The sequence below is a fragment of the Paraclostridium sordellii genome (genome assembly GCF_000953675.1).
Lineage (GTDB): Bacteria > Bacillota > Clostridia > Peptostreptococcales > Peptostreptococcaceae > Paraclostridium > Paraclostridium sordellii.
In genome coordinates this window covers 1,491,670-1,953,042 of record NZ_LN679998.1, presented here as the reverse complement: position 1 = coordinate 1,953,042, position 461,373 = coordinate 1,491,670, and the positions used below count along the sequence as shown (strand labels likewise).

Genomic DNA, 461,373 nt, shown 5'->3' with positions numbered 1-461,373 from the left:
GGTTTGTTATAATAATAATTGAAACTTTTATTCCAGCACTGCCTCTTGTTGCTATTGTTGGAGCCAATGCATTTGTACTAGGTATATGGGTTGGATTTTTTATATCATGGGTAGGATCATCTATAGGATCTATTGCTTTATTTTTCCTTTGTAATAAATTTGCAGAGTCTACTTTTATAAGAAAGATTTCCAACAGGTATAAAAATATAGAAAAATTTAATAAATGGGTAAACAAACAAGGATTTACAATGATTTTTATTACTTACTTGTGCCCATTTATACCCGATTTTTTAGTCACTATAACTTCGGGTATTTCAAAAATGAAATATACTAATTTTATACCGGGGATGGTTCTTGGGAAATTTATAATGTTTTTAGTTATAAGCTATATAGGAAATGATTTTAAAGACTTTATAAAAGATCCTGTAAAGCTAGCATCTTTAATAGTATTTATAATTATATTTTGGATATTAGGTAATAAAATAAATAAGAAAATTAATGCCTAAAATAAGACTATACTTAAAGTATAGTCTGTTTTTTATTTGAAAGACAATTTGGACATAAATCACATTTAAAATTATTTACATTCATATTCATTTCAAAGTCTATAGAATAGGATAGGCCATTAAGCTTACACCCACACTCTATACATCTATTATCTCTTTTAAGAATTAATTGTTCTTTACTAAGTTTCATAAATAAAACCTCCTATAAAGTAACTTTAGAAAATTAAGTTTTAATATATATTATTTAATTAAAATATTAAAAAATTTATTGAATTTTAAATATACTATATTATATTAAAAAAAGTTTGATTTGAGACAATTTTAGACAAAGTCCTTATTAAGGAAGGCAAAAAAATAAAATAGAATATTAATATGAAGCAAAATTAGAAAAAACATTAAATAAAAATGATAAAATTATAAAGTTTGGTAAGTGTTATAAAAAAGAAAGTTTAAAGTCAAAAAACTTTAGAAATTAAAATGGTAACAAAAACAATGTTTGAAGTTTAAGTAAAATAGTGATAAAATGGAGTAGTTATCATAAATTAATTATAAGGTAGAAATATTGGGGGTTAAAAAATGCAGAAGATATATATAATAACAACATATACGGGAACTGCTCTTTCTTACTTAATAAGAAATATAAGTAAAACTCCTTATGCACATGTATCAATAGCTCTTAATAAAGATTTAAGACCTATGTATTCTTTTGGGAGACTAAATCCCAAAACACCTTTATTTGCAGGGTTCGTAGAAGAAAATATAAATGAAGGTTTATATGCTATAAAAACAAATACAAGATGTAGAGTTTACTCTCTGTACGTTACTAACGAACAATACAACAATTTATATAAAAATATTTTAAATGTAAGTGAGAATAGAGACAAATATGATTATGATGTTTTAGCACTTATATACTTGTCTAGAAATAAGCCTAGAGAAGCTGAGTATAAGTATGTATGCTCACATTTTGTAGCTGATATGTTAGATCAAAGTGGAATTAAACTGTTTGATCAGCCACCGTATGCGATAAGACCAAATGATTTTTTTAACCATAAAGATTTAACGCTAGAATATGAAGGATTATTAAGTGCATATAGAGCAAAAGAAAAAATATTTGAATATACTTTAAGCAGTATTTAAAATTAAAACATGAAAATACCCTTTATAATTTTAAGGGTATTTATTTTTTTGCAAAAAATGGATATAATTAATATTAACAAATATTACAAATATTTTAAAAATTAGGAAGGGGTATTAAATGAAAAAGTTTATAAAAATATATGGAACAGCATTAATAGTTGTAATCATATATGCAATAATTCAGTTACCTGTACTCAGGCTGGATTTTAAATCTCTATTCTCAACAGGAGTCATATTCTTTGTAGTAGCAGGAGTACTAGATATGATGTTAGATAGAGGTGAAAAAACATCAAGAGCAGCAAAAACTAATTTTACAATAGCAATGGCACTAATAGCATATATTATTGTAATACCATTTATAACATCATCACCTATAATTCACTCAAAAGCATATAGAAATTTACTTGGAGACGTTAAGGAAAGTAACTTTGCAAAAGATGTAAGTCCTGTTAGTGTAAATGACATAAGACTAGTTGATGAAGAAATGGCAATGAAACTTGGAGATAAAAAAATAGGAGAAGTTCCAGCTATAGGAAGTGTATCTAAATTAGGAAAGTTTCATATTCAAAATATAGATGGAGAATTATACTGGGTTGCACCACTAGTACATAGAGATATTATAAAATGGGTTACCAATATGAGTGGAACGTCTGGGTATGTAATGGTATCTGCTAGTAACCCACAAGATGTAAGATTAGTACAAGAAGTAGATGGAAAACCAATAAAAATCGTTTATCAACCAGATGCATATCTACATCAAGACTTAAGAAGACATATGTATTTAAAAGGATATGTGAATGTAGGAATGACAGATTTTACATTAGAAATAGATGATAAAGGAAAACCTTATTGGATAGTTACATTATATGAAAATGCAGTGGGATATGAAGGAAAAAATGCTATAGGTATAGCAACAGTAGATACTCAAAGTGGGGAAGTTAAAAGTTATGATATAAAAGATGCTCCAAAATGGATAGATAGGATACAACCTCAAGAATTTGTAACAGAACAAATAAATGATTGGGGAACTTATATAAATGGATTTTTAAACTCTGTTATATCTGAAAAAGGAGTATTGGTAGCAACTGAAGGAACGTCTTTAGTTTATGGTGAAGATGGTAAATCATATTGGTATACAGGGATAACCTCTGCAGGAGCAGATGATTCTACTATAGGATTTATGTTAGTTGATACTAGAAGCAAAGAAGCTAAATTATATAAACAGCCAGGAGCAACAGAAACAGCTGCTATGGTATCTGCAACAGGAAAAGTTCAAGAAAAGAATTATGATGCTACATTCCCTGTTATGTACAATATATTAGGAAAGCCTACATATGTAATGTCATTAAAGGATAAAGCGGGACTAGTTAAGATGGTTGCTTTTGTATCTGTTGAAGATTTTAATATAGTTGGGATTGGAGATACAAAAGAAGAAGCATTAAGAAGTTATAGAGAACAATTAAAGTCAAAGGGTAATAATGTTCAAGTGGAAAATGATAACACAAAGGTAGTTAAAACTGGAACAGTTAAGAGAATAAGTTCTGATGTAATAGATGGAAACACCTCATATTACTTTACTTTAGAAGGTATAAATGATTCTATATTCATAGTTTCATCAAAAGTATCACACGAAGTTCCTTTAACAAAGGAAGGGGATAGTATTAAAATTTCATATGACAAAGAACATAAAGGAAATATAGATATACTTGAGTTTGATAATATAAGTATGAATCAAAAAGAAGAGCAAGTTCAAAAAGAAGAAACGAATCAGTAAATAAAATAATAGAAAAGATGTAGTAATTTGCATCTTTTCTATTATTTTTTTATTATAAATAGTTGCAATAACAACTAAAATATTATATACTAATATAGTTGCAATAACAACTAAAACTATCTTATAGATAGGGGGATATAAAATGAAAAAAGATGGCAAATATATTGGAAGATATATATCACAAATTCATAGAAAAGGAAGGATATATATATCTAAAGAACTTAACGATCTAGGTATAGGATCTGGGCAAGTTATGTTTTTGCTAGAACTTTATAGGGGCGATGGAAAAAGTCAAGAAGATCTTGCTGAAGCTTTACATATAGACAAAGGAACTACGGCTAGAGCTATAAAAAAATTAGAAGAAGCAGGATTTGTATCTAGAGTAAAAGATGAAATAGATAAGAGAGCAAATAAAGTATATTTGACAAATAAGGGTAAAGAAGTACAAGAAAATGTATTTTCTATTATGATGAAATGGGAAAATAAAATAGCAACTAATTTAAGTAAAGAAGAAAGTAAACACCTATTAAATCTTCTAAATAAAGTTTGTATAAATATGTAAAGGAGGATTTTATATGCAAAATGAACAAATTTTAGGAACACAATCTATACCTAAATTACTACTAAAATATTCAGTGCCGGCTATTATAGGAATGATGGTTAATGCACTTTACAATGTTGTAGATAGAATTTTTATAGGAAACATACCTGGAGCAGGACCTCTTGCTATAACAGGAGTTGGTATATGTCTACCAATTATGACTATAATACTAGCATTTTCCATGCTTGTAGGAATAGGAGCTACTACCAATATATCTATAAAATTGGGTCAAGGAAAAAGAGATGAAGCTGAAAAAATTATAGGAAATAGTATAACATTAGCTATAGTAATAGGATTTATAATAACTATTTTAGGAATTTTATTTTGTGAGCCAATACTTAGAGTATTTGGAGCTAGTGACTCCACATTACCATATGCAAAAGATTTTATATATATAATCTTAGGTGGAACAATATTTAGTATGTTAGGATATACTCTTAATACTACTATTAGAGGAGATGGAAATCCAAAATTATCCGCTATTATAATGATTGTTGGGTGTTTAACAAACATTATATTAGATGCAGTTTTAATTTTTGTATTTCATTTAGGTATAAAAGGTGCAGCTATAGCAACTGTTATAGCTCAGTTAGTAACTGCTGTATGGGGATTATCATATTATGTTAAAGGAAAGTCAAATCTAAAATTTAAAAAATCTAGTTTAAGATTAGATAAAAATTTAGTAAAACCAGTTTTCGCAATAGGATCTGCTCCTTTTGCAATGCAATTAGCAACTAGCTTAGTTCAGGTGATTTCCAACAATGCATTAAAAACTTATGGTGGAGATTTAGCTATAGGAGCTATGGCGACAGTATCATCTATAGCACTTATGATATCAATGCCTATATTTGGGTTAAATCAAGGAGCACAACCAATTATTGGATTTAACTTTGGAGCAGCTAAGTATGATAGAGCTAATAAAGCATTTAAATTATCAGCAATAGTGGCAGTAATTATAATGACAACAGGTTGGTTATTAATACAAACTGTTCCACAACTTATAGTTGGAATGTTTAATAGAGATCCTAAACTTATGGAAATGTCAGTAACTGGAGCTAGAATATACTTATTAATGCTTCCTATAATAGGTATATCTATAACAGGATCAAACTATATTCAATCTATAGGTAAAGCTAAAACTGCTATAATACTTAGTTTACTTAGACAAGTAATAATATTAATACCGATGATATTAATACTACCTAAGTTCTTAGGATTAGACGGAGTTTGGTATGCTCAACCAGTTTCAGATTTCTTAGCAACAGTAATAACTATAATTATATTATATAGAGAATTTAAGAGTCAGCAAAAAGTAAATAGAGAAGAGCAAGAAGTGATTGCATAAAAGTATAGGCGTATGTCTATACTTTTTTTATTTAAAGTGTAAATTTTCTTGCATAGATTTAATATAATGAAATTAAGACTTGCTATAATATACATCAAGGAGAATAAAATAATGCTAGGTATGGAAAAGGAGATACTTGTTTTAATGAGTCAAGTAAGGTGTGCAACCGAGCAACAATTTAATAAATTTTTTTCTAAAAAAAGAAAAATAATAAAATCTCCTTATAAAAAAACATTAAGGAGGATGTGTAGAGAGTTTACTTTAAGAAAGTATCCTTGTAATATAGTGTATGGAGATTATAAAGATAGCTCGGGTATATACTATTTAAATGGAGGGAAAGTTTACAAAGGAAAAGAACTTTTAAAGATGATAATAGGATCAGAAATTGTACTTAAAATGGAATCGTCAGGTTATGAAATTAAAAGATTTTATAGAAATATAACTGTCGATAATGATAAGTATGATATCTATATTGAATATATGAATAAAGATAATGAACTGAAACAAAAGCTAATAGATATAAAATTAAATGATATTTTTAAACTAAGTAAATATAAAAACTTAAAATATAAAATAAGAAATTCGACAATACCTTTTTTTGAAGTACCTGAAGTCTTATTAGTTACACAAGAAAAAAATATAAATGAGCAAAGATTAAAATCTATAGATGAAAATATAAATTTTGTGGATATAAATTTGAAAGATTTAAAAAAATATTTATAAAGTTAAAAATAAGAACCAAAAAACTGGTTCTTATTTTTATTTATTCTGATTCTTCTATATTTAGGTTTGAATCAATATACTTATCTACATAAATTTTGATAATAGCTGCTATAGGAACTGATAAAAATACTCCTACTAATCCAAACAAAGATCCGCCTATTAAAACTGCACATATAATTAGAAGTGGACTTATTCCTACATAATCTCCCATAATTTTAGGGCCTATAAAGTTTCCATCAATTTGTTGTAAAATGAGTAAAAATAAAGCTACCCATAATGATTTTATAGGACTGTATACCAATGTCATTATTATAGGAAATATAGCACCTATAAATGGACCAAAGTATGGAATCATATTAGTTAAAAATACTATGAAAGATAAAAATAAACTGCTTTTTATATTAAGTATAAATTCAAAACCTATAAAAGCTAAAATACCTATAATAAGAGAATCTATTAACTTTCCAACTATATAATGATAAAATATCCTATTAGAAATAAAGAAAAATTCTAGAATTTTTTTTGATTTTTTTCTAGAAAAAGTAGAGTATAATAAATTTTTTAGCTTTATTAATATTTTTTCTTTATCAAATAATATATAAATGGATAATATAATTCCCATTATGGTATTAAATAGTAGTGATGTAACACTTAAAATATATAGAAATATATTTGAAGAAAATTTACTTAATATCGAAATGAGATTATTTAATAATAAATCTAAATTTTTCTGTATATGAGGAAGTAGTGTTTGCAATAGTTCAAATCTAGACATATATACATCTATAAATTTATTAATGCTATTTATAGAGCTTGGAATTTCAATGATTATAGTATTTAAAGTATCTATTACGGCTGGGACTAAAAAATTTAATCCTAATCCAATAATAAAAAATATCATTATATAAGAACTTAGTATACTTAAAATTCTAGGAAGCTTTAAATTTTTTTCTAAAAACGTAACTATTGGGTTAACTAAAAGGCATATCAATATTGCTAATAAAAAAGGGCTTAAAAATTTAATTACAGAATTTATACCTAAAATAAATGTATATGGACTATTTATAGCTTTAAACATTATTAAAGATATAAATACTACTAGTATACAATATTTGATATTATCTCGAGAAATCAAAGAAACACCTCCTAAAATATTTTGTCTATATAATTAGTATTAATTTAGCCAAATTTTATTAATAAAATAATATAAATGGTAAATTTATTTTAAATTGTTTTAGAAATTATAGTATAATAATCTAATGTGAATAAATTAAATTTAAGGAGAAAATTATGAGAATTAATAAATATATAGCTTCTTGTGGAGTGGCTTCTAGAAGAAAAGCAGAAGAATTAATAAATGCAGGAAGAGTTAAAGTGAATGGAAAAATAATAAATGAATTATCATTTCAAGTAGATGAAAATAATGATAGAGTAGAAGTAGATGAAAAGCTAATCGGTCTTGAAGAACGATTAGTTTATATAATGTTAAACAAACCTGAAGGATATGTAACTACAGTAAAAGATCAATTTGATAGAAAAAGCGTTATAGATTTGGTGAAAGATGTAGGAGAGAGAGTATATCCTATTGGGAGATTAGATTATGAAACTAGTGGACTATTGCTTTTAACAAATGATGGAGATTTAACATATAAATTAACTCATCCAAAGCATGAAGTTGATAAAACTTATATAGCTACTTTAAAAGGAATTCCTACATTAAATGAAATGAAAAACTTTGAAAAAGGATTATATATAGAAGATTATAAAACAGCTCCTGCTAAGATCAAAGTATTAAAGAAAAATGAAGAAAAAAATTATTGCGTATGTGAAATTAAAATACATGAAGGTAGAAATAGACAGGTAAGAAAAATGTGTAGGGCTATAAACCATCCAGTAATGAACTTAAGGAGAAAAGCTATGGGTAAAATAGTTTTAAAGGATGTAGAAATAGGACAATATAGATATTTAACTCAAGAAGAAATAGATTATTTAAAAACAGTAAAATAGGTTTTGGAAAGAGGCAGTATATGATTAAAGCTAAGTATTTAACTAAAGTAACAGATTTAAATAAAGTTTTATTAGAAGATGTTATAGAATTAGGAGATATTGTTATAGATGCAACAATGGGAAATGGGTATGATACTAAGTATCTTGCTGAAAAAGTAGGAGAAAATGGATTAGTATACAGTTTTGATGTACAAGAAGAAGCTATAAAAAGCACAAGAAAAAAATTAGAGAAATCACAACTTATAGATCGTGTTAAATTAATATTAGATGGACACGAAAATATGGATTCATACATTACAGAAGGCGTAAGTTGTGTTCTTTTTAATTTAGGTTATTTGCCTAGAGCAAAGCATCAAATTATAACAAAACCAGATACAACGATTAAAGCGATTGAAAAGTCGCTAGAAGTTTTAAAACCTCATGGATTAGTAAGTATAGCAATTTATACTGGTCATGAAGGTGGAATGGATGAATTTAATGCAGTATTTGAGTATGTTAAGAATTTAGATCAAACAAAATTTAATGTTTTAAATTGTAATTTTGTAAATCAAATTAATAATCCTCCAAGATTAGTACTAATTGAAAAAAAGAAAGAATATTAATATAATACATATAAAAAATGAGTAGAGACATAAATTAAAATTTCTACTCATTTTTTATATGCAAAAGCCTATTTAAACCATGAAAGTTGATTAACTTAGCATTTCTTTTTAATTTAAAAAACATATAAATAGAAATTTAGCTTTTTTTAAATATTCAATAAAATTATTTTGAAATATAGGTAAATCATAGTGTTAAAGTATAAAATTAAAACAAAAATTTACTTTGATAAAAAATTTAAATGATATTTTGAAATAAAAACAAGTAAACTTGCAAAAAAGTATAAAAATTCAAAAAAGTGAAATTTAAATTGCAAATTAAAGAAAACTTAGCTAACATTATATTGAAAGTAAAAGTTTTTGGGGGGATAAATTTGGGAAAAGGTAAACTTATACTAAACACTAATTGGTGTAAAGGTTGTGGCATTTGCGTAGAGTATTGTCCAAAAAAAATATTAAAATTAGAAAAAAATACTATATGTGTAGAAGATATACAAAAATGTATACTTTGTGGATTATGTGAACTTAGATGTCCAGATTATGCTATTTATATATCTAAGGATGCGAAATAACGGGGGGGAACAAAATGCTTAAAAAAGTAAAGTTATTACAAGGAAATGAAGCTTGTGTACACGGTGCATTATATGCAGGAATGAATTTTTTTGCAGGTTATCCGATAACGCCGTCTACAGAAGTTGCTGAAATTTCATCATATATGCTTCCAAAAATAGGAGGGAAGTTTATTCAGATGGAAGATGAGATAGCATCAATGGCTGCAACTATAGGAGCATCTTTAACAGGACTTAAGTCAATGACAGCAACTAGTGGACCTGGATTTTCTTTAAAACAAGAAAATATTGGATATGCAGCACTTGCAGAAATTCCATGCGTAATAGTAAATGTACAAAGATGTGGACCAAGTACTGGTTTACCAACTTCTCCAGCTCAAGGCGATCTAATGCAAGCAAAGTGGGGAACTCATGGAGACCATCCAATAATAGCTTTATCACCAACGACTGTAAGAGATACTTTTGATTTAACAGTAAAGGCATTTAATTTTTCAGAAAAGTATAGAACACCTGTAATTTTACTTTTAGATGAAGTTATAGGTCATATGAGAGAAAAAGTAGAAATACCTCAATCAAATGAGTTAGAGATATATGAAAGAATGAAAATTAATATAGATAAAAAAGACTATAAAATTTATGATCAATCAACTCTAGTACCACCTATGGCAAACTTCTCAGATGGATACAGATATCATGTAACAGGCCTTATGCACGATGAAACAGGATTCCCAACAAATAGCACAAAACAAACTCAAATTTTAATGGATAGACTTATGGATAAAATAAATAAAAATTTAGATGATATATTAATTTATGATGAATACAAAGTAGAAGATTGTGAAGAGTTATTTATAACTTTTGGTTGTATGAGTAGATGCACAAAAGATGCAGTAGATTACTTAAGAGAGCAGGGAATAAAAGCTGGGTTATTTACGGTAAAAACAGTTTGGCCATTCCCAGAAGACAGGGTAAAAGAATTAAGTAGTAAATCTAAAAACATATATGTACCAGAATTAAATTATGGGCAAATGGTTCTAGAAGTTCAAAGAGTATGTGATAGTAGTTGTAATATAATAGGAATCAATAAATATAATGGAGAAATTATAACACCTGATGATATAATCGAAAAAGTTATGGAGGTGGGAAAATGCCAAGTAGCGTTATAGAAAATAACTTTAGATCAGAAAGGTTGCCTCATATATGGTGCCCTGGGTGTGGTCATGGAATTCTTATGAGATCTATAGCAGTTGCAATAGAAGAATTAGGCCTAGATAAAAATAATGTTTGTATAGTATCAGGGATTGGGTGCTCATCAAGAGCTTCGGGATATTTAGACTTCAATACTTTACATACTACTCATGGTAGAGCTATTCCATTTGCAACAGGAGTTAAATTTGCAAACCCAGATATGCATGTAATAGTAGTTACTGGAGATGGTGACTGTACAGCTATAGGTGGAAATCATTTAATTCATGCATGTAGAAGAAACATAGATATAACTACAATAGTTTTTAACAATAATATATATGGTATGACAGGAGGTCAATTTTCTCCAACTACTAAAACTAATGATCTTGCTACAACAGCTCCTTATGGAAATATAGACAAACCATTTGATATATGTGAATTATCAATAGGAGCAGGTGCTACCTTTGTTGCAAGAGGGACTGCATACCATGCAAAGCAAATGATAGATTATATAAAAAAAGGTATAAGTCATAAGGGATTTTCTGTTTTAGAAGGAATAAGTATATGCCCTACTTATTACGGACGAAAGAATAAAAAAGGTTCTGCCGTAGGACTTATGAATTTAATAAAAGATAATTATGTGGATGTTTCTCTTAGAGATAAGCTGCCAAGTGAAAAACTTGAAAATAAAGAATTTTATGGGATATTTAAGGATATAAAAATGCCAGAATATACAGATGAGTATCAGAAAATAATAAATAGATTTAAGTAAATATAGGGGAGATATTGATATGAGAAAAGAAATAAGGCTTAGTGGATCTGGGGGACAAGGACTTATTTTAGCAGGAATAATACTTGCAGAAGGAGCAATACTTTCTAATTTAAACTCAGTTCAAACTCAATCTTATGGACCAGAGGCTAGAGGTGGAGCAAGCAAAGCAGAAGTGATAATAAGTGATGGGGAAATAAACTTTCCTAAAGCTAGGAAAGCTGATTTATTACTTTGTTTAACTCAGAAATCATTTGAAGAATATTCAAATACGGTTAAGAAGGATGGAACTATAATAATAGATTCTATTGTGAATGAAAAAGGATTTAAATCTGATGGTGTAGAAATAATTAAGGTTCCAATAATAGAAAGCAGTAAAACTAATTTAGGAAAAGAAATGGTTGCAAATATAGTAGCTTTAGGAGTTATAGGTGAACTAATAGATGAAATAGATAATGATATGTTAAAAAGGGCAATTCTGGGAAGAGTTCCAAAAGGAACTGAAAAATTAAATGAACAAGCTTTTAAACTAGGTCACTCTCTAGTTAATTTAGCTTATTAAAAGAGAAAGGATAAATCCTTTCTCTTTTAAATCAAATTATTAAATTTCATATTTTAGATTAAGTATATAATTCAATTTAAAATATGAAAAATTTTTTTGGTTTTAATTTTCAGAAAATAAAGTTAAAAGAAAAAACTTAAAAATAAAATTCAATTTAAAGGGGGTAGTAGTGTTATGTTTGAAGTTAATTTAAGTATGATTCAAAGCATTGCTTTCACTACAATTGTTTTAATCATAGGTTCCTTTATAAAAGAAAGAGTTAATATATTTAAAAAGTATTGCATTCCTGCGCCAGTTGTTGGAGGATTTTCCTTTGCAATTATATCATTTTTATTAAGAAAAAGTAATTTATTATATATAAATTTTGATACAACCTTACAAAATATACTTATGACAGCTTTTTTTACAACAGTGGGATTTACTGCAAGCATAAGCATTTTAAAAAAAGGAGGATCAAAAGTTCTTAAATTTTTAGTTGTTGCAGTTTTATTAGTCTTAACTCAAAATATAGTTGGGGTATTGTCAGCTAAGGCAATAGGTGTCAATCCTCTTTTAGGATTAATAGCCGGTTCTGTGTCTATGACGGGAGGACATGGAGCATCAGGGGCATTTGGACCAGTAATAGAAAGTAGTGGATTAAATGGAGCTCTTAGTATTTCAATGGCATGTGCTACATTTGGATTAGTATCAGGAAGTATAATAGGTGGTCCGCTTGGGAAAAGACTAATTGAAAAATATAATTTATCTTCAGATGAATGTGAGTCAGATAGAAATAATAATATTTTAGAACTTAGCTTAGAAGGAGATGGAACTTGTCTTGGAATTACAAAAGGTGAGTTATCAGAAATTAAGTTAACAAATTCAGTAATTCAAATTGTAGTTGCTATGGGGTTGGGAACTATAATTTCGTCTATATTCTCATTATTAAAAATAACAATACCTGAGTATATAGGAGCTATGATAATTGCTGCAATAATGAGGAATTTTTCAGATATAAAAGGAATTTGGGAAACTTCTGAGAAAGAATTGTCTACAATTGGTTCTATATGTTTATCGCTTTTTTTATCAATGGCTATGTGCAGTTTAAAATTATGGGAACTTATAGATTTAGCTATACCTATAATTATCGTGCTTGGAGTGCAAACTATAATAATGATTTTATTTGCTTATTTTATAACTTTTAAGGTTATGGGAAAAGATTATACGGCAGCTATTCTTGCAGCAGGGCACTGTGGATTTGGAATGGGGGCAACTCCTAATGGTATTGCTAACATGGAATCTATAACAAGTAAGTATGGACCATCAACAAATGCATTTTTTATACTACCATTGGTGGGAGCATTATTTATAGAGTTTTTTAATTCTGCTACTATAACTACATTTATTAATTTATTAGGATAAAAAAATTTATAACTTATTTAAAATTTAACACAAAAAATGATATAATAGAATTGTATATATGAAATTAAAAGAAGATGCTTAATATTTAAATATAAATCATTAGTAATTATGAGGAGATAAAAATGAACGAAACTAAAGATTTTAAAGATAGCAAACAGTTAATAGACGATATTCAAAAGCAGTATACAAGACTTAGTAAAGGTCAAAAACTTATAGCACAATATTTAATATCAAACTACGACAAAGTAGCATTTATGACAGCTTCAAAGCTTGGGGAAGAAGTAGGTGTTAGTGAATCTACTGTAGTTAGATTTGCAAACGCTTTAGGATTTACAGGATATCCAAAACTTCAAGATGCCCTTCAAGAACTTATAAAAAATAAGTTAACTACAGTGCAGAGAGTAGAAATGAATCAAGAATATTCAGATGATTGTAAGATCTTAAATAAGGTATTAAAAAGTGACATAGATAACATAAAACATACATTAGAAGATTTAAATGAAGAAGTTTTTCAACAAGCATCAGATAAACTTCTTAATGCAAGAAAAATTTATATATTAGGAATGAGAAGTTCATTTAGTATAGCTCAATATCTAGGGTTTTATTTAGATATTATACTAGATAATGTTCATATAATAAGAATGGATATGGGAGATGCATTTGAGCAAGTAGTAAGAGTTACTGATGAAGATGTAGTAGTTGCCATCAGTTTCCCTAGATATTCAAAAAGAAGTCATCAAATTGTAGAATACGCTAAAGCTAAGGGAGCACATGTTATATCAATAACAGATAGTTTATTTGCACCAATAGCAACTATATCAGATACAACTCTTTTAGTTAAAAGTAATATGGCGTCTTTTGTAGATTCATTAGTTCCGGCGCTAAGTCTTTGTAATGCTCTTATAGTATCTATAGGAATGAAAGAAAAAGAAGATATAAAATCTTATTTTGATGATTTAGAAAAAATCTGGGAAAGGTATGGAGTTTATGAGTAAACCTATAAATATACTGGTTACAAATGATGATGGAATTTACGCTTGTGGGATTTTAGAACTTGCAAAAGCTTTTAAAGAAATTGGAAATGTTTATGTAGTTGCTCCGGATACTCAAAGAAGTGCAACAGGGCATGCAATAACAATTCACGATCCTATAATGATAAAAGAAGAAAATATAGAAAAAGGAATTATAGCATATTCCATAAGTGGAACGCCAGCAGATTGTGTAAAAGTTGGAATAGAATCAATTTTAAAGGATGTAGAAATTGATTTAGTTTTAAGTGGGATTAATAATGGTCCTAATTTAGGAACAGATGTAATATATTCAGGTACTGTATCAGCTGCAATAGAAGGGTTAATACAAAATAAACCGTCTATTGCTATATCTTATGATTCCTATAATATTTACAAAGACGATTATAAGAAAGCCTCAGAATTTATAGTTAAACTAGTTAAAAAATTAGAAAGAAATATGAGTATATTTGAAGATTGTATACTAAATGTAAACATGCCTAATAGAGATATAAAAGGATTTAAAATGACTAAATTGGGAATAAGACAATATGAAAATGATATAGATGAAAGATTAAGTCCACATGGAAAGAGATATGTATGGATTGGGGGAAGGGTAAAAATTTTAGAACAAGAAGAAATAAGTGATATATCAGCAGTTGAAGAGGGATATATATCAATAACACCAATAAATATAGACATGACTAATATGGAAAAATTAAAAATATTAGAAGAATTAGATTTATAAAAATAGGTATATAATTATATACCTATTTTTATAATTTAATCAGAAAAATAAATTAATATATTTATAAATCAAAAATTAATATTTTTTTGGAGTTGCTAAAAATTCTTCAATTCTTTTAGATTCGTTTAACTTTTTTAACTCTGTAGCTTTTCTTTCATTTTCCAACTCATCTTCATATTTTATATATTCAACTCCAGACTCTTCTAATAATTGTAAACCTAAGCCTGTAGGGTACTCACCTTTAAAGACTACCTTTTTAATTCCAGCTTGTATTATTGAAATACAGCAAAATACACAAGGCTGAGTAGTTACATATAAAACAGCTCCATTACAACTAGTTCCATTTTTAGCACATTGTATAATTGCATTTGCCTCTGCATGTCCAGCCCTACATAACTCAAGTCCTTGACCTGATGGTATATTTCTTTTTCTTCTTTCACAATAACCAATATCAGAACAGTGTATAGCACCTGAAGGAGCACCATTATAACCAGTGCTAATGATTTGCTTATCCTTACAAATTACAGCACCTACTTGTCTAGAAACACAAGTACTTCTAACCTTTGTTTCCTCTGCTATATTCATAGCCCATTGAGTAAATAAAATTCTCATAGTAATCCTCCAAAATTTCATAGTATATATTTATATTATAATACTATATATTTAAATTCGTATCAATCATAGCTAAGTTTAGTATACTAAATAAATTTGATTTAATATAAATATTTGTGTTAGTATTTATAAAAAATAAATAAAAATAGGAGGAAAAATGTATATAGACTTTCATAATCATCTAGATTTTTATGATAAAGAAGACATCAATAAGATAATTTATGAAATTGAGAATAATAAAATTACTATATTAGCTTGTTCAATGGATGAAAAAAGCTACTTATACAATAAGGAGTTAAGTAAATTAAGCAAATATATAGTACCTATATTTGGAATACATCCTAATAAAGCCCATGAAAATAGAGAAAATATAGATAAATATGATTCTTTGATAAAAGACAGTCAGCTAATTGGAGAGATAGGATTAGACTTTTATTGGATTGAAGATAAAAATACATATAAAAGTCAAATTAAAGTATTTGAATATTTTCTAATTCAAGCTAGAAAATACAGTAAATATATAAATGTACATACAAAAGGAGCAGAAGAGCTTGTATTAGAATTAATAAAAAAATATGATATTTCTACTCAAACTATAATTCATTGGTATAGTGGAGATATAAATGTATTAAAAAAATTAATAGATTTAAATTGTTTATTTACTGCTAGTATAGATTTAAAATACTCAGAAAAAAGTAGAGAAATAGTTAACTTAATACCAACTGAAAATTTACTGGCTGAAACTGATGGACCAACAGCATTACAGTGGATAAGCGGAGAATGGGGTATGCCTAAAAAAATAATGAACGTATACGAAGATATATGCAGAATAAAAAAAATTAATATCTGTGAATTTAAAAATAATTGTCAAAATCATCTAAATAAAATAATTAAATCGAAAATTTAAAATAAAAACGTTGTCAAAAATTAAAAATATAGTATAATTAAGAATATAAAATTAAAAAATAGGGGAGCTATTTTGCTGAGAGGAGATAAGATCTCGACCCTTAACCTGATTTGGATAATGCCAACGTAGGGAAGATATTGTAATTAAAATATTTTTATTTTCAATTAAGACCTAAAAAAGCCTTTTCCATTCGGAGAAGGCTTTTTATATTGGGAATTATAAAATAGGTAATAAAATAATAAAAAGGGGTGATAAATATGGTAATAGCTGATATAGCTGTGATACCACTAAGACCAAATAAAGGAGAGGAGGAGATGTATAAGGTAGTTGATTATTGTATAGAGATTATAAAACATAGTGGACTAAAATATGAGATAGGTGCAAACTCAACAACGATAGAGGGAAATTTTGATGATGTTTTTGATATTTTAAAAAAAGTACATAAAGCTCCATTTAAACTTGGATGTGAAAGAGTTATAACAACTTTTAGAATTGACGAAAAGCATGGAGGCATAACGATTAATGAAAAGCTTAAAAATCATAGGTAGAAAAAATGAATATATCTACTCAATAATAACTTTTTTGATATTAGTTATTATATGGCAATTGTATGTAGATATTAAAGAGGTACCTCAATACATACTACCTAGCCCTATAGATATAATACAAATATTTTTTGATGATTATCAAAATTTAATTTCAAATAGTTTTGTGACATTATATGAATCTATAGTAGGTTTTGTTTTAGCATTAATAATAGCTATATGTATAGGAATATTAATGGATTTTTTGCCAATATTAAAAAAATGTTTTTATCCAATTTTAGTAGTTTCACAAACTATACCTACAATAACTATTGCACCTTTGTTGGTAATATGGTTTGGCTTTGATACACTACCTAAAATTTTAATGGTTTCATTAACTTGTTTTTTCCCTATATTTGTAAGTTTAGTTGATGGATTTGAAAATGTAGATAAAGATTATATAAATTTATTTAGAACTATGAATAGTAATAAATTACAAACTTTTATTCACTTAAAATTTCCCATGAGCTTGGAAAACTTGTTCTCTGGAATAAAAATTTCAGCAACATATATGGTTGTGGCTGCCACTGTTGCTGAATGGTTAGGTGGAACTAAAGGATTAGGAGTATATATGGTAAAAGCTAAAAGTTCTTATGCATTAGATAAAGTTTTTGCATCCACTATAATAGTTATTTTATTTAGCTTAATTTTTGTAGGGATAACACAAGTAGTTAAAAAGATTGTAATAAAGCACACTTAATATCAGGAGGATAATGTATGAAATTAAAAAAGTTAATTTCTTTAACTATAATGGGGATAGTTAGTATTAGTATGTTTACAGGATGTACAAGCGAAAAAAAAGAGAGCAAGGACAAAGATATAACTATGGTACTTGATTGGACTCCAAATACTAATCATACAGGTTTATATGTTGCACTAGAAAAAGGTTACTTTAAAGATGAAGGACTTAATGTAGAAATTGTACAACCATCAGAGGGAGGTGCATCTACACTAGTTGCTACAGGAAAGGCTGATTTTGGTATAAGTTATCAAGAAGAAGTTACATTTGCTAAAACTAGTAAAGATCCATTACCTATAAAGGCTGTAGCAACTATTTTACAACATAATACATCTGGATTTGCATCACCTAAAGAAAAAAATATTACTTCACCAAAAGATTTTGAAAATAAAGTTTATGGGGGCTGGGGTTCTCCATCTGAAGATGCAATACTAGATTCAGTAATGAAAAAGGAAAATAAAAAATTTTCCAATTTAGAGGTTGTAAATGTAGGAGAAGATGATTTTTTTACTGCTGTAAATAAAAATATAGATTTAATGTGGATATTTGAAGGATGGACAGGAATAGAAGCAAAACAAAAAGGTATAGACTTAAATTACATACCACTTAAAGATTTAGATAAAAGATTAGATTATTACACACCTTTAATAATAAGTAATGAAAAATTAATAAAAGAAAAACCAGAAACTGTTAGGAAATTTATAAATGCTACAAGTAAGGGATATGAATATTCTATAAATCATCCAGAGGAGTCTGCGAAAATACTTCTAAAGTATTCACCAGAAATAAATGAAAATTTGGCTATTGAAAGTCAAAAATTCTTATCTAAACAGTATAAATCAGATGCTAGTAAATGGGGAGAAATGAAAGATAGTGTATGGAATAATTATACTGAATTTTTAAAAGAATATAAACTTATAGAAAAGGATTTAAAGCCAAGTGATGCATATACAAATGAATTCTTACCCAAATAATAAACAAAAGTTAATTATTGATAATATTAGTAAAAAATATGGTGAAAGTAAAATTATAGAAGATATAAGCTTACATGTAGATGAAGGAGAAATTATATCGATATTAGGACCTAGTGGGAGTGGAAAGAGCACCTTATTCAATATAATAACAGGATTGAGCAATGAATATAGTGGAAAGATAGTTATAAATGGAAAAATTAGTTATATGCAACAAAAAGATTTACTACTTCCATATAAAAATATTATAGATAATGTTTCATTACCATTATTAATAAATAATGAAAAAAAAATAAGAGCAAGAGAAAGAGTAAAAAAATATTTTGAAGAATTTGGGCTAGAGGGATACGAATATAATTATCCAAGTGAATTATCTGGGGGAATGAGACAGCGAGTTAACTTTTTAAGAACTTTTATAAATAGTAAAGATTTAATGCTTCTAGATGAACCTTTTGCGGCTTTAGACTCAATAACAAAGTCTAAAATGCAGGAATGGCTAATAAATGTTAAAGGAAAGTTTAACTCTACTATACTTTTAATTACACATGATATAGATGAAGCTATAAAGTTATCTAATAGAATATATTTATTGTCAGATAAACCAGCAAAGATAAAAAAAGAATTTAATTTAAAAGATACAAATTATGATTTTGGAAATGAAAATTACATAAATCTAAAAAAAGAAATAATAAGTCTACTTTAAAGTAGGCTTATTTTGTATTGAATATACTAAAAAAAATAGAAAAAATTGTATCTAAAATACAATGACTATAATTATTTTTAATGGTATTATCTAGAGAAAAACGTATAAAGGAGGAATTATGTCGAAAATCCTTTTTAAAAATGCAAAGCTAAGAGGGCAAGCAGAGTTAAAAGATATATTGGTAGTTGATGGAATTATAGAAAAGATAGAAAATGAATTAAAATGTATAGATGAAAATAATAACGATATAGAAGTTATTGATTTAAATAAAAATTTGACTATACCGCCTTATGTAGAACCTCATATACATTTAGATTATGTATATACTGCACATACTCCAGGGGCTACAAACTCATCAGGAACATTATTCGAAGGTATACAAAGATGGTCGGAGTCTAAAAATAATTTAAACAAAGATGAGGTAAAGGAAAGAGCTAAAATAGCATTAAAAAAGCAGATTACTACAGGTATACAACATATAAGAACACATGTTGATGTAACTGATAAAAAATTAACAGCTCTTAAGTCTATGCTAGAATTAAAAGAAGAATTAAAAGAAATTGTTGATATGCAGATAATAGCTTTTCCTCAAGAAGGGATGTATGCATATAAAGGTGGAGATGAATTAGTTGAAGAAGCTCTAAAAATGGGGGCTGATGTTGTTGGCGCAATTCCACATTTTGAATATACTAGAGAATTTGGTGAAAAATCAGTTAAAAAGGCTATAGAGTTAGCATTAAAGTACGATAAATTAATTGATATACATTGTGATGAAACTGATGACGAACAATCTAGATTTTTAGAGGTTTTAGCAGCTCATTCATACATAGAAGGAATAGGGGAGAAAGTAACTGCAAGTCATACATGTGCAATGCACTCTTACAATAATGCATATACATATAAGCTATTTAAACTTTTAAAAGAATCTAAATTAAACTTTATAGCTTGTCCAACAGAAAATATACATCTTCAGGGAAGGTTTGATACTTATCCTAAAAGACGTGGGATAACTAGAGTAAAAGAGATGGTAGAAGCTGGATTAAATGTATGTTTTGCACAAGATTCAATATCAGATCCTTGGTATCCATTAGGAACTGGGAATCTTATGAATATACTTGATGCAGGAATACATATATGTCAAATGATGAGCTTTGAAGAAATAAATAATTCTTTAGATTTAATAACTATAAATGGAGCTAAAACTTTAAATATAGAAAAAAATTATGGAATTAAGGTTGGCAATAAGGCTAATTTTATAGTTTTAAATGCTAAAAATGAGTTTGAAGCAATAAGAGAAAGAGTAGGTGTCTTATACTCAATTAGAGATGGAAAAGTACTATTTGAAAAAATTCCTGAAGTTATAAAAAGTAACTGTGACTTTATAAAGTAGATTAAAAAGATAATATATGTATATATGCTATAATTAAAAAATAAACTTAATAGATTGAAAGGATATTTTTTATGATAAGTTGCAAAGATTTACTAACACTTAATGCATTTAAATATATTAAATTAGTTGCAGGAGAAGGTGGAATATATAAAAGTGTAACTTGGACATATATATGTGAAACTTTAGATTTTAGCAAATGGATAAATGGAGGAGAGTTAATTTTTATAACTGGAATGGGAATGGATTTAGGTGAGAATTCATTAACTGATTTAATTAAAGATTGTGCAAATCAAAATGTAGCTGGATTAGTTATACTTACTAATAGTGAATATATAAATGAAATACCAAAGGATTGTGTAGATATAGCAAATAAAGTTAATCTACCTCTTTTTAATATGTCTTGGGATATAAAATTAATAGATGTAACAAAAGAAATCTCAAATTATATAATAGAAAAAAGTTTTATTAATAACAAAGAAAAAGAACTTTTAAAAGAACTCTTATTTAATTCATCTTTAAGTAAAGAAAGAGTTTATAAACTTCTTAAACATTGTAACTTCAAATTTAAAGAATTATCATTAGTAGCCGTATTTAATGTTTTAAATGTTCATATATACAATTTAGATTATGTTGCAAATTATATAAAATTAAAATTATCAAAAGTAGAAGCATCTTTTATATTAGAAATATTTGAAAATAATGTTTTATGTATAGTTAGCATAGATCAACCTAACAAACAAAAGATTAAAGAAACATTAAAATCTATAAATGAATACTTAAATGAAAGTATTTTTTCTATACTAAGCATTGGAAGAAACTACAAAGATATATTTAGTTTGAAAAAAAGTTATGAAGAAGCATTAAATTTAATAAGCTTTTATAATTATGAAGATATGAAATTAAAATATATAGATTATGAGAATATGGGATTTTATAAGCTACTATTTGATTTTAATGATATAGATAAATTAAGTTTGTATAAAGAAGATATTTTAGGCAAGCTAATAGATTATGATAAAAGAAAAAGTACAAGCTTTATGAATACTTTAAAAGTATATATATTTAATAATTCTAATTTATTAAGCACTTCTAAAAAATTATTTATACATAGAAATACATTAATTTATAGGATAAACAAAATTAAAACTATATTAGAAAAAGATATAGATGATCCAATTATAAAAAATGAACTCATGAATGCAATTATGATAAATAATTATTTGAATTATTTAAAGAGTTAATTAGGAGGAATAAGTATGACTTTAATGGCAGAAATGACATGGTATGAATTTGATGAAAGAAAAGAAAAGGATGTAGTGATACTACCTGTAGGATCAGTAGAACAACATGGACCACACTTACCTTTATTTACAGATACTATAATATCAGAAGGATTTGCTAAGTTACTTGGAGAAAGAGTAAATGGTATAGTTATGCCTGCTATAAATTATGGATATAAATCTCAGCCAGCTTCAGGAGGAGGGCCTTTATTTCCAGGAACTATAGATTTAAATGGTAAAACATTAATATCTTTAGTTATGGATATACTAGAAGAACTTATAAGAGATGGTGTTAAAAAAATTGCAATAGTAAATTCCCATTTTGAAAATCAAGCTTTTCTACTAGAAGCTATAGATTTAGTAAGTAAAAAAATGCCAACTGGAACTAAAATAATTATGATGAGTTGGTGGGATTTAATAAGTCAACCGACTATAGACAAGGTATTTGATGAAGTAGAATTTCCAGGATGGGCTCTAGAACATGCAGCTATAACTGAAACTTCTCTAATACTTAAATTTGCACCTAATTTAGTGCATATGGATAGACTTATAGATGAAAAAATTGAAGAAGTTCCAACATATCAAGTATACCCTATTCCAAAAGATTTAGTTCCAAAATCAGGCTTATTATCTATAGGAAGAACCAGTTCTAAAGAAAAAGGAGAATTAATTGTTAATGAATCCTTAGAAAATATGATTAAGATAGTAAAAAAAGAATTTATATAAAATTGTATAAGTTATTAGTAATACAATTAAACTTATTTGGAGGAAGATATGAGCTACGAAGCAATATTTAAAGCACTTGCTGATAAAAGACGATTAGAAATACTTAAAACTTTAAATAAAAGAGGTAGCATGTGTGTATGTAAACTTGTAGATGAATTTGAATTATCTCAGTCGAAGTTGTCATATCATTTAAAGTTATTATTAGACAGTAATTTAATAGTAAAAATATCTCAAGGTAAATGGAATTATTATGATGTAAATAAAGAAATATTATACAAACTTCTAAGTGAAAATTCGATAAAGGAATTATTAAAATAAAAGAGACTTAAAAATAAGTCTCTTTTATTTTAATAATTCCTTTATTTAATTATATATAGTTATATATAATTAATATATAGACAATATGAATATTATTAAATTAAGATTAAATATAATAAATTATTAAATATTTATTAAGGAGGGCATTAAAAATGCAACTACTTGATTAACCCCCTGATTTTAGAAATTAATTTAATCAGGGGTGATAAAAATGAGGAAAAATTTGAATTTAATGTATATAATATCTTTTTTACAAGGGCTTATATTTTATGGACCGGTTAGCTTAATATATAAAATACAAAAAGGAGTATCTGTTAAAGAAGCTTTTTTTCTAGAGTTTTTTTTATTAATGATAACGGTATTCACAGAGGTTTTATGGGGGTATTTTGCTGATAAATACGGATACAAAAAACTCTTATAATATCATACTTTTTATTTTTTTTAAGTAGAGTTACTTTGATTTTTTGTAATAGCTTAGTTAGTTTTTTTATAGAGACCTGTATTAGAGGTATTAGTGTATCGGGGATTTCTGGGTGTGATATTGCATTTTTATATAACTCTTGTAGTGAAAATGAAAGTGAAAAAGTTTTTGGAAGATATCGAGCTTATAACAGTACAGGATTTTTTATATCGTCAATTTTATCAGTATTTATAGTTGGAAAGTCTATAGAATTGGCTATTTTTTTAACTAGTATAGCTTACGGGATAAATGTTTTAATTATGTATTTTACAAGTGATGTTGAATATAAAGTAGATAAAAAGAAAGAAAGTTTTAATTTAAAAGATTCATTTAAAGATAGAAATTTAATAAAACAAATGTTAGTTTTTGTGATAGCTACATCTTTAATTTGTGAGATAACTTATGGAATTACTATAAACTTATCTCAAATACATTTTAAAAATATTGGATTTGATTTCAAATTTTTTGGATTTATAACAGCTTTTTCGGAATTAGCCTCTTTACTATCTAGTAAAACATATATTTTTACTAATAAGTTTGGGCAAACAAAAACTTTAAAATTTATTATAACATCAACCTTGATATTTGTATTTATTTTAATATTTACTGAAAATATAATTTTTAGTATAGTTTGTATAATTTCATTAAGTGGACTAACCGCTATGTCTAGTCCAATAGTACTAGATATTCAAAATAAATTTATTAAAAAAAATAGAGCTACTATTTTATCTATATACTCTATGATTGGAAACATATTTGCAGCAATTATAAATATATTGATAGGATTTTTAGCCGATATGTATGTAAAATACTCATTTATGCTTTGTTTTTTTATTTTATTGCTTGGAGTTTACGGAGTCTACCTTTACTTAAGTAAAATACCAAAAATAGAAACTAAAATTATTAGAAGTAAGTAAGAGTCTATTTTAATAGGCTCTTTTTTATTTTAAGATTTTTTGAAGCATTAAAGAAACTTATAACGATTATATTAGTGAGGAGGGGAGTATATGAATGATGTGAATTTAATTGACAGGCTCGTACAAAAAGATGAGTCAGCATTAGAAGAATTAATTGAAATTTATGGAGATTTAATATATAGAGCTTCAAATAAAATATTGAATAATAGAGAACTTAGTGAAGAATGTGTAAATATAGTTTTACTTAAAATATGGGACGGTATTAAATACTATAAAAAAGAGGAAGGATTATTTAAAAATTGGATTTTTACTTTATGTAAATATACAGCCATAGATATAATGAGAAAAGAAGCAAAGCATACTAAAAATATATCAAAACTAGAAGAATATGAGAGTAAAGAAGATAATATAGAAGACCTGGTTTTGATGAAAGAAATTATAGGAGAAATAAATAAAAGATTAGATGAGTTAAAAGAAATTGATAAAGAGATTTTTAGAGAAAGGTTTGAAAATGAAAGTAGAGTTAAGGATATATCAAATAAAATAGGGATTACTCCTAAGGCTATTAGCCTAAGAATTATGCGGATTAAAAAGTTTTTAAAAGGTATAAATAGGGGGTAAATATTATGAAGAAAAAAGATGAATACAATTTTAAGATTGAAGAATATTCAGAACTTGACTTATGTCAATATAGTATGGATGAAGAACAAAAAGAAAAGATAAAAAATAAAACTATAAAAATTATTGAAGAAATAAAATATTTAAATAGTAAATTTAAGATAGATGTAACAGTGGAAGAAATTCTGAACTTAAAAAATAAATTAGGTGAAAAATCAAATATTTCAGAACATGGGATTGAAAATAGCAATTTATTAAAATATATTATTTTAAAGACTATAGAAAAAGATATGGAAAATTTAAAAAGTGAAATTATAGATGAACTTTTCGTACCTAGTTTTATATCACTGCCAGGTGTAAATACATCTTATATAAATTATAATGCAGCATATTTTTTTAAGATTTATTTAACTAAAGATAAGCTAATTTATTATGGAATAAGCGAAAGATTTAAAATAGTAAGTAAAAAAACTATATATATAAAGGATATAAAGCTTATAGGCAAATCTATTAAAAATAAAAGATATTCTAAAGGATTAGCATATGGGGTTGATACAAGAAGTGGATATATGTCATTTATAGAAACAAAAGATAAAAAGATTATATATTTAAATCATTTAAAAAGTAGGTATAGAAAAAATACAGAAAGATTTATAAATAGTTTAGAAGAGGTATCTGGATTAAAGGCTGTTAATAAATCACCTTTAACTACAGAAGATAAATTTGCATTGGGATTTGAGGTTATAGTTTTTATACTTTTTATAATACTAGTAGTTCCAAAATTAATTCAATTATGCATTAGTATATAAATAACAAAAATTTTGAAAAATTTAATATCACTTTTGATATAGGAAATATAAACTCAAAAAATATTAATGTTAAAAATTCACTAAATACAAAAAATAACCTGGGAAATATAGAGTTAAATTGGGTAAAAAATAAAAAGAGCATAAATGCTCTTTTTATTTTTTACCCAATTTATAGTATTAGAAAAGTAGTAAATATAAATTTGATAAAATTTGTAAATAATAAAAACTATAATAAATTAAAAGATAAAAGGAGTAAACCAAATGGCGCATAAAAAGGTTTTTTTAAAAGATATAGATATGGATAAAAAATTTAAAACATCACTTATGGTTATGAAAAAAATACATAGAGATAGTAATATGACAACCTATATATTAACGGATAAAAGTGAGCAAATAAAAGCAAGAATACCAAATAAGTTTAAGTTAAAACCTGGTCAAGTAATTGAAGTTGAAAGTAAAAAAGAACCTACTATGGATGAAGTGAAAAATATAGAAATCATATCTGAAAATTATGAGTTAGATGATTATTTACCAGCAGTTAAAAGATCTATAGAAGAGATTATGTGTGATATAGAAAATTTAACAGATGAATATATAAAATCAGATGATGCAAAAAAATTAAATGATTTCTTTTTTAAGAATGAAGAGTTTTCAGATAAGTTTAAAAAAGGTATAGGTGGGGTATCAATGCATCATAACTATATAGGAGGACTTGCAGAACATACACTCGGGGTTATGTACTTAACAAAAATACTTTGTGAAAAATATGGATGTAAAAACATAGAGGTTGCTATACTTAGTGCTAAACTACATGATATAGGAAAGCTATATGAGTTAGATTTTAATGGACCTTTTAAGTATACTCTACAAGGGGAGCTAGAAGGACATATAGTTATAGGAATTCAACTTATAGATAGAGCAATAAATGATATGAAACATGACTTTAATGAAGAATTTGTGAGAAGAATAAAAGGATGTATTGTACAACATCATGGAAAGTTAGAGTATGGTTCGCCAAGAGAGTGTAATATGGAGGAAGCTTTTATATTAAATTTTGCAGATGGAATTGATGCTACTATGAATAAAATAGAGCAAATAAAAACAAATTCAAAATCTAATGGATGGTCTGATTACGATAGAAGAATAGACACGAAATTATATTTATAACATTAAGGGAGATGGTCAATATGATAAATATAGACGAAACGTTTAAAGATATAGAAAATAAATTAGATCAGGAGCTTATAGGACAAAAAGATTTTTTCAAAGATTTGTGTGATTATTTTAAGCGTAAATTTATAGAAAATGAAAAAGGTATAATAGTTTTACTTGGAGAAAAGGAAACTGCAAAAAAAACAAGTATAAGACGTATATTTGAATATCTTGGAAAGTATGAGTTTTTAGAAAATAATAACGTAGATGAAATTGATTTAGGTTCATATAATTTTAATTTAGGATACAATTCTTTTTTAACAGACTTATATGAAAAATTAAGTTCTGATTCTGCTTGTGTAATGTTTAAGAATATAGAAAAAGCAAGTAAAGATATATTAAATATATTATCTAGTATATACCCAAATACATGCCTTAATTTAAATGATGAATATGTTATAAAAAATAAATTTTTGTTAGAAGCAACTATTAACGATACAGACAAAATAGATAAAATTGTTTGTCATAATAAGTTTTTAGTATACGTTAGTGATAATGAACATTTTGATATAAATAAATTTTTTAATAAAAACTTTGATAATAAAATAGATAAAATACTACATACTAAACCCCTTAATCGAATAGAAAGAAATAAAATTGTAAAAAGGGAAGTATTAAAAACTATAAGAGATAAGGAATCAGAATATGAAATAAAAATAATATTAGATATAAATGAAAATGATAAAAGTGATGAGTACTTTGGAATATGCAAATTTTTACAAGAAACATATAAAAAAGATTCTAATTTTGGGATAAGTGAATATGTATCTTATAAACTAAGTAAACCAATAACAAACTTTATAAGAGAAGAAGAAATCATAAAAGGAAGTAACATTTTAATATATGTAAAAGATAATGAAATATACTGTAAAGTTGATGAGGAAATATTTAACTTAAGTGAATATTCAATGCCAACACTTGAAGAGGCTGAATATAAACTAAATTCTATAATTGGAATAGAAGATTTGAAAAATTTTTTAAATAATATAAAAAATAATTATAAAGTACAAAAAATAAGAGAGAGATTAGGATTAAAAACTTCTACTATATCACTTAATATGATTTTTGCAGGAAATGCAGGAACAGGAAAAACCAATGCGGCAAGAGTTACATTTGAGTATTTAAATGCACTTGGAATATTAAAAAAAGGTGTTTACAGAGAGGTTAGCAAGGCTGATTTTGTAACTGAAAATATAAATGATACAGCAAAAAGGACAATAGACATTATAAATTCAGCAATAGGTGGGGTTTTATTTATAGATGAAGCTTATTCACTATGTGAAAGCGAAGATGATAAAGTTGGTAAAGAGATAGTAGATGCTTTACTAAAAGGTGTTGAAGATAATAGAGATGATTTAGTTGTCATACTTGCAGGATATGAAAAAGATATGGAAGAGTTTTTAACATTTAACTCAGGTTTAAAATCAAGATTCCCTAATATAATCCACTTTGAAGACTATACGCCAAGTCAAATGTATCAGATAGCTTTAAATATAGCTAAGTCAAAAGGTTATAGGATAGCAAAAAATGTTAAACATGACTTAATAGATTTATTTGCTAAAAATCAAATAAACGGGAAAAATGATTTAGGAAATGCTAGATTTGTTAGGAACATAGTTGAAAATGCTATATTAGATGCATCTAAGAAATATTTAACTGATAAATCAAAACAGATAGACTTATTAGAAAGAGATAACTTTAATTTTAAAGCAAAAACAAAATTTGATTTAGAAGAAAGGTTAAGTAATATCGTTGGTTTAGCAGAAGTGAAAAATTTATTGAGAAGTCAGTATAAGTTAATAGTAGCTCAAGAAAAAAGAAAGTCAGCTGGAGTAAATACAAAAATTGAACAGAATTTAAATATGGTCTTTGCTGGTAATCCGGGTACAGGTAAAACAAGTATTGCTAGATTAGTGGCAGAGATGTTAAATAGTATGGGACTTTTAAAAGTAGGTCAATTAGTTGAGACTGATAGATCAAGTTTTGTATCTGAAATTCCAGGTCAAACATCAAGAAAAACAGAAGAAAAATTTAAAGAAGCAATAGGTGGAGTTTTATTTATAGATGAAGCTTATACTTTAGCTAATGATTCTTTAGGTAAAGAAGCTATTGAAACATTACTAAAATTAATAGAGGATTATGGACAAGATGTAGTAGTTATACTTGCAGGGTATGAAGAGGAAATGGAAGACTTCTTTGATGTGAATATTGGACTTAAATCAAGATTTCCAATTTGGACTGTATTTAAAGATTATAATCCAAATGAACTTTTAGAAATGGCTATAAAATTAATAGAAAATAAAGGATTTAAATTATCTAAAAATGCATATGTATCATTAAAAACAAGTTTTGAGACAATATATGAAGATGCAGATTCTCAATCAGGAAATGGACGAATGGTTAGAAATTATGTTGAAAGCTTAATAAGACATCAGAGTATAAGAATTGCTGAAGAAGATATAAGTGTTTATGAAATGAACTTAATAACAGTAAAAGATATAGAAAAAATAAGTACATTAGAATATGAAAATAATTTTGACTTAGAAGAAAAGTTAAAAAGCTTAAAGGGAAATGAATCTGCAAAACAATTTTTAAATAATCAATATAAATTGATTAAAATAGAGGAAAAAAGAGAGAAATTAGGTAAAAGAAGTAACATAAATAAATATAGAAATATTATATTTACAGGGTCTATAGGTACTGGTAAGAAAAAAGTATTAAATATATTATCTGATATGTATTTTAGTACGGGTAGAGTTAAATCTAAAAATATCGTAGAGATTGATAAAGATGAAATAATAGCAAGTATAAATAGTGGTTTATATCTAGATGATATATTTAATAAGCATATTGGAAAGATTGTTTTAATTGATAAATTTGATTTAATTATAAATGAGTATAATTATAATGAAATAGTATCTATGTTAATTAAATTTATTGATAACAATAGAAATCGAATAATTTTAGTAATATCAGGTAGCAAAGCCGGTATGGAAAAAATAATTTTAAATAATCAATCATTAAAATACAGATTTCCTCTTCAATTAGATTTTAGTGATTACAGTGAAGAAGAAATGTATGAAATTTGTATAGACACAATACAAGAAAAAGGATTTATTATAAATGAAGATAGTTATAGTTCTTTAAAAGAAACAATGAAAGAATTATACAATAGAAACGATTTAGTTTTAAAAAATGCCTTAATGATAAAAGGATATCTAGATTGTTTAATAAGAGTCCAGAGTTCTAGAGTATATGATGAAAAATTAAATTCAAAAGATATAAATATAATAGAAAAATCAGACATTATAAAAAGTAAGAAAAAATTTATAGAAACAAATAGTTTAAGTCAAAATGATAATAATTTAAAAAGTGTAAATAATTATGATTTAAAAAAATCTTTTTCTGATAGAGACTATAGCTTAGAGTATGAAGAGGAAAATGAAAACATTGATTCTAAAAATTATAATTTAATTGATGAGCTTTTGAAATTAAAAAACTTACTTGATTTAAATATTATTAGCGAAGATGAATTTAAAGTTTTAAAGCATAAATTGATAAGTTTTATGTAAAAAGTTAGTCAAATTTGCCTAACTTTTTACATATGTAGGTTATAATAGTCTTATGATTTAAGTAGGAGGTATATTATGGCAAATATAGTAACAGATTATATATATGGTGAATTTGAGATAGAAGATATATTAGAAGAGTTAATAAATTGTAAGGCTGTACAACGATTAAAAAAAATACATCAAGTAGGAGCTACATATTTAGTACAAAAAAATCTTAATGTAACTAGATACGAACATTCTTTAGGAGTTATGCTTCTTATTAAAAGGCTTGGAGGTAGTCTTGAGGAACAGATTGCAGGATTACTTCATGACATATCCCATACTGCATTTTCACATGTTATAGACTTTGCTCTAGGTAATTATAATGAGGACTACCATGAAGACATATTAAATGAAGTTATCATAAACTCTGAAATACCAAAAATACTTAATAAGCATGGATATAACTATGAAGATATTTTACTAGATGAGTCAAAGTGGACGATACTAGAAAAGGAATCGCCAAAATTATGTGCAGACAGAGTTGATTATGCTCTTAGGGATATGTATAGATATGGTTATATAAAAAAATCTGATATAGATAAGTTTTTGAAAAATATATGTGTAGTAAATGGGGAAATTGTTACAACTAACTTAGAAAGTGCTATGTGGTTTTTAGAAATTTACTACAAAGAGGTTGTAGATTTTTTTATGAATCCAGTAAATGGGTATTCATATGAAAAATTATCTAAGGCTATAAAAATATTATTAGATAATAATGAATTATCTATGCAAGATGTATTAAAAACTGATGAGGAAGTTTTTGAGATACTTAAATCATCTAAAAATATAGAAATAATAAATTTAGTAAAAGATTTAAATCCAGATGTAAAGTTAAGAATTAATGAGAAAAAATATGATATACACATAAAAGGAAAAGTAAGACTTATAGACCCAGGAGTATATATAGACAATAATGTATATTCTCTATCAGAGCTAGATAAAAATATAATAGATATAAATAAAGAAGTATCAAAGAAGATAAAAAAAGGTGTATATATAGAAATTTTATAGAATATAAATAAATATGGTAAAAATAAAATTAAAAAGTTTAAATAATTAAATTATGTAAACTTTTTAATTTTATAACAACTAAATTATAGAAAAAGATATTAGTATGAATTCTAAAGAAATAAAAATATAGGATTATTTATATTTATTAAAAGGTTAAAGCAATTTTGCTTTAATCTTTTTTTATTGGGTATAATAAAATGTCAAAAAATAGTATAAAGCAAAGAATAGTATTATAATAATATAGGGGGTGAAATTTATCAAAAAATATAAATTAATTTTAAATATATTTTTAGGAATTATAATTACATTAATATTTATGATATCTATAAATATTAATAATAATAAAAAAAATATAAAAGAAGCTACAAAGAAAATTAAATATAATATAAATGAAGGAAACTATGTAAATGCAAGACGAATATGTAATTTAACATTTTCTAAAATACCTAAATATGAATATAATATTTTATTCAAAGATATAGCTAAAATGTCAAAAGAAATAAAAGATATACCATACGGAGAAAGATGTAATGAAAAAATGTTTTTAGAAATGGAAAAATATAAATTTTTATCAAAAGAACATAGATTTAAAATATATGAAAATTTAGGGAATTTATATTTAATAGATTCTAATTATGCTAAGGCATCTGAATATATATTAGATACTCTTATAATGTCAAAAGATATGGAATATAATATAATTGAAGCAAAACAATTAATTAACTTAGGGGTCTTATTTTCTCAAATACAAGGTTATGATACGGGAGTTGAAACCATAAAAGAATCATTAAAAATTAATATTAAAAATCCAAAACAAGCTGAAATAATAAGGTTGTATGCATATGTAAATATATCAGAGATTTATTTGAGGATGGGAAAATATAGAGAATGTGAAAGATATTTATCTATGATAAATAAAGATAGAAAACATGTAGATATAAAAGATTATCCTGATATCGATGTTTTAGCAAATACTATTCAAGCTAATTTATATTTAAATGAAGGCAAATATGAGTTAGCTAAAGAATATATTGAGTTAGCAGAAAAGTTTTTGAAATTTAATGATGAAAAAATATTTAAATATACAAAAGAACTTTTATATTTAACTAAAGGTCAATATTATAGTAGCATAGGAAATTACTATAAATCTATAGATATTTATAATAAAATACTTTCATTTTCAGATTATAAAAACAATAATTCTTTAAATGAAGAATATGTACTGGAAAAATTAGTTAAATTATATGATAAAATTAAACAGTATGAATTAGAGGATATATATATAGATAAATTAATTAGTGCTATAAAAAACAATGAAAATATAAGATATAGGGATTATTCAAATTATGTATTAGAACAAGCAAAAGAAAAATATATAGTAAGAAAAGATAGAGAATCTATAAGGTTTTTAATGTTAATTATCTTATGTGGGACAATAATTATTGGATATATGTATAAAATTAATAAAAAAAGACTAAAGAAAATGAAATATATAACTCTACATGATAACCTAACAGGTGTTTATAATAGAGGATATTTTGATGAAAAATATAAAGAATTGATTAATAATAAATTTAAATTTTCTATTTTAATGATAGATATAGATAATTTTAAATATTTAAATGATACTTTTGGACATCAATTTGGCGATGAAGTTTTAAAAACTATAACATCAGTAATATTAAATTTACTAAATGAACGATGTGTTTTGTGTAGATATGGTGGAGAAGAGTTTGTTATACTTCATAAGTATAGTTTTAAAGAAGAGTCTGTACTAACTGCAGAACTAATAAGATCAGCTGTTGAGCATTTAAGTTGGAGTAAAGATATAAAAGTAACAATAAGTATAGGAATAGCATACAGACTAAATGATGGCTTGGACACGCTATCAAAGGCTGACATGAATTTATACAAAGCTAAAAATAATGGTAAAAATAAGATTGTAGTTTAACTAATGTTGCTATAACATAATAAATAGGAATATCTAATGATATTCCTATTTATTATGTTATAATGCTTATATTGATTAAGAAAGGGAGAGATAAATGAATAAAAAAACAGCATTAGTTACAGGTGCATCAAGAGGTATAGGAAAGGCTATTGCAACTTTATTTGCAGAAAATGGATACAATGTTTTAATTAATTATAATAACTCAGAAAAGGAAGCATTAGATTTATACAATGAGTTAAAAAGTAGAGGATTATCAGTAGATACATATAAAGCTGATGTATCTAAAAAAGAAGAAGTAAATCTTATGATTAATTATTGTATAGGTCAATTTGAAAGAATTGATATTTTGATTAATAATGCAGGGATAAGTAGAACTAATTTATTTAAAGATATAAGTTATGAAGAATGGGATGAGGTAATAAATACTAACTTAAACAGTGTATTTTATACAACAAAAAAAGCACTTCAGTATATGATTCCACAGATGAGTGGGAAAATAATAAATATATCATCTATATGGGGAATGGTTGGGGGTTCATATGAGGTACATTACTCAACTAGCAAAGCTGCTATAATAGGGATGACTAAAGCATTAGCTAAAGAATTAGGTCCTTCAAATATTCAAGTAAATTGTATAGCCCCAGGAGTAATTAAAACAGATATGCTAGATAATTTAGAAGAAGAAACGGTTGACATGTTAATAGAAGAAACTCCACTTATGAGATTAGGGACTCCAGAAGATATTGCTAATTGTGCTTTATTTTTAGGTAGTGAAAAGTCAAACTTTATAACTGGCCAAATTATAAGTCCTAATGGAGGGTTTGTTATTGTATAAAAAATATGGGGGTATAATAATGAAGTACAGTATAAAAAATATAGTAAGACTAATTATAGGATTACTTGTCTGTGCATTTGGGATAGTTTTAACTATTAATGCAAACCTAGGACTATCACCATGGGATGCATTTCATCATGGACTATCTAAAAATTTAGGAATTACTATGGGACAAGCGAGCATGCTATTAGGAATTTTAGTAATTATAATAGACATTATATTAGGAGAAAATTTTGGTTTAGGAACGATTCTTAATATGTTTTTAATTGGAATATTTATGGACTTTTTTATGTTAAATAACATTATACCAATATCAAAAACCTTAATATCTGGTATTTTTATGTTACTTTCAGGAATGTTTATAATCGGACTAGGTTGTGTTCTATATATTGGTGCTGGATATGGAAGTGGACCAAGGGATGGTCTTATGATAGCTATTCAAAAAAAGACTAATAAACCTGTTAAAATGATTAAAATGTGTATAGAATCATTTGCTCTTATATTTGGATTTTTATTAGGCGGTAGTATAGGCTTTGGAACTGTAATTACAACTTTAGTATTTGGAATTTTTATACAATACGCATTTGATATTTGCAAATTTGATACTAAAAAAGTTATACATAGATACATAGTGGATGATTTAAGATATATAAAAGCAAAAACTTTAAAAAGTCAAAAAGAAATATATAGTGTTGAAAATATAATTGATGAAAATATAGAAAAATAAAAGGAAGCGTATGCTTTCTTTTTTTATTTTATAAGTTAATTTGTAGAAAAAACAACACAATTGTAAAAATTGTACATATAGTATAATAAGAATTTAAATATAAAGGAGGAATTAAGTTGAAAGTATGTATACCTATATATGATGAAAGAAGATTTCAACTATATCAAGATATAAATAATGCTCCTAATATAATTATATTTGATACAGATAATAATGAATACATTGTAAAAGATACTAGTAAAAATACATTAGGGGAGATAATACAATTCTTAATTGATAAAAATATATCTAGGGTTATATCAAACGTAAAAAATGACAATCATCATAAATATATGTCTTGTAAAGATATTGTAATATACAAACCTAATTTAAATGGAAATGCTTTTTTCAATATGGATTTATTTATGGTTAATGAACTAAAAATAGACAAAAGAGAGCATTGACATAATAAATAAAAGCTGTACGCTTTTAAATTAAAATGGGATATATATATCCCATTTTTACATAAAAACTAAAAGATTTGTAAAGAATATATAACATAAATATTAAATTATACTCATATATGCAAATTAAATTATAAAAATGAATAAAAAGTAGTAGAAAAATGTCGAAAATAGTGTATAATATATTTAATACATAAAACTAAATAAAAAGGAGTAAGCTATGTCAATAATTTTAAACATTTTAGGAATCATAGTATTATTAGGTGGACTTTACCTAGTATCTTCTGACAAAGCGTCGGTAAACAAAAAACTTATAGGAAAGGCTTTGCTAATACAGTTTATCCTTGCACTTTTCTTAGTTAAATTCCCTATAGGAAGAACTGTTGTACAAGTAGTATCTGACTTTGTAACTAACGTATTAAGTTATGGAGTAGAGGGGCTTACTTTCGTATTTGGTCCATTAGCTGATGGTAGCAGTGGATTTATATTTGCGATTTCAGTTCTTGGAAATATAGTGTTTATAGGGGCATTAGTAGGAGCACTTTATTACTTAGGGGTTATAAACTTAGTAGTTAAAATAATCGGTGGTGCAATACAAAAAGTTTTAGGGACAAGTGCAGTAGAAAGTCTTGTTGCTGTTGCAAATATGTTCTTAGGACAAACTGAATCTCCAATACTTGTAAGTAAATACTTACACTTAATGACTACAAGTGAACTTATGTTAGTTTTAATATCAGGTATGGGAAGTATGTCAGCAACAGTTTTAATGGGATACGTAGGAATGGGTATACCTATGCAATATCTACTTATAGCTGGAGCATTAGTTCCATTAAGTAGTATAATAGTTTCTAAGATATTAATACCAGAGACACAACATGAAGAAGTTGTTGAGAAGGTTGAAATGGATAGAAAAGGAGCACATACTAATATAATGTCAGCTATTTCAGAAGGTGCAAGCAATGGTATGCAAATGGCATTTGGTATAGGAGCTGCATTAATAGCTATTACAGGATTAGTTGCTTTAGTCAATGGAGCTTTAGGAGTAGTTGGATTATCATTACAACAAATATTATCTTATTTATTTGCTCCACTTGGATTCCTAATGGGATTAGATTCATCTCATGCATTAACTGCAGGGCAATTATTAGGTAGTAAAATGGTTCTTAATGAATTTATAGCATTCGGAGATTTAGGTAAAATTATAAAGACATTAGATCCTAGAACTGCTTTAGTTATGTCAATTTCTTTAGCTGGATTTGCTAATATATCAAGTATAGGTATATGTATATCAGGAATATCAGTATTCTGTCCAGAAAGAAGAACGGAAATATCAGAAATAGCTTTTAAAGGTATGATAGGTGGATTCTTAGTAAGTACGTTATCAGCTATGATAGTAGGATTAATATTATTATTCTAATGAAAAAAGGTTTGAGTTTTCTCAAGCCTTTTTTTATTACAATAATAAAGGAATATGGGAAAATTTGTCGAAATATAGAAAAAAATATAGAAATATGTTAATATAACTATATAAAATTTAAATATGGAATAGTAAAAGGAGCGATTAAAATAAATATACTAAACTTGATTTTTATGGGAATACCTGAATCAATAGTAATTTTTTCTTCTATATCAATTATTATAAATAGTATAAATAGAAGAAGTATAATAACTATGTCATCTATATATCTTATTTTAATGTATTTATTAAAAAACTATGTAAGTAGTGGAATTGGCAATTTACTAGTATTTATATCAGTAGCTGTTTTAGTTAAGTTACACTCAAAGGCTAAGATAACTCAGTGTTTTGTTGTAACTTCGATAATACTAGCTATAAAAATGGCAACTGAGATGATGACAATATTCTGTATAAATTTCACTGGAATAAATCTTCAATATATACTGGAACATAGCAGTTTAAGAATACTACTATGTTATATATCTTTGATTATTATGGTTATCATAATGAAATTGCTTAAGTATAAGTATTTTATACACAAACTAGATACAAAAAGAATAACTGAAAAAAGTAAAACTGTTCAGCAAATGCTTTTATATTTAAGTATTTTAATTATGTCAATGATAGGAATTGGTATATTGCTATTATATAATCATAGCGAAGTTAACTATGATATGGAAGTTATTATGAGGATATTTTTTGTGCTGGCATTATTACTAATACTGGTAACATTATTATTTAGTGTGATAAATTATGATAAAAGAAAAATTTTAAATGACTTAGAAAAAAATTTAATGGAAAAAAATTTAAAACAGATGGAAGATAGTATAGATGCTTTAAGAGTTCAAAAACATGATTATATGAATCACTTGCAGATAATACTTATGCAAATGTCTAGTGGAAAAATAGAAGAGGCAAAAAGATATATATTAGGAATGGCAGAATGTGATAACAATGTATCTATAGATTTTTTAACAGGAAATCATTGTATAGATGCCATTTTAAATACTAAAAAATTTAAAGCTTCAAAAAATGGTATAGATTTAACTGCTTGTATAGATAGTTTACTAGAAAATATTGAACTTACAGATTCTGAAGTAAGTTCTATACTTTTAAATATAATAGACAATGCGATAGATGAACTTAAGACTATTGAAAAGGATTATAAGTATGTACATGTTGAAATTTACGAAGAAGATGGATATTATAATATATTTATAAAAAACAATGGTTCTAAGATAAAAGATACTGAAAAAATATTTGAAATGGCATATTCATCAAAAGGAGAAAATAGAGGTTATGGATTGTATTCTATAAAAAAATTATTAGAAGAGCATAATTGTAAAATAGAAGTTGAAAGTGATGATATGGAAACTGAGTTTTGGATTCAAATTCCTCTAATTATTAGATAAAATAAAAAAGACTAATTAAATTAGTCTTTTTTATTTTATCTAATAATTAGAATCATCAATTTCATACCTTAAAATTAAGTTTTCATTTTTTACAGCATAAGCATAGAATAAGACAAATAAAATCAAAACAAAAGAAATATATATCATAATTATCCCCCCTTAGATTATTAAATCTATTAATATAATATTACATTAATAATTAATAAAACCCTTCAAATCTTTAGAAGCAAATTGTGACTAAAATCTTTTTAAATTACCATTTAAAATTTATATGATATAATTTTTATTAAAGAGGGGGTATATACATGGAAAAAATTTTCTTAGAAACAGATAGATTGATATTAAGACAAATAAGCGAAAATGATTTTAATGATATTGCTAATATATTGCAAGATATTGAAATTATGTATGCTTGGGAAAAATCTTTTTCAGATGATGAGGTACTTGAATGGATTAATAAAAATATAGACAGGTATAAAAGCGATGGATATAGTTATTTTTTAGCAATAGATAAAATAAACAAAAAAGTTGTAGGGGTTATGGGGCCTTTAATAGAGAATATAAATGGTAGAGAATTTATAGGGGTAGCTTATATACTAAATAAAGAATCATGGGGGATAGGATATGCAACTGAAGGAATAAAGGAATGTATAAGATACATTTTTGAAAATACAGTTGCAGAAAAAGTTATAGCTCAAATACGACCAGAAAATAAATCATCAATTAAAGTAGCGTTAAGATTAGGCATGGAATTAGAAGGAGAGTTTACAAAATTATATGAAGGTAAACACATGAAACATTTAATATATTCTATAAAAAAGTAAGTATTTAAATACTTACTTTTTTATTAAAAAAATTGTAAATCTATTTTGAAAAAAGTTAACTAAACTTCAAATTGGGTAATATTTACCTTAGAGGTGATGAGATGGAAGCTTTAAGTGAGGAAATAAAAGAACATAAGCGTTATTCAAATAAGTTTAAAATTAAGATTGTATTTGAAAGTATTTTGGTTGGATGTATAGCTGGATTTATAGTTTCACTATATAGGCTTTGTTCTAGTTATGCAGGATCTATAAGCATAGATATATATAAATTTATGTTAGATCATACTTCATATATAATTTTTGGAATACTAGTATTTGCTACTATAGGTTATATAGTTGGATATTCTGTTGAAAAAGACCCTATGATATCAGGTAGTGGTATTCCACAAATTGAAGGATGTATAAAAGGAAAATTGAAAATTTTACATTCATTTAGGATATTAGTAAGTAAGTTTATAAATGGAGTATTAGCTATGGGAGCAGGACTATCACTTGGAATAGAGGGCCCATCTATACAGTTAGGAGCTAGTTTTGCACATGGAATATCACAAAAATTTAAATTAGAAAAAACAGAACAAATGATATTATATTCAAGTGGAGCAGGAGCAGGTTTAGCAGCAGCTTTTAATGCCCCTTTTGCAGGTGTTATGTTTACTTTAGAAGAAGTTCATAAAAGTTTTTCGCCAATACTATTTGTTACATCTATAGCTGCATGTGTTAGTTCAGATTTGATGACATGGGTATTTTTAGGTGAGGCACATACAATTATAGTTGGAAAAGTTTTAGATATACCAGCAAAGTATTATATAGTACTGATTATACTAGGAATTTTAATTGGATTTTGTGGAGTTATATACAATAAAGGGTTATTACAAACTATGAAAATTTATTCAAAAATCAAGTTAAGTTTAAGATATAAGATGATTATACCATTTATGTTTGCTATTGGGTTTGGTATGTTGCTACCACAAGTTTTAGGAGGTGGTGATAAACTGATGAATAACATATTTTCAACAGGAATAACCTTAAAACTAGCTATAATTTTATTAGTTGGGAAATATATATTTTCTCTCATTAGTTTTGCTCCTGGTACTCCTGGGGGGATATTATTCCCAGTGTTAACTTTAGGAGGATTAGTTGGAGTTATATTTTCAAAATTGTCTATTATTATTTTAGGATTAGATCCTGCATTTATAAATAATTTTATATTGCTTTCTATGGCAGGTATGTTTTCATCGGTAGTTAGGGCTCCAATTACAGGCTTTATTTTAGTATTTGAAATGACAGGTTCTTTAACTCAACTAGGACCTATAATAGTAGTTTGTGGAGTAGCATATTTAGTAGCAAATTTATTAGAATGTCCTCCAATTTATGATTCTTTACTTGAGAATAAGATGAAAATACAAGAAAAAGTAGAAAAAACAAAAGTATCCTAATAGAGAAAAATATTTGCTAATAAAAGTATTAAAAAACAAAACTTATTTATAAAAACTACTAAATATAAGAATAAAATAACCGTATTATTTAATATACGGTTATTTTATTGTAAATTTCATTATAAGTGAAATAAGGGAGATTTGAAATGGATGTAAATCAATTAGTTGCAATTAAACTTTTAAATGCAGTTGGACAATTAAATTCAAGAAATAGTTCTTATTCAAATGGTCAGCCTGATTTATTTGGAGCAATGTTAGAAAATGCAATGGGAAACTTTGGAGGAGGAACTTGCCCTCATTGTCATGGTAATAATAATCAGCAATTACTAGATAAATTAGATACATTAAATACATTATTAAGTTCTATAAACAATGCTAGGTTAAATAGTAACAAAGATAATGTATCTACAGTAAGTGAACAAATAAAAACACCTACAAAGCAAATAAATTCAAATGAAAATAAATCTGTGAATTTTAATAATATAGGTAACATAAAATCTAGTAATAAAGATGCAGCAGTTAGATTAATAGAAAGCAAAATTGGTAATCAATATGTATGGGGTGCTACAGGTCCAAATACTTTTGATTGTTCAGGATTAGTTCAATATGTTTATAAAAATGCTTTAGGTAAAAATATACCTAGAACTGCTTATGAACAAAGTAAAGTCGGACTACCTATAAAGCAAAAAGATTTACAGGTTGGAGACTTAGTATTCTTTGATACCATGGGAAAAGGTCGAGTAAGTCATGTTGGAATGTATGTTGGCAATAATGAATTTGTACATGCTGCTAATGAAAAAGACGGAATAAAAAAATCAAAATTAACAGGATATTATCAAACTCATTTTAAAGGAGCTAGAAGGCCATAATTTGTATAAAATATAAAGGGTAAGTGCTGAAAAAGTATAAAGCATTTGCTCTTTTTATTTTTTAGGATTATATTAATTTAGTATATAGAAAAATATTGATTTAAAAGAACATATACGCTAAACTTATTAGTTGGAAATCTAAGTAAAAGGAGAGGGTAAACATAAAAACAAATAGTATTACATTTAAATTGTTTTTATTAATATTTGTTTTAATTGTTTTTATAACTGGTATTATTAGTGCTTGGGTAATAAATGATAGTAATAAAATTGTTCAAGAAGAAATTCGTGGAATGAGATGTCAAGTATTAGATGAAGTTGCTAATAATATAACAATTTTACTATCTAATGTGGAAAGTATAGGAAATAATATTGTTGTAGATAGTAAACTGGTAGATATACTTTCTATATCTAAAGAAAAGCTTTACATAAGTTCAGATAAATCAAAAGAAAATTATGACTATGTAGAAAATTTACTTATGGACCAAGTTTTTAAATATGGAAAATTTAATATGAAGCCAGAACTATATATAGTAGGAGAAAACGGTTTAAGTTATGGTACTTACTCTAAGAATAAATATAATTTAAATAGTATAAAAAGTGAAAAGTGGTATAAAGAAATAATAAGTGCAGATGGTAAAACAGTTCTTATAAATACATATAAAGATGAAAAGGGAATAGGACCTTATAAAAACATATTAAAGATGGGAAGAGTTATAAAAGATTTAATAACAAATGAAACTTTAGGAGTACTAATAATAGATATAAGTGAAACTATGTTATACGATAGATATTCAAATTTACTAGATAGAGGTACGTATATATATATAGTGGATTCTAAAGGAAATATAATATCTAGTAAAGATAAAAGATTAATAGGAAAAAATTATAAAAATAATGTAAAGGGAAAAAACGTAAATGATAAAAATATAGAAATTGCATCTAATATAGATTCATATGGATGGAGTATAATTCAAGAAATACCTTCAAATATAATGTCAGAAGTATCAAATCAAATAGCTCAAAGAACATTTTATATAATTGCATTAATTAGTATACCAGCATTAATAATTACCTATAAAATTTCATCTTGGATTACTAAGCCTATTTTAAATATGAAAGATAAAATGGAAGAAGTAATGAAAGGAAATTTAAATGCAAATGTAGATGTTGATAGAGATGATGAAATTGGACAACTTCAAAATTCATTCAATACCATGGTAAAACAGTTAGATACATCTATTAAAGATATAAAAAAATATGAAAAACAAAAAAGAGTAGCAGAGTTGAGCTTTTTACAAGCGCAAATAAATCCACATTTTTTATACAATACATTAAGTGGTATAAGATTTTTAATATCTATGAACAAAACAGATATAGCCGAAGATATGATTTATAGATTTACAAAACTATTAAGAAGTATATTGCCAAAGGCTAGTGAAATGGTTACTTTAGAAGAAGAAATAGAAAATATTAAGAATTATTCTGAACTTCAGAAAATGAGATATCCTGAATGTTTTGATATAAGTTATGAAATGGATGAAAGTATAAAAGACTTTAAAGTACCTTCTTTCATATTACAACCTATAGTAGAAAATGCAATTTTATATAGTATGGAAAAAGAGAATAATAAAGGAAAAATTAGTTTGAAATGTTATAAAAGTACTAAAGGAATAAGAATTGTTGTAGAAGATAATGGAGTAGGTATGTCTAAAGATAAACTAGAAAATGTATTAAATAAAGAAGCTAGTATAAATAGGGTTGGAGTAATAAATGTACATGAGAGAATACAATTAAATTATGGTCTAGAATATGGACTAAAAGTAGAAAGTATGGAGGGAAAGGGAACTAAAATTACTTTTATACTTCCAAAATAAGGAGGAGAATATGTTAGATATATTAGTAGTTGAAGATGAAGCACCAATAAGAGATTGGATAGTTTATACAATCTCAAATATTTCTGATAAATTTAATGTAGTTGCTAGTGCACAAAATGGAAAAGAGGCTTATGAACTTTCATTAAAACTAAAACCAAAAGTAATTATAAGTGATATAAAAATGCCAATTATGGGCGGTATAGAACTTACAAAAGAAATTAAAAAAGTTTATTCTGATATTTATATAGTTTTATTAACAAATTATGCAGAATTTTCTTATGCAAAGGAAGCCATAAGTTGTGGAGTATATGAGTACTTAGTAAAATCTGATATAAGACCAAAAGAATTAAAGGAGATTTTAGAAAGAATTAATGACAGTATAAATAGCAATGAAACTAAACCTCAAAATATAGTTAATGAAAATAATGAAGATGAAATAAAATATTCAAAAGCTATAAAAAAATCCTTAGAATATATAGATAAAAACTATAAAGAACATATATCTTTACATGATATAGCAAACTATGTTTATTTATCTCACGAGTATTTTTCAAGATTATTTAAGGAAGAAGTAGGTGAAAATTTTAGCCTATATCTTACTAACTATAGAATGAAAAAAGCAGAAAAACTGTTAAAGACTACAGATATGAAGATATCTCAAATTTCTATGAATGTAGGATATTCAAATGCTAGTTATTTTTCAAAAACCTATAAAAAATATAAAGGAATATCTCCTGAAGATGATAGATAGATATAATTAAAATCTTGCTTATGTCAATTTTTTACACAAAATATCAATATATTTATACATAAGCAAGATTATACATATAAAAATATCAATATTATTAAAATACATATCAATAAAGTTTATGGAGTGAAAACGTTTTGTTTCGTATAATATTATTAAAGCAGAAGGGAATAATTAATAAATGAAATTAAACTACAAAAAAATAATGGTATTAACTAGTTTGATATTAATTATTATAATTGCTTATTTAAAAGAAGTTAATCAAACTAAAACAGAAATTAAAAATAATAAGGCAACAAAAGTAGCAATTATTTTTAATGAGTCTGGTTTAGGGGATAAATCTTTTAACGATTTATGTTATGATGGCATGTTAAAAGCACAAGAAAAATTAGAAATTGAGTTTGATTATGCCGAGTCAAAAAGTAAAAATGATTATGTGAAATTTGCTAGAGAATATGCAAAGAAAAATGAGTATGATCTTATAATTTCTGTTGGAGGAGAACAAAAAAAGGCGGTACAACAAGTTTCCAGAGAATTTTCAAATCAAAAATTTACAATAATAGATTCTAAGTTAGACTTACCAAATGTAAGTTCTATAAGTACTAATTGGGCACAACAAACGTTTCTACATGGTGTTATCGCAGGTCTTGAGTTATCTAAAGATTTAGATGAAAATAAATCTGCTGGAGTAATTCTTGGTAAAGAATTAAATCATTTAAATGAAGGATTTGTAGGATTTGAGGCAGGTGTTAAATATATAAATCCAAATATAAATGTCATGAAAGCAGTGGTAGATGATTTTTCAGATCCTGCAAAAGCAAAAGAAATTGCTCTTTCAATGTATAATAAGGGAGCAGTTTATATACAGCAGTTAGCTGGACAATCTGGGTTAGGTGTATTTTTAGCAGCTAAACAAGTTAATAAATATGCATTTGGAGTAGATGGAAATCAAAATTCTTTTGCACCAGATAATATTGTATCAACAGCAACAAGATACGCAAACGATATAATATACAAAGAAATAGAAGCTATAAAATATAACTCATGGAAATCAGGAGTACATAAAATTGGCCTAGGAGAAAACGTTATCGATTATACAAGAGAAGGCTCAAGTGTTGAATTAGATTCAAATACTATTGAAAATGTTGAAAAAATCAAAAGGGATATAATAAACAATGATATAAATATACCCACAACCAATAAAGAATTAAGTAAATGGGTTAAGAATAATCATTATAAATTAAATGAATAAGGGGAGATAAAAATGAGAGTATACGACATAATTTCAAAAAAAAGAGATAATAAAGAATTATCTAAAGATGAAATAGAATTTTTTATAGAAAAATATACTAATGGAGATATACCTGATTATCAAGCATCTGCATTATTAATGGCAATATATATAAATGGATTTAGTAAAGAAGAAACAGCAAATCTTACTATGGCAATGGTTAATTCAGGTGATGTAGTAGATTTAAGTATGATAGAAGGCATAAAACTAGATAAACATAGTACTGGAGGAGTAGGAGATAAAACTTCTCTTATATTAGTACCTATGGTTTGTGCAGCTGGAGGAAAGGTTGCTAAATTATCAGGAAGAGGTCTTGGACATACTGGAGGAACACTAGATAAATTAGAATCTATACCAGGATTTAATATTTCTGTTGAAGAAGAAAAATTTAAAGATATGGTAAAAAATGCAGGTTTAGTTATAGCCGGACAAACTCAAAACTTAGTACCAGCAGATAAAAAAATATATGCATTAAGAGATGTTACTGCAACTGTTGATAGCATACCTTTAATAGCTGCAAGTATAATGAGTAAAAAAATAGCTTCAGGTTCAGATGCGATATTACTAGATGTTAAATATGGTGAAGGAGCTTTTATGAAAACTGCAGAAGATGCTAAAAAATTAGCAACTGCTATGGTAAACATAGGAAACAGTTTAGGTAGAAAAACATCAGCTGCAATAACATTAAATGGAGAACCTTTAGGATATGCAATAGGTAATGCGCTTGAATTAAAAGAGGTTATAGAAGTGTTAAAAGGTAAAGGACCTGAAGATTTAAGAGAATTATGCTTACAACTAGGGGCTCAAATGCTTAAAATTGGGGGAATCGAGCCAGATACTAAGAAAGGAAGAGAAAAACTTGAAAAAGTTTTAAGTGATAATTCAGCTCTTTCTAAATTAAGAGAGTTAGCAGTTCTTCAAGGTGGAGATCCAAGTGTTATAGATAATCCAAAATTATTTGAAATAGCACCTCTAACTTATGAAGTAAAGGCTAATAAAGAAGGTTATGTTTATGACCTAAATGCAGAAAAAGTAGGTATAGCATCATTACTTACAGGTGCAGGTAGACATACAAAAGATGATGAACTTGATTATGGTGCAGGAATAATTCTTAAAAAGAAAATGGGAGATTATGTTAAAGAAGGAGATGTATTAGCAACTCTATATTCAAGTGATAAAGATAAATTTGAAAAAGCTGAAGAGCAATTACAAGAAGCTTATGATATACAAAATGAAAAGCCAGAAAAAAGTTTTATTATACATGAAATAATTGGCTAAATCAAAAGGAGAAAAACAATGGATAAAAAGGTAATTTTAAGTACAGTAGATCACACTTTATTAAAACAAACAGCTACTTGGGAAGATATAAAGGTAATTTGTGAAGATGCAATGAAATATGAAGTAGCATCAGTTTGTATACCTCCATCATTTGTAAAAAAGGCAAAGGATTTCGTGGGAGATAAAATGAAGGTTTGTACAGTAATAGGATTTCCAAATGGATATAACACAACTGCAGTTAAAGTATTTGAGACTGTAGATGCTATAAAAAATGGTGCAGATGAAATAGATATGGTTATAAACCTAGGAATGGTAAAAGAAAAGAAATTTAATGAAGTTACAAAAGAAATAAAAGCTATAAAAGAAGCATGTAAATATAAAATTTTAAAAGTAATTATAGAAACTTGTCTATTAACTGAAGAAGAAAAAATTCAAATGTGTAAATGTGTAACAGATGCTAAAGCTGATTTTATAAAAACTTCTACAGGATTTAGCACAGGTGGAGCTACACTAGAAGACATAATACTTTTTAGAGCAAATATAGGTAGTGAAGTATTAATAAAAGCAGCTGGAGGAATAAAAGACTTAGACACAGCTAAAGTATTTATAGAAAATGGAGCAAAGAGACTTGGGACAAGCTCGATTATAAAAATAATAAATAATGAAGAAGTAATAGGGTACTAAGCTTTAATTAATTACATAATTATTAAAATATGACAAAAGGTGGGGTAAATATTATGAACAACTTATATGAAAAAATAATAGAAAGCGCAAACTATATAAAAACTAAAACAGATGTAAAACCTACAATTGGGTTAATATTAGGTTCTGGACTTGGGGTATTAGGAGATGAAATAGAAAATCCAGTAGTAATAAGTTATAATGAAATACCAAATTTTCCAGTTTCAACAGTTGAAGGACATAAAGGCCAATTAGTAATTGGCCAATTAGAAGGTAAAAATGTTATAGCTATGCAAGGAAGATTCCATTTTTATGAAGGATATAAAATGCAAGAAACAACTTTTCCAGTAAGAGTTATGAAAGCGTTAGGAGTAGAAACTGTTTTTGTAACAAATGCAGCAGGTGGAGCTAATAAATCTTATAAACCAGGAGACTTAATGATAATAAAAGATCATTTAAACTTAGGTGGAAATAATCCTTTAATAGGTAAAAATGATGATAGATTAGGCGTTAGATTCCCTGATATGTCTACTGCATACACTCCAAAATATATACAGTTAGCAAGAGATTGTGCTAAAAAATTAAATATAGATATAAAAGAAGGTGTATACGCATTCTTTACAGGACCAACTTATGAGACTCCAGCAGAAGTTAAAATGGCACAAATATTAGGTGGTGATGCAGTTGGTATGTCAACTGTTCCAGAAGTAATAGTTGCATCTCATAGCAATCTAAATGTTATAGGTATATCTTGTATAACTAATATGGCTGCAGGAATACTTGACCAACCTTTAAATCATGAAGAAGTTATCGAAACTACACAAAGAGTTAAAGAACAATTCTTAAATCTAGTAAAAAACATAGTTCACAATATATAACTATATAATTTAAAATAATATTTAGTTTAGACTGTCTCATAAATAAAATTAAAATTTGAGACAGTCATAAAACTAAAAAGCATATCTTGAAAATTTATCATATAGAAAAATGAGGGCGGATAAAATGTCGGTAATATTAAACATAATTGGGATAGCGCTATTACTAGGTGGTTTATATCTTGTATCACCTAATAAAAAAGATGTAAAAAAGAAAATGATATTAAAAGCTTTAGTAATCCAAGTTATATTAGCATTTTTATTATTAAAGTTTCCACTTGGAAGAATAGCTGTTGAAAAAATTTCAGATTTTGTAACAGTAGTATTAAGTTATGGGGCAAAAGGGTTAGGATTTGTATTTGGACCTTTAGCAGATGCAGGAGCTCCTACAGGTATGATATTTGGTATTCAAGTTTTAGGTAATATAATTTTCATATCAGCATTAGTTGCAGCACTTTATTATATAGGTCTTATAGGATTTGTAGTTAAAATAATTGGAGGTGCAATAGAAAAAGTATTAGGAACAAGTAAAGTTGAAAGCTTTGTTGCAGTTGCTAATATGTTTTTAGGACAAACAGAGTCACCTATTCTTGTAAGTAAATACTTATCAGGTATGAGTGAAAGTGAAATAATGTTAGTTTTAATATCAGGTATGGGAAGTATGTCAGCGACAGTTCTTGGTGGATATGCAGGACTTGGGATTCCTATGCAGTATCTTTTAATAGGTGGAGCTTTAGTGCCATTAGGAAGTATAATAGTTTCAAAAATAATTCTTCCTGAAAAAGTACGTGAAGTTGTCACTGTAAATACTGTTACTGTAGACAATGGAGAAGAAGTTGATACTGAATCTGAAGTTGAATTTGCAGCAACTGTAATAAATAGTGATGAAGTTACAATAGATAATAAAGGTAATAATAGTAATATAATGGAAGCTATTTCTCAAGGAGCTAATGATGGTATGAATATGGCACTTGGAATAGGGGCATCTTTAGTAGCTATAATAGCTTTAGTAGCATTAGTTAATGGTGGGCTTGGGCTTATAGGATTATCACTAGAAGGCATACTATCATATGTTTTTGCACCAATAGGTTTCTTTATGGGAATACCAAAAGAAAGTGTATTAACAGCAGGTCAATTACTAGGAAGTAAATTAGCTTTAAATGAGTTCGTTGCATTTGGTGAATTAGGACCTATGTTACCACATTTAGATTATAGAACTGGATTAATGATGGCAATATCACTAACTGGATTTGCAAATATATCTAGTATGGGTATTTGTATATCAGGAATATCAGTTTTCTGTCCTGAAAAAAGAGGTCAATTAGCAGAGCTTGCATTTAGAGGTATGATTGGTGGATTTTGCGTTAGTGTTTTAAGTTCATTAATAGTAGGAGCTATAGTAGCATTATAAAAAACAAAAGGAGATATAAGACAATGAAAATATTTATAGATACAGCTAATATAGATGAAATAAAAGAAGCTAATACTTGGGGAATTGTAGATGGTGTAACTACAAATCCATCTCTTATAGCTAAAGAAGGTAGAGACCTTCAAGAAGTAATAAATGAAATATGTTCCATAGTAGATGGACCTATAAGTGCAGAGGTAATAAGTTTAGAAGCTGACAAAATGGTTGAAGAAGCTATGGAATTAGTTAAATTACATAAAAATATAGTTATAAAAATACCAATGTGTATAGAAGGATTAAAAGCCGTTAAAATATTAAGTGAAAAAGGAATAAAAACTAATGTTACATTAATATTTTCACCACAACAAGCATTACTTGCAGCAAAAGCGGGAGCAACTTACGTTAGCCCATTTGTTGGAAGATTAGATGATATAGGAACTACAGGAGTAAATCTTATAAGTGATATAGCTACTATATTTGAGGTACATGAAATGAATACACAAATAATTGCGGCTAGTATAAGAAATCCAATTCATGTTTCAGAATGTGCTATGGCTGGTTCTGATATTGCTACAGTACCATTTAATGTATTAAAGCAAATGTCTAAGCATCCTCTAACTGATATAGGTATAGCTAAATTTTTAAGTGATTACGAGAAACAAGGAAAGTAAAATTAATTTAAAATAGATATAATTAACTGATAAAAAAGACTCCTATATTGGAGTCTTTTTTACATATCAAGAAATTAGCATATAGGAGAAAAAAGTGAGATTCACTATAGGATAAGTAGCAAAAATGTATGATATAAGTCATGACACTTTAAGATACTATGATAAAACTGGACTATTAAAACCAAATGTAAAAAAGATAACAGTTTAAAAGTTAAAATAAAATGATTACAAGATATTAAACTTAGAATATATTGGCGCTAAAGTATATGCATTTGAATTTATAATGAATGGATTTAATATATTTAACTCAGGTTATTTCACATCAATAGGAAATGCAAGGGCTTCGCTGTAAGTAGGGGGGAGTATTTATTGGTATGAGCATTTTAACTAAAATTTTTGGAATAAATGGAGTTTGGATGAGTGTTGCATTTGCGAAATTATCAACTTTATTTATTGTTTAATATTTAATAAAAAAAGAATAAAACCAAGAATGTTTAAATATAAAAAAGCTAAAGGTATAAGTATACTTTAGATTAACTTGATTATTTTAAAAGAATAATATATGCTTCAAGGTATCAAATACTGATTATTTAAAATTAGATGAAATTAAAAAATCTATATAAAAGGAGATAAGTTATGTTTAAAGAAATGAGAAGGAAAAAAAGAGAACTAGAATTAAATGATATAGAAAAAATATTAGAAAATGGAGAATATGGTAATCTTGCAACTGTAAGTGAGGATGGATATCCATATAGTTTACCTATTAGTTATGTATATTATGACGATAGTATATATTTTCACTGTGCAAAAAAAGGCCATAAACTAGATAATATAGTATACAATAAAAAGGTTTCTTTTAGTGTTGTTGGAGATACTGAAGTTTTACCAGATAAGTTTAGTACAAAGTATGAAAGTGTTATAATATTTGGAGAAGCTGTGGAAGTTGATAAAGAAGAAAAAGAAATAGTATTATTAAAACTTATAGAAAAATATTCTAAGGATTTTTTAGAAGAAGGAAAAAAATACATATCTAAAGCTAAAGATGCTACAAATATAGTTAAAATTAAAATAATACATATGACAGGAAAAGGAATCAGATAATCACTAAGTTTAAAAATATTTATAATATATAATAAGAAATTATAAGTTATAGGAGGTATGGCTTATTATATATTTTGATTATTTGATACTTATTATATTATTCATATTGGGAGGATTTTCTATAAGTATAGCAAAATATTATTATATAATACAAAATATTTTAGGTATTATATTTATATCAACGTGCATTTTAAGAAGAAAACTTGGAAAAAAATATTCTGTTTTAAACATTTTTAGGGTAATATCTGGACTGTGTATTTTATTTATTTCGTTATTTTAGAAATGAAAATTTCTCTATAGTATAATAATTAGTTGATGATATAGGGATATTTTTGCTTAATAAAAAAATAAAGAATGGTATTTATACAAATAATAGGTAGGACTCTTTTAAAAGAACCCTACCTATTGTTATTACAAATAATTTTTATAGTACTTGACATAAGGTGTATATAAAGTGTATATATAATATATACACACTTTATATACACTTTTTATAATATAAAGAAAGAGGTGAAATTTTGAATATAAATATTAGCAATACCTCAACTATACCTTTGTATGAACAAATAAAAAGTCAAATACAAAATCAGATTCTAGACTCTACTTTAAATCAAGGAGATGGACTACCATCAATAAGGAATTTAGCAAAGGAATTAAAGGTAAGTATTATAACGATTAAAAGAGCTTATGAAGAGTTGGAAAAAGAAGGGTTTATAGAAACTGTAACAGGTAAGGGGACTTTTGTATCTATGCAAAATACAAGTAGGCTGAGAGAAATAACTTTATATGAAATTGAAAATAAATTAGAAATCATAGTAAAACAAGCTAAATCAGCAGGGATCTCTTTAGAAGAGGGATTAGAAATTTTTAAAAGTATATATGAAGAAGTTTAGGGAGGGATAAAAATGAATGCCATAGAAATTAGAGATTTGAGCAAAAGGTTAAATGAATTTGAATTAAATATAGATAAATTAGATATAAAAAAAGGATATATAACAGGATTTGTAGGACCTAATGGATCAGGAAAGACCACTACTATAAAACTTATAATGAATATGTTATTTAAAGATAGTGGAAGTATAAAAATATTTGAAAAAGAAAATGATATTGAATCTTTATATATAAAAGAGATAATAGGCTATGTAGGAGAAACACCTGGTTATATGCAAGATTCTAAACTTAAAGCTATAAAAAAAGGGATATCTTGTTTTTATAAAAATTGGAATGAAAATATATACAAGCGATATATAAAGCAGTTTAAATTAGATGAAAATAAAAAATATAAAGAGTTTTCAAAAGGCGAACAAAAAAAATTTGAGCTTGTTATGGAACTTTCACACAACCCTAAATTAATAATAATGGATGAGCCTACTGCAAATTTAGATCCATTAGTTAGAAATGAATTTTTAGATATTTTACAAGAGCATATAGAAAAAGAAGATGCAACTGTGTTTTATTCAACTCATATAACTTCAGATTTAGATAAGGTAGCTGATTATTTAGTATTTATATTTGAGGGAAAAGTAATTCTTTATGGAGATAAAGAAAGTATATTAGAAAATCATAAAATAATAAGAGGAAATAAAGAATTATTAGATATTGAGACAAAAAAAGAGCTTATAGCTTATAATGAAAATTCATTTGGATTTGAAGGGCTAGCAAAAAATATAAAAAGTGCTTATGAAGTTTTTGGAGAAGAAGTAATTTACGATAATGCAAATTTAGAAGACATATTAATGTATTATACAAAGGAGTGTTAATTATGGAGAATATAATAAATCTTACTAAAATGAGTTTTAATAACTTAACATCTATATTTAAAAATACAGGTATGGTTTTATTAATTTGGTTAGTAATAGCTATAATTAACCCTTCTTTTTTAAGTATGCTATTTGCTATGGGAGGGTATCTCCTTTTATATCAAATTATGGCTTATGAGGATATGTACAAGATAGATAATTTAATTTCATCACTTCCTGTTAAGAAAAGTGAATATGTAATTTCTAGATATGTTTTAGGAATAACTATATCAGTAATTTCAATAATATTTTTGACTATATTTTACCTTATTACAAATATGATAAACTCAAATAATATTCCCTTAGATATTTACATTTTAATAGGAGTAATTTCTTCAGTAATTTCAATATCATCTATAATACCTATAGTTATTAAATTTGGAGTTACAAAGGGAAGATTAATAGTTTTAATAATATTTATGTTAATAGGTGGATTAACTATGGGAATAGCAGGAATATTATGTGAAGAGCCACAAATACTTAAACTATCTTTAAGTATGGTAGACAGATTTGGATTACCTTTTATAGTTTTAGTATTAAGTGCTATAATATTACTAATTTCAATTACAATAAGTTTGAAACTATATAATAAAAAAGAATTAATATAGTATGTATTAAATAAAATTTTAATTATAAAGCAGGAAACCAACTTTTTTAGGTTTTCTGCTTTTTTTATTTTACTCAATTTGTAAGTTACTCTAAATTTTTTAAGTAATTGTCCGTATTAATAAATTAAAGAGAGGAGGCGTTTAAATATGAAAAACAAAAAAATAACAAAGTTATTAGCATGTGCTACAATAGCTTTAGGAATGAGTACTTCTACATTTACAAGTTTTGCTCAAGGGCCTAATAGTGAGGATATAGACAATGGTATAGCTAACTTAAAGTACAACAAAAATGAAGTACTAGCTGCAAATGGAGATACTATTGAAAATGTCGTTCCAAAAGAAGGTATAAAAACAAATAATAAATTTATTGTAGTAGAGCGTAAGAAAAAAACACTTACGACATCTCCAGTAGATATATCAATTGTAGATTCTGTAACAGATCGTACATACCCGGGGGCATTACAAACTGCAGATGATTCTTTTGTTGAAAATAGACCAAATATCTTAATGTGCAAAAGAAAACCAATAAATATTAGTATTGACTTACCTGGTATGAAAAAGGACAATACAGTTACAGTTCAAAACCCAACTTATGGTAATGTATCTGGAGCAATAGATGAATTAGTATCTAATTGGAGTGATAAAAACTCACAAACACATACATTACCTGCTAGAACTCAATATTTAGAATCTATGGTATATAGTAAATCTCAAATTTCAAATGCTCTTAATATTAATGCGAAAGTTCTTGACAATTCACTTGGAATAGACTTTAACGCAATTTCAAATGGAGAAAAAAAGGTTATGATTGCAGCGTATAAGCAAATATTTTATACTGTAAGTGCTCAATTACCAAATAATCCATCTGAGCTGTTTGATGATAGTGTAACTTTTAAAGAGTTAGTTAGAAAAGGTGTAAGCAACGAAGCACCACCACTTATGGTTTCTAATGTAGCTTATGGTAGAACTATTTATGTAAAGCTAGAAACAAGCTCTAAGAGCAAAGATGTACAAGCTGCATTTAAAGCTTTAATAAAGAACAATAGTGCAAGTAATAGCTCTCAATATAAAGATATATTTGAGAATAGCTCATTTACAGCCGTTGTTTTAGGTGGAGATGCTCAAGCTCATAATAAAATAATAACTAAAGATTTTGATGAAATAAGAAATGTAATTAAGGATAATGCAACTTTTGGATTAAAAAATCCTGCATATCCAATTTCTTATACGAGCACATTCTTAAAAGATAATTCAATAGCTGCAGTACATAATAAAACAGATTATATAGAAACTACATCTACAGAATATTCAAAGGGAAAAATAAATTTAGATCATAGTGGAGCTTATGTTGCTCAATTTGATGTATCTTGGGATGAAGTTTCATATGACAAAAATGGTAATGAAATCTTAACTCATAAAGTTTGGGATGGAAGTAATCAGGATAAAACTGCTCATTTTGCAACAGTTATACCACTTGAAGCTAATGCAAGAAATATAAAAGTATTAGCTAGAGAGTGTACAGGACTTGCATGGGAGTGGTGGAGAACTATTATTGATGAAAAGAATGTTCCTTTAGCACCAAATGTTAATGTTTCAGTTTGGGGAACTACATTATATCCAAGAACTAGTATAGATTATCAAACAAATTAATTAGTTTAAAAGGCATAAAGAATTTATATCTTTATGCCTTTTATTTTATATATTTTTAATTTATATAATACAAAAAAGCCTTTTAAAGGCTTTTTTTATTTAGGCATATATTTCCTAAAATATATAGAGTTTTTTATAAAAATATTGAGAATAATAAAATTATTACAATTTAAAAGGAGACATCTATGGTTAAGACGAAAATTTTAATTTTAATTATGAGTGTAGTAATATGTTTCACAACAGTATCAATAGGTGAATCAAAGAATGAGCTAAGTTTGATATTAGGTGGAAGGTATATAAAACTGTATACTATAAAACACGATAAAAGAAATGATGAGTACAACCAGATTAAAAATATGGAGAGGTTTTTCAGACCATCGAAATTACCAATACTAAATAATAAAATAGAAACATCTATATATGATTTATATGGTAGTGAAAATTTAAAATTTGAAATACCTGATAACCTTTTAAAAACTCCAAAGGATACTATAATAAATTATTTTAGTGTTCTAAGAGAAGCTGCAAATCCAAATGAAGATACTAATACTGGGTGTGGATCTTTAGGAGATACTAAAGGACCTTATCCTGTTGCGTATAATTTTTTAACAAAATCATATAAGCAGCAAGTTTCTTATAATGAATACTTAAAATCTTTTGAAAATAAGATTCATACAAATTTAATAAAGCTTGAAAAAGTACCAAGAGATTTAGAACATCCAAAAGATGATAAATATTTCGTTGAACTAGAAATTATCGAAGGAACGAATGAGAATAGAGGTGTTTTTGGATATTATTATGGATATATTTATGTAACTAAAGAAGATGGGGTATATAAAATAAATTATATGCAGTACTCTCCTGAAAATTATTTATGTGCACCATATCATGGATGGAATTATGATGCTGAGTTTGTAATAGATATTAAATATAAACAATGGTGTTCTTTAGTTAAAGGAGATATAAAAATTAATCAAGATGGTTATAAAAAGAAAATATATTTTAGTGATAAAGATGGGAATCAATATTATGTTCTATTTTATCAATTAACTAATGGATATGATATAAAAATTGCTGATTATAAAAAAGATAAGAATGGTAATTGGAAATTAATATATATAAACCCTGAAAAATGTTTAGAGGATAAAAATAAATAAAAAGTATAGACTTAAAATGTCTATACTTTTTATTTGATTTTATAAATATATAAAGTTTAGTTTTTAATTAATTTATAACTGATTAAAGACAAAACAAACGTTAATATAGTAATTAATATTGCTGTTGTAAAATCATAAGAAATATAAATAGCATTTGGACCACCGTCTAATCCTTGTATTGCACCTAAAGAACTTTTAGAGTGAAATAAAATTGATAAACCAGCAAGACAAGAAATAATCACAGATATTAGCATATGTTTTTTTAAATTCCAATTATTAAACATTTTTAAAATCTCCCCCCATAGAATTTAATTAAATTGTATCATGAAATTTAATAAATTGTAGTATAAAATAAGTTTAATGAATCAAATTTATATAATATATAATTAATTACAAGAAATAATAACAGCAGTAAATAAATTATTATAATATAATTATTGCATAAATTTGTTAATTATATTATAATAAAATATCTATTGATTTTGAAAGTGAAGTTGATGGGGTAAATAAAATCTAAATAAAATATTGAACATAACTACTCTTTTATTAAGTGCTACCATAATTATTATGGTAGTATTTTTTTATAGATTAATATTAAATCAAGAGTTATAATATAGATTGTAAGTTGACATTATGGAGGATTAGATAATATGATAAAAGAAGAAAAGAAAAACAAAAAATTAGGTCTTAAAAGATTTGCTATATTTATGATAATATTAGCTTTCATTATAACAGCGATAGCTCCAATAGCTAGTTTTATTATGTAATTCATAAAGGACTGATTTTATTGATAAGCAAAAAATTAAAAAGTGAAATTTTATTAGTTATATATTTTATTATTGTGCTTTTTATTTTGCAGCATTATATATATTTATCAGAATATAAAAGTTTTATATGGTTTGTATTTTGGATATTGAAGATTGTAGTTTGTATTGAAACTTTATCAACTGCTATAATATGGTATTATGAATTGATAGCAAATGAAATATAAATTTAAATGATTTATATGATAGCTTAGTTAAAAAGACATAGAAAAATATATATCTTGCTATATATGGTATTAAAAATATGCAATTAATTTAATTGCATATTTTTAATTTGATATAAAAGACCAAGAGCATATATCTTTAAATCCAAGAGAATGATACATTTTTTTTGCATTATTACTAGTATATGTTAAACCAAAAAGCTTTCCTTCAGTATAATTAGATTTAATTAGTTTAGATACGCATTTAGAAGCATAGCCATTTAATCTAAAGTCTGGATGAGTTCCAACTCCAACTATTATTCCATAAGAAGGAGTATTAAGTAATAATTGAGCCATACATATCATATCTTTATTGTTGTCTAAAACACAATATCCTTTAACTCTTTCTGTTAAAATATCTAAATCAAGTTTGTTTGAATTATATATATTTTTAGGAAATTCTTCTATATGATTAGATAAATTAACTACTTTTTCACCATCTCCAAATTGAAATTCTTGAATAATATTAAGATTTGTTTTCAAACTTTTAATATTATTAATTACACATAGAGTAGATTTTTCTATAGTTTTGAATTTTATAAATGGTTTAAGCTTTTCTAGTACAGAGCTTTCACCACATATGTGAGTATAATTATTAGCATTTATTATATCTGAAAATTCTTTTGTAGAAAAATTATTAGATGAATAAATTATAAAAAAATTATTAAATTGAAAAAGTGCTGCTATTATTTTATTAAACTGATCAAACTCTCCATATATTCTTAGATAAGGAGCATTAAATCCATGAAATTCTAGATTAGTTAATATATATAGATTTTTTTCCTTTTCCTTATTTAAAAAATTTAAAATGAGATCTTTATAAGAATAGTCTAAACATTTAATCAACTAAGTCACCTCCAATATATAAAGATATATTCTATATAATATATATAAATACCTTTATAATTGAAATGGTTGCAAAACTTAACTATAATTTAAGTAATAAAATTAGGGGGAATATTTATGGAGAATATAGATGAAGTATTTGATTTTTACAATAATGGAGCAGAAAAGGGACGGTTAGAAAGAGGATTAGGAATAGTAGAATTTTATAGAACAAAAGAAGTTTTAAGTAATTATATAGTAAAAAAAGGAAATATAATTTATGATGTAGGAGGCGGGATAGGGGTATATTCTTCTTGGTTAGCTAGTGAAGGAAATGAAGTCCATCTATTAGAGTTGGCACCTAATGCAGTTGAATATGCTATAAAAAGTCAGTCCAAAGATAATTTATTTAAGGCAGAAGTATGTGATGCAAGAAATATAAATAGAGTGAATGAAAGTGCAGATATAGTTCTTCTTATGGGACCTTTATATCATCTTCAAAATAGAGAAGATAGAAAAAAAGCATTAAATGAGGCTAAGAGAGTTTTGAAAAAAGGAGGAATATTATTTTCAGTAGGAATTTCTAAGTTTAGTTCAACAACATGGGCTCTATCTACTTATGGAAATGGAAATGAGTTTTTAGATGATCCTATATATTTTAATATGATACAAAATGAATTAATTAGTGGAGTTCATATAAGACCAAAAGAGTATTCAAATTTTATAACTCAAGCTTATTTTCATACTCCTAGAGAGTTACAAGAAGAATTAGAAGTAGTTGGGTTTGAAACTATTCAAAAACACGCTATAGAAGGTATTATTTGGTTCACACCTTTTTTAAATGAATATTGGAAAGATGAAGAGAAGCGAAATATATTGCTTAAAATTTTAAATCAAACAGATACAGAAGAATCTTTAATGGGTATGAGCCCTCACTTTATGATAGTATCAAAGAAGGTATAAATTAGAATTGATATAAATTAATTTATTCTAAATATTACAATTGAATTATATACGATTATATATACAAAATTTGAGTGAATAATTATTAGGAATTAAATAAAAATTTAAGCATAAATATATTATATAAAATAAAATAAATTTTCCATGTCAAAAATATTTAATATAAAAAATACCAGTAAAATTTCTACTGGTATTTTTTTTGAAATTATATCTAAATATTAAATTTATACTTACCTTAAAATATAAAAAAAATATAAAAATATAAGCTTAAAACATATTAAATTTAAGTTTTTATCAATAAAAAATTAAAAAAATTTTTTATTAAAATATTTAAAATTATCTAAGTTTTACTACTTATTTCCAATTTATTTACAAAAAAATTTAAGGATGTTATATTTAAAGAGAAGGCGAGAGTAATCGTTTTCACAAAGTAAGACACTACTATTTAATCAAAATCTAGGAGGAGAATTACTATGGAAAACTTAAAAAACAAGAAATTTGCTACAAGAGCGATACATGGAGGACATCACAAAGATCCTGTATCTGGAGCATTAACTACACCAATATGCCAAACATCAACATTTGTATTTGATAGTGCAGAACAAGGTGGAAGAAGATTCGCACTTCAAGAAGGTGGATATATATACACAAGACTTGGAAATCCAACTAATACTCAATTAGAAGAAAAAGTAGCTTTATTAGAAGGTGCAGAAGCTTGTATGTCTACTGCATCAGGAATAGGAGCTATATCTTCAGCATTATGAACAGCTTTAAAAGCTGGAGACCATGTTGTTGCATCAAAAACTTTATACGGTTGTACTTTTGCATTATTAAATCATGGATTAACAAGATATGGGGTTGAAGTAACTTTTGTAGATGCAACTAATTTAGATGAAATTAAAGCCGCTATGAAAGAAAATACTAGAGTAGTTTATCTAGAAACTCCTGCAAACCCAGACTTAAAATTAATAGATATAGAAGCTGTAGCTAAAATAGCTCATGAAAAGAAAGATTGTTTAGTTATGGTAGATAATACTTTCTGTACTCCTTACATACAAAGACCTCTAGAATGGGGAGCTGATGTTGTAGTTCACTCTGCAACTAAATACTTAAACGGACATGGAGACGTTATAGCAGGTTTCGTTGTTGGTAAAAAAGAATTTATAGATCAAGTAAGATTATTTGGTGTAAAAGATATGACAGGTGCTGTACTTAGCCCATTTGATGCTTACTTAATATTAAGAGGTATGAAAACTTTACAAATTAGAATGGATAAACATAGTAAAAATGCACTAGAAGTTGCTAAATTTCTAGAAGGACATAACAATGTAATAAAAGTTAATTACCCTGGACTTGAAAGTTTCCCTCAACGTGAATTAGCTAAAAAACAAATGGATTTACCTGGTGGTATGATAGCATTTGAAGTTAAAGGTGGCCTAGAGGCAGGTAAAAAACTACTTAACTCTTTAGAATTATGTACTCTTGCAGTTAGCTTAGGTGATTGCGAGACATTAATACAACATCCTGCTTCAATGACTCACTCTCCTTATACAGCTGAGGAAAGAGCTGAAGCTGGTATTTCAGATGGTTTAATAAGAATTTCTGTAGGACTAGAAGATTCTGAAGATATAATAGATGATTTAAAACAAGGTCTTGATAGATTATAATAAGTTTTCTTTTTACATAAATAAAAGAGAGGTTTCTACCTCTCTTTTTATATTAAAAATAAATTAAGTATTTTTTTACTTTTTTGTAAATAATTATAAATATCAGTTTGATATAATGTAAGTTAGACAATAAACAAAAGGGAGTAATATAATGATGCATTTGAACTTTATAACAATTGTGGGTTTAACAATTGTTGTATGGGCTATATTTAGGTTATATTTAGCTAAATTAAGGCGAACTTTAGATTTAACTAAAGAGGGAGCTTTGCTAATACTAGTAATATATTTCTTAATACTTATAAGATTGACCATTTTTAAATTTTGTATAATTATGATTTCAAGTCCACTAAATTCATATCAATATACTTTTTCAGGCGTAGATGGTATTATTAATATTATTCCATTTAAAGAGACGGTAAATATTTTAAAAGACGGAATACATAACAATAAAATTATTAAGAGCATAATTTTAAATGTAATTTACTTTATACCTCTAGGATTTTTGCTTCCATTACTTTTTAAGAAAATAAATAGCTTTTTAAAAATAATATTAATTAGTACAATTACATCAAGCTTAATAGAGATAATTCAATTGTTTACAATATTTAGTGTAAGTAATATCGATGATGTTATTTTTAATATTATAGGATCTGCTATAGGATTAATTTGCTTTAAATTATTTAAAAAAATAGTTAAAAAACTTAATATTGAGCAAGTGATTGAAAAGATAAGATATTGATAAATAGATATACAGGATTTTAATATACGTATATCTATTTATTGTGTTTATAAAAAGTACTATATAATCTTGATATATTAATATATCCTATCAAATCTTTAACTCAACTTAATAAAGTAGAGGTTATCAAATTTAAAATTTCATATATATGAAAAAATAAAAAATATTTCATTATATTGAAAAAAATTTAGTGGGATGATAATATTTATTAGGGTTATATATTTTTAAAAAAGGTGGTTGTGGAAATTATGGAGTTTCAAGAGAAAACGTATTCTAGGATTAAATGGAGTATATGGTGGGTGCTTACAATTTCATTTGTGCTTGTTTTGTTTTTAAGAATGTCAACTGCGGTTATTTCTGATAACTTATCAAATGAATTAGGGTTTAACTCTATAGAAATATCAAATATAGCTTCATTTACTTTATACTCATATGCATTTATGCAAATACCAGCAGGAGTTATTATAGATAAGTTCGGAGCTAGAAATATAAGTAGTTTAGGAATGATAATAGCAGGTCTTGGTTCTATATTATTTGGATTTATACAAAATATAGAATTGGCATATGTATCTAGAGTAATGGTGGGTGCTGGAACATCAGTTATTTTACTTTCTATGTTTAAAGTTCAAGGAAATTGGTTTAAAAAAGAAGAATTTGCACCAGCTTCTGCAAAGTTTTCACTTATAGGGAATTTAGGAAGTGTATTTGCAACATTTCCCCTTGCATTACTTACAGAAATCTTAGGTTGGAGAAGTTCATTTATATTAATAGGTTTAATAGGGATTTTATTTGGGATAAGTATATACTTTGTTGTAAGAAATAATCCTCAAGAATGTGGATTTAATCTAAATAAAAATAAAGGAAAAACTACAAATAGAAATATAAAATTAGGTCTTAAATCTGTTTTAACAAAAAAATCAACATTATATAATTCTGTTATAATGTTTTCTTTAGTAGGAGTAACAACTGCTTTTAGTAGTTTATGGGGAGTTAGCTATATAGTTGATATTTATGGTTTAAGTAAAAGTGTATCTGCATTTATAGTTTCTTTTTTAACTTATGGACTTGTATTTGGGGCTATAGTTATGAATATTTTATTTAAAAAATATAAGGGGAATAAGTTTAATATAGTAAGACTAGGTGGATTATTAAACCTATTTATATGGACATTTATAGTAATTGCTAAAGATGTAAAACCATCCATAGTATTTTTACCTGTTGCATTTTTTTTGATTGGATGTATAAATATGACTCATTTACAAGCTTTTAGTGACGTTAAATATAAAAATAAGGAAGAATATTTAGGATTATCTACAAGTATAATAAATACTGCAGAATTTATTGGAAGTGGAATTATAAATTTATTTATAGGATTTATGATACAAATTAATGGAGTTGGAATAAATGGATATAAGAAAGGCTTTATGATGTTTATAGTAATGAGTATTTTAACAATAATTGCAGCAACAATTGCAATCAAAGAAGATAAGTATAAATATTATGATGAGTTACCTGAAGTTATATAATAAAATAAAAACTAATATTAGTTGACAAATGATACTAAATGAAACTATAATTTTTTTAGATAATAAAAAGCCATGAAGGGTTTAAACTCTTCATGGCTTTTTTGTTTTATAAAATAAATATTTAAGGAGGTATTATGAATCAAGTAGAATTTTTTAATAAAATAGCAAAAGAATGGGACTCTATAATAGAAGTAAATGAAGAAAAAATAAATTTACTGTTATCAAAATTAGATATAAAATCAAACGAAAGAATATTAGATGTTGGAACGGGAACGGGCGTAATAATACCTTTTATAAAAGCTTTAAATAAAGGGGGATATATAAAAGGAGTTGATATTTCAACTGGCATGCTAAATATAGCAAAAGAAAAATATAAAAATTTAGAAAATATAGAATTTGAAATAAAGGATGTAGAAGAAGAAGAAATATATGAAAAGTATGACAAAATCATATTATATTCAATGTTTCCTCACTTGGAAAACAAAACAAAAACAGTAAAAACTTTAATAAATAAAAATTTAAATAAAAATGGAAAACTCATTATAGCTCATTCAAATAGTAGAGAGTTCTTAAATAATATGCACAAAGAAAAAGGCAAGTCTGTAAGTAAAGCTAGGTTAATACCTGTTAATAATCAAAGAAAAATATTTGAAAAAAATGGCTTAAAGGTTTTAGAAGCTTTTGAAAATGATCAAATTTATTATTTGGTTTTAGTTAAAAATTAATATCTGGAGGAGAAAATAAAATGAAAAGTAAAAAAATAGCTTTTTCATCAATGCTTATAGCTTTCGGAATTATATTACCGATGATATTTCATACTGTAAATTTAGCAGGAAATATATTTTTACCAATGCACATACCGGTGTTAATAGGAGGATTTTTATTAGGACCAGTTTGTGGGATGTTAATAGGAATTATCACACCAATACTTAGTGGATTTATGACAGGGATGCCACCGATTATACCAGTAATGCCTATAATGGCCTTTGAACTATGTGCATATGGTTTTTTAACAGGTTATATATTTAATAAAACTAAAAAAATATACATAACTTTACTTTGCACAATGTTAGGTGGACGATTATTTGCAGTAATTGGCGCATATTTAGTTTCTATAACTGTAGCTCCAAAAGTAAATCCTTTATTATTTGTATTTGGAAATATAACTATGGCCATACCTGGGATATTAATTCAATTAATCTTTATACCTATTTTTATTAAATATTTAAATAATAATTTAGAAATAAGAAGAGCTTTAGCATAAAAGACCTGTAAAGGTCTTTTTTAGTGTATAAAAGATATATATTAGTAAAAAACTGGAAAACTTAAATAAAAATATGATAAAGTTAAATAAATAAATAAATAAGGAAGTGTTATAAATGTCAATAAAATTATTTGGAATTATTTTTATTATTTTAGGAATAATTATGACTATTTTAACTATTAGCAATAAAAAATCTTATAATAGCAAAAAATTTAAAAATTTAAAAGTAAAAAGACAAGTTTACAAAAAAAATAACTTAAATTTAGTAGAAGGAATATTTTTTACTATATTAGGATCAATTATATATTTTGATATATTTTCTCCGACTATAATACTAGTAATATTAATATTATTCTTATTAATTGCATTGAAATTAAGTATAAAAATAACCAAAGGTAAAAATTAATTAAATCTACTAATTAAGAGTAAGTTTTTTATTATTTTGTTAAATTCTATTTACTTTTAAAAAAAATAGTGACAAAGTAGTTATTAGTAAGAAAAATTTAAGGAGATTGTCGTTATGAATTATTTTGAGGATAGTATAAATGAGTATAATGAAAAAGATGCACAAGAAAAAGTAGAGTTAGCTATTTCATATATATTAAACGACTATGAAAATCTAGATTTTAAAAAAACTTTGATTTTATTAAAAAAATCAGCTTTGCAAGGAAATTCAGGAGCTCAATATTTACTAGGGTTACTATACCAAGGAGGTATAGAAGCTCTTGAGATGTGTTTTGAAGTTGATATATTTACAAATGAAAATATAGATATAATAGATTTGGATAAATCTTTATACTGGTTTGAAAAATCAGCAAAACAAGGTAATCCAAAATCTCAGTGCAATTTGGGTTATATATATGAAAATGGTATAGGTGTAAAGGTTGATTATAAAAAAGCTATAAACTACTACAAACAAGCTGCAGTTCAAGGGGATGAAATTGGACAATGCAATCTAGGATATATGCATGAAAAAGGATTAGGAGTGGATATTGACTATAAAAAAGCTTTTAAATTTTATAAGAAATCAGCAACTCAAGGAGATGAAGTAGGTCAAAATAATTTGGGTGAAATGTATAGGGATGGATTAGGTACACAAGTAGATTACGATATAGCTATGCAGTTATTTCAAGAGTCAGCTATGAATGGATGTATAGAAGCTTTTTACAACATTGGAAGTATGTATGAGAAAGGTCTAGGCGTAGATACTGATTATGAAAAAGCCATAAATATATATGAGAAAGCTTCTGACTTAGGACATGAAAAAGCGAAAAAAAAACTAGAAAGATTATTACAATTAAATAAATAAAAAATGACCTTATTGTAAGGTTATTTTTTTTGTTAATTTATATACATAATAGAAAAATTTATTTATAATATATTGAGTGAATAAAGTTATATTTAAAAATTAATCTATTTTAAGCAGATATAAAAAGCTATTGATTAAAATTTTAAAAATAAGTGTATATATTTAACTGGACAACTGAAATTTAAAAAACATGATTTAGGGGGCGTTTGTTATTTTGAATAATAAATTAATTGAAGCTAAAGACTTTTTAATGAGTAAAATATTTAAAATCTATAAAAATTATGTACCTGAACATATTAATGTTGGAACTAATGAAAAACATAATATAGTAATTATGGCAGAACAACTTTTAAATATAAGTTATACTATACCAAAACTATTTAGAGAAAGAATAATATCAGTAGATAAAATACATGATAAGCATAATCCAAATGAAATAATATATGAACTATTTGCAGATGAAAATAAAATGATTTTACTGCTTTGCGAGGATTTAAAAACAAAGGATATAACTATTAAGTGGGTTGATAAACTATGGCTATATTCAGCATAGGTATGGAAATGGAGGTAAGAGTTGAAAAGAAAAATAGTAATTTTAACTGTAACAACTTTAATGACAATTAGTATGGTAGGATGTGTGTCTCAAAAGAATAAAGAGATGCAAGATACTATGAATAATGTAAGTGATACATTAAATAAAATTGATTCAAATTTTAATAAGAAAACGTTAACATACGAAGACTCTCAAAAATTAATAGAAAATATAAGTTCGCAGCTTTCTGAATTTAAGCCAGAGGTAACGCCTGATAAACAAACCATAATTTTAAACTTGGCAACTAGAGAAATTTCAGGTGAAATTGGACGTGAGTATATAATGATAAATATGGTAGCGAATAAAACTGATTATACCATACAAGTCAGTGGAAATATATTTAGAGATAAATATGGAAAAGTACCAAAAAATGATGCTACGGTAAGAGCTTTATACGATTTATTAATAGATACAAATAGTATTTCAGGATTAAATATTAATGAATATATAGAAATGATTAATGATCAAAGTTTAGCAAAAAATAAAATAAAAGAAACTATAAGAAATTTTAATGAAATTGATTTTAATTATTATGAAAAAAATATAGTATTTGAAATGACTAAAACTTTAAATAGAAATGAGGAAAAAATAAACGAAATAGAAGTTTCACAAAATGAATTTAAGGAACAAAGGCTAGAATTAAAAAACAAACTATCTGATTATTCTAAAGAGTTTGCGAAAACAAACAATTTAAAATGTGTTGAATACAAGAATAAAGACATAAATAAAAACCTTACAACTTTTGGGGTTTTAGGAGATGGATTTTCAGCCTACATAGATGTTAATTTAGAAACTAAAATATCAAGTTCAAAATCAGCATCAAATATATGTAAATTTAGTATGGGATCAGATCAAATAGATCCAAAGTTGAAACAATTACATAGAGATTATTTAGTAGGTGCTATAAGGATTATTAATTCTATAACAAATTCTGACATAAATTATGGAGAAATAAAAGATGTTATAGACTCTAATGAAACAAGAAGCAAATACTCTTTAAAAAATACGAATCTTCAAACTGTATTTAAGTACTCAAATAATCTTGAAAAATCATTGATAGATGATATTTATACTTATAATCAAACAATAAAGCTAAAATAAATAACTGCCTATATTTAGACAGTTATTTTTGTGATTTGTTTAAAAAAAGATGAAAATTTAAAAAATTAGAAAATTTATCGTTATAGTTACAAAAAAAACAAAGAAGTGGTATGATTGTTATTAATAATATAAAAGGAGGTATGTTTATGAAAAACAAGAAAAAGTTTTCCTTTCCGACAGCATACACTGTAATTTTAATTGTTATGCTGATAGTTATGGGATTAACTTATGTCATTCCTTCAGGAAAGTATGCTAAGTTAAGCTACGATTCTAATAGTTCAAACTTTGTAGTTGAGTTACCAAATGGAGATACTAAAGAGTATCAGGGATCTCAACAAACGTTAGATAAACTAGGGGTAAACGTAAACCTAAAACAATTTACAAGTGGAGCAATATCAAAACCAGTTGCAATACCAAATACATATGAAAGATTAGAAAAAGGAAACACTACAGTGTTTGGAGCTATAACTACATTTTTAAAAGCTCCAATACAAGGTTTATATGATTCAATCGATATAATAGCCTTCGTTTTAGTAATAGGAGGATTAGTAGGAGTAATAAATAGTACAGGAGCTTTTACAGCAGGTATAAATGCTTTATCTAAGGCTTTAAAAGGAAAAGAAAAATGGATGATAGTAATAATAGCATCATTGGTAGCTTTAGGAGGAACCACTTTTGGCCTAGCTGAAGAAACAATAGCATTTTATCCAATAGTCGTCCCAATATTTATTGCAGCAGGATATGATGCAATTGTAGCTATAGCCACAATATTTTTAGGATCATGCGTAGGTACTATGGTATCTACAATAAATCCATTTTCTACTGTAATAGCTTCAAATATTGCAGGAGTTACTATTGCACAAGGATTACCATTAAGAATTTTGACATTGGTTATAGCAATGGCAATAACTTTGATTTACATAATAAGATATGGAGAGAGAGTAAAAAAAGATCCTACTAAGTCTTTAATATACTCTCAAAAAGAAGAAATAGAAAAGAAATTTTTATCAGAGGAAAATGATGAAGATTTAATTAAATTTACATTTAGAAAAAAAATAATGTTATTAATATTTGCAGTATCTTTTGTTATTATGATATTTGGAGTTAAAGAGTTAGGTTGGGGATTCATTGAGATGACAGCACTATTCTTTGGAGTAACATTTATCATGGTACCACTTGCTGGACAAAAAGAAAGTGACTTTGTATCTAATTTTGTGCAAGGAGCTGCTGATTTATTAGGAGTTGCACTAATTATTGCTTTAGCAAGAGGTGTTACTATAATAATGGATGGTGGATTAATAAGTGATACATTATTACACTCATTAAGTGGAGTTGTATCTAATATGGGTGGAATAGTATTTTCTGTAGTAATGTATTTTGTCTATATAATATTAGGATTCTTTATAAACTCATCTTCAGGTCTTGCAGTTTTATCAATGCCTATAATGGCACCACTTGCAGATGTTGTTGGAGTTAATAGAGATATAATAATAACTGCATATATGTTTGGACAAGGATTAATTGGTATAATAACTCCAACAGGACTGATATTGGCATCTTTGGCTATGGTAGATGTAACTTATGATAAATGGTTAAAGTTTGTATTGCCATTAGTTGGAATTATTATGGGATTATCGGTAGTCATGCTTTGTGTAGGATCATTTATTTAAATGTATATAAAATAAAATCAAAACAAATTTAAATAAAAATAGTCATCTATTAATAGATGACTATTTTTATTTAATCTACATTATATACACACTGTATAGATGCTTTTTTAAATCCATAAAGTTCTATAAGTTTTTCATGAATTATAAACATATCATTTCCATACTCATTGGCTATAACATCACAAATTTTTTTGAAATCTTCACAAGTTATAGATGATTCATTAATAGTCAACAGGTATCCTAAATCTTTTTGAACTACTACATATACGTTTGACGGCAAAATACTCACCTCCAACTACGAACTTTTCAATAATATTAGTGTTAATTACGTAATTAAACTTATGTAAGTTAAAAATAAAATATACGGATATATTTTAATAAAAAGCTTGTACTTGTATACTCTAAATACTTTTTATTAAACAATATAATTAAAAATCAATATAATTTTTTAGTAATTAGTATGTAATGCTTACGTTTATACAATATTTACCGATATATGTTAATATATGGATTAAAACATTTACATAAAAAAGGAGGTGAGATAATGATTTTAGGAGATAAAACATATCTTAGAAATTTTGAAATAAGTGTTCAAGGAGACATGTTAAATCTAGTTAGAGTAGAACACCAAAATAAAAATAATAAAAAAGTAAAACGTAAAAAAGGTAAAAATCCAGGTAATAATATATATAGAGATTTAAAAAACAAAGTCAGTATAACTAATAACAAACAAAAAAGTATAAAAGAAAAATTAGAATTAGTTAAAGCTCAAGAAGAAAAAGTACATAACATGGAAAGAACTTTAAATGAAGTAAAATCTACTTATGAAAGAGCAATAAAAGAAGGAAAGCAAAAGCAAGCAAAAGAAAAGATAAAAATAAAAAAAATATTAAAAGAAACAAAGAACTTAACTAATGAGTATAATGTAGTTGATCATTCTTTAAATGATGATCAAAATATGCTATCTTGTATAGATGAAGCTTTAAAAAATATATATAATATAAAGAATAAATTATCTGAATGTAAATTTAAACTACTTAATATAGAAAAGTATGTAAATAGAAGTAAAAAAGATTTTGAATCACAAGAAAAGTTTATAAAAGAAAGTATAGATTCCAATGATTGTATAAATGAAAAAATATTAATAAACCCACTTGACTTTATTTTTGTAGAGGGAGATTTAGAGGTTGGAGTAGTTATAAATATATTCGTATAAAAAAAGAGTTTACTTAATTAAGTAAACTCTTTTTTTATTCAAATATATCTAAATCTAGATTTTTAGATAATTGTTGTAACATTTTAACTCCAGCTGAACTATTACCCATAGAATCAAGTGCTGGACCAAATATTCCTACACCCATTTTATTAGGAACAGCACCTAAAATTCCTCCTCCAACACCAGACTTAGCTGGTATACCTATATGAACTGCAAAGTCTCCAGACTCATCGTATAAACCACAAGTAACCATAATTGATTTTACTATAGTGCAAATATTCATAGGAATTAAAGTTTCGTTGTTCCAAGGACAAACTCCTTTATTCGCAAGAACTGATCCTATTCTAGCTAAATCTAAAGCTGTAACAGCAATAGAACATTGTCTAAAGTATGAATCTAGGACATCCTCTACATCACCATCAATTAGGCCTACACCTTTCATATGATAAGCAAGAGACCTATTTATATCACCTGTTCTTTTTTCAGATAAATATATATCTTCTATTACGTATATGTCTGGATTATTAGTTAATTTTTTTGTGAAATCCAATATTCTATTGATTTTTTCATCGCTATTTTTACCTTTTACTAAAGAGTTAATGACTATGGCACCTGCATTTATAAAAGGATTAGATGGAACTGATTTATTATTAATTTCCATGTTAAGAATAGAATTAAAAGCAAAACCGCTTGGTTCGCTACCTACTCTTTTAAATACATATTCAGGAGGATTATCTAATAAGGCCATAATTAAAGTTATAACTTTAGAAGTACTTTCTATTGCAAACTTTTTATTGTAATCTCCTGCAAAATACTCGTTATAACTATTACCTTTTACTGTAGCTAGAGCAATTCCTAGTTGGTTTGGATCAACTTTAGCAAGTGCAGGAATATAAGTTGCAACATGACCATCTTTTATGTATTTTTTATTTTCAGTTACGAGGTCTTCTAGTAAATCAAACATTTAAATCGCTTCCTTTTTATGAAATTTGTAACTGTTAAGTTTTTACCCTAAAAAATTAATAGCAAAACTAATTAAGAAAATTAAATATGTAACTGTTAATTACAGATTTCATATTATATATTGTAACTAATTTATAAAAGTTACAATGGTGATTGATATGATTAGAAAAGTAATTAAATTTGCAATAGAAGAATTTAAAGAGTTTTTTAAAAACTTAGGAATAGTTTGTAAGTATTTAACTGTTTTAGGTATAATTTCATTAATAGTTGTATGTATATCTATATTTCATCCAGAATTAGATGCTACAGGTAATCTTGTAACAATCAGAACTGCTTTTTCTTCAATATCAGGTTATATTTTGGAAAAGTCTACTAAAAACTGTACATCAGATACAAGGTTATTGAAAAATAAAATATTATTAGTTGGAAGTTTTTCTATAATAGCTATGATAATAATTACATTAGGCTATATTTTTAATATAGATGTTAACAATCCTTCACTTATATTAATTAAAAACTTATTATTTTCTTCAATAGGTTTTTTAACAAGTGCAAACAAGGATTTTTCAAAGAAAGATTCTTAAATAGGTTAAGCCTAGCATATTAATTATGGTAGGCTTATTTTTAATACATAAAGGAGTGATTATTTGAATAAATTAAGTGTTTGCATGATAGTAAGAAATGAAGAAAAAAATATTGAACGTTGTTTAATTAGTATAAAAGATATAGCAGATGAGATAATTATTGTCGATACAGGTTCGACTGACAAAACAACTGAAATTTGTAAAAAATTTAATGTGAAACTTATAAATCATAAATGGAACGATGATTTTAGTGAAGCTAGAAATATATCTTTAGATTATGCAACAAAAGACTATATATTATTTTTAGATGCAGATGAAGAAATATCAAAAGAAGACAGAACAAAATTAAAAGCTTTATTAAATAAAGATAGTTTAGAAGAAGGATATTTTTTAAAATTATCAAATGTAATAAAAGGAAATGAAGTTGGAGATTACACTGTTTTTAGATTGTTTAAAAATAATCCTAAATATAGATTTAAAGGTAAAATTCATGAACAGGTGGCAACTACTATACAAGAGTTAAATGGTAAAAAATGTATTGGTACTGTAGATATTAAAATAACTCACTATGGATATGATCCAAGCACAACTAATATAGAAGGTAAATATAAACGAAATATAAATATATTAAATAATTATAAAGAAGAAGAGAAAGATACTTATTACTATTATGTTTTAGGTAATGAATATTCAAGAATAGAAGATTTTAAAAATGCTATTAATTCTTATGAAAAAGCAATTAATAGCATGAACAAGAAATATAATTACTTTTTTTATCCATATTTAGTTTTGAATTTAGCTAAATCATATTTTAATACAAATCAGTTTTTTAAAGAAATAAAGTTTATTGAACATATAAAGAAAACTACACCAGATTTCAAAGATTTATACTTTATGGAGTGCTTAGCAAATATAGAGTGTGGAAAAATAACAAAAGCACTAAATTCATTAGATGACTATATAAAATGTCCTAAAAGTGATGTTTTTGAATATCCAGATAATAAGTTTGAAAATATCTATGATATAGATAGCTTGAAATCCAAATTAAAAAAGTCATGCATAAACAATGAAGATTGTAGTTTAAGTGGTTTAATGATTATAGAAGAATATGATAATAGTCTCATAGATACAATTAAAAGTTTCAATGAAATTTTAGTGAATTTTGTAGTAGTTACAAGTAATATGGACTTAAATTTAGATCCATTAAAAAATATAGGTGTACAAATTATATTCTCTAAAAATAAAAATAAAAATTTTACTTTGGCATTAAAAGAGTGTAGAGGTAAATATATATATATAGCTAACAAAGGAGAATTATGCTCAATACTTAGCCAAAGACAAATAGTAGAACTAATAAAAAAGAGTGATAAGGAAAGTTTTAGTTTTAATATTATTTCTGTAGAAGATAAAACTTATCAAAAAGAAGTGAAACTTATCAAAAAGAAAAATATACAGTTTTTAGAAATGTATATACAAGAATTAATAAAAAAAGGATCTGTTGTAGATAGCAATATTTATATTCACAAAATTAAAGTTTAATGTTATTTATATAAAAAAAGAGTATATATATACTCTTTTTTTATATAAATAACATTAAAAAATTAAAAAACATTGAAGATAATATAAGTATTCTACCCATATCATAATAATTGCTTTTATAAATTGAGAGAAAAACTCCTATCAACCCTATTGCACCTATAAAAATACTTACTATAATTTGGAATATATAATTGCTAGGAAATGATGAGTAAGATATAGATGTAAGTAAAACTATATAAATTGTAATTGCATTTAATCCGCCTTTTTTCTTTATGAATATACCTTCTTTATAAAATAAAGAGAACGATAACAAGATTAAGATTAATGCTAGTATAGTAAAAACTACTAAAAGTTCACCCATATTTATAATTCACCCTTTTTATTTATATATATGAGTAAAATTGGTGAAAATTTCATTTAATAAATTGGTATTAATATACAAAATAGTATATATTTTGAGATAAGAACTTAATTACATAACTTATACATAATTAAAAGTTTTTGAACTTAAAATTTATATATTGAATATATTGTACAAATAGATTTTTAGGGGGGATTAGGGATTTTCAAAAAGAGAGTATCGTATTTTATTTGTATAGTAATAATATTTATTATTTTTACTAGTGGATGTTATAAAAAAGACAATAGTGATATAGAAGGACATATAGTTTTAGGAAGTGAGTGCGCAAGAAGTGCTATAGCTATGGCTATAGATAAAGAAACTTTTGTAACTACTATTTTAAATAACGGATCAATACCTGTAAATTATTATGTACCTAGGCATCTGGCTTTTAATGAAAGAGGTAAAGATTATAGAGATGTAGCTGGAGATATGGGATATAGTTATGATTTAGAAAAAGCTAAAAAAATGTGGGAAAAAGCTAAAGTAGAATTAGGTTTTAAAAAAGTAACTTTAGATGTAATATTATCAGATACAGATTTTAATAGAAAATTAGGAGAATATTTAAAATCTCAGTTAGAACAATTAGATGGATTAAGTATAAATATTAAGCAAATGCCATCAAAACAAAGAAGTGAATGTTTAGCCAAAGGAGAGTTTGATATTGCTTTTAGTGGATGGTCACCAGACTATCCAGATCCATTAGCATATCTTTCTAATTTTCTAGAAGGTCAAACTTATGCAGTTGAAACACATTATAATAGTGAAGAGTATAATAATTTAGTAGAGGATGGAAAAAAATCTAAAAATAATAAGGAAAGCTTTGAACTCTATAAACAATCAGAGCAAGTTTTATTAAAGGATGCATATGTTATTCCTATGTATCAAAGGTCATCTGCTTATTTGCAAAAGGATTATGTTAAGAATATAGTTACATCTACTTATGGAACCAAATACCATTATAAATGGGTAGATGTAGATAAAAGAAATAAAGTTCTAAGAATGACAAATTCATCCGATATAACTACATTGGACACTTGTAAATTAGTTGATTTATTATCTGGAGATATTGCTACTCATGTATTTGAAGGGTTGACTAGAATGGGTGAAAATCAAAAAGTAACTCCAGGAATGGCTAAGTCTTGGAGTGTTTCAAAGGATAAACTTACATGGACTTTTAATATAAGAGAAGATGCACTGTGGTCTAATGGGGATAGAGTTACGGCCTATGATTTTGAATATGCTTGGAAACGAATTTTAAATCCTTCCACTGCATATCAAAATGCAAGTGTTTTTTATGATATAAAAGGTGCTAAAGCTTTTAATATGGGTGAAAATAGTGATTCTAATAGTTTAGGAATAAATGCTTTAGATGAATATACATTTAAAGTTGAGTTAGAAAGACCTGTAACCTATTTTGATAAATTAGTAAGCATGCAGATGTTTTCTCCACAAAATCAAAAATTTGTTGAAGCAAAAGGTGATGAATATGGCTATTCTATAGAAAATACGGTATTTAATGGCCCATTTGTTTTAAGTGACTGGAGATTATCAGATCAGTACACAATGGTTAAAAATCAAAATTATTTTGATAAAATTTCAGTTAAACTTAAGCAAATTAATACAAAAATAACTAAGGATTTATATACAGACTTAAACTTATATGAAGCTGGCGAAATTGATAGCGTTTTATTGTCATCTGAAGTAGTTGAAAATTACAGAGATAGCCCAGAATTTAATACTTTTATGGATGCAGCAATAAACTTTTTAATATTAAATGTAAAGCCAGATATATTAGAATAATAAAAAGTAGTCTTAAACCTTTAAATAAAGATTTAAGACTACTTTTTATGCGTAATATTAACAATTATATACATAATAATTACATAGGTCTTTAATAAAAGTTTTATAAGTGATAAACTAATATACAAGATTAACCAAAAGGAGAGGAACTATGAAAAAGTTAATGATAATAGAAGATTCTCAAGTCATAAGAGAAGAATTAAAATCACTATTAACAAGATATGGTTATGATGTAGTAGCAGTTGAGAAATTTGAAAATATAATAGAAAAAATAAAAAAAGTAATGCCAGACCTTATTTTATTAGATGTTAATTTACCAGTATTTGATGGATTTTATATATGTAGAGAAGTTAGAAAGTCACTAAATATACCTATAATAATAGTTACAAGTAGGGATAGTGAAGTAGATGAGTTAATGAGTATGAACTTAGGTGCAGATGATTTTGTTACAAAACCATATAATACACAAATTTTATTAGCAAGAATAAGTGCTGTTTTAAAAAGAACATATTCAGAATCTGATACATCAGATATATTAACACATAGGGATTTAAGACTTGATTTATCAAAGGGAACAATAACTGCTTTTAATAAAAATGTAGAGTTAAGTAAAAATGAAATGAAAATACTAGCATATCTTATGAAGAATAAAGGATCAATAGTATCTAGAGATGATTTAATGAATTATATGTGGAATTCAGATGTTTATATAGATGACAATACATTATCTGTAAATATTACTAGGATAAGAAAAAAACTAGAGGAAATAAACTTAAAAGAATATATAGAAACAAGAAGAGGGTTAGGGTATATAATGAAATGAAACTTATTGAATATTTAAAAGATCGAATAGTGTTTTTGACTATAAATGCAATTTTATTCTTTATAACTTATATAACTTTAGCAGCAACCAATACTAGCAAACAAATTATATTTTTAGCTTTTATATTATGGTTTGGACCACTTGTAACATATATGATTTTAGATTTTGTACGTCAAAAAAATTATTATGAAAAAGTAATAGGAATATGTGACCATTTAGATAAGAAGTATTTATTATCAGAAGTAATAGATAAGCCAAAGTATTTAAATGAAAAAATGGTTTATCATTTATTAAGAGAATCTAATAGGTCTATGAGAGACAATATAAATTATTATAAAAATATGCAAAATGATTATAAAGAGTATATTGAAACTTGGGTACATGAAATAAAAACACCTATAGCATCTACTATGTTGTTTATTGAAAATAATTCAGATATAATACCACAGCATATAAAGTCAGAAATACAAAAAATAGAAGATTATGTAGAACAAGTATTATATTACTCAAGAAGCAGTGATGTTAATAAAGATTATATAATTAAAAAATTTAATATAGAAGATATAGTAAGAAAAGTTATAAGAAAAAATGCTAGGGATTGTATAAATAAAAAAATTGCTATAAATGTTGAAAATATTGATAATATAATATACAGTGATCCTAAATGGGTTGAATTTATAATAAATCAGATAATGATAAATTCTATAAAATACTCTAAAAATAAAAATGCAATAATAGATATAAGTTCTGTATCAAATGATAATAATATTGTATTGACAATAAAAGATAATGGAGTAGGTATAGATGAGAAAGACGTATTTAGAGTATTTGAAAAGGGATTTACGGGAGAGAATGGACGAAAGTATTCAAAATCGACAGGTATAGGTTTATATTTATGTAAGAAGTTATGTAATAAATTAGGACTTAATATAAATTTAACATCGAATAAAGATATGGGAACTACTGTAAATATAGTGTTTCCAATAAATAGCGATATATTTAGATAAAATTAAATATTTAAAAATAAAAAATAGACATATAACTTTAAAGTTATATGTCTATTTTTTATTTTTAAATCCTATTGATATATAAGTAACATTTGTTATATTATAAATATAACAAACAATAAAATTTATTAATTTATATTTAATGTAGCAAAAGAGGTGATAATTTTGATATTAAATTTAGACTTTAACAGTGAAAAACCCATATATATACAAATAAGAGAAGAAATAATAAAATCAATAGCTAAAGGCGATTTAGAGGTAAACGAATCATTACCATCAGTTAGAGCATTAGCCGATGAAATAGGTATAAACTTACATACAGTAAGTAAAGCATATAATTTACTTAAAGATGAGGGGTATATAAATATAGATAGAAGAAAAGGTGCTATAGTAAATAATTTACCTATAAAAAAAGAAGAAAATAACTTTAATAATATTAAAGAACAAATAGAGCTTCTAGTTGCAGAAAGTTATTTAAAAGGAATAGAAAAAGATGAATTTATTGATTTATGTGAAAATTATTTTGAAAATTATGGGGTGAAAAAATAATGGAAAATATGGTAGGGCTTATGATATTAGCTCCAATATTAATATTTACACACCTATTTATGGTGTACGTACAATTGATAAGTGGTAAAAATTATTTTTATGGAGTATACGTTAAGAATGTAAATTTAAATGAAGATGACAAAAAGCGTATAGACAAAGAGTATAAAAGAAGGATGAATTATACTTTAATAATTATAATAATTTTAAGTATTTTACTAATTAAAACAGTTGGAAGTGAGACTATTATAATTCCAATAGCACTAACTATTTATATAGGTCTTAGTTATTGGTATTTAAGAGATAGTTATATAGAAGTAAAGAATATAAAAAGCCAATTAATATCTTTCACTAATGGTGAATCTATTCAAAAACAAAGCAATCAAACTATTACTATAGACACTAAATTTATAAATGAAAAAGAAAAGCTTAAAAGAAAGTTTAAAATATTGTTTGGTATATGTGTAGCTATATCTATAATATCATTTGTATATGTTGCTATAAATTACAATAACTTACCAGAAACAATACCAACACACTGGGGCCCAAATGGTAAAGCAGATGCATTTGGTCCTAAGAACTTTAAAAATGTATTTTTTATAAATATAATAGATTTAGGAATGGTTTTAATGTTTAGTTATATGGGAGTAGGAACCATAGGATATAGAAGTTATATAGATACTCAAAATAAAGAAGAAAATAGGAAAAAAGCTTTAAAGTATTTAAATAACATAGGATATTCATTATTTATTATAACTATAAGTGTTCAAGCTACAACTTCTATTAATCCTATACTTATGGTTAAAAATATGGATATGCCAATGACTTTATTTTTTATAGTAATATTTGTGCCAATATTAGCTTCTATTTTACTGATTTATAACTTTATAATGCTATCCACATTAAAGTCAAAAAATAAGAATAATTACATGATAGAAAGTGATGATGAAAAATGGATATATGGATTTATATACTATAACAAAGAAGACCCATCATTTATGGTAGAGAAAAGATTAGGTGCTGGATGGACATTTAATATGGCTCATAAATCAGCTAAAATCATAATTATATTTCTAATTTTAATACTTATATTTAGTTTAACAGCGTTTTAAAAATAAAAGAGCTATGCTAATATAAGGTTAATTATTTAACTTATATTTAGATATAGCTCTTTTTATGTATTAAAAATTTAACTATTAAAATCTTTAGGGAAATGAACTTTAATAAGTTCTGTATCTTTAACTAAATAAGTTTCATCAGACTCAATAGCAATATCTTTATTATGAGTAACCATAATAACAGTTTTATTTTCATTTATAACAATATCTTTAAATAAAGCTATAATTTCTTTAGATGTAATTTCATCTAAGTTACCAGTAGGCTCATCTGCAATTATTAACTCACATTCACAACAAAGTGCTCTAGCTATAGCAACTCTTTGTTGTTGACCACCACTTAAAGTTAAAGTTTTTTGCATACCTTGTTCCTTACTTATACCAACTCTTTTTAACATATCTATAGCAAATTGTTTATTATCATTTGTTTTTATACCCTTTATGCTCATAGCAGATGTTATATTTTCAATAGCGTTCATATAGTTAAGTAGATTATAGCCTTGAAATATTATTGAAACATACTTATTTCTGTATTTTTCAAGAGAGATACTCTTTAAACTTTTACCTTTATAATTAATATTACCGCTAGATGGATAGTCTAATCCACAAGCAAGAGATATAAGTGTTGTTTTACCTGAGCCAGATTGGCCTATGATTGTATAAAATTTTCCAGACTCAAAATCTATATTAACTCCATCTAAAACTTTTTTATCTGAATTATAAGAATAAGATACATGTTCAAAACTTAATATATTTTCCATAATAACCTCCTAGCTATGTTTACTTAATATATTTTTAGGGTTTAATCTCATTATAAATGATGCTGGTATAATAGTTGCTACTACAGATATGGCTAGCGAACATAAAGACATTTTAAAAATATCAGTACCATTTAACTTTATATCTAAATCATTTATAGGATCAACATCTTCTAACGGGTTATTAGTATTCATGAATCTACCTTTTCCGCCACCCATGTTGCCTCTGTTAAATTCAGGAGGATTTAATGATGATTCTTGTTGTGATTGGATAGATATTTCATTTTGTATAAGTTTATCTCCTACTAAATTACTTATAGGTTTTCCACACAGAGTAGATATTCCTATAGCCACTACCAAAATTAGTACTACTTCTGTTAATAATTGACCTATAATCTTAATCTTTTTCTCGCCTAAAGCCATTAATATACCAATTTCATGGATTCTATCTTTCATAGAAAGCATTATAATAAGTGATAATATAATACCTCCAAATATAGCAATCACAACTAAAGTCGTTTTAGAAAATGATGCTACATTATCTATTGGACCCATCATAGATTCATAAGCTCTATCTCCTGCATCTAATTTAAATTGTTCAAAATCTATATTAGTATTTTTAGCTTCAGTTATAAATTTATCTACATTTATAGGGTCATTTAATGAAAATGTCATAGAATCTACTGAATTTTTATAATCAGATCCTTTTAACTCATTAGCTAATGTATATGGAACGTACATAGTATTATAAGGTAACATAGATGTAAACCTATAAGCATGTTCATCTATTTCACTACTATCTTTAAAAATTCCTATTATTTCAGACTCTATAGATACATCTTCATCTTCAGTAGAATCGAGCTTTATTTTATCTCCTATCTTTAGTTCATTTTCATCTGCAAAAGTTTCTTCCACTAATATTACATTTTTGCCTAAATCATCTTCATTAAAAGCTCTACCTTCTTTTAGTGTTATAGTTTGAGAATTTACTTTTTCTGCCATATTAAATTCATTTAATCCACATATAGTAACATCACCAGTATTCTTCATATCCATAGGAGGCATATGACCTGACTCCTCTTCAGATTCATCTTCAGCCCCAACTGCTTTTAGACCATCCAAGTTAGCAGATGTATCACTTTTTAAAGAATAACTATCTACATATTTTGAATTTTTTAGTTCAGTTAAGTACTCTAGTGGAACTGGTACTTTTATTGGTTCAAATTTAGGCTTTTCTCCACTATTAAGGTCTTTGGCATCTTCTTGATTTTTTTTCATTAATTTATCCATATCTAAAGATAAAGTAACATCAGCACCTAGTTTTTGCCTAGCCATTACAGAAGCTAAATTTGTAGCTGATTGAATGCTAAAACTAGTAAGTATCACTAAACATACTGTTAGCATTATAGCTAAAATGATTAATGTTTTTCCTTTCCTTTCTTTTAAAGATTTAATTGACCTAAATATAAAATTCATATATTTCATCCTTTCTTCTTTTGTTTGATAATAATTTATATTCCTTACCTTAAAAAATTCTTAAATAAGTAAATTAAAAAATTTAAGTTTAATTAAAGGTAATATGATTATAATTAAATTATTGTAATGACAACACAGGAGGAATAAATATGAGAATTTTAGTTGTTGAAGATAATACTGTATTAGCAGATACAATAAAAGAAGAATTATCTAGAAATGTTAACTTAGATGTTGAAGTTTTAAATAATGGAGAAGACGCTCTTTATGATATTGAAAGAAGTATATATGACATAATAATACTAGATATAATGTTACCTGATTTAAGCGGAATTGAGATACTAAGGATTATAAGAAATAAAGGTATAAAAACACCTGTTATAATACTTACAGCAAAAGAAGAACTTGATGATAAAGTTGGGGCATTTTCAATTGGAGCTAATGACTATGTTACAAAACCTTTTTATATGGAAGAATTAGTTGCTAGAGTATATGCAGTTCTTAGAACTACAGGGTCTATATCGAATGAAAATATATTAGAATTTAAGGATTTGAAAATGAATTTGGATTCTAGAACAGTTTACATAGGCAATCAAGAAATAGAATTATATAAAAAGCAGTTTGATATACTTGAATATTTTTTAATGAATAAAAAACAAGTTTTACTAAAAGAACAAATATATGATAGGATATGGGGGATAGATTGCGATATACCAATTGAAATAGTGGAAGTACATATTAGTGGACTTAGAAAAAATTTACTATCTAGTGGTTATAATAAATATATAAAAACTAAAAGAGGAATAGGATATATATTTGATGATGAATAAAAATATATTAAAAAAAACAAGAAAAAAACTTACAACGATTAATACCTTAGTTGTTGGAATTATATTTATATTATTCACTATATTTATATATCAATACTTTTATAATTTAACCTATAAAAGTATTGATAAAGAACTTTATATGCAGTCTAAAAAGTTTACACATGATATAAATAGAGGAAGTTTAGAATTTAATAGAGAGTTACCACCAGATACAGTGTTAAGGGGAACAATGATTTATATATCAAAGAATGGAGAACTTTTAAAATCTTTTCCAGAGAATATGTCAAATTATATACGACCATTTAGTTTAAGCGAAGATTTAAAAGATGGAATAACTATATATAAATATAATGGACATAGCTTTAGGCAAATAAAAATTAATTATAATTTATACACTATAGAAATAATAAAAATAGTAGATACTGAAGAAATGCTTTTAAATCAATTAAAATTTGTACTTATTATTTCAATTATACTAGCCTCAATAACTGTCTATTTTATAAGTAAATTTCTAACTAAGAAATCATTAAAGCCTATAGAGGAATCTTGGAAAAATCAAGAACTATTTGTACAAGATGCATCACATGAACTTAGAACTCCACTTACGATAATATTTTCAAAAATAGAAAGTATTATAAAAAGGCCTAAAAATAGTGTAGAAGAAGAAATGAATAATCTTGTTATAGTTATGAAAGAAGTACGAAGACTTAGTAAACTAGTATCTGATTTATTAAAATTAACTAAAGAGGATGCTATAATAACTATAAATAAGTCAAAAACTAATATTATTGATATAATAGGAGATATACTTATCCAATATGAAGATATATGCCAATTACAAAGTAAAAATCTAAATTTTAATTACGACTTAAAAGACCAAAGTATATACACAGATAAAGAAAAACTAAAACAGATACTTATAATACTTATAGACAATGCCATAAAATATACAAAAGAAGATGACTACATAATTGTAAGGTTATCTGAAGAAGGCTCAAATATAAAAATAGAAGTAGCAGATAGTGGAATAGGTATAAAAGAAGAGGAATTACCTCTAATATTTAATAGATTTTATAGAGCTAGCTCTCATAGAGAATCAAACAAAGAGGGTTCTGGTATTGGGTTATCCATAGCAAAAATATTAATAGGTAACTTAAATGGCAAAATAGCTGTAAGTTCAAAATACAAAACAGGAAGTATTTTTAGTATATATATACCTAAAAAATAAATTTATTTTAAGATGATTGTAAAAACTAGGATTAATTAAATTTTAGGAGGTATGTATGAAGTCTAAGAATATTTTAAGTATAGCATTATCCAGTTTAATAATTTTGACTATGTTAAGTACAAGCGTAAGTGCACATACACAGATAATTGATAAATCAATAAGCAAAGCTAATATAGAGAAAGTTAAATTACTAAGAAGAGAGTGCTTTATTAAAAGTGTAGAAGAACTGAAAAATTCAGGGATTTTAATCAAAGAAGATGTAGATAACATCAATGACTATATAATAAAATTACAGGAAGAAAATAAAAGAAAATCAAGCGTTAAAAATTATTATAGAGGGAACAAAGAAAGTAAAATAAAAGAAAAGAAATACAATAACAATAATGATAGAAAAAAATCTTTAATAGATAATATGGTTAAAGATAGAGTAATAACTAAATATCAAGGTGAAAAACTAAAAGAAACAATTAGAAAAAATAAAGAGAAGATGAAAAATGATATAGAAAAAAATTAAAATATAAGTGTAATTAAAGTTACCTAAAGTAATGTATTTATAAAATATAGGTAGCTTTAATTATTTTACTATACTTACCAAATTGTAAGATTAGTTAAATTTTCCTGTAAGGCTTTTTTTCTAAAAAAGGTGTAAAATAAATCTATAATAATAAGCCAGGAGGAAAAAATGAAAAATATGTTAAGCGTAGAGAATATAGAAAAATATTACGGAAATAAAGATAATATAACTAAAGCGATAGATAATATAAGTTTTAATGTATTTGAAGGGGAATTTGTTGGAATAATGGGCCCTAGTGGTAGTGGAAAAACAACGCTACTTAACTGTATATCTACAATAGATAATGTTTCAAGTGGAAATATAATAATAAATAACCAAGATATAAATAGGCTTAAATCAAAACAACTAGATAAATTTAGACAAAATGAATTAGGATTTATATTCCAAGATTTTAATTTATTAGATACATTAACTGCTTATGAAAATATAGCATTAGCCCTTACTATTAAAGGTGAAGAAAGCTCTTTAATAGATGAAAAAATAAAAGAAGTAGCAAAATATCTTGAAATAGAAAAAATACTTAGCAAATATCCATATCAAATGTCTGGGGGACAAAAACAAAGAGTAGCTTCAGCTAGAGCTATAGTTACTAAGCCATCATTAGTATTAGCAGATGAACCGACAGGAGCACTTGATTCTAAATCTGCAAGATTATTACTTGAAAGGTTTGAAAGTTTAAATAAAGATTTAAAAACAACAATACTAATGGTAACTCATGATTCTTTTACTGCAAGTTATGCTCATAGAATTCTATTTATAAAAGATGGTAAGATATTTAACGAGTTGGTTAGAGGGAATGATACTAGAAAAGAATTTTTCAATAGAATAATGGATGTGATCACCTTACTCGGAGGCGATGAGAATGTATTTTAAAATTGCTTTTGGAAATGTAAAAAAAAGCTTTAAAGATTATAGTATATATTTTTTAACCTTAACACTTGCAGTTAGTGTATTTTACAGTTTTAACTCTATAGAATCCCAAAAAGCTTTACTTGAATTAAATAAGTCAACGGCTAGTTATATTGATATATTATCGGATTTAATAGGAGTATTATCTATATTTGTTTCTGTTATATTAGGAAGTTTAATATTGTATGCCAATAATTTTCTAATAAAAAAACGCAAAAAAGAACTAGGTATATATATGACACTAGGTATGGGTAAATCTAAAATATCTAAAATTTTAGTGCTTGAAACGATTATAGTAGGAATTGCTTCGTTAATTAGTGGTATGTTAATTGGATTTATTATTAGCCAAGGATTATCGGCATTTACATCTAATTTATTTGATATAAATATGAGTGAGTATAAATTTATGATTTCAACAAGTGCAATTATGAAAACTATAATTTACTTTGGAATAATATTTTTACTAGTTATGATATTTAATAGTGTAGTAATATCTAAATATAAAATAATAGATTTATTGACAGCAAACCATAAAAATGAAAGTATAAAACTTAAGAATCCATTAGTATATTTAATAACTTTTATATTATGTATTTTAACTTTAGGATTTTCTTATAAATTTGTTATCGATGTAGGATTAGATATAAAAAATCCTAAATTTATTGTATCGATAGTTTTTGGTATTATAAGTACAGTACTATTTTTCTATAGCTTGGCAGGATCTTTACTTTATATAGTTAAAAAGAATAAAAATATTTATTTTAAAGATTTAAATATTTTTATAGTTAAACAATTAAATAGTAAAATTAATACAAACTTTATATCTATATCAGTAATATGTTTGATGTTATTTTTAACTATAGGGATATTATCCACAGGTATAAGCTTTAAAAATGCCTTAGAAAGTAGCTTGAAAAATACTACACCTTTTGATGCAAGTGCAATTATGTATGTAACTAAAGGTGAGAAGATACAAAGTATAAAAGATGCTTTAGATGCTCTTGATTTTAAATTTGATAAATCAGATGCATATGTATACTATGATATCTATAATTCAAATCTTACACTAAATGATATATTTGAAAAAGATATAACTAAATCAGATAGAAAAACATTAAATACAATAGTTAAACAAAATATAGAATTTATAAAAATCTCAGATTATAATAATATAAGAAAATTAGATGGTAAAAATTCAGTTGATTTAGAAAACAATAAAATTATATTAATGTCAAATAACAATACTATATTAAATATAGTAGATAAGTTTTTGAAAAGAAACAATGATATAAAAATAAATGGAGAAAATTATACTATACAAAACAAAAAAGTTTTAACAGAGGCTCTTCATTCCACAGGTATAGCAGACAATTTTTTAACTTTAGTAGTTGAGGATAATTTGACTAATAATTTACCGATTCAATCATCTAACTTAAATATTAACTTTAAAGATGATTATAAAAATTCAGAAGAAAAGTTCTCCAAATTATTTAAAAAATATAAAGAGAATAAATTATCTTATGATAAGTTCGGATTTATAAATGGATCTACTAAAGAAGAGATATATGCAAATAATAAAGGGTCGGTTACTATAATATTATTTTCAGTAATATATTTGGGAATAGTCTTTTTAATATCTAGTATGGCAGTTTTAGCTCTTCAACAACTATCAGAAGCTAGTGAGAGTATAGATAGATATAAAGCTCTTAAGAAGATAGGAGCAAATGATAAGATGATAAATAAAAGTATATTTGTCCAAACTTTAATATATTTTAGTTTGCCAGTATCACTTGCTTTTATACATTCTATTATAGGGATAAAAGTAGTTAGTGAATTTATAGCTATGTATGATAAACCAGATATAGGCGGGTCTTCATTAATGACAGCTATAATATTTTTGATAATATATATAGGATATTTTTATGCAACTTATACAGGATATAAGAATATAGTAAAAAGTTCATAAAAGATAAGTAAAAATCACTCTAGATTAATTTAGAGTGATTTTTACTTATCTTCGTAATTATAATCGTATATAAGAATAAAAGTGCTATAATTGTAATAGGAGATAAATTAATAAGGGGGTAGTGATATGTTTGAATCAAACCGTAAAAATTTAGTTAATAATATGAAAGAAAACTCACTTCTTATAATGTTTGCAGGTGATGCACCTTATAGAAGTGCGGATCAAAAGTATAAATTTACGCCAAATAGAAATTTTTATTATTTAACGGGAATAAATGATACTAAGGTTATATTAACTATATTAAAGACAGAAAAAGAAGTAGTTGAAACTATATTTGTTCAAAGAGAAGATGAACTTATGGCAAAATGGATAGGAAGAGCTATAAGTAAAAATGAAGCAAGTGAAGTAAGCAAAATAAAAACTATTAAATACTTAGACGAATTTGACAGCATAGTTTCATCATATATAAATAGATTAGGCATAAATAAAATATACCTTGACCTTGAAAGACAATCTATGGATATTCCATCAACACAACCTCAAGATATGGCAAACATATTAAGAACTAAGTATCCATATTTAAAAATTAAAAATATATATCCTAAAATAATTAAGCTTAGAACTGTTAAAAACGATTATGAATTGGAGAAAATAAAAAAAGCTATAGATATAACTAAAAGTGGTATAGAAGCTATGGCTAAAAATATTAAACCTAATATGCATGAATATGAAGTTGAAGCATATTTTGATTTTGAAATAAAAAGATTAGGAGCTTCTAGTCATGCATTTAATACTATTTGTGCTTCAGGAAAAAATGCTACAGTACTTCACTATGAAGATAATAATCAGGTTATGAAAGATGGAGATTTAATACTATTTGACCTAGGAGCAGAATTTGATTATTACTGTGCTGATATATCAAGAACTATTCCTGTTAATGGTAAGTTTACAGATAGACAAAAACAAATATATTCTATAGTATTATCAGCTTTAAAAGCTGTAGAAGAAGAAGCTAAACCAGGATTGACATTAAAAGATTTAAATGATGTTGCTAAAAAAGTATTATCAAAAGGATGTATGGATATAGGACTTATTGATAAAGAAGAAGAATTATCTAAATATTATTTCCATTCAGTAAGTCATTCTTTAGGTCTTGATACTCATGATGTTTGGAGTGCTGATAATAAGCTGGAAAAAGGAGCAATAATAACCAATGAACCAGGACTTTATATAGAAGAAGAAGGTATAGGTATAAGACTTGAAAATGATTTATTAATAGTTGAAGATGGATGTATTAATTTATCTAAGCATATACCTATAGAGATAGATGATATAGAAAATTTAATGAATTGATAAAAACTCTCAAGTGTAGTTAAAAATTATACTTGAGAGTTTTTTAATTAAAAATCCTATAGTTTATAGCATAAAAAATGTTATAAATTATAGGATTCTTGAAATCATAATATATAATGGTAATTTTTTATTAAAACTAGATAATTTAATTCATAATTATAAAAGGAGTATCAACCAATGAAAAAAATGATAAAAGAATTTAAGGAATTTGCTGTAAAAGGCAATATATTAGATCTTGCAGTTGGGGTTGTTGTAGGAGGGGCATTCTCTAAAATAGTTACATCTTTAGTTAATGATATAATCATGCCTATAGTAGGTATATTAACTGGTGGGATAAATTTTTCTGAATATAAAATAGTTTTAAAGGAAGCTGTTGGAAAAAATCCATCAGTTACCTTGAATATAGGTAATTTTATACAAACATCTGTAAATTTTTTAATAATATCATTTTGTATTTTTTTATTTATTAAAGCCCTAATAAAATTAAAAAGTACAAATGACAAAGAGGTATCAACTACTAAAGAAGAAAATTTAAATAAAGTTAGTGAAGAGGTTTTATTACTTAGAGATATAAAGGAGCTACTACAGAAATAAAATTAATATATTACATAGCTCTTTCTAATATCGTATAAAATTTTATAAATTTAAACTTAAATAGTTTTTATTAGATTTAACGAATATATTTTATATATTAAATAAAAATTGAATATATTATTGGGAAATTTAAATTTATTTTTTGTATAATATATGGTATTATATAAATATTATTTTAATATAAAATATTTATAAACTGATATTATTATAAAGATAAAAAGGAGAGCTAAAAAATGAAACAAAGCAACTCAATGAAACGAACAATATCGTTTATAATGGTGTTTAGTATCATATATGCTATTTTTGAGAGAGAAGTATTATTTTTAACACCTATTCTAACAGTATTAATACCTTTTAAGTTTATGAAAAATAAAAGGGAGCATTATTCTAGAGAAAATCAAAGAATTTTAAGTAGATTATTACTATTTAACTTTATATCTATTGAATTAGTAAGTTTGTTAACTCAAAATGGTAATAATGTAACATTTAATTTAAGTGTTATGCTTTTAATATATTTTGTTTATTTTAAAATGATTTCATCTAACGAAAGAAAAGTTTTAGAATTAAAGAATGATCCTCAAGCTGTATATGATAAAATGAAATTGAGAATAAGTGCATTAGAAGATTTATATAGTAAAATACTAAGTGACATGGAAAATACAACAGATGAGAAAATTAAAAAATCCATGGAAGCTAAATTAAATAAATTAAATATAAAGATAGACTATTCAAAAAAACAATTGGCTATGATAGAATCTATGATAGATTCTAATGAAAATAATAAATAAAAAAGGTGAACTTAAAAAGTTCACCTCTTTTATTTGATTATAAATATTTTATTAAACTTCAAACCCTAAATAAATCTCACATATAGCAGATACTATAAAGTATATACCTATTATGTATGGAGTTGCTAGTAATGTTACTATTGGATTTGCAAGAATTAATAGCCCAAGAACTATAAGTAAAACATTATACAAAGTATTAAAATTAAATCCAATTTTTTTTCTTTTAATTGATATTATAAATAGATAAATACCTCTTATTACAGCCCATATACCATAGAATAAAATTAATGTTTCTGTAGTAGATATAGGTGCAAACCAAACAATAAGCCCAAATAAAATATTTATAATCCCGCTGAATATATAGTATGCTTTTTCTGTAGTTTTAAATGCTCTTACAATTGTAAATATACCAGCTATTATAAGTAATATACCGGCTACAGTTGTAAAACTAAAGTAAGACTCTATTGGGTTTATAAAAAATAAAATACCTACTATACCAAATAAAATCCCTTCTAAAATTAATGTTGTTTCTAAATTTGAATCTTTTTTCATACAATATCATCTCCTCACAGCATAATATACCCTTTAAATATATAAATATAAACATGAAAATCTTAAGTTTAAAAATTTTGATATTAAAAAAAATTTGGTAAATATGCTTAAATGAATATTTAAAAATAATTTAATTCAGAATAAAATGAAATTAAAGAAAAAACTGGCGTTTTTATAAGAAATAATTATTAATATGCATTAACTAAAAAATTAAATACAAAATACAAAAAAGTAAGTTTTTATTTTCGCTAGTTTAAAATAATCTATTTTAGAAAGTTTTTGAATAAACTTGATATAATACATGTAAAATATAAATTAGTATTAAGTATTTATTTAAACTTTAAATTAATTTATTTCCTAAACTATTGACACTTAATACCATTTAGTGTTTATAATTAAACGATATGAATTTACAATTACATGGGAGGAAAAAATGAAAGTAGATTGGAACAGTAAATATACAACCATATCTCTGTATTCATTTATAGTTATTTGCTGTAGTATCATTTTCTATCGTATTGTTTGGGATACAAGTGTATTTGCAGGAAAAATAAGTGAAATAATTTCTATATTGCAGCCATTTATAATAGGAGGCGTATTAGCTTATTTATTAAATTTTATACTAGTATTTGTTGAGGACAAATTACTTAGTAAGAATAAATTTAAAAATCTTAAGCCTAAGAGTAAAAGAGCATTAGGGCTTTTAGCTACTTACTTAGTGGCCTTTATCCTAATAGCACTATTTATACAGTTTGTATTACCACAATTAGCAGAAAGTATTATGGGATTAGTTAATGATATTCCAACATATGTAACAAACTTATCTGATCTTATAGCTACACATACAAAAGACTTAAATGTAGATCAAGAGTATTTAAATTTAGCAGTTAATAAGCTTACTGATTTTATCAATTATATAATAGGTCTTGCAGCAGGTTTAATTCCTGTACTAGGTGAAGCATTAAGAATAGTTGCTTCTAGTGTATGGAATATACTTTTAGGGCTTATTGTTTCTATTTATTTACTTATTGATAAAGAGAATTTTTGTGCGTTAAGTAGAAAAATGGTATGGGCTTTATTTAATGAAAAACATGCAAAAAGAATATTAGAGTTGGGAGAAAGAAGTAATGATACATTTGGGAAGTTTTTAAGTGGTAAAATTATAGATTCTGCTATAATTGGAGTATTAACATTTATAGTACTGACTATATTTAAAATGCCATACGTACTATTAATATCAGTTATTATAGGTATAACTAATATTATTCCATTTTTTGGTCCATTTTTTGGAGCAATACCAGCAACTATAATAATATTATTTGTATCTCCAGTAAAAGCTTTATGGTTCATACTTATAATTATAGTTATTCAACAATTAGATGGTAATATAATAGGACCTAAAATATTAGGTGATTCTATCGGTATATCGGCTTTTTGGATATTATTCTCATTATTAGTTGCAGGAAAGTTTTTAGGTTTAGTTGGTATGATAATAGGGGTTCCTTTATTTGCTATAATATATTCTGTTATTAAGGAAGTAATAGAAGATAAATTAGATAAAAAAAGTTTACCTATTAATACAAATGATTATAAAAAGAAAAATAATTAAAAAAATATCTATCTAAAAATTTTTAGATAGATATTTTTTTAATTTTATAAATAATATATGGTAGATAACAAACGATTTTTAAAATAAAACTTAAAAATTCTGTATATTTTCGACATTTTAATTATAAAAAAAATAAAATATATGTAGGAACATGAACATTGCGAAATTTGAATAAAAATTCAAATCTGATAGAATTAGTATTATCGTCAAATGAAACATTTATTAAAATAAGGAGAATATAATGAAAAAATTAATTTTATCAAAAACTCTATTGTTTATATTTATTCTAGTATTTATAAACTTATTTATATCGGGTTTTGGAAGTGAAAATACTCTAATAGGAGTTACGGTAATAACTGCAATGCTTATGCTTCTTGAAAGAGATTTAACTATATCCCCAATAAAAAATATGCTTAAATTTATATTCATTAATGTGCTTTTAGGCATACTAGCGTTTTTATCAGTACAAAATATATTCTTAGGAATATTATGTAACTTTTTAGCAATATTTATAGTTGGTTATATATTTAGTTATGATTTAAGAAGTCCACTTTACGTGGCATTTGGATTACAGTATTTATTTATGGTAAGTACTCCTGTAACTATAGACCAACTTCCAATGAGGATGATAGCCTTAATAAGTGGAGCAGTGATTATAATAGTAGCTCAGTTAATTGTAAATAAAAATAAACTAGAAAAATCTAGTAATAAGTTATTAAGTAGTATAAGTAATGATATATTAAAAAAAGTTGAACTTATAAAAAATAATGATTTTAATTTAACTAATATTGATTCAAAAATTGATACATCAATAAAAACATTAAAGAAAATACTTTATGACAACAGAAAAGAAGATTTTTTTATAACTCCAAAGGGAGTAAGTATTTTAAATATACTATTTAATTTTGAGAGAATTTCCATATTATTAAATAACTATAAGAATAATAATGATTTGGTAAATGAGGATTCTTTAGATAAAATGTATATAGAATTAAAAAAATTAAACTTATATATAAGTGAGAACTCAATAGAAAATCCCATTTCTTATGATAACTTAGATTGTATAAACCTATATGAATTTTATGACTCAATAGAAAGTATATATGATAGCTTTCAAGATTATAGACAAAACGAAATAAAAATGAATTTAGAAGATAAGCTAGATGTTCCAAAAGAATTTAAAAAACTATCAGTATATAAAAGAAATTTTAATACAAATTCTACAAGATTTACTTATGCATTTAAGGTTGGGTTAGGTATAGCTATAGCCGGGTTTATAAAAGATTTTTTCCATTTAAGTGAAGGAAGATGGATAATGTTTACTGTATTTGCTCTTATTCAACCGTACTCTGAAATGTGTATCACAAAATCAAAGAAGAGAATAGTCGGAACTATAGTAGGTTGTTTTATTGTATTTATTCTATTTTCTATATTTAAAGAAAAAAGTATACGAGGAATTATTATAATTTTAGCGGGATACACTAGTTCTTATACTAAGGATTACAGAGATTTAATGATATGTAATACTATATCTGCAATAGGTGCTATTTGTGCTTTTGGGCCTCCTCAAATATTTATATTAAATAGATTTTTATTTGTTATTTTAGGTATGTTTATTGCTTTAATAATAAACAAATTAATACTTCCATACAATGCTAAAAATGGATATAAATCTTTAATAAATATGTATAAAGAGGTTATATCAGAAATGTCTTTAGAAATCCAACTTTGTGTTAAAGATCAAAGTAACTTACACAAAGTTAAAAATTTAGTGCTAATATCAACTTTAATAGAAGACAAAATTATATCAATGCAAGATTTAGTTAAAGATTCAAACCATAATAATTTATTAAGAGATAAAAAAATTATGATGTCTAATATGTATAGTTTATATTTAAAGTTAAAATCTACAAAAGATAAATATGATGTTGAATCTGTTATAACTAATCCAGAAAATGCAATTACATTAGAAAAAGCTAAAGATATGGTTATTGATAATATAAATTCTTCTAATGATAAAGATAATAAAATAGTTTACAAAAATTTATTATATATATTAGAAAACAATGAAGATACAAAATCTTATGCATAGAACATGTTTTAAGTATATCTAAGAGGGTATTATAAAATTATAATGTGTAGATTGTTTTGTATTTGACAAATGAAAAAGAGGGCGAATAATATTATTCGCTCTCTTTTTATGTTGTCTATGAAAAATATATTTTAATAATCTAAATTTATTTATACATATTAAAGTTAATTATATAATTAAAGGTAAATATTAAATTTATGTTTTTACATAATAAAAATACTTTAATTTAAAATAAAAGGGGAGAAGTATGAGAAAAAAACTAATTATAATAAATGGAGTTATGGGTGTAGGTAAAACAAGTGTAAGTAAAGCTTTGTATAAACAACTAGATAATTCATTTTGGTTAGATGGAGATAATTGTTGGATGATGAATCCTTTTGAGGTTACAAGTGAAAATAAATATATGGTAATAGATAATATAACCTATTTAATTAATAATTTTATTAAAAATTCCAAATCTAAGCATATAATATTAAACTGGGTAATTCATACAGATGAAATAATGGATTCTATATTATACAAAATAAATATGGATAAAATTGATTTATATAAAATAACTTTAATTTGTGATGAAGATACTTTAGTAAAAAGGATAAAAAAAGATATCAAATCTGGAATTAGAGATGAAGATAATATAAAAAGAAGCTTAGATAAGTTGAAATTATATAAAAATATGAATACCTTAAAAATAGATACAGTTAATAAAAGTATAGGTGAAATAGTTGAAAATATAAAAAATATAATAAATAATTAAATTTTAACTTATTCATAAAATAAAAATAGATACATTTAAATGTATCTATTTTTATTTTATGAATAAGGATTTGTACTCTAAAGGAGTTAAGTTTAAATTTTTTTTGAAAGTTTTTGAAAAATGAGATTGAGATGAAAAACCAACTAAGTTACTTATTTCTGATACAGAATAACTACTTTTTCTAAGTAAGTCACAAGCTTTTTTTAATTTATACTCAATAAGATATTGCTGAGGCGTATTCATCATGTGAAGTTTAAATATTTTATAAAAATGACTTCTATCAATGTTTAAGTAATCTGAAATATCTGAAACAGATATATTTTTATCGAAATTTTTATCTATAAATTCTAAAGCATTAGATATATAACTTTGAGAGCTTGAATCTTCTTGTAATGAAGATATAGAATGCTCATTCATAAGTAAGGATAAAGTTTGATATAAATATCCCAAAGCTTTAAAGTGATAGTTGGAATCACAGTTTTTATATATAGATTCAAATAGTTTATCAAGTTGATCATCTTTATCATATTTAAATACATAATTATCATTATTAAAAAAACCACATAATGTAAGTAGTTCTTTAGCCTTAGAACCATTGATACCTATCCAACGATAAACCCAAGGATTTTTCGTAGAGGGATAATAATTATTATCAGTATTAGGAGGAATAACAAATCCATTCCCTGCTTTTAAATTATGAACTTGATCTTTTATAAAAAATAATCCTTCACCTTCTAGTATATAGTGAATTAAATAATAATCAATTTGTTCGTACTGATAAGGATCTCTAGGCTCACAATGTTCAAATCCACATTCAAATATATATAACTCTGAACTAATTTTTAAATCTGTAGAAAATATTCCTATTTTGCTCATAATAATCCTCCTAAGTTAACGTTTTCTACAACTATAAATTTAAAACAAAAAATTATTACTGTCAAATATAAAATGCAACAATAATACAAATTATAGCAACATTAGAACATTGAGATAGTTTATGAAAAGTTATATTATAAGGATATAACAAGAAAAGGTTTTCTTGGGGATTGGGTATATAAATAAATTTAAGGAGTTTGATAAAATGAGCGAAAGAAGAGGTAGTCTTAGTTCATCAGCATTAATGCTTATGACATTTACAGCTGTATTTTCATTTGGAAACATAATTGATAGTAGTGTTAATATAGGGCTTGCTACAATACCGTCTTATATATTTGGTACTATATTTTATTTCTTTCCATTTGCACTTATGATAGGAGAATTTGCATCTGCAAATGAAAATTCAGAATCAGGAATTAATAGTTGGATAAAAACATCATTAGGTGCTAAGTGGGCATTTTTAGGATCATGGTCATATTTCTTTGTTAACTTGTTTTTCTTTACATCATTACTACCAAAAACATTGATATATGCATCATATGCTTTTGTAGGAAGAAATGTATTTGATGGAAAAACAGTTTTAATATCTATTTTATCGATAGTAATGTTCTGGGGGGTAACTATACTATCGACTAAAGGAGTAAGTTGGATATCAAAGATAACTAACATTTCTGGAGTAGCAAGGATGGTATTAGGTATAGGGTTTATAGTTTTATCATTTGGAGTAATAATATTTTTAGGAAAAGAACCAGCACAACAGTTTAGCACAGAAACAATAATGCCAAAGTTTAACTGGACGTACTTTATGGTTTTAGCTTGGGTATTACAAGCAGTAGGCGGAGCTGAGAGTATAGGAGTTTATGTTAAAGATGTAAAAGGTGGAAATAAAGCATTTATAAAAACAATGTTATTTTCAACTATATTAGTAGGGGCATTATATGCACTAGGAGCAGCGGCTGTAGGTATAGTTGTACCAGAAAAAGTTTTATTTGGAAATTTCTCAAATGGTTTATTTGACTCATTTTTAATATTAGGTTCTCACTATGGTATAGGAAATATAATTACCAATATAGTTGGATTTATAATGTTACTTGCAAGTTTAGGTTCATTAGTATTATGGACTGCAGCACCAGTTAAAGTATTATTTTCAGAAATACCAGAAGGTATATTTGGAAGTTGGGTAGCTAAGACAAATGATGAAGGGAATCCAGTAAATGCATTATACCTTCAAGCTATAATAGTAACAGTTCTTTTAATAATACCAGCACTTGGTATAGGTTCAGTAGACAGTCTACTTGAAATGTTAATAAACATGACTGCATCTACTTCGCTAATACCAGTTTTATTCTTCTTAGTCGGTTATATAGTATTAAGAGCTAAAAAAGATTATATAGAAAGAAGTTTTAAGGTTGGATCAAGAGGTTTAGGAATAACATTAGGGATATTATTATTAGGTCTATTCTCTTTTGTATTTATAATATCATCTATTCCATCACCAGCAGATATAGCAGCATACTTTAATGGAACTTTAGCAGAAGGATCAACTAATCCTTTGTTTGTACTTGTTTATAATGTTGTTGGTTTAGTTGTATTCTTAGGATTTGCACAAATATGTTGGAATAAATATGAAAAGAAAGTTGGAAAAGATGTAGCTAATGAAGTTACAACTATAAAATAATATAAATTAAAAATAATTAGGTTAAGGGGAGAATTAGTATGAAATTATGGGAAAACATACATATAGATGGAATAAATAGATTAGATGCAAGAGCTCATTTTCTAAGCTTTCCATCGAAAAAATTAGCTTTAATAGGAGAAAAAAAGTATACACACAACTATAAAAATCTAAATGGAAGTTGGAAGTTCTTATTTTTAGATGCTCCAGAATACTCTCCAGAAGGATTTTATAAAGAGGAGTATAATACTGATAATTGGAATAATATAATTGTTCCAGGAAATTGGCAATTACAAGGATATGGAAAAATGCACTATTCAGATTTATGGTATAATTTTCCGATAAATCCGCCATATGTTCCAACTGAAAATCCAACAGGAATATACAAGAGAAACTTTACGATAGACGAATCTTGGATGGGAGAAAAAATCATACTTAAGTTTAATGGTGTAGATTCATCGTACAATGTATGGGTAAATGGAAAAGAAGTAGGATACAGTAAAGGGGCTAGAATACAATCAGAATTTGATATAACAGAATATGTAAGATGTGGAAATAATGAATGTACAGTAAGAGTATATCAATGGAGTGATGGAACTTACTTAGAAGATCAAGATATGTGGTGGCTAAGTGGAATTTTTAGAGATGTAGAACTTTATACTGAACCAACACATGGAGTAGAAGACATAACGGTAGTTACAGATTTAGATGAAAAGTATGAAAATGCAATGTTAAATGTAGATTTAAAGTTTAGAAATTATGATAATCAAAAAGTTCAATTTGAATTATTAGATAATAATAAACAAGTTATATTTGAAGAAATAGTAGAAGTTAAAGAAAATTTAAATTTCTCTAAGGAAGTAAAAAGTCCATTAAAATGGAGTGCAGAAGAACCAAACTTATACACATTAATGATAAGTGTTTATAAGGATGGAGAAGTAGTACAAGTCATACCTCAAAGAGTTGGATTTAGAAAAATAGAATTAAAAGGTGAGGTATTTACCGTAAATGGAGTAGCAATAAAATTTAAAGGTGTTAATAGACATGACTATAATCCTAAGAATGGAAGAGTTGTTGCTAAAGAAGAAATAGAAAAAGATATAATATTAATGAAACAACACAATATAAATGCAGTAAGAACTGCGCACTATCCAAATTCTCATTATTTATATGAATTGTGTGATGAATATGGGTTATATGTAATAGATGAAACGGATTTAGAATGTCATGGATTTGAACTAACTGGAGATTATGCTTGGATAAGTGATGATCCGGATTGGGAATTAGCTCATGTAAGTAGAATAGAAAGAATGATGCAAAGAGATAAAAATCATCCATCTATATTAATGTGGTCTTTGGGTAATGAATCATCATTTGGATGCAATTTTAAAGCTATGGCAAAAAAATGTAAAGATTTAGACCCAACTAGAATTCTACATTATGAAGGTGATTTTAATGTAGCAGAAGAAGATGGACCAGTTTCAGAAGTATATAGTACTATGTACACTTGGTTAGAACACGACAATAAGTTACTAATGGATAAAATAATAAATGATATTAAAAAGCCTCATATATTATGTGAATACTGCCATGCTATGGGTAATGGACCTGGAAATTTAAGAGAATACCAAGACTTATTCTATAAATATGATAAATTACAAGGTGGATTTATATGGGAATGGTTTGATCATGGAATTCACACAGTATCTGAAAATGGAGAAGTTTACTATAGATATGGTGGAGATTTTGGCGATGATCCAAGTAATATAAACTTCTGTATAGATGGTCTTATAATGCCAGATAGAACAGTTTCTCCAGGACTTTTAGAGTATAAAAAGGTTATAGAGCCAGCTGAAACATCTATAGTAGATTTAGAAAAAGGAATATTAAAAGTTATAAATAGATATGACTTTAGAAATTTAAATACTTTAGAATTAGTATATAATATAAAAGAAGATGATAAAGTTATTACAAGTAAAAGAGTTGAAATGCCTTCAGTTTTAGGTAGAGAAACTTGTGAAATAACGCTACCATACAGTTTGGATTTCCCTAAAACAGATGGGGCAACTTATTACTTAAATATATCTTATGTATTAAAAGAAGACTGTGATTGGGCTAAGGCTGGTCATGAGTTAGCTACTGCACAGTTTGAGTTACCAATAAAAACTGAAAAAGTTAAGGTTACGCCAAAAGGTAGTTTAAAAGTAATTAAGGATCACTGTACTTTAGTAGTTAAAGGTGAAAACTTTAAAGTTGATTTTGACTTAGTAAGAGGACATATACTAAATATAACTAGAGATGAATATAAATTAGTTGAAGAAGGACCAAGATTAAACTTTTGGAGAGCTCCAATAGATAATGATATGTATGTAGTTGAAGACTACAAGAAAAAATATTTCATGCACTTAATGCACGAAGTTGTAAGGAATGTAGAATATAAGTTAGAAGAAAATATTCTTACATTTAAGGTTGATACTATAAATGGAACAACAAATTCTGCATGGCATTTTAAATCTACTTATGAATATAAAGTATTTGGAAGTGGAGATATCTTAGTTAATGTATCTGGAATTCCTTCAGGAAAAATAGATACAGCTCCAGAAATGCTACCAAGAATAGGTCTTCAAATGAGAGTTAACAAAGATTTAGAAAATGTTAAATACAAAGGAAGAGGTCCAGGAGAATCCTATCCGGACACTAGAGAAGCTAACTTATTTGGAGTTTATGAAAATAATATTGATGGATTATTTACAAATTATGTAAAGCCTCAAGAAAATGGAAATAGAAGTGATTGTTCTTGGGTTAGCTTAAGAAATGATAGAGGTATGAGTTTGATGGCTATTGCCGATGATAAATTTAACTTTAGTGCTTCATATTATGAAGATACAGATTTAGAATATGCTAAACACACTATAGACTTAGTAAAAAGAGATTATATAGTATTTAATATAGATTACAAACAAAACGCTGTAGGTACTAACTCTTGTGGACAATGGCAATTAGATAAGTATAGATGCAAGTTTGAACAATTTAACTTACAATTTAGATTAACTATATTTAACAATAAAGAAGTTAGTGAAGTTAGCTTAGGAAGAGAAAGTATAAAATAATATATAAATTATTATAAATATAGTTAATAACTAAGTAGAAAATTCATAAGTCTAAAACGAATTTAATGCTTAGTATATTAACTATATTTTTTTATAAATATAAAATTATGATTTATAAAGGGGATATAATATGAGAGACAATATTTTAAATTTATTTAAAGAAATTTTTGGAGAAAGAGAAAATATAAAAGCATTTTTTTCACCAGGAAGAGTTAATTTAATAGGAGAACATACAGATTATAATGGTGGAAATGTATTTCCTTGTGCGCTTAGCTTTGGAACTTATGGAGCTATATCACTTAGAAATGATAATAGCGTGAATATGTACTCTAAGAACTTTGAAAATTTAGGAGTAATTAGTTTTGATATTAATGAATTAAAAAATGAAAAAGAACATGACTGGGCTAATTATCCTAAGGGAGTTATTTCTGTACTTAGAAATCATGGATATAAAATAGATAAAGGTTTTGATATGGTTGTATATGGAAATATTCCCAATGGAGCTGGATTATCATCATCTGCATCAATAGAATTACTTATGGGAGTTATGATAGATAATTTATTAAATTTAAATATAGATAGAGTTGAACTAGTAAAGTTTTGTCAAGAAGCTGAAAATAAATTTATAGGTGTTAATTGTGGGGTTATGGATCAATTTGCAATAGGAATGGGAAAAAAAGATAGTGCAATACTACTTGATTGCAATACTCTAGATTATAAATATTCTAAGATAGATTTAGATGATAAAGTAATTATAATTGGAAATACAAATAAAAGAAGAGGGCTTGCAGATTCTAAATATAACGAAAGAAGAAGTGAATGCGAAAAAGCTTTAGAAAATCTTCAAGAAAAGTTGGATATAAAATCTTTAGGAGATTTAACAGAAGAAGTATTTGAAGAAAATAAAAGTTTGATACTAAATGATACCAACCAAAAAAGGGCAAAACATGCAGTTTATGAAAACCAAAGAACTTTAAAGGCTGTAAAAGCCTTACAAGAAAATGATATAAATACATTTGGAAAACTTATGGTTGATTCCCATAACTCACTAAAAGATGATTATGAAGTTACAGGGAAAGAACTAGATACACTTGTTGAACTAGCACTAAATCATGAAGGAACAATTGGATCTAGAATGACAGGTGCAGGGTTTGGAGGATGTACTGTGTCTATAGTTAAAAAAGATATGAAAGATGATTTTATAAAAGATGTTTCAAAAAGATATAGAGAGATAATAGGATATGATGCTGATTTTTATGTAGCTAAAATAGGAGATGGAACTAGAGAACTAGTTTAGGGAGGTAATATGAGTATATATACAGATTTTGAAAGACTTATAAACTATGGATTAAAACATGAACTATTTTTAGAAGAAGATAAGGTATATATAAGAAATTCTCTTATAGAACTATTTAATCTAGATGAATACACAATTCCTACAGAAGTTTTAGGGGATGATAATTTAGAAGATATAATGAATAATTTATTAGATTATGCATATGAAAAAAATATATTGGAATCGAATACATCTGTATATAGAGATTTATTAGATACTAAGATAATGAGTTTACTTATACCAAGACCATCTGAAGTAACAAAGGAATTTAATAAAAGGTATAAAAAAGATAAAGTCAGTGCAACTGATTATTTATATAACTTAAGTAAATCATGTGACTATGTTAGAACAAATAGGATAGCACAAAACATAAATTGGAAAACAAATACTGAGTATGGGGATATAGATATAACTATAAACTTATCCAAGCCAGAAAAAGATCCAAAGGCTATAGCAAAGGCAAGAGAATTGAAAACCTCTTCATATCCAACATGTTTATTATGTAAAGAAAATGTTGGATATAGAGGAAGATTAAATCATCCAGCTAGACAAAATTTAAGAATAATCCCATTAAATTTAAATCAAAGTAAGTTTTATTTACAGTATTCACCATATTCATATTACAATGAGCATTGCATAATATTTTCTGATAAACATGAGCCAATGACTATAAGTAAAAATACTTTTGATAGAAATTTAGATTTTTTAGAACAATTTCCTCATTATTTTATAGGATCTAATGCAGATTTACCAATAGTAGGAGGATCTATATTAAGTCATGAGCATTATCAAGGGGGAAGATATGAATTTGCTATGGATAGAGCAAAGGATATATTAAAAATAGATTTAAAAGGATATGAAGATGTAAATATATCTATGATAAAATGGCCACTATCTGTAGTTAGATTAAACTCAAATAATAGAGAAAAACTTAGCATACTAGCAAGTTATATACTAAATCATTGGAAAGGTTACACAGATGAGGTTGTAAATATACACTCTCATACAGAAAATACATTACACAATACTATTACTCCAATTGCTAGAAGAAAAGGTGAAAATTTTGAATTAGATTTAGTACTTAGAAATAATAAAACTAGCGAAGAACATCCAGATGGAATATTTCACCCTCATAAAGAACTACATCATATAAAAAAAGAAAATATAGGACTTATAGAGGTTTTAGGATTAGCTGTTTTGCCCGCTAGACTAAAAGAGGAACTTGAAATAATTAAAAAATGTTTATTAAAAGAAAAAAATGAAGAATATATATTAAAAAATTTAAACTTACACTTAGAATGGTTTAACTATTTAAAGAAGAAATATGGAGATTTTAATAAAGAAACTATAGATGATATTTTAAAAGATGAAGTTGGATTAATATTTAAAAAAGTTTTAGAGGATTGTGGAGTATTTAAGTTTGATGAGGAAGGCTTAAAAGCTCGAAATAGATATATACAGAATCTAAAAAAATATTTGGGAGTTTAAATATGATATATAAAAAAACTACAGTAGGTCATTTAAATGATAAAGATATAATAGCTTATAACATTTCCTATGATAATGGTTTTGAAGTAGAGATATTAAACTTAGGTGGAATAATAACCAAAATAATAACTCCTGATAAAGATAATAACTTAGAAAATATAGTTGTAGGATATAAAAATATAAATGGATACATAGAAAATCCATCTTATATGGGGGCTATAATTGGAAGAACATCAGGGAGAATTTATAATGGAAAAATATCTATAGATAATAAAGAGTATAGGTTATCTAAGAACTATGGTATAAATCAAGGTCATGGTGGAAACGTTGGATTTAATAAAAAAATATATGATGTAAATTACATTAAAAATGAAGATGAATTTAAACTAATACTTAGTTGTAAAAGTAAAGATTTAGAAGAAAATTATCCTGGAAATCTAGATGCAGAAGTAACTTTTGAAATTAGTAGAAATTTTAAAATAAAACAAATTTATAAAGCTACTAGTGATAAAAAAACATTAGTTAATATGACTAATCACAGTTATTTTAATTTAAGTGGAAATTTAAAAAATCCAGTTACCAATCAATATATGCAAATAAATAGTGATTTTATATTAGAACTAGACGCTACAAGTGTTCCAACTGGAAATTACATAGATGTAAATAATACTCCCTTTGATTTTAGAAAGTTAAAATCAATAGGTAGAGATATTGATAAAAGTCATAATCAAATAAATATTGGCTGTGGATATGATCATCCATTTATTTTGAATAAAGGGAAAATACATTTAGAAGATAAGATATCTAAAAGAGCTATGGATATAAAAACGAATCAAGAATGTGTTGTTGTATATAGCATGAATTTTACTGATGATCTAGTTTTATATAACAATAAAACTAATCAAAGGAGATTTGGAATATGTTTTGAAACCCAAGCTCCTCCAATTGGACAAAATATGTGCTTTTTAGAAAGATCTATATTAGAAAAAGATAGCGAGTATATTCAAATAACAGAATATAAATTTTATATTACTGAGTAAATATTTAATGCATAATAATTAAAATAAAAATTATAGTAATATTTTAAACAGTGTATCATAAAATACAATAAAAAATATAATATAAAAAAATGTTCATTAAAAGTATTGAAAATGCTATGATAATGAACATTTTTTTGCGTTAAATAATTTCGGAAAACGATTTTAAAATGATATACAAATAAAAATGTGTTGCATTAATTCGACATAGTATGTTATATTTATAAAAAAGGATAACCGGTAACCCTAAATATAACATACTAATATAGATTGGGGAGAGGATATAGTTGATAACTATAAAAGATATAGCAGATTTAGCTGGGGTATCAAAAACTACCGTATCGAAAGTATTGAATAATAAAGACCAAAAGATTAGTGAAGCTACAAGACAGAAAATACTTGATATTATAAAAGAAACAAATTATGTACCAAATAAGATGGCACAAAGTCTAGTAACTAAAAAAACTAAAACTATAGGGCTTATAATTCCGGATATCAGAAACCCATTCTTTACAGACATAGCTAGAGGGGCAGAAGATAAAGCTGTAAATGAAGGATACAATATAATCTTGTGTAATACAGATGAAAGCTTATACAAAGAAGAGCTAGCATTTAATACACTAAGTGAAAAAATGGTTGATGGTATAATTTTTGCTCCATCATCAAAAACAGAAATTAGTTCAACATATAATATATCCAATAAGCCTATTGTATTGGTAGATAAAGAGATAGATATAAAAAATTTAAGAGGTGTTGTAAGTTTAGATAATGAAGAAGGAACTTATTTAGAAATAAAACACCTAGTAGGTATGAATCATAAAAAAATACTTTATCTAAGTGGACCATTAAAAACACAAATAGCAAAAGATAGATTAAAAGGATATAAAAAAGCATTAGAAGAAGCGAAGATAAATTACAATGAAAAACTTGTCATACAAGGAGAATATTCGCTAGATTGGGCTTATGAAACTATACAAAGTTTAAATGATATAAACTTTACAGCTATTTGTGCAGCAAATGATTTAATAGCCATAGGAGCTATTAAGGCTTTAAAAGAAAAAGATATAAAAATTCCTAAAGACATAAGTGTAGTTGGATTTGACGATATTCAAACATCAAGTATAATTGAACCTCAACTTACAACTATAAAACAAAATTCTTATAATATGGGATATGAATCAGCAAATATACTTATAAACAGTTTAGAAAATAAAACAATTAATAATATAGATAAAATAATATTTAAACCAGAACTTGTAATAAGAAGTTCAACATCTCAAAAACTTTAAGGAGGTCAGTTATGAAAAAAATATGTGTAATAGGTAGTTTAAATATGGATTTAGTTGTAAATGTAGAAAACATGCCTAAAAAAGGACAAACATTAATAGGAAGCGACTTTAAAGAAGTACCTGGTGGAAAAGGTGCAAATCAAGCTGTTGCTATGGCAAGACTTGGTGGAGATGTAACTATGGTAGGAAAAGTAGGAACTGATAGCTTCGGTGAAACATTAATAAATGCATTAAAAAAAGATAATGTAGATACAACTTACATACATAAAGAAAATGGCTCAACTGGTGTTGCTATGATAACTGTGGATCAAAATGCAGAAAATGCAATAGTTGTTACTCCTGGAGCAAATTTTAAAGTAAATCAAAATGATATAGATAAGAATGTAGAGGCTATAAAAACAAGTGATATAGTAGTGGTTCAATTAGAAACTCCTTTAGAAACTATAAAGTATGCCTTAAAAAAATCTAAGGAATTTGGAAAATATACTATTTTAAATCCAGCTCCAGCTGTAAAACTAGAAGATTCTATAATTGAAAATGTAGATTTACTTACACCAAATGAAACGGAACTTGAAATATTAAGCGGAATAACTATAGAAAATGAAGCAGATATATTAACTGCTGCAAAAGTAATGATAAAAAAAGGTGTAAAAGAATTAATAGTTACATTAGGGTCAAAAGGAAGTTTATATATAAATAAAGATATAGAAAGATTTAAAAAATCATACAAAGTAGAAGCTATTGATACTACAGCGGCTGGAGATAGCTATACAGGAGCTTTAGCTGTAGCTTTTTCAAAAGGTGAAAATGTAGAATATGCAATGGATTTTGCATCAAAAGTAGGAGCTTTATGTGTTACTAAAGAAGGAGCACAAAGTTCACTGCCAACTTTAGAAGAAGTTAATAATTTTAGGGGGTAAGGTTATGAAAAAAGGAAAACTATTAAACAGTGAAATTTCATCAGTTATATCTCAAATGGGACATACAGACAGTTTGACTATTGGTGATTGCGGATTACCTATACCTAAAGATGTAAAGAGAATAGACTTGGCTTTAAAATATGGAGTCCCAACTTTTCTAGATACATTAGATACAGTACTTGAAGAGTTATGTGTAGAAGAAATAATAATAGCTGTAGAAATAAAAGAGGCAGCTGATGAAATGTATCATGAAATTTTAAAAAGATTTGAAAATATAAAAGTTACTATGGTAGAACATGAAGAGTTTAAGAAATTGACTAAAAACTCTGATGCAGTAATTAGAACAGGAGAATGTACTCCATACTCAAATATAATATTAAAATCAGGAGTTGTATTTTAAAAAACTTTTAAGATAGAAAGGAGCATCTATATGAAAAGTCCAATTTTGCAGATGAAAAATATAGTTAAAGAGTTCCCTGGAGTAAAAGCTTTAGATGGAGTTAATTTAGAGCTTTATCAAGGTAAAGTAATGGCTCTTATGGGAGAAAATGGTGCAGGAAAATCTACACTTATGAAGGTATTAAGTGGAGTTTATAAAAAAGATAAAGGTCAAATTTATTACAACGGAAATTTAGAAGATATAAAAGGGCCAAAGGATGCACAAGAAAAAGGAATAGCAATAATACACCAAGAGTTAAATCTAATACAAGACTTAACTATAGGTGAAAATATATTCTTAGGAAGAGAGCCTAAAAAAGGATTAAGAATAGATTTTAAAAAACTATATGAAGAAGCTGATAAATACTTAAATAAATTAAATATAAAAACTAGTTCAAAAGAATTGGTTGGAAACTTAAGTATCGGACAACAACAAATGGTAGAAATAGCAAAAGCTTTATCTTTAGATGCAAAAATAATAATAATGGATGAACCTACAGATGCTCTTACAGATAAAGAAACGGAAAGTTTATTTAAAGTAATACAAGATTTAAAAAATGAAGGAAAAGCAATTGTTTATATATCACATAGATTAAAAGAAATTTTTGAAATTTGTGATTACATAACAGTTTTAAGAGATGGTAAGTATGTAGGAAGTGAACAAATCTGCAATCTAGATGAAGATAAAATGATTGAGATGATGGTTGGAAGAAAACTTACAGATCAGTTTCCAAGACAAGAAGTAGAAAAAGGTAATGTAGTGTTAGAAGTTAAAAATATTTCTAATAGGCATATAAATGATGTATCTTTTAATGTGAAAAGTGGAGAAATTATTGGAATTGCCGGACTTATGGGAGCTGGAAGAACAGAATTAGCTAAAACTATTTATGGACATATAAAAAAGGACTGTGGACAAGTCTTAGTTAATGGAAAAGAAGTAAATAATAGATCAGCTAAAGATGGACTTAAAAATAAAATAGCATATGTATCTGAAGATAGAAAAGGAGATGGATTAATACTGTCATTATCTGTAAGAGAAAACATGACAATCTCTTCTTTAGATAGTATATCTAGTTTGTTTAAGTTAAATAAATCAAAAGAAAACAATCAAGTGAAAGATTATATAAAGAAAATGAACATTAAAACTCCAAGTGAGGAACAAATAATTAAAAACTTAAGTGGTGGAAATCAGCAAAAGGTAGCAATAGCTAAAGCTCTCATGACAAACCCTGATGTACTTATACTTGATGAACCTACACGTGGAGTTGACGTTGGTGCAAAAAAAGAAATATATGATCTTATAAATAACTTTAAAAGTCAAGGTAAAGCGGTAATTATGATATCTTCTGAAATGCCAGAAATACTTGGATTAAGTGATAGAATACTAGTTTTAAGTCAAGGTAGATTAACTGGAGAATTAGACATTAAAGATGCAACTCAAGAAAGTATATTAAAATATGCAGTTACAGTAAAGGAGGCTTAATCATGGAAGCGAAGATAAGTCAAAAAGAAAATAAACAAATGGATTTTAAAAACTTATTAATAAAGTATAAGTCATTAGTTGGGCTATTATTATTAATAGTTGTAGTTTCAGTGCTTAGTCCATCTTTTTTAAGCACTAGAAATATATTAAATATATTAAGACAGACATCAGTAAATGCTATAATAGCAGCAGGTATGACATTTGTAATTTTAACAGGAGGTATAGACCTTTCTGTTGGATCTGTACTAGCTATTAGTGGAGCTTTTGCAGCATCACTTTTAGCATCAGGTCAAAGTATTTTTGTGGCAGTAATAGCAGCTGCTGTATGTGGTGCAGTGGTAGGATTTGTAAATGGATTTGTAATAGCTAAAGGAAAGTTACAACCATTCATAGCTACACTTGCAACAATGACAATATTTAGAGGTATTACATTAGTGTTTACTGATGGGAAGCCTATAACTTTAGGAAGTAATGCATTAGCTATGTCGTTTGGTAAAATAGGTGGAGGAACAATAATTGGTATACCAGCACCTGTAGTTATAACTGTAGTAGTATTTATAGCATGTTATTATATTTTAAATCATACTAAAATGGGTAGATACACATATGCATTAGGTGGAAATGAAGAAGCAACAAAATTATCGGGATTAAATACAGATAAAATAAAAATATGGGTATACACTATAAGTGGTATACTATCAGCTATAGCAGGTATTATAATAACTTCTAGACTATACTCAGCTCAACCTACAGCTGGTACAGGATATGAATTAGATGCAATCGCAGCAGTTGTTCTAGGTGGAACAAAGTTAACTGGAGGAAAAGGTAAAATAAGTGGGACTATAATAGGTGCACTTATAATCGGAGTACTTAGTAATGCTCTTAACATTTTAGATGTATCATCATATTACCAAATGATGGTAAAAGGTATAGTTATATTAATAGCTGTATTACTTGATAGAAAAAGTAATTAAGAAAGGAAGATTATAATGAAAAAATTTCTTTCAATAATTTTAACTATTGTTTTAGCTAGTTTTATGTTGGTTGGTTGTAACCAAACAGATAAAAAAACTAAAAAAATAGGACTTATAGTATCGACATTAAACAATCCTTTCTTTGTTGATTTAAAAAAGGGTGTTGAAAAAGAAGCAAAAGAACTTGGATATGAAGTTGTAGTTTTAGATTCTCAAAATGATCCAGCAAAAGAAGTATCTAACATGGAAGATATAACAGTAAAAGATGTAGATTTAGTTTTACTTAACCCTGTAGATTCTGACTCGGCAGTAGCATCAGTTATGATTGCTAATAATGCAAATCTTCCTGTTATGACAGTAGATAGAGTTTCTAATGGAGGCAAAGTATTATCTCATATAGCATCAGACAATATAGCTGGTGGAGATATGGCGGCTAAATTTTTAATAGATAAGTTAGGTAATAAAGGGAATATAGTTGAACTTGAAGGTATAGCAGGTTCATCAGCAACAAGAGATAGAGGTAAAGGATTTGAAGATGGAATAAAAGGAAGTAATTTAAAAATAATAGCAAAACAATCTGCTGACTTTGATAGAACAAAAGGGCTTAGTGTTATGGAAAACATAATTCAATCTAAGGGTGATATAAATGCTGTATTTGCTCAAAATGACGAAATGGCTTTAGGGGCATCAAAAGCACTTGAAGATGCTAATATGAATAATGTATTAGTGGTTGGGTTTGATGCAACTGATGATGCTGTAGATGCTGTTAAGAAAGGTACTATGGCTGCAACTGTTGCACAACAACCAATACTAATAGGAGAAACAGCTGTAAAAGTTGCCAATAAGTATTTAAATGGCGAAAAAGTAGATGATTTTATACCTGTAGAATTACAATTAGTTACAAAATAAAAGAATTAAAAATGACTAAGGTTATTAAATAACCTTAGTCATTTTTTAAATTACATCAAAGTTTTTGTTATGCTATAATGTTTTAAGGGGAGTTAGTCTATATAAGATTGGAGGCAAAACTATATGAAACACAAAATATTAAAAAAACAAAACATTAGTAGCCATTGTGTAGTTTGTGGGATTGACAATGACTTGGGACTAAAGGCCAAATTTTATGAATTGGAAAACGATGAATTATTAGCAATATGTGATACAAAAGAATGGCATCAAAGTTATCCAGGAAGAATGCACGGAGGTATGTCGGCAGCTATACTTGATGAAACTATAGGACGAGCTATAACTATATTAGATGGTGAAGTTTGGGGAGTTACAGTTTCACTAGACTTAAAATATAAGAAACCTGTACCTACGGATTGTACTATAAAGGTAGTTGGAAGAATAACAAGAGATACTAGAAAGTTGTTTGAAGGAAGTGGTGAAATAATACTTCCGAATGGAGAAATAGCAGTAACAGCTACGGGAAAATACATGAAAATGCCAGTTAATAGAATCATAGAAGATGAAAATGATATTGAAAAAGAGTGGTTAGAAGTAAAAGATGAAGAAGAATTGGAATATATAGAGTTATAATTATACATATAAATTAACAAAGGGTTAGTTCGAATTTTATATTGATCTAACCCTTTATTAATTTATTTTCAAAATATTAGAGAATAAATTAGCATATCCAAAAGCCATGTATTTATATATTTTACTTTTTATCAAGTTATAAAATTTCTAATATATAAAAGCATTTATAACTTAACTTTAGGGAATAATTTATATATTAGAAATATAATTTGGAGGAAAATTTATATGAAAAATAAAGTTGTTATAATTGGAACTGGCATGGTTGGTATGAGTTATGCTTATTCTATGGTGAATCAAGGAACTTGTGAAGAACTTGTTTTAATTGATAAGGATAAAGATAGAGCTATAGGAGAAGCTATGGATTTAAATCATGGATTAAATTTTGGAAATAGAAAAATGAAAATATATGCAGGAGATTATTCAAATTGTGATGATGCATCTATAATATGTATAACTGCCGGAGCTATACAAAATGAAGGAGAGACAAGATTAGACTTATTAAATAAAAACACACTAATAATGAAAGATATAATTTCCCAGATAAACAAAACTAAATTTAATGGTATCTTATTAATCGCTACGAACCCTGTGGATATAATGACATATGTAGCATTTAAGTTATCTGGATATAAATCAAACAGAGTAATTGGATCTGGGACAACATTAGATTCATCTAGACTTAGATATATATTAAGTGAAATTTTAGATGTAAACTCTAAAAATGTTCATGCTTATGTAATGGGAGAACATGGAGATTCTCAGTTTGTAGCGTGGAGTTATGCAATGCAAGGTGTTCAACCAATTTACCAGATAGTATCTAGAAATAATCAAAATATAACTTTTAAAGATTTAGATTTAATAGAAAAAGAAGTGAAAAATTTAGCTTATGAGATAATTAAAAGAAAGAAATCTACATATTATGGAATTGGTATGGGCCTTACTGCTATAACAAAAGCTATTCTTGAAAATGAAAATACTATACTAACGGTATCGTCATATTTAAATGGAGAGTACGGACAACAAGAAGTATACATATCTGTACCTAGTATAGTTAATAAAAATGGAGTAAGGAATATAATAGAATTACCATTAGAGTTAAAAGAGAAACAAAAACTTGATAAATCTATAGATATTATGAAAGAAAATATTAAAAAACTTAATTTAAAATAAAAAGTAAGAAAAAGATATGAAATTTCATATCTTTTTTATTTAAATAATTAAATTAAAATTTTGAAATAAGATATGTAAATTTTTTTATACATCTTGCATATAATTTAAATATAATGAAAAATCATAAAAATAACTTGCAAAAAAAGAGGAGGGATTTTATGAAAGATAATGAAATAGTATATTTTGAATATGAATTAGACTTACTTTACGATTATACACCTGATTATAAAACTGAATAAAAAATTTGAATTTAATTTAGAAAATGAAGTAAATAAAAAAAACAATTCAATATATGAATTTTAAAGAATATGAAAAATCAAAATACATATATGAGATATAACTTATATATGATAAATCAATTAATAGCTTGTAAAAATAGGAGGTAAAATATATGGAAAACTACATTACTTTAGAGTATTTTGGATATGAGATGGAAAAAGACTATGATTACTCACCGGATTATGAAGTTGAATAGTTATGATAATTAAATTGATTATCCAAGGAGGATAAAAATTGCACACCGAAAATATAAATACTTAAAAAGGTCTATCAAATTATTAACTGATAGACCTTTTTATTTATCTATAGCGTATTCAGTAGGCAATTGTAAATTATACTATATAATATTATAAATTTTTCTATAAAAATCAATACTTTACTAAGAAGTGTTATTTTAGTAATATAATACTAAGAAATCATAAAAGGTTAATAATAGTAAATATATAGAATTTTTACTAAAAATATTAAAAATTTTAAGGAGTAATATTATGGATTTTAATAATAAATATGCAAAAGTAATTGGAGTAAGTGATGATGGAATAAAAAGTTTAGAATATATAGTAAATTATAAAAATAATAAAAATATACTATCTACCGAAAAGATATCAATTAATCAAGATATAGATAAGGATTATGCCGCAAAAATACTTGATGAAATAGAAATTGTATTTATAACATATAACTCTAAAGAACAAAGAACATGTGATATAGTGAAAGCTGTAAACTTTATGGCAAAAGAGAGAAGAATAGTATCTATAGGTTTAGATGTTAACAATGATGAAAAGAAAGTTGAATTTGATTTTAATGCAGAGTTTGTTATAAATGATGAAAATAGGGATTTAATTTGCGAGTTAATAAATCTTATGGTTGAATCTGTTTCAGAAGATTGTACTATAAATATAGACTTAACGGATCTAAAAGAAATATTATCAAAAGAAAAAGGATTAGCTCACGGATTTATTGAAAGTGATAAATCTATGGATAATAATGAGTTAGTTGAATCATTATTTGAGTCTATAATAAAAACTAATGAAGAACTTACTAAGAAAAAAGGAATAGTATTTATAAGCTTAGGAAATGATTACTGTAAAATTGAAGAAGTTTTATCAATTTTAAATGAAATGCTTGAAAATATACAAAGTAAAATAGATAGTAAGTGCGATTTGATTTTCACATTAGCTTTAAATGAGGATTTAAAAGATAAAATAAAAATGGGTATATTATATAATTAAATAAAAAAAGCTGTTGATTAACAGCTTTTTTTATTACCTAAAATCAGATAAATTGTTATCTATACTCATAAACTGAAGTATGCTATGTAACGGAAGCTTTTTGCTTTCTATACCCATTCCAAGTTGTTCAAATGAATGGCGTGCATTCATACTATATGTTTTTAATATACCATCTTCAAGTTCTTCTAAATGTTTATGCATATAAAATTTTATATCTTCAATAGATTTTAAAGAGTCTATTTCATCACCTCTTAAGACATGCTTAAATATTTCAAAACCTTCGCCTCTTGATCCCCATAAGAATATTCTAAAAGTTATTAGGGATCTTTCTAGATATATACCACAGCTTATAGAGTTCATGTGGTTTATATCTTCATATAGATGTTGATTAAAGTCTACAAACCCACTTGGAGCTACCTCAAAAACTTTATCATCGCTATATTCTAAATCACTAGAGGATAATTTTTCATGTAAGTCAACATATCCTGAACTATCTACTAATAAATCTGCAAATTTAGTTGGTTGTAAAAAAATTTTTTCACTAGTTAAAAATTCTCTTTTCATGACTGTCTCCTTTGATATTGTAAATTTACTATGATATTTTAACATATTACTATAATATTTTAAACTCAAATATTTATAGTTTTTCAACTATATTATCATTATAACTAATCCAATCACTCATACTTCCTATATAAACCTTAGAATTATAGCCAAGTTCATCTAATAACACATAGTTTATACAAGCTTCTATACATGATCCACAATATAAAATAACTTCTTTATCCTTTAATGGTAAAAAATTATTACTAATCTCATCTAAACTTTTTACATAACCATTAGCAGATATATTATTATGCCAAGGAATATTTATTGCACCTGGTATATGACCTGGCTTTGAGTATAGAGGTTCAAATTCTCCAGTATATCTATTGTTATCTCTAGAGTCAACTAAAACAATTTCATTAGAGTTAATGGTATTTTTAACATATTCAATATTGCAAACTAAACTTTCGTTTAAATTTTCTTTGAAGAATCCATTATAATTAAGTTTTGGAATTTCACATGTAGTTGGTAGATTATTAGATTTCCACGCATTAAATCCTCCATTTAATATATATACATTTTTATATCCCATGTATTTTAACTGAAGAAATAGTCTAGGTGAACTATATATTTTTTCATCATAGACTACAATAGTGGAGTTCATAGTTATACCTATATTTATAAGTTTATTTGATAAAATTTTGATATCAGCAAGTGGACGCGTACCACCATGTATAGAAGGTTTTCCACAAATATCTTTATTTATATCTAAATAAAAAGCACCTGGAATATGGTCAATTTGATATAATTTATACCCTAAATCAGGATCGAATAAGTCAAACCTACAATCTATTAAAAATAGATTATCTATATTTTTAAAATCTGAGATAAAACAGCAATCTACAAAATTTTTCATATAAAACCTCCTAATATAGTTTATATATTTAAATATACCACTAAATATATAAACTATAAATAAAACTATACTAATACCTAATATATTATTTGAAAAAGAAAAAGGAGAAAAAGAAAAAAATGCGTATTAAATATAAAAAGAAATGGAGGATATTTATGAAATATAAAAATTTATTAAATATATCTGCAAATCCTGAAATAAATTTATTAGATAAAAATCTTAACAATAAAAATAATACATTCTCTGATATGGGAGCATGGCACGGTTATTACCTTCCTCAATTAGAAAATAAATTATCGTATGGAGGATTTAAAGGCCCTTTAATACTAGCACAAGAATATCCTATAAATTTATCAAATGATATATGTAATATAGAACTTATAAATAATATTAATAATAAAAAATATAATTTAGGTGAATCTAAAAATGTAAAATTTGATTACTACCCAGGAAAATTGTATCAGTATTATAAACTAGATGATATGACATTAGAGTTAGAATTAATATTTATATCACCTAGGAGTGCATTAATAAAAACTACTATAAAAAATAATACTTTAGAAGACTTAGATTTAAATATTAATTTTAAAGGAGAGATATTTAATCAATATTTTAGTTTAAAAGACAATAAATTAAAATCTAATAAATTAAAATTAGAGAAAATACAAAATGGAATTAAAGTTTTATTTTCTGATATATTAGATGAAAGTTCATTTTTATCTAATAAAGAAATGAGATTTGAAATTAATAATTCAGTAGATACGATAACATCTATATATGAAAATAGTTATCAAACTTATTTAAATAAAAAAATAAAACCTAAAAAAAATTTTACTATCTACTCTACACAATCATATACTTTCTCAAAAAAAGAATATGAAAATGAAAAATTGATTATTGAAAAAGTATTTAAAAATCCCAATAGTTATTTAAAATTAAACTCTAAGAGGTGGAAAAAGTATATAGATATTGTGGAGTCTAAGAAAAATATTTCGGATGAATATAAAAAGGTAGCGGTTAAGTGTATAAATACATTAATCACCAACTACAGAAGTAGTGCAGGGGCATTAAAACACGGAGGAATTACACCATCTTTTACATATCATTATTTTAATGGTTTATGGGCATGGGATTCTTTTAAACATTCTGTTGCAATTGCTGATTTTGATGTAGAAATTGCTAAAGAAAATATAAAATCTATATTTGATTATCAAATTATTAAAGATGATGAATTAAGACCTTATGATGAAGGCGCTTTGATAGATTGTATTTTTTTTAATAAGTCAACAGCTAGAGGTGGAATGGGATTTAATTGGAATGATAGAAATAGCAAACCTCCATTAGCTAGTTGGTCAGTTTATGAAATTTATAAAAAAAGTAACGATATAAAATTTTTAGAGGAGATGTATCCTAAATTAACAAGGTATCATAATTGGTGGTATAGAAATAGATGTAGTGGCGAGGACGCGGTAGTATCATATGGAGCTATGATAGACGAAAAAAATAACTCTGAAAAAGAAATAATTTTAGCAACAACCTGGGAGAGTGGAATGGATAATGCTATTAGGTTTGACCTAGAACAATCAGATGAGTATAAAGTTAAGGTAAATAAAAGTGTAGATGATAATGGAACAGTTATAGGTTACACTATAAATCAAGAGTCTGTAGATCTAAATTCATATTTATATAAAGAAAAATTAATTTTATCTAAAATTGCAAAAAAATTGGGAAAAGAAAAAGAAAGCAAGGTGTATATTGAGGAATCCATCAAAATAAAAAATTACATTAATCAGTATATGTATGACGATGAAACAGGATACTATTATGACATAAGAAGGAGTTTAGAAAAAAAGAAACTATTGATTAATAGTGGAAAAGGATGTGAAGGATTTATTCCTCTATGGGCAAATGTTGCTACATATGAACAAGCTAAAAAAGTTAGAGACAATATAATGGATAAGAATAAATTTAATACTTTTATGCCTATACCAACAGTAAGCAAAAATAATAAAAAATATAATCCTATAGATTATTGGAGAGGGCCTGTTTGGTTAGACCAAGCATTATTTTTGATAGAAGGTCTTGAAAATTATGGATATTATCAAGATGCAAAAATAATAGCTAAAAAGCTATTTAATAATGCAAAGGGTCTTATGGAAAAGGAGCCAATAAGAGAGAATTACAATCCTGAAACAGGAGAAGGATTAAATGCTACAAACTTTAGTTGGTCTGCAGCAGCTTATTATAATATATATAAATATATATTATAATATAGTTTTTTATTAGCCATATAATTTATATACTGATATAATATTTACTAATATTATATCAGTATATAAAGGTGAGAGTATGAATATAAAAGAAAAATTAAAATTTTTACCTCAAACTCCTGGAGTTTACATTATGAAAGATAAATATAAAAATATTATATATATAGGGAAGTCTAAATGTTTAAAAAATCGTGTAACTCAATATTTTATGCCTTCTTATGCACCTTCAAAAAAGATTGTAAGAATGGTCAAGTTTATTGATGATATAGAAATTGTAAAAACTGATACAGAGTTAGATGCATTATTACTTGAATGTGATTTAATAAAAAAGTTTAATCCAATGTATAATACACTACTAAAAAATGATAGAGCATATGCATATTTAAAGTTAAATATTAATGAGGAATATCCATTATTAGAATGTTCTATGGAAAAGACAGATAATGGTTTATATTTTGGACCGTATTGTCATATTAAAAAATTAGATAATATCGCTAAAATATTATCTAATCATTTTAAAATAAGACAATGCAAAGGTATACAAAGCTTAAAAGGATGTATAAAAGGCGATATAGGTATTTGTCTAGAACCATGTAGAAAAGAAAATATAGAAGAATATAGCTTGGCTATAAAAAAACTTATAGACACTTTGAATGGTTATAATTTAGAAATAATAGAAAGATTGATAACTAAAATGGAAAAAGAGACTGAAAAACTAAATTTTGAAAAAGCATTAAAATATAAAGAAGATATTGAAAATATTAAAAGTCTCATAAATAGAACTAGGGTTATAAACTTTATTAAAAATAAAAAATTTACTATATGTAGTATTAAAATTGATGAAAATTTAATTAAATTATATATATTTGAAGGAATAGAGAAAATATATTCTAAAATCATAGCAAAAGATAATCTAAATTTAAGTTATTTAGATTTAAAAAAATTTAATAAAGAAAATTTATGTTTAATAAAAGATGATATAGACTTATCAAAAATAATATATAATTATTTAAATACTAAAAGTGAATGTAAATTTTTTCAAGCGGATAAATTAGATATCAAACAAATAAATAGACTGTTATTAAAATATTAAGCTAAATCTAAACTAGATTTTATATGAACACTTTGATATAATTAAATAGTTTCAACATATTATATAATAAATTGATTATTTAATTTTAATTATGGGTATAAAAAGATTTGAAAAAATATCATAATAAAATAATAGCAACCCTCTTTAAAGATAAGTATATAGAAACTAATTTTAAAGAGGGTATTTTAGATAAAACATCTTAATAAAGGAGAAACTATGCAAAAGATAGAATTATTAGCACCAGCAGGTGATTTAGAGAGACTAAAAACAGCTTTTATATATGGAGCAGATGCTGTATATATAGGAGGAGAAATATTTGGAATGAGATCTGCTGCTAAAAACTTTAATAAAGAAGATATGGCAGAAGGCGTAAAATTTGCTCATGAAAGAGGTAAGCAAGTATTTGTTACTGTTAATATAATACCTAGAAATGAAGAGTTTGAACAGTTAGAAGCTTATTTAAAAGAATTAGATGAAATAGGTGTTGACGCTGTTATAGTAAGTGATCCAGGAGTATTTAGTGTAGTAAGAAGAGTTTTACCTAATATGGAAATACATATAAGTACTCAAGCTAGTACAACTAATGCTGCTTCAGCAACTTTTTGGTATAATCAAGGAGCTAAAAGAGTTGTTATGGCAAGAGAATTATCTTTTAAAGAGATACAAGAAATAAGAGAAAACAGTCCTAAAGATATGGATATAGAAGCTTTTATACATGGAGCTATGTGTATGTCATATTCAGGAAAGTGTGTAATTAGTAATTATACTACAGGGAGAGATGCAAATAGAGGAGCTTGTGCTCAATCATGTAGATGGAAATATACTTTAGTTGAAGAAAATGAAAATGGAGATTATGAAAAAGTATTAGATGATATAGATTCAGAATTTTTCTTTAATACGAAAGATATGTGCATGATAGAGTATGTCCCTCAAATTATAGAAAGTGGGATAAATAGTTTTAAAATAGAAGGAAGAATGAAAACTGCTTATTATGTTGCAACTACTGTAAGAGCATATAGAATGGCAATAGATGAATATATAAAAGATCCAGAAAATTGGAAGTTTAATCCTATGTGGTTAGAAGAATTAAAAAAAGGTAGTCATAGACATTTTAGTACTGGTTTTTACTTAGGAAAGACATCTACTAAAGATCAAAATTACGAATCTGCTTCATATGTTAGAAATTATGATTTTATAGGTGTTGTCAGAGGTCATGATAAAGAAAATGATTTAGTTATAGTAGAACAAAGAAATAGAATGTTTGTTGGAGATGAGATAGAAATAATAGGACCGTATAAAGAGACTATGTATGCAACTATTTTAGAAATGTATAATGAAGATGGTGAGCCAATTGAATCAGCACCTCATGCTAAGCAAATAGTAAAAATGAAATTAGATATTGAGGTAGAAGAAAATTATATGCTTAGAAAGCCTATAACATCAATAAATGTATTATAAAAAAAATCTGGGAATTTTTTAAAATTTCCAGATTTTTTTATTAGAAATAAATTAATAGAAAATTAAGTCTATATCATAACTTTAAATAAAAGTAATATGTATTAACTTTGTCTTATATATTATTAATAAAGAATTAAATTATTAATATATAGGAGTGATTGAAATTTTTAAAAATACAAAAGAAGTTATATTGTTATCTGGAGCTTATATATCTGTATGTATAGGCTCTGGATTTGCTACTGGACAAGAGATATTACAATTTTTTTCATCACATGGGAGCAAAAGTATATTATTAGGAATTTTATGTTTAATAATAATGGCGTACTGTGGAACTAAATTATTTGAAATAGGAAAATCCGTTAGTCTAAAATACAGTAATGATATCTTTGTTTATTTATTTGGAGATTTTATAGGCAACATATTTAAAATAATAATTCCTGTTTTTTCATTATGTAGTTTTGTAGTAATGATATCAGGGGCTGGAGCAACTATAAATGAATACTATGGAATTAATAAGACTGTAGGGTGCATTTTATTAGCACTAATTTCTATGGTATCAGTTATAATGGGTATTAATAAAGTTTTAGAAATATTAGGTAATATAGGTCCTATGATAGCTATAGTTGCAATTGTTGTAAGTATAATAACTATAACTAATAACTATACAAACTTAGATAACCTAAATTACACTGTAAACTCTTTGAATTTAATAAAACCTATAAACAGCTGGGTTTTATCATCTTTAGTATATAGCGGATTAAATATAATATTTGCAGCACCTTTTTTAGTAGGAGCAGGAAAAACTGCAAAAAGTATAAGAGGATGTAGATATGCTGGGATAATTGGAGGATCAATACTTGTAATATCGGCAATGGCTATAAACCTGGCACTTTTATCTGATTTATCAAATGTATATAATAAGGAAATACCTACTTTATATATGGCTAAACAAATTTCTCCTATTGTTGGAAACCTATTTTCACTAATTTTAATAGGTGGAATATATACAACAGCAGTTCCATTATTATGGAATGTATGCAGTAGTTGTTATATGGAAAAATCTAAGAAATTTAATATAATGGCAGTTAGTTGTACGATTTTAGGAATTTTAGCTGGCAATTTGCCTTTTTCATATCTAGTTAATTTTATGTATCCTATATCAGGATCAATAGGAGTTTTAATAATTTTATCTATAATTTTAAAAAGAAGATAGTTAATCTTCTTTTTTTATTTATATGAAATTCAAAACAAGTTATTATACATATATTAAAATTTATCAAATTATATAATGTTTTGCTGAAATATAGAAGTGTTGTTAAAAATATGTTAACATTAATAATAAAGGGGGAGGTGTCAAAAATTAACTTGAAAGAACTTATTTTCATGGCAATACCAGAGGGAATAGTAATATTTAGTGGATTGAGTATAATTATAGAAAAAAATATAAGAAAAAGAGATATATTTTATATGGGGGTAATATATGCAATTATATGTTTTTTTATAAGAAATATTACTCCAATAGGATTAAACTCCATAATTTCAAATATAGTAGTAGCTGCAATGATATATATATATTCAAAATCAAGTATTCTTAGATGTTGTATAGCTACTATTATAACCATGACAATGTTACTTTTTTTAGAGATGACATCAATATTATTTATAAATTTAATGGGAGTTAACTTAGATTTTATATTAAAAAATCAAGTACTAAAGATATTAGTTTATTACATTCCTATATGTGTAATGTTTATAATTATAAGATTATTTAGGTATAAGAAGTTTTTGAAAGAGATAGATAATAATAGTAAATTATATAGAAGTAAACAAGTAGAAAGATTGGTATTTTATATTAGTTCATTTATTATAATTATAATTGGAATTGTTGTGTTACTTATATATAAAAATAGGAATTTAAAATTTGATACCGAACAGTTTTTAATATTATTTTTAACTTGTTCATTTATACTAATATTAATAGCACTAATGTTAATACTTATAAATTATAATAAAAAGAGAATTTTAAATGATATGGAAATAAATTTGATACAAAATAACTTAAAACAAATGGAAGATACAGTAGATGTTCTTAGACTTCAAAGACATGACTATATGAATCATTTACAAGTTATATTGATGCAAGTTACTAGTGGAAAAAATGAAGATGCAAAAAACTATATACTAGGTCTTTCAACCGATGATACTAGTGGATTTAATTATTTTAGTACAGGTAATTCATGTATAGATGCTGTTTTAAATACAAAAAATAGAAGAGCTTTAAAATATGATATTCAGTTAACTTCATGTATAGATAGTTTATTAGAAGAAGTTGAACTTTCAGATTCTGAATTAAGTGCTATTTTATTAAATATAATTGATAATGCAATAGATGAATTAAAAAAAAGCAAGGATGATTATAAATACATACATGTTGATGTTTATAAAGAAGAAGATTATCACAATATATCTATTAAAAATAATGGAAGAAAAATAGAAGATTTAAATAAAATTTTTGAACTTGGGTATTCTTCAAAAGGAAAAAATAGAGGGTATGGACTATATTCTATAAAACGAATTTTAGAATCATATAATTGTACTATAGAAGTGTATAGTGATGACATTGAAACTGAGTTTAATATAAAGGTTCCATGCCATATAAAAAAAGTATAGTTTTTACTATACTTTTTTTATTCAATAAAACGTAATAATTATCATAGATTTAAAATAAAACCTATTTTTTTAGGAGGATTATTATGTATAAAACCTGTGAATATAGAGAAAAAAAATTTTGTTTTTTTGAAAATAAATTTACAAAAAATAGTGAGTTGATAAAATACGATATTAACTATCCTCAAATAAATATATCTAGCGAATCTCTATATAATAAAGATTATAAAATATATAATATACAAAACATTAATAACAAAATATATAATGATGCGATAAAATTTAAAGAATTACTAGAAAAGATTGCATTAGAACATGAAGAAATTTATAAAGAAAAAGCTTTTAAATATCAGGTTGAAGGGTATACTCAGTTTTTTGTAACATATAATGAAAAAAATACAATAAGTATACTTGTTGAAATATTTATAATTACTAAAGGATTCAATAAAAAATTTTTTTTAAAAAGTTATAACTGGGATATATTAGAAGGAAAAGAATTAAAGCTAAAGGATTTATTTATAAGAAGCGTAGACTATAAAAAGCTTATAAATAATTATATAAAAAATAAAAATTTACTTTTTCATACAGAAAGTGGTTTTGAAGGAATCAGTGAAAATCAAAAATTTTATATAACTAATAATTTTATTATAATATACTTGGAAGAAAGTGAAAAATATCCAGAATATATTTGTATACCTAAAATCAGATTAGAAATCAAAGAGTTTAAAGACTATCTTAATAAAGACTATATTCATATTTAAACTATGAATATTAAGATAAAAAAACGATACACTAAATGTAATAATAAAAAAAGGAGATAATAAAAATGTTTAGTGTAGATTATATTGAGTATGTTGGATACTTAGCATCTATTATAATAGCTATATCATTAATGATGACATCTATTATAAGACTTAGAATAATAAATTCTATAGGATGTTTTTTATTTATTATATATGGTGTTAAAGTTTATGCATACCCTGTTGCTATAGCTAATGCAGTCATTATTTTAATAAATATTTATAATTTATACAAGTTAAAAGGTATTAAAGAATTCAAATAGTTCAAAATAAGAAAATTTATTTTGAACTATTTTTTAGTTAACAAGTAATAACTTATGGACATACTACAAATTTAAATTATCAACATAGATTATATTAAGACATATAAGGGGGGGATTTCGGTTGAATAATAACATGCATTTAATGTATCTTAAATACTTATATAAAAGTGGAGTTATAGAAAAAGATACCTATAAAAGTGCCGTAAGAGATATAACTGATAAAAAAAATAAGCTAATTACTATAAAGTCTAATTTTAATGAAAAGTACGTATCTGTTGATGGCGAGTTTAATGAATTAGCAGCCAAAATAGACACTGTAGAACTTTCAGATAGATTTATACTAAAACACTTGGATGGAAAATTTTTAATACAAACAGAGGAAGGATATTATGTTAAATTAGACTATAAGACTAAAAAACTTTTTGCAGTAGAAACGAATAAATATGATGCTACTAAATTTAAATTAAATATAATAAATGATAAAGAAGTTACTTTACAAACTGAAAATAATGATTATATACAGGTTAATGAGGATAATATTTTAGATGCTAAAGCTAAAACTGAAAATGAAAGAACTAAATTTAAAATAAAAGAAGTAACTAAAATAGCTTACGATAATATTGTAATAATTTCATTATCGCAACAAAGATTTGTAACGGCTATAAATGGTGGAGGTAGTTATTTAGCTGCAACTGAATTTAATCAAACTGTAAATGAAGAATTTACTATTCTTCAATTTTTAGATAATAGTTATGTAATTCAGACAAAAGGTGGATATTATGTAAGAGTTAAAGATGATAGGCTTTTAATTGCAGATACAAAAGAGTTAGAAGAAGCTAGTAGATTTTTGGGTGAAAATTTAAGTGGAGATACAATTATCTTAAAAACTCCAGATGAATATATAGTAAGAGTTAGAGATATAGATAAATACTTAATTGCAGATACTAAAGAAATATCTGATAGTTCTAAGTTTAATATTTACATGTCTACAAATCCATATTAATACTTTTTTAAATTTTAGAATTATTCATATTAAGTTCATATGAAATTCATAAGCAAATAGTAGTATTTAATTAAAGGATAAATACCTCCCGAATAATTAATATTACAACCCTAAAAACAAAACATTAACCCTGAAAATAGATGCATGTATATGCATCTATTTTTTTATGAAGTTTAATTTTAATAATTATTGTATGGATACAAAGACTAAATAAATTCAAAGTGTATCATTAAATAAAAAAATCATATAAAATTTAAGTGTAGATATTTAAAAGGGAGTGATTATTTATGAATAGTAAAATAACTTATATGCCAGGCCCAAGTAATATAAAAGAAAATGTTAGACAGGTTAGATCAAGTATAACAACAAATCCAGATGTAGATGGAGACTTTGTTGAATTTTATAAGAGTACTTGTGATAAAATTGGGAAAATAATAAATACAAAAAATGATATATACATATTAAATGGTGAAGGAATATTAGGGTTAGAAGCTGCATGTGCATCACTAACAGAAAAAGGAGATAGAGTATTAGTAATAGATAATGGAATATTTGGAAATGGGTTTTCAGACTTTGTTAAAATGTATGGGGGAGAAGTAGTTTTTTTTAGAGGTTCTTATAAAAATGGTGTAGACACAAGTAAACTTAGGGAATTTTTAGAACAGGATAGTGATTTTAAATATGCAACGATAGTTCACTGTGATACTCCAACAGGAGTTTTAAATAATATAAAAGATATTTGCACAATGTTAAATAAATACGAAATAATTACTGTAGTTGATTCTGTTTCTGCCATGGTAGGAGAAGAACTTTTAGTTGATGAATGGAAAATAGATATTATTCTAGGAGCTTCTCAAAAAGCAATATCAGCTCAACCTGGATTAACTATTGTTGGAATAAGTGAAAAAGCTAAAGAATGTATAAAAAATAGAAAAAGTAATGTTATGGGATTTTACTGTAATCTTAAAATTTGGGAAAATTATTATGAAATAAAGGAATTTCCTTATACAATGCCAATTAGTGATATTTTAAGCTTGAATGTTGCAATAGATAATATACTAGATGAGGGTGTAACTAATGTTTTAAATAGACACAATAAAATTGCTATTGCACTTAGAAAAGCACTTATAGAGTATGGTCTAGAATTATTTTTAGACTCAGATTATTCAAATACTGTAACTGGAGTTTTAGTACCTGAAAATATAGGAGCTTTAAATTTAAGCGAGTACATAAGGAAACAATATAATATTATAATAGGAACATCATTAGGTGAGTATAAAGATAAAATTTTAAGAATTGGACATATGGGTGAAAATGCACGACTAGAAAGATTAATATATATATTAAATATACTAGATATAAGTTTAAGTAAATTAGGATTTATTGGAAATGGGTGTTTGGTTGAATTGTTTAATAAAAACTATAAATAGAGGGGGGAGATTGCAAAATGGAAGCTCTAAATAAAAATAATCAAAAAATTAGAACAATAGATTTGGTAGAAACCTCTTTACTTATAGCATTAGTATTTGTTGCTACAAGATTTATAAATATAAGATTACCCATAACATCTAATGGGGGTTTAGTTCATTTAGGAAATACTATGTTATTTATATCTGCAATAGTATTTGGAAAGAAAAAAGGAGCTTTTGCAGGAGCCTTTGGCATGGGTTTATTTGATTTACTATCAGAGTGGGTAATTTGGGCACCATTTACTTTTATAATTAGAGGTATTATGGGATATATAATAGGAACTATTGCTTGGTCAAATAGAAAAAAAGGGAATAATATTTTTACAAATATCATAGCTATAATTGTATCAGGAGTATGGATGATTTTTGGATATTTTGTAACTGAACTGATTTTGTATGGAAATCAAATTCAAGCACTAGCATCTATTCCAGGAAACATAACTCAAATAATAATTGGGATTGTTATAGGTGTTCCTATAGCTAAAATATTAAAAAAATACATTAAATAAATTTAGCCTGTGTAAAAAATTACACAGGCTATTTCAAATTGTAAGAAAACCTAATAAATGATATACTTATAAAAAGGTTAATTTTAGAAATCAAATAAATTATATATATAAATTGGTAATTATTTTGAGAGTTATTAGGGGAGATGAGATAGCGTGGATTTTAAAAAATCATATAAGTTAGCTGGAAATGAAATTGGATGTTTATTAATACATGGATTTACTAGTACGCCAGCAGAGATGTATCCATTAGCTAAATTTTTAAATAACAATGGATATACAGTTTATTCTATTCTTTTAAGTGGACATGGAACTAATCATGACGAACTTCTAAAAGTATCTTATATAGATTGGTATAATGATGTTGAAAAGGCATATGAAGAGTTATTATTTGAATGTGAAGAAGTAGTTGTAATAGGACATTCTATGGGAGGTCTTTTAGCTTTAATGTTAGCATCTAACTACCATGTAGATAAACTTATATGTTTAGCGTGTGCACTTAAACCTAATAATAGATGGGTAAAATATACGGGCATTTTAAAATATTTTAAAAAGTATACTGAATGGAAAAGTACAAACAACTATATTGATGATGATTATAGAAAATATAAGTTAAATTATAATGTATTTCCTATACATTCAGTCTATCAATTGTATCTTGCGTCTAGGGCTGCAAGTAGTTGTTTAAAAGGTATAAATTCAGATACATTGATAATACAAGATAAAAATGATTCTCAAGTTAAAAAAGAAAGTGCATACGCATTATACAATGGAATCGCAAGCAAAAATAAAGAACTCGTATGGATAGAAAAGGGGACACATAGCTTAACTTTAGGGCCAAAACACGAAGAGGTATTTGAACAGATTTTAGAATTTATAAAAAGCAATTATCAGAATAAAGCTGAAATAAAATAAAAACAATGAGTGATATCTTATGAGATAGCACTCATTGTTTTTATTTTATTTTAGTAAAAAATTATTTTTACAAATAAGTTAAATAAATATGCTATAATAAAAAGATGCCAAAAAATGAGAGGTGAGAAAGTTGCAACTTAAAGAATTAATAGATGTAGTAATGGAAAGTACAACAAAGTCTATGTGGGCTAGAGGTTATACTTACTATAAAAAAGGAATAGTAGATCAAGTTACTCCACAAATACAAAATGGTATACTTACAATTGATGGAATAATAGGTGCAGATTTCTCAAACGAAATTTACTATACATCACTTGAAATAGATTTGAAAAGAAAGAAAATAATAAAGGCTAGATGCAATTGCATAGATTTTATAAACAATGAAGGGGAAAACTCAAATTTTATATGCAAACACAATGTAGCAACTTTTCTGCTTTATATAGATATGTTACAAAAACAAATAAAAAAACAGAAACAAGATAAAAAGAAAAAGGAAAAAGAACTAGATCCATCTAAACAAATTATTCGTCTTGCAAAGGAAAGATTGACCAAAAGTAGAAAAATAAATATAGATGTGTATCTTTCTCAAAAAAAGGGTAATATAGGGACCTATTATCAAGTTAGCTTTAAAATTGGTAATGAAAGAATGTATGTATTAAAAAGTATTCCTGAATTTATATATTCAAGAAAAGAAAAAAATAATATAAAATACGGAAAAGACTTTGAATACAACCCTATAAATGATTACTTTTCTAAAGAAGATGAAGCAATTGTAAATTTAATGGAAGAATATATAAATATAGATCAAAAGATATATAAAGAATCAAAAAATGACATTAAACTTATAGATGGAAAATATTTAAACATACATGAAAGTGGACTAAAAAAATTATTATCTACGTTAGTAAATAAGGAAATTTTATTTACCTATGATAATACAGATATTTCAAGCATTGTAAAACATGATGATATAGACTTAGATTTCTTTATAAGTGAATCAGAAAATAAATTAATGCTGCAATCTAATAGTAATAAAATTATAAAATTAAATGATAAGGGTGATATACTATTTTTCAATAATATTATATATCTTATCTCAGATAAACAATGCTATAATTATATACCTTTTTATGATGTTTTATGTGAGAATGAAAAAATAGAATTTAAAAATGAGGATGTAGATGGATTATTAAATGGTCTTTTACCTGTACTTAAAAGGGCATCTAACAATATAAGATTTGATGAAACTTTAGAAAATCAAATAAGAAATAATTTAGATGTTAATTTTTATTTTGATAAATCAAATCATGGTATAACTTGTTTTCTTGATTATATATATAAAGATGACAATGAAAATAATAATAAGGGTTATATAATAAGAAACTTTAAAAAAGAAAATGAAATAGAATATATAGTTTGCTCATATGGATTTGAAAGATCTGGAGAGAAACTTATCTGTAAACTTAGCCCCGATGAACTTTATGAGTTTTTTAAAGAAAAAATTTATGAACTTAAGAAATTCGGAGAAATATATTATTCAGATAAACTAAAAAAAGTTAAAGTTTATAAAAGTAGTGATATAAAAGCAAGTTTTAATTTAAATAAACAAAATTACTTAGAATTTAACTTTAATATAGATGATGTAGAAAAATCAGAAATAGAAAATATACTGTCTGCTCTAAGAAATAAAAGAAAATACTATAAGTTAAATAGTGGAAGTTATATAGATTTAGAAGAAGAAAAAATGGTTAAATTCTTAGAATTAGTTGAAGATGTTAAAGATAGAAAAGTAGAAAATGATATAAATATTAATGAGAATAATAATATAAATGAGGTTTCTTATAATTTAGGAAATGAGAATTCTTTATACTTAAAAAACTTTATTGAAGAAAATGAGTTTAATTTTATTGAAGGTTTAGAAAAAATAAATGAAATATCAAAAAAATTTGAGACTATAAGTAAAGTAAATATAGATGCTCCTAAAGAACTAAATGCAAATTTAAGAGAATACCAATTACAGGGTCTTAAATGGTTAAAAACTCTAAGCTACATGGAATTTGGAGGGATATTAGCTGATGAAATGGGATTAGGAAAAACTATTCAAACTATATCTTTTTTACTTTCAGAAAAAGGTAAGAAAAGCTTAGTAGTAGCACCTACTTCTCTTATATATAACTGGAAAAATGAATTTGAAACTTTTGCACCAGATTTAGATGTTTTAGTTTTACATGGGAATAAAAATGAAAGAAAAGAACTATTAAAACAAATTGAAAGTAAAGATGTTATTTTGACAACTTATACAATTTTAAAAAATGACTTTAATCAATTACAAAATTTTACATTTGATTATTGTATAATAGATGAAGCTCAAAATATAAAAAATCCATATTCACAAAATTCAGAAGCTGTAAAACAAGTTAATGCTAAAGTTAAATTTGCTCTTACAGGAACGCCTATTGAAAATAATTTATTAGAGCTTTGGTCTATATTTGATTTTATTATGCCTGGATACTTATACTCAAAAAATAAGTTTCAAGAAAAATTCATAAAGAATCAAGAAAGTTTATGTAATTTAAAGAAACAAATACAACCATTTATGCTAAGAAGATTGAAGAAAGAAGTTTTATCGCAACTTCCTGACAAAATTGAAACGAAATTCTTTATAGAAATGTCAGAAGAACAAAAGAAAGTATATAAAACATACGTGGAAGATATAAAAGAAAAAATGAAATCAACTGACTTTGATAAAGATAAAATTACAATTCTTTCATATTTAACAACTCTTAGACAACTTTGCTTAGATCCAGCTATAAAAGTAGATAATTATAAAGGTGATAGTGGTAAAATAAATGTTTTAAATGAAATAGTAAAAGATAATATACAAAATAATCATAAAATACTTATATTCTCTCAATTTACATCAGTATTACAAAATATAGGTAATGAATTACAAAAGGAAAATATACAATACTTTTATTTAGATGGTAAAACAAATCCAAAAGAGAGAGTTGATTTGGTAGATAAGTTTAATAAAAATGAAAATATAAGAGTCTTTTTAATTTCATTAAAAGCAGGTGGAACTGGGTTAAATCTTACATCTGCAGATGTAGTTATTCATTTTGACCCATGGTGGAATCCTGCTATTGAAAATCAAGCGACAGATAGAGCTCATAGATATGGGCAAAAGAATGTAGTAGAAGTTATTAAATTAATAGCTAAAGGAAGTATAGAAGAAAATATATTAAAACTTCAAGAAGACAAGAAAGAGCTTATTCAAAGCATAATAAGTGAAGATTTTAAAAACGAAAGTTTAATAAAAATGTTATCTAAAGAAGAATTAATTAATCTCATAAGCAACTAAACTACTAATTAATCAATATTTTAAACAATTATTTGGTAAAACGCTTGTATTTAACAAATATATATGCTATTATTATAGTAAATAGTAAAGAAGTGCTGAAAGATTGTGCTTTAATTTTTAGGAGGATTCCATAATGAAACAAGGAATAGTAAAATGGTTTAACAATGAAAAAGGATTTGGATTTATATCTGTAGAAGGTGGAGATGACGTATTCGTACATTTCTCAGCTATACAAAGAGATGGATACAAATCATTAGAAGAAGGTCAAGCTGTTAACTTTGAAATAGTTGAAGGTGCTAGAGGACCTCAAGCTGCTAACGTTACTTTAGCATAATTTATATAATATAGTATATAACACTCCTTAAGTATGCTTGCATATTTAAGGAGTTTTCTTGTTTTTGAAAACTTTTGTTATGAGAATAACGTCTCTTAAAATATACAATTTTTATTCATTAGGAGTTGATAAAATGAATTTAAAATCATTAGATATATTGAAAAAATATTATGGATATACAACATTTAGAAAAGGTCAAGAAGAAATAATAAATAACATTTTAAATGGAAATGACATATTAGCAATAATGCCAACTGGTGGGGGAAAATCTATTTGTTATCAAATTCCAGCACTTATGTTAAATGGTATAACAATAGTTATTTCACCTCTTATATCTTTAATGAAGGACCAAGTAGATACTTTAAAATCTATGGGAATTAATGCTACTTTAATAAATAGTTCTTTATCTAGTTTAGATTTTAACAAGGTAATAAATGGAATAAAAGAAGACGAATATAAAATCATATATATAGCTCCAGAAAGATTAGATTCTTATGAATTTACAAGTATAATAAGATATAAAACTATAAGCCAAATTGCTATAGATGAAGCTCACTGTGTATCGCAATGGGGACATGATTTTAGAGTAAGTTATAGAAAAATTTCTAGTTTTATAAATAGCTTAGAGTCTAGGCCTATTGTAACTGCATTTACAGCAACTGCTTCTATTGAAGTTAGAGAAGATATCATAAGGTTATTAACATTAGACAATCCTAAATTGTTTATAACTGGGTTTAATCGTGAAAATCTTAATATTAAGATAGAAAAATCTTCTAGCAAAAATAAGTATTTACTATCTTATTTAGAAAATCATAAAAGTGAAAGTGGTATAATCTATACTGCAACAAGAAAAGAAGTAGATAAAATTTATGAAGGACTAATTAAAAGAGGATATAGTGCTTCTAAATATCATGCTGGCTTAGGAATTGAGGAAAGAAGATTAAATCAAGAAGCTTTTACAAAAGACAACGTAAGTATAATGGTTGCTACAAATGCCTTTGGAATGGGTATAGATAAACCAAATATTAGATATGTTATACATTATAATATGCCTCAGAGTATAGAAAACTATTATCAAGAGATAGGTAGAGCTGGTAGAGATGGTGAAAAAAGTGAATGTGTATTATTATTTGCTCCAGGTGATGTTCATATACAAAAATATTTGATTGAATTAGGAAGTGAAAATCCAGATAGAAAAAATCTACAATATAAAAAACTGCGAGAAATGTTAGATATAATATATAGTAATGATTGTTATAGAAAAAGTATAATTAATTACTTTGGAGAAGAATTTGAAGGCAATTGTAATAATTGTAGTAATTGTTTAGATACAGGAGAGTTGATTGATAAAACTCTTGATGCACAGAAAGTTATATCATGTATAGCTAGGATGAAAAGAAGTTTTGGAATAACTATGATAATAGATGTATTGAGAGGATCTAAAAATAAAAAAGTGTTACAGTTTGGATTTGATAAATTATCTACATATGGGATAATGAAAGATTATTCACAAGAGGAACTAAAAACTTTTATCAATACATTAATTTCTCATGGATTTATAGATTCTATAGATGGAACATATCCAACTATAAAATTAAATGAAAGCTCTATGAAAATTATAAAAGGAGATATAAAAGTAGAATTTAAGGAAAGTAAGGTTTCTAAAAATCTAGAAGTCTCTAATGAACTTTACGAAATTTTAAGAGAAGCTAGATTTAAAATAGCTAATGAAGAAAAAATTGCACCATACATGATTTTTGGAGATGGAACACTTAGAATTATGGCTAGTAAATATCCTACAAATAGAAATTCTATGCTAAATATATCTGGTGTAGGTGAAATTAAGTATGCTAAGTATGGAAAAGTTTTTGAAAGTATTATAAGTAAATATGTTGACGAAAACAATATAAATAAAACTGTAGATACAAATGAAATTGATTTTATGGAAATTACCACAGATAAAGATTTATACAATATATTATATGATATTAGAAGTGATATAGCTAGTAAAGAAAAAGTATTACCACCAATGATAATATCAAAAAACTCTTTAAAAGAGATTAGTGGTAGATATCCAATTACAGATGAACAATTAAAGGACATTAGTGGTTTTGGACCTGTCAAAGTTGAAAAATATGGGAGTAGAATTTTAGAAGAAGTAGTAAAATATGTAAAAGAAAAAGAAATTGACCCTAACTGGGTTTATAAAAAGAGATTAAAACTAATAATCGATGGAGATAGTAGAAGCAATGAAGAAATTGCTATAGACATGTTAAAAGATGGTGAAAGCCTAGAAAATGTATCTAATGAATTAGAAGTATCAATTTCTACGATATTAGGTTATATTTCAGATATGCTAAAAGAAGGAAAGTCAATTGATTTTGAAATTAATTTAAATAAATATTTTACAAAAGAGGAAGAAGAATTAATAATAAATGTTTGTGAATCACAAGGTATAGATAAAATAAGTATTATAAAAAAGAATTTGCCAGATTATATACGTTATGAATCAATACGTTCAGTTATATTAAAAAAATATTATTCTTTATAAAATACAATCAAAATTGATTGTATTTTTTTATTTTAAAAAAATTCAACAATTTTGAATATATAAATTTTATTTTTTTAGGAAAATATAATTGACATTTCCCTGAAAATGTTATACAGTATATTGTATACAATATGTAAATTGAAAGGGGATTTTGAATATGTTTAAAAAATTAACAGTATTATTAAATGGAGTTTCAAGACAAATATTAGCACTAGAAAGAGTTAATAGTCAAAGATGTATAGCTAAGGAATTAGATACAACAAAAACTATTTTTGAAAATAAAAGATAATACTATGGCTTAGCCATAGTATTTTTTTCAATTCTTTTTATTAAATTTTTGCAAGTTCTTTGTTTTTGTAAGAATAAACAAAATCAACAACTTTACCACTTACGCTTACAGCTATTAAAGATAAGGCTATTTGTGATAAAGATAAATAAACTAAAGATAATCCTAAAACAAAAAAATCAGTAATCATATAAATTTTACCAATCTTTAAAGATGTAGTCTTAGAAATTACTAATGCTAAAGCATCATCTCCACCAGCTGCACCTCCTGCTCTAACTACTAGTCCTGAGCCTAGCCCTACAAATAAACCAGCAACTATGCTTCCTAGTACTAGATTGTCGAACTTAGGTATAATAGGTCCGATACTTTCAAAAAAACTATAAGATAATGAGAAACTTATTGTAGCGAGTATAGAATACTTTATAAATTTTTTCCCAAAAAACTTATATCCAACTAAAAGTAATACAATGTCTATAATAAGATTTGCAAGAGAAAGTTTTATATCGAATATATTTTTTAACAGTAGTAAAAATCCTAACACTCCACCTTCTGTAATATTATTTTGGTAGTTAAAATTATATAACCCAAATGATAGTATTAAAGAACCTATTAATACTAATATAATTTGCTTTACTGATCGCCGCCTGGCCATAATATCCCTTCCTTTTTTCTTGATTTATTACTATTATATATAAGAAAATTATATTTGTATACATCAAAAAACCAAACTTAATATTATACGAAAAAAGACGGATTTTTGCAACTGTTTTTTTGTTTTTTTAAACGAGTATTATTTGATCTAGCTAGAACTTAGTGATTTCAAAGGCTTAGAGTATATATAGAAAAATAAAAATTTATATTAATTGTTATTTAGTTTAGTGATTCTAATCTTTTGTTTATATTAATTTTTGTTTTATTTAGTAAAACTAAACCTAATTTAAATGATTTTTTAAACTTAAAATTATAATTGACAGATTTATTATATATGATATAATTATAAAAACTTTAAGTTAAACTTTGTATAATCCTAATAATATGGTTTAGGAGTTTCTACCAGGGTCCAAAAAATCCTGATTACAAAGGAAGTATTTTTACTTCCTTTGTAATCAGGATTTTTTTATTTTATAAAATAGTTTAAAGGAGAAAAAATATGAATTTTAAATATTTACCTAAAATAGAATTACATTGTCACTTAGATGGCAGTGTTAGACCAAGTACAGTAATAGAGTTAGCAAAAAAGAAAAATATTGAGTTACCATCTTTAAATGAAATTGAAATACAAAAACTTATGGTAGCTCCAAAAAACTGTTCATCTCTAGATGAATATTTAAAAAGATTTGATTTACCTGGACTTGTTATGCAAGATGAGGAAGGGTTAGAAAGAATTGCATTTGAACTTATGGAAGATGCTTTTAGTGAAAATATAGTTTATATAGAAATAAGATTTGCACCTCTACTACATGTAAGTAAAGGTCTTACAGTCAAACAAGTTATATCAAGTGTATTAAAGGGAGTAAAACGAGCAGAGAAACAATTTGATATTAAAGGAAATTTAATACTATCATGTATGAGAACTATGAGTGTAGAAAGTAGCTATGAAGTTATTGAATCGGGAAAAGAGTTCTTAGGAAATGGGGTTGTAGCTGTTGATTTATGTTCTAGTGAATATGATGATTTCTGTTTTGAATTTGAAAAGCCTATAGCTTTAGCAAGGAGTTATGGATACAGAGTAACTATTCATGCTGGTGAAACTGGAATAGGTAAAAATGTATTAGATGCTATAAATATTTTAAAAGCAGAAAGAATTGGACATGGGATATTCATAAAAGATCATGAAGAAGCTTATAATTTAGTTAAGGAAAAAAATATTACACTTGAAATGTGCCCAACAAGCAACTTACAAACTAAAGCAATAGATCATTTATTTAACTATCCATTAGAAAAGTTTTATAAAGATGGCATAAAAGTAACTTTAAATACAGATAACAGAACAGTATCAAATGTAGATTTAACTAATGAATATAGTGTTATTATAAATGAATTTAATATGGATGAAGAAGATTATAAAAATATATATTTAAATAGTGTAAAAGCTTGTTTTGCAAATGATGAAATAAAAAATAAATTAAAAAAATATATCTAATAAAAATAAAAGTATTGTTTTAACTAGCAATACTTTTATTTTTTGATATATAATATATTGTAGTTATATTATAAGAGTGAAAGGTGGTAGGTCTTATAAATAATATAAAAAATAGTATAAAAAGTAATGTTCAAAATAGTATCATATATAAAAGGATTAATTTAAATGATATAAATTCTAGGGCTGCAGCTATGTCCTATTATTTACTTCTTTCTATATTTCCTTTTTTAATTTTCATGATAAACTTGTTAGGATTTATACCTATAATACATATAAATAAGTTTTTATATTCTTTTGATGATTTAATTCCACGTACTGCCTTTATAATGGTTCAATCTATAATAGATTCTGCAGTAAGTCAAAAAAGCATAAGTTTAACAGTAATGAGTTTTACCTTTACATTGTGGAGTTCTTCTCGTGCTGTTAGAGTTTTTATAAAAGGTATAAATAAATCTTACAATGTATTAGAAACTAGATCTTTTTTTAAATTAATAATTATTTCATTTTATTTTACAGTAGAACTTATAGTACTTATAGTTTCATCAATGGTATTTTTATTATATGGAGAAAAAGTAGGATATGTAATATTTAAGTTTTTGGGATTAAGTAAGATTTTTATTCCAACATGGAATTTATTTAGATACTCTTTTGTAATTGCAATAACTATATGGATAGTTAGTTCGCTTTTTAGGTATGGGCCTAATAAAAAAATTCCTTTGATAGAAGCTATGCCTGGAGCTATTTTATCTATTTTTGGATGGATATTAGTTTCTGTTGTATTTTCATTTTATACAAATAACTTTTCAAATTATCAAGTTATATATGGAAGTATAGGGGGAATAATAGCTCTTCTTACTTGGTTTTATTTAAGTAGTTGGATAATGCTTCTTGGATGTGAAGTCAATGCACTAATATATTATAGAAGGCAAAGATATTAAAAACTTTTAAAAGGGAGATTATATTATGGATAATAACTTAAAATGGGTAAATGAAAAAAAAATTGAAAGAACTATTAAAGCTTTAGAAAAAAATAATATGCATGGCTATTTTGTAAATTCTAAAGAAGAAATATTAGAAAAAATAAAAGAAATAGTTAATGAAGGCTCTTTAGTAAGTTGTGGAGGTTCACAAACTCTTTTTGAAATTGGAGTAATAGAGCATTTAAGAAGTGATAGATATGAATTTTTAGATAGATACAAAAATGGATTAAATCCAAAAGAAATTAAAGATATATATAGAAAAGCTTTTATATGTGATGCATATTTTACGAGTACAAATGCTTTAACAGAAAATGGAGAACTATATAATGTAGATGGAAATGGTAATAGGGTAGCGGCTATGCTTTACGGGCCTGATAAAGTTATAGTTATTTGCGGAGTAAATAAAATAGTAAAAAATATAGAGGAAGCTATAAAAAGAAATGAGTCTATATCAGCACCAGCAAATGCAAAAAGAATAGATACTAAGACTCCATGTAAAGTTACTGGGTATTGTATGGACTGTGATAGTAGTGATAGAATATGTTGTGAATACACAATTATAAAAAGACAAAGAAATAAAGAGAGAATTCACGTTATAATAATAGATGATAATTTTGGATATTAGGGTGCAAATAGGCAATGAATAATTAATTATTCATTGCCTATTTTTTTATGTAAAATGCTAAAAATTTTAACCTTAGGAATAATTTGTAATTAACTATGAAATAATATATAGATAGTTATTACTATACAGAGGTGAAGATATGATAAGAGAAAGAAAGATACAAAAACCAATAGTTGCCATAGAAAACGGAATAAGTGAAGGGAAAGCTTTAGAGAAAGCACTTAATATGTTACCTATAGATAAAATTATAACTAAAAATGATAGAGTAGTAATTGCACCAAATTGGGTTAAAGACTATAAACCAAATTCAGGAAGTGTTGTAGGACCTAAAACATTAAAGAAATTAATTAGATATATAAAAATAAAGGAACCTAAAAGTATAACTATAGCAGTTGGAGCTGGTGGAGCAAAGACTTTAGATGTTATGAAAAACGTTGGTTATGACAAAGTGTTAGAAGAGGAAAATGTGAATTTTGTGGATATGAATTATGGTCCATATACAGAATTAGTTTTAAATCACAGTATAATAAGGTCAACTCCTATAAATAATATTATAAATGAAGCGGATGTAATTATTTCATTTACACAATTAAAGATGCATGAAGAAGCTACTATAACAGCTAGCATTAAAAATATAGCTATGGGTTGGCCTCCAGCTGAAATACATGGATATCCTAAAAAGAAAACAGGAATTCATGAAGACTTACATGGATTTATAAGTTCTATAATGAATCAAATTCCAATAGATCTGTCTATTGTAAGTTGTGATAAAGCTATGATAGGAACAGGTCCAACTGATGGAATTCCAGTAGATAATGATGGGTTAATTATAGTTGGAACAGATCCTGTAGCAGTAGATACTGTAGGTGCTAGATTTTTAGGATTTTTACCTCAAGCAGTTGCATACTTATATAAACTATACAATGATGGAATTGGAGAAGCTAAAATTGAAAATATAGATTTAAAAGGCATAGATATTTCTAAAGCTGAAAAAATATTTTCTAAGAATGCATATGGGAAAGCTGTTGTGTTAGATAACAAAAATATTAAAGACATACATGGTACTCAACCTAAATAAAAGGAGATATAAAGGAGGTATTGTATGGGATATATAAACTTTAAAGAAGAGGTTTTTGTAGCTAAAAAACAACTTCAAAAAAGAAAACACAACAATAATAGCATAATTTCAAACCTTGGTAAGAAAAAAGAAGTAGGCGAAAATTATAACCCATGTACTAAATATAGTTATAAAACTTTTAATGATGAAGTTCTTGGTCAAAATAGTATTTTAGATGAAGAAAAATTTATCAAAATACAAAATAAAGATATTGTAGGAAGTAAATTTTCAAACTGCAATTTCTTTAATATAACTTTTAAAGAATGTAGGTTTATAGGGTGTGTTTTTGAAAATTGTGAATTTGGTAAAGGTGGAGTAACTTTTGAAAACTGTAGCTTTTTAAAAGAAGATAGTAGTAAGTCTCCTTCTTTGAATAAATATGAGAATTTATCCTGTACATTTTTAAACTGTTGTATATATTCAAAATTTTTAAATTGTATACTGTCATTTGCCATATTTGAAGATTGTAATATCAAAGATACCAATTTTGAGCAAACAGATATGACAAATATAATAATTTCAAAATGTGATTTAAAAATGATAATCATATCAGATTGTGATTTATGTGGCTGTAAAATAGTTTCTACATATATAGAAGACTTAGAATTTAAAGATAAGTTTAAAAGTAAATTAGATGAAAAAAGCTTCATAGATAAAATACCTATTAGATACAAAACTAGAGAAGAATATGAAGGTTTATACATGGTATATGAAACTATTGCAGATAAATTCAAAGAAAATACTTTAAATAATAACTTTGGAGAATACTATTACCTATGTAAATGTATGCAAAGAAAAACACTTAAATTTTTTCCAAAGGTAGAGTCATATATATATTTTTTAACTTGTGGATATGGAGAAAGACCTGAATTTGCAGTATACTCATCATTAGTTATAATTATATTCTTCGCATTTGTATACTTAATTGTAGGTATAGAAATAGATAATAAAGAAATAATTTACAACATGAATACAATAAGTAAATTAAATTTTTCAAAATTTATCAATGATTTTAATGAATCATTAACATTAAGTGTAGGTGCATTTGGAGGTTTAGGGACAATAAATTGTAAACCGGTAACAAATAGTTACATATTTCTGGATATTGAAATATTAATAGGAATAGTAATGATGGGTCTAGGTATTGGAACATTAACTAGAAAAGTTGTAAGATAAAAAAGTATATAATAAAAAAGGAAGCTATTAATAGCTTCCTTTTTTATTATATATATGACTAGAAATAGTATAATTTAAATATCGACTTGATTTCGTTATCATACTAAATAGTGTATAATTAAAAAGAAGTAGGAGGATATGATATGCAAAATTATATACAATTTGAAAATGTAAAAAAAACGTACATAATGGGTGAAGTTAAAATAAATGCACTTGATGGTGTAAACTTTTCTATAAATAAAGGAGAATTAGTTATAGTTGTTGGAGCTAGTGGAGCTGGAAAAAGTACCATACTAAATATCTTAGGAGGTATGGATTCACCAACATCTGGAACTGTGCTTGTAGATAATAAGAACATTAGTAAGTATAATGAAAAAGAACTAACTAAATATAGAAGACATGATATAGGTTTTGTTTTTCAATTTTACAATTTAGTTCAAAATTTAACAGCTATTGAAAATGTAGAACTAGCTACACAAATTTGTAAAAATCCACTTAATCCAAATGATGTCATTAAGTCTGTAGGACTTGAAAGTAGAAAAAATAATTTTCCATCTCAATTATCAGGGGGAGAGCAACAAAGAGTAGCTATAGCACGTGCATTAGCAAAAAATCCAAAACTGTTATTGTGTGATGAACCTACTGGAGCTTTAGATTATAATACGGGTAAGTCTATTCTTAAGGTTTTACAAGATACAAATAAGACTTTAGGAATGACAGTAGTTATAATAACTCATAATATGGCAATTGCTCCTATGGGAGATAAAATTATTACCATAAAAAATGGAAAAGTAAATGATATCGTAAAAAATGAAAATCCTATGGCAGTAGAAAGGATAGAGTGGTAATATGAAAAATCCTTTAATAAAAGATACCTTTAGAGAAATAAAGAAATCAAAAGGTAGGTTTATATCTGTATTTGCAATAATAATGTTAGGAGTTGCTTTTTTTACAGGAATAAAAGTAGCTTCTCCAGTTATGGAATTAACAGCAGATAAATATTACGATAGGCAAGACTTTATGGATTTAACAGTTATATCACCTTTGGGATTAACTGATGAAGATATAAAAGAACTTTCAAATATTAAGGGGGTTAAAAATGTATATCCAACTTTTTCAAAAGAAGCCTTAACTAGTATAGATAATAAACAAATGGTATTAAAGATTCATGGACTACCTAAATCTGGTAAAAATTATATAAATAAAGTAGATATAGTTGAGGGACATTACCCAAATAGTCCTAATGAATGTTTAGTTGATGATTATATAAATATTCCTATAGGAAGTACCATAAAGCTTTATGGAGATAATAATGAGAATATAAAGGATACATTAAAACGTAATGAATATAAAGTTGTTGGAAAAGTAAAAACTCCATATTATGTATCAAGAGCTAAAGGAAGTAGCTCTATAGGTAATGGACAACTAGATAGCTTTATGATGGTTTTAAATAGTGAATTTAAGCAAGATGTATACACAGAAGTATATATAACATTAAAAGAATCTAATAAGATTAATACATATTCAGATAAATATAAAGACTTTGTAAATAAAGTAAAAAAAGAAGTAGAATCACTAGGAGAAGATAGATCTAAGCTAAGATATAATGAAATTTTAAATACTGCTAGAAATGATTTAAATGAAGGAAAAGAAGAATTAAAACAAAAAAGAGTTGAAGCTTATAAAGATTTAAATGATGCTGAAAATAGGCTTAATTTAGCAAAAAATGAACTTACTGAAGGAGAAAATGACCTTAATAATAAGCAAAAACTATTTAATGATGAAATTTCAAATGCTAAATCAAAACTTAAAGATGCAGAAGAACAGTTAAATTCAAATGAAAATGAACTAAATAAAAAATTAAGTGAATTTGAAAAAAATAAACAAACTTTTAAAATTTCTATAAAAGATGCAAAAAATGAAATACATATCCAAGAAAACAAAGCAAAAGAATTAGAAGAATATATTAAAAGCATTGAAGAATTGCTTTCAAATGAATATTTAGATGACAACAAGAAAAAAGAGTTGGAAGAAGTTTTATCTCAAAGTAAAGAAAAGCTAGATAGACTACAAAGTGGTATAGTATTAGCAAATAATGAGTTGCAAGCTAAAGAAAATTTACTTAATGATACTGAAATTAAACTTAATTCAGCTAAAGATATTTTAAATAATAGTAAAAAGGATTTAAGTTCTAAAAAACAAGTTCTAAATGATAAAGAATCACAGGGATTAAATCAGTTCAAAGCAGCTAGAAAGAAAATTTCAAATAATAAAAAAAGTTTGGAAAAAGCTGAAAAAGAGTATGAAAAAAACAAAGAAAATGCAGATGAAGAGCTATTAAATGCAGAGAATAAAATTAAAGAAGAAGAAGATAAAATCAAAGAAGTTAAATCTGGTAAGTGGTATGTACTTGATAGATATACAAACTACGGATTCGTTGATTTTAAAAATTCTGCAGATAGTATAAATTCTATATCTAAAATTTTCCCGGTATTTTTCTTTTCGCTAGCTGCATTAATATGCTTAACTACCATGACTAGAATGGTTGATGAACAAAGAATTAATATTGGAACTATGAAGGCTCTAGGATATAATCAATTTACTATAATGAGTAAATATATATTATATTCACTTACGGCTAGCTTAGGAGGGAGTATAATAGGAAATATTATCGGACTTACAGTATTTCCTACTATAATATATGATGCGTATGCAACAATGACCTATAATTTACCAAAAGTTTCCTTGCAGTTTGATTTATATTTAGTGCTAATATCAACATTAATAGCTATATTAACAACTACTTTGGCAGCCATATATTCTTGTTATAAAGAACTAAAAGAAGTTCCCTCTACTCTTATGAGACCTAAAGCTCCAAAAGAAGGTAAAAGAATTATTCTTGAACGTATTACATTTATATGGAATAAACTAACTTTTTCACAAAAGGTAACATGTAGAAATATTTTTAGGTATAAAAAAAGATTTTTTATGACTATAGTTGGAGTGGCTGGATGTACTGCTCTTTTGGTTACTGGATTTGGAGTAAAAGATTCTATTTCTTCTATTGTAGACAATCAATATGGAAATATTATTAAATATAATATGACCTTAACTTACAATAAGGAGATAGAAAAGAGTAATAAATCAAAAAATTTAGATAATGATAAGAGGATACAAGATTATTTAAATGTAAAAAATAAAAGTATTAAAATTTCAAATGGATTAAATGAAAAAGATGCAAATATTATAATCCCAGAAGATAAAAATAAAATAAATAAATTTATAACTCTACAAAATAGGGTAAATAAAAAAGTATATAAGTTAGAAGATTCAGGAGTTTTAATAACTGAAAAGTTAGCTAGACTTCTTAAGGTTAAATCTGGAGATTCAATAACATTAGAAAGCGGAGAAAACAAAAAGCACATAGTTAAAGTTAATGGAATAGTAGAAAATTATGTCGGTCACTATATATACATGAGTCCTAAATTATACAAGGAGATATTTAATCATGAAGCTAAATTTAATCAAGTTTTCACAAATGTATCAACTAAAAATATTTCAGAAAGTGAGTTAGTAAAAGATATAATTAATAAAGAAAATATAAGCTCTGCTGCTTTTAATACTACATCAAGACAATCATTTGAGGATATGATTTCAAACTTAAATAGTGTAGTGATTCTTATAATCGTATCAGCCGGAGCGTTAGCATTTATTGTGTTATATAACCTAACTAATGTCAATATTAGTGAAAGAATACGAGAAATTGCAACTATTAAAGTTCTTGGATTTTATGATAAGGAAGTAGCTTCATATGTATTTAGGGAGAACATAATTTTAACAGTAATAGGAACCTTTTTAGGATTGTTTGTAGGAGTATTTTTACATAAGTTCATAATGACAACTGCAGAATTGGATTTTATAATGTTTGGAAGAGAAATAAAGCTTTTAAGTTTTATACTTTCTGCTTTACTTACACTTATATTTGCAGCACTAGTGAATTTATGTATGTACTATAAACTTAAAAAGATAAAGATGGTTGAATCTTTAAAATCTGTAGATTAGTAGAGGTTATAAAATGATATACGAAAATATAGTAGAAGCAATATTTATAGAAAGACCAAATAGATTTATAGCTCATTGTATAGTAAAGGGCAAAGAAGAAGTTGTACATGTGAAAAATACAGGTAAATGCAGAGAGCTATTAATTCCCGGGTGTAAAGTATATTTACAAGAACATGACAACCCCAAAAGAAAAACTAAATTTTCATTAATAAGCGTAATTAAAGGAAATAGGTTAATTAACATGGACTCACAAGCTCCTAATAAAGTGGCTTATGAAGCTTTGATAAATAACCAAATAAATTTACCAGGATTAAAAGGAGATATAAAGTATATAAAGCCAGAAAAAACATATGGGGATTCTAGATTTGATATATATATTGAAACAGATACTGAAAAAGCATTTTTAGAAGTAAAAGGTGTAACTCTAGAAGAAGATGGTATTGTTTTATTTCCTGACGCTAAAACTGAAAGGGGAGTAAAACATATTAATGAGCTAATAAAAGCTACAGATGATGGATATTTAAGTTATATACTATTTGTAATTCAAATGGATAATGTAAAATATTTTACTCCAAATATAAAAATGCATAAAGCGTTTGGCCAAGCTTTAAAAAATGCTTACTCTAAGGGTGTTAATATATTAGCATATGATTGTGACGTAACATTAAATTCTTTAGATATAAAAAATAAAGTAGACATTGTATTGTAATACATGGAATATAAAGAGAAGTTCAGAAAAAACTGAACTTCTCTTTATTTAGAATTTAAATAAAAATTAGAAAATTCAGGAAATCAATTGAAATGAAAAATAAAAAAATATATAATTATAGAAATTAAAAAATTAGGGGGATAAAAAATGAATAGTCAATTAGATATGTTTAAAAAACTTACAGAAGCAAAGGGAGTAGCTGGAAATGAAAAAGATGTAAGAAATTTAATGAAAGAATATATAAATGATTATGCAGATGATATTTATACTGATAAATTAGGAAGTTTAATATGCAAAAAAGTAGGAGAGAAAAATGGTCCTAAAATAATGATTTCTGGGCATATGGATGAAATTGGGTTTTTAGTTGCTAACATAAATGATAATGGATTTATAACGTTTCAGACACTAGGGGGATGGAATGGTAAAGTTATGCTAAGTCAGAAGGTTTTAATAACTACATCTAAAGGTCATGAATACATAGGAATTATAAATGGTAAGCCAAGTAAAGATGCCAAAGCAGCTATAGATAAAGAGAATATGTTTATTGATATAGGAGTAGACTCTAAAGAAGAGGTTGAAAAGTTAGGTATAAGACAAGGGGATATGATAACTCCTTATTTTGAATTTTCTCAAATGGCTAATACAAAATATTTACTTGCAAAAGCTTGGGATGATAGGGTTGGGTGTGCTTTATGTATAGATATTTTAAAAGATTTAAAAAATAAAGCTCATAAAAATATAGTTTATGCAGTAGGAACAGTTCAAGAAGAAGTTGGATGCAGAGGTGCAAAGACTGCATCTAATGTAGTTAATCCAGATATAGGATTTTCTCTTGATGTAAGTATAGCTAATGATACTCCAGGAAGTGATACTAGACTTGGTGATGGAAAACTTGGAAATGGACCTCAAATTCATATATTTGATGGAGGATTAGTAGGTCATGTAGGTTTGAAAAATTACTTAATAGACTTAGCTGAAGAACTACAAATACCATATCAAATAAATGCACTTCCATTTGGGGGTACAGATGCTAGCCAAATGCATGTAGCTCATGATGGAGCTCCATGTATAAGTATTGGCATACCTACAAGATATATACATTCCCATGCAAGTATTATTCATAAAGATGACTATGATAACACAGTTAGATTGTTAAGTGAATTTATACAGAAGATAGATAATGATAGATATAATAAAATATTAAATAATTAAAATTAGTTTTATATAAAAATATTATATATATTGTAAAGAAATTTACCACCCCATTTTATTATTGGGGTGGTAGTTTATTTTAAATTGCAATATTATATTCTATATTTATTACTAAATAAATATAGAATATAATATTATTAGAATTATAAAATTAACTAGCTTATCGGGGGATAAAAAATGAAAAACATATTAATAGTAGAAGATGATACTATACTTAATCATGGTATATGTTTTAATCTAAATGCTGATGGATTTAACGTCATACCAGTATATAGTTTAAATGATGCAAGAGAGATTTTGAAAGAAAATAACATAGATTTAATTATCTTAGATGTAAACTTACCAGATGGTAATGGTTTTGAATTTTGCAAAGAAATTAGACAAGCTTCAAATATAGGAATATTATTTTTAACAGCATGTGATATGGAAACAGATATTATAAAAGGATTTAAACTAGGAGCTGATGATTATATCACAAAACCTTTTAGCATAAATATCTTAACCCAAAGAGTAGGTGCGCTAATAAGAAGATGTGGCAATAAAGAACTAGAAGATGAAGTTTTAATTGATGGAGATTTTACTTTTAATTTTGACAAAATGATAGTAACTAAAAGTAAAGTAAATATAGTACTATCACCAATAGAATATAAGATACTAAAAAAACTAGTTCAATGTAAAAAACAAATAGTTACAAGACAATCTTTAATAGATTTTATTTGGGATAATGATGGAGAATACATAGAAGAACATGCCTTAACGGTAAACATAAATAGATTAAGAAGAAAAATAGATAATAAAACAGCTACTCATAAATATATAAAAACTATTTATGGAATGGGATATATGTGGGTTGGTGGAAAAGATGAATTATAAAAAAATTAATAAAAGCAATCTTTATATAAATTTCTTTATTATATATATTATAATATCATGTACTTATTTATTTTTAATAAGAAAACAAACAAAAGATATTATATACATGTATCCAAAATCATATGATTTAATTAAAAACATCAACTTAATAAGTTTATGCTTTATAGTAGCATTACTAGTAATTTCATTTTTATTTGTATATGTCATAAGACGTAATATAGTTGAATTTAGTGACAAACTTATAACTAGCATAGACGAATTTATAGCTGGAAATAAAAATCAAAATTTAGAATTAAATAAAGATACCTTAATATGCAAGGTTCAAAATAAATTTAAAAACATGGTTGAGATTATGGAAAACAAAAACAATAGGTATCTAAAGGAGAAAGACAGTATAAAGACATTAATATCAGATATTTCACATCAAATAAAAACTCCTATAGCAAATATTTCAATATATAATGAAACTTTATTAAATAGAGAACTAGATAGAGATAAACAAATTTACTTTTTAAACAACATGAGACATCAAGTAAATAAGTTAGAATGGCTAGTAAAGTCACTTATAAAGATGTCTAGATTAGAAACAGGTATAATCGAATTAAACATAACAAAGTCTAGAATAAGTGATACAATTGCCAGTGCACTAAGTGGAATATATTTAAAAGCAGAGGAAAAAAATATATCTTTAGAAATAGATATTGACGATAAATTAGAGCTTTGCCATGATAAAAAATGGACTACAGAAGCTATATTTAATATAATAGAAAATGCTGTAAAATATACTAATTACAATGGAAATATAAAATTAAATCTAGAGAAAATGGAGTTATTTAGTAAGCTTAGTATAATAGATAATGGAATTGGAATTGATGAATATGAAATTAATCATATATTTAAGCGTTTTTACAGAAGCATAGATGTTAGTGATACAGAGGGAGTAGGAGTTGGATTATACTTATCTAGAGAAATTATAAATAAGCAAAATGGATATATTAAAGTAACTTCTAAAAAAGGTGAGGGAACTACTTTTGCTATATTTTTTAAAGACTAAATCAATAAAAATACACTGCAAATTTAAGCAGTGTATTTTTTTATTAAAATATCTCAAGATTGTTATAATTTAAAGTTAAAATATCTCAACACTGTGAGGATTTTAGAAATATTTATATGATAATATTTAAATAAATAAACTAATTGATTTAAAATATAATTGTTAATTTGGGAATGGGGGATTAAATATAAATGAAGATATTAGAAAGTAAAAATTTAAAAAAATATTATGGAAAAGGTGAAAACTTAGTAAAAGCATTAGATGGTATTGATATAAGCATAAATAAAGGGGAATTTGTTGCTATAGTAGGTACATCTGGTAGTGGTAAAAGTACACTTCTTCATATGCTTGGGGGACTTGATAGAGCAAGTGAAGGAAAAATAATAATAGAAAATAATGATATTTTTAATATGAATGACGAAGAACTTACAATATTTAGACGTAGAAATGTTGGATTTATATTTCAAAGCTATAACTTAGTACCAATATTAAATGTTTATGAAAATATAGTACTTCCAATAGAATTAGATGGATGTAAAATAGATGAAAAATATATAAATGAAATAATAGATATACTAGGACTTACATCAAAAGTAAATGAACTTCCTAATAATCTATCGGGAGGACAACAACAGCGTGTTGCCATAGCAAGAGCTCTTGCAACAAAACCATCAATAATACTAGCAGATGAGCCAACAGGAAATCTAGATAGTAAAACAGAACAAGACGTATTAGGTCTTTTAAAAATAACAAGTCAAAAGTTTAGTCAAACAATAATAATGATAACTCATAATGAACAAATAGCTCAAATGGCTGAAAGAATAATTAGAATTGAAGATGGTAAGGTTGTAAACAGAGGTGAAAACTATGCTTTACAATAATAATCAAAAAATAATAAAAAAATTAAGTAAAAGAAATTTTAAAATAAACAAAATGAGAAATATGGTATCTGTAATTGCAATAGTTTTAACAACTGTGCTTTTTACATCTTTATTTACCGTGGGATATTCTATGTTAGAAGCATTTAATAGTTATAAGTTTATGGAATATGGAACACTTAGTCATGTTCAATTACAAGATATATCAAAAGAACAAATTGAAAAGCTAAAGAATCATGATTTAATAGATAAAAATACAATCGGTATAGTAAAAAATATTGAAATTATAAAAAATCCAGAACTATTAACACAAACAGTAAATCTTACTATATATGATGAAAACAGTATAAAAAACACTCCTCACATGGAAATGGTAGAAGGAAAGCTACCTGAAAATAAAGATGATATAGTTCTTCCAACTATAGTTTTAGATTTATTAAAGTTACCACATAAGATAGGAACAGAAGTAAATTTAGAAATACCAAAAGTAAAAGATGGTAATCCAACAGGTGAAACTGAGATTTTTAAGTTTAGATTAAGTGGATACTTTAAGTATAAAGTGTCAAATGTAATGAATCTACATGATGTTTTTGCAAGTGAAGCTTTTTATAATGAATATAGAAAAAATAATGAAGTTGGACCAACTTGTGTATATTTTAATTTTAAAAATAATAAAAATTTAGAATCACAATTTAACCAAGTTATAAAAGATTTAAAACCTTATAGTGGAAAAGCTAGTTTAAATCCTGCACATTTAGATACACAGGTAAATAATACAAGTGAATTAATAAAAAATGTACTACCTATAATTCTTATGATAATGCTAATCCTTTTAAGTGGATACTTACTAATATATAATATCTTTTATATTTCAGTTGTTAAAGACATACAACATTATGGATTATTAAAAACCATAGGAACATCACCAGCACAAATTAAAAAGCTAGTAATAACTCAGGCTAATACTTTGTGTTTAATAAGTATCCCAATAGGCCTAACAATAGGTTATTTATTAGGAGTTATATTTGTGCCTATAGTTGGTAATATACTAAATGGATTAGATAGAAGCACTTATAATTACTTTAATCCAATAATATTTATATTTGCGACAGTATTTTCATATATAACAGTAAGATTATCTTGTAAAAAACCTGCAAAAATAGCAAGTACAGTATCTCCAATAGATGCAATTAGATATAGTGATAGAGATAATAATATAAAGAAAAAATCTAAAAAAGGTAAAACTGGTTCTAAAATTCATAAAATGGCACTTGCTAATATGTTTAGAAATAAGAAAAAAGCATTTTTAGTTTTAGTATCAATGTCACTAAGTTGTATGATATTTTTAGGGGTAGCAACAATTATTAGCAGTTCAGACCCAAATAAAGCAGCAGATGGACAACTTTTAGGAGATATGGAAATACAACATGGATCAGTTTGGCAAATTGATTATGAAGAAGATTCAAGTATACCAATGGATGAAAATATTTTAAAAGACTTAAAAAATATAAATGAAATAGATAATATATATACTATTTACAATGGAAGCAATAGAGTAGTATATGAAGGGGATTTGAAAGAAGAAGTATTAACTCAAGAAGTAGAACAATCGTACAAAGATTTGCTTTATGAAGGAGAAGATCCAAAAGATATAGTTGAGTTTAAAGGTGTTCTTCCTGTTGATTTAATGGGATTATCATCAGGTATATTAATAGATCGGATGATAGAAAATAACGATGCAGGTTTTTATGGAGACGTAAAAGTTATAAGTGGTGAAATAGACATAGAAAAGTTTAATAAAGGTGGATATATAATAATCCAAGGGCATGAAGATAGCAAAATAAAGGTAGGGGATAAAATTAGTTTTAAATATCTTAAAAATAACCTTGTAGAAGAAGGGTACACTGAAAATGAGTTTGAAGTTATGGCAATTCTAGATGGTGCTAAAAACTTTAGCATTTCATTATATGTTAATAATAATGACTTTAAAAATGTTGTAGATAAGCCATATATAGAAAAGGTAATCATAGATACTAATAATAAAAATGATGATAAATTAGAAAATGAAATAATTAATATTAATGAAAAATACAATAATCCATATACTAAGGTTTATTCAAAAAGGATTTTCATAGAAGAGGCAAAAGAGGTTCAATTATCAATAACTATAATAGGTATGAGCGCGGTAGTTATAATTGGATTAATAGGAGTTTTAAATTTTATAAATACAATGACAACAAATATAATATCAAGAAGAAAAGAATTTGCAGCTATAGAAGCAGTAGGTATGACTAAAAAACAGCTTAAGAAAATGCTTATGCTAGAAGGTTTTTATTATGCGTTAATAATAACTATTTCAAATCTTACTTTAGGAGGGGTAGCTTCTATACTTGGTTTTAATATTATGAAACTTAGATATTCAGTATATACTTATCCAATAGGAGCTTTGTTACTTTGTACAATAGCAGTGTTTTTAATAAGCTTAGTAGTACCATTAATAGTTTACAAGAGCTTATCTAAAGAAAGTATTGTAGAAAGAATTAGAATAACTGAATAAATTTAAAAAATCATATCTAATGTAGATATGATTTTTTACTTGAATAAATAAAAATAATATTCCTAGTAGAGATGAACATAAAATTTAATAATAAAAATAAAATACTGTAACTTCCAAGTTTATTTTAGATGATATATATAATTTAATTTTATATATTATAAAAAAATTTTAAATAGAGTCATATATTTTATAAAAATGGTTAATATATAATCAGATAGTTAATGAAAGTTAATTATCTACCAACACTTACTATGCAAAAGCTAGATTATAACTATCCTTTTGATAGTATCTTTGGAAGTGATGGTGACTAGATATTTAACAAATATCATATTAAATATAATGAATCTACTAGAAAGCCTCGGTCTACTAGAATACAACTATCTTAAGTCTAATTACCAAAGGTTAGAATATAAGTTAGCTTGTAAACTATATTTAATAATAGTCGTAAGAGGATAGGATGTAATTTCTATTACTATCCTTAAAAAAGCACTGAATTTGGAGTCTTAGGATCTCAAATCAGTGCTTTTTTCATTCAAAACAATACCTTTAGGAGGTTATACAAATGAATGTTCAAGGTATTATATCCCAAAATGATGTTATAGTAATTGCTACAGCTATTATTATGGGAACTATGGCTAGAGTAATGACTTTAAAGGAAGACTATAGACAATATCCTAGTTATCCTAATGGATATTTTACACATGTTGTATTAGGAGTTATAGCGGCAGCTATTGGAGCAGTTGCTATTCCGGCTTTACTTGCTAAAAATTTTACTGCGGTAACTTTTTTGACAATAGCTATTCAACAATTCCGTGATGTAAGAAAAACTGAAATATCGAGTTTAAAATCTCTTGAAAATACAGAGTTTACTACAAGAGGAGATGCTTATATTGATGGAATTGCAAAAACTTTTGAATCGCGTAATTATCTAGGACTTACCGTATCATTTATAACAAGCTTATCAATGATAATAACATCAAATATATCAATACTATATAGGATTTTAATCGGAATATGCATTGGTAGTATTACATATATAGGTATACGAAATTTTACAAAAGGCAAACAAATTCAAGATATAGCTGATGTAAAAATTGCAAAAGTAGATGTTAGAAATTCAGAGTTATATGTAGATGATATTTATATAACAAATAGCTTGGGAACTGAAAATAGCAGAAATATTGTTAGGAATGAAGCAATGGCTGCTATTATTACTCCAAAGTCTAACCATTTTAGAATTACACTAGATAATTATGGACAAAGACAAGCTATTTTATTTGAAGCTTGTAGAGCTCTAGGAGTAAAAAGATATCAATTTACAAGAAAAGAATACAATAGCGGAAAAGTTGTTATTGTATTAGTTCCTATAATTAGAGATGAAGAATTTTTTATTAAAGTGGTAAAAGAAACACCATTATTAGAGAACGTAAGGAAAAGTCATAGATTAATGAAAGAAAATATTTTAAATTATAAGGAGTAAATTTATGAATGATAAAGGATTTCAGTTGCTAGCTTATATTACAGGTGAAAAAAGTAGGGTAATTGGTGGCGCTAGTATAGCTTTGTTTGAAAAGGATGAAGAACTTAGATCTTTATTAAGTGTAGATTTAGCAAAAGCTATGAAATGTGATGTTGTACAATTAAAAAATAAAGATTATTTACTAATTAAAAATAGATAATTAACTGAGTTTATTAATATATAATGAGATAATTAAGTAAAAGTAACTATAATCAGCACTTACTAAGCAAAAGATAGACTTTATCTAACTATCTTTGTAAGTGATTAGGACTAGATATTTGGAAAAATATCAAATTTAATAGAGATTCTCAATGAATTAGGATGAAATTAACTTTCGCCTAATATCTTAAGATTACAATTTAAGTTATATTATAAACTATACTTAGTAATAGTCTATAGGATAATTATATAATTAATATACTGCTTAAAAATTACTGATTTTAGAGTTTTAGTCTATAAATCCGTGAATTTTAACTATAAGATATAATGGTTACAAGAAAGTGCCTAGTTGAGCTTAAAAATTAAATTTGGTATATTGATTTTAGGGTACAATAATTCCAAACGTTTAATATTTAAATTACAAAACAATTTTACAAAAAAGCGTAGTTAATTCTACGCTTTTTTTGTAACAAATATTATATAACTTAGGAGATGAGAAAATGTATAATATAGACGAGATAACATACTATTGTCCACTGTAGAAGTTTTATCAAACATATTGGGTAAAAAATAGGTTGCTATAATAATATGGGAATTAAAAAACAATAAAATGGGATTTGGAGAGTTACAAAGAGCTATAGAAGGATACACTAAAAAAATGCTAACACAGAACTAGATTTATTGATAAAACATAATATTGTAATGAATGAAAAAAAGGCATATAAAGATACAGTAGAATTAACTTATTATTTAAGTAAAGGTCGATTAAAACTACTTACTATAATATGGAAACTATGATAATTTGGAGTAATAATAATTTATCTTGTGATAAATACTTTTAAAAGTGTCTTAATTATGTACTTTTTTAATGTATAAATTTATATGAAAGTTAAAATTACAAAAATATATAGGATACAAAAAAGTAACTAATTGAGCAAAAAATATAATATTGATATATTATTAAATAGTAGAAACTGATGGGTTTATAAAAATAGTTACAGACTAAGATAGTGAGAAAATCCTATTAGTAACGATGATATATAAAGAATCCAGTAAAATAATGAATTTAATACGATTAACAATGTATATGAAAGTGAAATACTCTTATTTAAGAGATAGAAAATATGTTTAGTCAGCTACGATATAGGCTCTTAATGAGGTATTACCACTTAATATGATAAAAGAATTATAAATTAATTAATAGGGGGAAGTTAATGGAAAAATTAAACTTAGCAGTAGTATTTATAGAAGGATTATTATCATTTTTATCACCTTGCATACTACCAATACTGCCAATATATTTAAGTATGCTATCAAATAGCAGCATAGAAAGTTTAAAAAATGGTAGCTTTGCCAAAAGTTCTTTATTTAGAAATACATTATTTTTTACATTAGGTATTTCAACAACATTCTTTATATTAGGTTCATCAGTAAGTGCTTTAAGTTCATTTTTTAATACTAATAAAGATTTTATAATGATAATAGGTGGGATTATTATAATATTTATGGGATTATTTTATATGGATATTATAAAATCAAGTTTTTTAAACAAAGAAAAAAGGTTCCAGCTAAAAGCAAAGGAAATGAACCCGATAACATCATTTTTATTAGGATTTGCATTTAGTTTTGGATGGACTCCGTGTATAGGTCCTATATTAGCATCTGTACTTATTATGTCTTCAAGTGCAGATAATACATCAACTTCTTATTTACTGATAGGTGTATACACTATAGGATTTATTTTACCATTTATAATGGTTTCCTTATTCTACAATAAACTTGTTAAGAGCATAGATAAGGTTAAGAACAATATGAGCAAAATAAAAAAATTTGGAGGTATAATTCTTATAATTTCAGGACTAGTTATGCTGGTTCATGGAGGTATAAACAAATTAGAACACTCAAGTATGCAAAATAATAGGAAATCAGAAAGTAATCAAAGCTCAAATAATAAAGAAGAAAAAACAAAAGCTTTAGATTTTACATTATATGACCAATATGGAAAAGAGCATAAGTTAAGTGATTACAAAGGTAAAACTATATTTTTAAATCTATGGGCTACATGGTGTCCTCCATGTAGAGATGAGATGCCTTACATAGAAGAATTATATAAGGAGTACAATAAAAATATTGATGAAGTAGTAATTCTTGGAGTAGCTTCACCTAATCTAGGACAAGAGGGAGATGCCAAACATGTAAAAGATTTTTTAAAACAAGAAGGATATACATTCCCAGTTTTACTTGATGAAGGTGGAAGTTTAGTTTATCAGTATGGGATTAGTTCTTTTCCATCGACTTTTATAATAGATAAAGATGGATATATAACTCAATATGTTCCAGGTGGAATGGATAAAGATACTATGAAGTATCTTATAAATGGTGCTAAATAAAATATATATTAAACAGTATATGTCAATAATTAAAAATGATATATACTGTTTTTTGTTTCTATATTAAAAATTTATTATAAAATGATAAATTTATGTAAATAATTCTAAAGAAGAATTAGAATAAGGAGCATAAATTATGGCAAGAAAAAAAGGAATATCAACATTTGTTAACCAAGTTTCAAAAGAATCAATAAAAGAACAAAAAATAAAAGATAGAGAAGTTGAACAACTTAAAAAAAGATATCAAAAAGAATTAGAAAAACAACAAAAGGAAGATTACATAAATAGTAGATATGAAGAAGTAAATAAACTAAACTTATCAATAAATAGTGAAATAGATGAATTAAAAAACTTAATTTTAAACGGAATAAATGAATATAGGCCAATACCAATAGATACTTTTATAAAAAAAGACATACAAGAATTTACAATACCAAAAGAACTAAATATAAAATATGAAAAACCAAATAGGCCTATCATAAGAAAAGCCAATATATTTGAAATATTATTTAAATCATATAGATTAAAATACAATTCTTATGTAGATGAATTAGAAAGAAGATATGATAGAGAATATAAATTATATGAAAAAAATGAAGTAAATAGAAAAAATGAAATTAAAAACTTAAAAAAATCCTATGAATTAAAACTAAACGAAATAATAGCTATTAAAAAAGATTTGTATATAAATGGAGATGTAGGAATGATAACTTCCTATAAAAAAGAACTTTTAAATAACTCAAAGTATCCATTTGAATTTAAGAAAAATATAAATATATGCCTAAGTTAGATGAAATAAGAGAAGTACAAAGAAAAAATAAAGATATAAATAGTATATATAATGAAGTAATATACTCAATGGCTTTAAGATCTATGGATGAAGTTTTTAAGTCGGATATATATGGTAATATAAAAAGTATTGTATTTAATGGTTATATAGAAGATATAGATTTATCAACAAGACAAGATATAAAACCTTATATAATATCGTCAATGATAGAAAAACAGGATTTTAGAAAAATAGATTTAAAAAGAGTAGATAAGTTAACCTGTTTAAAAGACGCTATGCAAAGTAGAATAAACCTTAATTCAAACTTAGAACTTAAAAGCATCGTACCTATATACAATTATGATTATGTAAATAACTCTATTATAAGTAGTGAAAATATTAATCTATTAGAAATTAATCCTTATGAGTTAGAAAGGCTAGTTACTATTTTATTTAGAAATATGGGATATAATGTAGAAGAAACTAAAAAGTCTCATGATGGTGGAATTGATTGCTTTCTAAATTATAATGATCCTATAATAGGTGGTAAGGTTATAGGACAAGTAAAAAGGTATAAAAATAATATTGATATACCAAAACTTAGAGAGTTTGAATCAGTACTAAGAAATTCTGATGCTATGAAAGGATTATTTATATCTACTAGTAACTTTAGTCCACAATGTGAAAAATTTGCATTAGAGAATAATATAACTCTTATAAACGGATGTACTTTATTAAAATACTTTAATGAATATGGAATTAATTCTTATATACAAGATAAGATTTGATATTTATATTAAAGTTATATATAAGACAAAATAGAAAAGGAAATTTTTAAGATTTCTTTTTATATTTTTAGCAAATTTAAAGTTTAAAAACATATAATTTATTAATTTATAATAAATTGGATATAAAAAATAAAAGTATTTTTATATGGGGGTAAAGATATGAGTGAATTAAATCAATGGATTGAATTTATTAATACTGAATGTGAAATTGAATTTATTTATAAGGAAGAGCTATATGTAGTTAAAAGTTTTAATGGAAAAAGATATATAGTTAAAGATAAAATTTCTTTATCAGATTACTATGAGTGTGAAGACATATTAGAAGAATTTTTTCTAGATGATGTCTCTCTAAAAAATCTTATAGAAAGCAATGAAATAAAAATACTTACTATCTTATAAAAAATTATATAAAAATAAAACAGTCATATCTTCTTATAGTAGCTTTACAAGTGATTCTCAAAAATGTATGATTAATTAATGATGTAATTGAAATAATCATGTTTACTTATTTTTTTAGTGGGATCGATGAGTTATTAGACTATTTAAACTGTGAAAAAATTGTTAGAAAAATATGCAGGAGCAAAAGATATTTCAATTAAGTTAATTGATTAATAGATTAAAGCATAGTTAAAAGATTTTATTCTTCTATTAAGTAAGTAGGATTAAATTAGTTAAAAAATTGTAAAAATTGAATAATTTGCATATAAAATACCTAATGCTATTATAGTTTCAGGTATTTTCTTTTATATTGACATAATTATTTTGTTTAAACTTCAGAAAAAAGTATATTAATATAATAAGGAAATTACATTAAAAAAGCAGTAAAAAAAGGAAGGAAGAACATGGAAGAAGCAAAACTTATTAAAATGATATCAAATAATCCTAATATTATATCAACAATAAATAATCCAACAGAAGAAATGAAATTATTGGCTCTTGAAAAAAATGGACTAGTATTAGAATATATAGACAATCCAACTACAAAAATGCAAGAATTAGCTATTAATAATAATATTAGGGCAATTAAATTTATAAAAAATCCAACAGAAGAGATGATGATAAAAGCTATAAAAACTGGATGGAGTTTATTAGATTATATAAAAAATCCAACAGAAAAGGTAATAGAATTAGCTATAAATCAATCTGGATGGGCTATACAATATGTTAAAAATCCAAGTGAAAAATTACAGTTATTAGCAGTGAAAAAAAATTATGATGCAATAAAGTATATAAAAGAACCTTATGAAAGTGTTCAAGAAGAAGCTGTAAGACTTAATTATAGCGCAATAAGGGATATAAAATCACCGAGTCATAAAGCGGAACTTATAGCTATTAAAAATGATGAGGCGGCTATAACTTTTATAGATGATTTGAACAAAGAAAAAATGCTTGAATTTTTAAAAGAAAATATTTTAGTAATTAAATATATAGATAGAAAAATAACTAAAGAAGATTTAGAAGATGTTTTAAAAGAAGTATTATCAAAAGAAGATGTAGATGAAAAATACGTAAGAGACTTTTTAAATTGCAGTATCATAGATAGAAGCAGTGATACTATGCCAATGGACAAGATGATGTTCATTTATAAATATGGAAGTAAAAAAGCTAAAAAAATAGCTGTAGATGAAAAGTTAAAAATGATATAGGAGAGATAAAAATGAATTTTATAGAGACATTAAAAAGCGTTGACTTAGTTCTAGCTACTAAAGAAGTACCCTTAGTAGTTGGAGAAAGTGGTATAGGAAAGACCGCTTTAGCAAAAAAACTTGCAAAAGAAAATGATTGGAGTTTAATTGTTATTGATGGGAATCTACTTAAGGAAGGTGAAATAGGAGGTTTACCAACTGTAGAATCCTATATAATAAGTAATTCTAATGGAGAAGAAATTGTAAAGAAAACAACAGTATATGCTGTTCATAATAAATTAAGAGAAATTGATGAAGAACTATCAAAAGGAAGAAGTGTTCTTTTATTTATAGATGAGATAAACCGTTGTGAACATACAGTACAACAAGAACTTATGAACTTAATATTAAATAAAGAAATAAACGGTTATAAGTTAAGTGATGATGTAAAGATACTAGCGGCAATGAACCCATCAAGTAAGTACGGTTCAGATTTTGATTATCAAGTTGTAGATATGGATGCGGCTCAAGAGAATAGATTTGTTTGGTTAAATATGGAACCAGATCATAACCAATGGATAAAATGGGCAATAGGAGCTGGTATTGAACAAAAGGTTATAGAATTTATTTCTACATTCCCAGAATATTTAAATAAGATAAATGATGAAGATGTAAGAGCAACTCCAAGAAGTTATGAAAGAGTTTCTAAAAGCTACAAAGTATACAAAGAACAAAAAGATTTAATACCACGAGGTGTATTTTTAAATGTTATAAAAGGAAATGTGGGAAAGGTAATTGCAGAAGAATTTATAAGTTTTATCGAAGCTGATTGTGATCCGTTAATATCGTATGAAGATGTTTTTTCTGGAGAAAAATTAAATGAAGGTGTTGTAGAAAGAGTAAAAAGTGAAAGTCATACAAGACTTTACTTAACAGCAATGAATATTTTAAGAGATTTAGAATCTAATATTAAAAGTAATAATTATGATTCAAATTATGATATAAATAGATTTGTACAATTTTTAAAAGAATATCCTATAGATTTAATGGTAGGAATTATGAAGGATATTAAAAATAGTTATAAATCAGTTTATGAAAAAGCTATAGAAAATGAAGAGTTTGTTAAAGCTTATTTTGAATCTTATAGAGAAATAAGAGGATAGATTATGGAAAGTTATTTTGATAAACAGAAAAAAGAACTTTATAAAAAAGCTGAAAAGATAATAGATACTTATGCTGTGTTAAAAGCAAATCACAAAAACGAAAAATTTGAAATAGATATCCCTAAAGATTTTAAAAATGAATTTTTTAGCTTAGTAGATAAAGTAAACTTAAGTCTTATGGAGGAAAAAGATAACTTTTATGGATATTTTCTATTTCAAACATCAAGAGAAATAAGATTTGATATAAGTAGCCCTACAGCTATAAACTTCAAAGGTGCTAAGTATGTTATATACTTTAATCCAATAATTTTTCTAGACCTTAATATGAGGCAAATGGAAAGCACAATCAAACATGAAATTCTTCATGTATTATCTATGCATCTAATAAGAGCAAAAGACTTAAAAGGAAAATATAGTACCTTAGCTATTAATATGGCTATGGATATAGTAGTAAATAAATACTTAAATAATTTGCCACCATATGCAACTACATTAGAAAATACAAATGTTAAATACAATTTAAAACTGGAGCCTTATGAACCTTTTGAATATTATGTAGAAAAAATACAAACAGAATTAGATTTACAAGAGAAAGATGAAGAAGGAGAAGTAGATGATACTCGTCAATCTGATGATATAGAAACTGAGTACAATCCAGAAAGAACTCATGATATTTGGGAGGATTCTAGTAATATAGATGAAAAAACTCTTAAAGACTTTACTGAAAAAGCTATTAATAATTCTCAAAAAGGTAAAAATCCAGAGTATTTGGATAGTATGATAGCTTCACTAAAAAATAGTAAAGGGGAATTGCCTTGGAACTTATACTTAAGTAGATTAATGGGAACAGTTGAAAGTAATAAAAAGAAAACTATAACGAGAAGAAATAGAAGACAACCAAATCGATTAGATTTAAGAGGAGAACTAAGATCTCATAAAGCTGAAATAGCTGTTGCAATTGACATAAGTGGAAGTATTAGTGATGAAGAATTTAAACAAGCTATAAAGGAAGTTCTTAATATAGTAAAAAATTATAATCATGAAATTACTATTATAGAATGTGACAATGAGATTAGACGTGTATATAAAGTTAAATCTGTAAAAGATATAAAAGAGAGATTAAAAAGAAGAGGTTCAACTAAATTTAGTCCTGTATTTGAATATGCAAATAATAAGAAGGTTAATTTATTAGTTTATTTTACTGATGGTAAAGGTGAAGATAAGTTAAAAGTTGTTCCTAGAGGATATAAAATTTTATGGGTTATATCTGGTAGAGGAGATAGACTTTCACTAAGAGAAGCTTATGGAACAGTGAAAAAACTTAGCAAAGTTGAAATAAAAGATAATACTATTGATATGAATGATGTTAGAAGCGACGGATACTCAATGAATAATCAAGCTCCAATTTTATAATAAATTATAAAGGTCATATTGAAAAATATTCAGTATGATCTTTTATTTTTTTAGTAAAAAATAATGAAGTTAGAACAAATAAAAATATTAATATAGTTATATATAGAATATTATATACATGTGTATATAGTGTTTTTTAAAAAATATGATGAAAACTTAATGGTATTTATTGGAAAAAGTATAGCATAAATGATTAATTATTTAAATTAAATTTTAATTATTTTTATAAAAAATTGTAATATACTCTTAAAACCTAGTAAAATACACTAATTAAGAAGTGTTGCAATTGATAAAAATATATGTTAATATTATCCTTGTCTTAAAATGTCGAATGAAACGTACAGATTAATAATAATGAATCTGCAAACGATTTTGAAGAAAGACTAAAAATGAAAAAAGAATAAAAGAGGTGTACAACATGGAAAATTCACTTAATACTTCAAAGGAGATGGAGGAGGTAAACATAAAAAAAGCAGTACCTGCGGTATTAGCTTTAATGATTTTCGCACTAGTTATAGACAACTCATTTAAAATCATTTCTGCTGATTTAGCAAGCGCTTTTAATTTATCAGCTACTGCAGTTAGTTGGCAAGTAACTTTAGCTGGATTAGTTATTGGTATAGGAGCAATTGTATATGCTTCTTTAGCAGATTCAATAAGTATTAGAAATTTATTAATACTAGGAATTTTCTTGATTTGTATTGGATCACTAATGGGATTTATTTTCCAAAAATCATTCTTTATGATAATTATTTCAAGGATAATACAAGCAGCAGGATTAGGAAGTGCTGAAACTTTATATGTAATATTTGTTGCAAAATATTTTAAAGATAGTGAACAAAAGAAATATTTAGGATTTAGTACAAGTAGTTTTGCTATATCGCAAGTAATTGGTACTCTTACAGGTGGATATATATCAACATATTTACATTGGACAGTACTTTTTTTAATTCCACTATTAACTTTATTAATACTACCATTCATATTAAAGTATATACCAAAAGAAAAATCTAAAGGGAGAAATATAGATTTTATAGGATTTATATTAGTTTCATCAGTTGCAGCATCATTAATGCTTTTTGTTTCAGACTTTAATTGGATTTACTTGGTAGCTTTAATAATTGCGCTTATATTATTTGTTACATACATAAGTAAAAATAAAAAGGCTTTTATTAGTATTGAATTCTTTAAAAATAGAAATTTTATATCAGTACTACTTGTAGCATTCGTTATATACAGTGTTCAACTTGCATTTATATTTATGTTCCCATTTTTAATTGAATACATATACAACTATAGATTAGATCAAGTTTCGCTGCTTTTAGTTCCATCTTATGTTTTAGCAGCTATTGTAGGAGCAATGTCTGGTAATGTAGCAAAAAGATTTGGAAGTAAGCAATGTATTCAAATGGCTATAATAGGCATAATAATAAGTCTTGTATTTGGTAGTTTATTTATACAAACATCAGTATACGTATTTGTATTTGTAATGATATTATTCTCTAGTTCATTCGCATTTATGTATGCTCCTATGATTGACACATTAATAAAAACAATACCTAAAGAACATTCAGGAACTGCTATTGGGTTTTATAATTTCTGTTTAAATATAGCTGCATCAATTGGTATAACATATGTAGCTGTATTAATGGAAACGAAATCTTTAGGAAAAAATATTATGGGTCTTTTCAATAATGCAATATGCATACAATATAGCAATGTATTAATAGCATTAGCAGTTATTTCTGTAGTGGCACTAGCACTATATTGGAGTTTAATTGGGAGAAGAGAAAAATCTGAAAATAGATAATAAAAATTTTATATTTATTATTAAATTTACTAAAGGATATTGACATAATTTTATGTCAATATCCTTTTTTGTATATAAAAATATAATTATTAGGCCAATAAATTACATTTACTTTAACAGGTGTGCTAATATTTTATTAGAGAATTTAATAATTTAAGGGGGATTACAATGTCTAATGATATCAAACTTGTAAAAAAAGAAATAAATTCTTTTTTAATAATCAACTTTGCTCTTATTGCATTCATATCTATATTTATATTTATGGTTAAGTCAAAATCAGATAGTGTGGATTTTATATCAAATTTTGCTGTATTATTTATGTATATTCCTGCTTTTTCAGTAATAGTTGTATTAAAAAAAATTGAAAACTATAGTTTTACACCTACTGTAGATAAATTTTTAAAAGTATTTGCAATAGCAACGATTTTAAGAATTATTATTTCTATAGTTGAGGTATTTTTAATTGATGGGATTATACTTTCATCTTTAATAGACACATTTGTTTCTTTATATCTTTTATATCTTACTTTATATAATGAATCTGAATTTGAAATATTAAATTTATCTATTACAAAAAACTTTAAAAAAGTACTGTTCGTAATATTAATATTTACAATGATAAAACTAATTGGATTAATACCTGATTTTTTTGACATATCAAGTAAATCAGTAAATATAGGTGAAATCATAGTAATGGGATTAATAGGTTTAATAAGTAATTTTTTAATTGGGTTTAATTTATTTTTTGGAGAAGAATTTGGATGGAGATATTTTTTACAACCTAGACTACAAAAACTTTATGGTAAAAAAATAGGGGTATTAATATGTGGTAGTATATGGGGAATTTGGCATTTACCATTGTGTATAACTTTATACAGTCCTAAAACACCATTTTATTGTATAATTAATCATTTATCTCTTTGTATATTCTTAGGAATATTCTTAGGTTATGCTTATATGAAAACTAAAAATCTTTGGGCTCCAATATTAATTCATTTAGTAAATAATGTTATTTCAATAGTACTTATAGAAGGATTTGAGACTGTATTTACACCACGATTACTTTTGGAGAGCATTATATATAGTATGATTTTCTTTTTACCATTTTTATTTACTAAGAAGTATAAAGAGAATGTAATTGATAAGAAAGAATCAACGGATATTTAAATGCAACATGTATCCATGCTTAAAATAAAATAGCAAATAAATAATAAAAGGTAGATTAATATCTACCTTTTATTATTTTTAAATAAAATATTGAAGCTTAGCAATAACTAAGATAGTATTAAATAAGGTAGAGAATAAGATAAATTAAATATGGAGAAGCAAAAATATGGTTTATCCAGATGGTAAAAATATGGATGTAGTTGAGTACAATGATGTAAAACTTAACATACTATCAAGTACAATACAGCATAATGGAAATGTTTGTAAACGACAATACACTTACAGTAAATATAACAAGGATAAGAACTAAAATAGAAGAAATAGGTGTAAGTGATTTTCTAAAAACTAAAAGAAGAGAAAGGTACATAATATTAGTTTAAATGTTATAGCACTAGTTTTAATGATATTTATTATTTCACAGGTACATATTATTCATTTAAAAGAAGTAATAAGAAGTTAGTTAAATAATAGTATAAATAGATATAAAAAAAGTTTTACTTACATTGAAATTTCTAAATGTGATAAAATAATATTATACAACGAGTAGTTTTGATAATGTAAGCCCAGTTGTCAAAACTACTCTTTTATTTTATTAAGGATGGTGAGACTTATGTTTAATATTAATGATTATATAATGTATGGAACAACAGGAGTTTGTAAAATTTCAGATATAACTAATGAGAAATTTATAAATGGAGAGCATAGAAAATATTATGTACTAACTCCTATTTATTGTAATGACACAATAATAAAGACGCCTGTAGACAATAAGAAAGTTTCTATGAGGAAAATAATATCTAAAGAAGATGCGCATTTATTAATAAATAGTATTCCTAATATGGAAACTTTATGGATTGACGATGATAGAAAAAGAAACCAAAAATTTACGACCCTGCTTAAAGGTGGAAAATGTGAAGAACTAATTAAAATGATAAGGAGTATATATATTGATAAAGAACAAAAAAAATCTATAGGAAAAAAATCATATCAAGCAGATAATGAAATTATGAAAGAAGCCGAAAGATTAGTAAATGAAGAATTTGCAACTATCTTAAATATTTCTCCAGATGAAGTCATATCATATATATCAAGTAAAATACCTAAATAAGGTATTTTAGATAATCTAAAAATATCTTTTGTGATATAATCAAAATGTATAAAATCTAAAAATTATTTTTTTACAATGTATATTAAATTTAACACAAAATATAAGGGAGAGAAAAGTATGAAAGTATTATTAGTAAATGGAAGTCCTCATTTAAAAGGATGTACTTATACAGCGCTTACAGAAGTAGCTAAATCATTAGGATCAAATGGAATAGAAACAGAAATATTTCAAGTAGGTACAAAACCAATCTGTGGATGTATAGGTTGTGGTTCATGCTATAAAACTGGAAAATGCTTTATGGATGATGTGGTAAATGAGTTTGTAGAAAAAGCAAAAGAAGCAGATGGATTTGTATTTGGATCACCAGTTCACTATGCAGCAGCATCTGGTGCACTAACTTCATTTTTAGATAGAGCATTTTATAGTGGAGGAAAACACCTTGCGTATAAGCCAGGAGCATGTATAACAAGTGCTAGAAGGGGAGGAACTACTGCAACTTTTGACCAAATTAATAAATATTTTACGATAAATAACATGCCAGTTGTAAGTTCTCAATACTGGAATATGGTACATGGAAGCAACCCAGAAGAGGTTAAAAAAGATTTAGAAGGTATGCAAACTATGCGTGTTTTGGGAAGTAATATGGCATGGTTAATGAAGTGTATTAAATTAGGAAAAGCAAATGGTATAAATATACCTGAAAAAGAAGATAGACTAAGAACTAATTTTATCAGATAAAAAGTTAACTAAATAATAATATAAGATAATATAAAAATAACCTATAAAGCTTTATAGGTTATTTTTATATTATTAATTAATTTTAATTTACACTTATGGCTTTAATACAACTTTTATGCAATTATCTAATTTACTATCAAATATATTATAAGCATGTTTACCTTCTGATAAGGAAAGTTTATGAGTTATAATATCAGTAGGATCATACTCGCCTTTTTTTATAATATCTAGAATTTTCGGCATATAAGCTTGGGCAGGGCATTGTCCCATCTTTAATGTGATATTTCTAGAAAAGAAATCACCTAATGGAAACATATTATATCTTCCGCCATAAACACCAACCATCATAACAGTGCCACCTTTTCTAACGGCCTGAGATGATAGCTCGATTGCTGACTTTGAACCTCCTTGGAGTTTTAATGCAGTTTCAATTTTTTCAAAGTTTGTCATTACACCATCCATACCTACACAATCTATAACAACGTCAGCTCCGCCATTAGTAATTTCTTTTATGTAATCACCTGTATATTCATGATCTTTAATATTAATTGTTTCAATGCCTTTATATGAAGAAGCATGATTAAGTCTGTATGAAATCTTATCTACTGCAATAATTCTTTTAACATTTTTTAATATCAGCCATTTTATAACAGAAAGACCTATAGGTCCACAACCAAGGACAACAACTGTATCACCTTTTTTAACACCTGAATTATCTACACCCCAGTAAGAGGTTGGCAATACATCAGTAAGAAAAAGAACTTGATCATCAGATAATTCTTCAGGGATTTTTATAGGACCTACATTAGCATATGGAACTTTTAAATATTCTGCTTGACCTCCATCATATCCACCAAAAGTATCACTGTATCCAAATATTCCTCCACATGAACCATATTCATTAGAATTATCACATTGACTATATAATTCATGATCGCAATAAAAACAATGTCCACATGCTATAGGAAATGGAACAACAACTCTGTCACCTTTTTTTAAGTTAACAACATCTTTACCTATTTCTTCTACTATTCCCATTGTTTCATGACCTAATATCGAATTTTTTTTAAGATTAGGAATCATACCATGAATTAAATGAAGATCTGATCCACATATAGCCGTTGAGGTAACTTTAATGATAATATCATCATTTCTTTCTATTTTCGGATCTTCAACATCACGAACATTTACATTTTTAATTCCTTCATATACAATAGCTTTCAATAAATTAACCTCCTAATAAAATTAAATTTATACAATTTAGTTTTAGTTAAACTAAGGAAAAATATTCCTTGAAAATATAAATTATCATAACTAATTATAAATATTAATATAATTTATATTGAATTAAGTTTTATATAAATAAAGGTGGTGTTATATGTATCCAGTTTATAAAAGTATTGGTAAAATAGAAAAATGTGAAAAAGTAAAAGTATTATTTCCACAACAACATCAAGATTCTCAACCTGGGTTAGAATATATAATGGAACCTAGACCTATATCAGATAATCCATATTACATAGGTAGCTGTAAGTTACAGGGAAAGGTAGCAATTATTACTGGTGGAGATAGTGGAATCGGAAGAGCAGTAGCTTATGCATTTGCTAAAGAAGGCGCAGATATTGCTATTTCGTATCTTTGTGAACATAAAGATGCAAATGAAACTAAGGCACATATAGAAAGATTAGGCAGAAAATGTATATTAATACCTGGAGATTTAAAAAATGAAGAAATGTCTAAAGTTGTTGTTGAAAAAACAATAAAATATTTTGGGAAAATAGATATATTAGTCAATAATCATGGAGTACAATTTATTCAAGAAAGTATATTAGATATTACCGCAGAGCAATTAGACGAAACTTTTAAAACTAACATATATTCTTTTTTTTATATGACAAAAGCAGTACTGCCTCATTTAAAAAAAGGAGCATCTATAATTAATACAACTTCCATTACTGCTTATCAAGGAGAACCGCTACTTATAGACTATAGTGCAACTAAAGGTGCTATATTAACATTTACTAGATCACTTTCACAATCACTTATAAGTAAAGGTATAAGAGTAAATGGAGTAGCACCGGGGCCTATTTGGACTCCTTTGATACCGTCTTCTTTTTCTGCCAAGCAAGTAGAAACCTTTGGTAGTTATACTAGCAAAGTTCCTATGAACAGGGCAGGTCAACCATTTGAAGTTGCTACGAGTTTTGTATTTTTAGCTAGTGATGATTCTAGTTATATGTCGGGTCAGATTCTTCATCCTAATGGAGGATCTATCGTTGGGTCTTGATTTATAAATAATAAAATAAAAAACACCATACATAATGTATGGTGTTTTTTATTTTATTATTTAGTTTGAATCTTGAACTTCATTATAAAGAGATCCAACTTTAGTTATTTCTGTTTGAGGCGCAGAACATAGTGGGTAAAAACCTCTTTGAATTAACCATTGAGCAACTTCATAAGCATGATTACAAGCCATTGTAAATGCATCTTTTAAAAATTCTCTTAACACTGGGTTTGTTGCTTCCATTGAACTCCACGCATATTCTCTTCCAGCTCTTTTTAAAGTTAAAAGATATCCTGTAGCTATTTCTCTATCGTTTAATTGTTGAATATTCGTTCTAGGTGTAACTGGAACTGGCTCCATAGGTGAACTAGTAAAATCTTGTAGGTTTATTTTTAACTGGGGTACATTTAACTTTTCGCTAGGTGCATTAGCTTCTTTAATAAATCTAACCTTCATATTATAATCCTGTATATGAACAGGAAATTGATTTTCTATCATAGATTTTAGCTCTGGATCTGTAATTTGATTTCTATATAGAGCCATATTAGTAATAGTATTTACACAACTTAATATTAATTCATGTAAATTATGTAACTCTGCTGGTGTTAATTGCATAATTTATTACCTCCTAAATATATAATTTTTTTTACACTATTAATATGTCCATAGAAAATAAAATTATTGCGTGGTAAATGTTTCTTAAACTAAAGTATTATCAATTTGAATTATAAAGATTATCAATATAACTTGATAATGATTATTATTTATGTTAGATTATTATTGAAGGAAAAACATAAAATGGAAAGGAGGATGAAAAGTGGGAAAAATAAAAAAAATTTTATTTATAACAATTGGGATAGTATCACTTTCAATAGGTAGTATAGGTGTTATACTTCCTATAATACCAACAACACCTTTTCTACTATTAGCATCCTATTGTTTTGTAAAAGGTTCGGATAAATTTAATGAATGGTTTAAATCAACAAACATTTATAAGAAGCATTTAGAAGGTTTTGTTAAATCAAAGGCAATGACACTAAAACAAAAGATAACAATATTGTTATTTGCAGATATTATGTTGATGTTTCCTATTATATTAATAGATAGCATTCATATGAGGATATTTTTATTATTACTAATGTTAGTTAAGTTCTATTACTTTATGTTTAGAATCAAAACAATAAATCCTAATAAAAAAGAAATAAAGGGTATATCATAAATAAACAATGATAATGATATTCAATATTTGTTAATAAGTAAGAAAGGAGAAATTAATGTTACATAGTATTGGAGCAACAGGATTTTCATTAGCATTAATATGTTATTTTTTTAAGTATATAAAAATTATAAATAAAAAGATAAGAGTTAAACTTCATATATACACAGGAATGGTAGGAGCTTTAGCCATGATTTTATACTCACTAATTGATTTTATCAAAGAAAAAGAATGGAGTATATTACTAATGGGGTTTGCTAGTTTATTAATAATAATATCAGGTAATGATAAAATCAGAAAAAAATATAAGAGGCTACACTTAATATCAGTTTTTATTTTTGTATTTAGTTTAACCTATCATATAATCAGTTAAAGGAGGAGTATTATGGTAAATAAAAGGTTACTTTCGCTAAGTAAAGAATCAAAAAAATACATATACTTAACAGTTTTAATGAACTGGATATCGATAATTTGTAATATTGGAATTGTATTGTTTGTAGGGAATATAATTGATAAATTATTCAATAAGGATTTTAATTTTAATATAGGTATATATACAGTCTACATAGGGGCTTTAATATTAATTAGATTTTTATGTAACTATATGTCTGGAAGATTTTCTTACTACTCATCATCTAAAGTAAGATCTTCAATAAGAGAAAGTATTTATAAAAAATTACTAGAACTAGGTGTAAATTATAATGAAACTGTATCTACATCATCAATTGTTCAAATCTCAGTAGATGGAGTAGAAGCATTAGAAGTATATTTTGGAAGATATTTACCGCAATTATTTTATAGTTTATTAGCACCACTTACACTATTTTTAGTAATAGCACCAATCAATTTTAAAGCAGCAATAATCCTACTAATATGCGTTCCTTTAATACCAATATCAATAGCAGCAGTAATGAAATTTGCAAAAAAATTATTAAGTAAGTATTGGGGAATATATACAAACTTAGGAGATTCATTTTTAGAGAATCTTCAAGGGCTTACTACATTAAAAATATTTAATTTAGATGAAGAAAAAAATAATGAAATGAATAAAGAGGCTGAAACTTTTAGAAAAATAACAATGAAAGTTTTATCTATGCAGTTAAATTCTATAATAATAATGGATATAATCGCATTTGGAGGTGCAGCTATAGGTATATTAATTGCCATAAGTGAATTTGGAAAAGGCAATATAACTATGGGGCAAACTATAATTATTATATTACTTTCATCAGAATTTTTCATACCAATGAGACTTTTAGGTTCATTTTTCCATGTAGCTATGAATGGTATTGCAGCAGCTGATAAAATATTTAACCTATTAGATACTAAAGTTGAAAAAGAAAAAGAATTACCAGTAGAATTAAAAAATAAATTAAAAAATATATCAATATCTATAAGTGATGTTGACTTTAGTTATGATAAAGAAAGAACTGTTTTAAATAATTTAAATATAGAAATTAAAAATAAGTCGATGGTAGCTTTAGTTGGAGAAAGTGGATGCGGTAAGAGTACAATAACAAATTTACTTTTAAAATTAAATAAACCTGATAAAGGTGATATAAGATTAAATGGAATTAATTTAAATGATATTCCATTTGATGAATTGAGAAAAAAGGTCAGCTTTATAAGTCATAGTTCTTACATTTTCAATTCAACAATAGAAGAAAATCTTCGTATGGGAAAATTAGATGCAAGTGAAGAAGAGATGTATAAGGCTCTTAAATTAGCAAATCTATATGAGTTTGTAATTAATTTAGAAAAAAAATTACAAACTCCAGTAGGGGAAAATGGTTCATTTTTATCAGGAGGTCAAAAGCAACGTTTAGCATTAGCTAGGATGATACTTACAAATCCTGAGGTGTACATATTTGATGAAGCAACATCAAATGTAGATGTTGAAAGCGAAGATTCAATACTAGAAGCAATTTATAATATTGCAAAAGAAAAAACAGTAGTAGTTATATCACATAGACTTGCAAACATAAAAAATGCAGATAAAATATATGTTCTAGACAAGGGATATATAGTTGAAAGTGGCAATCATGAAAGCCTTATGAATAATAATTCTACATATGCAAAGTTATATAAAAATCAAGAAAATCTAGAAAATATATATAATGAAGAAGTTATAGAGGAGGTGGCTATAAGTGAACAGTAAAACACAAAGATTATCAGGTGGTAAAATAATGTTTAGACTTATAAAAATACTAAAGCCACTAGTGCCTGTAATGATAATTACAATAACTTTTGGGGTATTAGGATTTTTAGCTGCTACAGCAATAACTACTTTTGGAGCTATTGCTATGGGAGATATTTTAGGAATAAAAATGAACTACAGCTTTTCTACTGCTACAAAGATAATAATAGGATGTGCAATATTTAGAGGAATATTAAGGTACATAGAACAGTATTCAGGCCACTTTATAGCTTTTAAAATATTAGCTATATTAAGAGACAAAGTTTATAAATCATTAAGAAAACTAGCTCCAGCTAAGTTAGAGAGCAAAGAAAAGGGTAATTTAATATCTATTATAACAAGCGATATAGAACTATTAGAAGTATTTTATGCACATACTATTGCACCAATAGCTATAGCTATACTTACATCGTCAATAATTGCATTTGTATTATATAAAATAAATCCATACTTTGGATTAATTGGATTAATATTTTATACTATAGTAGGATTTATAATACCAGTTTTATCTTCTAAATTAGGAAGTGAAGCGGGATTTGAATATAGAAATGAATTTGGTAAAACTAACAGCTTTTTATTAGATTCACTTAGAGGGATAAAAGAAATTTTATTATTTGGGCAAGGAGAAGAAAGACTTAAAGCTATAAATGATAATAGTGAAAATTTAAATAAGAAGCTTAAGATAATAAAAGGACATGAAGGTCTTATAAGAGCTTTAACAGATATAACAATTATGATAGCTATTCTTATTACACTATATGTTGGAGTAAACCTATACATAAATGAAACTATAAACTTAGGACAAGTAATAGTAGCTTTAGTGCTTTTGGCAAGTTCTTTTGGACCAACTGTAGCACTTAGTAATTTATCAAATAACTTAATGCACACATTTGCTTGTGCACAAAGACTATTTGATGTATTAGATGAGGAACCTGCAGTTAAAGAAGTAACAGGTGAAGACTCTTTAAACATGAATACCATTGATATATCAGACTTAGAGTTTAAGTATAAAGATAGAGAAGAAGTTTTATTAAAAGATGTAAATCTAAATATAAAATCAGGAGAAAAAATAGCTATAATAGGAGAAAGTGGATCTGGTAAGAGTACGCTTTTAAAGTTAATGATGAGGTTTTGGGATGTAGAAAAAGGAAGTATTGAAATTGATAATAAAAATATAAAAAATATACCAACTAAATCATTAAGAAAAGGTCAATCGCTAGTAAGTCAAGAAACATTTTTATTTAATAATACTATAGAAAATAATATAAAAATAGGTAAAGTAGATGCATCAAAAGAGGAAGTAATACAAGCTTGTAAAAAAGCATCAATACATGAGTTTATAAAAACATTGCCTAAAGGTTATGAAACTAATGTTGGCGAAATAGGTTCAAATCTTTCATCTGGAGAAAAGCAAAGACTAGGTATAGCTAGAGCATTTTTACATGATTCACAAGTACTAATACTTGATGAACCAACTAGTAACTTAGATACTTTAAATGAAGCACAAATATTAAAAAGCATAAAAAATGAATGTAGAAATAAAACAATTATAATGGTATCACATAGAAAATCAAGTACTGCTATATGTGATAGAAAACTATATGTAAAAAATAATACACTAAAATTTAATATATAAAGGCATATAAATATAGTATTACTATTAAAATAAATATATAATAAAAAACACATTGATAATTATCAATGTGTTTTTTATTATATGGTAAGTAAGTTATATATAATATAGAATTTACAAACTTAATAAAAAATACTGAAGACTAAGTCTTCAGTATAGTTATTACTACTATTAACCTATAAATTGTACTGCTTCAGCACAAACTACATAGATTCTAGCATTTACTGCAGGTGTAGTTGGAGTAGCAGGGATAAAAGGAGCTCCAAGTATTAAAGTGTTACCTGCGCATCCTAATATTTCAACATCAGTTAATACTAGTGATCCAGCAGTTAAACTAGCTCTTCCAGTTAAGTTTCCAGATAATTCACTTATTATACCGCTACTACAGCAACAGTCGTCACATGTAGGATTACAATCTTGTGTTTCGCATTGGAAAAATCTTAATGCTTCTCTTATTATATCATAATTTGCAACTTGAAGTGCAGGAGTATCTCCAAGAACTTCAAATGCCATAGCTTTTATAGCACATAAAGATGCTAATTCAGCATTTGCTCCAACAGCAGCTTCATCTTGGAATAAAGCTATTACTGTATTAATTAAAGTTACAATTACATCATTAACTAAATCTAAAACTGCATCAACTGTACCAGTTACTATACCTACTATGCTATCTAAGATAGCTACAAGTGGAGCTAATAGTGGGGCCAAAGGTCCTATAAGTACTGCTTCTAAAGCAGCAATTAAAGCAGTAAGACCAGTAGTAGGGTCATTAATTAATGCAAGTACAGCATTAAGAGCTGCAGTTATAGTAGGAATAGTTACACCTAAAAGATCCGCTAAATCTGCAATTAAACCTTCATCTACAACTTCTGGGTATGCTAAAGGTCCGCTTATATCTAAAAGATCACATTCGCAATTATTTAATCTTTCTAAACTACCTGTAAGTGCTCCTAAGTTATCATTTACGCCAAGTGTTGTTAATTCAGTACCAACTAAGAAGAAGTCAGTAATAAAAGCAGCGGCATTAAAGTCTATAAATTGTCTTACTCTATCTGCACCTAATATTTCTGTAGCTCTTTTTATTCCAAGTTTGCAACAGCATTGTACTTGTTTAGGCTGTGGAGTAGAGTTATTTTGTGGATAATATTGATTACAATATGGGCTACAACAATTATTTTCAATCATGGGTTGCACATCCTTAAATATATTTATATTATAGAGACGTTTTTAATCTCTATAGTACAATATATTTAAGGAAGCTAAAAATTGTGACAAAAAAATACACAATGGATGTTTAAAACACTTACATTTATAAAATTTAGATATATAATAAAATATATGGAGGTATTATGGTGAAATTTTGTAATTCCAATGAAATTGATATATTTAAAGTAAAAGATTTTTATTGTAAATACGCTACATGGGGAGTAACGAACAGTTACGATGACTGGAAAACTATAATAGAAAACTCAAATTGTATAATAACTGTTTGGGATAATGATAAATTAATAGGAATGTCTAGAGCACTAAGTGATGGAGTTAGATGGGCAACTATTGTTGATGTATTAATACATCCCAATTATAGATCAAATCAAATAGGATCTATAATGATAGAAAAATTGATGCAATTAGATAAAATGCAAGTTAGAACAATTTATTTGGCAACAGCTGATAAGGAAAATTTTTATAATAGACTGGGATTTAAAACAGTTAATCAAAACTGTTATTATATGGTCAAAGTTAACAAAACAGTTGAAAGTAAATATTTTACACCAGTAAACAACTAATAATTAGTTCATTATATTTTAAAATAGGTTTCTTACAGGTTAAAATAGTAAATGAAAGATTATTAAGCTTTCATTTACTATTTTTATAAATACAATTTTATATTATAACTATGTTTATAAAATATTAGCGGCTGTAGAAAGTCCAGAAATAAATCCGTTAATAAAATCAAATGAGGCAGGAATTAAAATGCCTAATGAAAGTGAAACAATTCCTATCTTTTGTATGAAAGATAAAGATTTTAAATTTTTACAACATGTAGCTAAGATAATAATTGCTAGCAAAACACTACAAAAATCTCCTAAGTCATTAAAAAAACTCATATTAGTACCTACCTTTATAAAAATATTGTAGAGAAGTTTAAATAAACAATTTTATTTAATTATATTTATTTTAGAAATATATTATTCGAGATAACGATTTCTTAAAATGAATATAATTACACAAACTTAAATAAGTAACTATTCTACATTATTAATTATAACATAAAAGTTAGAAATTGGACTAAACTTAAGGTTTAATGTATAAACTAAAAGGCATAAAATCTATTTAAATAGATTTTATGCCTTTTAGTTTAATTTATAAAAATTTAAAATCTTACTCAGGAACTATAGTAACAGTACATTTAGATTTTTTTACTACATATAAAGTTACAGACCCTATTGAGTCTATGAAATGTTTCTTTGTTGACTTAGTCATAATTATTAAATCAAAATCATCATCTACAGATTTTTTTATAATCTCTGGACCAGGGTCTCCAAATACAGTATATGTTTCTACTTCATATTCTGCTAATTTATCTTTTAAACTTTCTAATAGACAATCTACTTTCTTTTGGGATTCTCTCATTTTAACATCTATGAGCATTGGATTTGTTATATTAGTTAGACTTACATCATTAACACTCATCAGTGTTATACTAAATTTATCTTTTGGATACTTACTTAAGACAAAATCTAAGGATTTTTGACTTCTTTCACTACCATCAATAGGGACTAAAATCTTCTTCATATAATCACATCCTTTTTTTTCTATTTTACCACAATGGGAAAACCTATTCAATTATTTTATATTATTAAATGCACTTAAAAGTTGAATAATAAATTATAAAACTTATTAAATAAAGGTAGGAAAAAATTTAAAAATATTATTGACAAAGATAAAATATATGTATATATTATTAATAACAAATTATTAGCACTCAATTAAATAGAGTGATAACAAAATATGAAATTAAGGTTTTAATTAAAATAGATAATATAAAAACTAAATAGTGGAGGGATTTTAATATGAATATAGAGAAAATGACAGTAAGAGTACAAAATAGCCTAAATGAAGCTTATGATATAGCAGTAAAAAATCATAATCAACAAGTAGATGTAATACATCTATTAAGTGCACTTGTAAATCAAGAAGATGGACTAATTCCAAATATATTAGAGAAGATGAATATATCTGTATCATCATTAAATAACAGTATAAATATAGAACTTAGTAAATTACCACAAATTCATGGAGAAGGAATAAGTTCACAAGGCATAACAGCTACAAGAAGAATAAATGAAGTATTGATAAAAGCTGAAGAAATATCTAAAGACTTTAAAGACGCATATATAAGTGTAGAACATGTTATATTGGCAATGATTGAAACTGAATCTAAAACTAATGTAGGAAAAATATTTAAACAATTTAATTTAAATAAAAAAGATTTTTTAGATGTATTATCTAAGGTTAGAGGAAGTCAAAGAGTAGAAACAAATGATCCAGAGGGAACATATGAAGCATTAGAAAGATATTCTACTAACTTAGTAGAATTAGCTAAAAAGAATAAATTAGATCCTGTAATAGGCAGAGATGAAGAAATAAGAAGAGTTATAAGAATTTTATCAAGAAGAACCAAAAACAATCCAGTTTTAATTGGGGAGCCTGGTGTTGGTAAAACAGCAATAGTTGAAGGTTTAGCTGAAAGAATAGTTAGAGGAGATGTACCAGAAGGTTTAAAAGAAAAGGTAATATATTCATTAGATATGGGCGCTTTAATTGCAGGAGCTAAGTATAGAGGAGAATTTGAAGAAAGATTAAAAGCAGTACTTAAAGAAGTTCAATCATCAGAAGGAAAGATAATATTATTTATAGACGAGATACACACAATAGTTGGAGCTGGAAAAACTGATGGGGCAATGGATGCAGGAAATTTAATAAAGCCAATGTTAGCAAGAGGTGAACTTAACTGTATAGGTGCAACTACATTTGATGAATACAGACAATATATAGAAAAAGACAAAGCACTTGAAAGACGTTTCCAACCAGTTATGGCAGAAGAACCTAGCGTAAGTGATACAATATCAATACTTCGTGGCCTTAAAGAAAGATTTGAAATTCATCATGGTATAAGAATACATGATAGTGCTATAGTTGCAGCAGCAAAGCTTTCAGATAGATATATACAAGATAGATTTTTACCAGATAAGGCAATAGATTTAATAGACGAAGCTGGAGCAATGATAAGAAGTGAAATAGATTCTCTTCCAACAGAATTAGATGTTGTTAGAAGAAGATTATTAACATTAGAAACAGAAAGAGAAGCACTACTTAAAGAAAATGATGACAAAAGTAAACAAAGACTTGAAAACTTAGGTAAAGAATTAGCAGAATTAAAATCTAAAAATGATGAAATGACTGCTAAGTATGAAAAAGAAAAGAGCAAGATTCAAGAAATAAGAGATTTAAAAGCCAAGTTAGATGAAGCTAAAGGTAATGTAGAAAAATTTGAAAGAGAATATGATTTTAATAAAGCGGCAGAAGTTAAATATGGTGTAATACCAAAATTAGAAGAACAAATAAAAGAACATGAATTAAAAATGCAAAAAAGCTATGAAGACGCTTTATTAAAAGAAGAAGTTACTGAAAATGAAATATCTCAAATAGTTGCTAAGTGGACAGGAATACCAGTTACTAAACTTGTAGAAGGAGAAAGAGAAAAATTATTAAAATTAGAAGATGAACTTCACAAAAGAGTAATCGGTCAAGATGAGGCAGTTACTGCAGTAAGTAATGCAGTTATACGTGCTCGTGCAGGTCTTAAAGATGAGAATAAGCCAATAGGATCATTTATATTCTTAGGACCTACAGGGGTTGGGAAAACAGAGCTTGCAAAAACATTAGCAAATAATTTATTTGATAGTGAAGAAAATATAATAAGAATAGATATGTCTGAATATATGGAAAAACATGCAGTTTCTAGGCTTATAGGACCTCCTCCAGGGTATGTAGGATATGAGGAAGGTGGACAATTAACAGAAGCTGTTAGAAGAAATCCATATTCTGTAGTATTATTTGATGAAATAGAAAAAGCACATGAAGATGTATTTAATTTATTTCTTCAAATACTAGATGATGGAAGACTTACTGACAATAAAGGTAAGACAGTAGACTTTAAAAATACTATAATCATAATGACTTCAAATATAGGTAGCTCATATTTATTAGAAGCTGGGGAAATTTTAAATGAAGAAGCCAAAGATCTAGTTATGAATGAAATGAAGAGAAGATTCAAACCAGAATTTTTAAATAGAGTTGATGATATTATAATGTTTAAGCCATTAGATAAAGAAGGAATTAAACAAATAATAGATATATTCATGAAGTCTTTAAAAAATAGATTACAGGATAAAGATATAAAAGTTGAAGTTACAGATAGTGCAAAAGATATAATGGTTAAAGAAGGATATGATCCAATATATGGAGCTAGACCATTAAAGAGATATATAAGTAATGTATTAGAAACTATTATAGCTAAGAAGTTAATAGCAGGAGATATATATAATGGATGTACTATAATAGTAGATGGAGAAAATGAAAATATAAATATTTCTGTAAAGTAGAGTTAAATTTGAAAGTACTACCTATATTTTGGGTAGTACTTTTTTATGCTAAAGTTTGTAATAATATTAACGATATAATAAGGTAAGTAAAACATTTTTAAAAAAAACTGTAGTACTTCATGATATATAGGAGGTTTTTTACTATGGAAGTGAATTTTCAATATGAAGAAAATAATTATTTACCAATTAAAACAATATCTGTAATAGGAGAGTTTAATAATTATGATCATAATAAAGGAGTTATGATTAAAGATAATAATAAATGGACATTTAAATGTGATTTGCAAACAGGTGAGCATCCGTATAAATTTCTTATTAATGGGGAGTTAAAGCTTAATGATCCATCTGCAAATGTATACTTACCAGATGACAATGAAGAACTTTGGTCTATAGTTAAGATTAATGAAAATGATCAGAGACTTTATAATAATACTCAATATACAACACATATAGAAAAGTACGATATAGGTTCTTCCGTAATTGAACAAGAAAATATCGTAAATAAAAAAATTTTTAATATGGCTTTAGATAAAAAAGTAGTAACAAGATTTCAATTTACTAATGTAACAGGTTTACATACGGTAACAACAGCATGGTATACACCTGTAGGAGCGTTATTTCAAGTAACTGAGAATAATTTATTTATGCCGCCAAATGGTAAAGAACCAATAATGTTATGGTTTTGGATAGATTTAACTGATAATACTCGCAAATATCCATTTGGAACTTGGACAATGAAATTTTTTATAGACGGTGAATTTATATTAGAAGATCAATTTAAATTATCACAAAATTCGGCATATTCACCACAAGGAGAAATAAGATATTAGTTTATAAGCACTTAGCAGTGATTATATATTATAAAAAAATAAAAGGATGTGAAAGGTTATGAAAATAACTAACAATGTTAATTTAAATGCAACTGTTATTAAAAATAGAAATGATAACAATAGTAGAGATAGAAAGGTAGAAAATGACAATCTGAGTTCAAATGTACAAGTTACCAATATAAAATTAGATAAAGATGAATATATATCTTCAATTGCTAATGATATAAAAGATTCTTCAGAGCTTGTATCTAAAGAAAGTAACACAACTAAGAGTTCAATAAGTGGATTTTTTAAGTCAGTAGCTGATAAATTTTCTTATGCGGCTAGTGAGGTTTCAAAATTTGTTAAGACAGCAGTTTCTGTAGGCGAAAGTGTTGTTAAAACAGTTAAGTCAGTATCAAATATTGTTGTTGATACGGCCAAGGTTGTATCAAAAACTATAAAAGATATGTCAGATTCAGTAAGTAAAAAAATAAAAGATACTGCATCACAAGTAGCTAGCACATTTAAACAAGTAACAACTACTGCCTCCGATTTAAGAAAAATAGCTGAAGATACTAAAAATTCAGCTACATCTCTAATAAATACAGGAGTAAAGACAGCTGTTTCAATAGGGGAAAATATTAAGGAAGTAGTAGTAACAGTTGGAACATCAATAGATGAAATTAAGTATGAGTGGAACAATCCAAATAGTGGTATTGTAGAAAAATTAGTTCAAACTGGTAAAATGGTAAATAATGGAGTAGAATCTATAAAAGAACCAATAAAAGAAATAGGAAATACAGCTTCAACAGGATACAATGAAATTAAAAAAGCTTACAAAGATATAAAAAATAATATTGAAAACTCATGGTCTTTGATTAAAGAAGTTAAAAATTCAGTTGTATCAGTTAGCAAGAATGTAATTGATACAATAAAAACAGTTGCAGCTGAAGTTAAAGATGCAGGCAAAACTGTTTTTGGTAGCATAAGTGATGCTTCAGATAATATAAAAGATGTAGTTAATAATGGATATTATGAAATTAATCAAACTATAAAAGAAGCATATGGTAATCATGCAGAAGATAAGGATCATCTAGATAATAACGATGGGATGATACCTGTATTAGCTTAAATGTTTTTAAAAGTGTAGATAGGTTTGTGTAGACAAACTTGTCTACACTTTTTTAATTTCTAAGATAGTATATTGATTTAAAATTTGTTGATAATTAATGAACTATAGTTGTGTAAATAAGTTTATAGAAAGCAAAAAAGAATTTTGAGTAACATACGGAGTCTTTGGGGATATGAGCAAAGCGAATTTTTATTATGTAAAAATGGAAAGTTTTTATGCTAATATATAAATAAGAATAAAGTTAAAAGGGGATAAAAATGAAATTTGTATCAATAAGAAAATGTGATGATTATAATTATGAAAATATAAAAGCATCAATAGAGAAAAATTTAAATGATATAGGTGGAATAGAAAAATATATAAAACCAAATAGCAAAGTATTAATAAAACCAAATTTGCTTATGAAAAAAAGTCCAAAAGAAGCTACAACAACTCATCCAACAGTAGTTAAAGTTGTATGTGAAATATTACTTAGACTAAACTGTGAAGTAATAATAGCAGATAGCCCTGGAGGACCATATACAGTATCATCACTTAAAGGTATATACAAATCAACTGGGATGAAAGATATAGCAGATGAAATTGGAATAAACTTAAATTATGATATAAGTGAAGTTAAAGTGGAAAGTACAAGTGCTAAAGCATTAAGGTTTATGGATATAATAACTCCAATAATAAAAGCTGATTATATAATAAATATATGTAAATTAAAGACTCATGGTATGGCCACATTCACAGGTGGAGTTAAGAATTTATATGGATCTATAGCAGGACTTAAAAAGGCAGAAATACATTATAGATTTCCAAATGAAGAAATATTTTGTGAGGATGTATTATTAGATATATGTTCTTATGTAAATCCAAATTTAACCATTATGGATGGAGTAGTTGGTATGGAAGGAGAAGGGCCATCAGCGGGAATTCCAAGACATATTGGTGTAACTCTAGCATCAGCTAGTCCATATGCATTAGATGCAATAGCTTGTAAGATTATTAATTTAGATATAAACAAAGTACCTACTATAAGAGGGAGCATAAAAAGAGACTATATAAAAAAAGATTTAAGTGATGTAGTTTTAGTAGGAGATGATATAAATAAATTTATTATAAAGGATTTTAAAATACCAAAAACCAGTAAAGATTTTAGATTATTAGCATCATCTATGCCAAAGTTTATTCATGAACCTCTTACGAAACTATTAACTCCAAAGCCTATTATTTCTTATAAAGATTGTGTAAAATGCAAAAAATGTATAGAAATATGTCCAGCACAGGTTATAAGTTTAAATAAAAAAATAGAGATAGATTTAAATAAATGTATAAGATGTTTTTGCTGCCATGAATTATGTCCGAAACAAGCTATAGATATAAAAAGAAGTATAATTTTCAGATTGATAAAATGATTATAAATTGGGGGTATTATGAAAAAGAGGACTATAATAGTTATAGGTATTATTTACTCTATTGTAGTTATAGGTATAATAGCTAATATATATGTAGGAATAACCTATAATTTAAATATCTTTGAGTATATAGAAAAGTCTATGCCTATAACTGAAAAGGAAAGAGAAATTTTAAAAAGTAATGGTAAAATCATTTATGGATCAGATCAAAGTTCTCCACCTCTTAGATACAAAGATAAGCTAGATGGCCAATATAAAGGCATGATTGTAGACCTTATAAATGCGTTATCTATTCAAATAGGTCAAGATATATATTTTGAACCCAATGATTGGTGGAAAGAGTCCTTATATAGTCTTAGTAATAAAAGTATAGATTTTTTCGATTTAATAGAATCAGAAGAACGGTCTAAACAGTTTGTATTTACAGACCCTGTATATACTCTAAGAGGAAATATTTTAACACCTAAGAATTCAGATATAAAGAATTATGAAGATTTAAAGGGTAAAAAGGTTGCTATACTGGAAGGGGATTACTCTATAGAATTTTTAAAAAATAGAATTTCAAATTTGGATATAGTTTTTACTAAAGATATAGAAAGTGCAGTTAAACACTTAGTAAACAAGGATGTAGAAGCTGTTGTAGGTGATGAACCTGTTCTTAAGTATTATATAAAAGATATGAAAATAAGTGAAGAATATACTATTTTAAAAGAACCTATATATACAAAAAAAGCTGTATTAGCAGTAAGAAAAGATAAAGAAGAATTAGTTAGCATACTAAATAAAGGTATATTTAATCTTCAAAAAAATGGAGTATATGAAGATTTAAAAGAAAAATGGTATTACGAATATGATGATATAAATACGATTTTCTGTGGTACAAAATCGGGATACTTGATGTATCTTTTAGTTAGTATAATATTAATAACAATATATATTTTTTATGGGTGCACATATATCTTAAAGAAAGAAATAAAAATTAAAACAAGTGAAGTACTAGAAAGTCAAGCTAAACTCGAAGTTACACAAGCTCAAATGTTAAGAGATCATAAAATGGCAGCTATAGGTCAGTTAGCCTCAGGAGTAGCACATGAAATAAGAAACCCATTAGGGATAATCATAAATTATTGTTATCTTTTAAAAGAAGATGATAATAGCAAAGAAGAATTTAATGAATATATAGATGGAATAGAGAACAATGTTCAAAGGGCAAGTAATATAGTATCAAATCTTTTAAACTTTTCAAGAATAAGTAGTGACAAACTAGAGTTTGTAAACATAAAAAACTTTTTGGAAAATACTCTAAAATTAGAGCAAAAATCAATAAATAGCAAAAACATAAAATTAAATATAATATGTGAAAAAGATTTGAATTGTTATATAAATGAAGATTCACTAAAACATGTATTATTAAATCTTATATCAAATGCTATATATGCTATAAGTAACGAAGGTACTATTTTTATAAAAGCATATAAAGAATCTAATAAGTTAAATATAGAATTTAAAGATACAGGTTCAGGTATATCAAAGGAAAATCTTAAAAATATATTTAATCCTTTTTATACAACAAAGCCAGTTGGAAAAGGAACAGGATTAGGTCTTTATATAACTTACAATGAAATAACTAAGTGTGGAGGATGTATAAGTGTAGAAAGTTTATTAGGAGTAGGAACTACATTTTTCATAAAAATTCCAATAGGTAAGGGGGATTAACTTTGAAAATACTGATAGTTGATGATGAAATAGAATATGCTAATGTAATGAAAAAGATAATAAAAAAGAAGGGATATGAGGTAAATGTAGCATTAAGTGGACTTGAAGCTATAAGTATTATAGAAAAAGATAAAAGTTATGATTTAGTACTGTCTGATTTAATAATGGATAAAATGAATGGAGTAGAATTGTTAGAGAATGTTAAAATCATAAACAAGGATATAGAAGTTATTTTGGTAACAGGATATGGAACTATTGAAAATGCTGTTGATGCTATGAAAAAAGGAGCATTTTCTTATTTTATAAAAAGCAATCCAACAAAAGACTTATTAAATGAAATACAAAAGGTTAAAGAATCTATAGATTTAAAAAGTCCAAAAAAAACTAGAGATGAGTTCAAACTTACAACTAAAAGCAAAAAATTTAAAGATATAATAAAAATAGCGGAAAAAGTTGCAATTAGTGATATAAACATATTAATACTTGGAGAGTCTGGAGTAGGTAAAGATGTTTTGGCTAGATATATACATAATTTAAGTAATAGAAAGGATAATGCCTTTGTAGCCGTAAACTGTTGTGCCTTTTCTGATGGATTATTAGAATCAGAGCTGTTTGGACATGAAAAAGGTGCTTTTACAGGAGCAAATGAAAGAAGAAAGGGAAGATTTGAGTTAGCTAATAGAGGAACTTTATTTTTAGATGAAATAGGAGATGTATCACTAGATGTACAAGTTAAATTACTTAGAACTTTAGAAAATGGTATAATAGAAAGGCTTGGAAGTAATAAACAAATCAAATCAGACTTTAGATTAATAAGTGCAACTAATAAAAACTTTAAAGAGGAGATAGAAAAAGGGAGTATAAGAGAAGATTTCTTCTATAGGATAAGCACTATAATCATAACAATACCTCCACTTAGAGAAAGAAAAGAAGATTTGAATGAATTAATAAAGTTTTTTATAAAAAAGTATGAATATAAATATAATAAAAAAATAAATAAAATAGATTCAGAAATAATGGACTTTTTAATAACTTATGATTATCCAGGAAACATAAGAGAACTTAAAAACATAATAAATAGAATGATAATATTAAGTGAGAATGGAAAAATATCTAAAGAATGTTTACCAAGTATAAATAAGAATGAAAATTTTGAAAAAATAACAATAAAGCCATTAAAAGAGATAAGAAAAGAATTTGAATGTGAATATATAGAGAAAGTATTAATACAATGTGGGAATAATATTTCTCAGGCATCTAAGAAATTAGATATAAGTAGAAGGCAATTAACTAATAAAATAGCTGAATATAAGTTAAGGTGAGAAAAAAATTTCTCACCTTTTTATTTTATGAGAAAAAAATTTCTCAATTGGATTAGAATTAAAAAATTAAATTTTAAATAAAGAGAAAAAACTTAGTAAAATCAATAGGTATAAAATATAAAATTATTTTAAAAAGTTGGCATGATATATGCTTTATAAATAAAATAAGAAAAAGCTAAAGGGGTGATAACATAGATAGGTTAATAATTACTAATAATGAATTAGTTTATACTGAATATAAAGATACGTTAGAAACACTATACTTAAAAAATTATAACTATATAGATGTATTAAAGGTAACTAGAGACAAAATTCATAGAGGACATAAATTATATACTCATCCTTTAGCAGGAAGCATAAAAGCAAACGACACTCCTTACAAATCTATTTTAATTAGTAAATATGAAAGTTACTTAGATGAAATTAGCTTGAGCATAATTGAAAATAGTATACAAGTATATACTGATTTACTAAGAGATAATACGACTCCCCTTTGGACAAAAGAAGTTTTAGATCAATTTATGATAATAGATTTATCTATTATTAAAAATTCAATAATATAAATTAAAAATATAGGAGGTAAAATATGAAATTAGAATTAGGGAAGATTTTCATTAAAGATGTTCAGTTTGGAGAGAAGACAGAAGTTAAAGAATCTATACTATATGTAGATAAAAGTCAAATTGAAAAAATAGTATTAGAAGATGAAAGAATAAAAAGTGTAAATATTGATTTAGCAAGACCAGGTGAATCTGTAAGAATTGCGCCAGTTAAAGATGTTATAGAACCAAGAGTTAAGGTAAGTGGAGAAGGTCAAATTTTTCCTGGAGTTATAAATAAAGTAAAAACAGTTGGAAGTGGAAGGACTAATGCATTAGTGGGAGCTTGTGTTGTAACAGGTGGAAGTATAGTAGCTTTTCAAGAAGGAGTAATTGATATGAGTGGTCCAATAGCAGATTATTGTCCTTTTTCAAAAACTAATAATGTATGTATAATGATGCAACCACAAGAAAATTTAGAAACACATGCTTATGAAGCAGCTGCTAGAATGGCAGGTCTTAGAGTTGCAACTTATATAGGAGAGGCAGCAAGAAATATAGAACCTGATGAAATAAAAACTTATGAAACTAAGCCACTACTTAAACAAATAAAAGAATATCCAGATTTACCAACGGTAGCCTATGTGCATATGCTACAATCTCAAGGTTTATTACATGATACTTATTATTATGGAGTAGATGCAAAAGAAATCGTACCAACTTTAATGTATCCAACTGAAATTATGGATGGAGCTATAATTTCTGGAAACTGTGTTGCTCCTTGTGATAAGGTTACTACATTCCATCATCTAAATAATCCGGTAATAGAAGATTTATATAAAAGACATGGAAAAGATATAAATTTTGTTGGAGTTATTTTAACAAATGAAAATGTATTTTTAGTTGATAAAGAAAGAAGTTCAGATATGGTTGCTAAATTTGTAGACTACCTGGGAATAGATGGAATAATAATTACTGAAGAAGGATACGGAAATCCAGATACAGATCTCATGATGAATTGTAGAAAAGTTACTCAAGCAGGAGCAAAAGTTGTTCTAATAACAGATGAATTTCCTGGTAGGGATGGGAAAAGTCAATCAGTAGCAGATGCAACTAAAGAAGCAGATGCACTAGTATCTTGTGGTCAAGGAAACTTAGTGGTACATTTTCCAGCTATGGAAAAAATTATAGGAACTTTGGAATATGTTGAGATGATGATTGGGGGTTATAAGGGTTGCTTAAATGAAGATGGCAGCATGGATGCAGAACTTCAAATTATAATCGCTTCAACTATAGCCAATGGATATAATCACTTAACTGCAAGATGGTACTAAGATAGCAAATAATAAAAGGAGGTAAAATTATGAGTAAAATAAAGGTTGTTCATTATATAAATAATTTCTTTGCAGGAATTGGAGGAGAAGAAAAAGCCAATATCCCTCCAGAAAAAAGAAAAGGAGCTTTAGGACCAGGATTAGCTTTTCAAAAATCATTTAAAGATGAAGCTGAAATAGTAGCTACAGTTATATGCGGAGATAGTTATTTTGGAGAGAATATGGAAGATGCAATGAATGTTTTAATTAAAATGATAAAAGAAGAAAAACCAGACTTATTTATAGCAGGGCCAGCATTTAACGCAGGTAGATATGGGGTAGCTTGTGGAGCTATATGTAAAAAGGTCGAACAAGAACTTAAAATACCAGTAGTTACAGGCATGTATATAGAAAATCCTGGAGTTGATATGTATAAATTAGATTTATATATAATAGAAACTAAAAATTCAGCAGCAGATCTTAGAAAGACTGTACCTAAGATGGTTAATTTAGGATTAAAACTTGCAAAGGGTGAAGAGGTAGGACCTCCAGAAGAAGAAGGGTATATTTTAAGAGGGATAAGAAAAAATTTCTTCCATGAACTTAGAGGATCTGAAAGAGCTATAGATATGTTGGTTAAAAAATTAAATAAAGAAGAGTTTAAAACAGAATATGAAATGCCTATCTTTGATAGAGTAACTCCTGCTAAGCCTATAAAAGATTTATCAAAAGCCAAAATTGCTATAGTAACTTCTGGAGGAATAGTTCCAACAGATAATCCAGATAAAATAGAATCTTCAAGTGCTACAAAATATGGAATTTATGATATAAGTAAAATGAACACCCTTAGTAAAGATGACTTCACAACAATTCATGGAGGGTATGATAGAGCGTATGTACTTGATAATCCTAATTTAGTAGTCCCTCTTGATGTTACTAGGGAATTGGAGAAGGAAGGCATTATAGGCGAACTTGCAAATTACTTTATAACTACTACAGGAACAGGAACAAGTGTCAACAATGCTAAAGCTTTTGGAGAAGACTTTGTAAATAAGTTAATAGAAGATGGTGTAAATGCTGTAATTCTAACTTCTACATGAGGTACTTGTACACGTTGCGGTGCAACGATGGTAAAAGAAATAGAAAGAAAAGGTATAACAGTAGTTCATATGTGTACAGTAGTTCCAATATCTTTAACAATAGGTGCAAATAGAATAATACCTACTATAGGTATCCCTTATCCATTAGGGGATCCTAATTTAGGGGAAGATGGAAGTAAAAAATTAAGAAAAGGTTTAGTATTAAAAGCATTAAAAGCGTTGCAAACAGAAGTTAATGAACAAACTGTATTTGAAAATTAAATAGGAGTGTGGACTATGGAAAAATCCAGAGAATCTTGGGGTAGTAGATTTGGGTTTATAATGTCAACAATAGGATTTGCAATAGGACTTGGAGCTGTATGGAGATTTCCATATATGGTTGGAGTCAATGGTGGTGGTGCATTTTTAATAGTATATGTATTGATATCATTAGTTATAGGAATACCATTATTTGTTGCTGAGATGGGACTTGGAAGAAAGACCCATTTAAATCCAGTAGAAGGAATGCGTAAACTTACTAAAAAAGGAAGCATATGGGTAGGAATAGGATGGTTAGGAGTTATAGCATCACTTTTTATAATGTCATATTATATAGTTGTTATAGGATGGATGCTTGCATATTTAGTAAAAACTTTTATGGGATCCTTTAATGGATTATCTATTACTGAAGTATCACAAGTTTACTCAAATTTTATTTCTAGTCCCTCTCAAGTATTATTTTATACAGCTATAATGATAATATTGCTTGGGATTATAGTCAATAGAGGGCTTAAAGCTGGTATAGAAAATTGCTGTAAATATCTAATGCCTGCACTTTTTATAATATTAATATTACTTGCTATAAGAAGTATGTTACTTCCTGGAGCTATGGAAGGAATTATTTGGTATTTAACACCTGATTTTTCTAAAATTACAGGAGAAGTAATACTTGCAGCACTAGGTCAGGCATTTTTTGCAATAGGGATAGGAGTTGCAGCTGCATTTGTATATGGTAGTTATCTAGATGATGAAAAATCTAATATAACAGGTGATGCAACTATAATTGTAATATCTAATACGGCTATAGCTATAGTAGCAGGGCTTATAATATTTCCAGCGATATTTTCTTTTGGAATGTCTCCAACAGAGGGTCCAGGTCTTACTTTTATAACTATGCCTAATCTATTTTCGCAAATGGCTGGAGGAAAATTATTTGGATGTTCATTTTTCTTTTTAGTTATAATTGCAGGAATAACTTCAGGAATAGGATATATAGAATCAATAGTGTGTACTATATCAGAAGTATTTGATATAAATAGAAAGAAAACTGTTTGGATAGTATTAACAAGTATATTTTTATTAAGTATACCTTGTATATTAGCTAATGGTCCATTAAGTGAAGTTAATATATTTGGCAAAAACTTATTTGACTTAGCTGATTATATTTCAGGAAATATATTAATGCCATTAGGAGCATTGATGATATCTATATATACAGCATATAAATGGAAATTTGAAAATTACATGGATGAAGTAAATACTGGATCTAAAAAAGTGAGAGTATATAAGTGGATGAAACCTATAGTAGTTTATTTAATACCCATATCAGTATTTATTATAATGATTGCAGGATTGATATAAGTAAAAATATAAGTAAAAGTAAATAATTAATATAAAAAGTAGATACACTATAGTGTATCTACTTTTTATATTAATTATTTTTAGATAAAAATATATATTTAATTGTAATTTATTAAAAGATTTTATTATGGATATATATAATAATGAGATAAAAATTTACTGTAGCTGTTTAAAGTAATGTATAGGACAAAGCATTCTACTAATATTGACAATTTATACAAAAAAATGCAAAATAATTAAATGGGTAAAAATCAAGCGGTTTCACGAATTTACAAGTTGAAATAATATAACAGGTGGATTATATAATAAAATTTAATTTAAAAAATGTGAAATAAGGGGAAAAACTATGGGTGATGTAAATATTTTTGAAAATATAAAAGAACAAAAAAGAATTGATATAATAATTATATTGATAATATCAATATTTATATTAGGAGGATATGTTTTTAGACTAATAGAACTTATAAGTCCACAACCAATATTTGAGTTGACAAATGATGATTTTGTAAGAATATTTAGTGTAATTTTATCTATGTTAGGGGTCTTAAGTTGTTTATTATGCTATAGTAGCAATAAAAAAGAAGAATTATTTATAATGTTTCTAATGTACACTATGTTTTTTTTAGATATATGTACATCAAACTTATTAAATTACTCACATCCTAATTTAGATGAATACCATGCTATTATAACATCTTTTGTAAGAGTAAGTATAGTATATATAGCAGTTAGCAATTTAGAAAGTTTGAAAAAACTTATTATAAATAATAAAATAAAATCATTTTTGATAGTTAGTTTAATAACTTTTATATCTATTTATATAGAATATAAATACATGTATCCATACAATGAAAATATAATTAAATTCTATAAAGGATATAATATATTTTTGGCTATAGTATATATAATAATATCTTTTAGATTTTTTAAAAAGAGTTTTAATAAAAAAGAATATATTTATAGTGTAATTGGATCAAGTGCACTTATGTTTTCTATAAAATCTATATATGATTTTTTCTATATAATAAATCCAACTGAAGAAATAGGATTGACATCAACATCCACAATATTTTTAGGGTTTATAATTTTTATATTAGGGCTATTTATTGAACTTAGTAGATCTATAAAAATTAATAGAATATTAGATGGACAAAGAAGCTTATTTATAAAAATTATCGATGAAAATAAGCATAGTAATATTATAATATGTGATGAAAACTACAAGATAGAATATAAAAATGCAAAAACTATAGAAAATATGGGAAAAAATCATTATTTTAAAGATTTAGATATAGAGATTGGGAAAAAATTTGATATAGCAAAAATATATAAAGAAAACTTAAATCTTAAAGAAATTGAATATGAAATGTCTCGATATGGATGTTATAGCAAAGACATATACATTAAAGATATAGATAAAATTTTAGATATTTCAATACAGACATTTGAAATAAATAATAAAAAATATAAAGTTTTATCTATAAAAGATGTATCAGAAAAATATGAACTTGAAAAAGCTCTATTAAAATATGAAAGAATCAAACAAGAAGAAAAGGTAAAAAATGAGTTTTTCTCAAACATAAGTCATGAGTTAAAAACTCCTTTAAATATAATCTATTCAGCCAATCAATTATTAAGTGTAAGTGTAGAAAAAAGTAACTTTAAAGAAATATATATAAAATATAAAGATTGTCTAGATATAAACTGTAAGAGAATGCTTAGACTTATAGATAATATAGTTGATATTACTAAGCTTGATGTAGGATTCAAATGTCCTGAATTTGACAATTACAATATAGTTAAGATAGTTGAGGATATGACTTTATCTGTTGTAAGTTATGCAAATGTAAAAGGTATAGAAGTTTTATTTGATACAGATGTAGAAGAACTTGATATAAAATGTGATCCTGATATGATAGAGAGAATAGTTTTAAATCTATTATCTAATGCTATTAAGTTTAGTGAGGAAGGCAGTAGTATTTTAGTTGAAATTTTAAGTAATAAGACTTGGGTAGGAATAAAAGTAAAAGATAATGGTATAGGAATTCCAGTTGAAATTCAAGATAAAATATTTGATAGATTTGTCCAAGGAGATAAATCTATGCGAAGAAAAAAAGAAGGTAGTGGAATTGGACTTAGTTTAGTTAAGTCTCTTGTAGAATTAATGGATGGTAAAATATACTTAGAAAGTGATGGTAAAAGTGGTACTGAATTTACTGTTTTACTTCCAAATAAATTAATAACAGAAGACGAAAAAATAGTCCACAAAGATTACCAAGTTGATTTGCAAAGAATAAAACTAGAGCTTTCAGATATATATGAATTGTATCATGATGAGTATGTTAGATAGTTAATTTTAAAAAATGAATATAAAATAGATAAAATCTATAGTTAAATAAAAGGCTATAGATTTTATCTATTTTACGACGAAAAAATTTTAACATATAATGAACTTAACAAATTTTGTAAGAATAAGATAAATATAGGGAGATAGAGATGAAATTAAAATTAGATATATATGATAGTTCATTTAAGCATGTTAAAAACAATAAAACTATATCATACAAAACAATAAGCAATTTATGTGTAGCAAAAGAAGAGGCTTTTGCTTTTCAAGTTATGCTAAATAGCAATGACGATTTTTTTTGTCAATTAGGAGATTTAAATGATATACATTATTTAGGACTCAATAATAAAATTAGAATAGAGCTTGAAGCAGAAGAAAGTTTAAAGGATAGCTTTAAAATCTCCTTTATAGGTTACATACAAGATGATAATAAAGACTACATAGGTGATCAAATTTTAAATCAAAACTATATGCATATAGAAGAAGAGCAGCTATTATGGATAGATGGTAAAATACCTAAAAATTTTAATAAAGATAATATAGAGATAAAGTTAAAAGCTTACTATACAAAGGAATATCAAAAAGAAAAAATTATAGCTGAAAAAAGTGTTAAAATTGAAGTTTTAAACTATATTGTAAAATCAGCAAAAGAAAGTGAATTTTTCTTAGACTTATGGCAACACCCTTGTAACTGGGCTCGTTATTATGAAGTTCCATATTATAGTGAAGAACATTTTTATATAATAGATAACTTTTTAGAGCAAATGTCAAAATTAGGTCAAAAAGTTATTGACTTAATAGTTACTGACTATCCATGGGCAGGACAAAGATGCTATCAGGTATATGAAAATGCAAATAATTTATTTGAAATGAATATAGTCAAAGTATTTAAGAAGGATAGAGAATTGATATGCGACTTTTCAAATTTAGATAGATACATAGATTTGTGTTTTAAACATAATATAAATAAAGAAATTAACTTATTTGGAATTATAGGAAACTGGGATGCATTTAAGTTTGGAAGTCCTTTAAAAGATTATAAAGATGCAATAAGAATAAACTATTATAATGAAGATGAAAAGGTTTTTGGTTATTTAGAAGATAAACATGATTTTGCTAAATATCTAAAACTTTTATTTGATCACTTAGAGTCTAGTAATTTATTAGATATAACTAAAATAATAGTAGATGAACCAGACAATATAGAAGTATTTAATGAAAATGTAGATTTTATAAAAAAAAGTTCAGGGAAAAAAGAATTAAAATTTAAGTGTGCAATACATCATCAAGAGTTTTTTGAAAAATGTAACATAAACATAGAAAATTTATCGTTAAACACTTGTGAGCTTATAAATAATATAGATAAGTTAGATGAAATAAAAAAAGAACTAGAAAATAAATCTGGATATTTAACTTGGTATTCTTGTTGTTTTCCTGATAAGTTAAATATATTTTTAGAATCTCCATTAATAGAATCTAGACTTAAGGGATGGTTTACATACTATTTTAACCTAGATGGATTTTTAAGATGGTCTTATGGTATTTGGCCAGGAGATTTATTCAACAATGCAACTTATAAAAAAGACAAATGGAAAGCTGGAGATATGTTTTTAGTTTATCCAGGAAAAGATATGAAGCCTATGGATTCAATAAGATGTAGAAACTTATTATTTGGAATACAAGATTTTAATATACTTAAAGACATGGAAGATAAATTGGGAAAAGAAGAAGTGTATAAGGAAATTGAAAACTTATTAGGTAAAAAATCTGAAATGAAGTTTTTAGGTGAAAGAAAAATTAAAATGAATTATTCTATAAGTCATGAAAAATATATAAAACTAAGAAAAAATTTAATAAATAGGGTTAATCCTAGAAGTGCAAAACCTGAAGAATTTGAAAGGGTTATAAGTCTTATAAACAAAGTTTTTAGAGATTTAAGAGGGCATAAACCAACTATGCAACAAGAATTCCCTCTATTATTAAATAAGGACAATATAGAAAATATGATAGTAATATCTAAAGACAATAAAATTGTTTCAGCTGTAAATTATGTTATTCAAGATATAACTGTTCAAGGTAATGATATAAAAGTAGCTGCAATAGGCGCAGTTTGCACAGATCCAGATTATGAAGGTAATAAATATGCATCTACTGCATTGGATTATGTGGAAGATAAAATGCTTAAGGATGGAGTAGATATGGTTAGCATATCTGGGACAAGAACCTTGTATACAAGAAGAAAATGTAGCTTAGTTAAAAACTTCAATAAATACATAACTTATCCTAAAGATAAAGATATTAATTTAGAAATAAAAGAATACGATAAATCCTATTTAAATGAAATAATAAAAATATACAACCAAAATAGTACTAGGTTTTTAAGAACTAAAGAACAATTTGAAACATTATTAGAAAGTGCAACTATACCTTGGGGGAATTTTACTTATAAAAAGTTAGTGGTTTTTAGGGAGAATAAAGTAATTGGATACATAATTTTAAGAATAATAGATGATGAAACTTTAAAAGGAGAAATTAGAGAAATATATATAGATTCTAAATATAATTACGAAGTAGTTCAATATATTGCTAATAAGTATAATCTAGAATATGTAATTCAAAATGTACATATAAAAGATTTTATAAATCAACCTAATCTCTTTGATGAAAAAAAATTATCTTACTTAGATGGAAGTATAAAAATAATTAACTACGAAAATCTATGTAAAAATTTATATGGATATTTTAATCAATATGTTGATACAGATTTTTTAAACGAGATAGAATTTAGGACTACAGATAATAAATACATTATAAAATATAAAGATGAAATATTAGTTATAGATGATATTGATAAATTAAATAAACTATTTCTAGAAGGTAGTAATGTTATTAAAAGTGAACTTAAGAATTTAAATAATATAAATAAGTTTGTAAATTCAGTATTTCCTATAAATTTTGTATGGACTTCTAATTTAAACTATCAATAAATAAATGTATAAAAGTCTTATATATAGCAATTAAGCTTTTTAATGCTATTATAAGGCTTTTTTTGTGCTTAACAAAATATTAGTAAAACACATATAATAAATACAAAATATATAATAGGGGGAAACTTTCATGAGGACAGATTGTACGCTATATGAGTTTAGAGGGGTTTGGGTAGCTACAGTATATGATATAGATTGGCCAAAAACAAAGGATAATCCTGAAGCTCAGAAACAAGAGTTCATAGAACTATTAGATAAAATTCAAAGTTTAAATTTAAATGCTGTATTTGTTCAAGTTAGACCTACATCAGATGCCTTTTATGATTCAAAAATAAATCCATGGTCAGCGTTTCTTACAGGGGTGCAAGGAAAATATCCGGGTTATGATCCTATGAAATTTATGATAGAAGAGACTCACAAAAGAAATATGCAATTTCATGCTTGGTTAAATCCATATAGAATAACTACTAAAGGAACTGATTTAAGTGTTTTAGCGGATAATAATCCAGCAAAATTACATCCAGAGTGGGTATTATCTCATAATGATGCTCTTTTTTATAATCCTCAAAATCAGGAAGTAATAAATTATGTAGCAACAACTGTATTTGAAATAGTATCAAATTATGATGTAGATGGAATTCACTTTGATGAATATTTTTATCCATATGGATACCCACCTCCAGAATGTGATTGTGAATGCGATTGTGGATGTTTATGTACCTGCAATTGTATTTGTGGATGTGAATATGTATGTGAGGATACAGCTGAAAATAGAAGAGAAGCTATAAATAATTTAATAAAAACAGTATATAGAGTTATAAAATCTACGAAACCAAATGTTGAATTTGGAGTGAGCCCTTTTGGTGTTTGGAAAAATAAAAGCAGTGATGTAACGGGTTCAAATACAAATGCTTTAGAAGGTTACTATGATTTATATACAGACTCTCTATCTTGGATACAAGATGGTATTATAGATTATATAGCACCTCAAGTTTACTGGGAGACAACTAACGTAGATAATCCATATGAAACGTTAGTAAAATGGTGGGCAAGTATTGTAGATGGGACAAAAGTTAAGCTATATATAGGTCAAAATATAAATAAAAAAGAAACTGCAAGAGAAGTTGATAAAGAAATTGAAATAAATAGGCAGTACAAAGAAGTTAAAGGTAATATATTATTTAGTTATAGAGATATAGCAGAAAATAATGAAGGAGTAGTAGAGAAACTACAAAGAGTTTATTCAGAGAAAGCGTGTATACGGAAAAGAAATAAGATATTAAAGATATAATAGTAAAAAATTAAAAATAAACTAGAATTAATGTAAGCAAAAAAGTATATAGATTAAATAAAGGCTATTATAGAAATTAGAAATAAAAAATTAGAATTTTCAATATGTTTTTAAATTATAAATGTATTATCTAATATTAGATAATACATTTCTTTTATGATAGAATATAACAAGGAATGATAAAAAATTCTAAAAATCAATAAAAAAAGACGAATTTAGACAAAAACAACGAAACAATGGGGTGATAGGTATGATGGACACTTTCAATATAGGAATTGATGTGGGATCAACTACAGTAAAAGTCGTAGTATTAGATAAAAATAAAAAGATAATTTTTAAAGAATACGAAAGACATTTATCAGATATTAAAAATGCTGTCACTAAAGTATTAGAAGATACTTATAAACTTATTGGTGATGAAAATGTATCTATAGTTATAACGGGTTCAGGTGGAATGAATTTAGCAAATGAATTAGAAGTTGAATTTATTCAAGAAGTAATTGCTAGTACAAAAGCTATTGAGTATTTTAATCCTGAAACTGATGTTGTAATAGAACTTGGTGGGGAAGACGCTAAAATAACTTATTTAACAAATGGAATAGAACAAAGGATGAATGGGATATGTGCAGGTGGAACAGGGTCTTTTATTGATCAAATGGCAACTCTTTTAAAAACAGATGCTCAAGGATTAAATGAATTAGCAAAAGGTTATAAAAATATATATAGTATAGCTGCAAGATGTGGAGTATTTGCAAAAACAGATATACAACCCCTTATAAATGAAGGAGCTAGAAAAGAAGATATAGCAATGAGTATTTTTCATGCGGTAGTAGTTCAAACAATTAGCGTTTTAGCTTGTGGAAGAAAAATTCAAGGAAAGGTAGCCTTTTTAGGGGGACCATTATACTTCTTATCTCAACTAAGAAAAGCTTTTATTGATGTTCTTAAGTTAGATAAAGATGATATTGTATTTCCTGAAGATGCACAATTATATATAGCTATGGGTGCCGCATTATCATGTAAGGAGAAAACTGTTACTTTAGGCAATTTAATAGATAATTTAAAACATTTAAAATTAAAAGAAGTTATGGATAACAGTGGACTTAGACCTTTATTTAAGACAGAAAAAGAATATATAGATTTTAGAAATAGACATGATAAAGATATTGTTAAAACTAAAGAATTATTAAACTATAGTGGAAATTGTTTTTTAGGTATAGATGCGGGGTCAACTACTACAAAAGTAGCATTAGTTGATGATGAAGGTAATTTATTATATTCAGATTATAGAAGCAATGAAGGAAGCCCATTAGACTCAACAATACATATTTTAAACAATATATATGATATATTACCTAAAGGGGCTAAAATTGTAAATTCAGCTGTTACAGGGTATGGAGAAGCATTACTTCAAAAAGCTTTAAAAATAGATGTGGGAGAAATTGAAACAATAGCACACTACAAAGGGGCAAAGTTTTTTTCACCTAATGTAGATTTTATATTAGATATAGGCGGTCAAGATATGAAATGCCTTAAAATAAATAATGGAGTAATAGAAACTATCATATTAAATGAAGCTTGTTCTTCTGGATGTGGGTCTTTCTTAGAAACATTTGCAAAGTCGTTACAATTAGATATTAAAGATTTTTCTAAAAAAGCTCTATACTCTAAAAATCCAGTAGATTTAGGTTCAAGATGTACGGTATTTATGAACTCAAGAGTAAAACAAGCACAAAAAGAAGGAAATTCTGTAAGTGATATAAGTGCAGGGCTTTCTTATTCTGTTATAAAAAATGCCTTATATAAAGTTATAAAAGTAAAATCAAAAGAAGATATAGGCAATTTTCCAGTAGTTCAAGGAGGAACTTTTTACAACGATGCTGTCTTAAGAGTCTTTGAAATTTTAACAGAACGAGAAGTTGTAAGACCTAATATAGCTGGAATAATGGGAGCTTTTGGAGCAAGTATTATTGCTAAAGAAAAATATAATAAAAATCATAAAACCTCTCTTTTAGATAAAAAAGGTATCAATTCAATAAACTTAAATATAACTACTGCAAGATGTGGTAAATGTTCTAATAATTGCTTGTTAACTATAAATAGTTTTGGAAATGGAGAAAAATTTATTTCAGGAAATAGATGTGAAAAAGGAATAGGACTAAATAGAAATGAAAATAAGAATATAAATCTATTTGAGTATAAGTATAAAAGAGTATTTGATTATGAAAGCTTAGATATAAATAAAGCAAAACGAAAGGAAATAGGATTACCTAGAGTTTTAAATATGTATGAAGACTATCCTCTATGGCATACAATATTTACAAAGTTAGGATTTAAAGTTGTGCTTTCTAGTGAGTCTTCAAAAGAGTTATATGAAAATGGGATGGATTCAATTGCATCAGAGTCAGTTTGTTATCCAGCAAAAATGGTACATGGACATATAAATGATTTAATAAAAAAAGGTATAAAAAATATATTCTATCCATGTATAAGACATGAACACAAAGAATTTAAAAATGTAGATAATCATTTTAACTGCCCAGTTGTTATGTCCTATTCAGAGGTAATAAAAAATAATATAAGTGAAATAAAAGAAAATAATATCAATTTTATAAATCCATTTTTACCAATGAATAGCAAAAACGCCTTAAAGAAAAAGCTTTATGAAGAGCTAAATAAAATTAAAGATTATGATAATGAATTCATAGAAATAAGTAAAGATGAAATAAATAAAAGTGTTGAACATGGATTTAAAGAATATGAAAAATTCAAAGAGGATATAAGAAATAAAGGAGAACTAGCTTTAAACTATATTAAAGAAAACAATCTTAAGGGAATTGTACTAGCAGGTAGACCATATCATATTGATCCAGAAATAAACCATGGAATACCGGAGATGATAAATTCTTTAGATATGGCAGTTCTAACAGAAGATAGTATATGTCATTTAGGAAAATCAGATGAATCTTTAAGAGTTGTAGATCAATGGGCATATCATTCAAGATTATATAGAGCAGCTAATTTTGTAAGTTCTAGAGATGATTTATCTCTTGTTCAGCTAAATTCTTTTGGGTGTGGATTAGATTCAGTTACAACCGATCAAGTCCAAGAAATTCTAAGTGGAGAAGGAAAAATTTACACTTGTATAAAAATTGATGAAGGAAATAATCTTGGAGCTGCGAGAATAAGATTAAGATCTTTAAAAGCAGCATTACAAGAAAGGGAAAATAATAATATACAAGGAATTAAAGTTAAGAAAACATATACAAAAGGAAGTTTAAGTAAATCAATAAAAGAAAATTATACTATTTTAGTGCCTCAAATGTCTCCAATACATTTTGATTTAGTTGAACATAGTGTAAGAAGTTGTGGATATAATATGGTTTTACTAAAAGACTATGAAGGAGCCATAGAAGAAGGATTAAAATATGTAAATAATGATGCTTGCTATCCAGCAATAATTGTTATAGGCCAGTTAATTAAAGCACTTAAAAGTGGGAAATACGATTTAAATAAAACTGCTGTAGCTATAACTCAAACAGGTGGTGTATGTAGAGCTACAAATTATATAGGATTTTTAAGAAAAGGATTAAGTGATGCTGGATATGGAAATATTCCTGTTGTGTCCTTATCAGTAAATGGAGATGAAAAAGGAAATCTATATAGTGTATTTTCTTTAGGATTAATAAATAGAGTTATAATGGCTGCTATATATGGAGATTTACTAATGAAAGTTTTATATAAAGTTAGACCTTATGAACTAGAAAAGGGAAGTGCAAATAAACTTTATAAAAAACATATAGAAGTATGCAAAACGAGTTTAGAAAAAGGTAATTTATCTAAATTTAAAGAAAACATATATAATATAGTTAAGGATTTTGATGAACTGCCTATAACTGATGAGGAAAAGCCTAAAGTGGGATTAGTAGGTGAAATATTAGTAAAGTTTCATCCATTAGCTAATAACAATATAGTAGATATTTTAGAAAAAGAGGGTGCAGAAGCTGTTGTACCAGAACTTTTAAATTTCTTCTTAAGTTGTGCATTTAATACTTACTATAAGGCTGATAACTATCTAGATAAAAAATATAAAAAATTAGGTGGAAAATTAGTTATAAATTCAATAGCAATGTATCAAAAACACTATATGAAAGCCTTAGAGGAGAGTAAAAGATTTAGTAAACCAAAATACATTCAAGATTTAGGAGAGACTGCATCAAAGGTTATATCACTTGGAAATCAAGCAGGAGAAGGGTGGCTTTTAACTGCTGAAATGATGGAACTTATAGAAAGTGATGTTAAAAATATTATATGTATGCAACCTTTTGCATGTTTGCCAAATCACATAACCGGAAAAGGTGTAATAAAAGAATTAAAAAGAGTTTATTCAAATACTAATATAATTCCTATAGATTATGATCCAGGAGCTAGTGAAGTTAATCAATTAAATAGAATTAAATTGATGTTATCAACATCATTTAAAAATTTAAATAATGAATTTGAAGAGGAAATTTTAGAAACTAGTACAGTTTAGGTTAAATAAAATAAGTACTGAAAATGACTTAGCTTAAGTCATAATCAGTACTTATTTTATTTATATACAAAATTGAAGATATTAAGTATCCTATAAACAGACCATTTACAAAGGTTGTTACAAGTCTTCCTATACCAAAGGTATTAAAAAACATATAACTAAAAATAATAACTACAAATTGAATAGATATAGCAGTAAAATGATATTTTAGCTTATTTGAAATAATATGTTTATTATCTACTTTTTTAATTTTATTTAAGTAAATTAAAATTAAAAGGATACCAATAAGTGTGCTTCCATGTTGAATAATTTTAAACAATGGAATTTGAAAATTTAAAAAGTTTATATTTGTTCTTAAAAAATTTATATTCAATACAAAAAATCCACTAGGATGAGTAAAAGAATCCCAAAGCACATGGGTAATCATACCTAGTATACATGAGTATCCAAAAACTATAATATTTTTAGTACTTTTCATATTAACCTTATAATTTAATAAGTATATATAGTACCTAGATAGTCCAAATGGTAAATTTAATATAAAAGGAACTTTTATAAAGTTATTTATTAAATAATTTAATAAATAACACAAAGGTAAATTTAAAAATAAAAAGCCTAAAAAAGTATGACCTAAATTACTGATTGGGTTAAATAATATAAAATATATAAAATCTGGAGCCATAGAACCAAGAATTAAACCCATTAAATTAAAGTATTTATTCTTAGTAAAAATTACAGCTGCAGGATGAGCGAGTGTAAACGGCATAAAGACCCTCCTTATTTAGATTTCAGATTATATAGTACTATAAATAAATATGATATTCTAGATAAATTTTAAAAAATAAATGTATATATAGATACATAATTGTTTTTATATAAATGGCCTTTTCAGAAGTTTGAATTAGTTTTACAATATTAATATGTAATTATTTTAAATGAAGATTTTTATAAATCCATAAATTACCATATAAAAAAATGAATTTTTGAAGTACTATATAACATAGTGTAGATTTAAATAGTAAGGAAGTAGGAGTTAAAATGAATAAAAGCTTAATGGATTTAATATTTGACACACTTCCATTTCCAATGTGGATAAAAAATGAAGATGGAGTGTTTTTGAAAATAAATAAAAAATTTAAAAATACATTTATAGATAGAGACTTAACTCAAGATGATATAATAGGAAAAATCAATAAAGATATATTTGAAGAAGATTTGGCAAAGGAATATGATGAAAATCATAAAAAGGTTGTAGAATTGAAACAACCAATGGTTTTTGAAGGAAAGACTAAGAATAAGAGCGTAATGTCATATTTAACACCAATACTTGATGAAAATGAAAATATAATAGTTATTACTGGAGTTATTAAAGACACTACAGAAACTAAAAATTATCAACAAAGTTTAATAAATCAAAATACATTATTAGAAACCATAATAAATACAATTCCAGATATTATTTTTTATAAGGATAAACAAAGTAGATATCTTGGAGGAAACAAAGCTTTTTTCGAAGGATTCTTTGGTAAGAAAAAATCTGAGGTTATAGGGAAAAATGATTTTGAGCTACACCAAGATAGGGAAGTTGCAAAAGCTTTTATAGAAAGAGATCAAGAAATTCTAAAAAATAAAGAAGATAAATATACGGAAATAAATATTTTAAATAAAGATGATAAAATATTATATCTAGAAAGTGTAAAAACTCCTTTAATAAATGAAAAAGGAGAAGCATGGGGAATTGTTGGGGTAGCAAGGGATATGACAAAAAGAAAAGAATTAGAAGATATGCTAACCCAAATGAGTTACACAGATAAATTAACAGGATTATACAATAGAGCATATTTTGAGGAACAAATTAACAAGTTAGATGACAATGAATACTATCCATTAACTTTAATAATGGGAGATTTAAATGGATTAAAAGCTGTGAATGATAATTTAGGACATCTAGAAGGAGATAAATTGTTAGTTGAAATAGCAAAAGTTTTAAAAGGAAGTTGTAGAAAAGAAGACTTAGTTTTTAGATGGGGTGGTGATGAGGTTATAATACTTTTACCTAATAGCGATTATAAACTTGGAAAAGAAATTTGTAATAGAATACAATTAAATTGTAAAAATACAGATAAGACTCCGATACCATTAAGTATCTCATTGGGAGTTAGTACTAAGATTAACAAGCAAAAAGATATTGATGAAATTTTAAAAGAAGCTGAAGATATGATGTATATTGAAAAATTAAAGACTAAAATTAACTAATGATAATAATAGCTCTCATTAAATTGAGGGCTTTTTATGGTATAATCAATTTATAAATCATAAGGAGGAAGTTTTATGAAAATCATTCACACGAGTGACTGGCATATAGGAAAAATTGTAAATGAGTTTTCAATGATTGAAGATCAAAAATACATTTTAAATAAACTTATAGAATTAATAGAAATAGAGGATCCAAAAGTACTTCTAATTGCTGGAGACATATATGATAGATCGATACCACCTGTAGAAGCTGTAGAATTATTAAATGAAACTCTAAACAAACTTATAATAGAGAAGAATATAAAAGTATTAGCAATATCAGGAAATCATGATGGAGGCGAAAGACTAAGCTTTGGGGGTAGTATATTAGAAAAGCAAGGACTATATATAGCTGGAAGAGATGAAGAATTATACAAAAAAGTAACTATAAAAGACGAAAATAAAAATATTAATTTTTATTTAGTCCCATACAAAGATCCTGCACTAATAAGAAAGATATTAGAAGATAAAGAAATAAAAAGCCATAATGATGCCATGATTTCTGTAGTAAATAAAATAAAAAAAGAGTTAAATAAAAAGGAAAAAAATATCCTAGTAGGTCATGGTTATGTCACCATGAAAAGAAAAGATGCAATAAAAGAACTAGAAAATAAATACGAGGTTGCAGAACTTGAAACATCAGAATCAGAAAGGCCATTATCTATAGGAGGAACAGACTTAATAGATGGAAATATATTTGAAGATTTTGATTACGTTGCTTTAGGTCATTTACATGGAAGACAAAAAGTTGGAAGGGAAGAAATGAGATATTCCGGATCTCTTTTAAAATATTCTTTTTCTGAAGTTAATCAGAAAAAAGGAGTATATGTATTAGATATAAATAAAGAAAATAATATTGATATAGATTTTAAACTTATGAAGCCGTTAAGAGATTTAAGAATTATTAAAGGAAATATAGAAGATTTATTAGAAGAAGGAAGAAATATTAAAGAGGGAAAAAATGATTATATACAAGCTATACTAACTGATGATGGAGAACTTATAAATCCTATGGAAAAGTTAAAGTCAGTTTATCCAAATACGATGTTAATAACAAGAGAAAGAAAAAAAGAAATTACAGAAGATAAAACTTCAGCAAAAGGTGAGTATAAGAAAAAAAGTAAATTGGAGCTTTTTAAGGAATTCTATGATGACTTAGGAAATGGTGATTATACAAAAGAAAAAGAAGAAGTATTAATAAATACTATAAATGAAGTTTTAAAAAGTGAGGTGAAATAATGAGACCTATTAAATTGACTATAAGTGCTTTTGGCCCTTATGCTCAAAAACAAGTTATAGATTTTGAAGAATTAAATGGAAGAAATATATTTGTTATATCAGGAAAAACTGGAGCTGGTAAAACAACTATATTTGATGCAATAAGCTATGCTCTATATGGTGAGGCAAGTGGAGAGTCTAGAGAAACAGATTCGCTAAGAAGTCATTTTGCAGATGATGGGGTAGAAACTTTTGTTGAATTGGAATTTGAACTTAAAGGAGAGAGGTATATAGTAAATAGAGTTCCAAAGCAGAAAAAGAAAAAAGCTAGAGGTGAGGGTTATACTGAAAAAAGTGCAGATGCAACTCTTACACTACCAGATGGAAAGGTTATAACAAAGGTTACCAATGTAACTAATAAACTAATTGAAATCTTAGGTATAACTAGAGATCAATTTAAACAGATAGTAATGCTTCCTCAAGGTGAGTTTAAAAAATTATTATTAGCAGACTCTTTAGAAAGAGAAGGAATATTTAGAAAGATATTTAATACATATGATTTTGAAAAAATTCAAGTACAACTTAAAGAAAATGCTATAGCATTAAGTAAAAATCGAAATAAAAGTAAAGATGAAATACAGACTAATTTAAAAAATATAAAAGGAGAACATGATATAGTTCTTGGAGAGTATGTTGATTTTCCATTTGTAATAGAAAAACTAAAAAAAGTTATTGAAAAAAATAAGTTTGATTATAAAAATTTTGAAGAAGAAGATAAAAATCTTTCAAGTAAGTTAGAACTAAGAAATAAAGAAAAACTAACTATAGAGAATAATAATAAATTATTAAAAGAAAAAGAAGATATAATAAAAACTCTTGATAAACTTTTAAGTGAAAAAGAAGTTTTTGAAAAGAAAAAGAAAATTATAATAAACGCAAAAAATGCTAAAGAGATAAAATATATAGAAGATAAACTTATAGAAAATAAAGCAAAATTAAGTCAAAGAGAGAAAGACTATAAAGAAAGTTTAAATACTATAGAAGATTTAAGAAAATATTATGATATAGCTAAAGAAACTTTAAAAATAGAAGAAAGTAAAGAAAGTGAAAGAGATAAGATCAAGTTAGACATAGATAATTTAAAAAGTATAGAACCTAAAATTTTAGAATTTGAAAACTTAAAAAATCACATATTAAATAAAAATAAGAAAATAGAAGAAGTTAAATTAAAAATAATAAAAAATAAAGAACATATTGAACAACTTAAAAAAGATAAAATAGAAAATGAGAATATACTAAAAGAAATATCTACATTAGAAACTAGAAAAGTAGAAATAGAGAATGAAATATTAAATAAAAATAAAATAATACAAGAAATCAGAGAGTTATTTAAAAATATAGTAAGTTATGAAAACTCTCGACTAAATCATGATAGTTTAAGTAAAGAATATGAATCATTTGAAAAAAATTATAAATCTATTAAATATGGATATGAAGAGATGGATGGTCTGTATAAAAAAGAACAAGCAGGAATACTTGCAAGTAATTTAAAAGCTAATGAACCTTGTCCTGTATGTGGATCAACTAATCATCCAAATCCAGCTATTATAAGTAGTAACTTAAAAGTTCCTACAAAAGAGGAATTAAAATTAGCTAAGGAAAATTTAGAAAAAATTGAAAAAGAAAATAACTTAAAAATAAATGAATTAACAAGATTAAATGAAGAAAAGAAAAATTACTTTGAAATTGTAAATAATAGCTTAGCGAAGTTTTCAGATGTTTTAAATATAGATAGGATTTATTCTAATAACACATGTAATAATGTAAAAACTAAAGGAATTGAATTAAAGGATTCAATAGATAAATTAAAAATCGAACTTACAAAGGTAAATGAAAAGTTAATTTTAAAAGATTCTATAATAAATAAAAATATAACTATAGATAATCAAATTTTAGAAAATGAAAAATCCCTAAATATTTTAGAAGAAAATGAGAAAGAATGTTTAAAAGAGTTAACTCGAATTAATACTAAAATAGATGAATATAAAAAAGAAATTCCTAAAGAAATTTTAGATGTTAGAATACTTAAATCTTTAATAGATGAAAAAAACAAAGTTTTAAAAGATAGTATAAATAGATTAAATAAGTTGAGAGAAGAAAGTGAAATCACTTCTAGAAAGTTAGAAGGTGAAACCTCAAAATCTAAAGAAATAAATAATTCTATAAAAGAGTTAAAGGATGTTATAGAAAAAGTAGAATTAGAGTTTAAATCATCTATGAATAAATTAGGGTTTAATAATTTAGGATGTTATGAAGAAGCTAAATTAAATATTCCTTCAATAGAGTTATTAGAAAAAGAAGTTGATGAATATTATTTAAAATTAAAACTGTTTAATTCTAAGGAAGAAGATATAAATATTAAAACTAAGGATTTAGAATTTATAGATTTAACTAGTATAGATGAAGAAATCAAAAACTTACAAAGTACTAAAAAAGAAATAGAAGTTAAGTTAAGGGAGATTTATTCTATATTAGAAAATAATAAATCTGTGCTTAAAAATGTAGAATCTCTTAATGTAAAGTTTAAATCTATGGAAGAAGAATATAAAGTAGTTGGTGAGTTGGCAGATTTAGCAAATGGTAAAAAATCACCATATATATCTTTTGAAAGATATATATTGGCATCTTATTTTGAAGATATAATAGAAGCTGCTAATATAAGATTGGAAAAAATGACAGGGGATAGATTCTCATTAATTAGAAAGAAAAGTAAAAGTAAGGGCGCAGGGCAAAAAGGTCTAGAACTTGAGATATATGATAATTACACAGACAGTTCCAGAGATGTAAGTTCTCTATCTGGTGGAGAAAGTTTTAAAGCTTCTTTATCATTAGCTCTAGGTCTTTCTGATGTAGTTCAATCAAATGCAGGCGGAGTGTCTCTAGATACAATGTTTGTAGATGAAGGATTTGGAACTTTAGATCCACAATCTTTAGATAATGCAATTGATAGTTTACTTGAGCTACAAAGAGGAGGAAGATTAGTGGGCATAATTTCCCATGTAGAGGAATTAAAAGAAAGAATTGATGCAAAATTAGAAGTTGTATCTACTTCAAAAGGAAGTAAAGCAGAGTTTAATATATTATAAAAGAAAATGGTCTATTAAAAAATAGACCATTTTTTATTAATTTTTCTGGAGTGTTTTTTTCATATTTTCTTTACGACGTTTTGAAAGTTCAGCTACTGCTGTAAATAAAACATCTGTTGAGGAATTTAATGCAGTTTCACAAGAATCTTGAATTACACCAACTATAAATCCAACCCCTACAACTTGCATAGCAACATCGTTTGGTATACCAAATAAACTACAAGCAAGAGGAACTAATAAAAGTGAGCCACCAGCAACACCAGAAGCACCACAAGCACTTATAGCAGATAATAGACTAAGTATCAAAGCCATCCATATATCAACTTCTATACCAAGTGTATGAACTGCTGCAAGTGTTAATATAGATATAGTTATAGCAGCACCACCCATATTTATTGTAGCACCAAGAGGAATAGATACAGAATAGGTATCTTTGTTTAATTTTAATTCTTCACAAAGCCCCATATTTACAGGAATGTTAGCAGCAGAACTTCTAGTAAAGAATGCAGTAAGTCCGCTATCTTTTAGACATTTAAAAACAAGTGGATATGGATTTTTACGAATACATACAAAAGTTATAATTGGATTTATAACAATAGCTATAAATACCATAGACCCAACTAATAAAATTATTAACTGACCATAACTAAGTAAAGATTTAATCCCTTGAGTTGAGATGCTATCAAATACAAGACCCATAATACCTAGTGGGGCAAAGTTAATTATCCATCTTACTACTTGAGAAAGTGCATCCGATACGTTATTTATAATGGTTTTAGTAGAATTATTAGCTGTTTTTAGTGCAAAACCTAAAATTAATGCCCAAGATAGTATGCCTATGTAGTTAGCATTAAAAAGTGCTTTAACCGGATTATCTACAATATTCATAAGTAGACTTTTTAAAACTTCTATAACTCCGCCTGGAGGAGTTATATTATCGACACCAGCACCAAGAGTTAAAGTTATTGGAAAAATAAAACTAGCTAAAACTGCTATAAGACTGGCTAAAAAAGTCCCTAAGAGATAAAGTCCGATTATTGATTTCATATTAGTTTGTTGACCTTGTTTATGTTGAGAGATAGCAGACATTACTAAAAAAAATACAAGTATTGGTGCAACAGCTTTTAAGGCTCCTACAAATAATGAACCAAATATTGAAATAGGTTTAGCTACAGTAGGTATAGTTAGCGAAAGAATAATACCCAATATTAATCCAAGAACAATCCTTTTAACTAAACTTATTTGGTTCCATTTGACTAAAAGTTTTTTCATATATTCACTCCTATCATTAAATAATTATTAATTCTGATTTGCTTAGTCATTAAATTTAACACAATATATAATATTAAACAATTTGAATATATATGTTTTGTTTTCAGAAAATTTCGAAAAGAAAAAGAGTTTTATGAAAAACTCTTTAAAAATAAAATAATATTAAAATCCATATTTTGATATATAGTGTTCAAAGTTCCAAGAATCTAAAAATTTATAAGCTGAATTATATCCAGAATTGTATAGGTTAGACATATCAGTTTTTGATAAATCAAAATCTGTAGTAGATATATTTAATGTTGGGATATTAATTATTCTTAGTGCATCTTTTTCTTTAAAGTAAACATCTTCATTTGTACTTAGTGAAGTATGAATGACACTTAATAAATAAGATATAGAGTTTTGGCATTTAGGCAATATAACCTTAGCTTCTCCAGAAAGATTTAAACCAAAGGTAGGAACTGTAGAACATGTACAAGAATCTGTATCAAAAACCCATATTGGAAAATTACTAAGTAATCCGCCATCCACTATAAAACAACATCTATCTTTAGTTTTTACTTTTACTGGATAGTAATAAAGTGGAATGCTAAGACTCATTCTAACTGCTTTTGATATTTCAAATTCCATAGGGTCTATTCCATAACCAACCAAATCGTCTGGTAATATAAGAAGTTTACCTCTTGTAACATCGACGGCTATCATCTTAAGCTTACTTTTTCCATTTACAGATATATCTTTAAATTTAGTTTTACTTTTAGCTTTAAACTTTTCATGTAAAAAATTTTCTATGCAATTACCAGAGTAAATTCCTTTATGAATAAAAACACTTAAAAAATCTCCAATAAGTGGAATGTATTGCAATCTATTTTTATCTTTAAAATTTTCGTAATTTATATCGTATAAAATATTTTTTATCTCATTTGAATTATATCCAACTGCTAATAGGGAAGTTATAATGGCTCCAGCAGAAGTTCCAGCTAAATTTTCCCATTCATATCCTCTTTCTTCTAAGCAAGATATAGCACCTACTAATGCAATTCCTTTTATACCTCCACCTTTGCAAACTAAATTTGCCTTCATGTATTCACCGCCAAAATTAAATATTTAGTACTTTATATAATATGAACTATGTTAAAAATAGTGTATTAAAGTATTAAATTAGTAAGTACAATATATCTTAATAAAAAAATGTAATTACACTGAGATTAAAAATATAGAGTTTTAACATACCTAATTTTTCGCTAGGAACTTATAGATAAAAGTATTGGAATATGGTAAAATATGAAAATAATTTGACATTAAATTACAAAATAGAACGGCTAAAATAATAATATTAAATTATAGTATAAATTTAGAATATAATTTAAATTTACATTGGAGGTATTACCCATATTGAAAACAAATAAGTTTAAATTAGTTATTTGTATATTCATAATTATTTTTATTTTTGTAATATTATCAATCCATATTTTAAATACAGAAAGTAAGTATAGTTCTCTGAATTTAACAAAAGAGGAACAACAATGGATTAAAGAAAATAAATCCAGAAAAATAACTGCGAGTCCAATATTAAATAATAATATGTATTATTACGAAATACATGGAAAAGCTTCAGGAGTACTTGAGGATTTGAGTAAATATATAAATGAATTATACGGAATAAATATTGAAACAAATAACAATAATTCAAGTTCAGATTCAGATATAATTTGGTCTAGTGAAAATAATAATTATAACAAAGAAGATTATTATATAACAAATCCATATGATTCAATTAAATTAAAACTTTATACACATGGAAAGATTAAATCATTAAAAGAGTTGGAAGGAAGGCCAATAGCTATTCATAAATATTTTAAAGATTTAGTTAAAATTTACAAAGGAAAAGTAAATTTTGTAATAATTGATAATATTCAAGATATAAAAAGATTATATGAAGATAATGATATATATGGCTTTATTGGAAATAGTGAAATAATTAAAGGATTAAAACTCTCACATGATCAAACCTTATATCAAAGCAATATATCTAATAAATTTGATATAGGATTAAGGGCAGCTGTAAAAAAAGATAAAGTACTTGGAAGCTTAATTAATAAAGCATTAAAAAGCATTACTAAAAAATACATGGAACAAATTAAGATAAAAAATCAATTAAACTATTTAAAGTACAGTCTAAAATTTACAGATGAAGAAAAAGATTGGTTAAGAAAAAATCAAAATATACCTATTAAAATTAATTATAAGTTTGAGCCATATTACTACCGAGATTTAAAGCATAAGGGTATATTAAATGATTACATAAATATGCTTGAATATTTATTAGATGTATCTTTTAAAGATTATAGGAGTATACAAAATAAAAAACCTATGTTATATTTTGGGGTTTCTGAAAGTGACAATAATGAGAAGAAACTAAATTTGATGAATACTTATAATAAATATAATTTATATATATATTCAAGTTACGAAAAAATAATTGATAGTATAAATGATTTAGAAGGATATAAAATTGGAATTGTAAAAAATGCTGATAAAAAATTTATAGAAGACAACTTAATAGACTATGAATGTACGCAATATAAAGATTATAATGAAATGACAAAAGCTTTACATGAAGGAGAAATAGATTATTTCTTAGGAGATAATTTTATAATGGCAAACTATAATAAAAAAGAAGATACATATAAAGATATATACCAAGTTGGATTTGTTAAGAAAGTCTTTTATGAACATATAGGAGTAAATAAAGAATATAAACAATTAGTCAGTATAATGGAAAAAGTAGACAACACAATGAGTTCATATTTATTTCCAAAATTAAATGAGATAAGTATTGAAGAAAACAAGGAAATAGATTATGAACCTATAATAAAAATTATTTTAGCTCTGTTAGGTATTTTGGTTATTAGTTCAATATATATTTTAAAGTTGAAAAAAGAAATGAGATTAAAAAATGATTTTCATAATAACCTTCATGAGGCTCTAGATAAAAATGAACGATTAGTTTTATCATTAGTTGAAACTCTGGAAGATGTTAATGCATTAAATGATTCTGATACAGGAAATCATATAAAACGAATTTCTAAATACTGCGAAGCTATAGCTAAAGCAATGAATTGTAGCAAAGAATTTATAAATGAAATAGTATTCTTTTCATCCTTACATGATATAGGAAAAGTTGGTATACCGGATAAAATACTTAAAAAATCAGGTAAATTAACTAAAGAAGAAATGGAAATAATGAGAGAACATGTTTCTATAGGATTTGATATTATTAAGAAAAATGATTTAGGAAATGTTGCAAATAATATTATTTTATATCATCATGAAAGATATGATGGTACAGGTTATTTAAAAGGACTAAAAGGAGAAAAAATACCTCTTGAAGCTAGAATAGTTGCGATTGCAGATGTCTATGACGCGCTTAGGATGGAAAGATGTTATAAAAAAGGTTTTAGCCATAAAAAATCAATAGATATAATTTTATCAGAAAAAGGAAAGCACTTTGATCCTGAAATTGTAGATATATTTATAAAAATAAATAAAGATATTAATCATATTTATAATATTTATAAATAAAAAAGCTTATCTAAAGTCAGATAAGCTTTTTTATTTAAATTACAACTAAAAAGTTATATTCTCAAATCTTTATATAATAAACATAGCAACAATTGTAGTTACAAATAATCCTGAACAAACAGGAATTAAATTTCGTTTAGCAAGTTCTATAGGATTAACACCGCAAATAGCTGCAGCTGATACTACTGACCAAGGTACTAAACATCCTCCGCCAGTCCATATTGCTCCTATCTGACCAAGAGCAGCTAGAGTAGATACATTTGTGGCAGTAGCATTACCAAATACAGAAGCTGTAGACCCAGCTAAAGCCATACCTGAAAACCCAGACCCATCAAGACCGGTTATACACCCTACTATAGTTTCCATTATAGAAACTACATATTTATTAAGAGGAACTACTTTAGAAAGGTATATTCCTATGTCTGACAATAAACCTTGAGAAGAAGCAGGTAAAACATCTCCTAATAGATTATTTAAAGGGGTTACTTCTCCCATATAAAAAAATGCACCTATAGGTATTATCACTGCAAAGATTTTAATTCCAAATAAAAAACCATCAGTTATATTATTACAGATTTTTTCTAAACTGTTTTTACCGTGGTTAACTATATTTATTATAATTAATAAAAATACAGCTGTACCACCAAGTAAAGCGGTTGCATCTCCACCCTTTAGATTGAATTTGTACATAGCAAAGATATCTAGAACAAACATGATTAGTACTAAAAAGGTTGCAAATTTAGCTTTTGTATTAAATATTTTTATATCCATTTTTTTATTTTTATTTATTTCAGATTTAAAAATACCTTTTTTAATATCTCTTTTTAACATATAAAATGATACTCCTATAGTAACTACAGCCATAACCCAAAATAAAATCATTCCACTACTTATAACACTTGAAACCTCTACACCTGCAGCTCCTGAAGTTATACTAGGTGCACCTTGGATTATAAAATCTGTAGAGAGTGCTAGTCCATGACCAAATAAATTAAGAGATACTGCAACTCCTATAGCTGGAAGACCAGATTTTATGGCTATGGGTAAAAATATAGCACCTACAAGGGCAACAGCAGGGCTAGGCCAGAAAAACCAAGAAAGTATCATCATAAAAATACCTACTGTAAAAAAGGCAGTTGTTTCATTTTTTATAATTTTAGAAAAAGGCTTTATCATATATTCTATAGCATAATTATCCTGAAGTGATTTTGATAATGCAACCATAATTGAAATAATCATTATAACAGGTCCAAGTTCAACTAAAGAAATTATCAAGGAATTAAATATAGATCCAACCGAAGATGCTATATTTCTTGTATAAAATAATGATATAAAGAAAATTCCTAAAGTACATGGAACGATAGTATCCTTTTTAAAAATCATAGTAATTAAAATTATTATAATAAAAAATATATAAATATAGTGAGCTCCAGTTAATGTCATAATGCTTATCCCCCTTTAAAGTGATATAGTATCATATGAAAAATGGGTAGAGTTAGTTACATGTAGATGAAATACAATATTTAGTGAAACTAAGCACAGGTGATAAAATAATATATTTTCGACTAAATTCTATATAAAATAAACTAATTTGATGAAATTTCATAAAAAATAAAGCATTTTATTGAAAATAATAACTAAAATGTATAAAATTATATATATATAATTTTATACAGGGGGAAAATATGGATCGTATATATAGGGAAATGATAGAAGATAGTCCTATGGCTTACATACACATAAAAGTTAAAACGGATAATGATAAAAAATTTATAGGTGTGGAAGTTAAAGAGTTTAATAAAGCTTATAAGAGATTTTTTGATACGCACGATGAAAATATAATGAATGAATATCTATTAAACAGTATAGAACAATCTAAATTAGATGAATGGACAAAAATATTTAGAAAAGCAAAAGAAAATAAAAAATATACAAAATTGATATATATAGAAAAAATAGATACACATTTTAATATGGAAATATATAGTTCGGGAAATGAAGAGTTTCACATAAGATTTACTAAAATTAGTGATCAATGTTTTAAGCTATCTTCTGAACTGAAAAATTCTCCATGTTTGGCTTGGATTAAAGATAGAGATGGCATTTATGTAGACGTAAATGATAAGTTTTTGGAATTTTTCGACAAAATATATGATGATGTAGTAGGAAAAACTGATTATGAGATTATGTCTAGAGAGCTTGCAAATGAGTTTATTGGTCAAGACAATAATGTTATGAAAGATAATAAAATGAATATTTATGAAGATACTATTTATTTAGATAAAAATAAGCTAGGATATTTTCAAACAGTAAAATGCCCGTTTATCGATAGTGTAAATAATATTATCTTAGGAACAATTGGAATATCTATAGAAATGACTAGTAAAGTGGAAGTTTTTAAAAGTACAGAAAAGAATGAAAAAATATTTTTAGAAATTGCAAATAATATACATGATTCTATTATTATATTAGATGAATCAAAAGTTCAATATATAAGTCCTGCTTTTGAGAAAATGTTTGGATTTCAATTAGGAGAATCATATAAAGATATAGAGGGTTGGATTAAAAATGGAAATGAAATTGAATTTGAAAACGGGCCTAAGGGTTATGAATTTAACAAACCTTATAATTTAACTTTCAGAATAAAAAGAAAAGGGCTAGAAGAACAATGGATATTTGCCAAGTTTGTTCCCATATTAGATGAAAATGGAAAAGTATTAAAAAAAATAGGCATATTAAGTGATATTACTCAAGATAAAGAGTTAGACTTAGAACTTGAAAAATTGCGAATGGACTTTTTTGCAAATTTATCCCATGAACTTAGGACACCTATAAACTTAATTTTTAGCGCGCTTCAAGTTATAAACTTAAAATTAAATAAAATAAATGATGAAAATTTAGAATATTTCGAGAAATATTTGAGTATAATTGGGCAAAACTCTAATAGATTATTAAAATTAGTTAATAACTTGATTGATACTACAAGGTTAGATGCAGGGTGCTTCAATTATTCACCTAAAAATAATAATATTGTAAGTTGCATTGAGAATATATGTTTATCTGTTGCGGATTTTGTAAAAGACAATAATCTAAGTATAATATTTGATACAGATACAGAAGAAAAAATAATAGGATTTGATCAAGATAATATGGAAAGAATAATGTTAAATTTAATATCTAATGCTATTAAATTTAATCATCCAGGTGGAAGGATAGAAGTAAGCGTAAATTGCAGAGAAGATGTAGAAATAAGAGTAAAAGATTCAGGTATAGGAATACCTCCAGAAAAGTTAAATGTTATATTTAGAAGATTTGAACAGGTAAAGGATAAATTTAAAAAGGATAGAGAAGGTAGCGGAATCGGACTTAGCTTAGTTAAATCGCTAGTTGAAATACATGGTGGAAGTATATGTGTAAATAGTATAATTGGAGAAGGAAGTGAATTTATAATTACTTTACCATGTGACTTAGTAGGTGAAAATAGTGACAATGTTTTTGAGAATCCTAAATATATCAATAGAGTGAATTGGATGAATGTGGAATTTTCTGATATATATTCATAATACAATGTAAAAGATTTATACATTTATATGTATAAATCTTTTTTTATTTAAAAGACTAAATATTTAAAATTAATACACATTTTATTAAATGTTAAATTGTATGTAAAAAAATGTTATAATGTATACATTGATGCTTAGAATTCTAACGAAATGTCGAAAAAATGGAGGTAAATATGAAAAAGGCAATTAAGGTTTTCAAAAGAGATATTAAAAATTTATCTAGAAACCCTATAGCACTAATAATTATTATAGGTGTTTGCTTTTTACCATCTCTATATGCTTGGGTAAACATAAAAGCATGTTGGAACCCTTATGAGAATACTAGTACTGTACCAATTGCAATAGTAAATAACGATAAAGGTGCAACTCTAGATGGCAAGAAGTTAAATGTAGGAAATGATGTAATAAGCGAACTTAGAAGAAATAAAAAAATAGGATGGAAATTTGTAAGTCAGAAAAAAGGTAGTCATGGAGTTTTAGATGGAACTTATTATGCAATGATAGAAATACCAAGTGACTTTACTAAGGACTTAACTAGTGTTGCAACTGGAAAACCTAAAAAACCAACTATTATATATAAGGTAAATACAAAATCAAACCCAGTTGCAGGAAAAATAACTGAGGTAGCTGAGGAAACGCTTGTAAATCAAATAAATTCAAACTTTATAGCTACAGTAAATAAAACTATTTTCTCTTCTCTAAATACATATGGTAAAGATATAGAGGATAGTAAAGATAAAATAGTGGAAGTTAAAAAAGCTGTAATAACATTAGATGAGCATATGGACTTAATAAACTTTATTCTTGATAGTGTAAATAATAATTCAGCTAATTTAACTGAGTATTTAAAAAGTATTCAAAGTACACTACCTCAAGTATCAAATGGAATAGATTCTGTTTCAAAAGCTAACTTAAATACAAGTGAAAATATAAAAAATATAAAAGATAGCTTAAATAATTCATTTAATGGAATAGATTCAACTTTAAATCAAATAAATAATCAAAATAACCAAATAAAAGACATCGTTAATAATTTAAATAATTCTGATTCAGCATCAAAAGAAGCAGCTAAAACAGCTATATCTCAAATTAATAAGCAAATAGATAATAGCAAATCACAAATAGATTCTATTGTAAAATATTTAAAGGAATTTAATAAAATTAAACCTAATGAAAAAATAAACAAGCTGATAAATAATTTAGAAAATATTAAAGATCAATTAGATACAGAGAAAGACAGCTTAGGTTCATTAAACAGTAAATTAAATGAGTCAGTAGATTCTATAAAAGAAACGATAGACTCTGTAAATTCAACATTAAGCAGTTTATCAAACAATGTAAATAGTGCAATAGATTCATATGATTCTCAAGTTAGACCAGCTTTAAACAATACAGCTGACAGCTTAGTAACTGCAACTAAAGATGCATCTAGCTTAGTAGAAAGTTCTAAAGGTTTGGTTAAAGCTGTTAATGATATGCTAGGATATACATCACAAGGAAGTGATTTAACATCAGAAATGTCTAAAGACTTAGACAATAAATTAAATCAATTTAAAGAAACTATACATATGTTAAGTACAGAGTTAAAAAAAGTTAATGACAATGATTTAGATGGTATAATAGCAATTCTTCAAAGTAAACCAGAAGTAATGGGAAATTATATATCAAATCCATTTAACTTAAAATCAGAGCCTATATATCCAATAGCTAATTATGGTTCAGGTATGGCACCTATATATACAACTTTAGCATTATGGGTTGGAGGTATAGTTTTAGTCTCATTAATGACAACTGAAGCTGAAGGCTTTGAAGATTTAAGAATAAAAGAGAAATATCTTGGAAAAATGATAACCTTTGTATTCTTTGCTATGGTACAAGGATTTATAGTAGCTTTAGGAGATAAACTTGTACTTGGAGTGCAAACTGAAAGTTTAGGATTATTTATATTTACTGCGGTTTTATCATCAGCAGTATTTGCAATAATTTTATATACTTTAGTTTCTCTGTTTGGGAATATAGGAAAAGCAATAGGTATAGTAATGATGGTTATGCAAATAGCTGGTTCTGGAGGTACTTATCCAATACAAGTTGACCCATTAATATTTAGAATACTTCAACCATTTTTCCCATTTACCTATACACTAAGTAACTTGAGAGAAGCAATAGCTGGACCACTTTTAAGTACAGTTATGTTTAATGTTGTTATATTAATAGTATTTGGAGTAATTAATATACTGATTGGATACTTCTTAAAAGAGAGATTAAATAAATCTGTAACAAGATTTGAAAAAGAATTTAAAGAATCTGGATTGTCAGAATAATTATAGAGGTGAAAATATGAGAAAAGTTTTTAGAATTTACTTAAGAGATTTAAAACATATAGCAACTATTCCAGCAGCCTTTATAATTGTAACTGTGCTTTGCCTAATCCCATCATTATACGCATGGGTAAATATAAAAGCATGCTGGAATCCATATGTAAATACAGGAAACCTTCCTGTAGCTGTGGTAAATCAAGATGAAGGTACTTCAGTTAATGGAAAATTTGTAAATGTAGGAAATGAAATAGTAGATCAATTAAAGAAAGATCATAATATAGGTTGGAAATTTGTAGACGAATGGCAAGGTAACTACCAATTAAACGAAGGAAAATTTTACGCATTAATTGAGATACCTAGCGATTTTTCTAAGGATTTAGCAACTCTTACAACTCAAGATCCACAAAAGCCAAATATAATATATAAGGCAAATGAGAAGGTAAATGCAATAGCGACAAAAATAACAGATGTGGCTAAAGATAAGTTAGTTGAAGAAATCAAAGCAAATTTTGTAGATACTGTAAATGAAGAGGCATTTTCATTTTTATCATCGTTAGGTGTAAAATTAGAGGATAACAAACCACAAATACTAGAGTTAAAAGATGCGTTAAATAGTACATCTAGTAACTTAGAAAAAATAAATGATTATGTAAAAGAAGCAAATTCTCATGCATCTACATTAAAAAAATATTTAAAAGATACTAAAGGAAATCTTCCTAAAATAACACAAGAAGTAAATGATCTTAAATCTGTAGTAAATAATAGCAAAGATTTAGTTTTATCTACACAAAATAGTGTTAATGATGCATCACAAAACTTAACTAGTAGTATGAACTCTATAAATAACTTAAACAGTAAGCTTCAAAATGAAATTAACAATTTAAAAAATATAGACGATTCTACATCAAAAGATAGTTTAAAAGATAGCATAGATTCAAGTTTAAACCTAGTTACGTCATTAGAAAAAAATATAGATAAACTTATAGATTTTATTGAAGGATTAAAAGATACTTCAATAAATAATAAAGTAATAGATAAGCTTAAAAATTTAAAAGATATCCTTTCTTCAGAAAATGATAAATTAAACAATATAAAATCTTTAATAGATAACAATGAAGGGAAGGATAAAATAAATGAACAATTAAACTCTTTATCTGATTTAGTAAATTCATTTAATAATAATCTAAATAGTATAAGTAGTAGTTTAACTACAGATATATCTAATAGTTTAAATTCTGTAGGAGATGCTATGGTTTCAAGTTCAGGTAATATAAATAATGTATTAGATAGTATAAATGTAATAGTTCCACAATTAAATGCACTTTCAAGTTATGGAATATCAAGTAGTGATTTAGCTGCAAAGCAAGCAACTAACATATCTAAACAACTTGATAAATTTGAGAAAGATTTAGATACTTTAATAGATAAAACAAAAGTTTTAACAGATAAAAATCTAGATAAGTTAATTGATACTCTTAATAAGAACTCTAAAGAGATAGCATCTTTTATATCATCTCCAGTTAACGTAAAAACTGTAGAATTATATAAAGCTGGTATATTTGGAGTTGCTTTGATGCCATTTTATTCAGTACTAGCTATATGGGTTGGAGCTTTATTATCAACATCATTACTTACTACTGAATGTGAAGAGTTAGACCGAGAACATACTAATTTAGTTCAAAAACATTTTGGTAAAATGCTTACATTTATGACTGTATCACTAATACAATCATTAATAATAGCAACAGGAGATATTTTCTTATTTCAAGCACCAGTAAGTATACCTCTTTTATATACATTTACAATAGTTTCATCAATATTATTTACAACAATAATATTTACACTAGTTTCTTTATTTGGAAATGTTGGTAAAGCACTTGCTGTATTTGTAATGGTATTTCAAATTGCAGGTTCTGGAGGTATATATCCAATACAGACAAATCCTAAAATATTTGAAGTATTGCAACCATTTTGGCCATTTACTTATGCAATAGATGGATTTAGAGAAGCTATAGCTGGCCCTAGTATGAGCGCTGTATACTATGACCTAGAGATGTTAGGAGTATTCTTTATAATATTTTTATTATTAGTTATACTTAAAAAGCCATTTCATAAAGCTACTGAATTTATGAATGATAAATTTAGAGAATCTGGACTATAAAATAAAAAAACTGATACACTGATACAAGGTAAATTACCTTGTATCAGTTTTTTATTTTATAAATATAGATATTTGTATGTTTTTGTTATAATATTTTAAATATAAAATATTAAGTATTTAGGGGATAGACATGAAGAAAATCATAATAATTAGTTTGGGGAAAGAAACTGGAAAGTCATTAAAAATGCAATTAGAAAGTATTTTAGAAAAAAATATAATAATATATTATTTTTCTATTGATGATAAAAATATATATTTATCAGATTCAGATTTAATTGTATTTTCTAGCGCTGATGTAGCAAATTTATTTTTTAGTAAAAATAATATATTTAAAAAATACATTATAGTTAAACGGGTAATACAGCATGAACTATTGGATAAACTCTTTACATTAAAAAAAGGAACAAATGTATTATTAGTTAACGATACAAAACATACTTGTGAAGTTGCTATAAAGCAATTAATAGCTCATGGAGTTGATCATTTAATATATCATCCTTACTATCCTGGAATAGATAGTTATGAAATTCAAAGAATTGCTATAACTCCAGGTGAGGAAGAATTTATTCCAACTGGAGTATCAGAAATTATAAATATAGGAACTAGAGAAATTGATATAGTAAGTATAATGGAAATAATTATGTATCTAGATGATTTAGAAATATATCAAGACCTATTATCATCTTACTTTTATAGAAAAATAGTTACTCAATATAAAAAATATGTAAATATTTCAAATAAAAGTATTAAATTAACCCGTATTTTAAAAGATATAATAGATAATTCAGAAGAAGGTATAATTTATGTTAATACAAAAAATGAAGTGTTAGTATATAATAAAGTTTCTATGAAAATTTTAGGATTTAGTGAAGATATAACAGGAAAAAATATATATGATATGTTTCCTAACATAAATAATGAATTAACACTTATAAATGATAATGAAATATTCATATCTAATAAAAAAATTTATTCGAAAAATGAACTGATGGGATATACTATAATACTTGAAACATCTAGTATTATAGATAAATTAGATGAAGAAAGAAGAAGAAAGAAAAAACAGAATGTAAATAGTGCACGATATACATTTGAAGATATGATTGGAAATAATCAAAGAGTTTTAAAAATGATAAATTTATCAAAAAAAATATCAAAGAGTAATTCAACGGTATTAATACAAGGTGAAAGTGGGACTGGAAAAGAAATTTTAGCACAAGCTATACATAATGAATCTACTAGAAAAAATAATAAATTTATAGCAATAAACTTTTCTGCCCTATCAGAAAACTTATTAGAAAGCGAGTTATTTGGTTATGAAGAAGGAGCCTTTACTGGAGCTAAAAAAGGTGGAAAGATAGGTTTATTTAAAAAAGCTCATAAAGGAACTATTTTTTTAGATGAAATAGGAGATGCTCCTTATCATTTTCAAACAAGACTTTTAAGAGTTTTACAGGAAAGAGAAATTACTCCTGTTGGAAGCTGTGATCCTATTCCAATTGATGTTAGAGTTATTGCTGCTACCAATAAAGACTTATTGGAAGAAGTCAAAGCAAATAGATTTAGAGAAGATTTATTTTATAGGATTAACGTTATGCCTTTATATACAATAAGCCTTAGAGATAGAAAAGATGATATTGAGCTTCTTATAAAATATTACTTAAGAAAACATAAAGTGTTTACGCCAATTAATAAATTTTTAGACGAAAAAGTTATTGATTATTTAAAGGAATATAATTGGCCTGGGAACATAAGAGAACTTGTAAACATAGTTGAGTTTTTAGTAAATATAAAGGAAGATAAAACTAAAATAAAATTTGAAGATTTACCTTTATATATGTTAAAAAATCTAGTACATAAAGAAAGTACACCTAATAGCAATATGAGAATTGAAGAAGGTAACAAAAATAATAAATTTAAAATGACTTTATCTGATAATGAAATTTGGGTTTTAAATAAAATTTATTTAAATGACGGAATAGGAAGAAGAGCTTTATGTAAAATTTCAAAAGAGGAATGCTTAGATTTAGGAGAAGGTCAAATAAGAGGAATACTTAATAAACTAAAAGAAAGTGAGTATATAGAAGTAAATAAAGGGATAAAAGGGACGAAAATTTCAGAAAAAGGGATAAATTTAATTAATAAAGGGATATAAAAGGGTTAATATTTTAAAATATTAACCCTTTTATTATGTAATAAAAAGAGAAATATTATCAGAAAATACTTAAAATTAAGAAAAAATAATAACGTTTTATAAAATTTAAACTTTTTTAAACATTTGGCATAACCTTTGCTTATATAAACTAATAAGGAGTATAAATTACTAATTAAAATATTAAGCAAATGGGGGAATTAACATGAGTAAATTTAACAACCAAAAGAAAAAACCAACAGTACTTCAAGCTATAACACCAATATTATTTATGATTTTAGCATTAGCTGTTGGATATGGATATTTAAAAATGAAAATTGAACCTATTATGGTAATATCAGCGTTCTTTGCAGCCATAATAGCATTAAAACTTGGTTATACATGGGAAGAGATGCAAAAATCTATAATAGATAAAATAGCAAGTGCTCTACCAGCAACGTTAATACTTTGGAGTGTAGGTTTTTTAATAGGATCACTTATGTTTGCAGGAACAGTCCCTATGATAATTTATTATGGAGTACAACTAATAAACCCTAAATTCATATTAGTTACAGCATTTATATCTTCAGCATTACTATCATTAGTTACTGGAACTTCTTGGGGAGCAGCAGGAACTATAGGAGTTGCAATGATGGGTATTGCAGGAGGGCTTGGAGTATCATTACCAGCAACAGCAGGTGCAGTAGTAGCGGGGGCATTTTTTGGTGATAAACTATCTCCCTTATCAGATACTACAAACCTAGCACCAATGGCAGCAGGAAGTGAACTATACGAACATATAAAACACATGTTATATACAACTTTACCTGCAGCTATAGTTTCATTAATAGTTTATTTATTTGTAGGATTTAAAACAACTGGTGCAGATATGGTAACACCGGAGTTAGTAACAACAATGACAACTCAATTAGATTCAATGTTTAATTTTAATATAATATTATTAATGCCAATAGTTCTTGTAATATTAGGATCTGTAAGAAAATGGCCTACAATACCCACTATGTTAGTAACAAGTATATTTACTATAATACTAGGAGTAGCTGTTCAAGGGTTTAGTTTAGTAGATGGATTTTCAGCTTTAGTAGGTGGTTTTGATGTAACTATGACAGGGTATGCAGGAGAAGTAGCTGAGGAAGTATTAAAACTTATAAATAGAGGTGGAGTTGCATCAGTAACGAGTACGACAGTATTAATATTCTGTGCTATGGGGTTTGCAGGAATAGTAAGTGTATCAGGCATGTTAGATGTTGTTTTAGAACTTTTAATGTCAAAGGTAAAATCTACTTTTGGAATCATATTATCTACAATAGTATCTTGCTTTACAGTAGCTTTTGTTACTGGTAGTTCATATCTGTCAATACTAATACCAGGGGAATTATTTAAAGACGTATACCCTAAAAAAGGATTAAGCCCTAAGAATCTATCAAGGACATTAGAAGATTCAGGAACAGTTATTGTTCCACTTGTACCTTGGTCAGCAGCAGGTGCATATATGGCATCAACTTTAGGAGTATCAACAATGGAATACTTGCCATGGGCAGTACTTAACTATACAGGTATAATATTTGCAATAATATTAGCTGCAACAGGGTTTGGCATATCTAAAATAGATAACAAAGGAAAAGAATTAGCCAAGAAATAAATATAAAGTTAAATATAAAAAATATAGAGGGAGATTTAAATTATGATATTAATTAAAAATATAGATGTATACTCACCAAAACATATAGGAAGAAAAGATATATTAATATGTTCTGATAAAATATCTTTAATAGAAGATAATATAAAATTAGATAATGATAAGGTAACAGTAATAGATGGAAGTAATAAGATATTAGTACCAGGATTTATAGATCAACATGTTCATATTACAGGAGGAGGGGGAGAAGGAAGTTTCAAAACTAGAGTTCCAGAAATAACACTTAGTAAGCTAACTTCATCAGGAATTACAACGGTAATTGGACTTCTTGGAACAGATGCTACTACAAGAAGTGTTGAAAACTTAGTATCAAAAGCTAAAGCTTTAAAAGAAGAAGGGATAAGTGTATATGTACACACAGGATCTTATGAATACCCAACAGTTACATTAACTGAATCAGTAAGAAAAGATATAGCTTTTATAGATGAAATAATAGGATGTAAAATAGCGGTATCAGATCATAGATCTTCCACTTTGACAAATGAGGAACTACAAAGAGTAGCATCAGACGTTAGAGTAGCAGGTATGATAAGTGGTAAAGCAGGTGTTTTAATATGCCATATGGGAGATGGAAAACGCGGATTGAATTCTATAAATGAAGCTTTAGACAATAGCGATATACCAATTAGAACTATTAGACCTACTCATGTCAATAGAAATAAAAACTTACTTGAGCAAAGCTTTGATTTTGCTAAAAAAGGTGGGATAATAGATTTAACTTGTGGAATTTATGATGAATTAAGCCCTAGAAAAGTTATAAAACAAGCTATAAAAAAAGAAATTCCTTTGGAAAACGTGACTATAAGTTCAGATGGATATGGAAGCTGGTCTAATTATGATGAATTTGGAAATTTAATTAAAATTGGAGTATCTAGTGTAAATGCATTATACAAAGAGTTTAAAGCCATGGTTTTAGAAGAAAATATGAATATAGAAGATGCACTTACTTTTATGACATCTAATGTAGCAAAAGCATTAGAGCTTTATCCTAAAAAAGGAGCTATCAAAGAAAATTCTGATTCAGATATGATTTTATTAGATGAGAATTTAAATATAGATACAGTTATAGCTAGAGGTAGATTAATGGTTGAAAATAAAGAAGTTAAAGTATTTGGAACTTATGAGTAAGTTTTAATTTTCAGGGGGAGATATATGAAAACAGTTGGAATTATAGGAGGTATGGGAACTTTAGCCACTATTGATTTATTCAATAAAATAGTACTTGAAACTAATGCAAAAAACGATAATGAACATCTCCATATATTAATAGATAACAATGCACAAATTCCAGATAGAACTAACTTTATATTAGGAAATGGAGAAAATCCAACCAATGAGCTTATAAAATCTGCTAAAAACTTAGAAAAAATAGGAGCAGATTTTTTAGCAATTTCTTGTAATACAGCACACTATTTTTATAATTTTATAAATGACAGTGTCGATATAGAAGTAATCAATATGATAGAGGAAACAGCTAAGTTTATAAAAGAAAGTAAAGTTAAAAAGGTAGTATTATTAGCTACTACAGGGACTATAAAGGCTAAGGTTTATAATAATATATTTGAAAGATATAATATAGAGATTGTAACACCTAATGATTTAAATCAAAATATAATAATGAATTTTATATACGACATAAAAAAAGGTAAATCAGATATTAATAAGGATGAAGTTATTAAAGTTTTTGATTATTTTAAGAAACAAAATTTATATAATATAATACTAGGATGCACAGAGCTACCTGTTGGGGTTAATATATTAGATATTGAAGAAAACTTTATAGATCCTACTAAAATACTAGCTAAGGCTTGTGTTAAAAAAGCTAAAGAAGAAGCTGTATTTCAATACTAATAAATTATATAAGTAAAGAAGATAATAAAAATAAAAATGAACAACTAAGTCTTATAGAAAACACATTAAAAGAAAATAAATATAACTATAATAAAACGGTTTATAATGTTTTAGAGATAAATGATAGTAATGACTATGTTATAAAAAACTCTGAATATAATAAGATTGCAGGTAAACTAGGATTAGACAAAGTAAGTCAAGATAAAAACCAAGCAGTTTTAGTTCCTAGATTTAATGATACACAGTATAGAAATAAATTAAAAGATACATCTATGTTTACAGCTTTAAACAATACACTAAAAGTAGTGGGAGTTTCAAAGGATAAAATATAGTTGTAGTAAATGATAGTTTATATAGTGATTTAGCAAAAGACTCTTTAAGTATAAATACAAGTGTATACGGATATGATTATAAAAATTGGAAAAACAGTGGAGATATAATTTCCAAATTACAAGAAAAAATACAAAAGAATTCACTTAATGATTATGATAAAGGTAAATATTATGAAATTTTTAATAGTTTACCATATATGTATAAAGTAGAAGTCAATAAAAATCTATCTAAAATAGGATTATCTTTAAATGAAATTAAAAGAGTATTAAATATAGAAATAGGATCAATGTTTTTTATTCCATATTTTATTGCATTTTTAAATTCTATATTTAGTGTTATATCAATAAGCTCAATGAAAGGGACTTATTTAGGATTAAAGGGTATAATAGTATCCTTAGTATTCTTTGTAATATACTTTGTGTACTTCTTATTTTTAAAAACTAAATATATAAAAGAAATAGCCACTAATCTAAATTAGATTGTGGCTTTTTTTATTTTAAATTATGTATACGTAGCCCAATAATAAATTACATAAAGCCAACTCAACATACCATGGAATATAGTCCAAGGAATAGAGTTCCAGGCTGTATAAGAAATAATCATTGCAAGACAAGTTCCAAAAGAAAGTCCTGATTTTACTGATTTTTGAACTACAACTTTACTATTACTCTGATACTTTTCATTATTATTCATAAAAATTACCTCCCTAAAATAAATATTAATCAAAAATTATAGTTAATGCATCTTATTCAATAAATACTCCACTAAATTACTATGGGAAAAACAGTAATAGTAAAAATTTGGTAAAATAAAATGGATAGAAATAAAACCTTTTTTAAACTAACCTCGTTATATAAGTGAAAGGAGGGAGATAAAATGGCACAAAGCGATGAAAAACTAATAAAAGAACTAATAAAAGGTAATGAAAGTGCAATGGAAATACTAGTTAAAAGGTATTACGATTTAGTTTATAGCTTTATCTATCGAAATACTAGTGACTACAATACAGCCTATGATATAACTCAAGATGTATTTATAAAAATGATGAAAAATATAGATAAATATCAAATAGAAAACGGTAAATTTAAAAGCTGGTTATTAAAGATTGCTGTAAATACTACTAAGGATTATTTTAGAAGTAAAATTTATAAACAAAGAATTCAAAGTTATGATATAGATAATCATGAAATAGAAGATAAAGCTAATGTAGTAGATATTTTATCAAAAAAAGAAGAGACAATTAAGATTAAAGAAGCTATTAAAAACTTACCGAAGCTTCAAAGAGAAGCTATTATATTAAAATATTACAATGATCTAAAAATTAAAGAAATAAGCAATATTACAGGAGAAAATGAAAATACAATAAAATCAAGATTATTTAATGGTGTTAAAAACTTAAAAAAACTACTTGGAGGTGATAACTATGAAGAACAAAACATCATCAAAAATAAACAACATAAGATACGATGATATAAATGATTATGAATTTGAAAATTTATTAGAAGAAGATTTATTGGATATAGAAAACTTTCTAGATAGTTATGTTGTAAAAAAAGTTGATGAAGAAAAAATTGATTTAACTATAGAAACATTGAGAAATTATATGCCTAAAAATTCAAGTGAAAATTTAGTAGTAAATAAAAATATATACTTATTAAATAAAATAAGGACAAACATGGAATTAATGAAAATACAGTTTATGTTATTTAATAAAATATATATTATAGCATCCTTAATACTTACTTTAGGAGGATTGATAGGAGCTATAAAATATAATTTAAATCCATATGTATCTTCATATACAATTGCTCCTATACCAATACTACTAGGGCTTGTAGAAATTTTAAGGGGAAAAGAAGAAGGGGTTTGGGAGCTAGAACTTAGTTATAAATACTCTTTTAGAGAAATAATATTTGCTAAATTAACGATAATTGGAATTACTTCAATAGCTATAAGCTTATTTATGAGTTTTATACTAGCAAATACTTACTCAGAAGTTAATTTATTAAAATTAATAAATACAAGTTTAATACCAATTTGCTTTATATCTATTGTTTCATTAGTAACAGCATCTATATACAGAAGTATGAATAGCATAGCATTATCAACTGGGATATGGATAATATGTTCAAACATGGTAGATAGTAATACTTTTAAAAATATTGCTAATGTAAGTAATTTAAAGTTATTTACAATGGTAGTAATTTTAGGAATATTAACTATAGTTTCGTTAAGATTATTTTATAAAAAAAGTATAAATTTTATAGATTATAAGAAATTTGATTTTTAGGGGAGAAAAGATATGGAATTAACTTTAAAAAACATAACAAAAGTATTTAAGGATAAGATTGCAGTAAATGATTTTAATGTAACTTTAACTAGTGGGGTATATGGACTATTGGGACCTAATGGAGCAGGAAAAACATCACTTATGCGAATACTTGCAGATGTTTCAAATGCTACTAGTGGCGAGGTCTATTTAAATGGAAAGAGTAAAACTGAACTAGGAGCAGATTATAGAGATGTCTTGGGATATTTACCACAAGATGTTGGATTTTATAAAAGTTTTACAGCGCAAAAGTTTTTAGAATATGTAGCAACATTAAAAGGAATAGATAAGGAAAAAGCTAGTATTAAAATCGATGAGCTTTTAAAATTTGTAAATTTAGAGAAAGATAGAAAAAGAAAAATAGGTAAGTTTTCAGGAGGAATGAAACAAAGGTTAGGTATAGCTCAAGCTCTTTTAAATGATCCAAAAATATTAATACTAGATGAACCAACAGCTGGACTAGACCCTAATGAAAGAATAAGATTTAAGAATTTAATAGCAGAGATATCTAGAGATAAGATTGTAATACTATCAACACATATAGTATCGGATGTAGAGTTTATAGCAAATGAAATACTTATTATGAGAGATGGAGAGTTAGTTGAAAAAGCTACTCCAGTTGAAATGTTAAATAGTATTAGAGGAAAAGTACATAGTTTAAAAATAAAAGAAGATTTATTGCATAAAGTACAAAGTAAATTTAAGGTATCTAATATTATAAGAGATCATGAACATATCATGGTTCGAGTTGTAGGAGATGAAAGTTCATTAATAGATGGGGTTGAGGTTATAGAAGAATCACCTAATTTAGAAGATTTGTTTTTATATTATTTTGATAGTGATAAAGGTTTATAAGGGGGAGTAAGTATGAAAGATTTAATTAAATTTGAATTATATAAGATTTTTTCTAAAAAAATAGTATTGATATTATTAGCTATATGTATAATTGCATCTTTATCAGAAACGGTAACGAGTTATTTGGATTTAAAATCAAAAGGATTAAGTTATTCTAGTATACAAAAAATAGGAAAAGAATATGAAGGTGATTCTATAACAGAGAAAAAAAACGACATATTTGAAAAACAAGGTACTGCCTTACTTAGAAAATATAATGATGGAAAAATACTGAGTGAGAAAGAAAAAGTAAGAACTTTTGGTATGATGGATTATATATTAGCGACAAACCCTCAATATATGATAAATGGCAGATTTTACACTTTTAATGATATGAAAAAAGAGCTTAAGAGATTAGAAAAAGAAGGAGATATTAATAATTATGAATATAAAGAGCTTAAATATATACATGATTTAGTAGATAAAAAAGAAAATCCAAAATATTATTTTAAGTTTGGATGGAGGGAAGCGACTGAGTTTAACCTGAATTGTATGTGGATGTCCATATTAATCCTTGTTTCAATATGTACAATATTTAGTAATGAATATCAAAGCAATACTGCATCTATAGTATTAAGTTCTAAAAATGGACAAAAAAAGTTAACAACAGCAAAAGTAATAACGGGACTTATATTTTCAACTTTTGTGTTTTTAATTATGAATGGAATACAGGTAATAATACTTGCTATGCATGGATTTAAGGGATGGGATGTACCTATGAGCTTTTTAGACAGGTGTGTAAGGTCTCCTTATACTATAAATATAGGTACCTTCTATATTTACGGATTAATAGTAAGTTTTATAGGGGTTTTATTATTTACATTAGTGATTATGTTGGCATCTTTAATAAGTAAAAGTAATCTTGTATCTCTTGCGGCAGGAGTAGCTATATTGCTAGGACCAGAATTTATAGGTAGATTTATGCCAACATATAATTTAGCTAAAGTTTTTACTGAATTAAATATAGAAAGTTTAATAGGACCCAAAAATATATTTGGAAATATAAGTACATATAATATATTTGGTAAACCAGTTTTATACCTGAATGTAATAGTTACGATATGTATTATTAGTATACCAATAGTATTGTACTTTATAAATAAACTGGGCAAAAAACAAGTTGTATAAATTTAAAATATTACATAAGTAAGTCTAATCTGATATACTTTATGTAATATTTTTTATGGGGAGAAAAATTTTATGAATATAATTATTAGAAAAGAAAATATAAAGGACAAGAATATCATTTATTCTTTAATAAAAGAAGCTTTTAAAAATGAAATTCATTCAGATGGAGATGAACCAGACTTGGTTAATAGACTTAGAAACTCAAAAAATTACATACCAGAACTTTCATTGGTAGCTACATTCGATGAAAGTATAATTGGATATATTATGTTTACAAAAATTCTAATAGAAAATGAAGATAAGGAATCTGAAGCTTTAGCACTAGCACCACTTGCAGTATTACCTGGTTATCAAGGTAAAGGTATTGGAAGTAAGTTAATTAATAAAGGACTAGAAATAGCAAAAAACTTAGGATATAAATCAGTTATTGTACTTGGAAGTGAAACTTATTATCCTAAGTTTGGGTTTAAAGAAGCCTTATGCTTTGGAATTAAAGCTCCGTTTGAAGTTCCGAGTCCAAACTTTATGTCAATAGAACTTGAAGAAAGTGCACTTAAAGATGTATCTGGAACGGTAGTATATGCTAAAGAGTTTTTTGAAAAATAGTTAATTATAAATATTGATTTTATAATTTAGAAAATATACTAGTAGAAGTTTAAGGTATAAAAAAACTGTTTTGAATCAATTTTAATTCAAAACAGTTTTTTTATTATGATTTTATATATAGGCTACACTTAAAGCTAATAATAACTGTGCTATATAATAAACTAAAAGGTTTAAAACTCCCATAAATTTAGGACAATTTTTATAAAAGTAATTAAAAGCTAATATTAAATCTGACAAAACAAATAGTAAAGCACCTATTGTTATCCATAGAGTATAAAAGTTATTGAAATGACCTGTAAAGTATAAATTAATAGATTGTGAAAACATAAAACTAATTACAAATGAATAAAAAACTATATAAGAAAATGAACCTTTAAAGTTTACATTTTTTATAGATTTTAAAATCAATAAAGTTATAAAGGATAACAAAAATGCAATACCTATAGTATAAAGTTTAAAACTGCTAAGATATATAAACCCTGCCGAGAAAAATATATGAGCTAGACTAAAGCTTAATACCCCATATATAAAAGCTTTACTCATAGATGAATTTTCTCCCTTTTCAAAAATGAGAAAAACATCACCAAATAGAGAGAAAATAAGTCCTAATAACATTAATAAAAAGTAAGTAAAGTTTGAATTATTTAATATATATCCAACTAAAGCTATAGATACAAATAATATACTGGTTAAGGTTTTAAAAACACCTCTAAAGTTTTTATACGGTTTATAGGTGAAATACAATAAAACACTAAGAGATATCAACATTAAAACAACTAATATGTAAATCATGAAACCCCTCCTAATAAAATCTTATTTATATAGATATGATATCACAATTAACATAGTTCTTGAAAATAAAGCTATTTTAATGTAATGTAATACTATGTTTAATTTTAAGAATAAATTTTAAGGAGATCAAAGGTGATATATATAGACGCAAAAAGTAAATATTTAATAAATGTTAAAAATATTAATATAAAACATAAATTTAACAAATTAGTAACTAAATCTGTAAACGTAACAGAAGATCAAGTTAAAGAGTGTAGAGAATATGCAAGAGGGTGTGTAGAGGAATCTAATGATTACAAAAAATTAGTTCCAGAATCTATCAAAGATGAAAACTTACAAAAGGAAATAGGAGAGCAAATGATATTTGCTCAAAAAATAGGAGAATGTGGAGCTTTAAACTATTTTAAATATAGAGGTATAAAATCAGAAATTTTTAAAAACAAAAAAATAGAAGTAAAAACTTCGATAGATAAAGATATTCACAGTAGAATTATAGTAGATAAAAAAGAATTTGAATCAAAAAATAAAGCAAACTTCTATATAGGTGTTCATTTAAATTTAGAAGTTGAAGATAAAAAACATCCAATTAAAAAATATCTTGTTAAAGACATATATGATATAAAAAGAGTTCAAGTCTATGGATATATAGAAAATAGATTTTTAAATAATTTAAAATATGAAACTATTACTCAAAAAGATGGGAAAAAAGAATATAAATTCTATACAAAAAAAGCTTCAAACTATGATAAAAAAGATAAGTATGCAAAAATAGGAACTGAGTGTAAATGGTACTATTTAGATAGAATGATGGATATAGAAAACTTAGTGATGAAAATTAAAAAGTAAACAATATAAAAATAAGCTTATTTATAAATTATAAATAAGCTTATTTTTATATTATTATATATCTGTATGCAAGGTTATTTGATGTTAAGTTTGAAAATAAAAATTATGTGAATATTACAAAATAAATTTTAAATTTCATTAATAAAAAAAGCACCTATCAAAAGATAGGTGCTTTTATGGGCTAGCGTATACTTATGTCGTTGCATAAGTTCCCACTGACTATTATTATAAATCAAAAAAAGACATTTGTAAACAAAAAAATTTATTTGAAAATTTTAAAAAAACTAAAAACATTGAAATATTCCCCTAAACATACATTTTGAAATTTAATTTAAATAATAGTAGATTAGAAATAAAAAAAAAGGTGTATATACAATATGTAGTGTATGATTAAAAAATAAATAACTACATATTGTATATAAAATTAAATTTATTTATCTATTTTGTAAAGGTGGGAAGAAATTGAAGTACATTAAACTCAATAACGAAGTAATAATTAAAGATAAAGAAGGTAAATATCAACTAGAAAAAGATAAAGAAGCTCTTAGAAGTTATTTAAAAGAGTATATAAATCCTCGAATGAAAAAGTTCAAAAATCAAGAACAAAGATTAAATTATTTAATAAATAATAACTATTATTCAAAAGACATAATAGATAAATATTCTATGGACTTTATAAAAGATACTTATGAAAATATAGAAAAAGAAAACTTTGAATTTAAATCATATATGAGCGCTAATAAATTTTACCAAAATTACGCCTTAAAAAGTAATGATGGAGAAGAAATTTTAGAAAACTATAATGATAAAGTTTTAATTGTATCCTTAGCACTAGGAGATGGAGATTATAAATTAGCTTTAAACTTAGCTAAAAAACTTGTAAAACAAGAGTTTCAACCAGCTACACCTACATTTTTAAATGCAGGAAGGAAAAGGGCTGGTGAGATGGTATCTTGTTTCTTACTATCTGTTGAAGATAGCACAGAAGGAATATCTTATGCTATATCTTCATCAAATCATTTATCTAAAATTGGTGGAGGTGTAGCTCTTAATTTATCAAGGCTTAGAGCTAGTGGAGAACCTATAAAAGATATAAAGGGAGCTGCTGGTGGCGTAGTTGGAGTTGCAAAAATGCTAGAGCAATCTTTTACCTACTTTAACCAAATGGGAGCTAGACAAGGAGCTGGAGCTGCTTATCTAACTGTATTTCATCCGGATTTTGAAATGTTAATGGATACTAAAAAAATTAATGCAGATGAAAAAATAAGACTAGCATCCTTATCACTTGGAGCTATTATACCTGATAAATTTATGGAACTAGCAGAGAAAAATAAGATAGGATATGCTTTTTATCCTAATTCAATATATAAAAAATACGGTGTTTATTTAGATGATATAAATATGGATGAGTGGTATGATAAATTAAAAAATGATGAAGATATAATAAAAAAAGAAATTAATCCAAGGCAAATGTTAACTAAAATAGCTCAAATGCAACAAGAAAGTGGGTATCCATATGTAGTTTTCATAGATACGGCTAATAAAGAACATATATTAAAGGATGTAGGAATGATAAAAATGTCAAATCTTTGTTGCGAAATATTTCAATATCAAACAGGATCTGACATAAAAGGCTATGGCGGAGAAAACATATGGGGGCAAGATATAAGTTGTAATTTAGGTTCTTTAAATATAGCTAATGTTATGGATAATAAAGACATTGAAAAAACTGTTGACACAGCTATAAGAGCTTTATCATTTGTATCTGATAAAACAGATATTAAAGAAGTTCCAACTATAAAAAATGGAAATAGTTCATCTCATGCAATTGGTCTTGGAGCAATGAACTTACATGGATATCTAGTTAGAGAAAATATATTGTATACTTCAGAAGAAGCTATAGATTTTTCAAATGTATTTTTTGCTACGATAAGATATTATGCAATAAAAACTTCTATGGAAATTTCTATAGAAAAAAATACTACTTTTGAAGGCTTTGAAAAATCAGAGTATGCAAAAGGACAAGAAAGTAGTGTTCTTTCCAAATATTATAAAGAGTCTTTTTTACCAAAAACAGAAAAAGTATCCAATTTATTTGAAGGTATATATATTCCTACGCCATCTGATTGGGCTAAGTTACTTGATAAAGTAAAGGAAAATGGCATATATAATGCATACTTAACTGCAATTGCACCAACACAAAGTATAAGTTATGTACAAAATGCTACATCAAGTATAATGCCTATTATGGAACCTGTAGAGGTTAGAACCTATGGAGATTCAACAACTATCTATCCTATGCCATTTTTAACTAATGAGAACATACTTTACTATCAATCAGCTTATAGAATGGATATGAAAAAGGTAATAGATATTGTATCTACAGTTCAGTCGCATGTAGACCAAGGTATATCAACAACTTTATTTGTTACAGACGATAAAACAACTAGAGATATAGCAAGGTATTATATATATGCATATAAAAAAGGATTAAAAAGCTTATATTATACAAGAACAAAAATAACAAGAGAAAATAATGAATGTTTAATGTGTTCAGTATAGGGGGACTTAAAAATGACATTTAACTCAAAGAAAATACACAAAGCTGTAAACTGGAATGTTGAAGATGATGGATTTACACAAGCTTTTTGGGACCAAAATGTAAAACAATTTTGGTTGCCTGAAGAAATATCTATATCTAAAGATTTAAAATCATGGAATGGTTTAAAAGATAGTGAAAGAGAACTATATAAAAAAGTACTTGCAGGACTTACTCTTTTAGATACAAAACAAGGAAATAATGGAGTTCCATCTATGATGAGCTTAACTGATGACCTTCAAAGAAAGGCTGTATTGTCATTTATGGGAACAATGGAAGAAATACATGCAAAAAGTTATTCTTCTATATTTATGACACTATTGACTACACCTCAAATAGATGAACTATTTAACTGGATAGAAACAGAACCAACATTACAAAAAAAGGCAGATTTAATTTTACAACAATATGAAAATACAAGTGACCAAAAGAGTTTATACCTATCTATGGTTACGAGTGTATTTTTAGAAAGCTTTTTATTTTATTCTGGATTTTTCTACCCATTGTATCTAGCAGGTCAAGGTAAAATGATAGCCAGTGGTGAAATAATATCTCTTATACTTCGAGATGAATCATTACATGGAAAATTTATAGGCCTTTTAGCTCAAGAAATATATGAAAAATTTAATGAAGATGAAAAATTTAAATTAAAAATAAGAATGTATGAGATATTCGAAGCTTTAATGGAAAATGAAATTGAGTATACTAAAAAGATATATAAAGATAGCGGACTGGAAGATGAAGTTATAACATTTTTACAATATAATGCTAATAGGGCTTTGGAAAATTTAGGATTTGAAGATTATTATAAGGTAGATGATATAAATCCTATAGTTTTAAATGGATTAAGCACAGAAACTAAATCTCATGATTTCTTTTCAACTAAAGGTAATGGATATCAAAAAGGAGTTTATGAAGAATTAGAAGATGAAGATTTTATGATTTAAAAAAATGTATCAAAGATTAATCTTTGATACATTTTTTATTTTAATAACTTTGATATTGCATTTTTAAAATTATTTTCACTTATATCTTTATTAAAATTTATGGAACCTAGTACTGTACAGTATATATTTTCATTTTTTTTATCCCACATTATATTATGATTTAATATATCTTTACATACTTTATCTAAATCAAGTCCCATAGCTTCCATACTAAATCTTATTTTATCTGGATATCTACATGGTAAATTATCTATATATGTGCACTTTTCACAATACTGACAACGACCTCCATCAGTTAATAGTCCACAAAACTCTTTTTCTAAAGGAATAAGGATACTTGATAAAATTTTTCTTAAGTATGAATGGGTTTCTTCAAGTGAGTGATTTTTTTCTATATTCATGTACAAGGCTAGAACTAAAGAAAATTTGTAGTCTTTAGTGTATTCAGTAAACGTAGGGCTATTTGGTGGACATGTGTAGTTTAGATTATAATGGGGACATCCTTCCTTACAAAGCCCTGTAAAGTATTTGAAATCCATATAATTAGCTAAAATTGTATTTTTACATACATTGGCCTTTAAATTAATTGTGTTATTATTTTGTTTAAAAGTTAAAGTTATCATAATTAGACTCCTAAATTTTATTTTAATTAGATAATAATATCGAGTTTTTAATATGTCAATAATCATATCTAACAACATTGTTACATCAAAAAAATTTATATAATGATATAATTACATATAATGCTAATTAATACAACATGGAGGGAGAATTTTTGAGCAAAAAAAAGATTATATTAGGAATTACGTCTTTGTTAATAGTAATATCTTTAATTTTACTTATAAGACTATTTAATTTAAAAGAAATAAACAAAAGCGAAATAAATGTAGAACAATTTATAAAGTGTAGTGATGAAGTTAGTTTTAACAAGGCTCAGGTAAATTGGCAACAGGTTGCTAGTATTATTGGAGTGTTAAATAATAATAAATTTAAAAATGTTTCAAATGATGAAATTAAAGAAATTGCTAATTTATTTTTAGTAAAAGAAAATAATAGATATAAGGTTTTAACTTTAGATGCAGTAAGTAAAAAATTAAAATTTAATAAAAGTCAAACTAAGAGAGTAAAAAATTATATAAATGATTTAAGTAATTTTGGATTAATACCATCTAGTCTTAGTCCTGATGGAAAGTATGTTAAATTTATAGATTCAATAAAAGAGAGTGCTGTAGAAAACTATAAAAAATATAATATATTGCCATCTATAACTATAGCTCAAGCAATACTAGAGTCCAATTGGGGTGAATCTGAATTATCATCAAAATATAATAATTTATTTGGAATAAAGGCACACTCTTACTGGAAAGGCGAATCTATAAATATAGAGACTAGTGAACATTACAATCAAGTTATAAATGATAAATTTAGGGTTTATAAATCAAAAGATGACTCTTTAAGAGATCATGCAAAATTTTTAAGTGAAAATTCAAGATATAAAAATGTATTTAATAAACCTACATATATAGAGCAATCTAAAGAGCTTCAAGATGCAGGATATAGTACTGTATCTGATAAAAGCGGAAATTTAACTTATAAAAAATTATTAGATCAGTTAATACAACAATATAATTTACAATTGATAGATAGTGAAGTTCAAAAAATAAAAGGATAGGTATAAACCTATCCTTTTATTTTTTTCTATATACATTTTTACTAATTAATTCTTCTCTAATTTTGTTTCCTTCCTCATCTAAATATATCCTATAAGTATCTACTTTAATTTTATCGTCTTCATAATTGTTTTTAGTTAATATATATAGTTTTTCTCTATCTTCATTACAACCATATATTTTAGAAGTTATTACTCCGTTATTAACTATATTTTTTATATAAATAGGATGTTTAAATGGGTTTATAAATTTAAAATCGGTATATCCATAGGAAACAGCAGCATCTCTACCTGCAGGTGCATATCTTGAAATAAATGTATGATTATGAACCTCTTGTATATCCATTCCTGAAATAAGCGCTGCATTATAAATTGTAGTGGATACTTGACAAACTCCACCACCTTCTCCATTTACATATTTTCCTCCAACTATAACCTTAGCAGATTTATATCCATTATGCCATGTTCTAGATCCGGTAGCATTATTATAGGAAAATTCATTATGTGGAAGCAATAAAATATCACTAGTACTATTAGATGCAATAGATATATTACTGCCTCTAGATGTAGTATGATTAAAGGTTGTACTAAATTGTCCCAAAACGGTGTTAATAGATTCTACATCAGAAGTTAATACTTTTGGGGTTGTTGAATCTATTTTTACATCTATATCTTTTAGATTTTTATATAAAATCATATTATATATATTTTCTTTTAAATCCACCAAATCTACTTTTCTACCATTTTTAGATTTAGTTTTTTTTATACTGCCATTATCATTTATTTTTATAGTTGCATTTACTACTTCCTTATCTGTATCATTACAAATTTTATTTAAAATTTTACTTAACTTAGCTTCATCATAAGTAGGTATGAGTTTAATTATATATTTGTCTTTGATGCGCAAATTTAACTTTCGTTTTAGATTTTCAACAGTACTTTTGGTTTTAGTATAGAAATAGGCTTTATCTACAGCATTTTCTACATTAAAGCTTAAATTTATATCATCAGGACTTAATGTATAAGTTTTATCTGCGGATTTTAATTTAATAGGCTTTAGTTTATATGTTTTATTAACTAACTTTAAAGCTTCATCTTTAGTCATAGATGATACATCTATATTCTCTATATATATGTTTTTATATATATAATCCTCTTCAAATAATTTTTCATCCTTTTTCCCAATACCTAACAATAAACTAGATATAAATATTAAAAGTATTAAGCATTTAAATTTATACATAATATATGAAAACTCCTTTATGATTATTCTTTATATAGTCTGTCCTTATATATAGATTTGTATGTTTAAGTTTTTAAATTTGTCAAATTATGATATAATAAAGTTTTGAGAAGCGCTTAAACTAAAGACATATAAATATAGGAGGAGACTTATGGCAAATACATTTTACATAGTTAGACATGGTCAAACCAATTGGAATATTCTAGGCAAAACTCAAGGTCATGGAAATTCTGATTTAACTGCTAAAGGTATAGAACAAGCAGAGGAATTAGCAAAGAGCATGTCTGAAAATTATAATATAGATTATATTTTTTCTAGCGATTTAGGAAGAGCTGTTCAAACTGCCAAAATTCTTGGCAATAGCCTAAATATAGAAGTTGAAAAAACAGAGGCTCTTAGAGAAATGGGATTTGGAAAATGGGAAGGATTACTAATTGATGAAATTAAATCAGATTATGCAGATATATATACATCATGGAGAAATGAACCTCATCTAGCTCAAATACCAGAGGGAGAAACATTACATATAATAAAAGAAAGAGTAGATAAGTTTATCGATGAACTTAATAAAAAGTTTAACAACAAACATATAGTTCTTGTTACTCATTCTGTAACTGTTAGGGTTATGTTATTATCATTTTTAAACTCAGGTATGGAAAATATATATAGAATTAAACAAGATAATACAGCTTTAAATATAGTAGAATTTAGAAATTATGGTCCAGTTGTAATAAAAATGAATGATACAACTCATATAAAGAACAATGAAAAAATTAATAATTCAGCACTAGAGTAAGGAGATATAAATATGTCAAAAGTTATAGTTGTTGGAGGTGGTCCGGCTGGAATTATGGCTTCAATCTCAGCTTCAAAACAAAATGAAGTAATTCTTATAGAAAAAAATAATGAGATTGGAAAGAAGCTAAAACTCACAGGCGGTGGTAGATGTAATATAACAAATAACAGAAATATAGAAGATTTTTTTGATAAGGTTGTCAACAATAAAAAGTTCTTATATAGTTCATTTTATACATTTTCTAATCATGATTTATTAGAATATTTTAGTAAAAATAATTTAGAATATAAAGTTGAGTATGATGAAAAGGTATATACAAAGTCTGATAAAGCTGATGAGGTTATTGAAGTATTAAAAAATGATCTTCTAAAAAATAATGTAAAGATTTTTTATAATACTACAGTTGTAGACTTAATCATTGAGGATGATATAGTAAAAGGTGTTAAAACAAATAGTGGTAAAGATTTATACTGTGATAAAGTTATAGTTACTACTGGAGGCAAAAGTTACCCTGCAACTGGATCAGATGGATCTATGTTTAATATTTTAAAATCGCATGGACATACAATAAAACCTTTGTATCCAGCATTAATACCATTAGTTATAAAAGAGTCTTTTGTTAAAAATCTTCAAGGAGTAGCTATGAAAGATGTATTATTGACTACAAAGATTAAGAAAAAGAAAATTGAAACCCAAGGGGACATGATATTTACTCATTTTGGTATTTCAGGACCTGGAGTTTTAAAGTTTTCATCATATATAAATAAGGCATTAGATAATGGTAATGTAGAATTAAGTTTAGACTTTTTACCTAATATTTCTAAGGATGAAATTTCAAAGATAATAAGAGAAAATCCAAATAAGAATATATTAACAAATTTAAAAGGAATAGTACCTCAGAATTTTATAAAAGAAGTTTTAACTTTACTAAATTTAATTGATATAAAACCAAATGAACTAAAAAAAGAAGATGAATTAAAAATAATAGAATATATAAAAGATATGAAACTTACTATATCTGAAATGCTAACAATTAAAGCCGCTATGGTTACAAGTGGTGGTGTTAGTGTAAAAGAAATAAATGCATCAACTATGGAATCAAAATTAATTAAAAACTTATTCTTTGCTGGAGAAGTTATAGATGTAGATGCTGAAACTGGAGGGTATAATCTTCAGATAGCTTTTTCAACAGGATATTTAGCAGGAAGTGATTATTAAGTGAGAGTATTAGCAATTAGAGGTGCTACGACAGTAAGGGAAAACTCTAAAGAAGAAATCTTAAATGAGACAAAGATTATGGTAGAAAGTATAATACGAGAAAATAGTTTAGATATAGATGATATAATTAGTATGGTATTTACAATGACTAATGATTTAGATTGTATATATCCATCAGTAGCAGTTAGAGATATGTTAAATATTTGTGATACACCATTACTTAACTTTGAAGAGAAATATATAAAAGGAAGTTTAAGTAAATGTATCCGTGTAATGATAAATATAAATAGTAATAAAAATAAAAAAGAATTAAAACATATTTATTTAAATGAAGCAAAAAAATTAAGACCCGATATAAGTGAATAGGAGTGAATTAAATGAAAAATTTAGTAATAGCAGTAGATGGTCCAGCAGGTGCAGGAAAAAGTACTATAGCAAAAATTGTTGCTGATAAGTTAAATATAAATTATATAGATACAGGAGCTATGTATAGAGCTATAACTTATAAGGTTCTTACAAATAATATAGATATAAATGATGAAAATGCAATAGTTGAAGTAGCTAAAAATAGTGATATAGATTTTAAAGATAATAATATATACTTAGATGGAAAGATATTAAAAGAAGAAATAAGAACTCCTCAGGTAAGTCACAATGTATCTAATATAGCTCAAATAAAAGATGTAAGACATTTAATGGTTGATGTACAAAGAGATATAGGAAATAAAAGTTCTGTTATACTAGACGGAAGAGATATAGGATCGTATGTATTTCCAAATGCCGATTATAAATTTTATTTAGTTGCATCTCCAGAAGAAAGAGGAGAAAGAAGATACAAAGAACTTATAAACAAAGGATATGAAACTACTTTAGACGAAGTTATAAATGATGTAATTAGAAGAGATGAAATAGATTCTAATAGAGAATTTGCACCATTAGTTAAAGCTAAAGATGCAATTGAAATTGATACTACTGGAAAGAACATAGATAATGTAGTAGAATCGCTTATAAGTAAAATAAAGTAGTTGTCGAAGGGAGATTAATGTGAAATTTTATGATTTTGTAACAGGTGTCTTAAAGACATTCACAAAACTATTTTTTAAATTTGAAGTAATAGGTGGAGAAAATATACCTCATGAGGGAGCTATTATATTAGCTGCAAATCATAGATCAAATTTAGATCCAGTGTTTTTAGCAGCATGTATGCATAAAAATAGACCAATTAAAGCGGTTGCTAAAAAAGAATTGTTTAAGATAAAACCATTGGGATATATATTAAATAAACTAAATGTAATACCTGTAGATAGAAATAACCCAACAGCATCTACAATTAAAAATATATTAAAAGTTTTAAGAGCTAAGGAATGTTTAGGAGTGTTTCCTGAAGGAACTAGAAATAAAGGAACAGGATTTTTAGAAGCTAAGGCTGGATTAGGTATGTTTGCCATAAAAGGGAAAGCTTTAGTGGTACCAGTTTCAATAATAAGTTCTTATAAAATTTTTAATAAAGTAACTTTATATATAGATAAACCAATATCTTTTGAAGAGTATTATAAAGAGAAATTAAGTACAGAAGATTATCAAAGATTATCTCAAAATGTATTAGATTTAATAAAAGATAATTATCTTAAATATGATAAGTAAGGAGAACTTTAAATGGAAGTTAAGATAGCTAAAAACGCTGGATTTTGTTTTGGAGTTAAGAGAGCTATGAAAATGGCCTGGGATGAATTACAAGATAGCGAAGATGGAATTTATGCTCTTGGTCCACTTATACATAATAAGCAAGCCGTTTTAAAATATGAAGAAAATGGATTAAAAACAATAAACGAAGTTGATGATGTACCAGAATATAAGAGTATGATAATAAGAAGTCATGGAGTAGGTGAGAATGTATACAAAGATTCCCAAACAAAAAATCTAGATATAATAGACACTACTTGTCCATTTGTAAAAAAAATTCATGAGATTGCTAAGAATCATTACAAAAATGGATATAAAATAATTGTTATAGGAGATTCAAAGCATCCTGAGGTGATTGGCATAAATGGCTGGTGTAACAATGAAGCAATTATAATTAAAACTATTGAAGATTTAGAAAATATAGAATTTGATAAATCTAAAAAGTATTGTGTAGTATCTCAAACAACTATAAATGTTGATTTATATAATCAAATAATAGGAGAGTTATCAAATAGATTAGATGATGTATTATTTAATAATACGATATGTTCTGCAACTAAAGTACGTCAAGAATCTGCTAGAAAAATTTCTCAAGAAGTTGATATGATGATTGTTGTTGGAGGTAAACATAGTTCTAATACTCAAAAGCTTGTTCAAATTTGTAAAGAGTATGTACCTACTTTAGCAATTGAAACAGTCGATGAACTAACTGATGAAGATTTTAAAAATTTCAACAACATAGGATTAACAGCTGGTGCATCAACTCCTGATTGGATAATAAAAGAAGTTTTAAATTATTTAAAGTCTATATAAGAAAAATAGGTTACAATTGTAACCTATTTTTTATGCCCAATTTCCATTTTTAAAAATTCTAATTTCAATTCCATCTACAGTAATTCCTGTTATATTTAAATCATTAGAACCTATCATAAAATCTTCGTGAATTATACTATCATTTATACCATACTTATCCATATCTTCTTTAGATATAATATCTCCATCTTTGATACTTGTTTTATATGCAGAACCTAAAGCTAGATGGCAAGATGCATTTTCATCATATAAAGTAGAGTAATAAATTATTTCTGTATTAGATATAGGAGAGTTATTTTCAACTAATGCAACTTCTCCTAAATAACAAGAACCTTTATCTAATTCTAGAAGAGATTTTAAAGAATCATATCCAACTTTAGCATCATAATCTACAACTTTTCCATCTTTAAAAGTTAAAGTGAAATCATCAATTATTGTTCCGTTATATACAAATGGTTTGGTGTTAGATACTATACCATTTACTTTGTATTTATGAGGAAGTGTATATACTTCCTCTGTAGGTATATTAGCATTAAAAGCTATTTTATTTGGATCTTTACTAATACCCCCAGCCCATATGTGATTTTTAGGAAGTTCTATATGTAAATCAGTTTTATTAGATTTAAAATGAAGAGATTTAAAATTATTCTTATTTAAAAATTCAACTTTTTCATTAAGTTTATTATTATGTTTTTTCCAAGCTTCTATAGGATTTACTTGATCTGTTCTAGTACATTTAAAAATATAATCCCATAATTTTTCAATAGCTTCATTTTCATCTAATTCGTTAAATACTTTACACGCCCAAGCTTTACTGGGTACTGAAATAATAGTCCATCTAATTTTATCAGTTATAATAGCTTCCTTCCAAAATGGAACACTTTTATTATAAGATTTACTAACCTTTTGCATTCTTATAGGATCTACATCTTTAAATATAGTAGGATTAGATGAGTCTATATTTATGATACAAGCTCCTTGTTCTAATAAATATTTATACTTTTCAATTTTCCATTGAGGAAATTCATCGAATATATCTTCTGAAGCTTTTAGATATCTTATTAATGAAGTTTCTTCGTCATTCCATTCAATCTCAACATCTTTAGCTCCTAATTCATAAGCTATATCTACGATTTTTCTAGCAAAATCTTTACATTCTATAGGAGCTCTTAAAAGAAGAATTTGATTTTTTTGTAGGTTAGCTCCTATCTCAACTGCTAGTCGAGCATAATTATTTAATTTATTTTCAAAGTTCATAATAACCTCCATATTTTATTTGTTAATTAAATTATATAATAAATTTTTATGGTATAGGTAATTAATTGTAATTTTTATATTATATAGTAATTTATACTAGTTTTAATTTTTTATATGAGTCTATATTATATTAAAAGGTAGATTGGTTTACATAATTAAATTATAGTTAGGATTTTATAGGGTTTAAAATTAAAATTATGTTAAATAAGAAATAAATTGCGATTTAAGATATTAATATATATATTAATATAAATATATTAAATTGAATTTTAATAGGCTTAAAATCCACAATAAAAGCTTAAATTTTTAATATAACCAATACGAACAAGTGTTCTAGAGGATTAAAAATGGCATTTTATAACCTGATATATTTAATAGTGAATTAATTTGTATTTTTATATACATAATATACTTATAATACATTTGGAGTGATTTTATGCATATATTAAATTTAGATACTCAAATTTATTTGGACCACTTTCAAGATAATTTTTACAATAATAATAATTCCTACTTAATATTATCTACGCCTTATGAACTTAAGAAGTTACAGACTATTTTAGAAATTGATGATATTACTTTTAAAGATTGCTTAAATTTTGATGATAGTATAAAACTTGACTTATTTAATAACTATGATTTTTTAAGTCTTAATACATTTGAAGTTATAGATGGAGAAGCTGTTATAAAAGAAATAAATATATATTTAGCAGATAATTATATATTAGTAGTATCTGACAAAAACCACTATATATATAATTATGTAATAAAACTTATGACCGGAAACTTAGTTTTTGATAAAACTACATTTTTAGCATTGTTTAAAATAAACTATTTAATATTTAGGGAAATTATAGTAAATGAATTTGAGACATTAGAAAAAATAGAGGATATGATATTAGACATGGAAGACAAGATGTTAGAAGGGGTAGAGGATAAACACTTTCATGAAATTAGTCATATACGTAGCTTGACTAGAAATATAGTTAAAAATATCAGACCATTACTTTATATAGGAGATAGAATTTTAAAAGACAATATAAGGTATTTGACATACTCAAATATAAAAGAATACAATTTAGATAAATTACAAAGTATAGATTTCGGAATTGATAAGCTTTATAATTTTTCACTTTCAACAAGAGAATTAGCTGATAAGTTACTTGATATATATTCCTCTCAAGTGGCAGAAAAAACAAATAGCTTAATAACTAAATTAACTCTATTAACAGCGATTTCTGCGCCTTTAACAATAATAACAGGAATATATGGAATGAACTTTGATTTTATGCCAGAATTAAGGTGGCAGTATGGTTATCCATTAGCTTTAGGAGTTATGTTTTTAATAATTTTTATAAGTATTTTGATTTTTAAATTCAAAAAATTTTTATAGGCTTAAAGAAGTATATACAATTAACATACTCCTATTTTAATTTTAAAAACTTAATCATAAACTTAAATACTTTTGATATAATATCAATATTGATATTTATAGGAGGTAAGTATGTTTATAGAAACATTAGATATATTAAACTTACATGTAACACATTCGGGAAAAGGAATGAAGTGCTTATATATACATGGAGGACCAGGAGCTTGGAGTAAAGATTTTGAAGTGTTTTTCGGAGATTATTTGTCTGAAACATTAAGTATGTATTATTTAGATCAAAGAGGTTGTGGTAGATCAGAAGGAGATAAAGAATCAGATTATTCAATAGATGCTATTATTAATGATATAGAATGTATAAGAAAGAAGTTAGATATAGAAGAATTTATAATAATTGCACATTCGTTTGGAGGAGTTATAGCTACAGCATATACTAGAAAATATTCAAAATATGTTAAAGCTTTAATTCTTATAAATTGCACTCTTAATATGGAGGAAGCTCTTAAAAGTCAAATAAAACAAGGGTGTAAAATTTTAGGAATAGATAATATAGAATACAATAGAAATTTAAAAGAAAATTGGAGAAATATAGCTTTTAAACTTGTTGAAAATGATTTGTATTATAAATTACAATATACGGATTATAATAATTATATTAAAGTTAAAAATATAGATAAGGATATGCTAAATACATCTATGTCTGAACAATCATTTTCTAATGATAGTTATTTTTATGACTATACTAGTTTAAGTGAATATATCGACACTCCGACCTTAATTATAAGTGGAGAATATGATTTTGCTATAGGACCTGATCATTATAAAAGTTTTAAGTTTAAAAATAGTATAGTGAGAAATATAAAAGGAGCTCATAATCCGTATATAGAAAATCCTATAGAGCTAGAAGCTATTATAAAAGATTTTATTTTATCTTTATAAAAAGTATTTAAATAGTTTTTTAAAAATATATAGATTAGTTTACATAATTATATTATTTTAAACTGATTTATATATTTTAACTTGTATATAGCTAACAAGGGTTTTATGTAGATTATAAGAATTTTAATTACATATTAATACAAATATATGATGAATAAAAACAACACCTTTTAAAATTGATTTTAAAAGGTGTTGTTTTTTTCAACTTTAGCCTAAACTAAATAAAGATTCTGAAATTTTATCACTAGCTTCTTTATCCATTTCTTTTAATACATGAGCGTAAATATTAAGCGTAGTATTTATATTAGAGTGACCAACCCTTTCTGATATTACTCTAATAGGAACCTTCGAATTTATAAGTAGAGTTACATGTGAATGACGAAGGTCATGAAATCTTATATGATTTAAATTGTTTGCTTTTAGAAATTTATTGAATTTTTTACTTAAAACATCCTGAGCCATAGGTTTTTCATCCTTATCGAAAAATAATAAGTTTAATTCGTTTTTTAGTTTTCCTTGTAATTTCATTTCTATTTGTTCTTTTTTATAAATTTTAAGTTTATTTATGATTTCCTTAGGGGCAGATATAGTTCTTTCAGAACTTTCTGTTTTAGGATTTTTTAAAATAACTTGATGATTATTTCTAACGGTTATTTTATCTACGGTAATGGTATTGTTATTGAAATCTATGTTATCCCATGTAAGTCCTAAAATTTCTGATATTCTAAGCCCTAATCCGCTGGCTATAAAAATAGGTAATTCTAAAGAAGTTCCAATGCATTTTTTAAGAAGTTTTTGCATACTTTCTATATCATATATGTTATTTTTAAATTTTTTAGCTCTAGGTATTTCTACATATTCTACTATATTTTCTCTAATTAATTTTAATCTGTATGCTTTTTTTATAGCTAAGTTTAAAATATTTATATGTATTTTAAGAGTTTGAGGGCTAAGAATATCTACTAAATCATCGATATAATTTTGTATATGTATAGGTTTTAGATCTTCTAATTTATATTTTCCTAGCATAGGAATTATATATTTTTTACATATTCTTATATAACAATCATATGTAGTTATAGATATATTAACTTTATATTTTTGGATAAAATCCATTAAAAAATTTTCTAAAGTTAAGGCGTTTGGTAACAATAAATCATCAGTATATATACTATTTTTTACTTCGGTTAATCTCTTAGAAGCATCTCTTTTTTTATCATATGATCCCATATTTTTTTGTATTTTTTTCTTACTTTCTGGGTCTTTATATTCTAAATAAACTATATAGTTTTTACTTCTTTTCCTTATAAATGCAAAACTCATATCATTCCTCCAATAAACTACATTATAGTATTTATTGTAACATAAAACTAAAATAAAAAACATTTAAAGTTCTGACATAAGACTGACATAAATGCTAAATTATTACTTACAATCATTGAAAATACTAATTTTTAAAAATTAGACATAAAACTATATATTTTATGTCTATATAATTAGATAGAAGATACATGTTAAATATATCTCCTATCATTTTGTATACTTACTTAGCTACAAAACTACAACAATTGGTATTTTTATAGTTTTTAGCATCACTACCAGAGACGAATATATTATAGCAAGAACACTCTAAATTCTTATTATGGATACATTCAGATACATTACATACCACATGCTCACATTCACTTTCTATGCTACTTTCTAAATTTTTATGTACACTTATAAAAGATGTACAATGAACAGTTTTTAAATCTACTGGTTTTCTGCTATCAACTTTTATTGATCCACTATGACAATTTCCGTTTTTATTATAGCAACATGTTATTGCACTACAGTTTATTTTAGACATGAAAATATCACTCCTTATAAATTTAGTCTTTTTATTATTATGTACATAAATGAAATAAAAATTTGCTAAAATAAGTACTATTTTTAAGCTATATATAGTGTGTCATGTAATCTTATATATCCATATATTATAGTGTGACTAATATGAAAAGGAATGATAGGCATTGGAAAAAAAGCAGAGTAATTCATATATCAGTAGTAATTTAAAATTAGCACTATCTAGAAAATTTAATATTCATATATCTGAAATAACAAAAGATTTTTTAAAAACTTTAACAGAAATTGATTTGCCTGGAAGTAATATTAGAGATATAAAAGGGATAGAATATGCAACAAATGCCATCTATGTTAATTTAACACGAAATAATATTTATGATGCTTCACCCATAGAAAAATTAAAAAATCTAGAAGGTTTAGAATTAAACGAAAATAAAATAGAGGATATTAACTTTTTAAAAAATTTAAAGAAATTGAGAAGTGTAGGTCTGGAAAGTAATAATATAAAAGTTATTCCTAACTTAAGTAATCTCAAGAACTTAAACCTTATAAACCTAGATAATAATAAAATATTAGATATATCTAATTTAATTAATTCTAGTTTTGAATCTGCAACAATACTCGCAACTGATCAAAGTATTATTTTAGACCCAATAGAAGTTGAGTATGGAAAGACCATTTTATTTTCATCAAATATAAAATGGAGTGATAAAACGTATGTATTTTTAGATAATATTCAAATTAGTGGTAAATATGATAGAGTTTCTACTGATGAAAAACCTTCTTTTTTATATTCTATTTCAGAAGTAATTATAAATAATATTGAATCGGACTGTATAGTAACTATGGATTTTTATCATGAAGAATCATCTAAAGTTTTTAGCGGTACTATTATTCAACCTATTTATTTGAAAAAAAATATCAATGAAGATAAAAAAGATCAAAATAAAGATTTCAATAAAGATTTAAATTTTTCATGTATATATGGAAGTATTTCCTTAAGTGATGGTTTAAATAATAATATATGCAAAGATAAGTTTGAAAATAAAATAATAACTCTTATATATGAGAATGGAAAGACTATCTATACATCTACAAATAAAAGTGGGCAATATAAATTTGATAGTGTACCTATGGGTAAATACACTTTGCTATTTCCTGTTCTTACAGAGTATGTTTATATAACAGATAGCATTCATGTATTAAATATAAAAAATAAAGATAAATATTGTATAAATTCAGTTGTAGAGGTTATAAAATAAGTATAGTGATAATTGATTATCACTATACTTATTTTATTTGCTAATTTTATAAAATTAACAAAATAACATATATTTTGAAAAAATGTTAAAAATTTAAAGAAAAAAGTTTGATTATATACTGTATAAGGGTATATAATATATATAAATTTGTTTTTATATAAATTTATTATACATTATATAAAGAAAGGAAGTATTTAATATGAAAGTAACAGTTGCAGATACTGCTGTAAGTACTTTAAAAGATATTTTATCTGATAACCAAGATAGACCTAAAAACATAAGAGTTTATTTTGCAGGTGTAGGATGAGGCGGTCCATCATTTGGACTTGCTCTGGATGAGCAAAACGGAGATGACTTAACATATGAAGTTGAAGGATTAAACTTTGTAATGAGTAAGGAAGATTATACTAACTATGGAGATATAGTTATAGAAGATACTGGATATGGATTTAGAGTTGCACCTGAAAACCAAGCTGATGGTGGTTGCGGCGGAGGATGCTCAGGCTGCGGTCATTAATAATTATTAAAGAGCATTGGATACCCAATGCTCTTTAATTTTGTATAAATTAAAATAATGAGGAGTTAATCAATGAGAAGACGTAAGAAAAAAGGCGCAGATTTAAAATTATTAAGTTTTGAAAACTTGGTTCTAAAAGGGGATGAAATTGATTTTAAAGGAAATTGGAATGAAAAATTTCAAAATGATAATCCCATTCATGTAGAATTTGGAACAGGAAGAGGTAAATTTTTAACTACGCTTGCAAAGCAAAATCCCAATATAAACTACATAGCAATGGAAATGAAAGAAGAGGTTTTATTAAAAGCAGTAGAAAAAGCAGTAGAAAATGAACTTAATAATATCTTATTTATATGGGGAGATGTAAATAATATTCTTGATTACTTTGATAAAGGTGAGTTATCAAGAGTTTATATAAATTTTTGCGATCCTTGGCCTAAAAAAAGATGGTACAAGAGAAGATTAACTTATAGAGGATTTCTTGAGAATTACAAAAAGTTATTGAAGGATGATGGGGAAATACATTTTAAAACAGATAATGAAAAGTTATTTGAATTTAGTTTAAATGAATTTTCTGAAGCTAATTTAAAATTAAAAAATATAACCCTTGATTTAGCTAATAGTGATTATGAAGGTAATGTGACAACTGAATATGAAGATAAATTCATGTCATATGGTATGAAGATTTATAGATTAGAAGGATTAAAAATATAAAATGGAGTTAAAAAACTCCATTTTTTCTTTTTATACAATAAAGCCCGAATAAAATTACTACTATATATAAAAAATATAATATCATTCTTATACTTTGAATTGCAGTTCCAGAGAATTGAGCATCTGGTAATAAAGCTAATATAGCTGATATAGAAATAAGTAATGGATTTATAACTATTTGTTTATCACTTCTTAAAATCATAATTTTTCCTACCCAAATAAAAGATAATATGAAAAATAATATTTTAAGTATGATTTCAACAGTATTAAACATAATCATGCTCCCTTTTTCGTTGAATATATGTAATTAATAACATATAAAAAGTATACACAAAAGATTAAACTTTAACAAGTGTATTTTTCCTGTATATATAGGTTCAATTTATCAAAGTAGGTATTATTTAAACCTTTTATAAGTATAATATAAATAAAATTATAAATATTAAGGAGTCAGATATGTGTATAAATTCATATAGGCCACAAAACAATAGTTTAGAAGTAGAAAATCTATCTACAGAAGAATTAAATTTATTAAAATCAATTTATTCCTCTATAGAAGGTAATAATACAGAGGATTTAAAGGAACTTACTAAAAGATTGATAGATAAGCAAGACACAGATAATGGAGAAAAAATAAAATTTCTAGAAGAAGCGTTAAATAACTTTAATTAAAAATTAATATTTTTATCACTAAAAGCATATTATCTTTATATAAGTAAGATATTTATTACGGGGGAACTATTATGGATAAAGCATTTTTAAATTGGTACACTCAGTCACTAGGGGGAATTATAGGCTTAATTGCTTGCATGATGGCATACTTAAATGGTGATATGGCTGTTTATGGCAATATATTTCATAAGTTAGATGAAATTGGGATAGGTGGATTTTTAGCTAGTTATACATTAATTCCACTTTGTATAATCATTACTTTATTAGGAGCCATTGAATCATATAAGAAAAATATGAAACTAGAGAAGCTTAATAAAAATTTAGTTTTTGTTACTATATTAATTGGATTTTTAGGATCTAAATTATTTTTTATAATTCCATCTTTATTTATTTTATTTCAATTTTATAGTAATTACTCAAATTTAAAAAAAGATACTATAGAGATGAAGGATACTTTATTAAAAGTAGCTGATAAACGTTTAAGTGATTCTACACAAATATATAAAGATAAAAAAATAAGTAAAAGTTTAGAAAAAACAAAGAATGAAATGGCTTTAGATTTATTACTTAAAGGTGCTGATAAACTTTTTATATCAGAGTTGACAGGTCTAAGTTTAAAGGAAATAGAAGAGTTAGAGCATAGATTGAAATAAATTAAGTGTTACTTTTTTACAAAAGTAACACTTTTTTCTTTTATAATCGTATTTTTTGTGATATAATATTAGTACCAGGTAATAATACAAGGAGGTAACTATGAATATAAATGAAATAAAGGAATTAATATTGACTATAGATAAAACTAACTTAACATATGTAAATTTAAAGGATAAGGATTTTTCACTAGAAGTTTCTAAGTTAAAAGAACTTTCAAATGCAAGTATAAATCAGCAGGTGGAATCTATACAAAATGACAATGTAAATCAAGAAAAATTATCTAACAATGTAAATAATTCTACTGAATCTATAATAGAAAACAAAGATTTACATTTAATAACCTCACCTATAATGGGGACTTATTATGGATCACCAAGTCCAGAAGCTGATTGTTTTGTAAAAGTAGGAGATAAGATTAAAGAAGGCGATACTCTATGTATCATAGAAGCTATGAAGCTTATGAATGAAATAATTAGTGATATTGATGGAGAAATAGTTGAAATAGTATCTAAGGATGAAGATTTAGTTGAATATAATCAAGTTTTATTTAAAATAAAAGAATTTAATTAGGAGGCAGTTATATGATTAAAAGATTATTAATTGCAAATAGAGGAGACATAGCAGTTAGAATTATACGTACTTGTAAAGAACTTAATATAGAAACTATAGCTATATACTCTGAAATTGATAAGGATAGCTTACATAGATATTTAGCTGATGAATCTATCTGTATAGGACCTAACAATATAAGTAAGAGTTATAATAATATAGATAATATAATTTATTTAGCAAAAAAAATGAATTGTGATGCAATTCATCCTGGATTTGGATTTCTCTCTGAAAATGTTAATTTTGCAAAAGCTTGCTTAGATAATGACATAGTTTTTGTAGGTCCAACTCCAAATCAAATAGAACTTATGGGGAATAAATCCAAAGCTAGAGAAACCATGATTAGTTTAAATGTTCCTGTTGTTCCAGGGTCTAAATCAATACTTAAAGATAAAGAAGAAGCTAAACTACTAGCATCATCAATAGGATATCCAGTCATGATTAAAGCCTCTAGTGGTGGAGGTGGAAAGGGTATGAGAATTATCTTTAAAGAAAGTGAATTTGATTCTTTATTTGATATAGCAAAATCAGAAGCTCTTGCTTCATTTGGAGATAGTTCTTTATACATGGAAAAATATATAGAAAATCCAAGGCATATAGAAGTTCAAGTATTTGGAGATAGTTTTAACAATGCTATACATCTTGGAGATAGAGATTGTTCTATGCAAAGAAGAAATCAAAAGGTCATAGAAGAATCACTAAGCCATTATTTAGACGAAGCTCAAAGAAAAAAGCTTTATGATACTTCTATAGCTGTTATAAAAGGTATTGGATACTTAGGTGCAGGAACAATTGAATTTATAGTAGATAAAGATAAAAATTTCTACTTCATAGAAATGAATACAAGAATACAAGTTGAACATCCTATTACTGAAATGATTACAGGAATAGATCTTATTAAACTACAATTACTTATAGCTAGCGGAGAAAAAATACCTTTTAAACAAGAGAATGTTAAATTTAGAGGCCATGCAATAGAGTGTAGGATAAATGCAGAAGATTCAGAAAACGACTTCAAACCAAGTCCAGGTAAAGTAGAATCCCTTCATATACCAGGAGGCTTTGGAGTTAGATTTGATACATTTATATATCCTGGATATACTATACCCCCAATTTACGACTCTATGCTTGGTAAACTTATCTGCATAGCGGATACTAGAGATGAATGTATAAGTAGAATGGATAGAGCATTAGATGAAATAATAATTGAGGGAATTACTTCAAATATAGAATTTCAAAGATCACTAATAAATTCTGATGAGTTCAAAAATAATACTCATCATACAAAATTCATTGAAACCAGTTTTATAAAAAGCTTAAATGCTTAATACAAGGAGATTTTGGTATGATAAAAAAATTTCTTAAAAGAAAAGAACAAAACTACGCAGTAGTTAATTTAAATAAAAATTTTAAAGAAAATAGTGCAGATGATAAATTTTGGATTTATTGTGATTCATGTAAAAATGAAACTTTTAGAAAAGATATAGAAGAAAACCTTAATGTCTGTCCAAAATGCAATAAACATTATGATTACTCAGCTAGAGATAGAGTAGCCCTAATAATTGATGAAAATACATTTTCTGAATTTAATCATGATTTAGAATTTAAAAATATCTTAGATTTTCCTAACTACGAAGAAAAACTGTATAAGTACAAAAACTCTACACATGAAAATGAAGCTATAATTGCAGGTACTGGACTTGTAAATAAAATACCTGTTGTTTTATGCGTAATGAATCCTAAGTTTATGATGGGGAGTATGGGTGCAATAGTTGGAGAGGAGTTAACATTATCTATTGAATATGCTATTAAACATAAACTTCCAATTATAATAGTATGCGCCTCTGGTGGAGCTAGAATGCAAGAGGGAATGGTATCTCTTATGCAAATGGCAAAAACATCCCAAGCTTTATCTAAATTAGCATCTGAAGGACTTTTATATATATCAATTTTAACAAATCCAACTACAGGAGGAGTAACGGCAAGTTTTGCTATGCTTGGAGATTTGATACTAGCAGAACCAAATGCATTAGTTGCCTTTGCTGGACCAAGAGTTATTCAGCAAACTATTAAGCAAGATTTACCTAAAGGTTTCCAAACATCTGAGTTTTTACTAGAACATGGATTTGTTGATTTAATAATTAATAGACATGAAATGAAAGAACAACTTTTTAATATACTTACTTTGCATGGATATTCATGTATAAAAAACTTAGAGAAAGAAGGTGACCTAATTGCCTGCACAGAACATTAGTTCGACCAACGATATAAATACACTTAAAGATAGCATAAAACAACTAAAAGAAGTTTCTTTAAAAAGCAATATAGACTTAAGTATAGAAATAGAAAAGCTAGAATTAAAGCTTAAACATATTGAAAATTCTACTTGTTGTAAACTTTCAGCATGGGATAAAGTTTCTATAAGTAGAGATATAAAAAGACCAACTGCTAAAAATTACATTCAGAACATATGTTCTTTGTTTATCGAACTCCATGGAGATAGGCTCTATAAAGATGATCCTTCTATAATTGGAGGAATAGGAAAGATAGGAAATTTTGAAGTTACCATAATAGGTCATCAAAAGGGAAATGACTTAAATGAGCAAGTTAAACAAAATTTTGGAATGCCTCATCCTGAAGGATATAGAAAAGCACTTAGACTTATGCATCAAGCTGAAAAGTTTAATAGACCCATAGTAACATTTATAGATACTCCTGGTGCATTTTGTGGTATTGAAGCTGAGGAAAGAGGTCAAGGGGAAGCCATAGCTAGAAACCTTAGAGAAATGAGTTCTCTTTCTGTACCTATACTCTCTATTGTAATTGGAGAAGGGGGAAGTGGGGGAGCACTTGGCATAGGAGTATCTAATGAAATTGCTATGCTTGAACATTCTATTTATTCAGTTATATCCCCTGAAGGACTTTCAAGCATTTTATTCAAAGATGCCTCTAAAGCAAAGGATGCTAGTGATGTTATGAAGCTTACTAGTTCGGATTTGAAAAAACTAGGTATAATTGATAAAGTAATAAAAGAACCTAAAAACACAGCTTTTAGTGATGTAGAATTTGTTTCAGATAATATAAAAGAATATATAATAAATCGATTAAGTTTTTATAAAAACTTTAATAAAGATGAAATAATAAATCATAGATATAAAAAATTTAGAAATATAGGCGTCTATTAAGTACAACTTAATAGACTTTTTATTTTAAAAATAAAGGGTTTTAATTTTATTTATAGAATTTGTAGTTAAATAGCGCATAGATGTACTATAGAATTATATAAAGAAATAAGAGGGGGATAATGAAATGGATATTTTAAAAGTTTCATCAAAATCTAATCCTAATTCTGTTGCAGGAGCTTTAGCTGGTGTTATTAGGGAAAAAGGAAGCGCTGAAATTCAAGCTATTGGAGCAGGAGCTTTAAATCAAGCTATTAAATCAATAGCTGTTGCTAGAGGATTTGTTGCTCCAAGTGGAATTGACTTAGTTTGTATTCCATCATTTACTGATGTAAAAATAGAAGAAGAAGAAAGAACCGCTATTAAGTTAATAGTAGAACCTAGATAACTTATTCAAAAAAAGAGGCTAATTATTAGCCTCTTTTTTTGAATAAGTTATTTTCATAAGGAAAATATAAATAGGGAAGATATAAGGAGGTGAGATAATATGCAACTTAGAAGAGCTATGGAAATATGTAATAATAAAAATATAGAAAATGTAGAATTAGTTTATAATGATAATCCAGTTAAGTTAATAAGTGTGGATAATAATATAGGAACAGCTTATATAGAATCTATAAATGATAATTCTAAATTTGAAGTAGATTTAGAATCATTACATGAAAAAACTCAATAATTTGAAATATCTATGATATAAAATCAACTATAAGACCATTTTATATATTTACATAATGAAATGGTCTTATAATATATGTTATAGTATTGAAAATATATACATAATTAGAATTAATTTATAAATATTAGTAAGATAGTAAATATAATATAATCTGTATATATTTATAAAAATCTTATATAAGGTTTATACAGAGAAGTGCTTATTTTAAAATATAACTATCCTTTAAATGTATATTTAGGGAATAGTTAGTATTAAAGTTAATAAAAAACTCATTTTAGTGTTAAATTTATTAATTTATATAAGGCTTATTTTTTTATACTTTTTACTATGTTCTTTTCTTATTTTTATCAAAATATAAACAATATTTTTTATTTAATTTATTTAATATGATATAAATTTATAAATATCAATTCTATAGTTTGTACTAAAATAAAAATTTTAACGAATAACGATTTAATATTTATTTTTAATATTTATTGAAATTTTTCTATTCATTTAAATCAATTTTAAAGCCCTAAATTTAACTTCTTATATAATTATGTATTTCTTAATAAAAAACCTTTTATAATGGGATTCATTGCCTTTTTTTATAATTTCATCTAATTACTATAATTTAAGGAATAGTTGAACTCAAAAAAACTCTATGCTATAGTTTAAATATCACTATTTTTTATAGGAGGTTTTAATTTTAAATGTCAGAACGTAAAATTATAAAAATACACAATAAATCTGATAAACCAGATAATATAGTTATCAGAGATAATAAAGTTATAGAAAAATGTATCCAAATTGAAAATAGCCTTCCAAAATTTATGAAAGATTATTGTATATACTTAAAAGGGTCGGTATCAGTTACTACTAGACTTGCTTATTTAGAAGATATTAAGTTTTTTTGTTCATATTTAGTAGAAACTAAAGAAGTAACTATGGTTGATCAGATAAAGGATATTTCATTAGATGATTTTAATCAAATTAAAGCTAGAGATGTTAACTTATTTCTAGGAGATTACTGTACTAGATATTATAAACAAACAGAAAAAAATACTCTTATATATGAAAATAATAATCGTGCTCTTGCCCGTAAAAAATCATCCTTGTCTACCCTTTTTAAATTTTTATTTAGAAATGGTCAAATTGAAAATAATATAACTGATGGATTTAATCCTATTAAGCTTCCTAAACCTCAACCTGATGCTATTAAAAGGCTTGAAATTGATGAGGTAGCTAAAATGCTAGATTCCGTTGAAACTGGTGAGGGTCTTACAGAAAAAGAAAAAGTTTATTGGAGAAAGACAAAACTTCGTGATAAAGCTATATTGGCATTATTTGTTACATATGGATTAAGACTAAATGAACTTAGAGAATTAAATATCTCATCTTTTAACTTTTCTAGAGGTGAATTTAAAATCTATAGAAAAAGAGGTAAAGAAGTTCTAATGCCTATAAATAAGACTTGTGAGTTAGTTATAAGAGATTACATATTAAATGAAAGACCTAAAAGTGAAATGTTAAACGAAGATGTAGAAGATGCTTTATTTTTATCACTTCAACATAAAAGAATGGATCCAAAATCAATACGACAATTAGTTAAGAAGTATACTTCTATATCTATGCAAACTTCTAGAGATAATGGTTATAGTCCTCATAAATTAAGAGCAACTGCTGCTACTTCTTTAATTCAAAATGGATTTTCCATATACGATGTTCAAAATTTATTAGATCATGATAATGTTACTACTACTCAGCTATATGCTGCACATAAAAAGAATGTTAAAAGAGATATTGTTAATAATTTTGAATGGATAGACGATAAGGATGAGTAATTTTAGACTAAAGAACAAATGTTTGTATTAAACTAATTCATATGGTAAAATATATAATATAATGATAATTTAAACTATTTTTAGAAATGAGATGATAACATGTATCTAGATTTAACTAATAAACAAATAATGATACTTGAGTTTATAAAAGATCAATTAACTCAAAAAGGATATCCACCTTCAGTCAGGGAAATTTGTGCAGCAGTAGAATTAAGATCTACATCTACTGTACACTCTCACCTAAATAAGTTAGAAAAGTTAGGTTACATAAGAAGAGATCCAACAAAGCCTAGAGCTATTGAGGTTTTAGATTCAAATAAAAATGAAGGTATTAACGGACTTAATCAAGAAGTACTTCACTTACCTGTTATAGGACAGATAACAGCTGGTGAACCTATTTTAGCAGAACAAAATATAGAAGAATACATACCTCTACCTGCAAATTTAGTTATAGGTAGCGAAAACTTTATATTAAAAGTTAAAGGTGAAAGTATGATTAATGCAGGAATATTAGATGGAGATTATGTTATAGTCGATAAAGCTAATACTGCTTCTAATTCACAAATTGTAGTTGCTTTAATAGGAAATGAAAGTGCAACAGTAAAAAGATTTTTTAAAGAAGAGAACTTTATTAGATTACAACCAGAGAATGAATTTATGGAACCTATTATATTAAATCCTCAAGAAGTAAGTATAATTGGTCATGTAAAAGGAGTTTTCAGAGTTATAAAATAAAAGGATATGCACAAAGTCATATCCTTTTATTTTTTTATATATAAATTTTTATAAAAACTTCATGGTAATTTCAACTAGTATACAACAAATTCCAGCTGCTATAAAACTATATGCATTTACTTTATCTTTTTTTAATTCTGATTCTGATTTTTCTTTTGCTTTCTCTGCTTTATTTCTTTGCTTTTTATTATTTTTATCGAAATTCCTTTGAGTTAACTTCTCCATTTTTCTTTCATAAGAAGCTTTCTTTTTTTTAAAAGATATAAATAATAAAATTCCTAAAATTAAAAATAGTACTCCTAGTAATAAAAACATGAATTATCCTTCCCTTTATACGTATATAGTAAAATTTAAGCTAGTTCAAGTGCTATTTCCATCATTTTTGTAAATGCAACTTGTCTTTCGTGTGCGGAACATTCCTCTCCAGTAAATGGACAATCAGATATTGTTAAGATACACAAAGCATTCACACCTGCTCTAGCTGTATTCATATAAAGAGCTGCGGCTTCCATTTCGACTGCTAGTACCCCCATTTTATTCCATTTAGCTAAATTATCTAAACCAGAATCACTATAAAATACATCATTAGAAACTATATTACCTACTGTTACATTGATATTCTTGCTATTAGCTATGTCTACAGATTTTTTCAATAAATCATAGCTTGCTATTGGAGAAAATGTTCCTGGTAAATTAAATTGATTAGCATAATTAGAATCAGTACAAGCCCCCATTCCAATTACAATATCGTGAACTTTTAGATTTTCATTAATAGCACCTGCTGAACCTACTCTAATAAGATTTTTTACCCCATAAAAGTTAATTAACTCATAAGAATAGATACCTATAGATGGGATACCCATTCCAGAACCCTGAACTGAAATTTTATTTCCTTTATAATATCCTGTATATCCATACATCCCTCTTACTGTATTATACATAACAGGATTGTCTAGAAATGTTTCAGCTATAAATTTAGCTCTTAATGGATCTCCTGGAAGTAAAATAGTTTCAGCTATATCCCCTAGTTTTGCATTATTATGAGCTGTTGGCACATTAGTTTTACTCATATATTTTCCTCCTTTAAGTAAAAACTTTATTATTTCATATTATAACATTTAAATGCTACTTTTTATTTAAAATTATTAATTAACATATTTACTTAAATATATTATAATTATATTGTATAGAATATTTTTACTTTTCAGGAAAATATCAGGAGGGGATTTATGAGAAAAAATTCTGAAAAAATAGCTATATTGATATTAATTCCTATGATTTTATTTACCCTATTTTTAACAATCAGAACTATGTAATTCATAAATATATAGCAATAAAAAAATAAATGAGCTTTTAGGCTCATTTATTTCTTTATATTAAATGCTTATATTGTATTAAAAACTCTTTTAAAGCTTGAGTTATTATTTCTGATTTAGAGTACTTAGAATTACTACATAACCTTTCAAATTCTTCCCATATAGCTTTATCTACTTGTATTCTACTTGCTTTTAAATCCTTCAAATTTTTAGAATCTATAACAACATCTTTTTTAGATTTATTCCCTTTAGGCTGTATGGCTTTTATATCTTTAACACTTAGATACCAATCATAAACTTCGCATAACTTGTCTAAATCTTGAGCATTAATATTAACCTTAGATGATTTTGTTTTTTTAGATGGTACACTTTTTTGAGTGTTTTTACTGACTTTACTAGATTTATTAGATTTGATATTTAGTTCTAGTTGCTTTGTATTATCTGAACTTGAATCTTCTTTTTTTTGATATTTACCTTTTACGGACCTATATCCATTTTTATTTAAAAAACGTCTTAAAGATTTAACATCTGAATCCAATTGTTTTGCAATATCGTCTATTTTTAACTCTTTAGATTGTAATTGTAAAAACTTGTTTAATTTTTGTTTATCTGTCATTTTATATCCCTCCAAACTAATCACTTATAGATTATACCATTTATTTTACATAAAATACAAAAAAACTCCAAACATATATTCGGAGTTTTACTTAACATTAACTTCATATTTAATCTCTACTCTTCTTGACTTTTCTCTATTGATACTTCCATCTGTATTTTCTATATTCTCAGCTTTAGACCTACCTATAGCTACGATGTCTTTAGTTAGTTTATCTTTAAATTTATAATCTCCAATTTCTTCTCCTACGATATAGTTAACAACACTAAAAGCTCTTTTTTGAGATAAGTCTAAATTATATATATATGTACCTACATCATCAGTATGACCTTCCACAATTATTTTTGATATATATTCTCCATAATCTTTATAGATGGTCTCTACATATTGAGGAATAAATCCTTTTAAAATTTCCTTAGCTTCTGGTTTTAATTCATAACTATCAGTATCAAACAAAGTAGTTTCACCAAATGTGATATTACCAGTTTCCTTATCAACTTCTATAGGTACTCCATTTTCATTTAATGTTTTTTTTACTGAATTATTAACGTTTTTAGCAATATCTTGTTCTACACCACCAACCATACTTTCAGAACTAATCAAAAACATTATAACAACCATTAGAACTGTAGCTAATAAATCTGTAAATGTAGGCCAAAAATTACTATGTTCTTCTTCTTTATTTACAGTTCTTCTATATTTATTAATCATACTCTAGTTCCTCTTCATCTAATTCATCTAAGTCAAATGTTTGGTTGGTATTTTCTAGTTCATATAAATTATCTAATTTAGATATCTTCTCTTCTTCAAAAGTCTCTAGTAGGTCACTATTATCTTCTATAGCTTTTGAAATATCCATAGCTTCTTTATATAAATCTATATATTTAAAAACTAAGTCTAATTTATTAGTTATTGAATCTGCCTGATTATTTATGATTTTACTTAAATTATTTATATCTGAACTTAAATTAACATTAATATTTTTAATAGAGTTTTCTTTTACAAGTAAACTATTTTCATGATTTATTAATTTCATCATAAGGTCTTGTATATTTCTTTCATATAAAGCAAATCCAGCATTAACATCTTTTATGTAATCTTTTATAGTTGTTTGACTTTGGTTTACAAATTTGATATTCTTTTCAGATTCTTTTATGCTAACAGCTATTTCACTAAAAATATCACTTTGAGATTCATATGTATCAAACAATTTTACAAATTTTAAATTAAGTATACTAAATTGTTTATCTAGCTTTCTAATACTCTGATCGAAAGTCTTTATTGACTCATGAGAACCATTTAACATTATACCTAACTTCTCTATTGAAGATATAAAATCATCATTAAAATCATGTAAGTCTTTAGAAATTTTATCAAATCTTTCTATAGCACTTATAGCTTTACTTATATCACGTATACAAACTTTAATTTCATTTAACTTAGAATCTAGTACTTCTCCTTTAGAATGACTTGATTTAACAGTCATTAAATTTTCTACTTTAAGCATTAATTGAAGCAGTGTATTTTCACAATTTTTAAGTTTAATACAAGAGTTTAAAATTATAGAACATACTATACCTACTATACTAGTTGTAAATGCTATTTGCATACTTCCAATAGCATTTGTCATAGAGCTAATTATATCTCCTTTATCTATACTTGCAAGTGTTATAGTTAATCCTACAAATGTTCCTAATACTCCTAAAAGTATACATACAGAGGGTGCATTTTTTATGAATTTTATTTCATCAATTATAATCTTTTTATCTTTAGAAAAGTCTGAGATAACCTCCTCTATAAAAGAATTCATGTTTATTTCTGCATAAGGATACATGTTTTTATAGCTTTCATATTTAACATTAGCCATTGTAAGTATAGTACTTTCATCTTGATTTAAATTTAACTCTCGCAACTTCTCATTTATAAAGTAATATATATTGTTGTTTTTGATTACAATTAGTATTAAATATACTATCGTAATACCTATAAAAGTAATTGTTATAGGATTTGTGAAAACTGATGTAAATAAATTTATTATTATTTTCCCCATATTTACCTCCTTAATTTATGATATTAATAATATATATGTATACATAAAAAAAAATAGACAAAAAATAAAGAGATGTCTTAAATTTACTTTAAGCTCATCTCTTAAGAAGTTATCTTTATACTCATACCACTTAGATGTATTTATGGGTTTTATCTATATTATCGATAACTCAGAAGTTAAAATTATTGTGGTGAGTATTTTTAATAACCTATTAATAAACATTATGCAAAATTAATACAATATGTTCATTTAATTTAATAAAAAGAAAATAAATTTATTTTTATGTGCTAAAATATAGCTTAGGGGGGATTTTATGGATACTATAGAAAAGCTTTGTAGTAAGTATTCTTTTATTGATCATTTAGATGTAGATGTTAAAGAAATGATTAAATCTAGTCTTATTATAGAAAATTTTGATTCTGACTCTCAAATTCTCTCTAGAGGAGATCAATGTAGAGGTTTCTCATTAATATTAAAAGGAATTATTAGAGTTTATAAAATATCAGAAAAAGGAAAAGAAGTTACATTATATAAACTTACAAGTGGAGATACATGTTACTTATCAATTTCATGCATGATTACAAACTCATACTATCCTGCTTTTGCAGAAGTAATGGAGCCTACAACAATAGTATTTATTCCAACGGATATCTTTCAAAGATATATTTACAATACATTAGATTTCCAAAAGTATATGGTAAGTAATCTATTTCAAAAATATAAAGATGTTATAAAAGTATTAGAAGAAATTGCATTTGAGAGAATGGATGTTAGAGTTTCAAAATATCTACTAGAGTTATCTCAAAATATAAACAATAGTAATTATTTATACTTAACACAGGAAAGAATTGCTCAAGAATTAGGAACAAGCCGAGAGGTTATAACTAGAATTCTTACGGATTTTAAAAATAAAGAAATCATATCAACTCAAAGAGGAAAAATAACTATAATTGATAGAGATAAACTAAATCATATAAGCAAACTGTAATATAAGTATTGACACATTTATATTTTTAAAGTAAAATTTAGAAGAATTATATAGAGATTATTTACTCTTGTTGAGGGAGTAGTTGGCACGAATGTGTGGTTAGATCAACATAATGACTTTTTAGTCTGGTCTAATCTTAAATAACGAGACTCATACACGATTTTTTCGTGTATAAGTCTCGTTTTTTTGTGCATATTATAAAACGTTAAGGAGGAATGAAAATGAGTTTAGTTTCAGTTTTATTAACATCATTCGCTTTATCTATGGATGCTTTTGCTGTATCTATAACAAAAGGAATGACTATGAAAAACATAACAAAAAAAATAGCTTTTAAAATAGCTTTTTTCTTTGGTTTATTTCAAGGAGGTATGCCTTTAATCGGATGGTTATTGGGTATTAGTTTTGAAAAATACATAAAAACTTTTGATCATTGGATAGCACTTATACTACTATCATTTTTAGGTATTAAAATGATATATGAATCAATAAAGGAAAATAAAAAAGATGAGGTAGCAATGGATTTAGAAATTAATGGTTTAAGCCAAAATACTTCTACTGTTGATATTAAGACAAAAGACTTGTTAGTTTTATCAGTAGCTACAAGTATAGATGCTCTTGCTGTAGGAGTTAGCTTTGCATTTTTAAACATATCTATAATCGAAGTTGTTACATCTATTGCAATAATAACATTTTTAGTATGTTTTACAGGTATATTAATAGGAAAGAAAATTGGACCTATATTAAAAAACTATGCAGAAATTATTGGTGGTATAATCTTAATATTTATAGGACTTAATATATTTAATGAACATACAGGATTCATATCAAATTTTTTTAGATAATATTAATTAAAATAATAAAAATGGGTAAAATCACTAATAAGAACATATGTTCTTTAAGGTGTTTTTACCCATCTTTTTATTTATTTAGTTATATTTTCAATATTAAATTCTAAAGCTCCATCAACTATCATCTCAGTCGATTTTTCTTTATATACATAATTATTATCCTCTTCTACACTTAATATATATCTTGGAACATATTCTTCTTCATCTTCTGATATATTATCTATAGTTTCAAATTGAGGTATTAGTATTTGGTCAAAGTTTAATATTAATTTAGGTAACTTATCAAAAACCTCTTGGCTGTTTTCATAGTTTTCTTTAGCTAAACTTTCATAGTTTTCATAACTTTTTTTATAGTATAAGCTAGCTAACATATACTTACATTTTTTATCACCTAATTTAGTTCCTTCTTTAAAATACTTTTCAGCTTCCGAATCTTCATTTAATTTTAAACTTAATTGTCCTAAGTTGAAAATGGATTCTATACAATCATTTAATCTTGGTTTTTCATACCAATATTTAGCGCTTACATAATCTTTCAAGTATATACTATAGATTATACCTAGCATATGCTGAGAATATATATTATCTTCATTTGCTGGAACTTCAAACATTCTTTTAGCCAATTCATAATCCTCATCCTCAAATGCAATTTTACCTAAATGTATTCTTGCATTAATATGTTCTTTTTCTACAGCTTGTATGTAATAGTCTTTAGCCTTTTGGTAATCTTCTAATTTTTCATAAATTATCCCTAATCTATATATAGATTCGACATCACCGTTTTCTAAAGCTTTACTATAGTATTCAATAGCTTTTTCTGTATTTCCTAATGATTCATATATATTAGCTAGTTTTATCTGAACAGATAATATTCTATCTATAGTTAAATAGTGATGTATCGCTTTATCAAAGTCATTTATTTGAGAATATAAATCTCCTAGATTCTCCTTAGCTTCTTCAATTCCATGACTTATTGCTTTTTCATATAAATTAATAGCTTTTTCGTAATTTTTTTCCTCAAATAGTATTCCTGCTAAATTATTTATAGCAGCTGTATTATAATCTGATACCTCTTCATAATATTTTTTTGCTACATCTAATTCACTATCTCTATTATAAATATTTGCTAATTTATAGCCGGCTAATTTGTATTCTTTTTCATAAGCTTCTTTATAGTAAACTTTTGCATTTTCATAGTCCTCTTGTTCATCATATATACAGGCTAATCTATAAGTACAATCAATATTACCATTTTCACTTCCCCTTTTATAATATATCTTTGCTTCTTCTAGATTATCTTCAGTTTCTAATATCAATCCTAAATTAAAGCAAGCTTTATCATTTCCCACTTTATATAATTGCTTATAATATGATATGGCATTTTTTAAATCATCATGATTTTGATATATAACAGCTAAGTTATATTTAGCATAATTATTTCCTAATATAGCTCCTTTTTTATAATAATTAAAAGCTCTTTCTAAATCTTCTTGTTTTTCATATATTATACCAAGGTTATAAAATGCATCGGAAAGCTTTCCGTTACTTGCTTCTTCTAACCACTTTAAAGCCCTTTGGTTATCCCCTAATTTAAAATGTAGAACACCTAAATTATTTTGGGATCTTAAGTGTCCTAATAAAGCTAATTTTTCATACCAGTATATAGCATACTCATAGGCATTTAATTTATAGTATATATTACCTAAATCATAAGCAGCTTCTTCTACTTCATTTTTAAAAGCTAATTTATACCATTTTTCTGCCTCTTCTATATTTCCATCACCATGATACAGTTTAGCCAACGTATACTGTGCTTTACTGTAATTATTTATAGAAGCTTGGGTAAGCAAATCCATAGCTTCAGAGATTTTACCTAGTTTCATATAAAAAATTGCTTTGGTATATAAAATTTTTGGATCTGATGATATCCCCTTGATTTTTTTTATCGAAAATTTGACATTATTCATAACGTACTCTATACCTACCTTTAATATTAATCTTTACAATATTTTAACATACTATAAAGATTATATAGTTACATTATTGTATAAAAATAAAAAACGCTCAAATAGTGAGCGTTTTATCTATATAAATTATTGTTTATTTATTGATTCTAATTGTTCTTCTAATAACCCAGCCCCTGCTGCCAGTATAAATAGAGCTATTATTAAAGTTCCTAATATTATTGTCATATATATTGCCCCCTTTGATTTGTTTTATTTGATAATCCTATTATACATACAAATCATTAAAAGATCCTTACCTTAGTCTTAAACATTTCTTACATTTTTGACAGTTTAAATTTTTACTTTGTAATTATTTTTAACTAAGCTATATATGAACTAATTAAATTATTAAACTTTCTATGTTATATATATATACCATATATTATATGACTCAAACAATAAAATAAGTATAAATAGCTGAATTAACTAAAAAAATTGCCACCAAATAAAATAAATGGCAGCAATTTACATAATCTATAGATTTTATATATTGTAGCCTACTATTTTAGACTATTTAAATCTATATAAGCTTCAACTTGTGGTATATATAACATATTATCTTTTATATGTGTATTTCCAAACTCTTTTAATTCTAATCCCTGTTCATCTTTAGTTATTTTATATTTAACTACTTGAGTTTCTTCATTTACATCTCCAAAAAAATATGTACCTTCATATTGTTTAAATCTAAAATTAAAAGTATCTCTAGTAAGTTTTATTTTAAAATTTTTCATAATAGATTCCTTTCGATAATAATTTTAAGTTATCAATATATTATAAGAAAACATAATCTTATTCAAGGTTAATTTAAATTTTAATCTATATTTATTTTTATTGAATCATTATTTTTAGTTTGTATGTTAGCTATATTACCTGTTAAATTGTCATTTAATGCATGAATTATTAGTTGTGATAAATTATTTGTATCAATTAAATCACTTTTAAAATTTAACCAATTAAAACCATTAACTTTTATCATTCTCCTTACAAAATCTACTGGAAATTTCAAACTAATTTTATCACCTGAACTTGATAAAATCCGAATTCTAAAAAGTTTATCATTTGAAACTTCGTTAAAATTTCTACTCAAATTCTTACCTCCTTAAAAATGTAATTAAGTTTTACTATTAAATAATATGATAAATTACTTAAATAATATTACTCCTAAATAAATAATTAATATAAACATATAGGAAAATTTGCCAAAATAACTAAAAATTTTTTTAGCATAAAAACGAAAGATTTTTATTAACTATTTTTTAATTTATACTTAGATAAAAAAATTCAGAAAATTTCATATAAATAGGAGAATAAAAAAATTTTCAAAATTATGTAGTTTTAGTTAGCTTTATTTTAGATTTACTTAATTTTATAAGGCCAACGAAAAAAGTTTTATTAAAAATACTTTAAGCTAAATACATAATACAATAGGCATGAATACCTTAGATTTTTTTATTTATTTGAGCAAATTTAACGAATTTATATTATTTTTCTTTAATTTTATTTTATATTGCAAAATTTTCCATACGGTGTAAAATTGAATCAATATATAGGAAACATTTTCCTATATATTGTGGCTATATCTTAAAATTTAATGAAATGAGGGATTTTTTTATGAATCAACAAGAGTTAAAAAGATTTAACTTCAATAGCTGGGTGTATATTGTTAGTTATGCCTTCATGGGTCTTATGAGTGGGGTTGCTTTTGATGTACTTGTAACGTTTTTACAACAAGTTAATATTTCAACAGCAAGTTCAATTGCAACTTACATGGGAATAAGTAGCTTTGTATGCGCAGCTATGCTATTATTAGTTCCAAAGTTAGGATATAAGAAAATTATACTTGCTGGACCTATAATGATAATAATTGCATTGGTAGCTATTTCCTATGTTGATGTTAATTTTATTTATCCAATAGCTACATTAGCAATATTTGTCGGAGTTACATTGTTTGACGTTGTTCTTCCTCCATACCTTACTGCATATACGACAGAAGATGATAGAACTAAAGTGTTCTCAAGAGCTATGTATATAAATGTAATAGGTATGACACTTGCCACTTGGTTTGGTGGTAGTATCTCAGTAATTAGACTTGCATCAAGATTAGGAATATCTTCAAGTCAAGCAAGTCAATTAACAGCAAATTTAAAAGCAATGTCATCACATCAATTACATGAATTTGTTTTAGCTCAACGAGATGTTTTATTAATGTTTGTTGTAATAGCTGCTCTTTCTCTAATTCCTCTGTTATTTATAAAAGAGAAAAAGCAAGACTACTATGAAGAAACTCATGAAAAAAGAAAATTTGACTGGTCTATATTCAAAAACAAATATGTATTATTATGGTTATTATACTTTGCAATGATAAGATTTGGAGCTTCATTAATTGTTCCGTATTTCTCTGTATTCTTAAATAACGAACTGGGTATATCTAGAGCAACAACTTCTCACTTAGTTTCATATCAATATTTTGCTATGGTAATATTCTTGGTTATATCACCATGGGTAGTTAAAAAACTAGGAAATGTTATTGCATTAGGTGGATTAGCTATTTTATCAACACCTTTCATGCTTATAATAGCAAATGGTAAAATTTTCGGGGGTGCAATGGTTTTTGCCGTTGGAGCAGGGTTATTTTTCAGATCAGGATTTATGAACTGTGCAAATCCAATAATGAACTCATTACCAATGGAGTTTGTTTCAAAGAATACTCGACCTGCTTATAACTCTTTAATATTTGTAGCTGGAGGTGTTACATCTATAATTGCAGGTCAATTTACTAGATTGTTTTTATTTAAAATCCCTGGTGGATATTCAAAAGCATATTACATAACAGCAGTTATATATATCTTAGCTGCAATTTTATTAATAACTGTTTATACTAAAAAATACAATAGACATGGCCATGATGAAAAAGAAAAAAATGTTGCTTAATTTTTAAAAAGAACTACCTAATTTTTAGGTAGTTCTTTATTTAATCAAGACTTTTATTAAATTTCATTTTATGATAAAATCTTTCTAGTATATAACTAAGGTAATTAAGATATTTAATATATCATATACAAAAGGGAGATTGATTTAGGTGTTTAATTATATTAAATTTGCTATTTTTCAAATTTTAGGATTTATATTATCTTTATTTAAACTAGACAAAATTTTAAAATATCCTGATAGATATAGTATGGAAAATAAGTTTAGCTTTCTAAAAAAGCAAGCTACAAATTCTTTAAAACTAGTAAAAATAAATGTAAATGTATTAGGAAAAGAAAAGATTCCAAAAGAGCCTGTTTTATTTGTAATAAACCACTCTAGTATGTTAGATAGTTATATACTAATATCCAGTGTAGATAGACCTATAGGATGCATAATTGCAGATGAACCTATATGGAAAAAGATGCCTATCGTTAATAAATGGGCAGACGTAATAAGAAGTATATATATTAATAGACATAATAATAGAGAAGGTTTAAAAAGCATTATAGAAGCTTCAAATGTTATAAAAAGTGGACATAGTATGGCAGTTTTTCCAGAAGGAGACTTAACTTGGGTAAAAGATCCAAAATCTTTAGTTTCTGAATTTAAATCTGGAGCTTTAAAAATAGCATACAAAGCTAAATGCCCTATAGTTCCATTAGTAATTAAAAATTCTAAAGAGATTTATAATGGGTATGAGCCTATAGGTAAAATTAAATCAGCAAATGTAGAAATAGAGTTTCTAGATCCGATTTATAGCCATATTGAAAATCCTAAAATTAAAACAATTGATTTAGGTGAAAGTATAAGAACTGATATGATAAAGTCAATTTTAGAATTTAGAGAAGGTAAAAAAAATGTAGTATCTGTATAGATACTACATTTTTAATTAAATGATAAATTTTTATTATCTTTTTTATATATATTTTGTCTAATAGCCTCTTTAAATAAAAGAGGTTTATTTATGTATTTTTCTATATTAATACCCAATTTAGAATGTATACAAGGCTTTAAAAATCCAAATTCGTCTAAAATAATTTCATTACACATTGTACATACACTAGAATCGTTATGAGTATCTATACTTATAATTCCTCTAGAGTCCTTAAGTTTATAATATTTATATCTTTGCCCTTTATAGTCAAGTTTATCTAAATCTTTTATATAATCAACTATATCATTCATATTTACATAAGCTTTATTGAAAAATTTTATACAATCAGGTTTTGGAACTAGTTCAGAAAAAGAAATTTCTACAGGTAATAATTTAGTTAAATTTATAAAGTCCAATATTTCATCAACATTAAAATCATTAATTACTGTACAAATTATTCTTGTATTTAGTCTTAAGTTTATGCTTTTATCCATTGTTTCTAAAACTTCATTTATATTTATATTGTGATTTAACTTCTTATACTTGTACTGCTTTAAAGACTCAAGTCTTATTCCTATATCAGTAAGACCTAAAGATTTAAGTTTATTAATTTTATCTTTAAGTCCAAATCCATCTGTTATTATTCCGATATACTCTATATTACATTTGCTTTTAAAAAACTGAATTAAATCATAAATCTTTAATTCATCGGTAGAATCCTCTACTTCTAAGTCAACTATAGTTACTCCTAGTTCTGATAAGACACTAACTACAAATTTTATATCTTCATTACTTAAATTAGAGTCTTTTTTAAGTGATATAACAAGTTTATCTATATTTCTATTATATCTATCAATCATAATTACAACACCTCTTTATAAAAAGTATATATTTACTTCTTATCTTTTCTATGAGAAAGTTCTCCTTTATTTTTTACTAACAATATTTCTGCCATTATTCCAAAAGCTATTTCATCAATATCATTAGATGATATATTAAGACCTACTGGTGAATACACTGAATTAAGTAAATTTTCATCTACACCTTCAGATAAAAGTTCAGATTTCAAAGTTCTCCATTTCTTCTTGCTTCCAATCATACCTATATAGGATACATCTTTATCTATAATCACTCTTAAAGCTTCTATATCCTTCTCATAGCCTCTAGTAGCTATAACAACATATGTATTGTCATTTAAATTAATACTTTGTAAAATTTTACCTATATCTCCTGAATAGACCTCATTTGCATCTTTAAATCTTTGTTTATTTGCAAATTCATCTCTATCGTCGACTATTATAGAGTAGAAATCTAATGTTTTTGAAATTTTATAAAGGGCTGACCCGACATGTCCTGCTCCAATTATTAAAATTTTTGGCTTAGGTTTAAAAACTTTTATATATCCTTTTATGTATCCTCCACAGTTCATAGTAACTTCCATAGATTCTGAATTTAGAGAGTATTCAAAGTTTAAATCTTCACCAGATAATAAACATTCCCTACATTTATTTATAACGCAGTGTTCAACCATTCCTCCACCAACAGACCCTAAAATAGTCTCATCTTTAAAAAAAGCCATCGTAGCTCCTTGTTTTCCGGGACTAGAACCTTTAACTTCTGTAAGTGTAACCATACAAACACTATTCCCAATTTCTAACTCTTCATATATTTTCTTTAGCATTAACTCATTCACTTTATAATTCACCTCATTTCATTAGCATAGCTTCTAACACTCCTCCAGCTATGCATCTTGCTTTATCAGATATTGTTGTACAGTTTTTTACTTCATCTATTCTTGGGTCTATATCAGCAATCTTTAAATTTTCTTTAACCATGCTATTATTTCTAATAATACCTCTTAAAACTCCATCAATAGTAGCTAATACTTCTATAGATTTATTACCCGTATTTATAGTAGCTATAACTTGGTTTTTACTTACTATTTCGCCTATTTCACAAATATTATTTATAATTCCACTTTCACTAGAATAAATAACTCTATCCTTACTTACTCCATTTATTATTCCTGGAATACCTGTATTTTTCAATGCACTTCCTTTTGTAATTACTCTACCTAAATTATGACCTCTCATAGTTTCAATTACAAAATCAACATCAAATCCTGCTGCGAAACCAGGGCCAACACCTATAGTTATAGGTGCCATATCAATAGAAGTTCCTAAATTTTTTTTTGCAAGTATAGAATCAATAACTACTTTTGGTTTAAGTTTATCTATTAAATTCCCTTTAGGATCAATAGCTACACACACTTTGTTCAATTTAAAGGATTCTATTAACTCATATTCATTTTCTATAAATCTAGCAAAAACACCTTCAATGCACACTTCTTTATTGTATATAGCTTCACTAAAGCACACCTTTCTTCTTATAGACAAAGGAGATTCTACTTCTAAAGCTAATACATTGAATCCGCATCTATTTAATTTATGAATAATACCGGTTGCTATATCTCCAGCACCTCTAACTATAACGAGATTATTAAGCATTACTTCCCCCTTACATATTTGAATCTATAATACAATTATACAATAATATATAGATATATTAATATATAATTATACAATAAAATTGGCAAAAAAAGTGGATACCTGTCTAAAGATATCCACTTTTTTTATTTATTTAATATAAAGTTTTTAGATGCTAATTTAGAATAAAATCCTGTTAAACTTGGCATTATTTCTATACACACATAAGCCAAAGTACATGATATTATTGAGGCTAATAGTATAGATGCTTTTGCTAAATTTATTACTTGTAAATTTCCTTCAAATGCTATTTCTGTTACGAATATAGACATTGTAAACCCTATACCTGCTATTAAAGAAACTAAGAATATAGAGGACCACCTAGTACCTTTTGGTTTTTCTGCAATATTAAGCTTTGTTGCTAAATATGTAAATATCATAATTCCTAAAGGCTTTCCTATGACAAGACCTAAAACTATACCACTTATTAAGTTACTTGCATTTGCTATGTCAAAGCTAATATTTAAGTCTATACCTGTATTTGAAAATGCGAATAATGGTAGTATTATTAAATTACAAATTGGAGTAAAGTAGTGTTCTACTTTATCAGAAGCCATAATGGTTTTATTATGTGAATTTGATTTCATAGGAATTATCATAGCTAGAATTACACCAGAAATAGTTGCATGTATTCCACTTAAATATAAAGCACCCCAAAGGAAAAAACCACCTACTAAGTATGATAATAAGTAATTATTTTTATTAAGTTTATTTAATAACGCTATAAAACTTACAATTAACAATGCAGCTCCTAATGCATAATAATTGAAGTTTGATGAGTATAAAATAGCTATCATAAGTATAGATAATAAATCATCTACAACTGCCAAAGATAATAAAAATACTTTTAGAGATGTATTTAATTTATTTTTAAAAATCATAAAAACGCCTACTGCAAATGCTATATCTGTAGATATTGGAATACCTACACCTGATGAATAAGGTGTTGATAAATTAAATGTGAAAAATATTATAGCTGGAAAAATGACACCTCCACATGCTGCTAAAATTGGAAAAGCTGCTTTTTTTAAATCTGAAAGATGACCATACAATATTTCTCTTTTTATTTCACATCCAACAACTAAGAAGAAAATAGCCATAAAAAAATCATTTATAATCATATGTAAATTAAAATGATCAAATAAAATAATTTCATCAAATAGATAATGATATAAATTTTTAAAAGGACTATTTGCAATTATTAAAGCAAATATAGTTGCTAAAAAAAGTAAAGTGCCTGGTAAAAGCCTCGGAATGTATAAAGCTTGTTTTTTTACTACTAGATAAGTTTGTACTACTTATGTTTTGACAATTTAAACTCATTTCTATTCCCCCCTAATTATGTTTTTATATCAAAACTCAACATTAATTCTAGTACAATACAGTCTGTATTGCTAGTAATTTACATGTGAATTATAAAACTTTCGTTTGACTTTTTTCGCTAATTTAAAACATTTTAAATAGAATTATTAATTGTCCTAAATCATTACTTTTATTATGAGTATACAAGAACTATGATTGTAAATATCACTAATAATATAAATTTTTCATAATCTAAAGTATCTAATATTAGGAGGTTTTTTATGACAACAATATTACTTTATACAACTTGCTTGTTGCTCCTTGTGATTTCATATTTTAAAAATAAGTCTAAAACTAAAGCAGCTATCTTAAAGGGATTAAAATCTTTCGAAAATATAATGCCTCAATTTCTAGCTATAGTTTTAATTATTAGTTTAATATTATCGATATTAAGTCCAGAAAAAATTTCAAGCTATATAGGCCCTAATTCAAATATATTTGGAGTATTTATTGCTTCTATATTGGGGTCAATTACTACTATGCCTACATTTGTAGCATTTTCAACAGGAGATTTATTATTAAAGTGTGGTGCAGGTTATGCTCAAGTAGCAGCTTTTATATCTACATCAACTATGGTAGGGATATTAACATTTAAGCTAGAATCAAAATTTTTAGGCAAAAAGTGTGCACTTTATAGAAATGTATTTGCCTTCCTTTTTTCATTTATAGTTGCAATTATTATAGGAGGTATATTTAATTGATGAAAATTAAATTAATTTTAAATCGATATAAAGTCTTTTTAATTTCCTTATGTTTATGCTTTATAGTTTATTTTTTAAATAGAAGCTTGTATTTTAATATAATGAATAAAAGTTATTTAAGTATTATTCAAATGTTATCAGTTCTTCCACCAATTATGATAATTCTAGGATTAATAGATGTATGGATTTCTAGAGAAAAGTTTGTAAAATATATGGGAAAAGAGTCAGGGATTTTTGGGATAATTATATCCTTTTTAATGGCTTTTTTTGCTGCAGGTCCTATGTATGCTGCTTTTCCATTTACTGAGGTATTGATAAAAAAAGGTGTTAAACTATCTAATACTTTAATTTTCTTAAATGCATGGTGTGTATCTAAATTCTCTACACTTTTATTTGAAATTAGTTCATTAGGTTTTCGCTTTACATTAATAAGATTCATAATAGATATAATAGGGATTATATTAATGGCCTATTTAATTGAATACTTTATAAATGATAAAAAGTAAAAGGAGCTATAATCTTAGCCATAGTTCCTTTTACCTTTTATTATTTATTAACTCTTCTAATATTTCTAACCATATGTCCTTGTTTTCTCATTACTCTAAGAATAAACTTAACTGCTTCATTTAAAATAAGCACCATTGATGAAAGGAGTATTATTTTTATCCACATAAAATTACTAAGTGCTACTGAATTAAAAAAGTTTCTAAAAACTTGTGTAAATAAAACTTGTACTATCCCAGTTATAAAAATTACATACAATGCCAATTTATTCTTAAAGAAATTAGGTATTACACTATTAAGTCCAAACTCACGACAACTTAAAGCATTAAACAATGCGCTAAAAGCAAAAACTGAAAATACTACAGTTCCTTGTTCTTCTGGAGAGGCATTTAACACATTGAAAAAAGATTGAAGATTTACTATTGATATTATAAGCACTGCATTTATAATTATATTTGCTAGCATATTTTTTGCTATAATACTAGCTCTTCTTTTAATTGGTTTTCTCTTAAGAACATAGTCTCTAACTGGCTCTAATCCTAAAGCCAAAGCTGGAGGTCCATCCATAATGATATTTACCCATAATAGCTGTATTGTAGTAAATGGCATTTCTGTACCCATAATTTGAGAAATTACAGCTATCATAAAAGCCACTATATTGACAGTAAGCTGAAACTGTATAAATCTTTGAAAGTTTTCATAAATACCTCTTCCCCATTTTATTCCATCAACTATAGTACTAAAACTATCATCTGTAAGTATTATATCTGATGCGTTTTTTGAAACCTCAGTTCCTGATATACCCATTGAAATTCCAACATCTGCTTTGCTTAAAGCAGGAGCATCATTTATACCATCTCCAGTAACTGCTACTACTTCTAAATTACTTTGAAGAGCTTGTACTATTCTCATCTTTGTATCAGGTTTAGACCTTGCTACAATAGAAATCTCATTTATTTCTTCTTTTAACTCTTCATCTGATAACACATCTATGTAAGTTGCATCTACTGCTTTTTTACCATCTTCCAAAAGACCTATTTCTTTTCCTATAGCCTTTGCTGTATTTATATTATCTCCTGTAAGCATTTTTACTTTTACTCCTGCATCATAGGCTATTTGAATAGATTCTTTTACTCCTTTTCTTAAAGGATCAACTATCCCAACAAAGCCTCCAAAGATTAAATCTTTGCCACTTTCATAAAATCCTAAATCTTCACTAATAGCAAGTTCATTTTCATAAGTTAGAGCAACTTGCATAGCTGATTTATCTATAGTTTTATAAGCAAAACCTAATGTTCTCATAGATTTAACTTGAAGCTTTCTAATTTCACGAAGTATATCTTTCTTCATCTGTGGTGTTAAAGCTACTACATTTGTGTCTTTTTGGATATATGCACATTTTTCTAATAAAACTTCTGGTGCTCCTTTACTTAAAAAAACGCCATTATTTTTCATATTTATCAAAGATGACATTCTCTTTTTATCAGAATTAAATGGAACTTGTGATACTAAATTAACTTCTTTTCTAAACTTATTGTAATCTTTATTTCTATGATATAAAAGCAATGCACATTCAGTTGCACTACCTATGTACTTGTAATCTTTTTCATCTTTTTCAATATCAGCAGTTGAGTTTACTATACAGTTTTCTTCAAAGTAACTATTGCTATGATAATCATTATTATCAATATATTTTCCATCTACATATGCAACTTCAACCATCATTTTATTTTGAGTTAGAGTACCAGTTTTATCAGAACAAATTATAGATACACAACCTATAGTCTCACAGGCTTCTTTTTTAGTTACTAAAGCATTTATCTTTGCCATCTTTTGCATAGTTATGGCTAGTGTAATATTTACCATAGTTGGTAAACCTTCTGGGACAGTTGCTACAATTAATGCTATACAAACCATATATGCTTCTTTTGCAGGTTCTAGTGATTTTAAAAATGGTATTATACCTGATGTATCTAACTTTATTGTCCCATTTAAATTCATTTTCATAATCATATACATACATAGAAAAAATGCTATAATTCCAGAAACAATAGCTATTCTAGCACCTAATTTTCCAAGCTTTAATTGAAGAGGAGTTTGAATATCCTCGTCACCTATATTTTGTGCTATTTTACCCATTTCTGTCTTATCCCCTATAGTTGTTACTACCATGATTCCTCTTCCATAAGCTACAAGGGTACCTCCAAATACCATATTAACTTGTTTTGCTGGTATAGTATCTTGTTCTATTATTTCGGTTTCTCCATATACTACATCCATATCTACTATCTCATCTGCATTTTTTAAGACATCTGCAGACTCACCTGTAAGCATGTCCTCTCTTAACTTTAAGTTAATGGACTGGATAAGTCTACCATCTGCAGGTATCATATTTCCACTTTCTATGTAAACAATATCTCCAGGTACTAAATCTCTTTTTGATATTTGATGTATTTTCCCATTTCTTAATACCTTGACCTCTATATTTTCAGTTAATTTTGATAGGGCTTGGGCTGCTTTTTTAGATTTACTTTCTGTTGCTGCGCCTATAGATAGTCCTAAAATTATAGCTCCTAGAATTCCAAATGCATCATGAACTTCTCCAATAAAAGCGCTTATTACTGCAGCTCCTAATAAAATTAATATCATTGGCTCCATAATACTATCACTTATCGATTCTAGTAATGATTTACCTTCTTTGATTTTAAATTCATTATAACCATACTTTTGTCTTCTGTTTTCTATATCACTATTACTTAATCCAATTTCAGGATTTACTTTTAGATATTTTAAGGTTTCATTAGTAGATTTACTGTAATATCTCATACGTTCATCCCCTTCGTAAATTTGCTTTAAAACTTATATATTTATATGTTTATAAACTTGTATATATTCCAAATTACTTTAAAATAAAAAAAGCACTGATTTGATAGCCTAAGCTTTCAAATTCAGTGCTTTTTCAAGGAGTAACATAAATTACATCCTTATCCTCTATGACTTTTATTAAATACAGTTTGCAAGTTAGCTTGTGTTCTAACCTTTGGGTATTAGAGAAAAACTATTTGCATTCTAGTAGATTGAGGAAATCTAGTAGATTCATTATATTTAATATGATATTTTAGAAATATCTAGTCACCAATCACTTCCAAAGATGCTATCAAAAGGTTAGATAAAATCTAGCTTTTGCCTAGCAAGTGATGGTAGATAATCAAATTTAATTAACTATCTGATTATATATTAACCATTACTTAAAATACTATTCATCGATTTTAAAAATTTTCATTATTTGTTTTTCATATAAATTAATTATTAAATAAGCTATAACTTTTAATATATAATGTTTACTAATTATATTTGCTTATATTGTATTTATATATGTGATATGATAGGATAAATATAAAAATTATACATTTTAATAAGGAGACATCTATGGATAAAATTTCACAAAACAGAGAGTTTTTCAAAGCGGATTTTGAAATACTAAAACAAATAAAAACTGACAAGCAAAAGGGAATACCTGCCCCTTCTTTTCAAAAAGAGTATAATTCAAATTCTGAGTTAATAGAATTGCCTTCTGTAGATAAAGACATTTTAGTTAAACCTAATATACTAGATTGTATAAATGATAGAAGAAGTGTAAGAAAGTATAGTAATGAAAAAATAACTTTAGCAGAACTTTCATATTTACTTTGGGCTACTCAAGGAATCCAAACTGTAAAAGACAAATCAAGTGCATTAAGAACAGTACCTTCTGCTGGCTGTACTCATCCTTTTGAAACATATTTAATAATAAATAATGTTGAAAATTTAAAATGTGGAGTTTATAGATATTTACCTCTAGAACATAAACTTTTACTTATAAAATCTTTAAACAATGTAGATGATGCAATAGATAAAGCAACTCCAAATCAGCCTTTTGTTCAAGGTTTTGTATCTAAAAGTGCTGTTGTATTTGCTTGGAGCTGTATTCCATATAGAAGTGAGCATAAATTTAATATAACTGCACATAAAAAAATACTTATAGATATTGGGCATGTTTGTCAAAATCTTTACATAGCTTCTGAATCTCTTAACCATGGTACTTGTGCTATTGGAATTTATGATCAAGATATAATTGATAACATGCTAGATTTAGATGGAGTAGATGAATTTGTAATTTATATGGCTTGTGTAGGTAAAAAACTATAAAACGTAAAATAATTTAAATATATTTATAAAGATAAAATAATACTTTGTTTATACAATAAAAAGCACTGATTTGATAGTCTAAGCCTTCAAATTCAGTGCTTTTTCAAGGAGTAAAATAAATTACATCCTTATCCTCTATGACTTTTATTAAATATAGTTTGCAATTAAGCCTATGTTCTAATCTTTGGGTATTATACTGAAGCTATCTGCACCCTAATAGACTGAGGAAATCTATTAAACTCAGTATATTTAATATGATATTTTTTCAAATATCTAGTCGCCATCACTTCCAAAGATACTATTAAAAAGCTTAAATATCATCAAGATTTTTAATAGTAAGTGTTGGTTGATAATTAAATTTAATTAACTATCTGATTATATATTAACCACTCCTGTAAATATTATTCCTATAATTTAAAACTTTAAAAATTTATTGATTTTCTTTTTATATAAAACTTTATATTATTAAACTCATTTTTAAAACTTAAGAAAACTTAAGATTTAATTTAAATTTGTGTAATATTTAAACTCTATAATCAATTTATAAATTAAAACTTTTTAGTTTTTCTTAAATGACAATTTTAATAAATCAAAATGGAGGTTTTTATGAATCATAATATTAACGTGTATAAAAAGAAATTTAGTATAGGAGTTGTTATAATATTATCTACTATAGTATTATTTTTAATCTATATTACTTTTTCAAAAATAAGTTTAAATAAATCTAGTAATAAATATTTTTTAATTACAAGAAATGAAATTATTAACAATTTAGAAAAACAAGCTTATTCAAATTCTAAAATCAATTCTATATTAAAAAATATAGATAAATATCCTAGTGAGCTTTTAGAATTACTAAGTAAGAATATAGAAACGGTGGATTTTGTATATGATTATCCTGATCATTTACAAAAAAATAAAAAAAGTATTTCTATAAAAGATTATTATAAATCTGGTGAAATTCCATTATTTTTACAATGGGATGAAAAATGGGGATATGATAAATATGGAGATGACTATATAGCTGTTGCTGGTTGTGCTCCAACCTCTTTATCAATGGTTGCTGTTGGACTTACTGGAAATACTGATATTAATCCATTAGTTGTTAGTAATTATGCCTATGATAATGGGTTTTATGTCGAAGGGGTAGGTTCTAGCTGGAGCCTAATATCTACAGGTGCTAGACACTTTGGTTTAGATAGTCAAGAATTATCTTTAAGTAAGTCTTCTATTTTATCAACATTAGAAGCTGGTAATCCAATTATTGTAACAGTTGGTCCTGATACTTTTACTTCAACAGGTCATTTTCTTGTATTGACTGGTTTAACTAGTGATGGGAAAATAAAAATCAATGATCCAAACAGTAAATATAACTCTTCAAAATCTTGGGATGTTGATGTATTTCTTAAAGAAACAAGGAATCTATGGAAAATTAGTAAATTGTAAATTACATAATACTATAAACTTTAAAAATATAAGAAAACTAGCTAATGGAATATACTATTTCAACTAGCTAGTTTTTTTATTTATTATAGTAAAGTTGAATTAGTTATAACTTAAAGATTATATTTTATGATACTAATTTAAAAATAATCATTTTCAATTCCTTCTTTATATTTCTGTTCTCTATATTGTCTATTGTAAGCAGTATTTTTAAATTCATTAATCTTATTAAAATCAAAAAAATTTTCCTTAAGTTCTGCTCCACCCGTTATAGATATAATTCCACAGTTTTTTACTTCACCAGAATCAGATAGCTCTACATAATAAGATTTAAGGTCATCTTTAATAGCGCTCATGTACTCTTCTACTCTTGGGATATAGTATTTAAAATTATGCTTTTCTAAAAACTCTACAACTTCTTCTCTAGTATTAAAAGTATATTTTCTCATAAACTTCTCCTTTTTTAATTATGTATATATTTTACCAAGTTTTATAATTTAATATACTTATAACCTGATTATACTATAATTTCATATAAAAAGCTCTCACCTACACCTTAGTATAAGTAAGAGCAATAATTTAAAATTATTCAATTGAAATATATATTATGCTAAATTTAAACTTTCATCTTTTTTGCCATACATATAGATTTTTTTATATCTATTTATAAATACCATAGAAATTATAAACGTTGTGAACTCAGCAAATGGAACAACCATCCATACACCATTTACACCTAAAAAGCTTGGTAAAGTTATAATACCTATAGTAAATAGTATAAACGTTCTAAGAATAGAAAGCATTGCAGATATCTTACCATTTGAAAATGCCGTAAACATTCCAGAAGTAAAAATATTTATGCCAACAACTAAGAAATTAAATGAAAATATCATAAATCCATTGAAAGTTATATCATATAATTCAGTTCCTTTTGATGAAAACATACTTATTATAATATTTGAAAAAGACCTGGATGATATAAAGATAAAAACTGCAAATACAGATACAATCGTAAAGCTATATTTTACTATTTTTCTTAACTGTTCATCATCCTTACTACCATAATTATAGCTTATACGAGGTGATACACCTGAAGTAAATCCTATATAAGCTGAGTTTAATAAAAACTGAACATAAATTATTATTGTTATAGAAGCTACACCATCTTCACCTAAAAACTTAAGCATTGCTGCATTATATAAAAATGTTGTAACTGCACCTGACATTTGAGTTACCATTTCACTAGATCCATTCATACAGCTATCTAAAATCAATTTCATATTAAATTTAGGCTTTATAAAGCATAAGACATTACTTTTTCTTAAAAAATAAATAACTCCAACCATTGCAGGAAGTGCATAGCTTATACAAGTAGCAAGTGCTGCTCCTAATGCTCCCATTTTAAATTCAACTATAAATAAATAGTCTAAAATAATATTTATTATACCTCCTGATACTGAACTTATAAGACCTAATTTTGGCACTCCTGCTGTAACTAAGAAATAATCAAAAAACAGTTTTGATATCATAACAGGTGCAAAAATTAAAAATACAACTAAATAATCATAACAATTTTTATATAAACTATCAGTTGCTCCTAAAGCGTAAATTATATCCTTTATAAATATAATAGATAATACCGCTACTATCAATCCAGTTGTTAATGCACTTAATGTAATAAGGGTAAAAGTTTCTTTAGCTTCTTGATTTTTTCCTTCCCCCATAAATTTTGCTACAATGGCATTTCCCCCAGTTGCAAACATTACACTTATACCTATTAAAATATTTATTACAGGGTAAACAATATTAGTTGCAGATAATGCATTTGCCCCAACATATCTAGATACAAAAATTCCATCTATGATTGTACTCAACGAGAAAAATACCATCATAACAACTGTTGGAAATGTATATTTAATTAAAGATGTCAAGCTTATCTTATTTTCTAATGAATTACTCATCATTACCTCCTTGATATATTTATTTCACTAATATATAATAAAGTATCCTGTTACAGGATAGTCAATAAGGAGAATAATAAAAATGAGTATAAATGAAAAAAGATATTTTTCTACAGGAGAATTTGCTAAGCTATTTAAAATAAATAAAAAAACTTTATTTCACTATGACGAAATAGGACTTTTTAAACCTGAGAAAGTAGAAGATAATGGCTATAGATACTATTCTGAGTATCAGTTAGATTTATTTAGTGTTATATATACTTTAAAAGAAATAGGTATGCCTCTTAAAGATATTAAAAATTTAATGGATAATAGAAATCCAGAAAGAATCTTAAATCTTTTTAGAAATAAATATGAAGAAATCGAAAAAGAAATAAATAGTTTAAGAAGAAAACAAGAAATACTTTTTAATAAAATTAACCTTATTAAAGAAGGTGAAAGTTTTAATACTGATATAATAGTTGAAGAACAAGATGAAGAGTATCTACTACTTAGTAAGCCAGTAAACATTAGTTATGATTCCTATGATTTAAATTGTTATCTGGATCATCTAGATTATTGTTATAAAAATGATTTATACATAGGCTACCCACTAGGCATTATTATAAGCCGTTATAAATTACATAAAAAGGATTATACTGGCTATGATTATTACTATACTAAGGTTAATAGAGATGATTCTAATGAAAATATAATTGTAAAGCCTAAGGGACTATACGCAGTTGGATATATTAAAGGGTATTTTGATAAAACACCAATTTTATATAAAAAATTGGTGAAATTTATTGAAGCTAATGATTTATGTATAATTGGTGATTCTTATTCAGATGTAATATTTGATGAGGTAGTAAGTAAAAATAACGATGATTTTATTATAAAAATATCTATACAAGTAAATTATTAAAGCTATGGAATCACAATTGTGGATCCATAGCTTTAATAATAATTTATAATATATCGCTTTAAATCTTATAATTTCGGTATTTTTATGATTCTTATTTTAACTTACTGTTTCCTAGCGTAGTGGTTTATACATTTAGAATGTATTTTTAATTGCTAGATGCTAGTTGCTATTTTAGAATAAAATAAACTTTATTTATTTGGTATATCAGATTTAGTATATATTTTCAAAAATTTCACTTATCTCTTCACTTACACTTATAAGCTTCTGTGCACTATATCCAAAAACTTTTATACTTATATCCTTACTTTGAGTTAAGGTAGCACCTCCATTTATATCTTCATTATTTTCTATAATGACTCTTACTAAATCTAATTTTTCAATAGGATCACCAAAGTTACATATTAACATATTTGCTAAATGGCTATATCCTTCAAACATACCGAAATTACTTAAATCTATAATAGAAGAATCATAAAAAGTATTATCAATATAAACTAATTTATCACAGCATTTTACCTCAGTGTAGGATTTATAATATTTATATTCAAAGCTTTCACCAAAAGCAACTCTTCCACAACTTATAATATCTATAAGTATAAGTCTTGATGACTTATCTTTTAAGGTTATGCTCATATTACTATTAAAAGCAGAGTCCTTAAAAGGAATCGTTGGAAGAGGTTTATACTTTAACAAACTATTACTTCCAACAATAATATTACATTTTCTATGTGCATCTCCTTCTTCCATTTTATGAATTTTTTCATAAGACTGAGATGTAACTTCTATATTTGTGTTATCCTCTACAGTTATATTATATTCCTGTATGTCCCCTGCCATAATACCAGCTGATGAAGACATAATAATAACTTTTATAGAATTATCCTCTTTGTAAAAGGGTTGTGATACTTTAAATGGTGCAGTAAAGTAAATATCATCAAGTATAGTTTTCCCATACTTATTTAATGTCGTTATGTTTACTTTTGAAGTTTTTATATACTTATTGCTTATACAGTTCATACTACTTTAGTCCCTCAAGTAAAACATTACTTTTTATCCAGTCTACTATTTTATCAACACCTTCTAAACCTCTTATATTTGTAAACATAAAAGGTTTCTCTTTTCTCATTTTTCTCGAATCCCTATCCATAACTGATAAATCAGCTCCAACGTATGGAGCTAGGTCAATTTTATTTATTACTAATAAGTCGGAGCGAGTAATGCCGGGTCCACCTTTTCTAGGTATTTTATCTCCTTCTGCAACATCTATTACAAAAATAGTTGCATCTGATAACTCTGGACTAAATGTAGCTGATAAATTATCTCCACCACTTTCAATAAATATAATATCTAAATCTGGAAATTTTTCAGATAATTCATCTACAGCTTCCAAGTTCATAGATGCATCTTCACGAATTGCTGTATGGGGACATCCTCCAGTCTCAACCCCTATTATTCTCTCTCTTGGAAGTATACTATTTTTTGATAAAAACTCAGCATCTTCCTTTGTATATATATCGTTAGTTATAACGCCTATACTGTATTCCTTACTCATAAGTCTTATCAAACATTCTATTAATGCAGTTTTCCCTGAACCTACTGGACCTGCTACTCCTATTTTTACATATGACATATTAAATATCCTCCCTATTATGACATGTATAATCTTGAATAAAGTGTTTCATGTTGCATACACCTAATATCAAAACCTGGTGTTGATATACATAAGTCTTTTAATGTAAGACTTGGTAGTATACTAAGTATCTCTTCAAATATTTCATAACTTTTGTATAATAATCTTTGACCATGTGTTTGGCTAAGTGGAATAGATTTTACACAAGTAGTAATAGTCGATGATGTATATGAATATAAAAATCCTTCTATAGCCTTCATCTTTTCTATTCCTACTGCTGAACAAAATACTCCATATGCCACCGCATGAGTTGGTTGTATTTCTTTGCTGGCTTTTATATAATTGTTAAATATTTGACTCTTAGTATTTATTTCTATTGCTTCTACGGTTTTAATAAATCTAGATCCTAGCTTCTGGGATGCTAATCTTATTTCGCTAGGTATTTTGCTAGCATTTATTATTTCTTCAAGTCTAATTATTTCATTTGATTTATTATCCTCAGCATAATCATAAGCTAAGGATATAGATAAAAGCTCAGTATATAGAATATTAGTTTTTAAGTTACATCTAAGATATTTAAAAACTGTATCTATGTCTTTTACTATATTTTTTTGTATATAAGTTTCTAATCCATAAGAGTGACTATAAGCACCTATTGGAAATAAAGCATCATTAATTTGTAATAAAAGAAATATATTCTTATCTATAGTCTTATTCATATTTATTCACCTCAAAGATTAAACCTTAATGGTGATGGTTGTTAATAGATGATGAAATACTTTTTTCAAAATCAAATTTCACTTCTTTTTCTTCAACTGATACTCCTAACTTTTCTAGCATAATTTTCATAGGCTCATCAAATATTGTTATAAATTGATTATCAGTTTCTCCTCTAAATAAAGTAGCATGTTTATTTCCAATTTCATAACACACCTTAGGTATTAAGGTAGGATTATCTACATTGATTACTAAAGATTTTGTATGAGGTATGTTTACTGCGATTATAGTATCCTCATTTATTCCTAATATATCTCCTTGTCTAAGGCCTCTAGTTAATATATCATTGTCTAATTTAATACCTACTTCTAAACCATTTCTGCTAATTTTTTTATGTAACTTTTTAAAGGCTTCATGCCACTCTATATCAATATAATCTACTTTTTTACCTGTAAACTTTGTATCACTTATTTTCCCTATCACTTTTTCTACTAACATATCTAATTTTCCTCCTTTTTATATAAAACCTTATATTAAATCAAAAATTCTTAATTCCATATATTTAAAATCATTAATAATCCTGGAATCCAACCTGTAAATATACCCTCAAATATAGATAAGTAAGGTACATATTTTTCTAGATTCTTCTTACAGACATTTTCTAAAAATCCTGTAAACCATAGAATTCCCCATAGTAGCCATATTGTAGTCATCTTCCAGTCTCCATTATTATAATCAACAATTGCAAATGGAACTGTATTTATTGCAACAAATAAGCTATACCAGCCAAAAGGTCTTTGGTCTAATTTATAAATTCCATTTATTGCAACAAATAAATATGTAAATCCAAATAATAGTCCTGTTCCTGCTGAATAGTAATCTCCTTTTACGAGTGAAATAATATTTATCACTATTGATAGAAGACCTGTAAATATATTCATTATAGAAGAAGACTTTCCATCTATCTTATAAAGTCTTGTTATCCCGTTATTTATAAGTACCATACCTACATACAATAAACAAACCCCTAGCATATACATCCACCTTCCTGTATATAAATTTTTTTAAAAATTAAATCATAGATAGACCTATTAGTTTTACTTTTTAAAATAAGTTATATAACTGTGCTAAAGGTAGTTTTTCTGCTGGTTCGCATGTTAAAAGTATACCATCTGCTTTAACAGTATAACTTTCAGGATCAACCGTAATCTCTGGTGTAGCATTATTTAATACCATATCCTTTTTACCTATATTTCTACAATTTTCAACCGGTAAAATTTTCTTTTGTAGATTTAATTTCTCTTTAACGCCATTTTCATATGCATCCTTTGATACAAAGGTAATGCATGTATCGTATTTTGCACTTCCATGAGCTCCAAACATAGATCTATACATAATTGGCTCTGGTGTTGGTATAGAAGCGCCAGGATCACCCATTTTAGCTTCAATTATCATTCCACCTTTAAGTATTATATCTGGCTTAATTCCAAAGAAAGCAGGATTCCAAATAACTAAATCTGCAAATTTACCTTCTTCAACTGATCCTACATAATTTGATATACCATGGGCAATAGCTGGATTTATAGTATATTTGGCTATATATCTTTTAACTCTATAATTATCATTTTCCTTATTATCTTCAGATAAATGTCCACGTTGATTCTTCATTTTATGTGCAGATTGCCAAGTACGAGTTATGACTTCACCAACTCTGCCCATTGCTTGAGAATCAGAACTCATAATACTGAATACTCCTAAATCTTGTAGTATATCCTCTGCTGCTATTGTTTCTGGACGTATTCTTGAATCTGCAAATGCTACATCTTCTTCTATTTTTTTGTCTAAATGATGGCATACCATTAGCATATCTAAATGTTCATCTATTGTATTTAATGTATAAGGCATAGTTGGATTTGTTGAGGCTGGCAATATGTTGCCATATGATGCTGCTTTTATTATATCCGGTGAATGTCCACCACCCGCACCTTCTGTATGGAACGTGTGTATAGTTCTTCCGGCTATTGCATTCATTGTGTCCTCTATACATCCCCCTTCATTAAGGGTATCTGTATGTATAGCGACTTGAATATCATATTTATCAGCAACTGTGAGACATGTATCTATTACTTTTGGAGTGGCTCCCCAGTCTTCATGTATTTTAAGACCTATTATTCCTGATTTGATTTGTTCTATTAAAGGTTCTTCGCTTGAACAGTTTCCCTTTCCAAATAAACCTATATTCATAGGATATTCTTCAGATGCTTTAAGCATTTTTTCTATATTCCAAGGACCTGGAGTGCAGGTAGTTGCATTACTTCCATCAGCTGGACCAGTTCCTCCTCCTATCATTGTGGTTATACCACTACATAGTGCAGTATTTACTTGTTGTGGTGATATGAAATGAATATGTGTATCAATTCCACCAGCAGTAACTATAAGTCCTTCTGCTGAAATTGCTTCTGTAGATGCACCAACTATCATATTTTCATTTACACCATCCATAATATCTGGATTTCCTGATTTTCCTATTCCAACTATATTCCCATTTTTTATTCCTATATCAGCTTTAAATATTCCTGTACTATCAACTATAAGTGCATTTGTTATAACTAAATCTAGTGCCCCTTCTTCACTATTAATATGAACACATTGGCCCATACCATCTCTTAAGGTTTTTCCTCCACCAAACTTTATTTCATCTCCATAAACAGTATAGTCTTTCTCAACTTCTATAATTAAATCTGTATCAGCAAGTCTGATTTTATCTCCAGTTGTAGGCCCAAACATACTTGCATATTTTTTACCAGACATTTTATAAGACATTTATTTCTCCTCCTTGTTTAAATTAATTATAAGAAATATTTAAAACTTTCGAATTCTAAGGCTTTTTTTAGATTATCATCATTGACTTGTCCTTCTGTTAATCCATTAAATCCAAATGCTTTTTTGTTTCCACCTAATTCAACTAAATCGACTTCTTTTCTTTCTCCTGGTTCAAATCTAATTGATGTTCCTGAAGGTATGTTTAATCTCATTCCAAATGAACTTTTCCTATTAAATTTTAACAGTTTATTTACTTCGAAAAAATGAAAATGGGAACCTACTTGAATTGGTCTATCTCCAGCATTTTCAACTTTAATAGTTAATATTTTTTTACCTTCATTTAAAATAATTTCTCTATCTTTCGTAATGATTTCTCCTGGTATCATATTTTATCTCCCCTTAAACCTTATTTTATAGGATTATGTACTGTTACTAATTTAGTTCCATCTGGAAATGTAGCTTCGATTTGAACTTCGTGTATCATTTCACTTACACCTTCCATTACATCTTCTTTTGTAAGAAGCTTTGTGCCTAGGTTCATTAGCTCAGTAACAGATTTTCCATCTCTAGCTAATTCTAGTAACTCTGAGCTTATATAAGCTACTGATTCTATATAATTAAGTTTAAGTCCCCTTTGCTTTCTTTTGCCTGCTAGTTCTCCTGCGTAATGTAACATAAGTTTTTCAATTTCTCTTTGTGTAATTCGCACTTTATTATCCTCCTTTATTATTAATAATAAAAGCTACTCCAAAGAGAGTAGCTTAAGCATATCTGAGCATATATAAAAAATAATATTATATTTAGGTATTTATAAAATAAAATTGTTAAGTATTTGACAATTAAAGGTGAATTAATTTATATATTCAATCCTTTAACTTTAAGTTATTAGATTTACTTATTTACTTTTATATTAAAAAAGCTACTCCAAAGAGAGTAGCGTAAATACACCTAAATATACATATAAAATTTATATGTATCAGATATAAAAACAAAAAGTTTTAACTCTTTGGCAACTGGCTGGCATAGTCTTTGACCTTAGCCCCTTTAGCTTTGCGTAGCTAGATTTCTCTAGGTTTGCATATTTATTTTTAATTATATTACTATTATAGTACTATAATTTTATTTTTTCTACTTTTTTTGTCAATGTTTTCCTTAATTTTTTTATTTTAATTTTTTATTATTCTCAAGAGATAAATAATAATCTGTTAAATCTTTATATTCTATATTTCCATTAGCTTCATAAAGTATACTTAATTTTCCATTATTGAAGGATAAACAAGAGTATCCACCACCACTTGAATTTCCATCTTCAGGGTATGGGATACATAGTTCTCTAACACCTTTAGATAAATCATCAAAGTCAACCATATAAACAGTTATGTTATCTCTAACATATCCACCTTTTGTATTTTTTGGTGCTGAAATAAATCCTAATCTATGTCCATCTTTTGCAGTAACTTTGATAAATGAACCTTGGCATCCAGACCCATTACCAGTAGATATTTTATTATGTAAAGGATCGTATACTTCCCAAGTAGATCCTAAATCATAAGATATATATGATGCTCTATAATTCTTTCCATCATTTCTAGAACTCATAATTAAAGCTCCATCCAATTCAATTACCATATTTTCAGAAGTTTTTGGATCAGGAACTTTATTTCCCATTGTCCATGTTTCTCCATTATCCTTTGAATATATAACTGATGAATAATAGTTGTTAGCATTGTTTTCTCTTAATGCAATTTGTATTGGCATTACTATTGTACCATCAGACATTACAATACCACTTCCAACACCGCCTAACCATCCAATAGTGTTACTTGGTTGATTTTTTATTCTTGCTTTATTTGTAGTTAAATCAACTTTATCAGACCATGTTTCTCCATTATCATCAGAATAAACCATTTGAACAGACCAGTCACTTCTTAAAGAAGTTGTACTACTTGCCCAATTTCCATTTTTATTCCATGATCCTGCAATTAATATTATTCTTCCTGTGTCTGTAACAACAGTTGTTGAATCCATTACACGAGAAAAAGTTGAATCAATACGATCATTTTCCATTACTGTTTTATATTCCCATGTTTGTCCATTATCAGTGCTTTTAGCAGCTCCAATATCTATGTATGCATGATCTGCTGCTCCATTATAACGAATATCTGAAAATGCTAGCATAGTACCATCTGCCAAAGTCTGAAGACTAGGTATTCTAAAATACTGTGCATTCCACGTATTGTCATTTTTATTAAATACAGTTGTTTTTTGAGGTTCATTAGTTGTGTTTAAATTACTTGCAAAGACACCATTGATATTACATGCTGACAAAACAATTGCCATACTTAATACTTTCAAAATTTTAATAAATTTTTTCATAGCTCTCCCCCTTTAATTTAAACTATTCTTTATATATTAATTTTAGTTAATTTTAGCATAATAATTTTTATTTTTTTGTCATAATCACTGGTTTATATTTATATTTTTTATAATTTCTCTGTTAATTTAATTAATTACTTTAGATAAATATATTTATTTATAAAAAAAAGATATTAACATAAATTATGTCAATATCTTTTTGTATCTTAATATCAAGGAATATACTAGAATATATATATAAAATATATTTTTATTTTACATCATATATATTTTGTGCACTTGTTTCTTTTGTGAAAAACGAAGCAACAACACTTATTGCTATTATCATAATTAAAACAAAATATGCCTTTTCATAACCAACTAATGGGGTATCTTTATAACTATCTAAAACCTTACCCATAATAACTGGGATAACAGCGGCTCCTAAAAATCCTACACAGTTTACAACTCCTGTAGCCATACCTGAAAGTCTTCTATCATTTACCTCATTTCCCATTGTCCAACACATAGTAAATGCTGATGAAACAAATCCAAATATAAATAAAAATGGAACAAGCATGTTAATAGGTACTCCAACGTATATAAGTACTATCCAGCATAATAAAGTTAAAGTCCCCGCAATAGTTAATGGCAATTTTCTACTTTTAAAATAATCTGAGATTTGCCCAAGTACTAAAGAACTTATAAGTGCCCCTGCTATAGTCACTATAACATAATTTGCTGATTGTACATTTGTTAAACTGTACTTTTCTATTAAGAATGAAACTCCATATGTACCCATAAATACAGTATAGGCTGTAGATAATCCAAAATATGCAATAGATATAACCCAAGTTCTTTTGTTTGATAATATTGATTTTAATGCTGGCATAACTTTTATATTAGATGCATCTATCGGTCTATTCTCAAGTTCATCCATTCCTGGAAGTCCCATATCTTTTGGATCATCTTTAACAAATATAAGCGTCAAGACTGTGAAAAATACCATTGCTAATCCCATAAAAATAAAAGTATTTCTCCATCCAAATTTTGCTGAGACTAGGGCTAGCGGAGTTTGTGCTAACATTGATCCTAAGTTTGCAACTACTCCAGATAATCCAACCATTAGTGCAAAGTTTTTTGAATAAAACCAACGTGATTGTATTTTTACCAAACATATAAATACAACAGATACTCCAATCCCTACCATAAAACGACCTATATAAGCAACATTTATACTAGGTGCCATACCAAAAGTTATAGAACCTATTGCAGCCAATATAGAAAACATTGATACTGTTTTTTTAGGACCTAGTTTATCAGCAAGTATTCCTGATGGTATCTGCATGATAAAATATGCGTAAAAATACATTGAACCTATATTTGCATATTCTAGTGATCCAATTTTAAATTCATTTTGTAAATCATTTTTAACAACGCCAACACCCATACGATGAAACGTTACAAATATATATACAGATGCTAATATTAACCAAACTATCCACCTATATCTTTCTATCTTCTTAATGTCATTGTCTTTAACTCCAACACTTTTTAATCCCATTAAATTATCCCCTTGTAAAATTATTTTTAGTTTTCATTTAAAAAATCTAAAGCAAATTGAACATGTAGTGCTACTCCATACTTAAGACATTCTTCATCTATTTTGAACTTCTCATGATGTGGATAATAAATACTATCTTTTTCCTTATTATTATAGCCAAGGTATGCATATACTCCTTTTGCATATTTCAAGTAATAAGGGAAATCTTCTGATCCCATTAGTTTAGGTCCTGATACAGTTTTTCCTTCACCTAGTATTTTTTTTGCTGAATTTTTTGCAATTATAGATAATTCTTCATCATTATAAAGACTTATTGCACTTTCTTCTATATTTACATCAACATTAATTTCATAAGCTTCTGCAATTGCTTTTGCATGTCTTTTTATACTTTGGTGGACAATTGCTCTTACTTTAGGGTTAAAGTATCTCATTGATATATCAAGGTTTGTGTACTTAGGAATTATATTAGCCTTAGTTCCTCCTATAAACCTTCCTACTGTAAGAACTACGGGCTCTTGTGGATCAATATTTTTAGTTGCTATTGCTTGTAATCCTGAAACAAAAGTACAAGCAGGATAAATAGTGTCTTTTGCAAGGTGTGGAGAAGATCCATGACCTGATATTCCTTCAAATTTTACATAAATAGTATCACACCCTGCCATTTTATATCCTGAATCAATATTTACATATCCAGTTTCAAGATCAGGCATACAATGTAGTCCAAAGCAAGCATCTACTCCATCCATTCCTCCATCTTTTATGATTTCTTTTGCTCCTGTAAAAGTTTCTTCTCCTTCTTGGAAAAAGAATTTAATATTTCCATTTATCTCATCTTTCATTTTAGAAAGTACTTTTGCTGCTCCAAGAAGCATTGCAGTGTGGGCATCATGACCACAAGCATGCATTAATCCATGTGTTTTTGATGAAAATTCAACACCTGATTCTTCTATTATAGGAAGTGCATCCATATCTGCTCTTAAAGCTATAGTTTTACCTTCTTTTTTTCCATTTAATATAGCTACCACTGATGTATTTCCTACTTTTTTATAAGGTATTCCTATATTTTCAAGCTCTTTAATAACCATTTCTTGAGTTTTAAATTCTCTTCCACTTAATTCAGGATACTTATGAAATTCTCGTCTTAAATTAATTACATATCCTTCAATATCTTTAGCTTTATTTAATATTTTAGACATTTAAACACCCCTTTAATTTATTATCATTTTCCTTAAATTAATATTATCAGCTAAATAAAACCTACATCAACGCAAATACTTTCCTTATATTTGACAAATATTATATAAATGAATAAATTTTCACTTTTCTATAATGATTAAGAAATTTTTTTCATGCTATATTCATTATATTTATAAAAAAATAAGATATCCGTATTTATTACGAATATCTTATAATAATTTATTTATTTTCTTGTCTAGTAAAATAACTTTAGTAAAATTTCTAATTTCAACCTATTCATAGGATCTTCTAAATCTATCTTTAGTAAATAAGTAATATCCTCTATTCTTTTTCGAACAGTATTTATATGTACATATAAATTTTTAGCTGTAAGACTAAAGTTCATCTTACATTCTAAATACACTTTTAGTGTATGTATATATTCTTTATACTTCTCATCCTCTAATAAAACGCTTATATCTCTTAGCATAATATTAACTTCATCATCTTTTATATCCATCCAAGCAAAAGCTCCTAAGTTTGAATAAGAACAAAACTCTTCTTTAGGATATAAAAGTTTTCCGATACTAATAGCTTTCTCTGCTCTTTGATAACTTTTCTTTGTTTCATAAATAAAGTCTGGAATATCTGATATACCAAAACTTAGTTCTAGATTATCTATGTCTAATTCTAAGCGCTTCTTTAAATTAGATAACTTCTCTTTTATAAGCTTAATATTTTGTTTTTCTGAAAATCTACTATTTTCTTTAATTAAAAATAAACAACTATTATCTTCTATGAATGATATTTTATAATCTTCAAATCCAAAAGCATTTCTTGTACAATTTTTTAAAGTCTCTCTTAATCCTGACAAGATAACTTTCTCATTGGTTTGATTCATTACGATAGTGTGAAATTTATCATTTATACTAATATTTAGATCATTAGCTATATTTATTATACTGTCTTTGTCTTTTAGATTATCATTTAAAATATTTTCTATGAATTTTTTAAATTGACTATCTTCCATAAGTTGCTTAACAAAAATTTGTTCATATAATTCTTGTATTAATAAAAATCCTATTCTTAAAGAAAATTGGTCAAAATAGTCAATAAGACCTGTAGCCTCAATAACAACAAAATATGCTTTAATTTTGTTATCTATAGTTATAGGGACTGTTATCCAACTAAATGGAGCTTCATATTTGCTATCATAGAACCTATATCTCGACATTTTTATATCTTTGCATAAAATCTCTTTACTATAATCAAAGGAAGGTTTCCAAAAGTCTTCTATATTTAAATCCTTAGATACTTCTTTAAATTTATTTGAACTATAATAAGCTTTATTATTTGATAAATCATAAAGCATTGCAGAAAAATTCATTTCATATTCAACAGCATTTAAAATTTTATTAATTTTTCTAACTTGATAGGATAAATCTAAAGACTTATTAGAATTTATTTCTTTAATATTAAATCGATTTATATTTTTATTCATTACTGTAACATTTAAGGCATTCATTATATCCATCCACGAATCTTTGTATGGAATATCTATTAAAGGTATTTTGTGTTTGTTAAATTGTTCAATAATATTTTCAGGTATTTCTTTTAAAAACCTTCCTACTTTAATTCCAAAGCAGGCTGTTCCTTTGAAGTATTTAGAGTTAATATATTCTTCAAATAGATTTGGATTTTTTATGAAAATATATCCTGAACTAATTACGAACTCTTTCTCTCTTGACCAATGAAATCCGTCTTCTGAGTCAAGTATAGTTACCCCTTGAATTTGATTGTTTAAACCATCTTTGCCTGCTAAAATTTTGTATTCTTTAAAAAACTCTGCATCAAGCATTTCTTTAACTGATATACCCATCCTCACACCAACCTTAGAAATTTAAATATGTCTTTATTATATACCAAATTAAGATAATTTTCTTAAAATTTAAAATACTACTATAAAATTATAGTAGTATTTTGTGTAAATTTATATAAGTTAATATTTCAATTTCTTTTCACCCACTTTACTAGATATAAATACTATAACACTAGAAAGTATTATAATAAGAATTATTACAGCCAAATTATTTCCATAAACAATACCTTTTTCCATAGAGGAAGTAAGTCCTATAATCCATTTTATAGGAGAAATATTACTTATAAGTTTCAATATATTAGGCATTTTTTCTATTGGTAAAAAAGCTCCCCCAAAAAGTGCCATTACTAAAGCTATTGATGAAGCTAATAAACTTGCTTGTAACTCACTATTTGATATTACTGTAAATAATATAGATACACTAGAAGCTATAATAGCTGTTACAATCCCTAAAACAATAAATTGACTTATAGTTATTCCCATATCTATTTTTAATATATATATAAATACTGAGGATACTAAAATTTGAATAATAGTATTTATAAGATTATAAATGTAATTACCTAATATATATCCAGATAACTTATTAGGTGTTGTTAAATATCTAAGTAATATTTTATCTTCCTTATCTTTTAACATAATTGAAGCTGACATAGTACAAGTTATAATTAAAGTAATAAATATAAACCCACTCCCTCTTTGAGATGCACTCAAACTTCCTTCATCTAAAATATTTAATAGTCCTTTAGTTTTATCAACATTACCACTATTAATAACTTCAGATACAGCTTTTTCAATCTCTATTTTCATATTTGTATCTAGGCAGTATACCTTAAAATCATTACCTTTTTTAAACTCGACTACCCCTAAGTATTTAGCTAAAATCATATCTGTATTAATGGTATTTTTATTTGCCCTACTTAAATTTACTCTATCTACAACGTTCATTTTTAACTTAGCTTCTTTATTAACATATTGATTTTCTATTACTCCAATATTAATAGATGGCTTCATCATATTGTTAATTCCTATAGCCACAATTATGGATAATAAGGGTAATAAGAAGGTTAAAACTAATTTCTTTTTATTTTTTAAACTTCTTATAAACTCATTCTTAGCTACTAGTAATGATATCATTATATAAATGCCTCCTTTTTAAAAGCTTTTATGGATACTATTGTAAATAACATACCTAAACCAAGTATTATAAATAAAGAAATCATATAAACATTTATTATATTGTCATTTAACATCATAAAAATCCCCCTATTTACCCATGTAAGTGGTGATATATAACTTATCATTTCAAAAACATTTCCAAGTGAACCTATAGGAAAAAAGCTTCCCCCAAGAACAGCCATTATTAAAATAGGTGTACTTACAATGTTTTTTATAGACATAAAATCTTTACTACAAAGTCCAATAAAAGTTCCAAAGGCTGATGACATAAAACCTAAACTTATTATAAGTACATATATCTCTAGAAACCTTCCTCTATAATCCACTTTAAATATTAAGTTACATACTAAAAGTAAAATTAGATTATATACAGATATAGCAATTGTTGCTGGAATTATTTTTGATAAAACTATAGAAGTTTTACTAATAGGAGCTATAATAAATCTTTCTCCACACTTATTTAAGCTTTCTTCTCTAGCAACATATATAAGAGTTATTGAAGATAAAAAAGTGCAAAAAGGAATAGTTACCATTGAGTAGTAGTAATATGATGTTATTCCACCTTCCTTAGAATAATAGTTAGTTGACATGTACCCTAATATAATAATTAACATTAATGGAAAAGTAATTCCATAGCCTATTAAAAAGGAGTCCTTTATTCTTTTTTTCATACCTAGTCTAAGTAATACTTTAAATTCATTCATAATATCCCCTCCTAATCTCTCAATTCTTTTCCTGTAATATATAAAAATATTTCTTCTAAATTGTTTAATCCTTTGCTACGATACTTTGTCTTAATTTCATCTTTATATCCAGATTCTATTATATTTCCATTGTCTAAAACAATAAGTCTAGTACATATAGCTTCTACTTCTTCCATATAATGGGATGTATATATTATTGTAGTTCCTTCATCTCTTAAATTCTTTGCTACTTCCAAGATATTATTTCTTGATTGGGGGTCTATGCCTACTGTTGGTTCATCCATTATCAAAATTTTAGGTTTATGAACTATTGAACATGCTATATTAATCCTTCTTTTCATACCTCCTGAAAATGAATCTGGATAATCATTTTTTCTATCATATAAACCTACCAACTCTAAAGTTTCATTCACTCTATTATTTAAATAACTTCCCTTTAATCCATAAAGAGATCCAAAAAACTTAACATTTTCATAAGCAGTTAAATCATTAAATAAAGCTATATCTTGAGGAACATACCCTAATAATTTTTTGAAATCATTATCATCTGAATTTACTTCTCTTCCTTCAAATAATACCTTTCCTTCATCAAAATTTAATATAGTTGTAATCATATTTATAGTTGTACTTTTACCTGCTCCATTAGGACCTAAAAATCCTAAAATCTCCCCCTCATTAACTTTAAAACTTAATCCATTTACTACTGTTCTCTCTCCAAAAGTTTTTCTAAGTGAGTTTATTTCTAAAATTGCACCCATAATATACCCTCCACTTTATATTAAATATTTCATATACAACATTGTATATATGCTTTAAATAAAAATGTAGTTTACAACTACATTTTATTTGCCTTGACTCATTAAATTCATCAATTCTTCAAGAGCTTCTTTTGACTTTTCTGGATTGTTTAAAATTATTTCTCTAAGCTCTTCAATTCTTTTTTTATCAGTTTTAATCTCATTATTTTTAGGCTCTTGAACTTCTCCAAAATCAATATTTTTAATCATTATTTCTTGATTTTGGCTGTATTTTACATACTCATCATACTCATCTATTATAGCTTTATGCCATCTTATAGAATCTTTAATTCCATTTACAGTCATTTCAAATGCTATCTTTTCAACCTGTAAGGTTGATTCATTTATTTTTATATCTTTCCAGTATTCCCAATACTCTAAGGTTTCTTCAAGATTTTTTATGTGCTTATTTATTATCTCTATAGCTTCATTTTTATCCAGTCTATTAAATGTTATTGGTATTATGAACTTATCTGTACCTATTGGCATAAGTGGTTTATCTAGTTCTTGTACTATAGTATTTTTAAGCTCAAGCTTTCCTTTTTCAGTTATTTTATATATTTTTCTAACTTTAGATCCAATAGTTTCTTCTTTGTATAGTTCTACTTCTCCATTTTTCTCCATCTTGCTTAAGGCGTAGTATATTGAACCTGATTTAACTTTTGCCCAAACATCTAGTCCTGTAGCTTGAATGAATTTTTGTATTTCATAGCCATGAGTTGATTTTATATTTAAGTAATATAAAATAATTAGTTTTACCATAATATTCTCCTTAGTTTATAGTTAAATATTTCTTATTAAGATAATTATATGCACAATGTTGTATATAGTCAACGTTTTTTACTCAACATTGTACATATTTATTTTTATGCATATAAAAAACTCATATAACCTGTATATGAGTTTTCATGTGTTTCAATAATTCTTATTCACTTTTATTGCACCATTTAGTACATATACTTGCTTTTTTGCTACAAATAACCTTATCAGATCCACAAGAAGGGCATTTTTCCTTATCTTGTGCATACTTTATTTCATACTCATTTCCACAGTTAAAACATTTAAATTTGCAAAATTTTGCTCTATAATTGCCTCCGTCAATACGTATAGCATGACCTTGAGTTAAAGCAATTGCAACTTTTTGCCTTGCTGTATCAATTATATTTTGGAAGGTTTGTCTAGAAACATTCATTTTTTTCGCACATTCTTCTTGACTAAGTGATTCTATATCCTTAAGTCTCATTGCCTCTAACTCTTCTAATTTTAAGTTTATCTCTTTTAACGTACATTGTTGCTTTCCTACGGGTGTAAAGTATGTATCTTCTGGGAAAAAATCTACTGTTCTAACTTTTGTTGGTCTTGCCACAAAAACTCCTCCTTACAGCTTTTACATAGTCCTGTAAACATTATATTTATATCATAAATATCTAAGTTACTTACTGATTCTACTTTTTGTTTTAAATCTAAACAATTAAGATTAATATCTTTATTATTTATATCAATTATACTATTACATTTAAAACATTTAAAGTGTATATGAAATGGATTTTTACTAAATATTTTAATCTCATAATAACTTGTTCCACTGATATTTATTTCTTTGACTATGTCTAACTCTGTAAATAGGTTTAAAGTTCTATAAACTGTAGTAATTCCAATATTTTGATTTTTTACTTTATCATGAATTTGCTTTGCATTTTTATGTTCTTTATTTTCTAGTAAAACCTCTAATATTATTTTCTTTTGTATGGTAAATTTATATCCCTTTTTTTTGAATAACTTTTTTATATACTCAATAGTTTCATTCATTTATCTGCCCATTGCAATGACCTTCATGTGCATGTTCTATACAAATACTTCCTGTTGATGTTATTTCTCCATTTATGTATTTTCGAACTACTTCATCACTTAGCCCTAAAGTTCCTACAATTACCTCTATATTATTTTGCCCAAATAATTCTTGTGCTGTAGATCCCATTCCACCAGAAATTATAATATCTACATTAAGTTCTTTTAGAAATACTGGCAAATATCCCGGTCTATGTCCTGGATTTTGTATATACTCTTTCTTTAAAATATTTTTATTTTCTACTTCATATATATCAAAGCCTTCACAATGTCCAAAATGTTCACTTACAATATTTCTCTCACAAGCGACTGCTATTTTCATAACTTACTTCTCCTAAATTATATTTTTATAATATTTTTTGTGATTTTTCAATTATGTTATTTACAATTGGTTCAAAAACTTCTTCTAAATTTTTATCATTTTGATTTTCTTGTCCTAAGTTACTTATACTACTTAGCATAGGAAGCTCTCCTAATAAATTTAAATTCATTTCACTTAAAAACTTATTGGTACTGTCTCCATTAAATAGTTTAATTTTCTTACGACAGTCCTCACAAGTAATGTAGCTCATATTCTCAATAACTCCTAAAATATCTATATTCATTTGCCTTGCCATATTAACAGCCTTTGATACTATCATAGATACCATATCTTGAGGAACGGATACCATTACAATTCCATTTAAAGGGATTGACTGCATAACCGTTAATGCTACATCACCTGTTCCTGGGGGCATATCTATAAGTAAGTAGTCTAATTCTCCCCATACAACATCTGTCCAAAATTGTTTTACTACTCCAGATATCATAGGTCCTCTCCATATAACTGGATCATTTTCATTATCTGTTAATAGGTTTAAAGACATAACTTTGATTCCATCTTTATTTATAATAGGTAATAATCCTTGTTCTACTGCAACTGCTCTTTGTTTGTTAACTCCTAATAGTCTAGGAATACTTGGACCAGTTATATCTGCATCTAATACTCCTACACTATAACCTTTTTTGATTAATCCTTTTGCTATTAAAGTGGATATAGATGATTTACCTACGCCTCCTTTTCCACTCATTACGCCAATTACATTTTTAATGTTGTTTAATGGGTTGTTTTCAACTGCACAACTTGACTTATCCTTTGTACAAGTTGAACCTGATGGACATGTTTTACAATTATCCATAGAATCATCTCCTAAGTTTTATTATTAGCATATGCTAATAATATGTTAGCAATTTTTATGGTTATTGTCAAATGCCAAAAACTATTTTATATTTAATTTTATATAACTATATAATAAAAAAGAGATTAAATATTTAATCTCCTTTTTTATAAATTACACATTATTTTTATATTAAAGCATTACTTAATACTTTACCATCATTAATAGTTATAACTGTATCTGCCATATTGGCTATATCATCATTATGAGTTATCATAACTAATGTTTGATTAAATTCCTTTACACTCATACAAAGTATAGCCATAACTTCTTTACTAGTTTTACTATCTAAATTTCCAGTTGGTTCATCTGCAAATATTATAGAAGGCTTATTTGATAAGGCTCTTGCTATTGCAACCCTTTGTTGTTGCCCTCCAGATAATTCATTTGGGAATTTTTTTATTTGATTTTCTAGTCCTAACTTTTTAATAATATCGTCAATATAGTTCTTATCTATTTTATTGTGATCTATTGAAACAGGCAAAACTATATTTTCATATACATTTACTACTGGTATTAAATTAAAACTTTGAAAAACAAATCCAAACTCTTCAACTCTAATTTTAGATAGTTTATCATCATTTAATTTATATATATCTTGATTTTCTAAATATACATTTCCTTCAGTAGGCTTATCAAGTCCTGCCATACAATGTAGGAGTGTACTTTTTCCACTACCACTTTCTCCAACTATTGCAGTAAACTTTCCGCTCTCTATTTCTAAGGTGATTCCATCAATGGCTTTAACTGCATTTTCACCTTTTCCATATATCTTTTTTATATTATTAACTCTTATACTTTTTTTCATTTTTAATCCTCCATAACCTATATTAATTTTCATTTATTCCATCAATTATATTTATTTTGTCTATTGATTTTGCTTTTATATATCCTACTAAAAAAGCAAATAAAATTATTATTACCATAAATATAATTGCTTCTTTTGGAGGCATATATATTGATTTTATTTTTATATCCATTCCAATGTGATTTATAAATACTTCTTTGACATATTTGATATATTTAAGTTGTTTTATTGCAATAACAATAGTAGCAACTAAGCTCCCAAGTAAAGCATAGGATATAGATTCCCAAACTACTAATTTTTTAAGTGATTTTTTATTTAATCCTATTGCTCTCAATATAGAAAATTCTCTTAAATTATTACTTATATTTAAACTAATAGTCATATACATATTGAATAATGCTGAAACAAATACCAATAAGGATATTATAATAGGAAAAGTAATTCTAAACTCCAGCTTATGATCTTGACCATTGTAAATATATAGATACTTATTCTTTTCTTTTATGTTTTCTAAAAGTTTGCTTACAGTTTTATAACTTTTTTCTTTAGAATTAAAAAATACTTCTTGATTATAAAATCCATTTGTTATTTTATTGAAATTATCAAAGTTCATTAATACTATAGGGTCAACAAAGTTTGTTTCGCTCTTTCTACTGTAATCGTCATCTAAAATTACACTAACCCTAAATTTTAAGTCTTTATGATAATAATTTCCATCAGTATTAGTAGTTTTTATTTTAAAATTAAGTATATCTCCTAATTTCAAATCTTTTACAACAGGTTTATAAATTGCATCCTTTATATAATAAAAATTATTACATACAGCAATATTTATATAATCACCTGTTGAATCATTTAAACTTTTCATATTTCCTTCTTTTACAAACTCATTTAATTTGTCTATATCTTTTATGCCTTCAATTACAAAGTCAACATCTTGGGTATTTAAACTACTACCTGTATGTCCATACTCATCCATATAAATTTTACTTACTTTGCCTTTTTCTGTTATTAAAATTCCTCTAGCATCGTTTTGTACTTTTAAGTCTTTTACTCCATCTATACTTTTAATTTTTGAAATATCTGTATCACTTACTTTTTCTATATTTTCACTAGTATTATATTCAGGTCTTATAAAATAGTTGAACTTATGGGGTGCATAGGATGAATATTTATTAGTCTGCTTCTCAATATAGTCCAAGTTAGTATCAATTTTATCTATTATCATAATCCCACTAAAAGATATTACTACTATAGAAACTAAAGTTTTTATCTTATTTCTAAGCAAGTTATTCTTTAAAAGGGTTTTTGTAATTTTTTTATTATATTTTGTTTTGTATCTTATTTTATCTGTGTTACTTATAATGTCTATTGGATATTTTCTTAGTGATTTTAAAACAGGAATAATCACTGTAATCAATAGTATAAATAAAACTATTGCTAAAGCTTTAAAAACAATAAAGTATGGAATGTTTAATTTAATTTTACTAAAATCACTTATATTAAACATCTTTAAGGTTACGATTGTACTCATAGCATATCTTGCAAATATAATAGAACTTATAAATCCTATAATAGAACCTACTGAAAATAATATAGCGATTTGAATTAAATAAAACTTAATTACCTTTTTATTAGACATTCCAATAACTCTTAAATACCCTATTTGTGTTATAAGCTTTGTAAGGATTATGTTAAAGAAATTTACTATTGTAAATGCAGCTATAACTATAACAAATATTTTAGACTGTACTTGATTATTATCTTGTTGATCCTTGAAATGTCTAAGTGTTGAGTCTAGATACTCATTACTAGATATATCACTTCTAGTATCTTGTCTAATATCTACAGTACTATCTAATTTTGGATTGTAATCTTCTCTTAACTTTGAGAACTTTACATCTAGGTTTTCTGGATTAACCCCTTTTAAGTTAAATACTGTATCATAATTTAGTAAATTCTTAGGTATTGAACTTTCATTAGTCTTAACAAAAGTGAATAACTCTGCTCCTCCCATTGCTTCTTCATTTCCAGTTGTATAATACTGTTCTTCTTTACTTATAACCCCAACTACTTTATATTTATTTTTTTTACTATAAATCTTTTCTTCGCCATTTACCTTGTAATCTATTTTGTTTGTGGCGTAGATATTTTTATTTAAAATATTGCCTTCATTAGATTTTTCAAATATTTTTTTATCTACAACTATTTCGCCTTCATTCTTAGGAAGTCTTCCTGACACGAGTTTATAATTAAGTGCTTTTAAATAATTTTCATTATATGTATAAAGCTTAGATATTAACCCATCTTTTGGAATGAATTTTCCTAAATCTTTAACTGTATTTACATTGTAAACTCCATTTATTTGCTTTAATTTTTCAATATTTCCTTTACTATTAGTTTTTAATATGCCATCATAATAACCTGCAATTTCTCTAGCCATGTCTATTTGATTTAGCTGTATGCTATTTGAACCAATATCAACTCCCAATATAAGAGTTATTGCAACAGCTATACAAGCTATTATTAAAACAGATTCTTTCTTATTTTTCATTAAATATTTTAAGGCTAATTTAAATTCAAACATACTCTTACTAATACCTCCTTATGCTAAAAAATGAGAGTGCTCTCTTGCATTTAAAAGATAACACTCTCATTTTTTTCAATCAATATAGTTAGCACAAGTGGTATTATTTTTGTTCCAACTAGCATGAATTATATTTAATTTTAATCAAGTGGTATGTAAATATTTATTATAAATTTATTTTCTTCGTCTAAAATTTCTAAATCTCCATTATATTTATTCAAGGAAGATTTTATACTTCTTAGTCCTAATCCATGTAAAAACTTATCTTTCTTAATAGTAATTATTTTCTTATTTTTAATATGTATCTTTTTATTCTTACTATTTTCACATTTTATAATATAATAATCTTTGACTATTGTTCCTCTAATATTTATATATCTAGTATCTTCAACTTTTTTACAAGCTTCTATGGCATTATCTAAAATATTTGAAAAAATAGATGATACGTCTATCATTTCTATAAAGTCACATTTTGAAAAATTTATATCGCAAAATAATTTTATATTATTTACATCACATAGATATTTTTTTTCATTTAAAATAATATCTAGTATCATATTTTCGGTATTAAAGGTATCTTTATAATCTTTTAATTCCTCATTAATACTATCTATATATTCATTTACATCCTTATTTTGAATTTTCCTAATACATGCCATATGATTATTTATATCATGATATAATTTTCTTACTTTCATTTGAGATTCTTGAATACTTAAATAATGATTATACTGCATGTCCAATTTATCATTTAAAGCTTTCATTTCAGTTTCATATTTCATATTTTTAATTATCTTATTTATTATGACGATCAAAAATATATTGCAAAATATTATAGAAACTATAACTGAGTGTTTTGTAGATTCTAAAAAAGGCATAAGATTAAGTGATATATAATTATTCTTATCTATATATGTGTTTATATTATTTTTTTCTATAAAATAGTATATATCTTCAATATATTTATTTGTTTTTATTAAAGATAATATACACAATATATTTGTAACAATCGTAAATACAATGTAAATATAATACTTAATATTCAAATTAAACTTTATAATTTTATCTATATATTTAATTAATAAAATTAATATAGCATTTAAAGATATATCTATATATAGTATATTACTTATAGGAGTATAATTTACTTCCATTAATAATACTAACCACCCTATTATATCAATTAATATCCCATATCCAAATGAAAAGCACATTCCACAAGCAAAAGCATGTTTCAAAGAAATTTCAAATATATTTTTACATAATAGTGTAAGTAGTAATCCTTGACAAGTATATAATATTCCATATGAAAAACGTATTTGTTGAGTTACGTATATTAATATTACTAAAATAAATATTAATATGTAGTTAAATTTATTAGCAATCTTTTTTTTTCATATATTTTATTAATCATAAAATAAAACATAGCTATAGAGATAATATCATTTATTTTCCAAATTATTTCTAAAATTAAACGCTCCATTATAAAATTCTCCCAAGGGAACTTAAAAACCTAGATTTGGTTTCTTTAAATCTATATCGACTTATGGGTACTTCTTCTTTATTATCTAGAATCGCTATGTATTGTTTTATATTTTTAATAAAGTCTATATTAACCATAAAACTTTTGTGGCATCTATAAAAATTATATTTACTAAGTTCATTTTCTAATTTGGACATACTAGAATTTATAGTATAGTCTTCGTTTATAGTATGTATTGTCATTTCTCTTTTTTGAATTTCTATATAAGTAATTTCTGAAATCTTAACTTTACAAGTATTGTTTTTTTCATTTACAGCAATATAGCTTTCTTTATTTTTAGTTAATTCTTCAATACATAAAATAATATGTTTTTTAAGATCTTCTAATTTTACAGGCTTTAAAAGATATCTATATGCCCTTACTTCATAGCCTTCTTGAATGTATTCTATAAGCGAGGTTGTAAAGATAATTTCTACTTCTTTTTTATCAATTTGTCTGATCTTTCTCGCTACTTCCATTCCATTTAACCCATCCATTTGTATATCTAGCAAAAATATATCTATATTGCTAGGATAATTTTTAAAAAGTTCTTCCCCAGAATTAAAAATTAATATTTCATACTTAATATCTATTTCATTTAATATTTGTTCTAGATAATCTTTTAATATTTCTTGTTGTTCTATTTCATCTTCACATATTACTATATTTAGCATACTAATCTCCATTTAATTTATACCCTTTAAAATATTTTCTATTTTAGTTTTATTTCTACCATCTAACTATATAATAAACAACAAATACAAAGTTGTAAAATTTTACCTAAATAGTTCTTTATAATTTATTCTATCAGTTAAAGGTGTAGTATAAAAACTCAGATATTAATATATAAATAACAACAAAAGGTGTACTTTAGAAGCTTTTCTAAAGTACACCTTTTATTTAGATATCTTGAATTAATAGAATTATATTTCCTCAACATTCTCTTCTGTGAATCTATCTTTACACATTTCTCTTAATATTTCTAAATCTTCACTATAATCAACTTTACTTTCATCTTTATCATAAGGAAGTATCTCTACTATTCTTATCTCAAAATTTTCTTCTTTATTTTCATTCCAATCTTTTTGTAATTTTTTACACCTATGACTATTTAAATTTAATTTAAATCTATCCCCATTTATAGTCGCTTTTATATTTTTATCACAACCTAAATAAACCGTATTTGTTTTTTTAGACTTGAACATATATACACCCATCTCTGGCTTCATTTCTTTGTATTGTTGTAATAATTCTTTTTTTCTTAATCTATCCATAATTAATCTCCTATCTATTATTAATACTATTATAATATTTGAATAAATATTTTTATAAATTTATTACTACTTATATAACATACTTATATTTATAAATTTATATCATTTCCATTGGATAAACAATAAACGCTCCGTAGAGTGTGACTCTACGAAGCGTTTATTATAAAGTAAAAAACTTCTAGTATACTTATTAAGTACATTTATCAAATACATATAAGAAAGAAGGATTAGATAAGTCTATTTAATATTCTAATTAGCATATTTAGTTATAATGTCTAATATATCTTTAGGGTGTTTTAACTTATAATTAGACTCTATTTTTTCTGGATTATGTGCCCCCCATAATGCTAACGCTGAGTTAACCCCTGCGTTTTTGGAACACTGCATATCATAAATAGAATCTCCTATGTATATAATTTCCTCTTTACTTGCACCTGTAATTTCAATATATTTCTCCATAGGCTCTCCATCAGGTTTATGTTTGATAGTATCATCTGCACAAATAACTAAGTCAAAGTATGAATGAATGTCAAATTTTATAAAGTCTGTGTTATATTCCTCCTTAGTCTTAGAGGTTATAATACCTAACTTAAAATTCTTAGATTTTAACTCTTGTAGAACTTGTTTTACTCCATCAAAAAGTGTTATTTCATCAGCGTATATTGTTACATTTTTCATCCATTTTTCTTCTACTCTTTCTAAATCATTTATTTTAAGAATTAATAAAGCATCTCTTCCTGGTATCCCTAAAGCAAATTTCAATTCCTCTAAACTTTTTTTTATACCTTCTTCTTGTAACGTTTTTTGTAAAGATTTTAAGACTGCCGTTTCTGAATCTATTAAAGTTCCATCCACATCAAATACTATATGTTTAAATTTCATAAAAAATATACCCCCATTATATTAATAATTTAGTAAATCAATAGCCATTTTACTTAACCCATATTCATAATCCTTAATAAATTCATTTGATATTATAATTTTTGGCATTACTTCTTCGGAAATTATGTTTTTGCAATAATTTTTTATTTCCTCTAATTTATCTGATATATAGGAATTATTATATATAACAACTAAGCTTGGATTTATTAATGCGATGTATGATTGAACTATTTTGCCATAATATTCAACAATATTACTCCCTCAAATACACTTGTACAATATTTTATATTGTTATCACATATAGGAAGATAGTGTAGTTCACCAGCAAAATTAGATGAACCTTTCCATACATGTCCTCCTAAAATCATACTAGAACCAATTCCATTATCACCCATATATACATTAACTACTGATTCTATATTTTTATTGTTATGTCTTTCCCAATATCCTTTGATGGCAATATTCATATCATTTTCTATATCTACGGGAATAATATATTTATCTGAAAAATACTTAATTATATCTATATCTTGTAGTTCACTATATTCTATTTTGGATGTAAGTTTTCCATCTTTAATATTACTTGCTACTCCAATAATTATACTTGCCAATTGAGAGTAACGGGACTTTACTAAAGATACTATATTATCTATTTCTTCTAATATACATCCACTTATATTTACAATTTCAGAATCTATCTTTTTCATGCAAAAATCATTTACTATCCAATTTATTTTTCTTCCTTCTAAATATAAAAGTAATGAACATGCATACATTGGATTTAAGCTATATTTTTTTGCACATCTTCCTCCTAGAGAGTCTTTAAACCCAACTTCGACTACTTCATTTATTTCAATTAAGTACTCTATTACTGTGCTAACAGTTGGAAAGCTCAAACCTGTATATTTAGCTATGTCGGTCTTACTTATAGATTCGTTTTCATTTAGTATTTTACGAACTGTTTTAGTATTTATACTTTTTATAGTTTCTGAGTTTGCCACTTAAGTTTTCCTTCTTAATAAGTATGATTAAATCAGTTTTGTTTATATGTGTCAATATAAAATAAAAAACATATCAATGTATTTTCATGAACTTAAATTAGATTAACACCAATTCCTTTTAATGAATTATATGTTAGCTTAAAAATAATAAGAGGTATCCAAGTAACACTTGAGATACCTCTTATTATTTTTAAGCTAAAATGCACATTCTATAAAATTAATATTTCTATATTCTACAGCCATTGGTACAAATCTGATTCTACCAGATTCACAAGCTATTCTAAATCCTTGGATACTTCTATTATCAGCTCTATCAACTGCCATAAAGAAATTAGAAGGTGTAAATCCTCTTCTCATTACTATCCTAACTATTGCAACTCTTCTACAATTGTTTATAGTAAATTGACCACCACCAGGTGATATAAAAGGTGTAGGTGATTGCTGACCACCACCAGGTGATATAGATTGCTGACCACCACCAGGGAATATAAAAGGAGCAATAGATTGCGCACCAACAGGTGGATCATTCTCTCTTTCTGGATCATTATCAATATCTTCATATTCATCAAAATTCTCATAATATTCAAGAGGCATAGCAGGCTCAAATAAGTTAGCAACCTCTACGTATTCATTTTTAATATCTGCATCTGGATATGCATTTTGTAGTTCTGTAAGGTACACAGCCATAAACTTACAATAATTATCCCAGTATTCTTGCCAATAATTTCTCTCCATTGTTAATTCTCCTTTTTCTGATATAAATATTGTTCTATATATCATATGTAAAAATTAGACAATGGTTCTTATTAAATTTATATTTTGTAAAAAAATTGAGTAAGAGTATTCATAATAACTACTCTTACTCAACTTATATTTTAAAATTTATTCATTAATGATATTGATACTATATGCATTAGCTGTTACAGGATAAGATCTTCCTTCTGGCCCTTGAAATACAACTTCTATCTTTTGCCCTATTTTTAAATCTGAAATTTTAAGATTAGAATTTGAATTCCCTTTATTAATTATAGTATCTTTATCTACAAGAACATTTGCTATATCATACCTAGTATCTTTTTCTAAATTTCCTTCTACTTTTATAGATGTTACTTCTTTATCTACACTTATAGATTTAATTACTCCTCTTATTGCTATATATTTGACTTTTGATAAATCTACATTTTCTTTATTTGAATCTAAATTGTTTTTACCTATCGATGATTTATTATTTGCAAATATAAGAACTCCACTTATAGAAATTAATCCAACTGTTAACAACGCTATAACTTTCTTTTTCATAGTATATTCCTCCCACTTATTATGTTTTATTCGTTTGTTGTTCTTTCATATATAAATACAATTTAAAATTGTAAAATGTTGCAGCAAATTTAAATTGTATTATATTTTTAATTATTTATTTATAATTTTTATCATTTCAGGTAATACATTATAATATTTTTCATTTATACAAGCAATATTTAAATCTAAATTGATTTTTATATAACTTATTAAATTATCTTTTGTTACAAAACTTAAAGTTATAATCTTTCCTGTATTTTTAAAGTCATTATAATTTTGTGAGCTTAAATCTTTTTCTTTAGATTTTTGTAAAAGTTCTAATAAATTATTTATAGATTTTTTATCTGTTATTTCTTTAAAAACTTTGTCATTTTCATCATTTTTAATTTCTACTTTTACAGTATTATCTTTTAAGATATTAATATCAAACTCATTGTATTTAATATTTCCTCTGCTTCTTGAAACTGATTTATTTAGAGGCTCACTTGATCTTGATAGATTTTGTATATTATCTAACTTATTTTCATTGTATAGAAATAATCCAAATATAAGTACTAAACTTGCTGCTAATGTAGTTAATGATTTTCTATGCTTTAAATATACAATATTAAACTTATTTTTTTGACTTTTTTCATTAGTATTAAGCTCATTATACACATTTTCTAAAATACGAGATTTCATTGAATCATTTAATTTTATTTTATCAAATACTTTTTTTATCTCATTATTCTTCATTGATATAATCACTCCCTAGACTAATTTTTAGCAACTTTCTACCTCTATGTAGGTTTGAGCGTACAGTAGATGGCTTTATATCTAATATGTGAGCAATCTCTTCTGTGCTGTATCCTTCATAATAAAAAAGATAAATACTCATTTTGTATTTATGAGGTAATTCTAATATTTCTTGTAAAATATCATAATCTTTTTCTTCTTGATAAAAATGAGATAAATCCTCTGAGCATACTATTTTCTTAAACCAATAGCTTTTTAAGATATTTTTACATATGTTTGATGCTGTTTTTATAAACCAATTTTTCTCATGCTTAATATTTTCAAATTCTGGATTATACTTCATATATTTAATAAAAGTATCTTGTGTAGCTTCTTCTGCATCATCTATTTTTTTAAGATATAGTACACATATTTTAAATACTGTATCAACTTGCCGATTATATACTTCTTCAAAATTAACCATAGTAAAACCTCCTTGTAAATATAAATACAACTTAGGATAGTGTATTGTTGCAATTATATTTAAATTTATTTATTAAGATTTTTTAACATAAAAAATACACGATATTTCTATCGTGTATTAATTATATAAATAATTAATAAGCATAACAAATAAATTTATTTATTAACTAAAAAATTTATTCTAAATGTAATCCACTCATTATCTAACTCAATATCAATTTTACCATTCATAGACTCAATTAAAAATTTAGTTATGGTAAGTCCTAGTCCAGAACTATCTTTACTTCTGGAACTATCTTTCATATAAAATCTATTAAACAGTAAATCTAAATCTTGACGGTTTATATCTTGTACATCATTTTTAAATTCTACTATAATTTCACCATTTTGACTATTTAATAACATACAAAACTTGCTCTTACTATACTTAGTCGCATTTTGAATTAAATTATGAAATACTCGTTCAATAGCATTTTTATCTAAATATACAAGTATTGGATTTTCTTTTAATTTTATATCAACATCAATATTTTTCTTATCAAAGTCGTTATAAAACATAAGTATTTGTTCTTTTAATTCTTTATTAATATCTATTATTTCCATACTAAAATTATAATCATTATTTTCAAGCCTACTTAAATCATAAAAATCTTGAATTAAATTTTGAAGAACCTTAGCTCTTTTTTCTATAATATAAATATATTCTTTCTTTTCGATATCTGTAATATCTTCATCATTTATTAATTCTAAATAACCTCTAATAGAGGTTAATGGTGTTCTTAAATCATGAGATATATTTTCAATTTCTTTTCTAATTTCTTCTTCTCTTTTTATATATTTTTGTTTATATATTTGTGTATCTTCTAAATATTTATTTATCTCTAATAATAGTTGTTCTAGATGTTTCTCTGGATGATTTAGTTTAAGCTTACGATTACTATTTACATTTTTAGAGATATACTTAAAATCCTTAGTCACTTTTTTAATACTTCTAGAAAGCAAGAAAAAGCGTGTAGAAAAATACACACTTGTTATTAATAAAGCTACTAAAATCAATCTTATCATCTACACGCCCACCTTTATCTATTTTATTTCTTTTTTATTAAACATTACTAATCCTAATATATAAAAAATCAATACTCCTATAATTCCAACTATAAAACATCTTATAAATCCTTCTTGAGAATTCCAAATCATAATCATTCTTTTACTGGAACTGTCAAATCTAGCATTTCCAACCATATTCCAAGGTAACCAATTGGCTATTTTGCCTAGAATATTGATTTTACGTCCAGCCATTGATATCAACAAAGGAATAAATACAATAATTATTGACCAAATTGTCACAGCCATACTCTCATTATCAAATATAAAGTAAAAACAATTAGCTGCAGTAACACTAACTAATAAAAGTGGAAAACATGCTATTATAGCTTGTAAAAAATCTTTTAAATATATTATGCCACTATCTTCTAGCATCATATATGCAGCTAACACATATGCACTACTGATTAAGACTAAATTTATTGTACAAATTACTACTTCTACTAAATATTTTCCAAAATATATTTCACTTCTTGAAATTCCAAAGGCAATAGAATTTTTTAATGTAGAATTTTTAAATTCCTGACCAAAAACTAATGAAACTAAAAAAACAGATATAAGCATTAATAATCCCATATAAGTATAAAAGCTACTTAAAGAATATTTGGTGTTTCCATATGGAAAATTTACTTGACCTTTTGCAAATATACCTAATGCTACATTTATAAATATCACAAACCCTATACTTCCAAATAAAAATAAATAATTATCTTTATTATTAATATTTCGATAAAATTCACTTTTTATATAATTAGTCATTGCAACTTCCTCCAATCAAAGACATATAATAATTTTCAAGATTTACGGATTTCTCTTCTAGTGAGATTAATCCTATTCCATTTTTAATTATAAGCTCACTTATATCTTGAGGATTTCTATTTTTATCAAATATTTGTATTACTTCGCTAGGTAAAACCTTATATTCTTTATAACCTAGTTTTTCTTCTAATAATGCAGTTAACTTGCTATCGTTTGTAACTTTAATTTCTAAGTAGCTTTTACATTTTTTATTAAGGTCTTTTGCAGATATTTCTTTGATTAGTTTTCCCTTATTTAAAAATCCATAACAAGTTGCAATATTTGATAATTCTAAAAGTATATGACTTGATATTACTATAGTAATATTTTTTTCTTTATTCAATTTTAATAGTAAGTTTCTAATTTCAATTATACCTGATGGGTCTAAACCATTAATTGGTTCATCTAGAATTAATAACTCTGGCTCTGTCATAATTGCAAGTGCTAATCCTAATCGTTGCTTCATACCAAGAGATAGCTGACTAAATTTTTTCTTTTTAGCATAAGTTAAATTTACAAGTTCAAGAGCTTTATAAACCACATCTTTTCCTGGTATTCCTCTTTGTATACGATAATACTCTAAGTTTTTTTCAACTGTAAGATTAGGATAAAAACTAGGTGTTTCAATAATAACCCCTGTATGTTTTCTAACCTCATTTAATTCTTTTTCATCTGAAATTGATAATATCTCAAAGCTACCACTACTTGCATGTGATTGACCTGCTAATATTTTAAGTAGCGTAGTTTTCCCTGCTCCATTATTGCCTACTAATCCATATATATCCCCTTGTTCTACATTAATATTTACATTTAATAAAGCATTAAAATCTCCATATTTTTTAGAGAGATTGTATGTTTTTATAACTTCCTTCATCTCTTTCCCCTTTCTTATTTAGCATTTTTACTTAATATTTAAATTACCTACAATAACTATGATATAAGAAAATTTTTAATAAATATTCAAGAAAGTTTAAAGATTTTTATCAATTATTATTTAATTTAAATCCTATTCCCCATACAGTTTTTATATAATCCTCATCCTCTGATACTGATTTGATTTTCTTTCTAATATTACTAATATGTACACTTACAGAGTTATCTTCTCCATAGTATCCATTTTTCCATACTTGTTCATATAGTGATTCCCTTGAATATACTCTGTCTGGATGTTTAATTAAAATGCTTAATATATCAAATTCATATCCAGTTAAATGTATCTCTTTTTCTTTAACTTTTACTTTTCTTGTTTCTTCTTCTAACATAATATTTTTAAATTTATATACTTCATTTGATGGTGTATTTATTTCATATTTTTTATACCTTCTAAGTAGTGAGTTTACTCTAGCTATTACTTCTTCTAACTCAAAAGGTTTAATTATGTAGTCATCTGCTCCTATATTTAATACATTTACTTTATCTTGCAATGATGTTTTTGCTGAAATTACTATTATAGGTATTTCTTTTTTCTCTCTAGTTTTATTTATTATATCTTCTCCGCTCATGCCTGGCAGCATTAAATCTAGTAATATTAATTTAAATTCTGATATGGATAATTGTAATAATGCTTCACTGCCTGAAAATGCTTGTGTTACTTTATAATCATGTTTTTCTAGTGTTTTTGTTATTAAGTTATTTATATCTACATCGTCTTCTACTACTAAAATATTTTCTTTGTACATATCAATTTTCTCCATAATCTGTATTTTATTTTATGATATCATACTTTCTACTTACATGCTAAAAAAGGTAAGTAAATCAGTTTAAGTGAAAAACTTACCTTGAAAAGTAATAGTTATATTAGCATAAAATCTCTCAATGTTTAAAGTAACTTTTTAATATCCTCTTCTATTTTTAATGGCTTTATTGTAGGTCCATACCTTTTAACTATATTGCCTTTTGAATCAATAAGGAATTTTGTAAAGTTCCATTTAATCTCTTTACTCAATAACCCTTTTTTCTCATTTTTCAAGAACTTATATAATGGATGCGCATTTTCTCCATTTACATCAATCTTTTGGAACATATTGAATGTAACTCCATAATTTACAGAGCAAAACTCTTGTATTTCTTCATTACTTCCTTTATCTTGACTTGCAAATTGATTACAAGGAAAACCTAAAATTTCTAAACCTTTTTCTTTATATTTCTTATTTAATTCTTCTAATTCAGAAAATTGTGGTGTTAATCCGCATTTGCTTGCTGTATTGACCACCAATACAACCTTATCCTTAAAAGTATTCATCTTAACTTCTTGTCCATTCATTTTCTTTGCTGAAAAATCATAAAATTTCATATTTTTTTATTTCCTCTCTTTAATTTGCTGATTTTAATTTTGATAAATTTAATTGAATTCAATTGATTGTTTTAAAATTATAGAATTTGTTAAACTATACGATTAACAAATTCTTATTTAAATATTACTAATAAGTTATCTAACAATCTCTTTAGTTCAATAGCATCTTCGATATTTTTACCAAACTTACAATACATTTTCTCTAGAACCTCAATAATTTCATCCTTCATATTTCTTCCCTTTTCAGTAACTTCTATAATAACTACTCTATCATCATTTTTATCTCTATATTTATCTATCAATATCCATTATAAACCTCTTTTTAATTTTTTAAAATTTAATTTAGCTAAATTGATTTTATTATTATCTATATTTTATTCAACTTTTTTGTCTAATGTAAAATACTCCATAATAATATTTTTATTATTATGGAGTATTTTTTAACGTATAAATTTTTTAGTTGTTTCTTTTTCAATATTATTAAGCTTATTTTATATTAAATCATTCCCATAAGTTTAGGTATAAATAAACTTATTTCTGGTATAAATGTTACTAATATAAGTACAACCAATATACCTACGTAAAATGGTAATAAATGTTTTATTACTTCTTCTATTTTTGTTTTACCTACTTTACATCCAATAAACAGTGTATTCCCAACTGGTGGGGTTATATTACCTATACACAAGTTAAATATAAGCATTATACCAAATTGGATAGAATCCATTCCAAAGTTTTTAGCTATTGGTAAAAATATTGGTGTAAATATTAATATTGCTGGAGTTAAATCCATAAATGTCCCAACTATTAATAATATTAAATTCATTATTAGTAATATTATAACTGGACTTGAAGATATTCCTAATAATAATTCTGTTATTGCACTTGGAATATTTGTAAATGCCATAACCCAAGACATTATTGATGATACACCTATTAAGAACACTATTATACCTGTCATTTCAACTGTTTCTAATAATATTCTTGGAATATCTTTTACTTTTATAGATTTATAAAAAAAGAATGATAATACGAAAGAATATACAACTGCAACAGCTGCTCCTTCTGTAGCTGTGAATATTCCACCTACTATACCACCTATTATTATAAATATTAAAGCTAAACTAGGAAGTGCCTCTATAAATACTTTCATAGCTTCCTTAAAGCTTATATTATATTTATTTGAATACTTATACTTTTTCGCAAGTATAAACGCTACTATAATTACTGATAATCCCCATAATATACCTGGTATATACCCAGCCATAAACAGGGCTGCTACCGATGTTCCTCCACTTACTAATGAATATATTATAAGTGAGTTACTTGGAGGAATTAAAAGCCCAGTTGGTGCAGAGGCTATATTAACTGCTGCACTATAGTTTTTATCATAACCTTCCTCAGCTTGAAGTGGAGCCATTGTTCCACCGATTGCAGCCGCTGCTGCAACTGAAGAACCACTTACTGCTCCAAACAACATATTTCCTACTACATTTGTATGAGCTAAAGATCCTGGCAATTTACCACTTAATATTTTTGCGAAATTTACTAATTTTAATGCAATACCACCATTATTCATTATTATTCCCGCTAATACGAAAAATGGTATTGCCAATAATGAAAAACTACCTATTCCAGTAAATATTCTTTGTGCCCCAGTTAGTACTGCAATATCCCACGATAATGTAGTTATTACTCCAAATATAGATGCTATCCCTATAGTCACAGATATTGGTATTCCTAATAAAAGTAGTATAGGAAACACAATAGCTATAGCTGAACCTGCTTGAAATGCTAATTCCATAATCTTATCTCCCTCGGATTAATTATTATTTTTAATTTCTACATAACATTTACATTCTTTTTATTTGATTGAGCGATCTCTTGCTTTAAATCCATTAAGTTTAATATATTGTAAATTATTGTTATCACTCCAGATAATGGAAGTGATAAATATATATATCCCATAGATATTCCTAGTGCTGGCGATATTTGACCCATAGCTAACATACTTATTTGGAATCCTCCTAGCACTAAAACGAATGATGAAAATATCATTACTAGTAATTCTGTAATTACATTTAATATAATTTTTACCTTAGGACTTTTTGATTCAAGTTTTTGTCTAAAAAACACCATAGTCATGTGATCTTTTTTACCAAATACATAAGCTGAACCTAGTAAAGACATCCATACAAATGAATATATTAGCAAATCTTCTGATACTGTACTTGGATTATTTAAAATATAACGAGTTATTATTTGCCAAGTACCTAAAACTACCATAAATGCTAGTAGTGTAATACATATTACTTCTATTACTTTGTTTAATATATTTCTGAATTTATTCACCTTTGTTCCTCCCTACTAGTATTTATTTACTTTTTGGTGCTTTTGCTTGTATCTTATCGTATACAGCTTTAACTTCTTTGTCTTTTTCAGTCAGTTCTCTGTGAAGTGGTAAAACTTTTTCTTTAAATGGTTCTATATCTGGATAGTAAAATTTTACTCCCATCTTTTTTGATTGTTCTACTGCTTCATTTACTTTATCTTCCCAAGCATCAACTTCAAATTTATTTATTTCATCAACTGCATCTAATATTATATTTCTATGTTCTTCACTTAAATTTTCTAATAGCTTAGCATTCATTATTAATATATCTGGAATCATACCATGTTGGTTATATGAATAATGTTTTGCAACTTCTCCATGCTTATTATTAGTAAGTGCTAATTCATTATTTTCAGCTCCATCTATAACCTTTTGTTGAAGAGCAGTATAAACTTCTCCGAAACTCATTGGTGTAGCAGAACCACCTAATAATTCCATCATTCTTATATTTGTTTGACTTTGTTGTACTCTTATTTTCTTACCCTTTAAATCTTGTGGCTTCAGTATAGGTTTATCTGTTGTGTACATATTTCTTGAACCTGCATCAAACCATGTAAGACCAACAAATCCAGATTCTCTAGTTGATTCATATATATCGTTCATTATATTTTCATCATTCATTACAGAGTGGTAGTGTTCTTTACTATCAAATAAATATGGAAGGTTAAATACACTATATGATTTGTTAAAGCTTTCAAGCAAACTTATACTTCCAACAGCTATATCTATAGCTCCTGTTTGAGTAAGCTCTACTGACTCACGCTGTCCACCTAATAATTCATTTGGGTATACTTGTATATCTATTTCATTATTAGTTTTATCTTCTACAATTTCCTCAAACTTTTTTAACGCTAGATGTATTGGATGATCCTCACCTTGGTTGTGAGCAACTCTCATAACTCTTGCTTCATTATCTTTACTTGAACTACATCCAACTACCGATAAACTAGTTATAGCCACAAGTAAAAGCGCTTTAATCCTTTTATTCATATTTAAATTCCCCCTAGGATTATTTTGTAAAATATTTTTTAGCATTGTTGTAACATATATCTTCTACTATATTCCCTAATATTTCTAAATCATATGGATACTCTCCATTTTCAACTAACTCTCCTAAATAATTACAAAGAATCCTTCTGAAATATTCATGTCTTGTAAATGATAAGAAACTTCTTGAATCTGTAAGCATTCCTACAAACTTACTAACTAGACCTAATTGTGAAAGTGCTATAAGTTGTCTTTCCATTCCATTTTTTTGGTCATTAAACCACCATCCAGATCCAAATTGAATTTTTCCTGCAACTTGTCCTCCTTGGAAATTTCCAATCATAGTTCCTAATACTTCATTATCTTTTGGATTTAAACAATAAAGGATAGTTTTTGGTAACTTATCTTCTACATCTAAGCTATCTAATAACCTCGATAACGAGAAAGCGATTTCTCCATCGTCAATACTATCAAATCCTGCATCTACTCCAACAGAATTAAACATTCTAGTATTGTTATTTCTAAGCGCCCCTATATGAAGTTGCATTACCATGTTTCTTTCACTATACATTTTCCCTAATTCTATTAATGTAAATGTTGTGTATTTTTGAGCATCTTCTACACTTATTTTCTCTTTCGCTAAAACTTTAACAAAAATATTTTCGACTTCTTCTTTGCTAGCAGGTTTAAAATAAACTCTTTCTAAACTATGATCTGTTATATTACAGCCATTTTCTACAAAGTAATTTAATCTTTTTTCTAATATTTCTATTAATTTATCATAGTCTTTAATTTCTGTATTTTCTATTTTCCCTAATAACTTTATATAATCACAGAAATCTTCATTTTGTATTTTTAATGCTTTATCTGGTCTAAATGTAGGTCTTACCTCACACTCAAAACTTTCATCACTGTTAATTTCTTTGTGGTATCTTAAATCATCAATTGGATCATCTGTAGTTCCTATATAAACTACATTAGACATACGTATTAAATTTCTTGCTGTTAAATTATTCTTAACTATAGCATTATTACATTTTTCCCAAATATCTTTTGCAGTCTTTGCACTTAAAGTTTCTTCTACATTGAAATATCTTTTAAGTTCTAAATGTGTCCAATGATATATAGGATTTCCTATTAAGTAAGGCATCATATTTGCAAATTCATAAAATTTTTCAAAATCACTAGCATCCCCGGTTATATACTTTTCGTCTATCCCAAAACTTCTCATTGCTCTCCATTTATAATGATCATGATATAACCACAATTGAGTTACATTTTCATATTCTTTATCTTGTGCTATTTCAATTGCTGGCAAATGACAGTGGTAATCAAATATCGGCATTTTTGAAGCATTATTATGATATAAGATTTTAGCTACTTCATTTGATAATATAAAATCTTGGTCCATAAACTTTTTCATAATTTTCTCCTAAATTAGTATTTTAGTTTTCACTCTTTACTTTTTTATACTATTTTTATAAGTAGTGTTTTAAAATAAAATTCATTTTAAAACACTACTTAATTATTTTAATTATTTATTTTTATTTATTGCTTCTATTAATCCGTTTATATAAACAGCTCCTAGTGCTCTATCATATAATCCATATCCTGGTCTTCCAGTTTCTCCCCATATCATTCTTCCATGATCGGGTCTATATGGACCTGTAAATTCATAATCGCAGTATGCTTTTACTATTTCATAAAAATCTAGTGACCCTGCCTCAGATAAATGAGCAACTTCGTTGAAACTGCTATCTCCTGTTATTAAAACATTTCTTAAATGAGCAAAGTTTATTCTATTCTTTTCTTTACCAAAGTAATTTACCATTTTTACTATATCATTAGTTTTAGTACATCCTAATGATCCTGTACATAAAGTTATACCATTATATTCACTATCATAAAGATTTATAAATCTTTCTAAGTTTTCAAAATTAGTTATTATTCTTGGAAGTCCAAAAATTCCCCATGGTGGATCATCTGGGTGTATAGCCATCTTTACGTTACTTTCTTCAGCTACAGGTATTATTTCTTTTATAAAATACTCTAAGTTTTCCCATAATTTTTCTTCATCTACATCCTTGTATTTATCAAGTAATGCACCTAGTCCACCTTCTCCATAAGATGTATCCCATCCTGGAAGTTCTAATTCACCTAATGCTGGGTCCATCTTCTTAACTGTTTCTTCATCATATATTAAGCAAGTTGAACCATCTTCAAGCTCATAGTTTAGATCTGAACGAGTCCAATCAAATACTGGCATAAAGTTATAACATACTGTTTCTATACCTGATTTTCCTAAGTTTCTTAATGTTTCCTTGTAATTTTCTATGTATCTTTCTCTAGTTGGTAAACCTAATTTTATATCTTCATGAACTGGTACACTTTCTATAACTGAAAGCTTTAGTCCATTGTCTTCTACAGTTTTTTTTAACTCTAATATGTTTTCTAATGGCCAAACTTCTCCTACTGGTATATCATATATTGCAGTTACTATCCCTTTCATACCAGGTATTTGTCTGATGTACTCTATCTTTACAGGGTCATCTTTTCCATACCATCTAAACGTCATTTCCATATTCTTATTCTCCCCAATTATCTTTTTATATTTTGCAATCCTTTTCCTAACAAGCTTGTTACACTATCTTTATCTATTATGTTTATATCACCCTTTATAGAGTGCTTTAATGAACTTGCGCAAACTCCAAATTCTATGATATCTTTTTTATCTAAATTATCTAAAATTCCGTGAAGTATACCTGCTGTAAATGCATCTCCTCCACCAACTCTATCTAATATATCGAATTTGTATTCCTTTGAACTATATAAATTTTCATTATCAAATAAATAACCTTTTAATGAATTATTATTTATTGAATGAACAGTTCTCTTTGTACAAGCTGCATATTTTATATTTGGATATTTTTCAAATAATCTTTTATATAAATTTTTAAGGGTATCTTCAAATTCCAAACCTAAATCTTCATATTTTAATATATTTGTCATATCTAAACTTCCTAAAAAAGCTATATCTACAAAAGGAAGTATTTCTTCTAAAAATCCTTTAGCATCCTCTAAGCTCCAAAGTTTCGCTCTATAATTAGAATCTAAGGATACTAGTATACCAGTATTATGGCAATATTTTGCTATCTCTATAGTTAATTCATATAATTCTTTACTTAACGCTGGTGTTATCCCTGATAAATGAACCATTTTAACATCTTTTAGCATATTCTCTATATCAAACTCATCTTTATTAGCCATAGATATAGCGGAATATTTTCTATCATATATAACTTCAGTGCTTCTAAGTCCATGCCCAATTTCTAAAAAATAAATACCAAGTCTTCCATCACCTTGTAATATGTCACTTGTATCTATATTATAACCCCTTAAGTCTCTTATAACTTTATCACCTAAAGAGTTATTAGGTAATTTCGTCACAAACTTAGTTTGATGTCCAAAACTTGCTAAACTCGCAACTACATTTGCTTCTCCTCCACCATAAGTTGCATCAAATGAATTAACTTGTATAATCTTTTGATTATTAGGAGGTGTAAGTCTTAGCATTATTTCCCCAAATCCTAAAATCTTTTTATTATTTGTTTTTAACATCTTTTATTTTCTCCACAAATTCTTTAGCTAGTTTTTCTATATCTTCTAAGCTTCCTGCTCCAAATAATGAACTACCTACTCCTACACAAGAAACTCCCATTTCAAACCACTTATCTACATTATCTATACTAACTCCACCTGTTGGCATTATTTGAGCGTTAGGTATTGGAGCTTTTATAGCTTTTACATATTTAGGTCCAAATACGTCTCCTGGGAATAATTTTACCATTTGATTTCCACTTTCTATAGCATTCATTATTTCAGTTACTGTCATACATCCTGGTAAATAAAGAGTGTTTAATTCCTTGCATACTTCATTAACTTCTTCATTATACCCTGGGCTTACAACATATTTTGCTCCAGCTAAAATTGCATATTTAGCCATTTTTTTATTTAAAACACTTCCAACCCCTAATATAAGATTTTCATCACAGCTTAATTCATTTATTAAATCAACAACATTAGGTATTGAATACGTTAATTCTACTGCTCTTATTCCACCATTTACACAAGCATTTATATATCCTTTAGCTTCATCATGGTCCTTTGCTCTTATTACTGCAACAATTCCCTCATTTTTTATAGTATTTAACATAATCTATCTCCTATACTCCTGAGTAAGCACTAAATGCTCCATCTACTGGTATTACTACACCGTTTACAAATCCTGATGCCTCACTACTTACTAAATATAATAATGTTCCTATTAATTCTTCAGCTTCACCATATCTTCCCATTGGTGTACTATTTAATATTTTTTGACTTCTTTCTGTTAGAGTTCCATCTTCATTAAATAATAACTTTTCATTTTGAGCTGTTACAAAGAATCCAGGTGCTATAGCATTTACTCTTATTCCAACTCTTGACATATGTACAGCTAACCATTGAGTAAAATTACTTACTGCAGCCTTTGCTCCTGAGTATGCTGGTATTTTAGTAAGAGGAGTATATGCATTCATTGAAGATATATTTATAATTGTACATCCTTCTCTATTTATCATATCTCTACTAAATTCTTGTGATGGAAGTAATGTTCCTAAGAAATTTAAATTAAATACAAACTCTACCCCTTTTTGATCTAGGTCAAAGAATGATGTTAATTCTTCATTATCTAAATCTTCTTCAAGTAAGTATTCTTTAGTTGTAGTTCCTTTTGGATGGTTTCCACCAGCTCCATTTATTAATATATCACATGGTCCAAATTCTTTTAAAATTATCTCATGTGCTCTTTTTAAACTTTCTTTATCTAAAACATTAGCTTCTATACCTATAGCACATCCCCCGTTGTCTACTATTTCTTTAGCTTTAGCTTCACAAGCTTCTTTCCCTAATGCAAGTATAGCTACTTTAGCTCCACATTCAGCTAAAGCATCAACCATAGCCCCACAAAGTATACCTGTACCACCTGTTACTACAGCTACCTTATCTTTTAAGTCAATACTAAATGGTAATTTCATATATTGTACCTCCACTCTTATGATATACTTGTATACTAGCATATCAATTTTTCTAATGCAATACCTTTTCCTAAAATTTTTACAATAAATTACAAATATTTTCACAATTCATTACAAATAAAAAGTATATAAAACATACACTTGTAATTTATTGATGTATGTTTTATATACTTTTACTTGAAGAACGCCTTTAGTTCTTCATTTTCATTTATTAATGTTTCCCATTTACTTGCAGGTTCTACTATATGTTTGTTTATGTACGTATCTATCTTATCAAATTCTTTATTTTTAATTATATCTAGCATTTCTTCATGCTGTTTTATTATTTGCATTTTATTGCTTTTCATTTCAGCTAAAAGCCGCATTCTATTGTAGTGAGTGCCTATATTCATAATAGCATCCCATATATTTGCTTTATTACACCCTAAGAATATTAACTTGTGAAAATTTTTATCTAAATCATGAAACTCGATTTCTTTTCCTGGTTTATCAACAACTAATTTTTGTGCAAATAAATTTTTTTCTAATTCTATAAATAATTCTTCTGGAAATTTATTACAAGCTTCTATTAAAACTTCTTTTTCTAGCACAGATCTCATAAATATGGCTTCACTTATAAGGTCCATATCTATTAATGATACATAAGTACCTGCTTGAGGTTTAACTTCAATAAGATGCTCATTTTTTAATTTCATCAATATTTCTCTTATTGGTGTTCTAGATATTTTTAATTTTTCAGATAAATTAGATTCACTTAACAATTCCCCCGGCTTTAAGTTTAAAGACATAATATTATCTTTTAAAACTCTATAAGCATATTCTTTTGCTATTTCTTTATGTTTTCTCTCGTAAAGTATCATTTTTCCTCCAATATATTATTTTAACATATGTTATAAAATAAAAATTAATGCAATAAAATATTAACATATGCATTCTTTCTTATAATATCTCTTAATTAGATAAATTTAAAGTATAAAAAAATAATTTAATCAATTTTTCACTAGTTCCATTATATTCCATATTTATTAAGTAATAAACCTTTAATATAATTAAACTTATACAAAGTGAAGATTTAAATGAAGAAAACAATAAAAGTAATTGTAGCTATTAGAGAAAATGAATAAAAATAAATCTTACATTTTCTAAGATACCCTTAAATGACTTTGCATAACATGTGAGAGTTTAATAGAGGTAAAGTGAATAAAATGAGTCTTTATTTGAATCTATTGAGAGAGATTAAGGAAAAACTTATATTCACTAAAATGGACACAGGATAATGTTATTTAAATTGTCTATATAAATAAAAAGTTAATTTATATATTTATAAATGTTGTGACTATTATACTTATCTTATTGAAATTTTATATCCTAAATTAACTATTAAATTATATAAAACATTAGCTTTTGATTTTCTCAATCTAGTAGATATTGATTTTAAAGAGTAAAAATTTCTTCTAAACCACATATATCCATCAAATAATTCCTCTGAACTCATATTTTTAGGTCTAAAAGCAACTCTAGTTTTACCGTTATAATAAGACCAATCATCGGTTAATAATCTACCTTCTTTCTTTAATTGATAATATAGTGGTGTTTTGGGAAGTGGAGTTAATATGCTAACTGTAACACCATCAATTCCTAGGTAATTACATCGATCTAAAGTTGTTTTAAATACTTCTTTTGTATCCGTATCAAATCCAAATATTATCCCTGCTTGTATACAAATTCCATATTTATGAACAGAATCTATTAGCTCTTTATATTTATCTACATCATTTAACCCCTTGTTTACAGTTTGTAAAGTTTCTTTTGAAAAAGATTCTAATCCAACAAAGAAATAAACACATCCTGCCATTTTTGCTAATCTTAACAACTCATCATCATTACATCTTTCTAAAGTAACCTGAGCTGCCCATTTTTTATTTAATTTTCTAAGTTCTTTTAATAAATCTTTTGCATAATCAATATCTCCGAAAAAATTATCATCCCAAAAAACAAAAAACTTACTTTTGCAATTTTTAACATCTTCTATTACTTCTTGTATAGGTCTTTTTCTAAAGGAATCTTCATATATTTGCTTTAAATTACAATAAGAACAACTATAGGGACATCCTCTTGTAGCAAAAACTGCGCCTTTAGTAAGCCATCTTCCTTTTATTAAATCCCTTCTTGGGATTGGTATTCCTTCTAATGTTGGAGTTTTTAAGCATCTATATTCACTATCATAAGTTCCACTGTAAAAATCATTTAAAAATTTTGGCCAACTCTTTTCAGCTTCTCCAATAATTACTACATCACAATGTTCTTTTACTTCCTCTGGTAAAAGAGTTGCATGAGGTCCTCCAAATACAATCGTACTTCCTTTATCTTTAAATATCTTTGCAATATTATAGCAATGTGGTGCATTTGCAGTATTAACTGTGATTACAACTAAATCATAAAACTTTTCAAAAAGTATTTTTTGATTGTACTCATCTATTAAAGTAATTTCATATTTACTCTCATCAACAAATGCTGCTAAATATGGCATCGTTATTTGTATAAAGTTATTTACCTGCCTTTTTCTAAATCTATTAATCTCCTTATTTTCAGGAGTTATCATTAATATACTTTTTTTCATTTTCCCTCCAAATAATACTTTATTGTCAATGCCTTATTATCAATCTTTTGATACGTGTAATTGAGTAGTATACATTTAAATTTTAAATAACATTCGTTCCATTTTTTACCAATATTATAATTAGTTCTATATTATCATATATTTATTTTTTTACCAAATCAATTTACTAAGATTACATCTCATACCTAACAATAGTCTTATTAAAATCTTTTTAATTAAATATTTGAGGAAATAGTTTTATGTTTATATCAATCTGACGAAACGTTAAGTCCTGAACTTTAGACTTTCAGTGAAGGAAGATGATATAAACATAAAACTCACTCCGCGAAAAAAGGTAAGTAAATCAGCTTAACTGAAAAACTTACCTTAAAAATCATAATTATATTAAATTTAATTTTTTTCACATTTAAAATCTTGCCTACAATATAGAATAAGCAACTCCTATATATTTAAATGATTTTTCTTAATCTCATCAAGTAATCCATCTTCTAAATAAATTTCTAAAGCACATCCCACCATTGCTTTTACCGACTTGTGAAGTTTATCATAAGCTTCCTTAGAGTTTGCATAATTTAAAAACTCTTTCTCATGAACATATGCCATCGGATTTATATCTAGGGCTATTTCTGTATACATAGTAGGACAAACTTGACTTACATTGCCTATATCTGTAGAACCTACTGGACCATCTTTTCCTTCTAATATATCCGTTATACCTACTTCAATTAAATTATTCTTTGTTATATCTTGAAGCACCTTATTGTTTATTATATTGTCAAAAGGATTTTCGAAATTTCTATAAGTTAACTTAGCACCTGTCATTAATTCTGCACCTTTTGCGCAATTTATAACTTTTTTAGTTACTTCATTTAAATAACTTCTTTCACTAGCTCTTATATAAAACTTACAAGATGCTTTTTCTGGAACTATATTTGCTGCTTCTCCTCCATCTGAAACTATACCGTGTATTCTAACATCTGATTTTACATGTTGTCTTAGTGCATTGATTCCTGCAAAAGTAAGTTGTACTGCATCTAATGCATTAACTCCCATATGAGGATGACTAGCTGCATGTGCTGCTACTCCTTTAAATGTAAATTCTATTGAATCCATTGCCAAAGCCTTACAATTTATATTGTTAAAAGCTTCTATATGCATCTGATAACATACATCAATATCATCAAAAGCTCCACTCTTAACTAAATCACATTTTCCTCCTGTACTTTCTTCAGCTGGTGTTCCTATTAATACAATTTTTCCTTTAAACATTTCTTTTAGCTTACTAAGTACCATACATGCTCCTAGTGTTGATGCTGCAATCCAGTTATGACCACAAGCATGAGCTGGTTCTTTATTTTCTCCATATCCAGGTAAGGCATCATACTCTGCTAAAAATGCTATAGTAGGACCATTATTATCTCCTAGTTCTGCTCTAAAAGCAGTATCCATATTACAGTATGGATAAATTGTATCAAATCCATATTCTTTCATTTTATCAACTAAATATTTAGATGATATATATTCTTCATTTCCTAGCTCTGGATTGTTAAATATAAAATCACATACTTCTTCTATTTCTTTTCCTAATTCATTTTCTATTTCATAAGCTCTTTTCTTTATACTTTCTATCATAATTTTACCCCCTTATTAAACCTATATAATATTGTTGTTAAGAATACTATTGTAGTAATTACGATACTACAATGTATTCTAACTCTACTCCATTTTAACCAAAGAATATTAGCTAATACTAATATTCTCTTAATCTCCTCTATGTGGGTGTATCTAGATAAGCTGTAACTATAACTTATCTAGATACTTCTACTACCACCTCTTACACTAATACTTTGTAGTTTTTTCTTTATTACCATACATCATAACAAAACCTATACTTTATTACAAACATAATTAATTTCAGAAAAAACATTGTTGGGAGCCTATTCTCAATATTTACTTTATATATTTTTATAAAAAAATGTAGTTACTAAGTTTTTTATACTTAATAACTACATTCTTATTTAATAGGCTATTATTTCCTTAATCATAAACCCTTTTCCACTGAGTAAATCCCAACTCTTACTGTTACAATAAATACATTGACCATTATTTTCTTTTACATTAAATACTTTATTACAAATTTTACACATACCATTTGCAGGTATAACTTCTATTTTTAGCTTCGTGTCCTTTAAACTTGTATTATATACTGCTACTGGAAAACAACTTTCTACATATTTAGGTATCATAGAAGATAACTCACCTATCTGTAATACCACGCTATCTACTTTTGTTAAATTATTTTCTAAGGCTACTTTTTCTACGGTTTTTACAACTTCTATAACTACCCCTAGTTCGTGCATTATTTTCACCTACTTATTTTAAATCTACTTATTTTCTAAAACCACATTTCTATAAGCATTAGTATCTGTGTAAATTTCATCCTTTATTGGATTAAGTCTATTCTTTCTTATTTTATTAAATTGATAAATTGCTAAAGCTGCATTTGCAATTAAAGATATCAAACTTACTACAAAGAAAGCACTCTTGTTATGTGTTGTAGCAACTGGTGCTATTCTATCAGCAAATTGTGGAACAGTCATAACAAACATAATCCAAAGAGCCAATGTTTGAGCACGATGTTGTAGCCAAGCCCCTCTTTTTATAAAGAAAGTTGGTATAGTACATGAAAGTAATAAAGCTGCACCACAATAAAGTGAATGATCTGATATACAGTTATAAGTATAAGCAAAGTTCCATAAATCATAAGCTATAATCCATGTCCATATCATATCTGGCCATATCATATCCTTTGTTTTATCTTTTGATATAAATATTCCACACCAACCACAAATTGTAATTATATTCAATATTCCTGCTATACCATTCATAATATTCCAAGGTCCAGATATAGTCCAAAGATTGTCTACAACTCCACCATTAGCCAATCCATAAGAAAATATTTGGAAATCTCTAATAGCAGCTTCAAGTATATTTAAGGCTAAAATAATTGCTGGAAGAGCCAATGCCCATTTTTTCTTTTGTAATGATGGAATATATCTAAGAGCCATAAACCAAATACATCCTGCAAGTGCCGAATAAGTTTTCACCCAGTTAAACCAAGTTCCAGTTCCATACTCATTACCTGGTGCTGCTGTAGTTGGCCAAACATAAATAGTTAAAACTGTAGGTACTATTAAAAACAATAGAATACCTGCCCATTTCGTTGATCTTCCAAGTTCGTTAAATGCCATCAATGCTAATAGTACAAATAGGAATATTGCCCATCCTCCAAAAGTCATTTTTTCATATAAAATTCCCATAATACACCTCATATTATTATATTTTTATTTTGCAAATACATCCTTAACTTTCTTGCCTAAAATTCTACCTTTTCGTCTTATAACCGTTTTAACTATTGCTGGTTTAAGATCTTCGTAAGCTACACCTTCTGCATCATATTTTCTAACAAGTGATATGGCATCAAACTTACATTTTGTAGTACATTGACCACAACCTACGCACATATATTCATCTACAACGGTAGCTCCACAACCTAAACATCTTTCTGTTTCTTTTTTCATTTGTTCTTCTGTAAAAGTAAGACGCATATCTTTGAAAGATTCTTTTTTATTTAAATCCGATTTATGAGCTGCTTTTTGTCTTGGCATATTGTCGTATCCTTCAAGTTGTAAGCTTTCCTTATCAAATTCATGATAATCTTTCCTATCACGTCCATTTACTAAACTTTGTCCTGGTTGAACAAAACGATGAATTGATATAGCTCCTTCTTTTCCTGCTGCTATGGCATCTATTGCAAATCTAGGACCTGTATATGAATCTCCTCCAGCAAATATATCATCTTCATTTGTTTGATAAGTAAATCCATCAGCTTTTATTGTATTGTTAGGATTTAACTCTACCTTGCTTCCTTTAAGTAAGCTGCCCCATTCAATGCTTTGACCTACTGAAATTAAAACATAATCAGCAGCTACTACTTTTAAATCGGCTTCATCAAACTTTGGAGAGAATCTTTTATTTTCATCAAATACAGAAATACATTTTTTAAACTCTACGCCTACTACTTTTCCATCTTCTACAATTATTTTATTTGGGCCCCAAGAATTATTAATTGTTATTTCTTCTTCTAAAGCTTCTTCTATTTCCTCTTCTAGTGCAGGCATTTGTTCACGATTTTCTAAACAATACATATCTACACTATCTGCTCCTACTCTTGTTGCATTTCTTGCAACATCTATAGCAACATTACCACCACCAATAACGACTACTTTTCCATTTAATTTTATATCTTTTTCTAAGTTTACATCACGTACAAATTCTATTCCTGGAATAACACCTTTTGCATCTTCACCTTCTATGTTTAATTTCCTACCAGATTGTGCACCGATTGCTAAGTAGAAAGCTTTATATCCTTCATTTCTTAAATCATCTAAGGTAATATCCTTACCTACATCTACACCTGTTTTAAACTCTACTCCCATTTGTCTTAATATGTCTATTTCTGCATTAACTACTTCTTTTTCCAATCTAAAAGAAGGAATTCCTAAAGTTAGCATACCCCCAAGAACTTCTTGTTTTTCAAACACTGTTACTTTGTACCCATCTATTGATAAATAATAAGCACATGAAAGTCCAGCAGGTCCACCACCTATTACAGCAATCTTCTTACCATACTCATGTTTCTTTTTAGGAATAAATCTATGCTCTTCTTTTAAATCTTGTTCAGCTATAAACTTCTTGATTTCATCTATTGCAAGTGGTGAATCTATATCTCCTCTTGTACATGCTGATTCACACTTTCTAGGACAAATACGTCCACATATAGCTGGAAATGGATTTTCTTTTTTTATAAGTTCTAAAGCTTCTTTGTATCTTCCTTGTGAAGCGAGTTTAATGTATCCTTGAACAGCTATATGTGCAGGGCATGCAGTTTTACATGGACTTGTTCCACTTTCTACAACATCCTCTCTATTAGTTCTATAATCCTCATTCCATTTATCTGGGCCCCAATTAGTATTTCTTGGAGTTTCTTTTCTTTCGATTTTATCTACAATAGGTTTGCTAGAACATAGTTTTTGACCTAACTTTAAAGCATTAGTTGGACAGTTTATAACACACTCACCACAGGCAACACATTTATCTTTATCTACTTGTGATACATAATTAGAACGTACCATATCCGTATTTGCAAACATATTTGCTCCTTTTAGTGCTAAACAAGAACATCCACAACAATTGCATATGGCATGAGTTTTTCCTGAACCATCTAGATTTGGTATTTGATGCATTAACCCATTTTCTTCTGCTCTTTTTATTATTTCAAAAGCTTCTTCTCTAGTTATTTCTCTACCTCTTCCTGTTCTTATGTAATATTCAGCTGCATGACCTAATTGAATACACATATCCTCTTTTAAATGTCCACATCCTTCACCCATACTTTCTCTTGCTGTACGACATGAACAATCTGATACCGAGAATTTATCATTTTCATTTAAATATTTTGATATTTCTTCGTATGATGCTCTTCTTGTTTCACCATCTATTGCAGTTTCTATTGGAATAACACGCATAAGTCCTACACCTGGAGGAAAACTTCCTGTAGATTTTGGTCCGTTTTCCACACCATAATCATGAAATGCCTTAGGAATTTGAGGATATTTTTTAGCTTGCTCTTTATTATTAACCATCATTTCCATAATTCCTGGTACCCACGTTTCATACCAGAAAGTATCTACACCATCTATTTCATTAACAAAAACTACACCTATTTCTGATAATTCTAATAACAACTCACTACATCTATCAACACTTTTGCCACATAAAGGTGCTACTTTCTCAGCCGTTGTTTTTTGCCTAATCTTCATACAAAGTAAAACTTCTGCCATTTCATCTGTTACAACTGGCTCTAAAATTTTATAACGTGCATCATTTTCACCAAAGTAACCTCTAGACCCTGGTTTCTTGCCACTAACTTGATTTGCAAACTGAAGAACCTTTTCTTTAACTGCCATAATAATCCCCCTAAAAATTTTAGTTTTTATATTATATTAATTATTCCAAGCTTTTACTTCTTTTCTTATCCAATTTGCCCATTCATCTATACCTTGACCAGTTTTTGCTGATATTGTTATAACTTGTATATTTGGATTTATTTTTTTTATGTATTCTTTAACCAATTCTACATCAAAGTCAAAATACTCTATTGCATCAATTTTATTTATTAAAACCACATCTACTATTGAAAATATTAATGGGTATTTAAGCGGTTTGTCATGGCCTTCTGGTATGCTAAGTATCATGGCATTTTTTGAAGAGCCAGTATCAAATTCTGCTGGACATACTAAGTTTCCCACATTTTCTAATATTACAAAGTCTAAATCTTCTGTTTCAAGTTCTAATAAACCTTGCTTTGTCATATCTGCATCTAAATGACACATGCCTCCTGTATGTATCTGTATTACTTTTGCACCTGTTTTTGAAACAGTATTAGCATCAACATCTGAATCTATATCAGCTTCCATAACCCCTATTTTCATTTCATCTTTTAATGTCTCGATAGTTCTTAAAACTGTTGTAGTCTTACCTGAACCTGGAGAAGACATTAAATTTAATAAAAAAGTATTATCTTTCTTTAATTTTTCTCTAAGCAAATCTGCTTGTTTATCATTGTTTTCAAAAACGCTTTCCTTTATCTCAATCACTTTATATTTTTCCATAACTCTCCCCCTTAATATTTTTTGTATTATCAAATCTTTAGTATATTACTTACTTGTTAATTTGATAACAATTAAGTCAGAATAAAATTCACCGAATCTCATTCTGTAATTAAAATATACCATGCTTTACCATATTTTGTAAATGTATACTTGTTAGTTTTTTTATGATATACTAAATAATCATATAATTTACTGCATTAAAATTGCGGTTATATAAAGAGGTACTTGGCATGGAAAAATTAACTGATAGACAAAAACAAGCTATTAAAACCAAACTTAGAATTACACAAGTAGCCACGAAGCTTTTTAAGTTAAATGGGTTTGATAGTGTGAAAATACAAGATATCTGTCAAGCTGCAGAAATTTCAACAGGAGCTTTTTATCATCATTTCAAATCAAAAGCAGAAATAATTAATACAGCCTATGAGCAAGTTGATATTTTAGTAATGGATAGACTAAAAACTAGAAGTTTTTGTTCAAATCTTGATAAATTATTATTTTTATTAGGTGAAGGTGCTAATATGATGGAGGAGCTTGGCTGGGTATTTGTAAGCGAAATATATAAAAATTTACTTTCAATAAAGGGAAAATACTCTACTAAACCCGACCGCTATATAGCATTAGAAGTTAAATCTATTGTAGAGGATTCACTAAAAAATGGTGAATTAAATAGTTCTCTTTCTTCCTTAGATTTGACTATGATAATTATGAGAATATCTAGAGGTACCATATTTGACTGGTGTCTTTATGAGGGAAGTTATAATCTTAAATCTAAAATGGAATTTGAATTAAATTTAGTTCTTTCTAATTTCAAATCCAAAAGCTAGATAAAAAGAGTCGCTAATTAGGCGACTTTTTTATTTTAATATAAATGTTATAAATATCTAAAAATTCTTATTTTTTAGTAAATACCAAAAAATCCCAAATATGTTTCGATTTCTAACTAAAAGTGTTACAATAATCTTGATTCATAACTATATATCTAAGGGGGATAACATTATGTTTTTATTTGAATCACAACCAATTACTAATTGGCTTATGTTATTTTTGGTATTCATTGTATTAATTGTATTAAATGAAATTGGACGACGTTATAAATGGGGTGGGGTTTTTCTATTTATAATATTACCAATCATCCTTACATTATTTGTATGGCCTAATACTACTTATGGTACTAGTGTCAATGACTGGTTTCACTATGCAAAGGTTTACTCTGCTTTAGCAGGATGTGTTGGTTTTTGGCTAATACGTCACTTAAAAGATGCTACTAGTCATAAATGGGTTTTATATTTCCCACCATTAATTCTTGCAATTAATATTCTTGAGGCTGTTTCTCGTGATTTCCAAATTGGTTCACTAGGTCTTACAAAAGAAGTATTTGAGGGCATAGTATTGTATAGTGGCTCTTGGAATTACTTAAATGGTATTGCAGGAATCCTAAATATAATTACTATTACAGGTTGGGTAGGAATCTGTATTAGTAAAGATAAGAGTCAAGATATGTTATGGCCAGATATGTGCTGGTTCTGGATTATTGCTTATGATCTTTGGAACTTTGCATATACTTATAACTGTTTAGGTGATCATGCTTGGTACTGTGGTATTGCATTACTAATTGCACCAACTGTAGCTGCCTTTACGCTTAAGAAAGGTGCTTGGTTACAACATCGTGCACAAACACTTGCTCTTTGGTGTATGTTTGCAATGACGTATCCGGCATTTATTGATAACTCACAATTTGCTGTTAAGTCAACACAAAATCCAAATGCATTGTTTATTGTGAGTTTAATTGCCCTTCTTGCTAATATAGCATTATTTGCTTATATGATTTACAAAGTAATAAAAACAAAACGAAATCCGTATAAAAGTGAGCTTTATACAGATCTAAAGTGTTATGAAGAGGTAAAAGCATTTGCTGAATAATAAAAAATCAAGCTTTGCAGTAATCTGTAAAGCTTGATTTTCCTTTTAAATCTTTTACTTTACTAATCATTTAAATTAATAATATTAGCATCTTGTATATATTCTTCTATTATACATCTAGTCATATTAAAATAACTTATACATTTATCAATTATTATAGCATCACTACTTATTACTCTATCTAATTTTTCTAAAATAATATCTGGATTATTCACCAGCTCTACATTAATATCTACTTTTCTTTGCTTGAAGCTTTCTATTATTTTATGCTTTAAATTTCCAGAGTTAGATACTGGAGCATCTAAATAAAAAATCACTGACTCACAGTTATTTTTATCTAAAAAGTCACCTATTATTGTTAAAGCCTCTTCTGTTTTATCAATAATTTTATATGTACCCCTAAGACCAGCTAAATCTCTAATATTTTTATCACTTCCTATGATTAATGTCCCTTTTGACAAAGCGACTTCTATAGTTATTATAGTATTAAATCCATCTATATATATGGATCCTTCACTTATCTTATCTATAGATAACTCTTTATTTTTTCTTATTTCTTTCTTTTCATCAGAACATACAATTCTTTTTATACAATCTCTTTGTCTATTTGAAAATTGGTATCTATTACATACGAAGCTTACTACATTATCTATTTTATAATCCCTATTTAGTAGCCATTCAACTTCTTCCTTGGCTTTTTTTAATTTTATAAGTTCTTTATTAGAAAACCATTTTTTATCATTTTCATCATATCCTCTTCTAGTTATTTTACTCATATTGTAGCACACCGCCTTAAATAAGTTTTAATGCATATATTATTTATTATTTCATAAATTACCTATTAAAATTTATTATTGATAGTAATTAAATTCTAAGTATATACTCTTATTTAAACAAACAAAATATACAATCATTTTAATCCTTTAATATAATTTTATATTGATAAGACATGGGTTATTTTGTGCAATACTCCATGTCTTATCAATATATTACAAGGTATAAATATCACTATACATGATTAGTCCATTAACTTTTTCTTTAGAAGCATAATTATTATCTATAATAGAAGAAATACGCTCCCTACAACTAGAATCTATTACTGATGTACTATTTCTCTTCTCATTATCTTTTATTACAGAATCTGCATACTCTTCTCTATATCCTATTATTTTTCATTTTCCCCTTTGAATATAGATGTATACCCTATTTCAAAACTTTCTATCCTTAATTGGATCGGTCATAACTATAATTTATGCTTTTAATTTATTTAGATTAATGCTTAAAGATCATAAGAATTAATAAACTATAGAAGACGTGATCATGAGATTACAATAATTTAGGATTAAAATTTATTAGAATTAGATGTAGAAAATGAATTTGTGGTTTATATGGCAATGTGTAGGGATGTAATAATTATAATCTCCTAGTAAGTAAAAAAGGACTGTGGAATGAATAATTAAAAATTGTTCATTCCACAGCCTTTAAAATATAGAGTTTTTATTTAAAATTTACCCTCTTTTAATATATCAGTTAAATCATCAAGCATTAAGTTAGCAGCTTTTATACCCCCAGCTGTATTCCATATAGTGTCATTTACTTTAATTGCTTTATTATTTTTGACTACATCTAAAGATTTAAATAATGAATCGTTTATCCATTCAGTTTCTCTAGCAAGTCCTTTCCCATCACCTAACTCATAAGTAAAATAGAACATTACATCTCCCTCAGCTTCTTTTAACCTTTCTTTACCAATTTCATTAACAAATTCTGTTCCTTGTTGAGCTTTTGGTCTTTTAAATCCTATTTCTTTAAGAATAGTTCCTGCGAAAGTATCTCCAAGATATATTCTAGTTTTTCCATCCATAAATCTAACTAGTGATACTTCACTATCTAATTTGTCTTTGTAATTATCTTGTATGTAAGCTACTTTATCTTCATATTCTTTTATAGCTTTTTCACCTTCAGCTTCTTTATTCAAAACTTTAGCATAGAAATTGAAATTATCTTTCCATGCACCTCTTATAGTATCTGAGTAAACCGTTGGAGCTATTGACTTTAATTGATCATATATTTTTTCATGTCTCATTTTATTACCAATTATTAAATCTGGCTTTAAAGCAGCAATAGCTTCTATATTTACAGATTTTTCTTTCCCAAGAGGTTTTACACCTTCTAATTCTTTTTTTGTATGGTCATACCATTCACCAGTAACACCAGTTACAGCTCCTACTGGTTTAACTCCAAGAGAAAGCAGAGCCTCAGTACCTTCGTTAGTTAATACAACGACCCTCTTAGGATTTATAGGAACTTCTGATGTTCCCATAGCATCTTGTATAGATACAGTCTTTCCCTTCGATGTTTCTTCAGCTTTATCTGAAGATGGGCTTGAGCATCCAGCAAGTAAGCCCATAGTTATTACGCTTAACGAAATTATAGATATAATTTTTTTTTGCATATGTAGTAACCCTCCTATTATTTTTATAAATTTTGTCGAATAATGTAGATATTCTTTTTCGATTATGATATCATAATTGAAAAAGAATATCAATAAGAATTGATATTCTTTTTCAATAAGACAAAATGGAGGCAAAGGTATGAAAAATTTTTCAAAAAGTAATAAAGGCAAAACCGTATTACTTCTAGTGTTAATATCACTAATCTTTATATTATGTTATTTAAGCATTACTAAAGGTTTTATACATACATCTTACAATACGGTTATAGATGCATATAAAAACTTCAATAATTCTCAAGAGCATATAATTATAAAAACATCTAGAGTTCCAAGAACTTTAAATGCTATTTTAGTTGGAGGTGCTCTTGGGGTAGGAGGCCTTTTAACTCAAGGAATAACAAGAAATAAATTAGCTTCTCCAAGTATACTGGGGATAAATTCTGGAGCGGTATTCGCTTTAGTTATAGCCATGACTTATATACCACAAATATCTACACTAGGTCTTGTATGGATAGCTTTCTTTGGAGCTCTATTTGCTTCAGTATTAGTTTTTATATTATCAGGAGGCCTTTTTAAAGATGTAAGGCCTATGGATTTAACATTAGGTGGAACTGCTTTATCGGCATTATTATTTTCTTTAACACAAGGTATTTTATATAAAAATGATGTTGCTTTAGAACAAGTTGTCTATTGGATGACAGGTTCTGTTGAAGGTAAAAAAATGGAACTTATTCTTCAGTTTACCCCAATAATATTAATAGCAATAGCATCAACATTATTTATTGGAAAAAAACTTAATGTATTCTCATTAGGAGAAGAGATGGCAAGATCTTTAGGAATGAAAACTCTACATTTAAAAATAGTTATAATAGCCATGGTTGCAGTTTTATCCGGTGTGTCAGTAGCGCTTGCAGGGCCTGTAGCATTTATTGGACTTGTAACTCCACATATAGTTAATAAATTTATTGGTACAGATTATAGATGGCTTATACCTTTTTCTGTATTAACAGGTTCGTCTATATTATTACTTGCAGATATAATGTCAAGATTTATAATTTATCCAAAAGAAGTTCCAGTTGGAGCATTAACTGCACTTATAGGTGGTCCATTCTTTATATACATTGCAAAAAGGAGGAATAATTAATGATTAATGTTAGCAAAAAAACTATTAAGCTAAGTTGTATTTTATTATTTATTACATCTTTACTTATTACATTCTCTTTAGGATTTGGAGAAGTAATGGTAAATCCATTAGATGTATTAAAAAGTATAGTAGGAATAGATACAGGTTTTTCCTCTGTTTTAGTAATGAATATAAGATTACCAAGAGTTCTTGTTGCATTTTTTGTTGGAGCATCTTTAGCATTAGCTGGATCTATACTTCAAGGCGTAGTTAAAAATCCTTTGGCATCACCTGATATATTAGGGATAGTAAATGGTGGATCTGTTGGGGCATTAGTATTTCTAACTATTTTTACAGATCCTAAAAATAACTCATTAACAACATCGATACTATATATGCCTATATTTACTTTTGCATTTTCATTTTTAGCACTACTAGTGATTTTCTTTATTTATGGAAAATCTACTTCAACAAGTAAATTAATTATAATAGGAATTGGAGTTTCAGCCATTTGTAAAGCATTAACCAATATTCTTATTATAAATGGTCCTGTAATATTTATAAAAGAAGCTACAACTTGGATAACTGGTACTATATATGGCTCCAATTGGAATCATGTAATAATGATAACATCAACATTCTTTGTTTTTGCCATAATTGCAGTAATATTTATAAAAGATTTAAATCTACATCAATTAGATGATGATGTAGTAACGGTTCTTGGAAATAACTTACGTAAGAGTAGATTAATACTATTATGTATCTCAGCAGGATTAACAGCAGGAGCTGTAACTATTGGAGGGGGTATAGGCTTTGTAGGTTTAATAGCTCCTCATATTTCTAGAAAACTTGTAGATTCAAAGTTTGAGAATTTAATTCCCCTTTCAATACTTATAGGTGGAATTATAACTTTAGTGGCTGACTTTGCTTCTAAATGGTTATTCTATCCACAAGATTTACCTATAGGTATTTTTACAGCTTCAATAGGAGCACCTTACTTTATATATCTTTTAATAAAAAATAGAAAATATTCAAAAGGGAGATAAAAATGATAAAAGTAAAAGACTTAAAATTATGTTACGATGAAAAAATTATATTAGATAATATAATTTTAGAAATAGAAAAAGGAAAAATTACAGCATTAATTGGCTCTAATGGATGTGGAAAGTCTACATTAATAAAAGCTATAGCAAGAATACTTATGCCTAAAAATGGATCTATAGAAATGGAAAATAAAGATATTCTTAATATGCCTTCAAAGGAAGTTTCTAAGTTACTAGCAATGCTTCCCCAAAGTAGCAATGCTCCAGAAGATTTAACTATTTATGATTTAGTAAAACAAGGAAGATACCCTTATCACAGTTTACTATCATTTTGGAGTAAGAAAGATGAAGAAATAGTCTTAGATTCTATAAAAAAAGTTGGTCTTATAGATGATAAGGATAGAACTTTAGATAGTTTATCTGGAGGACAAAGACAAAGGGCTTGGATTGCATTAGCTCTAGCACAAAATACAGATATAATACTTCTAGATGAACCTACAAACCATTTAGATATAAAATATCAATTAGAAATACTTGATATTTTAAAAAATTTAAATGAAAAAGAAAATAGGACAATAGTAATGGTTATCCATGATATAAATCATGCTTTAAAATATGCTGATAATATAGTTGCAATAAAAAATGGAAATATACTTGTTAAAGGTCATAAAGATGATGTTATAAATGAAAATCTTATAAAAGAGGTATTTGGAGTTAACTGTAAACTTATAGATTCACCTATAGATAACTGTAAATTATGCGTACCTTTTATATAAAATTAATTTTAACATAAAATTTCTAATATAATTTTTATAAAGTTAAAAGATATATTTAGTTTCTAAATTTAGATTTAAGAAACAATTTATATTTAAAAAGAGTGAACATCTTGAAATTGATTATATACAATATGTTCACTCTTTTGATATTTTCTAACTTCTCACGAAATATTAATTATTTAATTAAATTCAGTATTTAGGCATTTAATTCTTCTCTACCCCTATATACCTCCCCATCTTAAGAAATATTTTTCCTTATCTTATCATATGAAGTTCTACATATTCAAGATTATTTGAAACTTATATAAATATAAAAATCGAAGGATATTTAACTAACCTTCGATTTTTATATTTATTTTGTAGATTATATATCTTTTCTTTTAATACTGTATTAAAATATAGTCAATTTATTAAAAAACATTATTTTAATCCAAGTTTTTGTCTTTTACTTATTATATGAGCCTCTATAGCCTTCGCAGCTTCTATAGGATCATCTCCTAATGCTACTTTACCACCTGTTAAATTCTCAACTTCTTCTGTAAGAAGTTTTACTAAATTAGGAGCGCCAGTAACAAACGGAGTAGGAGATAAATGTGTATATGCTCCATATGCTACTGCAAACATGCCATCTATAGTAGCTTTTTGTTCCATCCACTCTGGAGCAGTAACTGCTATTGGAAGCTCTGGAATATCGACATCAAGATGATCTGCTAATGCAGTAACTAGCATTGAAATTCTACCAGTATCAGTACAAGTCCCAAAGCTTAGTACTGGAGGTATTTTAAGCATATCACATATTTCTTTTAAACCTTCTCCGGCATATTCTTCTGCAGAATTTAAGTTGCATAATCCTGCTACTTCAAGAGCGTGATTACCACAACCTCCAGCTACTACTAATATATCTTTTTTTATTAGTTCTTTTGTTATATTAACTGTATTCCAGTCTTGTGGTCCATTTCTTAATGTAGAGCAGTTTGCAAGTGCAACAATACCTTTTATTTTACCTGCTGTAATTACATCAACTAATGGATCAAGTTTATTTCCAAGAACACCTAAAACGGCTTCTGTTGAGAATCCTGCTATAGCTTTTGTAACATGTTTAGGTACCATAGGTTTAATTTTACCATGTCTTTTCTTGAAGTTGTCTATTGCTATTTTGATTAAATTGTCTGACATTTCATTAGCTTTTTCTGGGTAATATGGTATCTTATGTTCTGTACCAGGTACACCTATTATTGTACTTATGCTAACTAATGCCACTTGATATTTTTCAGCATATTGATCTATAGCTGGTGGTGAACAATTTTCGTCCATAGCGATTGCATCTACAGTACCAGTAGCAAGTAGTGGTTCTATGGCTAACCAGTTACCCATAAGCCCAACAAATATATCGTCAACTTCATATCTTTGTAGCAACTCTTGTCCTGTTTCAATAGAACCAACGACTCTAATACCTTTAGCTCCTGCCTCTATAGCCTCATTTTTATATTCACCTTTTCTAAGTTTTTCTATTGTAAGTGCTCCTATCCAAGGTTGATGTCCATTAAATACAATGTTTACATAGTCAGGATCCATTATACCTAAGTCTACATTAACTTCATGAGGCATGGGTGTTCCAAATAATATATCTTGTACCATTTCAAGACCTATTTGTGCCGTATATATAGTTGATAATCCTAATCTAAGACCTTTTATAGCAAGCGATACATAATCTCCATCTACGTTTGTTAAACAGCTTGCAATTGAGTTTTCAACTTCATGTTGAACTCCAGATGGATAAATATGAAGTTCTTTCCATACTGATTTTCTTTTTTTGGGAGCAAATGCTTCTGTCATTATACTAGGTTGGTCTGGCCCTACCTTCATTTCCTTATCAAGTAAATCAGCTAATTGAATAGCCAGTTTATTAATATCTTGATTAGAATCTATTCCTACTTTCTCACACATCCATCTTAATTTAGATTCATCTTTTATTTTAAATGGAGATTTACCTTCACCAGTAGATCTAAGTGTTCTAAATGCCTCAAATGCATGATGCCCATATGTAGCTGCACCCATTATATTTCTCATAAGGAAGTTTCTCATAGCCATGGCATCTGCGCCTATACCACAAACTCCTTTATCAACTCCTGTTTTTTCATTAATTCTACAAGGACCATGTGTACATAATTGACAGCTTAAACCTTGAAGACAAAACTTACATCTCATTTTTTCTTGTGGGTCCCATCTTGAAAACACACTTGAAAGTCCATCAGTTTGTATTCTTTTTAACATTTCTTCAACTGAATCATGATAACTTACACGACCTTCTAATCTTTCTCTAATTGTTTCGCTCATATTTTGTATTAATCTCCTTCCTATACTTACATATCGTTAATATTATTTACACATTGTTTAATAATATTTACATATTTGTATTTTATTGTTTAATATGTAAATAAGAATTCGATTTACTCATATTAAGTTGCTAAAACTCAGCTTGTATTATTGTATAGTTTCTTACAAAATTAGATAAATTAAAGATATTAATCTTTTGTATTTATTACCTTTGAAGTTCATTCTTTTCGTATAGTGCCATAATTAACATACATATTATTTATAAGTTAATTTAACTAATTTTAAGCGTAAATAATAAAAAATTATTATTTATAATTATGAATATTACGATACCTTTTTGATAATAATATAATATGTCAGAGGAGGTGATATTAATGGTAAATTCAAATAATAACAATAACAGAAATAACAACAATAATAACAACAGAAACAACAACAATAACAATAACAACAATAACAATAATGACAACAACAGAAACAACAACAATAACAATAATGACAACAACAGAAACAACAACAACAATAACAATAACAATAACAACAACAGAAACAATAACAATAGATAGTTTGTTGTGTAAAAGTCATGTAGAAGTTAGTAGATTAGCTTCTATTTAATTTATAAAGTGATAACAAAGTCATTATAATACTGATTTTGTTATCACTTAATTGTAAAAATTATAAGAAAATACTAATTATTGTCTACTTAATAAATAATTCAAACTACTCCTTTCTGCTAAAAATCTTATCCAAGTCAACATCACCAAATAAGTTTCTAAAGTTCTTTTTTATAAAGCTTAGTTAAAATTAACATGATTTTTATTTACTTAAATATCTACTATTAGTATAAAAAACAGTAGATAGTTTGTCATATAAATCTATCTACTGTTTTTTATTTTTAAATCTAATTATTTATATCCTTTGCTTCATAAACTATTTCACCATCAATTATGGTATACATTGTTTTTGTAAATACTTCCATTGGATTTCCATTAAAAATTGCAATATCAGCATCTTTTCCTATTTCAAGGCTTCCAACTCTATCTGATACATTACATATTTCTGCAGCATTTATTGTAATTGCTTTAAGCCCCTCTTCTACTCCTAACCCCTCTCTTGCTGCAAATCCAGCACAAATAGGTAAGTCTTGTATTCTTGTGACTGGATGATCAGTAGTAATAGCTACTTTCACACCAGCCTTGTGTAATATACCAGCTGTTTTAAAGTCTGCATTTTGAGTCTCTATCTTATTTCTTATTGCTAGTGAAGGTCCAACTATTGCTGGAAATCCTGATTCTTTAATCTCTTCTGAAATTAGATGCCCTTCTGTACAATGATCTAAGGTTAATTTTAAATTAAACTCTTTAGCTACACGGATTGCTGTTAAAATATCATCTGCCCTATGTACATGTGCCTTTAAAGGAATCTCTCTATTAATTACAGGTAACCAACATTCTTTTCTAAATACATCATCAAAACTATCATTACTTTCTATAGCATTTTTTTTGTTTTGATTATATTTTTGAGCTTCAAATAATTCCTCACGTAAAAGTGCAGCTATTGACATACGAGTTGATGGCATCATATTTTTTTGATTATAATTTGTTTTTATATTTTCTCCAAATGCAACCTTCATTGCGGCTGGTTCAAGAACTGCCATGTCATCTATTTTCCTACCATGAGTTTTAATAAAAATAAACTGTCCTCCTACTACATTCGAACTTCCAGGTCCTACCATAACCCCTGTAATACCAGAAGTCAAAGCAGTATGAAAAGCTGAATCCATAACATTAATACCGTCTAAAGCCCTAATATATGGTGTAATTGATTCATTTAGTTCATTACAGTCATCACCTTCAAAGCCTTTTCTCTCTTCTTTAATCCCAATATGACAATGAGCTTCTATTATGCCTGGCATAACCCAACAATTTTCTGCATCAATTATTTTACAATTATCACTACTATTTATATTAATATTTTCTCCAATTTCTACAATCTTTTTATCTTTTATCAAAATAGATCCACAATTATAATTTTTATCAGCCATGGTCATTATTTTCCCATTTTTTATTAATAACATGATCTCTGCTCTCCTTTATAAACTAGCTTATTATATTCGAATTTATTATTAGATAATATTATTTTTGAAGCTTATATGTAGTAACTAGCATATTTCATATCTTTTTATTTTAAAAATATAGATAAAAAATAGTAGATATATCTTACTATATGCTATTTTGTAATAAAATAAAAAAATGGCTCCGTGAAGAGGACTCGAACCTCCAACCTATCGGTTAACAGCCGATTGCTCCACCATTGAGCTATCACGGAGTATTACTATGTAATATATTATTCACAATTTTTTAATTTATATACGCATATATTTATTAATTTTTATTTTCTATGAAAGTTGCACTCTATAATTATCAATTTATTTAAGTAAATTAAATATAAGTATTAAAATACGCTTCTATAAATATTTTTAAGAAGCGTATTTTTTATATTATTAAACATGTTCTCTATAATCAAAAGAATTACAATATGCATTGTCTGCATCTATTTCAACATTATCTGCATGACATTTTTTATTTTTATTATACATACAATTATGAGCTTCACATTTTATGTCACATGGATTTGTAGTTAAATCACCTAAACTATTTACAAAACTGTTATTAGAGCTATTAAAAAATGATTCTTTCTCTTTAGGACTTCCAGATAGACTATTTACAAAACTACTACTATCTCTATCTACAAAACTTGTACAACTAGTTCCTTCTATCGCTACTGCACCAAGTCCACTTACATGTATGGCACCTGCCTTACATTTATAATCAATGTTATGCACACAATTAGTTGCATCACATTTTAAATTGCCTTTTTGCATTTTATTGTCCTCCTTAATAAATATATATTTTATTATTTCCAAAAGAGAAAATATAATTCGATTTAGAAAACCTATAATAAAACTATCAATGTAAGATATCTAAGGAATCTATAGTAATAGCATTGGTTAGAGAGTTAGTATTTTTAGATAGTAAATTTCTAATTTATGAAATCTACTATCTAAAAACTAAAAAAGAGTGAACATATTAGGAATAATCAATTCCGATATGTTCACTCTTTTTATATTTTTTAGTTTCTCAAGAAACTTTAATTATCTAAGTATTTTATCTTTATTTGTATTTAATTACATTTAATATTTGGATATTTAATATTATCTACAGCGATAAATAGATTAATAAAAAATATTTCAACAAAAACTATCTTAATTGTTGATACAACAAAATTTAAAACACTTGTAAATATATCTATCCAAATATAACCCTCAACATACATATTTGGTGATGTTGCTAATATAATTACTACTTCTATAAATAATAGAATTATATTGAATATAAATATTTTCCATTTAATTCCCTTGCTCATATCTTTTGTCTTATTCAATATTTCTTTAGATGATAGGTTTGGATATTTACATAATGTATAATTTAGTGGTGCATACTTAAAAAGTACTATGATTCCAGGAACTATAAATAGCATAAATCCTAACATCATTTTTAATAATACAATACTATTTACCTTAACAACTAATCCTAATGGTGCTCTATCTATTTTTTTATCATAAAAAATTTCATATATATATTTATCTAAGTAATATGCTACCGAAGCAATTGATATTAATATTATTAGAATTATACCAAGAAAAATCAATAAAATTATTCCAGACTCAATAATACCCAATTGATCTAATGTTGCAGTTTCTTCAGGAATTACAACATTATCGTATCCTGTTTCATTAAATATAAGTGATCCTGATAATACAGAAATTATTACCCCTATTATCCATATTTTTTTTGTAGTTTTTCTTAATAACAAAAAACTTTCTTCAATTAAACTAAAAAATTTTATACTTTTATACATCTGTTCTCCCCTTTTAAGTTATTAATAAAATTAAATTCTTATTAGTAACTAGTATTTTTCTTTATTATATAATATGTATGATTTATTTTATGTCGAATTGTGTAAAGAATATGTATTTTATAATATTTGTATTGTTGCTTATTAGTTTTTTATTAATATTGTTTATATTAATATCTACTAGGAATTTATTATTTTATTTATTACTTATACCTTTTGTTACTTATTCTAAATTATCATTTGTTTCTATATATTTTAAATGAGATCTTAGAACATGTTTTTTCCATTCTTTAGTTGATAAAACTATTGTTAATTATCCTCACTTCTACTTCGTATCCTAGGCTTTTCACTAAAGATTCTGATTCCTTATACTCATACTTTAATATATAAAACTACACTATTTTCATTGTGAATACATTTTACATATTTATTCTACTTTCCTAATTTCAGTTTAAATAAAGACCTCAACAATACAAATTCGTATTGTTGAGGTCTAACTTTCTATCATATGCAATTAATCTTATAGTTAATCACTTACACATATTCTGAAGCTTAATTTTGCGTAAAAACTTGCTCTAGATCCATCTATATATAATTTATAATCTGTAATAGTAACATTAGTATATAAATTACTATTTGACATTCCAACTGGTATAAATACAGGAATTACTCGAGATTCATTAAATGTTTTTACTCCAAATGTATTATATGTTATATAATATTTAAAATTAATATTAGTATATAGATAGTATCCTTCTATTTTAAGAGTTGGTGGGCCATAGTTTTTATAAACTATATTTTTTTTATCTAATTGTGTGCTAGCTACTGATGCCTCTACATTACTTTTTGATAAATCAATATTTTGGACTTTAATATTTTCTAAAATAAATGGTAAACATTCATCTATATACTTATCCTCACAAATTATAAAGGTTAATACCTCGTTACTTTCCCCACTAGCGTTAGCTCCATCTGATTCGTCAGGATCTACTGTATATTTATAATTAATACTAGCACTATTTACTAATGGATTAGGTGATGGTACTTTATCTGACTGTATCTGTATAGGTATTTTTACTGTTATAGCTGATGATCCAAGTTGACCTACTGGATTTAATGCATTTTCTAATCTTATTCCCGTAGTCTGAATATCCCCTGTGAAATTTATGCTATTACCATCATTATCAATAACAGTTATAGGCCCTAAAAGTTTAGCTCCACTAGGTAGTATATCCTTTATAACTACATTTGTAGCCGGTGTGTTTCCAGTATTTCTTAAATTAATTGTATAGTTTAAGGTATCCCCCAGTATAGCATATTCATTATCTACTGATTTGTTAAAACTAGTAATCAAATCTGCAGTATTTATCTGTGTTACTGCTTCATTGGATGTTCCCTCATCATTAACTGAATTAGGATTTGCAGGATCTACTGTGTATTTATAATCTATTGTAGCAATGTTTTGTATTGGGTTTTGTTTAGGTAGCTCTACTACACGAACTTGGTAATTTATAATAACTGTATCTAAACCATATATTGGATTGATTATATTTATTTTTGCCATAGATTTATCTACCTTAATGTCTACACTACTTGTTACGCTTCCTTCTATAAGAACAGTTCCTAATGGTAGTATATCTGTTATAACTACACTATTAGCACTAGTATTTCCTGTATTTCTAATTGTTAGTTTATAGTTTAATGTATCTCCAACATCTGCATACTCTTTATCTACATCTTTTGTAAAATTCCCTACTGATGTTAAATTTGCAAAATTAACCTGTGTCAAAACTGGAAGAGATACTAATTCACTATGAGCTCCATTTGGATTTAATGGATTTACTGTATAGTCATAATTTATGCTTGCATTGTTTTCCATAGGATTTGGTACCGGTACTATACCTGAATCTACTGTAACTTTGAAACTTACTTTAAGTGTACTTCCTTGTGCTATTGGCTCATTTATTTTTATATCTGTTGGATTTGTTCCTTCAAAATCTATAGGGTTACCCATTTGGTCTGTAACAGTTATACTGTTAGCTACATATGTTGTTCCTGGTGGTATTGTATCTGATACTAATACATTGTTGGCATCAGTATTTCCTGTATTTGTAGCTACTATAGTGTAGATTAAAATATCTCTCATTCCTGCATATTGCTTATCTACGGTCTTATTAATATAAGTACCAAATGATGCTAAGTTTGCACTATTAACTTGTGTTGATACAGAATTTGATATTATATTATTGGTAGCTCCATTAGGATTGTTTGCATCTATTGTATACCTATATCTTATGTTTGAAGTACTTACTATTGGATTTGGACTTGGAATAGAAACCACACGTACTTGGTAACTTACTGTTATAGTCTCACCTGGAGCTATTGGATTTACTATTCCTATGCCTCTTGAAGGATTATATCCTACAACCTCTACATTTGAATATACACTTCCTGATATGAAGCTTGTTCCTGGTTGGATTATATCTGTTATTCCTAAAGCTGTAACCTCTGTGTTACCGTTATTTTTAATTGCTATTGTATAAGTTAATATATCATTAATATCTGCATATTCTTTATCAACTTCTTTAGTAACATCTAACTCAGCATAGTTAATTGTTGTCTTGGCTTCAGGAGTTGTTCCACTAGCTGTGTCTATGTTTTGAGTGGTAGGGTCTACTTCATAACTATAGGTTATATCTGCAGTGTTTAATATTGGATTTTGTATTGGTATTATATCTACTTTTACTTGATAAGTTACTATAACTGTCTCATCTACATCTACAGGATTTAGTAAAATTATTGTTAATTCTTCACTACCTTCTTTGTAATCTAAATTATTACCATATCCATCTTTAACAGTTATGCTTGATGGTATAATTGAAGTTCCTGGTTGTATTATATCTTTTATTGTTACCATTTTTGTATCATCTAGTGTTGTAATAGTAGGAGTGTTTCCAGTGTTGGTAGCTGAAATTGTATAAGTCAATATATCTCCTACACCTGCATACTCTTTATCTACAGTTTTTTTGAAATTATCTTTAAGATTTGTATGATTTATCTTAGTTGATACTTCATTAGTTATTCCTCCATCAGAGACAGTATTTAAGTTTACTTCATAATCATAAGATATGTCTGCAGTATTTACTACAGTTTGTGTTGATGGTATTGTAGCTACTACAACTTGGAAAGTTACTTGAACTGTATTTTTAGCATCTACTCCATTAGTTATAATTATTCCTGTTGATGGATTATCTCCAGAAAAATCTATTGAATTACCATCAATGTCTGTAACAGTTATATTTCCATTAAATATAGTTCCAATTGGAATATCATCTATTATCTTTACATTATTTGCTATAACATTGCCTGTATTTGTAGTCGTTATTGTGTAAGTTAATATATCATTAATATCTGCATATTCTTTATCTACTGACTTTCTAAAATTTGATTTTAGATTTGCATTTTGAATTTGAGTTATTACAGGTTTTGTTATTCCACTTTCTGTAACTGATGTATTATTTGAATTATCTACTATATATTCATAGGATATATTTGATGTATTTGATATCTGATTAGTTGATGGTATGCCTGTTACAGATACTTGATAAGTTAGTATAATAGTTTCACCAACAGCTACTGGTTCAGTTAATCTTAGCCCAACTGAAGGAACAGTACCCATATATTGTAAAGGTTTAAGATTTCCATCTGTAATAGTTATACTCTCTGGTATAAGAGTAACATCGGGTTCCAATTCATCAGTTATTAATATATCTGTAGCATTAACATTACCAGTATTTGTAGTTGTTACTGTATAGGTCAGTGTATCACCTATATCTGCATATTCCCTATCTACTGTTTTTATGAAATCTGTAGATAAATCAGCATTATTAACTATAGTTTTTATCTCACTTTCATTGTTGACAGTAATTATCTCGCTGCTTACTGGATTTACTTCATAAGAATACTCAATACTTGAAGCATTTATTATTGTATTTGATTTTGGTGCTTCATCAACTTTAACTTGATAAGTTATTACAACTGTATTACCCACATCTACTGGATTTAGTAAAATTATAGTTAATTCCTCACCACCTAGTTTATATTCTACTTGTTCACCATTGCCATCTATAATATTTATAGTTGATTGTAATAAGGTAGTTTCTTTTGGTATTTCATCTTTTATTACTACTTTATAATTATCATCAGTGGTATTAAGTGTAGCAATATTGCCTATATTTGTAGTTTGTATTGTATAAGTTAATGTATCACCTATATCTGCATATTGTTTATCTACACTTTTTATAAATTTTTCTGATAAATTTGCATTATTAACTCTTGTGGATGTTTGGTTACTTACTCCACTGTCTGAAACTGTAGTAACAGGTGTTGTATTATTATTTAAAATAAAATCATAATCTATTTTTGCAGTGTTTAATACATAATTTGTAGGTGGAATAGAATCTACTTCTACTTTAAATGTAATTATAACTCCATTGTTATAGTCAATCCCATCTGTTATAAATATTGGCGTATTTTCTAAATCCCCAGAATAAGCTATAGTATTTCCTAATAAGTCTGTAACTGATTCTATATCAATAAAAGTAGTTCCTATTGGTATTGTATCTGTTATCAATACATTGTTAGCCTTTGTGTTTCCTATATTTATAATTCTTATTTCATATATAAGCACACCATTAATATCTATATATTGCTCATTTACACGCTTAGTAAAATTTGATTTTAGGTCTACAAAATTAATAGTTGTAGTAGCTGGCCCAACAATTAAATTATCATTTTCTCCATTTACTAAGCTTGGGTCTACTGTATACTCATAACTTATATTCGCGTAATTTTCTATAGGATTAGTTGTCGGTATTTTATCTACATTCGCCTGAAATACGATATCTATTACTTCATTTGGTTGTATAGGATTTACTAGTGTTATTCCAGTTACAATGTCATATCCAGTATATGGATTATCTACAACTAGACTTCCTAAAACTAAGCTTACTTCACTTGGTAAGCTATCTTTGATAACAACATTATTTGCAGAAGTATTACCTGTATTTTTAATACTTATATAGTACGTTAATACATCTCCCACATAAGAAAATTCCTTGTTAACTTTTTTTATAGAATTTCCTGGTGATTTAAAATCAGCTGTGAATATTTCCGTTGCAGTTGTATTTGTAATAATATTACCAGAGCCTCCTGTATATGTGTAATCTAATGTAGCATAATTTAGAAGATTATTTGGATTAGGTAATGAACTTACTGTTAGTTCATACACTATCTCAATAGTTTGTTTTGGTGCTATTCCATTAGTTATAGTTATTCCTATTGTTTCTAAATCTCCAGTATAATTTATAGGATTTGAAGTAATTTTATCTATAACATGCACTACTTCCTTAAAATTAGTGTTATTAGGTGGAGAATCTTTAACAACCACATTATTTGCAGTTAGATTTTGACTACTATTATGAATAGTTAATCTATAGGTTAATATATCACCTACAGTTGCATATTGTTTATCTACGCTTTTTGTAAAGTCATCTAATCCTATTAAATTTGGGCTACTTATTGATGTGTATACTTGGTGAGTAGTACCATTTCCATTGGCAACAACAGGCGGAGTTGTTGTAGGGTCAACTATATAGCTGTAAGTTACATTAGCTATATTTGCCATTGGATTTGTCGATGGCATTGAAGTAACAGTTACTTGGTAAGTTATTATAACAGTTACTCCTACATCTATCTTATCTATATTTATTCCCGTAGCAGGATTTTCATTTGTTGATATACCATCAACCATTGTGGTACCTACTTTAAAAGTGGCTCCATTAGGTATAGAGTCTATTACTATTATATTATTTGCAGTTGTACTACCCGTATTAGATACTGTTATTGTATAAGTTAATGTATCACCAACTAACGCTGACGTTTTATCTACACTTTTATTAAAATTGTCGTGATTACCTATATTAGCATTATTAACTTTAGTTGTAGCTATGTTTGTAACCCCACTTGCACTAGCTCCATTTGGATTTAATGGATTTACTGTATATGTGTAGTTTATATTTGCAAGATTTGTTATAGGATTTGGATTTGGTATTACATCTATTTTACCTTGATAAGTTATTGTCACAGCTCCACCAGGACTTATAGGTGCTGTTAATGTTATTCCATTTTGGATATTATCCCCTGTATATGGAATGGTAGATGTTATGCTCCCTTCTACAAGTGATGTTCCTGATGGTATTACATCACTTATAGCTACATTGTTAGCATCAGTATTCCCTGTGTTTTTAGCTACTATAGTATAAGTTAATATATCTCCTACATCTGCATATTGCTTGCTTACGGTTTTTGTAAAGTTGCCTGTTGATATTAAATCAGCATGATAAATTTGTGTATTAACTGAATTAGATGTATTTACTACACTTATTGGTGGACTAGCTGGGTCTACAGTGTAGTAAAAATTAATAGAAGCATTGTTAGTTATTGGATTTGTACTTGGTATTATACTATCTACTTTTACTTTAAAGGTTGTAATAACACTATCACTTGAAAAGATTGAGTTATTTAGTATTATTTTTAGCTGATTTCCTTGTATATTTGATGTGTAACCTACGGGGTTATCAAATTTATCTTTAACTACTATACTCCCAGCTTCTAATGTAGTTCCTAATGGTATAGAGTCTGTTATTGTTACAGAATCAGAAGAAACATTACCTGTATTTGTAGTTGATATAGTGTAAGTTATAATATCTCCTATATCCGCATATTGCTTATCTACATCTTTATTTATTGTAAGATTAGCTAATCTAGCATTTACTTTAGTCTGATTACTTGTTTTACTTTTTTCTATAGAGTCCAAATTATAGTTAATAGTAGCTGTATTTAATATTGGATTTTGTGATGGTAAACTATCTACAATTACATCAAATGAAACTGTTAATAATGTATTTGAATCTACTGTACTAATATTTATACCTTTTAAATAACTCGGATCTGAGTTTATAGGTGGACTGTTTCCTATTCTAGTTAAGTTGTTAACATAAGATGTACCTGTTTGAAGTTGATCATACACATATACATCTGTAAGTGCTACATTGTTTCCTGTATTATCAATGGTTACTGTATAGGTATAAGTTTGCCCTACTGTTACGTAAGACTTTGAACTTGATTTTGTAACACGAGGATTAGCCACTTCAGTTGAAACCATATTACTATTTGTTGATACTATACCAACTTTTACACTTGCTGTGTTTTGTAATGGTGTAGTAGCATTTAAACCTACTTTCACTGTTGATGTTATGGTTATAGGATTATTTGGAAATGTACTTCCAAAGTTTAGATTTAATTGTGTTGTTGTTGAATTATTGGCAACCACAGTTGCTCCATTTACAACAGTGTTTCCTGGAATAATTGTTACATTGGGAGGTAAATTATCTATAAAAATTATATCATTTGCATAAGTTCCTGGCTTAGTGCTAGTTATAGTAATTGTGTAAGTTAATAAATCACCTGGCTCTAGGGCATTTCTATTTATTGTTTTGATTATATTTAATTTAAATAAATTAGTTGTAACTGTATTACTAATAATTGTAATTGTTCGTTGCTGTGATCCAACCTTATATTGTGAGGTAATAGATGCTATATTATTTATTTGGCTACTAGCTGGTGTAGATGTTATGACAACTGTATAAGATACTACTATACTCTTGCCAGGATATAATGGAAATGTTCCTGATTTAATTGATATAGTTGAAAAGTCTATAGCTGAAGTTGGACTTATTGAAGAATATAGTACCCCATCTATAGTTACTCCACTGCCATCGTACATTGTATTTGCTGGTGGCAGATCATTAAATATTATATTATTTATAATAGTATCACCTGTATTTGCTATAACTGTTGTATATTTCAAAGTGTCTCCTACTTGAGCTAATGATTTATCTACTGATTTTAAAACAGACATACTAGGATTTATAATACTCACACTTGTTGTATTAGTAGATTGAGTTATTGTAGTTTGGGCTCCTGTAAAAGTTATATTTGCTGTATTAGTAATTGGCGAACTGGTCGGTGGAGAACTTACTAATACATTAAATCTTACAGTTTGATTACTATATGCTGGTATAGTTCCAATATTTATACCGAAATTTGGATTTGAATTTATTGGTGAATTTAATCCTATTACTGTTGAGTTTGGGACATAGGTTGTTCCTGATTGTAGTGTATCCACTAAAGATACATTTGTAATATCTACACTACTTGCCGTATTATCTATACTAACTGTATATGTTATAATATCCCCATTTACTGCTTGGTTATTTGATACTGATTTACTTTGGTTTACTCTTACACCATTTGTAATAGCTATATTACTTCTTTTTGTATCAGTTATTGGACTTACTCCTGCTGCTGGAGTGTAAGTATACTGCCCATAAGCAGTATTTTGAATTGGAAATACAGTTTGAGAGCTAGTTATAACATTATAGGATATAGTAACTGTTTGATTTTGAATTAATGGACCAATCTGAATAGATATACCTGTCGATGTTGAGTTATTTGTTATACTTCCTGTTACTCCAGAGATAGTTATACTACTTACATCTATTGTTTCACCTGTTAATGCTGGGTCATAAACTAAAAAGTCATTTGTAGCAAGTGTTCCTGTGTTAGATACAGTTAATGTATAGTGTATTGTCTGCCCTGCAACAATAAGGGTATCAGTAGTATTTTTTTGCATGTTTATTGTTGTATATGCTCTATCTATTTGTACTGCAAATGCATTTGCAACATATACATCTCCTGCTGTTGCAAGTCTTACAAGTGCACTTGTTTGATTATTCGACATAGCCGCACTTCCGTCAACATTAGTTATTGACCATCCTTGTCTTCCTCCTGAAATATTAGCTGGTACAGCTTGTGATGTGTTTGCATTTCTATTTCCAAAGGTTCCAGTTGTATCTATTTTACCTACATTTACACTGTTAGGATCTCCAATATTGATTTGTGAATTGAAAAAGTTGTCATTTGAATTTGGAGGGCTAGCCCAGTTATTAGGACCATATAATTTTTTTAAATTTGATGAATTAGGGCCAAACTGCATATAGTCACCAATACGATTTGCATCACCTTCTATAGAACTTACTAACACTCTAGCATTTACAGTACCATTTACAGGTGTTGCAAATCCAGATATAGTGGTATCTACAGTCTCACTACTTACTGATTCTCCCCCTGAGAATACTGTCATATTCCTTATTGGTAGTGATATATTACTATAAACTACAATAAGCGACCACCCAGCACAAGCTCCTGAGATATCAGTAGTAGAAAGAGCTGCTGGTACAGCACCCACTGTGTATGTTCCACTTGATGATATTAGAGATGTTACATTTGCTGATCTAGAGTAAAAAGGGCTTACTGTATATGCTGTTAACGAATCCGGAGCTATATTGTAAGTTCTACCTTCAGGTACTGTAAATTTAATAGAATTATTTATATAGTTAGATATATTTTCTATTGTCTGATTGCCTAAGTTATAATTACCACCCCATATAAGCTCTGCATATAAGATAGTACTATTATCTAATATATTCAACTTAGCAGATGATGAATTTTGTGTCCAATCCAGAGTAATATTTTCATAATTCCCTAAGTTAACTATAGATGTCCATCCAGTTGGAGTTGGTATTGACACATTAGTTGTTATAAATCCACCAATTGCATCTGATATTCCTGGGGTTAAAGCTCCTGTTGTACTTTTACTCAAGCCTAGTGTATTACCTGTTATAGTAATACATCCACGAGTTGTAGCTGTATATCTATTTCTAAATGGCATGATATCCTCCTTTCAAATTTATAAATTAGATTCTATATATAGTGTATTTTATTATCTAGCTCTTGGTTACTACTCTCTTTTATTAATGTTTTATTTATTTTTTCTATTGAATTTTTACAATTACTTTTAAATAGTTTATATTTTTTGTAATTTTTAGTACATATTTTAATATTTTAAATAAAATATAATATAACATTTTTTCTTATCATAAAATGTATATCATAAGAAGACAGGAGATGTGTTAACATTGTTAAGTAATAACTATAATAAATGCTCTATTTGTTCAGTCTCAACTTCATCAAGCATTAATAAAGTAGATTTAGATTCTTTTAATCCAAGTATTTTAAATTGGGGACATGTTTTAAATACAGAAATTTTATCTCTATCAGATAATAAAAACGGTATAAAGGATATCTCTCTCGTATCTTCTAATGTTTCAATATGCAAATCAAGATTGATTGAAACTCCGTTCGGATTAAAGACTTATAAGGTAGCTGTTTTAGATGCTTCTGGTAATCCTGTTTATGAAAATAATATAGTAAGTGAATCTCCTTGCCTTAGTGTTTTACAAATACAAAGTAATGCAGAAGGATCTTGTCTTAGCGGTCGAGAGTTAATAGTTTCAGGTACTATAAATCAAAGAATAATATATACACTAGATTTACCTTCAAGTCCTGTGCATTATATCAAATTAAGCTACCCTTTTACTACTTATATTATTGTATATCCTAAATTTAAAAATGTACCGAATATATTAAGAGATGTAGTAGTTATAGATCCTAAAGACCCTACAAAGACACTAACTATTAAGGGATATGTGTTTACTAATGCTTCTGATATAGAAGTTGATTTATGTGAAGAGTTTTGTGTAAATGCATATGTAGATTATACTTTTGTTGAATTATTAGACAGTAAAAATATATATAATAGCATGAGTGTATTTATTTCGGCTATTCCAGCTTCCAATATAATTAAATATAATGGAGTATAAGAACTTTTTTCAAAGCTTATATTCTCTATCAAAGAATATAGAAGATTCTATTTTAGTTTATATACCTAATAATCCACTTTTTCATTTTTAGTAGTGATTCATCAAATGTAAAAGTGGATTTTGTTTTATTTAAAATTTAATGGTAATCAAATTCTTTACCAATAAATTTTAAAAGTATTAATATGCTATAATTTTTTTAACTAGAGAATTTTATATTTATTGAAATACAATATATCAATAAATTATTTTATTAGATCAAAAAGAATTAAAGATTAAAATGAAAATATTTAGGGAGATATAATTATGATTTTATATTTTAGTGGTACTGGTAATAGCCGATATGTAGCTCGCAAAATTGCTCAAGAATTAAATGATGAACTAATATCATTAAATCAACTTATAAAAGAAGAAAAAACAGATGAATTAATATCTACAGATAAGCCATTCATATTCGTATGTCCTACTTATGCATGGAGATTGCCACTAGTAGTTACGGACTTTATTAAAAAAACAAAATTTTTAGGAAGTAACAAAGTTTATTTTATAATGACTTGTGGAGGAGATACAGCAAAATCCATAAACTATATTAAAAAACTATGCAAATATAAAAATTGCCAATTAAAAGGTATGGTAGAAATTAAGATGCCAGAGAATTATGTAGCTTTATTTTCTGTGCCAGATAAAGAAACGTCAAAACAAATTATTAAAGAAGCAGATAAACAAATATATAAAATTATTTCTGATATAAATAATGAAAATGAATTTGAAACTATTACCCCTAGCGGCTTAGGTGGTACAATTAAAAGTGGTATAACAAATTTAGTTTTTTATAAATTATTTGTTCATGCCAAGGGATTTCATTATACTGATAAATGTATTAGCTGTGGAAAATGTGAAGCACTATGTCCTTTAAATAATATTAGTTTAAAAAATCAAAAACCAGTTTGGGGAAATAACTGTACTCATTGTATGGCATGTATTTGTGGTTGCCCTGCTGAGGCTATTGAGTATAAAAATAGTACTCAAAATAAAGAAAGATATTATCTAAAATAATACATTTTTAGTATTTAAACCATTATAAAAAGCCAGTAAAATTAATTTTACTGGCTTTTTATAATGGTTTAATATTCTTAATTTTCAATTCTTTTTATAATATTCATATCCTATGACTTTTTGTTATTACTCAAATTTTAAAGCAAAATCGTTTTTAATTTATCTACTTTTTTTACAGGTGATATTAAATCCTAATATCGCTAGTATAACTCCAGAAATTCCTTATATTTTATTAGATATATTTATTGTTTTATGTTAATCACTAATGATACCTCTGCTCCATCTTTATCTTCTCTATTTCTTAGTTCTACAAAACCTTCATGCTTTTTAGCTACATATTCTGCAATATATAATCCCATACCATAGTGATTTCCTACTTTTCTTTCACTTGATTCCATATAGAATTGATTTTTTGCATTTTTTAATCCACTCTCTGTAAACCCTTTACCGCAATCTCTTATAGTGAATACTAACATACCATCCACTTCATTTACTATAAATCCTATTTCACTTTTTATAGGTGAATAATCAACTGCATTTGACATTATATTTACAATAGCTCTCATTAAAAGCTCTTTATTTGATATAAAATATTTTGTTTTATAGTTAATTTCAGTAGAAATTCTTATATTCTTTAATGAACATAGCACATAAAGTTCACTTTTTAGCTCTTCTAACAACTCTTCTATTCTAATATTTTCATTTAATTCATATTCATTACTCTCTGATTTAGATATATCCATTAATATCGATACATATTTTTCAATTTTATCAGCATTATTAATAATATATCTAGTAAATTCTCTATCTTCTTCACATAATTCACCTTCATTTAAAAGTTCTGCATTTCCCTTTATAATTGTTATTGGTGTTTTTATATCGTGAGCTAATAAACATATTTGATTTTTCTTTTCTTGTTCTATCTTCCACTTTGCATTTAATGATTCTTTTAAAGCTATTTTCATATTTGATATAGAAATTAATACTTCATTAAATTCTTTTATTTCACTTGATTTTATTTCAAAATCTAAATCTTGATTTATTATTTTCTCAGTTGCTGCTTTTAATGGATTTAGTTCTTTTTTTAATTTTTTCCCAAAATTTATCGCTATAACAAGAGCTATAAATATAAAACATATAAAAAATGCATATATGAATAATATCTCAGGATAAGGTATTAAATCATTCCAATATTTTGAGGTAAAGTGAGCTTTAATATCATATCTAATAACACATATTCCATATTTCAAAGATATTTGACTGTAAAAATATTTACTTTTAAAATTTTCTCCTTCTAAATACTTATTTAATTCTTTTAATTCTTCTTTATCAAAATTAGTTTTAATAATCTCATTTTTATTATTTAAAAAAGCATATTTACTAGGATAAGGTATTTTACTTTCATCTAACTCTAATCCTTCATCAACTTCTTTTTTTAATTTTTCTACTTGATTTTGGACATAATTAGCAGGTTTTAAGATATTACTATTATCTAAAATCTTAAATATAGCTATTAATGAAAATAATAATAATATAGTTAGAACACAAAAAATAATTAAATATCTTAGAAAAATAGTATATAAATTTTTTTCTCTTTTTATTTCCATTTATAACCTATTCCCCAAACTGTTTCAATTGGACTTTCTATACATTTTGTGATTTTTGCACGTATATTTTTTATATGTTCTCTTATACAACTATTATCACTATCTTTTTCATATCCATATACTTCTATAAAAATTTGCTCTAATGAAAAAACCTGTCCTCTATGTTTTGCTAGATATTCACAAATAGCATATTCACCCTTTGTAAGTGCTATTTTATAATCATTAAAGTATATTTCCTTAGGCTTTAAATTAAACTTCAATCCATTAGTTGATAAAATCTGGTGTTTTTCTCTATGTTCTCTTCTTAAATGAGCTTCTACTCTTGCTCTTAGTTCTATAATGCTAAAAGGCTTTTTTATATAATCATCTCCACCTGTTGAAAAACCTTCCAAAATATCTTCTTCCATTGTTTTAGCTGTTATAAAAATTATAGGACAATCTACTTCATCTCGAATATTCTTACATAAAGTAAATCCATCTATTCCTGGCATCATTACATCCAATAATATTAAATCAAATTTGATAAGATCTTCCTCATTAATATCAATTGCATTGTTTCTTACCGTTACTATATGACCTTGTTTTTTCAATGCATTTTTTATTAAATTACAAATTTCTATTTCATCATCAATTACTAAAATTTCTGCACACTCCATAAGTACTCCTTAATTAATAATTTTCTCTCTTTCCTTCCCAACGATTACTAAGTGTTAATTGTAAAGCTAAAAATATAGTTATAAAAATTATCATCATAATTATTGCCTGTGTTATCGGCTCTTTTTTATTTAGAATATCCAAGTTATATAATAAGAAATAAGAACTTAATCTTATTGAGTATCCCCAAGGTAATAAGGTCCATATCCATTCTCCTATACCCGTTATCATCAATGCTGATATAGTACTTCCTATTATTCCAATTCCAATTGATGCTCCTCTACCAAAATAAAATACTACTAAATATTGTAACATATATAAAAGGATACTGCTTCCAAAAACTATCAGTGATTCTTTAATATAAACACCTATTTCTATTAAGCTATTTCCCATTAAATGAAATGTAATTCCAAATCCTAAAATTGCTATTAATGTTGATATTAAACCTAATATCAACATTAATATTAACTTGCTAAAGTGAGCAAAATACTTTTTATCTGCTATTCCTAAAAAATATTGAAATTCAGCTTCTTCTTCTTGTTCATATACCATATTTACTATAATAGATATTATTAAAGGAAACGATATCGAAATAATTTGAACATATGCCATAACTTTTTGTAATTCACTCCATGGCGAAATTGTATAATATGCTAAAAAAGATATTACCGTTATTATTGGAATCATTAAATGTAGCTTAATTATATTAGAGTGATAAAATTTATAAAAATCTGCCTTTAAATAATTTAAAAAGTGTAACATATCTATACCTCCTGTTTCTCAAACCACATTGAACTTAGATATGAAATTACAATATATAATGATACTGTTATTGCTAATCCTATTAAAATAATTTTTATATCAAAAGGATAACTGCCATTTTCTACAGCTAGACCATTAGGTAAAACTCCTATAACATGACACATAATTCTTGAAGGGATTGCAAATGGAATCCACCATGTTGATTTAAGTGCACAAATTATTCCTATTCCACAGTTACATATCATACTAATTATTACTGAAACTCCAGTACTAACTTTCATAGATATAAACATGAATAATGGTATTTGCCAAGAAAATAATATAAATAAAAGTATTGAGGCTAAAAAACTTTCCTTTATAGAAATTGTGCATTTAAATAAATATCCCATAACAGTTACTTCTAAAAAAAATAGTAAACATGCTATGCCTAAATAAATAGTACAAAGAATTATTTTACTGTACCAAATTTTATCTTTATCAATTACAACACTGAATAATCCATTAAATTTTCTTTTGCTATCATTATTTATAACAAATGATGATATTATAGTAAGGGCTCCTGGCAATATAATTATATACCACAAATTGTATCCTCCTTGTTGTATATAACGGCCTCCCATTAATAAAAATGCTACTAATAAAGTTATTGTTGGAGCTAACCATATTAGTGCTTTTTGAAAACTATGTTTTTGTTTTAAGTTCTCAGCTTTTATCATATTAAACATTTTTATTTCCTGCCTTTCTAACTACATCTAAAAACAGATTTTCTAAATCTATATTCTCTTTAATTCTCTCCTGATACCAAAGTTGACCACTCGCTATTATCCCTATATAATCGGCTATTTGCTCTACTTCAGATAAAATATGACTAGACAATATTACACTTATTCCTTTTTGCGAAAATGATTTTATTAATTCTCTTAGCTCTCCTATACCAATTGGGTCTAATCCATTTGTTGGCTCATCTAATATTAAAAGTTTTGGATTATTTAATAAAGCTATTGCTATTCCTAATCTTTGTTTCATTCCCATAGAAAATTTACCTGCTTTTTTATTCCCTGTGTCTGTGAGTTGAACAATTTCTAATACTTCTTCTATTCGTGATTCTGGTAAATTATATAGCAATGTACGTACCTTTAAATTTTCTCTTGCACTTAAGTTTTCATAAATTGGAGGTTGCTCTATAAGTGATCCTATTTCTAGTAAGTCAGTTCTTGACCATGGCTTTTCATTGTATATTATTTCTCCTGATGTAGGATTTATCATTCCTGTTAACATTTTTAATAGTGTTGATTTACCAGCACCGTTAGGCCCTAATAATCCGTATATTGAATTTGTAGGTACTAGTAACGATATTTCTTTATTTACTTCTTGTTTTTTATAGTTTTTATTTAATTTTTTAGTTTGTATTATATATTTCATAGTATAAACACCCTTTCTACTTGTTTAATTGAAGTATACGTGATATTTATAAGGATTTTATAAGGATTAATAATTTAAGTTTTCATTATTTATTTTAATAACTCTATCTATTATATAAAAAAGGTATCGATTGAAGAATCGATACCTTTTTATGGATTTTAATTGTGGATACTATTCATAATAATCATACCAACTATTTTATATCATTAATGTACATAAATTTTTTATTATAAAACTGATTTTTTATTTTTATTCTACTAATAATATTACAATAATGTTATATAAGTGTTATATAAATCGATGGTTGGAAATTTAATAAAATGATAATATATTTTTATCAAATAAATTATATCATTAAAGGAGGAAAAAATGAAAAAATCAAAAATTGCAATAATTGCAGTTATTGCTTTAGCAGTAGCTACAGTTGGTGGTTTCATGTATATAAAGCAAATTGCACCTTCAGGTGAAGAATGGATATCTTATAACAACCAAGAGGTTATAAACTTAATAGATAATCAACTTAAAGGAATCGATATTGATAAAATATCTAAAGAAAAAGAAAGGTATGTTATAGAAAAAAGTATTGATGAAATACAAAGTTATGTAAAATCAGGTAAAATCACTTATTCAGATATAACTGCTATATATCTAAATAGAATTAAAGACTTAGATCAAAAAGAGCATGGATTAAACTCTGTAGTTACAGTAAATCCAGATGCTATAGAAGAAGCTAGAAATGCAGATAAAGCATCATCAGATAAGAAAGTTGGAGTATTTGGTATACCTGTGTTATTAAAAGATAATATAAATACCGCAAATATACCCACTAGCTCAGGAGCTGAAGCATTTACTAATTTTATTCCAAGTAAGGATGCAGAACTTGTTGAAAATCTAAGAGAAAATGGAGCTGTTATACTTGGAAAAAACAACCTCTCTGAGTTTGCAAATTACATGTCTACTAGAATGCCTTCTGGTTATAGTGGTAGTAAGGGACAAACTGTAAATCCATTTGGTCCACTAAAAATATCTCCATCTGGATCTAGTAGTGGAAGCGCGGTTTCTGTAACAGCAAATTTAGCACCTATTTCAATTGGGACAGAAACATCTTCTTCTATTATAGCTCCATCATACATTAACTCTGTAGTTGGTTTTAAACCATCAAGAACTTCAGTATCTAGTGAAGGTATTATGCCTTTAGTGAAAAAGTTTGATACTCCAGGTCCAATATCAAAAACAGTAGAAGATGCAGTTATTGGATATAATAGCATGTCTAATAATAAAATAAATATTGATGAAAATCCTGACTATATTAAAGGTAAAACTATAGGTCTTTTATCTTACGAATATGATGACCAAGAAATGCTAGATAAAATGAAAAGTAAATTAAAAGATATAGGTGTGAATTTAGTAGAAATCAATATTGATGAAACTGGTACAGATTTATTTGGTATCCTAGATATATCTTTTAAAAAAGATTTTGAAGAGTTTGCTGCCAAATACAATCTTCCTATAAAAAAACTTAATGAATTAATAGAATATAATAAAAAAGATTTAAAAAGAAGAGCAAAATACGGACAAGATCATTTAGAAGCTTCAGCATCAATTAAAGATATCGATCAAAATGTTGTAGATAATGCTATAAAAAATGATACTAAGAAATTAGATGAAGCTTTTAAAAAATATAATTTAGATGCAATAGTATGTTTAAATAATTCAGGAATAGGATTATCTTCAATAGCAGGTTACCCGGAACTAACTATCCCTTTTGGTAAAAATGCTAAAAATGAACCTCAAGGTGTAACTTTTATTACAAAAAATGGAGAAGATAAAAAAATATTAGATATCGGTTATAGCTTTGAGAGTCAAACACATGGTAGAATTAATCCACTTTCAAATAAATAGTTAGAATTATAAAAAAGAAAACCTATATTAAATTACAGGTTTTCTTTTTTTATAAATTTATAATTTAAAACTTTAAAAACTTTTTATTTCTAACTTGGATTGTGATTACTCTAAATTACATCTCATATTATAAGAATAAGATTTACAATATTTGTTCTATATTAAAAGTAATTTTGATTAATTAGTTAAATAAAAAATCATATTTACTATTATATCAATATGATTTTCGTGAATTTCAATGCTGAAGACGAATAACTCTTCACCCTATATAAGCACACTATTTTTAAGACACGAGTTTTATGTTTATAGCAATCTGGCAAAACCTGAAAGTCTACACTTTAGGATTTCATTAAAAGAATATTCTATTAACTTAAAACCTTACCATCTTTGATAGTTATAACCCTATCTGCCATATTCGCTATATCATCATTATGAGTTATCATAACTAAAGTTTGGTTAAACTCCTTAACACACATCTTTAAAATATCCATTACCTCATCTGTAGTCTTAGAATCAAGATTACCCGTAGGCTCATCTGCAAATATTACAGAGGGTTTATTAGAAAGTGCACGAGCTATAGCAACCCTTTGCTGCTGCCCTCCTGAAAGTTCATTTGGAAACTTATTAACTTGATTTGAAATGCCAAGCTTATTAATTAAATCATCTATATAATCTCTATCCTCTTTCTTTTTATCTATAGCTACTGGAAGAACTATATTATCATACACATTTATAACAGGAATTAAATTATAGCTTTGAAATATAAACCCAAACTCTTCTCTTCTTAACTTTGATAATTTATCATCTACCATAGTGTAAATGTCTATGTCATCAAGATAAACATTCCCCGAACTTGGCTTATCAAGACCTGCCATACAATGAAGCAAAGTACTTTTTCCCGAACCACTTGGACCTATTATAGCCGTAAATTTATTTGGCTCAATTTCTATATTTATTTCATCTATTGCATGTACCTTACTTTCCCCTTTTCCATATATCTTTTTTAAATTTGATACCTTTAGTCTTTTCATACTTTTTCTCCTTAAAGTTAATTATACATAAAACTTAATCATTTTCTGAAATTCCCTCTGTTATTGATACCTTATATAGCTTATCTTTAGATACATATACTGAAACAAATCCTATGATTATAAAAATTCCAAATAGTATAAGTATTTGGTTCCAAGGAATATTAAATTCCATAGTTCTTTCAAAACTTCCTTCTATGAGAATTTTATTAGCATTTGAAATTCCTATATACTGATAGACTGTTGCAATTACAGCTCCTATTGTAGAGGCAACTATTCCATAAAATTCACTTTCTATTATCAAAGTTTTTTTTATATCCTTAATACTCATTCCAAGAGCTCTTAGTGTTGATAACTCTTTTTTTCTTGCAATAATATTACTTCTCATAATAAAAATGCTGTTCACAGCAAGTATAAGCAAAATTAAACACTGATATATTGCTGTAAGTCTGTCCTCTGAACTTTGTTGCGCTCCAATAAATTTCATGTCTTCACCTTTACCACCGATTGATGAAAATGCATAGTGCTTTGTTAATTTCTCTAAATTTTTTTCAACTGGGTATACCTCACCTTTTTGAGTCATTACATAAATCTTGTTATAATCCTTTTGATTTGTTAATTCTCTATAGTCATCTTCTCTAAATATTACCTGTGCTCCCTCAGCCCCAACATTCCCATCTTGAGCTGCTGCATAAGCTTCTTTCATAATAGCACTAACTTCAACCTTCAATGTTTCATATCTTTTGGTACCATCTTTGTATACAGGTAATTTTATATCTATAATATCTCCAACCGTTGCACCATCAATTACCTTTGCCTCAAATGAATGGGTAACTTGTGAGTTGATATTATTTACCAGTATAACTTTTTTGTACTTTCCTTCTTTAGTATTTACCAAATTTTCTCCTTCTTGAATAAATGACTCTCTACTCTTTAACATCTCGTCGCTATATCCTCTTATAAGAAGTGGATATTCATTATTATGTTCCGCCTTATATAGTCTATTTTTTCTGTTTAATTCATCTTGATAAGCTTTAGATATTTTATCATTAGAAAGTATAATATACCCCTCAGGATTGAAAAAATTTGGTTCTACACTTTTTACTCCTTGTATATTTTTTATATTTTCTATCATATTTTTATCAACTTTATAAAATAAACTTTCTGCCCCATTATAACTACCACTTACTGTTTTATCTACACTTCCATAGGACATTCCCCAAATACCACCTGTTATTCCTAATTCTATATTTGTCTTTAATGTATCTTTTAACGCAAAGCTAAAAATAAACATTGTTCCAACCATGGTAATTGCAAGCATTGTTATAATAGTTCTAGGTTTATTTCTCCATACATTTTTAATTGCAATACTTCTAATTATATTTTTATGTGTTCTGTTTGTTTTTGTACTTTTATGTTTTGATTTTTTTTTATACTTCTCACTTTCTTTTATTGAATCAATTATAGACATCTTAACAGCTTTTCTAACTACTATAAAACTACTTGTGGATACTGATAATACTGAAACTAAAAAAGAATAAATTATGCTTGGAGCTCCTATCGTTAACATAGAGCTATATCCATATACCATTTTCACTCCAATATATGATAAAATTATCCCAAATAATATACCTATTGCTGTTCCTAAAACCATGTAAATAAGACTCAACTGTATAAACATACTCTTTATTTTCTTTCTTGACATACCTATAGCTCTCATAAGGCCTATTTGTATTATCATATCTTTAAGAATAATATTAAAAATATTATATATTACAAGACTAGATACAATAATTAAAAGAATAGTCTTCTTAATGTTTTCTATATTATTCTTAGATATGTCTTTAAAAAGGTTGGCTGAACTAACTTCAGCATTTTCACGTAAATAGTCAACACTAAGATTTAATTTTTTTCCCATTTTGCTTAAAAATTTAGATGTATTATTTTCTGACTTTAGAAGTATTGTTCCTTTGTATGTATCTTTAGTTTTCATCGGAAACTTGGCTTCTTCATATACAAATGCTTGAGCCTTAACTCCACTTATAGAATTAGATACTGAACTATAATATCTATCTGGCTTTTCAACTAGTCCAACAATCTTAAATGTTTTATTAGCACTATCTATTTTGTTAATTCCCTTTTCATCAACATACTTATTCATTAACATTAAATCAATATTCTTATTTAATGGATCATCTATACCCATCTGTTTTACTGCTTCTTTTTCTATGACAATTTCTCCATCTTTTGCTGGTTTTCTTCCTACCATCTTGTAGTTAAGAGATTTTATAAAGCCTTTATCAAATGAATTTAAATCAAGTTTAACACCACTATCTTTATTGACTATTTCACAAAAATATTTAACTTTACTTGATTTTTTTACTTCATTATCATTTTCTAGTTGTTTAGCTTTATCTATACCAATCCCCTCAAACCATACTTGATAATCTCCATGTAAATCTTTTGCTTCTTGTATTTGGGAATCATATCCTGAATCCCTAATTACAATCATTGAGAAAATTAACATAACTGAAAGTGCAATACTTGATAATAGTGCTACTGTTTTTCCTCTTTGTTTTTTCATATACGATATTGCTAGTTTAAATGTAATCAAAGCCCTATCTCCCTTTCTTGTATTAAATCATTTTATAAAAAAATGTTACCTTCTTTGTAGAGAAGGTAACATTTTTTTATACTTGGATTCAATATAATATGGACAAGTGGTAGTTTTTTACCGACAACTAGCATATTTAACTTATTATACAAATTAACTTTATAAGTTTGTAGAAACTATATATCATTAAAAATTATAAAAATGTATAATTATATTTGGGATTATATATCAAGGGGTGAATTAAAAAATGAATAAGTTTAATTGTCTAATTTGTAATGAAGAAGTGCTTTACGAAAATGAAAGTAAAGAAAGAGAATGTTATTTTTGTAAAAAGACTTATGAGTCAGCTATAATATGTAAAAATGGTCACTATGTATGTGATGAGTGCCATAGTAGCGATGCATATACAGCTATAACAAACTACTGCTTAAACACTTATAGTACAAATCCAATAGAAATGGCATTAGATTTAATGAAACATCCATCTATTAAGATGCATGGACCAGAACACCACTATTTAGTGCCAGCTGTATTAAGTACTGCATTTTTAAATAAAACTGATAACAGAGAAAAGCTAGACAATTTATTAAATGAATGTCAAAAAAGAGCTAAAAATGTATTAGGGGGATTCTGTGGGTTTTATGGAGCATGTGGCGCTGGTGTAGGTTGTGGAATATATACTAGTTTAATCCAAGAATCAGGTCCTATGAATAAAGAAGAATGGGGACTTTGTAACTTAATAACGTCAAAGTCATTAGAAAATATTAGTAAATATGGAGGCCCAAGATGTTGTAAAAGAGATTCTTTTACAGCTATAGATACGGCAATTGACTTTACTAAGAAGTATTTAAATGTTGAGCTAGATAAGACTACAGACTTAAAGTGTCATTTCAATAACTTAAATAAAGAGTGCTTACATACCAAATGTAAATTTTATAATGAAAGTATATTAGTTTTAGAAGAAAACTAAATTATATATACAATAAAAGTATCTCCCTAAGGAGATACTTTTATTTATTAGCTGTAACTGAAGCAGACATAATATATTCACCTACATTTAAGTTATGTCCCCACTTCTCTTCATATTCTTTAGAAACAGGCTTTACATCTATTTTAATATTTTTAAATCCTGATTTTCTTAAGTAAACTTCTAACTCTTCAACTGAAGAGGCTCCTGTGACTCAGCCACAATATAGCTTTTCATCTTGTTTCATCTCTTGAGTTAAATCTTTCATAAGAACTATATCTGATATAGATAATCTACCACCAGTTTTAAGTACTCGATAGGCTTCATCATATACTCTTTGTTTATTAGGAGATAGATTTATAACACAGTTTGATATTATGATATCAACTATATCATTTGCCACAGGTAAATTTTCAATCTCACCTAGTCTAAAATCTATGTTTTTATAACCGTTATTTATTGCATTATTTCTCGCTTCACTTAACATTTCAGGAGTCATATCTACTCCTATAACTAAACCTTTATCCCCTACTTTTTTAGATGCCAAGAAGCAATCAAATCCAGCCCCACTTCCCAAATCAAGTACTGTTTCACCTTCACTTATATTTGCAATTAAATGTGGATTTCCACATCCTAAACCTAAATTAGAATCCTTAGGTACAATATTCATATCTTCACTAGAATATCCTATACTTTTAGATATGTCCTCTCCACTAGAGCTAAAGCTAGCTTCTTTTTTCACTATTTTTTTATAGCTATCTCTAACTATATTTTTTAAATCTCCATTAGTAATATCTTTCATACTACAAGCACCACCTTTTTATAATTATTATTTATTTGTAGGATAAATCTATTTAGAAATACCTTCTCTTATAAGTCTTGCAAAGTCATTTGGTAGTATTTTATTTCCCTCTATTTCTTTAGCTACTTTTTCAAAATCATAAAAAACTTCTATTATTTCAACTTCTACAATTGAATCTATTATATCTATAATTACATAGTTAGCATTAGGGCTTCCTGTCTTTGATTTACCAACACTTCCTGCATTAACTAATAATTTTTTCCCATAGTATTTAACATATGGTATATGAGTATGACCACATACTCATATATCCTCATCTAGATTATTCATAACCTCATTGGCTTCTTTAGAATTTTCCTTTAAATATTCATTTATAAGTCTCGTACTACCATGAACAAATCTAATTGTTTTATTATTAAAAGAAATTACTGCTTCTTTTGGTAAATTTCTTAAATACGCTTTATTTTCATCTGTTGTTTCCTCAGATGTAAACTTCATTGAAAGGCTAGCATTCTCTGCATCCTTAGGATCTGGATAATCACATCCACATATTATTTTAAAATTACCTATAGCTTCATCATAGTTGCCCATTATAGTAAGCACTTTATTTTTCCTTAAAGTTTCTATAACCTCATTTGGCCTTGTAGCATACCCCACCAAATCCCCTGTGCAAACTACCATATCTACATTTCTTTTTTCAATATCTGCTAAAACTTCATTAAGAGCATATAAATTACTATGTATATCTGATATTGTAGCTATCCTCATTACTTCCTCCTAATTTGATTTTATTTTGTTTATAACATCTCTTATCTGAGTAACTGTTTCACATGTTAATCCAGCGTCTTTATAATTAACTAAAATATCATAATCAAGTTTTAATTTTTCTTCTTTTTCTAACCCATCTTCTAAAATAGCTTTTATAAAACTATACTCATTTAAAGTATCTTCATTTAGCTTATAATAGACATATTTAGCTTCTTTGTAGTAAGTTACTAAATTAGCATTCATTAGCTTATTTAAATGTCTTGATGCATTAGATTGTGTAATTTCAAGTATTGCTTCTATTTCACAAACGCATAGTGGCCCATTTCTTAAAATATTAATTATTTTAATTCTAGTCTCATCCCCTAATGCTTTTAGTATTTGTACTATTTTCATAAATCCTCCTTTTTCATATTAACATATTCATTTATACTCATATGATATATTAAAAACAAAGTTTTGTAAACTAAAAAATAAATCAAATATTACATATTGCATATGAAAAAAATATATAGTTAAATTTAGTAAATGCTTTTTAATACAATATTTTTTCTTAAAGTAGATAATAATAAAAATGTATCAATACTATTATTAGGAGGTCAATTTAATGAAAAACAAGCAACCAAAGTTTAATAGTAACAGTGATGTTAAAATGGCTTGCACTACAAAGAAAAGATTACAAGGTACTTGCCCAGAATATAAAGATGGATGCCAATCAAAAGAAGAAAAAAATAAAAAATACACAAACCAATTTAAATAAACTTGTGGCATTATAATTAAAAGAGAGCCTAAAGTAAGGCTCCCTTTTAATATTTTGACTTGATATAATATGAACAATCGATAATTTTTTATATACAAATATAATAAATACTAAGCAGTTAGATTCATTCAATTGGTATATAAATACTTGCTATAAATTTATAATCATTATTTTTAATCTTTAACTCACCATCATATTTTTTTACTGATGATTTTATATTTTCAAGTCCTAAACCATGAAAAAACTTATCCTTTTTAGTCGTAAAGATTTTATTATTTTTTAATATTACTTTATTCATCTTACTATTTTCACATCTAATAACATAATAACCTTTTATGAAAGTGCTTTTTATAGTTATATATCTACTTATATCTTTATCATTAATATTATTACAAGCTTCTATTGCATTATCTATTAAATTAGAAAAAATACTTGTTATATCTATCATTTCTATAAACTCACATTTACTAAAATCTATACCTACTTTAAAATCTATATTGCTTTCCATACAAACTTTACTTTTTTCATATAGTATTATATCTAGTAATAAGTTTCCTGTATTATATATATTTTTAACATTTTTCACTTCGTCTTCTATATTGTTAATATACTTATTTACATCTTCACTATTACCTTTAAGTCTTTTTATATTTTCCATATGGTTATTCATATCATGATATACTTTTTTCATTTTCTCTTTTGACTCTTTTGCCATTAAGTAGTATTTATATTGCATATCTAATTTTTCATTTAAAAACTGTGTTTTAACTTTTTCTTTTTCTGATTTTATAGAGTTAATGAATATAGATATTAATATTACATTTATAATAAATAAAAGATATGGAAATATATTTTTCATATAAAATGAAAACATTATTGTATCTACGAGACTTATATATTCAAGATTGTTTTTTACTAGTAATGAATATAAGTCTCCTATCTTCTTTTCTGATATATTAAAAAATAAAACTATTACTAAATTAACTGTTATTGTTAGAATTATATATATATAATATCTTTTGTTATCGTAAAACTTCTGTATTTTGTCAAAGAAATAAGTACATATAAATATAATAATAAAAGTTATTATTAAGTTTAATTCAAGTAGATTCAAAGCTACATATCTAGATGAAAGTTGTAAAATCCAATAGATACTACACTCTATCAAAATATATACTAAGGTATATATTACAGAGTTTGTAATAGATTTTTTTGTATCCATTTTATAAATTGTTTTACAGATTAAAAATAGTGATAAAATTATTCTTATTAAAATAAATAGTGCTACAGTTCCAAATGGCATTCTCCATATAATTAGAGCTATAACTAGTATTGAGGTTAATACAAGTTTAGTTTTTGATTTACATTTGCAAGTATAGCCTCTTTTTTTCATTAAGGCAAAAAAGAAGATTATAAATATAGCCATATTAATCATGCATAAAATATAAAAATAATCTAACATAGCTTGTCCTCTATTAAATCGAAAAATCTATCTTTTGTATCTTTAAATCTATATCTACTTATAGGTACTTCCTCACTATTTTCAAGTACTGCTATGTATTGTTTGATGCTTTTTATATGTTCTAGGTTTACTAAAAAGCTTTTGTGGCATCTATAAAATCTGCTACAATTTATTTCTTTTTCAATATTGTTCATAGTACCTTTTGTTTCGTATGTTTTGTTTAAGGTATGTATGGTTATATTTTCTTTTTGTACTTCTATGTAAGTTATTTCACTTATGTCTAGCTTTATTCTGTTTCCTTGTTCTTTTATGATAATGTGTCTATTTTTTATGTCTATTTCTTTTATACAGTTTAAGATGTGTATTTTTAGGTCGTCATATTTTACTGGTTTTATTAAGTATCTGTAAGCTCTTACTTCATATCCTTCTAGAGCATATTCTATTAATGATGTTATAAATATTATTTCTGCTTTATTGTCTGTTTCTCTGATTTTTCTTGCAGTATCCATTCCATTTATCTCATTTAATTGTATATCTATTAAAAATATGTCAATATCTTTGGGATAGTTTTTAAGTAACTCTTCTCCTGAGTTAAATATATCTAGACTGTAATTGATTGGTAAATCCTTAAATATTTGATTAATATGAGTTTTTAATAAATCTTGTTGCTCTTTTTCATCTTCACAAATTGCTATTTTAATCATATGTTTTCTCCCCATGTGATTTTTTATTACATTTTATTGGCTATATTATTTATTAATATGCAAAATCATTATATCCAATTTTTAGGATATCATTTTTCTGCCATTCTTATCAAGGTATTAAATTTCCTATGAGTAAATTATAATAGAATTGAGTATTATTGGTTATTTCATTTATAAAAATAAAAAAAGCACTGATTTGATAGCCTAAGCCTTCAAATTCAGTGCTTTTTCAAGGAGTAATATTAATTACATCCTTATCCTCTTTTGACTTTTATTAAATATAGTTTGCAAGTTAGCTACGACTCTAACCTTTGGGTGTTAGACTAAGGCTAATTGCACTCTAGTAGAGCGAGGAATCTAGTAGATTCATTATATTTAATATGATATTTTTTCAAATATCTAGCCACCATCACTTCCAAAGATACTACCAAAAGGTAAGATATTATCTTGCTTTTGCGTAGTCAGTGTTGGCTGATAGTTAAACTTAATTAACCATCTGATTATATATTAACCATTATTTAAAAGAATATTCATCTATTTTAAAATTTTTTATATTTGTTAATAAATAATTGTATCAAACTTTAAAAACACTTATTAGCACAATTTTCACATCTTGATTTTAAGTTTTTGCAACTTCCCATACATATAACCATAGCAACACTTTTTATAGGATTCATTTGATTATATTCATTTATAGTTATATATTCATTTTTAAAATAGCTATATATATTTCTTTGATTTTCTATACTAAATTCTTTATCTCCTGGATATATTTCATGTGAAATATTTAAATGAGGGTTATTATCTTCTAAATATTTTTTTATATTTTCATTTATGTAATCTAATGCTACTATACCTATTTTATCAAGTACAAGACCTCTCATCATATCATTATTACTCATATGATAATTTATATTTTTATCTATTTCATTTCCTATAGTATATAAAATTGAATAAGCTTTTTCACATTCTTTAAAACATTTTATAATATAGTTTCCTGTAAAGTTATTCTCTTTTATATCTATTTCTTTAATAAATACTTTTATATCTAAAATATCATTTATATTTAATATTTCTTCATCTATTATTTTCTTTATACTATCTGGAGCTTTTCTTTTTCCATATCCTAAAAACTTTAAAACTATATCTTTATCTATATAAACATTATCTATATTCATTATATATCTATCCTATCTAAATCTTCATAACTCATTCTTCCTGTTTTTATTGCTGCTTGCAAGTTACATACAGGAGTATCATTTAAACAGTTACATCCAAAGGCACATAAAAAGTTATTATACTTTCTCATTGCCTTAGTTAGTTTTAAAATTTCTTCTTTTATTTTTTCTGGAGTTGATCTTCCTAATAATTCAATTGGATCTAAATTACCTATTAATACAATGTTTTCTGGAATTTTTGGCATAACTTCTTTATAGTCCATTATTTGGTCTAAGCTTATTGCATCTAAATTGCAACTTAACATATTTTCAAGTAACTCACTTGTATCTCCACATATATGCATACTCTTCCAGCAATCTAGTTTTTCATATATTTCATTTACATTTGGTACAACATATTTATCAAATCTTTCTTTATTTAAAGTTACTGCTGCTGGTTCTGATATAGATATTAATTTAGCTCCAGCTTTGTTTGCTGCTACTGCATATCTTTTTACAGTTTCCGTTGTAAATTCTAAAAGTTTTAATACAAATTCTTCATTAGTTATTATGCTTCTTAAAAGATGAGTCGCACCAGCTAATTGCACTGCTAAAGTAAATGGTCCTTGTATTGATACATATAATGGTTTATCTATATTTTTAGCTATCAAAGATAAACTTTCTATATTCTTAGGCATTCTTTTAGTTTCATATGGGTTAGGTACTTCATATTTTTCTAATATGCCTATGTCTGTTATTGAGTGAGTAAGAACACTTGGAAAATCATAATCTGGTTTTAATATATCTAGTCCTAATGTTTCACAAAATATAATTCCATCACAGAATGAGTATATAAAGTCCGATTCAAAATATTGATTCATAGTTTTTGCTAGTTCCAATTGATTCAATGGACTTTCATATACTTCATAAGCTTTCTTATTTATTAAGAAAAGCCCATTAGTTGCCATATCTGGTAAGAAAAAACCTCTCTCTTCACTATTTATATATTCTAATAAAGTCATCTACATTACCTCCCCCATAAGTTTTTGTACTAATCTCACTGCTTTTGGTGCATTTTCACTATAACCATCAGCACCTATTTGTATTGCATAATTATTGCTTACAGGCCCTCCACCTATTATAACCTTAGGTCTTTTATTTAATTTTCTACTATTTAAATCATTTATAACTGTTTTCATATTCTCCATAGTAGTCGTCATCATAGACGATAAAGCAATTATATCTGCATTATTATTAATTGCTTCATCTATTATAGTTTTACTGCTTTTATTTACACCTAAATCTATAACTTTATAACCTGAGGATTCTATCATTATTTTAACTATGTTTTTACCAATTTCATGGGTATCCCCTTCAACAACTGATAACACTACAGTTCCTTTATTTTCTTTCTTAATTTTCCCATGACTTCTTAAAACATCTATACCTTCATTTAATGTATCTGAACAAACTATAATTTCAGAAAGATAATATTCCTTATTGTTAAACATATCTAATGATTTTACCATTCCTTTATTTAGCCCTTTATCATATATATCTTCTATACTTATATTTTTATTTTGTAGGGCTTCTAAAACTAAACCTTTTATATTTTCCTTATCCATATTAACTACACAGTCACATATTCTTTGTAATATATCCATTTTTATCTCTCCTTACTAAAGTTATCTATTCCTACTGCTACTAAAAGTACAAGTCCTTTTACAACCATTTGATAATACTCACCTATATTTAAAAGTATCATCCCATTTGATAATATTCCTATTATTAAACATCCAATTATAACTCCTGATAATTTACCAGAACCTCCACTTACGCTTACTCCACCTAAAACAACAGCTGTTACTACATCTAATTCAAATCCTGTTCCTGAGTTTGGAACTCCACTATTTATCCTAGATAAACTAATTACTCCTGCAAGTGCTGATAAAAATCCTGATATAGCGTATACCTTATATCTAACTAAATTCACTTTAATACCTGATAATATACTTGCTTTTTCACTTCCACCTATCCCATATACATATGTACCAAACTTAGTTAAATAAAGTATTACAAATCCTACTATATAAACTCCAGTTAATATAAATATAGGTACTGGTATTTTTCCTATATAACCTTGCCCTATAAATGAAAACCCTTTAGGAAATCCATACACTGGTAATCCTCCAGTAATTATATAAGTTATACCTCTATATATAGTCATAGTTCCTAGTGTTGATATAAGAGGTGATATTCTTATTTTATTTATTAAAAACCCATTTATAAGCCCCATTAGTATACCTACAACCAAAGTTATAGGTATTGCTATGTACATACTAACTCCTGATGTTAGCATTTTTGCTAGTAGTATTGAACTTAATGCAAGCATTGATCCTACTGATAAATCTATACCTCCAGTTATTATTACCATAGTCATAGCAACTGTTGATATTCCAACTATTGAAATCTGTCTTAGTATGTTTGTTATATTTCCAAAGGTAAAAAAGTACTCCGTTGTCATAGAAAATAATAATACTAAAAAAACTAAAAAGAACACTGTTCCATAATCAAAAATATTTATGTTTAATCTTTTACTTTTCATAATCTCTCTCCCTTAACAAACTAGCTGAGTCTATAAAAATCTGTTCTGAACTTACTTCTCCATTTTTATATTCTGAAACAACATGTCCATTACTCATTACTAAAATTCTGTTACTCATTCTAAATATTTCTTCCATTTCTGAAGAAATCATTATAATTGATTTGCCATTCTCTGCTAACTCTTCAATTATCTTGTAAACTTCTTCCTTAGCCCCTACATCTATTCCTCTTGTTGGCTCGTCAAATATTATAATGTCACTATTTGTAATTAACCACTTTGCAATAACTACCTTTTGTTGATTTCCACCACTTAAATTGTTTACATGTTCTTTTATAGATGAGTATTTTAACTTTAAATCTTTTAATATTTTAGATACATCATTTGTTTGTTTATTTTTATCTATAAATATACCTTTTGTAAACTTATTTAATGATGCTAAGCTGGCATTTTCCTTAATTCCCATTTCAAGTATTAACCCTGAATCTTTTCTATCTTCTGTTATAAAAGCTAGTCCGTTTTTTATTGCATCAGATGGATTATTTATTTTTACAGTTTTTCCTTTTATACTTAAACTTCCACTTAAAACTTTATCTACTCCAAATATGGCATTTGCAAGTTCTGTTCTTCCTGATGAGACTAATCCTGCTATACCTATGATTTCTCCTTTTTTTAAATCAAAAGATACATTTTTTATATACTTACTAGTTAATTTATCTAAAGTTAGTACTATTTCATCAGTTGAGTAATCTTTAGTTTTCTTTGATATATCTAAATCCCTGCCTACCATATACTTTATAATTTTTTCTTTATCAAGTTCACAATTTTCCTTTGTTGTTATTAGCTTTCCATCCATAAAAACACTTATATCATCTGATATTTTTAAAACTTCATCTAATCTGTGTGATATATATATTATGGATACTCCATCAGCTTTTAGTTTATATAATATTTCAAATAATTTATCTATCTCATTTTTTGTAAGAGATGCTGTAGGCTCATCTAGTATAAGTACATCTAAATTTTTAATGATAGATTTGGCTATTTCAACTATTTGTTGATTTCCTATTCCAATATCTTTTACCAACTTTTTAACATCTATATTTACACCTAAGCTTTTTAATATTTCCTCACTTTTTTTATTCATAGATTTTTTATCTAAGAATAAGCCTTTAGTTTGTTCATATCCATAAAATATGTTTTCTGCTACTGTTAAATAAGGGATAAGATTAAGCTCTTGATAAACACAGTTTATTCCCATATTCATACTGCTATTAGGAGAATTTTTTAGTATCTCTTTATTTTTATAAATTAATTTCCCTGAGTTTTGTTTCTCTGCTCCAGTAATAATTTTTATAAAAGTTGATTTCCCAGCTCCATTTTCTCCTACTATTGAATGAATTTTTCCTTTTTCAAATTCAAGGTTGATTTTATCTAATGCTTTAACACCTGGATATTCTTTTACTATATTTTCTAATTTAAGTATTGAATTGTTCAAAGTATTCTACCTCTCAATATTTTGATATAAAAATAAGCTATCTTAAAATAATTAGCAGTATTTTAAGATAGCTATTATGTATTCTACTTATAATCTGCTACATTTTCTTTTGTAACTGGTGTCATAGGAAACTTTATCATTTCTTTTATCGGTCCTTCTTCAACCACTGTTTTAGCTGTAGCTATTATATTTTTTCCACTTTCAAAAGGAGCTATATCTACACTTCCTCTATATATTGTATTTTGATCTATTTTTTGTACAGCTTCATCTACTGCATCTAATCCAACTAAACATATATTTTCACCTTTTTTGTTAGCAGCAACCATAGCTTCATAAGCCCCTAGTACTGCATCATCACTTATTCCAACAAATACATTTACGTTTGGATTTGCTTGTATTATGTTTTCTGCTGCTTTCATTCCTGTTTCTCTGTTATTTGCATCAGTTTCAGCTACAAACTTAACATTTGGAGCAAATTTTTGTATTCCTTCTTTTAATCCTTTAGCTCTATCAAGTACTGCTGGTATTTGGCTAAATGTAAGTACTGCAACTTCAGCCTCTCCATTCATATTATCTTTTATATATTTACCTGCTATTTGTCCGCCAGTATATCCATATTCATATTCGTTTAGACTTACAAATGCATCTACATTTTTCATTTCTACGTTTGCTGCAACAACTTTTATTCCAGCATCCTTAGCTTTATCAACTAAAGGTTGTAAAGCTTCTGGGTCATTTGCACTTAATACTATTACATCTACCTTTTGAGTTATAAGAGTTTCCATTGCATCAATTTGAGGTTGTGCTTCATATTTTCCATCATGCACACTTAATTCTATGTTTGAATTTTTAGCTTGTTCTTTCATACCATTTATCATTTCGATAAAATATGGGCTAGTTACATCCATTGTTACATAACCAACTTTAAGTTTTCCTTTAGATGATGCATCTTTATCATTTTTTGATTCATTTCCTGTACTACACCCTACTAATCCTATAATAAGTATTATTGAAGTAATCATAACAAAAACTTTTTTCATGCTTTTTTCTCCCTTTTCCCAATATTTTGACCTTTTTATTGTAATTGAAAACGTTTCTAATGTAAAATAGAAAAAATCTATAATTTAACAATCATTTATAGTCTTTGTCTATTTTTACTTTTTCTCTATTGATTACAACGCAATACATAAATATAAGTAAATTAGATTAACTAAAAAAAACTTGCCTTAAAAATATAAATGGGCCATATTTTACAATAAAATTATAAAATATGACCCATCTTTACTATTTACTATATTTAAGCTTCTTTCTTAGTTCTAAAGCATAAAGAATAAACTAATACTACTAAAAAACATATTGCTGGTATTAAAAATGATGAACGAACTGCTGCTTGTGTTCCTGTAAATGATGGTACTATAGATGATAGCACTCCTGTATCTATCATTTTACCCATTATAGGTGTTATAACTGCTCCACCAAGTATTGCCATTATTAGTCCTGCTGCTCCAACCTTTACTTCTTCACCTAAATCTTTAAGTGCTATACCATAAATTGTAGGGAACATTAATGACATACAAGCTGATATTGCCACTAAACACCATACTGATTGATTTGTTGGTAAATATATAGTTCCTAAACTAAATACTATACCACCTACTGCAAACACTGCCATCATTATAGCTGGATCAATATACTTCATTAAAGCTGTACATATCCATCTACATACTATAAATGATATTATAGCTATTAAGTAATACCCTGAAGCTGCAGCTTCATCTAATCCAAGGTTTGTCATTACGTAACTTATGGTCCAAGTCCATACTGCTATTTGAACTCCAACATAGAAAAACTGTGCAACAACTCCAAATGCATAACGAGGTATTCTAACTAATTTCTTAATTGAATGTGTTATATTAAGTTCACCTGATGTATCCTTTTCTGAATCTTTACTTTTCTTAAAGAATAACCATATTACTAGTGCTATAGCTACTAATCCCACATATGGTACACATACCCATAATAATTCATTACTACGTATTGCACTTAATGCATCTGGGCTCATAGCTACACGTTCTTCATAAGTTGCAGGATTTAAATTACTTAATATAATATACTTAGCCATTATAATCCCTGTTAATGAACCTAGTGGGTTAAAAGCTTGAGCTAAGTTAAGTCTACGTACACTAGTTTCTGGTGATCCTAATGAAATTACATATGGATTACAAGTTGTTTCAAGTATTGATAATCCCCCTGCTAAAATAAAAACTGATGTTAAGAATAAGTTGAAATTTTGAGATATTGCAGCTGGTATATACCCCATAGCCCCTACTATGTATAATCCTAGACCTACTAATACACCAGTTCTATATGAATATTTCTTTATAAGTATTGCTGCTGGAAGTGCTAATACTGCATATGAACCATAAAATGCAACTTGTGTTAATGAAGCATCTGCTGCCTCAAGCATAAAGATTCTACCAAATGCTGGTACTAGATTATCTGTCATATTGTTTAATAATCCCCATAATACGAAGCAAGATATAAGCATAATAAAATGTGCTATATATTTTTTAGGAACAATAGGTGTTAACTCCTGCTTATTTGATACAGAACTACTTAACTTACCATCCATAATGTTTCCCCCTAATATATTCTTTTTATAATAGATTATTTTCTATATCTCTTAAATCCTGGATGTCTTCCTGTTACTCCGTAGCCTTTTCTCATTCCTATTAATCTATTTATATTCTTTTGAGAAATTTCCTTTTCCCCACCTAATAAATGAGCTGTTAAACTTATTTTTGCATATAGCTCTAAAGTTTCCATTCTGTAGTATGCAGTTATTAAGTCTGAACCTACTGTAAGCGCTCCATGATTTTCAAGTAATAATACATCATGTTCTTGTAAGTATGGTGCTATTGCATCTGGAACTTCATAAGTAGATGGCGTTCCATATGGTGTTACTGGTATAGAGCCTATTGCTATAACAGTTTCTATCATAGTGTATCTATCCATATCTAAGTGAGCAACTGCATATCCTGTTGCTGTTGGTGGATGAGCATGTACTACAGCTCCTACATCTTCTCTTTCTTTGTAGCATCTTAAGTGCATTTTTATTTCTGATGATGGTTTAGCTCCTTCTGGCCCATCTAAAACTTCTCCATTTTCATCTATATGAACTAATTTTTCTGGTGTTATAAAACTTTTACTTATACCTGTTGGTGTTGCTAGAAAAGTACCATCATCTAATTTAACACTTACATTTCCATCATTAGCTGCAACCCATCCTAATTGCCACATTTTATGACATACATCACACATTTGTTCTCTAACTTCCATATATTTTAAATTTTTTACACATTCCATAATAACTGCCTCCAAAATTGATTTTATTATTCTACTACTACACCTTTTTGTAATATAACATTTGCATATAATGCTTTTTCTCCTGTTGCTATTATTGCGTATGCTTTTTTAGCTTCATCATAAAATTTAAATCTTTCTATAGTTCCTACTGTTTCTTCACCACGATTATCATACTTTTGTATAATTTCTTTATAAGTATCCCATATTGGAGTTTCTACATTATCTCCCGGCATAACTTCCATTAAACTAACTGGCTTATCTACATAAGTATCTAATGGAAAAACTGTTAGTATAGCATCTAAAAGTTCTGGTACTCCATGTCCATCACAACGAATTACTATAGAATCTTTTCCCATACTTTCTGCTGGAAAGTTTCCATCAGATATTACTATTTGATCACTATGACCCATTTCACATAATACTTTTAAAAGTTGTGGTGATAATATTTGAGGTATATTTTTTAGCATGTTACCATCCCCTTAGATTCAATTATTTCTTTGAAACTTTCATATTTTTCATCCCATGCTTTAATATTAGTTGGATAATAATAGTTTATTTCTTGTGAATTTCTAATTATTTTACGAGCTTCTTTTAAATCTTTTATTTTATTTGTTGCCATTAATTGAATAGCTATATTTCCAAGTACAGTTGCTTCAGTTGGTCCTGCACATACATCAATGTTACAAGCATTAGCCGTCATTTGGCATAAAAGCTTACTTTGTATACCTCCACCGACCATATACATAGTTTTATAATCTTTTTTTGTACAATCTTTTATTTCTTCTAATGAATAACGATACTTAAGTGCTAAACTTTCATTAATACATCTAACTATTTCTCCTTCTGTTTTAGGAACTTCTTGGTTAGTCTTTTTACAATAAGTTCTAATTCTTTCAGGAATATTTCCTGCTGGAACAAATACTTGGTCATCCGGATCTATAAAACATTTAAAAGGCTTTGAACTTTTAGCTAATTCTTCTAATTCACTAAAACTATATGTTTTTCCTTCTCGTTCCCACTGTCTCTTACTTTCTTGTATTAACCAAAGCCCTATTATATTTTTTAAGAAAGAAACTTTATTTCCATATCCACCTTCATTAGTTATATTGTAATAACTAGATTTTTCATTTATTATAGGCTCATCAATTTCAGTTCCAAGAAGTGACCAAGTTCCGCAACTTAAAAATACAAAGTCATCTTCCATAGCTGGAACTGATACTAATGCACTTTGAGTATCATGGCCGGCTACTGCAATAACATCGCTCATATCTATTTTTAATTCTTCACTTATATCTTCTGATATTTTTCCTATTATAGTTCCACTAGGAACAATTTCTGTGAATAATTTTTTAGGTATTCCTAAAGAATCAATTACCTTATCTGACCAAGTTCTATTCTTTGCATCAAATAATTGAGTTGTAGATGCTATAGAGTTTTCTGTGACCTTTTTACCTGTTAATAAATAATTAAATAAGTCAGGCATTAGGAGCATCACATCTGCTCTTTCAAGCAGATGTGATCTTTTTTCTTTTAATGATAATAATTGAAATGCTGTATTTATCTCCATAAATTGGTTACCAGTTATATCATAGAACTCTTCTTTTGGTATTTTTTCAAAGCTTTTTTCTATCATTCCGCTAGTTCTACCATCTCTATAATGAATAGGATTTTCAAGTAGTTGACCATACTCATCAATTAATGCAAAGTCAACTCCCCACGTATCTATACCTATACTATCTATTTTTCCAAAGGACTTTGACTTGATTAAGCTTTGCTTTATTTCAAAGAACTGTCTAAGCACATCCCAATACATAGTTCCCGAAACAATTACAGGGTCATTTGAAAATCTATGAATTTCTTCAATACTTATTTTAGTTCCATCATATACTCCAAGCATTGCTCTTCCACTAGACGCTCCAAAGTCAAAGGCTAATACTTTCTTTTTATAGTTATTCATCTCCATGATATCACCTTCTGTATTATTATTTGTACATTGGTCCGTAAGCTTGGCAAGCTCTATAATCTTGACCTTCTTTATCCATTCCAAATGCATTCCATGCAGCTGGTCTAAATACTTTTTCTTCATCTATATTGTGCATACTTACAGGTATTCTTAACATTGAGCATAATGTGATTATATCTGCTCCTATATGTCCATAGCTTATTGCTCCATGGTTAGCTCCCCAGTTGTTCATTACATCATAAGCTGATTTAAATGCACCTTTTCCAGTAAGTCTTGGAGCAAACCAAGTACAAGGCCATGTATAATCAGTTCTCTTCCACAACTTATCAGATACTTCATCAGGAAGCTTAACAGTATATCCTTCTACTAATTGAACAACTGGTCCAAGTCCTTTTACAAGATTTAAACGCATCATAGTTACAGGCATTTCAGCTTCTGTTAAGAATCTTGAAGAATATCCGCCTCCTCTAAAATATCCGTTATCAGCAGCATTCCAAGTAGTTGCTTTTAATATTGCATCTTGATCTTGTTGTGTTATATCATACCAAGCTTTCATTACTCCATTGCCGTTTTCATCTTTTGCTTGACCACAAGCGTCTAAACAAGATGCTCCTGAGTTTATTAAATGTATAAATCCATCAGACTCTTTAGCTACTCCTTCTAATTCATAACCAGTGGCTTTTTTAACTGCCTCTGGACTCCAGTAAGTACGAACATCTGAGAATATTTGTGGAGTATTAGTTAATAATTTTCCAAATAACATACCTATACCATTTAATACATCATTTTCAGTTGCTAATATATAAGGTTCTCTTGCTCCATTCCAGTCAAATGAAGTGTTAAGTAATGCTTCTGGGAAATCACAGTTTGGATAAAAGTCAGTCCATTGTCTTTGACCTTGGAAACCTGCAGCTATTGCATTGTGACCTAATCTTTCTTCTTCACAGCCTTTTGGTAAGTTTTCATTTCCATTCATTAAATCTTTTATTATACACATCATTTTAACAACAAATTCCCAATCTTTATCTTTTTGTTCTCTAGTTTTTTGAACATGTTCTGGGTTTTTATCAAATCCTTCTATACACTTTTCTTTAGTCCATTTTAAAGCTCTTTCAAATTCTTCTTTATCGTAAATTTCCTCAGTCATTCTTCTTATTACTTCTGTTTCATCAACTGATTCAACTCTCATACCTAAGTATTCTTCTATAAATGCAGAATCTATTATAGATCCACCTATTCCCATACATATAGAACCTATTTGTAAATAAGATTTTCCTCTCATAGAAGCTGCTGCTACTGCTGCTCTACCAAATCTTAATAATTTTTCTTTAACATCTTGTGGTATTTCTGTTGCATCTGCATCTTGAACATCATGACCATATATACCAAATGCAGGAAGTCCTTTTTGTGCATGAGTTGCTAAAACTGATGCTAAGTAAACTGCTCCTGGTCTTTCTGTTCCATTAAATCCCCATACCCCTTTTATAGTCATTGGATCCATATCCATTGTTTCCGAACCATAGCACCAACATGGAGTTACTGTAAGAGTTATATCTACTCCTTCTCTTCTAAATTTATCTTGGCAAGCTGCAGATTCTGGAACTCTACCTATTGTAGTATCAGCTATAACAACCTTAACTGGCTCACCATTAGAGTATTTTAAATTTTCTTCAAATAATTTAGCTGCTGATTTTGCCATAGTCATTGTTTGTTCTTCAAGAGAACCTCTTACATCTAAAACTCCTCTTCTTGCATCTATTGTTGGTCTTATTCCTATTACTGGATATTCTCCTATTAATCTGCTTTTTGCCATTTTTATTCCTCCCCTAATACTATTTAAATTTTTATTTTTATTTTTTATTTAAAATCAAATTAATTATGTATTTCTTTGTTTTTCTAATTCAATTATATACGTTACAATAAACGTTTTCTTGTGATATAATAGTCTAAAAATATAATAATATTCACTTTTTTCTTTTTTAAATATAGGAGGTGATAATTTTATGAAATATTTTGATTATAAAGAACAAAAGCAACATGGTACTTTTGACTTTCCTATTGCCTTTTATCATGTAACACCTGAACATCCAAGATATAATATGCCTTACCACTGGCATACTGAGTGTGAAATAATAAGAATTTTAGAGGGAGAGTTTTCATTAATAATTAACGATGAAAAGATTTTAGCAACAAAAGGAGATATAATTTTTATTCATGATGCCATGTTTCATGGTGGCACTCCAAATAATTGTATTTATGAGTGTATTGTATTTGATATAAAAATACTATTAAAGCAAAATCATGCTTGTACAAAACAAATTCAGGATATTATAAATCAAAAGAAAATAATTGGACCTCTTATTTCTACTGATATTGAAGGACTAAAGATTTGTTGTGATAATTTATTTGAATCAATGAGATATATGGAAACTGGATATGAATTTTTAACTCAAGGTTCTTTGTATTATTTGATAGGACTTATCCTAAGATTTAATTTATATAAAAGTAAAAATAAAACTACCAAAATAACACAAGAAAAAACACTTCATTTAAAAAATGTTTTAACTCTAATAGAAAGTGAATATCAAAGGCCTCTGACTCTTGAGGATTTATCAAAGGCTGCTGGTATGACTCCAAAATATTTTTGTAGATTTTTCTCTGAAATGACTAATAAAACGCCTATAGAATATTTAAACTATTATAGAATAGAAAGTGCTTGTGAACAACTTCTTACTACAGATTATTCTATAACTGAAGTTGCTTTAAATTGTGGTTTTAATGATGTAAGTTATTTTATTAAAATGTTTAAAAAGCATAGAGATATTACTCCTAAGCAATACATAAAACAACATTTAAATAACGCTATATAATATAAAAAATAGCTACTACAAAATTTACTTTTATAGTAGCTATTTTTTTATTTAAATTATTGTAATAATGATTTGTATAAGTTAGCTATATCTTCTATACTTGTTTCTTTTGGATTTCCTGGTCTACATGCATCTTCATATGCAGACTTTGATAAAAATTCTATATCTTCAACTTTAACTATATCTTTTAAATTTGATGGTATTCCTACATCACTTGAAAGTTTTTTAACTGCATCTACAGCTGCTTTTCTATACTCTGTAACACTCATATTCTCTACATTTTCCACACCCATAGCTTTTGCTATATATTTATATTTATCACCAGTTACTTCTGCATTATACTCCATAACAGTTGGAAGTATTATTGCATTTGCTATACCATGAGGAGTATCATATAAAGCTCCTAGTGGATGTGCCATTGAATGAACTATTCCTAATCCTACATTAGAAAATCCCATACCTGCTATGTATTGACCTAGTGCCATACCTTCTCTACCTTCTTTTGTATTTTCAACTGCTCCTCTTAAATGTTTTGCTATTAATTCTATTGCTTTTATATGGAACATATCACTCATTTCCCATGCTCCACCTGTTATAAATCCTTCTATTGCATGAGTTAATGCATCCATTCCAGTAGCTGCTGTTAATCCTTTTGGCATACTTTCCATCATATCTGGATCTACTATTGCTACAACTGGTATGTCATTAGTATCTACACATACAAATTTTCTATTTTTCTCAACATCTGTTATAACATAGTTTATAGTAACTTCTGCTGCTGTTCCTGCTGTTGTTGGTACAGCTATTATAGGTACACATTTCTTTTTAGTTGGTGATACTCCCTCTAAACTTCTAACATCTTCAAATTCTGGGTTGTTTATTATTACACCAATTGCTTTAGCTGTATCTATAGATGAACCACCGCCTATTGCTATTATATAATCTGCATTAGATTTTTTATAAGCGTTAACTCCATTTTGAACATTTTCTATTGTTGGATTTTGTTTTATGTCAGAATATATTTCATAATCAAGGTTTGACTTTTCTAATAGACTTGTTACTTTTGTTGTTACATTGAATTTTATTAAATCTGGGTCTGAGCATACAAATGCTTTTTTTAAATCTCTTCCTTTTACTTCATTTACTATTTCTTTTATTGACCCTGATCCGTGATAAGAAGTTTCATTTAACACTATTCTATTCACCATAATAATATCTCCCCTTTATCTTAACGCTATTTTTTAAGACTTTATACTTATTATTATAGTTTGTATATCATTTATTTCTATGATTTTAATAGATTAAAAATATAACTATTTTCACCTTTTATAAAATCCAAAAGAGAAAACTCCTTTGGATTTTTATATTTCTACAATTCATTATTATGTTTTTTACCTTCAATTTCTCTATATTCTTTCATTTTATGTTTAAACAATTCTGCATTTGTTGGTGGTGTATATGTAATACCATTTGCCCCAGCTTCAATGGTTTCTAAAATTGTTTCTTCCGTTGGGCCTCCTGTAGCTATAATTGGTAGGTATGGAAATTTTTCTCTAATTTTACGTACAATCCTAGCTGTATTAGCTCCTCCGCTTACATTTAATATATCTGCTCCTGCATCTATCTTGCTTTGAATATCTGTTAACTCTGATACTATAGTTACAATTACAGGAATATCGATTGATTCTTTTACATATCTAATAGTTTCATCAGGTGCTGGTGAGTTAAGGATTGCACCTATTGCTCCTTGAAATTCAGCATGTAATGCAATGTTTGCAGATCTAGTACCATGAGTTAATCCGCCACCAACCCCACATAAGACAGGTATGTCTGAAACTGATAGTATAGCTTGAGTAATTGTTGGCTGAGGTGTAAAAGGATATACTGCTATTACCGCATCAGCATTAGTATTTTTTATTATGGCAACATCAGTTGTAAAAATAAATGATTTAAGTCTTTTCCCGAAAATTCTTATTCCTGATGCTTTAGAAATTACACTTGGAATTGAGACATAATTATTTCTTAAGTTTGATGTTAATTCTGGAACATATTTCATTTTTATATTGTCCATAATAATTCCTCCATTTTCTCTTTTGAATATTATACACTCATTAGTAAGATATTTAAAGATTTTATACTAAAATAAATTTTTAAATATAAAGTTATGGTTCAAAAGTCCAATGAAGGGGGCTATTTCATACTGAATCCAATCTCTTAGCACCATTTTGAAATAAATAAGAGGTTTATCAATATAAACAATAAATAAGACATTTTCATCATTGTTTTTTATTAGAAATTTTTAATTTATTCAAAAAAATCATATCTTATTTATATATGATTTTTCGTGGATTTCAATGGTTGATATGATTCATAATAATCATATTCACCATTAATACTTTATTTAATATTACTTATATATTTTCAAATAAACTGATTTGCTTTTCCCCTAATTTACTACCTTTAATTGACTTCATATCTCTTACTGTTATTTTAGCATCTTCTCTTACTTCACCTATTAATAAAGGATTATTTTTATTATGAAGTTTGTAATTATCTTCTACTTGACTATAATTGAAATTTGCATAACAATATAAGCAGTGATGTATACATGTATTATATTGACCTATATCTACACTCTTAACGCATCCACACACATCTCTTTGTGTATCATCTTTCTTTACATTTACTTCATATCCTATTATCTTGGATACTAAAGTATCGTCTATACACTTACCTTTATTAATTCCAAATTCAGTTAAATCATATCCTTCTGAACAAGTTTCTATTGATAAATCGTATTTATTAGCTATTAATGATAATTTTTTAGAAATTTTTTTTATTTGATCTAAATTCATAGGAATTAAATTTAATTCTTTTGTATTTCTTTCTGTCTTTTTATATAAATCTACAAAACTTATTACACATTTTTCCGTATATCCGTGTAGCTGAGAACATAATCTATCAAATGCTTTACAATGATATTCAATATTGTATTTTTCACTTAACAATATAGGATCATATCTCAATATTACTCTTTCTTTGCCTATTTTATTAGATAATTTTTTAAATGATTCTATAACTTTATTTTTATCTAAAATGCCTTTTTCTACATCTTTTCCATAAGATGTTATTGTATATTGGAAGTAATATTGAAATTCCTTAAGTTCATCTAATCTATCTAACATAGGTGTTGCATCTTTTGTCCAAAAAATAAAACAATCTACTTTTTCTGGAGTAAGTTCTATTTTACTCACTTGCTTTAAATTCATCGGATTTACGACATACACAAACCCTTCTTTAATTCGGTTAAAAAACCAATCACTATAAAATGCGGGTATATCTGTTCTTCTACTTACACTTACTATCATATGTACACATCCTTTTTATAAACAATATGATTGCTCTTTTAATTTAGTTTATTATATCAATCTGACCAAATTAAAATAAACCTAATTATTAATACCTACACTCTTAAAGAAATCATAAGTCTCATCTAGATTTTTATCATCAGGAACATATAAAACATAATCAACTTAAGATTTTTATACTTCTTCAACTGATAATTAAGATTACCTTCATCAAAATCAAATTTACCATTTTTAATAAAATAATCTCCATCAAATATAACAATAGGAAAGAATATATTAGACAATCAAACAGCTCACCTTGTGATTCTATCTTAGTATATGTTAATCTTAAACTCACTATCTAAATATTACAATATTTTGTCTTATTATATCAACGTACTTTATTAATGTAACTTACTAATAAATCAACTTTAATTCTAAAAAAAATAATTAACGTATATAATAGCTCCTGAATAAGTACAATATTTTCCGAGGATAGAGTTTGAGGTTATATAGCAATCTGACGAAACGTTAAAGCCTGCACTTTAGGCTTTTAGTGAAGGAAGATGCTATATAGCCTCAAACTTCCCATATCCAGTCCTAGGACTTACAAATAACTCAGCCATCCCAGAATATAGAATAATCTTTACTAACTTTTTAAATCTATCTTCCCATTTTTATCTAATATATCGACTTCTATATTGACAGTATTGCAATAAAGTTATAATATCAAAAGGATTGTAGTTTTTTATAATCATAGGAAATTATGTTCATTTTAAAACTATTAATAAATATAATTTGTATATTATATAATCATAAAATTTAAATAAAGGATGATAAAAAATGACAGAACAAAATTTAAGCTTGATTGATGAGGTTAAAAGAAGAAGAACCTTTGCAATCATCTCCCATCCCGATGCAGGAAAAACTACATTAACTGAAAAGTTTCTACTATATGGTGGTGCCATTCGTGAAGCAGGTTCAGTTAAATCAAGAAGATCTCAAAAACATGCAGTATCTGACTGGATGGAAATTGAAAAGCAAAGAGGTATATCTGTTGCTTCAAGTGTTCTTCAATTTGAGTATAACAACTTTTGTATAAATATTCTTGATACTCCAGGGCATCAAGATTTCAGTGAAGACACTTATAGAACTCTTATGGCAGCAGACAGTGCAGTAATGGTTATTGACTCTGCTAAAGGTGTTGAGGATCAAACTAAGAAGTTATTCCAAGTTTGTAAAATGAGAGGAATTCCAATTTTCACTTTTATCAATAAAATGGACCGTCAAGGAAAGGATCCTTTTGAACTACTTGAAGATATTGAAAATGTTCTAGGAATTCGCTCTTGTCCAGTAAACTGGCCAATTGGTTCTGGTAAAGATTTTAAAGGTGTGTTTAACCGTCATAAAAATCAAATTGAAGTATTTGATGATGGTAACCATGGACAAGATATTGCTACATCTATAACTGGAGAGGTATCTGATGAAAAATTCAATACTTTATTAGGTAATGATCTTCATGAAAAACTACTAGAAGATATTGAACTTTTAGATATTGCTGGAGATAATTTTGATTTAGATGGAATATTAAAGGGTGAATTAACACCTGTATTCTTTGGAAGTGCTCTTACTAACTTTGGTGTAGAACCATTTTTAGAATCATTCCTAGAAATAACATCACCACCAAGTCCTCGTAGCAGTAATTTAGGCGATATTGATCCTAACTCTAATAACTTCTCAGGATTTATATTTAAAATTCAAGCTAATATGGATAAAAATCATAGAGATAGAATTGCATTCCTTAGAATTTGCTCTGGTAAATTTGAAAAAGGTATGACAGTAACTCATGTACAAAGAGGTAAAAAGATTAAGCTTTCACAACCTCAACAGTTTGTGGCACAAGACCGTGTTATGATAGATTCAGCTTATCCAGGGGACATTATAGGTATACATGACCCAGGAATATTTAATATTGGTGATACATTAAGTGAAAAACAATCAAATTTACAATACACTAATATACCACAATTTGCTCCTGAACACTTTATGAGAGTATCTACAAAGAATGCCCTTAAAAGAAAACAATTCGTAAAGGGTCTTACTCAATTAGCAGAAGAAGGTGCTATTCAGGTTTATAGACAACCTAATGGTGGTATGGAAGAACTTATTATAGGTGTTGTTGGAGTTCTTCAGTTTGAAGTTTTAGAGTATCGTCTAAAGCAAGAATATAATGTTGAGATACTAATGAACCCACTATCTTATCGTTATGTACGTTGGATTGAAAATGACCTTTCTAAATTTGGTAAGCTTTCGATGACAATGGATACATTACTAGTTGAAGATAAAAATAGAAATCCAGTATTATTATTAGAAAATGAATGGACTATTAGACATCTACTTGAAAGAAATGAAGGTTTACTTTTAAGAGAAACTTCTTTATAAAAAATAAATGTTAATCCCCCTTCGTCTATTTTAAACGTAAGGGGGATTAACAAATTTGCTTGTATTTTTTAATTCAACTTTATAATCTTTTCTTTTCTATAAATATACTTAAGTTATTTTGTATCATATATAAAAGAACTGGTATATACATATATGATAAATAACCTTTTATATTAAATAATATAGCTATTAACAAACTAGATGATAGTGTAGATGCAATTACTGATGATTTATCACTTCTATTAAAAAGTTTTAAACCTATTCCAAACATTAAACCAAACAATAAAATCATTATAGAAAAAACTATAAATATTCCAAATGGCTGTATTTGTTCTGGTATAGATGGGATGTATCCATATATTATTACGAATATAAATGTAATAGCACCAAATAGTATATATATATTTCCTATATCCTTTTTCTTAAATAAAAGTATTATAGTAAATACTAGGTATAGAGAGCTTAAAAAACTAGCTAAACTCATTTCTTTCACCTATCCTTAATTCAATAAAACCAAAGAGCTTTTACAATAAAATATCTATGGCTTTATATTTTATATTATAGTCCTAATATCATAGAGCCTATAGCTAGAATTACTACTGTTGATATAAATATTAAAACTAGTAATTTCGTTACAAACTTAATCCATGTTGAATATTCTATTTTAGCTATTGCTAAACCTCCCATAACAACTCCTGATGTGGGAGTTATTAAGTTTACTATACCACTTCCTGCAGAAAATGCTGAAACTACTATTTCTGGTGCTATATTTAACCTTTGTGCTAATGGTGCAAATATCGGTATAGAAACTGAAGCTAATCCTGAAGTTGATGGTATTAAAAATGATAATGCTATATATATTAAATATGCCATGTTAGCAAATAACATCCCAGATACTCCACTTAGTATTCCTGATGCTTTATCAAGTATAAATAAATCTAAACCTGAATTTGCCATCATAAATGATATACCTCTTGATATGCCTACAACTAAAGCAACTCCAACCATATCTTCACATCCAGATATAAATGATTTAACTATGTCTTCCTCTGGCATTCTGCATACTACTCCAATAACAACAGCCATTATGAAGAACCAAACTGTTAATTCTGGGAACCACCAAGTTCCTAAAGCAGATCCATTAAACCATGCTGTATTATCAAATATGATTACTCCAAAATCACTCCAAGGTATAACGCTTATAATCATAACTACAAATGAAAAAGCAAATAAGCCTAATGCTATTTTTTGTTTTCCACTTAATCCTAATATTTCTTCTGAATTATTCTCAAATACTTCCTTATTTGCATCTAATTCATTCTTAGATAATATTGATTTACCTTTATCATTATAAACTTTTTTAGCATAGTTCATTACATATAATATAGATATTATTAAAGGTACTATCCATAATGCAACACCTAAAATTATAGTTGTTCCTTGATTTATTTGTACCCCTGATGCTCCTGCTGCTGATATTGCAGCTCCTATTGCAAATGGATTTACAGTTGAGCCTAAAACACCTACACCACAACCAAGTAATAGTGTTGATGCTCCTACTAATGAATCAAATCCCGCTGCCATCATTGTTGCAGTTATTAATGCGTAAAATGCTAAAGACTCTTCAGCCATACCATAAGATGTTCCACCCAATGAAAATATTAACATTAACACAGGTATTAACATTAATTCTTTACCTTTAAGCTTTTTAACTAAAGCTCCAACTCCAGCATCTAATGCTCCTGTTTTTGTTATAACTCCTAAAAATCCTCCTATTATAAGTACAAATAATGCAACATCTATTGCACCTTTAAGAGTACCATCATTCCATACACTTACATATGGTGTATCTTCATTATTTATTGTTTTAAGAGCAGCATCTATCCCACCTTCACTCATAGATGTACTTATAGCTTGATCTAAAGCATTATCTTTTACCCCTACCATACCTGTTACTGGTGCCATAACTATATCTGCTAATTGAGCTTTTTTAACCCCTGGTACAACTTGAGTTACTAATGCTATAACTATCATTATAGTTAATAAAACTGTGTAGGCAGATGGAAATTTAAATTTTTTCTTTTTAGTAGCTTTTCTATCATGTGATTTTAAAGCTTTTAACATTTTAATTTCCCCCATTTATATATATTTTATAAAATAAAGGAAACATTATTAATTACAAAATAATATTTCCTTTGAGTTATCTTATCTATGAATTACATATATTTTTTTCTTTATATATTATCGTTCCAGTTTCTCCGTGTAATGCTGCCTTAGCTTTTTCTAAAGAAGTTATTAAAGCCTTACCATTATTAGTAGACTCTACAAAATCTATACATGCTTCTACTTTAGGTAACATAGATCCTTTAGCGAAATGTCCTTGAGATATGTATTGAGTTGCTTGTTCTAAGTTTATAGAAGCTAATTCTTCTTGATTTGGCTTATTAAAATTTATACAAACTCTATCAACTGTAGTTAGTATAACTAGCATTTTAGCATCAAGGTCTTTTGCTAATTTAGCACTTGATTTATCTTTATCTATAACAGCCGCTACGCCATGCAATGATCCATCTTCTTTTTCTATTACTGGTATTCCACCACCACCAACAGTTATTACTATAGTTCCATTATCAACTAATTGTTTAACTGTTTCCAATTCAACTATTCTTTGTGGTTGAGGAGACGCAACAACTCTTCTATATCCTCTTCCTGCATCTTCTACAAAGGTAAATCCTTTTTCAGATGATATTTTTTCAGCTTCTTCTTTTGTGTAAAACATACCTACTGGTTTAGTTAGTTTTTTAAAAGCTTCATCATTTTCATCAACTACAACTTGAGTAACTATAGTTGATACATTTTTATTTAGTTTTCTCGACTCTAATTCATTCTTTATAGATTGTTGTAAATGATACCCTATATATCCTTGACTCATTGATCCACATTCTGCAAATGGCATACTTGGAGTATTTGCTCCATTACTAGAAGCAAAATCCATAGCTAAATTTATCATTCCAACTTGTGGACCATTACCATGACCAACTATTACATTGTATCCTTCTTCAGAAAGGTCTACTATAGTTTTTGCTGTTTGTTTAACTAACTCTAACTGTTCTTCTGGGTTACTTCCTAAAGCATTTCCACCTAGTGCTATAACTAATCTTTTCATATTTATACTCCTCTACTTATTTTGCCCTAATATATTATTACTTAAAACATTTGTATATCTATGTAAATACGGCCTTCATTATATGTCATTATTTTAATGAAGGCCGTATTTTTTATTTAAAGTCTATATATTATTGTCCTATAGTAGCAGCCATTACAGCCTTTATAGTATGCATTCTATTTTCAGCTTCATCGAAAACAACAGAATGCTTAGATTCAAATACTTCATCAGTAACTTCCATTTCAGTTATACCAAATTTTTCTCCCATTTCAGCACCTATTTTAGTTTTTAAGTCATGGAATGATGGTAAACAATGCATAAATATAGCTTCTGGATGAGCATTATCCATAACAGCTTTATTTACTTGATATGGCTTTAATTGTTTTATTCTAGCTTCCCAAACTTCATCTGGTTCTCCCATAGATACCCAGACATCAGTATATATAACATCAGCATTCTTAGTACCTTTTATAACATCTTCAGTTAATGTTATTGTACAATTATTTTCTTTAGCTATAGCTTCACATTGTGCAACTAATTCTGGAGCTGGAAATAACTCTTTTGGAGCACATGCTGTAAAATTTAATCCCATCTTAGCACAAGCAACCATTAAAGAGTTGCACATATTGTTTCTAGCATCTCCCATGTAAACAAAGTTTACGCCTTTTAATCTTCCTAACTTTTCCTCTATAGTTAATAAGTCTGCTAACATTTGAGTTGGATGAAATTCATCAGTTAAACCATTCCATACTGGAACACCTGCATAAGCTGATAATTCCTCAACTATATTTTGAGAAAATCCTCTATACTCTATACCATCATACATTCTACCTAATACTCTAGCTGTATCTGCTATAGATTCTTTTTTACCCATTTGAGACCCTGTAGGTCCTAAATACGTAACTCCCATACCTAAATCCATAGCTCCTACTTCAAATGCACATCTAGTTCTTGTTGAGTCTTTTTCAAATAATATTGCAATATTTTTTCCTTCTAATTTTTTATGCACTACACCAGCTCTTTTTAAATTTTTATAGTCCTTAGATAAATCTAATAAATATCTTATTTCTGCACTTGTAAAATCTAATAATTTTAAAAATGAACGACCTCTTAAATTAACTCCCATTTTAAAAATCCTCCTATTGTTTATATTTTAACATTTACTATTATATATTATGCTTCTCTGATTAAAGGCATAGACATACATCTTGGACCACCACGTCCTCTTGATAACTCACTTGATGGTATTACATGTATTTTTATACCGTTTTGCTCTAGTAATCTATTAGTTATATAGTTTCTTGAATAAACAATTACTTCACCAGGTTTTATACATAATGTATTTGAACCATCATTCCACTGTTCTCTATCAGCAATGACTTTATCACCACCACCACATTGTATTAAAGTAACTTTTTCTACTCCAAGGTGCTTAGCTAATATATTCTCTAATTTATCATTAACTTCTAGTATGTTTAATTCACCTTCAGTATCACCCTTAGTTATTTCAAATACTTGTAACATACCTTGTATTCCTGGATGTATAGTGAACTTATCTACATCTATTTGAGTAAATACTGTATCTAGGTGCATCATTGCTCTATTATTTGGTATGTTAAATGCTAATATAGTTTCTATATCCTCATTTTTACTATTAAATAATATTTGTTTAGATATATGCTCTATTGCATCAGCTTGAGTTCTTTGAGATATACCTATTGCTAAAGTTTTCTCATTTAAGTTTAATATATCTCCACCTTCTATATGATATTTAAAGTCTCTATCATAAAATCTTTCTACTTGATTTTTAAAATCTTTATGATACTTAAATATATAATCTGCATATATAGTTTCTCTGTTTCTTGTTACAGAGTACATTTTATTTAAACTTACACCACTTCCTATGCTAGCAAATGGATCCCTTGTAAAATATAAATTTGGCATTGGGTCAGTAATAAATGGATAATCATCTTCTGCTAAATCTGCTAAACTTTTTTTACTTATTACTGGTAATTCATTTTTATTTATACCAGCCATAGTATTTCTTATTAATTCTTCATTAGATTTAAATCCTTTTAAGTATGCATAAACAGCCTTTTCCATTTCTGAACTTTTTATATTAGCTTCTTCTATAAATTGATTTATAAACTGCTCTTTTACTAATTCATCTTCCATAACTTCTGCTGCTAATTCATGTAAATAAACAACTTCTACTCCATTTTGTCTTAAAACTTCAGCAAAAGAATCATGCTCTTGTTGTGCGACTTCTAAGAATGGAATATCATCAAATAATAATCCTTCAAGATATTCAGGTGTTAAATTTTCTAGTTCTTTACCTGGTCTGTGAAGTAAAACTTTTTTTAGCGGTTTAATTTCACTGGTTACGCTTATTCCCATTGTTATATCCCCCCTTAAATTTGTTATGTTAATAAACACAACATATTTTTTACTTAACAATGTATAATTATATAAAATCACACAAAGTAAAACGTTTTTCTTTGTCATTTAAACAATAAACATATTTATTTTGTGTTAATTTATAAACGAAGTAAATTAAAGTTTAATACTTTCAAATAGTACTTGATTATTAGTGATATAAATGTTGCCCTGTTTATTAATACTTAAATCTATGTACTTTTCAAAATCTTTTTTCTTGGTATCTATTAATTCTATGATATTACCAGGAATAGAATATATATATTCTAATATACCTTTAGTATCATTTATTACTAACTTATCTTCATATAAATACTTTTTAATTTGATTAAAATGTTTACTTAATATCTCTTCTCCATTTTCTAGTCCAAACTTACTAGAAATCTTTTCTTCTGAGATTTTTATATTACTATTAAATCCTTTTAGTAAACTTTCTAATTCTTTCATATGCTCACTATCAATTGTTGAGCTATAGAAATATCCCCCTACTTTTAATACTCTCTTTATTTCTTTTAAAACTTTATCTAAATCTTCCATATAAAATAGCATATGATTAGCTATAACTAAATCAAAGCTTTCATTTCCAAAAGGAATATTACTTGGATCAACAATTTCAAAATCAAATATATATGAATAATTACTTAGACTTTTCTTTGCATTATTTATCATGTCTTCACATACATCAGTTAAAGTTATACTTATATCTTTATCTAATAAATCTATATTCTTAGACCATAAGGCACCATTTCCACATCCAATTTCTAAAACTTTATACTTTTTATCTAGTTTTATATTATTGAAAGTCCACTTATACCAACCATGTCTATTAGAACTAAATCTATCTTGTAACTTTACACTAGCATCTAAGTTTGATGAGTCTATATATTGTTGCAATAATTCCTTTTCGTCTTCTAGGATTTTTATTATATCTGTTGTTTTATTCCAATCTATATTTTGTTCATCTTCTATACTCTTTTCTGCTGATTCTATGGCATGTAAGACTGTCTTCATATAATTTATTTTATTTTTCATTATATTTTTTTGTAGTCTCAAAGAATTTATCATATCTCCCTTTTCAAAACCTTGACATTCAGTATTTTTAACTTCTTCTAAGGATAATCCTAGGTATTTTAAAGTTAAAATTCTCTTAAGTTTTATAAAATCTGATTCTGTATATAGCCTGTGTCCACAGCTATTATGATATGATGGACTTAGTATCCCTTTATTATCATAGTATCTTATAGTTCTAATGGTTACACCAGCCATCTTGGCAATCTCTCCTGTAGTATATATCCCTTTCCCTTTCATAATATTTCCTCCAAATCTCTTCCTTTAATTTAATTCTATTAGGTTACCTTACGTTATGCACAACAAATTTTTTTGAAAATTTTTTAATAAATTCAAAAATAAACTTTTCTACATTTTTCTCTTGCATTTACTTTACTTTTTATGCTTTATTATTTTTTAATTTCAATATAAAGAAGAAGTTATTAATCTTCTAATAAAATATTTATATTATTAAACGTTGTATCTATTTTAACAAAATCCAGCATAACTATTTTAAAATCACTTGATCTTGTATTTTCCAATTAAATTCTTATCTTTATAAAATGTAAAAAGACGAACTCAATACGAGTTCGTCTCTTCATTTTTACATAACAATCTTTTATTTAGATACATACCATTTTTTCTCCCCATTCTCATTGGTTGTACATCCTTTTTCAAAAGCCAAAATTGATTTAAGATTGTTTAAATAAAATATAGTATAAAATACTTTATTAATGTATTTGACTTAATATATATGAATTCGCTTCGTTAGGATAAATATTTAAAATAATTGCAACCTCTTCTGTTAATAATCTTTTTGCCTCTTTCATAATATCCTTGTCTGATTTATATAATTTTTTACCATTAGCCCCTGCGTATTTTTTACTAAATTTTATATTTCTTATTAATTTAATTAATTCCTCACATTGACCACTTTTAAGCATTGTTTCAAATTGAGCCATTCTCTTTTTTTCATCATCTATCCATAATATTTCCATATTTGGTATATCATTTATTAATGAAGTCATATCACCTTTAGAAATTACCTTTCTCATTGGAATTTTGTCATTGTCTAAAGGAACTTTTATTGTTGTATCATTATTATAAATAGGATTTAATACATAATATTTTCTTTTTTCACCATTTATAAATTTCTCGTTAGTTATATCTACAACTTTGCATACTCCTGTCATCCCATACATTATATAATCGTCAACATTAAACATTAAAAACTTTCCTCCTTAATAAAATTAGAAATTATACATTCTTACTAAACTTTTTAGTATTTTATTTATATAATTTACATTAATTTAAACCTTTAGATTTTTAAATACTCACATTGGATGTGGTAAAAATAATAGTAAAAGGTGTAGCTAAGTTTTTTGCTACACCTTTTACTATTAAAAACAACCATACCTATAAACAATAAAAATTTAGCCTGGTTAATGCGCCAACAACTTTATTCATTGCTTAATCCACGTGTTAGCTAAATATTTACTCTTCAACAGTTACTGGTTCATAATTCCTTTTTTCACTTACACGCAATACGATGCTGTCTGGATCAATCTGTAATTCAATTTTATCACTATTTAGTTCAGGAATTTCTCCAACAGTTAAAACAGTACCTGCCTTCATTCCATCAACGTCAATAGTTATCGTATCAATCATATCTTCAGGTAAAGAAGTATATGGAATTTCAAGCTGCATTTTCTCAAGTACTCCTTCGATTTTCTCATCACCTGTAGTAATAATGTGAATTACACTGTTTACTTTTTCGTCTGCAGTTAACGCTTGAAAACTGATGTCTAAAATTTCATTGCCAACTGTATTTAAAGATTTTTCCTTGATTTGCACCGGTATCGTTTGCCCATCGATATTCATCATAAGTTTACTACCTTCATGATTAAGTCGAATCAATCTGCGTGCAACAGCTTCTTCCATTTGAATAGATATTGATTCTGGCAAGGATTTACCAAACACACTTCCAGGAACCAATCCGAGTCGTCTCATTTTTTTTGCCTTTAGATTAAGATCACGTTTTTGAACATTAATAGTTTCCATTTTGTTTCCTCCTAATTATTTTTATAATATATGCTTAATTGCAGCGTCGTGCGTTGCAAAGAAACAGACAATAGAACAGAATCTCTTTTCAAACCCTAATAAAAAAGAAAGGCTTTTCATAAGGGCCATAAGCACAATACTAAAAGCCCTTCTTTTAAAGACGGTTCTTTTTCATTTTCCAATTAAGTTTTATTTCTAACTAATTATAGTGTATAGCAGTTCTGATTTAAAAGCAAGGGGGGGTATTTATATCATTTCGCTTTTATATTGTATTTTAAACTTTAAATATCATAAGTTAAAAGACTAAATGCCTTTAAATAACTATCCTAATTTAGGGTATAATATATATTATTAATAGTGATATTCACATATTAAGAGGTAAAATTATATGAAAAATAATAATCAAATAAAACATAAAGTTCCTCCTTGGGAAAAGCCTATATTTATTATGATAATAACCATTGTTGGAGGATATATGAATGGATATACCTACATTACAAGACATAATATATTAGCTAATATGCACACTGCTAATATGTCTAAATTAGGAATTAACATAGCACTTGGTCAGTGGCAAAATGCACTAAGCTTCTTTATTCCAATTGTTGCTTGTATATTAGGTGCTGCATTTAGTGAGCTAGTTAAAGCTTTACTTATAATACATAAATTCAAAGGAGATTGGAGAAAGCTAGCCCTGATTTTAGAAGCAATCTCATTGTTTTTTATAGGACTTATACCTACTTCTTGCCCAGATATTATTGTTACTAATCTTGTTTCTTTTTTTATGGGATATCAGCTGTGTTTATTTAGAGAATGCCTTGGTATTGCATTTAACACAACTATATGTACAGGAAATATTAGAAATGTTGGTCAATTATTATATAATGCATTAGACGAAAAAAGTAAAGATTCCATAAGAAAGTTAATTATTTTTACATGTCTTACTTTCTCCTTTGCATTAGGAGCTATTCCAGGGACTCTAATATCTATCGCTATAAGTACTAAGGCTGTGTGGGTTTGTAGTTTTATATTATTATCACAAGCAGTTTGGATAAATATCTATGAACATAATGTTGTTTAATTTAATAAGAAACTCCCATATCAAGGAAATTAATCTTAGGTATGGGAGTTAACTTCAATATAGATTAATTTTTAGTTGTCTAACTTTATCTATTTATTTAAAATTCCATTTTCAATTAATATATCTATAAATAATGCATGTCTATTAATTATACTATCAGTAATTAAAATATTTATAATTATTTAAATCTATTTTATTAATTTAGACTGTACGTTTAATCTATCTTAATTCTATCTATAACTTATTTTCTACTATTATGAAATTTACCTATCTCAATAGAATTATACTCAACATATAATTTACTTAAACTTATTTAAAAACATAACAAGAAATGTATTACGTGAATCTATATTCAAATAATAAAGAAATTAAATAAAAATACTGGAATGAATTTTCATCCCAGCATAAAATCTACAAAATAATTTTTCTAAAAATTTGGTTAACTCTTGTTTTGCTATGCCTTAACTTTTTTAATTGATTTATTATTTATTTGATCTATTACTACAGCTATTGCATTATCCCCTGATATGTTCGCCGCAGTACCAAAACTATCCTGAGTTATGTATAGAGCTATCATTAAACTTGCAAGCCCTCCATCTGATGGTATTCCTACCATAGGTAAAAATGGAAGTGCACTCATTATAGCTCCTCCTGGTGCTCCCGGTGCTGCAACCATAGCAACTCCTAACATAAGTAAGTATGGTAACATTACAGCTAAACTATAATTCATCTGGTTCATCATTAAAACAGATACAGTAAATGAAGTTACTGAAATTATACTTCCAGCTAAGTGAATAGTTGCACATAGAGGTACAACAAACTCTCTTATTTGTTTAGACACCCCATTTTTTTCAGCACATTCTACATTTACCGGTATAGTAGCTGCTGATGACTGAGTTCCAACTGCTGTTAAATATCCTGGTATTTGATTTTTAAGTAACTGTGTTGGGCTTTTTTTACTGTAAATTCCAGCGATAGTAAATTGAAAACATATATATATAATGTGTAATGGAATTACTATTAAATATACCTTACCAAATATTTTTAATATATCCCATACTTGTCCTGTAAAAGTTATATTAGCAAAAGTTCCTGCTATATAAATAGGAAGTAATGGTATTATTACTTTAGATAAAGTTAATTTTATTATTTCTTGAAAATCCATAGCAATATTAAATAATCCTTCTCCTCTACCTCGACCTCTAAGAGCTGAAATTCCAAGTCCCATCATGAATGCAAAAACTATAGCTGCAGTTACATCTAACATTGGCTCTAATGGCATAGTAAATATTGGTGAAAGCATACTTGCATTTGGATTGTCTACAGCCCCAACTATATTTGCATTTATAAATGTAGGGAAAATAGTTATTGCAACTACATATGCAAGCAATCCAGCTATTATTGTAGAGCAATATGCTATACCAGTTGTTATTCCTAATAATTTTCCTGCTCCTGATGTTAAATCAGCTACTCCAGCTGTAACAAAACCTAAAATTATAAATGGTATTACAAACTGTAAAAATGAAGCAAATAAACCACTTATAGTAACTAAAACTTCAATTACTCCCTTTGGGGCAAAACTACCTATAATAATACCAAGTATTATTGCTATTATTAATTTCGGTACAAGCCCTATTTTTTTCTTTACTTTTATCAAAACAATTCATCCCCCTTATGAAAATTTTTACGATAAAAATACCTTTTCCCCTTGAGTGAAATGGTATACATTTGGGTATCAAAAGTCAAGATGATTGTAAAAATTTACCTATTGAAAAGACGTTTCCTAATCTATTTTTTGATATATTTACTGGAGAAATTCTACCGTTTATTATATCTAAATAAACTTATTTTTAGGCTATGTTTTAATATAGTGTTGATATTAGAACCAATTTCAATAACAAAAGTAGAGGTGTTTCAGTCGATATCCCCCTACTTTTTTGTTCTCATTATATATTTATTTTCTAGTATTTTTGATTAATAAGTGATGTAATAATAGTGCTACAATCGCAGTAACTAAAGCACCACCAAATCTTGCAAACCAAATATTCATCTCTACATTTCCCAATATGTTCATAATAAATGCACCAACCCCAACCGACGCAATTACTAAAATAATCCATTTTATTGTAGCATATATTACCATTTTTTATCATTTACTCAAAGTATGGAGTTCTTAATTTGTTGAATCCAAATGTGGATACGAATATCACTATTTTAATGTATATGTTTAATCATATACTCTTTAAAATGTCATTTTTTTAATTCAATTTATTTCTAAGGTTAATTCTAAGTGTAATAACAATATTTTATTTCATTGTCTCAGCTTACTTCATTAATTTAATTGCCAATTCATCAATTTTAATCATAGCGAAAAAATGATTAGCTGATAGAATCATCCCTAAAATACAACCCGAGGATAGAGTTTGAGGTTATATAGCAATCAGACGAAACGTTAAAGCCTGTTCTTTAGGCTTTCAGTGAAGGAAGATGCTATATAACCTCAAACTCCCCACGCTACAATTACTTAGATACTCTTATACCTAATATAATAATATAAATTTCATCACAAAGTTATTATGCATAATGGCACGCAACTTTGTGCCCCTCAGATACTTCAACAAGTTTTGGAGAATTTTCTTTACAAATATCTCCAGCATTTATGCACCTATTAAAATAAGGACATCCATCTATACTCTCACAGTTATTAACTTCTTCTATCACATCATCAAACTTACTTCTATATTGATATGATGATGCTAACAGCCTTTTCGTATAAGGATGCTTCATTTCATAAAAATCTTTTATATCTTCTATATGCTCCATAATCTTTCCCTTATACATAACCACTATTGAATCTGATAAATAATACACTGCTTCTAAATCATGAGATATCAAAATATAAGTTAAATCTAAATCTTTCTTAAGATCTGATAATAAATTTAGAATCTGTGCTTGTATTGAAATATCTAGGCTACTTAAAGGTTCATCAAGAACTAATAGACTAGGACTTAATGCCAATGCCCTTGCTATACATATACGTTGCAACTGACCTCCACTAAATTGGTGTGGAAATTTATTTTTATCACTTATATTCATTCCAACTTTTTCTAAAAGATCTTCTACTCTTTTTATTGTATCTTCTTTTGATAATTTATAAAAATTACTTAATGGTTCTCCTATAATTTCTAGTACTGTACTTCTTCTATTTACTGCTGAAAAACTATCTTGAAAAACCATTTGTAACTCTTTTCTAAGTAAATCTTTTCTTTTAATATCTCCTACTTTTTTACCTTTAAAAACTATACTTCCATCTGTAATATCTTCTATTCCTAATATCATTTTACCTAAAGTACTCTTTCCACATCCACTTTCTCCTACTAATCCTACACACTTACCTTTTTTAATATTTAAACTAACTCCATCAACGGCATATAGTTTATCTTTATTTTTTAATTTATATACTTTTTTTACTTCATTTATATTAAGCAGTTCCACAACTATATGCCCCCTCCTCAAAATGAATACATCTTACCTCGTGATTTTTATTTACTTTAATACTAGATATTATGTTATCTTTACATTTTTCATTTTTTATATTACATCTATTATAAAATTCACATCCACCTCTTCTTTCAAATAAATTTGGTGGTGTTCCCTCTAATACAGCTAATCTTTCTTTAGAAAAATTAGGTCTAGATGATATTAATCCTTTTGTGTATGGATGTTTTGGACTTGTCATAATTTCATTTAGGGGTGCTTTTTCTACTATACTTCCACCATACATTACTAGTACTTCATCTGCTAATTCTGATATTACTCCTAAATCGTGGGATACTAGAATTATTGAAGTACCTAAATCCTTTTGCATTTTAGAAAGTATTTTTATTATTTCGTATTGAACTGTTAAATCAAGAGCTGTAGTTGGTTCATCAGCAATTAATACCTCTGGTTCAAGTGCAATTGCTATTGCTATCATTATACGCTGTAGCATACCACCACTTAGCTCAAAAGAATAACTATCTAATACATTTTTAGGATTTTGAATTTTCATCTTATTAAGAATATATATGGCTTTTTTTTCAATCTCTTTTTTAGACATATTTTTATGAGTAGTAAGTGTTTCTATAAAATGATATCTTATAGTTCTTAGAGGATCAAAGGCGCTCATTGGATTTTGTGTTATTAGTGCAATATGCTTTCCCCTAAATTTATTCATATCTTTATTACTTCTATAAGGAATTGGTGTTTCTCCAAAATAAATATCTCCATTTATAATCCATTTTTTATCTTCTAAAAGTCCTAGTATTGCAGAACATGTAATAGACTTACCACTACCACTTTCTCCTATAATTCCTATAGTCTTTCCCGGGTCTAAGTCAAAACTTACATCCTTTACTGCTATTAGCTTTTGATTTTTATGAATTAATTCAATTTTTAAATTATCAATTTTTAAAACTGAATTATCTCCCATGTTTAAAATCCCCCTATAAAATTAATATTTACTAACTAACTACCTCTTCTAAAGTATCTCTTAATTTATCTCCTATTATATTTGTACTTAAAACTACAAGTAAAATCATAATACCTGGCCAAAACATTAGCATTGGGTTACTATGCATAAATGAACGTCCATCATTTATCATCATCCCCCACTCTGGCAGAGGTGCCTTAACTCCAAGTCCTAAAAAAGAAAATCCTGATACTGCTAATATTGTGTGACCAAAATCAATTGTTATTATAGCTAATACCTGTGGAAAAATATTTGGCAAAATAGATTTAATTAAAATTTTTATATTTGATGATCCAGCTAATTTGCTACAAGCTACATAACTTAGCTCTCTCTCCCTTATTGTCAAATTTCTTGATACTCTTGCATACCAAATCCATTGGACACAAATCATAGCTATGATAATATTTTTTATACCCGGACCTAAGAAACTTACTATTACTAAGGTTAAAACTAAACTTGGAAAAGAGTATAATACATCACATAATCTCATAATTATCATATCTATTTTTCCACCTTTAAATCCGGATAACATTCCTATAAATATTCCAAAAGTTGATGATACTGCACATGCAATTAAAGAAAATCCAATGGTTGGTCTAATCCCATGAACTATTCTAGAAAATATACATCTGCCCATATTATCAGTACCCATAGGATATTCTATTGATATAGGCATAAATTTTTTTGTAAGTTCCATTTCCAAAGGATCATGTGGTGCTATGATAGGTGCAAAAATTCCTGCTATTATTACTATAATTATAAAAATAAAACATAATAGTGTTAACTTGTGTTTTAAAAGATTTTGTGTAATTTCTTTTATATTCATACATCTATCCTTCCAATCTTATTCTTGAATCAATGCTTGCACATGCTAAATCAGCTAAAAGATTACTCAAAATAAATATTACTGCCATAAGTATTATGTATCCTTGAATCATAGGATAATCTCTTTGTGAAATTGACCCAACTATTACACGTCCAAGACCTGGCCATGAAAAAACATTCTCAACTATCACACTTCCTGATAGCATTCCTCCAAAATTCATTCCTAGAGAAGTTATTGTCGGTATCAAAGAATTTCTTAAAACATTATTAAATAATATCTTTCTTTCACTTATTCCTCTTGCCCTAGCATAAGTAACTGATGGTGACTTCATGTTTTCTAGTAAACTATTTCGTAATATTCTCGAGTAAGTTGGAATATATCCAAAGGCTAGTGTTATTGATGGTAATATAATATTTGATAATTTCTCAGCTCCTGCCACTGGTAATATACCTAATTTTATTGAAAAGAATTGTACCAATAAAAATCCTAGCCAAAATGTAGGCATGGACGAACCAACAAATGCAAATATACGACTTAAATTGTCCACTTTTTTACCTGGGTGAATTGCTGAGTACATACCCAGTGGAATACTAATAACAAATATCCACAATAGTGATGTAGCTGCTAACATCATAGTATATTTTAGACCTGATAATAACTCCTCAGATACTAAGTTTTTAGATATATATGATGTTCCTAAATCAAATTGTATTACGTTTTTTATCCAATCAAAGTATTGAACTATTATTGGTTTATCTAATCCTAGATTTTTTATTGCTATTTGTATGTTTTTTTCAGTTACAGGAATATTTGCATTGGTTAAATATGCTGTTGCTGCATCTCCTGGCATAATTCTAACTAAAAGAAATGCTACTACTGAGATTCCAATCAGTATGGGTACTAATGTAATTAGTCTTTTTAAAACATATTTCTTCATTATAAGTCCCCCTGTCTTATAATTAAAATAAACTTAAGCTCTAGTATTAATTTTATATAACTAGAGCTTAAGTTTATTTATACTTTAATCTAACTATGTATCTATCTTATTTAGACTCTCTAGTAACTTCTTCAATTGGTATGTAGTAAAGTGTATTAAACTTTATTCCAGTTAAATCTTTATCGCATGCAACCAATCTTGTAGTCTTAGAAATTGGTAAGTATACTGCTTGATCATGTAATGTTGTTAGTATATCAGTGTATAGATTTTGTCTAGTCTTTTCATCATTTTCAACTATAACCTTACCTATTTTTTCATCTAATTCTTTCTTCATAGGAAGTCCCTTTTGAGCTTGATAATCTGCATACCCATCATTTTTCATAGAAGCTACTAATGTATGTGGATCATATGGATCTCCCCATGTTTCAGTTATAGTTATGTCAAAATCACCACTCTTAGTCTTATCAATTAAAGCTTGTCTTTCTTGAGATTCTAAGTTTATCTTTACACCCATCTTTTTATATTCACTTTGTAGTACTTCTCCTAAAGATTTGTATATGACATTATCTCCATCATAATAAAAACCTAATTCTAGTTCTTTTCCATCTTTAGATCTATACTCTTTACCTTCTTCTAATTTCCAACCAGCTTCATCAAGCATTTTTCCTGCTTTTTCTAGGTCATATTCATATTTTTCTAAATTGATATCACAATAAGGAACATTTTTATCAAATAATGTGTCTGCCGGTTCTTGCAATCCATAAAATACATGCTTTGAAATAACTTCTTTATCTACTCCGTGTTGTAATGCTTTTCTCACTTTTAAATCTTTTGTAGGTCCATTAGTAGCATTTACGATTAAAGAAACTGTACTTAAAGGCTGTGAAACTTGAGTTTTAAATCCACTTGATTTCAACTCATTAAATGCATCTGGTGATAGCCTACTTTCAACGTCAAATATCATATTAACTTCTCCAGCTTTTAGAGCATTTACGGCAGTGTCACCATCTGGAGTAACTACCATTTTAACTTCTTTAAACTTTGGTTTTTCTCCCCAATAATCTTCATTTCTCTCAAGAATAGCATACTCTCCTGCTTTATATTCTTTTAGCTTCCACATACCTGTACCTATTGGCTTTTTTATTTTTTCAGATGTATCTCCATCATCTGGAAATGATGCCTCAGCCATTATTCGAACTGGTCTAGATAAAGCAAGTTCTTGTAAAACTGGATAATATGACTCTTTATACTTTATTTTTACTGTATAATCATCTACTACCTCTACAGATTCCATTAAATTAACTGACTCCAAGAAAGAATGAGCATCTTTATTTTTTAAAAATGCATCAAAATTCTTCTTAACTACTTTAGCATTAAGTTGTGAACCATCAGTAAAATTTACATTTTTTCGTAAGTAGAAAGTGTATTCTTTACCATCTTCTGAAACATCCCATTTTTCTGCTAATGCAGGCTTTACTTCCCCTTCTTCAAAAGTAGTTAATCCTTCATACAAAAAATTTTGACCATACATAGGACTATATCCATGTGCATTTAAGTCTCCAATGTCATTAGCCGTTGCTATTACTAGCATATCATTTTTTTTGCCTTCTTTATCTCCCCCAATATTTGATGAACTGCATCCAATCATGCTCGCTGTAATTAAGCTTACTGTTAAAAATAAACTAAGTTTCTTTCTAATACCCCTTATCATAATGTATCCCCCTGAATATATTTTTGCATAACAAAAAATACCACAAAATAGCATTCTACTTCATGTAGAAATTTCTACCTTCATGGTATCTTCTGTATATCTATCCTATTAATTTAAGTATATTGAATATTCTGTAAAAAATCAACAAGTTACGTGAATAGTTTAATTTTAAGCTAAATCAATATATTCTTCGTGTATTTCTTATTCATAAGAGTAATATAAAATTATCTATTGACCTTGAAGTTACTTCACACTTTATACTACTAACTATAGTCTGATTATGGAGGTAGTAATATGAAAGAAAACATATTAAAACAAGGTAGGATTTCAAACTTATTTATAAAATTCTCAGTACCAGCTATCATAGCAATGGTAATAGCAGGTATGCAAACTGTTATAGACGGTTTATTTTTAGGAAACTTCATAGGTTCAAACGCTATGGCTAGTGTTAGCCTAGGAGGACCCTATATACAGTTTGTTATAGGTTTTTCAATGCTAATAAGTGTTGGCTCTTTAAGTTTTATGGGTAGAAGTTTAGGTGAAGGTAATAAAAAATTAACTCAGGATATTTTTAAAACCTCATTTATATTACTAAGCTTAGGAGCTATTTTCTTTTCTTTTATAGGTATTGTGTTTAGTAAAAATATTGGCTTAGCCTTGGGGGCTAATGATATTTTAATAGATGATGTTTCAAAGTATATAAAAGTAATTTCAATATGTATATTGCCAATGTGTTTAGCTTTTTTAATTGGATTTGCAGATAGACTTGTAGAAAAACCTGATTTATACTTTAAGGGTATGATTGTAAGTTTAATAGTAAACATTACACTAAATTATATATTAATAAAGAAGCTACAATTAGGTATATTTGGTGCTGCTCTTGCTACTGGTGTTTCATACTCATCTGTATTTATTGTAGTTGTACCACCAATGTTAAAAAAGGAAAATGTAATAAACTTATTTGTAGGAAAGTTTAATAAAGATACCATAATTCCTGTTGTGTATAATGGCTCATCTGAGGCAATGTCTGCACTTGCAACTGTTGTATCTGCATATTTATTTAATAATGCATTTATGAAAATTGCTGGTGAGTCAGGAGTTGCAGCTTTTACAAGTATTAACTATATATCTCAATTTGGAATGCTAACAGTGTTTGGAATTGCCGATGGTATAACATCTATAATAAGTTATAACTATGGAGCAAATCAATTTGATAGAGTTAAATCTATATTAAAATTATCAATAGTTGTATCTTTTATAGTTTGTATAACTACATTTATAGTATTGTTCTTCTTTAGTGATAATTTAATTACTATGTTTATTGGTTCTGATAAATTTGTAGTTGATTTAGCTGTAATTGGATCTAAGTTATATGCTTTTTCATTTATTTTTAATGGATTTAGTATAATATATTCATCATATTTTACAGCTATAGGATATGCTAAGGAGTCCATAATAATAGCCTTAAGTAGAGGTTTAGTGTTTATAGTAATTGGTATTTCTATATTGCCTAAGTTCCTAGGTATAAATGGTATTTGGCTTACAGTTCCTTTTGCTGAGGTATTAACTTGTATTGTATCTTTTTATTTAATGAATAAATATAGATTACCATCTACTAATACTAGCATAGGAGAGTTAGAGTATGCTAATACGAAACAATAATATATGTTATAAGTAACCATATTATAAGAGGCATCAATAGTTATGTCTCTTGTAATATTTTTATAAAGGAGTGATATAGATGAAACTTTCAATAGGTGAAGTTAGTAAAATTTTTAATATAAGTAAAGAAACCCTTAGATATTATGATAAAATCGGTATTTTAAAGCCTGAGGTTAATTCTCAAAATGGATATAGATATTATTTATTTAAACATTTAGAGAAGTTAAGCCTAATACTTGGAATAAAGCTGTTGGGCATTTCTTTAGCAGATATTAAGCAAACTATAGGGAGTGAAGATTTAAATGAATATAAAAACCTAGTATCAAAGCAAGAAGAAATACTTAAGATAAAAAAGAAAGAGCTTGAACACTTAGAGTATAATTTAAATAAAAGTAAAAAAATATTAAATACAGTAACCAATTTTAAAAATGAGTATAACTTTGAAAACTTAAAAATATCAAATCAAAATTATAGTCTTTATGCATTGGATATGAAAAAATTACTAAGTTCAAACATTTGTCCCATTGGTACTATGTCTTTAGAAAAAGAGTTGTCTTACTTAAATGAAGAAATAAATGATACTTATATTTATTTATATAATATTATTGAAAATACTAATGTATACGAAAATGAAAACCTCTTATTTATAAAAGAAAACCCTAAAAATATTGAAATATTAAAAAAGTATTTAAATAACGAAGACATAAATTCTATAAAAATAGATATACATGAAAGATGTGTTTCTGTTAATTTTTACGGTACGACTAAGCAAATAAACGAGTACATACTATCTCTTAACAAATACTTTAATTGTCCTAAGAATAATATGGCTTATGTAAAATATGAATTTTATTTACCTAAGAAAACTGATGATGTAATGTATTTTGTCAATATAAATTTAAATGTCAGCATCTAAATGTAATATTCTAAAATAAATTAAATAAAGGTATATCTCTATTTTGAGATATACCTTTTCTATGCTTATATAGATGATACACTATCTACAATGGACCTAAATAATTCAACCGTTTTTAATTCATGATCAGTATCCATAAAGCCAGGGTGCGCACTTGTTTTTACAATAATGACATTCCTATTTGGATTAATATATATCCATTGACTATATATACCTATAGCCATAAATTCTCTCTCTTCCCCTTCTGGTACCCACCACTTATATCCATAACCAAAAGCGCTATAAGAATCATTATTTGAACCTGGTCTTAAATGATGTTCGCTTGTATCTATTGAATCTTTAATCCAATTAGAAGGTATAATTTGCTCATTATTCCATTTACCATTGTTTATGTATAATCTAGCAAAACGTGCATAATCCCTTAGTGATATACTTAAGCCTCCCATTGCAAGTTCTTTATTATTACTTAGTGTCCAATATGCATCTTTTTCCATACCTATACGTTTCCATATTTTCTCCTCTAAATACTCGCTTAAACTATATCCAGTAGCATTAGTTATAACCTCTCCTATTATTTCTGTATTTATACTTGAATATTTTCTTACTTTACCTGGTTTAGTATTTGTTTTTAGTTTTGATATATATTTAATAGCTGGCTTTCCAAGTAGCATAGAAATTGACATTTTACTCATATCAGTATCTTCGTCAAAATCAATTCCCGAAGACATCTGCAGGCAATCTTTTATAGATATTTTTTCTAGTTCAGTATCTTTTAACTCAGATACATATTTTCCTATAGGGTCATTTACACTACTTATATAGCCTTCACTAATTGCTATTCCAAGTAATGAAGATACAAATGATTTGCAAACTGAGTTAGATGATAATAGGGTGTTTTCATTTGCTCCTAAAAAATAATTTTCATATTTTATTTTATCATCATGAATAACTATTAACCCTGTAGTATTTGTTTCCTCTATGAACTTATCAGTAGAGAGTTTTTCTTCTTTAAATTGAAAATTATTAGGTAATGGTTGCAATTCTTTTTCGAAATAAAATACTTCAGACCCTTTGCTAATTTTTTTAGATGGTTGAATTTTATACATTGTTTGAAAACTGTTAGCAAGATTATCTTCTTTAAAAGCTAATAATGAATTGTACAACAGTTTAAGTTTTTTAGGTAATATATTTATCATTCTTATTTCCCCTTTTATTTAAATAATTTTAATTGAGCTTTGTATCACAATTAAAATTCTAAGGGGTGAAGTAACTTCAATGTCAATATAAATTTTATGTTTTAATTGTTTAGTTAAATAAAAAACACATTGATAAAATTATCAACGTGTTTTGTTTATTTCAGTGGTAGATACGAACCTCACAAATATATCCCACAAATTATTTATTTTCAGTATATAAAGTTTTTTCATATAATAATACTTACCAATTATCTAGTAAATTATAATATCCTGAAATTCACTCTTACAATATATTTTTTGCTTTTCTATTTCTTTTTCTATTCCTTTTACTAATACTAGATAATGATTTATATAACCGTTTTTCCTGTGTTGAAAATTCTTTTTCACTATATTTTCTTTTATTGTATTTTTACTATCTAAGCTATACCATAAGTTCCATATATCCAAGTCTTCTATATTATCATACTCTCTTTTTAGAATTTCTATATAATCATGATATATATTACTTTTCTTAATTACTTTTTTTCCAAACCTACAAATTTCAATCTCTGATTCTTCAAGATAATTATTTATATCTATATTATCTCTATCAACTTTTATAAAATAAATCTTGCCATAATTATTTATAACTAAAACATGGTCATAGCCTATGTTATTATTCAAATACAACTTGACTATATTAAATATCTTCATCATTATACTAAATTTCTTCCTAACAAGACTTTTGTATATAACATCTAATTCAGATTCTTTAAGGTTATAGTTTTTATGTACTCTATTCCTTACTAATGATGTCTTTATTATTATTGAATCCTTAACATATTGTGCTTTACTCAATTTATTTTTTGATATTTTTTTATCTTTTACGTCATCACTACTATTATATTCTATTTCAAGCTCTATTGCTCTTTTTAATCTCTCTATTGAATCTATATATGGTTGTGATATGTATTCTAAATTAGAAGATACTACTTTTAACTTATCTTTATCTTTATTTGATAATTCATGCCATCTATCTATTACATCAATGTGTTCATACATACCTTTTTTTTCTAATATATCAGTATAGCATTTGTATACTTTTCCCATTCCATAAATTTTTTCTCCAATTCTACATAATATAATTTCATTTGCTTTTAAATCTATCTTTTCTTTATATTTTTTATTCTTTGTATATATGCTTCCTTTACTATCTATTATTAGCATTGATTCATAGTTTAGATTATTTAAAAGTCTAGATTTTATTATATCTCTTAAAAATTTAGTATATATATAATCTTTATTTTCTAAGGTACTATGTATTTTATTTAAATTAGATATAGTAAAATAGTAACCACTTCTAACTCTACTTTTGCATATATCCGTGTATAACTCTATTCTCTTTTCATTATATTTCTGAATTCCTACCCGCTTAACATTGTCTACATTAAAATCTATACAATAATTAAACTTTTTACTCACATGTTTATTGTATAGTGCTTTTAAATATACAGATACTTTGCCTTTTATCTCTAGTGTATCACCTATAGATAATTCTTCTATCGAGTTAAATTTAGATTTTGGGTACCATAAATGATCTGCTAAAAATTCATTATTATCTTTATTTATAACTTTGCTAAGTAAAACTCTTTCTTTATTTTTAAATTTATTCTTCTTGTTACTCTCTTCAATTTCTTTCACTATTGAAACTACAGTAACTTCTTTACCTAAATATGGCTCTAATGCATTCCTCATGTACTTCATTCTCCACCTTTTGTAAACTATATCTTACTTAATTCTAGCTATTGCTTTAATTTATATACTTGCTTAATTAAATTAAACATATATTCTATATTTTCTTCATACAACCTATGTAAATCAATCTCTTTTAAAAACTTATTTTCCACCTTAATCTCTGATAATGATATTCTATATAGATCCTTTATTTACCAATAATTATATCATTTATTTTATCATCAATAAAAGAAAAGACCACATTGGATACAACTTCAACATGGTCTTTATATATGATTTCTAATATTTCTTAATAAAAATAAACAATAAATTAAATATATATTCTATATTTTCTTCATTGCCTATCCTCCTTATATAAGAGTTTCATCACATTAAAAGAAACTATACCTTATAAGGCATAGTTTCTTTAATATTATGATTTAAAATCCATATTTATTCTCTCTTTGCTTAAATGCTTCTCTTCCACCCTCTAAAATTTCACAAACATGTTCTTTTATACCTTTACTTTGTAAAACTCCACTTTCTTCGTTGTTAGTAAAACTATATTCTAAAGGCCCTGTTACATACTCAAATTTATACTTTTTATTTTCTTTTGAGTGTACTTTTCCTGATTGATTTGCAACTATTACTTCATCTGAATCAGACAATACACATTTATAATCTTATTTACTACTTCCTTAAGCCTTTATAATCTGGTGTATTTATTTTATAAATTATTCTAAGCAACTATCTATAATTTCAGATAAAATAAGTATATATTTTTTTACCAATGTTTTAAAATCCTCAACTGTAGTATTTTCATCTACATCTATTTTTACATATGCTATTTGATTAGAACCATTGTAAGGCTTTATTCTTTCATCATTCATCTCAGATATCTTTTTATGAACCAAAACTTTAATCAAATTCCTTTTATTGATATATTCTTCATAATCTTCTGTGTTTGTTTTTTCTCTGAGTTTATTTTTCGGAATATACGGTCTTGTCTCATAATGTAATGGTAGTGTTATCTTATTATTAAAAACATCAAAAGAAGGTTCTATATGTATATCATAGCTATTTTTAGTAACTTTATAATTACCATCAACTAAATTAGCTGTATCCTCTCCTAACCAACTATCTTTATATATCTTTGTATAAAAATTTACTCTTCCACTTCCTACTATCTTCCCAACATCACTTACATTTATCCCTTCTATATCCTTTATACCTTTAATAATATTTTTAAACTTTATAAAAATTTTTTCACTATCAACATTTAAGTTTAAGCATTCTAGTAATTTATCATTTTCATTAACTTCTAATCCACTATAAAATTCATTCATTATAATTAGGAAATCTTTGTATATTCTATTTAATGTATTATCTTCTATTTCTATATTTATTTTTTCTAATATATCTTTGTATGTAATATTCTCAAAGCTATTTCCTGTAGGTATTTGTTCTGGTATAAGTGTTAAAAATATAAATTTTGTTTCAATATGCCTATTATTATTATTAAATATCCTATTATTTGCTAATAATTCCGTAATACATTTTTCGTCGCTATATCTTAAAGTTTGATTAACTCCTTCTTCTGCTTTTAATTTATTTTCTATAACTACTAATGTAGAAGTATTTTCTCCTTCTACAGATACTACTATATCTGGTATCCCCAAAGATGTTGCAACTCTAGCATGTGCCTTGACGTTAATATTTTGTATACATTCTATTTTTACTATATTTCTTAAAAAGGAATTTCTAAATACTTTAGACTCATTTATCAAACCTACTATAAGGTTACTTATTATATCTTCTTTATACTCAATCCCTAATAACTTTATTATATTCATTTATACATCTCCCATATCTAAATAATAAAAATACCCTAACTTAAATATTAAATAAATTAGAGTATTTTTATTATAATTTATTTCTATCTCAACTTAATCAAACTATCGTTTTTCCTCTTAATATCAACTTATATCTAATGTATTTGCCCTAATTTCATTTATAGTCATAGTCAATTTATTTCTTTCCTCAACAAGATTTTCAAATAAATCAATTATGCCACCTACAGTTCTAAACGGATCTTCCATTAATACTCTATTATCCTCTATAAATCCATTCTTAACAACATAATCAACTATAAGTTTAACAAAGTGTATTTGCTTATAATTAAAGCTTTCGTTGTTTAAAAACTCAGAAAAAGCCTCATTCGCAGCATTTCTATCAAGCCCTATTCAATACTTCCCTTTTATATGCAATATAAGTAACAAAAGCATAAATACAGTAGATTATCATGAATAAAGCAATAGTAACTACAACTGTCAAAACAACAAGTGTCTTGATTGAATAAAAAACTGGTACATCAAATGCAATAACTGATAAGGTACGCGTAATAACTGAGATTAAACCTCCACCCAATAATATTGCTGGAATTAAAGGTGTCGAAAAATAAAGCAATATATGATTTCTCAATGTCTTGTTCAAAACTTTGTCTGACATACCCAAAGTTTTGAGCATGCTATAGTGCTCAGCATTCTTGTTATTTTCACTTATTAGTTGAACAGACAGTATTACTGTACCAATAATGCTAACAATCAAAGCCAGATAAAAAAATGGCAATATCAGAACTATACTCTGGCTGGTGGTTTGCGCTGCAAATCTACCACTTACATAGTCCTTATCTTTGTGTATTATTCTTGTCATAAATCCATCATCAACAGATTTTGTTATATTATGGTTTATAATTTCCAGCTTATCAAACTTATTTCTGAATGTATTAAGATACTCACTCGATATGCTTTCTCTTGTATTAGCAACATAAAGACTGTATACAACATCAAGTGAATCTATCAATTTATCAGGTACAACAAGTACATATTCTTGACCATTTCCATACCCACCATATTGTGAAATATCATCTTTATATACACCTGCACATGAAAGATCCTTATTAGCTAAGGTTAATTTATATCCGTTATAAATATATTCATCATAACTGTCTTTCAAATAGGGCATACAGTGAATTATAAAACTTCTTTCGTCCATTTCTATAGCTTCTAAGCCAAGTATCTCTCTCAACGCAGAATAATCACTGTATTTCATAAATGTGTCATATTGATTTTCCATGAATATGTAATCTTCTGGTGATAAGTCATTTCTTATCTCAGAAAAATATTTAGAAAGTACATTATTACGAACTTCCATAAATGTTTTATCATGGTCAGTATACAGACTATATATATGGCTTGAGTCAATTTTTGCTGTATCCGATAAGTATTGAGTGTATTCAGTAAAATCATATTGTTCATCCATATGTAGGATGGATATATCAAAAGCATGTAAATCTATGGATTTTTCCATAGTGTTATAAAAAGACATCCCCACACCTATGCAAGCAATAGATAGTGTAAAAAGAGCAGAAATAAATCCTAATACTATACTCATACTATTAATCTTTGAAGTTAATAATCTGTATAAAAGTAAATGAGTTTTTTTATATTTCCAATGCTTGTTCTTTCCAAGTATTTTATACATAGTAGGTGAAACCCCAATAAATAAGAACACTTGACACAGTACCGCTAGTAAAAAGCCTGTAAACATATCAGATATGTTTCCTGTTGGCAAAGAGAATAAATAAAAACTAGCAACCCCACATATAATTGAAATATAGAACATCCCAACACCTATCCTTAAATCTTTAACACGTGTCGTTTCATTTTTATCTTTATAGTAAATTAAATCAATTAACTTCATTTTTTTAAGCTTTTTGTTACTTCCAATCAAAGCTATAAGATATATAATGCAATAATAAATCAAAGTCATCCCAGCAGCTTGTATAGAGAATCCAGCCGATAGAGAATAATTGCCTCCAAATACATTTATAACGATTGCTTCAAGAATTTCAGCAATAAATACGCCCAAAATCCAGCCTACAATAAGTGAAGCTAACCCAATAATACAATTTTCCAGAAAGAACATTCTTATAATTTGTTTTTTATCAATTCCCAAAATCATATATGTACTTAATTCTTGGCTACGCTTTCTCAGCATAAAATTCATCATGTAGCCAACAAACCATCCTAAAATAATAACTACTATAAATGAAAATATAATAATCATATATCCCAGTTCATTGTCCCCCGTCTGTGAAATCATTTTGGAAAGTTCTTTAATAGCATCAGAAAATACTAGAGCATTGAAACCATAAATCAATGCAACAGCTCCAATAATGGAAACGAAATAAAGTAAATATTGACCAGCCTGACGCCTTGCATTACGAATAGATAATGTTCTCAACATAGTTAATTACCTCCTACAAAGGAAAGAACATCTAGAATTTCATGGTAAAAGACTCTATTGGATTTTTCACCTTTCCTAATCTCATTAAAAATCTTTCCGTCTTTTAAAAACAAGATTCTATCAGCATAGCTAGCTGATAATGCATCGTGGGTAACAAGAAGGATAGTTGCTCCAAGTGATTCATTAATATGTTCTAATAGTTCCATCATTATTTTAGCAGACTGAGAATCTAAAGCACCCGTAGGCTCATCTGCCAATATTAGTTTTGGTTTGGTCACTACTGCTCTTGCAGCTGCACAACGCTGTTTTTGACCTCCAGATACCTCATAAGGGAACTTTGAAAGTGTGTCACTTATTTGTAAATGTTGTGATATCTCCTGAGTTCGTTTGTCTACTTCTTCTGGTGATAGTCCTTTTATTGTGAGAGGAAGAGCTATATTTTCTTCTATTGTAAGTGTATCAAGTAAATTTGAGTTTTGAAAAATAAAGCCCAAGTTATCTCGACGAAAAATAGCAAGGTGACTTTCTGGCAACTCCGTAATATCATTGTTTTCTAATAAAATCTTGCCTGCGCTTACCGTGTCTATTGTTGAAATACAATTAAGTAAGGTTGTTTTACCTGAACCTGAAGCCCCCATAATACTTATAAATTCGCCCTCATCTACTTCAAAACTAAGATCATCAAGTGCTTTAGTCAAAATCCTTCTATTCCCATAGTATTTTTCTATATTTTTAACTTCTAAAAGCATAATTGTATTCTCCTTTCTTTCCTATAGTCCTAAAATAAATTAAATAAACACTCCATTTTTAATAATTACTGTTTTATCAGAGAAATTAAAGATATATACATATTCAATAGATTCTGATACCTTGATTGAAATCGAGGACTCATTTTGAGAAAATAATTTTTTTACGCTTCCTCCATATGTTGTAATTACCTGTTGCAAATTTCCGATTTTATCATAAACAGTTTCTTCTTTTGGATCTAACTGAACTACATTGAAATTTGGTGGAGCCGTAAATTTAACTTCTGTTATAATTTCGTTTTCCTGAATAAAGTTGGCATGTTCTGACTTCAATGATACGCTTATCCCAAGGTTCAAAAGATCAATTGACGTTAGCATAACAAGTATTACTGAAATAGCCGAAATCAGAATAACTATTTTTTTGATAGTTTTTTTCATGATTTATTACCTCCTAATTTTATGTTATTTAATGATATAAGTTATCTAATAATACAACTATAGCATCATTAAAAACTAAGAAGTATAGAAGTCACTTGCATTTATCTTACGATTTTGTAATTTAACTTAATATAAAAAGCAGCACAATTTATATTAGCGCTGCTTCATTAAATCTAAATTTTCATCTTTTGGGAAAGATAAAATGATTTCAGTGTATTTGTTCAGTTCAGACTTAGCATTAATGCTTATACCAAGTTTTTGACTTAATTCCTTACAAAGATAGAGGCCTATTCCAGTGGAAGTTTTAGAATTTCTTCCATTGCTGCCTGTAAATCCAATCTGGAATATTCTAGAAATCTCGCTTTTTTTAATACCTATTCCATTATCTTTAATTGCAAGTTCTATATTGCTTCCAACCTCGTAGGCTCCAATAGTAATTTTAGGATTATCTTTTTTATATTGGACGCAATTTATTATAATTTGGTTTAATATAAAAACAATCCATTTTTTATCACAATAAACTGTATAGTGTAAATTTGAAGTATCAACTCCAAAATTATTTGTGATTAGTAACTTCTTGTTTTTAGCCAAAACCTCTTCGATAATATCAGTAAGCGAAGTTTCCTTAATTATGTAGTCTTTTTCAACATGTCCTAGACGAGCATAATAAAGTACCCGCTCTACATGTCGTTCAATTTCTTCAATTTGTAAGATTTGTTTTCTTGTATATTCATTTTTGTTGTTCTCGCAAATTAACTTCATCCCAGTAATCGGAAGTTTTATTTCATGAACCCATTGCTCAATAAATTCTTGATATTCACGTTGTTTACGTTCTGCTTCAGACACATGCTCTGCCATAGATTTCATTGACCGCTTCATTATAGAATAGTATTCCTGCTCTAAAACAGTTGATGGTTTATCCAACATTTCAACAAATAGATATTTTTTGTCCAAAGAATCCATGATACAATGTATTTCTAAAACTTTCTTTTTTTGTTTCCTGTAAATAATCGTTAAATAAATAATAAAAATAAATGCCCAGCATACCAGTATCAAAATTAATTCATCCATTTTTCTTCTTGTTAGATATATAAACATTGATAATAAAACAGCACAAGATAAATTTAATACAATTACATAAACTTTATCTTTAATAAAATTACTAAACGTCATATTTTATATCCCATCCCTCGTTTTGTTTGAATGAAATCTTTAATACCAATGATTTTCAATTTATCCCTAAGTCTTGTCATATGTACACTTAGTGTATTGTCATCAATATGAATATGGTTATCCCACAGGAACTCAATCAATTCAATTCGAGGAACAACTTCACCACAGTTTTGAAACAAGTAATATATAATTTTCAGCTCAGTTTTTGATAGCTCTACTACTTCACCATTATATTCAACATTTGCTGATATAGGATTAAGTATTATTCCATTATAGTATATACGTTGATTATCAGCTCTCTCTGACCGTTTCAATAAAGACTTTATCCTCGCTAAAAGTATTGGAAGATTGTATGGTTTTGTAATATAATCATCCCCACCCATTGTTAATCCATTTAGTTCATCCATTGTATTATCCCTTGCAGTAATAAAAATAATAGGAACCTTTGAAAAATGTCTGATTTGACGACATATGAAAAATCCATCCTGAGTAGGTAAGTTTACATCCAGTAATATTAAATCTGGATTAGATTTTTTAACAGTATCAGTCACATTACCGTCTAAGTTCGGGACTGTCGTTTTATACTCAGCATTTTCAAGAAATTGTACCAGTTCATCCCTAATCACTCTATCGTCCTCTATAATTAATATATTTTCATACATCCCATCACCTCTCGTAAATTTTATCTCTTCACTTATTTTAAGGTTTTTCTGCATTAGCTAGGATAAACCTTAAATTACCATTATTCATTATTGCAATATTGTAAAAAACCAATGCTCAGGAATACTATATCGATCAACAGCTTCTTTTTGTTATCATGCAGTTAATAATAACTCCTTAATAAGTATTGTACTTGGTTTACCCACGGGATACAATGCTAAAAAAGTGAATAATCTTAATGAATCATTTTTCATGAATTTCACTGGTGTATACGATTTAAATTTAACTTTTTATTTAATACCCTCTATGTCCCTTATAATTTCTAAAATGAAATCTAGTAATGCTCTTTCTACAACGTTTTCTCTGCTTTAACAGCAATTATTGCAGGTAACTTATTTCTCAATTTCCATACTATAGTTATAAGTTATATCTCCTTTTATTATATATTCGAGAATAACATTATTTTTCTCCCACTACAACTCTCTTACCATTCAGGGAAAAATACAAAATCAGAATAAAGCATAAATGTTAAAAATAAGATATGACTTATTAAAAAATGTATGAATTGAATTTTTAATAAGTTTTTTGTAATTCATACAATAAAAAACACATTGACTAATTAATCAATGTGTTTTCTGTGGATTTCAATGGTGGAGACGATTCGCAGGAATCATATCCACTACTATCATTTATGTAAATAGTATATTAATCTAAGGTACTAAAAAATTCAGATACAATTTTTTTAGCCTTAGTAATTACATCACTTTTGAAAACATAATTTTTAACAAACCCAGAATACTTTTCATTAGGTTTACATAATTCTTCTATAAGTTCTAACGATTTTTTTAATTTATTTATCCTGATGCTTCTTTGTCTTTCAGTTCCACTAGACTCAATTTCCTTAATGTGATATTCTAAATCATCTTCATATGTGGCTAATGTATATAGTAAATCAGCTCTAACTCTAAATAAAGACGGTGAATTTAAGTTACTAATTACATTTAATGTATTTTCAGATATATCCTTATTCGGAGATGTATCTGATGTTACCATTTTTAAAGTTTTAAAATCAAAATATCTATCTGGATCAGCTTCTGATGGATTAATAATCACGCTATTTAAAGTATCATGATTTGATTTTGATCCATTACAATTTCTGCATATTGGAAGTAAATTCGACCATTCAAATGTTAAGTGTGGATATAATGATTTAGGTGCAAAGTGTTCTACCTCAATATTCCCTCCCTCTGCTGGTTTACATTCACAAAAAACACATTTCATATAACTTGAGTCAAATAATATAGATTGTATATCTCGATGCTTATAGTTCTTTAATAATTTTTCCTTTTCATCCCTCGGTATCTTCTTATATGAACCATACTTTTTGACAGCTTCCATAAGATTATTAGTCCATTTTTCTTTATTATCTAATAATATTTTAGGTGGCTCTGCCTGCTTATTTATCTTTATCATAAATCTAATCCTTTAAACTTAAAGACGCCTGTTTTATTTTAAGTACAGATATTATAGTATCAGAGGGATGAGCTATTTCTTCTAGTTTATCTATAATATGAGATAATCCTTCAATATTGGCTTCATTGATATATTCCATTCCTTTTTCAACCATTCTGAAGTATTCCTTATTATCTAGACTTTTCACGCCCATTAATTCACTTAGAATTTGATCTGTATTCCATCCTGAATATTTATCTTTTCTTGGATATAAATCAAGGTTAGTGTTTTTTTCTGGAACAACTATTATTTCGCCTTCTTTTGCAGATGCTATTAGATGTGGTGAGTGTGTCGTAACTATAAATTGTAGTTTAGGAAACATCACTTCTAAGCTATCCCTTAATATTAGCTGCCATTCTGGGTGTAGATGTACATCTAGCTCATCTATTATAACTGTTCCGGCTGCATTTTTCACTAATTTATCATCTTTTTCATTAGTTGCTTCTATCCATTCAAATATAGCTAATACCATCGATAGTATAGATTGAAATCCTGTAGATAATTCTTCTAAATAACATTCTTTATCATTTATAGTAAATACTGGTTCTAAATCTTTTTCGATTTTAATAAACCTAAATTTTGAGTCTTTAGGAGCTAATGTATCTATATTTTTTATTAGCCAGTCCCAGTTGCTTTTTTCTATATATGCCCATTCTTTTTCTATCTGAAAATAACGGTTTATCATCCATTGTTTTATATCAGGAAGATATCCACCATTTAAACTTGAAGGAGCATTTTGGATATACTTTCTAATGGATTCAGTTAAATTTTCTTCTCTTCTCATCCCCTCAATTCTTCTATAATCAATCTTCCTAAATGCACCTAGTACCAACGGTGCAAATTTTAATTTTTCAGCCTCATAATTGTAATAAGATTCACAACCTTCATCAGTAGGTGGCTTATCGGCAGGAATCGATTGACTTGATCTATAATCATTTCTTATATTCGCATAATTGCTAGGTAGCACACCTATTCTATTTTTTTTGTCATTTTCTATAAAATCTATCCATGCTTCAAAATTTGATTGTAATCTAGAATCTTCTAATAAATACTGTGAATAAGAGATTACTATAGCTCTTAATATAGATGTTTTTCCACATCCATTAGAGCCTATTATAAAATTAAATCTAGGATTAAATCTTACATTTAATGTTTCAAATAGCCTAAATCCCTTTACATGTAAACTAGATATATATTTCGTATTCAATCTTATATTTCCCCCCTTCTGTACATTAAAAAGTATTGACTATTTAGCCAATACTTTTTCGTGGATTTCAATGGTGGAGACGAATCTCACTGAACCCCTGTATAATCTCACTATTTTTGATATATTTTTAATTGTATATTCATTTTTAAACATCACTTCTTTTTTAATTCACTTTATTTATAAAGTTAATCCTAAACTTGCTATCAATATATTACCATATTTTTCCTTGTTATATCAACTTATTTTATTAATTTTAATTGCTAAGTAATCAATTTTAATTATAGCGAAAAAGTGATTAGTTTATAGAATCATCCCTAAATTACAGTATTTTTACGAGGAAAGAGTTTGAGGTTATATAGCAATCAGACGAAACGTTAAAGCCTGCCCTTTAGGCTTTAAGTGAAGGAAGATGCTATATAACCTCAAACTCCCCACGATACAAACAAAATCTCACAAAAAAGGCACCAACCCAAAGCCTAAGCCTTAAAATCAGTGCCTAAAAATTAATCTATCAACTTCCAATATCCAGTCTTAGGACTTACAAACAACTCAGTCCCATCAAACTCCTTATACTCAACACAACCTCTTTTTAAAATCTTTTGTACTATAAAACTAGAATCAGCCATACCAGAATGTATAATAATCTTTGCTAACTTCCCAAACCTCATCTCACCATTCTCATCTAAAATATATACAATCTTAGCCTTAATCTCATCTATCTGCGCTTTAGTATACTCCATAATCTATCTCCTTTAATCTTCTATACATCTATATTAACAAAACATACATACAAATTAAAGTTTAAAATACTAACTTACCTAACAATATTTCTAATTTGCATATCACTAATCCCAAACCTACCAGAAAGCTCTCGAAAATTACCCCCATCAAACTCATCCCTAATAACCCTATTTCTAGCATTTCTAAAAACAGACCCCTTACTAGGCAAATAAATAGAACTTCCACCACAAAACTCAATCAACCTAATAAAAACATCCATACCAAAAACATCAACCAAATCCTTACACCCCTCTGGCACATCATCAACACTAACAAACTTTAAAATCTTATCCTCCATAAAATATCCTCCTAAAAATTTTCTAAAATCCTTTAATATAGAAAAAGTCAATCTCCCTCTATAATTAAATTAGAAGCTAACACTTCAAATAAAACTTAAAGATACCCCATATCTTTAAAAGAAAGGAGAACAAACATGACAGTAAGTGAAACTAAAAATCCATCAGCATTAAAAATAAAATTTGACTGTGGTCTAAATGACCAAGGAAAAACAATAGTAAAAACTCGTTCATTCTCAAATATATCAGATAAAGCTACATCTCAAAATATAATTGACGTAGCAAAAGCATTAATAGGGTTACAAATCCACGATGCACTTGAAATATTAAAACAAGATAACACAATATTAAACTAAAATTCGTGTTACTCATATCGCCAACGACCTTGAAAAACAGGTCCGTTGCTAAAAATTCGCTTTTATAATTTAAAAGGAGGTAAAATAAATGGAAACTAAAAAAAGATTAGTAATGACCTTCTTAACGGGAGTACAAAGAAAAACATCTATAATAATAGATGACCCAAAAGAAGATATAACTGAAGCTGAAATAGTAGCTGCTATGAACTTAATAGTTGAAAAGAATATATTTGCTCCATATGGATCAAAGTTAATAGATACAGTAGAAGCTAAAATAGTAGTAACAGATACATCTGAATATGACTTAGTGGTAGCTTAGGATATAGGGATATTTCAAAAGGAAATATCCCTTTTTTTATTTAGTGTTACCAAAAAAACTTTCCCATAACTTATTATATGAATTAGACCTATATATCTATATATTTCTCCCTAATTTAGACATTTATATAGATTTTTGACAACATTGGTAACACTAAGGCAAAATCGTTTAAATTACTAGCTTTAAGCGTTACCAAACACCGTTGTCAAAGGTGTTACCAAAGAAAATATGACAACACCAAAGTTTAATATAAGTGTTGTCATAAATTAGGTTTGACAACGCCTTTGACAACACTTATGACAACGCTAAATACAAGTTTGGTAACACCTAATTATCCCTTATAAAAGCCCTTTGAACACCATAAATCTTTCCAAACCTAAGCTTACCTGCTCCATTTTTTAAAGCACTCCACCCATCAATCTTTCTTAAAATATCATTAATCTCCCTTGCATTACCTTTATAAAACATCTTCATATCACCACCAAATAGCTCAACCCAAATCTCTGCACTACAAACCTTATCACGAATTATACAACCCTCTTCCCTTAAACCATTACCTTCTCCTATATAAATCCTTCTTTCAAAAACATCCATCTTGTCCCAACTCTTAGGTAGCTTCATATTTAAAAACTCCCTAATCATCCCCTCTTTACTATTACTTTCTAAATGTTGTTCTTGCTTTAAAGTAGCTTCTCTTTCAACCTCACCTTCTAAAATTAATTTCTCTCCACATTTATACAAATACAAAGCCTCTGCCCAAATCTGATTTATCTCATTTTTATTTAAATCCTTAAATAAATTCTTTAAAGGCTTATTTACTCCAACCATCAAAGGCCAATACCTTCTATTACCTGTTCTATCTTTTAAAAACTCATTTTCATTAGTAGTACCAAAAAACACACATTGTCTTTTAAAAGTATCTACCCTTTTTCCATAAGCTTGCCTATAACTATCTTCAGTTTTAGATATAAAGTGTTTAATAGCCTCAGCATCTGCTTTTTTAGTAGCAGAAAGTTCTGCCATCTCAAGTATCCAAGCATTTTGTAACTGCTCATAGGCCTCTTTTCCATAAACAGTATTTAGGGAATCTGAATACCACTCTCTACCTAATAAATTAATAATATAACTTTTACCTATCCCCTGTCTTCCAACTAAAACTAACATATAATCAAACTTAATCCCTGGATTAAAAACACGAGAAACAGCAGCCACTAGCATTTTTCTAGTTATACTTTTTGTATACTCACAATCTTCTGCTCCTAGGTAATCAATCATTAAAGTATCAACTCGACTAATTTTATCCCAAGTATTAGAGTTTAAATAATCTATTATTGGATGATACTTATTTTTCTTTTCTATAATAGCTAATCCATCATTAATCTTATATGGTGCAACTATTCCATAAGTTATATCTATATAAACTCTAAGATTTGCATCATCACTATCTTGCCAAATATCTCCCCTTACCTTGTCTGAAACACTTCTCCAAGGCAAATCCCCTTTAACCATAGTTCTATTTGAAAATAAGTTATATGCAATTTTTCCCTTTAAATTTATATCATTTTCTAAAATAGTAACTATATTTTTATTACTAGCTTTATACATACCTTTTTTATCTACTTCAAGCTTTGTAATCCATATATTATCATTATTTATAATATTATCTTCATTAACATTATAAAGGTCTTTAAAGTCTTCTTTTGCTTGTTTTAACTTACTATTTCCAAGTTCTAACATAACTTTTTCATCTTTACTTATAAACTCAATCATATTTATATATGAAGGTAGTTTGTTAATAGGAGTATCCACACTTACCTTTTCATCTAAATTTGAAAACTTATGTAATCTTAATAAATCAAAGGAATTACAAAGTTTGTCTAAACATACATCTGTACTATGATGAGAATATGCAAAATCTCCATTTTCATAAATAATCAAACCATTAGAACTACTTCCATTTATATAAGTGTATCTATAATCACTATCACCTTTTTTATAAATATTACTTAAATACTTTTCAATAACATCAAATACATTATAAACTCTGCAAAATGCTCCTATAATTCCTTCTTTTAGTCTTGGATTTTCCTTTGGTGTGTTTGTATTAGAATTAATAACTTTTCCCTTTGTTCTTGAAGAAAAAGGCCATGAACTTTCATCTTTATAATTTTCATAAGAGTTTAATATATCTTTTGGATTTAGCCAAGCTTTATCTATAATCTTAAAAACATAATCACCATCTTTACTAGTAGATGGAAAATACATAAGTCTAGAAGGAGAATAGGTAGTGTCGTCAAAATAATCTATACCTATATTAAAAGCCAATTTTCTAGCTATGGCTTCATACTCTATAGAATCTACTTCATAACTTAAAGGAATAACTATTCTAAATCTAGGATTTTCTTTTGTATGTTTATGAGTTGTATATATACACATAGCAAAATCACAATTTTTTTCAATATCTTCTATCATATTTTCATAAGCAAAGTCTGCATCTAAGGTTACAAGACTTCTATTTATAACAGTTTCTTTTCTTCTTTTCCCATCCTTTAAAAATCCATCTACAAAACCACCTACATCCTTTATATTATCTTGTATATCCTTTGAAAAGTTTATATACTCCTTATAATCTTCTTTTGTATATTTAGTGTCTTTTAAATAGTTATTTATAAAATCTGAGTAACTAATACTTTTGTTTACATAATTAATTTCTTTTCTACTTCTTCCTATAGCTATATTTATAAGTTTGTCATGTTTCATATTATCCCCCATTATACTTGATTACTTTTTATAATACCTACTTTCAAAACCATCAGCTTTTAATTTTAAATCTTTTAAATATGGATTTTCTTCACACATTATTTCACAAACTTCTTCTACACTTGAAATATTATTTTCTACTTCAACTACAATCTCATCATGTACATGCATTACAATATTAAATTTCCTATATTTTAAATTAAGCATTGCATAACCTAATACATCACGTGCTATAGCTTGTACAATATTTTCTACCAACTTTCCTCCATATGTAGTTAACCTTGTTTGTTTTTTACTTATAGAATCTAATCCTTCATAGGTTATAATGTATTTGTTAAAAGCATTGTTAAAATCTACTCTTGGTCTTATATAAGAAAGTCTTCTTCCTGATGGTAGTTTTATAAAAAGGATATTTCCTTCATATATAAAACTTATGTTTTTATCTATATTTACAACTGTTTTATCTTTTACTGCTTTTATAAAAGCTTTCTCTGCTTTTTTCCATAGACTAACTATATTTGTATTAGAACTTCTAAAAGCTTTTACAATTTCTATAAGCTCATCTTCACATAAGTTCATATTATAAGCACCCATAGTAACAAGTGCTCCTACTCCACCTTGATAACCTAGGGCTAATTCTGCAATTTTACCTTTTTGTCTTAGTTCACTTTCTTTTGTTATTTTATTAATATCTACTTTAAACATTTTAGCTGCACTTGCTTCATATATCTTTCCGTGGGTGTTAAATACCTCTAACCTCCATATTTCATTTGCTATATAAGAAGTTATCCTTGCTTCTATTGCACTAAAGTCTGCTATTATAAATCTATGGTTTTTCTTTGGTATAAAGGTTGTTCTTATTAGTTGAGATAATATACTTGAAATATCTTCATTAACCTTTATACTTTTATTTTGGTTGTAGTAGTTTTCTTTATTAGTATATTTTTTATATTTATCTCTACTAGGTAATTCACTTCCGTAATTATTAATTATAATACTTCTTACTTCTTCTAAATTTTCAAGTTTATTTTGTGGAAGATTTTGAACTTGTACTAATCTTCCTGCCCATCGTCCTGTTCTATTTGCTCCATAAAATTGAAACAATCCTCTTATCCTATCATCACTACAAATACACCTTTTCATTGCTTCATACTTTTTAGTAGATGTTTTATTTAATCTACTTCTTAAATTTAAAACCTCTTTTATTTCTTCATATTTTTTATGATTTAATACTTCTTCACTTTTTAATAAATTTTCTACACTTTCTTTATTAAGTGAACTTACTTCTATTCCCATAGTTTTAAGATAGGTTTTTATTTGATTGTTGCTTTTTGGATTATCTACCTTAGTTATAATTTTAAGTTTTTTCATTAAATCTTCTTTAAATTTCTCATCACAAGTACAAGCATTTTCTAGTAATTTTTTATCTATTAAAACTCCTCTATCATTTATCTCTTGATCTAGCTCCCAAAGCTTTTGTTCTATTTTAGGAATTTTAACTTTTTCTAAAAATTTTCTTATACTCCTTTCAACAACTACATCATTTATACAATACTTTTTAAATGCCTCATACTTTTTAATTACTTCTAACTTTTCTTTACTATCTTCCTTTGAATTAATTAAATCTATATTTTCTTTTTTCATAAAAAATCTTATTAAGCTTTTACCTTCTTCTAGTTTTTCTTCTTTTAATCTTAACGTTTTGGATACCTTATCTAGTCCATGTGGTAGTCCTAGATATAGGCCGTGAACTTGGGTGCATCTAAACATTTTAGGACTTAATTTCTTGTTAAAGTATTTAGATAAACATATCCTTTCAAAGTTTGCATTAAAGGCAGTTTTTATTATGTTTTCATCAAATAAATCTTTTTTAAATTGTGGTGGTATTTTATCTCCATTTTTTAAGTCTATAATTTTTACTTCTTCATCATCATAGGCATAAGCAATAAGTAGTATTTCAAAGTCCCCTTCAATATACTTATAGACCCCACTTTTTGTAAGGTCTATATTTGAATAAGTTTCTATGTCAATTGATATAGTTTTCATTATATTAAAATCCTATCATCTTCTACTATGTCAAAATCATCTGCTGCACTACTTCTGTTACTTATCTTTTCTCCATCTCTTAACTTTTGGATATTTAAAAGTCCAGCAGCAATACCACAATTTCCACTTTCTATATGGTTATATGGATAAAAGTTTATACTTACTCTTCCATAACAACCGTTGTAAAGTTCTTTAGAATCTGTAATTTCATTTAATGCTCTATTTACTACTTGGGGTTTGTGTTTAGAATTAGTATTTATATAGAAGTGATTTTTATATTCTTCTCTATCTAGTAGATCTCCATCTTTTAAGCAAGTTATTATATCCTCTGGAACTTGTCCACCCCATAGGTTTAGTCCATTTTTTGTAGCATTTGACATTCCCATATATATTTTTCCCATAGTTTCACTGTTGTCTTTTGGTATAAGTATAGTCAAACCAAACTTTGGTTCTGAGTCTAGGTCGTTTACTCTAGCTTCTGTTGTACTTACATAATTAAATCTTACTTCACCTGTTACTACTTTAGTAATAAATTTCATACTTTATCCCCCTTTTAACTTTTATGTTACCTATGGTAACACTCTACATAAATAATTTACTTACAGGTTCATCTTTTAAAGCTCCCCTTATTGCCTTACAAGTTTTAATTCCTGCTTTCATATTTTTATTTAATATTTTAGTAACACTACTGTGGCAAATTCCAGCCCTCCTTGCAAACTCTCTATTTGTAATATCTTTTTTGATTAATACTTCCCTAAAATACTCAACATTCAACTCCATTGCCCCTGTCTCCTTAGATATTTTATTTATTGATTTTTTCTTAAACAATTTTATTAAAAAACGTTACCTATTGGTAACATAATAGTATCACCTCGTTTATTACACAGTCAATAGGAATACCTTTTTTTGTCAAATCGTTGAATATAATCACCACTTTGGTTATAATGAAATTACGATTGCATAGGTAGTTTTTGTGTATCTGCAAACATTGTTTAGGTAATTATTATGTATTTTAGAAATGAGGGTTTGATATTATGATAGGAGAATACTTAAAAGCGTTAAGGCTTGAGAATAAATTGTCACAACGGGCTTTGGCTGAAAAATCTGGTGTTAGTAATGCTGAGATAAGCAGAATTGAATCGGGAGAAAGAAAAAAGCCATCAGAGGAAGTTTTAAGAGCTTTGGCTTTGGTGCTTAAGGTTGATTTTAATGATATATTAGAAAAGTATGGTTATTTATATATTCAACCTCTTTCTAGAATTAATAATTCAAATGCCCCAGATTTAAAGGTTTATAATGAAAAGTGTGAAGATAAGTTTATTAGTATTATAACTCCTAGAGTTCTTAAGGATGGTTTTAATATGAGCTTATCTAAAAATCCTGTTTTAGGTAATATTTTAGTTACTAAAGATAATTATATTTGGAGAATTCGATTTATTCCAATTAGTGATTATAGAGAAAGTTTGGTTAGTCATTATTTAGTAAATACTTACGGGTATTTGGCTTGTTATGATGAGTTTAATCTTTCTAAGTTTACTATTGCTACTAATAATGAGGATACATTTAAAAAGTTAAAAAGTATAAACCCTGTTAATTTAAATATTTTAGTTTCTATAATGCTTGTTGATTTAGATAATAACGAAATTATTGATGAATATATATTTGAAAAAACACCTACTATAGATAGTGTCTATTAGTAGGTGTTTTTTAAGTTAAATATTTTAGCTACTTGCTGAAGTAGATGCCGAAACAGCAGCCATAGTTGCAACCATACAAGCTATTTCTATTGCTATAATTATATCTAAGAATATATTATTACTTATAGTATCTACGTTACTTTCTTTCTTTAAGTAATCTGCATAAGCCGATGCTACTATAGCCGAACTTATCATATTTCTATTATTTTTTCCTAATGACCAATTACCAAATCCTTTTACTTCCTTTAGACTATCAGATACTTTCTTTATTTGATTTACTAATGTATCTTCATCACAATCCAGTAATGATATAGCTCCTATTAGAGGATAACCATAGCTATCCATCTTACAATTTTCTTTAGCCATTAAGTCTTTAAGTTTTATAATTTTATCTATACTTTCATCATTTCTATGTTTATCAAAACACATTATATGAGATAATGCTTGAAGATTATTTGATGGATAAAACCCATTTGATTTAAGATTTTCATAACACTTTTCTATGTAGTCTAAGTCTTTGTCTATATCTTTTGAATTTATAGCTATAAGTGCTATTCTACAATAATCATCACTTGAAGTTAAAAATGGATGATGCTTTTTCATAAACTCATATACATACTTCATATTATCAATACATGTATCTATATCTATCTTCTTTTTATTTTCATATAATATTATTGCTACAAATGGTAGATATGTATCACCCCAAAAACTCTTGTCTTTTAATCGTTTATATATATCTAGGATTTCTCTAAAATCGTTTTGTGCATCAAATTTAGTTGATAATAATATAGCTGTGTAGTACATGCTATAACCCCTAAAGTTTGAAAAAATCCCTGTATTATCTTTTATTACTTTTAGATTTTCTTCTATTTTTTCTTTATTTGCATATTGATTTTTAATAGTTAGAGATAAAGCACAGCTATATTGTATCATCCCCATACTCCATGCACCTTTAACCTCTTTTATTTGTTGGTAGTTTTCTATAAATTGTTCTAGTTTATTTTGTATTATATATTCTTGCACAAGTTCACCCCTTATGATAATTGAATTTTATATCTATTTATATATTTCTGTATTTACATTATACCAATATATATGTATATACTAAATACTTTGCAATTAGTTATAAAGAGATTATTTTTACTTATACATTATTAAAGTGCTATACTGATTTTCTGAGTATCCTACTAATTGATATTTAACATCAATTATTTCATATCCATCATCTTGCATAAAACTTAATATACTATCTACTTCATTTGTATACTTATTTAAACATTCTAATTCTTCATATGAAAAGAAACTTCTACCTTTTATCATAATAATATGAACCTTACCATCTTTTTCTTTTAAAGACTCTTTAATTTCATTGTAAGCATTTTCTAATTTTTCATTTTCTTTTTCTTTTTCTTCAAGATTAATAGTAGTATCTTTTTTCATTTCTATATTTAGGTTATTTCCTTTAAAATAAATCATTCTATCATCAATAAATTTTATCCATTCATCAATATTATCTTCTACCGAAAAAGACTCACTTTCACCCTCTATAGTTTTTAAATCAATAATTCCAAAGCTTTTTTTCACTTTTTTTAAATTATAATAATACATTTTTTTTATTACCTTTTTACTTACAAACTCTATTCTATCACTATAGGCGTATAACTCCCCTTTAGTGAACCCCTTATCAGCATCACAAAACTTAAGCACTTCATCATTTTCATTAATAACATCTTTCTCTATTTTAACTCCACAATTAAAACAAAACTTAGAATCTTCACCAATAGTTTTTTTACAATTTTTACAATTAATACTCATATCCTACTCCCCTAATTTATCTTTAGATTTTTATATAATCTTATATATACCCTCAATTGTCTTATCTTTACCTAAAATTATACTAAAGGCAATACCAAAGAGTCAAAGATTATAGCTACAGTAACTAGCAAAATATTAATTAAAATTTACTGCCATTAATTCTTGTTATAATGAGGGTACATTTAAAATTGTAAGAAGATACAATAAAGTATATAATATATAAATAAATTGGATTTTAAGAGGTGTTTATAATAGGAAATACAAGTAACATGGCTTTATCTAAGAATGAAAAATTACTAAATACTATATTAATATTTATTTTAGGGGTTTCATTAGATATTTTATCTAAATGGTTGGACTCACTATCATTATATGATTCTATACCTTTTCATAGATTTCTCAAAATACTTCATAGGTAAATAAACACCATAAATAGGCTTTAAAGACAAATTCATACCATAAGAATTTAAGGTTATATATCAATCTGACAAAACGTTAAAGCCTCGCCATTTAGGCTTTACAGTGAAGGAAGATACTATATAACCTCAAAAAAGCATCTATACATATTTGTACAGATGCTTTTTAATTTATTAATTTTTATATACTATATATATCTGAAAATTCTATATCGCATCGTTCTACATGCTTAAATTTTCTATCAACATAACATTCATTTTCATTATTTTCTTTTTTTATATTAATTGGAATACTAAATACAAATTCTGATCCTTTATTAACTTCACTATTTACATATATTTCTCCTCCATGTATTTCTACTAAGTTTTTCACTAATGATAGGCCAATTCCACTACCTTCACATTTTCTATTAAACGAACCATCTACTTGCCCAAACCTATCAAATATAACATCTAATTTATCCTTTGGTATACCTACTCCGCTGTCTTTTACTGAAACTATTATTTTTTCTGGTGTAGAATTAATTTTAACTTTTATAAAACCATTCTCTGGTGTATATTTTATGGCATTAGATAAAAGGTTTAACATTATTCTTTCTATTTTATCTGGATCACAATATGTAATAATTTCCTCATCGTTTGTATCAAATATAAGATTAATTTTATTATTTTTTGTATAATCTGCTACAGATAAAGTTATGTCTTCAATAATATTTATAATATTTTGATTAGAACATCTAATCTCATACATTCCTATATCCATTTTACTTATATCTATTAAATTATTTACTAACCTTAATAATCTATATGAATTTTGTTTTATATAGTTAGTATGTTTCTTTAAAGTATTTATTTGTATATTATTTTTATCTATATTTTTGTTAATCACTTGCATAGTCCCCAATATAATATTTATTGGAGTTCTAAATTCATGTGATATATTTGAAAAGAATTCATTTTTTACAACCTCTATCTGTACCGCTTCTTCTAATGTTCTTTTTTCTTTTTCTATTTCTAGATTTCTTGTAATATCTCTTGCAGTTGTAACATATATTTCTTCATCACCTATATATTCACTACTCCATTCAAGATAAATATATTTTCCATTCTTATGCCTGAATCGAATAATATTTCTAGTAATTTTACATTCTTTAGGATTTAATTTTTTTTTCTTTATAAAGCTTTCTAAATCTTTAGGATGAATAATATCTACAATTGGCATTGATAATAATTCTTCTTCTGTCCATCCTAAAACATCAAACCAATTAGGACTTAATCTTTTAAAATATGTATCCGTTCCTACTATAGCTACTAAATCAACTGAAACATTTAAGTATTGTTGTAACTCTTTTTCTGTATGTTTACGCTTTTTATTTTCAATAGATACCTCATTTAAAAGTCTGATATTGTTAATTATCATCGCTATTTTATTACATATATATTTCATATACTCATCACTATTAAATTTAGGAGTATTACCCTTTTTATAACTTAAACCTATCATTCCAATAAGTTCATCATTTAACTCTATTATATAATTACCACAATAATATAATTCGTCTATACATTTATAATCTACGCTTGATAAATTAGGTATTTTGTCTTTTGTAAATACACAATTAAAATGTTTTCTATATTTATCTGAATATAAATTAACTTTTTTTAGTGGAATAAATTCTACATTTTTAAGATTTATCTTAGCATTTTTTAATTTTACGATAGGTATTAAACCTTCTTTATCACTATCATAAAGTAACATAGAAATACCATCTGCTTTTGTATAATCAAGTATATGTTCTCCAATATTTTTTAATATTTCATTTAAGTCCACACTCTTGTTATTACTACCACTAAAGTCATTTTCAATTGTTACTCTATTATAGTTTTTATATAACTCTTCTGATGTGATTTTTGATAAATCAATATTTTTAGATTTTGCTACAATATATTTAGGTTTTTTATTTTCATCATATATTGGAGCTTTGTAGCTTTCATACCAATGAATATTACCATCATATACTAACTTTTCATTAAATATCTTTGGACTTTTATTTTCAAATACTTCTGTATTATTTTTTTCAAATTCATTATAAATATTATATTCCCAATTATCACCGTTATAGCTTCCAATAATATCTTCTCTTTTTTTATCTAGCATTTCAGTAAAAGGCTTATTTACGTATAAATACTTTCCATCAGAATCTATAACAAATGCACAGACATTAATATTGTCTAAAAGATCCTCTAATATTTCCATCGTATATTGTTTTGACTCTACTTCTTTACCTATAATAAAAATACTTTTATCATGGTTAAATTTTTCTATGATTATATTTGAATTGATTTTGACTAGTTCATTTGACTTTGAATAAAATTCTAAAGTTTTATTTATTTCCCCAAATTCTTTTATCTCATTATTAATATTATTATTTTGGTTTATTATTTTACCTATATTTAAGTTTAATATTTCTTCATGATTATAATTTAATCGTTTTAAAAAGCTTTCATTACAAAAAATTATTTCCCCCATACAATTTAACACTATTATATAGTCACTAACTTTATTATATATAGATATCATTTTTATTCCCTTCTTACCCACTTATAAATAATCTATTTTAACCCTTTTACTACATATTTTACCATAATTTTAGATTATCTTCTATATATTCCAATTATTCTCAATCTTAATATCTTCAAATTTTGATACTCTTTTTCATAGTTATAATATTTTAAATTTGGACTAAAACAAATTTTTAAGTATAATAATTTCATTTTAATTAAATTTTAAAAAACACCTATTAGAGATAAATTCTACTAATAGGTGTTTTTTTAAGTTTATTATTTATGCTAAATCTAATTCTAATCCTTTATCACTTAAATACCAATTTATAACTTCATATTCGTTGTATAAACTTCCAACATCTGATTTAACATATAGCCTTACGTTAAAATATTTGTTTTTTTCATAAAACTTTTTACAATAAGCTAAATCTGCCATACATAAATATGCTTTGTTATTTTTATAGTCAATTTTATTGGCAAGTTCTCCATTAGGTGCTTTACGATCTTCATTTACAAATAACCTTAATTCATTATCTATTACCCTGTACCATCTTTGATATCTTTTAACTTGTGCTATTTCTTCTTTTTTAAGTCCCCTTTGTAATACTTTCATTTTAGTTCCCCCTGAAATAATATTTTTATTTTATCAATTAAAAACATTTTATCATACTTATCCTTATTTTTCTTTAATTAGACAGTAAAAAAGGAACGCAATTAATGGCGTTCCTTTTTTTATCCAATTATATATTTGTTGATTAAGCTATATACTTTAAAAAGTAGCTCATCCATATCATCATCTTTTATAAAGTTAAGCTCTATGCATAATCCTCCTGATAGAACTAACTTTATTTCTGAATCTAAATCAAATTTACCTGCTGTTTCTATTGCATAAGTTACTATATTTTTAAATGGTATTGTATAGTATTCTTTTTTCTTTCCTGATATCCCTTGCTTGTCTACTACTAATATTCTTTTGTCTGTGAATACTGCTACGTCTCTTAATGTTTTTACTGCAAAACATATCTTCTCATTTGATGAAATAAATGGAGTTATAGTTTCTGGAACTTCTACTTCATCATAAAATGTAAAACTCTTATTTAAACTTAAATCTGCCATCTGACTTCTCCTTTTATGTGTATTTCTGAAAGATGTAATACAATTGCTGAAAATTGTATATTTTCATTATACACTTTTTATGGTATATAATTCCATAAAAATATTGGACAAGTTAGGTTTTCTAATAAGCTAAGCTTCCTTTTGAAAATTACATTTCACTAAAATATTGAAGGATAATTTGCTCTATCACATCCTCAATAGCTTTTTCACTTTTATTAGGTGGATAGTCATATTTCTTTAAAAGTTTTTTAAGTATACTTAACTTAATATAACTCTTTTTCCTTATATAGCTTATACAAAAATATTGCTATCGGAACTAATATTATATATCTCAGTATCTCAATATGCATTGTATTATTGATTTCTATACCATTAATAGAAATCATATATTTCCTATTAAATATTCCATATATACAACTTAACAAATAAAATAAATATTTTTTATATTTTAATTTGTGATACTGTTTTATAGAATACAAAGCAAAAGCTAATAACATCAAAAATAATCCAATATCACCTATTGAAAATTGCATAGGTTTTCCTCCCTTCTAAATATATTTTTCCCCTAATTATAGTTTAGCAATAAAGATACGCTTTTACAGCTAAGTATTATTTAATTTATTGACTAAGTTTTTAAGAATCAGTTGAAATTTTAAGAAAATATATACATAATTAAATCAACAAGGGGGTAATTAATTTGTTGAATGTAGCATTTTCTATGTCTTTTGCACTATTTCTATTATCTATCGTATTTTTTATTTTTAAAGGTAAATCAGCAATTTTAATACAAGGATATTACTTTATTTCTAAAAATCAAAGAGATTTATATGATGAAATTAAGTTAAGTAAAGATTATAGTCTTATACTTTTCAAAAATGGGTTAATTATTTTAATTGGAGCACTAGGATATATATTTATTTCTAAATCAATCTTATGGATAGCCTTTGCTATTTGGGTTATATATTTTGTAAAAACTCTTGTAACCTTCAGTTTTGATAAATATAAACTTAACAAATCTTAAATTTATTTTAGTATATAAAAATCTGAGGTTATATAGTAATCTGACTAAACGTTAAAGCCTTGCCCTTTAGGCTTTAAGTGCAGGAAGATGCTATATAACCTCCGACTCTCCAAAGCTAACTCATTATATACTCTCTTGTCTAATATTTTCTATTATATTTTCCTTATTTATCTTTCTCATAGGTATATATGAAGCAATAAACGTAATCACAAATACCCCTACAATAGATACTAAAACAGCATTCCAAGGAAGTATCATACCCAACTGAACAACATTTCCCATAATCTTATTCATAATAACATCAATTAAAAGACCTATAGGAACTCCATATACTAAAGCTAAAACCCCATATAACAAACTCTCAAGATATATCATCTTATTAAACCCCTGTGGAGTTACACCTATTGACTTAATTATAGCAAACTCTCTTTTTCTTAAATTTATATTCGTACTTATAGTATTTACAATATTTGTTATACTCACCAAAGATATAACTAACACAAAACCATATACAAATATTTTTATTGCTATAATAGACTGCTCCATTTCTAATGCATTATCTACTTCGTCATGTACATTATATCCATATTTTTCTCCAATTTTCTTTAAAGCATCTCTAGTATCTTTGCTTTTATCTGAATTTATATATATATTTCCACTATTAATATCATAACCTAACTTTGATCCTACCTCATTATAAGTTATAAAATCAATTCCCATATAAGTAGACATCTTATTTCCTGGAAGTAAATCATCAGTAGTAGCTAAAACCTTTAATTTAATTGGCTCATTTATTTGTTTACCATTTTCATCCCTAGAAAACTTATATGCATTTATCGTATCTCCTACCTTATAATTAGTTAAAGAAACATCATACTTTTTCCCAGGCTCACTATAAGAACTTTTATTTCTAAGTATTATCCCATTTTCTTTTATAGCAGTTTCTTTATCAAAACTACCATTTATTAATTTTAAATTGTCTATATCTTTATCTCCTGTAAATTGGAAAATATTTTGGTCATAATTAAATTCATATACAGTTTCACCATCTTTATTCTTTTTAGAAAATGTCTTATCTATCAAATCCTTATAATCTTTATTTATATTACTTTCCTTAACATCAAAACCTACTCCATAATCATTTCTAACACTAATCTTTTTAATACCATTTACCTTATTTAAATCATCTATTATTTTATCTCCTTCTAAAATGCCGCCTTTCCACAATCTTACATCATAATTCACTTGTCCAACACTAGCCTCATTAGCTTTTATAAATAACTCTACAAAGCCACTAAAAGATATAAATATCACCACACTAATTATTAACGAGAATAAAGTTATCCTAAATTTCTTTTTATTTCTTCTTAAATTCTTATACGCTAAAACCCCTTCAGTTTTAAATAATAATCTAACCAACTTAGAATCTTTTACTTTTCCTAATTTAAGGCTAGAACTATTTTTTATAGCTTCAAGAGGTGGTGTTTTAGCTGCATTAAGGGCTGGAAGTATTGCCGAAACTAATATAGTTGATAATACTATTAACGCACTTAATATAATTACATAGGGATTATACACTACTCTTAAATTAAGCTGTGCAATAAGCGAACTACTAAACATGTATTTTATTAGCTTAAATATTAAATCTATTGCAAAAGTTCCAGTTATTAATCCTAAAGGTATTCCTATTACACTTACTACAATAGCTTCTATAAACACTATCTTCATAATCTGAGATTTTGTTGCTCCTATAGAGTTTAATATTCCAAATTGTTTTTTACGATCATTTATAGAAATGCTAAAAGCATTATATATTGTAGCCACTGTACATACAACTACTAAAGTAGTAACTACAAACATAGCTGCATTAATACTTCTATTTATATTAGCATAAGCACTTGCACCCTTTAATCTTAATAAGTGTTCATTAAATGATAAGTTTTCATAAGCTACACCATTATCATTGTTATAAATCATATTATCACTATCATCATTACTTGCTACTTTTAAACCTAAATTTTTAGATATAGCTGGTGCAATTTCATAAATTTCACTAGGCTCATTAGCACATATAGCTACATTTACTTTATCACCTTTATTTTTTTCTTTTATATCTAAATAAGTTATTCCACTTACAACATCATTATCAATATCATCGTCTAGTTTATTCATAACACCAACAATCTTAAAGTTTTTACTTTTACCATCTACTATAGTTTCATTATCATGTACTATTGGAATTTCTATCTCTTTTTGATTTTTATCTACTCTTTTTCCAATATTTAAATTTATGCTATCTCCTACTTTTTTATCAATCAAAGGCATGGCTCTTTCACTTAATACAATCTCATTGCTATTAGTTGGAAATCTACCTTCCTTTAACTTTATTTGATAGCCTTCAAATCCATTTTTATCAAAAGCTTTAACTGAAACTAAATTCTTTTTTTCATTGCTTAACTTTGAGTAACCTAAATTATCACTAATAGAGCTTTTAGATATTCCCGAACTCTTTGTTATCTTGTCTACATCCTCTTTTTTTATATCGTGAAAAGTTGCATGGAAAGCTCCTTTTCTATTTATAGTTTCTCTAATTTGATAATCCATAAAACTTTCAAATATATTCCCTATTCCACAAATAAGTGATGTAGATAATAGAATACCTATTATCGTAACTATTGTTCTTTTCTTATTTTCTTTTAAATATCTTAAAGTTAAAGAAGTGTATAAGTTCATTTATATCACCTCGTCATCTTTAATAGTTCCATCTTCAATAGTTATAACTCTATCAGCTTGAAGAGCAATATTAGTATCATGAGTTATCATTATTAAAGTTTGATTGTATCTCTTTACGGATAACTTTAATAGCTCTAATACTTCCTTTGAGTTCTTACTATCTAAGTTTCCTGTTGGTTCATCTGCAAGAACTATAGATGGTCTATTTATAAGTGCTCTGCCTATAGAAATTCTTTGTTGTTGTCCTCCACTTAACTCATTTGGAAGATGATTTTCTCTTTCTTTTAATCCTAGAGTTTTTAACAAATCATCTAAATATTTTTTATCTATTTTTCTATTATCAAGCTCTGCTGGTAATAATATATTTTCCTTTGCACTAAGTACAGGTATTAAATTGTAAAACTGATATATAAGTCCTACATTTCTTCTTCTAAATATAGATAAATCCTTTTCTTTTAAACTGTATATATCAACATCATTTATAAATACCTTTCCACTAGTTGGCCTATCAACTCCACCTATCAAATGTAGTAAAGTACTTTTACCACTACCACTTGGTCCTACTATTGCAACAAACTCACCTTTGTTTATTGATAAGTTTATATTTTTTAAAGCGTCTACCTTTGTCTCACCTTTACCATAACTTTTAGTTAAATTTTCAACTCTTAAAATTTCCATACTACCCTCCATATATTCCTCTTTATAAAAGTTTAACTTCACTTTCTCTTATACTTTATATTTTATAGACTGGTTATTACTCTAAAGTGAATTAAATATTACAAATTAGTCACTATAGGTTTTATGGAATATAATATGAAATTCTGCTCCTTTTCCTTTTTCACTTTTAACGTATATATCTCCATTTTGACTTTCTATTATAGACTTTGCCATAGCTAGCCCAATTCCAACGCTATCTTCTTTTGAGCTACTTTTACCTTTATAAAATCTTTTAAATATATGAGGTAAATCTTTTTTGTCTATTCCTTCTCCACTGTCTTTTATAGTTATTTCACAGTACAGTGGATTTTCTTCATAATTAATTTTTAAATTCCCATCTTTTGGAGTATGTTCAACACAATTTTTAATTATATTAACTAAAGCTTCACAAGACCAATCTATATCCCCTTCATAATTAATATTGTCCTCACCAATTATACTAAGTTGTATATTTTTAAGTTCAATTGGAATTAAACTTGGTTGGATTGCTCTTTTTACCAATTCTTTAATATTTACTTTTTCATGTTTAAAATCAATAACTTTTGCTTCTACCTTAGAAAGCTTTAACATACTTTTTATAAGCCACTCCATCCTATTTAACTGAGACTTTATTTTATCTAAAAATTCTATTTTAGTTTCTTTTGGTATATCACCATACATTAAGTCGTTAAGTATTATTAATGAAGTCATAGGAGTTTTTAATTGATGTGAAATATCAGATATAGTATTATTTAAAAATATTTTTTCATTGTTTAATAACTCTACTTTTTCTTTAAGTATATTGGTCATTTTTAAAAGCTCAGTTTTAAGAAGACCTATTTGCCCTTCTTGGTTTTTATTCTTCATTTCAAAATATCTACCTTCTGAACTGTTGTATACATAATTTGTCATATCCTTTATATCACTATATATCTTTTTAAAACAATACATAACCAAGATAAAAATAAATATAAATATGATAACTATAAATAATGCATTTATGCTAAATAATTCTTTTATACTGTCTTTTATAATTGGTTCATTATTAAAACTTATATTTTTATCATAGTTGTACTTGCTTAATACTTTTTTCCCTAAACTTAAATTATCTTTTGATTTTCCTTGAGTTATTATATCTACTATATTAGTTTCTAAATTTGGATTTTTAGAAACTATGGCCCCTACTATAGCTTGATTATTTTCTACTATCTTGTTCTTTATTATATTTACACTTATAAAGCTAATTCCTATTGATACCATTATTGTAATTATAAATAAGACTATATAGTTTCTTATAAAGCTTTTTATCTCAATGTTAGATAGAAACATTTTTTTCACTTCCATCCCACTTATAACCAACCCCTCTTACTGTAAGTATGTATTTTGGATTAGTTGAGTCATCTTCTATTTTTTCTCTAAGCCTTTTTATATAAACTGTAAGTGTATTATCATTTACAAAATCGTAAGTAACATCCCATAACTTTTCTAAAATTTTTGTTCTACTTAAAACTACATTCTTGTTTTGTATTAAAATTAATAATAATTTATACTCAACAGAAGTTAGAAAAATTTCTTCTCCTTTTTTATAAACCCTAGCTTCTAATGTATTAATACTTAAATCTCCAAATTTTACTACCTTTTTGTTTTCATTATTATTACCTTTTCTTCTAAGTACTGCATTCATTCTAGAAATAAGCTCTCTTACTCTAAATGGTTTTGTTACATAGTCATCTCCCCCGATATCTAATCCTGTAACTATATTTACTTCTTCATCACAAGCTGTTAAAAATATTATTGGTGTATCTAATGTTTGTCTAATTTCTTTGCAAAATTCGTATCCATTTCCATCCGGTAGCATTACATCTAATAGGATAATATTATATTCCTTGTTATTAATGTTTTGTCTACCACTTTCTAAATCCTTGCATATATCAATATTAAAACCTTCTTGCTCTAAGGCATACTTTACTCCAAAGGCTATTGTGCTATCATCTTCTATCATAAGAACGTTTATCATAATTTCCTCCAACTTTACATTATATTCCTATTTATCATTATACAATAGCCAACCCTAAATAAAATTACATATTAGTCACATTTCCTTTTTCTTACTTATTGAGTGATTAACAATTTTTTATGTAATCAATTTACTTAATTTTTAATATAATAAAAGTGAAAACTTATTTTAAACTCTATTTTACATATAAACTCTGTAAATACAGTTTTATAAATTTTCATTGAATTATTTTGGTAAATATAGTATATTTATCTATGGAATTTTATAATAAAAAAGAGGGGAATATTTAAAAATATGAATAATATTATCGAAGAAAGAAACCCAATAATACAGCTATTATTATCTATTGTAACATGTGGAATTTGGAGTATAGTTTGGCTTTATAAAATACTAGAAGATACTTCTGCATTAGTACCAGAGGAAGATTTAAATCCTGGTCTTTCACTTGTACTTACTATAGTAACATGTGGCTTATATGGAATATATCTAAACTATAAAATAGCAAAAATGTTAGTTTTTGCTGGTGAAGAAAGAAACATTAGAATATCAGACAATGCTATATTATATATAATACTTTCTGTATTTGGATTTGGTTTAGTTAACTATATAATAATGCAATCTGATCTAAATAAATTTGCTTAATATAAAAATACTCTATTTTAATATAGAGTATTTTTTATATAGTAATTAATAAAATTAACATAAAAAACAATTAAGGAAATTTAATATGAAACTTAAAATTAAAAACTTATTTATTAAAATAGTAATATTAACATTTGGATTTTCTATTTTTCGTATTTTAGGTAGTGATACAAGATGTTTATTAAAAAACAAAATCGGAATTCCATGTCCTGGATGTGGTATGACTAGAGCTTTAGAAAGCTTTCTGCATGGAGATATAAAAAAAGCTTTTTATTATCATCCTTTATTTCTAATTCCGATTTTTATTGCAATAGTGTTTTTATTTAGTAGTAATAATTTTTTTGCAAAACTCATTAAAAATAAAAATATATGGATTTTTTTAGTAATACTTGTATTACTAGTATACATTATTCGTATGGTTTTAATGTTTCCAGATGTAGCACCTATGAATTATGTTAAACCTATATGGCTAAGTTTTTTCTAGCATTTCATTTTTAATAAATAAACATTTGTATAAATGCTTTTTATCATCTTTAAAATTTGCAGTTCTTTAATAATAAAAAAGTGTCTAATTTAGGCACTTTTTTTATATATTTCACCTTTTATCATATTTAAATAAAAATATATATGTATATATTTTTATATAGTATCATCAATATAAATACCTAAAATAAATATTTTATTATACATAATGCAATATATAGTTTACTTTTTGTTATGTTTATCATACTATTTTAAATATAGGGAGGTTTATATGAAAAATAAAAGAATGAAAATAGCTCGTATTGAATGTGATATGAAACAAGAAGATTTAGCCAAAGCAGTAGGAGTAACAAGGCAGACTATAGGGTTAATAGAATCCGGAAACTATAACCCTACTCTAAATCTTTGTACTTCAATATGTAAGGCTTTAGGGAAAACCTTAGATGATTTATTTTGGGAGGAATAATAATGAAAAATGTTAAAAATAAAGATGAAAGAGTTATATCTCAAACAAGAAAACTTCAAAGTGATGGATTTCAATTATTAATTTACGCATTACTTTTATCAGTTGTAGTTCAACAGATATTTTTGCAATCTCCACCTAGTCAATACATGGCTGAGTTGTTATGTTTAATAGGTGCTGGATTTTATAGTCTTATTCGTAATTTAAATCTAGGTAATAATGTTTTTGGTGATGATAGTGATTCAAATAAGAGTATTTTTAAAAACGCCTTACTTTATGGGCTAGGATCTGTTGTTTTTGCTGCTTTGTTAACAGGTGAAAAAAATATAGGATATCTTTTAAGTTACTTTTTAACATTCACAGTAGTATTTGGTGGTATGAATTATCTTTTTCACTATATTAGTAAAAAAAAGCAAGATAAAATTAAAAGAGAACTAGATATGGACGAAGATGATATTGATTAAATGCATTAAAAATACTTATTAAAATACTTTGTACACCGTAAATATTATTTTGTTTATATCCATAAAAAAAATGAGGAGAACAAGCATTTCTCCTCATTTTTTCTATTTGTTTTTCTAAATTCTTAAGTCTAACCTCAGATTCTCTATCAATTCTAAAAGCCCTATTTCTTAAACGCATCGGAAAAAGCTTCTTTACATCATCACTAAAATAAGCTCCATCCCTTGGTATCTTATGTGAAATAACACTAAAATTATCAGCATTATTATCAACCTTCAAAACCACAGGTGTATAACTAGCTCCACCACTTTCATTATACTTTAACACCAAAAGATAAACTTTATCCTTCCTCGCTCCCAAAACCTCAAAAGCACTAAAACACTTTCCATCATCACTTGAAACAATATCCTCTGTTTTCTCATTTAAATAAGTCCTAATAACATCTTCCTCTTTCTCAATAATAGATATTTTATTTTTCTGTTCCTTTTCTATAAAAGCATTACCTAATAATATAGCTACTAATATAATCATCCCAATAAATACTTTCTTAATAAAAATCGCCCCTTTTATAAATTTTAATAATGCTTATATAAGTTTAGCATACTAACTCATATCCCCTAAATTCTTTAAACAAGAATTAAATTTTTTTATAAACTTATCCTTCAAATTTTTAAATTCTTTTTTTTCGCAATCTAAAATTAACTCTTTTTCTAAAATATCTAAAAAACAATTGAAATCATTTATACAATCAGTATCTAAAATTTTAATTGTTTTATATAAGTTCTTTAAAAGCTCAGAAGAACAAAATTCTATACGACCTTTATCTTCAGCTTCTAAATATATCTCTACATAAAGTGAGTTGCATATTTCATCGAAATTTTTTTCTGAATCTGACATCTCTAACATAGGAAAATACACATCTCCAAGTAATATTCCTTTAATATATCTACTTAAAACATCTTGACAATTTGCTTTATAACTAATGTAATCTGAATTCACAGTATTTCTAAAAACATCGGATTCAAAAATTAGATTATCTTTGCTCAAACTGTCAAAAACTTTAATTTGACCTTTAATCTCAATATTATCTAAAATTTTAAATTTGTTTTTATCATCTACATATTTATTTATTAATTTATTTTCATAATATATTTTATAATTTTTAATCATTTAACTCTCTCCCTAGTATAAGCATTTAGATATAATTATATCTATATACAGTTTTAATTCTATTATAAATGCTTGCATACTTAATTGATACAATTAAATATGTTCACGAAAATATATGTTTTATTGAACACAAAAAGGATGTAATAAAAATTGCTACATCCTTTTAAAATCAACTATAACTTTATTGCTTTAGTTGCAATAAATGTATCTATATGATTATCTAATAATCCATTTCCTAATTTATCTTCATAAAAACCACTAATTACAAAACCAGCATCAATTTGACCTCCAATTTGACTTTGTAAAGAGTGACCAAATTCTAACGTATCTTTGGTTTGTATCCTTTCTTCCAACTGCTCCTTTGTAAGTTGCTCTATATCTGAGTATGGTATGCTATTTCTAACAATCAATTTATTATTTTTTTCCCATTCGTATAAATCAAAAATATACGAAATAGGATTTGCAAATCCTGCTATTAATACACCACCTGGTTTTAAAACTCTATAACATTCAGACCATACCTTTTCCACATTATCAATAAAGCAATTCGAAACTGCATGAAATATAAAATCAAAGGTTTCATTATTAAACCTTGATAAATCTCTCATATCCCCTTGTTCAATGTTTATATTTAAGTTATCTCTATTAGCTACCATTTTATCTTTTGATAGTTGCTCCTTACTATTATCAAAAACTATTACATTAGCTCCAAGTGCCGAAAATATCGGACCTTGTTGACCTCCTCCAGATGCAAGGCATAGTAAATCTTTTCCTGACACATCCCCAATCCAATTTTTAGGAACAGGTTTCGTTGGAGTTAATAGTATTTTATACTCTCCTTTTCGAGCCATTTCAATATCCATAGAACTTACTGGTATTGTCCATTTATTACCTATCTTAACTTCATTGTCCCAAGCAAGTTCATTATGTTTTCTTATATCCATTATATTAAATCCCCCTTTAAGTTAATTTTCTGAAAATTCCCTACTTATTTAATGATAGCATTCTAAATACTTATTATCTATAAAAACTATATTATTCAATATATACACTAAAACAGATGTTTTCGTGAACACTTGTCTTTATAACCTGTTCTCAATTTTTACTTTTTAAATACATTCATATTACTTTAAAACAAAAGTTATACATATATTTTTTAAATATAATAATTTTCTTATAATAAAAAAGAAGGAACCATTCGTTCCTCCTTAACTTATTACATATTGCTTATAAATTGCTAAAATACTACTCCAGATTTTAATATTATATTTGCATATGGTGTAAACTCACCTGTTCTAACTGTAGCCATAGAATCTTTAGTCATTATTTTAAAATCTTCGTGAGGCACTTTAGTTATTTTTATACCCTTAAATCTATTTTCTATCTCTTTATATAAATTTTTACTAACCTCTTCCATCTCACAAGCTATTACAACTTCTTCAACTTTTAATTCTTCAAGTACTGTATCTAATGTATCTAAAAATGTTGGTATACCATGTTTTAATGCTAAATCGATTCTATCTACATCCCTTGGTATAGGAAGACCACTATCACATATTGTTAACATGTCTGTGTGTCCCATTTTTGATATTACTGATGATATTTCGCTATTTATTAAAACTGACTTTTTCATCTTCAATCTCCTTAATTTATGTACTATTTTTTTATTTATCAAAATTATAATTCATAATATCGTATAAACTTGGTATTGATGTTTGTGCTCCTACATTAGTAACACATAAAGCCCCTACCTTTGATGCAAAGTCCATAGCTTCATCTATATCTTTACCTTTGGAAAATGCTACTGCTAATGCTCCTGTGTAACTATCTCCTGCAGCTGTTGTATCTATTGCCTCTACTTTATATGACTTTTTAAATTTTACGTTATCCTTATCTAAATAAAGACTTCCCTTTGATCCTAATGTAACTATAAGTTGTTTTACACCTTTTTGTATCATTACATTAGCTGCTTTTTTTATATCATCTTCATTTTCTATTTTCACTCCACTTAATATTTCAAGTTCTGTTTCATTTGGAGTTAATAAATCTACATTTTTTATAATATCATCACTTAGCTTAACTGCTGGTGCTGGATTTAATATTGTAAACTTACCTAATTCTTTTGATTTTTCTAAAGCGTATTTTATAGTATCTATTGGAGTTTCAAGTTGTATTACAACTATTTCACTTTCTTTTATCCCATCTATACATTTATCTATATCTGATTCTTCTAATTTAAAGTTTGCCCCAGGAGATACTACTATAGAGTTTTCAGCATTCTTATCTACAGTTATAAGAGCTACTCCACTTGGTCCTTCTTCAATTTGTACATAATCAGTTTTTACTTTATCTGCTTTTAATTGTTTTAATAGACTTTGTCCAAATCCATCATTTCCAACCTTACCTATCATATAAACATCTCCACCAAGTCTTGATGCTGCTACTGCTTGGTTTGCACCTTTTCCACCTGGTATTTCTTTAAACTTACTTCCTATTAATGTTTGACCCTTCTTTGGCATTTCATCAACATTTACAACTAAATCCATATTAAGACTTCCTATTACACATATCTTTTTCATGTTAAATTCTCCTTATCTGTTGTCATTTGATTTGTAATATATTTTCATGTTTTTTACACATTTCTTACATATTTATAATTTTTGTTACGCAATTTTATCTATTAATTCATTATGTATGCTTTCCTCATTTTTACTCTTTAACTTTATCCCAACAAAAGTAGCTATTGTTACACCTATCATAGTGTAAAGTCTATAATCTACAACTCCATCGTATAAAGCAAGATGTACTAATCCTGAAGTAATTGCTCCCATTATAGGGGCTATTACAGGTATCCATGCATATTTAAAATCAGAACTTCCTTTACCTGGTATTGGTAAAAAGAAATGCGCTAAACGAGGACCTAAGTCTCTAGCTGGATTTAGTGCAGCTCCTGTTACTCCACCAAATGATGTTCCTACTAAAAATATTAAACATCCAACTGCTAATGGTTTTAATCCACTTGGGAATGTGTTTTTGTCTAGACCTAATATACAAAATACTAATGCAAATGTTACTATGTACTCACTAAAGAAGTTTGCTAAATTATTTCTTATAGTTGGTGCAGTAGCAAATATAGTTAACTTAGCTTGTGGGTCATCTGTTTTTTCCCAGTGATTAATGAATTGAAAATATACTAATACACCACCAAACATACCACCAGCTATTTGAGCCAAAACATACCCTGGTACTAAACTCCATTCAAAAGTACCTCTAACTGCTTGCATAATTGTAACTGCAGGATTAATATGAGCCCCACTTATATCTCCAAGGCAATATATAACCATTGCGACTGTACATCCCCAAGAAATATTTATAGCTACATTTCCTGCTTGGTGTGAGCCTGATGTTTTTAATGAATTTCCTGCCAAAACTCCACAACCAAAAAATATTAACATTGTTACTCCTATGAATTCTGCTAAATATACATTCATTTTAGTTCATCATCCTTTATAATTATATTCTTTGTTAAATTTTTATTGATATCGTTTTCCAACCTTATATTTGATATGATATAATACTTTTTTCATTTTTTCAATATCTTTTTCCATATTTCTTTCATATTTTTCATATTTATTACACATTATGCATATGAATTATATTAAAATAAAAAAATCCAATAGATATATCTATAGGATTTTTTATTCTATCTAATCTAAGAATTGAAATTTACATTTATAATTCTAACGATTTTCTTGAGTTTTAATTTTATAATCTATTAAAACACGTAAAACACCAAATAGAATAAGTAGATTAATAAACCTCTTTTCTGATATTACTTTTAATATTGCTAATAACCCCATTATTACGTAATAAAATCCATAAACTAAATTTATAAAAAATTTAATTTTATTATATTTTCCTATATATGTTTTATCATATCCTTCTTTTACTTGTGCAATCACAAGTAAAATTCCCAACACTATCATTGATACACTTAATATTGTTATCATCTTAATCCCCCATTTAAAATATACTACTACTTTGTTGTACTCTACACATTATAATTAAAGATATATGGATTCACAATTATTATATAATTTGAAATAGTGATACTTTTGATGTCATATAGATAAATAGAGATTTGATATTTTAATTATTTAAATAAATTAAACAGTGCATAATTATATTCGTTAATTATAATTACATAGGGGGATAACATGAAAATGATAGAATTAAAAACAAAACGATTAATTATTAAAAGCACCAAAAAAGAAGATACCGACTTTTGTTTGAATATATGGTTAGATGATGAAATGGGAAAATATCTATCAGACCCACCACGTGAAAAAGCAAATGATACTTATCTAAAATGGAAAGATAGTGTAGAAGTATATGATGGATGCTACTATTTTATTGCAATTTCTAAAGAAGGTGGAAATTATATTGGGACATATAGTGCTTTTCCAAGTGAAGATAAAACACATTGGGATTTAGGATATGCAATTCATAAAAAGTATTGGCGTCAAGGATATGCTACAGAAATGGTAAGAGCATTGTGCAGTTTCTGTATAGAAAATGGAGCAGAATATATAACTGCTGATGTCGCCAAATTAAATAATGGTTCAAATGCAGTATTAAGAAAACTTGGTTTTAAGATTGAAAAAGAGGGTACTTTTAAAAAGAGTGGAACTGATATTGTTTATGAAAATTATACTTACAGGCTTAATTTGCAATAAATAAATAATAAATTATTATAAGTAAAGTCCAGCAAATAATACTACTGGACTTTATTAATATTTAACATCTATTTCTTATCATTATTTATTAACTTTTCCGAACCTCTAAGTACAATACTTGGCTTTAATACTATATTTTGAGTAGTATATGGTTCTTCTTCTAAAATTTTCTTTGATAAAACTTCAAAAGCTATTCTTCCCATTTCACAAGTTTGTCTAGAAACAACACTAATATTTAGTCCTAGATATGTAAAAAACTCTAAATCATCAAATCCTAATAATGATATATCTTGTCCTATTTTCATTTCCATCTCATTTAATGCATTTATAGCCCCTAATGTCATCATATTATTACAACTAAAAATTGCAGTTACATCTTTATTGTTATTTACTATTTCTTTTGTAAGATTATACCCTGAATCAATCTGATAATCCCCTTCATGAATGTAGTCCTCATTTATTTCTAATCCATTTACCTTATGTGCTTGCTTATAGCCTTCTAATCTAAGCCCCGCAGTCTCATACTCTAAAGGTCCTGTTATTACAGCTATTTTTTTATGTCCCTCAGCTATTAGAGTATCTACACCATCAAAAGCTCCCTTTTTATTGTCACTAAATATTCCATCAAAATCACAAAATATTAAGTCTCTATCTATTAATATCACAGGAACACCTAAAGAATTTAGATTTTGGACATGTTCTTTAGTAGTTTCTCTATTTTTTATAGTTGTTGTAATTATTAGCCCACAAATGTTAAAGTCTTTTAATGCATCAATTATTTTCATTTCCTTTTCAATACTTTCACCGCTGTCAAATGAAAATACATTGTAGTTTAATTTATCTGCCTCTTCAGTTAATCCTTTAAGTACATCTGTAAAAAACATATTTGATAAATCTGGAAAAACTACTGCAATATTCTTTTCTTTTTCATATGTTTTGTCTTGTTTTTTTATTTCTTGTATTGTTTTTTTAATTAATTCCCTTGTTTCTTGTTTTACATATCCCGATTTATTTAGATACCTAGAAACAGTAGCTATAGATACCCCTGATTTACTAGCTATATCTTTTGTCTTTATATTCATATCATCTTTCCTCAATTCCTTAGCTTAATAATTTATATTTATTACTGGTGTATTGTTTGTTTTTACTATATTATATTATAAAGTTTGTATTTAGTAAAAATAAATATACATTTAAAAACACCTAATATAGATAGATTCTATTAGTAGGTGTTTTTATTATAATTTAAATTTTATTTTTCATTTTCAAGTTCTAAAACTTTATCAATATAAGGTTCTAGCCTTTTGGAATTATTTTCAATTTTTACATCAGGCGTAGTTTTTTCTTCTTCATTACATATACCACCGTCAGTTATATACATAGCTGATGACATTCTTACAATAAGACCACTGTTGTTTAATTTAAATAAAACTGGATCATACACATAACCATCTCCTCCAGTTTTAGTCCCCACTATTGTAGCAAAATTTTGTTCTTTACAAAATATAGAAAATGACTCTGCTCCTGAATATACAAAATCATCAACTAATAAATATATTTTCCCTTTAAATGGTATTTTGCTCTTTCCTTCAACTGTAAGTTTATTCTCTTCAAAGTGTGTAAACATGCTTGTTAATTCTTTTGGAGCCTTTTTAATTATATTTTTAGGCAGTTCATTAATATCATTAAGATTTACCTTTCTAGCCTTAGTGTAGTTATTTATAACATCTGAATTATTTCTAACTAAATTATATCCTCCACACTCAAACTTTTTATCTGAAAGTATTGATACTAACTTAGTCCAGTATTCATCAGTTCCTCCAGTGTTCCCCCTTATATTAATAACTAAAGCTTTATAATTTTGTCTATTTCTTAGGTAGGATTCAATTCTTTTCATATCATCATCAATAGATCCATTTGCTGAATTCATTTGAGGAATGTATATATAGCCTATTTTATCTTTTACTAAGTCTTTCATTTCTATATCTTTAAAACTTTCACTCATAGGTTTTCCTTTATCTTTGAAGGAATTATACATATTATTTACATTTTCATCATCAAAAAAGTCATACCATCCCAGTGGACCATAAACTTCTTTAAACATATCAAAATATGCCTTTTCAGTAATTACTTCAGTATGACCACTATTTAAATCTTGTAATATAGAGTTTAATTTTTCAGCGAAATCTTGGTCTGATGATGTTTTTTCTATCAAGTCTTGATAAGTTTCTTTATTAGCTAGCCAGTCTATATTATTTTGCCTTTTGTTAACTTCTAAAAAAGGATACCCATTTTTAATTTCATTGTATAGTTGTTCAAAGTCAGCTAGTTTATCTTCTTTTGATAAGTTGTTGGTGCTTGAACATCCAACTGTTGTTAAAATTATTAGTATAGAAATTATTAAAACCCTAAACCTCACAAAATCCCCCCATATATAGTTTTTTAGTTTATTAATCTTTAATTTAATTATAGCAGAACTTGAGATTTAATAAGGATTATATGATATTTTGTAATAGACTGTTTTAGATAATCATTTAATACATATTAATAAAAATAGCTAGACTTAAATTAATCTAAGTCTAGCTATTTTTATATAATTTAATTGTCAATATATTAAAATTATGAACTTTTAATATAAG

General features: G+C 26.5%; 421 protein-coding genes, 1 tRNA gene, 2 pseudogenes and 3 riboswitches (1 of these 427 only partly in view). Of the genes and pseudogenes, 238 read left to right on the top strand and 186 right to left on the bottom strand.

What is annotated here, in order from left to right; genetic code table 11:
* Window positions 1-506, top strand: the 3' portion of a protein-coding gene (locus tag ATCC9714_RS09345; RefSeq protein ID WP_021121451.1) for a TVP38/TMEM64 family protein. 55 nt of this gene lie to the left of the window's left edge; the window shows 506 of its 561 coding nt (coding positions 56-561); the start codon falls outside the window, past its left edge; its stop codon occupies window positions 504-506.
* Window positions 507-519: 13 nt separating this feature from the next.
* On the opposite strand, the gene ATCC9714_RS09340 is transcribed toward ATCC9714_RS09345, so the two are convergent.
* Complete coding sequence (locus ATCC9714_RS09340) at window positions 520-696, bottom strand: hypothetical protein (RefSeq protein WP_021121494.1); 177 nt, start codon at window positions 694-696, stop codon at window positions 520-522.
* Between the two features lie 386 nt (window positions 697-1,082).
* Between ATCC9714_RS09340 and ATCC9714_RS09335 the strand changes: the two genes are divergently transcribed.
* The 5 genes from ATCC9714_RS09335 (at window position 1,083) to ATCC9714_RS09315 (ending at window position 6,089) form a co-directional block, all read left to right on the top strand.
* Entirely contained in the window at window positions 1,083-1,646 is a 564-nt protein-coding gene (locus ATCC9714_RS09335; RefSeq protein ID WP_021121358.1) for a hypothetical protein, read from the top strand.
* Between the two features lie 118 nt (window positions 1,647-1,764).
* Entirely contained in the window at window positions 1,765-3,420 is a 1,656-nt protein-coding gene (locus ATCC9714_RS09330; protein ID WP_054630996.1) for a hypothetical protein, read from the top strand.
* A gap of 142 nt (window positions 3,421-3,562) precedes the next feature.
* Entirely contained in the window at window positions 3,563-3,982 is a 420-nt protein-coding gene (locus ATCC9714_RS09325; RefSeq protein WP_021129380.1) for a MarR family winged helix-turn-helix transcriptional regulator, read from the top strand.
* Window positions 3,983-3,995: 13 nt separating this feature from the next.
* Complete coding sequence (locus ATCC9714_RS09320; protein WP_021129379.1) at window positions 3,996-5,366, top strand: MATE family efflux transporter; 1,371 nt, start codon at window positions 3,996-3,998, stop codon at window positions 5,364-5,366.
* Between the two features lie 111 nt (window positions 5,367-5,477).
* Window positions 5,478-6,089, top strand: a complete 612-nt coding sequence (locus tag ATCC9714_RS09315; protein WP_021129378.1) for a hypothetical protein — start codon at window positions 5,478-5,480, stop codon at window positions 6,087-6,089.
* 40 nt (window positions 6,090-6,129) lie between these two features.
* Here the strand turns inward: ATCC9714_RS09315 and ATCC9714_RS09310 are convergent, their stop codons facing one another.
* Window positions 6,130-7,224, bottom strand: coding sequence for an AI-2E family transporter (locus tag ATCC9714_RS09310; protein WP_243115010.1), 1,095 nt, complete (start codon window positions 7,222-7,224; stop codon window positions 6,130-6,132).
* A 155-nt stretch (window positions 7,225-7,379) separates the two neighbouring features.
* Between ATCC9714_RS09310 and ATCC9714_RS09305 the strand changes: the two genes are divergently transcribed.
* From ATCC9714_RS09305 to surE, 9 genes are all read left to right on the top strand, one after another.
* On the top strand, window positions 7,380-8,096 hold the full coding sequence (locus tag ATCC9714_RS09305) for a pseudouridine synthase (protein ID WP_021129376.1): 717 nt from the start codon (window positions 7,380-7,382) through the stop codon (window positions 8,094-8,096).
* A 20-nt stretch (window positions 8,097-8,116) separates the two neighbouring features.
* The gene (locus ATCC9714_RS09300) at window positions 8,117-8,698 is read left to right on the top strand and encodes a tRNA (mnm(5)s(2)U34)-methyltransferase (protein ID WP_021121570.1); all 582 of its coding nucleotides are present in this window, start codon (window positions 8,117-8,119) and stop codon (window positions 8,696-8,698) included.
* 371 nt (window positions 8,699-9,069) lie between these two features.
* Complete coding sequence (locus ATCC9714_RS09295) at window positions 9,070-9,267, top strand: 4Fe-4S dicluster domain-containing protein (protein ID WP_021129374.1); 198 nt, start codon at window positions 9,070-9,072, stop codon at window positions 9,265-9,267.
* A 14-nt stretch (window positions 9,268-9,281) separates the two neighbouring features.
* Window positions 9,282-10,430: a 2-oxoacid:acceptor oxidoreductase subunit alpha gene (locus ATCC9714_RS09290; protein WP_054631000.1), complete on the top strand. Its 1,149-nt coding sequence runs from the start codon at window positions 9,282-9,284 to the stop codon at window positions 10,428-10,430.
* A complete protein-coding gene (locus tag ATCC9714_RS09285; RefSeq protein ID WP_054631001.1) occupies window positions 10,412-11,224 on the top strand; it encodes a 2-oxoacid:ferredoxin oxidoreductase subunit beta in 813 nt (270 codons plus the stop codon). The genes ATCC9714_RS09290 and ATCC9714_RS09285 overlap by 19 nt, the downstream gene beginning before the upstream one ends.
* A 19-nt stretch (window positions 11,225-11,243) precedes the next feature.
* On the top strand, window positions 11,244-11,783 hold the full coding sequence (locus ATCC9714_RS09280) for a 2-oxoacid:acceptor oxidoreductase family protein (RefSeq protein ID WP_021121527.1): 540 nt from the start codon (window positions 11,244-11,246) through the stop codon (window positions 11,781-11,783).
* A 174-nt stretch (window positions 11,784-11,957) separates the two neighbouring features.
* Window positions 11,958-13,184 carry a sodium/glutamate symporter gene (gene gltS, locus ATCC9714_RS09275; protein WP_057574259.1) on the top strand — a complete coding sequence of 409 codons (1,227 nt, stop codon included), beginning with the start codon at window positions 11,958-11,960 and terminating at the stop codon, window positions 13,182-13,184.
* A gap of 122 nt (window positions 13,185-13,306) precedes the next feature.
* A complete protein-coding gene (locus ATCC9714_RS09270) occupies window positions 13,307-14,179 on the top strand; it encodes a MurR/RpiR family transcriptional regulator (protein ID WP_021129369.1) in 873 nt (290 codons plus the stop codon).
* Complete coding sequence (gene surE / locus ATCC9714_RS09265; protein WP_244465141.1) at window positions 14,172-14,939, top strand: 5'/3'-nucleotidase SurE; 768 nt, start codon at window positions 14,172-14,174, stop codon at window positions 14,937-14,939. The genes ATCC9714_RS09270 and surE overlap by 8 nt, the downstream gene beginning before the upstream one ends.
* A 75-nt stretch (window positions 14,940-15,014) precedes the next feature.
* Here surE and ATCC9714_RS09260 read toward each other — a convergent pair whose 3' ends face one another.
* Window positions 15,015-15,551: a deoxycytidylate deaminase gene (locus ATCC9714_RS09260; protein ID WP_077065682.1), complete on the bottom strand. Its 537-nt coding sequence runs from the start codon at window positions 15,549-15,551 to the stop codon at window positions 15,015-15,017.
* Window positions 15,552-15,708: 157 nt separating this feature from the next.
* On the opposite strand from ATCC9714_RS09260, the gene ATCC9714_RS09255 reads away from it, so the two are divergent.
* The 40 genes from ATCC9714_RS09255 to ATCC9714_RS09060 all read left to right on the top strand — a co-directional run bounded on the left by ATCC9714_RS09255 (window position 15,709) and on the right by ATCC9714_RS09060 (window position 56,904).
* Window positions 15,709-16,458 (top strand): TatD family hydrolase, encoded by a 750-nt coding sequence (locus ATCC9714_RS09255; protein ID WP_057545101.1) that lies wholly within the window; start codon window positions 15,709-15,711, stop codon window positions 16,456-16,458.
* A gap of 50 nt (window positions 16,459-16,508) precedes the next feature.
* A riboswitch (TPP riboswitch) is annotated at window positions 16,509-16,609 on the top strand.
* Between the two features lie 106 nt (window positions 16,610-16,715).
* Window positions 16,716-17,006, top strand: coding sequence for an MTH1187 family thiamine-binding protein (locus ATCC9714_RS09250; protein WP_054631005.1), 291 nt, complete (start codon window positions 16,716-16,718; stop codon window positions 17,004-17,006).
* A complete protein-coding gene (locus tag ATCC9714_RS09245) occupies window positions 16,981-17,742 on the top strand; it encodes an ABC transporter permease (RefSeq protein WP_021129364.1) in 762 nt (253 codons plus the stop codon). Before ATCC9714_RS09250 ends, ATCC9714_RS09245 begins: the two co-directional genes overlap by 26 nt.
* 17 nt (window positions 17,743-17,759) lie before the next feature.
* Window positions 17,760-18,755 carry an ABC transporter substrate-binding protein gene (locus ATCC9714_RS09240; RefSeq protein WP_057545100.1) on the top strand — a complete coding sequence of 332 codons (996 nt, stop codon included), beginning with the start codon at window positions 17,760-17,762 and terminating at the stop codon, window positions 18,753-18,755.
* A complete protein-coding gene (locus ATCC9714_RS09235; RefSeq protein ID WP_057545370.1) occupies window positions 18,736-19,455 on the top strand; it encodes an ABC transporter ATP-binding protein in 720 nt (239 codons plus the stop codon). Before ATCC9714_RS09240 ends, ATCC9714_RS09235 begins: the two co-directional genes overlap by 20 nt.
* 118 nt (window positions 19,456-19,573) lie before the next feature.
* Complete coding sequence (gene codA, locus ATCC9714_RS09230) at window positions 19,574-20,845, top strand: cytosine deaminase (protein WP_057545099.1); 1,272 nt, start codon at window positions 19,574-19,576, stop codon at window positions 20,843-20,845.
* Between the two features lie 71 nt (window positions 20,846-20,916).
* Window positions 20,917-22,086, top strand: a complete 1,170-nt coding sequence (locus ATCC9714_RS09225) for a PucR family transcriptional regulator (protein WP_054631008.1) — start codon at window positions 20,917-20,919, stop codon at window positions 22,084-22,086.
* 15 nt (window positions 22,087-22,101) lie between these two features.
* Window positions 22,102-22,851, top strand: a complete 750-nt coding sequence (locus ATCC9714_RS09220) for a creatininase (protein WP_198149862.1) — start codon at window positions 22,102-22,104, stop codon at window positions 22,849-22,851.
* 48 nt (window positions 22,852-22,899) lie between these two features.
* Window positions 22,900-23,169: an ArsR/SmtB family transcription factor gene (locus ATCC9714_RS09215; RefSeq protein ID WP_021121503.1), complete on the top strand. Its 270-nt coding sequence runs from the start codon at window positions 22,900-22,902 to the stop codon at window positions 23,167-23,169.
* Between the two features lie 211 nt (window positions 23,170-23,380).
* Window positions 23,381-23,590: a hypothetical protein gene (locus tag ATCC9714_RS09210; protein WP_057545098.1), complete on the top strand. Its 210-nt coding sequence runs from the start codon at window positions 23,381-23,383 to the stop codon at window positions 23,588-23,590.
* 35 nt (window positions 23,591-23,625) lie between these two features.
* Entirely contained in the window at window positions 23,626-24,546 is a 921-nt protein-coding gene (locus tag ATCC9714_RS09205; protein WP_057545097.1) for an MFS transporter, read from the top strand.
* A gap of 90 nt (window positions 24,547-24,636) precedes the next feature.
* Window positions 24,637-25,167 carry a sigma-70 family RNA polymerase sigma factor gene (locus tag ATCC9714_RS09200; RefSeq protein ID WP_021121488.1) on the top strand — a complete coding sequence of 177 codons (531 nt, stop codon included), beginning with the start codon at window positions 24,637-24,639 and terminating at the stop codon, window positions 25,165-25,167.
* 5 nt (window positions 25,168-25,172) lie between these two features.
* Window positions 25,173-25,973: a hypothetical protein gene (locus ATCC9714_RS09195; protein WP_054631010.1), complete on the top strand. Its 801-nt coding sequence runs from the start codon at window positions 25,173-25,175 to the stop codon at window positions 25,971-25,973.
* A gap of 261 nt (window positions 25,974-26,234) precedes the next feature.
* Complete coding sequence (locus ATCC9714_RS09190) at window positions 26,235-27,140, top strand: HD domain-containing protein (RefSeq protein ID WP_054631011.1); 906 nt, start codon at window positions 26,235-26,237, stop codon at window positions 27,138-27,140.
* A gap of 20 nt (window positions 27,141-27,160) precedes the next feature.
* Window positions 27,161-30,757, top strand: a complete 3,597-nt coding sequence (locus ATCC9714_RS09185; RefSeq protein WP_330374654.1) for an AAA family ATPase — start codon at window positions 27,161-27,163, stop codon at window positions 30,755-30,757.
* A 75-nt stretch (window positions 30,758-30,832) separates the two neighbouring features.
* A complete protein-coding gene (locus ATCC9714_RS09180) occupies window positions 30,833-31,810 on the top strand; it encodes an HD domain-containing protein (protein WP_057545095.1) in 978 nt (325 codons plus the stop codon).
* Between the two features lie 247 nt (window positions 31,811-32,057).
* Window positions 32,058-33,761 (top strand): tetratricopeptide repeat-containing diguanylate cyclase, encoded by a 1,704-nt coding sequence (locus ATCC9714_RS09175; RefSeq protein ID WP_057545094.1) that lies wholly within the window; start codon window positions 32,058-32,060, stop codon window positions 33,759-33,761.
* Between the two features lie 94 nt (window positions 33,762-33,855).
* Window positions 33,856-34,596 carry an elongation factor P 5-aminopentanone reductase gene (gene ymfI, locus ATCC9714_RS09170; protein WP_054631015.1) on the top strand — a complete coding sequence of 247 codons (741 nt, stop codon included), beginning with the start codon at window positions 33,856-33,858 and terminating at the stop codon, window positions 34,594-34,596.
* Window positions 34,597-34,615: 19 nt separating this feature from the next.
* Window positions 34,616-35,323: a YczE/YyaS/YitT family protein gene (locus ATCC9714_RS09165; RefSeq protein WP_021129347.1), complete on the top strand. Its 708-nt coding sequence runs from the start codon at window positions 34,616-34,618 to the stop codon at window positions 35,321-35,323.
* Window positions 35,324-35,439: 116 nt separating this feature from the next.
* Window positions 35,440-35,766, top strand: coding sequence for a NifB/NifX family molybdenum-iron cluster-binding protein (locus ATCC9714_RS09160; RefSeq protein WP_021129346.1), 327 nt, complete (start codon window positions 35,440-35,442; stop codon window positions 35,764-35,766).
* 220 nt (window positions 35,767-35,986) lie between these two features.
* Complete coding sequence (locus ATCC9714_RS09155) at window positions 35,987-37,183, top strand: NupC/NupG family nucleoside CNT transporter (RefSeq protein ID WP_054631016.1); 1,197 nt, start codon at window positions 35,987-35,989, stop codon at window positions 37,181-37,183.
* A 254-nt stretch (window positions 37,184-37,437) separates the two neighbouring features.
* Window positions 37,438-38,634 carry a sensor histidine kinase gene (locus ATCC9714_RS09150; RefSeq protein ID WP_196333130.1) on the top strand — a complete coding sequence of 399 codons (1,197 nt, stop codon included), beginning with the start codon at window positions 37,438-37,440 and terminating at the stop codon, window positions 38,632-38,634.
* A 305-nt stretch (window positions 38,635-38,939) separates the two neighbouring features.
* On the top strand, window positions 38,940-39,458 hold the full coding sequence (locus ATCC9714_RS09145; protein WP_021121554.1) for a GNAT family N-acetyltransferase: 519 nt from the start codon (window positions 38,940-38,942) through the stop codon (window positions 39,456-39,458).
* 101 nt (window positions 39,459-39,559) lie between these two features.
* The gene (locus ATCC9714_RS09140; protein WP_057574260.1) at window positions 39,560-40,894 is read left to right on the top strand and encodes a ClC family H(+)/Cl(-) exchange transporter; all 1,335 of its coding nucleotides are present in this window, start codon (window positions 39,560-39,562) and stop codon (window positions 40,892-40,894) included.
* Between the two features lie 146 nt (window positions 40,895-41,040).
* Entirely contained in the window at window positions 41,041-41,763 is a 723-nt protein-coding gene (locus ATCC9714_RS09135) for a C40 family peptidase (protein WP_054631109.1), read from the top strand.
* A gap of 290 nt (window positions 41,764-42,053) precedes the next feature.
* Window positions 42,054-43,637 (top strand): sensor histidine kinase, encoded by a 1,584-nt coding sequence (locus ATCC9714_RS09130; protein WP_244465140.1) that lies wholly within the window; start codon window positions 42,054-42,056, stop codon window positions 43,635-43,637.
* A 10-nt stretch (window positions 43,638-43,647) separates the two neighbouring features.
* Window positions 43,648-44,388 carry a response regulator transcription factor gene (locus ATCC9714_RS09125; protein WP_021129339.1) on the top strand — a complete coding sequence of 247 codons (741 nt, stop codon included), beginning with the start codon at window positions 43,648-43,650 and terminating at the stop codon, window positions 44,386-44,388.
* 178 nt (window positions 44,389-44,566) lie between these two features.
* Window positions 44,567-45,637 carry a BMP family lipoprotein gene (locus ATCC9714_RS09120; protein WP_057539657.1) on the top strand — a complete coding sequence of 357 codons (1,071 nt, stop codon included), beginning with the start codon at window positions 44,567-44,569 and terminating at the stop codon, window positions 45,635-45,637.
* A 12-nt stretch (window positions 45,638-45,649) separates the two neighbouring features.
* Window positions 45,650-46,954 (top strand): pyrimidine-nucleoside phosphorylase, encoded by a 1,305-nt coding sequence (locus ATCC9714_RS09115; RefSeq protein ID WP_057545092.1) that lies wholly within the window; start codon window positions 45,650-45,652, stop codon window positions 46,952-46,954.
* Window positions 46,955-46,972: 18 nt separating this feature from the next.
* Window positions 46,973-47,638, top strand: a complete 666-nt coding sequence (gene deoC / locus ATCC9714_RS09110; RefSeq protein WP_021121507.1) for a deoxyribose-phosphate aldolase — start codon at window positions 46,973-46,975, stop codon at window positions 47,636-47,638.
* Between the two features lie 53 nt (window positions 47,639-47,691).
* Window positions 47,692-48,513 (top strand): purine-nucleoside phosphorylase, encoded by an 822-nt coding sequence (locus ATCC9714_RS09105; protein ID WP_057545091.1) that lies wholly within the window; start codon window positions 47,692-47,694, stop codon window positions 48,511-48,513.
* A gap of 124 nt (window positions 48,514-48,637) precedes the next feature.
* The gene (locus ATCC9714_RS09100) at window positions 48,638-49,921 is read left to right on the top strand and encodes a NupC/NupG family nucleoside CNT transporter (RefSeq protein ID WP_021129334.1); all 1,284 of its coding nucleotides are present in this window, start codon (window positions 48,638-48,640) and stop codon (window positions 49,919-49,921) included.
* A 23-nt stretch (window positions 49,922-49,944) separates the two neighbouring features.
* Window positions 49,945-50,589 carry a fructose-6-phosphate aldolase gene (gene fsa, locus ATCC9714_RS09095; protein ID WP_021121367.1) on the top strand — a complete coding sequence of 215 codons (645 nt, stop codon included), beginning with the start codon at window positions 49,945-49,947 and terminating at the stop codon, window positions 50,587-50,589.
* A gap of 124 nt (window positions 50,590-50,713) precedes the next feature.
* Window positions 50,714-50,797, top strand: coding sequence for a hypothetical protein (locus ATCC9714_RS17950; protein ID WP_244465171.1), 84 nt, complete (start codon window positions 50,714-50,716; stop codon window positions 50,795-50,797).
* Between the two features lie 428 nt (window positions 50,798-51,225).
* Window positions 51,226-51,690: a pyridoxamine 5'-phosphate oxidase family protein gene (locus tag ATCC9714_RS09085; RefSeq protein WP_021121584.1), complete on the top strand. Its 465-nt coding sequence runs from the start codon at window positions 51,226-51,228 to the stop codon at window positions 51,688-51,690.
* A 518-nt stretch (window positions 51,691-52,208) separates the two neighbouring features.
* Window positions 52,209-52,583, top strand: coding sequence for a GntR family transcriptional regulator (locus ATCC9714_RS09080; protein WP_021121606.1), 375 nt, complete (start codon window positions 52,209-52,211; stop codon window positions 52,581-52,583).
* A gap of 12 nt (window positions 52,584-52,595) precedes the next feature.
* On the top strand, window positions 52,596-53,450 hold the full coding sequence (locus ATCC9714_RS09075; protein WP_057545089.1) for an ABC transporter ATP-binding protein: 855 nt from the start codon (window positions 52,596-52,598) through the stop codon (window positions 53,448-53,450).
* Between the two features lie 2 nt (window positions 53,451-53,452).
* The gene (locus ATCC9714_RS09070) at window positions 53,453-54,097 is read left to right on the top strand and encodes an ABC-2 transporter permease (protein WP_057545088.1); all 645 of its coding nucleotides are present in this window, start codon (window positions 53,453-53,455) and stop codon (window positions 54,095-54,097) included.
* A gap of 147 nt (window positions 54,098-54,244) precedes the next feature.
* Entirely contained in the window at window positions 54,245-55,747 is a 1,503-nt protein-coding gene (locus ATCC9714_RS09065; protein ID WP_057545087.1) for a thiol-activated cytolysin family protein, read from the top strand.
* A gap of 185 nt (window positions 55,748-55,932) precedes the next feature.
* Complete coding sequence (locus ATCC9714_RS09060) at window positions 55,933-56,904, top strand: hypothetical protein (RefSeq protein ID WP_057545086.1); 972 nt, start codon at window positions 55,933-55,935, stop codon at window positions 56,902-56,904.
* Between the two features lie 56 nt (window positions 56,905-56,960).
* On the opposite strand, the gene ATCC9714_RS09055 is transcribed toward ATCC9714_RS09060, so the two are convergent.
* Entirely contained in the window at window positions 56,961-57,188 is a 228-nt protein-coding gene (locus ATCC9714_RS09055) for a hypothetical protein (protein ID WP_057545085.1), read from the bottom strand.
* Window positions 57,189-57,997: 809 nt separating this feature from the next.
* A complete protein-coding gene (locus ATCC9714_RS09050; protein ID WP_057545084.1) occupies window positions 57,998-58,777 on the bottom strand; it encodes a GNAT family N-acetyltransferase in 780 nt (259 codons plus the stop codon).
* A gap of 117 nt (window positions 58,778-58,894) precedes the next feature.
* Here ATCC9714_RS09050 and ATCC9714_RS09045 point away from each other — a divergent pair, with 117 nt between their 5' ends.
* From ATCC9714_RS09045 to ATCC9714_RS08995, 11 genes and pseudogenes are all read left to right on the top strand, one after another.
* Window positions 58,895-59,719: a class I SAM-dependent methyltransferase gene (locus ATCC9714_RS09045; protein ID WP_057545083.1), complete on the top strand. Its 825-nt coding sequence runs from the start codon at window positions 58,895-58,897 to the stop codon at window positions 59,717-59,719.
* Window positions 59,720-60,192: 473 nt separating this feature from the next.
* Window positions 60,193-61,386, top strand: a pseudogene (gene megL, locus ATCC9714_RS09040) (methionine gamma-lyase).
* A 151-nt stretch (window positions 61,387-61,537) separates the two neighbouring features.
* Complete coding sequence (locus tag ATCC9714_RS09035; RefSeq protein ID WP_021121431.1) at window positions 61,538-62,125, top strand: VanZ family protein; 588 nt, start codon at window positions 61,538-61,540, stop codon at window positions 62,123-62,125.
* 248 nt (window positions 62,126-62,373) lie between these two features.
* Window positions 62,374-63,651 (top strand): MFS transporter, encoded by a 1,278-nt coding sequence (locus tag ATCC9714_RS09030; RefSeq protein WP_057545081.1) that lies wholly within the window; start codon window positions 62,374-62,376, stop codon window positions 63,649-63,651.
* A gap of 134 nt (window positions 63,652-63,785) precedes the next feature.
* On the top strand, window positions 63,786-64,376 hold the full coding sequence (locus tag ATCC9714_RS09025; protein WP_057574261.1) for a methyltransferase domain-containing protein: 591 nt from the start codon (window positions 63,786-63,788) through the stop codon (window positions 64,374-64,376).
* Between the two features lie 20 nt (window positions 64,377-64,396).
* Window positions 64,397-64,915, top strand: a complete 519-nt coding sequence (locus ATCC9714_RS09020) for an ECF transporter S component (protein ID WP_057545080.1) — start codon at window positions 64,397-64,399, stop codon at window positions 64,913-64,915.
* Window positions 64,916-65,030: 115 nt separating this feature from the next.
* Complete coding sequence (locus ATCC9714_RS09015; RefSeq protein WP_057545079.1) at window positions 65,031-65,321, top strand: hypothetical protein; 291 nt, start codon at window positions 65,031-65,033, stop codon at window positions 65,319-65,321.
* Window positions 65,322-65,435: 114 nt separating this feature from the next.
* Window positions 65,436-66,224 (top strand): tetratricopeptide repeat protein, encoded by a 789-nt coding sequence (locus ATCC9714_RS09010; protein WP_057545078.1) that lies wholly within the window; start codon window positions 65,436-65,438, stop codon window positions 66,222-66,224.
* 214 nt (window positions 66,225-66,438) lie between these two features.
* The gene (locus tag ATCC9714_RS09005) at window positions 66,439-66,777 is read left to right on the top strand and encodes a hypothetical protein (protein ID WP_021121563.1); all 339 of its coding nucleotides are present in this window, start codon (window positions 66,439-66,441) and stop codon (window positions 66,775-66,777) included.
* A 21-nt stretch (window positions 66,778-66,798) separates the two neighbouring features.
* Entirely contained in the window at window positions 66,799-67,917 is a 1,119-nt protein-coding gene (locus ATCC9714_RS09000; RefSeq protein WP_057545077.1) for a hypothetical protein, read from the top strand.
* Between the two features lie 146 nt (window positions 67,918-68,063).
* Window positions 68,064-69,587 carry a YfcC family protein gene (locus ATCC9714_RS08995; RefSeq protein ID WP_021129590.1) on the top strand — a complete coding sequence of 508 codons (1,524 nt, stop codon included), beginning with the start codon at window positions 68,064-68,066 and terminating at the stop codon, window positions 69,585-69,587.
* Window positions 69,588-69,657: 70 nt separating this feature from the next.
* On the opposite strand, the gene ATCC9714_RS08990 is transcribed toward ATCC9714_RS08995, so the two are convergent.
* On the bottom strand, window positions 69,658-69,867 hold the full coding sequence (locus ATCC9714_RS08990) for a hypothetical protein (RefSeq protein ID WP_021121491.1): 210 nt from the start codon (window positions 69,865-69,867) through the stop codon (window positions 69,658-69,660).
* Window positions 69,868-70,131: 264 nt separating this feature from the next.
* Between ATCC9714_RS08990 and ATCC9714_RS08985 the strand changes: the two genes are divergently transcribed.
* Window positions 70,132-70,803, top strand: coding sequence for a hypothetical protein (locus tag ATCC9714_RS08985; RefSeq protein ID WP_055328636.1), 672 nt, complete (start codon window positions 70,132-70,134; stop codon window positions 70,801-70,803).
* 34 nt (window positions 70,804-70,837) lie between these two features.
* Here the strand turns inward: ATCC9714_RS08985 and glsA are convergent, their stop codons facing one another.
* The gene (gene glsA / locus ATCC9714_RS08980; protein ID WP_057536463.1) at window positions 70,838-71,767 is read right to left on the bottom strand and encodes a glutaminase A; all 930 of its coding nucleotides are present in this window, start codon (window positions 71,765-71,767) and stop codon (window positions 70,838-70,840) included.
* Between the two features lie 157 nt (window positions 71,768-71,924).
* Here glsA and ATCC9714_RS08975 point away from each other — a divergent pair, with 157 nt between their 5' ends.
* Together ATCC9714_RS08975 and ATCC9714_RS08970 are read left to right on the top strand one after the other, a co-directional pair.
* Window positions 71,925-72,350 carry a hypothetical protein gene (locus ATCC9714_RS08975; protein ID WP_021121449.1) on the top strand — a complete coding sequence of 142 codons (426 nt, stop codon included), beginning with the start codon at window positions 71,925-71,927 and terminating at the stop codon, window positions 72,348-72,350.
* Between the two features lie 63 nt (window positions 72,351-72,413).
* On the top strand, window positions 72,414-73,889 hold the full coding sequence (locus tag ATCC9714_RS08970) for a glycosyltransferase family 2 protein (protein ID WP_057545076.1): 1,476 nt from the start codon (window positions 72,414-72,416) through the stop codon (window positions 73,887-73,889).
* A gap of 40 nt (window positions 73,890-73,929) precedes the next feature.
* On the opposite strand, the gene ATCC9714_RS08965 is transcribed toward ATCC9714_RS08970, so the two are convergent.
* Entirely contained in the window at window positions 73,930-74,250 is a 321-nt protein-coding gene (locus tag ATCC9714_RS08965) for a hypothetical protein (RefSeq protein WP_057536461.1), read from the bottom strand.
* A gap of 342 nt (window positions 74,251-74,592) precedes the next feature.
* Between ATCC9714_RS08965 and ATCC9714_RS08960 the strand changes: the two genes are divergently transcribed.
* The 5 genes from ATCC9714_RS08960 (at window position 74,593) to ATCC9714_RS08940 (ending at window position 79,580) form a co-directional block, all read left to right on the top strand.
* The gene (locus ATCC9714_RS08960; RefSeq protein WP_057545075.1) at window positions 74,593-76,092 is read left to right on the top strand and encodes an ABC transporter substrate-binding protein; all 1,500 of its coding nucleotides are present in this window, start codon (window positions 74,593-74,595) and stop codon (window positions 76,090-76,092) included.
* Between the two features lie 151 nt (window positions 76,093-76,243).
* Complete coding sequence (locus ATCC9714_RS08955; RefSeq protein ID WP_055341988.1) at window positions 76,244-76,915, top strand: response regulator transcription factor; 672 nt, start codon at window positions 76,244-76,246, stop codon at window positions 76,913-76,915.
* Window positions 76,912-77,922, top strand: a complete 1,011-nt coding sequence (locus ATCC9714_RS08950; protein WP_057545074.1) for a sensor histidine kinase — start codon at window positions 76,912-76,914, stop codon at window positions 77,920-77,922. Before ATCC9714_RS08955 ends, ATCC9714_RS08950 begins: the two co-directional genes overlap by 4 nt.
* A 165-nt stretch (window positions 77,923-78,087) precedes the next feature.
* Window positions 78,088-78,471 (top strand): GntR family transcriptional regulator, encoded by a 384-nt coding sequence (locus tag ATCC9714_RS08945; RefSeq protein ID WP_021121231.1) that lies wholly within the window; start codon window positions 78,088-78,090, stop codon window positions 78,469-78,471.
* The gene (locus ATCC9714_RS08940) at window positions 78,471-79,580 is read left to right on the top strand and encodes a DUF1648 domain-containing protein (protein WP_057545073.1); all 1,110 of its coding nucleotides are present in this window, start codon (window positions 78,471-78,473) and stop codon (window positions 79,578-79,580) included. The genes ATCC9714_RS08945 and ATCC9714_RS08940 overlap by 1 nt, the downstream gene beginning before the upstream one ends.
* 77 nt (window positions 79,581-79,657) lie before the next feature.
* On the opposite strand, the gene ATCC9714_RS08935 is transcribed toward ATCC9714_RS08940, so the two are convergent.
* Window positions 79,658-80,344: an ABC transporter ATP-binding protein gene (locus ATCC9714_RS08935; RefSeq protein WP_055333411.1), complete on the bottom strand. Its 687-nt coding sequence runs from the start codon at window positions 80,342-80,344 to the stop codon at window positions 79,658-79,660.
* A 9-nt stretch (window positions 80,345-80,353) separates the two neighbouring features.
* Complete coding sequence (locus ATCC9714_RS08930; protein WP_057545072.1) at window positions 80,354-81,817, bottom strand: ABC transporter permease; 1,464 nt, start codon at window positions 81,815-81,817, stop codon at window positions 80,354-80,356.
* A gap of 149 nt (window positions 81,818-81,966) precedes the next feature.
* Here ATCC9714_RS08930 and ATCC9714_RS08925 point away from each other — a divergent pair, with 149 nt between their 5' ends.
* The 8 genes from ATCC9714_RS08925 (at window position 81,967) to ATCC9714_RS08890 (ending at window position 90,056) form a co-directional block, all read left to right on the top strand.
* Window positions 81,967-82,644 carry a response regulator transcription factor gene (locus ATCC9714_RS08925; RefSeq protein ID WP_021121222.1) on the top strand — a complete coding sequence of 226 codons (678 nt, stop codon included), beginning with the start codon at window positions 81,967-81,969 and terminating at the stop codon, window positions 82,642-82,644.
* On the top strand, window positions 82,634-83,872 hold the full coding sequence (locus ATCC9714_RS08920; RefSeq protein ID WP_057545071.1) for a sensor histidine kinase: 1,239 nt from the start codon (window positions 82,634-82,636) through the stop codon (window positions 83,870-83,872). Before ATCC9714_RS08925 ends, ATCC9714_RS08920 begins: the two co-directional genes overlap by 11 nt.
* A 55-nt stretch (window positions 83,873-83,927) precedes the next feature.
* Window positions 83,928-84,386 carry a hypothetical protein gene (locus tag ATCC9714_RS08915; RefSeq protein WP_057545070.1) on the top strand — a complete coding sequence of 153 codons (459 nt, stop codon included), beginning with the start codon at window positions 83,928-83,930 and terminating at the stop codon, window positions 84,384-84,386.
* 168 nt (window positions 84,387-84,554) lie between these two features.
* Window positions 84,555-85,319, top strand: coding sequence for an ABC transporter ATP-binding protein (locus tag ATCC9714_RS08910; RefSeq protein WP_057545069.1), 765 nt, complete (start codon window positions 84,555-84,557; stop codon window positions 85,317-85,319).
* Window positions 85,309-87,321 (top strand): FtsX-like permease family protein, encoded by a 2,013-nt coding sequence (locus tag ATCC9714_RS08905; protein ID WP_057545068.1) that lies wholly within the window; start codon window positions 85,309-85,311, stop codon window positions 87,319-87,321. Before ATCC9714_RS08910 ends, ATCC9714_RS08905 begins: the two co-directional genes overlap by 11 nt.
* A gap of 126 nt (window positions 87,322-87,447) precedes the next feature.
* Window positions 87,448-88,674, top strand: a complete 1,227-nt coding sequence (locus tag ATCC9714_RS08900) for an aminopeptidase P family protein (RefSeq protein ID WP_057545067.1) — start codon at window positions 87,448-87,450, stop codon at window positions 88,672-88,674.
* Between the two features lie 177 nt (window positions 88,675-88,851).
* Window positions 88,852-89,268 (top strand): large-conductance mechanosensitive channel protein MscL, encoded by a 417-nt coding sequence (gene mscL, locus ATCC9714_RS08895; RefSeq protein ID WP_054631678.1) that lies wholly within the window; start codon window positions 88,852-88,854, stop codon window positions 89,266-89,268.
* Between the two features lie 233 nt (window positions 89,269-89,501).
* Window positions 89,502-90,056 (top strand): hypothetical protein, encoded by a 555-nt coding sequence (locus ATCC9714_RS08890; protein ID WP_054631679.1) that lies wholly within the window; start codon window positions 89,502-89,504, stop codon window positions 90,054-90,056.
* 51 nt (window positions 90,057-90,107) lie between these two features.
* Here the strand turns inward: ATCC9714_RS08890 and ATCC9714_RS08885 are convergent, their stop codons facing one another.
* Window positions 90,108-90,608, bottom strand: coding sequence for an HdeD family acid-resistance protein (locus ATCC9714_RS08885; protein ID WP_021129610.1), 501 nt, complete (start codon window positions 90,606-90,608; stop codon window positions 90,108-90,110).
* A 433-nt stretch (window positions 90,609-91,041) separates the two neighbouring features.
* On the opposite strand from ATCC9714_RS08885, the gene ATCC9714_RS08880 reads away from it, so the two are divergent.
* From ATCC9714_RS08880 to ATCC9714_RS08870, 3 genes are all read left to right on the top strand, one after another.
* Entirely contained in the window at window positions 91,042-92,217 is a 1,176-nt protein-coding gene (locus ATCC9714_RS08880) for an AI-2E family transporter (RefSeq protein WP_057545066.1), read from the top strand.
* Between the two features lie 241 nt (window positions 92,218-92,458).
* Window positions 92,459-94,309, top strand: a complete 1,851-nt coding sequence (locus ATCC9714_RS08875) for an FUSC family protein (protein WP_081013586.1) — start codon at window positions 92,459-92,461, stop codon at window positions 94,307-94,309.
* 247 nt (window positions 94,310-94,556) lie between these two features.
* Window positions 94,557-95,063, top strand: coding sequence for an AAA family ATPase (locus ATCC9714_RS08870; RefSeq protein WP_057545064.1), 507 nt, complete (start codon window positions 94,557-94,559; stop codon window positions 95,061-95,063).
* A 51-nt stretch (window positions 95,064-95,114) separates the two neighbouring features.
* Here ATCC9714_RS08870 and ATCC9714_RS08865 read toward each other — a convergent pair whose 3' ends face one another.
* On the bottom strand, window positions 95,115-95,939 hold the full coding sequence (locus ATCC9714_RS08865) for an AraC family transcriptional regulator (protein WP_057545063.1): 825 nt from the start codon (window positions 95,937-95,939) through the stop codon (window positions 95,115-95,117).
* Window positions 95,940-96,144: 205 nt separating this feature from the next.
* Here ATCC9714_RS08865 and ATCC9714_RS08860 point away from each other — a divergent pair, with 205 nt between their 5' ends.
* The 14 genes from ATCC9714_RS08860 (at window position 96,145) to ATCC9714_RS08795 (ending at window position 113,909) form a co-directional block, all read left to right on the top strand.
* Complete coding sequence (locus ATCC9714_RS08860) at window positions 96,145-97,617, top strand: amino acid permease (protein ID WP_021129615.1); 1,473 nt, start codon at window positions 96,145-96,147, stop codon at window positions 97,615-97,617.
* Between the two features lie 38 nt (window positions 97,618-97,655).
* Window positions 97,656-100,724, top strand: a complete 3,069-nt coding sequence (gene ebgA, locus ATCC9714_RS08855; protein ID WP_057545062.1) for a beta-galactosidase subunit alpha — start codon at window positions 97,656-97,658, stop codon at window positions 100,722-100,724.
* 130 nt (window positions 100,725-100,854) lie between these two features.
* Window positions 100,855-102,021, top strand: coding sequence for a galactokinase (locus tag ATCC9714_RS08850; RefSeq protein WP_057545061.1), 1,167 nt, complete (start codon window positions 100,855-100,857; stop codon window positions 102,019-102,021).
* A gap of 9 nt (window positions 102,022-102,030) precedes the next feature.
* Entirely contained in the window at window positions 102,031-103,548 is a 1,518-nt protein-coding gene (gene galT, locus ATCC9714_RS08845; protein ID WP_057574262.1) for a UDP-glucose--hexose-1-phosphate uridylyltransferase, read from the top strand.
* Between the two features lie 2 nt (window positions 103,549-103,550).
* On the top strand, window positions 103,551-104,588 hold the full coding sequence (locus ATCC9714_RS08840; protein ID WP_054631339.1) for an aldose epimerase family protein: 1,038 nt from the start codon (window positions 103,551-103,553) through the stop codon (window positions 104,586-104,588).
* Between the two features lie 284 nt (window positions 104,589-104,872).
* Window positions 104,873-105,874, top strand: a complete 1,002-nt coding sequence (locus tag ATCC9714_RS08835) for a LacI family DNA-binding transcriptional regulator (RefSeq protein WP_021129620.1) — start codon at window positions 104,873-104,875, stop codon at window positions 105,872-105,874.
* Window positions 105,875-105,885: 11 nt separating this feature from the next.
* On the top strand, window positions 105,886-106,794 hold the full coding sequence (rbsK, locus tag ATCC9714_RS08830) for a ribokinase (RefSeq protein WP_057545059.1): 909 nt from the start codon (window positions 105,886-105,888) through the stop codon (window positions 106,792-106,794).
* 4 nt (window positions 106,795-106,798) lie between these two features.
* Window positions 106,799-107,194, top strand: coding sequence for a D-ribose pyranase (rbsD, locus tag ATCC9714_RS08825; RefSeq protein ID WP_021121186.1), 396 nt, complete (start codon window positions 106,799-106,801; stop codon window positions 107,192-107,194).
* 30 nt (window positions 107,195-107,224) lie between these two features.
* The gene (gene rbsA / locus ATCC9714_RS08820) at window positions 107,225-108,715 is read left to right on the top strand and encodes a ribose ABC transporter ATP-binding protein RbsA (protein ID WP_057545058.1); all 1,491 of its coding nucleotides are present in this window, start codon (window positions 107,225-107,227) and stop codon (window positions 108,713-108,715) included.
* 2 nt (window positions 108,716-108,717) lie between these two features.
* Window positions 108,718-109,689, top strand: coding sequence for a ribose ABC transporter permease (rbsC, locus tag ATCC9714_RS08815; RefSeq protein WP_021121254.1), 972 nt, complete (start codon window positions 108,718-108,720; stop codon window positions 109,687-109,689).
* Window positions 109,690-109,704: 15 nt separating this feature from the next.
* Complete coding sequence (gene rbsB, locus ATCC9714_RS08810; RefSeq protein WP_021129625.1) at window positions 109,705-110,598, top strand: ribose ABC transporter substrate-binding protein RbsB; 894 nt, start codon at window positions 109,705-109,707, stop codon at window positions 110,596-110,598.
* Window positions 110,599-110,721: 123 nt separating this feature from the next.
* Entirely contained in the window at window positions 110,722-111,228 is a 507-nt protein-coding gene (locus ATCC9714_RS08805) for a PaaI family thioesterase (RefSeq protein ID WP_021121192.1), read from the top strand.
* Window positions 111,229-111,453: 225 nt separating this feature from the next.
* Window positions 111,454-112,398, top strand: coding sequence for an L-lactate dehydrogenase (locus tag ATCC9714_RS08800; RefSeq protein ID WP_055328677.1), 945 nt, complete (start codon window positions 111,454-111,456; stop codon window positions 112,396-112,398).
* A gap of 767 nt (window positions 112,399-113,165) precedes the next feature.
* Entirely contained in the window at window positions 113,166-113,909 is a 744-nt protein-coding gene (locus ATCC9714_RS08795; RefSeq protein ID WP_054631342.1) for an FtsZ/tubulin family protein, read from the top strand.
* Between the two features lie 33 nt (window positions 113,910-113,942).
* Here the strand turns inward: ATCC9714_RS08795 and ATCC9714_RS08790 are convergent, their stop codons facing one another.
* Together ATCC9714_RS08790 and ATCC9714_RS08785 are read right to left on the bottom strand one after the other, a co-directional pair.
* A complete protein-coding gene (locus ATCC9714_RS08790) occupies window positions 113,943-114,473 on the bottom strand; it encodes a hypothetical protein (protein ID WP_021121162.1) in 531 nt (176 codons plus the stop codon).
* A gap of 73 nt (window positions 114,474-114,546) precedes the next feature.
* Window positions 114,547-115,371, bottom strand: coding sequence for a sulfurtransferase (locus tag ATCC9714_RS08785; protein ID WP_057574263.1), 825 nt, complete (start codon window positions 115,369-115,371; stop codon window positions 114,547-114,549).
* A 155-nt stretch (window positions 115,372-115,526) separates the two neighbouring features.
* Here ATCC9714_RS08785 and ATCC9714_RS08780 point away from each other — a divergent pair, with 155 nt between their 5' ends.
* From ATCC9714_RS08780 to ATCC9714_RS17725, 15 genes are all read left to right on the top strand, one after another.
* On the top strand, window positions 115,527-117,641 hold the full coding sequence (locus tag ATCC9714_RS08780; protein ID WP_057574264.1) for an MGH1-like glycoside hydrolase domain-containing protein: 2,115 nt from the start codon (window positions 115,527-115,529) through the stop codon (window positions 117,639-117,641).
* Between the two features lie 79 nt (window positions 117,642-117,720).
* The gene (locus ATCC9714_RS08775) at window positions 117,721-118,734 is read left to right on the top strand and encodes a GIY-YIG nuclease family protein (protein ID WP_057574265.1); all 1,014 of its coding nucleotides are present in this window, start codon (window positions 117,721-117,723) and stop codon (window positions 118,732-118,734) included.
* A 216-nt stretch (window positions 118,735-118,950) separates the two neighbouring features.
* On the top strand, window positions 118,951-120,192 hold the full coding sequence (locus tag ATCC9714_RS08770; RefSeq protein ID WP_055328680.1) for a peptidase U32 family protein: 1,242 nt from the start codon (window positions 118,951-118,953) through the stop codon (window positions 120,190-120,192).
* 154 nt (window positions 120,193-120,346) lie between these two features.
* On the top strand, window positions 120,347-121,405 hold the full coding sequence (locus tag ATCC9714_RS08765; RefSeq protein ID WP_155485686.1) for a YkvI family membrane protein: 1,059 nt from the start codon (window positions 120,347-120,349) through the stop codon (window positions 121,403-121,405).
* A gap of 137 nt (window positions 121,406-121,542) precedes the next feature.
* Complete coding sequence (locus ATCC9714_RS08760) at window positions 121,543-122,862, top strand: sensor histidine kinase (protein ID WP_192922898.1); 1,320 nt, start codon at window positions 121,543-121,545, stop codon at window positions 122,860-122,862.
* A gap of 83 nt (window positions 122,863-122,945) precedes the next feature.
* A complete protein-coding gene (locus tag ATCC9714_RS08755) occupies window positions 122,946-123,620 on the top strand; it encodes a polysaccharide deacetylase family protein (protein ID WP_057574266.1) in 675 nt (224 codons plus the stop codon).
* 65 nt (window positions 123,621-123,685) lie between these two features.
* A complete protein-coding gene (locus tag ATCC9714_RS08750; protein ID WP_021121252.1) occupies window positions 123,686-123,922 on the top strand; it encodes a YgjV family protein in 237 nt (78 codons plus the stop codon).
* A gap of 121 nt (window positions 123,923-124,043) precedes the next feature.
* Entirely contained in the window at window positions 124,044-124,925 is an 882-nt protein-coding gene (locus ATCC9714_RS08745) for a fascin domain-containing protein (RefSeq protein ID WP_054631555.1), read from the top strand.
* Window positions 124,926-125,212: 287 nt separating this feature from the next.
* Window positions 125,213-126,355: a pyridoxal-phosphate-dependent aminotransferase family protein gene (locus tag ATCC9714_RS08740; protein WP_057545051.1), complete on the top strand. Its 1,143-nt coding sequence runs from the start codon at window positions 125,213-125,215 to the stop codon at window positions 126,353-126,355.
* 17 nt (window positions 126,356-126,372) lie between these two features.
* On the top strand, window positions 126,373-126,903 hold the full coding sequence (locus tag ATCC9714_RS08735; RefSeq protein ID WP_021121183.1) for an ECF transporter S component: 531 nt from the start codon (window positions 126,373-126,375) through the stop codon (window positions 126,901-126,903).
* 153 nt (window positions 126,904-127,056) lie between these two features.
* A complete protein-coding gene (locus ATCC9714_RS08730) occupies window positions 127,057-127,815 on the top strand; it encodes an alpha/beta hydrolase (protein ID WP_021129639.1) in 759 nt (252 codons plus the stop codon).
* 130 nt (window positions 127,816-127,945) lie between these two features.
* Window positions 127,946-131,176, top strand: coding sequence for a DEAD/DEAH box helicase (locus ATCC9714_RS08725; protein ID WP_057574267.1), 3,231 nt, complete (start codon window positions 127,946-127,948; stop codon window positions 131,174-131,176).
* Between the two features lie 133 nt (window positions 131,177-131,309).
* Complete coding sequence (gene cspD / locus ATCC9714_RS08720) at window positions 131,310-131,510, top strand: cold-shock protein CspD (RefSeq protein WP_021121202.1); 201 nt, start codon at window positions 131,310-131,312, stop codon at window positions 131,508-131,510.
* A 133-nt stretch (window positions 131,511-131,643) separates the two neighbouring features.
* On the top strand, window positions 131,644-134,061 hold the full coding sequence (gene recQ, locus ATCC9714_RS08715) for a DNA helicase RecQ (protein WP_057574321.1): 2,418 nt from the start codon (window positions 131,644-131,646) through the stop codon (window positions 134,059-134,061).
* Window positions 134,062-134,218: 157 nt separating this feature from the next.
* The gene (locus tag ATCC9714_RS17725) at window positions 134,219-134,350 is read left to right on the top strand and encodes a hypothetical protein (RefSeq protein ID WP_021129643.1); all 132 of its coding nucleotides are present in this window, start codon (window positions 134,219-134,221) and stop codon (window positions 134,348-134,350) included.
* 40 nt (window positions 134,351-134,390) lie between these two features.
* Here the strand turns inward: ATCC9714_RS17725 and ATCC9714_RS08710 are convergent, their stop codons facing one another.
* Window positions 134,391-134,999 (bottom strand): YitT family protein, encoded by a 609-nt coding sequence (locus ATCC9714_RS08710; protein WP_021121256.1) that lies wholly within the window; start codon window positions 134,997-134,999, stop codon window positions 134,391-134,393.
* Between the two features lie 345 nt (window positions 135,000-135,344).
* Window positions 135,345-135,444, top strand: a riboswitch (purine riboswitch).
* A gap of 53 nt (window positions 135,445-135,497) precedes the next feature.
* Here ATCC9714_RS08710 and add point away from each other — a divergent pair.
* From add to ATCC9714_RS08570, 28 genes are all read left to right on the top strand, one after another.
* Window positions 135,498-136,490, top strand: coding sequence for an adenosine deaminase (gene add, locus ATCC9714_RS08705; protein ID WP_057574268.1), 993 nt, complete (start codon window positions 135,498-135,500; stop codon window positions 136,488-136,490).
* A gap of 83 nt (window positions 136,491-136,573) precedes the next feature.
* Window positions 136,574-137,428 (top strand): YihY/virulence factor BrkB family protein, encoded by an 855-nt coding sequence (locus tag ATCC9714_RS08700; protein ID WP_081013589.1) that lies wholly within the window; start codon window positions 136,574-136,576, stop codon window positions 137,426-137,428.
* Between the two features lie 25 nt (window positions 137,429-137,453).
* The gene (locus tag ATCC9714_RS08695) at window positions 137,454-138,095 is read left to right on the top strand and encodes a lactate utilization protein (protein WP_057574269.1); all 642 of its coding nucleotides are present in this window, start codon (window positions 137,454-137,456) and stop codon (window positions 138,093-138,095) included.
* 139 nt (window positions 138,096-138,234) lie between these two features.
* A complete protein-coding gene (locus tag ATCC9714_RS08690; protein WP_057545047.1) occupies window positions 138,235-139,173 on the top strand; it encodes a DUF362 domain-containing protein in 939 nt (312 codons plus the stop codon).
* A gap of 24 nt (window positions 139,174-139,197) precedes the next feature.
* The gene (locus ATCC9714_RS08685; protein ID WP_057545046.1) at window positions 139,198-140,388 is read left to right on the top strand and encodes a pentapeptide repeat-containing protein; all 1,191 of its coding nucleotides are present in this window, start codon (window positions 139,198-139,200) and stop codon (window positions 140,386-140,388) included.
* Between the two features lie 143 nt (window positions 140,389-140,531).
* Entirely contained in the window at window positions 140,532-141,236 is a 705-nt protein-coding gene (locus ATCC9714_RS08680) for an ABC transporter ATP-binding protein (RefSeq protein ID WP_057545045.1), read from the top strand.
* Between the two features lies 1 nt (window position 141,237).
* Window positions 141,238-144,450, top strand: coding sequence for an ABC transporter permease (locus tag ATCC9714_RS08675; RefSeq protein ID WP_057545044.1), 3,213 nt, complete (start codon window positions 141,238-141,240; stop codon window positions 144,448-144,450).
* 13 nt (window positions 144,451-144,463) lie between these two features.
* The gene (sfsA, locus tag ATCC9714_RS08670; RefSeq protein ID WP_057545043.1) at window positions 144,464-145,159 is read left to right on the top strand and encodes a DNA/RNA nuclease SfsA; all 696 of its coding nucleotides are present in this window, start codon (window positions 144,464-144,466) and stop codon (window positions 145,157-145,159) included.
* 147 nt (window positions 145,160-145,306) lie between these two features.
* Window positions 145,307-146,371 (top strand): M42 family metallopeptidase, encoded by a 1,065-nt coding sequence (locus ATCC9714_RS08665; protein ID WP_057545042.1) that lies wholly within the window; start codon window positions 145,307-145,309, stop codon window positions 146,369-146,371.
* Between the two features lie 177 nt (window positions 146,372-146,548).
* Window positions 146,549-147,244: a response regulator transcription factor gene (locus tag ATCC9714_RS08660; protein WP_021121196.1), complete on the top strand. Its 696-nt coding sequence runs from the start codon at window positions 146,549-146,551 to the stop codon at window positions 147,242-147,244.
* Window positions 147,234-148,298 (top strand): sensor histidine kinase, encoded by a 1,065-nt coding sequence (locus ATCC9714_RS08655; protein WP_057545041.1) that lies wholly within the window; start codon window positions 147,234-147,236, stop codon window positions 148,296-148,298. Before ATCC9714_RS08660 ends, ATCC9714_RS08655 begins: the two co-directional genes overlap by 11 nt.
* A 191-nt stretch (window positions 148,299-148,489) precedes the next feature.
* Window positions 148,490-149,179 carry an ABC transporter ATP-binding protein gene (locus ATCC9714_RS08650; RefSeq protein WP_054631197.1) on the top strand — a complete coding sequence of 230 codons (690 nt, stop codon included), beginning with the start codon at window positions 148,490-148,492 and terminating at the stop codon, window positions 149,177-149,179.
* Complete coding sequence (locus tag ATCC9714_RS08645; RefSeq protein ID WP_057545040.1) at window positions 149,166-151,733, top strand: ABC transporter permease; 2,568 nt, start codon at window positions 149,166-149,168, stop codon at window positions 151,731-151,733. Before ATCC9714_RS08650 ends, ATCC9714_RS08645 begins: the two co-directional genes overlap by 14 nt.
* A 562-nt stretch (window positions 151,734-152,295) precedes the next feature.
* Window positions 152,296-153,213, top strand: coding sequence for a YIEGIA domain-containing protein (locus ATCC9714_RS08640; RefSeq protein ID WP_057545039.1), 918 nt, complete (start codon window positions 152,296-152,298; stop codon window positions 153,211-153,213).
* Window positions 153,214-153,217: 4 nt separating this feature from the next.
* Window positions 153,218-153,412, top strand: a complete 195-nt coding sequence (locus ATCC9714_RS08635) for a capping complex subunit for YIEGIA (RefSeq protein WP_021121249.1) — start codon at window positions 153,218-153,220, stop codon at window positions 153,410-153,412.
* 609 nt (window positions 153,413-154,021) lie between these two features.
* Entirely contained in the window at window positions 154,022-154,087 is a 66-nt protein-coding gene (locus ATCC9714_RS17945; protein ID WP_334290608.1) for a hypothetical protein, read from the top strand.
* A gap of 538 nt (window positions 154,088-154,625) precedes the next feature.
* Window positions 154,626-155,801, top strand: a complete 1,176-nt coding sequence (locus ATCC9714_RS08625; RefSeq protein WP_057545038.1) for a cytochrome c biogenesis protein/redoxin — start codon at window positions 154,626-154,628, stop codon at window positions 155,799-155,801.
* Window positions 155,802-155,937: 136 nt separating this feature from the next.
* Window positions 155,938-156,591, top strand: coding sequence for a hypothetical protein (locus tag ATCC9714_RS08620; RefSeq protein WP_021121146.1), 654 nt, complete (start codon window positions 155,938-155,940; stop codon window positions 156,589-156,591).
* On the top strand, window positions 156,579-157,358 hold the full coding sequence (locus ATCC9714_RS08615; RefSeq protein ID WP_057574270.1) for a restriction endonuclease: 780 nt from the start codon (window positions 156,579-156,581) through the stop codon (window positions 157,356-157,358). Before ATCC9714_RS08620 ends, ATCC9714_RS08615 begins: the two co-directional genes overlap by 13 nt.
* A 159-nt stretch (window positions 157,359-157,517) precedes the next feature.
* Window positions 157,518-157,757 carry a hypothetical protein gene (locus ATCC9714_RS08610; protein WP_021121243.1) on the top strand — a complete coding sequence of 80 codons (240 nt, stop codon included), beginning with the start codon at window positions 157,518-157,520 and terminating at the stop codon, window positions 157,755-157,757.
* 443 nt (window positions 157,758-158,200) lie between these two features.
* On the top strand, window positions 158,201-159,004 hold the full coding sequence (locus ATCC9714_RS08605) for a hypothetical protein (RefSeq protein WP_057545036.1): 804 nt from the start codon (window positions 158,201-158,203) through the stop codon (window positions 159,002-159,004).
* Between the two features lie 11 nt (window positions 159,005-159,015).
* Window positions 159,016-160,146, top strand: coding sequence for an ATP-binding protein (locus ATCC9714_RS08600; protein WP_054631204.1), 1,131 nt, complete (start codon window positions 159,016-159,018; stop codon window positions 160,144-160,146).
* A gap of 3 nt (window positions 160,147-160,149) precedes the next feature.
* Entirely contained in the window at window positions 160,150-161,559 is a 1,410-nt protein-coding gene (locus ATCC9714_RS08595) for a vWA domain-containing protein (protein ID WP_021129667.1), read from the top strand.
* Window positions 161,560-161,977: 418 nt separating this feature from the next.
* A complete protein-coding gene (locus tag ATCC9714_RS08590; protein WP_055339499.1) occupies window positions 161,978-163,369 on the top strand; it encodes an MFS transporter in 1,392 nt (463 codons plus the stop codon).
* Between the two features lie 168 nt (window positions 163,370-163,537).
* Entirely contained in the window at window positions 163,538-164,536 is a 999-nt protein-coding gene (locus ATCC9714_RS08585; protein WP_057545035.1) for a CPBP family intramembrane glutamic endopeptidase, read from the top strand.
* A 166-nt stretch (window positions 164,537-164,702) separates the two neighbouring features.
* Window positions 164,703-164,846, top strand: coding sequence for a hypothetical protein (locus ATCC9714_RS08580; RefSeq protein WP_021121138.1), 144 nt, complete (start codon window positions 164,703-164,705; stop codon window positions 164,844-164,846).
* Window positions 164,847-165,146: 300 nt separating this feature from the next.
* Window positions 165,147-165,644 carry a CarD family transcriptional regulator gene (locus ATCC9714_RS08575; protein ID WP_021129672.1) on the top strand — a complete coding sequence of 166 codons (498 nt, stop codon included), beginning with the start codon at window positions 165,147-165,149 and terminating at the stop codon, window positions 165,642-165,644.
* Between the two features lie 117 nt (window positions 165,645-165,761).
* Window positions 165,762-166,382, top strand: a complete 621-nt coding sequence (locus ATCC9714_RS08570; RefSeq protein WP_057545034.1) for a flavodoxin family protein — start codon at window positions 165,762-165,764, stop codon at window positions 166,380-166,382.
* Window positions 166,383-166,475: 93 nt separating this feature from the next.
* On the opposite strand, the gene ATCC9714_RS08565 is transcribed toward ATCC9714_RS08570, so the two are convergent.
* Window positions 166,476-167,606 carry a zinc-dependent alcohol dehydrogenase gene (locus ATCC9714_RS08565; protein WP_057545033.1) on the bottom strand — a complete coding sequence of 377 codons (1,131 nt, stop codon included), beginning with the start codon at window positions 167,604-167,606 and terminating at the stop codon, window positions 166,476-166,478.
* Window positions 167,607-167,760: 154 nt separating this feature from the next.
* Here ATCC9714_RS08565 and ATCC9714_RS08560 point away from each other — a divergent pair, with 154 nt between their 5' ends.
* Window positions 167,761-168,669 (top strand): SDR family oxidoreductase, encoded by a 909-nt coding sequence (locus tag ATCC9714_RS08560; protein ID WP_054632053.1) that lies wholly within the window; start codon window positions 167,761-167,763, stop codon window positions 168,667-168,669.
* A gap of 60 nt (window positions 168,670-168,729) precedes the next feature.
* Here ATCC9714_RS08560 and ATCC9714_RS08555 read toward each other — a convergent pair whose 3' ends face one another.
* Window positions 168,730-169,284 (bottom strand): spore coat protein, encoded by a 555-nt coding sequence (locus ATCC9714_RS08555; RefSeq protein WP_021126050.1) that lies wholly within the window; start codon window positions 169,282-169,284, stop codon window positions 168,730-168,732.
* A 202-nt stretch (window positions 169,285-169,486) separates the two neighbouring features.
* Between ATCC9714_RS08555 and ATCC9714_RS08550 the strand changes: the two genes are divergently transcribed.
* The 4 genes from ATCC9714_RS08550 to cydC are packed head-to-tail and all read left to right on the top strand — an operon-like array spanning window position 169,487 to window position 173,718.
* The gene (locus ATCC9714_RS08550; protein ID WP_057545032.1) at window positions 169,487-169,888 is read left to right on the top strand and encodes a YbaN family protein; all 402 of its coding nucleotides are present in this window, start codon (window positions 169,487-169,489) and stop codon (window positions 169,886-169,888) included.
* Window positions 169,889-169,943: 55 nt separating this feature from the next.
* On the top strand, window positions 169,944-170,258 hold the full coding sequence (locus tag ATCC9714_RS08545) for a hypothetical protein (RefSeq protein ID WP_021126053.1): 315 nt from the start codon (window positions 169,944-169,946) through the stop codon (window positions 170,256-170,258).
* Window positions 170,259-170,270: 12 nt separating this feature from the next.
* On the top strand, window positions 170,271-172,043 hold the full coding sequence (locus tag ATCC9714_RS08540; protein WP_155485684.1) for an ABC transporter ATP-binding protein/permease: 1,773 nt from the start codon (window positions 170,271-170,273) through the stop codon (window positions 172,041-172,043).
* Window positions 172,033-173,718, top strand: a complete 1,686-nt coding sequence (gene cydC, locus ATCC9714_RS08535) for a thiol reductant ABC exporter subunit CydC (protein ID WP_330374649.1) — start codon at window positions 172,033-172,035, stop codon at window positions 173,716-173,718. Before ATCC9714_RS08540 ends, cydC begins: the two co-directional genes overlap by 11 nt.
* 168 nt (window positions 173,719-173,886) lie before the next feature.
* On the opposite strand, the gene ATCC9714_RS08530 is transcribed toward cydC, so the two are convergent.
* Entirely contained in the window at window positions 173,887-174,900 is a 1,014-nt protein-coding gene (locus ATCC9714_RS08530; RefSeq protein WP_057545030.1) for a CotA family spore coat protein, read from the bottom strand.
* Between the two features lie 164 nt (window positions 174,901-175,064).
* Here ATCC9714_RS08530 and ATCC9714_RS08525 point away from each other — a divergent pair, with 164 nt between their 5' ends.
* A complete protein-coding gene (locus ATCC9714_RS08525; protein WP_021126063.1) occupies window positions 175,065-175,502 on the top strand; it encodes a GNAT family N-acetyltransferase in 438 nt (145 codons plus the stop codon).
* Between the two features lie 114 nt (window positions 175,503-175,616).
* On the opposite strand, the gene ATCC9714_RS08520 is transcribed toward ATCC9714_RS08525, so the two are convergent.
* Both ATCC9714_RS08520 and ATCC9714_RS08515 read right to left on the bottom strand, forming a co-directional pair.
* Window positions 175,617-175,823: a hypothetical protein gene (locus ATCC9714_RS08520; protein WP_155484856.1), complete on the bottom strand. Its 207-nt coding sequence runs from the start codon at window positions 175,821-175,823 to the stop codon at window positions 175,617-175,619.
* Window positions 175,824-176,097: 274 nt separating this feature from the next.
* Window positions 176,098-176,511, bottom strand: a complete 414-nt coding sequence (locus ATCC9714_RS08515; RefSeq protein WP_021126065.1) for a universal stress protein — start codon at window positions 176,509-176,511, stop codon at window positions 176,098-176,100.
* A 278-nt stretch (window positions 176,512-176,789) separates the two neighbouring features.
* On the opposite strand from ATCC9714_RS08515, the gene clpB reads away from it, so the two are divergent.
* From clpB to ATCC9714_RS08445, 14 genes are all read left to right on the top strand, one after another.
* The gene (clpB, locus tag ATCC9714_RS08510) at window positions 176,790-179,384 is read left to right on the top strand and encodes an ATP-dependent chaperone ClpB (protein WP_054630516.1); all 2,595 of its coding nucleotides are present in this window, start codon (window positions 176,790-176,792) and stop codon (window positions 179,382-179,384) included.
* A gap of 143 nt (window positions 179,385-179,527) precedes the next feature.
* Window positions 179,528-180,214, top strand: a complete 687-nt coding sequence (locus tag ATCC9714_RS08505) for an early set domain-containing protein (RefSeq protein WP_057545028.1) — start codon at window positions 179,528-179,530, stop codon at window positions 180,212-180,214.
* Window positions 180,215-180,272: 58 nt separating this feature from the next.
* Window positions 180,273-181,328 (top strand): phage tail family protein, encoded by a 1,056-nt coding sequence (locus ATCC9714_RS08500; RefSeq protein ID WP_057545027.1) that lies wholly within the window; start codon window positions 180,273-180,275, stop codon window positions 181,326-181,328.
* Window positions 181,329-181,585: 257 nt separating this feature from the next.
* Window positions 181,586-182,731 carry a DUF362 domain-containing protein gene (locus ATCC9714_RS08495; RefSeq protein WP_057541893.1) on the top strand — a complete coding sequence of 382 codons (1,146 nt, stop codon included), beginning with the start codon at window positions 181,586-181,588 and terminating at the stop codon, window positions 182,729-182,731.
* A gap of 18 nt (window positions 182,732-182,749) precedes the next feature.
* Complete coding sequence (locus ATCC9714_RS08490; protein ID WP_057545026.1) at window positions 182,750-184,447, top strand: ATP-binding protein; 1,698 nt, start codon at window positions 182,750-182,752, stop codon at window positions 184,445-184,447.
* A gap of 2 nt (window positions 184,448-184,449) precedes the next feature.
* Entirely contained in the window at window positions 184,450-185,769 is a 1,320-nt protein-coding gene (locus tag ATCC9714_RS08485; protein ID WP_077065679.1) for a sigma-54-dependent transcriptional regulator, read from the top strand.
* A gap of 191 nt (window positions 185,770-185,960) precedes the next feature.
* Window positions 185,961-186,332: a GrdX family protein gene (locus tag ATCC9714_RS08480; RefSeq protein ID WP_055328727.1), complete on the top strand. Its 372-nt coding sequence runs from the start codon at window positions 185,961-185,963 to the stop codon at window positions 186,330-186,332.
* Between the two features lie 23 nt (window positions 186,333-186,355).
* Window positions 186,356-187,642, top strand: a complete 1,287-nt coding sequence (gene grdG / locus ATCC9714_RS08475; RefSeq protein ID WP_021129691.1) for a sarcosine reductase complex component B subunit alpha — start codon at window positions 186,356-186,358, stop codon at window positions 187,640-187,642.
* Window positions 187,643-187,671: 29 nt separating this feature from the next.
* Window positions 187,672-188,982, top strand: a complete 1,311-nt coding sequence (gene grdF, locus ATCC9714_RS08470) for a sarcosine reductase complex component B subunit beta (RefSeq protein ID WP_081013590.1) — start codon at window positions 187,672-187,674, stop codon at window positions 188,980-188,982.
* A 15-nt stretch (window positions 188,983-188,997) separates the two neighbouring features.
* The gene (locus ATCC9714_RS08465) at window positions 188,998-190,341 is read left to right on the top strand and encodes a sodium-dependent transporter (RefSeq protein ID WP_057545023.1); all 1,344 of its coding nucleotides are present in this window, start codon (window positions 188,998-189,000) and stop codon (window positions 190,339-190,341) included.
* Window positions 190,342-190,687: 346 nt separating this feature from the next.
* Complete coding sequence (locus ATCC9714_RS08460; RefSeq protein ID WP_057545022.1) at window positions 190,688-192,691, top strand: sensor histidine kinase; 2,004 nt, start codon at window positions 190,688-190,690, stop codon at window positions 192,689-192,691.
* A 146-nt stretch (window positions 192,692-192,837) separates the two neighbouring features.
* Window positions 192,838-195,675 carry a GNAT family N-acetyltransferase gene (locus ATCC9714_RS08455; protein ID WP_081013591.1) on the top strand — a complete coding sequence of 946 codons (2,838 nt, stop codon included), beginning with the start codon at window positions 192,838-192,840 and terminating at the stop codon, window positions 195,673-195,675.
* Between the two features lie 130 nt (window positions 195,676-195,805).
* Window positions 195,806-196,966, top strand: a complete 1,161-nt coding sequence (locus ATCC9714_RS08450; RefSeq protein ID WP_057545021.1) for a glycoside hydrolase family 10 protein — start codon at window positions 195,806-195,808, stop codon at window positions 196,964-196,966.
* A 250-nt stretch (window positions 196,967-197,216) separates the two neighbouring features.
* Entirely contained in the window at window positions 197,217-201,500 is a 4,284-nt protein-coding gene (locus tag ATCC9714_RS08445) for a 2-hydroxyacyl-CoA dehydratase (protein WP_057545020.1), read from the top strand.
* A gap of 28 nt (window positions 201,501-201,528) precedes the next feature.
* On the opposite strand, the gene ATCC9714_RS08440 is transcribed toward ATCC9714_RS08445, so the two are convergent.
* Window positions 201,529-202,266, bottom strand: coding sequence for a DUF4184 family protein (locus ATCC9714_RS08440; protein ID WP_021126103.1), 738 nt, complete (start codon window positions 202,264-202,266; stop codon window positions 201,529-201,531).
* A 272-nt stretch (window positions 202,267-202,538) separates the two neighbouring features.
* On the opposite strand from ATCC9714_RS08440, the gene ATCC9714_RS08435 reads away from it, so the two are divergent.
* The 3 genes from ATCC9714_RS08435 (at window position 202,539) to ATCC9714_RS08425 (ending at window position 208,159) form a co-directional block, all read left to right on the top strand.
* Entirely contained in the window at window positions 202,539-203,756 is a 1,218-nt protein-coding gene (locus ATCC9714_RS08435; RefSeq protein ID WP_057545019.1) for a sensor domain-containing diguanylate cyclase, read from the top strand.
* 75 nt (window positions 203,757-203,831) lie between these two features.
* Window positions 203,832-205,034, top strand: coding sequence for an exonuclease SbcCD subunit D (locus ATCC9714_RS08430; RefSeq protein WP_057545018.1), 1,203 nt, complete (start codon window positions 203,832-203,834; stop codon window positions 205,032-205,034).
* On the top strand, window positions 205,034-208,159 hold the full coding sequence (locus ATCC9714_RS08425; protein ID WP_057545017.1) for an AAA family ATPase: 3,126 nt from the start codon (window positions 205,034-205,036) through the stop codon (window positions 208,157-208,159). The genes ATCC9714_RS08430 and ATCC9714_RS08425 overlap by 1 nt, the downstream gene beginning before the upstream one ends.
* Window positions 208,160-208,195: 36 nt before the next feature.
* Here the strand turns inward: ATCC9714_RS08425 and sstT are convergent, their stop codons facing one another.
* Together sstT and ATCC9714_RS08415 are read right to left on the bottom strand one after the other, a co-directional pair.
* Window positions 208,196-209,431: a serine/threonine transporter SstT gene (gene sstT / locus ATCC9714_RS08420; protein WP_057545016.1), complete on the bottom strand. Its 1,236-nt coding sequence runs from the start codon at window positions 209,429-209,431 to the stop codon at window positions 208,196-208,198.
* A 162-nt stretch (window positions 209,432-209,593) separates the two neighbouring features.
* The gene (locus ATCC9714_RS08415; RefSeq protein WP_057545015.1) at window positions 209,594-210,514 is read right to left on the bottom strand and encodes a patatin-like phospholipase family protein; all 921 of its coding nucleotides are present in this window, start codon (window positions 210,512-210,514) and stop codon (window positions 209,594-209,596) included.
* Between the two features lie 312 nt (window positions 210,515-210,826).
* Between ATCC9714_RS08415 and ATCC9714_RS08410 the strand changes: the two genes are divergently transcribed.
* Window positions 210,827-213,016: an HD domain-containing phosphohydrolase gene (locus tag ATCC9714_RS08410; RefSeq protein WP_057545014.1), complete on the top strand. Its 2,190-nt coding sequence runs from the start codon at window positions 210,827-210,829 to the stop codon at window positions 213,014-213,016.
* Window positions 213,017-213,085: 69 nt separating this feature from the next.
* On the opposite strand, the gene ATCC9714_RS08405 is transcribed toward ATCC9714_RS08410, so the two are convergent.
* Window positions 213,086-214,459 (bottom strand): hypothetical protein, encoded by a 1,374-nt coding sequence (locus ATCC9714_RS08405; protein ID WP_057545013.1) that lies wholly within the window; start codon window positions 214,457-214,459, stop codon window positions 213,086-213,088.
* A 242-nt stretch (window positions 214,460-214,701) separates the two neighbouring features.
* On the opposite strand from ATCC9714_RS08405, the gene ATCC9714_RS08400 reads away from it, so the two are divergent.
* The 8 genes from ATCC9714_RS08400 (at window position 214,702) to ATCC9714_RS08365 (ending at window position 227,571) form a co-directional block, all read left to right on the top strand.
* Window positions 214,702-216,579, top strand: coding sequence for a sensor histidine kinase (locus ATCC9714_RS08400; protein ID WP_077065678.1), 1,878 nt, complete (start codon window positions 214,702-214,704; stop codon window positions 216,577-216,579).
* Window positions 216,580-216,752: 173 nt separating this feature from the next.
* Entirely contained in the window at window positions 216,753-218,900 is a 2,148-nt protein-coding gene (locus ATCC9714_RS08395) for a YhgE/Pip domain-containing protein (RefSeq protein WP_057545012.1), read from the top strand.
* Between the two features lie 16 nt (window positions 218,901-218,916).
* Window positions 218,917-221,058: a YhgE/Pip domain-containing protein gene (locus ATCC9714_RS08390; protein WP_057535050.1), complete on the top strand. Its 2,142-nt coding sequence runs from the start codon at window positions 218,917-218,919 to the stop codon at window positions 221,056-221,058.
* A gap of 130 nt (window positions 221,059-221,188) precedes the next feature.
* Window positions 221,189-223,213: a sigma-54 interaction domain-containing protein gene (locus tag ATCC9714_RS08385; protein ID WP_057545011.1), complete on the top strand. Its 2,025-nt coding sequence runs from the start codon at window positions 221,189-221,191 to the stop codon at window positions 223,211-223,213.
* Window positions 223,214-223,415: 202 nt separating this feature from the next.
* The gene (nhaC, locus tag ATCC9714_RS08380) at window positions 223,416-224,852 is read left to right on the top strand and encodes a Na+/H+ antiporter NhaC (protein WP_057545010.1); all 1,437 of its coding nucleotides are present in this window, start codon (window positions 223,416-223,418) and stop codon (window positions 224,850-224,852) included.
* Window positions 224,853-224,894: 42 nt separating this feature from the next.
* A complete protein-coding gene (gene iadA, locus ATCC9714_RS08375; RefSeq protein ID WP_057545009.1) occupies window positions 224,895-226,037 on the top strand; it encodes a beta-aspartyl-peptidase in 1,143 nt (380 codons plus the stop codon).
* Between the two features lie 24 nt (window positions 226,038-226,061).
* Window positions 226,062-226,760: a cysteate racemase gene (gene cuyB, locus ATCC9714_RS08370; RefSeq protein ID WP_057545008.1), complete on the top strand. Its 699-nt coding sequence runs from the start codon at window positions 226,062-226,064 to the stop codon at window positions 226,758-226,760.
* Between the two features lie 529 nt (window positions 226,761-227,289).
* The gene (locus ATCC9714_RS08365) at window positions 227,290-227,571 is read left to right on the top strand and encodes a hypothetical protein (protein WP_021126139.1); all 282 of its coding nucleotides are present in this window, start codon (window positions 227,290-227,292) and stop codon (window positions 227,569-227,571) included.
* 23 nt (window positions 227,572-227,594) lie between these two features.
* Here ATCC9714_RS08365 and ATCC9714_RS08360 read toward each other — a convergent pair whose 3' ends face one another.
* On the bottom strand, window positions 227,595-227,786 hold the full coding sequence (locus tag ATCC9714_RS08360; protein ID WP_021126140.1) for a hypothetical protein: 192 nt from the start codon (window positions 227,784-227,786) through the stop codon (window positions 227,595-227,597).
* A 183-nt stretch (window positions 227,787-227,969) separates the two neighbouring features.
* Here ATCC9714_RS08360 and ATCC9714_RS08355 point away from each other — a divergent pair, with 183 nt between their 5' ends.
* The 5 genes from ATCC9714_RS08355 (at window position 227,970) to ATCC9714_RS08335 (ending at window position 232,050) form a co-directional block, all read left to right on the top strand.
* Window positions 227,970-228,563, top strand: a complete 594-nt coding sequence (locus ATCC9714_RS08355; RefSeq protein ID WP_055341916.1) for an RNA polymerase sigma factor — start codon at window positions 227,970-227,972, stop codon at window positions 228,561-228,563.
* Window positions 228,517-229,383 (top strand): hypothetical protein, encoded by an 867-nt coding sequence (locus ATCC9714_RS08350; RefSeq protein ID WP_057545007.1) that lies wholly within the window; start codon window positions 228,517-228,519, stop codon window positions 229,381-229,383. The genes ATCC9714_RS08355 and ATCC9714_RS08350 overlap by 47 nt, the downstream gene beginning before the upstream one ends.
* A 12-nt stretch (window positions 229,384-229,395) precedes the next feature.
* Window positions 229,396-230,277 (top strand): ABC transporter ATP-binding protein, encoded by an 882-nt coding sequence (locus ATCC9714_RS08345; protein ID WP_057545006.1) that lies wholly within the window; start codon window positions 229,396-229,398, stop codon window positions 230,275-230,277.
* Between the two features lie 12 nt (window positions 230,278-230,289).
* Window positions 230,290-231,444: an ABC transporter permease gene (locus ATCC9714_RS08340; RefSeq protein ID WP_057545005.1), complete on the top strand. Its 1,155-nt coding sequence runs from the start codon at window positions 230,290-230,292 to the stop codon at window positions 231,442-231,444.
* Window positions 231,445-231,516: 72 nt separating this feature from the next.
* Window positions 231,517-232,050, top strand: a complete 534-nt coding sequence (locus ATCC9714_RS08335; RefSeq protein WP_021126150.1) for a GNAT family N-acetyltransferase — start codon at window positions 231,517-231,519, stop codon at window positions 232,048-232,050.
* Between the two features lie 111 nt (window positions 232,051-232,161).
* On the opposite strand, the gene ATCC9714_RS08330 is transcribed toward ATCC9714_RS08335, so the two are convergent.
* Entirely contained in the window at window positions 232,162-232,842 is a 681-nt protein-coding gene (locus ATCC9714_RS08330) for a lysoplasmalogenase (RefSeq protein WP_021126151.1), read from the bottom strand.
* Window positions 232,843-232,974: 132 nt separating this feature from the next.
* On the opposite strand from ATCC9714_RS08330, the gene ATCC9714_RS08325 reads away from it, so the two are divergent.
* The 3 genes from ATCC9714_RS08325 to nrdF all read left to right on the top strand — a co-directional run bounded on the left by ATCC9714_RS08325 (window position 232,975) and on the right by nrdF (window position 237,234).
* A complete protein-coding gene (locus ATCC9714_RS08325; protein ID WP_057545004.1) occupies window positions 232,975-233,688 on the top strand; it encodes a hypothetical protein in 714 nt (237 codons plus the stop codon).
* A gap of 462 nt (window positions 233,689-234,150) precedes the next feature.
* Entirely contained in the window at window positions 234,151-236,250 is a 2,100-nt protein-coding gene (gene nrdE / locus ATCC9714_RS08320; RefSeq protein ID WP_057545003.1) for a class 1b ribonucleoside-diphosphate reductase subunit alpha, read from the top strand.
* Window positions 236,251-236,262: 12 nt separating this feature from the next.
* Window positions 236,263-237,234, top strand: a complete 972-nt coding sequence (nrdF, locus tag ATCC9714_RS08315; RefSeq protein ID WP_021129725.1) for a class 1b ribonucleoside-diphosphate reductase subunit beta — start codon at window positions 236,263-236,265, stop codon at window positions 237,232-237,234.
* Between the two features lie 35 nt (window positions 237,235-237,269).
* Here nrdF and ATCC9714_RS08310 read toward each other — a convergent pair whose 3' ends face one another.
* Complete coding sequence (locus ATCC9714_RS08310) at window positions 237,270-237,857, bottom strand: DUF2284 domain-containing protein (RefSeq protein ID WP_057545002.1); 588 nt, start codon at window positions 237,855-237,857, stop codon at window positions 237,270-237,272.
* A gap of 152 nt (window positions 237,858-238,009) precedes the next feature.
* Between ATCC9714_RS08310 and ATCC9714_RS08305 the strand changes: the two genes are divergently transcribed.
* Window positions 238,010-238,906, top strand: coding sequence for a glycoside hydrolase family 73 protein (locus ATCC9714_RS08305; protein WP_155485682.1), 897 nt, complete (start codon window positions 238,010-238,012; stop codon window positions 238,904-238,906).
* A 16-nt stretch (window positions 238,907-238,922) separates the two neighbouring features.
* On the opposite strand, the gene ATCC9714_RS08300 is transcribed toward ATCC9714_RS08305, so the two are convergent.
* On the bottom strand, window positions 238,923-240,146 hold the full coding sequence (locus tag ATCC9714_RS08300) for a VanW family protein (protein ID WP_057545000.1): 1,224 nt from the start codon (window positions 240,144-240,146) through the stop codon (window positions 238,923-238,925).
* A 151-nt stretch (window positions 240,147-240,297) separates the two neighbouring features.
* Here ATCC9714_RS08300 and ATCC9714_RS08295 point away from each other — a divergent pair, with 151 nt between their 5' ends.
* Genes ATCC9714_RS08295 through ATCC9714_RS08270 form a run of 6 tightly spaced genes read left to right on the top strand, consistent with a single transcriptional unit; the run spans window position 240,298 to window position 244,656 of the window.
* A complete protein-coding gene (locus ATCC9714_RS08295) occupies window positions 240,298-240,942 on the top strand; it encodes a histidine phosphatase family protein (protein WP_057542948.1) in 645 nt (214 codons plus the stop codon).
* Between the two features lie 12 nt (window positions 240,943-240,954).
* The gene (locus ATCC9714_RS08290) at window positions 240,955-242,160 is read left to right on the top strand and encodes a BaiN/RdsA family NAD(P)/FAD-dependent oxidoreductase (protein ID WP_057544999.1); all 1,206 of its coding nucleotides are present in this window, start codon (window positions 240,955-240,957) and stop codon (window positions 242,158-242,160) included.
* Entirely contained in the window at window positions 242,161-242,526 is a 366-nt protein-coding gene (aroH, locus tag ATCC9714_RS08285) for a chorismate mutase (protein ID WP_077065677.1), read from the top strand.
* Between the two features lie 11 nt (window positions 242,527-242,537).
* Entirely contained in the window at window positions 242,538-243,185 is a 648-nt protein-coding gene (gene cmk / locus ATCC9714_RS08280) for a (d)CMP kinase (protein ID WP_057544998.1), read from the top strand.
* A gap of 19 nt (window positions 243,186-243,204) precedes the next feature.
* Window positions 243,205-243,804, top strand: coding sequence for a lysophospholipid acyltransferase family protein (locus ATCC9714_RS08275; protein WP_021126170.1), 600 nt, complete (start codon window positions 243,205-243,207; stop codon window positions 243,802-243,804).
* A gap of 12 nt (window positions 243,805-243,816) precedes the next feature.
* A complete protein-coding gene (locus ATCC9714_RS08270; protein WP_057544997.1) occupies window positions 243,817-244,656 on the top strand; it encodes a 4-hydroxy-3-methylbut-2-enyl diphosphate reductase in 840 nt (279 codons plus the stop codon).
* Between the two features lie 30 nt (window positions 244,657-244,686).
* Here the strand turns inward: ATCC9714_RS08270 and ATCC9714_RS08265 are convergent, their stop codons facing one another.
* Window positions 244,687-245,913, bottom strand: a complete 1,227-nt coding sequence (locus ATCC9714_RS08265; RefSeq protein ID WP_057544996.1) for an aminopeptidase — start codon at window positions 245,911-245,913, stop codon at window positions 244,687-244,689.
* A 436-nt stretch (window positions 245,914-246,349) separates the two neighbouring features.
* On the opposite strand from ATCC9714_RS08265, the gene ATCC9714_RS08260 reads away from it, so the two are divergent.
* Both ATCC9714_RS08260 and ATCC9714_RS08255 read left to right on the top strand, forming a co-directional pair.
* Window positions 246,350-247,306 carry a magnesium transporter CorA family protein gene (locus ATCC9714_RS08260; protein WP_021129736.1) on the top strand — a complete coding sequence of 319 codons (957 nt, stop codon included), beginning with the start codon at window positions 246,350-246,352 and terminating at the stop codon, window positions 247,304-247,306.
* A 111-nt stretch (window positions 247,307-247,417) separates the two neighbouring features.
* A complete protein-coding gene (locus ATCC9714_RS08255) occupies window positions 247,418-248,239 on the top strand; it encodes an alpha/beta fold hydrolase (RefSeq protein WP_057544995.1) in 822 nt (273 codons plus the stop codon).
* Window positions 248,240-248,446: 207 nt separating this feature from the next.
* Here the strand turns inward: ATCC9714_RS08255 and ATCC9714_RS08250 are convergent, their stop codons facing one another.
* Window positions 248,447-249,562, bottom strand: a complete 1,116-nt coding sequence (locus ATCC9714_RS08250) for a tyrosine-type recombinase/integrase (RefSeq protein WP_057544994.1) — start codon at window positions 249,560-249,562, stop codon at window positions 248,447-248,449.
* Between the two features lie 220 nt (window positions 249,563-249,782).
* On the bottom strand, window positions 249,783-250,088 hold the full coding sequence (locus ATCC9714_RS08245; protein ID WP_054631420.1) for a DUF1540 domain-containing protein: 306 nt from the start codon (window positions 250,086-250,088) through the stop codon (window positions 249,783-249,785).
* Between the two features lie 163 nt (window positions 250,089-250,251).
* Here ATCC9714_RS08245 and ATCC9714_RS08240 point away from each other — a divergent pair, with 163 nt between their 5' ends.
* The 3 genes from ATCC9714_RS08240 (at window position 250,252) to trmB (ending at window position 252,577) form a co-directional block, all read left to right on the top strand.
* On the top strand, window positions 250,252-251,346 hold the full coding sequence (locus ATCC9714_RS08240; protein ID WP_057544993.1) for a hypothetical protein: 1,095 nt from the start codon (window positions 250,252-250,254) through the stop codon (window positions 251,344-251,346).
* Window positions 251,347-251,734: 388 nt separating this feature from the next.
* Window positions 251,735-251,863, top strand: coding sequence for a hypothetical protein (locus ATCC9714_RS17720; protein WP_021126185.1), 129 nt, complete (start codon window positions 251,735-251,737; stop codon window positions 251,861-251,863).
* A 72-nt stretch (window positions 251,864-251,935) separates the two neighbouring features.
* The gene (gene trmB, locus ATCC9714_RS08230) at window positions 251,936-252,577 is read left to right on the top strand and encodes a tRNA (guanosine(46)-N7)-methyltransferase TrmB (RefSeq protein ID WP_057544992.1); all 642 of its coding nucleotides are present in this window, start codon (window positions 251,936-251,938) and stop codon (window positions 252,575-252,577) included.
* Window positions 252,578-252,584: 7 nt separating this feature from the next.
* Here trmB and ATCC9714_RS08225 read toward each other — a convergent pair whose 3' ends face one another.
* A complete protein-coding gene (locus ATCC9714_RS08225) occupies window positions 252,585-252,851 on the bottom strand; it encodes a hypothetical protein (RefSeq protein WP_038293993.1) in 267 nt (88 codons plus the stop codon).
* Window positions 252,852-253,033: 182 nt separating this feature from the next.
* On the opposite strand from ATCC9714_RS08225, the gene ATCC9714_RS08220 reads away from it, so the two are divergent.
* From ATCC9714_RS08220 to lexA, 10 genes are all read left to right on the top strand, one after another.
* Window positions 253,034-253,249, top strand: a complete 216-nt coding sequence (locus ATCC9714_RS08220) for a hypothetical protein (RefSeq protein ID WP_021129742.1) — start codon at window positions 253,034-253,036, stop codon at window positions 253,247-253,249.
* Window positions 253,250-253,320: 71 nt separating this feature from the next.
* Entirely contained in the window at window positions 253,321-253,902 is a 582-nt protein-coding gene (locus ATCC9714_RS08215) for a hypothetical protein (RefSeq protein WP_021126189.1), read from the top strand.
* A gap of 100 nt (window positions 253,903-254,002) precedes the next feature.
* Window positions 254,003-254,473, top strand: a complete 471-nt coding sequence (accB, locus tag ATCC9714_RS08210; protein WP_057574271.1) for an acetyl-CoA carboxylase biotin carboxyl carrier protein — start codon at window positions 254,003-254,005, stop codon at window positions 254,471-254,473.
* Between the two features lie 11 nt (window positions 254,474-254,484).
* A complete protein-coding gene (gene accC, locus ATCC9714_RS08205) occupies window positions 254,485-255,840 on the top strand; it encodes an acetyl-CoA carboxylase biotin carboxylase subunit (protein WP_057544990.1) in 1,356 nt (451 codons plus the stop codon).
* Between the two features lie 17 nt (window positions 255,841-255,857).
* Entirely contained in the window at window positions 255,858-256,766 is a 909-nt protein-coding gene (gene accD / locus ATCC9714_RS08200) for an acetyl-CoA carboxylase, carboxyltransferase subunit beta (protein ID WP_077065567.1), read from the top strand.
* Complete coding sequence (locus ATCC9714_RS08195) at window positions 256,747-257,697, top strand: acetyl-CoA carboxylase carboxyltransferase subunit alpha (protein ID WP_244465166.1); 951 nt, start codon at window positions 256,747-256,749, stop codon at window positions 257,695-257,697. Before accD ends, ATCC9714_RS08195 begins: the two co-directional genes overlap by 20 nt.
* 124 nt (window positions 257,698-257,821) lie before the next feature.
* On the top strand, window positions 257,822-258,082 hold the full coding sequence (locus ATCC9714_RS08190; protein ID WP_021126198.1) for a stage V sporulation protein S: 261 nt from the start codon (window positions 257,822-257,824) through the stop codon (window positions 258,080-258,082).
* A gap of 99 nt (window positions 258,083-258,181) precedes the next feature.
* Complete coding sequence (locus ATCC9714_RS08185) at window positions 258,182-258,370, top strand: small, acid-soluble spore protein, H family (protein WP_021126199.1); 189 nt, start codon at window positions 258,182-258,184, stop codon at window positions 258,368-258,370.
* Between the two features lie 692 nt (window positions 258,371-259,062).
* On the top strand, window positions 259,063-260,193 hold the full coding sequence (locus ATCC9714_RS08180) for a tyrosine-type recombinase/integrase (protein WP_021129749.1): 1,131 nt from the start codon (window positions 259,063-259,065) through the stop codon (window positions 260,191-260,193).
* Window positions 260,194-260,292: 99 nt separating this feature from the next.
* A complete protein-coding gene (gene lexA / locus ATCC9714_RS08175; RefSeq protein ID WP_021126202.1) occupies window positions 260,293-260,928 on the top strand; it encodes a transcriptional repressor LexA in 636 nt (211 codons plus the stop codon).
* Between the two features lie 48 nt (window positions 260,929-260,976).
* Here the strand turns inward: lexA and ATCC9714_RS08170 are convergent, their stop codons facing one another.
* The 5 genes from ATCC9714_RS08170 to ATCC9714_RS08150 form a co-directional block, all read right to left on the bottom strand.
* Window positions 260,977-261,243, bottom strand: a complete 267-nt coding sequence (locus tag ATCC9714_RS08170) for a DUF3899 domain-containing protein (protein ID WP_057544989.1) — start codon at window positions 261,241-261,243, stop codon at window positions 260,977-260,979.
* A 35-nt stretch (window positions 261,244-261,278) separates the two neighbouring features.
* Entirely contained in the window at window positions 261,279-261,998 is a 720-nt protein-coding gene (gene deoD / locus ATCC9714_RS08165) for a purine-nucleoside phosphorylase (RefSeq protein WP_057544988.1), read from the bottom strand.
* A gap of 301 nt (window positions 261,999-262,299) precedes the next feature.
* On the bottom strand, window positions 262,300-262,860 hold the full coding sequence (locus ATCC9714_RS08160) for a hypothetical protein (RefSeq protein WP_057544987.1): 561 nt from the start codon (window positions 262,858-262,860) through the stop codon (window positions 262,300-262,302).
* Between the two features lie 87 nt (window positions 262,861-262,947).
* On the bottom strand, window positions 262,948-263,571 hold the full coding sequence (locus tag ATCC9714_RS08155; protein WP_021129754.1) for an OmpA family protein: 624 nt from the start codon (window positions 263,569-263,571) through the stop codon (window positions 262,948-262,950).
* Window positions 263,564-264,910 (bottom strand): MotA/TolQ/ExbB proton channel family protein, encoded by a 1,347-nt coding sequence (locus ATCC9714_RS08150; protein ID WP_057544986.1) that lies wholly within the window; start codon window positions 264,908-264,910, stop codon window positions 263,564-263,566. The genes ATCC9714_RS08155 and ATCC9714_RS08150 overlap by 8 nt, the downstream gene beginning before the upstream one ends.
* 313 nt (window positions 264,911-265,223) lie before the next feature.
* On the opposite strand from ATCC9714_RS08150, the gene ATCC9714_RS08145 reads away from it, so the two are divergent.
* Together ATCC9714_RS08145 and ATCC9714_RS08140 are read left to right on the top strand one after the other, a co-directional pair.
* The gene (locus ATCC9714_RS08145; protein ID WP_054629386.1) at window positions 265,224-265,898 is read left to right on the top strand and encodes a Crp/Fnr family transcriptional regulator; all 675 of its coding nucleotides are present in this window, start codon (window positions 265,224-265,226) and stop codon (window positions 265,896-265,898) included.
* Between the two features lie 221 nt (window positions 265,899-266,119).
* Window positions 266,120-266,740 carry a manganese efflux pump MntP gene (locus tag ATCC9714_RS08140; RefSeq protein ID WP_057544985.1) on the top strand — a complete coding sequence of 207 codons (621 nt, stop codon included), beginning with the start codon at window positions 266,120-266,122 and terminating at the stop codon, window positions 266,738-266,740.
* 80 nt (window positions 266,741-266,820) lie between these two features.
* Here ATCC9714_RS08140 and ATCC9714_RS08135 read toward each other — a convergent pair whose 3' ends face one another.
* The 3 genes from ATCC9714_RS08135 to ATCC9714_RS08125 form a co-directional block, all read right to left on the bottom strand.
* Entirely contained in the window at window positions 266,821-268,713 is a 1,893-nt protein-coding gene (locus ATCC9714_RS08135; RefSeq protein ID WP_057544984.1) for an SEL1-like repeat protein, read from the bottom strand.
* A 539-nt stretch (window positions 268,714-269,252) separates the two neighbouring features.
* Complete coding sequence (locus tag ATCC9714_RS08130) at window positions 269,253-269,486, bottom strand: hypothetical protein (RefSeq protein WP_054629383.1); 234 nt, start codon at window positions 269,484-269,486, stop codon at window positions 269,253-269,255.
* Between the two features lie 80 nt (window positions 269,487-269,566).
* A complete protein-coding gene (locus ATCC9714_RS08125; RefSeq protein ID WP_021126218.1) occupies window positions 269,567-269,842 on the bottom strand; it encodes a hypothetical protein in 276 nt (91 codons plus the stop codon).
* 524 nt (window positions 269,843-270,366) lie between these two features.
* On the opposite strand from ATCC9714_RS08125, the gene ATCC9714_RS08120 reads away from it, so the two are divergent.
* Window positions 270,367-271,686: an MFS transporter gene (locus ATCC9714_RS08120; protein WP_057544983.1), complete on the top strand. Its 1,320-nt coding sequence runs from the start codon at window positions 270,367-270,369 to the stop codon at window positions 271,684-271,686.
* 148 nt (window positions 271,687-271,834) lie between these two features.
* Complete coding sequence (locus ATCC9714_RS08115; RefSeq protein ID WP_057544982.1) at window positions 271,835-272,599, top strand: lysophospholipid acyltransferase family protein; 765 nt, start codon at window positions 271,835-271,837, stop codon at window positions 272,597-272,599.
* A gap of 11 nt (window positions 272,600-272,610) precedes the next feature.
* Here the strand turns inward: ATCC9714_RS08115 and ATCC9714_RS08110 are convergent, their stop codons facing one another.
* The 4 genes from ATCC9714_RS08110 to nhaA form a co-directional block, all read right to left on the bottom strand.
* Window positions 272,611-273,459: a radical SAM protein gene (locus ATCC9714_RS08110; protein WP_021126222.1), complete on the bottom strand. Its 849-nt coding sequence runs from the start codon at window positions 273,457-273,459 to the stop codon at window positions 272,611-272,613.
* Between the two features lie 32 nt (window positions 273,460-273,491).
* Complete coding sequence (locus tag ATCC9714_RS08105; protein ID WP_021126223.1) at window positions 273,492-274,292, bottom strand: XdhC family protein; 801 nt, start codon at window positions 274,290-274,292, stop codon at window positions 273,492-273,494.
* A 13-nt stretch (window positions 274,293-274,305) separates the two neighbouring features.
* Window positions 274,306-275,106, bottom strand: a complete 801-nt coding sequence (yqeB, locus tag ATCC9714_RS08100; protein ID WP_057544981.1) for a selenium-dependent molybdenum cofactor biosynthesis protein YqeB — start codon at window positions 275,104-275,106, stop codon at window positions 274,306-274,308.
* 125 nt (window positions 275,107-275,231) lie between these two features.
* Window positions 275,232-276,344, bottom strand: coding sequence for a Na+/H+ antiporter NhaA (nhaA, locus tag ATCC9714_RS08095; protein WP_244465170.1), 1,113 nt, complete (start codon window positions 276,342-276,344; stop codon window positions 275,232-275,234).
* Between the two features lie 384 nt (window positions 276,345-276,728).
* Here nhaA and ATCC9714_RS08090 point away from each other — a divergent pair, with 384 nt between their 5' ends.
* Window positions 276,729-277,208 (top strand): permease, encoded by a 480-nt coding sequence (locus tag ATCC9714_RS08090; protein ID WP_057539517.1) that lies wholly within the window; start codon window positions 276,729-276,731, stop codon window positions 277,206-277,208.
* A complete protein-coding gene (locus tag ATCC9714_RS08085) occupies window positions 277,208-277,714 on the top strand; it encodes a permease (RefSeq protein ID WP_057544979.1) in 507 nt (168 codons plus the stop codon). The genes ATCC9714_RS08090 and ATCC9714_RS08085 overlap by 1 nt, the downstream gene beginning before the upstream one ends.
* Window positions 277,715-277,754: 40 nt before the next feature.
* Here ATCC9714_RS08085 and ATCC9714_RS08080 read toward each other — a convergent pair whose 3' ends face one another.
* Window positions 277,755-280,538 (bottom strand): calcium-translocating P-type ATPase, PMCA-type, encoded by a 2,784-nt coding sequence (locus tag ATCC9714_RS08080; RefSeq protein ID WP_057544978.1) that lies wholly within the window; start codon window positions 280,536-280,538, stop codon window positions 277,755-277,757.
* A gap of 603 nt (window positions 280,539-281,141) precedes the next feature.
* Between ATCC9714_RS08080 and ATCC9714_RS08075 the strand changes: the two genes are divergently transcribed.
* Window positions 281,142-281,900: a SagB/ThcOx family dehydrogenase gene (locus ATCC9714_RS08075; RefSeq protein ID WP_057544977.1), complete on the top strand. Its 759-nt coding sequence runs from the start codon at window positions 281,142-281,144 to the stop codon at window positions 281,898-281,900.
* 606 nt (window positions 281,901-282,506) lie between these two features.
* Window positions 282,507-283,346: a C39 family peptidase gene (locus ATCC9714_RS08070; RefSeq protein WP_057574272.1), complete on the top strand. Its 840-nt coding sequence runs from the start codon at window positions 282,507-282,509 to the stop codon at window positions 283,344-283,346.
* Window positions 283,347-283,483: 137 nt separating this feature from the next.
* Here ATCC9714_RS08070 and ATCC9714_RS08065 read toward each other — a convergent pair whose 3' ends face one another.
* Window positions 283,484-283,792, bottom strand: a complete 309-nt coding sequence (locus ATCC9714_RS08065; protein ID WP_021129772.1) for a hypothetical protein — start codon at window positions 283,790-283,792, stop codon at window positions 283,484-283,486.
* Window positions 283,793-283,948: 156 nt separating this feature from the next.
* Complete coding sequence (locus ATCC9714_RS08060; RefSeq protein WP_057544975.1) at window positions 283,949-285,304, bottom strand: MATE family efflux transporter; 1,356 nt, start codon at window positions 285,302-285,304, stop codon at window positions 283,949-283,951.
* A gap of 82 nt (window positions 285,305-285,386) precedes the next feature.
* On the opposite strand from ATCC9714_RS08060, the gene ATCC9714_RS08055 reads away from it, so the two are divergent.
* A complete protein-coding gene (locus ATCC9714_RS08055) occupies window positions 285,387-286,208 on the top strand; it encodes a MerR family transcriptional regulator (protein WP_021129774.1) in 822 nt (273 codons plus the stop codon).
* A 210-nt stretch (window positions 286,209-286,418) separates the two neighbouring features.
* Here the strand turns inward: ATCC9714_RS08055 and ATCC9714_RS08050 are convergent, their stop codons facing one another.
* The 53 genes from ATCC9714_RS08050 to hypB form a co-directional block, all read right to left on the bottom strand.
* Window positions 286,419-287,225: an urease accessory protein UreD gene (locus tag ATCC9714_RS08050; RefSeq protein WP_057544974.1), complete on the bottom strand. Its 807-nt coding sequence runs from the start codon at window positions 287,223-287,225 to the stop codon at window positions 286,419-286,421.
* A gap of 1 nt (window position 287,226) precedes the next feature.
* Window positions 287,227-287,838, bottom strand: a complete 612-nt coding sequence (ureG, locus tag ATCC9714_RS08045; protein ID WP_021129776.1) for an urease accessory protein UreG — start codon at window positions 287,836-287,838, stop codon at window positions 287,227-287,229.
* A gap of 17 nt (window positions 287,839-287,855) precedes the next feature.
* On the bottom strand, window positions 287,856-288,557 hold the full coding sequence (locus tag ATCC9714_RS08040; RefSeq protein ID WP_021126247.1) for an urease accessory protein UreF: 702 nt from the start codon (window positions 288,555-288,557) through the stop codon (window positions 287,856-287,858).
* Between the two features lie 25 nt (window positions 288,558-288,582).
* Window positions 288,583-289,053 carry an urease accessory protein UreE gene (locus tag ATCC9714_RS08035; RefSeq protein WP_057544973.1) on the bottom strand — a complete coding sequence of 157 codons (471 nt, stop codon included), beginning with the start codon at window positions 289,051-289,053 and terminating at the stop codon, window positions 288,583-288,585.
* Window positions 289,054-289,103: 50 nt separating this feature from the next.
* The gene (locus tag ATCC9714_RS08030) at window positions 289,104-289,589 is read right to left on the bottom strand and encodes an AmiS/UreI family transporter (protein WP_021126250.1); all 486 of its coding nucleotides are present in this window, start codon (window positions 289,587-289,589) and stop codon (window positions 289,104-289,106) included.
* 70 nt (window positions 289,590-289,659) lie between these two features.
* Window positions 289,660-291,378 carry an urease subunit alpha gene (gene ureC / locus ATCC9714_RS08025; RefSeq protein ID WP_021129778.1) on the bottom strand — a complete coding sequence of 573 codons (1,719 nt, stop codon included), beginning with the start codon at window positions 291,376-291,378 and terminating at the stop codon, window positions 289,660-289,662.
* 26 nt (window positions 291,379-291,404) lie between these two features.
* Window positions 291,405-291,764: an urease subunit beta gene (gene ureB / locus ATCC9714_RS08020; RefSeq protein ID WP_021129779.1), complete on the bottom strand. Its 360-nt coding sequence runs from the start codon at window positions 291,762-291,764 to the stop codon at window positions 291,405-291,407.
* Window positions 291,765-291,784: 20 nt separating this feature from the next.
* A complete protein-coding gene (ureA, locus tag ATCC9714_RS08015; RefSeq protein WP_021129780.1) occupies window positions 291,785-292,087 on the bottom strand; it encodes an urease subunit gamma in 303 nt (100 codons plus the stop codon).
* Between the two features lie 296 nt (window positions 292,088-292,383).
* Window positions 292,384-292,467: riboswitch (cyclic di-GMP riboswitch) on the bottom strand.
* 72 nt (window positions 292,468-292,539) lie between these two features.
* On the bottom strand, window positions 292,540-293,754 hold the full coding sequence (locus ATCC9714_RS08010) for a sialidase family protein (RefSeq protein ID WP_081013596.1): 1,215 nt from the start codon (window positions 293,752-293,754) through the stop codon (window positions 292,540-292,542).
* A gap of 250 nt (window positions 293,755-294,004) precedes the next feature.
* Window positions 294,005-295,297, bottom strand: a complete 1,293-nt coding sequence (locus ATCC9714_RS08005; RefSeq protein WP_055328802.1) for an MFS transporter — start codon at window positions 295,295-295,297, stop codon at window positions 294,005-294,007.
* A gap of 26 nt (window positions 295,298-295,323) precedes the next feature.
* Window positions 295,324-296,493, bottom strand: coding sequence for an amidohydrolase (locus ATCC9714_RS08000; RefSeq protein ID WP_057544972.1), 1,170 nt, complete (start codon window positions 296,491-296,493; stop codon window positions 295,324-295,326).
* Between the two features lie 236 nt (window positions 296,494-296,729).
* On the bottom strand, window positions 296,730-298,352 hold the full coding sequence (locus tag ATCC9714_RS07995) for a PucR family transcriptional regulator (protein WP_057574273.1): 1,623 nt from the start codon (window positions 298,350-298,352) through the stop codon (window positions 296,730-296,732).
* Between the two features lie 120 nt (window positions 298,353-298,472).
* Window positions 298,473-299,489: an ABC transporter permease gene (locus tag ATCC9714_RS07990; protein WP_057544970.1), complete on the bottom strand. Its 1,017-nt coding sequence runs from the start codon at window positions 299,487-299,489 to the stop codon at window positions 298,473-298,475.
* Complete coding sequence (locus ATCC9714_RS07985) at window positions 299,489-300,235, bottom strand: ABC transporter permease (RefSeq protein ID WP_057544969.1); 747 nt, start codon at window positions 300,233-300,235, stop codon at window positions 299,489-299,491. The genes ATCC9714_RS07990 and ATCC9714_RS07985 overlap by 1 nt, the downstream gene beginning before the upstream one ends.
* Window positions 300,236-300,246: 11 nt before the next feature.
* Window positions 300,247-300,993, bottom strand: coding sequence for an ABC transporter ATP-binding protein (locus ATCC9714_RS07980; RefSeq protein WP_021126273.1), 747 nt, complete (start codon window positions 300,991-300,993; stop codon window positions 300,247-300,249).
* Window positions 300,994-301,077: 84 nt separating this feature from the next.
* On the bottom strand, window positions 301,078-301,794 hold the full coding sequence (locus tag ATCC9714_RS07975) for a PadR family transcriptional regulator (protein WP_054629366.1): 717 nt from the start codon (window positions 301,792-301,794) through the stop codon (window positions 301,078-301,080).
* Between the two features lie 163 nt (window positions 301,795-301,957).
* Window positions 301,958-302,398, bottom strand: coding sequence for a DUF134 domain-containing protein (locus tag ATCC9714_RS07970; protein WP_057544968.1), 441 nt, complete (start codon window positions 302,396-302,398; stop codon window positions 301,958-301,960).
* Window positions 302,368-302,841 (bottom strand): Fur family transcriptional regulator, encoded by a 474-nt coding sequence (locus ATCC9714_RS07965; RefSeq protein WP_055339395.1) that lies wholly within the window; start codon window positions 302,839-302,841, stop codon window positions 302,368-302,370. Before ATCC9714_RS07965 ends, ATCC9714_RS07970 begins: the two co-directional genes overlap by 31 nt.
* Entirely contained in the window at window positions 302,834-303,202 is a 369-nt protein-coding gene (locus tag ATCC9714_RS07960; RefSeq protein WP_057544967.1) for a NifB/NifX family molybdenum-iron cluster-binding protein, read from the bottom strand. Before ATCC9714_RS07960 ends, ATCC9714_RS07965 begins: the two co-directional genes overlap by 8 nt.
* Window positions 303,203-303,227: 25 nt before the next feature.
* Window positions 303,228-304,058, bottom strand: coding sequence for an Mrp/NBP35 family ATP-binding protein (locus tag ATCC9714_RS07955; protein ID WP_021126277.1), 831 nt, complete (start codon window positions 304,056-304,058; stop codon window positions 303,228-303,230).
* Between the two features lie 166 nt (window positions 304,059-304,224).
* Window positions 304,225-304,905 (bottom strand): ABC transporter ATP-binding protein, encoded by a 681-nt coding sequence (locus ATCC9714_RS07950; protein ID WP_057545362.1) that lies wholly within the window; start codon window positions 304,903-304,905, stop codon window positions 304,225-304,227.
* A gap of 22 nt (window positions 304,906-304,927) precedes the next feature.
* Entirely contained in the window at window positions 304,928-307,492 is a 2,565-nt protein-coding gene (locus ATCC9714_RS07945; protein ID WP_057544966.1) for an ABC transporter permease, read from the bottom strand.
* A 140-nt stretch (window positions 307,493-307,632) separates the two neighbouring features.
* Window positions 307,633-308,646 carry a GHKL domain-containing protein gene (locus ATCC9714_RS07940; protein WP_057544965.1) on the bottom strand — a complete coding sequence of 338 codons (1,014 nt, stop codon included), beginning with the start codon at window positions 308,644-308,646 and terminating at the stop codon, window positions 307,633-307,635.
* A 203-nt stretch (window positions 308,647-308,849) separates the two neighbouring features.
* Window positions 308,850-308,975, bottom strand: coding sequence for a hypothetical protein (locus ATCC9714_RS17715; RefSeq protein WP_261291306.1), 126 nt, complete (start codon window positions 308,973-308,975; stop codon window positions 308,850-308,852).
* Window positions 308,975-309,688, bottom strand: coding sequence for a LytR/AlgR family response regulator transcription factor (locus ATCC9714_RS07935; protein ID WP_057544964.1), 714 nt, complete (start codon window positions 309,686-309,688; stop codon window positions 308,975-308,977). Before ATCC9714_RS07935 ends, ATCC9714_RS17715 begins: the two co-directional genes overlap by 1 nt.
* A gap of 249 nt (window positions 309,689-309,937) precedes the next feature.
* Window positions 309,938-310,288 (bottom strand): GIY-YIG nuclease family protein, encoded by a 351-nt coding sequence (locus ATCC9714_RS07930; RefSeq protein ID WP_057544963.1) that lies wholly within the window; start codon window positions 310,286-310,288, stop codon window positions 309,938-309,940.
* Between the two features lie 249 nt (window positions 310,289-310,537).
* Entirely contained in the window at window positions 310,538-311,170 is a 633-nt protein-coding gene (locus ATCC9714_RS07925) for an HAD family hydrolase (RefSeq protein ID WP_057544962.1), read from the bottom strand.
* A 227-nt stretch (window positions 311,171-311,397) separates the two neighbouring features.
* Window positions 311,398-312,171: an ROK family protein gene (locus ATCC9714_RS07920; protein ID WP_021126292.1), complete on the bottom strand. Its 774-nt coding sequence runs from the start codon at window positions 312,169-312,171 to the stop codon at window positions 311,398-311,400.
* A gap of 195 nt (window positions 312,172-312,366) precedes the next feature.
* Entirely contained in the window at window positions 312,367-312,906 is a 540-nt protein-coding gene (locus ATCC9714_RS07915) for a hypothetical protein (RefSeq protein WP_021126293.1), read from the bottom strand.
* Between the two features lie 147 nt (window positions 312,907-313,053).
* On the bottom strand, window positions 313,054-313,470 hold the full coding sequence (locus ATCC9714_RS07910; protein ID WP_057544960.1) for a DUF3221 domain-containing protein: 417 nt from the start codon (window positions 313,468-313,470) through the stop codon (window positions 313,054-313,056).
* A gap of 111 nt (window positions 313,471-313,581) precedes the next feature.
* On the bottom strand, window positions 313,582-314,205 hold the full coding sequence (locus ATCC9714_RS07905) for a hypothetical protein (RefSeq protein WP_057544959.1): 624 nt from the start codon (window positions 314,203-314,205) through the stop codon (window positions 313,582-313,584).
* A complete protein-coding gene (locus tag ATCC9714_RS07900; protein ID WP_057544958.1) occupies window positions 314,195-314,668 on the bottom strand; it encodes an RNA polymerase sigma factor in 474 nt (157 codons plus the stop codon). Before ATCC9714_RS07900 ends, ATCC9714_RS07905 begins: the two co-directional genes overlap by 11 nt.
* A 155-nt stretch (window positions 314,669-314,823) precedes the next feature.
* The gene (locus tag ATCC9714_RS07895; RefSeq protein ID WP_057544957.1) at window positions 314,824-315,732 is read right to left on the bottom strand and encodes a sensor histidine kinase; all 909 of its coding nucleotides are present in this window, start codon (window positions 315,730-315,732) and stop codon (window positions 314,824-314,826) included.
* 18 nt (window positions 315,733-315,750) lie between these two features.
* Window positions 315,751-316,530, bottom strand: a complete 780-nt coding sequence (locus ATCC9714_RS07890) for an ABC transporter permease (protein ID WP_057544956.1) — start codon at window positions 316,528-316,530, stop codon at window positions 315,751-315,753.
* A complete protein-coding gene (locus ATCC9714_RS07885) occupies window positions 316,523-317,443 on the bottom strand; it encodes an ABC transporter ATP-binding protein (RefSeq protein ID WP_054629349.1) in 921 nt (306 codons plus the stop codon). Before ATCC9714_RS07885 ends, ATCC9714_RS07890 begins: the two co-directional genes overlap by 8 nt.
* 109 nt (window positions 317,444-317,552) lie before the next feature.
* Window positions 317,553-318,248 carry a response regulator transcription factor gene (locus ATCC9714_RS07880; protein WP_021126302.1) on the bottom strand — a complete coding sequence of 232 codons (696 nt, stop codon included), beginning with the start codon at window positions 318,246-318,248 and terminating at the stop codon, window positions 317,553-317,555.
* Window positions 318,249-318,388: 140 nt separating this feature from the next.
* Entirely contained in the window at window positions 318,389-318,862 is a 474-nt protein-coding gene (locus ATCC9714_RS07875) for a glutathione peroxidase (RefSeq protein WP_054629347.1), read from the bottom strand.
* Between the two features lie 113 nt (window positions 318,863-318,975).
* Window positions 318,976-319,164: a MarR family winged helix-turn-helix transcriptional regulator gene (locus ATCC9714_RS07870; protein ID WP_021126304.1), complete on the bottom strand. Its 189-nt coding sequence runs from the start codon at window positions 319,162-319,164 to the stop codon at window positions 318,976-318,978.
* Between the two features lie 194 nt (window positions 319,165-319,358).
* Window positions 319,359-320,666: a TRAP transporter large permease gene (locus ATCC9714_RS07865; protein ID WP_057544955.1), complete on the bottom strand. Its 1,308-nt coding sequence runs from the start codon at window positions 320,664-320,666 to the stop codon at window positions 319,359-319,361.
* A 38-nt stretch (window positions 320,667-320,704) separates the two neighbouring features.
* The gene (locus ATCC9714_RS07860; RefSeq protein WP_021126308.1) at window positions 320,705-321,214 is read right to left on the bottom strand and encodes a TRAP transporter small permease; all 510 of its coding nucleotides are present in this window, start codon (window positions 321,212-321,214) and stop codon (window positions 320,705-320,707) included.
* A gap of 22 nt (window positions 321,215-321,236) precedes the next feature.
* On the bottom strand, window positions 321,237-322,244 hold the full coding sequence (locus tag ATCC9714_RS07855; protein WP_021129811.1) for a TRAP transporter substrate-binding protein: 1,008 nt from the start codon (window positions 322,242-322,244) through the stop codon (window positions 321,237-321,239).
* A 19-nt stretch (window positions 322,245-322,263) separates the two neighbouring features.
* Window positions 322,264-323,664: a glucuronate isomerase gene (gene uxaC, locus ATCC9714_RS07850; RefSeq protein ID WP_057544954.1), complete on the bottom strand. Its 1,401-nt coding sequence runs from the start codon at window positions 323,662-323,664 to the stop codon at window positions 322,264-322,266.
* A 111-nt stretch (window positions 323,665-323,775) separates the two neighbouring features.
* Window positions 323,776-324,822: a mannonate dehydratase gene (uxuA, locus tag ATCC9714_RS07845; protein ID WP_057544953.1), complete on the bottom strand. Its 1,047-nt coding sequence runs from the start codon at window positions 324,820-324,822 to the stop codon at window positions 323,776-323,778.
* Between the two features lie 17 nt (window positions 324,823-324,839).
* Complete coding sequence (locus tag ATCC9714_RS07840; protein ID WP_057544952.1) at window positions 324,840-325,859, bottom strand: sugar kinase; 1,020 nt, start codon at window positions 325,857-325,859, stop codon at window positions 324,840-324,842.
* Window positions 325,843-326,454: a bifunctional 4-hydroxy-2-oxoglutarate aldolase/2-dehydro-3-deoxy-phosphogluconate aldolase gene (locus ATCC9714_RS07835; protein WP_077065675.1), complete on the bottom strand. Its 612-nt coding sequence runs from the start codon at window positions 326,452-326,454 to the stop codon at window positions 325,843-325,845. Before ATCC9714_RS07835 ends, ATCC9714_RS07840 begins: the two co-directional genes overlap by 17 nt.
* Window positions 326,455-326,464: 10 nt before the next feature.
* Window positions 326,465-327,316, bottom strand: a complete 852-nt coding sequence (locus tag ATCC9714_RS07830; protein ID WP_057544950.1) for an SDR family oxidoreductase — start codon at window positions 327,314-327,316, stop codon at window positions 326,465-326,467.
* 173 nt (window positions 327,317-327,489) lie between these two features.
* Window positions 327,490-328,176: a GntR family transcriptional regulator gene (locus ATCC9714_RS07825; RefSeq protein ID WP_054629340.1), complete on the bottom strand. Its 687-nt coding sequence runs from the start codon at window positions 328,174-328,176 to the stop codon at window positions 327,490-327,492.
* 485 nt (window positions 328,177-328,661) lie between these two features.
* Complete coding sequence (locus tag ATCC9714_RS07820) at window positions 328,662-329,936, bottom strand: B12-binding domain-containing radical SAM protein (RefSeq protein WP_057544949.1); 1,275 nt, start codon at window positions 329,934-329,936, stop codon at window positions 328,662-328,664.
* A gap of 441 nt (window positions 329,937-330,377) precedes the next feature.
* Entirely contained in the window at window positions 330,378-331,568 is a 1,191-nt protein-coding gene (locus tag ATCC9714_RS07815) for a M20 family metallopeptidase (RefSeq protein WP_057544948.1), read from the bottom strand.
* A gap of 386 nt (window positions 331,569-331,954) precedes the next feature.
* Window positions 331,955-332,296, bottom strand: coding sequence for a hydrogenase maturation nickel metallochaperone HypA/HybF (locus ATCC9714_RS07810; protein WP_021126327.1), 342 nt, complete (start codon window positions 332,294-332,296; stop codon window positions 331,955-331,957).
* A 24-nt stretch (window positions 332,297-332,320) separates the two neighbouring features.
* Window positions 332,321-333,256 (bottom strand): DUF5692 family protein, encoded by a 936-nt coding sequence (locus ATCC9714_RS07805; RefSeq protein WP_057544947.1) that lies wholly within the window; start codon window positions 333,254-333,256, stop codon window positions 332,321-332,323.
* Between the two features lie 24 nt (window positions 333,257-333,280).
* The gene (locus ATCC9714_RS07800; protein WP_057544946.1) at window positions 333,281-335,965 is read right to left on the bottom strand and encodes an FAD-dependent oxidoreductase; all 2,685 of its coding nucleotides are present in this window, start codon (window positions 335,963-335,965) and stop codon (window positions 333,281-333,283) included.
* 36 nt (window positions 335,966-336,001) lie between these two features.
* Window positions 336,002-336,670, bottom strand: a complete 669-nt coding sequence (gene hypB / locus ATCC9714_RS07795) for a hydrogenase nickel incorporation protein HypB (RefSeq protein ID WP_054629335.1) — start codon at window positions 336,668-336,670, stop codon at window positions 336,002-336,004.
* A gap of 230 nt (window positions 336,671-336,900) precedes the next feature.
* On the opposite strand from hypB, the gene ATCC9714_RS07790 reads away from it, so the two are divergent.
* A complete protein-coding gene (locus ATCC9714_RS07790; RefSeq protein ID WP_054629334.1) occupies window positions 336,901-337,497 on the top strand; it encodes a TetR/AcrR family transcriptional regulator in 597 nt (198 codons plus the stop codon).
* Window positions 337,498-337,669: 172 nt separating this feature from the next.
* Window positions 337,670-338,593 (top strand): DUF5692 family protein, encoded by a 924-nt coding sequence (locus ATCC9714_RS07785; RefSeq protein ID WP_057544945.1) that lies wholly within the window; start codon window positions 337,670-337,672, stop codon window positions 338,591-338,593.
* Between the two features lie 62 nt (window positions 338,594-338,655).
* On the opposite strand, the gene ATCC9714_RS07780 is transcribed toward ATCC9714_RS07785, so the two are convergent.
* Complete coding sequence (locus tag ATCC9714_RS07780; RefSeq protein ID WP_057544944.1) at window positions 338,656-339,369, bottom strand: DUF434 domain-containing protein; 714 nt, start codon at window positions 339,367-339,369, stop codon at window positions 338,656-338,658.
* A gap of 725 nt (window positions 339,370-340,094) precedes the next feature.
* The gene (locus ATCC9714_RS07775; RefSeq protein ID WP_057544943.1) at window positions 340,095-341,048 is read right to left on the bottom strand and encodes an ABC transporter substrate-binding protein; all 954 of its coding nucleotides are present in this window, start codon (window positions 341,046-341,048) and stop codon (window positions 340,095-340,097) included.
* Window positions 341,049-341,187: 139 nt separating this feature from the next.
* On the opposite strand from ATCC9714_RS07775, the gene ATCC9714_RS07770 reads away from it, so the two are divergent.
* The 3 genes from ATCC9714_RS07770 to ATCC9714_RS07760 are packed head-to-tail and all read left to right on the top strand — an operon-like array spanning window position 341,188 to window position 343,990.
* Complete coding sequence (locus ATCC9714_RS07770) at window positions 341,188-342,192, top strand: FecCD family ABC transporter permease (protein ID WP_054629331.1); 1,005 nt, start codon at window positions 341,188-341,190, stop codon at window positions 342,190-342,192.
* Entirely contained in the window at window positions 342,192-343,217 is a 1,026-nt protein-coding gene (locus tag ATCC9714_RS07765; RefSeq protein ID WP_054629330.1) for a FecCD family ABC transporter permease, read from the top strand. The genes ATCC9714_RS07770 and ATCC9714_RS07765 overlap by 1 nt, the downstream gene beginning before the upstream one ends.
* Before the next feature lie 2 nt (window positions 343,218-343,219).
* Complete coding sequence (locus tag ATCC9714_RS07760) at window positions 343,220-343,990, top strand: ABC transporter ATP-binding protein (RefSeq protein ID WP_021126345.1); 771 nt, start codon at window positions 343,220-343,222, stop codon at window positions 343,988-343,990.
* A gap of 420 nt (window positions 343,991-344,410) precedes the next feature.
* On the opposite strand, the gene cooS is transcribed toward ATCC9714_RS07760, so the two are convergent.
* Window positions 344,411-346,327, bottom strand: coding sequence for an anaerobic carbon-monoxide dehydrogenase catalytic subunit (gene cooS / locus ATCC9714_RS07755; protein ID WP_057544942.1), 1,917 nt, complete (start codon window positions 346,325-346,327; stop codon window positions 344,411-344,413).
* A gap of 374 nt (window positions 346,328-346,701) precedes the next feature.
* Between cooS and ATCC9714_RS07750 the strand changes: the two genes are divergently transcribed.
* The gene (locus ATCC9714_RS07750; RefSeq protein ID WP_155485680.1) at window positions 346,702-346,893 is read left to right on the top strand and encodes a hypothetical protein; all 192 of its coding nucleotides are present in this window, start codon (window positions 346,702-346,704) and stop codon (window positions 346,891-346,893) included.
* A gap of 335 nt (window positions 346,894-347,228) precedes the next feature.
* Here ATCC9714_RS07750 and ATCC9714_RS07745 read toward each other — a convergent pair whose 3' ends face one another.
* The 5 genes from ATCC9714_RS07745 to ATCC9714_RS07725 all read right to left on the bottom strand — a co-directional run bounded on the left by ATCC9714_RS07745 (window position 347,229) and on the right by ATCC9714_RS07725 (window position 360,098).
* Window positions 347,229-348,404: an amidohydrolase gene (locus tag ATCC9714_RS07745; RefSeq protein WP_054629327.1), complete on the bottom strand. Its 1,176-nt coding sequence runs from the start codon at window positions 348,402-348,404 to the stop codon at window positions 347,229-347,231.
* 176 nt (window positions 348,405-348,580) lie between these two features.
* A tRNA-Asn gene (locus ATCC9714_RS07740) sits at window positions 348,581-348,655 on the bottom strand.
* Window positions 348,656-348,830: 175 nt separating this feature from the next.
* Entirely contained in the window at window positions 348,831-349,211 is a 381-nt protein-coding gene (locus ATCC9714_RS07735) for a DUF1540 domain-containing protein (RefSeq protein ID WP_057544941.1), read from the bottom strand.
* Window positions 349,212-349,510: 299 nt separating this feature from the next.
* Window positions 349,511-350,248 (bottom strand): DUF975 family protein, encoded by a 738-nt coding sequence (locus ATCC9714_RS07730; RefSeq protein ID WP_057544940.1) that lies wholly within the window; start codon window positions 350,246-350,248, stop codon window positions 349,511-349,513.
* 523 nt (window positions 350,249-350,771) lie between these two features.
* Window positions 350,772-360,098 (bottom strand): isopeptide-forming domain-containing fimbrial protein, encoded by a 9,327-nt coding sequence (locus ATCC9714_RS07725; protein ID WP_057574274.1) that lies wholly within the window; start codon window positions 360,096-360,098, stop codon window positions 350,772-350,774.
* Window positions 360,099-360,345: 247 nt separating this feature from the next.
* Here ATCC9714_RS07725 and ATCC9714_RS07720 point away from each other — a divergent pair, with 247 nt between their 5' ends.
* Window positions 360,346-361,089, top strand: coding sequence for a hypothetical protein (locus ATCC9714_RS07720; protein ID WP_057544938.1), 744 nt, complete (start codon window positions 360,346-360,348; stop codon window positions 361,087-361,089).
* A gap of 303 nt (window positions 361,090-361,392) precedes the next feature.
* Complete coding sequence (locus ATCC9714_RS07715) at window positions 361,393-362,142, top strand: EFR1 family ferrodoxin (protein ID WP_057544937.1); 750 nt, start codon at window positions 361,393-361,395, stop codon at window positions 362,140-362,142.
* A 242-nt stretch (window positions 362,143-362,384) separates the two neighbouring features.
* On the opposite strand, the gene ATCC9714_RS07710 is transcribed toward ATCC9714_RS07715, so the two are convergent.
* The 5 genes from ATCC9714_RS07710 to ATCC9714_RS07690 are packed head-to-tail and all read right to left on the bottom strand — an operon-like array spanning window position 362,385 to window position 366,587.
* Window positions 362,385-363,749, bottom strand: a complete 1,365-nt coding sequence (locus ATCC9714_RS07710; protein ID WP_057544936.1) for a sensor histidine kinase — start codon at window positions 363,747-363,749, stop codon at window positions 362,385-362,387.
* Window positions 363,740-364,405 carry a response regulator transcription factor gene (locus ATCC9714_RS07705; protein WP_057544935.1) on the bottom strand — a complete coding sequence of 222 codons (666 nt, stop codon included), beginning with the start codon at window positions 364,403-364,405 and terminating at the stop codon, window positions 363,740-363,742. Before ATCC9714_RS07705 ends, ATCC9714_RS07710 begins: the two co-directional genes overlap by 10 nt.
* 13 nt (window positions 364,406-364,418) lie before the next feature.
* On the bottom strand, window positions 364,419-365,165 hold the full coding sequence (locus ATCC9714_RS07700) for a lantibiotic immunity ABC transporter MutG family permease subunit (protein WP_021121923.1): 747 nt from the start codon (window positions 365,163-365,165) through the stop codon (window positions 364,419-364,421).
* A gap of 2 nt (window positions 365,166-365,167) precedes the next feature.
* Window positions 365,168-365,890 carry a lantibiotic immunity ABC transporter MutE/EpiE family permease subunit gene (locus ATCC9714_RS07695; protein WP_057544934.1) on the bottom strand — a complete coding sequence of 241 codons (723 nt, stop codon included), beginning with the start codon at window positions 365,888-365,890 and terminating at the stop codon, window positions 365,168-365,170.
* Entirely contained in the window at window positions 365,883-366,587 is a 705-nt protein-coding gene (locus ATCC9714_RS07690) for a lantibiotic protection ABC transporter ATP-binding protein (protein ID WP_057544933.1), read from the bottom strand. Before ATCC9714_RS07690 ends, ATCC9714_RS07695 begins: the two co-directional genes overlap by 8 nt.
* A 369-nt stretch (window positions 366,588-366,956) precedes the next feature.
* Between ATCC9714_RS07690 and ATCC9714_RS07685 the strand changes: the two genes are divergently transcribed.
* Window positions 366,957-368,489, top strand: coding sequence for an amidase family protein (locus tag ATCC9714_RS07685; RefSeq protein WP_057544932.1), 1,533 nt, complete (start codon window positions 366,957-366,959; stop codon window positions 368,487-368,489).
* Between the two features lie 365 nt (window positions 368,490-368,854).
* Here the strand turns inward: ATCC9714_RS07685 and ATCC9714_RS07680 are convergent, their stop codons facing one another.
* Window positions 368,855-369,520 carry an ABC transporter ATP-binding protein gene (locus ATCC9714_RS07680; RefSeq protein WP_057544931.1) on the bottom strand — a complete coding sequence of 222 codons (666 nt, stop codon included), beginning with the start codon at window positions 369,518-369,520 and terminating at the stop codon, window positions 368,855-368,857.
* 34 nt (window positions 369,521-369,554) lie between these two features.
* Window positions 369,555-372,131: an FtsX-like permease family protein gene (locus ATCC9714_RS07675; protein WP_057544930.1), complete on the bottom strand. Its 2,577-nt coding sequence runs from the start codon at window positions 372,129-372,131 to the stop codon at window positions 369,555-369,557.
* A gap of 247 nt (window positions 372,132-372,378) precedes the next feature.
* Here ATCC9714_RS07675 and ATCC9714_RS07670 point away from each other — a divergent pair, with 247 nt between their 5' ends.
* Window positions 372,379-373,101 (top strand): DUF5714 domain-containing protein, encoded by a 723-nt coding sequence (locus ATCC9714_RS07670; protein ID WP_057544929.1) that lies wholly within the window; start codon window positions 372,379-372,381, stop codon window positions 373,099-373,101.
* Window positions 373,102-373,141: 40 nt separating this feature from the next.
* Here the strand turns inward: ATCC9714_RS07670 and arsM are convergent, their stop codons facing one another.
* The 3 genes and pseudogenes from arsM to ATCC9714_RS07655 form a co-directional block, all read right to left on the bottom strand.
* Window positions 373,142-373,900, bottom strand: a complete 759-nt coding sequence (arsM, locus tag ATCC9714_RS07665; RefSeq protein ID WP_155485678.1) for an arsenite methyltransferase — start codon at window positions 373,898-373,900, stop codon at window positions 373,142-373,144.
* A gap of 48 nt (window positions 373,901-373,948) precedes the next feature.
* Window positions 373,949-374,668: pseudogene (locus tag ATCC9714_RS07660) on the bottom strand (metallophosphoesterase family protein).
* 9 nt (window positions 374,669-374,677) lie between these two features.
* Complete coding sequence (locus ATCC9714_RS07655; protein WP_054629323.1) at window positions 374,678-375,061, bottom strand: ArsR/SmtB family transcription factor; 384 nt, start codon at window positions 375,059-375,061, stop codon at window positions 374,678-374,680.
* Between the two features lie 211 nt (window positions 375,062-375,272).
* Here ATCC9714_RS07655 and ATCC9714_RS07650 point away from each other — a divergent pair, with 211 nt between their 5' ends.
* Window positions 375,273-375,425: a hypothetical protein gene (locus ATCC9714_RS07650; RefSeq protein ID WP_155484061.1), complete on the top strand. Its 153-nt coding sequence runs from the start codon at window positions 375,273-375,275 to the stop codon at window positions 375,423-375,425.
* 124 nt (window positions 375,426-375,549) lie between these two features.
* Here the strand turns inward: ATCC9714_RS07650 and ATCC9714_RS07645 are convergent, their stop codons facing one another.
* The 13 genes from ATCC9714_RS07645 to ATCC9714_RS07585 form a co-directional block, all read right to left on the bottom strand.
* Window positions 375,550-376,887 (bottom strand): ATP-binding protein, encoded by a 1,338-nt coding sequence (locus ATCC9714_RS07645; RefSeq protein ID WP_057544927.1) that lies wholly within the window; start codon window positions 376,885-376,887, stop codon window positions 375,550-375,552.
* Window positions 376,881-377,591, bottom strand: a complete 711-nt coding sequence (locus ATCC9714_RS07640; RefSeq protein ID WP_021124495.1) for a LytR/AlgR family response regulator transcription factor — start codon at window positions 377,589-377,591, stop codon at window positions 376,881-376,883. The genes ATCC9714_RS07645 and ATCC9714_RS07640 overlap by 7 nt, the downstream gene beginning before the upstream one ends.
* A gap of 581 nt (window positions 377,592-378,172) precedes the next feature.
* Window positions 378,173-378,769: a vitamin B12 dependent methionine synthase, activation domain protein gene (locus tag ATCC9714_RS07635; protein WP_021124494.1), complete on the bottom strand. Its 597-nt coding sequence runs from the start codon at window positions 378,767-378,769 to the stop codon at window positions 378,173-378,175.
* Window positions 378,769-379,770 carry a uroporphyrinogen decarboxylase family protein gene (locus tag ATCC9714_RS07630; protein WP_057544925.1) on the bottom strand — a complete coding sequence of 334 codons (1,002 nt, stop codon included), beginning with the start codon at window positions 379,768-379,770 and terminating at the stop codon, window positions 378,769-378,771. The genes ATCC9714_RS07635 and ATCC9714_RS07630 overlap by 1 nt, the downstream gene beginning before the upstream one ends.
* Complete coding sequence (locus ATCC9714_RS07625) at window positions 379,771-380,412, bottom strand: cobalamin B12-binding domain-containing protein (protein WP_057574275.1); 642 nt, start codon at window positions 380,410-380,412, stop codon at window positions 379,771-379,773.
* A 2-nt stretch (window positions 380,413-380,414) separates the two neighbouring features.
* Window positions 380,415-381,353, bottom strand: coding sequence for an ABC transporter permease (locus ATCC9714_RS07620; RefSeq protein WP_057566409.1), 939 nt, complete (start codon window positions 381,351-381,353; stop codon window positions 380,415-380,417).
* Window positions 381,343-382,848: a sugar ABC transporter ATP-binding protein gene (locus ATCC9714_RS07615; RefSeq protein ID WP_057544922.1), complete on the bottom strand. Its 1,506-nt coding sequence runs from the start codon at window positions 382,846-382,848 to the stop codon at window positions 381,343-381,345. Before ATCC9714_RS07615 ends, ATCC9714_RS07620 begins: the two co-directional genes overlap by 11 nt.
* An 83-nt stretch (window positions 382,849-382,931) precedes the next feature.
* Window positions 382,932-383,888, bottom strand: a complete 957-nt coding sequence (locus ATCC9714_RS07610) for a sugar ABC transporter substrate-binding protein (protein ID WP_057544921.1) — start codon at window positions 383,886-383,888, stop codon at window positions 382,932-382,934.
* 257 nt (window positions 383,889-384,145) lie between these two features.
* Window positions 384,146-385,480 carry an L-fucose:H+ symporter permease gene (fucP, locus tag ATCC9714_RS07605; protein WP_057544920.1) on the bottom strand — a complete coding sequence of 445 codons (1,335 nt, stop codon included), beginning with the start codon at window positions 385,478-385,480 and terminating at the stop codon, window positions 384,146-384,148.
* 35 nt (window positions 385,481-385,515) lie between these two features.
* Window positions 385,516-386,214, bottom strand: a complete 699-nt coding sequence (locus ATCC9714_RS07600) for a class II aldolase/adducin family protein (protein ID WP_021129853.1) — start codon at window positions 386,212-386,214, stop codon at window positions 385,516-385,518.
* Window positions 386,215-386,240: 26 nt separating this feature from the next.
* Window positions 386,241-386,681, bottom strand: a complete 441-nt coding sequence (locus ATCC9714_RS07595; protein WP_021124481.1) for an RbsD/FucU family protein — start codon at window positions 386,679-386,681, stop codon at window positions 386,241-386,243.
* Window positions 386,675-388,177, bottom strand: a complete 1,503-nt coding sequence (locus tag ATCC9714_RS07590) for a rhamnulokinase (RefSeq protein ID WP_057544919.1) — start codon at window positions 388,175-388,177, stop codon at window positions 386,675-386,677. Before ATCC9714_RS07590 ends, ATCC9714_RS07595 begins: the two co-directional genes overlap by 7 nt.
* A gap of 19 nt (window positions 388,178-388,196) precedes the next feature.
* Window positions 388,197-389,990: an L-fucose isomerase gene (locus ATCC9714_RS07585; protein WP_055328850.1), complete on the bottom strand. Its 1,794-nt coding sequence runs from the start codon at window positions 389,988-389,990 to the stop codon at window positions 388,197-388,199.
* A 190-nt stretch (window positions 389,991-390,180) separates the two neighbouring features.
* On the opposite strand from ATCC9714_RS07585, the gene ATCC9714_RS07580 reads away from it, so the two are divergent.
* Complete coding sequence (locus tag ATCC9714_RS07580) at window positions 390,181-391,047, top strand: AraC family transcriptional regulator (protein ID WP_021124476.1); 867 nt, start codon at window positions 390,181-390,183, stop codon at window positions 391,045-391,047.
* Window positions 391,048-391,103: 56 nt separating this feature from the next.
* Here the strand turns inward: ATCC9714_RS07580 and fucO are convergent, their stop codons facing one another.
* The 3 genes from fucO to ATCC9714_RS07565 form a co-directional block, all read right to left on the bottom strand.
* Complete coding sequence (gene fucO / locus ATCC9714_RS07575; RefSeq protein WP_057544918.1) at window positions 391,104-392,255, bottom strand: lactaldehyde reductase; 1,152 nt, start codon at window positions 392,253-392,255, stop codon at window positions 391,104-391,106.
* A gap of 161 nt (window positions 392,256-392,416) precedes the next feature.
* On the bottom strand, window positions 392,417-393,118 hold the full coding sequence (locus tag ATCC9714_RS07570) for a beta/alpha barrel domain-containing protein (RefSeq protein WP_021124474.1): 702 nt from the start codon (window positions 393,116-393,118) through the stop codon (window positions 392,417-392,419).
* 340 nt (window positions 393,119-393,458) lie between these two features.
* The gene (locus ATCC9714_RS07565; RefSeq protein WP_057544917.1) at window positions 393,459-394,415 is read right to left on the bottom strand and encodes a DUF1848 domain-containing protein; all 957 of its coding nucleotides are present in this window, start codon (window positions 394,413-394,415) and stop codon (window positions 393,459-393,461) included.
* An 822-nt stretch (window positions 394,416-395,237) separates the two neighbouring features.
* Between ATCC9714_RS07565 and ATCC9714_RS07560 the strand changes: the two genes are divergently transcribed.
* Window positions 395,238-396,836 (top strand): peptide chain release factor 3, encoded by a 1,599-nt coding sequence (locus ATCC9714_RS07560; protein WP_055328858.1) that lies wholly within the window; start codon window positions 395,238-395,240, stop codon window positions 396,834-396,836.
* Window positions 396,837-396,915: 79 nt separating this feature from the next.
* On the opposite strand, the gene ATCC9714_RS07555 is transcribed toward ATCC9714_RS07560, so the two are convergent.
* The 8 genes from ATCC9714_RS07555 to ATCC9714_RS07520 form a co-directional block, all read right to left on the bottom strand.
* Entirely contained in the window at window positions 396,916-397,320 is a 405-nt protein-coding gene (locus ATCC9714_RS07555; RefSeq protein ID WP_057544916.1) for a hypothetical protein, read from the bottom strand.
* A gap of 74 nt (window positions 397,321-397,394) precedes the next feature.
* Complete coding sequence (locus ATCC9714_RS07550) at window positions 397,395-398,960, bottom strand: YfcC family protein (RefSeq protein ID WP_057544915.1); 1,566 nt, start codon at window positions 398,958-398,960, stop codon at window positions 397,395-397,397.
* 85 nt (window positions 398,961-399,045) lie between these two features.
* Window positions 399,046-400,002, bottom strand: a complete 957-nt coding sequence (gene arcC / locus ATCC9714_RS07545; RefSeq protein ID WP_055341813.1) for a carbamate kinase — start codon at window positions 400,000-400,002, stop codon at window positions 399,046-399,048.
* Between the two features lie 130 nt (window positions 400,003-400,132).
* Window positions 400,133-401,128 carry an ornithine carbamoyltransferase gene (gene argF, locus ATCC9714_RS07540; RefSeq protein WP_057544914.1) on the bottom strand — a complete coding sequence of 332 codons (996 nt, stop codon included), beginning with the start codon at window positions 401,126-401,128 and terminating at the stop codon, window positions 400,133-400,135.
* A 47-nt stretch (window positions 401,129-401,175) separates the two neighbouring features.
* On the bottom strand, window positions 401,176-402,399 hold the full coding sequence (arcA, locus tag ATCC9714_RS07535) for an arginine deiminase (protein WP_057544913.1): 1,224 nt from the start codon (window positions 402,397-402,399) through the stop codon (window positions 401,176-401,178).
* A 156-nt stretch (window positions 402,400-402,555) separates the two neighbouring features.
* Window positions 402,556-403,746 (bottom strand): MerR family transcriptional regulator, encoded by a 1,191-nt coding sequence (locus ATCC9714_RS07530; protein ID WP_057544912.1) that lies wholly within the window; start codon window positions 403,744-403,746, stop codon window positions 402,556-402,558.
* A gap of 470 nt (window positions 403,747-404,216) precedes the next feature.
* Window positions 404,217-404,711 carry a CarD family transcriptional regulator gene (locus tag ATCC9714_RS07525; protein WP_021129872.1) on the bottom strand — a complete coding sequence of 165 codons (495 nt, stop codon included), beginning with the start codon at window positions 404,709-404,711 and terminating at the stop codon, window positions 404,217-404,219.
* A 268-nt stretch (window positions 404,712-404,979) separates the two neighbouring features.
* Entirely contained in the window at window positions 404,980-405,546 is a 567-nt protein-coding gene (locus tag ATCC9714_RS07520; protein ID WP_054629303.1) for a 5S rRNA E-loop-binding protein, read from the bottom strand.
* A 388-nt stretch (window positions 405,547-405,934) separates the two neighbouring features.
* On the opposite strand from ATCC9714_RS07520, the gene ATCC9714_RS07515 reads away from it, so the two are divergent.
* Complete coding sequence (locus tag ATCC9714_RS07515) at window positions 405,935-406,627, top strand: YoaK family protein (protein ID WP_057544911.1); 693 nt, start codon at window positions 405,935-405,937, stop codon at window positions 406,625-406,627.
* Between the two features lie 454 nt (window positions 406,628-407,081).
* Here ATCC9714_RS07515 and ATCC9714_RS07510 read toward each other — a convergent pair whose 3' ends face one another.
* From ATCC9714_RS07510 to nikA, 6 genes are all read right to left on the bottom strand, one after another.
* Window positions 407,082-408,281: a dicarboxylate/amino acid:cation symporter gene (locus tag ATCC9714_RS07510; protein WP_057545361.1), complete on the bottom strand. Its 1,200-nt coding sequence runs from the start codon at window positions 408,279-408,281 to the stop codon at window positions 407,082-407,084.
* 920 nt (window positions 408,282-409,201) lie between these two features.
* Window positions 409,202-410,122, bottom strand: a complete 921-nt coding sequence (locus tag ATCC9714_RS07505; RefSeq protein WP_057574276.1) for an ABC transporter ATP-binding protein — start codon at window positions 410,120-410,122, stop codon at window positions 409,202-409,204.
* On the bottom strand, window positions 410,109-411,098 hold the full coding sequence (locus ATCC9714_RS07500; protein ID WP_057574277.1) for an ABC transporter ATP-binding protein: 990 nt from the start codon (window positions 411,096-411,098) through the stop codon (window positions 410,109-410,111). Before ATCC9714_RS07500 ends, ATCC9714_RS07505 begins: the two co-directional genes overlap by 14 nt.
* A gap of 31 nt (window positions 411,099-411,129) precedes the next feature.
* Entirely contained in the window at window positions 411,130-411,963 is an 834-nt protein-coding gene (gene nikC, locus ATCC9714_RS07495; protein ID WP_057574278.1) for a nickel transporter permease, read from the bottom strand.
* 4 nt (window positions 411,964-411,967) lie between these two features.
* Entirely contained in the window at window positions 411,968-412,900 is a 933-nt protein-coding gene (nikB, locus tag ATCC9714_RS07490; RefSeq protein WP_057574279.1) for a nickel ABC transporter permease, read from the bottom strand.
* 106 nt (window positions 412,901-413,006) lie between these two features.
* Complete coding sequence (nikA, locus tag ATCC9714_RS07485; RefSeq protein WP_057574280.1) at window positions 413,007-414,611, bottom strand: nickel ABC transporter substrate-binding protein; 1,605 nt, start codon at window positions 414,609-414,611, stop codon at window positions 413,007-413,009.
* Window positions 414,612-414,905: 294 nt separating this feature from the next.
* Between nikA and ATCC9714_RS07480 the strand changes: the two genes are divergently transcribed.
* Window positions 414,906-416,273: an MATE family efflux transporter gene (locus tag ATCC9714_RS07480; RefSeq protein WP_057544905.1), complete on the top strand. Its 1,368-nt coding sequence runs from the start codon at window positions 414,906-414,908 to the stop codon at window positions 416,271-416,273.
* A gap of 79 nt (window positions 416,274-416,352) precedes the next feature.
* The gene (locus ATCC9714_RS07475; RefSeq protein ID WP_057544904.1) at window positions 416,353-417,189 is read left to right on the top strand and encodes a MerR family DNA-binding transcriptional regulator; all 837 of its coding nucleotides are present in this window, start codon (window positions 416,353-416,355) and stop codon (window positions 417,187-417,189) included.
* A gap of 65 nt (window positions 417,190-417,254) precedes the next feature.
* Here ATCC9714_RS07475 and ATCC9714_RS07470 read toward each other — a convergent pair whose 3' ends face one another.
* The 14 genes from ATCC9714_RS07470 to ATCC9714_RS07405 form a co-directional block, all read right to left on the bottom strand.
* On the bottom strand, window positions 417,255-418,385 hold the full coding sequence (locus ATCC9714_RS07470) for a serine hydrolase domain-containing protein (RefSeq protein WP_057544903.1): 1,131 nt from the start codon (window positions 418,383-418,385) through the stop codon (window positions 417,255-417,257).
* 252 nt (window positions 418,386-418,637) lie between these two features.
* The gene (locus tag ATCC9714_RS07465) at window positions 418,638-420,119 is read right to left on the bottom strand and encodes a hypothetical protein (protein WP_057544902.1); all 1,482 of its coding nucleotides are present in this window, start codon (window positions 420,117-420,119) and stop codon (window positions 418,638-418,640) included.
* Window positions 420,120-420,538: 419 nt separating this feature from the next.
* Entirely contained in the window at window positions 420,539-420,766 is a 228-nt protein-coding gene (locus ATCC9714_RS07460; protein ID WP_021124428.1) for a hypothetical protein, read from the bottom strand.
* Window positions 420,767-420,832: 66 nt separating this feature from the next.
* The gene (locus ATCC9714_RS07455) at window positions 420,833-421,951 is read right to left on the bottom strand and encodes a hypothetical protein (protein ID WP_057544901.1); all 1,119 of its coding nucleotides are present in this window, start codon (window positions 421,949-421,951) and stop codon (window positions 420,833-420,835) included.
* Between the two features lie 123 nt (window positions 421,952-422,074).
* Entirely contained in the window at window positions 422,075-422,341 is a 267-nt protein-coding gene (locus ATCC9714_RS07450; RefSeq protein ID WP_330374718.1) for a type I restriction-modification enzyme R subunit C-terminal domain-containing protein, read from the bottom strand.
* A complete protein-coding gene (locus ATCC9714_RS07445; RefSeq protein WP_057544900.1) occupies window positions 422,331-424,406 on the bottom strand; it encodes an FtsX-like permease family protein in 2,076 nt (691 codons plus the stop codon). The genes ATCC9714_RS07450 and ATCC9714_RS07445 overlap by 11 nt, the downstream gene beginning before the upstream one ends.
* Window positions 424,407-424,408: 2 nt before the next feature.
* On the bottom strand, window positions 424,409-425,155 hold the full coding sequence (locus ATCC9714_RS07440; protein WP_057544899.1) for an ABC transporter ATP-binding protein: 747 nt from the start codon (window positions 425,153-425,155) through the stop codon (window positions 424,409-424,411).
* A gap of 39 nt (window positions 425,156-425,194) precedes the next feature.
* Entirely contained in the window at window positions 425,195-425,590 is a 396-nt protein-coding gene (locus ATCC9714_RS07435; RefSeq protein WP_057544898.1) for a hypothetical protein, read from the bottom strand.
* A 153-nt stretch (window positions 425,591-425,743) separates the two neighbouring features.
* Entirely contained in the window at window positions 425,744-426,763 is a 1,020-nt protein-coding gene (locus ATCC9714_RS07430) for a sensor histidine kinase (RefSeq protein ID WP_057544897.1), read from the bottom strand.
* Window positions 426,760-427,425: a response regulator transcription factor gene (locus tag ATCC9714_RS07425; protein WP_057544896.1), complete on the bottom strand. Its 666-nt coding sequence runs from the start codon at window positions 427,423-427,425 to the stop codon at window positions 426,760-426,762. The genes ATCC9714_RS07430 and ATCC9714_RS07425 overlap by 4 nt, the downstream gene beginning before the upstream one ends.
* Window positions 427,426-428,128: 703 nt before the next feature.
* Window positions 428,129-428,896, bottom strand: a complete 768-nt coding sequence (locus tag ATCC9714_RS07420; protein WP_021124417.1) for an HNH endonuclease family protein — start codon at window positions 428,894-428,896, stop codon at window positions 428,129-428,131.
* A gap of 4 nt (window positions 428,897-428,900) precedes the next feature.
* Window positions 428,901-430,142, bottom strand: coding sequence for an AAA family ATPase (locus tag ATCC9714_RS07415; protein WP_077065672.1), 1,242 nt, complete (start codon window positions 430,140-430,142; stop codon window positions 428,901-428,903).
* 503 nt (window positions 430,143-430,645) lie between these two features.
* Window positions 430,646-430,882 (bottom strand): hypothetical protein, encoded by a 237-nt coding sequence (locus ATCC9714_RS07410; protein ID WP_021124415.1) that lies wholly within the window; start codon window positions 430,880-430,882, stop codon window positions 430,646-430,648.
* Window positions 430,883-430,956: 74 nt separating this feature from the next.
* Window positions 430,957-431,220 (bottom strand): Mor transcription activator family protein, encoded by a 264-nt coding sequence (locus ATCC9714_RS07405; protein WP_057543044.1) that lies wholly within the window; start codon window positions 431,218-431,220, stop codon window positions 430,957-430,959.
* Window positions 431,221-431,355: 135 nt separating this feature from the next.
* Here ATCC9714_RS07405 and ATCC9714_RS07400 point away from each other — a divergent pair, with 135 nt between their 5' ends.
* Both ATCC9714_RS07400 and ATCC9714_RS07395 read left to right on the top strand, forming a co-directional pair.
* Window positions 431,356-431,574 (top strand): DUF1659 domain-containing protein, encoded by a 219-nt coding sequence (locus tag ATCC9714_RS07400; RefSeq protein WP_021124413.1) that lies wholly within the window; start codon window positions 431,356-431,358, stop codon window positions 431,572-431,574.
* 88 nt (window positions 431,575-431,662) lie between these two features.
* On the top strand, window positions 431,663-431,893 hold the full coding sequence (locus ATCC9714_RS07395; RefSeq protein ID WP_057544895.1) for a DUF2922 domain-containing protein: 231 nt from the start codon (window positions 431,663-431,665) through the stop codon (window positions 431,891-431,893).
* A gap of 327 nt (window positions 431,894-432,220) precedes the next feature.
* Here ATCC9714_RS07395 and ATCC9714_RS07390 read toward each other — a convergent pair whose 3' ends face one another.
* Genes ATCC9714_RS07390 through ATCC9714_RS07375 form a run of 4 tightly spaced genes read right to left on the bottom strand, consistent with a single transcriptional unit; the run spans window position 432,221 to window position 437,479 of the window.
* A complete protein-coding gene (locus tag ATCC9714_RS07390; protein WP_057544894.1) occupies window positions 432,221-434,653 on the bottom strand; it encodes a virulence-associated E family protein in 2,433 nt (810 codons plus the stop codon).
* A gap of 21 nt (window positions 434,654-434,674) precedes the next feature.
* Complete coding sequence (locus ATCC9714_RS07385) at window positions 434,675-436,699, bottom strand: DNA polymerase (protein ID WP_057544893.1); 2,025 nt, start codon at window positions 436,697-436,699, stop codon at window positions 434,675-434,677.
* Entirely contained in the window at window positions 436,699-437,238 is a 540-nt protein-coding gene (locus tag ATCC9714_RS07380) for a DUF2815 family protein (RefSeq protein WP_057544892.1), read from the bottom strand. The genes ATCC9714_RS07385 and ATCC9714_RS07380 overlap by 1 nt, the downstream gene beginning before the upstream one ends.
* 43 nt (window positions 437,239-437,281) lie before the next feature.
* Window positions 437,282-437,479 carry a helix-turn-helix domain-containing protein gene (locus ATCC9714_RS07375; RefSeq protein ID WP_021124404.1) on the bottom strand — a complete coding sequence of 66 codons (198 nt, stop codon included), beginning with the start codon at window positions 437,477-437,479 and terminating at the stop codon, window positions 437,282-437,284.
* A gap of 254 nt (window positions 437,480-437,733) precedes the next feature.
* On the opposite strand from ATCC9714_RS07375, the gene ATCC9714_RS07370 reads away from it, so the two are divergent.
* Window positions 437,734-438,396: a helix-turn-helix domain-containing protein gene (locus ATCC9714_RS07370; protein ID WP_021129888.1), complete on the top strand. Its 663-nt coding sequence runs from the start codon at window positions 437,734-437,736 to the stop codon at window positions 438,394-438,396.
* 24 nt (window positions 438,397-438,420) lie between these two features.
* Here ATCC9714_RS07370 and ATCC9714_RS07365 read toward each other — a convergent pair whose 3' ends face one another.
* From ATCC9714_RS07365 to ATCC9714_RS07335, 7 genes are all read right to left on the bottom strand, one after another.
* Window positions 438,421-439,422, bottom strand: coding sequence for a DUF4003 family protein (locus ATCC9714_RS07365; RefSeq protein ID WP_057544891.1), 1,002 nt, complete (start codon window positions 439,420-439,422; stop codon window positions 438,421-438,423).
* A 117-nt stretch (window positions 439,423-439,539) separates the two neighbouring features.
* Complete coding sequence (locus tag ATCC9714_RS07360) at window positions 439,540-440,214, bottom strand: zinc ribbon domain-containing protein (protein ID WP_057544890.1); 675 nt, start codon at window positions 440,212-440,214, stop codon at window positions 439,540-439,542.
* A 597-nt stretch (window positions 440,215-440,811) separates the two neighbouring features.
* The gene (locus ATCC9714_RS07355; protein ID WP_057544889.1) at window positions 440,812-443,211 is read right to left on the bottom strand and encodes an ATP-binding protein; all 2,400 of its coding nucleotides are present in this window, start codon (window positions 443,209-443,211) and stop codon (window positions 440,812-440,814) included.
* A 264-nt stretch (window positions 443,212-443,475) separates the two neighbouring features.
* On the bottom strand, window positions 443,476-443,808 hold the full coding sequence (locus ATCC9714_RS07350; RefSeq protein ID WP_021124392.1) for a hypothetical protein: 333 nt from the start codon (window positions 443,806-443,808) through the stop codon (window positions 443,476-443,478).
* A 119-nt stretch (window positions 443,809-443,927) separates the two neighbouring features.
* On the bottom strand, window positions 443,928-444,311 hold the full coding sequence (locus tag ATCC9714_RS07345) for a PH domain-containing protein (protein ID WP_021124391.1): 384 nt from the start codon (window positions 444,309-444,311) through the stop codon (window positions 443,928-443,930).
* Window positions 444,312-444,459: 148 nt separating this feature from the next.
* Window positions 444,460-444,567 (bottom strand): type I restriction enzyme endonuclease domain-containing protein, encoded by a 108-nt coding sequence (locus ATCC9714_RS17940; protein ID WP_409339674.1) that lies wholly within the window; start codon window positions 444,565-444,567, stop codon window positions 444,460-444,462.
* Window positions 444,568-444,574: 7 nt separating this feature from the next.
* The gene (locus ATCC9714_RS07335) at window positions 444,575-444,844 is read right to left on the bottom strand and encodes a hypothetical protein (RefSeq protein ID WP_021124390.1); all 270 of its coding nucleotides are present in this window, start codon (window positions 444,842-444,844) and stop codon (window positions 444,575-444,577) included.
* Window positions 444,845-445,008: 164 nt separating this feature from the next.
* On the opposite strand from ATCC9714_RS07335, the gene ATCC9714_RS07330 reads away from it, so the two are divergent.
* On the top strand, window positions 445,009-445,332 hold the full coding sequence (locus ATCC9714_RS07330) for a DUF3784 domain-containing protein (RefSeq protein ID WP_057544888.1): 324 nt from the start codon (window positions 445,009-445,011) through the stop codon (window positions 445,330-445,332).
* A gap of 123 nt (window positions 445,333-445,455) precedes the next feature.
* Here ATCC9714_RS07330 and ATCC9714_RS07325 read toward each other — a convergent pair whose 3' ends face one another.
* The 4 genes from ATCC9714_RS07325 to ATCC9714_RS07310 all read right to left on the bottom strand — a co-directional run bounded on the left by ATCC9714_RS07325 (window position 445,456) and on the right by ATCC9714_RS07310 (window position 450,778).
* Complete coding sequence (locus ATCC9714_RS07325) at window positions 445,456-448,065, bottom strand: ABC transporter permease (RefSeq protein ID WP_057544887.1); 2,610 nt, start codon at window positions 448,063-448,065, stop codon at window positions 445,456-445,458.
* A complete protein-coding gene (locus tag ATCC9714_RS07320; RefSeq protein ID WP_057544886.1) occupies window positions 448,066-448,743 on the bottom strand; it encodes an ABC transporter ATP-binding protein in 678 nt (225 codons plus the stop codon).
* Between the two features lie 105 nt (window positions 448,744-448,848).
* Window positions 448,849-450,090: a sensor histidine kinase gene (locus ATCC9714_RS07315; protein ID WP_057545359.1), complete on the bottom strand. Its 1,242-nt coding sequence runs from the start codon at window positions 450,088-450,090 to the stop codon at window positions 448,849-448,851.
* Window positions 450,077-450,778 (bottom strand): response regulator transcription factor, encoded by a 702-nt coding sequence (locus tag ATCC9714_RS07310; RefSeq protein ID WP_021129902.1) that lies wholly within the window; start codon window positions 450,776-450,778, stop codon window positions 450,077-450,079. The genes ATCC9714_RS07315 and ATCC9714_RS07310 overlap by 14 nt, the downstream gene beginning before the upstream one ends.
* Window positions 450,779-451,072: 294 nt before the next feature.
* Here ATCC9714_RS07310 and ATCC9714_RS07305 point away from each other — a divergent pair, with 294 nt between their 5' ends.
* The 4 genes from ATCC9714_RS07305 to ATCC9714_RS07290 all read left to right on the top strand — a co-directional run bounded on the left by ATCC9714_RS07305 (window position 451,073) and on the right by ATCC9714_RS07290 (window position 452,830).
* Window positions 451,073-451,420 carry a DUF4234 domain-containing protein gene (locus ATCC9714_RS07305; protein WP_021124379.1) on the top strand — a complete coding sequence of 116 codons (348 nt, stop codon included), beginning with the start codon at window positions 451,073-451,075 and terminating at the stop codon, window positions 451,418-451,420.
* 85 nt (window positions 451,421-451,505) lie between these two features.
* Window positions 451,506-451,904, top strand: coding sequence for a DUF2752 domain-containing protein (locus tag ATCC9714_RS07300; protein WP_081013599.1), 399 nt, complete (start codon window positions 451,506-451,508; stop codon window positions 451,902-451,904).
* A gap of 270 nt (window positions 451,905-452,174) precedes the next feature.
* On the top strand, window positions 452,175-452,369 hold the full coding sequence (locus ATCC9714_RS07295) for a helix-turn-helix transcriptional regulator (RefSeq protein ID WP_021124377.1): 195 nt from the start codon (window positions 452,175-452,177) through the stop codon (window positions 452,367-452,369).
* Between the two features lie 2 nt (window positions 452,370-452,371).
* On the top strand, window positions 452,372-452,830 hold the full coding sequence (locus ATCC9714_RS07290; protein WP_057544885.1) for a DUF6773 family protein: 459 nt from the start codon (window positions 452,372-452,374) through the stop codon (window positions 452,828-452,830).
* Here ATCC9714_RS07290 and ATCC9714_RS07285 read toward each other — a convergent pair.
* From ATCC9714_RS07285 to ATCC9714_RS07255, 7 genes are all read right to left on the bottom strand, one after another.
* Window positions 452,790-453,359, bottom strand: a complete 570-nt coding sequence (locus ATCC9714_RS07285) for a hypothetical protein (protein WP_021124375.1) — start codon at window positions 453,357-453,359, stop codon at window positions 452,790-452,792. The genes ATCC9714_RS07290 and ATCC9714_RS07285 overlap by 41 nt on opposite strands.
* A gap of 72 nt (window positions 453,360-453,431) precedes the next feature.
* Complete coding sequence (locus ATCC9714_RS07280; RefSeq protein WP_057544884.1) at window positions 453,432-453,998, bottom strand: hypothetical protein; 567 nt, start codon at window positions 453,996-453,998, stop codon at window positions 453,432-453,434.
* 173 nt (window positions 453,999-454,171) lie between these two features.
* Window positions 454,172-454,942, bottom strand: coding sequence for a class I SAM-dependent methyltransferase (locus tag ATCC9714_RS07275; protein WP_057536211.1), 771 nt, complete (start codon window positions 454,940-454,942; stop codon window positions 454,172-454,174).
* Between the two features lie 293 nt (window positions 454,943-455,235).
* Window positions 455,236-455,631: a D-ribose pyranase gene (gene rbsD, locus ATCC9714_RS07270; RefSeq protein ID WP_057544883.1), complete on the bottom strand. Its 396-nt coding sequence runs from the start codon at window positions 455,629-455,631 to the stop codon at window positions 455,236-455,238.
* A 31-nt stretch (window positions 455,632-455,662) separates the two neighbouring features.
* Window positions 455,663-456,577, bottom strand: coding sequence for a ribokinase (gene rbsK, locus ATCC9714_RS07265; protein WP_021124370.1), 915 nt, complete (start codon window positions 456,575-456,577; stop codon window positions 455,663-455,665).
* An 84-nt stretch (window positions 456,578-456,661) separates the two neighbouring features.
* The gene (locus ATCC9714_RS07260) at window positions 456,662-457,489 is read right to left on the bottom strand and encodes an MIP/aquaporin family protein (protein ID WP_021124369.1); all 828 of its coding nucleotides are present in this window, start codon (window positions 457,487-457,489) and stop codon (window positions 456,662-456,664) included.
* Between the two features lie 249 nt (window positions 457,490-457,738).
* A complete protein-coding gene (locus tag ATCC9714_RS07255; protein WP_021124368.1) occupies window positions 457,739-458,008 on the bottom strand; it encodes a hypothetical protein in 270 nt (89 codons plus the stop codon).
* Between the two features lie 279 nt (window positions 458,009-458,287).
* Between ATCC9714_RS07255 and ATCC9714_RS07250 the strand changes: the two genes are divergently transcribed.
* On the top strand, window positions 458,288-458,734 hold the full coding sequence (locus ATCC9714_RS07250) for a GNAT family N-acetyltransferase (protein ID WP_244465164.1): 447 nt from the start codon (window positions 458,288-458,290) through the stop codon (window positions 458,732-458,734).
* A 68-nt stretch (window positions 458,735-458,802) separates the two neighbouring features.
* On the opposite strand, the gene ATCC9714_RS07245 is transcribed toward ATCC9714_RS07250, so the two are convergent.
* Both ATCC9714_RS07245 and ATCC9714_RS07240 read right to left on the bottom strand, forming a co-directional pair.
* Window positions 458,803-459,816 (bottom strand): LacI family DNA-binding transcriptional regulator, encoded by a 1,014-nt coding sequence (locus ATCC9714_RS07245; RefSeq protein WP_057539370.1) that lies wholly within the window; start codon window positions 459,814-459,816, stop codon window positions 458,803-458,805.
* 170 nt (window positions 459,817-459,986) lie between these two features.
* Window positions 459,987-461,153 carry a S41 family peptidase gene (locus tag ATCC9714_RS07240; protein WP_054630036.1) on the bottom strand — a complete coding sequence of 389 codons (1,167 nt, stop codon included), beginning with the start codon at window positions 461,151-461,153 and terminating at the stop codon, window positions 459,987-459,989.
* Between the last annotated feature and the right edge of the window lie 220 nt (window positions 461,154-461,373).

Coding starts and splice junctions, on each gene's coding strand:
- ATCC9714_RS09340 (WP_021121494.1), bottom strand. CDS start 696: ATGAAACTTAGTAAAGAACAATTAATTCTTAAAAGAGATAATAGATGT.
- ATCC9714_RS09335 (WP_021121358.1), top strand. CDS start 1,083: ATGCAGAAGATATATATAATAACAACATATACGGGAACTGCTCTTTCT.
- ATCC9714_RS09330 (WP_054630996.1), top strand. CDS start 1,765: ATGAAAAAGTTTATAAAAATATATGGAACAGCATTAATAGTTGTAATC.
- ATCC9714_RS09325 (WP_021129380.1), top strand. CDS start 3,563: ATGAAAAAAGATGGCAAATATATTGGAAGATATATATCACAAATTCAT.
- ATCC9714_RS09320 (WP_021129379.1), top strand. CDS start 3,996: ATGCAAAATGAACAAATTTTAGGAACACAATCTATACCTAAATTACTA.
- ATCC9714_RS09315 (WP_021129378.1), top strand. CDS start 5,478: ATGCTAGGTATGGAAAAGGAGATACTTGTTTTAATGAGTCAAGTAAGG.
- ATCC9714_RS09305 (WP_021129376.1), top strand. CDS start 7,380: ATGAGAATTAATAAATATATAGCTTCTTGTGGAGTGGCTTCTAGAAGA.
- ATCC9714_RS09300 (WP_021121570.1), top strand. CDS start 8,117: ATGATTAAAGCTAAGTATTTAACTAAAGTAACAGATTTAAATAAAGTT.
- ATCC9714_RS09290 (WP_054631000.1), top strand. CDS start 9,282: ATGCTTAAAAAAGTAAAGTTATTACAAGGAAATGAAGCTTGTGTACAC.
- ATCC9714_RS09285 (WP_054631001.1), top strand. CDS start 10,412: ATGCCAAGTAGCGTTATAGAAAATAACTTTAGATCAGAAAGGTTGCCT.
- ATCC9714_RS09280 (WP_021121527.1), top strand. CDS start 11,244: ATGAGAAAAGAAATAAGGCTTAGTGGATCTGGGGGACAAGGACTTATT.
- gltS (WP_057574259.1), top strand. CDS start 11,958: ATGTTTGAAGTTAATTTAAGTATGATTCAAAGCATTGCTTTCACTACA.
- ATCC9714_RS09270 (WP_021129369.1), top strand. CDS start 13,307: ATGAACGAAACTAAAGATTTTAAAGATAGCAAACAGTTAATAGACGAT.
- surE (WP_244465141.1), top strand. CDS start 14,172: ATGAGTAAACCTATAAATATACTGGTTACAAATGATGATGGAATTTAC.
- ATCC9714_RS09260 (WP_077065682.1), bottom strand. CDS start 15,551: ATGAGAATTTTATTTACTCAATGGGCTATGAATATAGCAGAGGAAACA.
- ATCC9714_RS09255 (WP_057545101.1), top strand. CDS start 15,709: ATGTATATAGACTTTCATAATCATCTAGATTTTTATGATAAAGAAGAC.
- ATCC9714_RS09250 (WP_054631005.1), top strand. CDS start 16,716: ATGGTAATAGCTGATATAGCTGTGATACCACTAAGACCAAATAAAGGA.
- ATCC9714_RS09245 (WP_021129364.1), top strand. CDS start 16,981: ATGAAAAGCTTAAAAATCATAGGTAGAAAAAATGAATATATCTACTCA.
- ATCC9714_RS09240 (WP_057545100.1), top strand. CDS start 17,760: ATGAAATTAAAAAAGTTAATTTCTTTAACTATAATGGGGATAGTTAGT.
- ATCC9714_RS09235 (WP_057545370.1), top strand. CDS start 18,736: ATGAATTCTTACCCAAATAATAAACAAAAGTTAATTATTGATAATATT.
- codA (WP_057545099.1), top strand. CDS start 19,574: ATGTCGAAAATCCTTTTTAAAAATGCAAAGCTAAGAGGGCAAGCAGAG.
- ATCC9714_RS09225 (WP_054631008.1), top strand. CDS start 20,917: ATGATAAGTTGCAAAGATTTACTAACACTTAATGCATTTAAATATATT.
- ATCC9714_RS09220 (WP_198149862.1), top strand. CDS start 22,102: ATGACTTTAATGGCAGAAATGACATGGTATGAATTTGATGAAAGAAAA.
- ATCC9714_RS09215 (WP_021121503.1), top strand. CDS start 22,900: ATGAGCTACGAAGCAATATTTAAAGCACTTGCTGATAAAAGACGATTA.
- ATCC9714_RS09210 (WP_057545098.1), top strand. CDS start 23,381: ATGAGGAAAAATTTGAATTTAATGTATATAATATCTTTTTTACAAGGG.
- ATCC9714_RS09200 (WP_021121488.1), top strand. CDS start 24,637: ATGAATGATGTGAATTTAATTGACAGGCTCGTACAAAAAGATGAGTCA.
- ATCC9714_RS09195 (WP_054631010.1), top strand. CDS start 25,173: ATGAAGAAAAAAGATGAATACAATTTTAAGATTGAAGAATATTCAGAA.
- ATCC9714_RS09190 (WP_054631011.1), top strand. CDS start 26,235: ATGGCGCATAAAAAGGTTTTTTTAAAAGATATAGATATGGATAAAAAA.
- ATCC9714_RS09185 (WP_330374654.1), top strand. CDS start 27,161: ATGATAAATATAGACGAAACGTTTAAAGATATAGAAAATAAATTAGAT.
- ATCC9714_RS09180 (WP_057545095.1), top strand. CDS start 30,833: ATGGCAAATATAGTAACAGATTATATATATGGTGAATTTGAGATAGAA.
- ymfI (WP_054631015.1), top strand. CDS start 33,856: ATGAATAAAAAAACAGCATTAGTTACAGGTGCATCAAGAGGTATAGGA.
- ATCC9714_RS09165 (WP_021129347.1), top strand. CDS start 34,616: ATGAAGTACAGTATAAAAAATATAGTAAGACTAATTATAGGATTACTT.
- ATCC9714_RS09155 (WP_054631016.1), top strand. CDS start 35,987: ATGTCAATAATTTTAAACATTTTAGGAATCATAGTATTATTAGGTGGA.
- ATCC9714_RS09150 (WP_196333130.1), top strand. CDS start 37,438: ATGTCATCTATATATCTTATTTTAATGTATTTATTAAAAAACTATGTA.
- ATCC9714_RS09145 (WP_021121554.1), top strand. CDS start 38,940: ATGGAAAAAATTTTCTTAGAAACAGATAGATTGATATTAAGACAAATA.
- ATCC9714_RS09140 (WP_057574260.1), top strand. CDS start 39,560: ATGGAAGCTTTAAGTGAGGAAATAAAAGAACATAAGCGTTATTCAAAT.
- ATCC9714_RS09135 (WP_054631109.1), top strand. CDS start 41,041: ATGGATGTAAATCAATTAGTTGCAATTAAACTTTTAAATGCAGTTGGA.
- ATCC9714_RS09130 (WP_244465140.1), top strand. CDS start 42,054: ATGAGATGTCAAGTATTAGATGAAGTTGCTAATAATATAACAATTTTA.
- ATCC9714_RS09125 (WP_021129339.1), top strand. CDS start 43,648: ATGTTAGATATATTAGTAGTTGAAGATGAAGCACCAATAAGAGATTGG.
- ATCC9714_RS09120 (WP_057539657.1), top strand. CDS start 44,567: ATGAAATTAAACTACAAAAAAATAATGGTATTAACTAGTTTGATATTA.
- ATCC9714_RS09115 (WP_057545092.1), top strand. CDS start 45,650: ATGAGAGTATACGACATAATTTCAAAAAAAAGAGATAATAAAGAATTA.
- deoC (WP_021121507.1), top strand. CDS start 46,973: ATGGATAAAAAGGTAATTTTAAGTACAGTAGATCACACTTTATTAAAA.
- ATCC9714_RS09105 (WP_057545091.1), top strand. CDS start 47,692: ATGAACAACTTATATGAAAAAATAATAGAAAGCGCAAACTATATAAAA.
- ATCC9714_RS09100 (WP_021129334.1), top strand. CDS start 48,638: ATGTCGGTAATATTAAACATAATTGGGATAGCGCTATTACTAGGTGGT.
- fsa (WP_021121367.1), top strand. CDS start 49,945: ATGAAAATATTTATAGATACAGCTAATATAGATGAAATAAAAGAAGCT.
- ATCC9714_RS17950 (WP_244465171.1), top strand. CDS start 50,714: ATGTATGATATAAGTCATGACACTTTAAGATACTATGATAAAACTGGA.
- ATCC9714_RS09085 (WP_021121584.1), top strand. CDS start 51,226: ATGTTTAAAGAAATGAGAAGGAAAAAAAGAGAACTAGAATTAAATGAT.
- ATCC9714_RS09075 (WP_057545089.1), top strand. CDS start 52,596: ATGAATGCCATAGAAATTAGAGATTTGAGCAAAAGGTTAAATGAATTT.
- ATCC9714_RS09070 (WP_057545088.1), top strand. CDS start 53,453: ATGGAGAATATAATAAATCTTACTAAAATGAGTTTTAATAACTTAACA.
- ATCC9714_RS09065 (WP_057545087.1), top strand. CDS start 54,245: ATGAAAAACAAAAAAATAACAAAGTTATTAGCATGTGCTACAATAGCT.
- ATCC9714_RS09060 (WP_057545086.1), top strand. CDS start 55,933: ATGGTTAAGACGAAAATTTTAATTTTAATTATGAGTGTAGTAATATGT.
- ATCC9714_RS09055 (WP_057545085.1), bottom strand. CDS start 57,188: ATGTTTAATAATTGGAATTTAAAAAAACATATGCTAATATCTGTGATT.
- ATCC9714_RS09045 (WP_057545083.1), top strand. CDS start 58,895: ATGGAGAATATAGATGAAGTATTTGATTTTTACAATAATGGAGCAGAA.
- ATCC9714_RS09035 (WP_021121431.1), top strand. CDS start 61,538: ATGATGCATTTGAACTTTATAACAATTGTGGGTTTAACAATTGTTGTA.
- ATCC9714_RS09030 (WP_057545081.1), top strand. CDS start 62,374: ATGGAGTTTCAAGAGAAAACGTATTCTAGGATTAAATGGAGTATATGG.
- ATCC9714_RS09025 (WP_057574261.1), top strand. CDS start 63,786: ATGAATCAAGTAGAATTTTTTAATAAAATAGCAAAAGAATGGGACTCT.
- ATCC9714_RS09020 (WP_057545080.1), top strand. CDS start 64,397: ATGAAAAGTAAAAAAATAGCTTTTTCATCAATGCTTATAGCTTTCGGA.
- ATCC9714_RS09015 (WP_057545079.1), top strand. CDS start 65,031: ATGTCAATAAAATTATTTGGAATTATTTTTATTATTTTAGGAATAATT.
- ATCC9714_RS09010 (WP_057545078.1), top strand. CDS start 65,436: ATGAATTATTTTGAGGATAGTATAAATGAGTATAATGAAAAAGATGCA.
- ATCC9714_RS08995 (WP_021129590.1), top strand. CDS start 68,064: ATGAAAAACAAGAAAAAGTTTTCCTTTCCGACAGCATACACTGTAATT.
- ATCC9714_RS08985 (WP_055328636.1), top strand. CDS start 70,132: ATGATTTTAGGAGATAAAACATATCTTAGAAATTTTGAAATAAGTGTT.
- glsA (WP_057536463.1), bottom strand. CDS start 71,767: ATGTTTGATTTACTAGAAGACCTCGTAACTGAAAATAAAAAATACATA.
- ATCC9714_RS08975 (WP_021121449.1), top strand. CDS start 71,925: ATGATTAGAAAAGTAATTAAATTTGCAATAGAAGAATTTAAAGAGTTT.
- ATCC9714_RS08965 (WP_057536461.1), bottom strand. CDS start 74,250: ATGGGTGAACTTTTAGTAGTTTTTACTATACTAGCATTAATCTTAATC.
- ATCC9714_RS08960 (WP_057545075.1), top strand. CDS start 74,593: ATGGCTATAGATAAAGAAACTTTTGTAACTACTATTTTAAATAACGGA.
- ATCC9714_RS08955 (WP_055341988.1), top strand. CDS start 76,244: ATGAAAAAGTTAATGATAATAGAAGATTCTCAAGTCATAAGAGAAGAA.
- ATCC9714_RS08950 (WP_057545074.1), top strand. CDS start 76,912: ATGAAACTTATTGAATATTTAAAAGATCGAATAGTGTTTTTGACTATA.
- ATCC9714_RS08940 (WP_057545073.1), top strand. CDS start 78,471: ATGGAAAATATGGTAGGGCTTATGATATTAGCTCCAATATTAATATTT.
- ATCC9714_RS08935 (WP_055333411.1), bottom strand. CDS start 80,344: ATGGAAAATATATTAAGTTTTGAACATGTATCTTATTCTTATAATTCA.
- ATCC9714_RS08930 (WP_057545072.1), bottom strand. CDS start 81,817: ATGAATTTTATATTTAGGTCAATTAAATCTTTAAAAGAAAGGAAAGGA.
- ATCC9714_RS08925 (WP_021121222.1), top strand. CDS start 81,967: ATGAGAATTTTAGTTGTTGAAGATAATACTGTATTAGCAGATACAATA.
- ATCC9714_RS08920 (WP_057545071.1), top strand. CDS start 82,634: ATGATGAATAAAAATATATTAAAAAAAACAAGAAAAAAACTTACAACG.
- ATCC9714_RS08915 (WP_057545070.1), top strand. CDS start 83,928: ATGAAGTCTAAGAATATTTTAAGTATAGCATTATCCAGTTTAATAATT.
- ATCC9714_RS08910 (WP_057545069.1), top strand. CDS start 84,555: ATGAAAAATATGTTAAGCGTAGAGAATATAGAAAAATATTACGGAAAT.
- ATCC9714_RS08905 (WP_057545068.1), top strand. CDS start 85,309: ATGTATTTTAAAATTGCTTTTGGAAATGTAAAAAAAAGCTTTAAAGAT.
- ATCC9714_RS08900 (WP_057545067.1), top strand. CDS start 87,448: ATGTTTGAATCAAACCGTAAAAATTTAGTTAATAATATGAAAGAAAAC.
- mscL (WP_054631678.1), top strand. CDS start 88,852: ATGAAAAAAATGATAAAAGAATTTAAGGAATTTGCTGTAAAAGGCAAT.
- ATCC9714_RS08890 (WP_054631679.1), top strand. CDS start 89,502: ATGAAACAAAGCAACTCAATGAAACGAACAATATCGTTTATAATGGTG.
- ATCC9714_RS08885 (WP_021129610.1), bottom strand. CDS start 90,608: ATGAAAAAAGATTCAAATTTAGAAACAACATTAATTTTAGAAGGGATT.
- ATCC9714_RS08880 (WP_057545066.1), top strand. CDS start 91,042: ATGAAAGTAGATTGGAACAGTAAATATACAACCATATCTCTGTATTCA.
- ATCC9714_RS08875 (WP_081013586.1), top strand. CDS start 92,459: ATGAAAAAATTAATTTTATCAAAAACTCTATTGTTTATATTTATTCTA.
- ATCC9714_RS08870 (WP_057545064.1), top strand. CDS start 94,557: ATGAGAAAAAAACTAATTATAATAAATGGAGTTATGGGTGTAGGTAAA.
- ATCC9714_RS08865 (WP_057545063.1), bottom strand. CDS start 95,939: ATGAGCAAAATAGGAATATTTTCTACAGATTTAAAAATTAGTTCAGAG.
- ATCC9714_RS08860 (WP_021129615.1), top strand. CDS start 96,145: ATGAGCGAAAGAAGAGGTAGTCTTAGTTCATCAGCATTAATGCTTATG.
- ebgA (WP_057545062.1), top strand. CDS start 97,656: ATGAAATTATGGGAAAACATACATATAGATGGAATAAATAGATTAGAT.
- ATCC9714_RS08850 (WP_057545061.1), top strand. CDS start 100,855: ATGAGAGACAATATTTTAAATTTATTTAAAGAAATTTTTGGAGAAAGA.
- galT (WP_057574262.1), top strand. CDS start 102,031: ATGAGTATATATACAGATTTTGAAAGACTTATAAACTATGGATTAAAA.
- ATCC9714_RS08840 (WP_054631339.1), top strand. CDS start 103,551: ATGATATATAAAAAAACTACAGTAGGTCATTTAAATGATAAAGATATA.
- rbsK (WP_057545059.1), top strand. CDS start 105,886: ATGAAAAAAATATGTGTAATAGGTAGTTTAAATATGGATTTAGTTGTA.
- rbsD (WP_021121186.1), top strand. CDS start 106,799: ATGAAAAAAGGAAAACTATTAAACAGTGAAATTTCATCAGTTATATCT.
- rbsA (WP_057545058.1), top strand. CDS start 107,225: ATGAAAAGTCCAATTTTGCAGATGAAAAATATAGTTAAAGAGTTCCCT.
- rbsC (WP_021121254.1), top strand. CDS start 108,718: ATGGAAGCGAAGATAAGTCAAAAAGAAAATAAACAAATGGATTTTAAA.
- rbsB (WP_021129625.1), top strand. CDS start 109,705: ATGAAAAAATTTCTTTCAATAATTTTAACTATTGTTTTAGCTAGTTTT.
- ATCC9714_RS08805 (WP_021121192.1), top strand. CDS start 110,722: ATGAAACACAAAATATTAAAAAAACAAAACATTAGTAGCCATTGTGTA.
- ATCC9714_RS08800 (WP_055328677.1), top strand. CDS start 111,454: ATGAAAAATAAAGTTGTTATAATTGGAACTGGCATGGTTGGTATGAGT.
- ATCC9714_RS08795 (WP_054631342.1), top strand. CDS start 113,166: ATGGATTTTAATAATAAATATGCAAAAGTAATTGGAGTAAGTGATGAT.
- ATCC9714_RS08790 (WP_021121162.1), bottom strand. CDS start 114,473: ATGAAAAGAGAATTTTTAACTAGTGAAAAAATTTTTTTACAACCAACT.
- ATCC9714_RS08785 (WP_057574263.1), bottom strand. CDS start 115,371: ATGAAAAATTTTGTAGATTGCTGTTTTATCTCAGATTTTAAAAATATA.
- ATCC9714_RS08780 (WP_057574264.1), top strand. CDS start 115,527: ATGAAATATAAAAATTTATTAAATATATCTGCAAATCCTGAAATAAAT.
- ATCC9714_RS08775 (WP_057574265.1), top strand. CDS start 117,721: ATGAATATAAAAGAAAAATTAAAATTTTTACCTCAAACTCCTGGAGTT.
- ATCC9714_RS08770 (WP_055328680.1), top strand. CDS start 118,951: ATGCAAAAGATAGAATTATTAGCACCAGCAGGTGATTTAGAGAGACTA.
- ATCC9714_RS08755 (WP_057574266.1), top strand. CDS start 122,946: ATGTATAAAACCTGTGAATATAGAGAAAAAAAATTTTGTTTTTTTGAA.
- ATCC9714_RS08750 (WP_021121252.1), top strand. CDS start 123,686: ATGTTTAGTGTAGATTATATTGAGTATGTTGGATACTTAGCATCTATT.
- ATCC9714_RS08740 (WP_057545051.1), top strand. CDS start 125,213: ATGAATAGTAAAATAACTTATATGCCAGGCCCAAGTAATATAAAAGAA.
- ATCC9714_RS08735 (WP_021121183.1), top strand. CDS start 126,373: ATGGAAGCTCTAAATAAAAATAATCAAAAAATTAGAACAATAGATTTG.
- cspD (WP_021121202.1), top strand. CDS start 131,310: ATGAAACAAGGAATAGTAAAATGGTTTAACAATGAAAAAGGATTTGGA.
- recQ (WP_057574321.1), top strand. CDS start 131,644: ATGAATTTAAAATCATTAGATATATTGAAAAAATATTATGGATATACA.
- ATCC9714_RS17725 (WP_021129643.1), top strand. CDS start 134,219: ATGTTTAAAAAATTAACAGTATTATTAAATGGAGTTTCAAGACAAATA.
- ATCC9714_RS08710 (WP_021121256.1), bottom strand. CDS start 134,999: ATGGCCAGGCGGCGATCAGTAAAGCAAATTATATTAGTATTAATAGGT.
- add (WP_057574268.1), top strand. CDS start 135,498: ATGAATTTTAAATATTTACCTAAAATAGAATTACATTGTCACTTAGAT.
- ATCC9714_RS08695 (WP_057574269.1), top strand. CDS start 137,454: ATGGATAATAACTTAAAATGGGTAAATGAAAAAAAAATTGAAAGAACT.
- ATCC9714_RS08690 (WP_057545047.1), top strand. CDS start 138,235: ATGATAAGAGAAAGAAAGATACAAAAACCAATAGTTGCCATAGAAAAC.
- ATCC9714_RS08685 (WP_057545046.1), top strand. CDS start 139,198: ATGGGATATATAAACTTTAAAGAAGAGGTTTTTGTAGCTAAAAAACAA.
- ATCC9714_RS08680 (WP_057545045.1), top strand. CDS start 140,532: ATGCAAAATTATATACAATTTGAAAATGTAAAAAAAACGTACATAATG.
- ATCC9714_RS08675 (WP_057545044.1), top strand. CDS start 141,238: ATGAAAAATCCTTTAATAAAAGATACCTTTAGAGAAATAAAGAAATCA.
- sfsA (WP_057545043.1), top strand. CDS start 144,464: ATGATATACGAAAATATAGTAGAAGCAATATTTATAGAAAGACCAAAT.
- ATCC9714_RS08665 (WP_057545042.1), top strand. CDS start 145,307: ATGAATAGTCAATTAGATATGTTTAAAAAACTTACAGAAGCAAAGGGA.
- ATCC9714_RS08660 (WP_021121196.1), top strand. CDS start 146,549: ATGAAAAACATATTAATAGTAGAAGATGATACTATACTTAATCATGGT.
- ATCC9714_RS08655 (WP_057545041.1), top strand. CDS start 147,234: ATGAATTATAAAAAAATTAATAAAAGCAATCTTTATATAAATTTCTTT.
- ATCC9714_RS08650 (WP_054631197.1), top strand. CDS start 148,490: ATGAAGATATTAGAAAGTAAAAATTTAAAAAAATATTATGGAAAAGGT.
- ATCC9714_RS08645 (WP_057545040.1), top strand. CDS start 149,166: ATGCTTTACAATAATAATCAAAAAATAATAAAAAAATTAAGTAAAAGA.
- ATCC9714_RS08640 (WP_057545039.1), top strand. CDS start 152,296: ATGAATGTTCAAGGTATTATATCCCAAAATGATGTTATAGTAATTGCT.
- ATCC9714_RS08635 (WP_021121249.1), top strand. CDS start 153,218: ATGAATGATAAAGGATTTCAGTTGCTAGCTTATATTACAGGTGAAAAA.
- ATCC9714_RS08625 (WP_057545038.1), top strand. CDS start 154,626: ATGGAAAAATTAAACTTAGCAGTAGTATTTATAGAAGGATTATTATCA.
- ATCC9714_RS08620 (WP_021121146.1), top strand. CDS start 155,938: ATGGCAAGAAAAAAAGGAATATCAACATTTGTTAACCAAGTTTCAAAA.
- ATCC9714_RS08615 (WP_057574270.1), top strand. CDS start 156,579: ATGCCTAAGTTAGATGAAATAAGAGAAGTACAAAGAAAAAATAAAGAT.
- ATCC9714_RS08610 (WP_021121243.1), top strand. CDS start 157,518: ATGAGTGAATTAAATCAATGGATTGAATTTATTAATACTGAATGTGAA.
- ATCC9714_RS08605 (WP_057545036.1), top strand. CDS start 158,201: ATGGAAGAAGCAAAACTTATTAAAATGATATCAAATAATCCTAATATT.
- ATCC9714_RS08600 (WP_054631204.1), top strand. CDS start 159,016: ATGAATTTTATAGAGACATTAAAAAGCGTTGACTTAGTTCTAGCTACT.
- ATCC9714_RS08595 (WP_021129667.1), top strand. CDS start 160,150: ATGGAAAGTTATTTTGATAAACAGAAAAAAGAACTTTATAAAAAAGCT.
- ATCC9714_RS08590 (WP_055339499.1), top strand. CDS start 161,978: ATGGAAAATTCACTTAATACTTCAAAGGAGATGGAGGAGGTAAACATA.
- ATCC9714_RS08585 (WP_057545035.1), top strand. CDS start 163,538: ATGTCTAATGATATCAAACTTGTAAAAAAAGAAATAAATTCTTTTTTA.
- ATCC9714_RS08580 (WP_021121138.1), top strand. CDS start 164,703: ATGGTTTATCCAGATGGTAAAAATATGGATGTAGTTGAGTACAATGAT.
- ATCC9714_RS08575 (WP_021129672.1), top strand. CDS start 165,147: ATGTTTAATATTAATGATTATATAATGTATGGAACAACAGGAGTTTGT.
- ATCC9714_RS08570 (WP_057545034.1), top strand. CDS start 165,762: ATGAAAGTATTATTAGTAAATGGAAGTCCTCATTTAAAAGGATGTACT.
- ATCC9714_RS08560 (WP_054632053.1), top strand. CDS start 167,761: ATGTATCCAGTTTATAAAAGTATTGGTAAAATAGAAAAATGTGAAAAA.
- ATCC9714_RS08555 (WP_021126050.1), bottom strand. CDS start 169,284: ATGCAATTAACACCAGCAGAGTTACATAATTTACATGAATTAATATTA.
- ATCC9714_RS08545 (WP_021126053.1), top strand. CDS start 169,944: ATGTTACATAGTATTGGAGCAACAGGATTTTCATTAGCATTAATATGT.
- ATCC9714_RS08540 (WP_155485684.1), top strand. CDS start 170,271: ATGGTAAATAAAAGGTTACTTTCGCTAAGTAAAGAATCAAAAAAATAC.
- ATCC9714_RS08530 (WP_057545030.1), bottom strand. CDS start 174,900: ATGATTGAAAATAATTGTTGTAGCCCATATTGTAATCAATATTATCCA.
- ATCC9714_RS08525 (WP_021126063.1), top strand. CDS start 175,065: ATGGTGAAATTTTGTAATTCCAATGAAATTGATATATTTAAAGTAAAA.
- ATCC9714_RS08520 (WP_155484856.1), bottom strand. CDS start 175,823: ATGAGTTTTTTTAATGACTTAGGAGATTTTTGTAGTGTTTTGCTAGCA.
- ATCC9714_RS08515 (WP_021126065.1), bottom strand. CDS start 176,511: ATGAAGAAGATTTTAGTCCCTATTGATGGTAGTGAAAGAAGTCAAAAA.
- clpB (WP_054630516.1), top strand. CDS start 176,790: ATGAATATAGAGAAAATGACAGTAAGAGTACAAAATAGCCTAAATGAA.
- ATCC9714_RS08505 (WP_057545028.1), top strand. CDS start 179,528: ATGGAAGTGAATTTTCAATATGAAGAAAATAATTATTTACCAATTAAA.
- ATCC9714_RS08500 (WP_057545027.1), top strand. CDS start 180,273: ATGAAAATAACTAACAATGTTAATTTAAATGCAACTGTTATTAAAAAT.
- ATCC9714_RS08495 (WP_057541893.1), top strand. CDS start 181,586: ATGAAATTTGTATCAATAAGAAAATGTGATGATTATAATTATGAAAAT.
- ATCC9714_RS08490 (WP_057545026.1), top strand. CDS start 182,750: ATGAAAAAGAGGACTATAATAGTTATAGGTATTATTTACTCTATTGTA.
- grdG (WP_021129691.1), top strand. CDS start 186,356: ATGAAATTAGAATTAGGGAAGATTTTCATTAAAGATGTTCAGTTTGGA.
- ATCC9714_RS08465 (WP_057545023.1), top strand. CDS start 188,998: ATGGAAAAATCCAGAGAATCTTGGGGTAGTAGATTTGGGTTTATAATG.
- ATCC9714_RS08460 (WP_057545022.1), top strand. CDS start 190,688: ATGGGTGATGTAAATATTTTTGAAAATATAAAAGAACAAAAAAGAATT.
- ATCC9714_RS08455 (WP_081013591.1), top strand. CDS start 192,838: ATGAAATTAAAATTAGATATATATGATAGTTCATTTAAGCATGTTAAA.
- ATCC9714_RS08450 (WP_057545021.1), top strand. CDS start 195,806: ATGAGGACAGATTGTACGCTATATGAGTTTAGAGGGGTTTGGGTAGCT.
- ATCC9714_RS08445 (WP_057545020.1), top strand. CDS start 197,217: ATGATGGACACTTTCAATATAGGAATTGATGTGGGATCAACTACAGTA.
- ATCC9714_RS08440 (WP_021126103.1), bottom strand. CDS start 202,266: ATGCCGTTTACACTCGCTCATCCTGCAGCTGTAATTTTTACTAAGAAT.
- ATCC9714_RS08435 (WP_057545019.1), top strand. CDS start 202,539: ATGAATAAAAGCTTAATGGATTTAATATTTGACACACTTCCATTTCCA.
- ATCC9714_RS08430 (WP_057545018.1), top strand. CDS start 203,832: ATGAAAATCATTCACACGAGTGACTGGCATATAGGAAAAATTGTAAAT.
- ATCC9714_RS08425 (WP_057545017.1), top strand. CDS start 205,034: ATGAGACCTATTAAATTGACTATAAGTGCTTTTGGCCCTTATGCTCAA.
- sstT (WP_057545016.1), bottom strand. CDS start 209,431: ATGAAAAAACTTTTAGTCAAATGGAACCAAATAAGTTTAGTTAAAAGG.
- ATCC9714_RS08415 (WP_057545015.1), bottom strand. CDS start 210,514: ATGAAGGCAAATTTAGTTTGCAAAGGTGGAGGTATAAAAGGAATTGCA.
- ATCC9714_RS08405 (WP_057545013.1), bottom strand. CDS start 214,459: ATGACATTAACTGGAGCTCACTATATTTATATATTTTTTATTATAATA.
- ATCC9714_RS08400 (WP_077065678.1), top strand. CDS start 214,702: ATGGATCGTATATATAGGGAAATGATAGAAGATAGTCCTATGGCTTAC.
- ATCC9714_RS08395 (WP_057545012.1), top strand. CDS start 216,753: ATGAAAAAGGCAATTAAGGTTTTCAAAAGAGATATTAAAAATTTATCT.
- ATCC9714_RS08390 (WP_057535050.1), top strand. CDS start 218,917: ATGAGAAAAGTTTTTAGAATTTACTTAAGAGATTTAAAACATATAGCA.
- ATCC9714_RS08385 (WP_057545011.1), top strand. CDS start 221,189: ATGAAGAAAATCATAATAATTAGTTTGGGGAAAGAAACTGGAAAGTCA.
- nhaC (WP_057545010.1), top strand. CDS start 223,416: ATGAGTAAATTTAACAACCAAAAGAAAAAACCAACAGTACTTCAAGCT.
- iadA (WP_057545009.1), top strand. CDS start 224,895: ATGATATTAATTAAAAATATAGATGTATACTCACCAAAACATATAGGA.
- cuyB (WP_057545008.1), top strand. CDS start 226,062: ATGAAAACAGTTGGAATTATAGGAGGTATGGGAACTTTAGCCACTATT.
- ATCC9714_RS08365 (WP_021126139.1), top strand. CDS start 227,290: ATGTATAAAGTAGAAGTCAATAAAAATCTATCTAAAATAGGATTATCT.
- ATCC9714_RS08360 (WP_021126140.1), bottom strand. CDS start 227,786: ATGAATAATAATGAAAAGTATCAGAGTAATAGTAAAGTTGTAGTTCAA.
- ATCC9714_RS08355 (WP_055341916.1), top strand. CDS start 227,970: ATGGCACAAAGCGATGAAAAACTAATAAAAGAACTAATAAAAGGTAAT.
- ATCC9714_RS08350 (WP_057545007.1), top strand. CDS start 228,517: ATGAAGAACAAAACATCATCAAAAATAAACAACATAAGATACGATGAT.
- ATCC9714_RS08345 (WP_057545006.1), top strand. CDS start 229,396: ATGGAATTAACTTTAAAAAACATAACAAAAGTATTTAAGGATAAGATT.
- ATCC9714_RS08340 (WP_057545005.1), top strand. CDS start 230,290: ATGAAAGATTTAATTAAATTTGAATTATATAAGATTTTTTCTAAAAAA.
- ATCC9714_RS08335 (WP_021126150.1), top strand. CDS start 231,517: ATGAATATAATTATTAGAAAAGAAAATATAAAGGACAAGAATATCATT.
- ATCC9714_RS08330 (WP_021126151.1), bottom strand. CDS start 232,842: ATGATTTACATATTAGTTGTTTTAATGTTGATATCTCTTAGTGTTTTA.
- nrdF (WP_021129725.1), top strand. CDS start 236,263: ATGACATTTAACTCAAAGAAAATACACAAAGCTGTAAACTGGAATGTT.
- ATCC9714_RS08310 (WP_057545002.1), bottom strand. CDS start 237,857: ATGATAACTTTAACTTTTAAACAAAATAATAACACAATTAATTTAAAG.
- ATCC9714_RS08300 (WP_057545000.1), bottom strand. CDS start 240,146: ATGTATAAATTTAAATGCTTAATACTTTTAATATTTATATCTAGTTTA.
- ATCC9714_RS08295 (WP_057542948.1), top strand. CDS start 240,298: ATGGCAAATACATTTTACATAGTTAGACATGGTCAAACCAATTGGAAT.
- ATCC9714_RS08290 (WP_057544999.1), top strand. CDS start 240,955: ATGTCAAAAGTTATAGTTGTTGGAGGTGGTCCGGCTGGAATTATGGCT.
- cmk (WP_057544998.1), top strand. CDS start 242,538: ATGAAAAATTTAGTAATAGCAGTAGATGGTCCAGCAGGTGCAGGAAAA.
- ATCC9714_RS08270 (WP_057544997.1), top strand. CDS start 243,817: ATGGAAGTTAAGATAGCTAAAAACGCTGGATTTTGTTTTGGAGTTAAG.
- ATCC9714_RS08265 (WP_057544996.1), bottom strand. CDS start 245,913: ATGAACTTTGAAAATAAATTAAATAATTATGCTCGACTAGCAGTTGAG.
- ATCC9714_RS08260 (WP_021129736.1), top strand. CDS start 246,350: ATGCATATATTAAATTTAGATACTCAAATTTATTTGGACCACTTTCAA.
- ATCC9714_RS08255 (WP_057544995.1), top strand. CDS start 247,418: ATGTTTATAGAAACATTAGATATATTAAACTTACATGTAACACATTCG.
- ATCC9714_RS08250 (WP_057544994.1), bottom strand. CDS start 249,562: ATGAGTTTTGCATTTATAAGGAAAAGAAGTAAAAACTATATAGTTTAT.
- ATCC9714_RS08245 (WP_054631420.1), bottom strand. CDS start 250,088: ATGTCTAAAATAAACTGTAGTGCAATAACATGTTGCTATAATAAAAAC.
- ATCC9714_RS17720 (WP_021126185.1), top strand. CDS start 251,735: ATGAGTAAGGAAGATTATACTAACTATGGAGATATAGTTATAGAAGAT.
- trmB (WP_057544992.1), top strand. CDS start 251,936: ATGAGAAGACGTAAGAAAAAAGGCGCAGATTTAAAATTATTAAGTTTT.
- ATCC9714_RS08225 (WP_038293993.1), bottom strand. CDS start 252,851: ATGTTTAATACTGTTGAAATCATACTTAAAATATTATTTTTCATATTA.
- ATCC9714_RS08220 (WP_021129742.1), top strand. CDS start 253,034: ATGTGTATAAATTCATATAGGCCACAAAACAATAGTTTAGAAGTAGAA.
- ATCC9714_RS08215 (WP_021126189.1), top strand. CDS start 253,321: ATGGATAAAGCATTTTTAAATTGGTACACTCAGTCACTAGGGGGAATT.
- accB (WP_057574271.1), top strand. CDS start 254,003: ATGAATATAAATGAAATAAAGGAATTAATATTGACTATAGATAAAACT.
- accC (WP_057544990.1), top strand. CDS start 254,485: ATGATTAAAAGATTATTAATTGCAAATAGAGGAGACATAGCAGTTAGA.
- accD (WP_077065567.1), top strand. CDS start 255,858: ATGATAAAAAAATTTCTTAAAAGAAAAGAACAAAACTACGCAGTAGTT.
- ATCC9714_RS08190 (WP_021126198.1), top strand. CDS start 257,822: ATGGATATTTTAAAAGTTTCATCAAAATCTAATCCTAATTCTGTTGCA.
- ATCC9714_RS08185 (WP_021126199.1), top strand. CDS start 258,182: ATGCAACTTAGAAGAGCTATGGAAATATGTAATAATAAAAATATAGAA.
- ATCC9714_RS08180 (WP_021129749.1), top strand. CDS start 259,063: ATGTCAGAACGTAAAATTATAAAAATACACAATAAATCTGATAAACCA.
- lexA (WP_021126202.1), top strand. CDS start 260,293: ATGTATCTAGATTTAACTAATAAACAAATAATGATACTTGAGTTTATA.
- ATCC9714_RS08170 (WP_057544989.1), bottom strand. CDS start 261,243: ATGTTTTTATTACTAGGAGTACTATTTTTAATTTTAGGAATTTTATTA.
- deoD (WP_057544988.1), bottom strand. CDS start 261,998: ATGAGTAAAACTAATGTGCCAACAGCTCATAATAATGCAAAACTAGGG.
- ATCC9714_RS08160 (WP_057544987.1), bottom strand. CDS start 262,860: ATGACAGATAAACAAAAATTAAACAAGTTTTTACAATTACAATCTAAA.
- ATCC9714_RS08155 (WP_021129754.1), bottom strand. CDS start 263,571: ATGATTAATAAATATAGAAGAACTGTAAATAAAGAAGAAGAACATAGT.
- ATCC9714_RS08150 (WP_057544986.1), bottom strand. CDS start 264,910: ATGGGGAAAATAATAATAAATTTATTTACATCAGTTTTCACAAATCCT.
- ATCC9714_RS08145 (WP_054629386.1), top strand. CDS start 265,224: ATGGATACTATAGAAAAGCTTTGTAGTAAGTATTCTTTTATTGATCAT.
- ATCC9714_RS08140 (WP_057544985.1), top strand. CDS start 266,120: ATGAGTTTAGTTTCAGTTTTATTAACATCATTCGCTTTATCTATGGAT.
- ATCC9714_RS08135 (WP_057544984.1), bottom strand. CDS start 268,713: ATGAATAATGTCAAATTTTCGATAAAAAAAATCAAGGGGATATCATCA.
- ATCC9714_RS08130 (WP_054629383.1), bottom strand. CDS start 269,486: ATGAAAAATTTTAAAATAAAACTTACTAGAGATACTTTTAATTTTAGA.
- ATCC9714_RS08120 (WP_057544983.1), top strand. CDS start 270,367: ATGAATCAACAAGAGTTAAAAAGATTTAACTTCAATAGCTGGGTGTAT.
- ATCC9714_RS08110 (WP_021126222.1), bottom strand. CDS start 273,459: ATGATTGATAGATATAATAGAAATATAGATAAACTTGTTATATCACTT.
- yqeB (WP_057544981.1), bottom strand. CDS start 275,106: ATGCTTAATAATCTCGTTATAGTTAGAGGTGCTGGAGATATAGCAACC.
- ATCC9714_RS08090 (WP_057539517.1), top strand. CDS start 276,729: ATGACAACAATATTACTTTATACAACTTGCTTGTTGCTCCTTGTGATT.
- ATCC9714_RS08085 (WP_057544979.1), top strand. CDS start 277,208: ATGAAAATTAAATTAATTTTAAATCGATATAAAGTCTTTTTAATTTCC.
- ATCC9714_RS08080 (WP_057544978.1), bottom strand. CDS start 280,538: ATGAGATATTACAGTAAATCTACTAATGAAACCTTAAAATATCTAAAA.
- ATCC9714_RS08075 (WP_057544977.1), top strand. CDS start 281,142: ATGGATAAAATTTCACAAAACAGAGAGTTTTTCAAAGCGGATTTTGAA.
- ATCC9714_RS08070 (WP_057574272.1), top strand. CDS start 282,507: ATGAATCATAATATTAACGTGTATAAAAAGAAATTTAGTATAGGAGTT.
- ATCC9714_RS08065 (WP_021129772.1), bottom strand. CDS start 283,792: ATGAGAAAATATACTTTTAATACTAGAGAAGAAGTTGTAGAGTTTTTA.
- ATCC9714_RS08060 (WP_057544975.1), bottom strand. CDS start 285,304: ATGAGTAATTCATTAGAAAATAAGATAAGCTTGACATCTTTAATTAAA.
- ATCC9714_RS08055 (WP_021129774.1), top strand. CDS start 285,387: ATGAGTATAAATGAAAAAAGATATTTTTCTACAGGAGAATTTGCTAAG.
- ATCC9714_RS08050 (WP_057544974.1), bottom strand. CDS start 287,225: ATGAACTGTATAAGCAATAAGTATATAAAAACTTCAAAAGTAAACATA.
- ureG (WP_021129776.1), bottom strand. CDS start 287,838: ATGTCATATGTAAAAATAGGAGTAGCAGGTCCAGTAGGTTCAGGGAAA.
- ATCC9714_RS08040 (WP_021126247.1), bottom strand. CDS start 288,557: ATGAATAAGACTATAGATAAGAATATATTTCTTTTATTACAAATTAAT.
- ATCC9714_RS08035 (WP_057544973.1), bottom strand. CDS start 289,053: ATGTTAGTAGAAAAAGTGATAGGGAAAATAAGTGATACAAAGTTTACA.
- ATCC9714_RS08030 (WP_021126250.1), bottom strand. CDS start 289,589: ATGCTAGGGGTTTGTTTATTGTATGTAGGTATGGTACTTATAAATAAC.
- ureC (WP_021129778.1), bottom strand. CDS start 291,378: ATGTCTTATAAAATGTCTGGTAAAAAATATGCAAGTATGTTTGGGCCT.
- ureB (WP_021129779.1), bottom strand. CDS start 291,764: ATGATACCAGGAGAAATCATTACGAAAGATAGAGAAATTATTTTAAAT.
- ATCC9714_RS08010 (WP_081013596.1), bottom strand. CDS start 293,754: ATGAAAAAATTTATTAAAATTTTGAAAGTATTAAGTATGGCAATTGTT.
- ATCC9714_RS08005 (WP_055328802.1), bottom strand. CDS start 295,297: ATGGGATTAAAAAGTGTTGGAGTTAAAGACAATGACATTAAGAAGATA.
- ATCC9714_RS08000 (WP_057544972.1), bottom strand. CDS start 296,493: ATGTCTAAAATATTAAATAAAGCTAAAGATATTGAAGGATATGTAATT.
- ATCC9714_RS07995 (WP_057574273.1), bottom strand. CDS start 298,352: ATGGGTATATCAGTTAAAGAAATGCTTGATGCAGAGTTTTTTAAAGAA.
- ATCC9714_RS07990 (WP_057544970.1), bottom strand. CDS start 299,489: ATGATATCATTACTAGTAGCTAAGAATGAGTTTATAAGAAGTTTAAAA.
- ATCC9714_RS07985 (WP_057544969.1), bottom strand. CDS start 300,235: ATGAATGAATTTAAAGTATTACTTAGACTAGGTATGAAAAAAAGAATA.
- ATCC9714_RS07980 (WP_021126273.1), bottom strand. CDS start 300,993: ATGGGTGCAATTTTAGAAATAAACTCACTTAGAAAAACTTTTGGAGAG.
- ATCC9714_RS07975 (WP_054629366.1), bottom strand. CDS start 301,794: ATGGTAAAACTAATTATTTTATATTACTTAAATATAAAATCAACTCAT.
- ATCC9714_RS07965 (WP_055339395.1), bottom strand. CDS start 302,841: ATGAATGAAACTATTGAGTATATAAAAAAGTTATTCAAAAAAAAGGGA.
- ATCC9714_RS07960 (WP_057544967.1), bottom strand. CDS start 303,202: ATGAAAATAGCAGTCGCTTGTGAGAGAAATATTGTAAGTGAACATTTT.
- ATCC9714_RS07955 (WP_021126277.1), bottom strand. CDS start 304,058: ATGGATAATTGTAAAACATGTCCATCAGGTTCAACTTGTACAAAGGAT.
- ATCC9714_RS07950 (WP_057545362.1), bottom strand. CDS start 304,905: ATGAAAAAAAGTATAAGAGTTAATAATATAAAAAAGATATATGGAAAA.
- ATCC9714_RS07945 (WP_057544966.1), bottom strand. CDS start 307,492: ATGTTTGAATTTAAATTAGCCTTAAAATATTTAATGAAAAATAAGAAA.
- ATCC9714_RS07940 (WP_057544965.1), bottom strand. CDS start 308,646: ATGGAAGTAAATTATACTCCTATAAGTAATATACTATATATAGATATA.
- ATCC9714_RS17715 (WP_261291306.1), bottom strand. CDS start 308,975: ATGGAGCGTTTAATTTTAGAAATAATTTGGAAAATAAATGATATTATC.
- ATCC9714_RS07935 (WP_057544964.1), bottom strand. CDS start 309,688: ATGCTAAATATAGTAATATGTGAAGATGAAATAGAACAACAAGAAATA.
- ATCC9714_RS07930 (WP_057544963.1), bottom strand. CDS start 310,288: ATGGATAGATTAAGAAAAAAAGAATTATTACAACAATACAAAGAAATG.
- ATCC9714_RS07925 (WP_057544962.1), bottom strand. CDS start 311,170: ATGAAATTTAAACATATAGTATTTGATGTGGATGGAACTTTAATAGAT.
- ATCC9714_RS07915 (WP_021126293.1), bottom strand. CDS start 312,906: ATGGAGAGAAATTATTGGCAAGAATACTGGGATAATTATTGTAAGTTT.
- ATCC9714_RS07910 (WP_057544960.1), bottom strand. CDS start 313,470: ATGAAAAAGAAAGTTATAGCGTTGTTAACAGTTGGATTAATTTCTATA.
- ATCC9714_RS07905 (WP_057544959.1), bottom strand. CDS start 314,205: ATGAAGAATAATGAGATAAAAAAAGTATTTGATAAAATAAAATTAAAT.
- ATCC9714_RS07900 (WP_057544958.1), bottom strand. CDS start 314,668: ATGGTTAATTTTGAAGAAGTATATAATCGGCAAGTTGATACAGTATTT.
- ATCC9714_RS07895 (WP_057544957.1), bottom strand. CDS start 315,732: ATGATAAGATTGATTTTAGTAGCTTTATTAATAACAAGTGTGTATTTT.
- ATCC9714_RS07890 (WP_057544956.1), bottom strand. CDS start 316,530: ATGACTAATTATATAAAAAGTGAATTTTATCGAAATATTAATAATAAA.
- ATCC9714_RS07885 (WP_054629349.1), bottom strand. CDS start 317,443: ATGAAGGAAGTTATAAAAACATACAATCTCTCTAAAAAATATGGAGAT.
- ATCC9714_RS07880 (WP_021126302.1), bottom strand. CDS start 318,248: ATGTACAAAGAAAATATTTTAGTAGTAGAAGACGATGTAGATATAAAT.
- ATCC9714_RS07875 (WP_054629347.1), bottom strand. CDS start 318,862: ATGAAATTTTATGATTTTTCAGCAAAGAAAATGAATGGACAAGAAGTT.
- ATCC9714_RS07865 (WP_057544955.1), bottom strand. CDS start 320,666: ATGGAATTAGCATTTCAAGCAGGTTCAGCTATAGCTATTGTGTTTCCT.
- ATCC9714_RS07855 (WP_021129811.1), bottom strand. CDS start 322,244: ATGAATAAAAGGATTAAAGCGCTTTTACTTGTGGCTATAACTAGTTTA.
- uxaC (WP_057544954.1), bottom strand. CDS start 323,664: ATGAAAAAGTTTATGGACCAAGATTTTATATTATCAAATGAAGTAGCT.
- uxuA (WP_057544953.1), bottom strand. CDS start 324,822: ATGGAAATGACGTTTAGATGGTATGGAAAAGATGACCCTGTAAAGATA.
- ATCC9714_RS07840 (WP_057544952.1), bottom strand. CDS start 325,859: ATGTTAAAAACAAATAATAAAAAGATTTTAGGATTTGGGGAAATAATG.
- ATCC9714_RS07835 (WP_077065675.1), bottom strand. CDS start 326,454: ATGTTAAATACTATAAAAAATGAGGGAATTGTTGCAGTAATAAGAGCA.
- ATCC9714_RS07830 (WP_057544950.1), bottom strand. CDS start 327,316: ATGAAATTACCATTTAGTATTGACTTAAAAGATAAGGTAGCTGTAGTA.
- ATCC9714_RS07825 (WP_054629340.1), bottom strand. CDS start 328,176: ATGATACTTTACGAGAGAAAACATAAAGAAATAGCAAAAGAATATGCT.
- ATCC9714_RS07820 (WP_057544949.1), bottom strand. CDS start 329,936: ATGAAAAAAAGTATATTAATGATAACTCCTGAAAATAAGGAGATTAAT.
- ATCC9714_RS07815 (WP_057544948.1), bottom strand. CDS start 331,568: ATGATAGAAAGTATAAAGAAAAGAGCTTATGAAATAGAAAATGAATTA.
- ATCC9714_RS07810 (WP_021126327.1), bottom strand. CDS start 332,296: ATGCACGAACTAGGGGTAGTTATAGAAGTTGTAAAAACCGTAGAAAAA.
- ATCC9714_RS07805 (WP_057544947.1), bottom strand. CDS start 333,256: ATGGGAATTTTATATGAAAAAATGACTTTTGGAGGATGGGCAATATTC.
- ATCC9714_RS07800 (WP_057544946.1), bottom strand. CDS start 335,965: ATGGCAGTTAAAGAAAAGGTTCTTCAGTTTGCAAATCAAGTTAGTGGC.
- hypB (WP_054629335.1), bottom strand. CDS start 336,670: ATGGAAAAATATAAAGTGATTGAGATAAAGGAAAGCGTTTTTGAAAAC.
- ATCC9714_RS07790 (WP_054629334.1), top strand. CDS start 336,901: ATGGAAAAATTAACTGATAGACAAAAACAAGCTATTAAAACCAAACTT.
- ATCC9714_RS07785 (WP_057544945.1), top strand. CDS start 337,670: ATGTTTTTATTTGAATCACAACCAATTACTAATTGGCTTATGTTATTT.
- ATCC9714_RS07780 (WP_057544944.1), bottom strand. CDS start 339,369: ATGAGTAAAATAACTAGAAGAGGATATGATGAAAATGATAAAAAATGG.
- ATCC9714_RS07775 (WP_057544943.1), bottom strand. CDS start 341,048: ATGCAAAAAAAAATTATATCTATAATTTCGTTAAGCGTAATAACTATG.
- ATCC9714_RS07770 (WP_054629331.1), top strand. CDS start 341,188: ATGAAAAATTTTTCAAAAAGTAATAAAGGCAAAACCGTATTACTTCTA.
- ATCC9714_RS07765 (WP_054629330.1), top strand. CDS start 342,192: ATGATTAATGTTAGCAAAAAAACTATTAAGCTAAGTTGTATTTTATTA.
- ATCC9714_RS07760 (WP_021126345.1), top strand. CDS start 343,220: ATGATAAAAGTAAAAGACTTAAAATTATGTTACGATGAAAAAATTATA.
- cooS (WP_057544942.1), bottom strand. CDS start 346,327: ATGAGCGAAACAATTAGAGAAAGATTAGAAGGTCGTGTAAGTTATCAT.
- ATCC9714_RS07750 (WP_155485680.1), top strand. CDS start 346,702: ATGGTAAATTCAAATAATAACAATAACAGAAATAACAACAATAATAAC.
- ATCC9714_RS07745 (WP_054629327.1), bottom strand. CDS start 348,404: ATGTTATTAATAAAAAATGGGAAAATAATGACCATGGCTGATAAAAAT.
- ATCC9714_RS07735 (WP_057544941.1), bottom strand. CDS start 349,211: ATGCAAAAAGGCAATTTAAAATGTGATGCAACTAATTGTGTGCATAAC.
- ATCC9714_RS07730 (WP_057544940.1), bottom strand. CDS start 350,248: ATGTATAAAAGTATAAAATTTTTTAGTTTAATTGAAGAAAGTTTTTTG.
- ATCC9714_RS07725 (WP_057574274.1), bottom strand. CDS start 360,098: ATGCCATTTAGAAATAGATATACAGCTACAACTCGTGGATGTATTACT.
- ATCC9714_RS07715 (WP_057544937.1), top strand. CDS start 361,393: ATGATTTTATATTTTAGTGGTACTGGTAATAGCCGATATGTAGCTCGC.
- ATCC9714_RS07710 (WP_057544936.1), bottom strand. CDS start 363,749: ATGGAAATAAAAAGAGAAAAAAATTTATATACTATTTTTCTAAGATAT.
- ATCC9714_RS07705 (WP_057544935.1), bottom strand. CDS start 364,405: ATGGAGTGTGCAGAAATTTTAGTAATTGATGATGAAATAGAAATTTGT.
- ATCC9714_RS07700 (WP_021121923.1), bottom strand. CDS start 365,165: ATGTTACACTTTTTAAATTATTTAAAGGCAGATTTTTATAAATTTTAT.
- ATCC9714_RS07695 (WP_057544934.1), bottom strand. CDS start 365,890: ATGTTTAATATGATAAAAGCTGAGAACTTAAAACAAAAACATAGTTTT.
- ATCC9714_RS07690 (WP_057544933.1), bottom strand. CDS start 366,587: ATGAAATATATAATACAAACTAAAAAATTAAATAAAAACTATAAAAAA.
- ATCC9714_RS07685 (WP_057544932.1), top strand. CDS start 366,957: ATGAAAAAATCAAAAATTGCAATAATTGCAGTTATTGCTTTAGCAGTA.
- ATCC9714_RS07680 (WP_057544931.1), bottom strand. CDS start 369,520: ATGAAAAGACTAAAGGTATCAAATTTAAAAAAGATATATGGAAAAGGG.
- ATCC9714_RS07670 (WP_057544929.1), top strand. CDS start 372,379: ATGAATAAGTTTAATTGTCTAATTTGTAATGAAGAAGTGCTTTACGAA.
- ATCC9714_RS07655 (WP_054629323.1), bottom strand. CDS start 375,061: ATGAAAATAGTACAAATACTAAAAGCATTAGGGGATGAGACTAGAATT.
- ATCC9714_RS07650 (WP_155484061.1), top strand. CDS start 375,273: ATGAAAAACAAGCAACCAAAGTTTAATAGTAACAGTGATGTTAAAATG.
- ATCC9714_RS07645 (WP_057544927.1), bottom strand. CDS start 376,887: ATGTTAGATTATTTTTATATTTTATGCATGATTAATATGGCTATATTT.
- ATCC9714_RS07640 (WP_021124495.1), bottom strand. CDS start 377,591: ATGATTAAAATAGCAATTTGTGAAGATGAAAAAGAGCAACAAGATTTA.
- ATCC9714_RS07635 (WP_021124494.1), bottom strand. CDS start 378,769: ATGAATATAGATAATGTTTATATAGATAAAGATATAGTTTTAAAGTTT.
- ATCC9714_RS07630 (WP_057544925.1), bottom strand. CDS start 379,770: ATGACTTTATTAGAATATATAAATAGTGAAGAGAGAGGTTTTTTCTTA.
- ATCC9714_RS07625 (WP_057574275.1), bottom strand. CDS start 380,412: ATGGATATATTACAAAGAATATGTGACTGTGTAGTTAATATGGATAAG.
- ATCC9714_RS07620 (WP_057566409.1), bottom strand. CDS start 381,353: ATGAAAAGTAAAAGATTAAACATAAATATTTTTGATTATGGAACAGTG.
- ATCC9714_RS07610 (WP_057544921.1), bottom strand. CDS start 383,888: ATGAAAAAAGTTTTTGTTATGATTACTTCAATAATACTTATTATAGGA.
- fucP (WP_057544920.1), bottom strand. CDS start 385,480: ATGGATGGTAAGTTAAGTAGTTCTGTATCAAATAAGCAGGAGTTAACA.
- ATCC9714_RS07600 (WP_021129853.1), bottom strand. CDS start 386,214: ATGGAATGTGTAAAAAATTTAAAATATATGGAAGTTAGAGAACAAATG.
- ATCC9714_RS07595 (WP_021124481.1), bottom strand. CDS start 386,681: ATGCTAAAAAATATACCTCAAATATTATCACCACAACTTTTAAAAGTA.
- ATCC9714_RS07590 (WP_057544919.1), bottom strand. CDS start 388,177: ATGGAGATGAATAACTATAAAAAGAAAGTATTAGCCTTTGACTTTGGA.
- ATCC9714_RS07585 (WP_055328850.1), bottom strand. CDS start 389,990: ATGGCAAAAAGCAGATTAATAGGAGAATATCCAGTAATAGGAATAAGA.
- ATCC9714_RS07580 (WP_021124476.1), top strand. CDS start 390,181: ATGAAATATTTTGATTATAAAGAACAAAAGCAACATGGTACTTTTGAC.
- fucO (WP_057544918.1), bottom strand. CDS start 392,255: ATGGTGAATAGAATAGTGTTAAATGAAACTTCTTATCACGGATCAGGG.
- ATCC9714_RS07570 (WP_021124474.1), bottom strand. CDS start 393,118: ATGGACAATATAAAAATGAAATATGTTCCAGAATTAACATCAAACTTA.
- ATCC9714_RS07565 (WP_057544917.1), bottom strand. CDS start 394,415: ATGATAGTAAGTGTAAGTAGAAGAACAGATATACCCGCATTTTATAGT.
- ATCC9714_RS07560 (WP_055328858.1), top strand. CDS start 395,238: ATGACAGAACAAAATTTAAGCTTGATTGATGAGGTTAAAAGAAGAAGA.
- ATCC9714_RS07555 (WP_057544916.1), bottom strand. CDS start 397,320: ATGAGTTTAGCTAGTTTTTTAAGCTCTCTATACCTAGTATTTACTATA.
- ATCC9714_RS07550 (WP_057544915.1), bottom strand. CDS start 398,960: ATGTTAAAAGCTTTAAAATCACATGATAGAAAAGCTACTAAAAAGAAA.
- arcC (WP_055341813.1), bottom strand. CDS start 400,002: ATGAAAAGATTAGTTATAGCACTAGGTGGAAATGCTTTAGGAAGTAAC.
- argF (WP_057544914.1), bottom strand. CDS start 401,128: ATGGGAGTTAATTTAAGAGGTCGTTCATTTTTAAAATTATTAGATTTT.
- arcA (WP_057544913.1), bottom strand. CDS start 402,399: ATGGGAATAAGCGTAACCAGTGAAATTAAACCGCTAAAAAAAGTTTTA.
- ATCC9714_RS07530 (WP_057544912.1), bottom strand. CDS start 403,746: ATGAAAGGGAAAGGGATATATACTACAGGAGAGATTGCCAAGATGGCT.
- ATCC9714_RS07525 (WP_021129872.1), bottom strand. CDS start 404,711: ATGTTTAATGTTGACGATTATATAATGTATGGGATGACAGGAGTATGC.
- ATCC9714_RS07520 (WP_054629303.1), bottom strand. CDS start 405,546: ATGGAAACTATTAATGTTCAAAAACGTGATCTTAATCTAAAGGCAAAA.
- ATCC9714_RS07515 (WP_057544911.1), top strand. CDS start 405,935: ATGAAAAATAATAATCAAATAAAACATAAAGTTCCTCCTTGGGAAAAG.
- ATCC9714_RS07500 (WP_057574277.1), bottom strand. CDS start 411,098: ATGGGAGATAATTCAGTTTTAAAAATTGATAATTTAAAAATTGAATTA.
- nikC (WP_057574278.1), bottom strand. CDS start 411,963: ATGAATATAAAAGAAATTACACAAAATCTTTTAAAACACAAGTTAACA.
- nikB (WP_057574279.1), bottom strand. CDS start 412,900: ATGAAGAAATATGTTTTAAAAAGACTAATTACATTAGTACCCATACTG.
- nikA (WP_057574280.1), bottom strand. CDS start 414,611: ATGATAAGGGGTATTAGAAAGAAACTTAGTTTATTTTTAACAGTAAGC.
- ATCC9714_RS07480 (WP_057544905.1), top strand. CDS start 414,906: ATGAAAGAAAACATATTAAAACAAGGTAGGATTTCAAACTTATTTATA.
- ATCC9714_RS07475 (WP_057544904.1), top strand. CDS start 416,353: ATGAAACTTTCAATAGGTGAAGTTAGTAAAATTTTTAATATAAGTAAA.
- ATCC9714_RS07470 (WP_057544903.1), bottom strand. CDS start 418,385: ATGATAAATATATTACCTAAAAAACTTAAACTGTTGTACAATTCATTA.
- ATCC9714_RS07465 (WP_057544902.1), bottom strand. CDS start 420,119: ATGAGGAATGCATTAGAGCCATATTTAGGTAAAGAAGTTACTGTAGTT.
- ATCC9714_RS07455 (WP_057544901.1), bottom strand. CDS start 421,951: ATGAATATAATAAAGTTATTAGGGATTGAGTATAAAGAAGATATAATA.
- ATCC9714_RS07445 (WP_057544900.1), bottom strand. CDS start 424,406: ATGTTGAGAACATTATCTATTCGTAATGCAAGGCGTCAGGCTGGTCAA.
- ATCC9714_RS07440 (WP_057544899.1), bottom strand. CDS start 425,155: ATGCTTTTAGAAGTTAAAAATATAGAAAAATACTATGGGAATAGAAGG.
- ATCC9714_RS07435 (WP_057544898.1), bottom strand. CDS start 425,590: ATGAAAAAAACTATCAAAAAAATAGTTATTCTGATTTCGGCTATTTCA.
- ATCC9714_RS07430 (WP_057544897.1), bottom strand. CDS start 426,763: ATGACGTTTAGTAATTTTATTAAAGATAAAGTTTATGTAATTGTATTA.
- ATCC9714_RS07425 (WP_057544896.1), bottom strand. CDS start 427,425: ATGTATGAAAATATATTAATTATAGAGGACGATAGAGTGATTAGGGAT.
- ATCC9714_RS07420 (WP_021124417.1), bottom strand. CDS start 428,896: ATGATAAAGATAAATAAGCAGGCAGAGCCACCTAAAATATTATTAGAT.
- ATCC9714_RS07410 (WP_021124415.1), bottom strand. CDS start 430,882: ATGGAGTATACTAAAGCGCAGATAGATGAGATTAAGGCTAAGATTGTA.
- ATCC9714_RS07405 (WP_057543044.1), bottom strand. CDS start 431,220: ATGGAGGATAAGATTTTAAAGTTTGTTAGTGTTGATGATGTGCCAGAG.
- ATCC9714_RS07400 (WP_021124413.1), top strand. CDS start 431,356: ATGACAGTAAGTGAAACTAAAAATCCATCAGCATTAAAAATAAAATTT.
- ATCC9714_RS07395 (WP_057544895.1), top strand. CDS start 431,663: ATGGAAACTAAAAAAAGATTAGTAATGACCTTCTTAACGGGAGTACAA.
- ATCC9714_RS07390 (WP_057544894.1), bottom strand. CDS start 434,653: ATGAAACATGACAAACTTATAAATATAGCTATAGGAAGAAGTAGAAAA.
- ATCC9714_RS07385 (WP_057544893.1), bottom strand. CDS start 436,699: ATGAAAACTATATCAATTGACATAGAAACTTATTCAAATATAGACCTT.
- ATCC9714_RS07380 (WP_057544892.1), bottom strand. CDS start 437,238: ATGAAATTTATTACTAAAGTAGTAACAGGTGAAGTAAGATTTAATTAT.
- ATCC9714_RS07375 (WP_021124404.1), bottom strand. CDS start 437,479: ATGGAGTTGAATGTTGAGTATTTTAGGGAAGTATTAATCAAAAAAGAT.
- ATCC9714_RS07370 (WP_021129888.1), top strand. CDS start 437,734: ATGATAGGAGAATACTTAAAAGCGTTAAGGCTTGAGAATAAATTGTCA.
- ATCC9714_RS07360 (WP_057544890.1), bottom strand. CDS start 440,214: ATGAGTATTAATTGTAAAAATTGTAAAAAAACTATTGGTGAAGATTCT.
- ATCC9714_RS07355 (WP_057544889.1), bottom strand. CDS start 443,211: ATGATATCTATATATAATAAAGTTAGTGACTATATAATAGTGTTAAAT.
- ATCC9714_RS07350 (WP_021124392.1), bottom strand. CDS start 443,808: ATGAAAGTATTACAAAGGGGACTTAAAAAAGAAGAAATAGCACAAGTT.
- ATCC9714_RS07345 (WP_021124391.1), bottom strand. CDS start 444,311: ATGGCAGATTTAAGTTTAAATAAGAGTTTTACATTTTATGATGAAGTA.
- ATCC9714_RS07335 (WP_021124390.1), bottom strand. CDS start 444,844: ATGCAATTTTCAATAGGTGATATTGGATTATTTTTGATGTTATTAGCT.
- ATCC9714_RS07325 (WP_057544887.1), bottom strand. CDS start 448,065: ATGAACTTATACACTTCTTTAACTTTAAGATATTTAAAAGAAAATAAG.
- ATCC9714_RS07320 (WP_057544886.1), bottom strand. CDS start 448,743: ATGGAAATTTTAAGAGTTGAAAATTTAACTAAAAGTTATGGTAAAGGT.
- ATCC9714_RS07315 (WP_057545359.1), bottom strand. CDS start 450,090: ATGTTTCTATCTAACATTGAGATAAAAAGCTTTATAAGAAACTATATA.
- ATCC9714_RS07310 (WP_021129902.1), bottom strand. CDS start 450,778: ATGATAAACGTTCTTATGATAGAAGATGATAGCACAATAGCCTTTGGA.
- ATCC9714_RS07305 (WP_021124379.1), top strand. CDS start 451,073: ATGAATAATATTATCGAAGAAAGAAACCCAATAATACAGCTATTATTA.
- ATCC9714_RS07300 (WP_081013599.1), top strand. CDS start 451,506: ATGAAACTTAAAATTAAAAACTTATTTATTAAAATAGTAATATTAACA.
- ATCC9714_RS07295 (WP_021124377.1), top strand. CDS start 452,175: ATGAAAAATAAAAGAATGAAAATAGCTCGTATTGAATGTGATATGAAA.
- ATCC9714_RS07290 (WP_057544885.1), top strand. CDS start 452,372: ATGAAAAATGTTAAAAATAAAGATGAAAGAGTTATATCTCAAACAAGA.
- ATCC9714_RS07285 (WP_021124375.1), bottom strand. CDS start 453,359: ATGATTATATTAGTAGCTATATTATTAGGTAATGCTTTTATAGAAAAG.
- ATCC9714_RS07280 (WP_057544884.1), bottom strand. CDS start 453,998: ATGATTAAAAATTATAAAATATATTATGAAAATAAATTAATAAATAAA.
- ATCC9714_RS07275 (WP_057536211.1), bottom strand. CDS start 454,942: ATGGATATAAGAAAACATAATGAACTTGCTTGGGACAATGAAGTTAAG.
- rbsD (WP_057544883.1), bottom strand. CDS start 455,631: ATGAAAAAGTCAGTTTTAATAAATAGCGAAATATCATCAGTAATATCA.
- rbsK (WP_021124370.1), bottom strand. CDS start 456,577: ATGAAAAAGATATGTGTAATAGGAAGTCTTAATATGGATTTAGTTGTA.
- ATCC9714_RS07260 (WP_021124369.1), bottom strand. CDS start 457,489: ATGAATGTATATTTAGCAGAATTCATAGGAGTAACAATGTTAATATTT.
- ATCC9714_RS07255 (WP_021124368.1), bottom strand. CDS start 458,008: ATGATAACAATATTAAGTGTATCAATGATAGTGTTGGGAATTTTACTT.
- ATCC9714_RS07245 (WP_057539370.1), bottom strand. CDS start 459,816: ATGAATATAAAGACAAAAGATATAGCTAGTAAATCAGGGGTATCTATA.